General features: G+C 71.0%; 407 protein-coding genes, 4 tRNA genes, 1 rRNA gene, 1 other RNA gene, 6 pseudogenes and 1 riboswitch (2 of these 420 running past the window's edge). Of the genes and pseudogenes, 280 read left to right on the top strand and 139 right to left on the bottom strand.

Features of this window, described 5'->3' with window-relative positions:
• The 14 genes from F1734_RS16855 to holA form a co-directional block, all read left to right on the top strand.
• On the top strand, positions 1–574 hold the 3' portion of the coding sequence (locus F1734_RS16855; protein ID WP_010594222.1) for an NAD(P)H-dependent glycerol-3-phosphate dehydrogenase. Its footprint begins 425 nt before the window's first position; 574 of the gene's 999 nt are visible here — the last part of the coding sequence; the start codon falls outside the window, past its left edge; its stop codon occupies positions 572–574.
• Positions 575–578: 4 nt separating this feature from the next.
• On the top strand, positions 579–1,700 hold the full coding sequence (locus F1734_RS16850; RefSeq protein WP_026137647.1) for a cystathionine gamma-lyase: 1,122 nt from the start codon (positions 579–581) through the stop codon (positions 1,698–1,700).
• A gap of 49 nt (positions 1,701–1,749) precedes the next feature.
• The gene (locus tag F1734_RS16845) at positions 1,750–2,856 is read left to right on the top strand and encodes a D-alanine--D-alanine ligase family protein (RefSeq protein ID WP_026137648.1); all 1,107 of its coding nucleotides are present in this window, start codon (positions 1,750–1,752) and stop codon (positions 2,854–2,856) included.
• A gap of 30 nt (positions 2,857–2,886) precedes the next feature.
• A complete protein-coding gene (locus F1734_RS16840) occupies positions 2,887–4,191 on the top strand; it encodes a glutamate-5-semialdehyde dehydrogenase (RefSeq protein ID WP_010594225.1) in 1,305 nt (434 codons plus the stop codon).
• A gap of 66 nt (positions 4,192–4,257) precedes the next feature.
• Positions 4,258–5,139, top strand: coding sequence for an AAA family ATPase (locus tag F1734_RS16835; RefSeq protein WP_003937011.1), 882 nt, complete (start codon positions 4,258–4,260; stop codon positions 5,137–5,139).
• Position 5,140: 1 nt separating this feature from the next.
• On the top strand, positions 5,141–6,592 hold the full coding sequence (locus F1734_RS16830; protein ID WP_017680311.1) for a vWA domain-containing protein: 1,452 nt from the start codon (positions 5,141–5,143) through the stop codon (positions 6,590–6,592).
• Between the two features lie 19 nt (positions 6,593–6,611).
• Entirely contained in the window at positions 6,612–7,334 is a 723-nt protein-coding gene (gene nadD, locus F1734_RS16825) for a nicotinate-nucleotide adenylyltransferase (RefSeq protein WP_228287198.1), read from the top strand.
• Complete coding sequence (rsfS, locus tag F1734_RS16820; RefSeq protein ID WP_048770810.1) at positions 7,331–7,831, top strand: ribosome silencing factor; 501 nt, start codon at positions 7,331–7,333, stop codon at positions 7,829–7,831. Before nadD ends, rsfS begins: the two co-directional genes overlap by 4 nt.
• Positions 7,828–8,481, top strand: a complete 654-nt coding sequence (locus F1734_RS16815) for a histidine phosphatase family protein (protein WP_010594229.1) — start codon at positions 7,828–7,830, stop codon at positions 8,479–8,481. The genes rsfS and F1734_RS16815 overlap by 4 nt, the downstream gene beginning before the upstream one ends.
• Positions 8,468–9,241 (top strand): diglucosylglycerate octanoyltransferase, encoded by a 774-nt coding sequence (octT, locus tag F1734_RS16810; protein ID WP_026137649.1) that lies wholly within the window; start codon positions 8,468–8,470, stop codon positions 9,239–9,241. Before F1734_RS16815 ends, octT begins: the two co-directional genes overlap by 14 nt.
• Positions 9,242–9,246: 5 nt before the next feature.
• Positions 9,247–10,065: a DegV family protein gene (locus F1734_RS16805; protein WP_026137650.1), complete on the top strand. Its 819-nt coding sequence runs from the start codon at positions 9,247–9,249 to the stop codon at positions 10,063–10,065.
• 92 nt (positions 10,066–10,157) lie between these two features.
• The gene (locus tag F1734_RS16800) at positions 10,158–10,961 is read left to right on the top strand and encodes a ComEA family DNA-binding protein (RefSeq protein ID WP_048770812.1); all 804 of its coding nucleotides are present in this window, start codon (positions 10,158–10,160) and stop codon (positions 10,959–10,961) included.
• On the top strand, positions 10,958–12,496 hold the full coding sequence (locus tag F1734_RS16795; RefSeq protein WP_064066333.1) for a ComEC/Rec2 family competence protein: 1,539 nt from the start codon (positions 10,958–10,960) through the stop codon (positions 12,494–12,496). Before F1734_RS16800 ends, F1734_RS16795 begins: the two co-directional genes overlap by 4 nt.
• A complete protein-coding gene (gene holA, locus F1734_RS16790; protein ID WP_010594235.1) occupies positions 12,493–13,461 on the top strand; it encodes a DNA polymerase III subunit delta in 969 nt (322 codons plus the stop codon). The genes F1734_RS16795 and holA overlap by 4 nt, the downstream gene beginning before the upstream one ends.
• 61 nt (positions 13,462–13,522) lie before the next feature.
• Here the strand turns inward: holA and rpsT are convergent, their stop codons facing one another.
• Entirely contained in the window at positions 13,523–13,783 is a 261-nt protein-coding gene (gene rpsT / locus F1734_RS16785; protein WP_003937021.1) for a 30S ribosomal protein S20, read from the bottom strand.
• A gap of 342 nt (positions 13,784–14,125) precedes the next feature.
• Here rpsT and F1734_RS16780 point away from each other — a divergent pair, with 342 nt between their 5' ends.
• Positions 14,126–15,007: an aquaporin gene (locus tag F1734_RS16780; protein ID WP_010594236.1), complete on the top strand. Its 882-nt coding sequence runs from the start codon at positions 14,126–14,128 to the stop codon at positions 15,005–15,007.
• A gap of 38 nt (positions 15,008–15,045) precedes the next feature.
• Here F1734_RS16780 and F1734_RS16775 read toward each other — a convergent pair whose 3' ends face one another.
• The gene (locus tag F1734_RS16775) at positions 15,046–15,615 is read right to left on the bottom strand and encodes a type II toxin-antitoxin system PemK/MazF family toxin (RefSeq protein ID WP_026137651.1); all 570 of its coding nucleotides are present in this window, start codon (positions 15,613–15,615) and stop codon (positions 15,046–15,048) included.
• Between the two features lie 187 nt (positions 15,616–15,802).
• Between F1734_RS16775 and lepA the strand changes: the two genes are divergently transcribed.
• Both lepA and F1734_RS16765 read left to right on the top strand, forming a co-directional pair.
• Positions 15,803–17,590, top strand: coding sequence for a translation elongation factor 4 (gene lepA, locus F1734_RS16770; RefSeq protein ID WP_230831611.1), 1,788 nt, complete (start codon positions 15,803–15,805; stop codon positions 17,588–17,590).
• Positions 17,591–17,596: 6 nt separating this feature from the next.
• Positions 17,597–18,529, top strand: a complete 933-nt coding sequence (locus F1734_RS16765; RefSeq protein WP_010594239.1) for an NAD(P)H-dependent flavin oxidoreductase — start codon at positions 17,597–17,599, stop codon at positions 18,527–18,529.
• Positions 18,530–18,533: 4 nt separating this feature from the next.
• Here the strand turns inward: F1734_RS16765 and F1734_RS16760 are convergent, their stop codons facing one another.
• The gene (locus F1734_RS16760; protein WP_010594240.1) at positions 18,534–20,492 is read right to left on the bottom strand and encodes a glycoside hydrolase family 15 protein; all 1,959 of its coding nucleotides are present in this window, start codon (positions 20,490–20,492) and stop codon (positions 18,534–18,536) included.
• 64 nt (positions 20,493–20,556) lie between these two features.
• Between F1734_RS16760 and F1734_RS16755 the strand changes: the two genes are divergently transcribed.
• Positions 20,557–20,763, top strand: a complete 207-nt coding sequence (locus tag F1734_RS16755; protein WP_010594241.1) for a hypothetical protein — start codon at positions 20,557–20,559, stop codon at positions 20,761–20,763.
• A 98-nt stretch (positions 20,764–20,861) separates the two neighbouring features.
• Entirely contained in the window at positions 20,862–21,878 is a 1,017-nt protein-coding gene (locus tag F1734_RS16750) for an extracellular solute-binding protein (RefSeq protein ID WP_203010802.1), read from the top strand.
• Positions 21,879–21,946: 68 nt separating this feature from the next.
• On the opposite strand, the gene F1734_RS16745 is transcribed toward F1734_RS16750, so the two are convergent.
• The 6 genes from F1734_RS16745 to F1734_RS16720 form a co-directional block, all read right to left on the bottom strand.
• Positions 21,947–22,828, bottom strand: a complete 882-nt coding sequence (locus F1734_RS16745) for a universal stress protein (protein ID WP_203010801.1) — start codon at positions 22,826–22,828, stop codon at positions 21,947–21,949.
• A gap of 72 nt (positions 22,829–22,900) precedes the next feature.
• Entirely contained in the window at positions 22,901–23,656 is a 756-nt protein-coding gene (locus F1734_RS16740; RefSeq protein ID WP_203010800.1) for a sirohydrochlorin chelatase, read from the bottom strand.
• The gene (locus F1734_RS16735; RefSeq protein ID WP_054373740.1) at positions 23,653–24,975 is read right to left on the bottom strand and encodes a sulfate adenylyltransferase subunit 1; all 1,323 of its coding nucleotides are present in this window, start codon (positions 24,973–24,975) and stop codon (positions 23,653–23,655) included. The genes F1734_RS16740 and F1734_RS16735 overlap by 4 nt, the downstream gene beginning before the upstream one ends.
• A gap of 2 nt (positions 24,976–24,977) precedes the next feature.
• Positions 24,978–25,922: a sulfate adenylyltransferase subunit CysD gene (cysD, locus tag F1734_RS16730; protein ID WP_010594246.1), complete on the bottom strand. Its 945-nt coding sequence runs from the start codon at positions 25,920–25,922 to the stop codon at positions 24,978–24,980.
• The gene (locus F1734_RS16725; protein ID WP_010594247.1) at positions 25,919–26,656 is read right to left on the bottom strand and encodes a phosphoadenylyl-sulfate reductase; all 738 of its coding nucleotides are present in this window, start codon (positions 26,654–26,656) and stop codon (positions 25,919–25,921) included. The genes cysD and F1734_RS16725 overlap by 4 nt, the downstream gene beginning before the upstream one ends.
• On the bottom strand, positions 26,653–28,380 hold the full coding sequence (locus F1734_RS16720; protein ID WP_203010799.1) for a nitrite/sulfite reductase: 1,728 nt from the start codon (positions 28,378–28,380) through the stop codon (positions 26,653–26,655). The genes F1734_RS16725 and F1734_RS16720 overlap by 4 nt, the downstream gene beginning before the upstream one ends.
• A gap of 592 nt (positions 28,381–28,972) precedes the next feature.
• On the opposite strand from F1734_RS16720, the gene hemW reads away from it, so the two are divergent.
• Complete coding sequence (hemW, locus tag F1734_RS16715; protein ID WP_040275167.1) at positions 28,973–30,175, top strand: radical SAM family heme chaperone HemW; 1,203 nt, start codon at positions 28,973–28,975, stop codon at positions 30,173–30,175.
• Positions 30,176–30,365: 190 nt separating this feature from the next.
• Here hemW and F1734_RS16710 read toward each other — a convergent pair whose 3' ends face one another.
• Complete coding sequence (locus F1734_RS16710; RefSeq protein WP_040275169.1) at positions 30,366–30,701, bottom strand: type II toxin-antitoxin system VapB family antitoxin; 336 nt, start codon at positions 30,699–30,701, stop codon at positions 30,366–30,368.
• A gap of 149 nt (positions 30,702–30,850) precedes the next feature.
• On the opposite strand from F1734_RS16710, the gene hrcA reads away from it, so the two are divergent.
• From hrcA to F1734_RS16690, 4 genes are all read left to right on the top strand, one after another.
• On the top strand, positions 30,851–31,894 hold the full coding sequence (hrcA, locus tag F1734_RS16705; RefSeq protein ID WP_017680320.1) for a heat-inducible transcriptional repressor HrcA: 1,044 nt from the start codon (positions 30,851–30,853) through the stop codon (positions 31,892–31,894).
• 72 nt (positions 31,895–31,966) lie between these two features.
• The gene (dnaJ, locus tag F1734_RS16700; protein WP_010594253.1) at positions 31,967–33,118 is read left to right on the top strand and encodes a molecular chaperone DnaJ; all 1,152 of its coding nucleotides are present in this window, start codon (positions 31,967–31,969) and stop codon (positions 33,116–33,118) included.
• Positions 33,119–33,127: 9 nt separating this feature from the next.
• Positions 33,128–33,889 carry a 16S rRNA (uracil(1498)-N(3))-methyltransferase gene (locus tag F1734_RS16695; RefSeq protein WP_017680321.1) on the top strand — a complete coding sequence of 254 codons (762 nt, stop codon included), beginning with the start codon at positions 33,128–33,130 and terminating at the stop codon, positions 33,887–33,889.
• A 13-nt stretch (positions 33,890–33,902) separates the two neighbouring features.
• Entirely contained in the window at positions 33,903–34,694 is a 792-nt protein-coding gene (locus F1734_RS16690) for an alpha/beta hydrolase family protein (protein WP_026137654.1), read from the top strand.
• A gap of 4 nt (positions 34,695–34,698) precedes the next feature.
• Here F1734_RS16690 and F1734_RS16685 read toward each other — a convergent pair whose 3' ends face one another.
• Positions 34,699–36,273: an MFS transporter gene (locus F1734_RS16685; protein WP_203010798.1), complete on the bottom strand. Its 1,575-nt coding sequence runs from the start codon at positions 36,271–36,273 to the stop codon at positions 34,699–34,701.
• A 127-nt stretch (positions 36,274–36,400) separates the two neighbouring features.
• Here F1734_RS16685 and F1734_RS16680 point away from each other — a divergent pair, with 127 nt between their 5' ends.
• The 6 genes from F1734_RS16680 (at position 36,401) to F1734_RS16655 (ending at position 41,518) form a co-directional block, all read left to right on the top strand.
• On the top strand, positions 36,401–37,090 hold the full coding sequence (locus F1734_RS16680; protein WP_124258393.1) for a TetR/AcrR family transcriptional regulator: 690 nt from the start codon (positions 36,401–36,403) through the stop codon (positions 37,088–37,090).
• A gap of 62 nt (positions 37,091–37,152) precedes the next feature.
• The gene (locus F1734_RS16675) at positions 37,153–38,220 is read left to right on the top strand and encodes a PhoH family protein (protein ID WP_010594259.1); all 1,068 of its coding nucleotides are present in this window, start codon (positions 37,153–37,155) and stop codon (positions 38,218–38,220) included.
• 67 nt (positions 38,221–38,287) lie between these two features.
• On the top strand, positions 38,288–38,830 hold the full coding sequence (gene ybeY / locus F1734_RS16670; protein WP_003937044.1) for an rRNA maturation RNase YbeY: 543 nt from the start codon (positions 38,288–38,290) through the stop codon (positions 38,828–38,830).
• Between the two features lie 24 nt (positions 38,831–38,854).
• A complete protein-coding gene (locus F1734_RS16665; RefSeq protein WP_017680325.1) occupies positions 38,855–40,165 on the top strand; it encodes a hemolysin family protein in 1,311 nt (436 codons plus the stop codon).
• A 67-nt stretch (positions 40,166–40,232) separates the two neighbouring features.
• Positions 40,233–41,150 (top strand): GTPase Era, encoded by a 918-nt coding sequence (era, locus tag F1734_RS16660; RefSeq protein ID WP_010594261.1) that lies wholly within the window; start codon positions 40,233–40,235, stop codon positions 41,148–41,150.
• Between the two features lie 62 nt (positions 41,151–41,212).
• Positions 41,213–41,518 carry a hypothetical protein gene (locus tag F1734_RS16655; RefSeq protein WP_010594262.1) on the top strand — a complete coding sequence of 102 codons (306 nt, stop codon included), beginning with the start codon at positions 41,213–41,215 and terminating at the stop codon, positions 41,516–41,518.
• Here F1734_RS16655 and F1734_RS16650 read toward each other — a convergent pair.
• The gene (locus F1734_RS16650) at positions 41,485–42,117 is read right to left on the bottom strand and encodes a TetR/AcrR family transcriptional regulator (protein ID WP_017680326.1); all 633 of its coding nucleotides are present in this window, start codon (positions 42,115–42,117) and stop codon (positions 41,485–41,487) included. The genes F1734_RS16655 and F1734_RS16650 overlap by 34 nt on opposite strands.
• Entirely contained in the window at positions 42,108–43,526 is a 1,419-nt protein-coding gene (locus F1734_RS16645; RefSeq protein WP_017680327.1) for an amidase, read from the bottom strand. The genes F1734_RS16650 and F1734_RS16645 overlap by 10 nt, the downstream gene beginning before the upstream one ends.
• 192 nt (positions 43,527–43,718) lie before the next feature.
• Between F1734_RS16645 and F1734_RS16640 the strand changes: the two genes are divergently transcribed.
• From F1734_RS16640 to F1734_RS16620, 5 genes are all read left to right on the top strand, one after another.
• Positions 43,719–44,756 (top strand): alpha/beta fold hydrolase, encoded by a 1,038-nt coding sequence (locus F1734_RS16640; protein WP_026137655.1) that lies wholly within the window; start codon positions 43,719–43,721, stop codon positions 44,754–44,756.
• Between the two features lie 64 nt (positions 44,757–44,820).
• The gene (recO, locus tag F1734_RS16635; RefSeq protein WP_072786381.1) at positions 44,821–45,636 is read left to right on the top strand and encodes a DNA repair protein RecO; all 816 of its coding nucleotides are present in this window, start codon (positions 44,821–44,823) and stop codon (positions 45,634–45,636) included.
• Positions 45,593–46,399, top strand: coding sequence for an isoprenyl transferase (locus F1734_RS16630; RefSeq protein WP_043805362.1), 807 nt, complete (start codon positions 45,593–45,595; stop codon positions 46,397–46,399). The genes recO and F1734_RS16630 overlap by 44 nt, the downstream gene beginning before the upstream one ends.
• 47 nt (positions 46,400–46,446) lie before the next feature.
• Positions 46,447–46,869, top strand: coding sequence for a hypothetical protein (locus F1734_RS16625; RefSeq protein WP_026137656.1), 423 nt, complete (start codon positions 46,447–46,449; stop codon positions 46,867–46,869).
• Positions 46,866–47,369 (top strand): T3SS (YopN, CesT) and YbjN peptide-binding chaperone 1, encoded by a 504-nt coding sequence (locus F1734_RS16620; protein WP_059174735.1) that lies wholly within the window; start codon positions 46,866–46,868, stop codon positions 47,367–47,369. The genes F1734_RS16625 and F1734_RS16620 overlap by 4 nt, the downstream gene beginning before the upstream one ends.
• 44 nt (positions 47,370–47,413) lie before the next feature.
• Here F1734_RS16620 and F1734_RS16615 read toward each other — a convergent pair whose 3' ends face one another.
• Positions 47,414–47,842, bottom strand: a complete 429-nt coding sequence (locus F1734_RS16615; RefSeq protein ID WP_010594270.1) for a Fur family transcriptional regulator — start codon at positions 47,840–47,842, stop codon at positions 47,414–47,416.
• 8 nt (positions 47,843–47,850) lie between these two features.
• Entirely contained in the window at positions 47,851–48,237 is a 387-nt protein-coding gene (locus F1734_RS16610; protein ID WP_010594271.1) for an ArsR/SmtB family transcription factor, read from the bottom strand.
• 166 nt (positions 48,238–48,403) lie between these two features.
• Here F1734_RS16610 and F1734_RS16605 point away from each other — a divergent pair, with 166 nt between their 5' ends.
• Complete coding sequence (locus tag F1734_RS16605) at positions 48,404–49,795, top strand: glycine--tRNA ligase (protein ID WP_017680332.1); 1,392 nt, start codon at positions 48,404–48,406, stop codon at positions 49,793–49,795.
• A gap of 62 nt (positions 49,796–49,857) precedes the next feature.
• Here F1734_RS16605 and F1734_RS26450 read toward each other — a convergent pair whose 3' ends face one another.
• Positions 49,858–51,891, bottom strand: coding sequence for a TPM domain-containing protein (locus F1734_RS26450; protein ID WP_203010797.1), 2,034 nt, complete (start codon positions 51,889–51,891; stop codon positions 49,858–49,860).
• Positions 51,892–51,976: 85 nt separating this feature from the next.
• Between F1734_RS26450 and F1734_RS16595 the strand changes: the two genes are divergently transcribed.
• Genes F1734_RS16595 through dnaG form a run of 3 tightly spaced genes read left to right on the top strand, consistent with a single transcriptional unit; the run spans position 51,977 to position 55,889 of the window.
• Complete coding sequence (locus F1734_RS16595; protein ID WP_026137657.1) at positions 51,977–52,666, top strand: YdcF family protein; 690 nt, start codon at positions 51,977–51,979, stop codon at positions 52,664–52,666.
• Between the two features lie 11 nt (positions 52,667–52,677).
• Positions 52,678–53,949: a deoxyguanosinetriphosphate triphosphohydrolase gene (locus tag F1734_RS16590; RefSeq protein WP_010594275.1), complete on the top strand. Its 1,272-nt coding sequence runs from the start codon at positions 52,678–52,680 to the stop codon at positions 53,947–53,949.
• Positions 53,950–53,966: 17 nt separating this feature from the next.
• The gene (gene dnaG, locus F1734_RS16585; RefSeq protein WP_010594276.1) at positions 53,967–55,889 is read left to right on the top strand and encodes a DNA primase; all 1,923 of its coding nucleotides are present in this window, start codon (positions 53,967–53,969) and stop codon (positions 55,887–55,889) included.
• A 16-nt stretch (positions 55,890–55,905) separates the two neighbouring features.
• Here the strand turns inward: dnaG and F1734_RS16580 are convergent, their stop codons facing one another.
• Positions 55,906–56,151 carry a hypothetical protein gene (locus F1734_RS16580; RefSeq protein WP_010594277.1) on the bottom strand — a complete coding sequence of 82 codons (246 nt, stop codon included), beginning with the start codon at positions 56,149–56,151 and terminating at the stop codon, positions 55,906–55,908.
• Between the two features lie 146 nt (positions 56,152–56,297).
• Here F1734_RS16580 and F1734_RS16575 point away from each other — a divergent pair.
• Positions 56,298–56,370 (top strand) — tRNA-Asn (locus F1734_RS16575).
• Positions 56,371–56,582: 212 nt separating this feature from the next.
• A tRNA-Ile gene (locus F1734_RS16570) sits at positions 56,583–56,656 on the top strand.
• A gap of 18 nt (positions 56,657–56,674) precedes the next feature.
• On the opposite strand, the gene F1734_RS16565 is transcribed toward F1734_RS16570, so the two are convergent.
• The gene (locus F1734_RS16565) at positions 56,675–57,415 is read right to left on the bottom strand and encodes a PIG-L deacetylase family protein (RefSeq protein WP_010594278.1); all 741 of its coding nucleotides are present in this window, start codon (positions 57,413–57,415) and stop codon (positions 56,675–56,677) included.
• 190 nt (positions 57,416–57,605) lie between these two features.
• Here F1734_RS16565 and F1734_RS16560 point away from each other — a divergent pair, with 190 nt between their 5' ends.
• The gene (locus F1734_RS16560) at positions 57,606–58,070 is read left to right on the top strand and encodes an ArsI/CadI family heavy metal resistance metalloenzyme (RefSeq protein WP_017680336.1); all 465 of its coding nucleotides are present in this window, start codon (positions 57,606–57,608) and stop codon (positions 58,068–58,070) included.
• Between the two features lie 70 nt (positions 58,071–58,140).
• On the opposite strand, the gene F1734_RS16555 is transcribed toward F1734_RS16560, so the two are convergent.
• Positions 58,141–58,776: a sigma-70 family RNA polymerase sigma factor gene (locus F1734_RS16555; protein WP_010594281.1), complete on the bottom strand. Its 636-nt coding sequence runs from the start codon at positions 58,774–58,776 to the stop codon at positions 58,141–58,143.
• Positions 58,777–58,966: 190 nt separating this feature from the next.
• Between F1734_RS16555 and F1734_RS16550 the strand changes: the two genes are divergently transcribed.
• Positions 58,967–59,806 (top strand): class I SAM-dependent methyltransferase, encoded by an 840-nt coding sequence (locus F1734_RS16550; RefSeq protein WP_203010796.1) that lies wholly within the window; start codon positions 58,967–58,969, stop codon positions 59,804–59,806.
• A gap of 226 nt (positions 59,807–60,032) precedes the next feature.
• On the opposite strand, the gene F1734_RS16545 is transcribed toward F1734_RS16550, so the two are convergent.
• Together F1734_RS16545 and F1734_RS16540 are read right to left on the bottom strand one after the other, a co-directional pair.
• Positions 60,033–61,637: an MBL fold metallo-hydrolase gene (locus F1734_RS16545; RefSeq protein WP_010594283.1), complete on the bottom strand. Its 1,605-nt coding sequence runs from the start codon at positions 61,635–61,637 to the stop codon at positions 60,033–60,035.
• A gap of 275 nt (positions 61,638–61,912) precedes the next feature.
• Positions 61,913–62,116, bottom strand: coding sequence for a hypothetical protein (locus tag F1734_RS16540; RefSeq protein WP_010594284.1), 204 nt, complete (start codon positions 62,114–62,116; stop codon positions 61,913–61,915).
• 255 nt (positions 62,117–62,371) lie between these two features.
• Between F1734_RS16540 and F1734_RS16535 the strand changes: the two genes are divergently transcribed.
• The 3 genes from F1734_RS16535 (at position 62,372) to F1734_RS16525 (ending at position 64,980) form a co-directional block, all read left to right on the top strand.
• Positions 62,372–63,499 carry an NDMA-dependent alcohol dehydrogenase gene (locus F1734_RS16535; RefSeq protein WP_010594285.1) on the top strand — a complete coding sequence of 376 codons (1,128 nt, stop codon included), beginning with the start codon at positions 62,372–62,374 and terminating at the stop codon, positions 63,497–63,499.
• Positions 63,500–63,536: 37 nt separating this feature from the next.
• Positions 63,537–64,367 (top strand): serine hydrolase domain-containing protein, encoded by an 831-nt coding sequence (locus F1734_RS16530; protein ID WP_010594286.1) that lies wholly within the window; start codon positions 63,537–63,539, stop codon positions 64,365–64,367.
• A gap of 103 nt (positions 64,368–64,470) precedes the next feature.
• Positions 64,471–64,980 (top strand): DUF3145 domain-containing protein, encoded by a 510-nt coding sequence (locus tag F1734_RS16525; protein ID WP_003937070.1) that lies wholly within the window; start codon positions 64,471–64,473, stop codon positions 64,978–64,980.
• 70 nt (positions 64,981–65,050) lie between these two features.
• Here the strand turns inward: F1734_RS16525 and F1734_RS16520 are convergent, their stop codons facing one another.
• The 6 genes from F1734_RS16520 to aceE form a co-directional block, all read right to left on the bottom strand.
• Positions 65,051–66,484, bottom strand: a complete 1,434-nt coding sequence (locus F1734_RS16520) for an acyl-CoA carboxylase subunit beta (protein ID WP_010594287.1) — start codon at positions 66,482–66,484, stop codon at positions 65,051–65,053.
• Between the two features lie 99 nt (positions 66,485–66,583).
• Complete coding sequence (locus tag F1734_RS16515) at positions 66,584–67,831, bottom strand: KasA/KasB family beta-ketoacyl-ACP synthase (RefSeq protein WP_010594288.1); 1,248 nt, start codon at positions 67,829–67,831, stop codon at positions 66,584–66,586.
• Positions 67,832–67,839: 8 nt separating this feature from the next.
• Complete coding sequence (acpM, locus tag F1734_RS16510; protein ID WP_003937073.1) at positions 67,840–68,118, bottom strand: meromycolate extension acyl carrier protein AcpM; 279 nt, start codon at positions 68,116–68,118, stop codon at positions 67,840–67,842.
• A 117-nt stretch (positions 68,119–68,235) separates the two neighbouring features.
• Positions 68,236–69,153, bottom strand: coding sequence for an ACP S-malonyltransferase (locus F1734_RS16505; RefSeq protein ID WP_017680341.1), 918 nt, complete (start codon positions 69,151–69,153; stop codon positions 68,236–68,238).
• Between the two features lie 128 nt (positions 69,154–69,281).
• Entirely contained in the window at positions 69,282–70,595 is a 1,314-nt protein-coding gene (locus tag F1734_RS16500; RefSeq protein ID WP_225222858.1) for a PucR family transcriptional regulator, read from the bottom strand.
• A 49-nt stretch (positions 70,596–70,644) separates the two neighbouring features.
• Positions 70,645–73,497, bottom strand: a complete 2,853-nt coding sequence (gene aceE / locus F1734_RS16495; protein ID WP_029540025.1) for a pyruvate dehydrogenase (acetyl-transferring), homodimeric type — start codon at positions 73,495–73,497, stop codon at positions 70,645–70,647.
• Between the two features lie 356 nt (positions 73,498–73,853).
• Here aceE and F1734_RS16490 point away from each other — a divergent pair, with 356 nt between their 5' ends.
• The 4 genes and pseudogenes from F1734_RS16490 to F1734_RS16475 all read left to right on the top strand — a co-directional run bounded on the left by F1734_RS16490 (position 73,854) and on the right by F1734_RS16475 (position 76,770).
• Positions 73,854–74,276: a DUF3052 domain-containing protein gene (locus F1734_RS16490; protein ID WP_003937077.1), complete on the top strand. Its 423-nt coding sequence runs from the start codon at positions 73,854–73,856 to the stop codon at positions 74,274–74,276.
• Between the two features lie 47 nt (positions 74,277–74,323).
• Positions 74,324–74,788, top strand: coding sequence for a peroxiredoxin (locus tag F1734_RS16485; RefSeq protein ID WP_010594292.1), 465 nt, complete (start codon positions 74,324–74,326; stop codon positions 74,786–74,788).
• Between the two features lie 34 nt (positions 74,789–74,822).
• Positions 74,823–74,897: transfer RNA gene (locus tag F1734_RS16480), tRNA-Val, on the top strand.
• Between the two features lie 163 nt (positions 74,898–75,060).
• Positions 75,061–76,770 (top strand): annotated as a pseudogene (locus F1734_RS16475) (SulP family inorganic anion transporter).
• A gap of 54 nt (positions 76,771–76,824) precedes the next feature.
• On the opposite strand, the gene F1734_RS16470 reads toward F1734_RS16475, so the two are convergent.
• Together F1734_RS16470 and F1734_RS16465 are read right to left on the bottom strand one after the other, a co-directional pair.
• Positions 76,825–78,258: a DUF1254 domain-containing protein gene (locus F1734_RS16470; RefSeq protein ID WP_203010795.1), complete on the bottom strand. Its 1,434-nt coding sequence runs from the start codon at positions 78,256–78,258 to the stop codon at positions 76,825–76,827.
• Positions 78,259–78,443: 185 nt separating this feature from the next.
• Complete coding sequence (locus tag F1734_RS16465; RefSeq protein WP_230831604.1) at positions 78,444–78,656, bottom strand: hypothetical protein; 213 nt, start codon at positions 78,654–78,656, stop codon at positions 78,444–78,446.
• A gap of 176 nt (positions 78,657–78,832) precedes the next feature.
• Here F1734_RS16465 and F1734_RS16460 point away from each other — a divergent pair, with 176 nt between their 5' ends.
• Together F1734_RS16460 and F1734_RS16455 are read left to right on the top strand one after the other, a co-directional pair.
• Positions 78,833–80,053, top strand: coding sequence for a lipase family protein (locus F1734_RS16460; protein WP_371851030.1), 1,221 nt, complete (start codon positions 78,833–78,835; stop codon positions 80,051–80,053).
• 60 nt (positions 80,054–80,113) lie between these two features.
• Entirely contained in the window at positions 80,114–81,952 is a 1,839-nt protein-coding gene (locus F1734_RS16455) for an AMP-dependent synthetase/ligase (RefSeq protein WP_203010794.1), read from the top strand.
• Between the two features lie 182 nt (positions 81,953–82,134).
• Here F1734_RS16455 and F1734_RS16450 read toward each other — a convergent pair whose 3' ends face one another.
• From F1734_RS16450 to F1734_RS16430, 5 genes are all read right to left on the bottom strand, one after another.
• Positions 82,135–82,275 carry a hypothetical protein gene (locus tag F1734_RS16450; protein ID WP_017680347.1) on the bottom strand — a complete coding sequence of 47 codons (141 nt, stop codon included), beginning with the start codon at positions 82,273–82,275 and terminating at the stop codon, positions 82,135–82,137.
• A gap of 81 nt (positions 82,276–82,356) precedes the next feature.
• Entirely contained in the window at positions 82,357–82,716 is a 360-nt protein-coding gene (locus tag F1734_RS16445) for a DUF5655 domain-containing protein (RefSeq protein ID WP_010594297.1), read from the bottom strand.
• Positions 82,717–82,739: 23 nt separating this feature from the next.
• Complete coding sequence (locus F1734_RS16440; protein WP_064066119.1) at positions 82,740–83,579, bottom strand: SURF1 family cytochrome oxidase biogenesis protein; 840 nt, start codon at positions 83,577–83,579, stop codon at positions 82,740–82,742.
• Positions 83,580–83,607: 28 nt separating this feature from the next.
• Positions 83,608–84,075, bottom strand: a complete 468-nt coding sequence (locus F1734_RS16435) for a low molecular weight protein-tyrosine-phosphatase (RefSeq protein ID WP_124258848.1) — start codon at positions 84,073–84,075, stop codon at positions 83,608–83,610.
• Positions 84,065–84,766, bottom strand: a complete 702-nt coding sequence (locus F1734_RS16430) for an HAD hydrolase-like protein (protein ID WP_026137660.1) — start codon at positions 84,764–84,766, stop codon at positions 84,065–84,067. The genes F1734_RS16435 and F1734_RS16430 overlap by 11 nt, the downstream gene beginning before the upstream one ends.
• A 116-nt stretch (positions 84,767–84,882) precedes the next feature.
• On the opposite strand from F1734_RS16430, the gene F1734_RS16425 reads away from it, so the two are divergent.
• From F1734_RS16425 to F1734_RS16410, 4 genes are all read left to right on the top strand, one after another.
• Entirely contained in the window at positions 84,883–86,016 is a 1,134-nt protein-coding gene (locus F1734_RS16425; RefSeq protein ID WP_010594300.1) for a Nif3-like dinuclear metal center hexameric protein, read from the top strand.
• Positions 86,017–86,100: 84 nt separating this feature from the next.
• A complete protein-coding gene (locus F1734_RS16420) occupies positions 86,101–86,838 on the top strand; it encodes a zinc ribbon domain-containing protein (RefSeq protein ID WP_010594301.1) in 738 nt (245 codons plus the stop codon).
• Complete coding sequence (locus F1734_RS16415) at positions 86,796–87,929, top strand: bifunctional RNase H/acid phosphatase (protein WP_172603557.1); 1,134 nt, start codon at positions 86,796–86,798, stop codon at positions 87,927–87,929. The genes F1734_RS16420 and F1734_RS16415 overlap by 43 nt, the downstream gene beginning before the upstream one ends.
• A gap of 208 nt (positions 87,930–88,137) precedes the next feature.
• The gene (locus F1734_RS16410; RefSeq protein WP_010594303.1) at positions 88,138–88,335 is read left to right on the top strand and encodes a hypothetical protein; all 198 of its coding nucleotides are present in this window, start codon (positions 88,138–88,140) and stop codon (positions 88,333–88,335) included.
• 43 nt (positions 88,336–88,378) lie between these two features.
• Here the strand turns inward: F1734_RS16410 and F1734_RS16405 are convergent, their stop codons facing one another.
• Positions 88,379–88,903 carry a DUF1697 domain-containing protein gene (locus tag F1734_RS16405; protein WP_203010793.1) on the bottom strand — a complete coding sequence of 175 codons (525 nt, stop codon included), beginning with the start codon at positions 88,901–88,903 and terminating at the stop codon, positions 88,379–88,381.
• A 56-nt stretch (positions 88,904–88,959) separates the two neighbouring features.
• On the opposite strand from F1734_RS16405, the gene rnpB reads away from it, so the two are divergent.
• The 4 genes from rnpB (at position 88,960) to F1734_RS16385 (ending at position 91,785) form a co-directional block, all read left to right on the top strand.
• An RNA gene (gene rnpB / locus F1734_RS16400) (RNase P RNA component class A) lies at positions 88,960–89,372 on the top strand.
• A 212-nt stretch (positions 89,373–89,584) separates the two neighbouring features.
• A complete protein-coding gene (locus F1734_RS16395; RefSeq protein WP_006947711.1) occupies positions 89,585–89,764 on the top strand; it encodes a hypothetical protein in 180 nt (59 codons plus the stop codon).
• A gap of 16 nt (positions 89,765–89,780) precedes the next feature.
• Positions 89,781–91,190 (top strand): RNB domain-containing ribonuclease, encoded by a 1,410-nt coding sequence (locus F1734_RS16390; protein ID WP_010594305.1) that lies wholly within the window; start codon positions 89,781–89,783, stop codon positions 91,188–91,190.
• Positions 91,174–91,785, top strand: coding sequence for a CHAP domain-containing protein (locus F1734_RS16385; RefSeq protein WP_064066126.1), 612 nt, complete (start codon positions 91,174–91,176; stop codon positions 91,783–91,785). Before F1734_RS16390 ends, F1734_RS16385 begins: the two co-directional genes overlap by 17 nt.
• Before the next feature lie 3 nt (positions 91,786–91,788).
• On the opposite strand, the gene pip is transcribed toward F1734_RS16385, so the two are convergent.
• The 3 genes from pip to panB form a co-directional block, all read right to left on the bottom strand.
• Positions 91,789–92,748 (bottom strand): prolyl aminopeptidase, encoded by a 960-nt coding sequence (gene pip, locus F1734_RS16380; protein WP_064066127.1) that lies wholly within the window; start codon positions 92,746–92,748, stop codon positions 91,789–91,791.
• Positions 92,748–93,182 (bottom strand): hypothetical protein, encoded by a 435-nt coding sequence (locus F1734_RS16375; protein WP_017680353.1) that lies wholly within the window; start codon positions 93,180–93,182, stop codon positions 92,748–92,750. Before F1734_RS16375 ends, pip begins: the two co-directional genes overlap by 1 nt.
• Before the next feature lie 91 nt (positions 93,183–93,273).
• Entirely contained in the window at positions 93,274–94,122 is an 849-nt protein-coding gene (panB, locus tag F1734_RS16370) for a 3-methyl-2-oxobutanoate hydroxymethyltransferase (protein ID WP_010594310.1), read from the bottom strand.
• Between the two features lie 222 nt (positions 94,123–94,344).
• On the opposite strand from panB, the gene F1734_RS16365 reads away from it, so the two are divergent.
• From F1734_RS16365 to thiM, 4 genes are all read left to right on the top strand, one after another.
• On the top strand, positions 94,345–95,877 hold the full coding sequence (locus tag F1734_RS16365) for an alpha/beta hydrolase (RefSeq protein WP_140188670.1): 1,533 nt from the start codon (positions 94,345–94,347) through the stop codon (positions 95,875–95,877).
• 84 nt (positions 95,878–95,961) lie between these two features.
• Positions 95,962–97,299, top strand: a complete 1,338-nt coding sequence (locus F1734_RS16360; RefSeq protein ID WP_010594312.1) for a glutamine synthetase family protein — start codon at positions 95,962–95,964, stop codon at positions 97,297–97,299.
• A gap of 118 nt (positions 97,300–97,417) precedes the next feature.
• The gene (locus tag F1734_RS16355) at positions 97,418–100,429 is read left to right on the top strand and encodes a bifunctional [glutamine synthetase] adenylyltransferase/[glutamine synthetase]-adenylyl-L-tyrosine phosphorylase (RefSeq protein ID WP_010594313.1); all 3,012 of its coding nucleotides are present in this window, start codon (positions 97,418–97,420) and stop codon (positions 100,427–100,429) included.
• A 55-nt stretch (positions 100,430–100,484) separates the two neighbouring features.
• The gene (thiM, locus tag F1734_RS16350; protein WP_140188669.1) at positions 100,485–101,327 is read left to right on the top strand and encodes a hydroxyethylthiazole kinase; all 843 of its coding nucleotides are present in this window, start codon (positions 100,485–100,487) and stop codon (positions 101,325–101,327) included.
• Positions 101,328–101,346: 19 nt separating this feature from the next.
• Here thiM and F1734_RS16345 read toward each other — a convergent pair whose 3' ends face one another.
• Positions 101,347–101,667 (bottom strand): PASTA domain-containing protein, encoded by a 321-nt coding sequence (locus F1734_RS16345; RefSeq protein WP_140188668.1) that lies wholly within the window; start codon positions 101,665–101,667, stop codon positions 101,347–101,349.
• A 579-nt stretch (positions 101,668–102,246) separates the two neighbouring features.
• Between F1734_RS16345 and F1734_RS16340 the strand changes: the two genes are divergently transcribed.
• Positions 102,247–105,708 (top strand): indolepyruvate ferredoxin oxidoreductase family protein, encoded by a 3,462-nt coding sequence (locus F1734_RS16340; protein ID WP_140188667.1) that lies wholly within the window; start codon positions 102,247–102,249, stop codon positions 105,706–105,708.
• A gap of 117 nt (positions 105,709–105,825) precedes the next feature.
• Positions 105,826–106,899, top strand: coding sequence for a Leu/Phe/Val dehydrogenase (locus tag F1734_RS16335; protein WP_010594317.1), 1,074 nt, complete (start codon positions 105,826–105,828; stop codon positions 106,897–106,899).
• A gap of 146 nt (positions 106,900–107,045) precedes the next feature.
• On the opposite strand, the gene F1734_RS16330 is transcribed toward F1734_RS16335, so the two are convergent.
• Positions 107,046–107,555, bottom strand: coding sequence for an Lrp/AsnC family transcriptional regulator (locus F1734_RS16330; RefSeq protein ID WP_010594318.1), 510 nt, complete (start codon positions 107,553–107,555; stop codon positions 107,046–107,048).
• Positions 107,556–107,770: 215 nt separating this feature from the next.
• Between F1734_RS16330 and F1734_RS16325 the strand changes: the two genes are divergently transcribed.
• On the top strand, positions 107,771–109,312 hold the full coding sequence (locus tag F1734_RS16325; RefSeq protein ID WP_010594319.1) for an amino acid permease: 1,542 nt from the start codon (positions 107,771–107,773) through the stop codon (positions 109,310–109,312).
• Positions 109,313–109,435: 123 nt separating this feature from the next.
• Here the strand turns inward: F1734_RS16325 and F1734_RS16320 are convergent, their stop codons facing one another.
• Positions 109,436–110,050 carry a TetR/AcrR family transcriptional regulator gene (locus F1734_RS16320; protein ID WP_040275251.1) on the bottom strand — a complete coding sequence of 205 codons (615 nt, stop codon included), beginning with the start codon at positions 110,048–110,050 and terminating at the stop codon, positions 109,436–109,438.
• 242 nt (positions 110,051–110,292) lie between these two features.
• On the opposite strand from F1734_RS16320, the gene F1734_RS16315 reads away from it, so the two are divergent.
• Positions 110,293–111,219: a metal-dependent hydrolase gene (locus tag F1734_RS16315; protein WP_059174729.1), complete on the top strand. Its 927-nt coding sequence runs from the start codon at positions 110,293–110,295 to the stop codon at positions 111,217–111,219.
• A gap of 12 nt (positions 111,220–111,231) precedes the next feature.
• Complete coding sequence (locus tag F1734_RS16310) at positions 111,232–112,377, top strand: hypothetical protein (RefSeq protein WP_017680359.1); 1,146 nt, start codon at positions 111,232–111,234, stop codon at positions 112,375–112,377.
• Between the two features lie 104 nt (positions 112,378–112,481).
• Here the strand turns inward: F1734_RS16310 and glnA are convergent, their stop codons facing one another.
• Positions 112,482–113,918 carry a type I glutamate--ammonia ligase gene (glnA, locus tag F1734_RS16305; protein WP_010594323.1) on the bottom strand — a complete coding sequence of 479 codons (1,437 nt, stop codon included), beginning with the start codon at positions 113,916–113,918 and terminating at the stop codon, positions 112,482–112,484.
• Between the two features lie 212 nt (positions 113,919–114,130).
• On the opposite strand from glnA, the gene F1734_RS16300 reads away from it, so the two are divergent.
• On the top strand, positions 114,131–114,607 hold the full coding sequence (locus F1734_RS16300) for an RDD family protein (RefSeq protein WP_026137663.1): 477 nt from the start codon (positions 114,131–114,133) through the stop codon (positions 114,605–114,607).
• Positions 114,608–114,679: 72 nt separating this feature from the next.
• Here F1734_RS16300 and F1734_RS16295 read toward each other — a convergent pair whose 3' ends face one another.
• The 6 genes from F1734_RS16295 to F1734_RS16270 form a co-directional block, all read right to left on the bottom strand.
• Entirely contained in the window at positions 114,680–115,420 is a 741-nt protein-coding gene (locus F1734_RS16295) for a DUF4191 domain-containing protein (RefSeq protein ID WP_010594325.1), read from the bottom strand.
• A gap of 56 nt (positions 115,421–115,476) precedes the next feature.
• Entirely contained in the window at positions 115,477–116,487 is a 1,011-nt protein-coding gene (gene lipA / locus F1734_RS16290) for a lipoyl synthase (protein WP_010594326.1), read from the bottom strand.
• 66 nt (positions 116,488–116,553) lie between these two features.
• Positions 116,554–117,336 (bottom strand): lipoyl(octanoyl) transferase LipB, encoded by a 783-nt coding sequence (lipB, locus tag F1734_RS16285; protein WP_017680361.1) that lies wholly within the window; start codon positions 117,334–117,336, stop codon positions 116,554–116,556.
• Positions 117,337–117,382: 46 nt separating this feature from the next.
• Complete coding sequence (locus tag F1734_RS16280) at positions 117,383–118,273, bottom strand: TIGR01777 family oxidoreductase (protein ID WP_010594328.1); 891 nt, start codon at positions 118,271–118,273, stop codon at positions 117,383–117,385.
• A 111-nt stretch (positions 118,274–118,384) separates the two neighbouring features.
• Positions 118,385–120,142: a 2-oxoglutarate dehydrogenase, E2 component, dihydrolipoamide succinyltransferase gene (gene sucB, locus F1734_RS16275; RefSeq protein WP_040275253.1), complete on the bottom strand. Its 1,758-nt coding sequence runs from the start codon at positions 120,140–120,142 to the stop codon at positions 118,385–118,387.
• A 257-nt stretch (positions 120,143–120,399) separates the two neighbouring features.
• On the bottom strand, positions 120,400–121,908 hold the full coding sequence (locus tag F1734_RS16270) for a leucyl aminopeptidase (protein WP_064066134.1): 1,509 nt from the start codon (positions 121,906–121,908) through the stop codon (positions 120,400–120,402).
• A 74-nt stretch (positions 121,909–121,982) separates the two neighbouring features.
• Between F1734_RS16270 and gcvT the strand changes: the two genes are divergently transcribed.
• Together gcvT and F1734_RS16260 are read left to right on the top strand one after the other, a co-directional pair.
• Entirely contained in the window at positions 121,983–123,083 is a 1,101-nt protein-coding gene (gcvT, locus tag F1734_RS16265) for a glycine cleavage system aminomethyltransferase GcvT (RefSeq protein WP_026137665.1), read from the top strand.
• Between the two features lie 33 nt (positions 123,084–123,116).
• Positions 123,117–124,220 (top strand): branched-chain amino acid aminotransferase, encoded by a 1,104-nt coding sequence (locus tag F1734_RS16260; protein WP_203010792.1) that lies wholly within the window; start codon positions 123,117–123,119, stop codon positions 124,218–124,220.
• Between the two features lie 15 nt (positions 124,221–124,235).
• On the opposite strand, the gene F1734_RS16255 is transcribed toward F1734_RS16260, so the two are convergent.
• Positions 124,236–124,988: an adenosylcobinamide-GDP ribazoletransferase gene (locus F1734_RS16255; protein WP_048770961.1), complete on the bottom strand. Its 753-nt coding sequence runs from the start codon at positions 124,986–124,988 to the stop codon at positions 124,236–124,238.
• Complete coding sequence (gene cobT, locus F1734_RS16250) at positions 124,988–126,091, bottom strand: nicotinate-nucleotide--dimethylbenzimidazole phosphoribosyltransferase (protein ID WP_203010791.1); 1,104 nt, start codon at positions 126,089–126,091, stop codon at positions 124,988–124,990. The genes F1734_RS16255 and cobT overlap by 1 nt, the downstream gene beginning before the upstream one ends.
• Before the next feature lie 134 nt (positions 126,092–126,225).
• Between cobT and F1734_RS16245 the strand changes: the two genes are divergently transcribed.
• Positions 126,226–126,441: a hypothetical protein gene (locus F1734_RS16245; protein WP_203010790.1), complete on the top strand. Its 216-nt coding sequence runs from the start codon at positions 126,226–126,228 to the stop codon at positions 126,439–126,441.
• 130 nt (positions 126,442–126,571) lie between these two features.
• On the opposite strand, the gene F1734_RS16240 is transcribed toward F1734_RS16245, so the two are convergent.
• Positions 126,572–127,237: a DUF3043 domain-containing protein gene (locus F1734_RS16240; protein ID WP_010594336.1), complete on the bottom strand. Its 666-nt coding sequence runs from the start codon at positions 127,235–127,237 to the stop codon at positions 126,572–126,574.
• 145 nt (positions 127,238–127,382) lie between these two features.
• On the opposite strand from F1734_RS16240, the gene F1734_RS16235 reads away from it, so the two are divergent.
• Both F1734_RS16235 and F1734_RS16230 read left to right on the top strand, forming a co-directional pair.
• Positions 127,383–127,733 carry a HesB/IscA family protein gene (locus tag F1734_RS16235; protein WP_010594337.1) on the top strand — a complete coding sequence of 117 codons (351 nt, stop codon included), beginning with the start codon at positions 127,383–127,385 and terminating at the stop codon, positions 127,731–127,733.
• A 113-nt stretch (positions 127,734–127,846) separates the two neighbouring features.
• Positions 127,847–128,818 carry a carbohydrate kinase family protein gene (locus tag F1734_RS16230; RefSeq protein ID WP_010594338.1) on the top strand — a complete coding sequence of 324 codons (972 nt, stop codon included), beginning with the start codon at positions 127,847–127,849 and terminating at the stop codon, positions 128,816–128,818.
• 63 nt (positions 128,819–128,881) lie between these two features.
• Here F1734_RS16230 and asnB read toward each other — a convergent pair whose 3' ends face one another.
• On the bottom strand, positions 128,882–130,807 hold the full coding sequence (gene asnB, locus F1734_RS16225) for an asparagine synthase (glutamine-hydrolyzing) (protein ID WP_203010789.1): 1,926 nt from the start codon (positions 130,805–130,807) through the stop codon (positions 128,882–128,884).
• 272 nt (positions 130,808–131,079) lie between these two features.
• Here asnB and ctaC point away from each other — a divergent pair, with 272 nt between their 5' ends.
• Both ctaC and F1734_RS16215 read left to right on the top strand, forming a co-directional pair.
• Positions 131,080–132,144, top strand: a complete 1,065-nt coding sequence (gene ctaC / locus F1734_RS16220; RefSeq protein ID WP_108754921.1) for an aa3-type cytochrome oxidase subunit II — start codon at positions 131,080–131,082, stop codon at positions 132,142–132,144.
• Between the two features lie 31 nt (positions 132,145–132,175).
• A complete protein-coding gene (locus tag F1734_RS16215; protein WP_010594341.1) occupies positions 132,176–132,592 on the top strand; it encodes a cytochrome c oxidase subunit 4 in 417 nt (138 codons plus the stop codon).
• A 102-nt stretch (positions 132,593–132,694) separates the two neighbouring features.
• Here the strand turns inward: F1734_RS16215 and F1734_RS16210 are convergent, their stop codons facing one another.
• The gene (locus tag F1734_RS16210; RefSeq protein ID WP_010594342.1) at positions 132,695–133,006 is read right to left on the bottom strand and encodes a hypothetical protein; all 312 of its coding nucleotides are present in this window, start codon (positions 133,004–133,006) and stop codon (positions 132,695–132,697) included.
• Positions 133,007–133,173: 167 nt separating this feature from the next.
• Between F1734_RS16210 and F1734_RS16205 the strand changes: the two genes are divergently transcribed.
• Complete coding sequence (locus tag F1734_RS16205) at positions 133,174–134,049, top strand: cytochrome c oxidase assembly protein (protein ID WP_203010788.1); 876 nt, start codon at positions 133,174–133,176, stop codon at positions 134,047–134,049.
• A 138-nt stretch (positions 134,050–134,187) separates the two neighbouring features.
• On the opposite strand, the gene qcrB is transcribed toward F1734_RS16205, so the two are convergent.
• The 4 genes from qcrB to ctaE form a co-directional block, all read right to left on the bottom strand.
• Entirely contained in the window at positions 134,188–135,837 is a 1,650-nt protein-coding gene (gene qcrB / locus F1734_RS16200) for a cytochrome bc1 complex cytochrome b subunit (RefSeq protein ID WP_010594345.1), read from the bottom strand.
• The gene (qcrA, locus tag F1734_RS16195) at positions 135,834–136,961 is read right to left on the bottom strand and encodes a cytochrome bc1 complex Rieske iron-sulfur subunit (RefSeq protein ID WP_040275260.1); all 1,128 of its coding nucleotides are present in this window, start codon (positions 136,959–136,961) and stop codon (positions 135,834–135,836) included. Before qcrA ends, qcrB begins: the two co-directional genes overlap by 4 nt.
• Entirely contained in the window at positions 136,958–137,827 is an 870-nt protein-coding gene (qcrC, locus tag F1734_RS16190) for a cytochrome bc1 complex diheme cytochrome c subunit (RefSeq protein WP_026137666.1), read from the bottom strand. The genes qcrA and qcrC overlap by 4 nt, the downstream gene beginning before the upstream one ends.
• Before the next feature lie 63 nt (positions 137,828–137,890).
• Positions 137,891–138,502, bottom strand: coding sequence for an aa3-type cytochrome oxidase subunit III (ctaE, locus tag F1734_RS16185; RefSeq protein ID WP_010594348.1), 612 nt, complete (start codon positions 138,500–138,502; stop codon positions 137,891–137,893).
• A 137-nt stretch (positions 138,503–138,639) separates the two neighbouring features.
• On the opposite strand from ctaE, the gene F1734_RS16180 reads away from it, so the two are divergent.
• Together F1734_RS16180 and trpD are read left to right on the top strand one after the other, a co-directional pair.
• Positions 138,640–139,086, top strand: coding sequence for a hypothetical protein (locus F1734_RS16180; protein WP_048770970.1), 447 nt, complete (start codon positions 138,640–138,642; stop codon positions 139,084–139,086).
• 65 nt (positions 139,087–139,151) lie between these two features.
• Positions 139,152–140,225: an anthranilate phosphoribosyltransferase gene (gene trpD, locus F1734_RS16175; RefSeq protein WP_026137668.1), complete on the top strand. Its 1,074-nt coding sequence runs from the start codon at positions 139,152–139,154 to the stop codon at positions 140,223–140,225.
• A gap of 54 nt (positions 140,226–140,279) precedes the next feature.
• Here trpD and F1734_RS16170 read toward each other — a convergent pair whose 3' ends face one another.
• Positions 140,280–140,555 (bottom strand): Lrp/AsnC family transcriptional regulator, encoded by a 276-nt coding sequence (locus F1734_RS16170; protein ID WP_003934124.1) that lies wholly within the window; start codon positions 140,553–140,555, stop codon positions 140,280–140,282.
• A gap of 42 nt (positions 140,556–140,597) precedes the next feature.
• Entirely contained in the window at positions 140,598–142,379 is a 1,782-nt protein-coding gene (locus F1734_RS16165; protein ID WP_017680372.1) for a DEDD exonuclease domain-containing protein, read from the bottom strand.
• A 195-nt stretch (positions 142,380–142,574) separates the two neighbouring features.
• Here F1734_RS16165 and F1734_RS16160 point away from each other — a divergent pair, with 195 nt between their 5' ends.
• From F1734_RS16160 to F1734_RS16100, 13 genes are all read left to right on the top strand, one after another.
• Positions 142,575–142,736 carry a hypothetical protein gene (locus F1734_RS16160; RefSeq protein ID WP_155621879.1) on the top strand — a complete coding sequence of 54 codons (162 nt, stop codon included), beginning with the start codon at positions 142,575–142,577 and terminating at the stop codon, positions 142,734–142,736.
• Between the two features lie 148 nt (positions 142,737–142,884).
• A riboswitch (cyclic di-AMP (ydaO/yuaA leader) is annotated at positions 142,885–143,051 on the top strand.
• A 14-nt stretch (positions 143,052–143,065) separates the two neighbouring features.
• Positions 143,066–143,647 carry a C40 family peptidase gene (locus F1734_RS16155; protein WP_010594353.1) on the top strand — a complete coding sequence of 194 codons (582 nt, stop codon included), beginning with the start codon at positions 143,066–143,068 and terminating at the stop codon, positions 143,645–143,647.
• 198 nt (positions 143,648–143,845) lie between these two features.
• Positions 143,846–144,889, top strand: coding sequence for an NlpC/P60 family protein (locus F1734_RS16150; RefSeq protein ID WP_174557560.1), 1,044 nt, complete (start codon positions 143,846–143,848; stop codon positions 144,887–144,889).
• A 56-nt stretch (positions 144,890–144,945) separates the two neighbouring features.
• Positions 144,946–146,274 (top strand): gluzincin family metallopeptidase, encoded by a 1,329-nt coding sequence (locus tag F1734_RS16145; RefSeq protein WP_017680374.1) that lies wholly within the window; start codon positions 144,946–144,948, stop codon positions 146,272–146,274.
• Between the two features lie 42 nt (positions 146,275–146,316).
• Positions 146,317–147,444, top strand: coding sequence for a glycosyltransferase family 4 protein (locus tag F1734_RS16140; protein ID WP_017680375.1), 1,128 nt, complete (start codon positions 146,317–146,319; stop codon positions 147,442–147,444).
• 75 nt (positions 147,445–147,519) lie between these two features.
• Positions 147,520–147,918, top strand: coding sequence for a hypothetical protein (locus F1734_RS16135; RefSeq protein ID WP_010594358.1), 399 nt, complete (start codon positions 147,520–147,522; stop codon positions 147,916–147,918).
• 124 nt (positions 147,919–148,042) lie between these two features.
• The gene (locus tag F1734_RS16130) at positions 148,043–148,480 is read left to right on the top strand and encodes an SRPBCC family protein (protein WP_010594359.1); all 438 of its coding nucleotides are present in this window, start codon (positions 148,043–148,045) and stop codon (positions 148,478–148,480) included.
• 32 nt (positions 148,481–148,512) lie between these two features.
• Positions 148,513–149,733 carry an ArsA family ATPase gene (locus tag F1734_RS16125; protein WP_017680376.1) on the top strand — a complete coding sequence of 407 codons (1,221 nt, stop codon included), beginning with the start codon at positions 148,513–148,515 and terminating at the stop codon, positions 149,731–149,733.
• Positions 149,730–150,185, top strand: a complete 456-nt coding sequence (locus F1734_RS16120; protein WP_048771137.1) for a hypothetical protein — start codon at positions 149,730–149,732, stop codon at positions 150,183–150,185. The genes F1734_RS16125 and F1734_RS16120 overlap by 4 nt, the downstream gene beginning before the upstream one ends.
• Before the next feature lie 13 nt (positions 150,186–150,198).
• Complete coding sequence (locus tag F1734_RS16115; protein ID WP_010594362.1) at positions 150,199–151,173, top strand: ROK family protein; 975 nt, start codon at positions 150,199–150,201, stop codon at positions 151,171–151,173.
• Between the two features lie 131 nt (positions 151,174–151,304).
• The gene (locus tag F1734_RS16110) at positions 151,305–152,042 is read left to right on the top strand and encodes a lysophospholipid acyltransferase family protein (protein ID WP_010594363.1); all 738 of its coding nucleotides are present in this window, start codon (positions 151,305–151,307) and stop codon (positions 152,040–152,042) included.
• Positions 152,043–152,186: 144 nt separating this feature from the next.
• Complete coding sequence (locus F1734_RS16105; RefSeq protein WP_010594364.1) at positions 152,187–152,678, top strand: polyadenylate-specific 3'-exoribonuclease AS; 492 nt, start codon at positions 152,187–152,189, stop codon at positions 152,676–152,678.
• Positions 152,679–152,768: 90 nt separating this feature from the next.
• Positions 152,769–154,154 carry a class II 3-deoxy-7-phosphoheptulonate synthase gene (locus F1734_RS16100; RefSeq protein ID WP_010594365.1) on the top strand — a complete coding sequence of 462 codons (1,386 nt, stop codon included), beginning with the start codon at positions 152,769–152,771 and terminating at the stop codon, positions 154,152–154,154.
• A 13-nt stretch (positions 154,155–154,167) separates the two neighbouring features.
• On the opposite strand, the gene pknB is transcribed toward F1734_RS16100, so the two are convergent.
• The gene (gene pknB / locus F1734_RS16095; RefSeq protein ID WP_017681751.1) at positions 154,168–156,168 is read right to left on the bottom strand and encodes a Stk1 family PASTA domain-containing Ser/Thr kinase; all 2,001 of its coding nucleotides are present in this window, start codon (positions 156,166–156,168) and stop codon (positions 154,168–154,170) included.
• Between the two features lie 218 nt (positions 156,169–156,386).
• Between pknB and F1734_RS16090 the strand changes: the two genes are divergently transcribed.
• Positions 156,387–156,758 (top strand): Rv2175c family DNA-binding protein, encoded by a 372-nt coding sequence (locus tag F1734_RS16090; protein WP_026138005.1) that lies wholly within the window; start codon positions 156,387–156,389, stop codon positions 156,756–156,758.
• 10 nt (positions 156,759–156,768) lie between these two features.
• Here the strand turns inward: F1734_RS16090 and F1734_RS16085 are convergent, their stop codons facing one another.
• The 4 genes from F1734_RS16085 to F1734_RS16070 form a co-directional block, all read right to left on the bottom strand.
• The gene (locus F1734_RS16085) at positions 156,769–157,677 is read right to left on the bottom strand and encodes a phytoene/squalene synthase family protein (RefSeq protein ID WP_010594368.1); all 909 of its coding nucleotides are present in this window, start codon (positions 157,675–157,677) and stop codon (positions 156,769–156,771) included.
• Positions 157,674–159,344, bottom strand: coding sequence for an alpha-(1->6)-mannopyranosyltransferase A (locus F1734_RS16080; protein WP_203010787.1), 1,671 nt, complete (start codon positions 159,342–159,344; stop codon positions 157,674–157,676). The genes F1734_RS16085 and F1734_RS16080 overlap by 4 nt, the downstream gene beginning before the upstream one ends.
• Before the next feature lie 116 nt (positions 159,345–159,460).
• Positions 159,461–160,993, bottom strand: coding sequence for a phytoene desaturase family protein (gene crtI, locus F1734_RS16075; protein WP_017681753.1), 1,533 nt, complete (start codon positions 160,991–160,993; stop codon positions 159,461–159,463).
• Positions 160,993–162,039, bottom strand: a complete 1,047-nt coding sequence (locus F1734_RS16070) for a polyprenyl synthetase family protein (protein WP_040272706.1) — start codon at positions 162,037–162,039, stop codon at positions 160,993–160,995. Before F1734_RS16070 ends, crtI begins: the two co-directional genes overlap by 1 nt.
• 207 nt (positions 162,040–162,246) lie before the next feature.
• Between F1734_RS16070 and metF the strand changes: the two genes are divergently transcribed.
• Positions 162,247–163,215, top strand: a complete 969-nt coding sequence (metF, locus tag F1734_RS16065) for a methylenetetrahydrofolate reductase [NAD(P)H] (protein ID WP_172603580.1) — start codon at positions 162,247–162,249, stop codon at positions 163,213–163,215.
• A 52-nt stretch (positions 163,216–163,267) separates the two neighbouring features.
• Here metF and F1734_RS16060 read toward each other — a convergent pair whose 3' ends face one another.
• Genes F1734_RS16060 through F1734_RS16040 form a run of 5 tightly spaced genes read right to left on the bottom strand, consistent with a single transcriptional unit; the run spans position 163,268 to position 168,140 of the window.
• A complete protein-coding gene (locus F1734_RS16060) occupies positions 163,268–164,401 on the bottom strand; it encodes a glycosyltransferase family 2 protein (protein WP_140188663.1) in 1,134 nt (377 codons plus the stop codon).
• A 3-nt stretch (positions 164,402–164,404) separates the two neighbouring features.
• On the bottom strand, positions 164,405–165,106 hold the full coding sequence (locus F1734_RS16055; protein ID WP_010594375.1) for an LppM family (lipo)protein: 702 nt from the start codon (positions 165,104–165,106) through the stop codon (positions 164,405–164,407).
• A 31-nt stretch (positions 165,107–165,137) separates the two neighbouring features.
• Positions 165,138–165,944 (bottom strand): carotenoid biosynthesis protein, encoded by an 807-nt coding sequence (locus tag F1734_RS16050; RefSeq protein ID WP_010594376.1) that lies wholly within the window; start codon positions 165,942–165,944, stop codon positions 165,138–165,140.
• Positions 165,941–167,530, bottom strand: coding sequence for a phytoene desaturase family protein (locus F1734_RS16045; RefSeq protein WP_048771139.1), 1,590 nt, complete (start codon positions 167,528–167,530; stop codon positions 165,941–165,943). The genes F1734_RS16050 and F1734_RS16045 overlap by 4 nt, the downstream gene beginning before the upstream one ends.
• Positions 167,531–167,540: 10 nt before the next feature.
• A complete protein-coding gene (locus tag F1734_RS16040; RefSeq protein WP_010594378.1) occupies positions 167,541–168,140 on the bottom strand; it encodes a GNAT family N-acetyltransferase in 600 nt (199 codons plus the stop codon).
• Between the two features lie 316 nt (positions 168,141–168,456).
• On the opposite strand from F1734_RS16040, the gene F1734_RS16035 reads away from it, so the two are divergent.
• From F1734_RS16035 to F1734_RS15915, 25 genes are all read left to right on the top strand, one after another.
• A complete protein-coding gene (locus F1734_RS16035; protein ID WP_043805390.1) occupies positions 168,457–168,891 on the top strand; it encodes an SAV_6107 family HEPN domain-containing protein in 435 nt (144 codons plus the stop codon).
• A 218-nt stretch (positions 168,892–169,109) separates the two neighbouring features.
• A complete protein-coding gene (locus F1734_RS16030; protein ID WP_010594380.1) occupies positions 169,110–169,526 on the top strand; it encodes a DUF3040 domain-containing protein in 417 nt (138 codons plus the stop codon).
• A 469-nt stretch (positions 169,527–169,995) separates the two neighbouring features.
• Positions 169,996–170,427: a division/cell wall cluster transcriptional repressor MraZ gene (mraZ, locus tag F1734_RS16025; protein ID WP_010594381.1), complete on the top strand. Its 432-nt coding sequence runs from the start codon at positions 169,996–169,998 to the stop codon at positions 170,425–170,427.
• A 251-nt stretch (positions 170,428–170,678) separates the two neighbouring features.
• A complete protein-coding gene (gene rsmH, locus F1734_RS16020) occupies positions 170,679–171,695 on the top strand; it encodes a 16S rRNA (cytosine(1402)-N(4))-methyltransferase RsmH (RefSeq protein WP_203010785.1) in 1,017 nt (338 codons plus the stop codon).
• Between the two features lie 137 nt (positions 171,696–171,832).
• Positions 171,833–172,465, top strand: coding sequence for a cell division protein FtsL (ftsL, locus tag F1734_RS16015; RefSeq protein WP_048770980.1), 633 nt, complete (start codon positions 171,833–171,835; stop codon positions 172,463–172,465).
• Between the two features lie 62 nt (positions 172,466–172,527).
• On the top strand, positions 172,528–174,375 hold the full coding sequence (locus F1734_RS16010; protein WP_102031188.1) for a peptidoglycan D,D-transpeptidase FtsI family protein: 1,848 nt from the start codon (positions 172,528–172,530) through the stop codon (positions 174,373–174,375).
• 228 nt (positions 174,376–174,603) lie between these two features.
• Positions 174,604–176,190, top strand: a complete 1,587-nt coding sequence (locus F1734_RS16005) for a UDP-N-acetylmuramoyl-L-alanyl-D-glutamate--2,6-diaminopimelate ligase (RefSeq protein ID WP_238423961.1) — start codon at positions 174,604–174,606, stop codon at positions 176,188–176,190.
• The gene (locus F1734_RS16000) at positions 176,187–177,713 is read left to right on the top strand and encodes a UDP-N-acetylmuramoyl-tripeptide--D-alanyl-D-alanine ligase (RefSeq protein ID WP_010594386.1); all 1,527 of its coding nucleotides are present in this window, start codon (positions 176,187–176,189) and stop codon (positions 177,711–177,713) included. The genes F1734_RS16005 and F1734_RS16000 overlap by 4 nt, the downstream gene beginning before the upstream one ends.
• Positions 177,710–178,792 (top strand): phospho-N-acetylmuramoyl-pentapeptide-transferase, encoded by a 1,083-nt coding sequence (gene mraY / locus F1734_RS15995; protein WP_003934158.1) that lies wholly within the window; start codon positions 177,710–177,712, stop codon positions 178,790–178,792. The genes F1734_RS16000 and mraY overlap by 4 nt, the downstream gene beginning before the upstream one ends.
• A 4-nt stretch (positions 178,793–178,796) precedes the next feature.
• Entirely contained in the window at positions 178,797–180,302 is a 1,506-nt protein-coding gene (gene murD, locus F1734_RS15990; RefSeq protein WP_203010783.1) for a UDP-N-acetylmuramoyl-L-alanine--D-glutamate ligase, read from the top strand.
• Entirely contained in the window at positions 180,299–181,789 is a 1,491-nt protein-coding gene (gene ftsW, locus F1734_RS15985; RefSeq protein ID WP_010594388.1) for a putative lipid II flippase FtsW, read from the top strand. Before murD ends, ftsW begins: the two co-directional genes overlap by 4 nt.
• Positions 181,786–182,940: an undecaprenyldiphospho-muramoylpentapeptide beta-N-acetylglucosaminyltransferase gene (gene murG / locus F1734_RS15980; RefSeq protein ID WP_165276431.1), complete on the top strand. Its 1,155-nt coding sequence runs from the start codon at positions 181,786–181,788 to the stop codon at positions 182,938–182,940. Before ftsW ends, murG begins: the two co-directional genes overlap by 4 nt.
• A complete protein-coding gene (murC, locus tag F1734_RS15975; protein WP_048770986.1) occupies positions 182,937–184,469 on the top strand; it encodes a UDP-N-acetylmuramate--L-alanine ligase in 1,533 nt (510 codons plus the stop codon). Before murG ends, murC begins: the two co-directional genes overlap by 4 nt.
• The gene (locus F1734_RS15970) at positions 184,466–185,200 is read left to right on the top strand and encodes a cell division protein FtsQ/DivIB (protein WP_165276430.1); all 735 of its coding nucleotides are present in this window, start codon (positions 184,466–184,468) and stop codon (positions 185,198–185,200) included. Before murC ends, F1734_RS15970 begins: the two co-directional genes overlap by 4 nt.
• Before the next feature lie 201 nt (positions 185,201–185,401).
• Positions 185,402–186,598 (top strand): cell division protein FtsZ, encoded by a 1,197-nt coding sequence (gene ftsZ, locus F1734_RS15965; RefSeq protein WP_017681763.1) that lies wholly within the window; start codon positions 185,402–185,404, stop codon positions 186,596–186,598.
• Positions 186,595–187,350, top strand: a complete 756-nt coding sequence (gene pgeF, locus F1734_RS15960; RefSeq protein ID WP_167522736.1) for a peptidoglycan editing factor PgeF — start codon at positions 186,595–186,597, stop codon at positions 187,348–187,350. The genes ftsZ and pgeF overlap by 4 nt, the downstream gene beginning before the upstream one ends.
• A gap of 74 nt (positions 187,351–187,424) precedes the next feature.
• The gene (locus tag F1734_RS15955; protein WP_010594394.1) at positions 187,425–188,162 is read left to right on the top strand and encodes a YggS family pyridoxal phosphate-dependent enzyme; all 738 of its coding nucleotides are present in this window, start codon (positions 187,425–187,427) and stop codon (positions 188,160–188,162) included.
• Between the two features lie 31 nt (positions 188,163–188,193).
• Positions 188,194–188,862: a cell division protein SepF gene (locus F1734_RS15950; protein WP_003938220.1), complete on the top strand. Its 669-nt coding sequence runs from the start codon at positions 188,194–188,196 to the stop codon at positions 188,860–188,862.
• Positions 188,863–188,976: 114 nt separating this feature from the next.
• Positions 188,977–189,267, top strand: a complete 291-nt coding sequence (locus tag F1734_RS15945) for a YggT family protein (protein ID WP_003938221.1) — start codon at positions 188,977–188,979, stop codon at positions 189,265–189,267.
• Between the two features lie 148 nt (positions 189,268–189,415).
• On the top strand, positions 189,416–190,267 hold the full coding sequence (wag31, locus tag F1734_RS15940) for a DivIVA-like cell division protein Wag31 (RefSeq protein ID WP_010594395.1): 852 nt from the start codon (positions 189,416–189,418) through the stop codon (positions 190,265–190,267).
• A 42-nt stretch (positions 190,268–190,309) separates the two neighbouring features.
• Positions 190,310–190,531: a hypothetical protein gene (locus F1734_RS15935; protein WP_010594396.1), complete on the top strand. Its 222-nt coding sequence runs from the start codon at positions 190,310–190,312 to the stop codon at positions 190,529–190,531.
• Positions 190,532–190,820: 289 nt separating this feature from the next.
• On the top strand, positions 190,821–193,973 hold the full coding sequence (ileS, locus tag F1734_RS15930) for an isoleucine--tRNA ligase (protein ID WP_048770988.1): 3,153 nt from the start codon (positions 190,821–190,823) through the stop codon (positions 193,971–193,973).
• The gene (locus F1734_RS15925) at positions 193,970–194,152 is read left to right on the top strand and encodes a hypothetical protein (RefSeq protein ID WP_203010782.1); all 183 of its coding nucleotides are present in this window, start codon (positions 193,970–193,972) and stop codon (positions 194,150–194,152) included. The genes ileS and F1734_RS15925 overlap by 4 nt, the downstream gene beginning before the upstream one ends.
• A gap of 28 nt (positions 194,153–194,180) precedes the next feature.
• On the top strand, positions 194,181–195,524 hold the full coding sequence (locus tag F1734_RS15920) for a DNA polymerase IV (RefSeq protein WP_017682385.1): 1,344 nt from the start codon (positions 194,181–194,183) through the stop codon (positions 195,522–195,524).
• A gap of 142 nt (positions 195,525–195,666) precedes the next feature.
• Entirely contained in the window at positions 195,667–196,164 is a 498-nt protein-coding gene (locus tag F1734_RS15915) for a WKL family lipoprotein (protein ID WP_026138151.1), read from the top strand.
• A 64-nt stretch (positions 196,165–196,228) separates the two neighbouring features.
• On the opposite strand, the gene F1734_RS15910 is transcribed toward F1734_RS15915, so the two are convergent.
• A complete protein-coding gene (locus tag F1734_RS15910) occupies positions 196,229–197,173 on the bottom strand; it encodes a hypothetical protein (protein ID WP_372446869.1) in 945 nt (314 codons plus the stop codon).
• A gap of 66 nt (positions 197,174–197,239) precedes the next feature.
• On the opposite strand from F1734_RS15910, the gene lspA reads away from it, so the two are divergent.
• The 7 genes from lspA to dnaE all read left to right on the top strand — a co-directional run bounded on the left by lspA (position 197,240) and on the right by dnaE (position 206,486).
• Positions 197,240–197,857: a signal peptidase II gene (gene lspA / locus F1734_RS15905; protein ID WP_010594402.1), complete on the top strand. Its 618-nt coding sequence runs from the start codon at positions 197,240–197,242 to the stop codon at positions 197,855–197,857.
• 14 nt (positions 197,858–197,871) lie between these two features.
• The gene (locus F1734_RS15900; RefSeq protein ID WP_017682382.1) at positions 197,872–198,780 is read left to right on the top strand and encodes an RluA family pseudouridine synthase; all 909 of its coding nucleotides are present in this window, start codon (positions 197,872–197,874) and stop codon (positions 198,778–198,780) included.
• A gap of 11 nt (positions 198,781–198,791) precedes the next feature.
• On the top strand, positions 198,792–199,421 hold the full coding sequence (locus F1734_RS15895) for a hypothetical protein (protein ID WP_082061290.1): 630 nt from the start codon (positions 198,792–198,794) through the stop codon (positions 199,419–199,421).
• A 46-nt stretch (positions 199,422–199,467) separates the two neighbouring features.
• Complete coding sequence (locus F1734_RS15890) at positions 199,468–201,249, top strand: DUF2207 domain-containing protein (RefSeq protein ID WP_203010781.1); 1,782 nt, start codon at positions 199,468–199,470, stop codon at positions 201,247–201,249.
• Between the two features lie 65 nt (positions 201,250–201,314).
• The gene (locus tag F1734_RS15885) at positions 201,315–201,878 is read left to right on the top strand and encodes a LemA family protein (RefSeq protein ID WP_119699845.1); all 564 of its coding nucleotides are present in this window, start codon (positions 201,315–201,317) and stop codon (positions 201,876–201,878) included.
• A 46-nt stretch (positions 201,879–201,924) separates the two neighbouring features.
• Positions 201,925–202,848: an EamA family transporter RarD gene (gene rarD / locus F1734_RS15880; protein ID WP_017682028.1), complete on the top strand. Its 924-nt coding sequence runs from the start codon at positions 201,925–201,927 to the stop codon at positions 202,846–202,848.
• 101 nt (positions 202,849–202,949) lie between these two features.
• Positions 202,950–206,486 carry a DNA polymerase III subunit alpha gene (gene dnaE / locus F1734_RS15875; RefSeq protein WP_010594408.1) on the top strand — a complete coding sequence of 1,179 codons (3,537 nt, stop codon included), beginning with the start codon at positions 202,950–202,952 and terminating at the stop codon, positions 206,484–206,486.
• Positions 206,487–206,508: 22 nt separating this feature from the next.
• On the opposite strand, the gene F1734_RS15870 is transcribed toward dnaE, so the two are convergent.
• On the bottom strand, positions 206,509–206,733 hold the full coding sequence (locus F1734_RS15870) for a hypothetical protein (protein ID WP_010594409.1): 225 nt from the start codon (positions 206,731–206,733) through the stop codon (positions 206,509–206,511).
• A gap of 159 nt (positions 206,734–206,892) precedes the next feature.
• Between F1734_RS15870 and F1734_RS15865 the strand changes: the two genes are divergently transcribed.
• Both F1734_RS15865 and ilvA read left to right on the top strand, forming a co-directional pair.
• On the top strand, positions 206,893–207,327 hold the full coding sequence (locus tag F1734_RS15865; RefSeq protein ID WP_010594410.1) for a nitroreductase family deazaflavin-dependent oxidoreductase: 435 nt from the start codon (positions 206,893–206,895) through the stop codon (positions 207,325–207,327).
• Between the two features lie 115 nt (positions 207,328–207,442).
• Positions 207,443–208,765, top strand: coding sequence for a threonine ammonia-lyase IlvA (gene ilvA / locus F1734_RS15860; RefSeq protein ID WP_010594411.1), 1,323 nt, complete (start codon positions 207,443–207,445; stop codon positions 208,763–208,765).
• Between the two features lie 57 nt (positions 208,766–208,822).
• Here the strand turns inward: ilvA and F1734_RS15855 are convergent, their stop codons facing one another.
• Positions 208,823–209,086, bottom strand: a complete 264-nt coding sequence (locus F1734_RS15855; protein WP_010594412.1) for a hypothetical protein — start codon at positions 209,084–209,086, stop codon at positions 208,823–208,825.
• An 80-nt stretch (positions 209,087–209,166) separates the two neighbouring features.
• Complete coding sequence (locus F1734_RS15850) at positions 209,167–209,703, bottom strand: TetR/AcrR family transcriptional regulator (protein WP_003938240.1); 537 nt, start codon at positions 209,701–209,703, stop codon at positions 209,167–209,169.
• A gap of 95 nt (positions 209,704–209,798) precedes the next feature.
• Between F1734_RS15850 and F1734_RS15845 the strand changes: the two genes are divergently transcribed.
• The gene (locus F1734_RS15845; protein WP_048771001.1) at positions 209,799–211,322 is read left to right on the top strand and encodes an MFS transporter; all 1,524 of its coding nucleotides are present in this window, start codon (positions 209,799–209,801) and stop codon (positions 211,320–211,322) included.
• Between the two features lie 4 nt (positions 211,323–211,326).
• Here the strand turns inward: F1734_RS15845 and treZ are convergent, their stop codons facing one another.
• Positions 211,327–213,072, bottom strand: a complete 1,746-nt coding sequence (gene treZ, locus F1734_RS15840) for a malto-oligosyltrehalose trehalohydrolase (protein ID WP_124259118.1) — start codon at positions 213,070–213,072, stop codon at positions 211,327–211,329.
• Positions 213,073–213,161: 89 nt separating this feature from the next.
• On the opposite strand from treZ, the gene F1734_RS15835 reads away from it, so the two are divergent.
• Positions 213,162–213,830: a TetR/AcrR family transcriptional regulator gene (locus F1734_RS15835; RefSeq protein WP_010594416.1), complete on the top strand. Its 669-nt coding sequence runs from the start codon at positions 213,162–213,164 to the stop codon at positions 213,828–213,830.
• On the opposite strand, the gene F1734_RS15830 is transcribed toward F1734_RS15835, so the two are convergent.
• Positions 213,796–214,800: a helix-turn-helix domain-containing protein gene (locus F1734_RS15830; protein ID WP_010594417.1), complete on the bottom strand. Its 1,005-nt coding sequence runs from the start codon at positions 214,798–214,800 to the stop codon at positions 213,796–213,798. The genes F1734_RS15835 and F1734_RS15830 overlap by 35 nt on opposite strands.
• A gap of 146 nt (positions 214,801–214,946) precedes the next feature.
• On the opposite strand from F1734_RS15830, the gene F1734_RS15825 reads away from it, so the two are divergent.
• The 3 genes from F1734_RS15825 to F1734_RS15815 all read left to right on the top strand — a co-directional run bounded on the left by F1734_RS15825 (position 214,947) and on the right by F1734_RS15815 (position 216,759).
• On the top strand, positions 214,947–215,750 hold the full coding sequence (locus tag F1734_RS15825) for an alpha/beta fold hydrolase (RefSeq protein WP_010594418.1): 804 nt from the start codon (positions 214,947–214,949) through the stop codon (positions 215,748–215,750).
• Between the two features lie 425 nt (positions 215,751–216,175).
• Positions 216,176–216,427 carry a hypothetical protein gene (locus tag F1734_RS15820; RefSeq protein ID WP_010594419.1) on the top strand — a complete coding sequence of 84 codons (252 nt, stop codon included), beginning with the start codon at positions 216,176–216,178 and terminating at the stop codon, positions 216,425–216,427.
• Between the two features lie 101 nt (positions 216,428–216,528).
• Positions 216,529–216,759, top strand: a complete 231-nt coding sequence (locus tag F1734_RS15815) for a DUF6480 family protein (protein WP_010594420.1) — start codon at positions 216,529–216,531, stop codon at positions 216,757–216,759.
• A gap of 69 nt (positions 216,760–216,828) precedes the next feature.
• Here the strand turns inward: F1734_RS15815 and F1734_RS15810 are convergent, their stop codons facing one another.
• Positions 216,829–217,239, bottom strand: a complete 411-nt coding sequence (locus tag F1734_RS15810) for a YchJ family protein (protein ID WP_108754919.1) — start codon at positions 217,237–217,239, stop codon at positions 216,829–216,831.
• An 85-nt stretch (positions 217,240–217,324) separates the two neighbouring features.
• Between F1734_RS15810 and F1734_RS15805 the strand changes: the two genes are divergently transcribed.
• From F1734_RS15805 to F1734_RS15795, 3 genes are all read left to right on the top strand, one after another.
• Positions 217,325–218,314: a magnesium transporter gene (locus F1734_RS15805; RefSeq protein ID WP_010594422.1), complete on the top strand. Its 990-nt coding sequence runs from the start codon at positions 217,325–217,327 to the stop codon at positions 218,312–218,314.
• A gap of 91 nt (positions 218,315–218,405) precedes the next feature.
• Positions 218,406–218,708 (top strand): chorismate mutase, encoded by a 303-nt coding sequence (locus tag F1734_RS15800; RefSeq protein ID WP_010594423.1) that lies wholly within the window; start codon positions 218,406–218,408, stop codon positions 218,706–218,708.
• A gap of 20 nt (positions 218,709–218,728) precedes the next feature.
• On the top strand, positions 218,729–219,349 hold the full coding sequence (locus tag F1734_RS15795; RefSeq protein WP_010594424.1) for an FHA domain-containing protein: 621 nt from the start codon (positions 218,729–218,731) through the stop codon (positions 219,347–219,349).
• A gap of 8 nt (positions 219,350–219,357) precedes the next feature.
• Here the strand turns inward: F1734_RS15795 and F1734_RS15790 are convergent, their stop codons facing one another.
• Positions 219,358–220,260 (bottom strand): alpha/beta fold hydrolase, encoded by a 903-nt coding sequence (locus tag F1734_RS15790; RefSeq protein ID WP_010594425.1) that lies wholly within the window; start codon positions 220,258–220,260, stop codon positions 219,358–219,360.
• Between the two features lie 106 nt (positions 220,261–220,366).
• Between F1734_RS15790 and F1734_RS15785 the strand changes: the two genes are divergently transcribed.
• The 6 genes from F1734_RS15785 to F1734_RS15760 all read left to right on the top strand — a co-directional run bounded on the left by F1734_RS15785 (position 220,367) and on the right by F1734_RS15760 (position 238,671).
• On the top strand, positions 220,367–220,858 hold the full coding sequence (locus tag F1734_RS15785; protein WP_003938253.1) for a TIGR00725 family protein: 492 nt from the start codon (positions 220,367–220,369) through the stop codon (positions 220,856–220,858).
• 134 nt (positions 220,859–220,992) lie between these two features.
• Complete coding sequence (locus F1734_RS15780; protein WP_238423959.1) at positions 220,993–235,731, top strand: non-ribosomal peptide synthetase; 14,739 nt, start codon at positions 220,993–220,995, stop codon at positions 235,729–235,731.
• 39 nt (positions 235,732–235,770) lie between these two features.
• Positions 235,771–236,733 carry a daunorubicin resistance protein DrrA family ABC transporter ATP-binding protein gene (locus F1734_RS15775; RefSeq protein ID WP_010595226.1) on the top strand — a complete coding sequence of 321 codons (963 nt, stop codon included), beginning with the start codon at positions 235,771–235,773 and terminating at the stop codon, positions 236,731–236,733.
• Complete coding sequence (locus F1734_RS15770) at positions 236,730–237,503, top strand: ABC-2 transporter permease (RefSeq protein WP_010595227.1); 774 nt, start codon at positions 236,730–236,732, stop codon at positions 237,501–237,503. The genes F1734_RS15775 and F1734_RS15770 overlap by 4 nt, the downstream gene beginning before the upstream one ends.
• A complete protein-coding gene (locus F1734_RS15765) occupies positions 237,500–238,291 on the top strand; it encodes an ABC transporter permease (protein ID WP_010595228.1) in 792 nt (263 codons plus the stop codon). The genes F1734_RS15770 and F1734_RS15765 overlap by 4 nt, the downstream gene beginning before the upstream one ends.
• Positions 238,292–238,413: 122 nt before the next feature.
• Positions 238,414–238,671: a chorismate mutase gene (locus tag F1734_RS15760; protein WP_010595229.1), complete on the top strand. Its 258-nt coding sequence runs from the start codon at positions 238,414–238,416 to the stop codon at positions 238,669–238,671.
• Positions 238,672–239,076: 405 nt separating this feature from the next.
• Here the strand turns inward: F1734_RS15760 and treY are convergent, their stop codons facing one another.
• Positions 239,077–241,437, bottom strand: a complete 2,361-nt coding sequence (gene treY, locus F1734_RS15755; protein ID WP_203010780.1) for a malto-oligosyltrehalose synthase — start codon at positions 241,435–241,437, stop codon at positions 239,077–239,079.
• Complete coding sequence (glgX, locus tag F1734_RS15750) at positions 241,434–243,743, bottom strand: glycogen debranching protein GlgX (protein WP_010595232.1); 2,310 nt, start codon at positions 243,741–243,743, stop codon at positions 241,434–241,436. Before glgX ends, treY begins: the two co-directional genes overlap by 4 nt.
• Before the next feature lie 103 nt (positions 243,744–243,846).
• Between glgX and F1734_RS15745 the strand changes: the two genes are divergently transcribed.
• From F1734_RS15745 to F1734_RS15720, 6 genes are all read left to right on the top strand, one after another.
• Positions 243,847–245,127: an adenosylmethionine--8-amino-7-oxononanoate transaminase gene (locus tag F1734_RS15745; RefSeq protein WP_017681408.1), complete on the top strand. Its 1,281-nt coding sequence runs from the start codon at positions 243,847–243,849 to the stop codon at positions 245,125–245,127.
• 79 nt (positions 245,128–245,206) lie between these two features.
• The gene (locus tag F1734_RS15740) at positions 245,207–246,346 is read left to right on the top strand and encodes an 8-amino-7-oxononanoate synthase (protein WP_017681409.1); all 1,140 of its coding nucleotides are present in this window, start codon (positions 245,207–245,209) and stop codon (positions 246,344–246,346) included.
• Positions 246,343–247,038: a dethiobiotin synthase gene (bioD, locus tag F1734_RS15735; RefSeq protein ID WP_017681410.1), complete on the top strand. Its 696-nt coding sequence runs from the start codon at positions 246,343–246,345 to the stop codon at positions 247,036–247,038. Before F1734_RS15740 ends, bioD begins: the two co-directional genes overlap by 4 nt.
• 247 nt (positions 247,039–247,285) lie before the next feature.
• A complete protein-coding gene (locus tag F1734_RS15730) occupies positions 247,286–247,612 on the top strand; it encodes a hypothetical protein (protein WP_010595237.1) in 327 nt (108 codons plus the stop codon).
• A gap of 62 nt (positions 247,613–247,674) precedes the next feature.
• A complete protein-coding gene (locus F1734_RS15725; RefSeq protein ID WP_003935836.1) occupies positions 247,675–248,064 on the top strand; it encodes an STAS domain-containing protein in 390 nt (129 codons plus the stop codon).
• A 103-nt stretch (positions 248,065–248,167) separates the two neighbouring features.
• Positions 248,168–248,623 (top strand): ATP-binding protein, encoded by a 456-nt coding sequence (locus F1734_RS15720; protein WP_051059605.1) that lies wholly within the window; start codon positions 248,168–248,170, stop codon positions 248,621–248,623.
• 88 nt (positions 248,624–248,711) lie between these two features.
• Here the strand turns inward: F1734_RS15720 and F1734_RS15715 are convergent, their stop codons facing one another.
• Together F1734_RS15715 and F1734_RS15710 are read right to left on the bottom strand one after the other, a co-directional pair.
• Positions 248,712–249,140, bottom strand: a complete 429-nt coding sequence (locus F1734_RS15715; RefSeq protein WP_010595239.1) for a hypothetical protein — start codon at positions 249,138–249,140, stop codon at positions 248,712–248,714.
• A gap of 35 nt (positions 249,141–249,175) precedes the next feature.
• Complete coding sequence (locus F1734_RS15710; RefSeq protein WP_017681412.1) at positions 249,176–249,328, bottom strand: hypothetical protein; 153 nt, start codon at positions 249,326–249,328, stop codon at positions 249,176–249,178.
• Between the two features lie 269 nt (positions 249,329–249,597).
• Here F1734_RS15710 and F1734_RS15705 point away from each other — a divergent pair, with 269 nt between their 5' ends.
• Genes F1734_RS15705 through F1734_RS15690 form a run of 4 tightly spaced genes read left to right on the top strand, consistent with a single transcriptional unit; the run spans position 249,598 to position 253,417 of the window.
• Positions 249,598–249,882: a hypothetical protein gene (locus tag F1734_RS15705; RefSeq protein WP_003935832.1), complete on the top strand. Its 285-nt coding sequence runs from the start codon at positions 249,598–249,600 to the stop codon at positions 249,880–249,882.
• Entirely contained in the window at positions 249,879–250,694 is an 816-nt protein-coding gene (locus tag F1734_RS15700) for a hypothetical protein (RefSeq protein ID WP_010595241.1), read from the top strand. Before F1734_RS15705 ends, F1734_RS15700 begins: the two co-directional genes overlap by 4 nt.
• A 57-nt stretch (positions 250,695–250,751) precedes the next feature.
• On the top strand, positions 250,752–252,668 hold the full coding sequence (locus F1734_RS15695; protein WP_191902787.1) for a fumarate reductase/succinate dehydrogenase flavoprotein subunit: 1,917 nt from the start codon (positions 250,752–250,754) through the stop codon (positions 252,666–252,668).
• Positions 252,669–252,670: 2 nt separating this feature from the next.
• Complete coding sequence (locus F1734_RS15690; RefSeq protein ID WP_010595243.1) at positions 252,671–253,417, top strand: succinate dehydrogenase/fumarate reductase iron-sulfur subunit; 747 nt, start codon at positions 252,671–252,673, stop codon at positions 253,415–253,417.
• A gap of 26 nt (positions 253,418–253,443) precedes the next feature.
• On the opposite strand, the gene F1734_RS15685 is transcribed toward F1734_RS15690, so the two are convergent.
• Complete coding sequence (locus F1734_RS15685) at positions 253,444–254,106, bottom strand: TetR/AcrR family transcriptional regulator C-terminal domain-containing protein (protein WP_203010779.1); 663 nt, start codon at positions 254,104–254,106, stop codon at positions 253,444–253,446.
• Between the two features lie 127 nt (positions 254,107–254,233).
• Here F1734_RS15685 and bioB point away from each other — a divergent pair, with 127 nt between their 5' ends.
• Both bioB and bsaP read left to right on the top strand, forming a co-directional pair.
• Positions 254,234–255,247 carry a biotin synthase BioB gene (bioB, locus tag F1734_RS15680; RefSeq protein ID WP_026137926.1) on the top strand — a complete coding sequence of 338 codons (1,014 nt, stop codon included), beginning with the start codon at positions 254,234–254,236 and terminating at the stop codon, positions 255,245–255,247.
• A gap of 9 nt (positions 255,248–255,256) precedes the next feature.
• The gene (gene bsaP / locus F1734_RS15675) at positions 255,257–255,451 is read left to right on the top strand and encodes a biotin synthase auxiliary protein BsaP (protein ID WP_017681415.1); all 195 of its coding nucleotides are present in this window, start codon (positions 255,257–255,259) and stop codon (positions 255,449–255,451) included.
• Positions 255,452–255,511: 60 nt separating this feature from the next.
• Here the strand turns inward: bsaP and F1734_RS15670 are convergent, their stop codons facing one another.
• Positions 255,512–255,922 carry a RidA family protein gene (locus tag F1734_RS15670; RefSeq protein ID WP_017681416.1) on the bottom strand — a complete coding sequence of 137 codons (411 nt, stop codon included), beginning with the start codon at positions 255,920–255,922 and terminating at the stop codon, positions 255,512–255,514.
• 82 nt (positions 255,923–256,004) lie between these two features.
• Here F1734_RS15670 and F1734_RS15665 point away from each other — a divergent pair, with 82 nt between their 5' ends.
• Entirely contained in the window at positions 256,005–256,388 is a 384-nt protein-coding gene (locus F1734_RS15665) for a winged helix-turn-helix transcriptional regulator (RefSeq protein WP_010595247.1), read from the top strand.
• Between the two features lie 137 nt (positions 256,389–256,525).
• Here F1734_RS15665 and F1734_RS15660 read toward each other — a convergent pair whose 3' ends face one another.
• Positions 256,526–257,230 (bottom strand): NUDIX hydrolase, encoded by a 705-nt coding sequence (locus tag F1734_RS15660; protein WP_010595248.1) that lies wholly within the window; start codon positions 257,228–257,230, stop codon positions 256,526–256,528.
• Between the two features lie 79 nt (positions 257,231–257,309).
• On the opposite strand from F1734_RS15660, the gene nadA reads away from it, so the two are divergent.
• The 5 genes from nadA to F1734_RS15635 all read left to right on the top strand — a co-directional run bounded on the left by nadA (position 257,310) and on the right by F1734_RS15635 (position 262,691).
• The gene (gene nadA, locus F1734_RS15655) at positions 257,310–258,344 is read left to right on the top strand and encodes a quinolinate synthase NadA (RefSeq protein ID WP_010595249.1); all 1,035 of its coding nucleotides are present in this window, start codon (positions 257,310–257,312) and stop codon (positions 258,342–258,344) included.
• 2 nt (positions 258,345–258,346) lie between these two features.
• On the top strand, positions 258,347–259,945 hold the full coding sequence (locus F1734_RS15650; RefSeq protein WP_026137927.1) for an L-aspartate oxidase: 1,599 nt from the start codon (positions 258,347–258,349) through the stop codon (positions 259,943–259,945).
• Positions 259,946–260,815, top strand: a complete 870-nt coding sequence (gene nadC, locus F1734_RS15645; protein WP_010595251.1) for a carboxylating nicotinate-nucleotide diphosphorylase — start codon at positions 259,946–259,948, stop codon at positions 260,813–260,815.
• Between the two features lie 159 nt (positions 260,816–260,974).
• Positions 260,975–262,384 carry a WS/DGAT/MGAT family O-acyltransferase gene (locus F1734_RS15640; RefSeq protein ID WP_040272575.1) on the top strand — a complete coding sequence of 470 codons (1,410 nt, stop codon included), beginning with the start codon at positions 260,975–260,977 and terminating at the stop codon, positions 262,382–262,384.
• A gap of 10 nt (positions 262,385–262,394) precedes the next feature.
• Positions 262,395–262,691, top strand: coding sequence for a DUF2470 domain-containing protein (locus F1734_RS15635; RefSeq protein ID WP_010595253.1), 297 nt, complete (start codon positions 262,395–262,397; stop codon positions 262,689–262,691).
• A 7-nt stretch (positions 262,692–262,698) separates the two neighbouring features.
• Here F1734_RS15635 and F1734_RS15630 read toward each other — a convergent pair whose 3' ends face one another.
• The 6 genes from F1734_RS15630 to F1734_RS15605 form a co-directional block, all read right to left on the bottom strand.
• Positions 262,699–263,334 (bottom strand): LysE family transporter, encoded by a 636-nt coding sequence (locus F1734_RS15630; protein ID WP_203010778.1) that lies wholly within the window; start codon positions 263,332–263,334, stop codon positions 262,699–262,701.
• Positions 263,335–263,363: 29 nt separating this feature from the next.
• Positions 263,364–264,644: a family 1 glycosylhydrolase gene (locus F1734_RS15625; RefSeq protein ID WP_203010777.1), complete on the bottom strand. Its 1,281-nt coding sequence runs from the start codon at positions 264,642–264,644 to the stop codon at positions 263,364–263,366.
• A complete protein-coding gene (locus F1734_RS15620) occupies positions 264,641–265,765 on the bottom strand; it encodes a DUF3141 domain-containing protein (protein ID WP_048771028.1) in 1,125 nt (374 codons plus the stop codon). The genes F1734_RS15625 and F1734_RS15620 overlap by 4 nt, the downstream gene beginning before the upstream one ends.
• Positions 265,766–265,842: 77 nt before the next feature.
• Entirely contained in the window at positions 265,843–266,259 is a 417-nt protein-coding gene (locus F1734_RS15615) for a hypothetical protein (protein WP_040272567.1), read from the bottom strand.
• An 84-nt stretch (positions 266,260–266,343) separates the two neighbouring features.
• Positions 266,344–268,032, bottom strand: coding sequence for a PHA/PHB synthase family protein (locus tag F1734_RS15610; RefSeq protein ID WP_017681423.1), 1,689 nt, complete (start codon positions 268,030–268,032; stop codon positions 266,344–266,346).
• Between the two features lie 175 nt (positions 268,033–268,207).
• Complete coding sequence (locus F1734_RS15605) at positions 268,208–268,591, bottom strand: helix-turn-helix domain-containing protein (protein ID WP_010595260.1); 384 nt, start codon at positions 268,589–268,591, stop codon at positions 268,208–268,210.
• Between the two features lie 130 nt (positions 268,592–268,721).
• On the opposite strand from F1734_RS15605, the gene hisD reads away from it, so the two are divergent.
• From hisD to hisI, 11 genes are read left to right on the top strand one after another with little or no spacing between them, the layout of a single operon-like run.
• A complete protein-coding gene (gene hisD / locus F1734_RS15600; protein WP_102031178.1) occupies positions 268,722–270,044 on the top strand; it encodes a histidinol dehydrogenase in 1,323 nt (440 codons plus the stop codon).
• The gene (locus F1734_RS15595) at positions 270,041–271,165 is read left to right on the top strand and encodes a histidinol-phosphate transaminase (protein ID WP_017681425.1); all 1,125 of its coding nucleotides are present in this window, start codon (positions 270,041–270,043) and stop codon (positions 271,163–271,165) included. Before hisD ends, F1734_RS15595 begins: the two co-directional genes overlap by 4 nt.
• The gene (hisB, locus tag F1734_RS15590; protein ID WP_010595263.1) at positions 271,162–271,794 is read left to right on the top strand and encodes an imidazoleglycerol-phosphate dehydratase HisB; all 633 of its coding nucleotides are present in this window, start codon (positions 271,162–271,164) and stop codon (positions 271,792–271,794) included. The genes F1734_RS15595 and hisB overlap by 4 nt, the downstream gene beginning before the upstream one ends.
• Positions 271,794–271,949, top strand: a complete 156-nt coding sequence (locus tag F1734_RS15585) for a hypothetical protein (protein ID WP_017681426.1) — start codon at positions 271,794–271,796, stop codon at positions 271,947–271,949. Before hisB ends, F1734_RS15585 begins: the two co-directional genes overlap by 1 nt.
• Positions 271,950–271,978: 29 nt before the next feature.
• Positions 271,979–273,118: an MFS transporter gene (locus F1734_RS15580; RefSeq protein ID WP_010595264.1), complete on the top strand. Its 1,140-nt coding sequence runs from the start codon at positions 271,979–271,981 to the stop codon at positions 273,116–273,118.
• A 10-nt stretch (positions 273,119–273,128) separates the two neighbouring features.
• The gene (hisH, locus tag F1734_RS15575; RefSeq protein ID WP_010595265.1) at positions 273,129–273,764 is read left to right on the top strand and encodes an imidazole glycerol phosphate synthase subunit HisH; all 636 of its coding nucleotides are present in this window, start codon (positions 273,129–273,131) and stop codon (positions 273,762–273,764) included.
• Positions 273,761–274,126 carry a hypothetical protein gene (locus F1734_RS15570; RefSeq protein ID WP_203010776.1) on the top strand — a complete coding sequence of 122 codons (366 nt, stop codon included), beginning with the start codon at positions 273,761–273,763 and terminating at the stop codon, positions 274,124–274,126. Before hisH ends, F1734_RS15570 begins: the two co-directional genes overlap by 4 nt.
• Before the next feature lie 50 nt (positions 274,127–274,176).
• Positions 274,177–274,911 (top strand): bifunctional 1-(5-phosphoribosyl)-5-((5-phosphoribosylamino)methylideneamino)imidazole-4-carboxamide isomerase/phosphoribosylanthranilate isomerase PriA, encoded by a 735-nt coding sequence (gene priA, locus F1734_RS15565; protein ID WP_003935804.1) that lies wholly within the window; start codon positions 274,177–274,179, stop codon positions 274,909–274,911.
• A 4-nt stretch (positions 274,912–274,915) separates the two neighbouring features.
• Positions 274,916–275,743, top strand: a complete 828-nt coding sequence (locus tag F1734_RS15560) for an inositol monophosphatase family protein (RefSeq protein ID WP_010595266.1) — start codon at positions 274,916–274,918, stop codon at positions 275,741–275,743.
• Positions 275,740–276,513: an imidazole glycerol phosphate synthase subunit HisF gene (hisF, locus tag F1734_RS15555; RefSeq protein ID WP_010595267.1), complete on the top strand. Its 774-nt coding sequence runs from the start codon at positions 275,740–275,742 to the stop codon at positions 276,511–276,513. Before F1734_RS15560 ends, hisF begins: the two co-directional genes overlap by 4 nt.
• On the top strand, positions 276,510–276,857 hold the full coding sequence (hisI, locus tag F1734_RS15550) for a phosphoribosyl-AMP cyclohydrolase (RefSeq protein ID WP_010595268.1): 348 nt from the start codon (positions 276,510–276,512) through the stop codon (positions 276,855–276,857). The genes hisF and hisI overlap by 4 nt, the downstream gene beginning before the upstream one ends.
• A 72-nt stretch (positions 276,858–276,929) precedes the next feature.
• Here the strand turns inward: hisI and F1734_RS15545 are convergent, their stop codons facing one another.
• Complete coding sequence (locus tag F1734_RS15545; protein ID WP_017681430.1) at positions 276,930–277,079, bottom strand: hypothetical protein; 150 nt, start codon at positions 277,077–277,079, stop codon at positions 276,930–276,932.
• A 50-nt stretch (positions 277,080–277,129) separates the two neighbouring features.
• Between F1734_RS15545 and F1734_RS15540 the strand changes: the two genes are divergently transcribed.
• Positions 277,130–277,369: a tautomerase family protein gene (locus tag F1734_RS15540; RefSeq protein ID WP_474064873.1), complete on the top strand. Its 240-nt coding sequence runs from the start codon at positions 277,130–277,132 to the stop codon at positions 277,367–277,369.
• Between the two features lie 64 nt (positions 277,370–277,433).
• On the top strand, positions 277,434–279,923 hold the full coding sequence (gene pepN / locus F1734_RS15535; RefSeq protein ID WP_203010775.1) for an aminopeptidase N: 2,490 nt from the start codon (positions 277,434–277,436) through the stop codon (positions 279,921–279,923).
• Between the two features lie 33 nt (positions 279,924–279,956).
• On the opposite strand, the gene F1734_RS15530 is transcribed toward pepN, so the two are convergent.
• Together F1734_RS15530 and F1734_RS15525 are read right to left on the bottom strand one after the other, a co-directional pair.
• Positions 279,957–280,451, bottom strand: a complete 495-nt coding sequence (locus tag F1734_RS15530) for a MarR family winged helix-turn-helix transcriptional regulator (RefSeq protein WP_010595271.1) — start codon at positions 280,449–280,451, stop codon at positions 279,957–279,959.
• 79 nt (positions 280,452–280,530) lie between these two features.
• Positions 280,531–281,589, bottom strand: coding sequence for an NAD-dependent epimerase/dehydratase family protein (locus tag F1734_RS15525; RefSeq protein WP_029540099.1), 1,059 nt, complete (start codon positions 281,587–281,589; stop codon positions 280,531–280,533).
• A 116-nt stretch (positions 281,590–281,705) separates the two neighbouring features.
• Between F1734_RS15525 and F1734_RS15520 the strand changes: the two genes are divergently transcribed.
• Entirely contained in the window at positions 281,706–282,473 is a 768-nt protein-coding gene (locus F1734_RS15520) for a dioxygenase family protein (RefSeq protein WP_010595273.1), read from the top strand.
• A gap of 3 nt (positions 282,474–282,476) precedes the next feature.
• Here the strand turns inward: F1734_RS15520 and F1734_RS15515 are convergent, their stop codons facing one another.
• Positions 282,477–282,947 carry a peroxiredoxin gene (locus tag F1734_RS15515; protein ID WP_017681433.1) on the bottom strand — a complete coding sequence of 157 codons (471 nt, stop codon included), beginning with the start codon at positions 282,945–282,947 and terminating at the stop codon, positions 282,477–282,479.
• Positions 282,948–283,005: 58 nt separating this feature from the next.
• Between F1734_RS15515 and F1734_RS15510 the strand changes: the two genes are divergently transcribed.
• From F1734_RS15510 to F1734_RS15460, 11 genes are all read left to right on the top strand, one after another.
• Positions 283,006–284,589 carry an anthranilate synthase component I gene (locus F1734_RS15510; protein WP_010595275.1) on the top strand — a complete coding sequence of 528 codons (1,584 nt, stop codon included), beginning with the start codon at positions 283,006–283,008 and terminating at the stop codon, positions 284,587–284,589.
• Positions 284,586–285,272: a TIGR02234 family membrane protein gene (locus F1734_RS15505; protein ID WP_017681435.1), complete on the top strand. Its 687-nt coding sequence runs from the start codon at positions 284,586–284,588 to the stop codon at positions 285,270–285,272. Before F1734_RS15510 ends, F1734_RS15505 begins: the two co-directional genes overlap by 4 nt.
• A 79-nt stretch (positions 285,273–285,351) precedes the next feature.
• A complete protein-coding gene (gene trpC / locus F1734_RS15500; RefSeq protein WP_010595278.1) occupies positions 285,352–286,161 on the top strand; it encodes an indole-3-glycerol phosphate synthase TrpC in 810 nt (269 codons plus the stop codon).
• Positions 286,162–286,285: 124 nt separating this feature from the next.
• Positions 286,286–287,545, top strand: coding sequence for a tryptophan synthase subunit beta (gene trpB, locus F1734_RS15495; RefSeq protein ID WP_051059606.1), 1,260 nt, complete (start codon positions 286,286–286,288; stop codon positions 287,543–287,545).
• A complete protein-coding gene (trpA, locus tag F1734_RS15490) occupies positions 287,542–288,351 on the top strand; it encodes a tryptophan synthase subunit alpha (RefSeq protein WP_010595280.1) in 810 nt (269 codons plus the stop codon). Before trpB ends, trpA begins: the two co-directional genes overlap by 4 nt.
• On the top strand, positions 288,348–289,385 hold the full coding sequence (gene lgt, locus F1734_RS15485; protein ID WP_010595281.1) for a prolipoprotein diacylglyceryl transferase: 1,038 nt from the start codon (positions 288,348–288,350) through the stop codon (positions 289,383–289,385). Before trpA ends, lgt begins: the two co-directional genes overlap by 4 nt.
• Positions 289,382–290,251, top strand: a complete 870-nt coding sequence (locus F1734_RS15480) for a TM2 domain-containing protein (RefSeq protein ID WP_203010774.1) — start codon at positions 289,382–289,384, stop codon at positions 290,249–290,251. Before lgt ends, F1734_RS15480 begins: the two co-directional genes overlap by 4 nt.
• 214 nt (positions 290,252–290,465) lie before the next feature.
• The gene (gltB, locus tag F1734_RS15475) at positions 290,466–294,962 is read left to right on the top strand and encodes a glutamate synthase large subunit (RefSeq protein WP_476655335.1); all 4,497 of its coding nucleotides are present in this window, start codon (positions 290,466–290,468) and stop codon (positions 294,960–294,962) included.
• Entirely contained in the window at positions 294,955–296,448 is a 1,494-nt protein-coding gene (locus tag F1734_RS15470) for a glutamate synthase subunit beta (RefSeq protein WP_203010773.1), read from the top strand. Before gltB ends, F1734_RS15470 begins: the two co-directional genes overlap by 8 nt.
• A 46-nt stretch (positions 296,449–296,494) precedes the next feature.
• Complete coding sequence (locus F1734_RS15465; RefSeq protein WP_017682165.1) at positions 296,495–296,956, top strand: SRPBCC family protein; 462 nt, start codon at positions 296,495–296,497, stop codon at positions 296,954–296,956.
• The gene (locus F1734_RS15460; protein ID WP_017682166.1) at positions 296,953–297,117 is read left to right on the top strand and encodes a hypothetical protein; all 165 of its coding nucleotides are present in this window, start codon (positions 296,953–296,955) and stop codon (positions 297,115–297,117) included. The genes F1734_RS15465 and F1734_RS15460 overlap by 4 nt, the downstream gene beginning before the upstream one ends.
• Positions 297,118–297,266: 149 nt before the next feature.
• Here the strand turns inward: F1734_RS15460 and F1734_RS15455 are convergent, their stop codons facing one another.
• Together F1734_RS15455 and F1734_RS15450 are read right to left on the bottom strand one after the other, a co-directional pair.
• Positions 297,267–298,640, bottom strand: coding sequence for a cytochrome P450 (locus F1734_RS15455; RefSeq protein ID WP_017682167.1), 1,374 nt, complete (start codon positions 298,638–298,640; stop codon positions 297,267–297,269).
• A 92-nt stretch (positions 298,641–298,732) separates the two neighbouring features.
• Complete coding sequence (locus tag F1734_RS15450; protein WP_017682168.1) at positions 298,733–300,175, bottom strand: alpha,alpha-trehalose-phosphate synthase (UDP-forming); 1,443 nt, start codon at positions 300,173–300,175, stop codon at positions 298,733–298,735.
• 406 nt (positions 300,176–300,581) lie between these two features.
• On the opposite strand from F1734_RS15450, the gene dps reads away from it, so the two are divergent.
• Positions 300,582–301,121, top strand: a complete 540-nt coding sequence (dps, locus tag F1734_RS15445) for a DNA starvation/stationary phase protection protein Dps (protein ID WP_010595287.1) — start codon at positions 300,582–300,584, stop codon at positions 301,119–301,121.
• 68 nt (positions 301,122–301,189) lie between these two features.
• Here the strand turns inward: dps and F1734_RS15440 are convergent, their stop codons facing one another.
• Complete coding sequence (locus tag F1734_RS15440) at positions 301,190–301,603, bottom strand: MerR family transcriptional regulator (RefSeq protein ID WP_040275097.1); 414 nt, start codon at positions 301,601–301,603, stop codon at positions 301,190–301,192.
• A 289-nt stretch (positions 301,604–301,892) separates the two neighbouring features.
• On the opposite strand from F1734_RS15440, the gene pyk reads away from it, so the two are divergent.
• Together pyk and F1734_RS15430 are read left to right on the top strand one after the other, a co-directional pair.
• Positions 301,893–303,314 (top strand): pyruvate kinase, encoded by a 1,422-nt coding sequence (pyk, locus tag F1734_RS15435; RefSeq protein ID WP_203010772.1) that lies wholly within the window; start codon positions 301,893–301,895, stop codon positions 303,312–303,314.
• A complete protein-coding gene (locus F1734_RS15430; RefSeq protein WP_040275098.1) occupies positions 303,311–304,183 on the top strand; it encodes an acyl-CoA thioesterase in 873 nt (290 codons plus the stop codon). Before pyk ends, F1734_RS15430 begins: the two co-directional genes overlap by 4 nt.
• Before the next feature lie 60 nt (positions 304,184–304,243).
• Here F1734_RS15430 and F1734_RS15425 read toward each other — a convergent pair whose 3' ends face one another.
• Positions 304,244–304,894, bottom strand: a complete 651-nt coding sequence (locus F1734_RS15425; RefSeq protein WP_017682171.1) for a TetR/AcrR family transcriptional regulator — start codon at positions 304,892–304,894, stop codon at positions 304,244–304,246.
• Positions 304,895–304,974: 80 nt separating this feature from the next.
• Between F1734_RS15425 and F1734_RS15420 the strand changes: the two genes are divergently transcribed.
• Together F1734_RS15420 and F1734_RS15415 are read left to right on the top strand one after the other, a co-directional pair.
• Positions 304,975–305,928 (top strand): NAD(P)-dependent alcohol dehydrogenase, encoded by a 954-nt coding sequence (locus F1734_RS15420; RefSeq protein WP_048771047.1) that lies wholly within the window; start codon positions 304,975–304,977, stop codon positions 305,926–305,928.
• A 65-nt stretch (positions 305,929–305,993) separates the two neighbouring features.
• Positions 305,994–306,644, top strand: coding sequence for a nucleoside/nucleotide kinase family protein (locus F1734_RS15415; protein ID WP_203010771.1), 651 nt, complete (start codon positions 305,994–305,996; stop codon positions 306,642–306,644).
• 170 nt (positions 306,645–306,814) lie between these two features.
• Here F1734_RS15415 and F1734_RS15410 read toward each other — a convergent pair whose 3' ends face one another.
• Complete coding sequence (locus F1734_RS15410; protein WP_010595294.1) at positions 306,815–307,297, bottom strand: adenosine-specific kinase; 483 nt, start codon at positions 307,295–307,297, stop codon at positions 306,815–306,817.
• A 266-nt stretch (positions 307,298–307,563) separates the two neighbouring features.
• Here F1734_RS15410 and acsA point away from each other — a divergent pair, with 266 nt between their 5' ends.
• The 13 genes and pseudogenes from acsA (at position 307,564) to F1734_RS15345 (ending at position 326,273) form a co-directional block, all read left to right on the top strand.
• Positions 307,564–309,393, top strand: coding sequence for an acetate--CoA ligase (gene acsA / locus F1734_RS15405; RefSeq protein ID WP_017682174.1), 1,830 nt, complete (start codon positions 307,564–307,566; stop codon positions 309,391–309,393).
• Positions 309,390–310,403, top strand: coding sequence for a pyruvate dehydrogenase (acetyl-transferring) E1 component subunit alpha (gene pdhA, locus F1734_RS15400; RefSeq protein ID WP_017682175.1), 1,014 nt, complete (start codon positions 309,390–309,392; stop codon positions 310,401–310,403). Before acsA ends, pdhA begins: the two co-directional genes overlap by 4 nt.
• Complete coding sequence (locus F1734_RS15395) at positions 310,400–311,374, top strand: alpha-ketoacid dehydrogenase subunit beta (RefSeq protein ID WP_017682176.1); 975 nt, start codon at positions 310,400–310,402, stop codon at positions 311,372–311,374. The genes pdhA and F1734_RS15395 overlap by 4 nt, the downstream gene beginning before the upstream one ends.
• 9 nt (positions 311,375–311,383) lie before the next feature.
• A complete protein-coding gene (locus tag F1734_RS15390; protein ID WP_040275099.1) occupies positions 311,384–312,616 on the top strand; it encodes a dihydrolipoamide acetyltransferase family protein in 1,233 nt (410 codons plus the stop codon).
• 9 nt (positions 312,617–312,625) lie between these two features.
• Positions 312,626–312,898 (top strand): acyl carrier protein, encoded by a 273-nt coding sequence (locus tag F1734_RS15385; protein ID WP_010595299.1) that lies wholly within the window; start codon positions 312,626–312,628, stop codon positions 312,896–312,898.
• Positions 312,899–313,029: 131 nt separating this feature from the next.
• The gene (locus F1734_RS15380) at positions 313,030–313,731 is read left to right on the top strand and encodes a GAF and ANTAR domain-containing protein (RefSeq protein ID WP_230831664.1); all 702 of its coding nucleotides are present in this window, start codon (positions 313,030–313,032) and stop codon (positions 313,729–313,731) included.
• A 173-nt stretch (positions 313,732–313,904) separates the two neighbouring features.
• The gene (locus tag F1734_RS15375) at positions 313,905–314,345 is read left to right on the top strand and encodes a DUF4383 domain-containing protein (protein ID WP_017682388.1); all 441 of its coding nucleotides are present in this window, start codon (positions 313,905–313,907) and stop codon (positions 314,343–314,345) included.
• Between the two features lie 361 nt (positions 314,346–314,706).
• Complete coding sequence (locus tag F1734_RS15370; protein ID WP_010595302.1) at positions 314,707–316,494, top strand: ABC transporter ATP-binding protein/permease; 1,788 nt, start codon at positions 314,707–314,709, stop codon at positions 316,492–316,494.
• A gap of 225 nt (positions 316,495–316,719) precedes the next feature.
• A pseudogene (locus tag F1734_RS26545) lies at positions 316,720–321,239 on the top strand (HAD-IC family P-type ATPase).
• 606 nt (positions 321,240–321,845) lie between these two features.
• Entirely contained in the window at positions 321,846–323,195 is a 1,350-nt protein-coding gene (locus F1734_RS15360) for an MFS transporter (RefSeq protein ID WP_010595304.1), read from the top strand.
• A 28-nt stretch (positions 323,196–323,223) separates the two neighbouring features.
• Positions 323,224–323,985, top strand: coding sequence for an IclR family transcriptional regulator (locus tag F1734_RS15355; protein WP_029540102.1), 762 nt, complete (start codon positions 323,224–323,226; stop codon positions 323,983–323,985).
• Positions 323,986–324,084: 99 nt separating this feature from the next.
• Positions 324,085–325,044 carry a PDR/VanB family oxidoreductase gene (locus F1734_RS15350; protein WP_203010770.1) on the top strand — a complete coding sequence of 320 codons (960 nt, stop codon included), beginning with the start codon at positions 324,085–324,087 and terminating at the stop codon, positions 325,042–325,044.
• A 23-nt stretch (positions 325,045–325,067) separates the two neighbouring features.
• Entirely contained in the window at positions 325,068–326,273 is a 1,206-nt protein-coding gene (locus tag F1734_RS15345; protein WP_203010769.1) for a cytochrome P450, read from the top strand.
• A gap of 157 nt (positions 326,274–326,430) precedes the next feature.
• Here F1734_RS15345 and F1734_RS26445 read toward each other — a convergent pair whose 3' ends face one another.
• The 3 genes from F1734_RS26445 to F1734_RS15335 form a co-directional block, all read right to left on the bottom strand.
• Positions 326,431–326,562, bottom strand: a complete 132-nt coding sequence (locus F1734_RS26445; RefSeq protein WP_017681335.1) for a hypothetical protein — start codon at positions 326,560–326,562, stop codon at positions 326,431–326,433.
• 136 nt (positions 326,563–326,698) lie between these two features.
• Positions 326,699–327,481: a chymotrypsin family serine protease gene (locus F1734_RS15340; protein ID WP_010595308.1), complete on the bottom strand. Its 783-nt coding sequence runs from the start codon at positions 327,479–327,481 to the stop codon at positions 326,699–326,701.
• A gap of 206 nt (positions 327,482–327,687) precedes the next feature.
• A tRNA-Leu gene (locus F1734_RS15335) sits at positions 327,688–327,761 on the bottom strand.
• Positions 327,762–327,871: 110 nt separating this feature from the next.
• Between F1734_RS15335 and F1734_RS15330 the strand changes: the two genes are divergently transcribed.
• Both F1734_RS15330 and F1734_RS15325 read left to right on the top strand, forming a co-directional pair.
• Complete coding sequence (locus tag F1734_RS15330; protein ID WP_003937895.1) at positions 327,872–328,486, top strand: ANTAR domain-containing response regulator; 615 nt, start codon at positions 327,872–327,874, stop codon at positions 328,484–328,486.
• A gap of 155 nt (positions 328,487–328,641) precedes the next feature.
• On the top strand, positions 328,642–329,967 hold the full coding sequence (locus F1734_RS15325; protein ID WP_010595309.1) for an ABC transporter substrate-binding protein: 1,326 nt from the start codon (positions 328,642–328,644) through the stop codon (positions 329,965–329,967).
• A 53-nt stretch (positions 329,968–330,020) separates the two neighbouring features.
• Here the strand turns inward: F1734_RS15325 and F1734_RS15320 are convergent, their stop codons facing one another.
• From F1734_RS15320 to F1734_RS15305, 4 genes are read right to left on the bottom strand one after another with little or no spacing between them, the layout of a single operon-like run.
• Positions 330,021–330,836: an ABC transporter ATP-binding protein gene (locus F1734_RS15320; RefSeq protein ID WP_026137906.1), complete on the bottom strand. Its 816-nt coding sequence runs from the start codon at positions 330,834–330,836 to the stop codon at positions 330,021–330,023.
• 5 nt (positions 330,837–330,841) lie between these two features.
• The gene (locus F1734_RS15315; RefSeq protein ID WP_102031168.1) at positions 330,842–331,882 is read right to left on the bottom strand and encodes an ABC transporter ATP-binding protein; all 1,041 of its coding nucleotides are present in this window, start codon (positions 331,880–331,882) and stop codon (positions 330,842–330,844) included.
• Complete coding sequence (locus tag F1734_RS15310; RefSeq protein ID WP_010595312.1) at positions 331,875–332,864, bottom strand: branched-chain amino acid ABC transporter permease; 990 nt, start codon at positions 332,862–332,864, stop codon at positions 331,875–331,877. Before F1734_RS15310 ends, F1734_RS15315 begins: the two co-directional genes overlap by 8 nt.
• 5 nt (positions 332,865–332,869) lie before the next feature.
• Positions 332,870–334,216: a branched-chain amino acid ABC transporter permease gene (locus F1734_RS15305; RefSeq protein ID WP_040275111.1), complete on the bottom strand. Its 1,347-nt coding sequence runs from the start codon at positions 334,214–334,216 to the stop codon at positions 332,870–332,872.
• 201 nt (positions 334,217–334,417) lie between these two features.
• Between F1734_RS15305 and polA the strand changes: the two genes are divergently transcribed.
• Entirely contained in the window at positions 334,418–337,141 is a 2,724-nt protein-coding gene (gene polA / locus F1734_RS15300) for a DNA polymerase I (protein WP_017681330.1), read from the top strand.
• Between the two features lie 57 nt (positions 337,142–337,198).
• Here polA and trxA read toward each other — a convergent pair whose 3' ends face one another.
• The 3 genes from trxA to F1734_RS15285 all read right to left on the bottom strand — a co-directional run bounded on the left by trxA (position 337,199) and on the right by F1734_RS15285 (position 339,463).
• A complete protein-coding gene (gene trxA, locus F1734_RS15295; RefSeq protein WP_140188645.1) occupies positions 337,199–337,570 on the bottom strand; it encodes a thioredoxin in 372 nt (123 codons plus the stop codon).
• Positions 337,571–337,698: 128 nt separating this feature from the next.
• Complete coding sequence (locus F1734_RS15290; protein WP_017681329.1) at positions 337,699–338,706, bottom strand: GlxA family transcriptional regulator; 1,008 nt, start codon at positions 338,704–338,706, stop codon at positions 337,699–337,701.
• A gap of 238 nt (positions 338,707–338,944) precedes the next feature.
• On the bottom strand, positions 338,945–339,463 hold the full coding sequence (locus tag F1734_RS15285) for a 2'-5' RNA ligase family protein (RefSeq protein WP_010595316.1): 519 nt from the start codon (positions 339,461–339,463) through the stop codon (positions 338,945–338,947).
• Positions 339,464–339,482: 19 nt separating this feature from the next.
• Here F1734_RS15285 and F1734_RS15280 point away from each other — a divergent pair, with 19 nt between their 5' ends.
• The 5 genes from F1734_RS15280 (at position 339,483) to F1734_RS15260 (ending at position 343,782) form a co-directional block, all read left to right on the top strand.
• Entirely contained in the window at positions 339,483–340,577 is a 1,095-nt protein-coding gene (locus F1734_RS15280) for an isocitrate/isopropylmalate dehydrogenase family protein (RefSeq protein WP_010595317.1), read from the top strand.
• Between the two features lie 121 nt (positions 340,578–340,698).
• Entirely contained in the window at positions 340,699–341,028 is a 330-nt protein-coding gene (locus tag F1734_RS15275) for an antibiotic biosynthesis monooxygenase family protein (protein WP_040275116.1), read from the top strand.
• Between the two features lie 122 nt (positions 341,029–341,150).
• Complete coding sequence (locus F1734_RS15270) at positions 341,151–342,023, top strand: ABC transporter substrate-binding protein (RefSeq protein ID WP_010595319.1); 873 nt, start codon at positions 341,151–341,153, stop codon at positions 342,021–342,023.
• A 14-nt stretch (positions 342,024–342,037) separates the two neighbouring features.
• Positions 342,038–343,024, top strand: coding sequence for an amino acid ABC transporter permease (locus tag F1734_RS15265; protein WP_010595320.1), 987 nt, complete (start codon positions 342,038–342,040; stop codon positions 343,022–343,024).
• Positions 343,021–343,782: an amino acid ABC transporter ATP-binding protein gene (locus F1734_RS15260; protein ID WP_010595321.1), complete on the top strand. Its 762-nt coding sequence runs from the start codon at positions 343,021–343,023 to the stop codon at positions 343,780–343,782. The genes F1734_RS15265 and F1734_RS15260 overlap by 4 nt, the downstream gene beginning before the upstream one ends.
• 13 nt (positions 343,783–343,795) lie before the next feature.
• On the opposite strand, the gene F1734_RS15255 is transcribed toward F1734_RS15260, so the two are convergent.
• The 3 genes from F1734_RS15255 to F1734_RS15245 all read right to left on the bottom strand — a co-directional run bounded on the left by F1734_RS15255 (position 343,796) and on the right by F1734_RS15245 (position 348,297).
• Positions 343,796–346,591 carry an AMP-binding protein gene (locus F1734_RS15255; protein ID WP_203010768.1) on the bottom strand — a complete coding sequence of 932 codons (2,796 nt, stop codon included), beginning with the start codon at positions 346,589–346,591 and terminating at the stop codon, positions 343,796–343,798.
• Positions 346,592–346,690: 99 nt separating this feature from the next.
• Positions 346,691–347,380, bottom strand: a complete 690-nt coding sequence (locus F1734_RS15250; RefSeq protein WP_010595323.1) for a TMEM175 family protein — start codon at positions 347,378–347,380, stop codon at positions 346,691–346,693.
• 68 nt (positions 347,381–347,448) lie between these two features.
• Entirely contained in the window at positions 347,449–348,297 is an 849-nt protein-coding gene (locus tag F1734_RS15245) for a class I SAM-dependent methyltransferase (RefSeq protein ID WP_010595324.1), read from the bottom strand.
• A gap of 221 nt (positions 348,298–348,518) precedes the next feature.
• Between F1734_RS15245 and rpsA the strand changes: the two genes are divergently transcribed.
• Positions 348,519–349,982 (top strand): 30S ribosomal protein S1, encoded by a 1,464-nt coding sequence (gene rpsA / locus F1734_RS15240; protein WP_010595325.1) that lies wholly within the window; start codon positions 348,519–348,521, stop codon positions 349,980–349,982.
• Between the two features lie 172 nt (positions 349,983–350,154).
• On the opposite strand, the gene F1734_RS15235 is transcribed toward rpsA, so the two are convergent.
• Positions 350,155–350,370, bottom strand: coding sequence for a hypothetical protein (locus F1734_RS15235; protein WP_010595326.1), 216 nt, complete (start codon positions 350,368–350,370; stop codon positions 350,155–350,157).
• Between the two features lie 216 nt (positions 350,371–350,586).
• Here F1734_RS15235 and coaE point away from each other — a divergent pair, with 216 nt between their 5' ends.
• Complete coding sequence (coaE, locus tag F1734_RS15230) at positions 350,587–351,804, top strand: dephospho-CoA kinase (RefSeq protein ID WP_026137901.1); 1,218 nt, start codon at positions 350,587–350,589, stop codon at positions 351,802–351,804.
• A gap of 30 nt (positions 351,805–351,834) precedes the next feature.
• Here coaE and F1734_RS15225 read toward each other — a convergent pair whose 3' ends face one another.
• Together F1734_RS15225 and F1734_RS15220 are read right to left on the bottom strand one after the other, a co-directional pair.
• On the bottom strand, positions 351,835–352,347 hold the full coding sequence (locus tag F1734_RS15225) for a ribonuclease FAU-1 family protein (RefSeq protein ID WP_010595329.1): 513 nt from the start codon (positions 352,345–352,347) through the stop codon (positions 351,835–351,837).
• Positions 352,348–352,396: 49 nt separating this feature from the next.
• On the bottom strand, positions 352,397–353,005 hold the full coding sequence (locus tag F1734_RS15220) for a DUF3267 domain-containing protein (protein WP_026137900.1): 609 nt from the start codon (positions 353,003–353,005) through the stop codon (positions 352,397–352,399).
• Positions 353,006–353,199: 194 nt separating this feature from the next.
• Between F1734_RS15220 and uvrB the strand changes: the two genes are divergently transcribed.
• The 3 genes from uvrB (at position 353,200) to F1734_RS15205 (ending at position 356,857) form a co-directional block, all read left to right on the top strand.
• Positions 353,200–355,353: an excinuclease ABC subunit UvrB gene (gene uvrB, locus F1734_RS15215; RefSeq protein ID WP_010595331.1), complete on the top strand. Its 2,154-nt coding sequence runs from the start codon at positions 353,200–353,202 to the stop codon at positions 355,351–355,353.
• Positions 355,354–355,363: 10 nt separating this feature from the next.
• Positions 355,364–356,236 carry an SCO6745 family protein gene (locus F1734_RS15210; RefSeq protein ID WP_029540105.1) on the top strand — a complete coding sequence of 291 codons (873 nt, stop codon included), beginning with the start codon at positions 355,364–355,366 and terminating at the stop codon, positions 356,234–356,236.
• Positions 356,237–356,404: 168 nt separating this feature from the next.
• Positions 356,405–356,857, top strand: coding sequence for a universal stress protein (locus F1734_RS15205; RefSeq protein WP_010595333.1), 453 nt, complete (start codon positions 356,405–356,407; stop codon positions 356,855–356,857).
• Positions 356,858–356,865: 8 nt separating this feature from the next.
• On the opposite strand, the gene F1734_RS15200 is transcribed toward F1734_RS15205, so the two are convergent.
• The 3 genes from F1734_RS15200 to F1734_RS15190 all read right to left on the bottom strand — a co-directional run bounded on the left by F1734_RS15200 (position 356,866) and on the right by F1734_RS15190 (position 360,878).
• On the bottom strand, positions 356,866–357,147 hold the full coding sequence (locus F1734_RS15200) for a DUF732 domain-containing protein (RefSeq protein ID WP_010595334.1): 282 nt from the start codon (positions 357,145–357,147) through the stop codon (positions 356,866–356,868).
• Between the two features lie 271 nt (positions 357,148–357,418).
• Entirely contained in the window at positions 357,419–359,659 is a 2,241-nt protein-coding gene (locus F1734_RS15195) for a HelD family protein (RefSeq protein WP_099528191.1), read from the bottom strand.
• A 172-nt stretch (positions 359,660–359,831) separates the two neighbouring features.
• Complete coding sequence (locus F1734_RS15190; protein WP_048771065.1) at positions 359,832–360,878, bottom strand: DoxX family protein; 1,047 nt, start codon at positions 360,876–360,878, stop codon at positions 359,832–359,834.
• Between the two features lie 129 nt (positions 360,879–361,007).
• On the opposite strand from F1734_RS15190, the gene F1734_RS15185 reads away from it, so the two are divergent.
• The 19 genes from F1734_RS15185 to F1734_RS26490 all read left to right on the top strand — a co-directional run bounded on the left by F1734_RS15185 (position 361,008) and on the right by F1734_RS26490 (position 381,952).
• Positions 361,008–361,526 (top strand): SRPBCC family protein, encoded by a 519-nt coding sequence (locus tag F1734_RS15185; protein ID WP_029540106.1) that lies wholly within the window; start codon positions 361,008–361,010, stop codon positions 361,524–361,526.
• Positions 361,527–361,673: 147 nt separating this feature from the next.
• The gene (locus F1734_RS15180; RefSeq protein ID WP_010595340.1) at positions 361,674–362,036 is read left to right on the top strand and encodes an ArsR/SmtB family transcription factor; all 363 of its coding nucleotides are present in this window, start codon (positions 361,674–361,676) and stop codon (positions 362,034–362,036) included.
• 83 nt (positions 362,037–362,119) lie between these two features.
• The gene (locus tag F1734_RS15175) at positions 362,120–363,922 is read left to right on the top strand and encodes a SulP family inorganic anion transporter (RefSeq protein WP_017681314.1); all 1,803 of its coding nucleotides are present in this window, start codon (positions 362,120–362,122) and stop codon (positions 363,920–363,922) included.
• Positions 363,923–364,099: 177 nt separating this feature from the next.
• Complete coding sequence (locus F1734_RS15170) at positions 364,100–364,522, top strand: Rv3143 family two-component system response regulator (RefSeq protein WP_010595342.1); 423 nt, start codon at positions 364,100–364,102, stop codon at positions 364,520–364,522.
• A 266-nt stretch (positions 364,523–364,788) separates the two neighbouring features.
• Positions 364,789–365,148, top strand: coding sequence for an NADH-quinone oxidoreductase subunit A (locus tag F1734_RS15165; RefSeq protein WP_010595343.1), 360 nt, complete (start codon positions 364,789–364,791; stop codon positions 365,146–365,148).
• Between the two features lie 83 nt (positions 365,149–365,231).
• The gene (locus tag F1734_RS15160; RefSeq protein WP_010595344.1) at positions 365,232–365,792 is read left to right on the top strand and encodes a NuoB/complex I 20 kDa subunit family protein; all 561 of its coding nucleotides are present in this window, start codon (positions 365,232–365,234) and stop codon (positions 365,790–365,792) included.
• The gene (locus tag F1734_RS15155) at positions 365,789–366,547 is read left to right on the top strand and encodes an NADH-quinone oxidoreductase subunit C (protein WP_174557598.1); all 759 of its coding nucleotides are present in this window, start codon (positions 365,789–365,791) and stop codon (positions 366,545–366,547) included. Before F1734_RS15160 ends, F1734_RS15155 begins: the two co-directional genes overlap by 4 nt.
• Positions 366,544–367,857 carry an NADH dehydrogenase (quinone) subunit D gene (nuoD, locus tag F1734_RS15150; RefSeq protein WP_010595346.1) on the top strand — a complete coding sequence of 438 codons (1,314 nt, stop codon included), beginning with the start codon at positions 366,544–366,546 and terminating at the stop codon, positions 367,855–367,857. Before F1734_RS15155 ends, nuoD begins: the two co-directional genes overlap by 4 nt.
• On the top strand, positions 367,854–368,726 hold the full coding sequence (nuoE, locus tag F1734_RS15145; RefSeq protein WP_010595347.1) for an NADH-quinone oxidoreductase subunit NuoE: 873 nt from the start codon (positions 367,854–367,856) through the stop codon (positions 368,724–368,726). Before nuoD ends, nuoE begins: the two co-directional genes overlap by 4 nt.
• Position 368,727: 1 nt before the next feature.
• Positions 368,728–370,053 (top strand): NADH-quinone oxidoreductase subunit NuoF, encoded by a 1,326-nt coding sequence (gene nuoF, locus F1734_RS15140; protein ID WP_203010767.1) that lies wholly within the window; start codon positions 368,728–368,730, stop codon positions 370,051–370,053.
• Positions 370,050–372,521, top strand: a complete 2,472-nt coding sequence (locus F1734_RS15135; RefSeq protein WP_203010766.1) for an NADH-quinone oxidoreductase subunit G — start codon at positions 370,050–370,052, stop codon at positions 372,519–372,521. The genes nuoF and F1734_RS15135 overlap by 4 nt, the downstream gene beginning before the upstream one ends.
• 43 nt (positions 372,522–372,564) lie before the next feature.
• Positions 372,565–373,917, top strand: coding sequence for an NADH-quinone oxidoreductase subunit NuoH (gene nuoH, locus F1734_RS15130; protein WP_051059603.1), 1,353 nt, complete (start codon positions 372,565–372,567; stop codon positions 373,915–373,917).
• Complete coding sequence (gene nuoI, locus F1734_RS15125; protein WP_017681310.1) at positions 373,910–374,515, top strand: NADH-quinone oxidoreductase subunit NuoI; 606 nt, start codon at positions 373,910–373,912, stop codon at positions 374,513–374,515. The genes nuoH and nuoI overlap by 8 nt, the downstream gene beginning before the upstream one ends.
• Before the next feature lie 33 nt (positions 374,516–374,548).
• Positions 374,549–375,352 (top strand): NADH-quinone oxidoreductase subunit J, encoded by an 804-nt coding sequence (locus F1734_RS15120; RefSeq protein ID WP_040272775.1) that lies wholly within the window; start codon positions 374,549–374,551, stop codon positions 375,350–375,352.
• The gene (gene nuoK / locus F1734_RS15115) at positions 375,349–375,648 is read left to right on the top strand and encodes an NADH-quinone oxidoreductase subunit NuoK (protein ID WP_003937937.1); all 300 of its coding nucleotides are present in this window, start codon (positions 375,349–375,351) and stop codon (positions 375,646–375,648) included. The genes F1734_RS15120 and nuoK overlap by 4 nt, the downstream gene beginning before the upstream one ends.
• Before the next feature lie 100 nt (positions 375,649–375,748).
• Positions 375,749–377,836 (top strand): NADH-quinone oxidoreductase subunit L, encoded by a 2,088-nt coding sequence (nuoL, locus tag F1734_RS15110; protein WP_203010765.1) that lies wholly within the window; start codon positions 375,749–375,751, stop codon positions 377,834–377,836.
• Complete coding sequence (locus F1734_RS15105; RefSeq protein ID WP_017681307.1) at positions 377,836–379,467, top strand: NADH-quinone oxidoreductase subunit M; 1,632 nt, start codon at positions 377,836–377,838, stop codon at positions 379,465–379,467. Before nuoL ends, F1734_RS15105 begins: the two co-directional genes overlap by 1 nt.
• Before the next feature lie 74 nt (positions 379,468–379,541).
• Entirely contained in the window at positions 379,542–381,113 is a 1,572-nt protein-coding gene (gene nuoN, locus F1734_RS15100; protein ID WP_230831670.1) for an NADH-quinone oxidoreductase subunit NuoN, read from the top strand.
• A 278-nt stretch (positions 381,114–381,391) separates the two neighbouring features.
• A complete protein-coding gene (locus F1734_RS26490) occupies positions 381,392–381,952 on the top strand; it encodes an NAD(P)-binding protein (RefSeq protein ID WP_307718188.1) in 561 nt (186 codons plus the stop codon).
• A gap of 418 nt (positions 381,953–382,370) precedes the next feature.
• Here F1734_RS26490 and F1734_RS15090 read toward each other — a convergent pair whose 3' ends face one another.
• Both F1734_RS15090 and F1734_RS15085 read right to left on the bottom strand, forming a co-directional pair.
• Complete coding sequence (locus F1734_RS15090; RefSeq protein WP_203010764.1) at positions 382,371–383,801, bottom strand: DUF1254 domain-containing protein; 1,431 nt, start codon at positions 383,799–383,801, stop codon at positions 382,371–382,373.
• Between the two features lie 135 nt (positions 383,802–383,936).
• Positions 383,937–384,137: a helix-turn-helix domain-containing protein gene (locus F1734_RS15085; RefSeq protein ID WP_228287191.1), complete on the bottom strand. Its 201-nt coding sequence runs from the start codon at positions 384,135–384,137 to the stop codon at positions 383,937–383,939.
• Between the two features lie 201 nt (positions 384,138–384,338).
• On the opposite strand from F1734_RS15085, the gene F1734_RS15080 reads away from it, so the two are divergent.
• Entirely contained in the window at positions 384,339–385,178 is an 840-nt protein-coding gene (locus F1734_RS15080; protein ID WP_201027022.1) for an alpha/beta fold hydrolase, read from the top strand.
• Positions 385,179–385,262: 84 nt separating this feature from the next.
• Here F1734_RS15080 and F1734_RS15075 read toward each other — a convergent pair whose 3' ends face one another.
• The 4 genes from F1734_RS15075 to F1734_RS15065 all read right to left on the bottom strand — a co-directional run bounded on the left by F1734_RS15075 (position 385,263) and on the right by F1734_RS15065 (position 388,412).
• Positions 385,263–385,907, bottom strand: a complete 645-nt coding sequence (locus tag F1734_RS15075; protein ID WP_203010763.1) for a chymotrypsin family serine protease — start codon at positions 385,905–385,907, stop codon at positions 385,263–385,265.
• Positions 385,908–386,123: 216 nt separating this feature from the next.
• Positions 386,124–386,258, bottom strand: a complete 135-nt coding sequence (locus F1734_RS26440; protein WP_274382429.1) for a hypothetical protein — start codon at positions 386,256–386,258, stop codon at positions 386,124–386,126.
• On the bottom strand, positions 386,255–386,755 hold the full coding sequence (locus F1734_RS15070) for a DUF427 domain-containing protein (RefSeq protein WP_040272773.1): 501 nt from the start codon (positions 386,753–386,755) through the stop codon (positions 386,255–386,257). Before F1734_RS15070 ends, F1734_RS26440 begins: the two co-directional genes overlap by 4 nt.
• A 274-nt stretch (positions 386,756–387,029) precedes the next feature.
• On the bottom strand, positions 387,030–388,412 hold the full coding sequence (locus F1734_RS15065; protein ID WP_203010762.1) for an aldehyde dehydrogenase family protein: 1,383 nt from the start codon (positions 388,410–388,412) through the stop codon (positions 387,030–387,032).
• 548 nt (positions 388,413–388,960) lie between these two features.
• Between F1734_RS15065 and F1734_RS15060 the strand changes: the two genes are divergently transcribed.
• Entirely contained in the window at positions 388,961–399,508 is a 10,548-nt protein-coding gene (locus tag F1734_RS15060) for a type I polyketide synthase (protein ID WP_203010761.1), read from the top strand.
• Between the two features lie 138 nt (positions 399,509–399,646).
• Here F1734_RS15060 and F1734_RS15055 read toward each other — a convergent pair.
• Positions 399,647–399,841 (bottom strand): annotated as a pseudogene (locus F1734_RS15055) (MBL fold metallo-hydrolase); the annotation flags it as partial.
• 37 nt (positions 399,842–399,878) lie between these two features.
• On the opposite strand from F1734_RS15055, the gene F1734_RS15050 reads away from it, so the two are divergent.
• The 5 genes from F1734_RS15050 (at position 399,879) to F1734_RS15030 (ending at position 406,058) form a co-directional block, all read left to right on the top strand.
• Positions 399,879–401,309 (top strand): recombinase family protein, encoded by a 1,431-nt coding sequence (locus F1734_RS15050; protein WP_203010760.1) that lies wholly within the window; start codon positions 399,879–399,881, stop codon positions 401,307–401,309.
• A gap of 740 nt (positions 401,310–402,049) precedes the next feature.
• Positions 402,050–402,358, top strand: coding sequence for a helix-turn-helix domain-containing protein (locus tag F1734_RS15045; RefSeq protein ID WP_203010759.1), 309 nt, complete (start codon positions 402,050–402,052; stop codon positions 402,356–402,358).
• On the top strand, positions 402,358–402,504 hold the full coding sequence (locus tag F1734_RS15040; RefSeq protein ID WP_203010758.1) for a hypothetical protein: 147 nt from the start codon (positions 402,358–402,360) through the stop codon (positions 402,502–402,504). Before F1734_RS15045 ends, F1734_RS15040 begins: the two co-directional genes overlap by 1 nt.
• Positions 402,505–402,593: 89 nt before the next feature.
• Positions 402,594–404,972: a hypothetical protein gene (locus F1734_RS15035; RefSeq protein WP_203010757.1), complete on the top strand. Its 2,379-nt coding sequence runs from the start codon at positions 402,594–402,596 to the stop codon at positions 404,970–404,972.
• Positions 404,973–405,341: 369 nt separating this feature from the next.
• Complete coding sequence (locus F1734_RS15030; protein WP_203010756.1) at positions 405,342–406,058, top strand: hypothetical protein; 717 nt, start codon at positions 405,342–405,344, stop codon at positions 406,056–406,058.
• Between the two features lie 162 nt (positions 406,059–406,220).
• Here F1734_RS15030 and F1734_RS15020 read toward each other — a convergent pair whose 3' ends face one another.
• Complete coding sequence (locus F1734_RS15020; RefSeq protein WP_203010754.1) at positions 406,221–406,565, bottom strand: hypothetical protein; 345 nt, start codon at positions 406,563–406,565, stop codon at positions 406,221–406,223.
• Positions 406,566–407,406: 841 nt separating this feature from the next.
• Here F1734_RS15020 and F1734_RS15015 point away from each other — a divergent pair.
• Positions 407,407–409,086, top strand: a complete 1,680-nt coding sequence (locus F1734_RS15015; RefSeq protein ID WP_203010753.1) for an RDD family protein — start codon at positions 407,407–407,409, stop codon at positions 409,084–409,086.
• A 122-nt stretch (positions 409,087–409,208) separates the two neighbouring features.
• Here F1734_RS15015 and F1734_RS15010 read toward each other — a convergent pair whose 3' ends face one another.
• Positions 409,209–409,865, bottom strand: a complete 657-nt coding sequence (locus F1734_RS15010) for a hypothetical protein (RefSeq protein ID WP_203010752.1) — start codon at positions 409,863–409,865, stop codon at positions 409,209–409,211.
• A gap of 274 nt (positions 409,866–410,139) precedes the next feature.
• On the bottom strand, positions 410,140–410,814 hold the full coding sequence (locus F1734_RS15005; RefSeq protein WP_203010751.1) for a DUF4236 domain-containing protein: 675 nt from the start codon (positions 410,812–410,814) through the stop codon (positions 410,140–410,142).
• 189 nt (positions 410,815–411,003) lie between these two features.
• Here F1734_RS15005 and F1734_RS26430 point away from each other — a divergent pair, with 189 nt between their 5' ends.
• Positions 411,004–411,135: a hypothetical protein gene (locus F1734_RS26430; protein ID WP_274382427.1), complete on the top strand. Its 132-nt coding sequence runs from the start codon at positions 411,004–411,006 to the stop codon at positions 411,133–411,135.
• A gap of 103 nt (positions 411,136–411,238) precedes the next feature.
• Here the strand turns inward: F1734_RS26430 and F1734_RS15000 are convergent, their stop codons facing one another.
• Entirely contained in the window at positions 411,239–411,598 is a 360-nt protein-coding gene (locus F1734_RS15000) for a hypothetical protein (protein ID WP_203010750.1), read from the bottom strand.
• A 70-nt stretch (positions 411,599–411,668) separates the two neighbouring features.
• Here F1734_RS15000 and F1734_RS14995 point away from each other — a divergent pair, with 70 nt between their 5' ends.
• The 10 genes and pseudogenes from F1734_RS14995 to F1734_RS14950 all read left to right on the top strand — a co-directional run bounded on the left by F1734_RS14995 (position 411,669) and on the right by F1734_RS14950 (position 425,386).
• Positions 411,669–412,244 carry a hypothetical protein gene (locus F1734_RS14995; protein WP_203010749.1) on the top strand — a complete coding sequence of 192 codons (576 nt, stop codon included), beginning with the start codon at positions 411,669–411,671 and terminating at the stop codon, positions 412,242–412,244.
• A gap of 170 nt (positions 412,245–412,414) precedes the next feature.
• A complete protein-coding gene (locus F1734_RS14990) occupies positions 412,415–414,532 on the top strand; it encodes a tetratricopeptide repeat protein (RefSeq protein WP_203010748.1) in 2,118 nt (705 codons plus the stop codon).
• A gap of 348 nt (positions 414,533–414,880) precedes the next feature.
• Entirely contained in the window at positions 414,881–415,474 is a 594-nt protein-coding gene (locus F1734_RS14985) for a recombinase family protein (protein WP_203010747.1), read from the top strand.
• 136 nt (positions 415,475–415,610) lie between these two features.
• The gene (locus F1734_RS14980; RefSeq protein ID WP_203010746.1) at positions 415,611–416,420 is read left to right on the top strand and encodes a hypothetical protein; all 810 of its coding nucleotides are present in this window, start codon (positions 415,611–415,613) and stop codon (positions 416,418–416,420) included.
• Positions 416,421–416,689: 269 nt separating this feature from the next.
• Positions 416,690–418,666, top strand: a pseudogene (locus tag F1734_RS14975) (type I restriction-modification system subunit M).
• Entirely contained in the window at positions 418,663–419,415 is a 753-nt protein-coding gene (locus F1734_RS14970; RefSeq protein WP_203010745.1) for a restriction endonuclease subunit S domain-containing protein, read from the top strand. Before F1734_RS14975 ends, F1734_RS14970 begins: the two are co-directional and overlap by 4 nt.
• Positions 419,416–419,451: 36 nt before the next feature.
• On the top strand, positions 419,452–420,735 hold the full coding sequence (locus F1734_RS14965) for an IS256 family transposase (RefSeq protein WP_191903197.1): 1,284 nt from the start codon (positions 419,452–419,454) through the stop codon (positions 420,733–420,735).
• A 210-nt stretch (positions 420,736–420,945) separates the two neighbouring features.
• Positions 420,946–421,383 (top strand): restriction endonuclease subunit S, encoded by a 438-nt coding sequence (locus tag F1734_RS14960; RefSeq protein ID WP_420803910.1) that lies wholly within the window; start codon positions 420,946–420,948, stop codon positions 421,381–421,383.
• Between the two features lie 92 nt (positions 421,384–421,475).
• The gene (locus F1734_RS14955) at positions 421,476–422,285 is read left to right on the top strand and encodes a GIY-YIG nuclease family protein (RefSeq protein ID WP_238423955.1); all 810 of its coding nucleotides are present in this window, start codon (positions 421,476–421,478) and stop codon (positions 422,283–422,285) included.
• Positions 422,285–425,386 carry a type I restriction endonuclease subunit R gene (locus F1734_RS14950; RefSeq protein WP_203010742.1) on the top strand — a complete coding sequence of 1,034 codons (3,102 nt, stop codon included), beginning with the start codon at positions 422,285–422,287 and terminating at the stop codon, positions 425,384–425,386. The genes F1734_RS14955 and F1734_RS14950 overlap by 1 nt, the downstream gene beginning before the upstream one ends.
• Positions 425,387–425,416: 30 nt before the next feature.
• On the opposite strand, the gene F1734_RS14945 is transcribed toward F1734_RS14950, so the two are convergent.
• The 5 genes and pseudogenes from F1734_RS14945 to F1734_RS14930 all read right to left on the bottom strand — a co-directional run bounded on the left by F1734_RS14945 (position 425,417) and on the right by F1734_RS14930 (position 428,842).
• Positions 425,417–426,424, bottom strand: a complete 1,008-nt coding sequence (locus F1734_RS14945; protein WP_203010741.1) for a hypothetical protein — start codon at positions 426,422–426,424, stop codon at positions 425,417–425,419.
• Between the two features lie 156 nt (positions 426,425–426,580).
• Positions 426,581–426,793 (bottom strand): hypothetical protein, encoded by a 213-nt coding sequence (locus F1734_RS14940; RefSeq protein ID WP_238423954.1) that lies wholly within the window; start codon positions 426,791–426,793, stop codon positions 426,581–426,583.
• 206 nt (positions 426,794–426,999) lie between these two features.
• A complete protein-coding gene (locus F1734_RS26290; RefSeq protein ID WP_238423953.1) occupies positions 427,000–427,377 on the bottom strand; it encodes a hypothetical protein in 378 nt (125 codons plus the stop codon).
• Between the two features lie 99 nt (positions 427,378–427,476).
• A pseudogene (locus F1734_RS26540) lies at positions 427,477–427,599 on the bottom strand (DUF2510 domain-containing protein); the annotation flags it as partial.
• Positions 427,600–427,792: 193 nt separating this feature from the next.
• A complete protein-coding gene (locus tag F1734_RS14930; protein WP_203010739.1) occupies positions 427,793–428,842 on the bottom strand; it encodes a hypothetical protein in 1,050 nt (349 codons plus the stop codon).
• Between the two features lie 549 nt (positions 428,843–429,391).
• Here F1734_RS14930 and F1734_RS14925 point away from each other — a divergent pair.
• Positions 429,392–430,228: a GIY-YIG nuclease family protein gene (locus F1734_RS14925; RefSeq protein ID WP_203010738.1), complete on the top strand. Its 837-nt coding sequence runs from the start codon at positions 429,392–429,394 to the stop codon at positions 430,226–430,228.
• 7 nt (positions 430,229–430,235) lie between these two features.
• On the opposite strand, the pseudogene F1734_RS26285 reads toward F1734_RS14925, so the two are convergent.
• Positions 430,236–430,438: pseudogene (locus F1734_RS26285) on the bottom strand (MBL fold metallo-hydrolase); the annotation flags it as partial.
• Positions 430,439–430,803: 365 nt separating this feature from the next.
• Here F1734_RS26285 and F1734_RS14920 point away from each other — a divergent pair.
• Positions 430,804–431,109, top strand: coding sequence for a hypothetical protein (locus F1734_RS14920; protein WP_203010737.1), 306 nt, complete (start codon positions 430,804–430,806; stop codon positions 431,107–431,109).
• 245 nt (positions 431,110–431,354) lie between these two features.
• Here the strand turns inward: F1734_RS14920 and F1734_RS14915 are convergent, their stop codons facing one another.
• Both F1734_RS14915 and F1734_RS14910 read right to left on the bottom strand, forming a co-directional pair.
• Positions 431,355–431,678, bottom strand: a complete 324-nt coding sequence (locus tag F1734_RS14915) for a hypothetical protein (protein ID WP_203010736.1) — start codon at positions 431,676–431,678, stop codon at positions 431,355–431,357.
• Positions 431,679–431,714: 36 nt separating this feature from the next.
• Positions 431,715–432,404, bottom strand: a complete 690-nt coding sequence (locus tag F1734_RS14910; RefSeq protein WP_203010735.1) for an MBL fold metallo-hydrolase — start codon at positions 432,402–432,404, stop codon at positions 431,715–431,717.
• Positions 432,405–432,577: 173 nt separating this feature from the next.
• Here F1734_RS14910 and uvrA point away from each other — a divergent pair, with 173 nt between their 5' ends.
• Together uvrA and F1734_RS14900 are read left to right on the top strand one after the other, a co-directional pair.
• Complete coding sequence (gene uvrA / locus F1734_RS14905) at positions 432,578–435,511, top strand: excinuclease ABC subunit UvrA (RefSeq protein WP_010595365.1); 2,934 nt, start codon at positions 432,578–432,580, stop codon at positions 435,509–435,511.
• A 51-nt stretch (positions 435,512–435,562) separates the two neighbouring features.
• Positions 435,563–436,702, top strand: coding sequence for a lipase family protein (locus F1734_RS14900; RefSeq protein ID WP_203010734.1), 1,140 nt, complete (start codon positions 435,563–435,565; stop codon positions 436,700–436,702).
• A 9-nt stretch (positions 436,703–436,711) separates the two neighbouring features.
• Here the strand turns inward: F1734_RS14900 and F1734_RS14895 are convergent, their stop codons facing one another.
• Positions 436,712–437,413, bottom strand: coding sequence for an alpha/beta fold hydrolase (locus F1734_RS14895; RefSeq protein WP_203010733.1), 702 nt, complete (start codon positions 437,411–437,413; stop codon positions 436,712–436,714).
• Positions 437,414–437,531: 118 nt separating this feature from the next.
• Here F1734_RS14895 and F1734_RS14890 point away from each other — a divergent pair, with 118 nt between their 5' ends.
• A complete protein-coding gene (locus F1734_RS14890; RefSeq protein WP_203010732.1) occupies positions 437,532–439,343 on the top strand; it encodes a pyruvate kinase in 1,812 nt (603 codons plus the stop codon).
• 12 nt (positions 439,344–439,355) lie between these two features.
• Here the strand turns inward: F1734_RS14890 and F1734_RS14885 are convergent, their stop codons facing one another.
• Positions 439,356–439,709: a DUF1844 domain-containing protein gene (locus F1734_RS14885; protein ID WP_003937961.1), complete on the bottom strand. Its 354-nt coding sequence runs from the start codon at positions 439,707–439,709 to the stop codon at positions 439,356–439,358.
• Between the two features lie 357 nt (positions 439,710–440,066).
• On the opposite strand from F1734_RS14885, the gene infC reads away from it, so the two are divergent.
• From infC to F1734_RS14785, 20 genes are all read left to right on the top strand, one after another.
• On the top strand, positions 440,067–440,726 hold the full coding sequence (infC, locus tag F1734_RS14880) for a translation initiation factor IF-3 (protein ID WP_017681575.1): 660 nt from the start codon (positions 440,067–440,069) through the stop codon (positions 440,724–440,726).
• An 89-nt stretch (positions 440,727–440,815) separates the two neighbouring features.
• Entirely contained in the window at positions 440,816–441,010 is a 195-nt protein-coding gene (rpmI, locus tag F1734_RS14875; RefSeq protein ID WP_010595371.1) for a 50S ribosomal protein L35, read from the top strand.
• A gap of 64 nt (positions 441,011–441,074) precedes the next feature.
• On the top strand, positions 441,075–441,461 hold the full coding sequence (gene rplT / locus F1734_RS14870; protein WP_003937964.1) for a 50S ribosomal protein L20: 387 nt from the start codon (positions 441,075–441,077) through the stop codon (positions 441,459–441,461).
• A gap of 49 nt (positions 441,462–441,510) precedes the next feature.
• Positions 441,511–442,323 carry a TrmH family RNA methyltransferase gene (locus F1734_RS14865; protein WP_010595372.1) on the top strand — a complete coding sequence of 271 codons (813 nt, stop codon included), beginning with the start codon at positions 441,511–441,513 and terminating at the stop codon, positions 442,321–442,323.
• Positions 442,324–442,431: 108 nt separating this feature from the next.
• Entirely contained in the window at positions 442,432–443,502 is a 1,071-nt protein-coding gene (pheS, locus tag F1734_RS14860) for a phenylalanine--tRNA ligase subunit alpha (protein ID WP_010595373.1), read from the top strand.
• A 54-nt stretch (positions 443,503–443,556) separates the two neighbouring features.
• Positions 443,557–446,043: a phenylalanine--tRNA ligase subunit beta gene (gene pheT / locus F1734_RS14855; RefSeq protein ID WP_010595374.1), complete on the top strand. Its 2,487-nt coding sequence runs from the start codon at positions 443,557–443,559 to the stop codon at positions 446,041–446,043.
• A gap of 28 nt (positions 446,044–446,071) precedes the next feature.
• Entirely contained in the window at positions 446,072–446,458 is a 387-nt protein-coding gene (locus F1734_RS14850) for a PspA/IM30 family protein (protein WP_010595375.1), read from the top strand.
• A gap of 61 nt (positions 446,459–446,519) precedes the next feature.
• Positions 446,520–447,593, top strand: a complete 1,074-nt coding sequence (gene argC / locus F1734_RS14845) for an N-acetyl-gamma-glutamyl-phosphate reductase (protein ID WP_017681574.1) — start codon at positions 446,520–446,522, stop codon at positions 447,591–447,593.
• Positions 447,590–448,846, top strand: a complete 1,257-nt coding sequence (gene argJ, locus F1734_RS14840) for a bifunctional glutamate N-acetyltransferase/amino-acid acetyltransferase ArgJ (protein ID WP_203010731.1) — start codon at positions 447,590–447,592, stop codon at positions 448,844–448,846. The genes argC and argJ overlap by 4 nt, the downstream gene beginning before the upstream one ends.
• Complete coding sequence (gene argB / locus F1734_RS14835; protein WP_140188637.1) at positions 448,843–449,787, top strand: acetylglutamate kinase; 945 nt, start codon at positions 448,843–448,845, stop codon at positions 449,785–449,787. The genes argJ and argB overlap by 4 nt, the downstream gene beginning before the upstream one ends.
• Entirely contained in the window at positions 449,784–450,971 is a 1,188-nt protein-coding gene (locus F1734_RS14830; protein WP_203010730.1) for an acetylornithine transaminase, read from the top strand. The genes argB and F1734_RS14830 overlap by 4 nt, the downstream gene beginning before the upstream one ends.
• 4 nt (positions 450,972–450,975) lie before the next feature.
• On the top strand, positions 450,976–451,905 hold the full coding sequence (gene argF, locus F1734_RS14825; RefSeq protein WP_010595381.1) for an ornithine carbamoyltransferase: 930 nt from the start codon (positions 450,976–450,978) through the stop codon (positions 451,903–451,905).
• Positions 451,878–452,423 carry an arginine repressor gene (locus F1734_RS14820; protein ID WP_172603638.1) on the top strand — a complete coding sequence of 182 codons (546 nt, stop codon included), beginning with the start codon at positions 451,878–451,880 and terminating at the stop codon, positions 452,421–452,423. Before argF ends, F1734_RS14820 begins: the two co-directional genes overlap by 28 nt.
• A gap of 59 nt (positions 452,424–452,482) precedes the next feature.
• Positions 452,483–453,682, top strand: coding sequence for an argininosuccinate synthase (locus F1734_RS14815; RefSeq protein ID WP_010595383.1), 1,200 nt, complete (start codon positions 452,483–452,485; stop codon positions 453,680–453,682).
• Positions 453,683–453,684: 2 nt separating this feature from the next.
• Positions 453,685–455,106, top strand: a complete 1,422-nt coding sequence (gene argH / locus F1734_RS14810) for an argininosuccinate lyase (RefSeq protein WP_010595384.1) — start codon at positions 453,685–453,687, stop codon at positions 455,104–455,106.
• A 127-nt stretch (positions 455,107–455,233) separates the two neighbouring features.
• Entirely contained in the window at positions 455,234–458,197 is a 2,964-nt protein-coding gene (locus F1734_RS14805; protein ID WP_203011874.1) for an AMP-binding protein, read from the top strand.
• A 43-nt stretch (positions 458,198–458,240) separates the two neighbouring features.
• Positions 458,241–458,474 carry a Trm112 family protein gene (locus tag F1734_RS14800; RefSeq protein ID WP_010595386.1) on the top strand — a complete coding sequence of 78 codons (234 nt, stop codon included), beginning with the start codon at positions 458,241–458,243 and terminating at the stop codon, positions 458,472–458,474.
• 2 nt (positions 458,475–458,476) lie between these two features.
• On the top strand, positions 458,477–459,094 hold the full coding sequence (locus F1734_RS14795; protein WP_010595387.1) for a DNA-3-methyladenine glycosylase: 618 nt from the start codon (positions 458,477–458,479) through the stop codon (positions 459,092–459,094).
• A 7-nt stretch (positions 459,095–459,101) separates the two neighbouring features.
• The gene (tyrS, locus tag F1734_RS14790; protein WP_010595388.1) at positions 459,102–460,379 is read left to right on the top strand and encodes a tyrosine--tRNA ligase; all 1,278 of its coding nucleotides are present in this window, start codon (positions 459,102–459,104) and stop codon (positions 460,377–460,379) included.
• Positions 460,380–460,840: 461 nt separating this feature from the next.
• Positions 460,841–461,373 (top strand): 16S ribosomal RNA (locus tag F1734_RS14785); it runs 990 nt beyond the window's last position.

The raw sequence follows: 461,373 nt of genomic DNA, 5'->3' as shown, positions 1-461,373 counted from the left end.
GATCGCCGATCGGCAGCCCGCCGCCACGGTGATCGCATGCTCCGACTCCACTCGCGCTCTCGAGATTCAAAGAGCATGTGCCACTGGTTATTTCAGGCCGTATACGAATACGGACGTGATCGGCTGCGAGATCGGTGGCGCGTGCAAGAACGTCATCGCCCTCGCGTGCGGCATGGCGGCCGGGGTCGGACTCGGTGACAACACCGTCGCCTCCATCATCACTCGCGGCCTGGCCGAGATCACGCGGCTGGGAACTGCCCTCGGCGCCAAGCCGGCCACGCTGGCCGGACTCGCCGGCGTGGGCGACCTCGTGGCCACGTGCACCTCGCCCCTGTCGCGCAACCGGTCGTTCGGCGAGCGGCTGGGACGGGGAGGGACACTCGAGAGTGCGCAGGAGGCCACCCACGGCCAGGTGGCCGAGGGGGTCAAGTCGTGCACCTCCGTCCGGGCGCTGGCGGCCAGTTACGACGTGGAGATGCCGCTCACCGACGCCGTGCACCGCGTCTGCTACGAGGGCATGTCGGTGCCCGAGGCGATCGGACTGCTCCTCGGCCGTCGAGTCAAGCCGGAGTGAGGGCGTGCCGGGGGACTCGACGCGTTGCGTGAAAGCTGTTGCCGCCGAACATGTGCCGGGGGAGCCGCTGCAACCCGGCCCGGTTCTCGCGGCCCCCTACCAGCTCGGGGCGGAGGGCACCGAAACCGACACCTACGCCCGCGCCTCCCATCCGGGCTGGCGGGCCCTCGAATCCGCGCTGGCCGCGCTCGAGGGCGCGGCGGCAGCCCGGGTCGTCGGATCCGGAATGTCGGCGGTCACCGTCGCGCTGCGGTCGCTGAGCCGGGGCGGCGGCACCGTCGTCGTCCCCGCCGACGGGTACTACCAGGTGCGGGCCTACGCGCGCGAATGCCTCGAACCCCTCGGCATCACGGTTCACGAACTCACCTGCGCCCAGTTCGGCGACGGAGGTCTACGCGCGGTCCTCGCCGGTGCCGGTGCGGGCGCGCTCGTGCTCGCCGAGACCCCGTCCAACCCGGGACTGGACGTCGTCGACCTGCGCGCCACCGCGGCACTGTGCCGGACCGCAGGCGCCCTGCTCGTGGTGGACAACACCACCGCCACCCCGCTGGGGCAGCAGCCACTCGCGCTGGGCGCGGACGTCGTCGTCGCCAGCGGCACGAAATCGCTCAGCGGGCACAGCGATCTGCTGATGGGGTACCTCGCCGTGGCCGACGGCGCACTCGTGCCACCCCTCGACCGCGAGCGCCTGCTCTCCGGCACCGTCCTCGGTCCGTTCGAGACGTGGCTGGCACACCGCAGCCTGGGCACCGCCGGGTTGCGCTTCGACCGGCAGTGCGCCAACGCGCTCGCCGTGGCCACGATGCTGCGTGAGCATCCCGCGGTCGGTGGCGTCCGATACCCCGGTCTGGACGACGATCCCGCGCACCCCGTCGCCGCGGCGCAGATGCGCCGGTTCGGGCCGCTGGTGACGTTCCGGCTCGACGACGAGCAGCAGTTCCACCGGTTCGTCGCGGTGAGCGAGCTCGTCACCGCCGCGACCAGTTTCGGGGGCATCCACACCACCGCGGACCGGCGTGCCCGCTGGGGTGATCCCGTACCGCCCGGCTTCGTGCGGTTGTCCTGCGGGATCGAGGACACCGCCGACCTGCTCGACGATCTCGACCGTGCGCTCGCCCGGCGCTGAGCAGGACTCGGATACCGGCCGGGCGGGCGGCACCGGTACGGTTTGTGCCGTGAGCACACCCCGAATCCGGGTGGCCGTCGTCTTCGGTGGCCGCAGCAACGAGCACTCCGTCTCCTGCGTTTCGGCAGGCAGCATCCTGCGCCACCTCGACCCGCAACGCTACGAGGCCGTCCCGATCGGTATCACCACCGACGGCGCCTGGGTGCTCGCCGACTCGGACCCGGAACGGCTCGCCAAGGCGGGCCGCGAACTGCCGACCGTCGACGCGGACGGTTCGGCGCTGGTGCTCACCGCCGATCCCACCCGGGCCGGTGACATCGTCGCCCTCGCCGAGGGCGAGTTCGGCAAGGTCCTCGCCTCCGTCGACGTCGTGTTCCCCGTGCTGCACGGCGCCTACGGCGAGGACGGCACCATCCAGGGGCTGCTCGAACTCGCCGGCGTCCCGTACGTGGGACCGGGCGTCCTCGCCAGCGCCGCCGGGATGGACAAGGAGTTCACCAAGAAGTTGCTGGCCGCGGAGGGTCTGCCCGTCGGATTCCAGGTCGTGCTGCGGCCCGGCACCGCGACCGTCACCGAGCAGCAGAAGCAGCGTCTCGGCCTCCCCGTGTTCGTCAAGCCCGCCCGCGGCGGATCCTCCATCGGGATCAGCCGTGTCGCCGACTGGGCGGCGCTCGATGCGGCGATCGACAAGGCTCGCCGGCACGACCCGAAGGTGATCGTCGAATCCGCGATCGTCGGCCGCGAGGTCGAATGCGGTGTACTGGAGTTCCCCGACGGCGACGTGCGCGCCAGCGTCGTCGCCGAGATCCGGATGCCCGACCCGTCCGGCGATCACGAGGCGTTCTACGACTTCGACACCAAGTACCTCGACGACGTGTGCGAGTTCGACGTGCCCGCCAAGCTCGACGACGACGTCTCCGACCGGATCCGGGACCTCGCGGTCCGCGCCTTCCGCGCCCTCGACTGCCAGGGCCTGTCCCGGGTCGACTTCTTCGTCACGGAGGACGGGCCGGTGATCAACGAGATCAACACCATGCCCGGGTTCACGTCGATCTCGATGTACCCGCGCATGTGGGAGGCCAGCGGCCTCGAGTACCGCACGTTGCTCTCCACCCTGGTCGACACCGCCCTGGCCCGGGGGACCGGGCTGCGCTGAGCCGTCCGGACGCGGACTAGTCTGGAGGCCATGACTGCCGTGACCCCTGACTCATCTGCGACCGTTTCCGGGGACGTCCGGGCGACCGGCGCCGGGGACACCCGCGAGGCCGTGCACGCCGCGGCCCGTCGCGCCCGCGTCGCCTCCCGCCGGCTCGCCCTGCTCACCACCGCGCAGAAGGACGCCGCCCTGCACGCCGCGGCGGACGCCGTGCTCGCCGCGTCCGACGCGGTGCTCGCTGCCAACGCCGAGGACATCGAGACCGCCCGCGCGGCAGGCACCGAGGAATCCCTCCTCGACCGGCTCCGTCTCACCCAGGCCCGGGTCGAGGGCATTGCGGCGGGGTTGCGCCAGGTCGCGGGGCTGCCCGACCCGATCGGCGAGGTCGTCCGCGGCTCGACCCTGCCCAACGGCCTCGAGATCCGGCAGATGCGGGTGCCGCTCGGCGTCGTCGGGATGGTGTACGAGGCCCGGCCGAACGTGACCGTCGACGCCTTCGGGCTGGCCCTCAAGTCCGGCAACGCGGCCCTGCTGCGCGGGTCGTCGTCCGCCGCCCGTTCCAACGCGGCGCTCGTCGAGGCCCTGCGCGGCGCCCTCGCCACGCAGGAACTGCCGGAGGACGCCGTGCAACTGCTGCCGAGCGCGGACCGATCCTCGGTCACGCACCTCATCCAGGCCCGCGGACTCGTCGACGTCGTCATCCCTCGTGGCGGCGCCGGCCTGATCTCCGCCGTCGTCCGCGACGCCACCGTGCCCACCATCGAGACGGGCGTGGGCAACTGCCACGTGTACGTGCATGCGTCGGCCGATCCGGAGATGGCCGAGAAGATCGTGGTCAACGCCAAGACCCGCCGGCCCAGCGTGTGCAACACCGCCGAGACGATCCTGGTGGACAAGGCCGTCGCCGACGACGTCGTGCCCCGGCTGCTGCAGGTACTGCGCAGCCACGGCGTCACCGTGCACGGCGACCTGCCCGGCCTCGAACCGGCCACCGAATCGGACTGGGCCGACGAGTACCTGAGCCTCGACGTCGCGCTCGCCGTCGTCGACGACCTGGACGCGGCCGTCGCGCACATCGACCGGTACGGCACCGGGCACACCGAGGCCATCGTCACCTCCGACCTCGCCGCGGCCCGTGAGTTCTCCGCGCGGGTCGATGCCGCAGCCGTCATGGTCAACGCTTCGACGGCGTTCACCGACGGCGAGCAGTTCGGGTTCGGCGCCGAGATCGGCATCTCCACCCAGAAGCTGCACGCCCGCGGCCCGATGGGACTGCCGGAACTCACCTCCACCAAGTGGGTGGTCTGGGGCGACGGCCACACCCGGCCGGCCTGAGGTCGGCCCGACGGCGTCGACGAGACCCCGCACCCCGACCGGCCTGCCCCGACGAAAGGACACAGCGTGGACCGTGCGCTGCCGACCACCCCGCCGATCTTCGCCGACGTCGACGAGGTGATCGACCGCCTCGCCGAGACGGGATACCTCGCCGACAAGGCCACCGCCACCGCGGTGTTCCTCGCCGATCGCCTCGGCAAGCCGCTGCTCATCGAAGGCCCCGCCGGGGTGGGCAAGACCGAGCTGGCCCGGGCGGTGGCGCAGACCTCCGGCGCCGAGCTGGTGCGGCTGCAGTGCTACGAGGGGGTCGACGAGTCGCGGGCGCTCTACGAGTGGAACCACGCCAAGCAGATCCTGCGGATCCAGGCCGGTACCGACCACTCCTGGGACGCGACCAAGCAGGATGTGTTCTCCGAGGAATTCCTCCTGCCGCGCCCGCTGCTGACGGCCATCCGCCGGGAGGACCCGACGGTGCTGCTCGTCGACGAGGTCGACAAGGCCGACGTGGAGATCGAGGGTCTGCTGCTCGAGGTGCTCAGCGACTTCGCGGTCACCGTGCCCGAACTCGGCACCATCAGCGCCACCCGCAAGCCCTTCACCGTGCTCACCTCGAACGCGACCCGCGAGTTGTCCGAGGCCCTCAAGCGACGCTGCCTGTTCCTGCATCTCGACTTTCCCGATGCCGACCTCGAGCGCCGCATCCTGGCGAGCCGGGTTCCGGAGCTGCCGGAGGCGGTCGCCGAGCAGCTCGTCCGCACGGTCCGGGTGCTGCGCGGCATGCAGCTCAAGAAGCTGCCGTCGGTGGCGGAGACGATCGACTGGGGCCGCACACTGCTCGCCCTGGGCCTGGACACCCTCGACGACGCGGCGGTCCGGGCCACGCTCGGCGTGATCCTCAAACACCAGTCCGATCAGCTGCGGGCCGCGGCCGAGCTGCGGTTGAACTGACATGGCCGGGGCACGCCCGCCGCTGCGGGACCACGGGCCGTCGGCGCCGCACGGGCTGCCCGGCCACCTCGTCGGGTTCGTCGAGGCGCTGCGCCGCCGCGGCATCCCCGTAGGACCGTCGGAGACCGTCGACGCCGGCCGGGTCATCTCGGTGCTCGACCTGCTCGACCGCGACGCCCTGCGCGAGGGGCTGGCGTGCGCTCTGCTGCGCCGGCCCACCCATCGGCCGACCTTCGACGCCCTGTTCGACCTGTGGTTCCCGGCAGCGGTGGGACGCCGCGAGGCCGGCGGGATCGATCCGACGCTGCCACGCACCCCGGACGGCGAGATCGATTTCGAGGCGCTGCGGGACCTGATCGCCGAGATGCTCGCCGACGACTCCGCCGAGGCGTTCGAGCTCGTCGAGTTGCTGACCGCGCAGATCGTCGAGGAACTGGGCCAGTACACCTCGGGTGACAAGTCGTCGTTCTCGGCGTACCAGGCCCTGCGCCAGGTCTCGCCCGAGACACTGGTGTCGAAGATCCTCGAGGGACTGCTCGGCAATGCCGGTCCCGAGGAGCGGGCTCAGGACACCGAGTACGCCACCGAGGTGGCCCGCCGCACGGCAGCGCGCCGGGTGGCGGACTTCCGGGCGATGGTCGAACGCGAGACGCGGCGCCGCACCGCCGAACAGGTCGGACGCGACCGCGTCGCCACGTACGGGGTGCCCAGACTGGCCGAGGAGGTCGACTTCCTGCGAGCCACCGACGCCGAGCTCACCGCGCTGCGCCGCAGCGTCACCCCGCTGGCGCGGCTGCTCGCGAGCCGGCTCGCCGCGCGCCGGCGACGGGCCCGCGCGGGGGCGATCGACCTGCGCCGGACCCTGCGCAAGTCGATGTCCACCGGCGGAGTGCCCATCGACCTCGTCAATCGCAAGCCACGCCCCGCCCGTCCGGAGCTCGTGGTGCTGTGCGACGTCTCCGGATCGGTCGCCGGCTTCTCCCACTTCACGCTGCTGCTCGTGCACGCCTTGCGCGAGCAGTTCTCCCGCGTCCGGGTGTTCGCGTTCATCGACAGCACCGACGAGGTCACTCACCACTTCTCCGCCGGCGCGGATCTCGGGGTCGCCATGTCGCGGATGCTGCGTGAGGCCGAGCTGATCGCCTACGACGGCCACTCCGACTACGGTCACGCGCTCGGCGTGTTCACCGAGCGGTACGCGCACAGCCTCACCAGCCGCAGCTCACTGCTCGTGCTCGGCGACGCACGGACCAACTATCGCGATCCCAACCTCGCCGCGCTCGAACACCTGGTGGCCGTTGCCCGGCACGCCCACTGGCTCAATCCGGAACCACGCGGCCAATGGGGAGCCGGAGATTCGGCGGCCGAGGTGTACCGCGAGGTGATCACGATGCACGAGTGCCGGTCCGCACAGCAGCTCGCGCAGGTGGTGGCGGCCCTGCTGCCGGTGTGAACCCGTAAGCTGGACCATCGTGCACGAGCCATCCGTCCCGAATTCCCCGCCGCGCCGGCGCGTCGGTGTCATGGGCGGAACCTTCGACCCCATCCACCACGGGCATCTCGTCGCAGCCAGCGAAGTAGCCGACCGGTACGATCTCGACGAGGTCGTGTTCGTGCCCACCGGACATCCCTGGCAGAAGTCGGGACACGATGTCAGCACGGCAGAGGACCGCTATCTGATGACGGTCATCGCGACCGCCTCGAATCCGCAGTTCTCCGTCAGCCGGGTCGACATCGAACGCGAGAAGGCCACCTACACCGTGGACACACTGCGCGACCTGCGTGCCCTGATGCCCGACGCCCAGTTGTACTTCATCACCGGCGCCGACGCGATGGCATCGATCCTGTCGTGGCAGGACTGGGCCGAGCTGTTCGAGCTGGCCCGGTTCGTGGGGGTGTCGCGTCCGGGCTACGACCTGCACGTCGAGCACCTCGCCGAGCATCTCGCGAAGCTGCCGTCCGACACCGTCGGTCTCGTCGAGATACCTGCGCTGGCCATCTCGTCGACCGACTGCCGGACGCGGGTGCGTGAGCACAGACCCATCTGGTACCTGGTGCCCGACGGGGTGGTGCAGTACATCAGCAAGCGCAACCTGTATCGGCCCGCGAACTCGCGGCGCCCCGACGGCACGACGACCGTGTCTCATCCCCACCCCGAGTCCTGTCCCCACCCCGAGAGGAAGACCCCGCAGTGACGGCAACTGCAGAAGCCATCGAGATGGCACGCATCGCGGCCCGCGCGGCCGACGAGAAACTGGCCACCGACGTGGTGGTGCTCGACGTGTCCGAGCAACTGGTCATCACCGACTGCTTCGTGATCGCGTCCGCGGCCAACGAGCGCCAGGTCAACGCGATCGTCGACAACGTCGAGGAGAAACTGCGGCTCGCCGGGCACAAGCCCGTGCGGCGCGAAGGCACCCGCGAGGGTCGTTGGACGCTGCTGGACTACGTCGACGTGGTGGTGCACATCCAGCACGACGACGAACGCAACTTCTACGCACTCGACCGGTTGTGGAAGGACTGCCCGGTGATCACCGTCGACGGCATCGGCGCGCCCGCGCCGGCGGGTGACACCGGCGCGCCCGCGCCGGCGGGTGACACCGGCGCGCCCGCGCCGACCGGTGACACCGGCGCCGGTGCAGCGGCAGGCGGCACCACTCCCGTCCCGGACGACGCACCGGGGGACCGGTGACCCACGCGGTACCGGTCCGGCGGCTGATCCTGGTACGCCACGGCCAGACCGAATACAACGCCACCAGTCGCATGCAGGGGCAGCTCGACACCGAGCTGTCCGCGCTGGGGCGGCGGCAGGCCGTGGCCGCGGCCAGGGTCCTCGTCGAGCACAGTCCCGTGGCCATCGTCTCGTCCGATCTGCGGCGCGCCTACGACACCGCCGTCGAACTCGGTGACCAGGCCGGGCTGCCGGTGGAAATCGATCCGAGGCTGCGCGAGACCCATCTCGGCCGGTGGCAGGGCCTGACCCATCACGACGTGGACGCGGTGTCCCCGGGGGCCCGCGCGGCGTGGCGGGCCGACGCCACCTGGGCACCCCCCGAGGGTGAGAGCCGGGTCGACGTGGCGCGGCGCAGCGCCCCGGTGATCCAGGAACTGCTCGACAAGCACGAGCAGTGGGTGCATCGGCCGATCATCGTCGTCGCGCACGGCGGACTGATCGCGGCACTCACGGCCGCCCTGCTCGATCTTCCGGTCGACCGGTGGCCGGTCCTCGGCGGACTCGGCAACACCGGCTGGGTCCAGCTCAGCGGATACGGTGACCGGCCCGCGTGGCGCCTCGACGTGTGGAACGCGACGGCGACGGTGGCGGCCGATGACGTCCTCTGAGCCACGGCCGACGGCCGGTCCGCGCCGGCCGACGCTGCTGGTGATCGGGGACTCCCTCAGCTACTACGGCCCGAAGGGCGGGCTCCCGGCGGACCATCCGCGAATCTGGCCGAACATCGTGGCGCGCGAACTCGACTGGGACGTGGAGCTCGTCGCACGGATCGGGTGGACGACCCGCGACGCGTGGTGGGCCATGACCCAGGATCCGCGCGTGTGGGCGACGATCCCGCGGGCCGGTGCCGTCGTGCTGGCCGTCGGGGGCATGGACACCCTGCCGTCCCCGCTGCCGACGGCGCTGCGCGAAACACTGCGTTACGTACGCCCACCGCGGTTACGCCGCGTCGTACGGGAGACCTACGGGTGGCTGCAGCCCCGGCTGTCCCCGCTCGGCTGGCCGGTGGCCCTGCCGCCGCGGGTCAGTGTGGACTACCTCGAGACCATCCGCGAGTCGCTGGCGTACATGCGGCCGGACCTTCCGGTGATCGCCACGCTGCCGTCGGTACACCGCAGCGCGCAGTACCGCGCGGTGCACCGCGGTCGTCCCGCCGCAGCCCGGGCCATCAACCGGTGGGCGTCCGAGAAGTCGGTTCCGCTGGTCGATCTCGGCGAGGCCGTGCACGCGGACATCCACTCCGGGGACGCGAATCCGGACGGCATCCACTGGGGTTGGAACGGGCACAGCGAAGTTGCCGCCGCGGTGGCCGAGGCGGTACGGATGGTGCACCGGGATGCGCGCGTCGCCGCGGAGAACATACGGTAGGCGGCGTGTCTGTAGTAGTGGTGACCGATTCGTCGTGCTGTCTCGACCCGGAACTGGTGGAGCGCTACGACATCCGTGTCGTGCCGCTGCACGTGATCGCGGACGGTGTCGAGTTGCGCGAGGGCGTGGACGACCTGCCCGCCGACCTCTCCGGCGTCACGACCTCCGGTCCCTCCCCGGCGGAACTGACGGAAGCGTACGCCGAGGCGCTGTCCGACAGCGGCGGCGACGGGGTGGTGGCCGTGCACCTGTCCCGTGAACTGTCGGGTACCTGGTCGGCTGCCCGCTATGCCGCCGATGCCCTCGGCGACCGGGTGCAACTGGTCGACAGTCGAACCACCGCAATGGGTCTGGGATTCGCTGCTCTGGCGGCGGCGGAAGCCGCCCGGTCCGGTGCGGATGTGCGGGCGGTGTACGAACGGGCGGTGGAGGTCGCCGCCCACAGCCGGACACTGCTGGTGGTCGACCGGCTCGACCACCTGCGCCGCGGCGGCCGCATCGGTACCGCCACAGCGCTGCTCGGCACCGCTCTGGCGATGAAACCCGTGCTGCACCTCGTCGACGGCCGGCTGGTGCTGCGGGAGAAGACCCGCACCATGACCAAGGCGATGACGAAACTCGTCGACGGCGTCGTCGACACCGCGGAGCCGGTGACCGCGGTGGCCGTGCACCACCGCGAGGCCCCCGAACGCGCCGAGCGGCTCGCCGCGGAACTCGCCGGCCGGCTGCCCGCCGGGACGCCGCTGTCGGTGTCGGAACTCGACGCGGTCCTCGGCGCCCACGTCGGTCCCGGCGCCGTCGGGGTGGTCGTCTCCCGAGCGTAGGAGTTGTCCACAGGCGGACGGTTCATCCACAGATTCGACGACTCGTCCCAGCCTTCGCGGTGGCGGCGGTCGTGTCCGGTTAGCGTCGCGCCATGGGCAGCAGCGACGAGCACGACCTCGTGCGCAGACGGCTCGACGGGATCGCCCGGTCCGCCGGCGACCGTCCTCCGGCGGCGCCGGACGACGATCCGTACCCGTGGTACGACGCGGCCGGCACCGCCGATCCGCCGGGTCCGTTCGAGCGGTTGCGTGCGGCCCGCTGGCAGACCGGTCGCGGCGGGACCGGGGCCCTGGCGGTGGTCGGTGTCGTGGTCGTGCTCGTCACGCTCGTCGTGACCTGGCGCGATCGTCCCGTCGCGGAACCGGTTCCGCCGCTGCCGGCGGTGGAGGTCGTAGCACCGCCGGCGGATCCCGTTGCGCCCCGGCAGGACTCGGCGCCGGAGGAGGTGGTGGTCAGTGTGGTGGGCCTGGTGGGCAAGCCCGGCCTCGTACGAATCGCGCCCGGCTCGAGGGTGGCCGATGCGCTCACGGCCGCGGGCGGCGCCCTCGAGGGGGCGGACCTGACCGGATTGAACCTGGCGCAACGCCTCGCGGACGGCGACCAGATCGTGGTCGGCACCCTGCCACCGGTTCCGCCGGCGAGCGGAATCTCCGGCGCCGCAGGGGCAGGGGACGCCGGAACGTCCGGCGCGCCCGAGGCCGGGGGGCCGGTGAATCTCAACACCGCCGACGAGGCGGCCCTCGATGCGCTGCCCGGCGTAGGTCCTGTCACCGCCGCCGCGATAGTCGCGTGGCGCCGGGACAACGGTCCGTTCAACGACGTCGAACAACTCGCCGAGGTCGACGGGATCGGTCCCGCGCGGCTGGCGCGCCTGCGGACGCTGGTGGTGGTGTGACCGAATCCGGCCGTGACGACGCGCGCCTGGTACCGAGCGCGGCCGCGGCGTGGGCCGCAACCGCGCTCGGGTTGCACGCCGGCTGGCAGGTTGCGCTGGGGCTCGCGGCGATTGCCGCGCTGTGCGCGGCGGCCACGCTCGTGCCGATACGCCGGGGGCGGTTCCGTGCCGGGGCCGCCCCGTTGCTCGCGGCTCTCGTCGTCGCCGCCGGGTTCTCTGCGGCAGTCGCACTACGGGTATGGGCGGTCGAGACGCATCCGCTTGCCGGCGCGGCCGCGCGTGACGGCTGGGCCACCCTGGCGGTCGAACCGACCGAGGATCCGAAAAGACTGGGGGACAGCGGATTCGGGGGAGATCAGGTCCTGGTCCCGGCGAGAGTGCACCGCGCCGACCTGGGGGCCGGTCGGTACACCGGCGGCGGGGCCGTCGTGGTGTTCGCCCCCGCCGAGGAGTGGGCGGAGCTGCTGCCGGGGCAACGGGTCACCCTGCGCGGCCGGCTCGCCGAATCCGGCGGCGCGGACCTGACGGTGGCCGTGGTCCGGGCCGACGGCCCACCCCGGTCGGTGCAGGCCCCCTCGCGGGTGCAGCAGTGGGCGGGGCGGATCCGCGAGCGACTCGCCTCGGCGTCCGGAGCGGTGCTCCCGCCCGCTGCGGCCGGCCTCCTGCCGGGCCTCGTGGTCGGCGACACCTCACGCCTGCCCGACGACGTGCGGGAGAGCTTCCGGGTAGCGGGCCTGACCCACCTGACTGCGGTGTCCGGTGCCAACGTCAGCATCGTTCTCGGCGCGGTGCTGCTCGCCGTGCGGGGACTCGGCCTCGGCCCCCGCACGGGCGCCGCGCTCGCGGCCGTCGCGCTGGTGGCGTTCGTCGTCGTCGTGCGCCCGTCGCCGAGCGTGCTGCGTGCCGCCGCGATGGGCGCGATCGGATTGCTCGCGCTCGTGACGAGCCGACGACGGAACGGGCTGCCCGCCCTGGCGGCCACGGTCGGGGTGCTGCTCGTCGCCGCACCCGAACTCGCGACGGACGCCGGGTTCGCCCTGTCGGTCGCGGCCACCGCCGGCCTGGTGCTGGTGGCACCGCTCTGGGTGACCCGGCTGCGGGCCCGCGGGTGGCCCCGCGCGGCGGCCGAGGTGTTCGCCGTCTCGGCGGCCGCATTCGTCGTGACCGCACCGATCGTCGCCGCGCTGTCCGGCACCGTCAGCGTCGTGGCGATCGCGGCCAACGTCCTGGTCGCACCGGTGCTTCCGCCGTTGACCGTGCTCGGTACCACCGTCGCGGCGGTCTCCGCGGTGTCGCCGGCCGTGGCGGAGCTGCTCGCTCGCGGGACCGCGCCCATGCTGTGGTGGATCCTCGAGGTGGCAGCGCGTGCCACGGCCCTGCCCCTGGCGGAGGTGCCCGTCCCGGCGGGCGTGAGCGGAGCGGTCGCCGTCGTCGGCGGGCTCGTCGCTGCCCGGTACCTGCTGCGGCTACGGCGCGGACGCCCGGCCGGGGCACCGACGGTGATGTCCGGGGGACGTGGCACGATCGATCGGTGACCAACCCGCAGTTGCATCTCGTGCTCGGTGACGAAGACCTCCTCGTCGAACGGGCCGTCGCGCGGATCGTCGGTGCCGTCCGGGCCCGGACGGGGTCTGGTCCCGAGCTCACCGTCTCGCGGCTGCGCGCCGGCGACGCCGGCGCCGCCGAACTCGCCGAGCTGCTGAGCCCGTCGCTGTTCGCCGAGGACCGGGTGGTCGTCCTCGAATCCGCCGCGGAGGCCGGCAAGGACGCCGTCGCACTGATCGTCGACGCGGCGACCGACCCACCCGAGGGGGTGACCCTCGTCGTCCTGCACAGCGGCGGTGGCCGCGCGAAAGCCATGGTGGGCGAACTGCAGAAGTGCGGCGCCGAGACCCACGAGTGCGCCCGGATCACCAAGCCGGCCGAGCGCGTGGACTTCGTGCGGGCCGAGTTCCGCACCGCCGGTGTTCGAGTAGCACCGGAGGTCGTGCAGGCCGTGATCGACGCCGTGGGCTCCGACCTGCGGGAGCTGGCGGCGGCGTGCAGTCAGCTCGTCGCCGACACGGGCGGCAAGATCGATGCTGCCGCCGTGCAGCGTTACTACTCCGGCAAGGCCGAGGTCACGGGGTTCGAGGTGGCCGAGAAGGCCGTCGCGGGTGACGAGGCCGGGGCGCTGGAATCGCTGCGGTGGGCGACGCATCGTGGTGTCGCGCACGTCCTGCTCGCCGACGCCCTCGCCGATGCCGTCCACACGATCGCACGAGTCGGTTCGGCCGGGCGCGGCGACCCGTTCAAGATGGCCTCGGAACTCGGGATGCCGCCCTGGAAGGTGAAGAAGGCCCAGGGGCAGGCACGCACGTGGGATCCCCGATCGATCGGGGCGGCGCTGCGAGTGGTGGCCGATCTCAATGCCGACGTCAAGGGCGCGGCCGCGGACGCCGACTACGCGGTCGAGCGCGCCGTGCGCCGCGTCGCGGAGCTGGCCGGCCGGACCCGTTAGACGACGGAAGCCGCCCGGTCCGAGGACCGGGCAGCTTCCGGAGCAGAGCTTGCGTTCTACCTCAGAGTCCGTTGGCGACCTTGGCCAGAGCGGACTTCTTGTTGGCGGCCTGGTTGGCGTGGATGACGCCCTTGCTGGCTGCCTTGTCGAGCTTGCGGCTGGTGGAGACGAGGAGCTCGGTGGCCTTGTCCTTGTCACCGGCGGCCGCGGCCTCGCGGAAGGAACGGATCGCCGTGCGCAGCGAGGACTTGACCGACTGGTTGCGGAGTCGGTTGCGCTCGTTGGTGCGGATCCGCTTCACCTGGGACTTGATGTTGGCCACGCGTAAAATCCTGTCGTCTTGCTGGTAGTTGGTCGGAAAGCTCTGGGCGCACTACGGCACCGACGGACCACGATACCAGCGGCCCGGCGGAACCCCAAAACTGGTACCCGGGACCGCACACCGGGTGCCGATACGGTCGCGTCCGGCCGGCCTGCCGGGAACTGTCCTCGACGTCACCGGAAGTTGTTGTGGCGGTCATCCGGCTTGCGTAGTGTCCGCTGTGTTCTGTTGCGGTAGTGCTGTGCGGCCGGTGGGCCCGTCTTCGACCCGCGGTGTTCGCCAGTGCGGATGTTCGACACATCGGATCCGGTCCTTCGGGGCCGCACGACGCGAGGTGGGCGCATGACGAACGAACACGAGACTGGTCCCGAGGACCGGGCGGCGAACCGGAAGGCGGACCGGGTACGCGGCGGTGCCGAGCCCGAGACGGCGCTCGAAGCCGTCGAGAAGGAAGAATTCTCGGACGCGAAGAAGTACGCAGCGGAGGCGATCGGCACGTTCGTGCTCGTGTTCTCCGCGGTCGGCACGGCGGTCTTCGCCGGAGACAAGGTCGGCAATCTGGGCGTCGCGCTGGCGTTCGGGCTGACGCTGCTCTTCCTCGTCTACGCCATCGGGCCGATCTCCGGGTGTCACGTGAACCCGGCGGTGACGGTCGGTCAGCTCGCGATCGGGCGGGTCACCGCCAAGCGGGCGGTGTTCTACATCGTGGCCCAGATCCTCGGCGGGCTCGTCGCGGGCGTGACGATCTACTCGGTGGCGCAGTCGCTCCCGACCTACGACCGGGCCGCGCAGGGACTCGGTGCCAACGGTTGGGGACCGCACAGCCCGTCGGCAGTGGAAGGACCGCTGGGCGGGGTGCTCATCGACGGTTACGGAATCGGCGCGACCATGATCGTGGAGGTGCTGCTGACCGCACTCCTGGTGTTCGTGGTGCTCGCCGCGACGGACCAGGCCTCGGACGTGCTGCTGGCCGGCGTGTCGATCGGCTTCACCCTGACAGTGATCCACCTGATCTCGATCCCGATCGACAACACCTCCGTCAATCCGGCCCGGAGCATCGCGGTCGCTCCGTACCAGGACGGTGCGCTCGCGCAGCTCTGGCTGTTCATCCTGTTCCCGCTGATCGGCGGCGCCCTCGGGGCGCTCGTCTACCGGTCGCTGTTCGGCCGGTTCGCCGGGCTGCGGCCGTCCGTGGCGCCGCCGGCCGGCGTCCGCCGACGGTGACGGGACGCGGCTACCGCCGACGGTGACAGGACGGCCGGCTACCGCCAGCCGTAGTCGGCGCGCAGGCGCGCCGCGACCTGCTCGAACCGGGACCGGCCGAGCACCGCGCCTTCGCGCCGGATGCCGTCCTCGGGCACGTCGAGCACGCGGTCCAGCCGGACCCAGCTGGGCCGGTTGCCGGCGTCCCAGCTGCCGTTACCGAGCGCCAGCCAGTCCCGGTGACCGTCCCGGTCGTCGTTCGACGACAGCATGAGGCCGAGCAGGGTGCCGCCGTTGCGTCCGACGACGAGCACGGGCCGGTCCTTGCCCTTGGTCGCGTCCTCCTCGTAGGCCACCCACGTCCACACGATCTCGCCCGGGTCGGCGCGGCCGTCGAGATCGGGGGCGTACGCGATCTGCCGGGCGCGCTGCGCGGTGGGGGAAGTACGGGAGGTCACCGGACGGCCCGGCTTCGGGACCGGTCGGGTGGTGTCGGCTGTCCCGGAGCCGAGGGCGGTCCGGGCCCGGTCGAGAGCGCCGGAGCGCTGCATCTGCTCGAGCAACCGCGGCCCCTGCTCGACCGCGAGCCGTCCCAGTTGCCTGCCGAGTTTCTTCCATGTGCCAGCCACGTCGGCGAGCTTAGCGGCGCCCGCCGCCGCACAGGTGCGGCCGCGGGACCGGACCCGCCGCGACTTGGATATTCTGCAGGGGTGACCGCGGCCCGCCAGGGCTGCTGCCCGTCCGAGTCAGGAGCCCGACATCAGCACCTTCGCCGACACCACGTTCACGGACCCCGCGAAGATCCGGAACTTCTGCATCATCGCGCACATCGACCACGGCAAGTCGACGCTCGCGGACCGCATGCTGCAGCTCACCGGTGTGGTCGAGGAGCGCCAGATGCGTGCTCAGTACCTCGACCGGATGGACATCGAGCGCGAGCGCGGGATCACCATCAAGGCCCAGAACGTGCGGCTGCCGTGGCAGGTCGACGGCGAGGACTACGTCATGCACCTCATCGACACGCCCGGGCACGTCGACTTCACGTACGAGGTCTCCCGTGCGCTCGAGGCGTGTGAGGGTGCGGTGCTCCTCGTCGATGCCGCCCAGGGCATCGAGGCGCAGACCCTCGCCAACCTCTATCTCGCTCTCGACAAGGACCTGACGATCATCCCGGTCCTGAACAAGATCGATCTGCCCGCGGCCGACCCGGACCGCTACGCCGCCGAGATCGCACACATCGTCGGCTGCGAGCCCGAGGAGGTGCTGCGGGTGTCGGGCAAGACCGGGGTGGGCGTGCGGGAACTGCTCGACGAGGTGATCCGGCAGGTACCGCCGCCGGTCGGCGACCGCGACGCGCCCGCCCGCGCGATGATCTTCGACTCGGTGTACGACACCTACCGTGGCGTCGTCACGTACGTGCGTGTGGTCGACGGCAGGATCGTGCCGCGCGAGAAGATCAAGATGATGTCCACCGGCGCCACCCACGAGCTGCTCGAGGTGGGCATCGTCTCGCCCGAGCCGAAGGTCACCACCGGGCTCGGAGTCGGCGAGGTCGGCTATCTCATCACCGGCGTGAAGGACGTGCGTCAGTCGAAGGTCGGCGATACGGTCACCTCGGCGCGGGGCGGCGCCGCCGAACCCCTCACCGGTTACCGGGAACCCCGCCCGATGGTCTACTCCGGCCTGTATCCGGTCGACGGGTCGGACTATCCCGTCCTGCGCGATGCCCTCGACAAGCTGCAGCTCAACGACGCCGCGCTCACCTACGAACCCGAGACGTCGGTGGCACTCGGCTTCGGTTTCCGGTGCGGCTTCCTCGGCTTGCTGCACATGGAGATCACCCGGGAACGACTCGAGCGCGAGTTCGGCCTGGACCTGATCTCCACCGCTCCCAACGTGGTCTACCGCGTGGTCCTCGAAGGTGGGCAGGAGCACATCGTCACCAACCCGTCGGACTGGCCCGAAGGCAAGGCCCGCGCGATCTACGAGCCGATCGTCAAGTGCACGATCATCTCCCCGAGCGAGTTCATCGGTTCGATCATGGAGCTGTGCCAGTCGCGGCGTGGCGAACTCGGCGGCATGGACTACCTGTCCGAGACCCGGGTCGAGTTGCGCTACACCCTGCCGATGGCCGAGATCATCTTCGACTTCTTCGACTCGCTGAAGTCCCGCACCCGCGGCTACGCCAGCCTCGACTACGAGGAGGCCGGGGAGCAGGAGGCCGCACTGGTGAAGGTGGACATTCTGCTCCAGGGCGAGGCCGTCGACGCGTTCAGCGCGATCGTGCACAAGGACGCGGCCGCCGCGTACGGCAACAAGATGACCACCAAGCTCAAGGAGCTGATCCCGCGTCAGCAGTTCGAGGTGCCGGTGCAGGCGGCGATCGGGTCGAAGATCATCGCCCGGGAGAACATCCGTGCGATCCGCAAGGACGTGCTCGCCAAGTGCTACGGCGGCGACATCAGCCGCAAGCGCAAGCTGCTCGAGAAGCAGAAGGAAGGCAAGAAGCGGATGAAGACGATCGGCCGGGTGGACGTCCCGCAGGAAGCGTTCGTGGCCGCGCTCTCGTCCGAGGCGTCCTCGGACAAGCCGAAGGGGAAGTAGTCCACCGTGCTCGAGACCTGGCTCACCCGCACCCTGGGCATCACCGTCCCGCTGCTCGGCGCCCCCATGGGCGGCCGTGCCGGCGGCCGCCTGGCCGGGGAGGTGACCCGGGCCGGCGGGCTCGGCCTGATCGGGGCCGCGCGCTACAACACCTCGGAGTGGCTGGCCGCCGAGTCGGCGGTGGCTCGTGAACTCGGGGGTGGACCGCTCGGTTTCGGGCTGATGACCTGGTCGCTCGCCGACGACGACAGTCTGCTCGACGCGGTGCTGGCCGAACGGCCCCGCGTGGTGTCGCTGTCGTTCGGCGACCCGGCCCCCTACGTGCCGCGCGTGCGGGCGGCCGGTGCCGTCGTGATCTCGCAGATCAACACGATCGACGACCTGCGGGTCGTCGAGGCCGCCGGGGTCGACGCCGTCGTCGCCCAGGGGCACGAGGCCGGCGGTCACACCGGACACATCGGGACGTTGCCGCTGCTGCAGGAGGTGCTCGAGTCGACGTCGCTTCCGGTGCTCGCCGCGGGTGGCATCGCGTCCGGGCGGGGACTGGCTGCGGTGCTCGCGGCCGGTGCGGAGGGCGCGCTCGTCGGCACGGCGTTGCTGGCGAGTCCCGAGACGGTGGGACCGGAGTACGCCCGGGACCTGCTCGTCGCGGCGCGCAGCAGCGACACCGTCTACACCGACGTCTTCGACCGGGCCCGGCACCAGCCCTGGCCGGCGCGGTGGGGTGGCCGGGCCCTGGCGAACGACTACACCGCCGAATGGCACGCGCGCGGCGCCGACGAGGAGACGCTCGCCGCCGCGTACGACGCGGCCGACCCCCGGCGGGGCGTGGTCTACGCCGGGGAGGCCGCCGGGCTCGTGCGGGAACAACGGCCCGCCGGCGAGATCGTCCGGGACATCGCGGACCGTGCGGAGGAACTGTTGCGCCGATCCTGGTAGCGGGTCACGGCGCACGGCGCGCGGGCTGGAACTCGCCGGCCGCGATCTGCTCCTCCGCGCGGATCACGTGCACGACCGCATTGATCTGGGCCAGGTGGGTGAAGGCCTGGGGGAAGTTGCCCAGGTGCCGGCCCGAGCGCGGGTCGATCTCCTCGGCGTAGAGCTTGAGCGGGCTGGCGTAGCCGAGGAGCCGTTCGCACAGGATGCGGGCCCTTTCCACCTCCCCGATCTCCACGAGGGCGGAGACCAGCCAGAACGAGCAGATCGTGAAGGTGCCCTCCTCGCCGGTCAGCCCGTCGTCGGTCGAGTCCACCCGGTACCGCAGGACCAGTCCGTCCTCGGTGAGTTCGTCCTCGATCGCCAGGACCGTCGCCCGCACCCGCGGATCGTCGGCCGGCAGGAACCGCAGCAGCACCACCAGCAGCGCCGAGGCGTCGAGGGAGGGGTGCCCGTAGCGCTGGGTGAACACCCCGCGCTCGTCGACGCCGTGCGCGAGGATGTCCGCCTTGATCTCGTCCGCCACGGCCTCCCACCGCACCGCGTAGTCGGGGCGGCCGTGTGTGCGCGCCAGCCGTGCGCCCCGGTCGAGCGCGACCCAGCACATCACCTTGGACGAGGTGAAGTGCTGGGGCTCACCCCGCACCTCCCAGATGCCGCGATCGGGCAGGCGCCAGTGCTGCTCGGCCTGCCCGACGAGGCGTTTCACGGCCGGCCAGAAGGACTGGGGCATGTGCCGGCGGGTCCTCGCGTGCAGGTACACCGAGTCCAGCATCGCGCCCCAGATGTCGTGCTGCACTTGATGATACGCATCGTTTCCGATCCGTACCGGACGCGCTCCGTCGTAGCCGCACAGGTGCTCGAGCTGCGATTCGGTGAGCACCCGCTCGCCGCCCACGCCGTACATGACCTGCAACGGCTGCAATGTGCCGTCCTCGCTGCGGGACGCGTCGGAGATGAAGGCGAAGAACGCGTCGGCCTCCCGGTCGAGCCCGAGCGTGTACAGACCCCACAGCGCGAACGTCGAATCGCGTACCCACGCGTAGCGGTAATCCCAGTTCCTTTCTCCGCCAGGTGTTTCCGGAAGGGATGTGGTGGCTGCGGCGAGCAGTGCCCCGGTGGGCGCGTAGGTCAGTCCCTTGAGGGTCAGTGCGCTGCGCTGCAGGTAGCTGCGCCAGGGGTGATCGGGGAAACGACCGGTGGTGATCCACTCCCGCCAGAAGTCCGCGGTCTCGGCCATCTTCGCGGCGGCCTCCTCGTACGTCCCCGGGCACGGCACGTCCGACCACGACAGGGCGACGAACGCCTTGTCGCCCTTGCGCATCCGGGTTCGTGCCCGTGCCTCCCCGTCCTCGAGGCCGAGCCGGAGATCGGTGGTGAGCCGCAGTTCGGGGTGCTCCCCGGGTTCACCGGCGGTGCAGTACGCCGTGGCCTCCTCGTACACCTTGCCCGTGTACTCCCAGCGCGCCGGGGCGCGATGGTAGTCGAACGCGGGGGCGCAACTGACCTCGAGTTCCACGGTCCCGCTCACGCAGCGGACGGTGCGCAGCAGCATGTGCTCGGCGTCCCAGTCCGTCGGTGTCCGCGTGTGGGTCCGCGACCGCTCCTGGACGGCATGCCACGGCGCCATCACCAGGGCGTCGCGCACCACTATCCATCCCGTCTCGGTCTGCCACGTCGTCTCGAGGATCAGTCCACCGGGCAGGTACCGGCGTGCCGCCGGGACGGTGCGGTCGTGCGGGCCGATGCGGAAGTAGCCGGCACTGCGGTCGAGGATCGCGCCGAACACGCTGGGCGAGTCCGGCCGGGGCAGGCACATCCATTCGACCGCCCCGTTGCGGGCGATGAGGCAGGTCGTTTCGCAGTCCGACAGGAACGCGTAGTCGTCGATCGGCGGGTAGGGGCTCCGGTGCGGCGGGTGCGAATGCGCGGACGAGAGCCCCGATCCTTCAAACGTGTGTGCCATCACCACATGATCCCGGCACCCGGCCCCCGGCGTCCACCGAACGGGTGCCGACTAGGGTGGGGGCGTGGATCGGGCGGCATCGTGGTGGGACGGCTTCGAGTTGTGGCTGGCCGGCCTCCCGTTCGTCCCGCAGGTCGCGCTCGTGCTGGGTGTCGTGGTGCCGGTGTGCGCCGGCGTGGCCTGGTTGCTCGACCGTGCCCTCGCGGGCGTCCTCGCGGCCGTCGGGCGCAGGGAGCCGGCCGCGTCCGAACCGAAGACGGAGGATCGCTGACATGCCGCGCTCACGCGTGACCCTCACCCTGGCCGCCCTGCTCGTTCTCGTCGTCGTGGCCTGGCTGCTGACCCGTTGATCCGCGCCGGAGGTGTGTCGTGAGATTCCGTCCGAGCCGGCACGTCGTCGCGCTCGCAGCCGCCGCCGCGCTCACGGCGTGCTCGGCCGGTGACGGGCGGGGGAGCGACGACGGTGGGGCCGGCGCCGGCCCCACCGTCGACCTGTACGCCGCCGAGGGGGCCCGGGCAGCGCTGGACGCGGTGATCGCCGCGTTCGGCAGCACCGACGCCGGCGAGGACGTCCGCTTCGACGTCACGTCCGGTCCGTCCGCGCAGCAGGCTGCCGCCGTCGTCGACGGCGCCTCGGCGGATTTCGTGACCTTCGCCACGGTGCCGGACCTGTCCGGGCTCGTCGATGCCGGGTTGGTCGACGCGGACTGGAACGCGGGGGCGTACCGGGGGATTCCGTACGGATCCGTCGTGGCGATGCTCGTGCGGGAGGACAACCCGTGGGGCGTGACGGACTGGGACGACCTGCTCGCTCCGGGCCTCGAGGTGATCACGCCCGACCCGTCGGCTTCCGGCGCGGCCGAGCTCAACCTGCTCGCCGCCTACGCCGCGACGAGCAACGGCGGTGCCGACCCGCAGGCGGGCCGGGACTACCTCACGGCGCTGGTCGGTGACCACATCGAGTCCTGGCCCGCGAGCGCCGAAGAGGCCGTGGAGATGTTCGTGCGGGGTGCCGGCGACGTGCTGCTCCTGTCGGAACGCGACGCGGTCCGGCTCGAGCGCGACGGCGCCGCGGTCCGGCGCGTGCCCTTGACCACCACCCTCCGGATCGACAGTCCCGCGGTGATGATCGACAACGCGCCCGACGTGGTGGCCGCTCAGGAGTTCAACGACTTCCTCTACACCGCGCAGGCGCAGAGGATTTGGGCTTCCGCCGGATTCCGGCCGGCCGACCCGGGCGTCGCGCGGGAGTTCGCCGGAGACTTCCCGGCCCCCGAAACGCTGTGGACCGTCGACGATCTCGGTGGCTGGAGTGCGGTCGAGGCCGAGCTGTTCCGGCCCGGCACCGGCAGCATCGCCGTGATCTACGCCGAGGCGACGAAGTAGGAGGATGCCGCCCCCACGGTCGAGGCGCTCGAAATTCCTTGCGCGAAGCGGAGTTCTGGGACCGAGGGTCATTCCCGGCAGATGAGCACCGGGCAGCGGGAATGGTGGAGCAGGCCCTGACCGGTGGAGCCGAGGAGGGCCGACGCGATCGTGCTGCGACCGTGGCTGCCCACCGCGACGAGTTGCGCGTCGACGGAGCGCTCGATGAGGGCCACCATCGCGCCGCGGCGCTCGAGCTCGGGCCGCACCTCGACGTCGGGATATCGCTCGCGCCACCCGCCCAGGCTCTCCGCGAGGTCGGCGGCCTTCTGCTGCGCGTACGTCGACCAGTCGACGAAGCGCGCGGACTCGTCGTAGCCGCGCAGGGTGGACTGCTCGGTCCACGCGTGCACCGCGATCAACGGGACGCCGAGGAACGAGGCGAACTCGAACGCGTGCTCGATGGCGGCCGTGCTCAAGGCGCTGCCGTCGACACCGACGACGACCGGCCGGGTGTCCACCTCCTCGTGGTCGCCTTCGCCCCGCCACGCCACGACCGGGCAGCGGGCCTGGTTGGCGACGCGGACGACGTCGGAGCCGGCGAACATCGAGCGCAGTTCCCCGGTCGTGGTTCGGCCGACCACCAGCAGACGGGCCGTATTCGACAGTTCGACGAGGGTCTTCGCCGGGGGACCCGGTCGGCTGCTGCAGTCGACCTCGACGTCCGCACGACCGTCGAGTGCCGCGCGGCGGGCACGTTCGAGCAGCCGTTGGCTGTCGGCCTGCAGGAGCTTGGCGAATTCCTCCCTGGATCTGCCGGTTGCGCTCGGCGCATCGGGGAGCACGTTGACCAGGTGCAACGGCTCACCGAAGATCCGGGCGGCGGACGCGGCCCAGTGCGCTGCAGAGAACGAGCCGTCCGAACCGTCGACCCCGACGACGATCCCGTGCCGAATCGGTGCTGTGGCCATGACGATGCCTCCTTGCCTCGAGTCCAGTCTGGGCCGATACGACCGGAGTGCGCCAGAGGCAATCGGCGGATGTCAGGCGGTGTGACGCGATGCGGCCCCGGCGTGCACGAGCGACTGCCGGTAGCGTTCGTCGATCACGAACCCGACGGCAGGGGAGTCCGCGAGGGTGCCGGAACAGACGACCTCGGGGAACTCCGCCTGCGCGGCGGCGACGGCGCGGTCCCACAGCAGCCCGGGCGCGAGCATCCAGGGGGCGAGCACGAGCGTGGTGGCACCGGCGGCACGCAGGTCCGACAGGGCGTCGACGACGGTCGGTGCCGCGGCGGTGGTGAAGCACGTGCGGCCCCACCCCCACGCCGTGCCGCGCAGCAGGCGCGGCGTGATCGTCGAGGTGGCGGCATTGGCGTCCCGGCGCCGGGATCCGACCGCGCACAGGGCGACGCCCACGGTCGGGTCCGTCGGGGAGAGACCGGCTGCACCGATCGCCTCGCGGGCCGCCGCGACGAGGCGCTCGTCGGCGCCGAGGACGTCCGCCTGGACCACGTCGAGACGCGGATGCCGGACGCGGGCCTCGGCGAGGAGCGCGGGCAGATCCACCCGGGCGTGGAAGGCGCTGCCCAGCAGCAACGGAACCACCACGACGCGGCGGTGCCCCTCGGCGGCGACAGCATCGACGACCTGCCCCACCGAGGGAGTGTTCAGATCCAGGAACGCGAGCCGCACGTCCCGGTCCGGGTGGCGGTCCCGTAGCACCGCCAGCGCGGCAGCCATGGCACGCGCCGAGCGCGGGTCACGGCTGCCGTGCGCGACGGCGACGAGCGGGATCATGCGGGGACGCGGTCCCCGAGTTCGACCTCGGCGAGGCTGTTGCCCACCAGGCCCGCGGCGAGGGTGTTCCCGCCCGCGGGGTCGATCAGCAGGAAGCTGCCCGTGCGGCGGTTGACCTTGTAGTCGTCGGCCGCGATGGGTTCGGCGACCCGGACGGTGATGCGGGCGATCTCGTTGAGCTCGAGCGACTCCGGGGCGGGAACCGAGGTCAGGTTCTGCTCGTCGAAGCGCTCCTCGAGCGTCCCGACGATCGCCTGGGTCGTGCGGGTGCCGTGCTTGAGCAGCAACCGGGCGCCGGGCCGCAGCGGCTTCTCCGCCAGCCAGCACACCGTCGCCTCGAACTGATCGATCGGTTCCGGGGCGGCGGTCGGGGCGGCGATGACGTCCCCGCGGGAGACGTCGACGTCGTCCGCGAGGATCAGGGTGACGCTGCGGCCGGCATGGGCGAGAGCGAGTTCGCCGTCGGCGGTGTCGATCCGCTCGATCGTGGTCCGGGTGCCCGCGGGCAGGATCACGACCTCGTCGCCGGGCCGGACGGTGCCCGCCGCGATCTGACCGGCGTAGCCGCGGTAGTCCGGGAAGTCGGCGGTGCGGGGCCGGATCACGTACTGCACCGGGAACCGCAGCCCGATCTCGTGGCGGCCGTGGACGTCGGCGTCGACCGGGACGGACTCGAGGTGCTCGATCAGGGTCGGGCCGTCGTAGTACGGCGTGTTCTCCGAACGGACCGCGACATTGTCGCCGTGCAGGGCGGAGACCGGGATCTCCTGCACGTCCTCCGGCGACCAGCCGAGCGACCGGGTCAGCTCGTTGAACCGACCGCAGATGTCGGCGAACACGGCCGCCGGGTCGTCGACCAGATCGATCTTGTTGACCGCCAGCACGAGCTTGGGCACGCCGAGCAGCGCGAGCACGGCGGCGTGCTTGCGGGTCTGCGCGACCACGCCCTTGCGGGCGTCGACGAGCAGCACCACGAGCTGGGCGGTGGACGCCCCCGAGACGGTGTTGCGGGTGTACTGCACGTGTCCCGGGGTGTCCGCCAGCACGAAGCTGCGCCGGGGGGTGGCGAAGTAGCGGTACGCGACGTCGATGGTGATGCCCTGTTCGCGCTCGGCGCGCAGGCCGTCGACGAGCAGCGACAGGTCGGGGGTGTCGAGACCCTTGTCGACCGAGGCGCGGGTGACCGCGTCGATCTGGTCGGCGAGCACGGACTTGGTGTCGTACAGGAGCCGGCCCACGAGGGTGGACTTGCCGTCGTCGACACTGCCGGCGGTGGCGAGCCGGAGCAGCTGCGTGCTGTGCACGGGGAGGTCGCTCATGATCAGAAATATCCCTCTCGCTTGCGGTCCTCCATGGCCGCTTCGGACACGCGGTCGTCGCCGCGGGTGGCGCCGCGCTCGGTGAGCCGCGACGCGGCGACCTCGTCGAGGATCGCCTCGTTGTCGGCCGCCTCGGACAGGATCGCGCCGGTCGTGGACCCGTCACCGACCGTGCGGTAGCGCACCGACCGGACCTCGAGTTCCTCACCCTCGGCCGGGCCGCCCCACACGCCGGGTGTCATCCACATGCCGTCCCGCCGGTACACCGGGCGCTGGTGGGCGTAGTAGATGCTCGCGAGTTCGATGTCCTCGCGGGCGATGTACCGCCAGATGTCGAGCTCGGTGAAGTTGCTCAGCGGGAAGACCCGCACGTGCTCGCCCGGGGCGTGCCGGCCGTTGTAGAGGTTCCACAACTCGGGCCGCTGCCGCTTGGGGTCCCACTGGCCGAACGCATTGCGCAGGGAGAAGATCCGTTCCTTGGCGCGGGAGCGTTCCTCGTCGCGGCGGCCGCCGCCGAACACCGCGTCGAAACGGTTGTCGGCGATGGCGTCGAGCAGCGGCACCGTCTGCAGCGGGTTGCGGATCCCGTCGGGCCGCTCGGTGAGGCGGCCGTCGGCGAGGTAGTCCTCGACCTTCGCCACGTGCAACCGCAACCCGTACTTCTCGACGACGTGGTCGCGGAACTCGAGGACCTCGGGAAGATTGTGCCCGGTGTCGACGTGCAGCAGCGCGAACGGCAGGGGCGCCGGCCAGAAGGCCTTGAGCGCCAGGTGCAGCAGGACCGTCGAGTCCTTGCCGCCCGAGAACAGGATCACCGGGCGCTCGAACTCGCCGGCGACCTCGCGGAAGACGTGGATCGCTTCCGACTCGAGGGCGTCGAGGGTGTCGAACCTGGTGCCGTCCGACGTGTTCCGGGATTCGGTGAATTTCGTGTCGATGAGTGTCATGAGGCGTGCAACCCGCATTCGATCTTGGCTCGGCCGGCCCACCGTCCGCTGCGCGGATCGGCTCCGGGTAGTGGTTTGGCGGTGCAGGGGGCGCACCCGATGGAGGGGTAGCCCTCGTCGACCAGGGGATTGACGAGGATCCCGTGTTCGTCGATGTAGTTCTGCATGTCCTCGTCGGACCACGCGGCGATCGGGTTGATCTTCACCAGCCCGAAGGCGTCGTCGAAGGAGATCAGCGGGGCGTTGGCCCGGGTCGGGGCCTCCACCCGGCGGATGCCGGTGACCCACGCCTGGTAGCCCGCCAGGGTCTGCTTCAGCGGCACCACCTTCCGCAGGCGGCAGCACTCGTTGGGGTCCCGCGCGAACAGGTCCTTACCGAGCAGGGCGTCCTGCTCGGCCACCGTCTGCTGCGCCTTGGCCTCGACCAGGTTCACGCCGTACACCTGCGCGACGGCGTCCCGGGTGCCGAGGGTCTCGGCGAAGTGGTAACCGGTGTCGAGGAAGAGCACGTCCACGCCGGGGTGCACCTGCGCCGCGAGGTGCACGAGCACCCCGTCCTGCATGTTCGACGCCACGATGTACGAGTCGCCGAAGTTCTCCTCGGTCCACTGCAGCAGGTCTTGCGCCGAGGCGCCCTCGAGAGCGGCCGCCCCCTGCGCGGCCAGTTCCCGCAGTTCCTCCGTCGTCCGTGTCGTCGTCACGTTCCGTCCTTCGATCGTCTGCTCCCCGGTCATCGCAAATCGGCCTCGTCCGCGCGCAACACCCACTGCGAGAAGCGTTCTCCCGCGTTGCGGTGCTTGACGAAGTTGCGCACCACCCGCTCGATGTAGTCGCCCGTCTCGGCGCTGGTCACCTTGTGCTGGCGCAGCTTGCGGCCGAATGCCGCGTCCATGCCGAGCGTCCCGCCGAGGTGCACCTGGAATCCCTCGACCTGGTTGCCGTCCCCGTCGTCGACGAGCTGGCCCTTGAAGCCGATGTCGGCGACCTGCGACCGTGCGCACGAGTTGGGGCAGCCGTTGATGTTGATCGTCACCGGAACGTCCAACTGGGCGTTGACGTCGGCGAGGCGCTGCTCGAGTTCGGGCACCAGCGCCTGCGAGCGCTTGCGGGTCTCGACGAACGACAACTTGCAGAACTCGATGCCCGTGCAGGCCATCAGGTTCTTGCGCCACGGCGTCGGGTTCGCGGGCAGACCCAGCTCGTCGAGGTCGGCGATCAGCTGATCGACCTTCTCGTCGGCCACGTCGAGCACGATGAGCTTCTGGTAGGGCGTGAAGCGGATGCGATCGGATCCCGCCTTCTCGGCCGCGTCGGCGACGGCGGCGAGGATCGTGCCGGAGACCCGGCCCGCGATGGGGGCGACGCCGACCGCGTTGAGTCCGTTGCGCAGTTTCTGCACGCCCACGTGGTCGATCGGTCGAGTCGGCTGCTCCGGGGCGGGCCCGTCCAGCATCGGCCGCTTCAGGTACTCCGTTTCGAGAACCTCGCGGAACTTCTCCACGCCCCAGTCCTTGACCAGGAACTTCAGCCGAGCCTTCGACCGCAGCCGGCGGTAGCCGTAGTCGCGGAAGACCGACACGACGGCCTCCCACACGTCGGGTACCTCGGCGAGCGGGACCCACGCGCCGACCCGTTGCGCCAGCATCGGATTCGTCGACAGGCCACCGCCGACCCACAGGTCGAACCCGGGGCCGTGCTCCGGGTGGTTCACGCCGACGAACGCGACGTCGTTGATCTCGTGCACCACGTCCTGCTGGCCGGAGATCGCGGTCTTGAACTTGCGCGGCAGGTTCGAGTACTTCGGGTCGCCGATGTAGCGGCGGACGATCTCCTCGACCGCCGATGTGCCGTCGATGATCTCGTCGAGGGACTCGCCGGCGAGGGGGGAGCCGAGGACCACGCGCGGGCAGTCGCCGCACGCCTCGGTCGTCTTCAGGCCGACGGACTCGAGGCGTCGCCAGATCTCCGGGACGTTCTCGACTTCGATCCAGTGGTACTGGACGTTCTCGCGGTCCGACAGGTCGGCGGTGTTGCGCGCGAACTCGGTCGAGATCCCCGCGATGGTGCGCAGCTGCGCGAGATTCAGGGCGCCGCCGTCGCAGCGCACCCGCATCATGAAGTACTTCGCCTCGAGCAGATCGATGTTCTCGTCGCCGGTGTAGGTGCCGTCGTAGCCCTGTTCGCGCTGCGTGTACAGGCCCCACCAGCGGAACCGGTTGCGCAGGTCGGTCCGGTCGATGCCGTCGAATCCGGTGTGCGCGTAGATGTCTTCGATGCGACGGCGCACGTTGAGCGGGTTGTCGTCCTTCTTGACCTGCTCGTTGGGGTTGAGCGGCTCACGGTATCCGAGAGCCCACTGGCCCTCCGCGCGCCGTTTGGCGGGGCGAGCAGGCCGGGGGCGGGGCGCGGCGGTTTCGGTCGTATCGCCGGCGGGGGAGACGTCGGTGGTCGACGACATACGGGTACTCCTGGAATTCGCGGGGGACCGGATCGGGGGTCGGCAGGGCGGGCTGAGCGCGGCGCGGACATGCCTCGATCCGGCAGGAATCGGGGCTGCCGGAGGGGGTGGGCCGACTATCGACAGTCGGCGCAGAAACCGGCGGTGCAGGACAGACACCGCGATGCACAGACGCGCTTGAGGTCGACGTGGCGTCGCGCCACGAGTCGCACTCCGGGTCCGGTCATGGGGACCATTGTGCCATGTCACGGCCCTGTTCTCGAAACGTGGCGGTATTTACACCGGAAATCGGGGAAATGCCGAGGTGGCAGGGCCGGACCCGGAGTGGCGTGTCCGGGTCGTGTTCGAGCGACAGCCCCGTGCGGCTTCCGGAACACCGGCCATCCGGAACACAGGCCTTCCGGAACACAGGCCTTCCGGAACACCGGCCATCCGGAACACAGGCCTTCCGGAACACAGGCCTTCCGGAACACAGGCCTTCCGGAACACAGGCCTTCCGGAACACTGGCCTTCCGGAACACTGGCCTTCCGGAACACTGGCCTTCCGGAACACTGGCCTTCCGGAACACTGGCCTTCTGGAACACTGGGGGAGTGAGCGGAACGGGTGTCGGAGTCGGTGCAGGACTCGAGCTGCCGGCTTCGGCGCTGGCCGGGATCGGTTCCCGCCCGTTCGGTGTGTACGTGCACGTCCCGTTCTGCGCGACGCGCTGCGGCTACTGCGACTTCAACACCTACACCGCCGGGGAGCTCGGCACGTCGGCGTCCCCGCAGTCGTGGCTCGAGGGCCTGCGCCGAGAGCTCGATGCCGCGGCGCAGCTACTCGGGTCTCCGCCGGCGCAGACCGTCTTCGTCGGTGGTGGTACCCCGTCGTTGCTCGGTGCCGACGGCCTGGGGCAGGTGCTCGGCGCGGTGCGATCGAGTTTCGGCCTCGCCCCCGGCGCGGAGGTGACGACGGAGTCCAACCCGGAGTCGACGTCCCCGGACTTCTTCGACCGGATCCGTGCGGCCGGATACACGCGCGTGTCGCTGGGCATGCAGTCGGCTGCCCCGCACGTGCTGGCGGTACTCGACCGCACGCACACCCCGGGCCGGGCCGTCGCGGCGGCGGGCGAGGCACGCGCCGCCGGGTTCGGCCACGTCAATCTCGACCTGATCTACGGGACCCCGGGGGAGCGGGACGAGGACCTCGACGCGTCCCTCGATGCCGTGCTCGCGGCGGGGGTCGATCATGTCTCGGCGTATGCACTGATCGTCGAGGACGGCACCGCGCTCGCCCGCCGGGTGCGGCGGGGTGAGCTGCCGGCCCCCGACGACGACGTGCTCGCGGCCCGCTACGAGCGCATCGACGCGCGGCTCGAGGTCGCCGGTCTGACCTGGTACGAGGTGTCGAACTGGGCGCGCGCCGACGATCCGTCGGCCCGGTGCGCCCACAACCTCGGCTACTGGGACGGCGGCGACTGGTGGGGGGCCGGGCCGGGGGCCCACGGCCACGTCGGCGGCGTGCGTTGGTGGAACGTCAAGCACCCGGCGCGCTATGCGGACGCGCTCGCCGCCGGTGAACTCCCCGTCGGCGGCAGCGAACTGCTCACCGCCGCCGACGTCCACACCGAACGGGTGATGCTCGAGGTGCGGCTGCGCACCGGCCTGCCGCTGGACGTGCTCACCCCGGACGAACGAGGCGCCGCCGAGACGGTCGTCGCGGACGGCCTCGCCGAACTGCGCGCCGGCCGGCTGGTGCTCACCGACCGGGGCCGGCTCCTCGCCGACGCCGTGGTGCGCACGATCCTGACCTGAGCTGCACGGCGGCGGGCCGCCCCGAATGCACGGCGGCGGGCCGCCCCGAATGCACGGCGGCGGGCCGCCCTGAACTGCACGGCTGCGGGCCGCCCCGAATGCACGGCGGTGGGCCGCCCTGAGCTGCACGGCGGCGGGCCGGCTCGACCGCCCGGCGGCGTGACACCATGCCCGCGCGGCAGTGCGACGTCTACGACTCGGCGGTGTCTGCGTCCGCCGTGTGCGGGAACAGGACGTCGTAGTCGAACACCCGCGCGTGCAGGACGGTGCGGTTGCGCAGCGCCGAGCGGACGGCGCGGTGCAGGCCGTCCTCGAGGTACAGCACGCCCTTCCACTGGACGGCGTGGGGGAAGAGGTCGCCGTAGAAGGTGGAGTCCTCGGACAGCAGCCGGTCGAGTTCGAGCACCTTCGTGGTGGTGACGATCTGGTCCAGCCGCACCTGCCGGGGTGGGATCTGCGCCCAGTCGCGCAGCGAGAGCCCGTGGTCGGGATACGGCTTGCCGTCCCGGACGCCCTTGAAGATCATGGCACCAACTTACGACGCATCGTCGGCGGGCGCCGTGCCGCTCGCCACCCCGGCCCGGCGACTAAACTGGAGCGAAACGGCACGCAGTGCACCGTCCTGCGGTGATGCGTGCCGTTCCGGGTGCGACTGCAGAGACGGAGGTGGGCGGGGTGTCGAGCACCGAGGAACGACGCTTCGAGGTGTTGCGAGCGATCGTGGCCGATTACGTGTCCACCAAGGAACCGATCGGTTCGAAGACCCTCGTCGAACGCCACAACCTGGGTGTGTCCAGCGCGACGGTCCGCAACGACATGGCCGTGCTCGAGGCCGAGGGTTACATCACCCAGCCGCACACCAGCTCGGGCCGGGTTCCCACCGACAAGGGTTACCGCCAGTTCGTCGACCGGATCGCCGACGTCAAGCCCCTCTCGGGAGCCGAACGCCGCGCGATCCTGCAGTTCCTCGAGTCGGGCGTGGACCTCGACGACGTGCTGCGCCGCGGCGTCCGGTTGCTGGCGCAGCTGACCCGGCAGGTCGCGGTGGTGCAGTACCCCACGCTGTCGGCGTCCTCGGTCCGCCATCTCGAGGTCGTTGCGCTGACTCCTGCGCGATTGCTGCTGGTGCTCATCACCGACTCCGGCCGGGTGGACCAGCGCATCGTCGAGCTCGGTGACGTTCTCGGCGAGGAGGACCTGGCGCGGTTGCGGGATCTGCTCGGGGCGGCGCTGACCGGTAAGCGGCTCGCCGCGGCATCGATCGCGGTCAGCGAGCTCGCCGGGGACGCGCCCGACGGACTGCGCGATGCGGTCATCCGGTGCGCGACCGTGCTGGTGGAAACCCTCGTCGAACATCCCGAGGAACGGCTCGTGCTCGGCGGCACGGCGAACCTGACGCGCAACGCCGCCGACTTCGACGCGCATGCGGGCTTCCCCGGCTCGTTGCGTACCGTGCTCGAGGCGCTCGAGGAGCAGGTGGTGGTTCTCAAGCTCCTGGCGGCGACCCAGGACGCCGGGCGGGTGACGGTGCGGATCGGCGAGGAGACCCAGGTCGAGCAGATGCGCGGCACGTCCGTGGTGTCCACCGGGTACGGTGCCGCGGGCACCGTCTTCGGTGGCCTCGGTGTGCTCGGCCCCACCCGGATGGACTATCCGGGGACGATTGCGTCGGTGGCTGCGGTCGCCCGCTACATCGGTGAGGTGCTCGGCGAACGCTGAGCGCCGGTCGGCGCCGACGGACCATCCGACGACACAACTAGCTGTGCGAATAGAGAAGGACGAAGAACTCACGTGGCACGGGACTACTACGGGACGCTCGGCGTGTCGAAGAACGCGACCGATCAGGAGATCAAGCGGGCGTACCGCAAGCTTGCGCGCGAGCACCACCCGGATGTGAACCCGGACGAGGCGGCGCAGAAGAGGTTCCAGGAGATCTCCACGGCGTACGAGGTGCTCTCCGACCCGGAGAAGCGGCGCATCGTCGATCTCGGCGGGGATCCGCTCGAAACCGGCCCGGGGGCGGCGGGCGGGGGCTTCTCGGGAGCCGGCTTCGGTGGTCTCGGCGACGTGTTCGAGGCGTTCTTCGGCGGCGGGGCGACCACGTCCCGCGGACCCCGGGGCCGCGTCCAGCCCGGCGCGGACTCGCTGCTGCGCACCCGGCTGACACTCGAGGAGTGCGCCACCGGTGTCACCAAGCAGATCGCCGTGGAGACCGCGATCCTGTGCGACGGGTGTGCCGGGTCCGGTACCCACGGCGACTCCAAGGCCGTACGGTGCGAGACGTGTGGCGGCGCCGGTGAGGTGCAGTCGGTGCAGCGCTCGTTCCTGGGTCAGGTCATGACGTCGCGCCCGTGCCCGACGTGTCGCGGCGCCGGGGAGACGATCCCGGACCCGTGCCGCAAGTGCGGCGGCGACGGCCGGGTGCGGGCCCGCCGTGAGATCACGGTCAAGGTGCCGGCCGGTGTCAGCAACGGCATGCGTATCCGGCTGGCGGCGCAGGGCGAGGTCGGCCCCGGCGGCGGCCCCGCCGGCGACCTGTACGTCGAGATCATCGAGCAGGCGCACGACGTGTTCGTGCGCGACGGCGACGACCTGCACTGCACGATCCGGGTCCCGATGGTCGACGCGGCACTCGGTACCACCGTCGTGCTCGACACCCTCGTCGACGGGCCCGCCGAGATCACCGTCGATCCCGGTACTCAGCCCGGGTCGGTGGTGGTGCTCCGCGGCCACGGCATGCCCAAACTGCGTTCCGGGGTGCGCGGGGACGTGCACGCCCACCTCGAGGTCGTCGTCCCGGCGAAGCTCGACGGCAAGCAGGTCAAGCTGCTCGAGGAGTTCCGGCGCAAGCGCGAGCACGAGGTGCCCGAGGTCGTCACCACCGGCTCGCAGCACGCCGGGGGCTTCTTCTCCCGGCTGCGCGACGCGTTCAGCGCGCGCTGAGGCCGCGCGGTGGCCGCTACCCTGTTCTACCTCGATCCGCTGCCCGAGGCGGGAGCGGTCGCGGTCCTCGACGGCAAGGAGGGTCGCCACGCGGCGACCGTGCGGCGCATCGCGGTGGGCGAGCGTCTCGTCCTGTCGGACGGGCGCGGCCACCTCGCCGACGTGGAGGTGACGGCCACCGCGAAGGACCGGCTCGAGGCCCGCGTCCTGGCGCGTCGGGAGGTTCCCGCACCGCGCCCCCGGGTCACCGTGGTGCAGGCATTGCCGAAATCCGATCGTTCCGAACTGGCGGTGGAACTGGCGACGGAGGCGGGCGCGGACGCGTTCGTGCCGTGGCAGGCTGCGCGGTGCGTCGCCCGGTGGGACGGACCGAAGGCCGCCAAGGGCGTCGGGCGATGGCAGGCCGTCGCGGTGGCGGCCGCGAAACAGTCCCGGCGTCCGCACGTGCCCGAGGTCGCGCCGGTCCATCGGACCGCGGACGTCGCCGAGGCCGTGCGCGCGACGGTCGCTCGCGGGGGCGTCGCGGCGGTCCTGCACGAGTCCGCGACCGACCCCTTCGGTTCGCTGCCCCTGGCCGCTGCCGCCGAACTGCTGCTCGTGGTCGGGCCGGAGGGCGGCGTCGACGACGCCGAGCTCGCGGCGCTGACGACGGCGGGAGCGCGGCCGGTGCTGCTCGGGCCGACGGTACTGCGAACGTCCACGGCTGCGGCGGTCGCGCTGGGCGCGGTGGGTGTGCTGACCCCGCGTTGGGATGCGCGACCGCTCCACTGACACACTCGAGAACATGTCCCGAGTGCGCATCGCCTACGGTCCGCAGCCGCAGCAGTTCGGCCACCTGTACCTGCCGGACGCCACGGATCCGGGCGTGCCCGTACCGGTGGTGATGGTCGTCCACGGCGGATTCTGGAGCGGCGAGTACCACCTCACCCTCGGTACGCCACTCTCGCTCGAACTTGCCGCGCACGGCGTGGCCGCCTGGAACGTCGAGTACCGGCGGATCGGTGCGGGCGGGCGGTGGCCGGAGATGTCCGCCGACATCGTCGCCGCCCTCGACGCCGTCGCTACCGCGGTGGCCGAGCGGGCCCGGGCCGGGGGCGTCGCACTGGATCCGGACCGGGTGCGGGTGGTCGGGCACTCGGCCGGTGGTCAGCTCGCCGTGTGGCTCGCGGGCCAGCGAACGCAGGTGCGTCCCGAACTCGTCGTCGCCCAGGCGGGTGCGCTCGACCTCGCGTCCGCGGGCGAACGTGGCCGCCGGGTGGGCTACATCGAGGATCTGTTCGGTCAGCCCTACGAGGCGGACCCGCAGTTGTACCGGTCGGCGTCGCCCCGGCACCGGGTGCCGATCGGGGTGCCGGTCGCGCTCGTGCACGGCACCGAGGACGCACAGGTGCCGGTGAGGGTCGCCGAGCGCTATGCCGAGGCGGCGGCCGCCGCGGGTGATCCGGTGGCACTGCACGTCGTCGACGGTGAGGATCACTTTGCGTTCCTCGACAAGCGGACGCGCAGCTGGGCGCTGTCGCGCGAGCTGCTGCTCGCCCCGGAGCCGATCGGTTCGCGGGTGCGTCGGGAGGGCTGACGGTTCAGCGGCGCGGGGGCAGGACCGCGGTGACGACGACGGCGCCGACGGCCAGGGCGACGCCGCCGACGAGGCTTGCCGACGTGATCGCCTCCGAGAACGCGTCGGCCGACGCGTCGAGAAGCGGTCGGGCGTAAGAGGAGGCGAACGGGTTCTTCGCCAGCTCCTCGGCGACGAGGGCAGCGCCGCCCACGGAATCGCCCGCGGCGGCGACGGCCGTGTCGGCCTGCGCGGCCGTCGGCCCGTTGAGGTTCGCGAGCGGTAGTCCGGTGAGGAACGCGGAGATCTCACGCTGGTACGTGGTGGCCAGGACCGAGCCCAGCACGGCGATGCCGAGGGATCCGCCGAGTTCGACGGCGGTGTCGTTGAGGCCGCCCGCGGCGCCGAGTTCGGGCTCGGGGAATCCGCTCATCACGAGGTCGGTGGCCGGCGGAGCGGCCAGCCCGATGCCGAGGCCGAGGAGAACGAGCGCGACGAGGAAGATCGTGTATCCGGAACCGGCGTCGAGGAGGGTCAGAGTGAGGACTCCGGCGGCGGCGACCGCCGTGCCGGCACCGATCGCGACGCGCGCGCCGAGACGCGGCGCCAGCCGGCCGCTCACGGCCGATCCGACCGAGACCGCGGCGGCCAGTGGAAGCAGGCGCAGGCCGGTCTCGAGCGGACTGTAGCCGAACACGAACTGGAACTGCTGCGCCACGAAGTAGATCGCCCCGAACGACGTGAGGAAGAGCAGCAGCACGGACAGGCACGCACCTGCGACGGACCGGTCGGCGACGCGCCCGAGGGCCAGCAGCGGCTGCGGGTGCCGCAGCTCCCAGGCGACGAAGCCGCCGCCGGCGAGGAGGGCGACCGTCAGCGCGCCGAGCGCCGTTGCGTGCCAACCGAAGTGGAAACCCTCGATGATGCCGGCGACGAGCGCGCCGACGGCGGCTACGGACAGGGCGCCGCCGACCCAGTCGATGCGGGTGACGTGCTCGGCCCGCGAGGGCGGCACCAGTGCGAGCGCCCCGACCGCGGCGAATGCCGCGATCGGCACGTTGACGAGGAACGTCGAGCCCCACGCGTGCTGTTCGAGCAGCCACCCCGCGAGCAGGGGCCCGAGCGCGATCGCCAGTCCGGACGTCGCGGCCCACGCGGCGATTGCGCGGGGTCGTTCCGCGGCGGGGAACATGGCGACGAGCAGGGACAGGGTTGCGGGCATGATCACCGCGGCGCCGACGCCCATCGTGATGCGGGCGCCGATCACTTCGGCCGCGGTGCCGGCGAGGCTGCCGAACACGGCGCCCCCGGCGAAGACGGCGAGGCCGGTGAGGAGGGCGCGCCGGCGGCCGTAACGGTCGCCGAGGACGCCCGCGAGCAGCATCAGCGCGGCGTAGGGCACGGTGTAGCCGTCGATGACCCACTGCAGGTCGGTGCTGGTCAGCTGCAGTTCGCGCAGCATGCTCGGCGCCGCGACGATGAGTGCGGTGTTGGCCATCACGACGATCAGCAGGCTCAGGCAGAGCACCGCGAGGCCGGCCCACCGGCGCGGATACGGGCGGGTGGGATCCGTGGCCGGACGGACCAGGCTCGAGGTCATCGGCGCTCCTCACGACATGCCGGTGCGGCGGCAATTTGCACATCCATGTGCAAGTTAGAAAGTTGCACACCTGTGTGCAAGTAAAGTTGACGGACGTCACACTCTCCGGTGGAAGAAGGTGTTCAGCGTGGCCGAACCGGGCCGGGAGCCGCGGCGGCGGACGAGCCGGAACCGAGCCCGGATCCTCGAGGCGGCGATGGGGTGTTTCGCGGCCGACCCGGACGCCAGCATGGACGACGTCGCCCAGGCTGCCGGCGTGGTGCGCCGCACCGTCTACGCCCACTTCCCGAGCCGCGAGGCGCTCGTCGACGGCATCGCGGAAGAGGCGGCCGCCGCGCTCGCGGCGGCGGTCGACCGGCCGGATCCCGAGGAACCCGACCTGGCGCTCGCCGTCGCCGCCCTCATGACCTGGCCCGTCGGAGACCGCTTCCGCGTGCTGTTGTCCTTCGCGCGCAAGGAGGTCGGCGACGAGCGCATCGGTGAGCTCATCGCCCCGCTGCGCACCCGCACCCTCGCGATCGTGGAGCGGGGCCGCCGGTCGGGGGTGTTCTCCGCGTACCTGCCGCCCGTCGTCCTCGTCGGGATGCTCGAGGGGCTCACGATGGCCACCCTCGAGCAGGCCAACCGCGGCATGGTGCACGACGCGGGTGAGTCGGTCGCCCTGGCCGCCCTCGTCCTGATGGGGGTTCCACCGGAGCGTGCCGTCGCCGTCGTCCAGCGGGCCCGGCGAACGCCGTGGGATCAGCACCGGGGGGATCAGCACCGGGCACCCGCGCCGGGCGGCAATGCGGTGGGGCGCGGAGACACCCGGCGCTAGACTGACATCGTCACGACACCCGTCGTGCGCCAGCCGACCCGAAAGCAGGCCGTACCGTCCACGTGAGTGAACCAGACGACACCCGAGACACCGGGAACGCCGAACGGACCACCGTCCGTTCCAACTTGGACCTGCCTCCCGAAGCTGCGGCACCGCTGCTCGGCTCGGCCGACGAGAATCTCATCGCCCTCGAACGGGCACTCGGCGCGGACATCCACGTACGCGGCAACTCCGTCACCCTCACCGGCGCGCCCGCGGACGTCGCGCTCGCGGAACGGGTGCTCGGGCAACTCGTCACCCTCGTCGGACGCGGGCAGCCGGTGACCCCGGACGCGGTGCGCCGCACCGTGGGCATGCTCACGCAGGGCCTGTCCGACGCGCCGGCCGACGTCCTCAGCCTCGACATCCTGTCCCGGCGCGGCAAGACCATCCGGCCCAAGACCCTCAACCAGAAGCGTTACGTCGACGCCATCGACACCAACACGATCGTGTTCGGCATCGGGCCCGCCGGCACCGGCAAGACGTACCTCGCCATGGCCAAGGCCGTGCAGGCGCTGCAGTCGAAGCAGGTCACCCGCATCATCCTCACGCGTCCCGCCGTCGAGGCGGGGGAGCGCCTCGGCTTCCTGCCCGGCACGCTGCACGAGAAGATCGACCCGTACCTGCGCCCGCTGCACGACGCGCTGCACGACATGATGGATCCGGAAGCCATCCCGAAGCTGATGCAGGCCGGAGTCATCGAAGTCGCACCGCTGGCGTACATGCGCGGACGCACCCTCAACGACGCGTTCATCATCCTCGACGAGGCCCAGAACACGACCGCCGAACAGATGAAGATGTTCCTGACCCGGCTCGGCTTCGGGTCGAAGATCGTCGTCACCGGCGACACCACACAGGTGGACCTGCCCGGAGGCGCCCGCTCCGGGCTGGCCGCCGCCGCCGAGATCCTCGACGGCATCGACGGCATCCACTTCGCGGTCCTCGACAGCAGCGACGTGGTGCGTCACCGGCTCGTCTCCGACATCGTCGACGCCTACGAGCGATTCGAGGCCGATCGGCCGGCCGGCGTCGCGATGGGCAACCGCGCCCAGCGGCGGGCAGCGGCCCAGAACCGGGTGCCGCGCCGGTGACCGCGACCGAGGGCCCCTCCCGCCTCGCACCCGCCGTGTCCGCAGCTGCCCAGAAGGAACTCCACAGATGAGCATCGAGATCTCGAACGAATCGGGGATGGACGTCGCCGAGGAGGACCTGATCGACATCGCACGGTTCGTCATCGCCCGGATGGACGTGCACCCCGCCGCAGAACTGTCGATGGTGCTCGTCGACTCCGGCACCATGGCCGATCTGCACATGCGCTGGATGGACCTGCCCGGCCCCACCGATGTGATGTCCTTTCCCATGGACGAGCTCGAACCCGGCGGCCGCCCCGACGCTCCCGAGCCCGGCCCCTCGATGCTCGGCGACATCGTGCTGTGTCCGTCCTTCGCTGCGGAACAGGCCGACAAGGCCGGCCATTCACTCGCGCACGAACTCGCGGTGCTCACCGTCCACGGCGTTCTGCACCTGCTCGGCTACGACCACGCCGAACCCGACGAGGAGAAGGAGATGTTCGGTCTGCAGAATCAGCTCCTCGAGGAGTGGTACGAGGAACTGCGGCGCGCGGAGCACGAGGCCCGGCTCGCCGCCCGCGACCAGCAGCTCCTCGGCAAGGCCGGGTTCTTCGACCCGACCGAGCGGTAGCGGCGTCGTGATCGGAGCACCGGCATGAGTGCCCCAGCGCTCGTCGTCGCCGCCGTCGTGCTGGTGGCGCTCGGCGGATTGTTCGCGGCGGTCGACTCGGCGCTGAACACGGTCTCCCCGGCCCGGGTGGAGGAACTGGCGAAGGGGGAACGGCCCAGCGCGCAGAAGCTGCTGGTGATCCTCGGAGACCGCCCCCGGTACGTCAACCTGATGGTGCTGCTCCGCATTCTGTGCGAGATCACCGCGACGGTCGTGCTGGTGGCGGCGCTGCTCGACCGGATGGACCACACCTGGGCGCTGGTCACCGCTGCCGTGGTCATGGTGCTCGTGGACTACATGGTGATCGGCGTGGGTCCGCGCACCCTCGGCCGCCAGCACGCGTATTCCATTGCCCTGGGCGCAACGGTGCCGCTGCGCGTGATCGGTGTGCTGCTCGGCCCGCTGAGCAGGCTGCTGATCCTGATCGGCAATGCGATCACGCCCGGCCGCGGATTCCGGAACGGGCCGTTCGCCAACGAGATCGAGCTGCGCGAGCTGGTGGACATGGCTCAGGAGCGTGGCGTCGTCGCGGCCGAGGAACGGCGGATGATCCAGTCGGTGTTCGACTTCGGTGACACCACGGCGCGCGAGGTGATGGTGCCGCGTCCCGAGATGGTGTGGATCGAGGCGGACAAGACCGCCGGCCAGGCCACCTCGCTCGCGGTGCGCAGCGGGCACTCCCGCATCCCCGTGGTCGGCGAGAACGTCGACGACATCCGCGGCGTCGTGTACCTGAAGGATCTGGTGCAGCAGACCTACTATTCACGCGACGGCGGCCGGAGCGTGACCGTGGCCGAGGTGATGCGGCCGGCGGTGTTCGTCCCCGATTCCAAGCGTCTCGACGATCTGCTGGCCGACATGCAGCGCGACCGCAATCACATGGCGCTGCTCGTCGACGAGTACGGCGGCATCGCCGGTCTCGTCACCATCGAGGACATCATCGAGGAAATCGTCGGCGAGATCGCCGACGAGTACGACACCGCAGAGATCGCCCCCGTCGAGGATCTCGGCGACGGCACCTTCCGGGTCTCCGCTCGATTGCCCGTCGAGGACCTCGGTGACCTGTTCGACGTCGCGCTCGACGATCTCGAGGTCGACACCGCCGGTGGACTGCTCGGATTCGTGCTCGGCCGGGTACCGTTGCCGGGCTCCGAGGTGGAGATCCACGGTTTGCGGCTGCGCGGCGAGGGCGGCCGCGACGCCCGCGGCCGGGTCCGCATCAACACCGTGTACGTGCAACGGGTTCCCGCGACCGAGGAGGCCGCCGCGGTCGCCGAGGAGCCGGTCGACGGGTGACCTCGTCGCCGAGGCCCCACACCCCGTGCCGACCCGTTCGGCGGCACCACAGACGAGGAGTTCTGCATTGACCGATCCCGACTTCCGTTCCGGCTTCGTGTGTTTCGTCGGCCGCCCCAACACCGGCAAGTCGACGCTGACGAATGCGCTCGTGGGCAGCAAGATTGCGATCACCTCGTCGCGTCCGCAGACCACCCGGCACACCATCCGGGGCATCGTCCACCGGGAACACGCACAGATCATCCTCGTCGACACCCCCGGCCTGCATCGGCCGCGGACCCTGCTCGGGCAGCGGCTCAACGACCTGGTGCGCGACACCTATTCGGAGGTCGACGCGGTCTGCGTGTGCATTCCCGCGGACGAGAAGATCGGCCCCGGTGACCGCTGGATCGTCGAACAGGTGCGGCAGGTTGCCCCGCGCACGAAGCTGATCGGCATCGTCACGAAGATCGACAAGGTGAGCAAGGAACGACTCGCACCGCAGCTGCTCGCGGTGTCCGAGCTGCTGGGACCCGACGTGGACGTCGTTCCCGTGTCCGCCACCTCGGGGGAACAGCTCGAGGTCCTCGTCGACGTTCTCGCCTCGCACATGGAACCCGGCCCGGCGTTCTACCCCGACGGGGAGCTGACGGACGAGCCCGAGGAGACGCTCATGGCCGAGCTGATCCGCGAGGCTGCGCTCGAGGGGCTCGGCGACGAGCTGCCCCATTCGCTCGCGGTCGTGATCGAGGAGATCTCCGAGCGGGAGGGTCGAACCGAGAAGCAGGGCGAACTGCTCGACGTGCACGCGCTGCTGTACGTGGAGCGGCCGAGCCAGAAGGGCATCGTCATCGGCAAGGGCGGTGCGCGCCTGCGCGAGGTGGGTACCGCCGCCCGGTCGCAGATCGAGAAGCTGCTCGGTGTGAAGATCTACCTCGATCTGCACGTCAAGGTCGCCAAGGACTGGCAGCGAGATCCGAAGCAGCTCGGCCGCCTCGGCTTCTGATCTACGGTGGTCCCCGGGGTCTCGGGGACACGCCCCGGCCCGCGAACACGGAAGAGGCAGCCGTGAACGGTGATTCGGCGAGCGGTGTGCGGGCGGTGGTGACGCGGAATCGCGCCGCGGTCGGCGTCGTTCTCGCGGCACTGTGTCTCGGGCTCGCCGTGCTCTGGGTGTTCGTGGTGCCGGCGAAGGCCGGCGCCACGACCGGGGTGCAGGAAGCGGCGATCCGCTACGGCCACCCGGTGTGCTGGGCGCTGCTGGCGACGGCCTCCGTCCTGTTCGCGGTGCGCGCCCCGCGCCGGTCGGTCGACGTCGTCGTGCGGAGCGCCCTCGCGGCCTACGTGGTCTTCGTCGTCGCCACCGTGGTGTGATCGGTGGCCGCGTCGTCTCCGGCGGTGTCCGCGGACACCGCACTGCGGACCAGGTGCAGGACGGAGGTCGCGATGTCCACCGCGCCGCCGGTGGCGAGGCGCCGCAGCTGCAGGCCCGTGATCGTGGCAACCAGCGTCGGCGCGATCGATTCCGCTCGGGGAACGCCGAGTTCGGTGAGAATGGTGGCGGTCAGTGCATCGTAGGCGGACCAGCACTGTGCCGCGGCGTCCCGCAGCTGGGCATCCCTGCCCGCCTGGATGTAGAGCTCGAACGGGGCGATCCGCTCGGCCGAGAACGACAGGTCCTCGGCCACCTGCTCGGTGAGTGCTGCGGCGTCGACCAGGCTCGGATCCCGGCTCCGGTACTCCTGCGCGAGCTCGCGCAGTCGTGTGGTCTCGTCGGCGACGAACGTCGTGAGCGCCGAGCGCAGCAGATCGGACTGGGTGGGGAAGTGGTAGGTGATCGACCCGAGCGAGACCCCCGCCCGGGCGGCGATGCGGCGGTTGGTGACCGCGGCGATGCCGTCCGTGCCGATCAGGTGCAGGGTCGCCGCGACGATTCTGCCGCGGACATCCGTGCCCATCGCGCTCACCACCATCGCCGCGGCGTGTGACGATCCCAGCGCAGTTCCGACTCGAGCTGGGAGGCGAGGGAGATCAGCACAGGCTCCGCGTTCTCGTGCCCCATGAGCTGGGCGCCGATCGGCAGGCCCGATCCGGTGAATCCCGCCGGGATGTTCACGCTGGGCCAGCCCAGGACGTTCCATGGCCAGGTGTAGGGGCAGGCGGCGGTGATCACCTTGTCGGTGGCCCAGCCGCCGAGTCCGTCCATCGCATCCACCGCCGGGGGCGGGGTCGCCGTGGTGGGGGCGAGGATCACGTCGAACCGGTCGAAGATCGCGCCGATGCGCCGGCGGATGCGCGGTTCGGCGGCCCGGGCGGCACGGAGCGCGCGGCCGCGGAGCACCCGGCCGGTGCGCGCGTTCGCCCGGGTCCGGGGGTCGGCCAGGGCGGGGTCCGGCAGGCGTCGCACCCAGTCGTCGATCCCCGCCATCGACCGGGGCAGAAAGTTCAGGCCCAGCAGTGGGCCGTAGGCGGGGTCGGCGAGGGTGACCTCGTGACCCAGGGCGCGCAGGGCACCGGCCAGGGAGTCCACCCCCGCGCGGATCTCGCCGTGCAGCCGGGTGCGGGTAGCGGTGTACGGCAGGGCGAACGAGAGCGCGACGCGGAGCCGGCCCGGGTCGCGGCCCACGGCGTCGGACACCGTGACGGCCTCGGCTTCGTGCAGGTCGCCGACGTGGCCGCCTGCGACCGCGTCGAGCAGCAGTGCGGCGTCGGCGACCGTGCGCGCGAGGGGGCCGTGCGTGGTCAGGCCGTAGAACGCCTCGGGATCGGGCCACATCGAGATCCGCCCGCGCTGCGGCTTGATACCCACGAGGTTGGTCCAGGCGGCCGGTATGCGGACCGATCCGGCGCCGTCCGAGCCGAGGGCCGCGGACACCATCCCCGCTGCCACCGCCGCGGCACTGCCCCCCGACGACCCGCCGGGGGTGTGGTCGCGGTGCCACGGGTTGCGGGTGTGACCGAACGCGCTGCCGCCGGTGAACGGCCACTGGCCCAGTTCGGGGGTGTTCGTCTTGCCGACGATCACCGCACCGGCGGCCCGCAGTCGCCGCACCACCTCGGCGTCCTGCTCGCGGACGGTGAACTCGCCGGCGCATCCGAACGCGGTGACCTCCTGTGCGATGTCCGTGTCGTCCTTCACCGCGACCGGCACGCCGAGCAAGGGGAGGCGGACCCCGGCGGCGAGACGCCGGTCGGCCTGTTCGGCCTCCGCGAGGGCCCGCTCCCGCCGGACGCTCCGGAAGGCGTTGAGGGCGGGATCGGCGGCCGCGATGCGGTCCAGGGCGGCCCGCGTCGCGGCGACGGACGTGATGGCGCCCGCGGCGAGGGCGGCGGCCTCGGCGGCGAGGCCCGGCGCGCGGGTGTCGGCGCGGGGTGCGGTCATACGGCGGCGTCCTCCTGTGCTGTTCGTTCGAACGAACAGTAACGTGTTCCAGTGGCTCCGGTCGAGAGCCCGCACCGAAAGATGTGATGCGCGTCACATTTAGGCCATCAGCGGCGGGGCGCTGGGTATGCCCCCGGGGATATCGCGGGCGCCTCCCGTGATGTCGTGGAGACCGGCTGGCAGGAGTTACACATGGGTTCATCACGCACACGCACCCTCCGGCGCGTACCGGATACGGAGACGCGGGTGGTCTTCCGGACCATCCACGGCTACCGCCGCGCGTTCCGGATCGCCGGTGACGGGCCCGCCCTGCTGCTGATCCACGGGATCGGCGACAACTCCTCGACCTGGCGGGAGATCATCCCGCATCTGGCCCGCAAGTACACGGTCATCGCCCCGGACCTGCTCGGCCACGGCCGCTCCGACAAGCCCCGCAGCGACTACTCGGTCGCCGGATACGCCAACGGGGTCCGAGATCTGCTGTCGGTGCTGGGCATCGACCGCGTCACGGTGGTCGGGCATTCCCTCGGCGGCGGTGTCGCGATGCAGTTCGCGTACCAGTTCCCGCAGTTGATCGACCGGCTCGTGCTGGTCTCGGCCGGTGGCGTCACCAAGGACGTGCACCCCGCCCTGCGGGCACTGTCCCTGCCGGGGCTGAGCGAGGCGCTCAAGCTGCTGCGGATCCCGGGTGCCATGCCCGCTGTGCGTATCGCCGGGGGGCTACTGGGCCGATGGCACGACACGCCCCTGCGTCCCGGTGTCCTGCTGCACGACACCTCGGACCTGATCCGGGTTCTGGGGGGCCTGCCCGATCCCACGGCGTGCGAGGCGTTCCTGCGCACGCTGCGCGCCGTCGTGGACTGGCGTGGTCAGGTGGTGACGATGCTCGACCGCTGCTATCTGACCGAGGACCTGCCCGTGCAGCTGATCTGGGGTGAGCACGACAGTGTGATCCCGGTCGGGCACGCGCACCTGGCGCATTCGGCGATGCCGCATTCCCGGCTCGAGGTCTTCCGCAACTCCGGTCACTTCCCGTTCCGCGACGACCCCATCAGGTTCGTCCGGGTGGTCGAGGAGTTCCTCGACTCCACCGCCCCCGCCGAGTTCGACGAGCAGCGCTGGGGCCGGCTGCTCGTCAACGGTGTCAGCGAGCGCCGGATCACCGGTGGTCCGGCCGCCCGGCAGGCCGTGCTCGGTGCGATGGGCGCCGAGGAGCGCAGCGCCACCTGAGCCGATCGGGTGAATGCGGACGCGGGGTGCGCCCGGTGTCGGCCGGACGTGACAGACTCGGATCGTGAGGTTGTACCGGGATCACGCGGTGGTGCTGCGCCAGCACAAGCTGGGCGAGGCCGACCGCATCGTCACCCTGCTCACCCGTCGCCACGGGCTCGTGCGGGCCGTCGCGAAAGGTGTGCGCCGCACCCGCTCGAAGTTCGGGGCCCGGCTCGAGCCGTTCGCGCACATCGACGTGCAACTACATCCGGGTCGCAGCCTCGACATCGTCACGCAGGTCCAGACCGTCGACGCGTTCGGTGCCGACATCGTCGACGACTACGGCCGCTACACCACCGCGTGTGCCGTGCTCGAGACCGCCGAACGGCTCGCCGGTGAGGAACGCGCTCCCGTCCCGCAACTGCACCGCCTCACCGTCGGTGCCCTCCGTGCGCTGTCCGACCGGATCCGGCCGCCGGAGCTGATTCTCGACGCGTACCTGCTGCGCGCGATGGCCTACGCCGGCTGGGCACCGGCGATCGACCGCTGCGCCCGCTGCGACGAGCCCGGCCCGCATCGCGCATTCCATGTCGCGGCCGGGGGAGCGGTGTGCGTGCGGTGCCGTCCGCCGGGTGCCGCGACCCCCGGCGCGGGTGTGCTGGACCTGATGGACGCGCTGTTCCACGGTCGCTGGCAGGGCACCGAAACGGTGTCCGCGGCCACGCGTGGGCAGGTCAGCGGCTTGATCGCCGCCCATCTACAGTGGCATCTGGAGCGGCAGTTGCGGACCCTGCCCCTCATCGAACGCAGTCGTCCCCATGCCGTGACTGTGGAGGGGGAGACGGTCGGGCAGGATGGGGGGCGTGATTCGACGCCGCACCCCGCAAGCATCGCGTGACCGCGAGATCCGGCCGCCCGACCCGCATCCGTCCGGCGCCCGCCCACCGGGTCTGCAGCCCGAACTGATCCCGCGGCACGTCGCCCTGGTCATGGACGGCAACGGACGCTGGGCACAGGAACGCGGCCTGCCCCGCACCGCCGGCCACGAACGCGGCGAGGCGGTGCTGATGGACACCGTGTGCGGCTGCATCGAGATGGGCGTCAAGTGGCTCTCGGCGTATGCGTTCTCCACCGAGAACTGGAAGCGCAGCCCGGACGAGGTGCGCTTCCTCATGGGCTTCAACCGGGACGTCATCCGCCGCCGGCGCGACGAGATGCACGAGATGGGGGTGCGCGTGCGCTGGGCCGGACGACGGCCCAAGCTGTGGCGCAGCGTCGTCAAGGAACTCGAGATCGCCGAGGAACTGACCCGCGACAACGACGTGATGACCCTCACCATGTGCGTGAACTACGGGGGTCGCGCCGAGATCGCCGATGCTGCAAGGGAAATCGCGCGTCGCGTGGCTGCGGGTGAGCTCGACCCGGAACGCGTCACCGAGGCCACGGTGGGGCGGTACCTCGACGAGCCCGACATGCCGGACGTGGACCTGTTCCTGCGGCCGTCCGGTGAGCAGCGCACCTCGAACTTCCTGCTCTGGCAGTCGGCCTACGCCGAAATGGTGTTCCAGGACAAGATGTTTCCCGACTTCGACCGTCGGGACCTGTGGGCCGCGTGTGTGGAGTACGCCTCGCGCGACCGTCGATTCGGGGGTGTGAAGTGACGGACGCCGGGACCGGACCGGGCGATCGGGCACCCGACCCCGGCGGAATGGACCCGAGCGGACTGGGCCTGCGCGAGCGGATCGCGTCCGCGCTGGCGGAGTTCGTCGCCCTGCACGAACCCAGGACGAACGGCGACGACGCGCTGGGATTCGACTACGCGGGCGTGCCCTGCGCCGTGCGGGTGGTGACCCTCACCGAAGGCCTCGACGTGGTGTCGCTGACCGGAATCCTCGCGTGGGACCTGCCACTAGACGACGCGTTGCGCACACGCGTCGCCACGGCAGCCGACGCGCTGCAGTTCGGGTCGATCCACCTCGTCGAGCGGGACGCCGAGGCGGACGTGGTGCTCCGGTACTCCTTTCCCGCCACCGGGCTCGACGATTCGCCCCTGACGACGATGCTGCTGCTCGTGCTCGGTGGTGCCGGCGACGCGCGCTCGGCCGTCGCGGGTACGGGCGGATCCGAGTGAGCGAACTCGACTGGGACCTCCCGATCGTCACCGGGGACGACGACGCGCTGCGCGCGGCCGTGCTGCGTGTCCTGTCGACGGTCCTCACCGAGGAGATCGAACCCGACACGGACGGCGATGTACCGATCTGGGTCGACGATGTGCTCACCTACGTCGTCGTCGACTCCCGAGCGGGGGTGGTGGAGCTGACGACGTACCTGGTGGAGCGGATCGCCGGTCGCACCCGCGCGGCCGAGGTCCTCGTCGACCTGCAGGCGCAGTGGCCGGACGCGAGACTCGAACTCCACCAGGATCGGGTGACGGCGGTGCAGCGCGTCCCGGCGCACCCGCTGGTGCCGGCGCACCTGGCGCGCGCGGTCGCGGTCGTGGCGGCGCTGGTGCCGTCGGCTCCCGACCTCGCAACGCGGCTCGGCGGCCGGGCGTGCGTGTTCGACGAGCCGGGCGGCGAGACCGTCGATCTGCTGGGCGGGTGCGGTTGCGACGGCTGCGGGTGCCGCTGAGGGTCACCGCTCAGCGGAGGCTGCGCTCGGCGGGAGGGCTGCGCTCAGCGGGAGGTTGGGGGCTCGGCGTCCGCGCACTCGCGGCAGGTGCCGAAGATCTCGACGGTGTGGCTGACGTCGACGAAGCCGTTGTCCTCGGCCACCTCGTGGGACCAGCGCTCGACCGCGGGCCCGTCCACCTCGACGGTGAATCCGCACGCGCGGCACACGAGATGGTGGTGGTGACCGGACGAGCAGCGCCGGTAGACGGACTCCCCGCTGTCGGTGCGCAGCACGTCGACGGTGCCGGCTTCGGCAAGGGACTGCAGGGTGCGGTAGACGGTGGTCAGGCCGATGCCCTCGCCGCGCCGGCGCAGTTCGTCGTGCAGGTCCTGGGCCGAACGGAATTCTTCGATCTCGTCGAGCAGCGCGGAGATCGCACTGCGTTGTCTGGTGGAGCGGACTCCGACGACGGGTTTGGGGGCGGGCGGCACGGCTGGGGTCAACCTTCCTCGACGTGGGCGACGGCATCGACGACGATGTGGGCGAGATGGTCGTCGACGAGACGGTAGAGCACCTCGCGTCCGGCGCGCTCGCCGCGGACCACGCCTGCGGCCTTGAGGATGCGCAGGTGCTGGCTGATCAGCGGTTGGGTGACGCCGAGCGCCCCGACCAGCTCGTGGACACAGTGTTCGGACTCGCGCAGTTGCAGCACGATCGCGATGCGCACGGGTGCGGCCAGGGCGCGCAGGAGCTCGCCGGCGGCGGCGAGGGTCTCCCGCGACGGAGCCGGGGCCGGGGCGGGTGCCGCCGAGCCCGGACGGCAGTCCTCGTGCGGAGGGGGCGCGGCGCTGGCGTCGCCGCCGGGGCCGGTGTCGGCAACGCTCAACGGGTCTCCTTCGGGTCCTCGGCCGCGTTATTGCAAACCGATCCCATTTTGATATGCACGAATGTGCATGTCAACCGGCGCGACGTTCGGCCCCGCCGACCGGAGCGATAGGCTTACGGGTCGACGCACGCTGCGAAACCCCGCATCGAAGATGGAGTGAATCCGAGTGGCACCGAAATCCAAGATCGATACCGTCGCCAACCTGGCCAAGCGCCGGGGCCTGGTCTATCCCTGCGGTGAGATCTACGGCGGTACGAGGTCGGCCTGGGACTACGGGCCGCTCGGCGTGGAGCTCAAGGAGAACATCAAGAAGCAGTGGTGGCGCAACATGGTCACCAGCCGCGAGGACGTCGTCGGACTGGACTCGTCGGTGATCCTGCCGCGTCAGGTGTGGGTGGCCTCGGGTCATGTCGGGGTCTTCAACGATCCGCTCGTCGAGTGCCTGAGCTGTCACAAGCGCCACCGCCAGGATCACCTGCAGGAGGCGTACGCCGAGAAGAACAAGCTCGACGATCCCGACGCTGTTCCGATGTCGGAGATCGCCTGCCCCGACTGCGGCACCAAGGGCCAGTGGACCGAGCCCCGCGACTTCAACATGATGCTCAAGACCTATCTCGGCCCGATCGAGAGCGAGGAGGGGCTGCACTACCTGCGTCCCGAGACCGCGCAGGGCATCTTCGTGAACTTCGCCAACGTGCTCACCACGTCGCGCAAGAAGCCGCCGTTCGGCATCGGCCAGATCGGCAAGAGCTTCCGCAACGAGATCACCCCGGGCAACTTCATCTTCCGGACCCGCGAGTTCGAGCAGATGGAGATGGAGTTCTTCGTCAAGCCGGGCGAGGACGAGCAGTGGCACCAGTACTGGATCGACTACCGGATGGACTGGTACACCGGACTCGGCATCAACAAGGACAACCTGCGCCTGTACGAGCACCCGCAGGACAAGCTGTCCCACTACTCCAAGCGCACCGTCGACATCGAGTACCGCTTCCACTTCCAGGGCAGCGAATGGGGCGAGCTCGAGGGCGTCGCCAACCGCACCGACTTCGACCTGTCGACGCACGCGCAGCACTCGGGTGCCGACCTGAGCTTCTTCGACCAGACCACCAACGAGCGGTACACCCCGTACGTCATCGAGCCGGCAGCGGGTCTGACGCGTTCGCTCATGGCGTTCCTCGTCGACGCCTACAGCGAGGACGAGGCACCCAACGCGAAGGGTGGCGTCGACAAGCGCACCGTGCTGCGCCTCGATCGCCGGCTCGCCCCGGTCAAGGCGGCGGTGCTGCCGCTGTCGCGCAATGCGGATCTGAGCCCCAAGGCGAAGGACCTCGCCGCGCAGCTGCGCCAGTACTGGAACATCGAGTTCGACGACGCCGGCGCCATCGGCCGCCGCTACCGCCGCCAGGACGAGATCGGCACCCCGTTCTGCATCACGGTCGACTTCGACACCCTCGAGGACCAGGCCGTCACCATCCGCGAGCGCGACACCATGGCGCAGGAGCGCGTCGGGCTCGACCAGGTCGAGGGTTACCTGGCCCAGCGGCTGATCGGCGCCTGACCGCGCAGCCGCAGTGAGGGGGTCGCCTCGCACGAGGCGACCCCCTCACTGCACGGTCGCGGTCAGAACCGCCCGCCGCTGCTGCCGCCGAACCCGCCGCCCCCGAAGCCCCCACCGCCGAAGCCCCCGCCGCCGAAGCCCCCGCCGCCGAAGCCCCCGCGGCCACCGGTCAGGACGCTGTTTATCAGGATGCCGCCGAGCACCGCACCGGCGATGTTGCCGCCGGAGGCGCCGCCGCGGGGCGGACGCTGCTGACGGTCCCAACGCTGCACGTCGTTCTGCGCTGCGCGCAGCGCATTCGCCGCGAGGGTCCCCGCCGCCTGAGCGTGTTGCAGGGCCCGGCCCGGGTCGTGGGCGGCGAGCTGCTGCGCGGCCTGCAGATGGCGCTGCGCCTCCGACAGGCGGGTGCGGGCTTCGGCGCCGATCACGCCGCGCCGCGTCCCGATGAAGTCCGCGGCAGCGGTGACCTGGGACTGGGCGGCCGTCAGATCCTGCTCGAGACGTTGACGGCTGCGCTGCGCCTGCTCCTGTGCCTGACGGGTGCGGGCGCGCAGCGCGTCGAGGCGGGCGTCCGCCTCGACGACTCGGGTGAAGCTGCCCAGCGGGTCGGTGTTCATCGCCGCCCGCGCGTGGTCGAGTGCCTCCTGCGCGGCCCTGCGGGCTTCGGCGAGTTCCGCGCCCCCGGCATCGGCGAGCTGTCCCGCGTCGGCGATGCCCTGTTCGGCGTCGGCCATCGCCGCCGGCAACGTCGCGATCGCCCGCCGGATGTCGTCGGCGGCGTGGTCGATCGCGTCGAGCATGGTCGCCGCGTGCCCCAGAGCGCCTTCCGCTTCCCGGATGGCGCGCACCGCGTCGCCCTGCTCGCCGACGGGGCGCGCCACCGCGGTGCGGCCCTGGTCGACTGACTTCTCGGCGAACTCGATCTCGTCCTGGGCCAGCGCCACGTTGTCGGTGATCGGGGCGAGCGCGCCGGCCGGGAACTCCGTGCGCAGGTTCGCCAGCGTCGCCTCGGCCTCGGGGAGGCGGGCCCGCAACGCGATCGCGCGCTGGGTGAGTGCGTCGAGGCGGGCGGGTGCATCGAGCAGCAGATCGCGCATCCGGTCGAAGGCCTCGACCTGCGCGTCGAGTTCCCGGTCCGCGCGCCCGCACGACGAGATCAACTGCACGAGCATGTCGCGCTGCTGCTGAGGCGTCTCGGGGATGGCGTCGTCGAGCCGCTGCCGGATCTCGAACGCGGACGCCAGGGCCGACTGCGCCTGACGGTAGGCGTGGTCGAACGGTTGAACCGCGGCATCGCCGAATTCCCCGCGCGCCAGTTCGAGCGCCTCGTGGCTCGAACGGACCGCGTTGTCGGTCTCGACCAGGATCTTCTGGGCATGTAGTTCGAGCCCTTCGAGCGGCAGTGCACTCAGTGCGTCGGTGTCGGCCGGGTCGGTGTCCGCCGCGGCCCGGGCGCCCGCCTCGGCCCGCTTGCGCTTGGCGCGCTTGGAGTACAGGTACACCCCGCCGGCGCCGGCGGCGATGACCCCGCCCCCCACGAGCAGCGTGGTGCCCGAGCCCGAGCCCGAACCCGAGGCCGACAACGCCTCGTCGAGACCCTCGGCCGCCGCCACCGCGGCCCCGGCCCAGTTCTCGTCCCGCAGCTGCGGCACGATCCGATCCGTGCTGATGGCGTCCCGCTCGGACGCGGTGACCCCGGACAACGCGTTCGGCGTCCACAGCGCGTACTCGCGGTCCTGCGTGGCCACGGCGAGCAGGGCGGTGTCGGTGCCGAAGTTGCTGGCCTGCGCGGTCTGCTCGGTCCAGTCGTCGGACGACAGTCCGGAAAATGTCGGCACGTACGCCACCCACAACTGCACCCCGTGCTCGGCGTAGAGCGCGTCCGCCGCCTGCTCGATCTGCGCCGTCTCCGCCGGACCCAGTACGCCGGCCGTGTCGGTGATCGGCTGCGGGAGCCGGAAGGGCGGCTCGGCCGTCGCCGAACCGGGCAGCAACAACCAGGCCAGCGCCGCCAGCAGGACCGGCACCGACAGCGACAGCGAACGGTGGAGCGGACGGACCGGACGTGGCCGGACGACGACCGAATGCGGTGACATGCGTTCGAATCTATCGGCTCGCCTGCGTCGTCGCCCGTGGCGCGTCGCCGGGTGGGCACACACGCAACACTGGCAGAATCGGGGAGTGAGTACCGCAGCCCGTCTACGCCCAGCACCGCCCCTCCCCGAAACCCGGCGTGGGTTCGGGACGAGCGTCGCGCGCTGGACACGCCGGCTGGTGCTCGGAGTGGTGCTCGCGGCGATCGCGGTCCTCGCCGGGACCGCGGTGCGGGTGTGGCAGGTGGCGCGCATCGACGACTGGAGCCCGGCCGACGCCATCGTCGTGCTCGGCGCCGCCCAATACTCCGGCACCCCCTCGTCGGTGTTCCAGGCCCGCCTCGACCAGGCCTTCACCCTGTACGAGAACCGGGTAGCCGAACGGATCGTCACCGTCGGCGGGAAGCAGGAGGGTGACCTGTTCACCGAGGCGGCCTCCGGCAAGAACTATCTGGTCGCCAAGGGTGTGCCGGAGTCGGCGATCACCGCGGTCGAGGAGGGCTCGGACACGCTGCTCAGTGTCGAGGCGGTCGGACGCGAGATGAGCGCGCAGGGGCTGCACTCCGCGGTGCTGGTGAGCGATCCGTGGCATTCGCTGCGTACTCGCACCATGGCCCGCGACGCCGGTCTCGACGCGTGGACCGCGCCGACCCGCACCGGACCCGCCGTGTACACCCGGGAGTCGCAGCTGCACGGGATCGCCCGTGAGACGGGCGCGCTGATCTGGTACCAGCTCACCCACGACTCGGCGGACTTCCCCTACACGGCCGCACAGTGAAGGAGGACGTGATGCCGGGCTACGACGAACACGACCTCGAACGGCGTGTCACCGAGGTCCCGAAGGTATCGGCGCTCGCCGGTGCCGGGCCGGCGACCGCGAGCCGTACGCCGTTCGCGCGGGACCGCGCCCGGGTCCAGCACAGCGCCGCCCTGCGGCGGCTCGCCGACAAGACCCAGGTCGTCGGCCCCCGCGACGGTGACACTCCGCGCACCCGGCTCACCCACTCGATCGAGGTCGCCCAGATCGGCCGCAGCATCGCCGACGGGCTCGGTTGCGATCCCGACCTGGTGGACCTCGCCGGCCTCGCGCACGACATCGGGCACCCGCCCTACGGTCACAACGGCGAGCGCGCCCTCGACGAGGTAGCCGCCGGGTGCGGCGGATTCGAGGGCAACGCGCAGAATCTGCGGATCCTCACGTGCCTCGAGCCGAAGATCGTCCATCCCGACGGCGCGAGCGCCGGTCTCAATCTCACCCGCGCGGCCCTCGACGCGACACTGAAGTATCCGTGGACCCGCCCGGCGCCCGGCGCGAAGTTCGGCGCCTACGACGACGACGCCGACGTCCTCGAGTGGGTGCGCGACGGCGCGCCGGACCGGCGCAAGTGCCTCGAAGCCCAGATCATGGACTGGTCCGACGACGTCGCCTACTCCGTCCACGACGTCGAGGACGGCGTGATCGACGGACGGATCGACCTGCGCGTGCTCACCGACCCGGCGTCGGTGAACACGCTCGTCGATCTCGGCATGCGCGAGTTCTCCGGTCTCGATCCGAACGAGCTGGTGGAGGCCTCGAAGCGACTGTCGCAGATGCCGGTGGTCCAGGCCGTCGACACCTACGACGGCAGCCTCGCGTGCTCGGTGGCGCTCAAGCGGCTCACCAGTGAACTCGTCGGCCGCTTCGCGACGGCCGCGATCATCGGCACCCGCGCCGTCACCGGCGATCGCCCGGTCACCCGCTACGACGCCGACCTCGTCGTCCCGCCTGTCGTCGCGTCCGAGGTGGCCCTGCTCAAGACCATGGCCCTGCAGTTCGTGATGTCCGATGCCGCCCACCGGCAGCGTCAGGAACGGCAGCGGGAACGGATCCACCGCGTCGCCGAATGGCTCGAGCGCACGGCCCCTGTCGGCCTCGACCCGTTCTTCGTCCCCCTCTGGGACGCCGCGCCCGACGACGCCGCCCGCATGCGGGTGATCGTCGACCAGATCGCTTCGTGCACCGAGTCCCGGCTCGAGCGGATCGACCGCGACAGCCTCGCCGCGCAGGCGAGTTGGGGGTAGCGCCTAGACTCGTCGTCGTGGCCGGGCGAATTTCAGACAGGGACATCGCGGCCGTCCGTGACCGCGTCCGGATCGAGGACATCGTCGGCGAGTACGTCGCCCTCAGGCGCGGCGGCGCCGATTCGATGAAGGGGCTGTGCCCCTTCCACGACGAGAAGTCCCCGTCCTTCCACGTCCGTCCCAACCACGGCCACTTCCACTGCTTCGGCTGCGGCGAGGGCGGCGACGTGTACTCGTTCCTGCAGAAGATCGAGCACATCAGTTTCGTCGAAGCCGTCGAGCAGCTCGCCGACCGGGTCGGCTACACCCTCAACTACGAGGGCGGGGGACCGTCGGTGCAGCGCGACCGCGGCACCCGCGCACGGCTCGTCGCCGCCAACGCGGCGGCGCAGGAGTTCTACGCCGAGCAGCTGCGGACGCCCGACGCTCAGGCGGCGCGGGACTACCTGACCGAACGCAGCTTCGACGAAGCCGCGGCCGCGGCGTTCGGGTGCGGATACGCTCCCGCCGGCTGGGATGCGCTCACCAGGCACCTGCTCTCCCGCGGCTTCGAATTCGCCGAGCTCGAGGCGGCCGGTCTGTCCAAGCAGGGTCGCCGCGGACCCATCGACCGGTTCCACCGGCGGCTGCTGTGGCCGATCCGCAACCTCGCCGGCGACGTCATCGGATTCGGAGCCCGCCGCCTGTTCGACGACGACACGCTCGCGGCAAAGTACGTCAACACCCCGGAAACGTTGCTCTACAAGAAATCCCAGGTGCTGTTCGGACTCGACCTGGCCAAGCGGGAGATCGCCAAGGCGCACCAGGCGGTGATCGTCGAGGGCTACACCGACGTCATGGCAATGCACCTGTCGGGCGTGAAAACCGCAGTGGCCGCGTGCGGCACCGCGTTCGGCGACGAGCATCTGGCGATGCTGCGGCGACTGCTCATGGACGACAGCTACTTCCGCGGTGAGATCATCTACACCTTCGACGGCGACGCCGCCGGCCGGGCTGCGGCGATGAAGGCGTTCGAGGGCGACCAGAAGACCACGGCGAAGACATTCGTCGCGATCGCACCGCAGGGCATGGATCCGTGCGAGCTGCGGCAGGAGTCCGGCGACGGAGCGGTGCGCGACCTCGTCGCCCGGCGCACCCCGATGTTCGAGTTCGTCGTCAAGTCGATTCTCGCCGAGCACGACCTCGACACCGCCGAGGGTCGGGTGGAGGCGCTGCGCCGGACGGTTCCCGTGGTGGCCCGGATCAAGGAACGTACGCTGCGCGACAGTTACGCGGTGCAGTTGTCGCACTGGGTGGGCTGGGACGACATTCCGGCCGTCCGCCGCCGGGTGCAGGAGGAGTCCCGTCGCGTCGCGCGCGGCGGCGACGAGAAGGCACGCACCGTCGCGCCGCACCAGCGGGCGGAGGCGGGGCCCGCGGAGACGGTCCTGCGTCGGCCGCGTCCCGACGATCCGGCGCTGTGGCCGCAGCGCGACGCCCTCAAGGCGGCGCTGCAGTACCCCGGCATCGCCGGGACCGTGTTCGATTCGCTGCCCGCGGAGACGTTCACCGATCCGGCCTACGCGGCCGTCCGCGAAGCCGTGGCCGCGGTCGGCGGGACCGGCGCGGGACTCGGCGGCGCGGAATGGGTCGACGCCGTCGGCCGCGCCGCCACCGACCCCGTGGTGCACTCGCTGGTCATGGAACTCGCGGTGGACTCGCTGCCCGCGGAGGAGGACCGGATGCCCCGCTACATCGGCGGGGTCCTCGCGCGGCTGCAGGAGGTCTGGGTGGGGGAGCAGGTCGCCGAACTCAAATCCAAACTGCAGCGCATCTCCCCGGCCACCGAATCCGACGAGTTCCACTCGCTGCTCGGGGACCTCGTCGCACTCGAGCAGTATCGGCGCAGCCTGCTCGACCAGGCCATCGGCGACACCAGCGGCGACGGCCTGGCCGGCTGACCTCACGCCACCCGCGTCACCGCCGCAACTGGTCGCGGGGGACGAGGATCGTGGTCTGCTCGTCGAGCGGCTTCATCGGTTCGAGCTTCGGCTCCGGGCTGAGGGAGTCGGCCAGCTTCTGCCGGCTCACCTCGATCGCCTTCTTCGTCACCGGGCTACCTGCGACCGCCTTCGCCGTCCTGCTGAGCTGTTCGTATCGGGCGCGGCCTGCCCGTGTCCCCAGGACGTAGCCCGCGGCAACCCCCACCAAAAGTCCGATCAACGTCGTCTCCGTTCAGCCGTGTCAGCGTCTTACCCATCCTGCCCGATCCAGGTCCCCGGGCTCACAGGCAGGCGATTTGGTGCCGCGTCGGGTGGGGCGCTACAGTTCTTCACGCACCGCGGGAAACGGCGGGGCACGCAGGACAATCCCCTGTAGCTCAATTGGCAGAGCATTCGACTGTTAATCGAACGGTTGCTGGTTCGAGTCCAGCCGGGGGAGCTTCCGGAAAACCCCTTCCACCCGATCTCGGGTGGAAGGGGTTTTCGCGTCCCGGCCGGCACGAACCGTGGCCGGTGTGACGGAAGTTACACACGCCTCCTCGTGGCCGCGGTTCGGCCTGGCCCGGCGACACGGGGTGACCCGCGACCGGGACCGGCCGTCGCGGCCGGTAGCATTCGGCACACGTCGCGTACCTTCGGATACGCGCGGACGGGGCGGTAGCTCAGTCGGTTAGAGCCGTGGACTCATAATCCATTGGTCGCGGGTTCGAGCCCCGCCCGCCCCACCCTTCCCGCTCCGGCCGTCACACCCCCTGGAGCCGGATCTGCTGGAAGGCGACGGCGTGCCGCACGCCGATTCGGGTTCCGGCGGCCGCGGTGAACTCGCGCAGGAACGCCGCAGGATCGAAGTCCCGGCCCAGCCCGTCCAGGTAGGACCGGTGGGCGCGCAGTGATTCGATTCCGGCGTCGAGACTCTCGGTGACGTCGACGGCGTGCGACGGCTCGTTCGCGCCCATCAGGTACACGTGGCCGACCCCGTGCCACGGAGGCAGGTTCTCGTCGAGCAACTCGGGGAAGATCCAGCGATTGCCGGCGTCGCGGGCGCCGTCGAGTACCGCCAGGCCCACGGCGCGGTGGTCGGCCTGATTGACGATGCGCCCGCCGTCCAGTCCGTAGGTGGGCTCGTACGTGGCGGTGATCAGCACGTCCGGCCGGAACCTCCGGATCTCGCGGGCGATGGCGCGGCGCAGGTCGAGTCCGTATTCGACGACGCCGTCGCGGTATCCGAGGAATGTCACGTCCTCGACGCCGACGACGGCGGCGGCTTCGAGCTGCTCGCGGCGTCGCAGAGGTGCCGCCTCGGCGGGGGTGCGGCCGTCGATGCCGGCCTCGCCGTCGGTGGCGACGACGTAGGCCACCGACTTGCCCGAGCGGGTCCAGCGGGCGACGGCGCCGGCCGCGCCGTACTCGAGGTCGTCGGGATGCGCGACGACGGCCATCGCGCGGTTCCAGTTCTCGGGCAGCGTGGTCGATGTGGTGTTCACGACGGGTCCTTTCGAGTCGGTGACCGGGTCTCCTTTCGGACGTCGCACCGCGACGAAGGACGCATTCGCCGAGCGCGAACGACGCGGCTGCGTCCGTTCGGCGCGACGGTCGTCAGTAGGGAGGACACACGGTGACGAGGATCCATGGTGGATTCCCGGGCCGGTGTCCCGATTTCGAGGAGAGACCGCCATGTCTGCCACCCGAGTCCAGCTCGCTCTCAACGTCGAGGACATCACCGCGGCGACCGAGTTCTACACCGCGTTGTTCGGGGTGTCACCGCACAAACAGCGCCCCGGGTACGCCAACTTCGCGATCGAGGACCCGCCGCTGAAGCTGGTGCTGATCGAGAATCCCGGTGCGCGCGAACGTCTGAACCACCTGGGGATCGAGACGGACGGCCCCGACGAGGTGTCCGGAGCGCTGGCTCGGTTCCGTGCTGCCGGACTGACCGCCACGATCGCCGAGCAGGATCTGTGCTGCCATGCCGTGCAGGACAAGGTTTTCGTCGACGCGCCCGACGTGCCCAACGGATGGTGGGAGTACTACGCCGTGACCGACGACGATCCCGCCAACCCGGACGGGCTGACGGGTTCGGCGTGTGCGGTCGCCTGCGCGAGCGAGGACAGCCCGACAGCGGGGGCCTGCTGCGGCTGATCGGAACTCGCCCCGGTGTGCCGTCCGGCGACGGCACACCGGCGCGCACCGCAGGATCAGCACCCCTGGATCAGCGGGGGTCGCCGGCGCAGCGGCAGTCGGTCGGGGTGGTGTAGTCCACGGGCATCCCGTGCGCATCGAGGGTCAGGGCGCAGCACCGTCCGAGCAGTTCGGCCAGCTTCCGCCGGCCCCGCTGGACCCGGGACTTCATTCCCGACAGCGACACCCCTTCGACGGCGGCGGCGCGGGCCTGCGTCAGACCTTCCAGGTCGGTCAGCTCGACGGCTCGGCGCTGCTCGGGGGAGAGCCCGTCGAGCAGCGGGCGCAGGCAGGCGGCCAGCTCCCGCTGGGCGGTCGCCGCGTCGTCCCCGTCCGGTCCGGCCGGGTCGGGCGCGTCGCCGGTGAGCGGTGCGAGCCGGTCCCGATCCCGGGCGGCCCGTCGGTAGTCGTCGATGATCGCGCTGCGGGCGATCCGGTACACCCACCGGATCAGGTGCTCGCGGTCCTCGACCCGGCCGAGGTTCCTGTGGACGCGCAGCAGGATTTCGCCGAGCACGTCGTCGGCGCGGTCCGGATCGGCGATCCGCCGCTGCACGAAGACGCGGAGCTGCGCTCCGAACTCGCGCCAGACGGCTTCGGTGGTCAGGGCGTCCGCGTCCGTCGCGGACCTGGTGGATGCCGTGGTCAGGGTGGATGCCGTGGTCATGGTGTGGTCCTCCGGGAAGGGGCGCTGTACGGGCGGTGTCCCTCCACAGACGACGGTACCGGGGAAAGGACGCACTCCCACGTCGGTGCCTGCACGCTCCGCCGGGATTGCGTCCCTGCGGCGGCGGCGACGTCTGTCTCGGTGCCAGTGCGGGACACACGATCCCGCAGCATCGGACGAAGGAGTGATCATGACCGGCATCGTGGAACGTGACGGCGACCGGGCGCTGAAGGCCAGGCACCGGGCGTTGTGGGCGGCCGGGAACTATCCGGCGGTCGCGGCCGACCTGATCCCGACGTTCGGGCCGACGCTCGTCGCCGCGGCCGGGGTGGTGGCGGGCCTGCGGGTCCTCGACGTGGGCGCCGGATCCGGCAACGCTGCCATCCCGGCCGCCGAACGGGGCGCGATCGTCACCGCCGCCGATCTGACGCCGGAGTTGTTCGTCGCGGGCCGCAGCGCCGCGGCGGAGCGGGGCGTGGACCTCGAGTGGGTGGAGGCGGACGCGGAGGCCCTGCCGTTCCCCGACGCCGGCTTCGACGTCGTGCTCTCCAGCGTGGGCGCGATGTTCGCACCACACCACCGGGCCGTCGCCGACGAACTGCTGCGGGTGTGCCGGCCGGGTGGGACGATCGGGATGATCAACTGGACACCGGAGGGCTTCATCGGTCAGCTGTTCCGGCTCATGGCCCCGTATGCGCCGCCGCCCCCGCCCGGCGCGTCGCCGCCCCCGATGTGGGGCGACGAGCGGCACGTCCGGGAGTTGTTCGGCGATCGGATCAGCGACCTGAGCATGGATCGCCGAAGCGTGGTGATGGACCACAGCCCGGAGCCGGCCGAGTTCCGCGAGTACTGGAAGCGCAACTACGGTCCGGTGATCGCGGTGTACCGGTTCAACGCCGCCGACCCGGACCGGACCGCGGAGCTCGACCGGAGCTTTCTGCAGTTCCTCACGGACTGGAATCGAGCCGGAGAGCCCGGCCGGACCGCGTACGACGCCGAGTACCTGCTGCTCACCGCCCGCAAGAGGTAGCCGCCCCGGTAGGTGCGGGCGCTGCAGTGCTGCCGAAGGGGGAGGATGCGAGGCCCCGCCGGCTTCGCGCGTCGTCGCCGGCGGGGCAGGGCCACTGTGCAGGGGGGCGTGGCCGGATTCGAGCGTAGGCGGCCTGCGAGCGGATGTGAAGGAGAACGGCCCGGTCGGGCAGGGTAGAAGGTCCCGAACCAGGCGATTCGGGCGCCTCGAGGGGGTGCGGACCGGCTCAGCGGCGCTTCCGCGTGCCGTGCGAGGGGTGGACATCCGCGTAGCTGTCGAGGATCTCGCGGATCTCGGTGACGGCCTTCCGGCGCGACTCCGCATCCGCGATGCGTCCGAGCTGCTGCTTGAGGCTCACTGCCAGTTCGGCGTAGTCGTTCTGCCAATCGCGCCCGCTCAGGCGCGCGACGTCCGCGCGAGCGGGTCGAACCCGTGACGCGGGGGCGCCGGGCGCCACCTGGTAGCTCTCGCCGATCTCCGGGGTGACGATCGACAGCGAAGGATCGAGCTCGTGCACCAGTTCGGCCAGCGCCGCCACGGCCTCCGGCTCGCCGTGGGTGAGGAACAGGCTGCCTGCCACGGGACCGCGTGCCGTGATCCAGTCCAGGAGTTCGGCCTGATCCGCGTGTGCGGAATAGCTGTCGATCCGCCGGATCTGCGCCCGCACGTCGATGTCCTGACCGGAGATGCGGACACGCTTCGCACCGTCGAGAATCACGCGGCCGAGCGAACCCTGCGCCTGGAAGCCGACGAACAGAATCGTCGAATCCCGGCGGTGCAGATTGTGCTTCAGGTGGTGACGGATGCGCCCCGCCTCGCACATTCCCGAGGCCGCGATGATGATCGCTCCCGAGACGTCGTTGATCCGCTTGGACGTGGAGGCGTCGTCGATGTAGTGGATCGCCGGATGGTGGAAGATGTTCTTCCCCTCGAGATCCTCGAGTTCGCTCGCGTGCGCGGCGAACACCGCGGTCGCCCGGTTGGCGAGCGGTGAGTCGACGAACACCGGCACCGCGGGGATGCGGTTCTCGTCGACGAGGTGTGCGATGTCGAGCAGCAGTTCCTGCGTCCGTTCCAGCGCGAAGGCGGGGACGACGAGGTTGCCGCCGTGCCCGAGCGCACGGTCGATCTCCTCTTCGAGCAGGTCACGCCGTTGCTCGATCGTCATCCGCACGCGGGTCCGGTTTCCGTAGGTGGATTCGCAGACGAGATGGTCCGGCCCCGAGGGGCCGGTCGGGTCGGGGTGGAACGCCTTCTGGGCGGGACCGAGGTCGCCGGAGAAGAGCAGGCGCACACCCTCCGCGTCGATCTCCGCCGACGCGGCCCCCAGTATGTGCCCCGCGTTCCACAGCCGTGCGCGAAAGCCTGCAGCGGGCTCGAACCACTCTTCGAGCGCCACAGGACGGGCCTGCCCCCAGGCGGCAAGGGCGTCTGCCTCCGTGTACAGCGGGGCGAACCTCCTTCCGCGCGTGCGGTCGCGTCGCCGATTCCGCCGCTCGGCTTCGAACTCCTGGATGCGCCCGGCGTCGGCGAGCATGAATTCCAGCAGGTCGGTGGTCGGGCCGGTGCAGAAGATCGGCCCCTCGAAACCCTGGGCCACCAGCTTGGGCAGCAGACCGCAATGATCGATGTGGGCATGGGTGAGGACGACGGCGTCGATCTCGTCCGGTGCGAACGCGAAGTCACCGTAGTTCAGCTCTTCGAGAGTGCGTGAGCCCTGGAACAGGCCGCAGTCCACCAGAATCCGCGTCGAGTCCAGCGCGATCTCCGTGCACGAGCCGGTGACCGTCTGCGCGGCGCCGTGGAAGACGAGAGTCGGGTCGTGCGCCACACGCAGCTCCTACGACATGGAATCGCGGCCGAAATTGCGGGTACCACAGTCAAGCTATCCGAACCTCGGGTCGGTCGGACCCGGTTGGGCATGTCGCGTATCGGAGTGCGCCGACGGGACCGCACCCGCCGGCCGTGGATATCACCCCGGGTCTCACCCTCGCCTGCTGTCACACGCGCCGGCGCCTGCCCGATGGACATCGTGGTGGCGTCGAGCACCCCGACGTTCGGCGCCACCTCGGACCGGCGCCCGGCCCGGACGGGCCGGGCGCCGCGTCAGTCCCGCAGCTCCGCGCACACGGTGCGCGGCCGCTCGGCGCGGGCCGCACCGTGCGGGCGCCGTCGTGGTCCCTTCGGCTGCATCGGACCGGGCCGCGGGGACCGATGCTCGGCTCTGAGGGCGATCGCTGCCCCGACGATCGTGGCCACCACCGCAGCGACGGCGACCCACGCGACGAGCAGCGAGGCGATCACGTTCATGCCGTCTACACCGCCGCTGCCCGGGGAAGGGTTACGCGGTTTTCGATCTTCACCCTGGGATTCACCCTGGTCGACGTCCCGTTCGCGTGATCGGTCCGGTTTCACCGTGCCGGCGCCGCCGGCCCGGCGGGTGCGGCGGGGGTGCGGTCCGGCTTGCGGCCGGGCCGACCGCCGGCGATAGAACCTGTTCCAATTTCGCCGTCTTGTGGCTATGGTCACATGCGTACACACGCACTGTGACGGAGGGCGATGCAGATGAAGACCAAGGGCGCGATCCTGTGGGGTCTCAACGAGCCGTGGTCGGTGGAGGAAATCGAGATCGGTGACCCGGTCGCGGGCGAGGTGCAGATCCGCATGGAGGCGGCGGGGATGTGCCACTCGGACCACCACATCGTCACGGGAGCGACGCCCATGCCGTCCTTCCCGGTGATGGGCGGCCACGAGGGGTCCGGCGTCATCACGAAGGTCGGCGACGGCGTCGTCGGCCTGGAGGTCGGCGATCACGTCGTCCTGTCCTTCATTCCGGCATGCGGTCGCTGCCCGTCGTGCGCCACCGGTCACTCGAACCTGTGCGATCTCGGCGCGGGCCTGCTCAGCGGGATGGCGATCTCCGACGGCACCTACCGGATCCAGGCGCGCGGACAGCACGTGATCCCGATGTGCCTGCTCGGCACCTTCTCGCCGTACATGACGGTCAACCAGACACAGGTCGTCAAGATCGACAAGGACGTCCCGTTCGAGCTGGCCGCCCTCGTCGGCTGCGGCGTGCCCACCGGCTGGGGCTCGGCCACCCACGTCGCCGACGTCAAGCCCGGGGAGGCTGTCGCCGTGATCGGCGTGGGGGGCGTGGGGATGAGCGCCCTGCAGGGCGCCGTCGCGTCCGGAGCGCGACAGATCTTCGCGATCGACCCCGTGCCGTGGAAGCGGGAGCAGGCCCTGAAGTTCGGCGCGACGCACGCCTACCCGTCGATGGCCGAGGCGCTCATGCCGATCATGGAGACCACGTGGGGACGCATGGCGGACAAGACGATCATCACCGTGGGCGAGATGCGCGGCGAGTACGTCGAGGAGGCCTTGCAGCTGACCGCGAAGAACGGCCGCTGCGTGGTCACCGCGATGGGGCACATGACGGACATGGACGTGAAGCTGAACGCGTTCCTGTTCGCGATGCTGCAGAAGGATCTGCAGGGCAACATCTTCGGCGGCTGCAATGCGCGGGTCGACATTCCGAACCTGCTCGCGATGTACAAGGCCGGACAGCTCAACCTCGCGGACATGGTCACCCGCACGTATACCCTCGAGCAGGTCAACGACGGCTACCAGGACATGCTCGACGGGAAGAACATCCGCGGCGTCATCCGGTACACCGACGCCGATCGGTGATTCCGCGGCCACCGGTGCCGTCTTCTAGGCTGGGTACGTGAACAGCCTCGACGCGATCTCCGACTGGCCTGTCGACCACGCCGCCGCCGCGGTTCTCACCCGCGCCGGCGGCGTCGTCGCAGAGCGCGGCGACCAGTTGCGGCTCTACCGTCTCGCATCGGTCACCAAGCCGCTCGTCGCCTACGCGGTCCTCGTCGCTGTGGAGGAGGGCGCGCTCGAACTCGATCAGCCCGCCGGTCCGCCGGGGTCGACCGTCCGCCATCTGCTGGCGCACGCCTCGGGACTGGCCTTCGACGAACGCGTGTCGCAGGCGGAGCCCGGCCGCAAGCGGATCTACTCGAGCGCGGGCTTCGAAATTCTCGCGGAGCTCGTCGAGGGCGAGACCGGCATCCCGTTCCCCGAATACCTCACCCAGGCCGTCTTCGAGCCGCTCGGCATGCGGGAGTCGTCGCTGCCGGGACCTGCCGGGCACGGTGGGCAGTCGTCGCTCACCGACCTGACGCACTTCGCCGCGGAACTGCTCGCGCCCCGTCTGGTGTCGACCCAGACGCTTGCGGAGGCCACCCGGGTGCAGTTCCCCGGACTCGACGGGATCGTGCCCGGGTACGGGATGCACAAGCCCAACGACTGGGGGCTCGGTGTCGAGATCCGCGGCCGGAAGGACCCCCACTGGACCGGTGCGGCCAATTCACCCGAAACGTACGGGCACTTCGGTCAGTCCGGTACATTCCTGTGGGTCGATCCCCGCGCGGGGATCGCGTGTGTCGTGCTGACGGACAGGGCATTCGGCGAGTGGGCGAAACCACTGTGGCCCGCCCTCGCGGACGACGTCCTCACCGAATTCTCAAATTCCTCATCCGTTCCCTAGCGAAACAGGAGTAACACGGGCAGACTGTCCTCTGTCGCCATGCGCGACCGCTTCGATGTCAGGCCGTTGGGGAAGACGTCCCTCGTCGAAGTGGAGGTGTGTAGTGCGTGCGTCGAACCAGTTCGCGGATGCGACGACCGGGGTGGTCTACATCCACTCGTCGCCTGCTGCGGTCTGCCCGCATATCGAATGGGCACTGGCCGCCACCCTCGATTGCCGTCCGGATCTCACCTGGATCGGTCAACCGGTCGACGTCGGACAACTGCGCACCACTGTGAACTGGGCGGGTCCGGTGGGGACCGCCGCACGCCTCGTCGACGCCCTCCGGGTGTGGCCGATGATCCGCTTCGAGATCACCGAGGACCCCAGCGACGGCGTCGACGGCGAGCGCTACAGTCACGTGCCCGGACTGGGACTGTGGCGGGGCAACACGAGCGCGAACGGCGACGTCGTGGTCGGCGAGATGCGGCTGCGGTCACTGCTCGCCGGTGGCAGCAACATCGTCGAGGAGCTGAACCGGGTGTTGGGCACGGCCTGGGACGAGGCCCTCGAGCCCTACCGCAGCGGCGGCGAGGGCGCCGAGGTGACCTGGCTGCGCCGGAACGTGGGATAGGCCGCTACGCGGCCCGTGCGTCTTTTGGGCTGCTGGGGCAACCCAAAAGACGCACCGGCGGCGCAGCCGCCTACAGCGGGATGTTCTTGTGCCGGCCGCGACGCGCCGGAGCCGACGCCAGCGCCTGGGCGAGCGTGCTGCGGGTCGTCGCCGGATCGATGAGTTCGTCGACGACACCGATCGACATCGCCCGGCCGACGCCGCCGGCGATGGCTTCGTGCTCGGCGGCGAGACGGTCGTGCAGCGCCTCGCGTTCCTCTTCCGGTGCCGCGGCCAGGGCCCGCTTGTGCAGGATCCCCACCGCCGCCTTGGCGCCCATCACGGCGACCTCGGCGTCGGGCCAGGCGAACACGGCGGTCGCACCCAGGGCCCGGGAGTTCATCGCGATGTAGGCGCCGCCGTAGATCTTCCGGGTCACCAGCGTCACGCGGGGCACCTCGGACTCGGCGAAGGCATGCAGCAGCTTCGCTCCGCGACGGACGACACCCTCCCACTCCTGGCTCACGCCGGGCAGGTAGCCGGGCACGTCGACGACGACGACGAGAGGGACACCGAACGCATTGCACAGGCGCACGAAGCGCGCGGACTTCTCGGCGCTGACGGAATCCAGGCAGCCACCGAGACGCAAGGGGTTGTTCGCGATGACGCCGACGGTGCGGCCGCCGAGACGACCGAAACCGGTGACGACGCTGCGCGCCCAGCCGGCCTGCAGTTCCTCGAAGCTGGACTCGCCCTCGACGTTGTCGAGCAGCTCGTGCACGATCGGGCGGACATCGTAGGCGCGGCGCGGGGATTCGGGCAGCAGCGCCCGCAAGTCGGTGTCGCCGCGACGGGCGGCGTCGAGGTCGAACTCGCCTTGTTCGGCAAGCATCGACACGAGGCGACGGGCCCGGTGCAGGGCGTCGTCCTCGTCGTGGGCGGCGATGTGCGCAACGCCCGACTTCTTGGTGTGGGTGTCCGGACCGCCGAGCGATTCCATGTCGACCTGCTCACCGGTGACGCTGCGCACCACGTCGGGACCGGTGACGAAGATGCGGGCCTCGGGCGCCATGATGACGATGTCGGTGAGTGCCGGTCCGTAGGCGGCGCCACCCGCCGCGAACCCGAGGACGACGGAGATCTGGGGGATCCGCCCGGAAGCGCGGACCATTGCCTCGAAGATCAAGCCGACCGCGTGCAGGGAGTCGACGCCCTCTGCGAGCCGGGCACCGCCCGAATGCCACAGCCCCACGATCGGGATGTCCTGCTCGAGGGCGGTGTCGATGGCGTCGACGATGTGCTTGCAGCCGTCCACGCCCATGGCGCCACCCATCACGGTGGCGTCGGAGCAGTACGCGACGGTCCGGACGCCGTCGATGGAACCGATCGCGGCGAGCATGCCGGACTTGTCCCGGGGGTGCAGCAGGCTCAGGGTGCCCGCGTCGAACAGTCGCTCGAGCCGCCGGAGCGGATCGCGGGGATCGACGGCAGCGTCGCGCGTCTGAGCAGGTTCCAGGACGGTCATCGCGTTCTCCTCGGGCAAGGCAAGAGCGGGGGATGGGCGCCGGGGGTGGGGATCTCGTGACGAGATCCCCACCCCGACGGCGAGCGAAGTCCGGTCGGGTCAGGCCCGGCCGAACGCGAGCGCAACGTTGTGCCCACCGAAACCGAACGAGTTGTTCAGCGCGAAATCGATCTGGCCGTACCGGGCTTCGCCCTTCACGACGTCGAGATCGATCTCTGGATCCTGGTTGTCCACATTGAGCGTGGGCGGGATGACCCCGTCCCGCAGGCTCAGGACCGTCAGGACCGCTTCCAGCGCACCGACCGCACCGATCGAATGCCCGAGGGCACCCTTCGGTGCGTACACCGCGGCGTGGTTGCCCACCGCGGCATTGATCGCCTTCGCCTCGGCGATGTCGCCGATGGGCGTGGCGGTGGCATGCGCGTTGACGAAGCCGATGTCGGACGGCGTCAGGCCGGCGCCGTGGAGGGCCTTCGTCATGGCGCGTGCCGCGCCGGTCCCCTCGGGATCGGGGGCCACGATGTGGAATCCGTCCGAGGTGATGCCGGCGCCGAGCAGACGGGCGTGGATGGTGGCGCCGCGAGCCTTGGCGTGTTCCTCGGTCTCGAGCACCATCAGCGCGCCGGCCTCGCCGAAGACGAAACCGTCGCGGTCCTTGTCGAACGGGCGCGACGCCCCACGCGGATCCTCGTTGCGGGTGCTCAGTGCCCGCATCATGGCGAAGCTGGCGGTGGCAACCGCGTCGAGCTGGCCCTCGACACCACCGGCGACGACGATGTCGGCATCGCCCATCGCGATCATCCGGTAGGCGTGGGCGATGGCCTCGTTGCCGGACGAGCAGGCGGACACCGGCGTCATCACGCCGGCCTTCGCGCCGAGCTCGAGACCCACGGTCGCCGACGGGCCGTTCGGCATGACCATCTGCACGGCGAACGGGGACACCTTGCGGTAGCCGCCGCCGCGCAGCTTGTCGACCGCGTCGATGAGCGCTTCGCCACCACCGAGACCGGTGCCGACGACGACGCCGAGGCGTTCGCGGTCGACCTCCGGGCTGCCGGCGTTCGCCCACACGGTGCGGCCGAGGTGGAGCGCGAGCCGCTCGACGAAGCTCATCCGGCGGATCTCGACGCGTGAGAGGGTTTCGTCGGGGCTCGTCGTGAGCTTGCCGCCGATGCGAACCGGCAGGTCGAACTCGTCGACGAATCCGGTCAGCGTGTCGATCCCGCTCTCACCGGCGAGCAGGCCCTTCCACGTGGCATCCACGTCACCTGCGATCGATGTCGTGGCCGCGAGGCTGGTGACGACGACGTTGGGAAATGTCCCTGTGCGGGGAGAGGCGGAAGTCACGGTTGAGCTCACTCGTTGTCGTTCGTGGCCTGGACGCCCTCGGCCTCGAGCTTCTGGATGTACGCGACGGCGTCACCGACGGTGCGCAGGCTCGCGAGATCCTCGTCGGGGATCTTCACGCCGTACTTGTCCTCGGTCTGCACGGCGATCTCCACCATGGACAGGGAGTCGATGTCGAGATCGTCGACGAACGACTTCTCGACGGTCACCTCGGAGGGCTCGATGCCGGTGACCTCTTCGATGATCTCCGCGAGACCGGCGATGATTTCTTCCTGGGTGGCGGCCACGTCGTGGCTCCCTTCTTCGTTTCGTCTTGCTGTGATCGGACCGGGTGGAGGGTTCCGCCCGGATTCCGGGTGCCCGTCGAGGGCAGGTCCCGTGCTGCGCGACGCGCGCGCAGCAAACTAACCGACTCTGATCGATTCGGCCAGCGCTGAGATCTCCTCAGGGGTCTGGAGTGCCGTGGTCGGCGTGCCGCGCATCTCACGCTTGGCGATGCCGACCAGGGTGCCGGCCGGGGGAAGCTCCACGACCGCCGAGACCTCGGCCGCACGCAGGGTCGCGGTGCACAGGTCCCAGCGCACCGGTCGGGTGACCTGTGCGGCAAGCTTGGTCAGTGCGTCCGCTCCCGAGGCGACCGGCGCCCCGTCGGAGTTGGACAGCAACGTGCGGGTCGGATCGCTGGGCACGATCTTCGCCGCGGCCTCGGCGACGGCTTCCTGGGCCGGGGCCATGAATGCGGTGTGGAAGGCCCCGGCGACCGGAAGGGGCCGGATCCGGGCCTTCTCCGGAGCGTTCGCCGCGAGCTCCTCGAGCGCCGTGAGGCGGCCGGCGGCGACGATCTGGCCGGCGGCGTTCACGTTCGCCGGCGTCAGGCCCAGCTCGGCCAGCCGGGCGAGCACCTCGTCCTCCCGGCCGCCGAGCACGGCCGACATGCCGGTCGGCTCGAGCGCGCACGCCCGGGCCATCTCGGCGCCGCGGACGGCAGCGAGCATGACCGCCTCGTCCGCGCTGATGACGCCGGCGATGGCCGCGGCGGCGAGCTCACCGACCGAATGCCCGGCGACGATCGTGTCGTCCGGGACGAGGCCGCGGGACTCGAGCTCCTCGTAGGCGAGCAGTGCCGTCGCGACGACCAGCGGCTGGGTCACGGCGGTGTCGGTGATCTCCGCGGCCGTCGCGGTGGTGCCGAGGCGTTCGAGGTCGAGGCCCGAGGCCTTCGACCACAGCTGGACGCGATCGCGGGCGCCGGCCTGCTCCAACCAGGAGGCGAGCATGCCGGGTTTCTGGGACCCCTGACCGGGGGCGAGCAGCGAAATCACGATGATCAGGGAACACCCTGGAGACAGTCCTGCGAGATGTCGGTAGGGATGAACTCTCGGGTGCAGTTTTGTAGGGTTTCAACAAAACTGCACGTCGGCGTTCACCATCGACGAAGTGCCGTCCCCTGTTACGCGCCCGGTTCGCGCAATGTGAAACGGGAGACGGGTGGGACTGGAGTCCGCAATTCGTTATGACTTCGAGCCAACCTTCCCACGGTGGCCGCGATCCGCAACACGTACGCATCACGGGGATTCGTCGGGTCCCGGCCGGTGACTTCTGTGATCCGCTTGAGTCGGTACCGCACGGTATTTGGATGAACAAACAGCTGCCGGGCGCAGGTCTCGACAGCACCCCCGCAGTCGAGGTATGCGTCGAGGGTGTCGGCCAGCGCCACACCCGCCTCGGTGAGCGGAGCCACCACATCGTCCTCGAGGGCAGCGATCGCTCCCGCGTCGCCGAGCAGGGCCCGCTCCGGCAACAGCTCCGCCGCATGCACCGGCCGCGGCGCGCCCCGCCACCCGGCCACCGCTTCCATCCCGGCCATCGCCTCGACCGCGGAGGCATGCGCCGACGCGAGGGTGGGCGTGGTGGGACCGATCACCACCGGATCGTCCGAGAAGCTGCGCATCAGCTCGGACCGGAACGCCATTGCCTCGACGCTCCCGTGCAGCTCGCCGCTGACCACCATCACGAGCCGCTCGCCCTGCACCACCGCCAGCGCCGCCCGGCCGTGCTGCTGCGCGATCGAGTGCACGGTCGTCACGACCGAGACCCCCTCGTTCGGCGGGGGAGTGCCGATGATCACGGTGGCCGGCGCCGTCGCATCCCAGTTCAGCGTCGCGGCGCGCGAGAGCATGTCCGACCCGGTGTCGCCACGGACCACCGCGTCGACGACCAGCGCCTCGAGGCGGGTGTCCCACGCGCCGCGGGACTCCGCGGCGCTCGCGTACACCGAGGCCGCGGCGAACCCGAGTTCCCGGCCGTAGCGCAGCGTCGCCTCGGTGAGCGCGACGAGTTGCTGCTCGTTGCGTGCCAGGGCCGGCAGCCACTGCTCGAAGAACTCCATGGCAGCGCGGACCATGTCCACGGTCTGGCGCAACGTCAGCCGCCGCGCCAGGTCCTGCGGGATCACCTGGAACGCGTCCAGGCTGAACCGCAGGTCGCTGTCGGGATTGCGCACCCATTCGAGGAAGTCGACGACCGCCGTCTGGATGATCAGCTGCACGTTGGACCGCTGCGACGCGTCGAGATCGGCGAAGAACGGCAACTGTTCCTGCATGGAGTGCACGGCCTCGGTGGACAGCCGTCCGGAGAACTGCTTGACGCGACGCAGGAGCGCATCGGGCAGGGGATCTCGCTCCGGCCGCGCCGGCGGCACCGGACGCCCCGTAGGGACGCCCGGTGCGCGCTTCGGACGCGGCTCTGCGGGTTCTACGACCATGGGACGAAACTACGCCCGCGGCCCGCCGCCCGCGGCAGAGCGGTTCGGATCAGGCCACGCCGGGATCCGAGGTCTGCTCCGGTGCGGCCGCCACGTCGTCGATCCGGTACCGCTGGGCGGCCTCGACCGCCCGCGCGCGATCGACAGCGCCGTCCCGGCCGAGGGCGGCGAGCACCGCGACCACCGTGGACTCCGCGTCGATGTTGAAGAATCGGCGCGCGGCGGGGCGGGTGTCGGAGAACCCGAACCCGTCGGCGCCGAGGGTGGTGTAGTCGCCCGGTACCCACTGCCGGATCTGGTCCGGTACCGCACGCATCCAGTCGGAGACGGCCACGAACGGCCCGGCGGCGTCGGCCAGGATCTTCGCCACGTACGGCGTCGGAGCGTCGGCGCCCGGGTCGAGCAGCGCCTGCCGCTCGCATTCGACACCGTCGCGGCGCAGCTCGCCCCACGAGGTCACCGACCACACGTCTGCGGCCACGCCCCACTCCTCGGCCAGCATCTCCTGGGCCCGCAACGCCTCGGGCATGAGCACGCCGGAGGCGAGGATCTGCGCCTTCGGCCCGGCGCCCTCGCCGCGGCGGTACAGGTAGATGCCCTTGAGCAGGCCCTCGACGTCGAGGTTCTCCGGCTCGGCCGGCTGCACGTACGGCTCGTTGTAGAGGGTGATGTAGTAGAAGACGTTCTCGCCACCGAACCCGTCGACGCCCTCCGTGCCGCCGTACATGCGGCGCAGACCGTCCTTGACGATGTGCGCGAGCTCGTAGGAGAACGCGGGATCGTAGGACACCACCGCCGGGTTCGTCGACGCCAGCAGCAGCGAATGCCCGTCGGCGTGCTGCAGCCCCTCACCGGTGAGGGTGGTGCGGCCGGCTGTCGCGCCGAGCACGAATCCGCGGGCCATCTGGTCCGCCGCCGCCCACAGGCCGTCGCCGGTGCGCTGGAAGCCGAACATCGAGTAGAAGATGTACAGGGGGATCATCGGCAGCCCGTGCGTGGCGTACGAGGTGCCGACCGCGGTGAACGAGGCGGTGGACCCGGCCTCGTTGATGCCCTCGTGCAGGATCTGCCCGGCGACGCTCTCCTTGTAGGCGAGCATCAGCTCCGCGTCGACCGACGTGTACAGCTGGCCGTTGCGGTTGTAGATCTTCAGCGACGGGAACCACGAGTCCATGCCGAACGTGCGGGCCTCGTCCGGGATGATCGGCACGATGCGCGGACCGATCTCCTTGTCGCGCAGCAGCTCCTTCATGATGCGCACCAATGCCATGGTGGTGGCCACCTGCTGCTTGCCGGAGCCCTTGCGGACCACCTCGTAGGTCTTGTCCCCCGGCAGCGGCAGCGGAGCATCGGCGGTGCGGCGTTCGGGCAGGAACCCGCCGAGCGCGCGGCGCCGCTCGAGCATGTACTGGATCTCCGGCGAGTCGTTGCCCGGGTGGTAGTACGGCGGCATCTTCGGGTTCGCCTCGAGTTCGGCGTCCGAGATCGGGATGCGCTGCAGATCGCGGAAGTACTTGAGGTCCTCGAGCGTGAGCTTCTTCATCTGGTGCGTGGCGTTGCGACCCTCGAAGTGCTTGCCGAGGGTGTACCCCTTGATCGTGTGCGCGAGGATCACCGTCGGCTGACCCTTGTGCGCCATGGCCGCGGCGTACGCCGCGTAGATCTTGCGGTAGTCGTGGCCGCCGCGCTTGAGGTTCCAGATCTCCTGGTCGCTGAGGTTCTTGACCAGCTCCTTCGTGCGCGGATCGCGACCGAAGAAGTGCTCACGGACGAAGGCCCCGTCGTTGGCCTTGTAGGTCTGGTAGTCGCCGTCCGGCGTCACGTTCATCAGATTGACGAGCGCACCGTCCTTGTCGGCGTGCAGCAGGGCGTCCCACTCCCGGCCCCAGACCACCTTGATGACGTTCCAGCCGGCCCCGCGGAAGAACGACTCCAGCTCCTGGATGATCTTGCCGTTGCCGCGAACCGGACCGTCGAGGCGCTGCAGATTGCAGTTGACCACGAACGTGAGGTTGTCCAGACCCTCGGTGGCCGCGACGTGCGCGAGACCGCGCGACTCCGGTTCGTCCATCTCGCCGTCGCCGAGGAACGCCCACACGTGCTGGTCGGAGGTGTCCTTCAGACCGCGGTCGTGCAGGTAGTGGTTGAACCGCGCCTGGTAGATCGCGTTCATCGGGCCCAGGCCCATCGACACCGTCGGGAACTCCCAGAAGTCCGGCAGCAGCCGCGGATGCGGGTAGGACGGCAGGCCGCCGCCCTGGTCGGCGTGGCTGGCCTCCTGGCGGAACCCGTCGAGTTGCTCGGCCGGGATGCGGCCCTCGAGGTAGGCGCGGGCATAGATGCCGGGGGAGGCGTGCCCCTGGATGAAGATCTGGTCACCGCCGCCCGGGTGGTCCTTGCCGCGGAAGAAGTGGTTGAAGCCCACCTCGTACAGCGCCGCGGAGGACGCGTAGGTGGAGATGTGGCCGCCGACGCCGATGCCGGGACGCTGTGCGCGGTGCACCATGATCGCGGCGTTCCACCGGATGAAGGCGCGGTAGCGGCGCTCGACCTCCTCGTCGCCGGGGAACCACGGCTCGTTCTCGGTCGGGATGGTGTTCACGTAGTCGGTCGAGGTCAGTGCCGGAATGGACACATGGCGTTCGCCGGCGCGCTCGAGCAGGCGCAGCATCAGGTAACGGGCACGCGCAGGACCGGCGGACTCGAGCAGCCCGTCGAACGACTCGAGCCACTCCGTGGTCTCGGCCGGGTCTATGTCCGGCAGGTAGGAGGCCACGCCCTCGCGGATGACCCGCACGCGGCCGTCGGTGGCCCCGGTGGTGTTCGGCGAGGATCCCGCTTCCGAGGCGCCCGGTGTGGCGGCGCTCGTCGAGGAATCGGGCTCGTGGATCAGGTCTGTCAACGTCTGCTCCTCATCGTGGTGGGGCGCGCAGGTGTGGCGCCCGCTCCGTAGGGCCGGCTCTTGTGGGAGCCGACTCATCGACATCTGAACGAGATGCACTGCTCATCTTCCCCCATCGCGCGGTAGGAGGCATCCCCCCGGGTGAACAACGCCTGCAGGCCGGGTATCCGCACGGTTCGGGTCCGCGCGGCGGGTCGGCGTGTGGCGCTTCTCGCGGTAACGTCCCGGGAAGATTCTTGTGAGTTTCCGTGCGATTCGGCTTGCGTTGAGCTCCCCGAGGATGTTCGCTTTGAAAAATCGCTCATGACATCCGGTACGCGGCACGCCCGCGGCCACAACCGAAGGAGGACACCACCGTGGTCGCCGCGGCGGACGCCCAGAACTACGTTCAGAAGCTCGGTATCTCCCACGACCAGGTGGTTCAGGAACTCGGTTGGGACGAGGACACGGACGACGACCTGCGGGCCGCCGTCGAGGACACGATCGGATCGGACCTGCTCGACGAGGAATCCGACGAGGTCGTCGATGTGGTGCTGCTCTGGTGGCGCGACAGCGACGGAGACCTCGTCGATGCGCTGATGGATGCGATCGGCCCGCTCGCCGACGAGGGCGTCGTCTGGGTGCTGACGCCGAAGACCGGGCGTCCGGATCATGTCGAGCCCAGCGAGATCGCCGAATCGGCCACGACCGCCGGCCTGACCCAGACCTCGACCGCCAATCTCGGCGACTGGGTGGGCAGCCGGCTGGTGCAGCCGAAGGCCGCCCGCACCAAGCGCTGAGCACACCGCTCAGTTCCTCTCCATCGACGTAAGGACTACCGACGCACATGGCGATCGAGGTGGGTGCCCAGGCGCCCGATTTCACACTCAAGGACCAGAACAACCAGGAAGTGACGCTGTCGAGCTTCCGCGGGAAGAAGAACGTGCTGCTCGTGTTCTACCCGCTCGCGTTCACCGGCGTCTGCCAGGGCGAGCTGTGCGCCGTGCGGGACGACCTGCCGACCTACGAGAACGACGACACCGCGATCGTCGCCGTGTCGGTGGGGGCCTCGCCCACGCACAAGATCTGGGCCGCCGAGCAGGGCTACACGTTCCCGCTGCTCTCCGATTTCTGGCCGCACGGTGCCGTGGCCCAGGCCTACGGTGTGTTCAACGAGAAGTTCGGTTTCGCCAACCGCGGCACCTTCGTCGTCGACAAGGACGGCATCGTCCGGTTCGCCGAGGAGAATCAGCCCGGCGAGCCCCGTGACCAGGGCGCTTGGGTGCGAGCGCTGGCCGCGCTAAAGTCCTGAGGCACAGTCCGGCGGCGCGAGCCGCCGGATCTGCGGGCGTGTAGCTCAGTGGTAGAGCTCTGGTTTTACACACCAGCGGTCGGGGGTTCGAAACCCTCCGCGCCCACCAGGAATGTGGCCGTGAAAGACCTGGTCAGGGACCGGGCGCGTATGCCTCGACGGGACTTTTGCCCACACGTGTCGACGTCCGCGGACGCAGCCGGGCTCGTGGGGCCGCACCCGGGGGTCTTTGGGCTCTGTCGCGGCTGGGCAGGGTTTGCTGTGCTCGTGGGGTGAAGGTGCCGCTGCTCACCTCGTTCGAGGGCTATCGGGCCGACCGGATCGGCCGGGACCTGCTGGTCGGCCTGACGGTGTGGGCGGTTCTGGTGCCCGAGGCCCTCGCGTACGCCACGATCGCCGGGGTGTCCCCGGTGATCGGCCTGTATGCCGCGCCCGCGGCGCTGCTCCTCTAAGCGCTGTTCGGCAGCTCCCGGCACCTGGTGGTGGGGCCGATGGCGGCCACCGCTGCGCTGTCGGGTGCTGCTGTCGCCGGCATCGCCGGTGACGCCGATGCGGCAGCGCTGACGGCCGGTCTGGCGCTGCTGGTCGGGGTGCTCGGGATCCTCGCGGGGCTGGCGCGTCTGGGGTTTCTGGCTTCCTTCATCTCCGAGCCGGTGCTGAAGGGATTCATCGTCGGCCTGGCGCTGACGATCATCGTCGGTCAGCTCCCGAAGCTCTTCGGAGTCCCGAAGGGGGACGGGGACTTCTTCGAAAAAACCTGGCACCTGGTCACGTCGCTGGGTGGGACGAACGGCTGGACGTTGGCCGTCGGCGCCGGCTCCCTTGCGCTCGTCCTGGTCCTGCACCGGGTGTCGCCCCGGCTGCCCGCACCGCTGGTCGCGGTCGCCCTGGGCATCGTCGCCGTCTCGGTCCTCGACCTCGACGCCAAGGGAGTGGAGATCGTCGGGCAGATCGAGGGCGGGTTACCTCCGCTCGGCCTCCCCAGCATCCCTGGATCCGACTACGTCGCGCTGCTCGCGTCGGCGGCAGGGATCCTGCTGGTCGCGTTCGCCGAGGGCGTCGGAGCAGCCAAGAACTACGCCGCCGAGCAACACTACGAGATCGATCCGAACCGGGAACTGCTCGGGGTGGGCACAGCGAACATCGGCGCGGGGCTGTCCTCCGGGATGATCGTCAACGGGTCCCTGTCGAAGACCGCGGTCAACGTCTCGGCCGGGGCGGTGTCGCAGCTCTCCGGCATCGTCGTGGCGGCGCTGACGGTGCTGACCCTGCTGTTCCTGACCGGCCTGTTCGCGAACCTGCCGGAGGCCACCCTCGCTGCCGTGGTGATCGCGGCTGTCACGAAGCTCGTCGACTTCCGGACGCTGCGCAAGTACGCGCGTCTGGCCACTCCGAGCCTGCGGCGGATCTACGGCGTCACCGCGTACGCGGACTTCCTCGCCGCGGCGAGCGCCATGGCGGGTGTGCTGGTCTTCGACATCCTTCCCGGGCTCTTCCTCGGCGTGGCGGTGTCGGTCCTGCTCCTGCTGTTCCGGGCCTCGCGGCCGCATGTCGCCGAGCTGGGCCGCACACCGGACGGAAGCCGCTGGGTCGACCTGCAGCGCCGTCCCGACGCGCGCACCGAGCCGGGGATCGTGGTGCTGCGCCCGGAGGCCGGGCTGATCTACGCCAACGCCGACAACGTGGCGGCCGCCGTACGCGGTCATGTCCGGGACGACACGCGGGCCGTCGTCCTCGACACCGCAGCTGTGCCGGGAATCGACATCACCGCCGTCGGCATGCTGGACCGGCTGTATGCCGAACTCGAGCACCGTCGCATCCGTCTGCTCTTCGCCGGCGAGATCGGCCAGGTGCGCGACCTGCTCAGCGCGACCGGCATCGCCAGTGTCGTCACAGGCGCACACCCGACCGTGGACGCGGCCGTCGCCGCGGCCCGTCGCAACCTCGACCACCCCCCGGACGACGACCCGACGTCGGCGTGACCTCCGGACGGGCGGTGGAGAAGCACCGGCCGTCCGGGTGGACCATCCCGGCCGCTACGCGAGCGGTTCGATGTCGGGCAGTCTCCATGTCTTGTCGAACCACGGTTCCAGCGGACCGTAGAGCCGGAATGCCACGAACCAGCTCTTGCCGGGCAGCGTCTGGATCCAGTTTCGGCTGTCCTCGGGCCGGTCGGGACCGAAGCGGACGTCGACCGAGCCGTCGTCGTTCGGGGCGAGGTCCTTGTCTTGACTGGAAACCGACGGCCAGTCCTGTCCGGTCTGCAGCATCGAGCGGGTCTGGGTGTCGTAAGCGATGACGGACCAGAAGTTGGCGACCGGAACATTCGCGGGCACGTGCAGCCGGTAGGTCCTGCCGCCGTCGAAGTGCGCGCCCTCGGAGTCGACGAAGGCAAAGGCGTACTGCGATGCGGCGCCGACCATCTCGACCTCGAGGGCCGGACTGATCGGTGCTCCCACAAAGTAGTACTGGGCGACGGAGTCCAGCAGGGCGGCGCCGTCCTCCTGGAAGCGGTAACCGCCGAGAAGCACGGTCCGCCAGGTGCTGTCCGGGTAGTAGTACGCCTCCGGCCGGCGGAACCGGTAACAGAGGGCACGGGCAGTGGCGTCGGCTACGGTGGCAGCTTCGGTGAGGACGGCCCGCATCCGCTCGTCGGGGTCGAACGGCTTACCGTGCCGAATGCCGATCGAGGCGAACATCCCCAGGGTGAGAGGATCGGACGACTCGGCTGGCTCGGACTGCACGGTCTCGTCGAGCAGCTCCCACGCCCGATACTCGGCGGGCGCAACGAAGACGATCGGTTCGGGTGAGATGTTCACGAAACGGAGCGGCGGCGGGTCGTCGGCCTCCGCCAGCGGATAGACCCGAGCCATGGCCTTGATGGCCTCGACGCCCGGGTGAGGATCGCCGTGCTCGTCGAGGAAGCTGCGCCACAGCAGCCACAGGACGTAGGTGCGCGGCCGCACGACCAAGTAACCGCCGGGGACCTTGCGGTCGTAGCCGGGCGGCAGGAACAGGTACTTGCCGCCCTGGCCCCTGTCCGGCCCGGTCAGGCCGACGTCGACGACCCACCGCTGCCAGGCATCGTTGATCATGCCCAGCACGCTCGGAGGGCTTTCGAGAACAAGCGGGCCGTCGTGCAGGTCCATCAGCATGGTGCTGTACGAAGTGTTGTTGTTGCCGGTGAGGACCACGCTGCGCGGGTAGACCAGGTCTTCCCAGATCGCCATGGTCGAGTTGGCCGGACCCAGCGCCAGCATTGCCTTACGCACCGCTGCCACTTCGACCGGGGCCAGGGCCAGCAGGTACGCCTGTACCGCCCGCTGGAAATCCAGGTTGTCGAACACCGTCCGGGTCGTCTCGTCGTCCGGGACTCCGTCGAAGAACCGCAGCGTGCCCAACCGGGTGCGGACTTCGTCCGGCACCTCGATACCAGGCGGAATCGGGGTGCTGTTCGAATGCGAGGTCATGGAGTCCTCCTGTGTCGACAGCCCCTGCCGGGATCCTCGGCCCACGTGACCGCTTGCGCCACCCACTCAGTGTGGACCGTTACTGCCCCACGGTCTGCCGGATCGACGAGAACACGCGACGGGGCGCCGGCACGCCACCGGCAGTTCGGCCGGTTCGATTCGCTCGCCGCCGTGGTCGTCGCGGTCTACTTCTCGTCGGGACGACGCGAGCCGTGGGGCGAGACGAATTCGACAGGTACGTCGTCGACGACGTTCTCGGCGAACGAGAAGCTGCCGTCCTCGTAGTGGGTCGGTCTCGCCAAGCGCAGCAGCCTCCCGCCGTCGTAGACGCCCATCACCCGCCAGTACTCCTCGGCCCACCAGACACCTTGACCGAGCCGCACTTCGCCGGGTTTCACGAAAACCTCCTGGCCGGACTCGAATTGCGCCGTCGACGGGTCGGTGTCGATGGCCGGAGCGGCGCGCGCGTCGCCGGCGCGAGGCTCTCGGGCAATCGTATTGTTCACGCACCGGGAGTGCAGGTGTCTGGCATAGTCGATCCCGGTCCGACGTCCGGGTGGTGGTGGGGTATGCCGTGGGTTTCGTGATTGGCCGATCCGTCCGAAGCGCTGTGTTCGCGATCGCGCTCGCACTGGTTGCGACCGTGTCCGGCACCGGCAGTGCCGGTGCCGAACCGCTGCTACCCGCTCCCGATCCGGACCCGTTCTACGCCGCGCCGCCCGATCTCCCGGCGCGCGCACCGGGCGATGTGCTGCGGGTCCGGCAGTTGCCGCCCTCGTACTACTTTCCGGGCAGCACGGTGTGGGAAGTGCTGTTCCGCACCACGGATTCGCAGGATCGACCCGTCGCGGCGAATACGACCTTCGTGCGGCCGGCGCATCACGTGCCGAACGGGCCGCTGCTGTCGTATCAGCACATCATCAACGCGCTCGGGCACAAGTGCAAGATCGTCTCCCAGCTCTACACCAGCCATCCGTTGCACCAGATCCGGGAGGCCGCCGGACTCAATCTTGCGCTGGCGCGCGGGTGGGCGGTGGCGCTGCCCGACCATCTGGGCCCACGGATGGCCTACGGCGCCGCCAAGCTCGGCGGCCGGGTCACGCTGGACGGAATCCGCGCCGTGCAACGCGTGCCGGAACTGCAGGTGGCGGAGAGCAAGGTCGCGCTGGGCGGCTATTCGGGGGGCGGGATGGCCACCTCGTGGGCCGCGGCGCTGGCCCCGGAATACGCCCCGGAGCTGAACATCGTGGGAGCCGCCGAGGGCGGTGTCCCGATGAACCTGGTGAAGATGGCCGAGAGCCTGGGCACCGCGCCGCATCCGGCGTTCGGCCTCGCGATGGCTGCCGCCCTCGGGCTCGAACGCGAGTATCCCGACCGCATCCACGTCACCCCGCAGCTCAACGCCCAGGGACACTGGCTCAAGCAGCTGATCGCCAACGGCTGCACCAACGAGATCATGTTCTGGGGAGTCGGTCGCAGCGCGGCCGAGATGACCGACAACCGCCGGTTCCTCGACGATCCGGCAGCGCGGACGGTGATGGAGGAGAACAGCCTCGAGCTGTATGCCGGCGTGCCGAAGGCGCCGATCTTCGAATGGCACAGTCCGACAGATGCGCTCATCCCGGTCGACTCCGTGATCGCCACGATGCGCCGCTACTGCGCGGCCGGGGTGCCGGTGCAGACTCTCCTGACCCCGACGCCCGACCATCTCTCCGCTGCCGCCCTGGGCCTGTTCCCGGCCCTGGACTGGGTCGACGCACGGTTCCGCGGCGAACCGGCGCCCAGCACCTGCTGACGCCTCCGCCGTTTGCGCAACTGCCCACGTCGGCGATTGCTGCGGATCTACACTCGGCGCATGGCTGCGCTGCGGGCGGTGGACGAGACGGTCGACTTCGCGAAGATCGACGATCAGGCCCCGTCGGTGGCCCGGTTGTTCGTCGACCGGGTCGCCGCGACGCCGGAGGCCGAGGCCTTCCGGTACCCCCGGGGCGACGGCTGGGGAAGCACGACCTGGCGTCAGGTCGGCGACCGGGTCACCGCACTCGCCGCGGGCTTGATCGCGCTGGGAGTCGAACCCGAGGACCCGGTGGCGATCGCCTCGTCGACCCGGTACGAGTGGGTGCTCGCCGACTTCGCGATCATGTGCGCCGGCGCCGCGACCACCACCATCTATCCCACGACCAACGCGCCCGACGTCGCCTTCATCGTCGCCAACTCGGGCAGCGCCGTCGTGGTCGCGGAGGACTGGACCCAGGTCGACAAGCTCGTCGCCCACCGCGCCGATCTGCCCGAGGTGCGGACCGTGGTGGTCGTCGACGGCGAAGGCGACGGGGACTGGGTCGTCACCCTCGCCGACCTGGAGGACCGGGGCCGCGCACTGCTCGCCGAGTCGCCCTCCGTCGTCGCCGACCGGGTGGATGCGATCCGTCCCGAGCAGTTGGCGAGCATCATGTACACCTCCGGCACCACCGGCAAGCCGAAGGGCGTGCTGCTGCCGCACTCGGGGTGGACGTACACCGCCGCGGCCGTCGACGCGGTGAACATCCTCGGCCCCGACGACCTGAACTTCCTCTGGTTGCCGCTGTCGCACGCCTTCGGCAAGGTGATGCTGGCGTTGCCGCTGCAGATCGGCTTCACCACGGTGATCGACGGCCGCGTGGAGAAGATCGTCGAGAACCTCGCTGTCGTGCGCCCCACCTTCATGGGCGCCGCGCCGCGCATCTTCGAGAAGGCGCACGCGCGCATCGAGGCGATGGTCGCCGAGGAGGGCGGGGCGAAGAAGAAGATCTTCGACTGGGCCGTCGGCGTCGGCCTGCGTGTCTCGCAGGCCCGGCAGGAGGACCGCACCCCGTCCGCCCTCGACCGGCTCCGGTACCGGATCGCCGACCGTCTGGTGTTCTCCACCGTCAAGGAACGTTTCGGCGGTCGCCTGCGGTTCTTCGTCTCGGCGGCGGCGCCGCTCGACCGTGCCGTCGCGCAGTGGTTCGATGCCGCCGGCATCATCATCCTCGAGGGGTACGGCCTGACCGAGACATCCGCCGCGTCGTTCATCAACCGCCCGTACGCGTACCGGCTCGGCACCGTGGGCTGGCCCTTCCCCGGTACGGAGGTGCAGATCGCCGAGGACGGCGAGGTGCTCCTGCGCGGGCCGGGCGTCATGGACGGCTACCACGAGCGGCCCGAGGCCACCGCGGAGGCGCTCGAACCGGACGGCTGGTTCCACACCGGCGACATCGGGGAACTCGATTCCGAGGGTTTCCTGCGGATCACCGACCGCAAGAAGGACCTGTTCAAGACCAGTCAGGGCAAGTACGTCGCGCCGTCCGCGATCTCCGCCGCCTTCAAAGGCATCTGCCCGTACGCCGGCGAGATCGTCGTGTACGGCGAGAGCCGGCCCTACTGCGTCGCCCTCGTCGGCCTCGATGCCGAGGCGATCACCGAATGGGCGGGCAAGAACGGCATGGCCGGCAGGGAGTTCGGCGAGATCGCCCGGGACGAGCGGACCCACGCGCTGATCGGCGAGTGCATCGACCGGCTCAACGACCGGCTCAACCGCTGGGAGCAGATCAAGAGGTTCGCCGTCCTCGATCGGGAGCTGTCCATCGAGGCGGGAGATCTGACACCGAGCATGAAGCTGCGCCGCAAACTGGTGGTCGACAACTTCGCCGATCGGATCGAGCAGCTCTACGCCTGACGGGGCAGCATCCCCGCGCCGGTTCGGAATCCGCCCACGTCACGGCGTGCGCGGGTTCCGAAGTGGCGGGCGGATCTCCCGGGCGCATCCCCACCTGGGATCCGGCGGGCGACGTCCGGCTGCCTCGACGGTCCGCTGTTCGAGTAGCCGGGCCTGCCGATCCGCGGGAGCCGCGTCCGGGTTCAGGCCTCCGGTCCGGCGTCGTCGTCCTCGCCCTCGGCCTGATCCGGCTGCGTCGGGGCGCTCGACTGCAACTGCTCGGGGTCGGCGTCCGGGTCCTGGGATGCGTCGTACTGCTGCGGGTTTCCGGTGTTCTCGGTCATGGGCGACGGATGCACCGGCCGGACCGGTCCTAAACCCGTTGCCGACCCGTCGTCGCTCCGGGCGGTGCCCGACGGAGCCTGCTACCCGGAGCCTGTCCCGGCCGTCTCGTACGCCTCCGCCAGCAGCGCGACGACGCCGTCGTCGAGCTGGTCCGGGGTGGCGATGCTCAAGCGGTGGGTCGTCACCTTCGCGGTGGTCGGGAAGGCCTCCCGCAGCTGCGGGTGATGGACCCGCCGCGGCAGGTCCACGGCGATCTCGAGCCGCGACGAATAGACGAACGCCGCCGCGAAGATCCGACCGCGTCCCCATCGCACCTCGGCGGGACGGACCTGCTCCTCGACGTCGTCGCCGAGGCCCAGCACGAGCGTGCGGAGCCGGCAGAACATGTCGACGGCGGCGTCGTCCTTGTCGGCCAGGTAGTCGTCGATCGTCGCGTGCATCGCGGGCTCCTCGCCTGAGTGGCTCAACGGGACCGGCCGTAACGGTCGGCGAGCTTGTCGTCGGTGCTGCGCTCCACCGGGGCGGGCGTCGGCTCGGCCTCGGGTGCGGTCGCCGGCGCCGGTTCCTTCCGCTTGCGGCGCTCGCGCAGCTCCGCCCACACGAAGTACCCCAGCCCCAGCGGCGCCATGATTCCGAATGCCACCCACTGCAGCCCGTACGACAGGTAGGGGCCGGCGTCGAGCTGCGGCAGCGGGATCGTGCCCAGCCCCCCGGCCTGGTTCTCGGACAGCTGCAGGTATCCGCCCGTCAGCTCCAGGCCGGTGAACGCCGCGATCTGCGCGGGATCGATCGAGTAGACCTGGGCGTGGCCGGCGTCGCGGAACGGGGCCCTGCCCTCGGCGGTTCCCTCGGACATCCGCAGGCGCGCATCGACGGTCACCGTGCCGGTGGGCGGCGGGGCGAACCCGGGGATCTCCGTGCCCCGTTCCGGACGCACGTATCCGCGGTTCACCAGGACGGTGCGGCCGTCGGCGAGCCGAAACGGTGTGAGCACCTCGTAGGCGGGGGAGGACTCGACGCTGCGCAACCGCACCAGCAGATCCGAGTCCGGGAGGTACGAGCCGGTCGCGACGACGCGCCGCCACTCGTCCTCCGGAGCCGGCGCGGGCCCGGTGAGCAGCTCCTCGACCGGCACGGGGTCCGTGGCCAGCGAGGCGGTGATCCGGTCGTTGCGCTCCTCGGTGGTGGTGTTCTTGCCGAGCTGCCACGGCGCGAGCACGGTGAAGCACGCGTAGGCGAAGCCGCCCACCACCAGGGCCAGCACCAGCCAGCTCGGGCGGAGCAGGAACGTCAGTCGTCGCACGTAACCACGGTAGCCGGTGACGCGGGCCTCAGTGCCGTCGCACCCAGTCGAGCAGACCCGGGATCGCCGCCTCGATCTGCCGCCGGACCAGTTCGAACTCGTGCCGGTCGCCGTAGTACGGATCCGGAACCGACTCGCCCTCGGCGTCCGGGTCGAAGCTGCGCAGCAGCGCGCGGCGCTCGGCGGGCACCCCGAGCTGCGCGAGCATCCGGTCGTGGCCGGCGTCCAGCGCGACCACCAGATCGGCGGCGAGCTGTTCGTCGGTCACGCGCCGGGCGCAGTGCCCGATCGGGTAACCGTGCCGCCGCAACAGCTCCGTGGTGCGGGGATCCGCGTCCTCGCCGGCATGCCAGTCGCCGGTGCCCGCGCTGGTGACCCGCACCTGCCCGGCGAGACCGGCCCTGCGGAGATGCTCGGCGAAGATCTTCTCCGCCATCGGCGAGCGGCAGATGTTGCCGGTGCACACGAACGTCACGTGCAGGCGCTCAGCGGTCACCGGTCAGCATCCTCGTCAGTTCGCCGACGCTGGACGTGGACCGGTGCGCGGCGGCCGCCTCGTCGGCCGCGCCGTACCCCCACTCGACGAACACCGTCGGGATGCCCCACCGCGCGGCACCCGTCACGTCGTGCTCGCGGTCACCGACCATGACCACGCCGCCGGTGCCGCCGTCCTCGGCGGCGACCGGGTCCACCCCGAGCGCGACCAGACTGTGCGCGATCACGTCCCCCTTCGCCCGCCGCGTCCCGTCGTCGCTCGCGCCGCCGATGAAGTCGAAGTGGCCGGCCAACTCGAAATGCTCGAGGATGCGGACCGCGAAGTTCTGGTTCTTCGACGTCGCGACGGCGAGGCGGCTGCCGGCGTCGCGCACTCGCCCGAGCATCGTCGCCACCCCGTCGAAGACGGAGTTCTCCGCCCAGCCCCGCTCGTCGTACCGCTCGATGTACGCGGTGAGAGCCCGGTGCACCTGCTGCTCGTCGAGACCGAGTCCGCGCAGGGTGTCGATCATCGGCGGACCGAGGACGCGCTGCGGCTCGTCGTGCGCCGGTTCCGGAGCGCCCACCGTGGCGAGCGCATGCCGGAACCCGTCGATCACGCCCGCCGCCGAGTCCGTGAGGGTGCCGTCGAGGTCGAACAGCACCACGGGTGCCGGCAACAGCAGAGGATGCAGATCGGCGAGAGTCGTCACGCCCCCATTGTCCCGGCTGCCGGCGAGGCCCGCCGCGTAGGGTCGGGGACGGTTTGCGGGGACGGTTTGCGGGGACGGTTTGCGGGGACAACGGTGGAGACGACGGAGGAGGAGCGGTGACGGCGGTGACGCTGCGCGAGGTGATCGACGTGCTCGAGACGGCCTACCCGCCGTCGCTGGCCGAGTCGTGGGACTCGGTCGGACTGGTCGCCGGCGATCCCGACGAACCTGTGAACAGGGTGCTGCTCGCGGTCGACGCCACCGCGGCCGTGGTCGACGAAGCCCTCGACTGGGGCGCACAACTGCTCCTCGTGCACCACCCGCTGCTGCTGCGCGGTGTCGACACCGTCGGCGCGCACACCCCGAAGGGCGCCCTGATCCACCGGCTCATCCGGGGCGGCTGCGCGCTGTTCACCGCCCACACCAACGCCGACCGCGCCGATCCGGGCGTGTCCGACGCGCTGGCACAGGCGCTCGGCCTGACCGGACTGAGGCCGATCGAGCCCAAGCCCGAACCGGCCGTCGACAAGTGGGTGGTCCTCGTGCCCGCCGACTCGGCCGAACAGGTGCGCGCCGCCCTGTTCGACGCCGGCGCGGGCCGGCTCGGCAACTACCGCGAATGCTGCTGGACGACCTCCGGGACCGGACAGTTCCGTCCCGAGGCCGGCGCGGATCCGGCGATCGGCACCGTCGGCGAACTCGAGCGCGTCGCCGAGGACCGCGTCGAGGTCGTCGCCCCGCGATCCGTGCGCGGCCGGGTGCTTGCCGCTCTGCGCGCGGCGCACCCCTACGAGGAACCCGCGTTCGACGTGCTCGAACTGGCCGAGCTGCCCGGCTCGCGGGGACTGGGCCGCGTCGGCGACCTCCCGGTGCCGCAGACGCTGCGCGAGTTCACCGAACGCGTCGCCGCGGCACTGCCGGCCACGGAGTGGGGGGTCCGCGGTGCCGGCGACCCCGACCGGATCGTCCGCACCGTTGCGGTGTGCGGCGGCTCCGGCGACTCCTTTCTCGGCACCGTCGCACGGCTCGGCGTCGATGCGTACGTCACCGCGGATCTGCGGCACCATCCGGCCGACGAGCACCTGCGCGCCGGCGGACCCGCGCTCGTCGACGTCGCGCACTGGGCCAGCGAGTACCCGTGGTGTGCGCAGGCGAAAGGAGTGCTCGACGCCGCGTTCGCCGATCGCGACGGGTGGGCGGCCCGCGTCAGCGAGCTACGCACCGATCCCTGGACCACCGCCGCCCGGTAGGTCCGGGTTCCTCGTGACCGGCCGCGCGGTACGGTAGGCAGCTATCACCCCCAGATCTCGCCGCCGAAAGCAGGAACCCGCCGAGTGAACGTCGAACCCGCCGTGCAGTCCAAGCTCCTGGCCCTCGCCGCTGTGGACACCGAGGTGACCCGCCTGGCGCACCGGCGCCGCACCCTGCCCGAACAGCAGGAGGTCGAACGGCTCGAGGCGGAACGCACCGCGCGGCGGGACGCCGCCGTCGCCGTCGAGATCATCCTCGACGACCTCGACCGCGACATCCGCAAGCTCGAAGGGGAGGTCGAGGCGGTCCGCCAACGGGAGGAGCGCGACCGCAAGCTCCTCGCCGGCGGCAGCGTGGCCGCCAAGCAGCTGTCCGAACTCCAGCACGAGCTGACCAGTCTCGAACGGCGGCAGGCGCTGCTCGAGGACGAGCTGCTCGAGGTCATGGAACGCCGGGAGGCGTCCAAGGCCGACCACGACCACGCCGGCGCGCGGCTGTCGAGCGTCGACGCCGAACTCGCGGACGCCGTCCGCCTGCGCGACGAAGCGCTCGCCGACATCGAGGTCGCCGAGCAGCGGTGCCTGAGCGACCGCGCGGCACTCGTGGAGGCCTTTCCCGCCGAGCTCGTCGACCAGTACGAGGCGCAGCGGTCGAAGACCGGCACCGGCGCGGCCCTGCTGCAGGCGCGACGGTGCGGCGCGTGCCGCCTCGAACTCGACCGCGGCGAGATCTCTCGCATCGCCGCCGCCCCGCCCGAGGCGCTCGTGCGCTGCCCCGAATGCAACGCGATCCTGGTACGTACCAAGGAATCCGGGATTTGAGCCGGGTCGTTGTCGAGGCCGACGGCGGTTCGCGCGGCAACCCCGGACCGGCCGGCTACGGTGCGGTGGTCTTCGATGCCGACCGCGAGGCCGTGCTGGCCGAACGCAGCGCGAGCATCGGCCGCGCCACCAACAACGTGGCCGAATACCAAGGCCTGATCGCCGGATTGACCGCCGCCGCCGAACTCGGGGCCGACGAGGTCGACGTCCGGATGGATTCCAAGCTCGTCGTCGAGCAGATGTCGGGCCGATGGAAGATCAAGCACCCGGACATGATTCCGCTCGCCGCGCGTGCCCGCGAATTGGCCGGAGGATTCTCGCGGGTCGAGTTCACCTGGGTGCCGCGCGCGGAGAACGCCTACGCCGACCGGCTCGCCAACGAGGCGATGGACGGTGCTGCCTCGGCCACCACAGGTTCCGAACCGCCGTCGTCCGCATCGGCGCCGCCGGCGAAATCGCCCGGCTGGACCGGTGCCGTCGGGACACCCACGCGGATGCTGCTGCTGCGGCACGGGCAGACCCCGCTGTCGGTGGAGCGCCGCTACTCCGGGCGCGGTAATCCGCCGCTGACCGAGCTGGGCCGCGCGCAGGCGCGCGCGGCTGCCCGTCGGATCGGCGAGCGTGGCAATGTCGCCGCGGTGGTCTCGTCGCCGCTCGGACGGGCGCGAGAGACCGCCGAGGCCGCCGCGGCGGTGCTCGGTCTGCCCGTGACGGTGCACGACGGGCTCCTCGAGACCGACTTCGGCAAGTGGGAGGGACTGACCTTCCGCGAGGCGGCACAGCGTGACCCCGATCTGCACCGTCGCTGGCTGGGCGACACCTCGGTGCGCCCGCCGGGTGGGGAGAGCTTCGACGAGGTCCGCGGCCGTCTCGCTGCTGTCCGGGACGATCTGGTCGCGGAGTACGGCGGGGCGAACCTACTCGTCGTCTCCCACGTCACGCCGATCAAGACCCTGCTGCAGATGGCGCTCGATGCCGGGCCGTCGCTGCTGTATCGCCTGCACCTGGACCTCGCGTCGCTGAGCATCGCCGAGTTCTATCCCGACGGCGGCGCGGCCGTGCGCCTGGTCAACGACACCTCGCACCTGTAGGCGCCCGCGGCATCGGTGTGTCCTTTGGGCTGCGGTAGCCGCCCAAAGGACACACCGGCGGCGTCCCGGTTCGGTGACCGACACGTGGGGTATGCACCAGCGAGAGTGGTTACACCGACAGTGATCACACCGACGGTGATCACACCGACGGTGATCACACCGACGGTGGCCAGAGCAGCAGTCCGGGCAGCATTCGGAGGTGCCGACAATGACCGAACCGCACGACGAGCCGAATCTCGACGACGTCATCACTCCGACGGAACACGTCACCCGCGATCGCCGTGAGCACGGCAAAGCGCCGGAACGCCTCGACGACGACTATCTCGAATATCGCACCGAACAGGAACGCATCGCCGCCGGTCTCGACGACTACGACCCCGATCGCGTACCTCCGGCGACGGACTGACCCCGTCCGCGGGCGCCCGACCCCGCACGCGGCGTTCCGTCGTTCACACCTGCAGTTTCCGCAGCGTGCGCAGGTTGCGCGTCGTGGTCACCGCCTTGTAGCGGGGCTTGCCGAGGCTCCGGCCGAAGGCGCTCCGGACCGTCTGCCCGCGCTCGACGTCCCAGTACAGGACGCCGTCGCCCCGGGCGACGCGCTCGACCGCCGGGTCGAGACCCGCCGCCGTCGCCGCGAGTTCGTCCAGAAGCGCGGGATCGGCGACGAAGATCGCGTATGCGTGCCGGCCGTCGCGCTCCTGGAACGGGTAGGCGTCGACGATCGCCGCGACGGCGGCCTGATCGTGGACGAACACGAACGCCTCGTAGCCGAATCGAGCGCGCAGCGCCGCCTCGATCCGTGCCTTCGATTCGGCGGTGTCGGCCGGGCCGGCGTCGAACAGCACGTTGCCCGACGCGAGCACGGTGCGGACGTTCCCGAAACCGAGTCCGGAGAACACGTCCTTCAGATCCGCCATCGCGATGGTGATGCCGCCGACGTTGATGCCGCGCAGCAGAGCCACATATCTCGCCATGGCGGTACCGTAGTTCGCATTTGCGACACGTGAGGCAGTACGCTGATCGACGCGGACGAGTTGGCCGGGCGACCGCGGCACAGGGAACCGGCACCGTGGCGGTGCCAGGCCCTGGATCGAGGAAAGTCCGGACTCCACAGAGCAGGGCGGTTGCTAACGGCAACCCGAGGTGACTCGCGGGACAGTGCCACAGAAATCAGACCGCCCACCCTTCGGGGTGGGTAAGGGTGAAACGGTGCGGTAAGAGCGCACCAGCACCCCGGGTGACCGGGGTGGCTCGGTAAACCCCGCCCGGAGCAAGGTTGAAGGCCGCACCGACCCGTCGGTGCGGCTGCGCAGGTGTCCGAGGGCTGCTCGCCCGAGCCTGCGGGTGAACCGCTCGAGGTACCCGGCGACGGTGTGCCCAGATGGATGGTCGCCACCCCGCCTCGGCGGGGTACAGGATCCGGCTTACAGGCCGGCTCGTCCGCCCACCCGGCTCAGATCGGGGCGACGACCAGCAGGTGCGCCCAGTAGGAGGCGGCCTCGTGTCCCAGGTAGGGGAGCAGGAAGTCGTAGAGCAGGTACGACATGCGATTCCTTTCGCGTCGTCGAGCGGGGACCAGGGGCCGACCGTACCAGCCGCGCCGTCGCACGCGGGTTACCCCGACACTCGGCGCCGCGTGGGGCAGACTGGGAGTCATGAGCGACGAGGGCTGGTACTACGACGTACACACCGGAAAGGTCAGCCAGGGGAAGGACCCGAGCGCGCTGAACCGCATGGGGCCGTACCCGGACCGCGCCACCGCCGAACGGGCACTCGAGATCGCGGCCGAGCGCAACAAGGCAGCGGACGAGGCCGACGAGGAATGGAACCGCTGAGCGGTTCCCCGGCACGGTGACGCACACCCGCATCGTCGTCGCGCCCGCGATCGACTTCGGTGCCGTCCGCGCCGAATTCGCGCTCGACGACGACTACCCCCTGCCCGCCGTCGCCGAGGCCGACGCCGCAGCCGACCGCTGGTCCGCCGCGCGGGTGGACCGCACGGATCTGCCCCTGGTGACCATCGACCCACCGGGATCGATGGATCTCGACCAGGCCCTGCACCTCGAGCGGACCGTCGACGGATTCGTCCTGCACTACGCGATCGCCGACGTCGCGGCCTTCGTCGCCCCCGGCGGCGCGCTCGACCGCGAGAGCAGGCGCCGCGGTCAGACCTACTACCTGCCCGACGGGTCGGTCCCGCTGCATCCGCGGTCGTTGTCCGAGGACGCGGCCAGTCTGCTGCCCGGCCGCGTGCGCCCGGCGGCGCTGTGGCGCATCGTTCTCGACGAGGCCGCCGAGCCTGTGGACGTGACGGTGCGGCGCGCACTGGTCCGATCCGTCGCACGGTTCGACTACGCCGGGGTGCAGGCCGGTGTCGACGCCGGTGTCGTGCACCCGTCGATCGCGGCGCTGCCCGAGTTCGGCCGGCTCCGCGAAGCGGCGGCCCGGGCCCGGGGCGCGATCGAACTGCGGCTGCCCGAACAGGACGTGATCGCCGACGGGAACGGCTGGCGGTTGACCACCCAGCCGCGCACGGAGGTCGACGACTGGAACTCCCATGTCTCGCTGCTGACCGGAATGTGCGCGGCGCAGATGATGCTCGACGCGCGGATCGGGTTGCTGCGAACCCTGCCGGCGGCCGCTCCCGAAGCCGTGACGCAACTGCGGCGCACCGCCTCCGCCCTGGGCGTGCCCTGGCCGGCCGATGTGCCGGTGGGTAGTTTCCTGGCCGGCCTCGACATGACCGTGCCCGGCACGCTGGTGCTGATGAGCGAGGCCCCCGCGCTGCTGCGCGGCGCGTCGTACGTCGCGTTCGACGGCGAGGTGCCGGAGCAGCCGGGGCACGGGGCGATCGGAGCGCCGTACGCACACGTCACGGCGCCGCTGCGGCGGTTGGCCGACCGGTTCGCGACGGAGGTGTGCCTGGCGGTCTGTGCCGGCACCGACGTGCCGGCATCCGTGCGCGCGGCGCTCCCGGAGCTTCGCGAGACCATGACCGGTTCCGATGCGCTCGCCGGGAAGGTGACCCGCGCGTGCATCGAACTCACCGAGGCGACGGTCCTCGCCCCGCACGTGGGGGAGACGTTCGATGCGACGGTCCTGCGCGCGACGAACGGCCGCCGGGACGCCGAGGTGTTCGTGCCCGACGCCACCGTGATCGCCCCGTGCACCGGGGAACCGAAGGAAGGCAGCCGAATCCGGATCCGGCTCACACACGCCGACCCGCAGACGCGGAAGGTGCGGTTTGCGTACCCGGCGTGACGGCGCTGCCGGCCGCGAGCGGCGGCCGCGGGGCCTGTTCGCCGGCATCGTCGCCGCGGTGGCGCTCGTGGTCCTCGCCGCGGTGCTGGTGCTCGGCGCGGTACCGAGCCGATACCTGCCCTGGGACACCGCCGATTTCCCGGACGTGGACACCTCGTCGCTGACGCAGCCGCAGGCGCGGATCGTGGAGTTGCTCGGGGACGAACACCGCACGCAGCGACCCGGGACCTTCTATTCCGAGGGCGCCGAGGAGCCGTGGTGCGCGAACTTCGTCAGCTGGATCATGCGGGAAGCGGGCCGCCCGCTGGCCAATCCGCATTCCGGGCACTGGCGGATCCCCGGCGTGTACACCCTGCAGGAGTACTACGACTCGGCCGGCCGATTCGAACCGGCCGGCGGCGGCTACCGGCCGGTGGTGGGTGATGTGGTGCTGTACGAGAACGAGCTGTGGGTCGGCCAGCACACCAACATCGTCGTCGCGGTCGACGGCGACACCGCGACGACCGTCGGCGGCAACGAACTCGGCCGTATCCGCGTGCACACCGTCGACGTCACGTCCGACTCGGCGGTGGTCGGGTTCGGCCGCCTCGAATGAGGTTCAGCGGAAGCGGTCGGTCGCCTCGAGCAGGTGATGGGTGATGCCGGGTTCGTTCGCGGCGTGCCCGGCGTCGTCGACGACGACGAAGTCCGAGCCGGGCCATGCCTTGTGCAGTTCCCACGCGCTCGTCGCGGGGCACACCACGTCGTAGCGGCCCTGCACGATCACCCCGGGAACGGCGTGCAGCCGCCCGGCGTCGCGCAGCAGCTGCCCTTCCTCGAGGAAACCGCGGTGGCGGAAGTAGTGGTTCTCGATGCGGGCGAACGCCAGCGCGAAACGCGGGTCCGACGTCTCCGCCACCCGTTCCGGTGCGGGCAGCAGGGCGCTGGTCGCACCCTCCCACGTCGACCACGCCACGGCGGCCCGCAGCGCGACGTCGGGGTCGGGCGAATGCAGCAGCCGGTGGTACGTGTCGACCGGATGCTCGCCCTCCGGCGCGCCGGTCAGCGGTTCCAGGAAGCGCTCCCACAGTTCGGGGAAGAGCTGTCCGGCACCGCCCTTGTAGTACCAGTCGATCTCGCTGCTGCGCAGCAGGAAGATGCCGCGCAGCACCAGCTCGGTGACCCGGTGCGGATGCCGTTGCGCATACGCCAGCGCCAGTGTCGACCCCCACGAGCCACCGAACACCTGCCAACGGCCGATCCCCAGCCGCCGCCGCAAGGCTTCGATGTCGGCGAGCAGGTACTCGGTGGTGTTGGCGGACAGATCGGCGCCGTCGGCGACGTGCGGGACCGACCGGCCGCAGCCGCGCTGATCGAACAGCACGATCCGGTACGCCTCCGGATCGAAGAACCGGCGGTGTGCGGGGACGGTGCCGCCGCCGGGGCCGCCGTGCAGGAACACCACCGGCTTGCCGGCCGGATTGCCGCTGACCTCCCAATAGACGCGCTGGCCGTCACCGACATCGAGCATGCCCTGCTCGTGCGGCTCGATCGGCGGGTACGGCTGCCGCAACGGCATCAGAAGCCGACCAGGGCGGACGCGAGGGTCGGGATCTGCAGCGCCTCGAGTGCCTCGCCGCGCACCTCGGGGCACTGGGCGGAGGCGATCGCGTCGACCCGGTCACGGTCCCGGGCGAGCGCCAGCATGTCGATGCCGTTGCGGGCGGCCCACTCGCCGACCAGCAGGTTCAGACCGGGCTTGCTCATGGACGGGGTGTAGGTGCGCCAGCTCTGCAGCTGGGCCTCCATCTGCGAGCACAGCTCGGCGGCCTGGGGCTCCGTGACTCCACCCGGAAGCGTGCTCGGCTCCGATGTCGCGTCCGTCGTCGGCTGCGCCGACACGGAACTCGAGCCGCTGGGGGCGGGCTGGCCGCCGGACGCGCACCCGGCCAGGCCGGCGATCGTCGCACCGGCGACGGCAACGGCGAGCAGTGTGCGACGGGGACGAATCATCTGCGGTGCACCTCGTGGGTCGGTACGGCCCGGGCCTGCGGGCGAGGGAACCTGCGGCCGGACCGGCCGCAGGTTCCCTCGCCCTGCCGGATCAGAAGGAATGCTCGGGACCGGGGAACGTCCCGGCCGCCACCTCTGCAGCATATTCGGCGGCCGCGCGGCGCAGTTCGTCGCCCACGCTGCCGAACTTCTTGACGAACTTCGCGGTCCTGCCGCTGGTGTATCCGGCCATGTCCTGCCACACGAGGACCTGGGCGTCGCACTCGTTTCCGGCACCGATCCCGACCGTGGGGATGGTCAGCTTGCGGGTGACCTGACCGGCGATGTCGGCGGGCACCATCTCCATGACCACGGAGAAGGCCCCGGCCTCCTGCACGGCGATGGCGTCGGCGACGAGCTGTTCGGCGCCGTCGCCGCGGCCCTGCACCCGGAAACCGCCGAGGCTGTTGACCGACTGCGGGGTGAAACCGACGTGCGCCTGGACGGGGATGCCGGCGGCGGTGATCGCGGCGATCTGCGCGGCGACCCGCTCGCCGCCCTCGAGCTTGACGGCGTGGGCGCCGCCTTCCTTCATGAAGCGGATGGCGGTGGCGAGGGCCTGCTCCGGCGAGGCCTCGTAGGTGCCGAACGGCAGGTCGGCGATCACCAGTGCGTGCGGGGCGCCGCGCACCACGCCGCGTACGAGGGGGAGCATCTCGTCGACCGTGACCGGCACGGTCGTGTCGTAGCCGTAGACGACGTTCGCGGCGGAGTCGCCCACGAGCAGCACCGGGATGCCGGCCTCCTCGAAGATGCGGGCGCTCGAGTAGTCGTACGCCGTCAGCTCGGCCCAGCGCCGGCCCTCGGCCTTCATGGCCTGCAGGTGATGGACCCGCGTCTTGCGGCGAGGAGCGTCGGACGGAGTCGAGCCGCCGTAGAGGGCAGTCGTGGATTCGGACATCAGAGGTCCCTTTCTGCCTCGAGGCCCGTGCGGGTCCCCGGGTTGGGTGATGACGGTCTCAGTCTGCCACCGGCGTCATCCGGGCAGTAGCGGCACCGGCGGTGCGATTGGTCACATCCGCCGGTCGCGGCCGCAGGACCGGTCCCGAACCACCGAGCCGGCCGCGGTACCAGTCCCGAACCACCGAGCCGGCTGCGGTACCTCCCGTGGCACCATCGCTGGGTGTCGTCCCTTCCACTCCGCGCCGTCGCGGTGACCGCCGTGGCGCTGCTCGCCGCCGGATGCAGCACCACGACCGAGACCGCGCCGCCGCGGACGGCGCCGCTCGGCGCCCCGGCCGGCCTCGAGCAGTTCTACGGACAGCAGGTGCAGTGGGAGTCCTGCCGGGACTACGGCGCCGACGCCGGCTCGCTGCCGCGCGGCGTGCAGTGTGCGCGGATCACGGTGCCGCTGGACTACGACGACCCGGGCGGGGAGACGATCACCGTGGCGATCTCGCGTTCGCCCGCGTCGGGGCAGCGGATCGGCTCGCTGCTCGTCAACCCCGGCGGACCGGGTGCGTCCGGGCTCGGGCTGGCCACCGTCGCCGACGGCACCGAGCTGACCGACCGTTTCGACGTGATCGGCTTCGATCCCCGCGGCATCGGCGCCTCCGAGCCCGCGGTGCGCTGCCGCACCGACGCCGAGGCGGACGCCGACCGCGCGTTCGACGACGGCGACATGAGTCCCGAGGGCATCGCGCGCACGGAGCAGCGGCACCGCGACTACGCCGAGGCCTGCGCGCAACGCACCGGCACCGACCTGCTCGCCCACGTGGGCACCCGCGAAGTGGTGCGCGACATGGACGTGCTCCGTTCCGTCCTCGGCGACGAGAGACTCAATTACCTCGGCTTCTCGTACGGCACCCGGATCGGCACGCTCTATGCGGAGACCTTCCCCGACCGGGTGCGGACGATGGTGCTCGACGGTGCGCTCGATCCCGAGCAGGATCCCCTCGACGAGGTCCTGCTGCAGGCGGCCGGCTTCCAGACCGCGTTCGACGCGTTCGCGGCGGACTGCGCCCGCTACGACGACTGTGCGCTCGGCACCGACCCGGCTGCGGCGGTGGAGAAGTTCCGCGCTCTCGTGGATCCGTTGATCGCGGCGCCCGCGGACACCACGGATCCGCGGGGTCTGAGCCACCGGGACGCGGTCACCGGGGTGCAGCAGGGCCTGTACTCGCCGCGGCTGTGGGGTTCGCTGCGGGCGGGCCTCGCGGCGCTGACCGACGGCCGGGGCGACACGCTGTTGCTGCTCGCGGACCTGTACGAGGGACGCGGCGACGACGGCACCTACACCAACGCCACCGACGCGTTCAATGCGATCCGGTGCGTGGACGATCCGCCGGTGACGGACCCGGCCGTCGCGGCCGAGGCCGACCGGCTGTACCGGCAGGCGGCGCCGTTCCTCGACGACGGCCGCGCGAGCGGCGCCGCGCCGCGGGATCTGTGCGCCTTCTGGCCGGTGCCGCCCACCGGTGCGCCGCACACCCCGGACGTGCCGGGCCTGCCGACCGTGCTCGTCGTCTCCACCACCGGGGACCCCGCGACGCCGTACCAGGCGGGGGTGGACCTGGCCCGGCAACTCGGTGGCACGCTCGTCACCTTCAGGGGTACCCAGCACACCGTCGTCCTGGACGGCGAGGACTGCGTCGACGACCCGGTGACCGGCTATTTCGTGACCGGGCAGGCGCCCGCCGCGGACCTGCGGTGCTGACCACCCGACGATGTGAGCGACACGCCGGAACCACAACCCGCGGATGTAACACGGATTTAACGCACTGTGCCTAGTCTCGGCCGTATGGATCGCCAGAAGGAGTTCGTGCTCCGCACCCTCGAAGAGCGCGACATTCGGTTCGTGCGCTTGTGGTTCACCGACGTCGTCGGAACCCTCAAGTCGGTGGCGATCGCCCCGGCCGAACTCGAAGGAGCCTTCGAGGAGGGCATCGGGTTCGACGGCTCGGCCATCGAGGGTTTCTCCCGCATCTCCGAGGCCGACATGGTCGCCCGCCCGGACGCCTCGACCTTCCAGGTGCTGCCGTGGGCCGACGGCAAGGGTCAGCAGTACTCGGCCCGCATGTTCTGCGACATCACCATGCCCGACGGCACCCCCAGCTGGGCCGACCCGCGACACGTGCTGCGTCGCCAGCTCAACAAGGCGTCCGACCTGGGATTCAGCTGCTACGTGCATCCCGAGATCGAGTTCTTCCTCATCGAGAACGGTGAACCGGGGGCGCTGCCGGTGCCCGCCGACGACGGCGGCTACTTCGACCAGTCGGTGCACCGCTCGGCCCCGAACTTCCGCCGGCACGCCATCGACGCGCTCGAGTCGATGGGCATCTCCGTCGAGTTCAGCCACCACGAGACCGCACCCGGTCAGCAGGAGATCGACCTGCGGTACGCCGACGCGCTGTCCATGGCCGACAACGTGATGACCTTCCGCTACGTGGTCAAGGAGATCGCGATGTCGGAGGGCGTGCGCGCGACGTTCATGCCCAAGCCGTTCCGCGAGCACGCGGGCTCGGCCATGCACACCCACATGAGCCTGTTCGAGGGCGAGAACAACGCGTTCCACGATCCGGACGATCCGTTGCAGCTCTCGGCGACCGGCAAGGCGTTCATCGCCGGGGTGCTCGAGCACGCCAACGAGATCAGTGCCGTGACCAACCAGTGGGTCAACTCGTACAAGCGCATCGTGCACGGCGGCGAGGCGCCCACCGCAGCGTGCTGGGGCCCGTCCAACCGTTCCGCCCTGGTGCGGGTGCCGATGTACACGCCGAGCAAGGCGTCGTCGCGCCGGGTCGAGATCCGCACACCCGACTCGGCCTGCAACCCGTACCTGACGTTCGCGGTGCTGCTCGCCGCCGGCCTGCGCGGCATCGAGAAGGGCTACGAGCTCGGGCCCGAGGCCGAGGACGACGTGTGGGCGCTGACCTCCGCGGAACGGCGTGCGATGGGGTACCGCGAGCTGCCCACCGACCTCGACATCGCCCTGCGGGAGATGGAGAAGTCGGAACTGGTGGCCGAGGCACTCGGGGAGCATGTGTTCAACTTCTTCCTCCGCAACAAGTGGACGGAGTGGGAGAACTACCGCAGCCAGGTCACCCCGTACGAACTGGATCAGTATCTGGGCTTGTAACCCCTTGCCGGCCGCGGCCGCCCGGGGGAGTCGCCGCGGACCGGCCGGTTGACGACGACGAAGAGGTGAGGTCCGTGCCCACTCGGGCGGCAGTGTCCCGCGCCGGAACGACGCCACCATGGTGAGACCGCCGGCGGCGCGCTCGGCGATACCGAGCGCCGGGCGGCTCGGCCTGCTCGCTCCGACCGCGCCGGACGAGCTCCGGCAGCTCGGCTGGACCGGCACCGAGAGCACCGAACTGCTGTGGGCGCTCTCGCGCGCACCCGACGCGGACCTCGCGCTGCGGACCCTGGCCCGCCTGCACGACGCGCTCGGGGATGGCTGGGCGGAACTCGTCGCCGCGCTGCGCACCGACAAGGGACTGCGCGGGCGGCTGTTCGGCCTGTTCGGAGGCTCGTCCGCCCTCGGCGACCACATCGTCGCCCACCCGGAGCGGTGGCGTGATCTCGCCGGGGCGCTGCACCTGCCCGACCGGCGAACCCTCACCGAGCGGATGCTCGGCTGTGTCGACGCCGAGCCCGAGGCCGGGACGGGCGAGAACCGTCTGATCTACCGGGCGAAGATCACCGGTCCGGCCGCGGTGGCGGCTCTGCGCACCGGCTACCGCGATCAGTTGGCGCTGCTCGCGGCCGCCGATCTCGCCGCCGTCGTGGAGAACGAACCGGTCCTGCCGTACCTCGAGGTGGGCCAGCGGCTCGCGGATCTCGCCGATGCGGCCCTGACGGCGGCCCTGGCGGTGGCCGTCGCCAACGTCGTCACGGACGGTCCCTGCCCCGTCGACCTGGCCGTGATCGCGATGGGCAAGTGCGGGGCCCGCGAGCTCAACTATGTCAGCGACGTCGACGTCGTGTTCGTCGCCGAGCCGTCCGATGCCCGCGCCAGCCGCATCGCCGGGGAGATGATGCGGATCGGCACCTCGGCGTTCTTCGAGGTCGACGCCGCGCTGCGTCCCGAGGGCAAACGCGGCGAACTGGTCCGCACCCTGGACTCGCACGTCGCGTACTACCAGCGCTGGGCCAAGACCTGGGAGTTCCAGGCGCTGCTCAAGGCCCGGCCGATGACCGGCGACCTCGATCTCGGTCGCCGCTACGTCGAGGCACTCAGTCCGATGGTGTGGACGGCGTCCGAGCGGGATGCGTTCGTGCCCGAGGTGCAGGCGATGCGCCGGCGCGTCGAGGAGCTCGTGCCCGCCGAACTGCGCGAGCGCGAACTCAAGCTCGGCCGCGGCAGCCTGCGCGACGTCGAGTTCGCGGTCCAGCTGCTGCAGCTCGTGCACGGCCGCGCCGACGAGTCGCTCCGCGTGCCGAACACGGTGCAGGCGCTGTCCGCCCTCGCCGACGGGGGATACGTCGGGCGCGACGACGCCGCGAACCTGCGGGCCTCCTACGAGTTCCTGCGGTTGCTCGAGCACCGGCTGCAGCTGCAACGGCTCAAACGCACGCACACGCTGCCGCCCCCCGAGGACCGGGAGGCGATGCGCTGGCTCGCTCGCGCCGCGCACATGCGCCCCGACGGCCGGCACGACGCGCTCGGCGTGCTCGAGGCGGAGATCAAGCGCAACGCGGCCCGGGTACGCAAACTGCACGCGAAGCTGTTCTACCGCCCGCTGCTCGAGTCGGTCGCCCGGGTGGACAAGGAGGCGCTGCGGCTGTCGCCCGACGCCGCGGTCCGCCAGCTCGCCGCACTCGGCTACAGCGCACCGGAGAACGCCCTCGGCCACCTGACGGCGCTGTCCGGTGGCGCCTCGCGCAAGGCCCGCATCCAGGCGCTGCTGCTGCCCCAGCTGCTCGAGGCACTGGGGGAGACGAGCGACCCCGACGCCGGCCTGCTCGCCTACCGCCGCCTGTCGGAGGCGCTCGTCGACCGGGTGTGGTTCCTGCGGACGCTGCGCGACGAGCCGTCCGTCGCGGACCGGCTCATGACCGTGCTCGGTTCCTCCGCCTACGTGTCGAATCTGCTGGTTCGGGCCCCGGACGTCGTCCGGCTCTATGCGGACGGCGCCGGTGGTCCCCGGCTCCTCGAACCGCAGCCCGAGGAGGTCGCCAAGGCCATCGTCACCTCCTCGGCCCGCTACGGCACCCCCGACAGGGCCATCAACGCGGCCCGGTCGTTGCGCCGGGCCGAACTCGCCCGTATCGCCAGCGCCGACATTCTCGGAATGCTGGACGTACCGCAGGTGTGCCGCGCGCTGTCCGCCGTGTGGGCGGCCGTGCTCGAGGCTGCCCTGAGCGCCGTGATCAAGGCGTCCGAGCTGGAGGACGGGCCGGCTCCGGCACGGCTCGCGGTCATCGGCATGGGCCGCCTCGGCGGTGGCGAGCTGGGCTACGGATCCGACGCCGACGTGCTGTTCGTGTGCGAACCGACCGCCGGCGCCGACGAGACCGCCGCGGTGAAGTGGGCGAACCAGGTCGCCGAGCGGGTGCGCGCCCTGCTCGGTGCGCCGAGCACGGATCCGCCGCTCGAGGTCGACACCGGGCTGCGACCCGAGGGGCGCAGCGGCCCGATGGTGCGCACCCTCGCGTCCTACCAGGCGTACTACGCGCAGTGGGCGCAGACGTGGGAGGTGCAGGCACTGTTGCGGGCCGACGCGGTGGCCGGGGACGCCGACCTCGGGCTGCGCTTCCTGCACATGATCGACGCCACCCGGTACCCGGCCGGCGGGGTGTCGGACGACGCGGTGCGCGAGATCCGCCGGATGAAGGCTCGCGTCGACTCGGAACGGTTGCCGCGCGGCGCCGATCCCGCCACGCACACCAAGCTGGGCCGCGGCGGTCTGGCCGACATCGAATGGACCGTGCAGCTGCTGCAGCTGCAGCACGCTCACAACATCGAGTCGCTGCACAATACGTCGACGCTCGAGACGCTCGACGCGATCGGTGCCGCCGAACTGCTCAGCAGCGCGGACGTCGCACTGCTGCGCGACGCGTGGCTCACCGCCACCCGCGCCCGCAACGCGCTCGTGCTGGTGCGCGGCAAACGGACCGATCAGCTGCCCGGTCCGGGGAAGCTGCTCTCGGCGGTGGCGCAGGTCGCCGGCTGGCCGGGGGGTGACGCCTCCGAGTTCCTCGACCACTATCTGCGGGTCACCCGGCGTGCGCGGGCAGTCGTGGAACGCGTGTTCGGGACGTGAGATCCCGGATCCAGCTGCCGCACCCACGCGATTCGTATGTGAGAAAGGGAGATTCGTGACGACTTCGCGCCGTGTCCCGACGGTCGACGCCGTGGCCGGGGCGCTGGGGGAACTGCGGTCGCGGACGCCGGTGGTGCAGTCCCTGACGAACGTGGTCTCGGCGAACTTCGTGACCAACGTGCTTCTGGCGGCGGGCGCGAGCAATGCGCACATCGACAACGTGCACGAGGCCGGCGGATTCGCGCGGGCGGCCGACGGCGTCCTGATCAACGTCGGCACCCCCGACGATGCCACCGCGGAGGCGTTCCGTCTCGCGGCCCGCAGCGCTCACGAGGCCGGCACCCCGTGGGTCCTCGACCCGGTGGGCGTGGGCGGTCTGCCGTGGCGCAGCGACCTCGCCGCCGAACTGCTGGCGCACCGGCCGACGGCGATCCGCGGCAACGCCTCCGAGATCATCGCCCTGGCGGGCCTGCGGGGCGGGACCCGCGGCGTCGACAGTTCCGCCGACGCGGCGGCGGCGGTCCCGGCGGCGCTGGCCCTGCTCGATCGTGCCGAGGTCGTATCGGCTTCGGGCGCAATCGATCACCTCGTCGGCCAGGACGCCGGCGGGGCAGTGATCGGTGTGCGGGTCGGCGGTGGCAGTGCGATGCTGCAGCAGGTGACGGCCACGGGTTGTGCCCTCGGCGGTCTCGTCGCCGCATACCTCGCCGTCGCACCGACGCCGTTGATCGGGCTCGCCGCGGCCCACGTGCATGTCGCCGTCGCCGCGGAGATCGCCGAGGCGGCCGCCGCGGGCCCCGGCACGTTCGCCGTGGCCTATCTCGACGCCCTCTACACCGTGGACGCCGACACGCTCCGTGCCCGCGCGCAGCTCGAGATCTTCGAACCGCGCAGGTAGCTCGGCGACTCCGGATCTCTCAGCGGCAGACGACGACGAGACCCACGCCCAGCCACACCTGTCGTTCGACGCGATCGAACTCGTCGTCGTCGTGGTCGTACACGTAGTCGACCTCGGTGCGGTAGCCGCGATCTCGTTGTTCGGTGACGCGGCAGTCGCCGGACAGATTCCCGGCGCGGTTGGTGATCCTGTAGGGGATGCCTTCCGCGTCCAGGAGGGCGATCGCCTGCTGTTCGCTGAGGCCGACGACATCGGGCGCGGGTTGCGCTGCGGCGAGGCCGGAACCGAAAAGGAGGGTGGCGGCGGCCGCGCACAGCGCGGCCGGGAGGGTGGTGCGCATGACAACGTCCTTTCGGGAACGATGTCGCGATGGAGTGAATCCGGTGGGGGACATCCGTGCCGCCGGTGGTGGCGGGGGCGGCGTCCGTCAGATGTGGTCTATCGGCGCGATCCGGCGGTGGATCCGGGCGGCGAGCGCCCCCGCGGCGCGGACCGTGGTCCGGCCGTGGACGACGGTGCCCCGGCACGGCGGGGTGCGCAGACGTTCATCAGCAGTTCCCCAAGGCGCCCCGACCCGGAACCGGCCGGCGCCACTTCAGGGTACTCCCGGCTTCTGACAAATCCGGCAGAACTGGCGGACCTGCCGGAACGGGCCGCTGCGTGCGGCCCGCAGTCCGTCGGTCGGAACCGGACGGCGGAGCCCGTACCGGATCGGTCGGCGGGAGCGCGCGCCGGGCGAGGCGCCGACGGCTGATCACCGTGACCATCTGCCCGATGTGTCGCACGTCACAACTGAACAGAATGATCCGCTGAAAAGTTGTCTGTTGACTGATTCAATCAGCTGTGTCGATCATTGCTGAACCAGTTGATGTGACTCGAGCGACGTGCGCAGCACCTGTCGCAGCAAAGGAACAGTGCGATGACCGAAACCGTGGTCCGCGAAATCGAGCGTTCTCCCTACGATCTGGACGACCGGTACCGCTCCGGCTCGGGCACGGTGCTCCTCACCGGTGTCCAGGCGATCGCCCGCCAACTCGTCGAACAGCACGTGCGCGACATCCGCGACGGCCGCCGCGTGGCCACATTCGTCTCCGGGTATCCCGGCAGCCCGCTCGGCGGGCTCGACAAGCTGCTGCACGGCATGCCGAAGGTCCTCGCCGAGCACGACATCACCTTCGTGCCCGGATTCAACGAGGAACTCGCCGCAACCTCCGTATGGGGCAGTCAGGGCCAGCTGGGGGCGGGCACGCCCACCCACGACGGCGTGGTCGGCGTCTGGTACGGCAAGGGGCCCGGCCTGGACCGGGCCACCGACGCGCTGCGGCACGCGAACATGTACGGCGTGGACCCGAACGGCGGTGTCCTGCTGATGGTCGGCGACGACCCGGCGTCGAAGTCGTCGACCGTGCCCGCGGTGAGCGAACGGTCCCTCGCCGCCCTCGGGATCCCGGTCCTGTTTCCGCGCAACGCCGCCGAGATCGTCACGATGGGCCTGCACGGAGTCGCGCTGTCGCGCGCGTCCGGCTGCCTCGTCGCTCTCAAGGTCGTCGCAGACGTCGCCGACGGCGCGTGGTCCGTCGACGGTTCGGTTGCGGACCTGCGCATCACCGTTCCCGAGATCGAATGGGAGGGAAGGCTGTTCGTGTACCGGCAGCGCCCGATGGCGGCCCCGGGCGACAGCGTGATCGCCGAGGCGGACCTGTACGGGCCGCGCTGGGCGATGGTGCACGCGTACGGGAAGGCCAACGGCCTGGACGTCGTCGAGGTCGACCCCCCGCACGCCCGGATCGGACTCGCCGCCACCGGTACCACGTTCGACGCGCTGCGACAGGCCCTGCTCGATCTCGGGGTGACCGACGCCGACCTGCACCGCGCCGGCATCCGGCTGCTGCGCATCGGAATGCCGTACCCGATCGGTCCCGACCTGGTACGCGAATTCGCTTCCGGTCTCGACCAGCTCGTCGTCGTCGAGGACAAGACCGCGTTCGTCGAAACCCAGATCCGGGAGATCCTCTACGGCACCGACCATCCGCCGCGCATCGTCGGCAAGAAGGACGCCGACGGCCGGCCGCTGATGCCCGTCGACGGCGAGCTCACCGCCGGACGGATCCGCGGTCCGCTGCGCCGGGTGCTGCGCGGACACGTCGACCTCGGACCTGCGCCGTTGCCCCAGTTGCCGCTGGAGGTGCTGTCTGCCAAGCGCGCCCCGTACTTCTGCAGCGGCTGCCCGCACAACCGCTCCACGGCCCTGCCGGACGGCTCGATCGGCGGCGGCGGCATCGGCTGTCACGCACTCGTCACCATGTCCGGCCGCGCCGACAGCGCCGTCACCGGCCTGACCCAGATGGGTGGCGAGGGCGCGCAGTGGATCGGGCAGGCACCGTTCACCGACATCGGCCACATGTTCCAGAATCTCGGCGACGGAACGTACTTCCACTCCGGTCAGCTCGCCGTGCAGGCGTGCGTCGCGGCCGGGGTGAACATCACCTTCAAGCTGCTCTACAACGACGTCGTCGCCATGACCGGCGCGCAGGACGCCGAGGGCGCACTGACCGTTCCTGCGCTCACCCGCAAACTCGCCACCGAGGGCGTGCGCAGGATCATCGTCTGCTCCGACGACCCGAAGCGGCACCGCAAGCGCTCCCTCGCCCGCGGCGTGCAGGTCTGGCACCGCGACCGGCTCGACGAAGCACAGCGCGTGCTGCGCGAGGTCCCCGGCGTCACCGTGCTCATCTACGACCAGCACTGCGCGGCCGACGCGCGCCGGCAACGCAAGCGCGGGACCCTGCCCGCCCGCACCACCCGGGTGGTGATCAACGAGGCGGTGTGCGAGGGCTGCGGCGACTGCGGCGTCAAGAGCAACTGCCTGTCGGTGCAGCCGGTCGACACCGAGTTCGGGTCGAAGACCCGAATCGACCAGACCTCCTGCAACACCGACTACTCGTGCCTCGACGGGGACTGCCCGTCGTTCGTGACGGTCGAGGCGTCGCCCGGCCGGAAGGCTCGGCGCCGCAGCGTCCCGACGCCGCCGGCCGTGCCCGACGTCGACGTCGACACCCCGGAGGGCACCCGCAACGTCTTCCTCGCCGGCATCGGCGGCACCGGCATCGTCACCGTCAACCAGGTGCTCGCGACCGCCGCGCTGCGCGCGGGCTTCGACGTCGAGTCCCTGGACCAGATCGGCATGAGCCAGAAGGCGGGCCCGGTGGTCTCGCACCTGCGGTTCGCCGCCGACGGCCTCGCACCGGGGAACCGGGTGACCACCGGCGGCGCGTCGTGCCTGCTGGCGCTGGACCTGCTGACCGCGGCGGATGCGAAGAACCTTGCCTACGCCGACCCGCACTCGACCGTCGCGGTCGCCTCGACGAGCCGCACCCCCACCGGGGACATGGTGTACGACAGGTCGATCCGGCACCCGGACGAGCAGCAGCTGCTCGCGCGGCTGGACGCGGTGACCCGTCGGCTGGCCTCGTTCGACGCCCTCGCCGCCGCGCAGGCACTCTTCGGTGACACCTCCGCCGCGAACTTCCTCGTCGTCGGCGCCGCCCACCAGCTCGGCGGACTGCAGATCCCCGCCGCGGCCGTCGAGGAAGCGATCGAGATCAACGGCGTGGCGGTCGCGGCGAACATCGCGGCGTTCCGGTGGGGGCGGGTGGCGGTCGCCGACCCGGACGCGTTCGCGGCCGCGACCGAACCGGCGCGGCCCGAGCGGAGAGCCACCGTCGTACCGGAACACCTGCTGGCCGGCACCACCTTCGACGGCGAGGTGCTGCGACTCGTGCGGGTGCGCGCCGCGTCACTGATCGACTTCCAGGGTGACCGTCTCGCCGCCCGGTACATCGAGCGGGTGCAGGCGGTGTGGGAGGCCGAACGCCGCGTCACCGCGCGCACGGACTTCAGCGCGGCCGTCGCGCGCGGACTGTTCAAGTTCACCGCCTACAAGGACGAGTACGAGGTCGCGCGGATGCTCGTCGACCCCGCCTTCCTCGACGAGGTGCAGTCCCAGGTGCCCGGCGGAGCGCAACTGACCTATCGGCTGCACCCGCCCGTGCTGCGCGCACTCGGTCGCACGAAGAAGGTCGGGTTCGGTCCGAAGTCGCACGTGGCGCTGCGGGTGCTGGCCAAGGGCCGCCGGCTGCGCGGCACCCGGCTCGATCCGTTCGGGTACGCCCACGTCCGCAGGGTCGAACGCGCCCTGCTCGAGCACTACACCGCGACGATCGACCGTCTCGCTGCCGAATTGGACATCGAGAACTACGACCGTGCGGTGCAGGTCGCGGAGCTGGCGGACACGGTCCGCGGCTACGAGGACGTCAAGCTGCGCTCCGTTGAGCAGTACCGCACACGCCTCGCCGGCCTGGGCATCGACACCGACTTCTGATGCCACCGCCTTCCGATGTCACCGCCTTCCGATGTCACCGTCTTCCGATGTCACCGTCTTCCGATGTCACCGCCTTTTGACGTCACCGAATCGTCTCTGTCCGAAAGGAATCCACTCGTGACCGCCACCCTTCTCGACCACGCGCCGGCCGGAGTCTTCGACCGTTCCCGTCGCCTGTCCGACCGTCCGCACGAACAGGTCGTCTTCTGTCAGGACGCCGCCACCGGCCTGCGCGCGATCGTCGCGATCCACTCCACCGCGCTCGGCCCCGCCCTCGGCGGCACCCGTTTCTACCCCTACGCCGACGAGGCCACCGCGCTCGAGGACGTGCTGCGCCTGTCGTGGGGCATGACCTACAAGGCCGCGGTCGCCGGGGTGAACCTCGGCGGCGGCAAGGCCGTCATCCTCGGTGACCCGGTCACGGACAAGAGCGACGCGCTGCTCGCCGCGTACGGACGGTTCGTCGAGTCCCTCGGCGGTCGCTACGTCACGGCCGCCGACGTCGGCACCGCCGCCGGTGATCTGGACGTCGTCGGCCGGCACACCCGGCACGCGGTCGGACGCACCACCGCAGCCGGCGGATCCGGGGACAGCTCGCCGCTCACCGCGCTCGGAGTGTTCCGTGCGATGCGGGCCGGCGCCGAACATGTCTGGGGCACAGCATCTCTGGACGGACGCACCGTCGGTGTCGAGGGGCTCGGGAAGGTGGGCTACGAGCTGGTGCGGCTGCTCGTCGCCGACGGGGCCGACGTGATGGTCGCCGACGTGAACCCCGGGGCCGTGGCCCGGGTGGCCGCCGACTTCCCCGTCCGCATCGCGAGCAGCGTGGTCGACGCCCCGGTGGACGTGTACGCACCGTGTGCGCTCGGTGGGACGCTCACCACGTCGACCGGCAGCGCGCTCGGGGCGCGGCTGGTGTGCGGTGCCGCGAACAATCAGCTCGCCCGCCCCGAGGTCGAGGATCTGCTCCGCGACCGGGGCATCACCTGGGTGCCGGACTATGTCGCCAACGCCGGCGGCCTGATCCAGGTCGCCGGTGAGGTCGACGGCTCCGACCCGAGCGTCGTCCGGTCCAGGGTGGACGCAATCTTCGACCGCACCGCCGAGATCTTCGCGATGTCGCGAACCCTGGGCATCGGGCCCGGCGCGGCGGCGAACCGGCTCGCCGAGCAGCGCATCGACGCGGCCTGACGGACGCGGGCGGCGTACCGTCCCGGCCGGTCGCACGGCGAACAGGGGAGGCACCACGGTGCCTCCCCTCTCGCTCGTGCACCGGGTGCGGGCGCGACCCGGAAGCGGTTGTCCCCGAGCGCCGGTGGGCCGAACGGCGACGTCCCTCAGCGACGGTCGCTCGTCGGCACGGAGCGCCCGTGCCCGGAGTCGCGGGTGAGATGTTCGAGCAGGGGCTGCGTCCGGTACGCCACGGGCGTCGTCAGGGCCAGCGTGGTGGTGGTGTGGGCGACGCCCTCGATCGCGTGGATGCGTTCGAGTTGCAGGAGCAGGTCCTCCTGCGACTGTGCCGCCATCCGGATCAGCAAGTCCTCCCGGCCCGTCGTCGCGTGCACCTCGAGTACTTCGGGGAATCGTTCGAGCTCCGCGATGACGTGCCCCATCCGCGCCTGCACGAGTTCCGCGCCGATGAACGCCTGCAGCGGCAGGCCGAGCTTCGGCAGATCGACCACCGGGCGATATCCCGTCACGGCGCCCGACTCCTCGAGCTTCCGGATCCGCGACTGGACGGTGTTGCGGGCGACGCCGAGCTTCGCTGCCAGATCGACTATGCCGGCTCGCGGATTGTGGGTGAGCTCGGCGAGGAGAGCCGCGTCGAGCCGATCGAAACTGAGCACGGTGACATCCTTTCGGTTGTGATGGGCGTCACATTTGAGCATCGTGCGTAGCTGTTGCCGAAGATGTTGACACGAAGAGTGACAGTGCCATGATTGCTGCACTGAATTGCTCACGCAATCCCTCTCTGCGGCACCACAATGCGTCGCCCATGAGGGCCGTGCCCCCGGTCGCCCACGAGGTCCGGCGGGCCCCATTCCATCCCGAGGAGCACACCATGCCCGGAGTCGGCATCTGGCGCACCAAGTCCGTCGAACAGTCCATCGCGGACACCGACGAACCCGGTTCGCGGTTGCGGCGGCAGCTGACCGCCAAGGACCTGACCGTGTTCGGCGTCGCCGTGGTGATCGGCGCCGGCATCTTCACCCTCACCGCGCGCACCGCGGGCAACGTCGCGGGCCCGTCGATCTCGCTGGCCTTCGTGCTCGCCGCGATCACGTGCGGCCTCGCGGCCCTGTGCTACGCGGAGTTCGCGTCGACCGTCCCCGTCGCCGGAAGCGCCTACACCTTCTCGTACGCGACCTTCGGTGAGTTCGCCGCCTGGATCATCGGCTGGGACCTCATCCTCGAGTTCGCGCTCGCCTCCGCCGTCGTCGCCAAGGGCTGGTCGCTGTATCTCGGCGGCATGCTCGGCGGCACCGCACACACCACGATGCACCTCGGGCCGCTCGCGGTCGACTGGGGCGCGTTGCTCATCGTCGGCGCGATCACGGTCGTGCTCGCCGTCGGCACCAAGATGTCCTCGCGTGTGTCGGCCGTCGTCACCGCCGTCAAGGTCGCCGTCGTCGTGCTGGTCATCGCGGTCGGCGTCTTCTACATCGACAAGAGCAACTACTCGCCCTACATTCCGCCGGCGGAGGGCGCGCAGGGCACCGCGAGCGGCGTGCACCAGTCGCTGTTCTCGGCGCTCACCGGGGCCGACGGCAGCAGTTACGGGTGGTACGGCCTGCTCGCCGCCGCGAGCCTGGTGTTCTTCGCCTTCATCGGCTTCGACGTGGTCGCCACCACCGCGGAGGAGACGAAGAACCCGCAGAAGTCGCTGCCGCGCGGCATCTTCGCCTCGCTCGCCATCGTCACGGTCCTCTACGTCGGCGTGACGCTGGTGCTGACCGGCATGGTGAAGTACACCGACCTGCGGACGGGCAGCGCACTCGTCGGCGACGGCAGTGCCACCCTGGCCACCGCGTTCGAGGCTCACGGCATCACGTGGGCGCAGACGGCGATCAACATCGGCGGCCTCGCCGGCCTCACCACCGTCGTGATGGTGATGATGCTCGGCCAGACTCGCGTGCTGTTCGCGATGTCCCGGGACGGGCTGATGCCGCGGCGGCTGGCCACGACGGGCCGCAAGGGCACCCCGGTACGCATCACCCTGCTGGTCGGCAGCATCGTCGCCGTCCTCGCCGCGGTGTTCCCGATGGGTGTGCTCGAGGAGATGGTCAACATCGGCACCCTGTTCGCCTTCGTGCTGGTGTGCATCGGTGTGATGGTGCTCCGCCGCACCCGCCCCGACCTGCCGCGTGGGTTCCGGGTTCCGCTCGTGCCCCTGGTGCCGATTCTCGCGGTCCTCGCGTGCGGCTGGCTGATGCTCAACCTGTCCGTCGAGACGTGGCTGCGGTTCGGGGCCTGGATGGCCCTGGGCGTGGTGGTCTACGCCGTCTACGGCCGCCGCACGTCGGTGCTCGGGCAGCGACTCCGGGCCGAGGCGGCCCGGCGGGCCGAGGCCTCGCACGCCGCCCGCGAGCCCCAGCCGGTGTAGCGCGGCCCCGGACCCGGCCCCGCGGCGACCGCTGCGGGGCCGCGACCGTGCGACGGGTCGACGCCTCGGCGGCCACCCCGGGGCCCGCCCGGCCGGGCGGATCCCGTCACCTGGTCGCGGTCGTCAGCGGGGGAGGTCGCGCTGTGCGAGGATCGCGGGTCCCATCCAGCGTCGGAGGTATCGCCGCAGGTCGTCGTCGCTCCGCGGGGGATCGTCGGGGGAGACGAAGAAGGACTGCATCGTGCGCAGCACGTACTCGACGAGCTCGCGCAGGGCCGCCTCGTCGTATCCGTAGCGCGCCCAATCGACGTCGAAGCGCTCGATCATCGTCATCCCGAATTCCTGCGCCTCGTCGGACGTGAGGCCGTCGGGACGGACGTTCGAATACGTGCCGGTGAGCAGGAGGCCCAGATGTGGCGTGCGCCGAACCTCGGAGAGGGTGTAGACGACGCCTTCCGTCATCGCGTCCACGGGGTCCGCGAGGCCGTCGATGTGCCGGGCGAGGCGATCGAGGAATCCGTCGACCGACGCGATCGCCGCGGCCCGCATCAGCGCATCCGCGCTGGGGAAGTAGCGGTAGACCGTCTGGCGGATGACACCCAGCGATTCCGCGACCTCGGCCAGGCTGATGACGGAACCCGTCCGGCCGATCAGATCGACTGCGGCGGAAACGATTCGGCGAGACGCTTCGTCGTCGTTCTCCGGGGGGCTGCCGCCCCAACCGCGTCGTCGTGCCACTGCTCGCTTCCTCGGATCGGGCCGCATCGGGACCGGCGGATCCCCCTCGGCGGGGTCCTGTCGACCGTCCGCTCGAACGACCGACGGTAGCACGGGGGTGGTACCTCGCCCGCGCCACCGACCGTGTAACACGTTCTCATCATACGTAGGCTGCGTTATATGTATGATCGCTGCGCCGGGGCTTCGGAGCCGTCGCGGGGCCGCCGGACCAGCCCATTCCCGCAAGACGAGGTGCAACGCCCGTGACCGACCTGCAGATCCGAAGAATGAACTTCGCGTTCGAGGAAGACGACGTGCCGTTCCTGTGGAACGAGGAGAACCCGGCCTTCTCGAGCATGGCGAACGCGGTCTCGTTCCTGGCGATCGGCTTCGAGAAGATGATCGTGAAGATGATCCTCCAAGCCAAGCCGCTGATCACCGACCCCGACGTCGCCGCGGAGGCGGACGCGTTCATGCGTCAGGAAGGCCAGCACTCGACGGCACACCGGCAGCATGTCAAGGCCCTGATCGTGCGGTACCCCGGGCTCCGGGAAACCCTCGACGCCGTCATCGGGGAATTCGACCGGCTCACCGCACAGACGTCGCTGAACTACCGGCTCGCCTACACCGCAGATCTCGAGGCAACCTTCACGCCGGTGTTCAAGTTGATGCTCGACAACGAGGCCACCCTGTTCCGGCCCGGCGACGACCGGGTGGCGTCGCTGTTCATCTGGCACTTCGTCGAGGAGGTCGAACACCGGAGTTCGGCGCTCGTCGTCTTCGACTCCGTCGTCGGCTCCGACATCTACCGGATGCGCGTGGCCCCCTCGGTCTTCCGTCATGTGCTGCACGTCATCCGGCTGGCCTGCCAGGGCTTCAACGACCACGTTCCGTTGGAGGATCGCGGGATCGACGCGCTGTCGATGTTCGCGTCGTACCGGCGCGCCCAGCGTCTGCGCAGATGGTTGCCCCTCCTGCGCGCGCAGGACCACGGCCCGATGCCACGCGCCTTCGACGATCTGCCGCTCGCCGAGCAACTCGTCGCACTGGCGGGAGTGGTGCGCAGCCAGTTGCCGAAGCACGATCCGGCCCACGAGAAGTTGCCGGTACTCGCGGACGTGTGGTTCCGGCGCTACGAGGACGGCTACGACGTCACGCGCTGGTACACCGCCGACGCGGTCGCATCGTAGGGAGCCGCCTCGATGACCGACCTGTGCTCACCCACCTTCGCCGAACTCGCCGCGTCCCTGGGCTTCTCGTGCCAGGAGGCCGGTGGCCTCGTCGAGGTCCGCAACCCCTCGGCCCTGGAGAACTGGACCCTTCCCGTTCTCGAGGTCACAATCGTGCTCGGCGCGGTGCTCGCGCTCGTGCTCGCCGTCGTGCGCCTGCGCCGCCACGGCGACCCCACCACTCTGGTGCTCTGGTTCGGTGCCACCGCCTACCTGTTCGTCATCGAACCTCCGCTGTACTTCCCGGCTGCCTTCGGCATCGAGGAGCACGTGGACACGATGTTCGCCCACAACGTGTTCACCGTGGAATTCCTGTGGGGCCGGCTCCCGCTGTACATCGTCGCGATCTACCCGCTGATGGCCACGCTGGCGTTCGAGATCGTCAGAATGCTGGGGGTGTTCCGCCGCCACGGAGTTCTCGTCGGGGCCGTGTGCGTGGGATTCGTGCACCACGCGTTCTACGAGATCTTCGACCATCTCGGACCCCAGTTGCGCTGGTGGCACTGGGCGGTGACGAATCCGATCAACCAACCCCTGTTCGATGCGGTCCCGCTCCCGAGCGTGGTGGTGTTCGCCGCGCTCTGGCCGATGTCGCTGGCGCTGTGCGTGCAGTTCTTCGTCGGTCGCCACGTCGACCGCGGCCGACACTTCTCCGGTCTCGAGCTGGTGTGGCGCACCGTCGTGATCGGCCTGCTGGCGTCACTGGGCACGTTCGTTCTCCCGCTCCCGGCGACCGTCCTGGGCATGGGCAGTACCACGGTCCGGGCGGTGGTCTACGCGGTGGAACTGGCCGTCGTCACCGTCGTCGGGGTCGTGGTGCTCGTTCGCCGCTGGGTGTGCCTGCGACGGGGCGAGCCGGCGGTTCCCGCGTACACGAACCGATTCGTCCAGGTCTACAGCGTGGTGTATCTCGTCGTCATGGCGTTCCTGTGGGTCACCGCGCTGCCTGAGTTCTTCCGTGCCGTCGACGGCGTGACGAGCACCGGCGACCCGGTGGGCAACCTGTGGTACGCGCTGGCGTGCTTCGTCGTCGCGGCACTGTGCGTGGCCGCCACGCTGACCGTGCCGCAGGGCACGAGCGACACCACGCCCGCCCACGCGCGGGCGCCTGCCGCATAGCGGATCCGCGTACCCCGCAGGTACGAGGGGCCGCAGACACGAGTCCACCCGCCTCGCGGAACGCAAGGCGGGTGGACTCGTGACGAACGACGTGCGGAATCGACTCAGCAGTCGTAGTACAGCTGGAACTCGTACGGGTGCGGCCGCAGGTTGACCGGGGCGATCTCCTGCTCGCGCTTGAGCGAGATCCAGGTCTCGATCAGGTCGGAGGTGAACACGCCGCCTTCGGTGAGGTACTCGTGGTCGCGCTCGAGGTTGTCGATCACGGTCGCGAGGCTGGTCGGGGCCTGCGGGATGTTCCGGGCCTCCTCCGGCGGGAGCTCGTAGAGGTCCTTGTCGACCGGCGCCATCGGCTCGATCTTGTTCTTGATGCCGTCCAGACCGGCGAGCATCTGCGCCGCGAACGACAGGTACGGGTTGCCCGAGGCGTCCGGCGCGCGGAACTCGAGGCGCTTGGCCTTCGGGTTGTTGCCGGTGATCGGGATGCGGACCGCGGCGGAGCGGTTGCGCTGGCTGTAGACCAGGTTGATCGGGGCCTCGTAGCCGGGCACGAGGCGGTGGTACGAGTTGATCGTGGGGTTGGTGAACGCCAGCAGCGACGGCGCGTGGTGCAGGATGCCGCCGATGTACCAGCGCGCCAGGTCCGACAGGCCCGCGTAACCGGCCTCGTCGTGGAACAGCGGCTTGCCTTCCTTCCACAGCGACTGGTGCACGTGCATGCCCGAGCCGTTGTCGCCGAACAGCGGCTTCGGCATGAAGGTCACCGACTTGCCGTGCTTCCACGCGGTGTTCTTGACGATGTACTTGAACAGCTGCAGGTCGTCGGCCGCGCCGAGCAGGGTGTTGAACTTGTAGTTGATCTCGGCCTGACCGGCGGTACCGACCTCGTGGTGGCCGCGCTCGAGTTCGAAGCCGGCGTTCTGCAGGTTGGTGGAGATCTCGTCGCGCAGGTCCACATAGTGGTCGTACGGCGCGACGGGGAAGTAGCCGCCCTTGGGGCGGACCTTGTAGCCGAGGTTCGGCGAGCCGTCGGCGTTGGCCTCGACGCCGGTGTTCCACGCGCCGGAGACCGAGTCGATCTCGTAGAACGCGCCGTTCATCTGCGAGTCGTAGCGGATCGAGTCGAAGATGTAGAACTCGGCCTCGGCACCGAAGAACGCGGTGTCGGCGATGCCGGTGCTGGCCAGGTACTCCTCGGCCTTACGGGCGACGTTGCGCGGGTCGCGGCTGTAGGACTCGCGAGTGAACGGGTCGTGGACGAAGAAGTTGACGTTGAGCGTCTTGGCGGCGCGGAAGGGGTCGATGCGCGCGGTGGTCACGTCCGGCAGCAGCATCATGTCCGACTCGTGGATGGACTGGAAGCCGCGGACGGAGGAACCGTCGAACGCCAGGCCGTCCTCGAACACGTCCTTGGTGAACGCAGCCGCGGGGATCGAGAAGTGCTGCTGGATGCCGGGGAGGTCGCTGAACCGGACATCGACGTACTCGACGTTTTCGTCCTCGATGTACTTGATGACCTCTTCGGCCGAGGTGAACGCCACGCTTGTGCTCCTTCAGTCAATGCGCGCCATGGGGATGGGGCGTCTGCGTCGGATACAGACCGTATTGAGCTGGTGTTGCCCGACCATCAATCCCATGTTTCACCGATGTTACAGCTCGTCTTCCGGTGTCGTGAGGACTGCATTTGTGGTAGAAGTCACCGGCGGGCACGTGGGTCGGGCCGGTCCGTCCGTTGCACCCTATCCTGGACACCATGGCACGCATGACCGGCAGCTGGCTCTCCGGACCCGCTGCGGCGATCCCCAAGGGGCAGGACAAGGCCCAGGACTACCGCGGGCAGCTGCTCGGACTACCCGCGAGCGGGCGCGGTGCGCTCGCCGGTACCGGCCGGCGCGCGAGCGCGCTGGCGATCGACTGGCTCACCTCCGTCGGCATCGCAACCGCGATCGTGGGGGAGCGGCCCTTCGAGAATCCCCAGCTGTCCACCTACACCCTGCTCGTGTGGTTCGTGGTCGGGGTGCTCACGGTGACGCTGTTCTCGTTCACGCCGGGCCAGTATCTGGTCGGCCTGCAGGTCGCCCGGGTCGACGCGCCGGTGCGGGTGGGACTGATTCGCGCCCTGGCGCGGCAGCTGCTGCTCGTGTTCATCGCGCCGGCCGTCGTCACCGACGTCGACGGCCGCGGCCTGCAGGACCGGGCGACCGGCACGGCGCTCGTGCGGTCCCGCTGACGCGTCCGTCCCCGAAACGTCGAACGGGAGCCTGCACCGGGTAGGTGCAGGCTCCCGTCGTCGGGACGGACCTCAGCGCCGGCGCATGGTGCGCTGCACGCTGCGCATCTTCGCACCGGCGGGCATCGGACCCTTCGGGAGCGCGGCGCCGGACTTCTTCGTGCTCAGGGCGGCCAGCCGGCCCTCGATCGCGTCCATCCGCTTGGTGTCGATGTTGCGCGGCAGTTTCGACAGGTGCTTCTGCAGCTGTGACAGCGGGACCTGACCCTCGTCGTTGCCGACCACGATGTCGTAGATCGGCGTGTCGCCCACGAGGCGCGCGACTCGCTTCTTCTCCTGTGCGAGAAGGGCTTTCACGCGCTGCGGGGCTCCCTCGGCCACCAGGATCACGCCCGGGCGGCCGATGACGCGGTGCACGGCGTCGAGTTGCGTGGTGCCGGCCACCGCATGCGTGACGCGCCAGGAGCCCTGCAGGTTGTCCAGCGCCCACGCCGCCGCACCGGCCTGGCCCTCGGCCTTGCCGTACACCGTCTTCTGCACCCGGCGACCGAAGATGACGAACGCGAGCAGCACGCCCACGAGCAGGCCGACCGGCAGAAGGAACCACTCGATACCGAAGATCAGCCCGATCAGGAAGAACACCAGGGTGGAGACGACGATCGCACCGATCATCCACGGCAGCAGCAGCTTGTCTTCCTTGCGCTGCAGCTGGAACGCCTGCCAGAGCTGGGTTCGCCGCTCCTTCGACGCCTGCTTGCGCGCGGCCTTCGCTGCGGCCTTCGCTTCCTTGTCGGGTTTGCTGCCTCTCGCCATAGCACCCAGGATACTTTCCCCGCGGTGTCCTTCTCGCCACCGCGGGTCCGGTGCGGCTACGAGGTCAGACGCGCCAGCACGGAGCTGGCTTCCTGGGCCGCCGTGCCCCCCTCGGCCAGGTGCGCCTGTGCGGCGGGCAGCTCGCGGCCGTGGTGTGCCATCGCCTGCGCGTACAGGCGCCCCGCGCGGTACGACGACCGGACCAGCGGCCCGGCCATCACGCCGGCGAATCCGATCTCCTCGGCGGTCTTCGAGTGCGCCACGAACTCCTCGGGCTTGACCCAGCGCTCGACGGGATGGTGCCGCGGCGACGGGCGCAGGTACTGGGTGATGGTGACGATGTCGCAGCCGGCGGCGTGCAGGTCGTGCAGCGCCTCGGTGACCTCCTCCGGCGTCTCGCCCATGCCGAGGATCAGATTGGACTTGGTCACCAGCCCGAACTCGCGGGCCCCGGTGATCACGTCCAGCGACCGCTGGTAGCGGAACGCCGGGCGGATGCGCTTGAAGATCCGGGGCACGGTCTCGACATTGTGCGCGAGCACCTCGGGACGTGATTCGAAGACCTCGGTGAGCAGCTCCGGCTTGCCGTTGAAGTCGGGGATGAGATTCTCGACGCCGGTGCCCGGGTTGAGCTCGTGGATCTGCCGCACGGTCTCGGCGTAGAGCCACGCACCGCCGTCGGGCAGGTCGTCGCGGGCGACACCGGTGATCGTGGAGTACCGCAGGCCCATGGCCTGCACGGACTCGGCGACCCGGCGCGGCTCGTCGCGGTCGAGCTCGGCGGGCTTACCGGTGTCGATCTGACAGAAATCGCATCGACGGGTGCACTGCTCGCCACCGATGAGGAACGTCGCCTCCCGATCCTCCCAGCATTCGTAGATGTTGGGACAACCGGCCTCCTCGCAGACCGTGTGCAGGCCTTCGCGCCGCACCAGTCCCTTCAGCTCGGAGTACTCCGGGCCCATCTTCGCCCGGGTCCTGATCCAGTTCGGCTTACGTTCGATCGGCGTCTGTGCGTTTCGGGTCTCGATCCGCAGCAGCTTGCGTCCTTCTGGGGCCACAGTCACGGACCCGATCCTACGCCCGACGGTACGGACCGGGCTCACCCCGGGGCGGGCCCCCGGAGGCGCCGCTCAGCCGTACCGCACCGTGGTGAACTCCGGGCGCGGGGTCTGCGGCGGCTCGGCACCGACAGCCTGTTCGAACGTCACCCGTTCGATGTCGTGGTCCGTCACCGGCAGGCGGCCGTCGAGCGCGTCGATCACCGCCGCCGTCACCGCCGGCATCACCTCGGCGACGGTGACGTCCCGGCCGAGCTCACCGGTGAGCGAGGTGACGCCCGCGTCGCGGATGCCGCACGGCACGATCGAGTCGAACGCGTCCAGGGTGGCGTCGCAGTTGAGGGAGAACCCGTGCATCGTCACCCCGCGCTGCACCCGCACCCCGATCGCGGCGACCTTGCGCTCGGGCAGCCAGTGCCCGTCGCGCAGCTCGGCCGGCAGCCACACCCCCGAGCGGCCCTCCACGCGGCCGCACGTGAGCCCGAGGTCGGTACAGACCTCGATCAGTGCCTGCTCGAGACGTCGCACGTAGCCGACGACGTCGATGGGTTCGCCGAGCCGGATGATCGGGTAGCCCACCAGCTGTCCGGGTCCGTGCCAGGTGATCTTGCCGCCGCGGTCGACGTCGATCACCGGCGTGCCGTCCGTGGGGCGGTCCTCCGGGTCGGTGCGCTTGCCGGCGGTGTACACGGGCGGATGCTCGAGCAGCAGCAGGGTGTCGACACCGCGGCCCTCGGCCCGGTCGGCGGCGATCTCCCGTTGCCGCTCCCACGCTTCCAGATAACCGATCAGCCCCAGATGCGCCACCGCGACGGGTTCGGAATCGAAACGGGCGGAGGAAGATGCGCTGCTCATAGTCCTCGACCCTACGCCGTCGGAGAGCCGTCGCGAAGAGGTGGCTTCAGGTTCCGAGCGCGTGTGCCAGGGCGGCTCCGATCGTCGGATACCGGAACTCGAAGCCCGCCGACTCGAGCACCGCCGGCAACGCGCGCTGCCCGGTGAGCACCAGGGCGTGCGCCATCTCCCCGACGACCGCGCCGACCACGAATCCGGGCGTCGTCCACGGCGCCGGGCGGTGCACCGAATGCGCCAGCGCCTCCGTGAACCGGGCGTTGGTCACGGGAGCGGGGCCGGTGACGTCGACCGGACCGGCGATATCGCCGCGGCCGAGGACGAAGCCCAGCGCCGCCACCACGTCCTCGAGCGCCACCCACGACATGTACTGCCGGCCGTCACCGAGCCGGGAACCGAGGCCGAGCCGGAAGAGCGGATGGAGGCGGCGCAGGATGCCGCCGTGCGGGCTGAGAACGATCCCGACGCGGAGGACGATCGTGCGCACCCCGGCGACGCGTGCGGGCGCGGTGGCGGCCTCCCAGTCGCGGCACAGGTCCGCGACGAACCCCCGCCCGGCGGGGCTGCGTTCGTCCACCACGTCCTCGCCGGTGTTCCCGTAGACGCCGACGGCGCCCGCATTGACCAGCGTCGGAACCCCGGCGGAGGCGGCGGCGGTGGCGAGGACGTCGGTCGGGACGATCCGGCTGTCGCGCAGTTCCTGCTTGACCGCGCCGGACCAGCGACGCTCGTCCATTCTCGAGCCGCACAGATTCACCACGGCGTCGACGCGGTCGAGCGCCGCGGGATCGACCCGGCCCGTCGGCGGGTCCCAGAACCATTCGTCCGGCGCTGCCGGCGGACGGCGGACGAGGCGACGCACCTCGTGCTCGTGCGCCCGCAACCATGCCACCGAGGCCGTTCCGATCAGCCCCGACGAGCCCGCCACGAGGATGCGCATGCCGGTGATTGTCCCGCATTCGCAGAGGCCGGGACGCGGAAGCGGGGGCCTCGTCGGTGTGACGATGCCCCCGCTTCCCGGTCCGGTGAGTGCCGGGCTACACCCGGTGGATCACAGGCCCAGATCGGCGTCGAACGCCGCTTCCTCGAGACGGTGCTTGATCGTGGTGAGGAACCGGCCCGCGTCCGCACCGTCGATCAGGCGGTGATCGTAGGTCAGCGGCAGGTAGCACATCGACCGGACACCGATCGACTCGTTGCCCACCTCGTCGGTGACGACCACCGGTCGCTTGACGATCGCGCCGGTGCCCAGCATCGCCGCCTGCGGCGGCACCAGGATCGGCGTGTCGAACAGGGCGCCCTGGCTGCCGATGTTCGTGATCGTGAAGGTGCCGCCGGCCAGCTCGTCCGGCTTCAGGCCACCGCTGCGCGCCCGCTTGGCGATGTCCGCGATCGCGCGGGCCAGGCCGGCCAGCGACAGGTCGCCGGCGTTGTGGATCACCGGGGAGAGCAGACCCTGCTCGGTGTCCACGGCGATGCCGAGGTGCTCGGCGGCGTGGTAGGTGATCTCCTTCTTGTCCTCGTCGTAGGAGGCGTTGATGTTCGGATGCGCCTTGAGGGCCTCGACGACGGCCTTTGCGAAGAAGGGCAGGAAGGTGAGGTTGACGCCCTCACGTTCGGCGAAGGTCGCCTTCGCCTGCGACCGCAGATGCGCGATCTTGGTGACATCGACCTCGAAGGTCTGGGTGAGCTGTGCGGTGGTCTGCAGGGACTCGCGCGTCTTGATCGCGGTGATCTGGCGGATCCGGTTGACCTTCTGCGTGGTGCCGCGCAGGTGGGCGAGCTCGGGCCGGACGCCGGCGGTCGTGGCCGGAGCGGCGGCCGGAGCCTTGGCGGCGGGAGCCTTCGGGGCCTCGGCAGCGGGGGCCTTCGCGGCCTCGGCGGCGGCGAGCACGTCCTGCTTGCGGATGCGTCCGCCGACTCCGGTGCCGGACACCTTCGACAGGTCGACGTCGTGCTCGGCGGCGAGCTTGCGGACGAGGGGCGTGACATACGGCGTGGCGCCACCCGGGGTCTCCGCGGCAGCGGGCGCCGGGGCGGGCGCCGGAGCGGCCTGCTTCGCGGGCTCCGGGGCGGGCTGCTTCGCGGGCTCGGGGGCCGCCTGCTTCGCCGGCTCGGGCTCGGGCTCGGGCTTCGGTTCCGGCTTCGGTTCCGGCTTCGGTTCCGGCTTCGACGGCGCCGCGGCCGGGGTTCCCGACCCGATCACCGCGAGCTGTCCGCCGACCTCGACGGTCTCGTCCTCGTCGGCGTTGATCTCGAGGAGCACACCGGCCACGGGGGACGGGATCTCCGTGTCGACCTTGTCCGTGGACACCTCGAGCAGGGGCTCGTCTACCGCGACCTCGTCTCCGACAGACTTCAGCCACCGGGTGACGGTGCCTTCGGTCACGGACTCACCGAGCGCCGGCATGGTGACCGGGGTGCCTTCGGCGGAGCCGGTGTCGGAACCGGACGAAGCCGGCGCCGGCTCGGGCTCGGGCTCGGGTTCGGGCTCGGGGGTGGACTGCTCCTCGGGCGCCGCCTCCTCCGACGGGGCGGCAGTGGGAGCGGTCGACGATCCTCCGTCGTCGGCGGAGTCACCGATCACCGCCAGCTCACCGCCGATCTCGATCGTCTCGTCCTCCTGGGCGACGATCTTCACCAGCACACCGGCCGCGGGCGAGGGGATCTCGGTGTCGACCTTGTCCGTGGAAACTTCGAGCAGCGGCTCGTCGACTTCGACCGTGTCTCCTTCCTGCTTGAGCCATCGCGTGACAGTTCCCTCGGTGACGCTCTCACCAAGCGCTGGCATCTGGACGGAGAAGGCCATGTCTGTTGACTCCTCGACGGTTGTATTCGGGTGTGTTGAGTTGTGCCGACCGATGGTCGCGGACCATTGTGTGGTCGCTGACCATTGTGCTCGAGGCCACGGTCTCGTGCGGTGTCTTGCGGTGTTCGGTTGAGACCACACCCGATGCCGGGTATGACCTCGACCATCCTTGCACTGATCCCTCGGCGGCGTTCGACGAGGGTTGGGTCGCGTGCGCCCGCGCGTCCCCGCAACCCGGCAGGGACGCGCGGGACGGATCACCCGTTGTTCGCGATGTCCTCGATGACGGCGATGAGGGTGCGCACCGGGACGCCGGTGCCGCCCTTGCCGACATAGCCGAACGGGCTCCCGGTGTTGAAGGCCGGCCCGGCGATGTCGATGTGGGCCCACTGCACACCCTCGGCGACGAACTCCTTCAGGTACAGGCCGGCGGCGAGCATCCCGCCCCAGCGATGCGGCGTGACGTTGGCCAGGTCGGCGACCCGGGACTTCAGGTCCGCGCGCAGTTCGGCCGGCAGCGGCATCGCCCACCCGTTCTCCCCCACCTCCTGCGAGAGCCGGGCGACGCGGTCCCGGAACTCGTCGGTGCCCATGACGCCGGGCGTCCGCGTCCCCAGCGCGACCATCTGCGCGCCGGTGAGCGTCGCGGTGTCGATCAGGTAGTCGGGCTCGTCCTCGCAGGCGCGGACGATGGCGTCGGCCAGGATGAGACGGCCCTCGGCGTCCGTGTTGATCACCTCGACGGTGGTGCCGCCGTACTGGGTCAGCACGTCGCCGGGTCGCTGTGCCGTCGCGGACGGCATGTTCTCGGCCATCGGTACCGTCGCGGTCACGTCCGCCGCCACGCCGAGCTTCGCGGCGAGCACGACCGTCGCGACCACCGCCGCCGCACCCCCCATGTCGGACGTCATGTTCTCCATCCCGGCGGCCGGCTTGATGGAGATGCCGCCGGTGTCGAACGTGATGCCCTTGCCGACGAGCGCGACCTTCGGAGCCTTCCGCTTCTTCGCCGAGTAGCTCAGGCGCACGAGCCGCGGCGGACGCGACGATCCCTTGCCGACCCCGACGATGCCGCCGTAACCCTGCTGCTCGAGCGCCTTCTCGTCCAGCACCTCGACCTTCAACCCGGCGGCGGTGCCGAGCGCCTTCGCGCGCTCGGCGAACTCGGCCGGGAACAGGTGACTCGGCGGGGTGTCGACGAACCGGCGGGCGGTGGCGACCGCCTCGGCGACGGCGACCGACCGGGCCAGCTCCGCCTTGGCCTCTCGGGCGCGGGGCGACGAGACGAGCAGTTCGATCCGGGCCGGCGGCTGCGCGTCGCCGGCGTTCGACTTGGTGGTGCGGAACTCGGTGAACGTGTAGGCGCCGAGCGCGAAGCCCTCTGCGGTTGCGCCGAGATCCACGGCGGACAGGGTCGTCGCGACCACGGGGACGCCGGCGAGGGCGCGCGCCGCAGCGCCGGCGGAGCGGCGCACCTGCTCGGCGTCGAGCTTGTCGGCGGCGCCGAGCCCGACGGCGAGGACGCTGGTGACCGGCAGGGCGGCGGGCGCGGGGATCCGGGTGACCTCCTCGGCTCTGCCCTCGGCGCCGACGGACTGCAGGGCGTCGAGCAGTCCGCCGAGGACGTCCTCGTCCACCAGGCCGTCGCCGAGCAGGGCCTCGGGGCCGCCATCGCCGGCGGTCAGCCCGACGACGAGGACGTCCGCGCGCTTGGACACGCTTCCGGCGAGAACGAGTTCGGGAAGGGTGGGCGAAAGGGCACTCACAGGCGTCTCCTAGGGGGGAAGGGGGTCGTGGCACCGATGCTAGTGATCTCGGGGGGTGGGATAGCGTGGGGCACATGAGCGACCAGCCACTGCTGCAGGGCCCGATCCACGCCGTCCACACCGAACTCGGAGCGACCTTCGCGGCCTTCGGTGGCTGGCAGATGCCCGTTTCGTACGCCGGTACCGTGGCCGAGCACACCGCCGTGCGCGAGAACGTCGGCCTGTTCGACGTCAGTCATCTGGGCAAGGCTCTCGTCGCCGGACCGGGCGCGGCGGACTATGTCGACGCCACCCTCACCAACGACCTGCGCAAGATCGGGCCGGGCAAGGCGCAGTACACCCTCTGCTGCACCGAGTCCGGCGGTGTCACCGACGACCTGATCGTCTACTACGTCTCCGACGAGGAACTGTTCCTCGTGCCGAACGCCGCGAACACCGCAGCGGTCGTCGAGGTCCTCGCCGCGCATGCCCCCGAAGGCGTGACGGTGACGAACCAGCACCGGGACCACGGTGTGTTCGCCGTGCAGGGACCGAACTCCGAGGCCGTCCTGCAGGGGCTGGGGCTGCCCACCGACCTGGGCTACATGAGCTTCGTGGACGCCCGGTGGAACGATCTGCCGGTACGGGTGTGCCGCACCGGATACACCGGTGAGCGCGGCTTCGAACTGGTGCCGCGGTGGGCCGACGCCGAGTCGCTGTTCCGTGCCCTGGCCGACGCCGTGCGTGCGGCCGGCGGTCAGGCCGCCGGCCTCGGGGCTCGCGACACTCTGCGGACCGAGATGGGATACCCGTTGCACGGGCACGAACTGTCGGAGGCCATCTCGCCCCTGCAGGCTCGCTGCGGGTGGGCCGTGGGCTGGAGCAAGCCGGCCTTCCGCGGCCGCGCGGCGCTCGTCGCGGAGAAGGAGTCCGGTCCGGCGCGGCGACTGTGGGGCGTGCGGGCGCTCGACCGCGGGGTGCTGCGACCCGGCCTGAAGGTGTTGCGCGACGGAACTCCGGTGGGGGAGACGACGTCCGGCACGTTCTCCCCGACGTTGAAGGTCGGGATCGCGCTGGCGCTTCTCGAGACGGCGGGGGACCCGGCCGCCGGTGACGAGGTCACGGTCGACGTCCGTGGACGCGCCCTGCGCGCCCAGCTCGTCGCGCCTCCGTTCGTGCCCGACCACACCAAGTAGGACCGTGCGGGCGGTTCGATAGGATCAACGGTCATGACCGGTGTCCTCGAATTCGCCCATGTTCCGCACCCCTCGCCCGCTTCCGCGGAACGGCGCGGAGAAGTATTGGCGGATCCCGGTTTCGGCCGGTACTTCACCGATCACATGGTCACGATCGACTACACCGAGGGCCGCGGCTGGCACGACGCCACCGTCCAGCCGTACGGACCGATGCAGCTCGATCCGGCCGCGATGGTGCTGCACTACGGTCAGGCGATCTTCGAAGGTCTGAAGGTCTACCGTCAGCCCGACGGCAGCATCGCGGCCTTCCGCGTCTACTCCAACGCCGAGCGGATGCGCCGGTCCTCGCGGCGCCTGGCGATGGCCGAGCTGCCGGACGAATTGTTCGTCCGGTCCATCGCGGAGCTGGTCGACGCCGACCACGAATGGGTGCCGGCCGCCGGGGGTGAGGAGTCGCTGTATCTGCGGCCGTTCATGTTCTCCACCGAGGCGGGTCTCGGCGTGCGGCCCGCGAACCAGTACCGGTACGTGCTGATCGCCTCCCCGGCCGGCGCGTACTTCCCCCGCGGCGTCAAGCCGGTGAGCGTGTGGATCTCGCAGGAGTACGTGCGGGCCGCCCCGGGCGGCACCGGCGACGCCAAGTTCTCCGGCAACTACGCGGCGTCGCTGCTGGCGCAGGCGCAGGCCGTCGAGCAGGGGTGCGACCAGGTGGTGTGGCTCGACGCCGTCGAGCGCCGCTACATCGAGGAGATGGGCGGCATGAACCTGTGCTTCATCTTCGGTTCGGGCGCCGACGCGAAGCTGGTGACGCCGGAGCTGTCCGGCTCGTTGCTGCCCGGCATCACCCGGGACTCGCTGCTCACCCTGGCCAGGGAGGCCGGCCTCGAGGTGGAGGAGCGCAAGATCTCGGTTCAGGAGTGGGAGTCCGAGGTTGCCGACGGGCGGATCACCGAGGTCTTCGCGTGCGGGACCGCGGCGGTGATCACCCCGGTCGGCACCGTCAAGAGCCGTGACGGCGAGTTCACCGTCGGCGACGGCGAGCCCGGCAAGGTCACCATGGCGTTGCGTGACACCCTCACCGGGATCCAGCGCGGCACCTTCGCCGACGCCCACGGCTGGCTGACGACGCTGCGCTGAGGCCGGCGGCCGTCGCTACCCGACGGCCGCGCTCAGCGCCGCCGCCACCACCGTCACCGTCGTCTCGAGGCCGGCTCCGAGCGCGTCGCCGTTGAGGCCGCCGAACCTGCGCACGCAGTGTCGCACCAGCAGCAGTGCGGCCACGAGCCCCACGGCGACCGTCGCCGGACCGGCCCACCAGGCGCCGGGCACGCACCAGGCGGCCGCGACGACCGCGACGACGGCCCACAGGACGCCCACCCCCAGCGGCTGCGTCCCGGCGACCAGGGCACCGAACCCGCTGCCCGGTGCTGCGGCCACACCGCGGCGGCATGCGAGCACGACCGCGACCCGGCCGGCGGTGACCGCGAGGACCACGGCGAACCACGATCGAACGTCGGCGAGCGCCCCGAACGAGGCCGCCTGCGCTCCCAGCACGAGTACCAGGGTGGCCGCCCCGAACGGCCCGGCGCCGCCCGACTTCATCACCTCACGTGCCCGCTCCGGCGGCCCGTAGCAGCCGAGCCCGTCGGCGGTGTCGCACAGGCCGTCGAGGTGCATGCCCCGCGTCGCGAGGCCCAGAAATCCCACCCCGATCAGGCCGGCGAGCAGGGGAGTGCAGCCGGCGGCGACGGCCGCCCAGAGCGCGCCCGCGGTGCCCAGGCCCAGCACGAGGCCGGCCACCGGTGCCGCAGCGATGGCCGCGCCCGCCGCGCTGCGATCGATGTGCCCCGGCCCCCGGATCGGCAGCACCGTGAGCCAGGACAGAGCGAGAGCGACGCCGCGCATCAGTCGCCGCGCGGCTCGGCGACCGGCGCGCCGTCCTCGTCGCGGGTGCTCACGCCGGCCTCGGCGAACGTCGCCATGTTCGTGAGCACCGCGACCGCACCGTGCAGGATCGGCAGCGCGGCAACCGCTCCCGAACCCTCGCCGAGACGCATTCCCAAGTCGACGAGGGGGTCGAGGTTCAGGTGCCGCAGGGCCAGCGTATGGGCCGGTTCGGTGGAGCGGTGCCCGGCGACCCACCAGTCCCGGGCCCCGGGAGCCAGCTCCTCGGCGACGAGCGCGGCAGCGGTGACGACGACCCCGTCGAGCACGACCGGGGTCCGGCGCACCGACGCCTGCGCGAGGTAACCGGCCATCGCGGCGAGGTCGGCACCGCCGGCGGTGCGCAGCAGGGCCACCGGGTTGCGGGCGTGAGGCCGGGCGCGGCGCATTGCGTCGCGGATCGCGGCGACCTTGCGCATCCAGGCGGCGTCGTCGATCCCGGTGCCACGGCCCACCGCCGCGACGGGTTCGGTGCCGGTGAGGGTGGCGATCAGCGCCGTGGCAGGGGTGGTGTTCCCGATACCCATGTCGCCCGCGACGAGGAGGTCGGCTCCCGCGTCGACCTCCTCGTCGGCGACGGTTCGTCCGGCGGCGATCGCCTGCAGGGTCTCCTGCTCGGTGAGCGCGTCCTCCCGGTCGACGGCGCCGCTCGACCGGCGCACCTTGTGCGCGGAGACGGCCGGATCCGTGTCGCCGTCGACGGCCATGTCCACGACCCGGACCCCGGCGCCGGCGACCCCGGCGAGCACGTTGACCGCGGCGCCACCGGCGAGGAAGTTGGCGACCATCTGAGCGGTGACCTCGGGGGGGTACGCGGAGACGCCGCCGCGGGCTACCCCGTGATCACCGGCGAACACCACCACGCGGGGGCGGGCGAACGGCCGGGGCGGGACCTGCCCCTGGCAGGACGCGACCCAGCAGCCCAGTTCCTCCAGCCGGCCGAGGGAACCGGCGGGCTTGGTGAGGTCGCGCTGTCGGCCTTCGGCGCGCCGGCGGATCTCCGGATCGGGCGCGACGACGGGCGGGAAGACGATGTCGGCGGAGGAAACGGATTCGCTGCTCACGGGGCACCTTTCACGAAGTCGCGGAGGCCGAAGCCACCGCTGGACGCTATCAACCCGCTCTGCGGCAGAAAATCGACGGTAGATGGCCTTGCTGCCACTGTCTCGGCCGGGTCGCCGGCGACAGACTGTCCGTCATGAGCCAGGTCGTCGTGATCGTCCTCGTGCTGGCCACGCTCTTCGCCGGGCTCGAGCTCGCGCGGGCCCGTTCCCGTCCCGCGCCGCGCTGGGTGACCCGGGCATGGCGGCGCTGTGACCATTTCCGGCCGCACGATCCGTCGCCCCACGGTGGCGGCCCGTCGGCCGGCTGGGTGCGCACCACGATCGACGCGCGCCGGTCGCCGCAGCACTGACCGGTGTGCCGGTCGCCGCAGCACTGATCGGCGTGCCGGTCGCCGCAGCACTGATCGGCGTGCCGGTCGCCGCAGCACTGACCGGCGTGCCGGTTGCCGCAGCACTCACCGGCGTGCCGGTGGGCTGCGGTCAGACGGCGTCGCCGGGGGAGACCCGGGGCAGCGGCGCCCGGAGCTTGCGGATCTGGGAGGCCCGCACGAACGCGTACCACCCGAGACCGAAACCGCCCTCGGTGGTGTCGGGGAAACGGGCCCGGACCTTCTTGTTCACGAGACGGCCGAGGTAGATCCCCTCGATCACCATGAGCACGATCATCGCGAACATCGCGAGCGTCACGTACTGCTGGACCACCGGACCGAGGAACATTGTCATGATGAGGATGAGCGCCATCGGCATGAACAGACCCACGAGGTTGCGGCGGCTGTCCACCAGATCGCGGACGTAGGCCCGCACGGGACCCTTGTCGCGGGGCAGCAGGTACTTCTCCTCGCCGGCGAGCATCCGGGTGCGGCGCTCGCCCGCGGCGGCGCGGCGCTCGGCGGCTCGAGCCTTGCGTTCGTCCTTGGAGAGGGACTGCTTGGCTGCCTTGCGGCGTGCCCGCGCCTCCTTGGCGGTCAACGGAGCCGGAGCGACGGGACCGCGCCGACGCGCTTCGGCCTCCCGGCGCTTCGGAGTGGGACGGCCCTTGCCGGTCGTCCCCTTGCCCCCCTCGGACTGCGGGGCGGCGACGGACTCGGACACACCGAGGTCCTCGTTGTCGGATTCGTCGGAACCGCCGCGGCGTAGCAACTTCACCCCTCCAGGCTATGGGAAAACCGGCCCGGCCGGGAAATCGCCCCCGGTCAGGCCCCCGCGCGGTCCGGTACCGCGCATGAGGAATAGATCCGCGCGCGGTACCGTTGAGGGAACCGGGTTTCACACGAAAGACGAGGGAGCGCCCATGACTGTGCAGGACGAGACCGCCACTCACGGCGTCACCATGACCGAGGCCGCCTCCGCCAAGGCGAAGGCACTGCTCGACCAGGAGGGCCGCGACGACCTCTCGCTGCGCATCGCCGTGCAGCCGGGTGGGTGTGCCGGCCTTCGCTACCAGCTGTTCTTCGACGACCGGACGCTCGACGGTGATCTCACCCGTGACTTCGGTGGCGTCGTCCTCGCCGTCGACCGGATGAGCGCGCCCTACGTCGAAGGCGCGTCGATCGACTTCGTCGACACGATCGAGAAGCAGGGCTTCACGATCGACAACCCGAACGCCACCGGCTCCTGCGCCTGCGGCGATTCGTTCAACTGACGCAGGTCCCGTAGTGCGGCCCCGGCGCGATCTCGCGTCGGGGTCGCACTGCTGTCCGGTGGGTGCGGGTAGCGTGAGATCGATCCCAGTCCTCCGCTGAAAGGCCCAGCCACGTGACCATCGCCGTGACCGGTTCCATCGCCACCGACCACCTCATGCGTTTCCCCGGACGCTTCGCCGAGCAGCTCGTCGCCGACCAGCTCAGCCACATCTCGCTCAGCTTCCTGGTCGACGACCTGGTGGTCCGCCGTGGCGGTGTGGGCGGCAACATCGCCTACGCGATGGGCGTGCTCGGCGGGGCACCGGTGCTCGTCGGAGCGGTGGGCGCCGACTTCGCCGAGTACCGCGCGTGGCTCGAGGGCAACGGCGTCGACTGCAGCCCCGTGCACGTGTCGCAGACCGCGCACACCGCGCGTTTCGTGTGCACGACCGACGAGGCGATGGCCCAGATCGCGTCGTTCTATCCGGGCGCGATGTCCGAGGCGCGGGACATCTCCCTCGCCGGGGTGACCGGGGCGCACGGTGTCGACCTGGTCCTGATCGGCGCCAACGACCCGGAGGCGATGGCCCGGCACACCGACGAATGCCGGCAGCTCGGCGTGCCGTTCGCGGCCGACCCGTCTCAGCAACTCGCCCGCCTCAGCGGTGAGGAGGCTGCGCGGCTGATCGACGGCGCCGCCTACCTGTTCACCAACGAATACGAGTGGGGACTCCTGCAGCAGAAGACCGGCCTGACGGAGGAGCAGATCCGAGCCATGGTCGGGTTGCGGGTCACCACGCTCGGCGGTAACGGTGTCGAGATCGTCGAACGGGACGGCCGCCGGACGCACGTGGGCGTCGTGCCCGAGCGGGCCAAGGTGGACCCCACCGGCGTCGGCGACGCGTTCCGGGCGGGGTTCCTGCTGGGACACCGGGCGGGCCTCACCCTCGAACGCGCCGCCCAGCTCGGCTCGCTCGTCGCGGTTCTGGTGCTCGAGACGACCGGCACCCAGGAATGGACTTTCGACCGCCCCGACGCGGTCAAGCGGCTGACGGTCGCGTACGGGCAGGCGGCCGCGGACGAGATCGCCGCAATCCTGCCGTGACCGGCCGGTGTGCCTTTTGGGCGGTCCCCACCGCCCAAAAGGCACACCGGCCGCGGAGCGGCCCTACACCTCGACGGGGTACGCCGGCTCCTGGATCTCCGGCACGATGCGCTGCTCGACGAAGATGCCGTGCCAGATCATGAACACCAGCACCGTCCACAGCCGTCGGCTGTGATCGGTCCGGCCCTCGCGGTGCTCGTCGAGCATCCGGGCCACGGCCGCCTTGTCCAGCAGGTGCTCGGTGCCCGACTCGGCGATCACGTCGCGTGCCCAGTCGAACAGTTCGGGTCCGCGCAGCCAGTGCCGCAGCGGCACGGGGAAGCCGAGCTTCGCGCGGTGCAGCACGTGCGGCGGGACGATGCCCTCGAGGGCTCGTCGCAGCGCGTACTTGGTGGTGTTCTTCGTGATCTTCTGATCCAGCGGCACCTGTGAGGCGACGCGGAAGACCTCCGGGTCGAGGAACGGCACGCGCAGCTCCAGCGAATTCGCCATCGTCATCTTGTCGGCCTTGACGAGGATGTCGCCGCGCAGCCAGGTGAACAGGTCGAGATGCTGCATCCGCGCGACAGGATCCCACCCGGCCGAGCGGGCGTAGATCGGCGCGGTGACGTCCCGGTGCGTCCACTCCGGACGGAAGTCGCGCAGCACGGCCCGCAGCTGCGCATCGTTGAAGCTGCGGGCGTTGCCGTAGTACCGCTCCTCGAGTGTCATCGATCCGCGATGGAGCAGGCTCTTCCCGCGGGTGCCCTCGGGGATGCGCTCCGACAACTTGCCGGCCGCACGCCGCATCGGCTTCGGCAGGTACTCGAACGGCTTCAGCGACAGCGGCTCGCGGTAGATGGTGTAGCCGCCGAACAACTCGTCGGCGCCTTCCCCGGACAGCACCACCTTCACGTGCTTGCGCGCTTCCTTGGCGACGAACCACAGGGGCACCAGCGCGGGATCGGCGACGGGGTCGTCCAGGTACCACACGATCTCGGGGATCGCGGCGGCGAACTCGGCGGGGGAGACGACCTTGACGACGTGGCGCGCGCCGATCGCGGCGGCGGACTCGGCGGCCACGTCGACCTCCGAGTAGCCTTCGCGCTCGAACCCGGTGGTGAAGGTGATCAGATTCGGGTTGTGCCGCATCGCGAGAGCCGCGACGGCCGTGGAGTCGATACCGCCGGACAGGAACGATCCCACCGTCACGTCGGCGCGCATGTGCTTGGCGACGGAGTCCTCAAGCGCCTCCGCGATCTCCCGGTACCGGTCGTCCTCGCGACCCGCGGCGAAGGGACGGACGGGGAACGTCGGCTCGAAGTACCGGGTGATCTCGGGGCGGCCCCCCGGACGCACCCGGGCGAAGCACCCGGACTCGAGCCGCCGGATCTCCGCGTGCAGGGTTTCCGGTTCGGGCACGTACTGCAACACCGTGTAGTGCTCGACGGCGCGGGGATCGAGTCCGGTGCCGATCCCGATCACCTCGGCCAGCTCGAGCAGGCTCTTCTTCTCGCTGCCGAACGCGGTGCCACCCGTGCCCGTGGCCAGGAACAGCGGCTTGATCCCGAACGGATCGCGGGCGAGGAACAGCTCGCGCGTCTCGGTGTCCCAGACTGCGAACGCGAACATGCCGCGAAGTCGTCGCACCGCGTCGGCACCCCAGTGGTGGAACGCGGCGACGATCGTCTCGCTGTCGCCCTCGGTGGCGAACTGTGTCCCGTACTTCTCGGTCAGCTCGGCACGCAGCTCCAGATAGTTGTAGATCTCACCGTTGAAGGTCAGGGCATAGCGCTCCGGAGACTCCGGCGGGCCCCAACGCAGCGGCTGGTGCGAGTGCGCGATGTCGATGATCGACAGCCGATTGAAGCCGTAGACCAGGTCACCGTCGTGCCAGGTGCCGTGCTCGTCGGGTCCGCGGTGGCGCAGGCAGTGCATCGCGGAGTCGACCTTGGCGACGGCGTCGTCGCTGGTGCCGTCAGTGGTCAGTAACCCGAGCAGTCCGCACACGGCGTCCGATACCTCATTCCGGTTGGGATGGATTCGGCCCCCGGGAATGTTGCCGCGGCAGGGACCGACGGTCTGCATGGCAGTATGCCGCAGCCCGGGGGTTGCGGCAGCCGGCGGCCGGTGTCGACCCTGTCGTGAGCAGCGGGCACGCAACGACGCGACACGTTGTGTGCGCCCCGGGGATGGATCGCAGCCGGGTTTGGTCTACGCTGCGTAGTAATTGGGTCTGCCCTCCGGGTGTGCCCTAGTGGAATTGCGGCGATCAGGAAGGCGTGAACGTGGCGCAAGGTCGGATCCTTCGGCGGTTCGGGCTGGCAGCATCTCTCGGTATTGCAGCCCTGCTGCTGACGGGATGCAGCAGCGAGGAAGTCCTGCGTTTCGGCTGGCCGGAGGGGATTACCCCGCAGGCCGAGCGTATGCGTGAGCTGTGGACGTGGTCGGTCGTCGCCGCCCTCGTCATGGGTGTGCTGGTGTGGGGCCTGACCTTCTGGGTGGTCATCTTCCACCGCAAGAAGAAGGACTCGCCGGAGTTCCCGCGGCAGACGGCGTACAACGTGCCGCTCGAGCTGCTGTACACGGCTGTGCCGTTCGTCATCATCGCGGTGCTGTTCTACTTCACCGTGGTGGTGCAGAACTACGTCCTCGAGAAGGAGGACAACCCGAACGTCGTGGTCGACGTCACGGCGTTCCAGTGGAACTGGAAGTTCGGCTACCGCACGATCGATCTCGGTGAGGGCACGGCGCGCTACGAGGGCACCGACGAGATCGCCCAGGCTGCGGTCGCCGGTGACGACGAGGAGCATGCCGGCGGCGAGCACGAGGTGCCGGCACCGATCCACGGTCAGGAGGCCGAGGACCTGTCGTACCTGCACTACAACAAGATCGAGACCGTCGGCACCAGCAGCGAGATCCCGGTCCTCGTCCTGCCGACCGACCGCCGGATCGAGTTCGTGCTCGCCTCCTCCGACGTGATCCACTCCTTCTGGGTGCCGGAGTTCCTGTTCAAGCGGGACGTCAATCCGAACCCGCTGAACAACAGCTCCGATCCCGTCTTCCAGATCTCCGAGATCCAGGAGGAAGGCGCGTTCGTCGGCCGCTGCGCCGAGATGTGCGGGACCTACCACGCGATGATGAACTTCGAGGTCCGCGCGGTGAGCCCGGAGCGGTTCGCGGAGTACATCGAGCTCCGCAAGCCCGTCGAGGACGGCGGTCAGGGCCTGACCAACGCGCAGGCGCTCGAGCGTATCGGCGAGTCCCCGGTCGCGACGTCCACCACCCCGTTCAAGACCGACCGCACCGACCGGGCGGCCAGCGGCGTCGTCACCGCGGGCAACTGACCGGTAACCCTCCGACCAAGGACAAGCTGATATGAAGATCGAAGCCAAGCTCTTCGAAGTCGTGACGGTGTTCTTCGTGCTCGTCGCCATCGTCTACGGAGTGTTCACCGGACTGTCCCGCACGGGCATCGAGTGGGCCGGCCTCACGGCGATCGTGCTCTCGGCGGGCCTGACCCTGATCGTCGGCACCTACTTCCGCTTTGTGGCCCGTCGCCTCGACACCCGCCCGGAGGACTACGAGGAGGCCGAGATCAGCGACGGCGCAGGCGACCTGGGCTTCTTCAGCGCGGGGAGCTACTGGCCGATCCTGCTGGCGGGGGCGGCCGCCTTCGCCGCCATCGCGCTGGCCTTCTTCCAGCCGTGGCTGATCGTCCTCGCCGTGGTGCTGATCCTGGCTGCGGCGGCCGGCCTGGTGTTCGAGTACCACGTCGGACCCGAGAAGCACTGAGCGCACGCAGAAGCACGACGCCCGCGGGGCGGCCTCATCGTGAGGCCGCCCCGCGGTCTTCTGCGTCTCCGGGAGCACCGTGCTGCGGACGACGGTCGGGGGTCACCGTGGCGACCGGCCCGAGGCGAGGTCGCGGGGCACGGGACCGACACCGGCATGCCGGCCCGGCAGAGTCGCGGCGTGCAGCTGTCCCGGTCCGCGGCCCCGGCGAGCTGCCAGAGCGTCCGCGACCACCCCGGTGACGAAGGCGTACACCGCCTTGTGCAGGACGTCGACCACCAGTTCCGAGCGTGGCCACGTCTGTGGCGGGGCACCGACCCCGGTGGCATTCTCCAGGATCTGATCGTTGGTCAGCCGCAGAACCGTGAACTTCGCGGACGCCCACGGCCCTCGTAACCCCACCTCCGACATCACCGACCGCACTATTCTCAGCACGGCACCCTGCCCGTAGTGCACGGCCCGGTTGTCGAGCTGCTGCCGTACGACCTCGCCTGGAACGGTTTCGCCCTGGTGCTCCTCGTCGGGGGCGCGGTCCTGCGGGTGCGGGCAGTCCGTGCGGACCGCCGATAGGCGGCGACGGCATGCACGACCACTCGATGCTCGCCCCGGGCAGTCCGGGGCTGCTGCACCTGCTCGTGGTCGTCGTCGCCGCGGCAATCGCCGGTACCTACCTTGCCGCGTCGAGCCGTCTTCGGCGGCGCGGCGACGTCTGGTCGCGGGCACGGGATGCGTCCTTCGTCGCCGGGTGTGCGATCGTCGCTGCGGCGACCGTGCCCCTGCCGGTGCCGGCTTTCACCGGCCACATGGGTGTCCACTTGGGGGTGGGGATGGTGGGCCCGGTGCTGCTCGTGCTCGCACGCCCCGTCACGCTCGCCTTGCGAGCGGTGCAGTCGGGTCCCGCGCGACGGGCGCTGGTGTCGGTAGCGCACTCGGGGCCCGTCGCGGTGCTCACAGCTCCGCCGGTCGCGGCCGTTCTCGATCTGGGTGGGCTGTGGCTGCTGTATCGCACCGGCCTGTTCGCGGTCATGCACCATAGTCCGCTGCTCGGGGCGGTCGTCCATCTGCACGTGTTCGCGGCCGGGGTGCTGTTCGCCTACGCGATCTGCCAGGTGGACCCCGTCCGGCACCGCTACGGTCTCGGATCGCGGGCAGCGGTCCTGTTCCTCGCCGGGACGGCACACGCGATCCTGGCCAAGAGCCTCTACGCGTCCCCACCGCCCGGTCACGAGGTCGCCACGTCGGATCTGCAGGCCGGTGCGTTGGTGATGTACTACGGCGGTGACCTCGTCGAGGTGGCGCTCGCCGTCGTGCTGGCCGTGGAGTGGTACCGCCGTACCGGCCGGGACCGGGCCCGGAGCGTCCGCCGGGACGCAGCCGAGGGCCCCCACGCTCCTCCTCGGACCGGTGTCGGCGCGACGCCGCGTGGGCACCGGAGTGCCGACACACCCGGATGGTAGCGGGCGGTCGCCCCGGGCGTCTGCCGAGGTGGGGGAGCGGTCGGATGCGCGCACGCGGCTCGGAGGGGTGCGGGATGCCCGCGAACGGCAGAGGCCCCGAACCGCGTGCGGTTCGGGGCCTCCGGCTTCGGACGGGCGTCAGTGCGTCCGGCCGTCACCGTCCGTCGGCGTGCCGTGGACGCGTTCCTGGTACTCGCTCAGGATGGCACGCTGCTCGACCTCGGCCTCGTGGTGCGCGGCCTCGAGGGCGGTCGCCTCCTCGGCCGGGTCCGCGCTCCACCAGCTGCCCGCGCCGGGCTTGCCGGCGGTGCCGAGCTTGTTCATGCGCTTGGGCACCGGAGCGCCCTGGTACTCGAGCGGGATCGGATGGCCGTGCTCGTCCACCGGGCCGAGCGGCTGGTGGATCTCGATGTACTCGCCGTGCGGCAGGCGACGGACGATGCCCGTCTCGATGCCGTGCTCGAGCACCTGACGGTCGCTGCGCTGCAGGCCCAGGCAGAACCGGTAGGTCAGGTAGTAGGCGAGCGGCGGGCCGAGCAGGATGCCGATGCGGCCGATCCACGTCATCGCGTTCAACGAGATGTCGAACTTGTAGGCGATGATGTCGTTGATGCACATGATGGTCGCGATGGCGTAGAAGGTCAGGGCCATCGCGCCGATCGCGGTCCGGACCGGGACGTCCCGCGGACGCTGCAGCAGGTTGTGGTGCGCGTCGTCCTTGGTGAACTTCTTCTCGATCCACGGGTAGGCGATCAGCACCGCGAAGACCAGGCCCATGATCACCGCGATCCAGAACACCGCGGGGATCGTGTACCGGCCGAACAGGTAGATCTCCCAGGCCGGCCAGATCCGGGCCAGGCCGTCCGTCCACATCATGTAGATGTCGGGCTGCGAGCCGGCGGACACCTGCGACGGGTTGTACGGGCCGATGTTCCAGACCGGGTTGATCTGGAGCAGACCGCTCATCAGGGCCAGCACCGCGAAGGTGATGGCGAAGAACGCGCCGGACTTGACGGCGAACACCGGCAGGATCCGGACGCCCACGACGTTCTGCTCGGTACGGCCGGGGCCGGGGAACTGCGTGTGCTTCTGGTACCAGACGAGCGCGAGGTGGGCTGCGATCAGGGCGAGAATGATGCCCGGAAGCAGCAGGACGTGCGCGACGTACAGGCGCGGGATGATGAGCATGCCCGGGAAGTCGCCGCCGAAGATCAGCCAGTGCATCCACGTGCCGATCACCGGGATGCTGATGGTGATGCCGGACAGGGCGGCGCGAAGACCGGTGCCGGAGAGCAGGTCGTCGGGCAGCGAGTAGCCGAAGAAGCCCTCGAACATCGCGAGGATCAGCAGCAGCGAGCCGATCACCCAGTTCGCTTCGCGCGGACGGCGGAACGCACCGGTGAAGAACACGCGCAGCAGGTGCACGATGATCGACGCGGCGAACATCAGCGCAGCCCAGTGGTGGATCTGCCGGACGAACAGACCGCCGCGCACCTCGAACGAGATGTCCAGGGTCGTCTCGTACGCGCGCGACATCGTGACGCCGCGCAGCGGGGTGTAGGCGCCGTCGTAGACGACGTGCGCGAGGGACGGATCGAAGAACAGCGTCAGGTACACGCCCGAGATCAGCAGGATCACGAAGCTGTACAGCGCGATCTCACCCAGGAGGAAGGACCAGTGGGTGGGGAACACCTTGTTGATCTGACGCCGCAACCCGGCCGCCGGGTGATAGCGCGAGTCGATGTTCTCCGCCGCGTGGGCGGCGCGGGACGGTGTTGCAGTACTCACGGGCGACGCTCCCAAAATGCCGGACCGAGAGCCTCGATGAAGTCGCCGCCGGCGACGAGGAAGCCCTCTTCGTTCACTGTAATAGGCAACTGCGGCAGTGCGCGAGCAGCAGGACCGAACAGGGGCTTGCCGTACTCCAGAGCATTGAACTGCGACTGGTGGCAGGGGCACAGGATGCGGTTGGTCTGCTGTTCGTACAGCGAGGTCGGGCAGCCCAGGTGGGTGCAGATCTTCGAGTAGGCGAAGTAGTCGCCGTAGTTGAAGCTCTCCTGGCCCTTGCGCTTGATCACCTTCGCGGTGTCCTCGGTGCGCAGGCGGATCAGCATGACGGCGTTGCGGATGCCGCGCAGGCCCTCGAGGAGGGCCTGCTCGTCACCGCGGTCGGACTCGCGGAACGGGAACACGGTCTCCATGCCGCCGGCGTCGAGGTCCTCCGGGCGGACCAGGACGATGTCGTTCACGCGCCCGGTGTCGCGTCGCAGGTAGATCGTCTCGCCCGGGTACCGGGGGGTCCAGCCCGAGACCCACAGCGGGGAGTCGTCGCCTTCGGCCCAGGGGTTCTTGATCAGGCCGCCGAGCGGCATGATCAGGCCGAGGCCGAGGGCACCGCCACCGAACAGCGCCGTGCGCTTGATCAGCTTGCGGCGCGGCAGCGTGGAGGTGTCCAGCGAGTCGGAGAGCTCGGCGACGATCGTGCGCCGGTCGACCTCCGAGGAGACACCGTCGTGCCGATCCTGGATCGACACCTCCTCCGGAATGAACTTCTTGGTGAACTGCACCGCACCGACGCCGACGCCGAGGATGGCCAGACCCAGGGTCAGGCCCAGCAGCGGCGTGTACAGGTTGTACAGCGCGTAGTTGTCCTCCCCGGGGCCCTGGTACTCCCACGGCCAGAAGATGAACACCGCGATGAACGCGAGGGCCGACACGCCCGCCAGCCCGAACCAGAAGGCGACGTTGCGTTCCGCGCGCTTCTCGGCGCGGGTGCCGCCGACGGGCCAGCGATCCTTGCGGAACGCCACGTCCACACCGTCGAGGTTGGTGCCGAGCGCGACGAGATCGTCGCGGCTCATCTGATCGAGATTCTCGATCGTGTGCTTGTTCGGCGTTTCGCCGCCACTCATGACCTTGCTCCGATCCACAGTGCCGCACCCACGACGGCGACGATCCCGACCACCCACATCGTCGGGCCCTCGGAGGCGGGGCCGAAGCCGCCCAGGCCGTATCCGCCGGGGCTCTGCGTCTCGCTGGACGCCTTGACGTAGGCGATGATGTCCTGCTTCTCCTCCAGCGTGAGCTGACGATCGGAGAACTTGGGCATGTTCTGCGGACCGGTCAGCATCGCGGTGTAGATCTGCTGCTCGTTCGCCGGGTCGAGGACGGGCGCGAACTTGCCGGACGACAGTGCGCCACCCCGGCCGGTGAAGTTGTGGCACGAGGCGCAGTTCTGGCGGAACAGTTCGCTGCCGCGCGCGACGTCGTCGCCGCGCAGCGAGGACTGCGCGATCTCACCGTTCTCGTCGCGGATGAGCGTGGGGCCGCCACCGTTGGCCTGGATGTAGGCGCCGAGGGCGTCCGTCTGGGCCGCGTCGAACTTCGGCGTCTTGCGCAGGGCCTGGGCCTCGTTGCGCATCATCGGCATGCGGCCGGTGGAGACCTGGAAGTACACGGCTGCCTCGCCGACACCGATCAGGCTCGGGCCGCGGTCCTGCACACCCTGCAGGTTGGCGCCGTGGCACGTGACGCAGGAGGTCTCGTAGAGCTGCTTGCCTTCGCGGATCAGTGCCGACTGATCCTCGTTCGCCGTCGCCACCTGCGGCGCGGGGGTCAGCGCGGAGGCGAGGAAGCCCGCGCTGAGCAGGCCGAGGGCGAGCACCAGCGCACCGGTGACGCGGCGGCGCAGCTTGCGCTGACGGCGGGACTTGGCGGACGCGGCCGCGGACTGACCGGGCATGTCACCCTCGGAAGCGAGAGGTGGGGATGAACTCATCTGTATCCCTTTGGTATGTCGGGACGGACTGGACGTCAGGGGGCTGCCTGGGCGTTCAGCTGGCTAACGGATGAAATAAATCGTGGCAAACAGCGCAATCCACACGATGTCGACGAAGTGCCAGTAATAGGAGACGACGATCGCTGCGGTGGCCTGCGCCGGCGTGAACTTGCTGACCCTCGTGCGTACGAGGAGGAACACGAAGGCGACGAGGCCGCCGATGACGTGGAGGCCGTGGAATCCGGTCGTGATGTAGAAGACCGACCCCCAGACCATGCTCGAGATCGTCACGCCTTCCGCGACCAGCTGGGTGTACTCGAAGCCCTGGCCGAGCACGAAGAACGTGCCCATGGCGAGGGTGATGAGGTACCACCGCCGGAGGCCGAACACGTCGCCGCGTTCGGCGGCGAACACGCCCATCTGGCAGGTGAAGGAGGAGGCGATCAGCACGAGGGTGACCGGCACCGCCAGCGCCAGATTGAGATGGACAGGCTCCGGCGGCCAGTTGCCGTCGGCCTGTGCCCGGGCCACGAAGTACATGGCGAAGAGCCCTGCGAAAAACATGAGCTCACTGGACAACCACACGATGGTGCCGACGCTGACCAGATTGGGCCGGTTCAGCGAGTGCACGCGCTGGGTGATTGCAGTTCCTGAAGTCCCTACTGCGCTCGTCACGTTCGCAAGTATGACTGGTCGTAGTAACTCTTGGGCACTCGGGGCTGAAATCGGCGCGTCTTTGCTGGTGACCGGCCTGTGAGTCCCCGATCCGGGGGGTCGTCGCGCCCCGTCGCCGAGCATGGGATCGTGGTGCGATGAGCAGTGGTGCAGGGGTGTGGAGCCGGGTCCGCCGGGTGTTCTCACGCAGGCGTCCGGAGCCGCTCGATCCGTCGCGGCCGGACCTGGTGGTGGTGGTCTCGTCCTTCGACGACGTCGAGGCCTGTTCGACCGCCCTCGAGCGGGGCTCGGCGTCGGAACCGGCCTGGTCCCCGGAAGCGGAAGCCGTGCTGCGCCATCACCTCGAACTGCCGGCCGATTCGGTGGATCAGGCGATCGCCCTCTGTGGACGGGACGGGTACGCCCCCGCACAGCCCGCGCGTCCCGCCGGGACCGGCCTCGAGGCCGTCCTGCTGCAGCGGGTGCAGGTGCTCGATGCGCTGCACTGTTCGCAGGAACGGTCGCGGATGGCCTCCCTCGCCCAGCGCCTGGGCGGCACCGCGCTGGGGTGGGACGCCCTGCAGCCGGCGACGGGCGCTGACTAAGCTCCTCCGTGCGCCGCCGACGACGGCGTCGGACAAAGGAGCGAGATGCGGCGAGGGCAGGTGCGATGAACGCTGGACGACAGGCGGATGCGGTGGCCCGGAGCTGGCCGGCGGTCCTCGGTGCGCTCACCGCCGGACGCGACCTCGCCCGGGCGGAGGCCCAGTGGGCGATGGACGAGATCATGTCCGACAACGCCACGGCCGCGCAGATCGCCGCGTTCGGCGTCGCGCTGAAGATGAAGGGCGAGACCCCCGAGGAACTGCTCGGCCTCGCCGACTCGATGCTCGCTCATGCGCGCCTGGTGCCGGTGGACGACGACGTCGTCGACATCGTGGGCACCGGAGGGGACCGGGCGAACACGGTCAACATCTCCACCATGGCGTCGCTGGTGGTGGCGGCGTGCGGGATCCGGGTCGTCAAGCACGGCAACCGGGCGGCGTCGTCGAAGAGCGGCGGCGCGGACGTGCTCGAAGCGCTGGGCGTGCACATCGACCTCGGTCCCGAGGCCGTCGCGGAGTCGGTCGCCGAGGCCGGTATCGGCTTCTGTTTCGCACCCGTCTACCACCCGGCGCTCCGGTTCGCAGCCGCACCGCGCAAGCAGATCGGCATTCCCACGGTGTTCAACGTGCTCGGGCCGTTGACCAACCCGGCCCGGCCCCGCGCCGGCCTGATCGGATGCGCCTTCCCGGAGTTGATCGGCACGGTCGCCGGGGTCCTCGCCGAGCGGGGCAACTCGGCCCTCGTCGTGCGCGGCGACGACGGTCTCGACGAACTGACCACGTCCACGACGTCGACGGTGTACGTCGTCCGGGACGGCCACGTGAGCACCGTGAGCCTCGATCCCACCGACCTGGGCGTCGCCCGGGTGCCGCTCGAGGCGCTGCGCGGCGGCGACGCCACCGACAACGCCGTGATTGCGCGGGCGGTCCTCGCCGGGGAGCACGGCCCGGTGCGCGATGCGGTCCTGCTCAACGCCGCCGGGGCGATCGCCGCCTTCCGGGGGTTCGAGGGGTCGCTCGCCAGTGCCCTGGCGGCGGGGATGCAGACCGCAGCCGAGGCGCTGGACTCGGGCGCTGCGGCGGCTGTCCTCGCTCGCTGGGCCGAGGTGACCACCCGGCTCGCCGCCGGGTCGAGGTGACCACCCGGCTCGCCGCCGGGTCGAGGTGACCGCGGGGCGGACCGGGCATCCGTCCTATTCGCCGATCGAGAACCCGGCCTCGACATCGGCGCTCGAGTACGACTGGAAGGCGATGTGCGTCGCCGTCTTGGCCACGCCCTCGAGTTTGTTGATCCCGCGGGTGACGACCTCGGCGATCTCTTCGTGGTCCCGCACCCGCAGCAGCGCGATCAGGTCGATGTCGCCGGCGCAGGAGTACACCTTGTCGACACCGGCCAGATCCGCGACCGCCTGAGCGGTCTCCGGAATCCGGTGGGCGTCGGCGTGGATCAGGACGATGGCGTGGATCATGAGCTCTCCTCGGCTGCCGGGAACGGACGTGCGGGCGAGCACTCAGCGTAGGGGGTGCGCGACCGGGACCGGCTCGGCCCCGGCACGTGCCGTCCGGGCGAGTTCACCCCACTGCGCCCAGGCGCCGGCGCCGCGAAGCGGCTCGGACCAGCCCTGGGAGGTTCGGACGATGCGGACCCCGTCGTCGTGGAGCCAGCGGACCAGCAGGCCGAGTTCCTCGACGAGCGCGCCGCGCAACGGCGCCGTCGTCGGCCGCACCGTCTCGGCTGCCGCGACGATCGCGTCGACCACGGGCATCGGCGGGACGCCGCGCGGAGCGACTCCCGCCCCCGCGAGCCGGCCCGCCCGGATCACCGCGAACTCCCAGCCGCCCTCGACGCGCCGGCGGGCGGCGACCAGCTCGTCCACCGCCGCGAGCGCGGCCAGGCGCTGCGTCCGGCGCAGTGCGAGCACGGCGTCGGCCGTCCGGTCCCGCAACCGGGCCGCGCTCTCGAACAGTTCGGCAGCGCCGAGGTGTTCGACACGCCGGCGCATCCGATGCAGCGGCTCGTCGTCGTCGCCGCGAAGCAGGGCGCGGGCGAGATCCACCTGCTGCGCGTACTCGGCGGGTGTCTGCAGTCCGGCTACTGCGGCAGCGCAGGCTCCGACGGCGTCCGGCGGGCAGTGCTCGCCGTGGCGCTTCGTGCGGGGGATCCGGCGGGTGCAGGTCCGAAGGCGGCAGAACTCGGCGACGGTGGTGGCGACGGCGGCGGCGTCGGCCCGCGACGAGAACGGGCCGACGGCGTCGACGGTGGGGCCGCCGACCGGATGCGGGGGAGCCGCGGCGGGTGTCCGCACGACGGACAGCCGGGGGAACGCCTCGTCGGTGAGGGTGATCCACCAGCCCCGGGCGGGGAACTTGGAGCGGCGGTTGTAGGGCGGGGCGTGCGCGGCGAGCAGCCTCAACTCCCGCACCCCCGCCTCGAGGGCATGGGCGCATTCCACGTGGTCGATCCGGGTGGCGAGCGCCACCATCTCCCTCAGCCGGGGCCGGGTCTCGGAACCGGTGAAGTAGTTGCGCACGCGGCGGCGCAGGTCGACGGCCGTACCGATGTACAGCACCTCGTCGGAGGGCCCGCGGAACAGGTACACACCGGGCCGTCGCGGCAGGTGTGCCGCGAGGGACCGCTTGGCGCGTTGCTCCGCGGTGACCGCCGGCAGATAGTCCCGCAGTTCGGTGAGGCTGTGGACGCCCTGGTTCCCGACGCGCTCGATGAGCGCGTGCAGGACGTCGACGGTGGCGCGGGCATCGTCGAGAGCACGGTGCGTGGGCGTGGTGGACACACGGAACAATTCGGCCAGCGCCGACAGTCGCACGGACGGGGCCTCGTCCCGGCCGAGCACGCGGCGGGCGAGCTTGACCGTGCACAGCACCGTGAACCGGGGCCACGCGACCTCGGCGCGGGACGCTGCGGCCCGCAGGAACCCGACGTCGAAGCCCGCGTTGTGCGCGACGAGCACGGCCCCGGCGGCGAACTCGAGGAACGAGGGCAGAACCTGCTCGATCCGGGGCGCGGAACGCACCATGGCGGTCGTGATGCCGGTGAGCTGGACGATGTTCGGCGGGATCGAACGGCCCGGGTCGACGAGCGTGGCGAACTCGCCGAGAACCTCGCCGCCACGGATCTTGACCGCGCCGATTTCCGTGATGGCGTCGTCCGTGGAACTGCCGCCGGTGGTCTCGAGGTCGACGACGACGAACAACGTCTCCCGCAACGGCGTGTCCAGTTCGTCGAACCCGAGCTGCACCCCGACGGCGGGATCGGGTCGGCGGGGCACGGTCACGTCGTCAGGGTAGGAGTCGGGTCCGACACCGCGGGGAGGGGGATCCGGCACGCCGGCAGAGGGATCCGACACCGCCGGGTGGGGGAAGAGGGGGGTCGGACGCCCGGAGTCGGCTCGACGAGACGAGGATCACATCGTCGATCGCCCGGGCGGGTGTGGGCGGCGTGCCGACGGGGTAACAACGCGGGTGGTGCGGTGGGACGTGTCGCCGCGGTGGGCGGTGTCGCGGGCGTCCTCGCCGCCGCGATCGCCCGCGAGACCTGCGACGACGTGGCAGCGGGCCGGTGGTCGGCGCGGGACGTGCCGGAGGTGGCCGCCGTGCCGTCGTCCTTCGAACCGACCGTTACGTTTCCGTGATCGAACGGCCGGAGCCGTCCGGCCCGAATCGGGCATATCCGTCAATCCGCGGCGCGTACGGCGCGGGCGGTCGACATCCTCCGATGCGATTTCGTAATCTTTTCGAGACCAAGCGGTGAGGATGTCGAACCACCAGAGGGGAGACGCCGCTCGGTCACCGCCTAATCGGCGCATCCGCAACGGGTGCCCGAGCCGGGGACCCACGTTGTCCTCTGGGGTGAATCCCTCCGACCGCACCCGCGGAACGGGGGGTAGGGCTGATCTTCCCAGCCCGAACCCGTCAGCTAACTCGGTCGGCGGACGAACGGAAGAAATGGAGCAAACCCCTCGTGGCGTCTCAGATTTCCAAGCGCACCGTCCGGCGCGCTGTCGTTGCCGGTGCCCTCGCTCTCGGTGCGGTCACCGTCTCTGCCGGACCCGCACTCGCCGAGCCGGTCACCATCCCCGGCGTCGGCTCGTTCGACCTGCCGGCCGGCGTGACCCTCCCGCCGGAGGTCGCCAACCTCGTCCCGCCGGCCCCGCAGGGTGCCGCACCGGCTCCGGCCGCGCCCTTCAGTGCGCCGGTCACCTCGGTCGCCCAGCGCGCCGTGGACGCAGCCCACAGCAAGCTCGGCGCCCCCTACGTCTACGGCGCCGCCGGTCCGAATGCCTTCGACTGCTCCGGCCTGGTGCAGTGGGCCTACAAGCAGGCCGGTCTGAACCTGCCGCGCACGAGCTACGACCAGGCCGCCGCCGGCAGGGCCGTGGACGTCTCCGCGCTGCAGCCCGGCGACGTCGTGTCGTTCTACGGCGGTAGCCACTCCGGCATCTACATCGGCAACGGCAACGTCATCCACGCGTCGACCTCGGGTCAGCCCGTGAAGATCGCGCCGATGAACTCGATGCCGGTCGACGGGGCCCGCCGCTACTGAGCGACGACTCCACGACTGTCACGCACTGCAGCGGGGGCGGACCGGTCGACGCCGGTCCGCCCCCGCTGACGCTCCGGACGGGCACTACCGGCGCAGGGTGAGCTACCGGCGGGTAGACACGAACCGGAGCCCTTCCGTAACCTGATCGAGATTTTTCGGGTAACGGGTGCGCAACGTCGAACGAAAGGACCTGGTCCCGTGGTGGTGGACAGGACGAAACGGTCGCTTCGGGCGCTGATGATCGGGGTGCTCCTCGCGGTGTTCTCGGTGGCCGTCCCGGCCGGTGCCGATCCGGTGGGGGAGAGCCCCACCGCCGCACTGGAACGGCTGGCCGAGTTGTCGCGCAAGTCCGAGCAGACCACCGAGGCGCTGCACAACGCCGGAATCGACCTCGACGCGAAGGTCGAGGCCCAGCGGGCCGCCGAGGCAGCTCTGGCGCGCGATCGCGAGGCGCTGGCCGCCGCGGAAGCGGAACTGGCCGTCTTCCGGCCCACCGTGGACAAGCTCGCCGTCGCCAACTATCGCGGCGCCCGCACCAACCGGCTGTTCGCCCTGATGGTCAGCGATTCGCCCCAGCAGCTGCTCGACCAGATGTCGGCGCTCGACGTCATCGCCCACCAGACCGCCGACCAGGTCGCGGGATTCCGCACCGCGTCGGCCGCGGCCGCGGAGGCTGCGCTCGCATCCGAGCGTTCGGCCGACGAGGCCCGCGCCGCCGCCGAGCAGGCCCAGGTCGTGCGGGACGAGCTGCAACGGCAGCAGAGCGAACTCGAGGCCCGGATCGACGAGGTGCTCGCGGCCTTTGCCGACCTGAGCGCCGAGGAGAAGGCCACCCTGGCCGGCGCCCCCTTCCCCCCGGGATTCGATGCCGAGAAGATCCTGTCGAGTCTGGCCCCCGGCAGCGGCAGCGGCGCCCTGCAGGCCGGCATGACCCGGATCGGCAGCCCGTACAGCTGGGGTGCCACCGGCCCGTCCGAGTTCGACTGCTCCGGCCTGGTGGTGTGGGCCTACAAGCAGATCGGCAAGAACCTGCCGCGGTCGAGCCAGGCCCAGGCGCAGGGGGGCACCCCCGTCCCGCGGGATCAGCTCCAACCCGGCGACGTCGTGACGTTCTACGACGACGCCTCGCATGTGGGGCTGTACGCGGGCAACGGCAACGTCCTGCACGCCTCCACCTACGGCGTGCCGGTCAAGGTTGCCCCGATGGACAGGATGCCGTTCCACAACGCCCGCCGGTACTGACGTCCGTCGCGCCCACCCCCGCGGCGCGGTCGTGGGCGCGACCTACACTGGCCGCCGTGCCCGCGCCCTACTCGTCGCCCCGTCCCCCTGGCAGTCGCCGGTGGGAACGGCTCGGTGTCGCCGGACTGGTCGTCGCGGTCGTGGCCGTCGGTCTCTCGCTCGCGTTCACGCCCGACGACGGCCCGGCCGAACCGGCGTCGCACCGCGCCGTGCAGGGACTGCTCGATGCATGGTCCCGGGCCGTGCGCACCGCCGACCGGGCGGTGCTCGCCACCGTCGTGGATCCCCGCGCCCGCCCGGGTCTGCTCGAGGCGGAGGTGCGCCGCGCCGAAGCCCTGGCCGCGTTGCCGCTGGCGGACTTCGCCTACGAGCTCGGACCGGACCTCGGGACCGACGTCACCGGCGACCTGGTGGCCCGGCTCGGCGCCGACGAGGCCCGTGCCCTCACCGTCCTGCTGCGCTACGCCGTCGAAGGGATCGACGACGAACCCACGCGCAAGCCCGTGACGGTGGTCCTCGCCCGCCGGGGAGAGCGGTGGCACCTCGTCGACGACCGCCCGCTGCCGGGTACGGACACCACCACCTGGCGGGGGCCGTGGGACTTCGGCCCACTCGAGGTCCGGGCAGTGGAGACCGGGGCCGGGAACCGGTCCCTCGTCGTGGGCCACCCCGAGCACTCGTCCCTCGTCGCCGACATCGCCGCCGAACTCGCCTCCGCCGTCGAGGCCGTGGACGCCGTGTGGGGAACCGGATGGCCCCGCCGCGCCCTCGTGCTCGTCACCGCCTCGCACGACGAGTTCACCGCGCAGGTCGGCAGCCGCTACAACGGCGCGGACATCGCTGCCGTCGCGGTCTCCGACGTTGTCGACCACGAGCGGGGCCGGGCCACCGGTCAACGCATCGTCTTCAGTCCCGCCGCCGAGCAGCGGCTGGACGAGGCGGGGCTGCGGGCGATCCTGCGCCACGAACTCACCCACGTCGCGGCGCGCACCGACACCGTGGACGGGTCGCCGCTGTGGATCCTCGAGGGCTATGCCGACTACGTGGGCTACCGCGGTGCCGGCGGCGACCTCGCCGCGATCGCGCCCACCCTCGCCGCGGTCGTCGCCGAGCGCGGGGCGCCGAGCACGCTGCCCGCGGACGCCGAGTTCGCCGGCGACGGCGCGCGTCTGGCGTACGAGAGCGCGTGGTCGATCGCGGCGTTCGTCGCCGAGGAGTTCGGCAGCGAGCGGCTCACCGCCCTGTACCGGCGGCTGTCCGCCGGGCCTGCCGACACCCGGGAGCTCGACGCCGCCCTCGGCGACGTGCTCGGTGTGGACGCGGATCAGCTCGTCGACCGATGGGGGAGCCGGCTCGAGAGGCAGGTGCCGGCTCCCGTCGGCTGACCCGCCGTCCGGACCCACCGCGGCACCGCCTACGGTGAGCGCATGCCCCGAACGCTGCTGGTCACCAACGACTTTCCGCCCCGGCCCGGGGGGATCCAGTCCTACCTGCAGGCGTTCGCGGCCCAGGTGCCGCCCGACGACCTGGTCGTCTACGCCCCGCGATGGCGAGGGGACAGTCACGTGACGTTCGACGCCCGGCAACCCTTCGAGGTCGTCCGCCACCCCACGACCCTGATGTTGCCGACCCCCGCCGTGGCCCGGCGGGCGGCCCGGCTGATGACCGATCGCGGCTGCGAGACCGTGTGGTTCGGCGCTGCGGCGCCGCTGGCCCTGCTCGCTCCCGGGTTGCGTCGCGCCGGCGCCCGCCGGATCGTGGCCAGCACCCACGGGCACGAGGTCGGCTGGTCGATGGTGCCCGCCGGACGGCGGGCGCTGCGCCGCATCGGCAACACCACCGACGCCGTCACCTACGTCAGCCGGTACACCCGCGGTCGATTCGCCTCGGCGTTCGGGCCCGGCGCAGGTCTCGAGCACCTGCCGTCCGGCGTGGACACCGAGGTGTTCCGGCCGGATCCAGCGGCGCGCGCGGACCTGCGCGCCCGGTACAGGCTCGGGGACCGCCCCACCGTGCTGTGCCTGTCCCGGCTCGTGCCGCGCAAGGGCCAGGACATGCTCATCCGTGCACTGCCCGAGATCCGGCGCCGTGTCGACGGGGCGGTGCTCGTGATCGTCGGCGGTGGCCCGTACCACGACCGCCTCCGCAAGCTGGCCCGCACGGTCGGAGTCGAGGACCACGTCGTGATCACCGGAGGAGTGCCGGCCGCCGAGCTCGCCGCCCACCACACCCTCGCGGACGTGTTCGCGATGCCGTGCCGTACGCGCGGCGCCGGCCTCGACGTCGAGGGTCTCGGAATCGTCTATCTCGAGGCCTCCGCCACCGGGGTGCCCGTGGTGGCGGGCCGCTCCGGCGGCGCGCCGGAAACCGTGCGGGAAGGAGAGACCGGTGTCGTCGTCGACGGCACGTCGGTCGCGGCGGTGGCGGCCGCCGTCGCCGACCTGCTCGCCGACCGCGACCGCGCGGCGGCGATGGGCGCGGCGGGCCGCGCCTGGGTGGGCGCCGAATGGCGGTGGGACGTGCTCGGCGAGAAGCTGCGGCGTCTGCTGGCCTGACGTGCCGACCGTCCGGCCCCGACCCCATGCAACCCCCTGGACGAGCCGGGACCGGCCATGTGTGAAGCTGTCCCCGTGAGCAGCATTCAGGTGGCCGATCAGGCCTTCATCGCCGCGGCGCCGAGGCGGATCGCGGCCGAGATCGCCCAGCCCCACCGCTGGCGTTCGTGGTGGCCCGACCTGGACCTCACGGTCCGAGAGGACCGAGCCGAGAAGGGCATCCGATGGTCGGTCGGCGGGGCGCTGACCGGCACGATGGAGGTCTGGCTCGAGCCGATGCTCGACGGCGCGATCGTGCACTACTTCCTGCACTGCGAACCGGCCGGGATGCCGCCGGAGAAGGCGGGGGGGTGGGATCTCGCCGCCATGAATCACCGGCGCCGCGTCGCCGGCAAGGTCATGACGTTCGACGTCAAGCGGCGGCTCGACGCCGGGCGCGCCGCCGGCGAACCTCCACAGGACCCCCGCCCCTGACCGACGGGGCCGTACCTGCAGGCGACGAGCCCGCACCGGAACTACTACGGTGTGATAGACAGCGGTTCCCGCGTGTGCCGATCCGGTAGGACGAGGGGACAGACGGAAAGGAAGCGTTCGTCGCATGGCCGAGAAGACCAAGCGGTCGATCACCATCGATGCTCCGTCGGATCGGGTGATGGCCGTGATCGCCGATTTCGACGCGTACCCGGCCTGGGTCTCGGCAGCGAAATCCGTGGAAGTGCTCGCCGTCGAGTCCGGAGGCCGCGCCGAACGGGTCCGGTTCGTGCTCGACGCAGGCGTGGTGCGCGACACGTACGAGCTGGTCTACGAGTGGGCTTCCGACGGCCGGTCGGTCAGCTGGGAGCTCGTCGCCGGGGAGATCCAGAAGGCCCAGTTCGGTTCCTACATCCTCACCGAAGCGCCGGAGGGCGGCACCACCGTGTACTACGAGCTGACGGTGGACCTGACCATCCCGATGATCGGACTGTTCAAACGGAAAGCCGAGAAGGTGATCACCGACACCGCGCTGAAGGAACTCAAGAAGCGGGTGGAAGGCTGAGCGGGCTCGCCGGGCGGCCCGGCCCCGCCGCCGTGCGGCTGTTCGTCGGCAAGGGGGGCGCCGGAAAGACGACCCTCGCCGCGGCGACCGCCCTCGCGGCAGCCCGCTCCGGAGTTCCCACCCTCGTCGTCTCGCTCGATCAGGCGCACTCGCTGACCGACGTGCTGGCCGTCGATCCGGCGTCGACCGGGTCCGTGGACGCCCGCATCGTGCCGGTCGCCGAGGGTCTCGACGCGCTGGAAATCGATTCGCTCGCGCTGCTCGAGCAGCGGTTTGCGCTCCTGACCGCGCTCGCCGCCGCGGGCGGTGCCCACGGGCACGGTGACCGGTTCGGGATCCCCGCGGCCGAGGAACTCACCGGCCTGCCCGGCGCGCAGGAGATCCTCGCCCTCGGGGAGGTGGCCCGCCTGGCCGAGTCGGGACGCTGGGGCGAGGTGATCGTCGATCTGCCGGCATCCGCGGACGCCTTCCGCATGCTCGCCGCGCCGGCAACGGCCTCGGAGTACATCGAGCGGATCTGGCCCCGGCACAGCCGCATCGTCGCGGCGACCGGGGCCGACCCGCGCCTCGCCCTGGTCGTGGCACTGGTCGACCGCGTCGTCGAACACGTCTCGACCGTGCAGGACCTGCTCGGCGACCGCACGCGCACCCGAGTCGACCTCGTCGCCACCGCCGACCGGCTCGGCATCGCCGAAACGCGACGACTCCGGTCCTGGACGGCCCTGTCCGGGCTACGGCTGGAACGCGTGATCCTCAACCGGATCGTCCCGGACCTCCCGGCAGAGGAGACCGGACCCGCCGCGGCCTGGCTCGCCGAACAGCGCGGCGGACAGCGCCGGATCGTGGCCGAGATCGCGTCGACCCTCGGCGACGTCACCGTGGTCGAGTGCGAGCAGCGGTGTGCCGAACCGGTAGGGTTGGCCTCTCTGGCGGCGCTCGCGGAGTCGCTGCATCCGGACGGAGCAGCACCGCTCACGCAGGAGGATGCCGGCCTCGAGCCGGTGCGGGTCCAGCATGAATCGGGGACAGGGGTGGATGCGGTGTACACGATGCGGATGCATCTGCCGCTGGCGGATGCGGCATCGCTGACGCTCGGCCGGGTCGACGACGACCTGGTGATCGGCGCCGACGGCCTGCGCCGCCGGGTGCGGCTCGCGTCCGGTCTGCGGCGCTGCACCGTCGCCGGCGCCGAGTTCGAAGGATCCGACCTGCTGGTGCGGTTCCGTCCCGATCCCGCGGTGTGGCCCCGATGAGCGCCGACCACGACGTCCTCGTCGCCGAACTGCGGGCGCTGGCCGATGCCGTCCTCGACCGGCTCGAGCAGACGGTGCAGCGATTCGCCGAGCCGGAGTCGTCCCCCCGGTCGCCGGCGCCCGGCTCGGTGTCGCCCGATTCGGTGTCGCCCGACGCGGTGTCGCCCGATGCGGGGACCGAGCCCGCTACCGACACGTCCGCCTCGACGGCGGGCGGTTGCAGCTGGTGCCCGCTGTGCGCCGTGGCCGCCGCCGTCCGGGGCGAGCCGCACGAGCTCCTCACCCGGCTCGCAACTCAGATCGCGGCCCTGATCGCGCTGCTGCGGGACCTGCTCGCCCGGTACCTTCCGGCCCGAGGACCCGCCCCCGACGCGCCCGGTCCGCAGGACCCGCCTCCGGCTCCCGGCCGCAACGGCACGTTCGTGCCGATCTCGGTCACGATCCGACGCTGATCGGACCCACGCCGTGAGCACGGATCGACTCACGATCGGAATCGACGTGGGCGGCACCAGCATCCGCGCGGCCGTCGTCGACGGTACCGGCACCGTCGTCGACACCGTCCGGGCGCCGACCCCGCACTCGGCCCGTGCCCTCGACGGCGCCCTCGACCGCACCGTCGCCCTCCTGGCGGGCCGCAACGAGGTCACCGCCGTCGGTCTCGCCGTCGCCGGGTTCCTCACCGCCGACCGTCGCGTCGTCCGCTACGCCCCGCACCTCCCGTGGGCGGATGTGCCCGTGGCGGAGCGGATGAGCGCGCGGATCGGCCTGCCGGTGGTTCTCGAGCACGACGCCAACGCCGCCGCGTGGGCCGAGTACCGGTTCGGTGCCGCCGCGGGTGTCCGGACGACCGTGCTGGTCGCCGTCGGCACCGGGATCGGCGCCGCCCTGCTGCTCGACGGTGTGCTGTTCCGGGGTGCGCACGGCATCGCCCCGGAACTCGGGCACCTGCAGGTGGTTCCCGACGGGCGCGCCTGCGCGTGCGGGAAGCGCGGCTGCTGGGAGCGGTACTGCAGTGGCACCGCGCTGGTCGACACGGCGATCGAGCTGCTCGCAGCAGGTCCGGACCGCTCCTCCCAGCTCACCCGCGACGTCGCGGCGGATCCCGGCGCGCTGACCGGACGACGGATCGCCGGAGCCGCGCAGGACGGCGACCCGCTCGCCGTCGCGGCGATGGGGGAATTCGCCCGCTGGCTCGGACTCGGCCTGGCCATGGTCGCCGACCTCTTCGACCCGGAACTGGTGGTGGTCGCCGGCGGAGTGTCGGAGTCGGCGTCCCTGTTCCTCGACGACGCCCGCGGACACTACGCGGCGGCCCTGACCGGCCGGGGCCACCGGCCGCTCGCGCGGGTCCGTGCCGCACACCTCGGCGACGCCGCCGGCCTGGTGGGCGCGGCCGACCTCGCCCGGCACCGGTCCGGACGAAACGGACCGAGCGAGTGAGATGCTCGTCACGTCCGTCGGTGTGAGGCGGGACCCCGGCATGCCACGGTGTGCACGGCAACACCTCGCCGTCGTAGAGTCGATCGGCAGGCACGGTCTGCCTGCGCGTTTCGGAGACGGGGAAGGACGCCATGTGGTATTGGCTATTCAAGTACGTCCTGCTGGGGCCGCTGCTGTGGCTCATGGGGCGGCCGAAAATCGAAGGTGCGGAGAACATTCCGACCGACGGCCCCGCGATCCTCGCCAGTAACCACAAAGCCGTCCTCGACTCCTTCTTCCTTCCGCTCGTGGTGCGGCGGCGCATCACCTTCCTCGCCAAGAGCGAGTACTTCACCGGCACCGGATTCAAGGGCCGGTTCCAACGTTGGTTCTTCTCCGCGGTCGGTCAGGTCCCGATCGACCGCACCGGGGCGGATGCGGCGCAGGACGCCCTCAACGCCGGTGTCCGCGTCCTCTCCCAGGGCAAGCTGCTCGGCATCTACCCGGAAGGCACCCGGTCGCCGGACGGGCGCCTGTACAAGGGCAAGACCGGCATCGCCCGGCTCGCCCTGCAGACCGGCGTCAAAGTGATCCCCGTGGCGATGATCGGCACCGACGAGATGAACCCCATCGGGTCGAAGATGTGGAAGCCGGCCAAGGTGACGGTCCGGATCGGTGAACCGATCGACTTCTCCCGCTTCGAAGGCATGAGCGGCAACCGATTCGTCGAGCGCACCGTCACCGACGAGGTGATGTACGCGCTGATGCGCCTGTCGGACCAGCAGTACGTCGACATCTACGCCGCCACCCTCAAGAACCGGCCCGCCGAGGAGGATGCGGCGTCCGCAGCCGCCGACGCGGACCGCCTGCCCGACACGCAGGCCGGCTGACGCCGGCGCCGGCGGCACCGTCCCGGCCGTGACCGGGCGCCGGCGGCACCGCCCCGGCCGTGACCGGGCGCCGGCGGCACCGCCCCGACTGTGACCGGGCGCCGGCGGCACCGCCCCGGCCGTGGCCGGGCATAATGTGCGCACGTGCGTTACTTCTACGACTGCGAGTTCATCGAGGATGGTCGCACCATCGAGCTCGTGTCGATCGGTGTCGCCTGCGAGGACGGGCGCGAGTTCTATGCGGTGTCGACCGAATTCGATCCCGAGCGGGCCGGGCCGTGGGTACGCCGGAATGTGCTGCCGAAGCTTCCGCCCCCCGCGCACCCCGCCTGGAGGTCCCGGACCCGCATCCGCGACGACCTGCTGTCCTTCCTGATCCCCCGGCCGGGCATCCAGCCCGAACTGTGGGCCTGGCTCGGGGCCTACGATCACGTCGCGCTCGTCCAGCTCTGGGGCACGATGCCGGAACTGCCCGACGCGCTGCCCAAGTTCACCCGCGAGTTGCGCCAGCACTGGGAACAGCACGGCAGGCCGCCGCTTCCGGCCGTACCCGACGACAATCACGACGCCCTCGCCGACGCGCGTCACAACCTCGCCAAGTTCGAGGCCATCGAGGCCGCCCGGCGACGCCGCTGAGGCCCCGTGCCGAGGTCGGCGCGCGGGGTGTGGCGTCGACCTACCCGGGGGTGCGTATCCGTCGTCGCGCCGGGGCCATATCCTGATGGTGTGAACTGGACTGTCGATGTGCCGATCGACCGCTTGCCGACCCTTCCGCCGCTCCCCGACGAGCTGCGCGAACGGCTGGACGCGGCCCTGGCCAAGCCCGCCCTGCAGCAGCCGAGCTGGCCCGAGGACCAGGCGTCGGCGATGCGCACCGTGCTCGAGAGCGTGCCACCGATCACCGTGGCCCGCGAGGTCGAGGAGCTGCAGAACCACCTCGCCGCGGTCGCGCGCGGCGAAGCCTTCCTGCTCCAGGGCGGCGACTGCGCCGAGACCTTCGCCGACAACACCGAGCCGCACATCAAGGCCAACATCCGCACGCTGCTGCAGATGGCCGTCGTGCTGACCTACGGCGCGTCGCTGCCGGTCGTGAAGGTCGCACGGATCGCCGGGCAGTACGCCAAACCGCGATCGTCGGACATCGATGCGCTCGGGCTGCAGTCGTACCGGGGCGACATGATCAACTCCCTCGTCGCCGACGCGGCCGTGCGCGCACACGATCCGTCCCGGCTCATCCGTGCCTACGCCAACGCCAGCGCCGCGATGAACCTGGTCCGGGCCATCACCGCCGCCGGCGAGGCGGACCTGCACCGGGTGCACGACTGGAACCGGGAGTTCGTCGCCTCGTCGCCGGCCGGTGCGCGGTACGAGGCCCTCGCCTCCGAGATCGACCGCGGCCTGCGTTTCATGGACGCGTGCGGCGTCGTCGACCCCAATCTGAAGGCCGCCACCATCTACGCCAGCCACGAGGCGCTGGTCCTCGACTACGAGCGGGCAATGCTGCGGCTCGACAACACCGACGGGCACCCGCGGCTGTACGACCTGTCCGCGCACTTCCTGTGGATCGGTGACCGTACCCGGCAGCTCGACGGCGCCCACATCGCCTTCGCCGAGCTACTCGCGAACCCGATCGGCCTGAAGATCGGTCCGAGCACCACGCCCGAGATGGCGGCTGAGTACGTCGAGCGGCTCGATCCCACCAACAAGCCGGGCCGGTTGACCCTCATCTCCCGGATGGGGCACGCGAAGGTGCGCGATCTGCTACCTGCGATCATCGCGAAGGTGCAGGCGACCGGACGTCAGGTCATCTGGCAGTGCGACCCGATGCACGGCAACACGCACGAGGCGTCCACGGGGTACAAGACCCGGCACTTCGACCGGATCGTCGACGAGGTGCAAGGCTTCTTCGAGGTGCACAACGCACTCGGCACGCACCCGGGCGGCATCCACATCGAACTCACCGGCGAGGACGTCACCGAGTGCCTCGGCGGCGCGCAGGACATCTCCGACATCGACCTGCACGGCCGCTACGAGACGGCGTGCGATCCCCGCCTGAACACGCAGCAGTCGCTGGAGCTGGCGTTCCTGGTCGCGGAGATGCTCCGCGGCTGACTCCGGCAGGGTCTCAGGGCAGGGCGGTGAGGGTCACCGTGCCGCCCGGCTCGACCCGGTCGCCCGCCCCCGGGCTCTGACCGATCACCACCGAGCGGTCGGAGCCCGCGAACTGGCGCACCTCGACGTCCAGACCGAGCCGGCCGAGTTCGTCGCGCGCCGCGGCGACCGTGCGGCCCAGCAGTGAGGGCACCTTCACGGCATTCGACACCAGCAGCGTGACGCTGCCGCCGGCGTTGACCCGGTTCCCGATCGCCGGATCGGTGCCGACGACTCGTCCCGCATCGACGTCCGCGTCGAACACCTCCCGCGACTCGCGCACCGTGAGTCCCACCGTGTCCAGGGCCCGCCGGGCCTCGTCGACGGTGCGGCCCGCGACGTCGGGCACATCCACCGGCGGTGACCCCTTGCTGACGATCACCGCGACTTCCGCCCCCACCGGAAGGACTGTGCCGGGTGCCGGGTCGAGCGCGGCGACCCCGCCCTCCTCGACGGCGGTGCTGTAGGCCGAGCCACCGTCCACCGGGACGAAGGTCCGGTTACGCAGTTCCTGTTCGATGACGTCGCGGTCGCCGTCACCGACGATCGTGGGCACGGTCGGCCGGCCCAGCGAGACGAGCAGCACGACCTCGTCGCCCCGGGCGACCCGGCTGCCGGCCTCCGGGTCGGTGCCGAGCACGGTGTCGACGGAGGCGTCGTCGGAGTACTCCCCCCGTACCTCGGGGGTCACGTCTGCGGCCTGCAGGGCCGCGAGCGCGGTGTCCCGATCGGCCCCGAGCACGCTCGGGACGGTGGTCATCCGCCCGGACCCGAGCCACCATCCGCCGAAGCCGACGGCCAGCGCCAGGACCAGGATCGCCAGTAGCCACAGCAGCGTCGTCCGCCGGTTCCGTCGGCGCTCGGCGGCGAAATCGGCCGGCTCGGCCCGGAGCCCCGAGGTCTCGGCACGCGGGTGTTGCTGGGTGACGACCTTGGTGTGCTGCGGACCGGCGGGGGAGAGCTGGGCGGCGAGACCCGGAGCCGCCGGAGGGGGCAACGGTCGCGACGGCGGTGCCGCTGCGCGCACGGCCACGGTCGGTGGCGCGGGAACCACCGTAGCCGTCGCCGGTTCCGCGGCGGCCGAACGATGCTGCGCGGACCGCTGCGGAGCGGGCACCCGGTAGCGGGGCAACGCCAGGGCATCGCAGACCTCGCTCAGCGCGGCGGCCATCGCCCCGGCATCCGGGAACCGCTCACCGGGCTCTCGTTCGGTGGCGTGCCGGACCAGCTCGTCGAACTGCTCCGGGACCCCGTCGATGAGGGCGCCGGGGTCCGGGACGTCCCGATCGACCCGCTGGTAGGCCACCGACAGCGACGTGTCGCCGGTGAACGGGGTGCGTCCGGTCAGCATCTCGAACAGCAGAATCCCGGTCGCGTACACGTCGCTGCGTGCGTCCGCGGTACCCGTGGTCACCTGTTCCGGCGACAGATATGCGGCGGTCCCCAGGATGACACTGCGCGACGTCGTCGTTGCCGCGGCGACCGCACGCACCAGGCCGAAATCGGCGATCTTCACCTCCCCGGCATCGGAGATCAGCACATTCTCCGGCTTGACGTCACGGTGCACCAGGCCGGCGCGGTGCGCCACGGCGAGCGCCCCCAGCACCGGCGCCGCGACGGCCGCCGCCGCGTGCGGGGGCATCGGGCCCCGCTCGCGCAGCAGTTCACGCAGCGTGCCGCCCTCGACCAGTTCCATCACCAGGAAGACGTGGTCCCCGTCCTGTCCCTGGTCGTACACCGCAACCAGACCCGGATGGGTCAACCGCGCCACCGAGCGCGCCTCGAACTCGAACCGCGCCAGGAACTGGGGATCGGCCGCGAACTGCGGATCCATGACCTTCACCGCCACCGGACGGTCGAGTCGCAGGTCCGTGCCTCGGTACACGATGGACATGCCGCCGCGGGCGATCGGTGCCTCGATGCGGTAGCGCCGTTCGAGCACCGTGCCGATCAGGCGGTCGCCTCCAGAGCTCACCCGGTGTACCCCCGTGTCCGTGCCGTCGTCTTGCTGCGTCAGGTGCGGCGTACGACGGGGAAGACCGCCGGGTTCGCCTCTGTCGATCGTAGCCAGCGCACGAACCGTCCGGTCGCCCGAGCGCGGCTCGCCGCGGTGACACCTGCGCGGCTCGCCGCGGTGGCCACCCGTACCGGCCGTTGACGGCCCGCCGCCGTGGACCCGATAACGTTGGCAGCGTGAGTGCTATCCCTTACAGCGAAGACGTCCTCGACCGCTCCGTACCCGTGCTCCAACTGGTCGACGTGGCGAAGCAGCTCGGTCTGGTGATCACCCGGGTCCACCAGCTGCTGCGTGACCGCCAACTCCTGGCGATCAAGCGGGACGGCGTGCTGGCGGTGCCTGCGGCATTCTTCGACGACGACGGTCAGATCCTCACGGGCATCCCCGGTCTCATCGCGGTGCTGCACGACGGAGGATTCCGGGACGACGAGATCCTGAACTGGATGTTCCGGGACGACGACACGCTCACGGGCGGCTCTCCGGCCGCGGCGATGCACACCCACGCGAGGCGGGAGGTCATGCGCCGGGCGCAGGCACTCGGCTTCTGACTCCGGGCGTTCAGCGCAGGCGGGCCAGCTGGGTCAGCGCAACCCGCGCACGGCGCCGGCCGGGGACCACGGCGCGCTCGTCCAGGACGCGGTAACCGCTGCGCTCGACCTCGTCGAGGATTCCGCCGTACAACGCGAAGGCGGTGCGGATGCCGGGCCGGATCCGGTCCGGCAGCAGCGCCAGACCGGGCTCGGCGCGCCGGTACTCCGCGCGCGTGAGCGCCACGAAGTGGGCCAGTGCCCGGCGCACCCGCGGATCCGGGGTCCCGCCGGTCCGCCGACCGTGCTCGAGCAGCGCGACATCGACCCCGAAGGCGGCCCACGTGTCGGCCGGCAGGTAGGTACGTCCCCGGTCGAGGTCCTCGCCCACGTCCCGGATGAAGTTCGTGAGCTGGAAGGCTTCTCCGAGCGCCGCGGCGTAGGGTGCAGCCGCGTCGATGTCGGCCACCTCGAACACGGGCAGCAGCTGCAGCCCGATGACCGCCGCCGAACCGTACATGTACTCCCGCAGCTGCGGCATGTCGTCGTAGCGCGGGCGGAACTCGGGGGTGCCGGGAATGTCCATCCGCATCGACCGGACGAACGCCTCGAAGTACTCCAGAGGCAGGTCGTAACGCCGGATGGTCTCGGCCAGCGCCCCGACCACCAGACCGGTCGCGTCCGCCGGTCCGGGGTCGCCCGCGAGCGCGGCGTGCAGCCGGCGCTCCGTTTCGGTCACCTGCAGGGCAGCGGCGGCCGGGTCGTCGACGGCGGTCACGTCGACGATGTCGTCGACGAGACGAGCGAAGCCGTAGAGGGCGTGGACCGCCGACCGCCGCGGCCGGGGCAGGAGACGAGTGGCGAGATAGTACGTCCGGCCGTGTGTGGCCGCCAGTTCCTCGCAATAGCGGAATCCTGCGTCGGTCTCGGGCACGGTCACCTCGGATCCGGGCGGACGGTGGGGACGGGCGGTTCCCGTCGCGCGCGCAGCCGCAACGGGTCGACGGTACGCAGCGACGCGGTGGCGATCACCGAGGCGACCACAGCCAGGAGCACATGGGCGAGGTTGTACATGCCGATCGAGCCGTCGGGGTTGAAGATCAGCATCAGCCAGGTCGACAGGCCCACGAGCACCGCCAATGTGGTCGTCGACAGGGCGAAGCCCGCGGCCACCGCGAGCGGCCACGAGTAGTACCACGGCAGGGCGGCCGGCGAGAGCATCGTGATCGCGGTCAGCGTGATCACGATGCCGAGCACCGCATCGCGCTCGGTGCGCCGGAACCGCCACCACGTCACCACCATGATCACCAGCAACGCGACGGCGCAGAGCATGCGGGTGACATCCAGGATCGAGCCCAGCTGCCACGGCGTGAACCACGTGACCGCGTGCGCCATGATCGTCGGCAGCGACAGCCAGTTGATGATCTTCGACGAGCCGGACAAGGCCGTCAGCCAGCCGATGCCGACTCCTGCGAGCGCCGAGGCCGCCCCGAACACGGCCGCGAACACCAGCAACCCCGCGCCTGCGGTCTTCCCGAACAGCACGATCGGCGATGCCGGTTCGCGGCCCTGCGCCCGCGCCCGGTCCCGCTCGTGCAGAATCCAGATCCACACCAGGAAGGGCAGCGCGATTCCCGCCGATGCCTTGACCGCGGCGCCGACGGACACGAGGGCGATGCCGCCGACGTGTCGGCCCTCGAGTACGAGCACGATGCCGGCGATCATGAACCCGACCATCAGCATCTCGTTGTGCACACCGCCGATGAGGTGGATCAGGATCAGGGGGTTGAGCACCGCAAGCCACAGGGCGATGCGGGGGTTGCCGCCGAGCCGGCGTGCGAGCTTCGGCACGGCCCACGCGGTGAGCACCAGCCCCGGCAGCATCGTCAGCCGCAGCAACCAGGTACCGGTGACGACATCGTCGCCGGTCAGCGACGTGATGCCCGCGCCGAGCAGCAGATGCACCGGACCGTACGGGGTGGTGGTCGTCTTCCACACGTTGCTCACGTTGTCGAGCAGCACACCCGGGTTGACGACCGGACCGTCGAGGTACGGGTCGAAGCCGTCGCGCAGCATCGCCCCCTGGGCGAGGTAGGAGTAGGCGTCGCGGCTGAACATCGGCGGCGCCACCAACAGCGGCGCCACCCACATCGGCAGCACCGTCCACAGCTCGCGCAGGGTCACGTGCCCGGAGAGTGTGCTCCGGCCCAGCCGCACCCAGGCCGCGATCATCAGCAGGACGCCGGCCCAGATCAGGATCGTCGAGAGCAGCAGGCCGTGCCCGAACCGCAACCAGGACAGGTACAGCTCTTCGAGCAGCGGGTCCTGCCGCCGGACGCTGCCCGCCCCGAAGCCGCCGAACGTGACGAAGGCGGCGCCGAGGGCGCCCAGGAGGCCCGCATTGCCGGCCGGGCTCCGCAGGAAGTCGCCCGGTCCGCTCCGCGCGGGCCGCGAGGCGGCAGGCTGCTGTTCCGGCGGGCGCTGCTGTTCCGGGGAACGCTGCTGTTCCGGGGGACGCTGCTGTTCCGGGGGACGCTGCTGTTCCGGGGGACGCTGCGGTCCGGACGGATGCTGTGGAGCAGCGTCGGAAGGGGCAGGGGACGACATGGTTGCGAGTTCCTCCCCCGGGAAGTCGTGGACGGTGCGGGGCCCGGGCGCGGCGCGGGCGGACAGGTGAACGAGGTGACAGTTTAGTTCAGCCGCCACCGTCCGCGGTCCACCACTCACCGCGAGGTGCGGACCCCGAGCCGCTCGGCCGCGAGCCGGCCCGACAGAACGACCGTCGGCACGCCGACCCCCGGCACGGTCCCGGAGCCCGCGAGCACGACGTTGGGATGGCGCGGATCCAGGTTCCGCCGCCGGAACGGGCCGGTCTGCCGGAAGACGTGCGCCCCGGAGAACGGGCTGCCTTCCAGCATGCCCCGGGCCTGCCAGGTGGCCGGGGTGTCGATGTGGTCGATGCGGAACTCGTCGGCGACGCCGTCGTATCCGCGCCGGCCGAGGACGGTCAGCAGTTCGGCGGCGTACGGGTCGGCCAGAGCGGACCAGTCGTACGGGGCGCTGTCCAGGTTGGGGCACGGCGCGAGCACCGACAACGGCTCGTGCCGGACGCCGTCGCGGACGAAGCCCTGACCCGGGTCGCTCAACGCCGGCCGGGTGATCAGCAGCGACGGGTCGCTCATGAGCCGGCCGCGGCCGCGTCCCGCGCTGATCTCGGCGAACGTCTCCTCCCACGACGCCCCGAAGTCGATGGTGTGGTGGTGGGTCGCAGGCCAACGCGCGGCAACGGCGGACGGCACGCTCCCGTGCAGCACCACGGCCGACGGTGACGCGAGCACGCGGCGCCGCCGACGTGGCGGCAGCAGCCTGTCCACGACCGGCAGGTCCGGGCTCAGCACCACGGCATCGCACAGCACGCGTTCCCCCGAGGCGGTGCGCACGGCGGTAGCCGTGCGGCCGTCGAAGTCGAGACCCGTGACCTCGGTGCCGAGGCGCAGGTCCCCGCCGGCAGCGACGATCGCGTCGGCCATCGCGCGGGCCAGCACCCGCATGCCACCCTCCACCGCATACACGCCGAGGGAGGTGTCCATGTGGGCGATGGCGCCGTACACCGCCAGGGCCCGGGCGGGTGCGACGCCCGCGTACAGCGCCTGGAAAGTGAACACGCGGCGCAACCGCGGGTCGGTGATCCGGCGGTTCACCTGGGCCCCGAGCCGGCCGAACCCTCCCAGCCGGAGCAGCGTCGCCAGGTCCCGCACCGCCGCGGGGGAGGCGACCAGGTCGAGGGGGGAGTCGAAGTTCCCGGCCATGAACCGGTCGAACTCGGCGTCGAAGATCTCCGCGAGCCAGGAGCGCAGCCGAAGGTAGCGTTGCGCCTCCTCGGCCCCGCACACCCGGGTGATCTCGGCGACCATCGCGTCCGGATCGGTGTGCACGTCGAGGGTCGTGCCGTCGGCGAACCGGGCGTGGTACGCCGGGGCGAGCCGGCGCAGCCGTACCGCCGGGGTGACGGACTCGAAGTCGGCGCCGACCGCCGCCAAGGCGTCGGCGATGAGTTCCGGCATGGTGAGCACGGTGGCGCCGTTGTCGATCTCGTAACCGGGTCCGGTGTGCACCCCCACCCGGCCGCCGACGGTCGCCTCGCGTTCGAGGACGGTCACCTTGCGGCCGGCGCCGAGCAGGTACAGCGCCGTCGAGAGCCCGGCCAGGCCGGCGCCGACGACGACCACGCGCTCGGCGCCCGTCACGGTGCGCATCAGGCGGCCCGCCGCGTCGCGTCGAGCGCCGCCGCCCGCAGGCGGGCCTTGCCCTCGTCCGTCGCGCCCGAGCCGTCGAGCGTCGCCAGCGCGGCGTCGGTGAGCGCGGCGATGCGCCGCTCCACCCGGTCCACGGCTCCGAGCTCGGTGATGACCGTCCGCAACCTCTCGACGTCCGCGTCGGACAGGTCCGAACCGATACTCTCGCGCAGCAGCCGGGCGGCCTCGGGATCCCGGGCGTCGGCGGATTCCAGGGCCAGCGCGTACAACACCGTCCGCTTGCCCGACCGCAGGTCGTCACCGGACGGCTTGCCCGTGACCTCCGGATCCCCGAACACGCCGAGCAGGTCGTCGCGAAGCTGGAAGGCGAGCCCGATATCGGTGCCGAACTCCCGGTAGGCGGTGATCAGCGCGTCGTCGGCGCCGGCGAGCGCGGCGCCGAGATGCAAGGGCCGCTCGATCGTGTACGCGGCGGTCTTGAACCGGTTGACACGCATCGCAGCGGGCACGGACTCGTCGGCGGACACCTCGCCCGCGATGTCGAGGAACTGCCCGCCGAGGACCTCGGTGCGCATCGCCGACCACACCGGTGCGATCCGCGCGGTCGTGGCCGAATCCAATCCGGCCTCCCGGACCATGTCGTCGGCCCAGGCCAGAGCGAGGTCACCGAGGAGGATGGCCACGGCGGTACCGAACTGCTCGGGCCGGCCCCGCCAGCCCGATGCGCGGTGCTGCTCGGCGAATTCGACGTGCACGGTCGGGAAGCCACGACGGGTGGTGGACGCATCGATGATGTCGTCGTGGACCAGGGCGCAGGCCTGCACCAGTTCGAGTGCCGAACAGGCCCGCAGCACGGCGGGTGCGTCGAGACCGGACGGATCGCCGCCGGCGCCGATCCAGCCGTTCCACGCGAACGCCGGACGCACCCGCTTGCCGCCGCGCAGCACGAAGGACTCGAGTGCCGTCACGGCCTCGGGATAGCCACCGCCGATCGGCTCGACGAGATCGATCCGCGAGACGAAGAAGTCGCGCAGGGCGCCCTCCACGAGATCGGGGAACAAGGCGGTGGGCACGGGTTCGGATCCGGTGAACAGGGCGTCCTCCTGGTCGTGTGTGGAGCGGCCCGTCGGGCGACGGCGGGTGCGGCCCGATCGCGCGACGAAACGCGCCGAGTCCACCCGCGCCCAGCCTATCCGGCGGCCGGGGGGCTTGCCCCGGTTCGGCCCGCTCCGACGTGCCCCTATGCTGGTCGGGTGACATTCGATTCCGACAGCGGGCCGGTCGGCGGTGGAGAATCCCGTACGCCGTCGGTGGTGGACCGTCTCCGTGCGCCCCGCGGCGCACGCATCCCGTTCTCGGTGGAGTTCTCCCCGCCGCGCGACGCCGACGCGGAGGCGCGCCTGTGGCGCGCCGTGCGCGAGTTCGAACGCCTCGGCCCGGCCTTCGTGTCGATGACGTACGGAGCGGGTGGTTCCACCCGGGACCGCACCGTGCGGGTCACCGGTCAGCTGGCGCAGGAAACCACGCTCCTGCCGGTCGCGCACCTGACCGCCGTCGGGCACAGCATCGACGAACTGCGCGCCATGGTCGGTGCCTACGCCGATCGCGGTATCACCAACATCCTCGCGTTGCGAGGTGACCCGCCGGGCAATCCGCTGGGTGAATGGACCCGGCATCCGCAGGGGCTCGAGTACGCGGAGGAACTCGTCCGTTTGGTCCGCGACCTCGGTGACTTCCATGTGGGGGTGGCGTCGTTCCCCGAGGCGCACCACCGCTCCCCGGACCTCGAGCACGACACGCGGTATCTCGTCCACAAGCTGCGCGCGGGCGCCGAGTACTCGATCACCCAGATGTTCTTCGACGTCGAGGACTACCTGCGACTGCGGGACCGGGTCGTGGCCTACGATCCGGAGCAGGGAGCCAAACCGATCATCCCGGAGATCATGCCGATCACGTCATTGCGCACGGCGCGGCGCAGCCTCGAGCTGTCCGGGTCGAAGCTGCCGGCCACCCTCGAAGAGCGCCTCGTCCGGGCCGCCGGGAACGGCCCGGAGGAGGACCGTGCCGCCGTGCGGGAAGTGGGCATCGACGTCGCCACCGAGATGGCGGAGCGGCTCATCGCCGAGGGCGCGCCCTGCCTGCACTTCATCACCCTGAACTTCGCGCGGGCCACCCGCGAAGTGCTCGCCCGTCTCGGCATCGCGGTGCCCACGGCGGTCTGACCGGACGCTCGGAGCGGGGCACTCAGGGCAGTGGCACTCAGGGCAGGGGCACTCAGGGCAGGGGCCTGTCCTTCCAGCCGAGCCGGCCGGTGCGTCGCGCACGGAGCGAGTCGATCGCCAGCGCCGCGAACGCGCACACCCCGAACGGGTGGGTGCAGCCGGCCGCCACGTCGGACCGGTCGGGGCTGCCGCGTTCGGTCGCCCGGGCCACGGTCCGGGACACGATCGCCGCGGCGGTGCCCACGACCCCCCAGCGCCGGGCCGGTCCGGGACCGAGAACAACCGCCACGGGCGGCAGCACGTAGGTCACCGCGGCAGCGACGAGCACCGCCGCGGACCCGGCGGGGGAACCGAATGCCGACCACAGCCAACGCGTGTATCCGGCGCGCAGCGGCGCTGCGCCCTCGTACATACGGCAGGACGCGAGGTTGCCGGCCGCGGCCACCATGGTGCGCCGTCCGGACCGGCGCAGAGCCCGGGCGAGGTCGAGGTCCTCGGTGGGGCTGGCCGCGACGGCGACGTGTCCGCCCACGACGGCGTACGCCGACGCGTCGAACACCAGGAACTGACCACACGAGACCGCCATCGACGGTCGGTTCGAGCGGTGGGACACCGCGATCGGCAGCGTCGCGAACCAGGACCAGAACAGCAGCGGCTGTACGAGGCGTTCGGCGGCGGACCCGGCCTGCTGGAAGGGCCACGGGGTGAGCAGGTGGGCCCGGCGGTCGCGCAGCACGGTCACCGCGGCCGCCACTGCACCCGGGGCCAACCGCACGTCCGCGTCGACGAAGGCGACCACGCCGGACGGATCGGTGGCCGCGTAGGCACGTGCGCACGCCGCGGCCTTGCCCGTCCACCCGGGGGGTGGTGGCGCGGTCGAGCGGATCACCGTGACGCGGGGATCGTCCCCGGCCGCGAGCCGGGCCGCCTCGGTCGTGCCGTCGACCGAGTCGTCGTCGAAGATCACCACCCGCAGCCGGCGCAGACCGCGCTGGGCGCGCAGATCCGCGACGAGCGGGGGCAGGCGACGGGCTTCGTTGCGGGCGGGGACGATCACCGTCACCGGTTCGTCGACGACAGCGCCGGGGGCGAGCCTGGGCAGGGTGAGGCGATTGGCGACAGCCACGGCGGCTCCCAGTGTCGCGGCGACGGCCCCGGCACGGACGACGCCGACCAGCGCCCGCATCGCCTACGACGCCGTCGCGTCGTCGCGAGCTCGCCGCGGGGGAGCGGGGTTGCGGTTCATCCAGGCGAGCGCTCCGATGATCGCCGCGACACCCGTCGTGACACCGGCGACGATGCCTGCCCAGCCGGCGAATCCCCTGGTGTTCGGATCGGCGTAGCGGACCTCGGCGCGCAACGTGCTCACCTCCCCGGCCGGCAGCTTCCACGTGACGATCGAATCGGAGTCACGGTTGCCGTTGGTCGTCGCGACCCGGGCCGGGAACGCGATCGTGATCTGCACGTCGGTGCCCTGGACGGGTACCGACTCGAGGTCGACCTTGCCGTTGACGCTCACCAGGTCGCCGGCGCGCTGCAGCGCGAGCTGGAAGGTGCCCGAGGTCTGGTCCGACATCGACCCCAGCTGTTGCACGTCCCCGAAGCTCAGATCACTGAAGAACACCTGACTACCGACGTACCCGTCCTGGTCGTACTCCTGCACGCGGACCTTGCCGGCGAGCGAGTCGGGAGCCGTCAGTTGCGGTCCCTTGTCGTTCTCGTCGGCGGGGATCGTCGCGGCCACGATCTGCCCGGAGACACGGTCGTCGGCCGAGACCCCCATCGTCGCCTGCACCCGCAGGCACCCGGCGAGGACAGGGACGAGCAGGAGCAGGAGCGCCGCCGCCGCGAGGGACCGGCGGCGGGAGCGGGGCGAGGTGGGCGGCTGCACAGCGACATCGTGCCAGGAGCGGGGGGACGTGTCAGACGCGAGCCCCTACCCCGGCGCGTCGCCGCAGGGACCACAGCAGCGGGACGCCGAGCGTACTCATGACCGCCGCCCCGTAGAGAGCCGAGTACTTCAGCTCGGGTACGCCCAGGAAGACGCTGTGGGCGAGCGCGGACCCGAGCCACGTCCACAGGAACAGCACCAGTGGGACGGTGTCGGTGCCCGGCTGCACCGGTCCGGTCCGGTCGAGCAGATCCAATCCCACGGCCATCAGCGTGGCGACGACGATCCAGCCGAGGTAGTTGGTGAGCGGGATCTGCTCGAGACCGGGCAGGCCGCCGCCGTTGCACCAGCTCCACTGACCGTCGGAGACCATCTGCGGATCGAGGTACAGGTCCCAGCCGACCATCCCCACCGTGGTGAGCGCGATGCGGGTCACCCGCTCGCGGTTCCCGTCCGGCCGCGAGATCCCGCCGCGCCCGGCGAGCAGCGAGGCCACGTACCAGACCGGGTACATCCCCGCCGTCCAGGCGAGCGGCACCACGAGGGGCACGTCGAACAGCGCGGGACCGAGCCGGTCGACGGCGTATGCGTAGCAGCCGTACGGGTACCCGGTCGCCGTGCCCACCACCTCGGAGGCGAAGCCGACACCTGCCGTGATCGCGAAGAATCCGGCGGTCCAGACCGGGCCGCGTCGCGTCGCCGCGTGCGCGAGCCCGGCGGCCGCGAGGAGGGTGACCACGGCGACGGTGACGAGGTCGCGGGCCTGGCCGGAGGTCAGCGGGTAGGCGATCTGCGCGGCGATGGCACCGCCGGCGAGAACGACGGGAAGCCGGTTCATCGACGCCACCGCCCCAGCGCACGGCGCACCGGGCCACCCGCGGAATCGGCGAGCGCGCGCTGCGCGGCAGCGCGTCCGCTCGCGCCGGAGACCCCGCCCCCGGGGTGGGTGGACGCGCCGGTCAGATAGACCCCGTCGGCGCCCGGGACCCGGTGCCCGGACAGCTCCGGCAGCGGCCGCCACATGAACATCTGGTCCAGCGACATCTCCACGTGCATGACATTGCCGCCGAGCAGGCCCAGTTCGCGTTCGATCTCGTGCGGCGTCTGGATGTGCCGGTGCCGGACGGAGCCGGCGAAGCCGGGCGCGAACCGCTCCATCTCGGCGACGATCCGATCCGTCTCCGACTCGGCCAGCGCGGACCACTGCCGGCCGCCGGAGAGCCGGTACGGGTGCCACTGCGACCACAGGGTCACCTGGTGTTCGCCGGGCGGGGCGATCGACGGATCGAGCGCCGTGAAACTCATGGCCAGCACGGCCGGTCGCGGCGGCAGTTCCCCCGCCAGGGCGGCGCCGTGCGCGAGGCGGAGCCGGGCCCGGTCCTCGACGAGCAGCTGCAGACCGCGCACGGTCTCGGCGGCATCGGCGGGACCACTCGGATACCGGGGCAGCGCGTCGGTCGCCAGGCGTACCACCATGCCGATACCCGGACCGACGCGGATCCGTCGCCGCCACGCGTCGAGGCGGGCGCGGTCGAATCCGCCGCGTTCGAGCAGATCGAACGTGGTCAGCACGTGACAACCGGCGATCACGGCGCGCGCGGTGACGACCCGTCCGGAATCGGTGCGGACCGCCCAGCCGTCCCCGGCGCGGCGGATCTCGGTGACGGCGTCGCCGAGCGCGACGACGCCACCGTCGGACCCGAGACGGGCGGCCAGGGCCTGCGTCAGCGCGCCGCTCCCGCCGATCGCCCGGCCGGGCGGCAGGGTGTGCATCAACGCCGCGACGCCGACCATGGGTGCGGTGCCGGGCTCGGACATCGGGGGCCCGGACTGGGCGCCGAACCAGGCGAGGGCGGCTTTGAGCGGTTCGTCGTCGAAGTACTCGTCGAGGAGGGCGTCGCCGGTGCCGAGGAACTGGCGGGAGAGGTCGCTACCGCCGCTGCCGGTGTCGAGACCCCAGAAGGACGAGAGCAGGTGCCGGCCGGTCGGCGGCGCCGAGAACGAGCGCATCACGCGGGCGCTGCGCGGACCCCACACCGTCACGAAGCGGCGGTAGGCGTCGGCCTCGCGTGGACCGCACGCGGCCTCGACGGATCGGCACGTGCGGTCGAGATCGCGATGGAAGACGATCCCCGGGCGGTCGCTGCCCGCCGGGGCGGGAGCGAACGCCCACGGGTCGCAGTCGACATAGTGCAGGCCGTGCGCGGGCAGATCGAGTTCCTCGACGATGCCGGTGTGCCGGATCATGACGTGCGCCGACGAACCGCGGTCGACCGCGTGCCCCGGGAAGCGTTCCACAGTCGACACGGCGCCGCCGAGTACGGTGTCCCGCTCGAGCACCTCCACGGACCGGCCCGCGCGGGCGAGGTAGCACGCGCTCACCAGGGCGTTGTGCCCGGAACCCACTACGACCGCGTCGATCACCCTGTCCACGCTACGGACCTTCGAGCGGAAGGTCCCGGCCCAGGACGGCGAAGGGACGGGCGTCCCCGGTGAACCGGAAGTGGCGGACGACGTCGCGGAACCCGAATCGCCGGTACAACCGCCAGGCCCTGTTGTCCTCGCCGGGTGCCTCGGGAGTCGACAGCAGCACCGTGCGCTCGGGACGGTCGCTCAGCAGCCGGCGCAGGAGCGCCTCGCCGATACGGTGACCCTGGGCGTCCGGCCGCACGTGCAGCTCGGTCAGTTCGAAGTAGTCGCCGAGGACGGCGTCGATCGTCTCCGGGGGGTAGCCGGCGTGGCGCATCCCGGTCCGCACCTGCTGGTTCCACCACTGGTGTGGTGACCCGCAATAGCCGTAGGCGATCGCGACGAGCGTCGACGGCTCCTCCGGCAGAGCCGCCGCGACGGCCTTCCATCCCGGGCGGGCGGAGTGTTCGGACCACATGGGCGCGCGGTGGTACTCGGTGCCGCGCGGGTATCGCATGGCGGCCACGTAGATGGGCAGCACCTCGGGCAGTCGCGCGCGGAACTCGGCGGCGGAGAGATCGACGACGATCGGTGCCGCGCCCCGCGGGGTCGCATCCGTACTCATGACGGGGACTGGACCGCCTTCCCTTGACTGCGTGTCGGTAGGTGCAGCTATATTGAATACGTCGAACGGATGTTCGATACCGGGGATCCGGTGATGTTCGAGGGAAGCGAACATCACCGGATCGTCGGGGCCGTGACCCGGCCGGTGCCCGGCGGGGTGCAGGGAGGTGTTCGGAATGATGACCGCGGCACGAACCACACAGTCCGCTGCCACACCGTCGGCTGCCACACCGTCGGCTGCCACACCGTCGGCTGCCACACCGTCGGGTGCTACCGGTCCGCGGGCCGTCGGCCGTCCGGACTGCGCCGCCCGCCCGGTGTCCTCGCGCGCGGCAACCCTGCTCGACCGCGCGGACGAGTTGCTGTCGGCCGCCGCCGGCACCCCGGAGCCGTCCGAGCGGTTCCATCTGGCGTATCTCGCCGCGCTGCGCGGGGCCGGGGCCGTACTCGCGGGGGCCGAACTGCGGGCGGTCCACCGGCCGGCGCGTCGGCCCCGCACTCGCAACGCGTGGGTGCTCATGGCGCGCGCGGAGCCGGGATTCGCGGTCTGGGCCGACTTCTTCGCCGATCGTTCCGACACGCGCGCGGCGATCGAGGCGGGGGTCACCCGCTCCGTACCTGCCGACGAGGCGAGCCGCTTCTACGACGAGGTGGGCCGTTTCCTCCACGAGGTCGAGGACTACCTGACCGGCGCCGACGACCGCTCGGGGGGCGCAGAACCCGGCTCCGGAGCCGGCCGCCGCAGCGCATGATCGATGCGCGACGCAGCCCGGGTCGTTCGACGGCCCGGGCCGGGTCCGTCGGCCTCTCGTATGCAGGTCCTTCGGAACCGTGATCGAACTCGAATCCGCAGTTGGTGGTCCCCGCCGGGATGTACTCGTATTATTGAGCCAGGCGGCCGTCAAAGTCGGCCCCCCGTCGATCTGGACCGCAGATCCGGCGGCCACCGTTTAGTGCCGGGGGAGGTACCGTGCCACTCTCCGAGCACGAGCAGCGCATGCTCGAACAGATCGAGAGCGCGCTCTATGCTGAGGATCCCAAGTTCGCCTCTACCGTCCGGGGAAGCCGGATGGGGATGGCGTCCAGTCGGCGTCGGCTCCAGGCCGGCGCGTTGTTCGCACTGGGTTTGGCGTTGCTGATCGCGGGCGTCGCCCTCCCGGTGAAGCCGGGCGGGTTCCCGATCATCAGTCTCGTCGGATTCATCGTCATGTTCGGCGCGGGGGTCCTGCTCCTCCTCGGAGGCAAGCGCGGTCCAGGCGTCGGCGACGGTCCCCGCGGATCAGGTCGCGGTCCCGCGGAAGGTAGATCCCGCGGCGGCCGCAAGTCCGGCGGAGGGTTCAGCAAGAGGATGGAGGACCGCTTCCGTCGGCGTTTCGAGCAGGAGTAGCGCGCAGTACTTCACGCGAGTTCCCATGAACGGCGCGTCCCGGTAACCGGGGCGCGCCGTTCGGCTTCTCCCGGCGCGGCGGCGGGCGGCCCGCCGCCCCCACCGCACCCGACCGTCGTCCCCCACCTCTCCCCACCGCCCCCTCGCCGCCGTGCCCCACCGCGCCCCACTGCGGCGCCCGGCTCCGGTGAGCGGCCGTCGAGGCCGAGGCGACCAGGGTGTTCTCCCGGGCCCGAGTCCGTCGTCTCGCGGCGGGCCCGAGTCTCCCGCGGCGCGGCGGCACCGGCCTCGTCGTCGTCACCCACTCCGCCCCACCCGCCGTGAACTGCGGACGGTCGGAAAACGGCGCCGCGCGTGGGCGCGTAAGCGGTTGAACGTGGGGGAAAGTGGGGTAGTGTGGGTCGCGGCGGAGGGGTTCCTCCGTCGAGCGAAGGACAGGGTCCGGCCGGGGCGTGGCGGGGGGTGTCGAGTGTTCCTCGGTACCCACACGCCCAAGCTGGACGACAAGGGGCGGCTCACGCTGCCCGCGAAGTACCGAGACGAACTGGCGGGAGGGCTGATGATCACGAAGGGTCAGGACCACAGCCTTTCCGTCTTCCCGCGCGACGAGTTCGCCGCCCTGGCCGAGCGTGCCGCCGCGGCCTCGCGGAGTAATCCGCAGGCCCGCGCGTTCCTTCGGAGCCTGGCGGCGGGAACCGACGAGCAACGTCCCGATGCGCAGGGCCGGATCACCCTGTCCGCGGCCCACCGCAAGTACGCGGGACTCACGAAGGACTGCGTCGTGATCGGTGCCGTCAAACATCTGGAGATCTGGGACGCGGCGGCGTGGGAGCAGTACCTCGCCGAGCACGAGGAAGAATTTTCCGAAGCGAGAGACGAGGCCCTGCACGACATTCTGTGACCGGAACCGCAGCAACGACCGTAGTGCCACCGCGGCGAGTGCCGCGAGGCCTCTGCCCGACAGCGACCCTGACACACTTCCCCAGTGCCAGGTTCGTGAAACGGAACCCTGACGTACTTCCCCAACGCCAGGTTTCCAGTTCGGACAGAGACCTCGATGCATTCGCCGCGGTCGTCTCCGGACCCCGCCGCGACCCCCACCGAAGCCACGATCCGATCGCCCACGAACCGAGCAGGACAACCGGAGGAAGAATGGCGGAGGGGCAGGACGCGGCGGCGATTCCGGAGGCCGCGAGTCCGGAGAGCTTCGGTCATGTCCCCGTTCTGCTCGACCGCGCCGACGAGTTGCTCGGCCCCGCCCTCGAAGCCGCCGGTGCGGGCGCGATCTACGTGGACGCCACCCTCGGTCTCGGCGGACACTCCGAGCACTTCCTGCGCACCTACCCGGGGGCGCACCTGATCGGACTCGATCGCGACCCCGACGCCCTCGCCGTCGCCCGCCGGCGGCTCGCACCGTACGCCGACCGCACGCAGTTCGTGCACACCCGTTACGACGGCATCGCCGACGCCCTCGCCTCCTGCGGACTGGATCGGGTCGGATCCGTCCATGCGATCCTGTTCGACCTCGGCGTGTCCTCGATGCAGCTCGACGAGACCGAGCGGGGCTTCGCCTACTCCCGCGACGCCCCGCTGGACATGCGCATGGACCCCACCACGGGGATGACCGCGGCCGACGTCCTCAACACCTACAGCCACGGCGACCTCGCCCGCATCCTCAGCACCTACGGGGAGGAGCGGTTCGCCGGGAAGATCGCCTCGGAGATCGTGCGCCAGCGGGCGAAGGGGCCGCTGCGCACGAGCGGGGAGCTGGTGGAGTTGCTCTACCGGACCATCCCGGCCGCGTCCCGCCGAACCGGCGGGCATCCCGCCAAGCGCACGTTCCAGGCGCTGCGCGTCGAGGTCAACGGCGAACTCGACTCGCTGCGGGCCGCGATCCCGGACGCCCTGGATGCGCTCGCCGTCGGGGGACGGGTGGTGTTCATGTCGTACCAGTCCCTCGAGGATCGTGTGGTCAAGCAGATCCTCACGCCGCTGACGAAGTCGAAGAGCCCCGAGGGCCTCCCGGTGGAACTTCCGGGTACCGAGCCCGAGCTGCGGGTGCTTACCCGCGGCGCGGAACGGGCGACGGAGCAGGAGATCGAGGCAAACCCGCGTTCGGCGCCGGTGCGCCTGCGTGCCGCGGAACGAATCGCCAGGAGGTACCGATGACCGTACAGGTGGCAGCACCTGCCCGCCGTCCGGCGCGTTCGACGGCCGCCCAGCGCGCCTATCAGCGGCGCAGTCGGCGTACGGCGCATCTGGCCGCGGAGTCGACGACCCCCGCCCGGGCCCGCCGCAGCGGTCGTGTGGCGGCGCGAATTCCGTTCGTGGCCACCATCATCGCTCTCCTCGGGATCGGCATGGCCGTGACCCTCCTGTTGACCACGCGCGCCGCGGAGGACTCCTACCAGCTCAGCGCCGCGCGCGACTACAACCAGCGCCTCGTCCAGGAGCGCGCCGTCCTGCAGCGCGACGTCCAGGCCGGCAACTCGGCGCCGGTGCTGGCGATGCAGGCCGCGAAGCTCGGAATGATCCCCACCGGTGAGGTCGCCCGGCTCGTCGTCGGGGACGACGGCGGGGTACGGGTGGTGGGAACGCCCGCACCCGCCGAGGGGGCTCCGGCCGCGCCGCTGAACCCGCCGTCCCCCGATGACCGGAACCGGGCGCAGCTTCCACCCCTCGCGGGCAGCGCGGGCAGCGAGAACCCGCGACCGGTGACCCCGTCGGCCGGCGCCGATCGGTCCGCCGCGCCCTCCGGTGCTGCCGGCGGTGAGGCTCCCACCGCGACGACATCCCCGCTCACTCCGCCGTCCGCCGAGTCTGCCCCGGCACCCGAGTCCGCCACGCCGTCGCCCGGCAATGCCGGGGCCGCACCCGGTCAGCCGGAACAATTGGTGCCCGTGACCCCTGCGACGCAAGCCGAGGACGGGCGCCGGTGAGGCGAGGGACCCCACCGTCTTCCCGGCCGGTCCGCGGCCGCCCCGCCCCCTCCCGCCGGCCGATGCCCGTCCGGCGGGCCCGCTCCCGCCGGGTCTCCGGCGGGGCCGACACCACCGGGTTCCGGTTCCGCTACCGGTACGGCCGCGCGGTGATGTTCCTGGCGCTCGGGGTCGCGGCCGCACAACTGCTGTGGGTGCAGGTCGTCCAGGCTCCGCAGTTGACCGCCGAATCGGCCAGCCAGCGCACGACACGGCTCGTCGAGCCCGCCACCCGCGGCACCATCGCCGACCGGAACGGCAATCCGCTGGCCTACACGATGGAGGCGAAGGCGCTGACGTTCCAGCCCGTGCGGGTGCGGCGGGAACTCGACGAGGCGCGGGCCGAGGACCCGACCCAGCCCGAGACCGACGCGTATCTGGAAGGCGTCGCCGCCGCGATCCACGAGGCGCTGGGCGCGGCCGCTCCCGAGGACGAGATCCTCGACAAGCTGCGCAGCGACGAGACGTTCGTCTATCTGGCGCGAGGCGTCGATCCGGCGGTTGCCACCGCGATCGTCGACGAATACGACCGGGTGGGTCTCGAGCGTCAGGACATCCGGCTGTATCCCGGCGGTGCGCTCGCCGCCAATCTCGTCGGTGCGACCGGCTGGGACGGGCACGGCCTCCTCGGCCTCGAGGACGCCATGGACTCCGTGCTCGCCGGCACCGATGGTTCGTCGACGTACGATCGGGGCTCCGACGGCGCGGTGATCCCCGGCAGCTGGCGCGATCAGCAGCCCGCCGTCGACGGCTCCGCGGTGGAGCTGACCATCGATTCCGACATCCAGTACTACGTGCAGCAGCAGGTTCAGCGGGCCAAGGACCTGTCCGGGGCGAAGAACGCCTCCGCCGTCGTGCTCGACGCCCGGACCGGGGAGGTCGTCGCCATGGCCAACGACGGTACGTTCGACCCCTCGATCGGGGTCGGCAACAACCCGAAGGACGCCGAACTCGGCAACCCCGCCGTCAGCACCCCCTTCGAACCGGGATCGGTGAACAAGATCGTCACCGCCGCCGCCGCGATCGAGGACGGGCTCACCACCCCGGACGAGGTGCTGCAGGTGCCCGGCACGATCCGGATGGCCGGCGTCACCGTCAAGGACGCATGGGACCACGGCGTCGTGCCCTACACCACGACCGGTGTGTTCGGAAAATCCTCCAACGTCGGGACTCTGATGCTCGCCGAACGGGTCGGTGAGGACCGGTTCGCGCAGATGCTCGACCTGTTCGGCCTCGGGCAGCGCACCGACGTGGGCCTGCCCGGCGAGTCCGCCGGCAGCGTGCCCAGTCGCGAGCAGTGGTCCGGTGGCACGTTCGCCAACCTGCCGATCGGGCAGGGTCTGTCCATGACGCTGCTGCAGATGGCCGGGATCTACCAGGCCGTCGCCAACGACGGCGAGCGGATCCCGCCGCGCGTCGTCCGCGCCGTCGTGGCCCCGGACGGCACCCGCACCGAAACACCCCGGCCGGAGCCGGTGCGGGTGGTCAGCCCGCAGACCGCCGCCACGGTGCGCGACATGTTCCGAGCCGTGGTGCAGGACGACACCGGCAATCAGCGCGGCACCGGTACCCCGGCCGCGATCGAGGGCTACCAGGTCTCGGGCAAGACCGGCACCGCCCAGCAGGTCGACCCGGCCTGCAAGTGCTACTCGAACTCGAACTACTGGATCACCTTCGCCGGGATCGCGCCCGCCGACCGTCCCCGCTACGTGATCGGCATCATGCTCGATGCGCCCACCCGCAGCGCCGACGGCAGTGGCGGCCAGTCCGCCGCACCGCTGTTCCACACGATCGCCTCGTGGTTGCTGCAGCGCGAGGGCGTGCCGCTGTCGGCCGACCCGGGCAGCAAACTGATCCTGCAGGTGGACTGAGCCGCGCGGGTGCGGTCGATCGCCGAGCACCTGTCGGCGCCGCCGCCACCCGTCGGTAACCTGACACGTCGGTACCGTGACACCGCGGTCGAGCCCGGGCACATGGCGGCCGCGGGAGTACGAAGAACGGCAGAGACACTGCCGCGGAGCGAGAGGAGCCTGGTGCCTGTGCCGTCGAGTCCGGACCCGTCCCCGCCGGGAGGCGGCCTGAGACCCGAGCATCCACCGGTGACGCCACTCCGCGACCTTGCTGCCGCCGTGGACGCGACCGTCGGCACCGTCGAACCGGGCGTCGCGGCCGCCACGACTCCCGTCGCCGACGTGTCCGTGACCGGGATCGACCTCCGCGCCCAGGGGGTGCGGCCCGGTGACCTGTTCGCCGCCCTGCCGGGCGCCCGCGCGCACGGCGCCGAGTACGCGGCGGAGGCGCTGGAGCGCGGCGCCGTCGCCGTCCTCACCGACGCCGCCGGCTGCGAACGCCTCGCCGCCGTCGTCACCCGTCCCGTGCCGGTGCTGATCCATCCGGATCCGCGGTCGGTCCTCGGCATCGTCTCCGCCGCCGTCTACGGCGAACCGTCGCAGCACATCCAGGTCGTCGGGATCACCGGCACCTCCGGCAAGACCACCAGCTCCTATCTGGTCGAGGCGGGACTCGCCGCGGCCGGGCGGGTGACCGGCCTGGTGGGCACCATCGAGACCCGGCTCGCCGGCCGGCGCGTACCCAGCGCGCTCACCACCCCCGAGGCTCCGCAACTGCACGCCCTGTTCGCGGCCATGCGCGAGCAGGGCATCGACACCGTGGTGATGGAGGTCTCGAGCCACGCCCTGTCCCTCGGCCGGGTCGCCGGGGTCCGCTTCGCGGTCGGTGCCTTCACGAACCTGTCCCAGGACCACCTCGACTTCCATCGTGACCTCGACGACTACTTCGGCGCGAAGGCCCGGTTGTTCGCGGCGGACTCGCCCGTACGGGCGCACCGCGCCGTCGTGTGCGTCGACGACGAGTGGGGCGTGCGGATGGCGGAGATCGCCCGGGCCGCCCACCCCGCCGAGCCCGACGCCGTGCGCACCGTCGCCACCACCGGCGCGGCCGACTGGACCGCGACGGCGGTGCGCACCGATCCGTCCGGCTCCCAGACGTTCACCCTCACCGGCCCCGACGCCGCCGAGCGGCGCGTCGCGGTGCGCCTGCCCGGCCACTTCAACGTCGCCAACGCCGCCCTCGCCGTCGCGGTGTGCGCGGCCGCCGGGGTCGACGTCGACGCCGCGGCCGCGGGCATCGCCGACGTCGACGTGCCCGGGCGCGTCGAGCGGGTCGACCGCGGTCAGGGATTCCTCGCCGTCGTCGACTACGCGCACAAGCCTGCTGCGCTCGAGGCCGTCGTCGCGACGCTGCGCGGGCGGGCGGCCGGTGGCCGCCTCGCCGTCGTCGTCGGCGCCGGCGGCGACCGGGACCACGGCAAGCGGCCCCTGATGGGTGAGGTCGGAGCCCGGGGAGCGGACCTGCTCGTCGTCACCGACGACAACCCCCGCACCGAGGACCCGGAGGTCATCCGGGCCGCGGTGCTCGCCGGTGCCCGCGCCGTCCCCGACCACCAGCGGGGACAGGTCCGCGAGATCGGCGACCGGGCGGCTGCCATCGAAGCGGCCGTGCGCTGGGCACGTCCGGGCGACATCGTCCTCGTGGCCGGCAAGGGCCACGAGACCGGTCAGGAGATCCACGGGGTCAAGCACCCCTTCGACGACCGCGAGGTGCTCGCCGCGGCCATCGACCGGTTCACCGGCGCAGGTAGCGAGCAGTACGGAGGCACCCGATGATCCCGATGACACTCGCCCGCATCGCGGAGGTGGTCGGCGGGACACTGCACGACGTCGACGACCCGGCCGTCGAGGTGACGGGCACCGTCGAGTTCGACTCCCGCAAGGTCACCCCGCACGGGCTGTTCCTCGCCCTGCCGGGAGCCCGTTCCGACGGGCACGATCACGCCGCCGAGGCGATCGCCGCCGGTGCCGCCGCGGTGCTCGCCGCCCGGCCGGTGGGTGTGCCCGCCGTCGTGGTGCCGCCGGTGCCGCCGGTCGAGACCAACTCGCTGGCTTTCGAGCACGACGCCGACGGTTCCGGCGCCGCGGTGCTCGCCGCGCTGGGTGCCCTCGCCCGCGCCGCGGTCGACGAACTCACCGCGGCCGGACTGACCGTCGTCGGCGTCACCGGCTCCGCCGGCAAGACCTCCACGAAGGACCTGCTCGCGGCGGTGCTCGCGCCGCTCGGTCCCGTCGTCGCACCGCCCGGCTCCTTCAACAACGAACTCGGACATCCGTGGACGGCGCTGCGCGCGACCCCCGACACCCGGTTCCTGGTCCTGGAGATGTCGGCGCGCGGACCCGGGCACATCGCGGCCCTCGCCACCGTCGCCCCGCCACGGATCGGGGCGGTACTCAACGTCGGCACCGCCCACCTGGGGGAATTCGGTTCCCGGGAGGTCATCGCGCGGACGAAGGGCGAGCTCGTCGAAGCCCTGCCGCCCGCCGCGGAGGGCGGCGTGGCGATCCTCAACGCCGACGACCCGCTGGTCGCCGCGATGGCGCCCCGCACCCGTGCCCGCGTCGTGTTCGTCGGCAGCGACCCCGCCGCGCACGTCCGGGCGACCGACGTCCACCTCGACGAGCACGCCCGGCCCACGTTCACCCTGGTCGTGCGCGACGGCGACACCGAGCGCCGCGCCGCGGTCACCCTCGCGGTGCACGGCGAGCACCACATCGGCAACGCCCTCGCGGCCGCGGCCGTCGCCCTCGAGTGCGGCGCCACCCTCGAGCAGGTCGCGACCGCGCTCGGCGGCGCCGGCGCGGTGTCGGCGCACCGCATGGACGTGCGCACCCGCGCCGACGGCGTCACCGTCGTCGACGACGCCTACAACGCGAACCCCGATTCGATGCGCGCGGCGCTCAAGGCGCTGGTGACGATGGCGCGCGCGGGCGAGAGCCCGCGCCGGACCTGGGCGGTGCTGGGGGAGATGGGTGAACTCGGGGACGAGTCGGTCGTCGAGCACGACGCGATCGGCCGGCTCGCGGTGCGCCTGGACGTCACCCGCATCGTCGCGGTCGGCGCGACGCGTCCGGTCCGCGGTCTCTACCAGGGTGCGGTGATGGAAGGATCCTGGGGCGACGAGGCGACCCACGTCCCCGACGCCGACGCGGCGATCGCGCTCCTCGAGCGCGAACTGCAGCCCGGCGACCTGGTGCTGGTCAAGGCCTCGCAGTCCGTCCGGTTGTGGACGGTGGCGGAGGCGATCCTCGCAGGATCGGTGGGCACGGCAGGAACGGAAACGGAGGCCGCACGGTGAGACAGATCCTCTTCGCCGCGGGAATCGCACTGGCGGTGTCGATCCTGCTGACGCCGGTGCTGATCAAGGCGTTCTCGCGGCAGGGATTCGGCCAGGAGATCCGCGTCGAGGGACCGCAGAGCCATCAGTCAAAGCGCGGCACCCCGACGATGGGCGGCGTGGCGATCCTCGCCGGCCTGTGGGCCGGCTACTTCGGCGCGCACGCCATCGGCCTGGCCTACGAGGGCGCGGAGGGACCGTCGGCCTCGGGCCTGCTCGTGCTGGGTCTGACCACCGCGCTCGGCGGCGTCGGCTTCCTCGACGACTTCATCAAGATCCGCAAGCAGCGCAACCTGGGCCTGAACAAGACCGCCAAACTGGTCGGCCAGCTCGTCGCCGCCGTCGCCTTCGGCATCCTCGCCCTGCAGTTCCGCAACGGCGACGGGCTCACCCCCGGCAGCACCCACCTGTCCTACGTGCGCGACATCGCCACGGTCTCGATGGGTGCGGTGGTGTTCATCCTCTTCGTGTACCTGCTCGTGAGCGCGTGGTCCAATGCCGTCAACCTCACCGACGGCCTCGACGGCCTCGCCGCGGGATCGATGAGCCTGGTACTCGGCGCCTACGTGATCATCACGTTTTGGCAGTACCGCAACTCGTGCGTCGCCGACCCCGGCAAGGGCTGCTACGACGTACGGGACCCGCTCGACCTGGCGTTGCTGTGCGCCGCCGGCGCCGCCGCGTGCATCGGTTTCCTGTGGTGGAACGCCGCCCCCGCGAAGATCTTCATGGGGGACACCGGCTCGCTCGCCCTCGGCGGCATGCTCGCGGGTCTGTCCGTCACGACGCGCACCGAGCTGCTGATGGTCGTCATCGGTGCCCTGTTCGTCGCCGAGGCGGCGTCCGTGGTCATTCAGGTTGCGGTGTTCCGGTCCAGCCGGCGTCGCGTGTTCCGGATGGCGCCGTTCCATCACCACTTCGAACTCGGCGGCTGGGCCGAGACGACGGTGATCATCCGGTTCTGGTTGCTCGCGGCCATCGCCTCGGCCATCGGCATGGCCCTGTTCTACAGCGAATACCTAGCGGCGATCGGGGACTGACACCGTGACTGACGAACTGCGCCGCCAAGACCTCGACCGGCTCCGCGGCGCCCGCGTGCTCGTCGCCGGGGGCGGGATGTCCGGCCGCGCCACCCTCGGGCCCCTCGCGGACCTCGGCGCGGCGGTGACCGTGGCCGACCGCGACCCGCAGGCCCTCGCGCGCTGCCGCGAACTCGGTGCCGACACCGTCGATCTCGACGACCTCGTCGCGGACGCCTCGTCGCTGCATGCATACGCCCTGGTCGTGACCAGCCCCGGCTTCGCGCCGGACGCACCGCTGCTCTCGCACGCCGCGGGGGCGGCCGTGCCGATCTGGGGGGACATCGAACTGTCCTGGCGCATCGACCAGGCCGAGATCTACGGCCCGCCGCGGCGCTGGCTCGTCGTCACCGGCACCAACGGCAAGACCACGACGACGATGATGCTGCAGTCGATTCTCGAGGCTTCGGGGCTCGCGTCCGTGGCGTGCGGCAACATCGGCCTGCCCGTGCTCGACGCGCTGCGCCGCACAGAACCCCGCGCCGACGTCCTCGCCGTCGAACTGTCGTCGTTCCAGCTGCACTGGGCGCCGTCGGTGCGGCCCGAGGCCGGCGTGATCCTCAACATCGCCGAGGACCACCTGGACTGGCACGGCGGGATGGCGGGCTACATCGACGCCAAGGCGCGAGCGCTGGCCGGCACCGTCGGCGTGCTCGGCCTCGACGATCCGATCGCCGGGAGCCTGCGCGACCGGTCGCGGGCCGTCGTCACGGTCGGCTTCACCCTCGGCTACCCGCAGGCCGGTGAGCTCGGCATCAGTGGCGACGTTCTGGTCGACCGCGCGTTCGCCGACTCCGCAGTGCTCGCTGCGGTCGCCGACGTGACCCCGGCCGGGCCCGCCGGCCTGTCCGACGCGCTCGCCGCCGCGGCACTGGCCCGGGCGATCGACGTCCCCGCCTCCGCCGTGCACGACGGTCTGCGCCGGCACCGCGTCGGACCGCACCGCGCCGCCCCCGTCGGCACCGTCGACGGCGTCGCGTACATCGACGATTCGAAGGCCACCAATCCGCACGCGGCGCGCACGTCGCTGCTCGCCCACGACCGGGTGGTATGGGTCGCCGGCGGCCTGCTCAAGGGCGCCCACGTCGACGACCTGGTGGCGGAGGTCGCCCCCCGTCTCGCCGGGGTGGTGCTGCTCGGCCGGGACGCCGACCGCATCGCCAACGCGCTCGCGCGACACGCCCCCGACGTCCCCGTGGTCGTCCTCGACACGCGCGACGATGGACCGATGAGCACGAGCGAACCGGGGACGGTCCCGACTACGGCACGCCGGGTGGCGCTCGCGGGTGTGGACGGGCCCGAGGCCATGCGGACCGCGGTGCGCGAGGCGGCGTCGCTGGCGACGGCGGGGGACACCGTGCTGCTGGCGCCGGCCGCGGCGTCGCTGGACATGTTCGCCGACTACGCGCAGCGTGGTCGCGCGTTCGCCGCCGCGGTCGAGCAACTGCGCGGGGGCGGGACGCGGCGGTGAACGCGCCGCAGCCCGCCGACGGGGCGGCGCGGAACCGGGTCGGGCTGTGGCTGGCCCGGCCCCTGGCCTCGTTCCACCTGGTCGTCACGATCGCGGTGCTGCTCACCGTGCTGGGCCTGGTGATGGTCCTGTCGTCGTCGAGTGTCGAGGCCGTCGCCACGAACGGTTCGGCCTACGGCCTGTTCACCTCGCAGGCGATCTTCGCGGCTCTCGGCCTGGTCATCTTCTACCTCGCCCTGATCGTTCCGGTGCGGGTGCTGCGCCGGTTCTCGTTCCCGGCGTTCGCGGTCACCGTCGTGCTGCTGGTCCTGGTGCTCATCCCCGGCATCGGCACGGAGTCGCAGGGCACCCGCGGGTGGTTCGTCGTCGCCGGCGTGTCGCTGCAGCCCTCCGAGCTGGCCAAGATCGCCATCGCCGTGTGGGGTGCGCACCTGCTCGCGTCGCGCCGCGCGGAGCGCTCCAGCACCCGCGAGATGATGATTCCGTTGGTCCCGGCCACCCTCGTGGTCACCCTGCTGATCATCCTCCAGCCGGACCTGGGCACCACCGTCTCGCTCGCGATCATCGTCCTGGCGCTGCTCTGGTTCGCGGGTCTGCGGCTGCGGGTGTTCCTGACGATCGTCGGTACCGCCGCCGGGCTCGCGGTGCTCCTCGCCCTGACCGCCGGGTACCGGTCCGCACGTGTACGGGCCTTCTTCAACCCCGGCGCGGACCCCCAGGGCATCGGCTACCAGGCACGCCAGGCGAAGTTCTCCCTGGCCGACGGCGGATTCTGGGGCCGCGGGCTCGGACAGAGCCGCGCCAAGTGGAGCTACCTGCCCAACGCCCACAACGACTTCATCTTCGCCATCATCGGTGAAGAGCTCGGTTTCCTCGGCGGCCTGGCCGTGATCGGCCTGTTCGGTCTGTTCGCGTACGCCGGCCTGCGGATCTCGCTGCGCTCGGTCGATCCGTTCCTGCGGTTGCTCACCGCCACCGCCACCACCTGGATCATCGGACAGGCGTTCATCAACATCGGCTACGTCGTCGGACTGCTGCCCGTGACCGGACTGCAGCTTCCGCTGGTCTCGGCCGGCGGCACCTCCACTGCGACGACGCTGCTGATGTTCGGTCTGATCGCCAACGCGGCCCGGCACGAACCGGAGGCCGTCGCCGCCCTGCACGCCGGGCAGGACGGCCGCTTCGGACGGCTGCTGCGGCTGCCGAAACCGGAGCAGTACACCCCGGCGCGCGGCGAGGCCGTGCGACTCGACCGGCGTGCCGATCCCGCCCGGGCCGAGCCGCGCCGGGCCGGCGCCGAGCGGGGCAGCGGCACGGCGGTCCGCAAGCGGCCGGCCCCACCGGAACGCGCATCTCACGAACGCGCGCGCGGGCGCACGACACAGTCCGCGACGCCGCGGGACCAGGCCCCTCGCCGGGCGAGACGCCCGGCGCGCACGACCGACAGCAGAGACGGACGAACCGGAGAGCGAGGAAACCGTAGGTGAGCGGCGAGCAGTCTGCCCTGTCCGTGGTGGTGGCCGGGGGCGGCACCGCCGGGCACATCGAGCCGGCCCTCGCGGTCGCCGACGCGATCCGCGAGTTGGTGCCGACCGCGACGATCACCGCGCTGGGCACCGAACGGGGACTGGAGACCACCCTCGTGCCGCAGCGCGGCTATCCCCTCGAACTGGTCCCCCCGGTGCCGCTGCCCCGCAAGCTCACCGCCGACCTGGCCCGACTGCCGGCGCGGGTCCTCGCCTCGGTTCGCCGGACCCGCGAGGTGCTCGACCACGTGCACGCCGACGTCGTCGTCGGATTCGGCGGCTACGTGGCGCTGCCCGCGTACCTGGCCGCCGGTGCCGGGCCGCTGCGCCGTCGGCGCCGCATCCCCGTCGTCGTCCACGAAGCCAACGCCCGCGCCGGTATCGCCAACAAGATCGGGGCTGTGCGCGCGGCCCGCGTCCTGGCCGCGGTCCCGGGGTCGGGCATCGTGCGCCGCGGCGAGGCCGAGATCGTCGGCATCCCCGTCCGGTCGTCCATCACGGGGCTGGACCGCGCCGCGCTGCGCGCCCGGGCCCGGGCCCACTTCGGGCTGCCCCCGGACGGGCCGGTGCTCCTGGTGTTCGGCGGTTCGCAGGGCGCCCGCTCGCTCAACGAGGCCGTCTCGGGTGCCGCCGGGCAGCTCGCCGCCGCGGGCATCGCCGTGCTGCACGCCCACGGCCCCAAGAACACCGTCGACGTGCCGGCACGTCCCGAGCACGACCGTTGTCCCTACGTCGCGGTGCCCTACCTGACACGGATGGACCTGGCGTACTCCGCTGCCGACGCGGTGATCTGCCGCTCCGGTGCGATGACCGTCGCCGAGGTGTCCGCGGTGGGGTTGCCGGCGGTGTACGTGCCGTTGCCGCACGGCAACGGAGAGCAGGAACTCAACGCCCGGCCGGTGGTGGCGGTCGGAGGTGGGATGATCGTGGCGGACGAGGAACTGACCCCGGCGTTCGTGGCCGACACGGTGATCCCGCTGTTGCGTGACGCCACCCGCCTGGCCGAGATGGGACGGCGGGCGGCAGGAGCGGGCCACCGCAGCGCCGCCGCCGAGGTGGCGCGGATCGTGCTGGACGTCGCAGGCGTGGAAGCGAACAGGAGTGATCGATGAGCGAGCAGCTGCCCCCGGAGCTCGAGCGGGTGCACATGGTAGGCATCGGCGGGGCCGGGATGTCCGGCATCGCCCGGATCCTGCTCGCTCGCGGCGGGAAGGTCTCCGGATCGGACGCGAAGGAGAGCCGCGGCGTGCTGGCGTTGCGTGCGCGCGGCGCCTCGGTGCGCATCGGACACGACGCAAGCGCGCTGGACCTGCTCGAGGGCGGCCCCACCGCCGTGGTGACGACGCACGCCGCGATCCCCCAGGACAATCCCGAGCTGGTCGCCGCCCGCGAACGCGGTGTTCCCGTCCTGTTGCGCCCGGCGGTGCTGGCCGCACTGATGCGCGGGCACCGCACCTTCCTGGTCGCCGGCACGCACGGCAAGACGTCGACGACCTCGATGCTGGTGGTGACTCTGCAGCACTGCGGCTTCGACCCGTCCTTCGCCGTGGGCGGCGAACTCAACGAGTCGGGCACCAACGCGCACCACGGCAGCGGGGACGTGTTCGTCGCCGAGGCCGACGAGAGCGACGGTTCGCTCCTCCAGTACGACCCCGACGTGGTGATCGTGACCAACATCGAGGCCGACCACCTCGACTTCTTCGGCACCGAAGAGGCGTACGTGCAGGTGTTCGACGACTTCGTCGACCGTATCGCCCCCGGTGGGCTGCTCGTGACCTGCCTCGACGACCCCGGCTCGGCCGCCCTGGCGCGACGCGCGACGGCCCGTCGCCCGGACGACCTGCGCGTCACCGGATACGGCACGGCGGCGGCGACCGGTGACGGCGCCGAGGTCGACGGGGTGCGGGTGGGGGTGCGTCTGCTCAACTGGGAGGCCAAGGACGTCGGGGGAGTGGCCGAGTTCCACCTGGCCGACGAGGCGGCACCGCGCACGGTGCGGCTGTCCGTTCCCGGCCGGCACATGGCGCTCAACGCGCTCGCCGCACTGCTCGCCTCCCTCGAGGCGGGCGCCCCGGTCGAGGAGGCGGTCGAGGGTCTGGCCGGTTTCGGCGGGGTGCATCGGCGATTCCAGTACAGCGGCCGCGAACACGGCGTGCGGGTGTTCGACGACTACGCCCACCATCCCACCGAGGTCCGCGCGGTTCTCGCCGCGGCCGCGGAGCTGGTCGCCGGCGAGCCGGTCCGCTACACCGAGACGGGCACCGAGCGGCCGCGCGTGATCGTCGTCTTCCAGCCACACCTGTACTCGCGCACCGAGACCTTCGCGACCGAGTTCGGCGCGGCCCTCGACCTCGCCGACGAGGTCGTGGTCCTGGACGTCTACGGGGCGCGCGAGAAGCCGCGACCGGGCGTGAGCGGTGCCCTCGTCGCGCAGTCGGTGTCCAGGCCCGTGCACTACCAGCCGGATCTGTCCCTCGTGCCGCGCCAGGTCGCGCGACTGAGCCGTCCCGGCGACGTCGTGATCACCATGGGTGCCGGGGACGTGACCATGCTCGGGCGCCAGATTCTCGATGCCCTGCGCAGCAAGCCCGGCCGGCTGCGGCCGGGAGCTGCCGCCGGACCGGGACCGGTCGGTCCGTGACGCCCGCCGCCACCACCCGCATCCGCCCTCGCGGGGCGGCGCGGCCCGCGCGACGGCCGTCGGGCCGGTCCGTGCGGGTGCGGACGGTGCTGATCGGTGCGGCGGTGGTGGCGGCGGTACTCGGCCTGATCGGCATCGCGTGGATGTCGCCGCTGCTGTCCGTGCGGACCGTCGAGGTCGTGGGGGCGACGGCGATCCCGCAGGAGGACGTGCTGGCCCGTCTCGAACTCGCGGAGGGCACACCGCTGCTGCAGGTCGACACGGCGGCGGCGGCGCAACGGGTCGCGGCGCTGCCGCGGGCCGCGTCCGTACGGGTCCAGCGCGTCTACCCCTCCACCGTGCGGGTCACGGTGACCGAGCGGGAGGCAGTGGTGTTCGTCGACGCGCCCGACGGCACGCACTCGCTCGACGCCGACGGGGTGGACTTCGCGGTCGAGCCGCCGCCCATGCTGACCCCACGCCTGGTCACCCCCGCCCCCGGTCCCGGCGACCCGGCGACGGCCGCGGCGATCGAGGTGCTCGCGGCGCTGCCGCCCGAGCTGCGTGTGCAGGTGGGGGAGGTGAACGCTCCGTCGGCATCCGAGGTCTCGCTCACCCTGCACGACGGCCGGGTCGTGGTGTGGGGCACGGTGGACCGCTCGGATCGCAAGGCCCGGGTGGTGCTGCCGCTGCTCACCCAGCCGGGGCAGACCTACGACGTGGCGGCGCCCGACCTGCCGACGGTGCGATGACGACGCGGACGGCGATCGCGGCCCCAGGACGAAAATCATGCGCGCCGTCGGCGCGCCTGCTGGCGGATCGCCGCCACAGTGCCATAGCGTTTCGCACCAGTCGAGATACTTGACATAACCATCGACCTGTGGTTGAGGGTTTGTCCGTACCTCACCGATGATGATCGAAGCGTGACCGATTTCTCAGGAAGGCGAGAGCCCATGACGCCCCCGCACAACTACCTCGCCGTAATCAAGGTCGTCGGTATCGGCGGTGGCGGCGTGAACGCGGTCAACCGCATGATCGAACAGGGACTCAAGGGAGTCGAGTTCATCGCGGTGAACACCGACGCGCAGGCCCTGCTCATGTCCGACGCCGATGTCAAGCTCGACGTCGGCCGCGAACTCACCCGGGGGCTCGGCGCCGGTGCGGACCCCGAGGTCGGCCGCAAGGCCGCCGAGGACCACAAGGACGAGATCGAAGAGGTGCTCAAGGGCGCCGACATGGTCTTCGTCACCGCCGGTGAGGGCGGCGGGACCGGCACCGGCGGCGCGCCCGTGGTCGCGAGCATCGCCCGCAAGCTCGGAGCGCTGACCGTCGGCGTCGTCACGCGGCCGTTCTCGTTCGAGGGCAAGCGCCGCGGCAGCCAGGCCGACACGGGCATCCAGACCCTGCGCGAGTCGTGCGACACCCTCATCGTCATCCCCAACGACCGGCTCCTGCAGCTCGGCGACGCCGCCGTCAGCCTCATGGACGCGTTCCGCTCCGCCGACGAGGTGCTGCTCAACGGTGTCCAGGGCATCACCGACCTCATCACCACCCCGGGCCTGATCAACGTCGACTTCGCGGACGTCAAGGGCGTGATGTCCGGCGCCGGCAGCGCCCTGATGGGCATCGGTTCCTCCCGGGGCGAGGGCAGGGCCATCAAGGCCGCCGAGGCGGCGATCAACTCGCCCCTGCTCGAGGCGTCGATGGAGGGTGCACGCGGCGTGCTGCTGTCCATCGCCGGCGGCTCCGACCTCGGCCTGTTCGAGATCAACGAGGCCGCCTCGCTGGTGCAGGAGGCCGCCCACATCGACGCGAACATCATCTTCGGCACGGTCATCGACGACTCCCTGGGCGACGAGGTGCGCGTCACCGTCATCGCGGCCGGGTTCGACGGCGGCACCCCGGCGCGACGTCCCGTCGAGTCGGCCCCGCCGACCCCCGCAACGCGCGGCGGCACCATCGGCGCGGGGCGTGCCGGCGACGTCGGTCGCTCGGAGCGGGAACGGGCCGAGGAGATGCCGGCGCGCGAGCAGCAACCCGTCGCGGGCAGCTCCCTCCCGCCGATCGGGTCGGCCCAGCCGGCGCGGCCGGTCGAGACGGACGAGGACGGCGACGACGACGTCGACGTGCCGATCTTCATGCGCCGTTGACGGTGACACAGCCGGTGCTGCGGGCGCGGCGGGTCGTCACCACCCGTGCCGGCGGCGTCTCCGCCCCGCCCTACGACTCTTTCAATCTCGGTGACCACGTGGGTGACGACCCGGCCGCGGTCGAGGCGAACCGGCGCCGGCTCGCCTCGGTGATCGGGCTGCCCTACGAGCGGCTCGTGTGGATGGAGCAGATCCACAGTCGCAACGTCACCGTCGTGGACGGCCCGGTCCGCGGCCCGGTGCCCGCGACCGACGCGCTGGTCACGCGCGAGCCCGGTCTCGCGCTCGTCACGTTGAGTGCGGACTGCGTGCCGGTGCTGCTGTCCGACGAGGAGGCGGGCGTGATCGCCGCCGTGCACGCGGGCCGGATCGGTGCCCGCGTGGGGATCGTGCCCCGGGTCCTGGACGCGATGACCGAACTCGGTGCGCGACCGGAGCGCATCGGCGCGTTCCTCGGACCTGCTGCGAGCGGCCGCCGGTACGAGGTGCCCGCTTCGATGCAGGCCGACGTGGAGGCGCATCTGCCCGGTAGCGCCACCCGCACCGTCGCGGGCACGCCCGCGCTGGACCTGCGGGCCGGGTTGCGACGGCAACTGCTCGAACACGGCGTCACGGCCGTCGCGGAGGATCCCCGATGCACCATCGAGGATCCGACGTTGTTCAGCCATCGCCGGCAGGCGCCGACCGGACGGCTGGCGGCGGTGATCTGGCTCGAGGCCGGACCGGACCCCGCCGCCGGAGGTGGCCGATGAGCCCCGCCGCCGGAGGTGGCCGATGAGCCCCGCCGCCGGAGGTGGCCGATGAACCCCGCCGCCGGAGGTGGCAGGTGACCGCAGCGGACGCCGACGCGCGGCGTGCCGAGATCGCCGACGGACTGCGCCGGGCACACGAGCGGCTCGACGCCGCGGCCCGGGCGGCGGGCCGCGACCCGGCGGAGATCGCGCTGCTGCCGGTGACGAAGTTCTTCCCGGTCTCCGACGTGGAGATCCTCTACGGACTCGGGTGCCGCGCCTTCGGTGAATCCCGGGAACAGGAGGCAACCGCGAAGGTTGCCGAATTCCGTTCGCGGACAACCGATCCTGCCGTCGCTTGGCATATGATCGGCCGGGTGCAACGCAACAAGGCGCGTGCCGTGGCCCGCTGGGCCCACACCGTGCACTCGGTCGACAGCGCCCGGCTGGCGCACGCACTGGACTCCGGTGCGCGGGCCGCGCGGGATTCCGGTGACCGCGACACGCCGCTGTCCGTCCTGCTGCAGGTCAGTCTCGACGACGACCCGCAGCGAGGCGGGGTGAGCTCCGCCGACCTGCGCGCGCTCGCGGACGAGATCGCCGGGACCGCCGGGCTCGCGTTGCGCGGGCTCATGGCGGTGCCGCCGCTGGGCTGGGACCCGGACGCCGCCTTCGAACGGCTCGCCGGGCTCCATGCCGCGCTGCGTTCCGATCATCCCGAGGCCACCGAACTGTCGGCCGGGATGTCCGGCGACCTCGAGGCGGCGGTGCGATGGGGTTCGACGTGCGTGCGTGTCGGAACCGCGGTGTTGGGCGCGCGGCCGTTAGCCTGAGTGGCGACCGCCGCGCGAGGAAGGTTGATCCATGAGCTCACTCCACAAGTTCAAGGCGTACTTCGGGATGGTGCCGCTCGAGGAGTACGAGGACGACTACCTCGACGACCCCGCGAGCGCCCGCCGCGAGCGCGACCGGGACTACGACGAGCCGCCGTACGCGGGCGGTGGTTACGGACCGTCGCACCGGGACGAGTACAAGGCGTCGCGGCGGGAGGATGCCGGCCGCGACTTCGAACCGGACGGTTTCGATCGTTACGAGCCGCCCGTGCGGGCGGCGCGCGTGGAGCCGATCACGGCCCGCGCACCGCGCCCGACCCCGCCGCCGGCCCGCGCCGCCGCGCGGTCGTCGCTCGGTTCCGAGGGCCGCCTGGAACGGTCCGAGGCCCGTCGCGGCGCGCTGTTCGACGAGGGAGGCCCGTTGTCGAAGATCACCACGCTGCGTCCCCGGGACTACGGCGAGGCCCGCACGATCGGTGAGCGGTTCCGCGACGGCACCCCGGTGATCATGGACCTGGTCGAGATGAGCAACGCCGACGCCAAGCGGCTCGTCGACTTCGCGGCCGGGTTGGCCTTCGCGCTGCGCGGTTCGTTCGACAAGGTCGCCACGAAGGTGTTCCTGCTGTCCCCGGCGGACATCGACGTCTCCGCCGAGGAACGCCGCCGGATCGCGGAGACGGGGTTCTACAACCAGCAGTGACCTGATCCGCCGCGGCGGTTCCCGGCACGGTCGACGCCCGGTGCCCGGTGTGCAACACCGGATGCCGGGCGTTTCGGTTTGGCTCGATGCGCCGTCGTCGGGCAGAGTGGGCGGGTGGCCGTATTCGAGGTGCTCTGGTTCCTGCTGTTCATTTTCTGGCTGCTGCTGATCGGCCGGATCATCGTCGAGTTCATCCGGACGTTCGCGCGGGACTGGAAGCCGACGGGATTCGTCGTCGTCGTTCTCGAGGCAATCTTCACGGTCACCGATCCGCCGGTGAAACTGTTGCGCCGGCTCATTCCTCCGCTGAATCTCGGCGGGGTGCGACTGGATCTGTCCATCATGGTGCTGCTCTTCATCGTCTACTTCCTCATGGCATTCATTCCCCGAGGTGGGACGCTCTGACGGCCGACACCTGCTCGGACGATCCGCGTGAAAGCCGCCCTGTGCCAGAATGGGGTGCCAGTTACAGTGAGTTTGATACGCGTGACGCACTGTGGATATAACTGAATGCTTGCTTGACCGCTCACACGACGCGTGAAGGGATCCTTCCATGCCGCTGACCCCAGCTGATGTGCACAATGTCGCGTTCAGCAAGCCGCCGATCGGAAAGCGTGGTTACAACGAGGACGAGGTCGACGCATTCCTGGATCTCGTCGAGCAGGAACTGACCCACCTGATCGAGGAGAACGCCGACCTGCGGCAGCGGGTGGCCGAGCTCGACCAGGAGCTGGCCGAGGCCAAGAAGGGTGCCCGTTCCGGTGGGGCTCCGGCCCCGGCCGCCAAACCGGAACCCGCGCGCGTCGTCGAGGCGCCGAAGCCGCCGGAGCCCGCGCCCGCTCCGGCGCCGGCGCCGGCGCCCGCACCGGTCGCGGCCGCACCGGCCTCCGCGGACGCGAGCATGCAGGCGGCCAAGGTGCTCGGTCTGGCCCAGGAGATGGCGGACCGCCTCACCGGCGACGCCAAGACCGAGGCCGAGGAACTGCTGCGCAACGCCCGCACCAACTCCGAGCAGCTCATCTCCGATGCGCGCACTCGCAGCGAGGCGATGATCGCGGACGCGCGGCAGAAGTCCGAGGCGATGCTGGCCGACGCCCGGACCCGTTCGGAGACGCAGCTGCGCCAGGCCAAGGAGAAGGCCGACGCGCTGCAGGCGGACGCGGAGAAGAAGCACACCGAGATCATGGCGACCATCAACCAGCAGCGTTCGGTGCTCGAGGGTCGCATCGAGCAGCTCAAGACGTTCGAACGTGAGTACCGGGTGCGCCTGAAGTCCTACCTCGAATCCCAGCTCGAGGAACTCGAGCAGCGCGGCTCCGCCGTGCCGGTCGACGGCGGCCAGGAGGCGTTCAACCAGTCGAACTCCTCGTTCGGGTCCACGTCCTTCGCCAAGGGCAACAGCTGATCGAGGCGGGGGTCCGATGCCGGGTTCGGAGGAGGGTGCGCCGTGCTGGTAGTGACGCTCTCCCTCGCAGCCGTCGGCTTCGGCATGCTCGTCGTGGCGCTCATGACGGGCTCCGTGCTGTGGGCCTGGGGTTGCATCGTCGTGTGTGTGGTGGGCGCGGTCCTGCTGCTGATCAGCGCGCTGGGCGGCAAGCGGACCGCGCCCCCGACGGCGACGGCAGCCGAACCGGACCGGCGTCGCGGGGGACGCGATGCCGGCGAGTGAGCGCGGCGGCATAGAATAGTTCGAGGACAGACTCTGTAGTCCTGCCCCGGCGGCCGCCGGGGACGGCGACGATCCGGCCATCACCGGGGAGCCTTCGGAAGAAAGGCCGTGCCGACCGGCACTGCTCAGTAGAACCGAACGGGTGGGCCCGTCACAGCCCGAACGAGAGGCCCGTCTCGCCGGCAGAGCCCGGAGAGACGGTGCAAGCGGGGTGGTACCGCGGTTGCCGGCGCACAGTGCGCGGTGATCGTCCCCGTGCCGGACACGTCTAGGCACGAGGAGTCACGCTGTGACGAAGAGCACCCCCGACACCCCGCAGGCCCCGGTCGCGTCGACCGGCAAGTACCCGCTCGTCGACTACGGGGTGGCCAAGGATTCGGGCGTCGATTTCCCCGAGCTCGAGGTCGAGGTCCTCGACGGGTGGACCAAGGACGACACCTTCCGCGCCTCGGTGTCGAACCGCGACGGCGCCGAGGAATTCGTCTTCTACGACGGCCCGCCCTTCGCGAACGGTCTGCCGCACTACGGCCACCTGCTCACCGGTTACGTCAAGGACCTGATCCCGCGCTTCCAGACGATGCGCGGGAAGAAGGTCGAGCGGCGCTTCGGCTGGGACTGTCACGGCCTGCCCGCCGAGCTCGAGGCGGAGAAGCAGCTCGGCATCACGGACAAGTCCCAGATCGACACGATGGGACTCGCCGAGTTCAACGCCTACTGCAAGACGTCGGTGCTGCGGTACACCGGGGAGTGGCGCGACTACGTCACCCGGCAGGCCCGCTGGGTGGACTTCGACAACGACTACAAGACCCTGGACCTGGACTTCATGGAGTCGGTCATGTGGGCCTTCAAGCGGCTCTACGACAAGGGCCTGATCTACCAGGGCTTCCGGGTGCTGCCCTACTCGTGGTACGAGCAGACCCCGCTGTCGAACCAGGAGACCCGGCTCGACGACGCGTACAAGATGCGCCAGGACCCGGCGGTGACCGTGGACATGGTGCTGCGCGCCCCCGGCTCCGAGCTCGACGGCGCGTGCGCGCTGATCTGGACCACCACGCCGTGGACCCTGCCGTCCAACCTCGCGATCGCGGTGCATCCCGACATCGAGTACGTCGGCGTGCGCGGCGCCGACGGCAAGACCTACGTGCTCGCGCAGGAGCGGGTCGGTCACTACGCGCGCGAACTCGGTGACGAACCCGAGGTGCTCGGCCGCTATTCCGGCGCCGACCTCGTGGGTCTGGCCTACGAGCCGCCGTTCGACTTCTTCGTGGGCCGCGAGAACGCCCACCGGATCATCGCCGCCGACTATGTCACCACCGACTCCGGCACCGGAATCGTGCACTTGGCACCGGCTTTCGGTGAAGAAGACATGGAGTACTGCCAGCGCAACGGCATCGAACTGGTGCAGCCGCTCGATCCGGGCGGGAAGTTCACCGCGATGGTCCCGCCCTACGAGGGGCTGCAGGTCTTCGACGCCAACCCGGTGATCATCAAGGACCTCAAGGCCGCCGGGAAGCTGTTGCGGCACGAGACGATCGAGCACTCCTACCCGCACTCGTGGCGGTCCGGGCAACCGCTGATCTACATGGCGGTGCCGTCGTGGTTCGTCGCCGTCACCCAGTTCCGGGACCGCATGGTGGAGTTGAACAAGCAGATCACCTGGGTGCCCGAGCACATCCGCGACGGACAGTTCGGCAAGTGGCTCGAAGGTGCCCGCGACTGGAACATCAGCCGGAACCGCTACTGGGGCAGCCCGATTCCGGTGTGGGTCTCGGACGACCCGGCCTACCCGCGGATCGACGTCTACGGCTCCCTCGACGAACTCGAACGCGACTTCGGGGTGCGCCCGGCCGACCTGCACCGGCCGATGATCGACGAGCTGACCCGGCCCAACCCGGACGACCCGACCGGGACGTCGACGATGCGCCGCGTCCCCGAGGTGCTCGACTGCTGGTTCGAGTCGGGCTCGATGCCGTTCGCGCAGGTGCACTACCCGTTCGAGAATCAGGGGTGGTTCGACTCCCACTATCCGGGCGATTTCATCGTCGAGTACAACGGGCAGACCCGCGGCTGGTTCTACACCCTGCACGTGCTGGCCACCGCGCTGTTCGACCGGCCCGCCTTCAAGACCGTCGCGGCGCACGGCATCGTGCTCGGCGACGACGGGCTGAAGATGAGCAAGTCCAAGGGCAACTACCCCGATGTCAACGAGGTGTTCGCCCGCGACGGCTCCGATGCCATGCGCTGGTTCCTGATGTCCTCGCCCATCCTGCGCGGCGGCAACCTCGTCGTCACCGAGCAGGGCATCCGCGAGGGTGTCCGGCAGGCGCTGCTGCCGCTGTGGAACGCGTGGAGCTTCCTGCAGCTGTACGCGTCCGAGCCCGGCACCTGGCGCACCGACTCGCCGCACGTGCTCGACCGGTACATCCTGGCCAAGCTCGCTGCCACCCGCGACGCGATCACCGACGCCCTCGAGGTGGTCGACATCGCCGGGGCCTGCGACGAGCTGCGCACGTTCTGCGACGCCCTCACCAACTGGTACGTGCGTCGCTCCCGCAGCCGGTTCTGGGACGAGGACGCCGACGCGATCGACACCCTGCACACCGTGCTCGAGGTCGTCAGCCGCCTGGCGGCCCCGCTGCTGCCGCTGGTCACCGAGGTGATCTGGCGGGGCCTGACCGGCGGTCGCTCCGTGCATCTGGCGGACTGGCCGGCGGCCGGGGAGCTGCCGGCCGACCCGGCCCTGGTCGAGTCGATGGACGAGGTCCGCGCGGTGTGCTCGACGGTGCTCTCGCTGCGCAAGGCGCAGAAGCTGCGCGTGCGGCTGCCGCTCCCGCAGGTCACCGTGGCCGCCCCCGACGCCCACCGGCTGCAGCCGTTCGCCGATCTCGTCCAGGACGAGGTGAACGTGAAGTCGGTCGAGCTGACCGACGACGTCGATGCGCACGGGCGCTTCGAACTGGTCGTCAACGCCCGCGCCGCGGGGCCGCGCCTCGGCAAGGACGTGCAGACGGTCATCAAGGCAGTCAAGGCCGGGGACTGGTCGGAGGCGGACGACGGCACCGTCACCGCCGCCGGCATCGCCCTGCTGCCGGAGGAGTACACCACGCGCCTGGTGGCGGCGGAGCCGGAGTCCACGGCGGCGCTGCCCGGCGGCGCCGGCCTGGTGGTGCTGGACTCCACGGTCACCGAGGAGCTCGAGGCCGAGGGCTGGGCGAAGGACCGGATCCGCGAGCTGCAGGACGCGCGCCGCAACCTGGGCTTGGAGGTCTCGGACCGCATCGGCGTGGTGTTCGAGGTGCCGGCCGACCGCGCCGACTGGGCGATGCGGCACCGCGCGCTCATCGCCTCGGAGGTGCTGGCCACCAGCTTCGAACTGGCACCCGCCGGCGACGGGGCGCTCGAGCTCGGCGAAGGGGTGCGTGCGGCGATCGTCAAGGCATGAGCGTCCCGGTGACCCCGGCGCGTGGCGCGGCCACGGCGGTGACCTCGGCGCGTGGCGCGGCCACGGCGGTGACCCCGGCGCGTGGCGCGGCCACGGCGGTGACCCCGGCGCGTGGCGCGGCCACGGCGGTGACCCCGGCGCGTGGCGCGGCCACGGCGGTGACGCCGATGCGGGCGTGATGTCGGTGCGAGGGGCGAAGATTCGCGGGTGTCCGACGTGGTGACTCGCGGCGGTGGACGTTGGGTCCTGCACCTGGACCTCGACGCCTTCTTCGCCTCGGCCGAGCAACTGACCCGGCCGACCCTTCGGGGGCGACCGGTGCTCGTCGGCGGTCTCGGCGCGCGCGGCGTGGTCGCCGGGGCCAGCTACGAGGCTCGGGTCTTCGGGGCGCGGTCGGCGATGCCGATGAGCCGCGCGCGCCGGCTGGTGGGGCCCGCGGCGGTGGTGCTGCCGCCGCGGGGCGTGCTCTACCAGACCCTCAGTCACACCGTGTTCGAGGTGCTGCGCGAACAGATCCCCGTGCTCGAGACGCTGTCGCTCGACGAGGCGTTCGCCGAGCCCGCCGAACTCGCCGGTGCCGCGCACCGGGAGGTGGAAGGGTTCTGTGCGCGGCTGCGTGAACAGGTGCGGGACCGCACCGGTCTCGTCGCGTCCGTCGGCGCCGGCTCCGGCAAACAGATCGCCAAGATCGCCTCGGGCCTCGCCAAGCCCGACGGAGCGCTGGTCGTGCGGCCCGAGGAGGAGCTGGCACTGCTGCACGGTCTGCCCGTGCGCAAGCTGTGGGGGATCGGACCGGTGTCGGAGGAGCGGCTGCGCCGGCTGGGGATCGACACGATCGGGGACCTGGCGGCGCTGCCGGTCGCGGAGGCGGCGTCGATCCTGGGTGCGACGGTCGGTCCTGCGCTGCACCGGCTCGCCGGTGGGCACGACGATCGGCCGGTCCTCGAACGCGCCGACGCCAAGCAGGTCAGCGCCGAGACGACGTACCAGACCGACATCGTCACGCTCGCCGAGCTGCGACGCGCCGTCACCACCGCCGCCGACGCCGCGCACCGCCGGCTGCGGCGCGACGGTCGCGCCGCCCGGACCGTCGTGCTCAAGTTGCGCAAGGCCGACATGAGCATCCTCACCCGGTCGTCGACGTTGCCGTACGCCACCGAGGACGTGGCGACGCTCACGGCGGCGGCGCAGCGGCTCGTGCTCGATCCGCTCGAGATCGGCGCGATCCGCCTCGTCGGTGTCGGCCTCGCCGGGTTGTCCAGCATCCGGCAGGACTCGCTCTTTCCCGAGCTCGAGCAGGCCCCGGAGGGCACGGTGGAATCGTCGCCGCAGGTCCGGCCCGAGCGGGCCGCGCCGCCGGCGGGACCGCGGTGGCGTCCCGGCACGGACGTGCGGCATCCGGAATTCGGGCACGGCTGGGTGCAGGGCGCCGGACACGGCGTGGTGACGGTCCGCTTCGAGACCCGCTCGTCCGGACCGGGCCCAGCCCGCACCCTCGACGAGAACGATCCCGCCCTGTCCGAGGCCGATCCGCTCGCCGCACTCGGGTGAATGCGCGTGCCCCGCCGCTCTCAAAGTCTTCTTACTACCGCCGGGTACGCTTACGGGCGATCCGCTGTCCCGGTGGAGCATCCGCTGCTGGATGAACCGAGCACGGTATCCGTGCACGATCGAGAACGAGAAGGACGAGAACTTGAAGCTTCGCAAGATCACTGTCGCCACGGTGGCTGTGGCCGCCGCCCTCACGATGTCCGCCTGCAGCTCGGACGACGGAGGTAGCTCGACCTCGACCTCGGCGAAGACCACCACCAGCACCACGACGGCCGTCGCGCAGTACCCGCCGGTGCCGACCGTCGAGGATCTCAACGCCATGCTGGCCAAGGCGTTCGACGAGACCGTCCCGGCCGAGGAGAAGGTGAACCTCGTGCAGGGCGCCGAGCAGGATCCGGCACTGATCGACCAGGTCGCCGCCGCCGCTGAGCAGGCCGGCGCGCAGATCACCGTCCTGGACGTCAACGACAACCAGAACGGCACGGTCACCGCCGGAATCGAGACCCTGCTGGCCGGTGCGCAGCAGCCCGCCGTCGGCACCGTCGACTTCGTCGCCGAGGACGGCGTGTGGAAGCTGTCGAAGAACAACGCCTGCGCCATCGTCGCGACCGCTCAGCTGCAGTCGCCCGCCTGCGCCTGACGAAGACCGACGCGGCGGCCGGGGCGGAGATTCCGCCCCGGCCGCCGTCACGTCCGGCGGGCGCTCAGGACTGCCAGCGCACCCGGTCCACCAGGGTCTGTGCCAGGCGCGTGGTGCCCGCGGGATCGCTGTAGGCCTGTTCACCGCCGACAGTCAGATCCCCGGCGATCGGGAGCGGCCGGCCCAGGTCGATCGTCATCGTGCCCTCGCCTGTCATCTCGTACCGGTCGATGTTCAACTGGCCGGACCCGTTCGGCAGAGCCCAGGTGGACTCCCGTGGGGTCTGCGTGATGCGCAACTGCACGGTCAGCCGGTCGCCGTCCCGTTCGAGCAGGCTCGCGGTGGCGACCTGATCGAGCGCCATCCCGCTCATCACCTGCTGGTGGATCTCCCACACGGCACCCACGCCGATCTCGTCCTCGGGGAACGACACCATCCGGTACACGGCCTGGTAGAAGGCCTGTTCGATGGCCGAGCGGGCGATGTCCGCGGAGTCCGGGGTGGGGTCGAGCCGCAGCGCGCTCACCGCCCCGGACGGCGACATCGTCAGCCCCGCCTCGGATCCCTCGGCGGGACCGAGCGCCGCGGCGAGGGCCGCGTCCGGGGATGTCGCATCCGCGATCCGCAGGTCCACGAGGCTGCTCGGCGCGGTGTCCGACACGGCTTCGCCCACGGTTGCGGTGAGCGGCAACGTCAGTTCGGGGGTGGAGAAATCCTGCTCCGGCTGATCACCGATCGACTGGAAGACCTGCGAGGACGTCGTGAGCGCCACCTGCTGGGTTGTGCCGGCGGGCGGGGTGAGACGGATCCGGCTGCGCGGCTCGGCCCCCGGGTCCAGGACCACCGCGGTGACCGCGGCGACGGGCACCGTGACCTCCGTCGAGGTCGCCGTCGAGGCAGGGGCCGCGCCGTCGGCGGAGTTGCCACACCCGGCGAGAAGGGTGGTCAGGGACAGGGCCACACCGAGGGAGCGGGCCCTCGGGCGGGCGAATCTGGGCAGCACAGGCACGCACCCCAGGGTAGCCACGGCGGGCGGGGTGGCCGTCGTGCTCCTCCGATGGGGGATGATGACAAGGTGACCGACGACCCCACCGAGCACGATGCCCACCCCGACACCGTCGCGGAACCGAGTGCGTCGGCGCCGGCCGACTCCCCGGGGAAGGATGCGCCCGCGCCGGTCCGGCGACTGCGTGCGCTGCTCGCCCTCGCCGCGGTGGTCTTCGGCCTCGATCTGCTCACGAAGATCCTCGCGGTCCACTACATCGACCCGGCCGACCCGATCTCCGTCGTCGGGGACACGGTGACGTTGACGCTGGTGCGCAACCCGGGTGCCGCCTTCTCCATGGCGACCGGTATGACGTGGCTGCTGACCCTCGTCGCGGTCGCCGTCGTGGTGGGTGTGGTCCGGATCGGCCGCACGTTGCGGTCGGGGTGGTGGGCCCTGGGACTCGGACTCGTCCTCGGCGGAGCGCTGGGTAATCTGGTCGACCGGATCTTCCGGTCCCCGGGCCCGCTGCAGGGGCACGTCGTCGACTTCGTGTCCGTCGGCTGGTGGCCGGTGTTCAACGTCGCCGATTCCGCCATCGTCTGCGGCGCGATCCTGCTCGTCGCGCTGACCGTCTTCGGCATCGAACCGGACGGCTCACGCAAGACCGACTCCGCCCGCAGCAGCAGAAAGGAAGCACACCAGTGAGAGAAACCCGGGCGATGCCCGTCCCCGACGGGCTCGACGGGATGCGGGTCGACACGGGCCTGGCACGGCTGCTCGGCCTGTCGCGCACGGCGATCGCCGCCCTGACCGAGGAGGGTGCCGTCCTCGTCGACGGCGCCGCCGCGGGAAAGTCGGACCGGCTGTCCGCCGGTTCGTGGCTCGAGGTGGAACTGCCCGAGCCGCCGCGGCCGCTGACCATCGAGGCGACCCCGGTCGAGGGCATGGAGATCCTCTACGCGGACGACGACATCGTCGCGGTGGACAAGCCCGTGGGCGTCGCGGCGCACGCGAGCGTCGGCTGGACCGGACCGACCGTGATCGGCGGCCTGGCCGCAGCCGGGTTCCGGATCTCCACCTCCGGCGCCCACGAACGGCAGGGCATCGTCCACCGGCTCGACGTGGGAACCTCCGGAGTGATGGTCGTCGCGACGTCCGAGCGTGCCTACACGGTGCTCAAGCGGGCCTTCAAGCAGCGCACCATCGACAAGCGCTACCACGCCCTCGTGCAGGGACACCCCGATCCGAGCAGCGGCACGATCGACGCGCCGATCGGCCGGCACCGCAGCAGCGACTGGAAGTTCGCCGTCACCGCCGACGGCAAGCCCAGCATCACCCACTACGACACCGTGGAGGCGTTCCAGGCCGCGAGCCTGCTCGACATCCACCTCGAGACCGGCCGCACCCACCAGATCCGCGTGCACTTCTCGGCGCTGCGCCACCCCTGCTGCGGGGATCTGACCTACGGCGCCGACCCGCGCCTGGCGGAGCGGCTCGGTCTCGAACGCCAGTGGCTGCACGCCCGCTCTCTCGGGTTCGCGCACCCGGCCGACGGACGCTGGGTCGAGATCACCAGCAAGTACCCGGCCGACCTCGAGCACGCGCTCGCCGTGCTGCGCAGCGCCTGACCGTGCGGCGCGTGTCCCTGCCCTGGGCGGCGACGGCGGCACTGCTGCTGGCGGTGCTCGCGGCCGGACTGCTCACCCCGCCCCGGCCGGCGACGGTGCGCACCGACACGCTCGGTCCGGACCACGGCGAGGCGGTCGCCGGCTACCTCGCGCGCGCCCAGGCGAGCGTCGAGTCCGCCACCGGCGAACCGCGGTGGGCACTGGTCTCCTTCACTGCGCCGGTGCCGGTCGAGCAGGCGGCGGCGCTGCCGGGAGACCCCCGCATCGCGCAGGTGCTGTTCCGCGTCCCGATCGAGCGGGTGCAGACCCCGCTGGTCGCGGTCGACGTGCCCGAGCACCCGGAGGCGCTGCGGCGTGCGCCTGCCGTCGCGGCGGGCCGACTGCGCCAGGCGGCCGGCGCCGACCGGGCCGCGCGTGTCGCCGCGGTCTCGGCCGATCGCCTCGCGGACGGGTGCGCCTGCGTCGTCGGCGTCGTGGTGCGCGTCGCGCCGGCGGCGGCGACCGAGCTCGCCGCCGCCCCCGGCGTCCGCGCCGTCGAACTGCTGCCGCCGGACGCCGTCGCGGGGGCGTTCTCGGTGAACCCGCTGCTGCCCGAGCACGTCGACGTCGTCGCTCCGGGACCGGACGACGGCGAGCCCTGAGCCCGGTCGGCGGGACAGGCGCGTCGCCACTGGGTACGGTGACGCCGTGGCACGGGTTCTGGGGTACCTCGTGGTGGCGCTGCTCGCCGCGGCCGGTCTGCTGTGGCCGCTGCTCGCCGGGCTCGACACCGGCGAGGCCTCCGAGGCGGCGGATCCGGCGCGGATCACGAACTACAGCGTCGACTACGCCGTCGACGCCGACGGCGGCCTCACCGCCACCGAAACCGTCACGGTCGACTTTCCGGCCGACCGGCACGGCATCTTCCGGTACTGGGACGTCACCACGGGCGCCGACCCGCACGTGCGCCACATCCCCGAGATCGTCTCCGTCGAACGTGACGGCGAGCCCGAACCGTACGAGACGAGCTGGGAGCAGGGCCGCCGACTCGTCGTCGCGAAGATCGGCGACCCCGACGTGTACCTGGAGCCGGGCACCCACACCTATCGCCTCGCGTACACCACGGAGGGGGTCCTCGACCCGCCGGGCGCGGCCGCCGGCACGTTCGACACGGCCGCCGGGACGGCGGCCCCGGTCGGATCGGTCTTCCACTGGAGCGTGGTACCCGGCGGGTGGGAGATGGCCGTCGACCGTGCCGACATCACGGTGCGGCTGCCCGCGGCGTCGGGCGTGGTCGAATGTGCGGCGCCGGGGGCGACCTGCGTCCTCGGCGGGGCCGGCACCGACACCGTGTCCGTCGGCGTGACCGGGCTCGCACCCCGCACCGCGGTGAACGTGCGCATCGGGCTCGGGCTCGACGCCCCGGCCCGGAGCACGGTGCCCTGGTCGGTCGCCTGGGATCCGATCGTCGGCCGGTCGGCGCCGATCGTGGCCCTGGTCGCGGCGTCGAGTCTCCTCGCGTTCGCCGCCGCCGCACGATGGGCCTGGACGGCCCGCGAACCCGAGCCGGGGTTGCCGGTGCTGTACGCGCCGCCGGACGGTTTCGGACCGGTGCAGACCGTCTACGTCGCCTCCGAACGCCCCGGACCTGCACCGCTCGCGGCCACGCTGCTGTACGCCGCAGAGGAGGGGCTGGTCGAGTTGCGTCCCGCCGGGACCGGCAAGAAGTCGGACGTGTGGGAGGTCCGGGGCGTCGCCTCCGCGGACACGTGGGCGGCGACCGATCCGGTGACCCGGGCGGTCGGCGACGCGCTGCAGATCTCGTACCCGGGGGCGGTGCTGCGGGCCGACGGCTCGAAGTCGGCGGGGGAACGGCTGTCGAAGGCGACGACGGAGCTGGCGTCCCAGTGCCGGATCTGGGCCCGCAACGAGGGTCTGGTGGCCCCGTCCACGCGCGAGCGCCTCGGTAAGGCGGCGGTGGTGCTGGCGCTGGTGCTCGCGGTGGCCGGGTTCGCCGTGCCGGTGTGGCCGAGCATGTGGGGCCTGCCGGCGGCGGCGTTCGTGTTCGGGGGCTGGGAACTGCTGCGCCCGGAGGCGGGGACCCGGCGCACCGCGAAGGGCCGCGAGCTGTGGTCGCGTGCCGGCGGGTTCCGGCGCATGCTCGTGACCCCGTCGAGCGAGGACCGCTACCGGTTCTCGGCGGAACAGGACCTCTACACCCGCTACATTCCGCACGCGGTCGCCTTCGGCGTGGCCGAGAAGTGGGCGGAGAAGTACCGCACGGTCACCGGGGCGGAGCCACCGGTGCCGGCGTGGTACCCGTATCCGGTCGGAGTGCACGGATTCGCTTCCGGGGCAGGAGGATTCGACAGTTTCGAGTCGGCCCTGTCGTCGTCGATCGGCGCGTACACCGCGTCCCAGTCCTCGTCGTCGGGCGGTGGTGGCGGCGGCGGCGGTGGTGGTGGCGGCGGGGGCGGCGGCTCCTGGTGACCGAGTGGTGAACGAGGCACCGGCGCGCCCGCACCGGTGCCGGGCAGCGGAAGGAGGGCGGTCCCATGGTGACCGCAGTCGTGATCGTCGTCGTGCTGGTGGTGGTGCTCGTCGCCGTGTTCGTGGTCGGGTTCAACCGGCTGCGCCGCGCCGACGTGCTGGCCCAGGAGGCCCTGGGCGGCATCGACGTGCAACTGAGCCGGCGCGCCGACCTGGTGCCGAATCTCGTGTCGACGGTGCGAGGCTACGCGGCGCACGAGAAGAGCGTGTTCGAGGAGGTCACCGCCGCGCGCACCGCCGCGTCGCGGGCCGCCTCCGGCGGCACGGTGGCGGAGAAGGCCCAGGCCGACGCGCGCCTCGAGAAGGCGATGTTCGACGTGCTCGCCGTCGCCGAGAACTACCCGGACCTCAAGGCCTCGGCCAACTTCCTGGACCTGCAGCGTCAGCTGGGGGAGACCGAGGACCAGCTCGCCTTCGCCCGCCAGTACTACAACGACGCCGCAGGCCGGCTCAACACGTCGCTGAAGACCATCCCGTGGATGTTCTTCGCAGGGCCGGCAGGGGTGCGCGAGCGCGAGTTCTACACCGCCCCGGCGGGCACGGAACTGCCGCCGACCGTGTCGTTCTGATCGCCCCGGCGCGCTCCGGAGCATCCGCCCGCCCTACCGTTGACTGGTGAGCAGCACCGCATCCCGCCCCGACACCGGCATCCTGTTCGGACTCGGCGCCTACCTGACGTGGGGGATGTTCCCCGCGTTCTTCGGCCTGCTCGAACCCGCCGGAGCCGTGGAGATCCTCGCCCACCGGGTGCTGTGGACGCTGCTGGCGATGCTGCTGCTGCTCGCCGTCCTCGGCCGGCTCGGCTCGCTGCGGGGACTGGGGGTGCGGGTGTGGGCGCTGGTCGCGGCGGCCTCCGCGGCCATCGCCGTCAACTGGGGCACCTACATCTACGGCGTGGTCTCGGGTCGGGTGGTCGAAACCGCACTGGGCTACTTCGTCAACCCGCTGGTCAGCGTGCTGTTCGGGGTGCTGTTCTTCCGGGAGCGGCTGCGCCGCGCGCAGATCGCGGCGCTGCTCGTGGCGACCGCCGCGGTGGCGGTGATCACCGTGGACTACGGGCGGCCGCCGATCATCGCGCTCACCCTCGCGTTCTCGTTCGCCCTGTACGGGGTGATCAAGAAGATCGTGCCGCTCGACCCGCGCACCTCGCTGACGGGGGAGGGCGTCGTCGCCGTGCCCTTCGCGGCGGGCTACCTGATCTTCCTCGCCGTCACCGGCACCGGCACGTTCCTCGGTCACGGCGCCGGGCACTCGCTGCTGCTCGTGTCGGCCGGGCTCGTCACGGCGCTGCCCCTGCTGCTGTTCGGTGCGGCCGCCCAGCGGGTTCCCCTGGTCACCCTCGGCATGCTGCAGTACCTGACGCCGAGCCTGCAGATGGCGTGGGGTGTGCTGGTCCTGCACGAGGACATGCCCGCCTCCCGCTGGATCGGGTTCGGGCTGATCTGGATCGCGCTCGCGATCTTCACCGCCGACGCCGTGGCCCGGGGTCGCCGGGCTCGCGGGACGCTCGAGCCGGTCCCCTCGAGTGCACCGCAGTAACACCGGTCACGACACGCCGTCCGGGCCGGTGTGGCGGTCCGATCCCGTCGCCGCGGGGGCCTACACTCGGGATGCTCACAGACCTTCCGGGAGAGGCACGCGTGGCTGACTCGTTCGTTCATCTGCACAACCACACCGAGTATTCGATGCTCGACGGAGCCGCGAAGGTCGGTCCCCTGTTCAAGGAGGCCGAGCGGCTGGGGATGACGGCGGTCGGGATGACCGACCACGGGAACATGTACGGCGCCAGCGAGTTCTACAACGTCGCCGAGAAGCAGGGCATCAAGCCGATCATCGGCATCGAGGCCTACATCGCGCCCGAGTCGCGGTTCAGCACCAAGCGCGTGCAGTGGGGCGACCCGAGCCAGAAATCCGACGACGTCTCCGGCTCGGGCTCGTACACGCACATGACGATGGTCGCCGAGAACGCCACCGGGCTGCGCAACCTGTTCAAGCTGTCGTCGCTCGCGTCGATCGAGGGGCAGCTCGGCAAGTGGGCCCGCATGGACGAGGATCTCATCGCCCACCACGCCGAGGGCATCATCGCCACCACCGGTTGCCCGTCCGGGGAGATCCAGACCAGGCTGCGTCTGGGCCACGAGCGCGAAGCGCTCGAGGCGGCCGCGAAGTGGCAGGAGATCTGGGGCAAGGACAACTTCTTCCTCGAACTCATGGACCACGGCCTGTCCATCGAGCGTCGGGTCCGTGAGGGCCTGCTCGACATCGGCCGCAAGCTCGACATCCCGCCGCTGGCGACCAACGACTGCCACTACGTCACCAAGGACGCCGCCGAGAACCACGAGGCGCTGCTGTGCATCCAGACCGGCAAGACGCTCTCGGATCCGACCCGCTTCAAGTTCGACGGTGACGGCTACTACCTGAAGTCCGCCGCGGAGATGCGGGCGCTGTGGGACGACGAGGTGCCGGGCGCGTGCGACAACACGCTCCTGATCGCCGAGCGGGTCCAGCCCTACAAGGAGGTGTGGACCCACCGGGACCGGATGCCGATCTTCCCCGTCCCCGAGGGGCACACGCAGGCGACGTGGCTGCGCGAGGAGGTTCTGCGCGGGCTCGACCGGCGATTCCCGGACGGCGTGCCGCAGGAGTACCTCACCCGCGCCGAGTACGAGATCGGCGTCATCAACGAGATGGGCTTCCCCGCCTACTTCCTCGTCGTCGGTGACCTGATCAGCCACGCTCGCGAGGTCGGCATCCGCGTCGGCCCCGGCCGCGGTTCGGCCGCGGGCTCCCTCGTCGCCTACGCGATGGGCATCACGAACATCGACCCGATCCCGCACGGTCTGCTGTTCGAGCGGTTCCTCAACCCCGAGCGCGTGTCCATGCCCGACATCGACATCGACTTCGACGATCGCCGCCGCGGTGAGATGGTGCGCTACGCCACCGACCGGTGGGGGGCCGACCGCGTGGCCCAGGTGATCACCTTCGGCACCATCAAGACCAAGGCCGCGATCAAGGATTCGGCCCGCGTGCAGTTCGGCCAGCCCGGATTCGCCATCGCCGATCAGATCACCAAGGCGCTGCCGCCGCCGATCATGGCCAAGGACATCCCGGTCTCGGGCATCACCGATCCGAACCACGAGCGGTACAAGGAGGCCGCCGAGGTCCGGGCGCTGATCGAATCCAACCCGGACGTGAAGAAGATCTACGACACCGCGCTCGGCCTCGAGGGCCTGATCCGCAACGCGGGCGTCCACGCGTGCGCGGTGATCATGTCCTCCGAGCCGCTGATGGATGCGATCCCGCTGTGGAAGCGGGCGCAGGACGGCGCGATCATCACCGGTTGGGACTACCCGTCGTGCGAGGCCATCGGCCTGCTGAAGATGGACTTCCTCGGTCTGCGCAACCTCACCGTCATCGGCGACGCGATCGAGAACATCAAGAACAACCGCGGCATCGACCTCGACCTCGACACGCTGCCGCTCGAGGATCCGCCCACGTACGAACTACTGGCCCGCGGCGACACCCTCGGCGTGTTCCAGCTCGACGGCAGCGCGATGCGGGATCTGCTGCGCCGCATGCAGCCGACCGGGTTCGAGGACATCGTCGCCGTGCTCGCGCTGTACCGGCCCGGACCGATGGGCATGAACGCCCACAACGACTACGCCGACCGCAAGAACGGCCGGCAAGAGGTCAAGCCGATCCACCCCGAGCTCGAGGAACCGCTGAAGGACATCCTCGCCGACACCTACGGTCTGATCGTCTACCAGGAGCAGATCATGCAGATCGCTCAGAAGGTGGCCGGTTACTCGCTCGGACGAGCCGACATCCTGCGCCGCGCGATGGGCAAGAAGAAGGCCGAGGTCCTCGCCGCCGAGTTCGAGGGCTTCGAGGAGGGCATGCTCGCCAACGGTTTCTCCAAGCCGGCGATCAAGGCCCTGTGGGACACGATCCTGCCCTTCGCCGGGTACGCGTTCAACAAGTCGCATGCCGCCGGGTACGGCCTGGTCTCCTTCTGGACGGCCTACCTCAAGGCCAACTACCCGGCCGAGTACATGGCGGGCCTGCTCACGTCGGTCGGCGACGACAAGGACAAGGCCGCGGTCTACCTGTCCGACTGCCGCAAGATGGGGATCACGGTGCTGCCGCCGGACGTCAACGAGTCGCGGGTGGACTTCGCGTCGGTGGGGGAGGACATCCGATTCGGCCTCGGCGCGGTCCGCAATGTCGGCTCCAACGTCGTCGCGTCCATCATCCGCGCGCGGGAGGAGAAGGGCCGGTTCACCGACTTCTCCGACTACCTCAACAAGATCGACGCTCTCGCGTGCTCGAAGAAGGTCACCGAGTCGCTGATCAAGGCCGGCGGCTTCGACTCGCTCGGCCATCCCCGCAAGGGCCTGATGCTCGTGCACGCCGACGCGATCGACGCGGTGATGGGCACCAAGAAGGCCGAGGCGATCGGGCAGTTCGACCTGTTCGGCGGCGCGGATGCCGACGAGTCGGTGACCTCGGTGTTCAACGTGAAGATCCCCGAGGAGGAATGGGACACCAAGCACAAGCTCGCCCTCGAGCGGGAGATGCTGGGCCTGTACGTGTCCGGGCATCCGCTCAACGGCGTCGAGCACGTCCTCGCCCAGCAGGCCGACACCGCGATCCCGACCATCCTCGAAGGCGCGATCAAGGACGGCGCCCAGGTCACCGTGGGCGGCATCCTGGCCTCGGTGAACCGCCGCATCAACAAGAACGGCCTGACATGGGCGTCGGCTCAGCTCGAGGACCTCGCCGGCGGGATCGAGGTGCTGTTCTTCCCGCAGTCCTACTCCGTGTACGGCATGGACGTCGTCGAGGACTCCGTGGTGCTGGTCAAGGCCCGGGTGTCGGTCCGCGACGACCGGATCTCGTTGATCGCCAACGATCTTGCCGTGCCCGACCTGTCTCAGGTGGGGGTGGCCAAGCCGCTGTCGGTGTCGATGCCCACCCGGTTGTGCACCCCTGACAAGGTGGGTGCGCTCAAGAGCGTGCTCACCCGCCACCCGGGTACCTCGGATGTGCACGTGCGGTTGATCTCCGGCAGCAAGGTGACCGTGCTGAAGGTGGACGACAGCCTGCGGGTGGAGCCCTCGTCTGCGCTGATGGGGGATCTCAAAGCCCTGCTCGGGCCGGCCTGCCTGGCGACGTGACCGGCTCCCGGGACGGGGGCGGTCAGGGCTCGCGGCGGTAGTGCAGCAGGCGGGCCCACCACACGACGGTGGCGGTGCCGGCGGCGGCGAGCACGGCGGTCTGCGCGTCCGCGGTGATCGCGAACAGCGCCAGCAGCACCAGGACGGCCGCGACGAGCGCCTCGAGCTTGTACAGCGGCCATGCGGTTCCGGCCACGTCGACGGACGCGGGCCGGCGGCGGACGCGAGCGGGCGAATCCGTCGTCATCTCGACCTCCGTGCGCCTCGGGGAATCCGTTCACCAGGCTACTCGCAGACTTGTGTTCGGGCCACCGAACTTTGCCGATCGCGGGGGTGATGTCGGACCCGGGCGGACGGATCCGCCCGGTGCGCTGCGGCGGAGTGCGCGCCGGTGTTGACTGGAGCCATGCCTCTCACCGGAGAATACGAACCGAGTCCGTCCCAGTGGGCCGCCGATCAGGTGGCGCTGTACGAGGGTTCCGGCGGCACCGAGGGCACGACCCTCAACGGCCGGCCGGTGGTCGTGCTGACCAGCCGCGGAGCGAAGAGCGGCAAGCTCCGGAAGACCCCGCTGATGCGGGTCGAGCACGACGGGGTGTACGCGGTGGTCGCCTCGCTCGGTGGTGCCCCGACGCATCCGGTCTGGTACTTCAACGTCCGGGCGGATCCGCACGTCGAACTGCGTGACGGGCCGACGGTCCGGGACATGACCGCCCGCGAGGTCCACGGCAGGGAGAAGGACCTGTGGTGGCGGCGTGCGGTCGAGGCGTTCCCCGACTACGCCGAGTACCAGAAGAAGACGGATCGGGAGATCCCGGTCTTCGTCCTCGAGCCCCGGTAGCGCGCGGGGTCCGGCGGCCGCGGCAGCGGACGCAGTGGCGAAACCCGCATTGGGGGTTCCGGGTCGGTAGTGGCAGCATGGGTAGGTGACCACTACTTCGCGAACCGCTGATCCGATGCACCTGCCCGCCCTGAGCGTGGCCGACATCGAGGCCGCGGCGGAGCGAATTTCCGCGGTCGTCGCCCCCACACCGCTCGAATACAGCGAGCGGCTCTCCGTCCTCACCGGGGCGAACGTCTATCTCAAACGCGAGGATCTCACCCGCGTGCGCTCGTACAAGCTGCGCGGCGCCTACAACGTCATGGCGCAGCTCTCCCCGGCGGAACGCGAGGCGGGTGTGGTGACGGCCAGCGCCGGCAATCACGCACAGGGCGTGGCCTACTCGTGCCGGGCGATGGGGGTCCGGGGCCGGATCTACGTGCCCACCCGGACCCCTAAGCAGAAGCGGGACCGGATCCGCGCGCACGGCGGGGCGTTCGTCGAACTCATCCCGACGGGTGACACCTTCGACGCGGCCGCCGCGGCGGCCGCGGAGGACGTCGCGCGGACCGGCGCGACGATGGTCGCGCCGTTCGACGACGCCCGCACCGCGGCGGGTCAGGGCACCATCGCCCGGGAGATGCTCGATCAGCTGCCGGCGGCGCCGGACCTGGTGCTGGTTCCGGTCGGCGGCGGTGGCTGCCTGGCCGGCATCGCGGCGTACCTGCACGAGAAGTCGCCGCACACCTCGATCGTCGGGGTGGAACCGGCCGGGGCGGCGTCGATGACCGCTGCCCTCGTCGCGGGCGGGCCGGTGACCCTGCCGGAAGTGGATCCGTTCGTCGACGGAGCCGCCGTGAAACGGGTCGGCGACGTGCCGTACGCGGTCGTCTCCCGGCTCGGCCCCGAGATCGTCTCCCACGCGAACCTGCCGCTGGTCGCGGCGCTGCGCAACGACGGCCTGGGCACCGGGCCGTTCGGGATGACCCAGGTCGACGAGGGCGCCGTGTGCACGGCGATGCTCGACCTGTATCAGAACGAGGGCATCATCGCCGAGCCGGCGGGGGCGCTGTCCGTCGCCGCGCTCGAGGGGCTGACCGTCGCGCCGGGTGCGACGGTGGTGTGCCTGATCTCGGGGGGCAACAACGACGTCTCCCGCTACGGGGAGGTCATCGAGCGTTCTCTGGTGCACCGCGGTCTCAAGCACTACTTCCTGGTGGACTTCCCCCAGGAGCCCGGGGCGCTGCGACGGTTCCTCGACGAGGTGCTCGGTCCCGACGACGACATCACCCTGTTCGAGTACGTCAAGCGCAACAACCGGGAGTTCGGTGCGGCGCTGGTCGGCATCGAACTCGGCACGGCCGACGGTCTGGCGTCACTGCTGGCGCGGATGGACCTCTCGCCGATCGAGGCGCAGCGGCTCGAGCCGGGCTCGCCGGCCTACCGCTATCTCACCTGAGCCGGACGGGATCCCGGCGGGGGAGCGCCGTCCCCCGCCGCGGTCCGCGGCGGCCGCTCAGCGCCAGGGGGCGCAGACCAGCCAGGGGCCGAACCACCAGCACGGGGCCGGCGGACCCCACCGGTTCCGTTCCCAGCCGCGATCGTGGTCCCGGCGGTCGCGGTGGTCGCGGCGATCCCAGTCGTTGCGGTGATCGGTCTGCTCCCAAGTGATCCCGATCGGCGCCGGGGCGTCGGCGGGTGCCGCGGCCGCGACTCCGGCCGGGGCGAGAGTGAGGGTGGCGGCGAGGAGTGCGCCGACGGTGGCAGTCCGGAGTTTCATGGAAATACACCCCGAGAAGCGTGTGCGTGCAGGAAGATTCCCCGACTACTCTTGACCGTACTCGGGACGGTCGGCGACAATCAAGGGTTCTTCGTCCCCAGGAGCCGGGCGACGACGCGCCTGTGCAGTTCCGGGTCGGGCTTGGGCAGGCCGAGCATCGCGCCCAGGTAGATGCCGTCGCCGACGAGGCGCACGATCTCGGCGGTGACCGGGTCGTCGATCTCCGCGCGCAGCCCCTCGTCCCACGACCGCAGCACCTCGACGACCGCCCGGTGCACGTCGTCGTGCCGGCCGTCGGCGCTGCGCAGGGCGGCCACCGTGGACCGGAACAGGTCCATCTCCGCCGAGTCGCCGGTCTCGTCCGGGTCGGCGAGGTACCACTCCGCGACCGGGGTGCCGCCCGCGACGGCGTCGGCGAGTCGGGCGTCGCCGCGTTCGCCGAGGCGCCGCACCATGGCGGCGAGCATCGCCTCCTTGGTCGGGAAGTGGTACAGCAGACCGCCTTTCGATACCCCTGCGGCGGCCGCGACGCCCTCGAGCGTCACCTGGGCGACCCCCACGTCGACGAGGGTGCGTTCGAGGGCGTCGAGGATCCGGTCGCGTGTGTCGGAGGCCATGGCCCGATCCTACCGTCCGTTTCTGTACCGTCCGGACGGTAGGTGCTACCGTACTTTGTGTACCGGCTGGACGGTTCAGTGTGGAGGGACGAAGGATGACGAACACCGGGCAGATGCCGCCGGTCCACCCGGCGGACGCGGGAACCGGGCATGCGCAGGCCGGCGTGCGCACCTGGGCGGGCCTGGTGGTGCTCGCGGGTGCCGTGCTGCTGATCGCGGTCGATGCAACCGTTCTCGACCTCGCCCTGCCCTTCCTCAGCGCCGATCTGGCCCCGAGTGGGGTCCAGCTGCTGTGGATCATCGACGTGTATTCGTTCGCCGTGGCCGGTCTGCTGGTGACGATGGGCGTGCTCGGCGACCGCGTCGGCCGACGCCGGCTCCTGCTGATCGGTGCCGTCGGCTTCGCCGCGGCGTCGGTGCTCGCGGCGTGGGCGCCGAGTCCCGAGCTGCTGATCGTGGCGCGGGCACTACAGGGTGTCTCGGGCGCCACCCTCATGCCCGCCACCCTGGGACTCATCCGGCACATGTTCACCGATCCGCGGGAGCGGACCGTCGCCATCGGCGTGTGGGGCGCGATGGCCGGCGGCGGGGCCGCCGCCGGCCCGCTCGTCGGCGGCTGGCTGCTCGAGCACTTCTGGTGGGGGTCGGTGTTCCTGATCAACCTTCCGATCATGGCGGTCCTCGTGGTCGCCGCGCCGTTCCTCGTCCCGGAATCGCGGGATCCGCACCCGGGCCGCTTCGACCTGCCGGGAGCCGCCCTGTCCCTGCTGGCCGTGGTACCGATCGTCTACGCGGTCAAGGAGACCGCGCTGCACGGCCCCCGCGTCGCGGCGCTGGTCGCGCTGGGGGGTGGTCTGACGGCCGCCGTCGCGTTCGTTCGTCGCCAGCGGAGCGCGGCGGATCCGCTGCTCGACCTCACGCTGTTCCGGCACCGCGAGTTCTCGGCCGCCGTCGCGACCAATCTGCTGTCGATCTTCGCCCTCGCCGGGGTGTTGTTCTTCGGTTCCCAGTACCTGCAGCTGGTCCTCGGAGTCGGACCGCTGGAGGCGGGTCTGCTGATGCTCCCCGGCACCGCGACCAGCGCCCTGTCCGCACTCGGCGCGGCCTGGCTCGTGCGGCGCCTGCCGGTGGGAACCGTCCTGTCGGGTGCCCTGGCCGTCGCAGCCGTGGGCGCCGCCGTGCTCCTGGCGCTGGACACCGCGCACGGAGCCGGCGTGTTCGTCGCCGGTTTCGTCCTCATCGGCGTGGGCGTCGGCATCGCGCTGACCCTCACCACCGACCTGGTGGTCGGGGCCGCCCCGGCCGACCGGGCCGGCGCCGCGTCCGCGGTGTCGGAGACGGCCTACGAGCTCGGTGTCGCCCTCGGTGTCGCGGTCCTCGGCAGCGTCGTCACCGCCGTCTACCGGTCCCGGCTCGGCGTCCCGGGTGGGGACCACGAGTTCGATACCCTCGGCGGCGCCGTCGCCGCGGCCGGCCGCCTGCCGGCGGCCGAGGCGGAGATCCTCCTCGAGTCGGCGCGCTCCGCGTTCGTCGCCGGCACCCACGGTGCCGCGGCCGCCACGGCGGCGATTCTGGCGGCCACTGCCGTGCTCACCCTGCGGATGCTGAGCCCGCGATGACCCGTCAGGTCCGAGGTGCAGCGGCGGCGTCGAGAACGACGAACGAATGCCCCGGGACGAGGGTCGCGGAGGCGGTCCGGTTGACCACCACCGGCTCCCACCACACGAGGGGAGCCCCGCCGAAGGGCACGGTGACCGGGTCGGGTCCGAGGTTGCACGCCACGCGCAGGCTGCCGCGGTGCAGCACGATCCAGCGCTCGTCCTCGTCGTAGTCGACGTGCAGGTGCTCGAGCCACGGATCGGTCAGCTCGGCGCGTTCGCGGCGCAACGCCAGGAGCTGCCGGTAGCAGTCGAGCACCCGTGCGTGGGCGGGTTCGGTCCGTTCGGCCCAGTTCAGCGTCGACCGCCGGAACGTCTCCGGATCCTGCGGGTCGGGGACGTCCTGGGCGTCCCATCCGTGCTCGGAGAACTCGCGCCGACGTCCTTCGGCGGTGGCCCGGGCCAACTCGGGTTCCGGGTGGGAGGTGAAGTACTGGAACGGTGAGCTCGCGTCCCACTCCTCGCCCATGAACAGCATGGGGGTGAACGGGGAGGTCAGCACCAGCGCGGCCTTGACGGCGAGCTGACCGGAGTCGAGGTAGTGGCCGGGCCGGTCGCCGACCGCCCGGTTGCCGACCTGGTCGTGGGTGCACGTGTAGGCCAGCAGGGAGCTCGCCGGGACGCGCCCGGTGTCGAGCGGCCGCCCGTGGGTGCGCCCGCGGAAGCTCGAATAGGTGCCGGCGTGGAAGAACCCGTGCCGCAGGGTGCGGGCGAGGCAGTCGAGCGAACCGAAATCGCCGTAGTAGCCCTGCCGCTCCCCGGAGACGGCGGCGTGCACGGCGTGGTGGATGTCGTCGTCCCACTGCGCCTGCAGGCCGTAACCGCCGGCTGCGCGGGGCGAGATCATCTTCGGATCGTTCAGATCGCTCTCCGCGATCAGGCTGAGCGGACGGCCCAGATGCGCCGACATCCGGTACGTCGCGACGGCCAGCTCCTCGAGCAGATGCACGGCGGTGTGGTCGACGAGAGCGTGCACCGCGTCCAGGCGCAGCCCGTCGATGTGGAACTCCCGCATCCAGCGCAGGGCGTTGTCGAGGATGTAGCGGCGCACCTCGCCGGAGTCCGGACCGTCGAGGTTGACCGACGCACCCCAGGTGCCCTGCCCACCGGACAGGTACGGCCCGTAGCGGTCCAGGTAGTTGCCGGACGGTCCGAGATGGTTGTACACCACGTCCAGGATCACCCCGAGGCCGCGGGCGTGGGCGGCGTCGACGAAGCGCTGCAGGCCGTCCGGACCGCCGTAGGGCTCGTGCACCGCGTACCAGAGCACACCGTCGTAACCCCACCCGCGGGTGCCGTTGAAGGCGTTGACCGGCATGAGTTCGACCAGGTCGACACCGAGGTCGACGAGGTCGTCGAGCCGGGCGACGGCCGCGTCGAAGGTGCCCTCCTCGGTGAAGGTGCCCACGTGCAACTCGTACACCACCCCGCCGGCGAGTTGCCGGCCGGTCCACGACGTGTCGGTCCAGGCGCGCTCGTCGAGCGTGTGCAGCTGGGACAGCCCGTGCACCCCGTCCGGTTGCCGCGGGGAGCGCGGGTCGGGCAGCACGGTCTCGTCCTCGTCGAGGAGGAAGCCGTAACGGGCACCGGGGGAGGCGTCGACCTCGGTGCGCCACCACCCCTGGTCCTCCCGGCGCATGGGGTGAACGGTGCCGTCGACGTGGAGCCGGACGGATTGCGGGGTCGGAGCCCAGACCTCGAAGGTGTGCACCCGATCAGCATGCCCGCTCGCCGCTGCCGCTGCAGACCTCCGGAATCGGCTGCAGTTCCGATGCAACCGATGCTGATAAGCTGAGTTCGATGTCCCAGCATGCCAAGAGGGCCTACAGTTCACCGCTGCGTGAGGAGGCTGCGCGCCGGACGCGAGCGACGATCGTCGACGCCGCCGCCCGGCTCTTCGTCGACCGCGGGTACGTCAGCACCACGGTCAGGCAGATCGCCGAGGCTGCCGGGGTGGCGGTGCGCACGGTCTTCACGGCGTTCCCCGGCGGCAAGTCCGAACTGTTCCGGGAGGCGCTCGACGCCGCGGTCGCGGGCGGGTCCGCGGTTGCCGTCGGCGACGAGCCCGCGCCGGGCCGGGGGCCACGTCCGGGACGGGTCGCGACCGGAACCGCGGGCTCGGACGCCGAACGCATCGTCGAGCAGGTCGTCCGCTACGGCGCCGACCTGCTCGAGCGGGCCGGCGGTCTGCTGATGACCTCGGTCGAGTCCTCGGGTGCGGACCCGGACATGCGCCGGTTCGCCGACGAGGACGCGCGCGCGACCGCGGACAACGCGCGCACCATCGCGGACGGGCTGCACCGGCACGGATTGCTGCGCGACGACGTGAGCGTGGAGCACGCGGCGCACGTGTTCTACACGCTGGGTTCTCCGCAGGTGCATGCCCTGCTGCGCCGCGACTGCGGCTGGGACGTGGACGAATACCGGGCGTGGCTCACGGCGACCCTGCGGGCGACGCTCCTGCGCTGAGCGCGGCCGCGGGCCCGGCCGCCCGCACCGCCCTCGGGGTGGTCCCGAAACGGGCCCGGAACGCCGTGCCGAACGCACTGAGCGAACCGAAGCCGGACGCGAAGGCGATACCCCCCACGGACACCGCGTTCCAGCGCGGATCCTCGAGGCGGCTGCGGGCGCGGTCCAGCCGCCGGGCGCGGAGCAGTTCCGCGGGCGTGGTGCCGGCCGTCCGCAACGCGAGCTGCAGTTGGCGCAGCGACCAGCCCAGCTCGCGGGCCATCGACGCCGGGGTCAGATCCGGGTCGTCCGAACGTTCGTCGACGTAGGCCCGGGCCGCCTCGGCCACCGCCTGCAGGCCACCGGGACGGAGGGGGCCGTGGGTATCGGCCAGGACGAGGGACACGAGCTCGATCACCCGTGCGCTGATCGCGACGAAGGCGGGGCCGGACAGCGACGTGCGTTCGCGGGCCAGCGTCCGCGTCATGGTCCCCGCCACCGCCCCGACGCCGCGGCGCAGGTCGAGCACACTCGGGCCGTCGGCGACGGCCCGATCGGGCAGGCAGCCCTCGGGGACGGTGAGCACCCACGCCCGGGCGTGGGCGCCATGGACGAGCTCGAACGGGCGGGCCATCGACACCAGGGCCGCGCGCCCGACGGGCACCGGCAGTGCGTGCCCGCCGTGGGCGACGGTGAGCGCACCGGACTTCGGCACGAACAAGCGCATGCTCCGGTCGTCGTCCCCGCGGACGTGCCGGGCGGTCCGCGCGTAGGTGATGCGATCGGACCAGAACTCGACGAGCTGGTGACCGCCGCAGCGCTGCACGTGTGTGGCCCCGACGAAGCCGGCCGGGGCACGCTCGTCCCGATCGGGGAACGAATAGTCCAGGGTGCCGTGGTTGAACCGCACGTGGTCGGTCCAGAACTCGGCGCGGTCGCGCTCCGGCACCCGGCCCGTCGTCGTGAACCGCACCTCGTACTCCGCTGCCACCGTGACCTCCTCGTCGGCCGTGCGCGCGCCGGACAGTGCTCTGCGCGGATCGGCGAGTGCTGCGTCCCGCCCGCTCCCTACGCTCGTCGGCAGTGTAGTGACGAACGCCACAGCCGGAGCGCGGTGGCCCGATCCAGGAGGTTTCCATGCTGCGAGCAGCGGTCAACGGGACGGAACTCGCCTACGTCGACGCCGGTCCGCGCGACGGAGTGCCGATCGTGTTCAGCCATTCGCTCTTCTTCGATCACACGATGTTCGACGCGCTCGCGGAGAAGTTCACCGCCGACGGGTACCGGGTCGTCGCCTACGATCATCGCGGGCAGGGCGAGAGCGCCCCGGCGCCGCGGGCGGAACTCGCGGTCGACGTCCTCGCCGAGGACGCGGCGGCCCTGATCGAACACCTCGGTCTGGCCCCGTGCCACGTCGTCGGCAACTCGCTCGGCGGGTTCGTCGCGCTGCGGCTCGCCGCGCGACGCCCCGAACTGCTCCGCACGGCCGCCGCGCTGGGTTCGTCGGCGGAGGAGGAACACAAGCTCGCCGAGTTCGCTCCGCTGGTCGAGCATCTCACCGAGCACGGCACGGCGGACGTCGTCGACACGGTCATGTACATCATGTTCGGCGATTCGAGCCTCGCTCAGGAGAGTTCGATGACGAGCACGTGGCGCGCCGCGATCGCCCGGCTCGAACCCCGCATCGGCGACGCTGCCCACGGCGTCATCCACCGCGGGCGGATCGTCGAGGAGCTGGCCGGGTGCCGCGTGCCGGTCCTCGCCGTCGCCGGGAGCGAGGACCACGCGTACCCGCCGCCGATCTCGTCGGCGAACATCGCCGACGCCGCGAGCGGCCGGCACGTCACGGTGGACGCCGCAGGGCACTCCGTGGCACTCGAACAGCCGGAGGCGGTCGCCGAGCACCTCAGGAAGCACTTCGCCGCGGCGGAGAAGGGCTGATCCGCAGGTCGGAGGGGCGCGGCAGCCGCCCGGCGACCTGAACCGTGCGGAGCTCGCGCACAGCAGCGGGAGGGCACCGGGCAGGAGCGATCGGGATGTACGGGCACGAATCCATACGAGACGGAATATCAAAATTATCCGAATAAGTGTGTCCACGTTCCTCGATCCACCGAAGCCCCGCCGAATAACCCCGCCGAGCAGCCACGCCGACCTCGGGCGGTGCGACGTGCCCCGGTGCCGAACCGGGGACGCTGACACAACCCGCCGACGGCACGGCGGGCGTGTTTCGGACCACCGCGCGGCGGATACCCGGGGCCGACAGGTTCCACCGTCCGCGCCCCCACCGGGGGTGCGGACGGCGATCGTCGCCGGCTCGACGGGTCGGTGACGGTGCGCCGGAGATGACGCTGCCGAGAAGGGGTTCCATGAGCCACGCCAGCTTCGCGTCCCGGGTCGGCGCGGCACGCGAGAGGATGTTCGATCTCGTGCTGGAGATCGCGGCGATCGTCGAGGCCGCCGACGCGCTCGACCGGGACTCCCTGCCCCTCGCCGACGAGATCGCCGTGAGCGGACTGATCGATGCCCTCACCGACGTGAGCCGGCACTTCGATGCGGCGGCGGAACCGTTCGGGGAGGCGGTGTGGTTCTCGCGGCACCTGCCCGGTCCGTTCGGTTGACGGCCACGGGTGAGGATTGCGCCGCCGGAAACCGGGTATGCGGTCGGGGCCGAGACGCTGCGCTCGGCCCTGTTTCCGTACAGCAGACACCAGGAGCGCACTTGAGCAACCAGGACCCCGGACCCCGACCCGAAGATGCGCCCGGCCTCGACGCCGGTGGGGGCGTACAGCCCGGAGACACCCCACCCGACGCCGGACAGACCTCCGGCCTGTCGCATCCCCAACCGAACCCGAGCCGGGTGATGCCCGTCTTCGCGATCGTGCTCATCGCGCTGATCGTGCTCGGAGTGGCGGCGTTCTTCGTGGCGCGCGCGTTCGCCCTGTTCGACTGAGACACCGAACGACTGGGACACCGAACGACTGGGACACCGAACGACTGAGACACCGAACGGTCGGGCTCGTCAGGGTCGTCCGAGCGCCCCGACGTAGTACCAGCGGCCACCCTCACGGAGGAACCGGCTGTGCTCGTGCAGCACGTCCTCGTGACCGCCGAAGCGGTAGTGGGCCCGGAACTCGACCGTCCCCTCCGAGTGCAGGAACCCGCCGCTCGTGCGCACCACCTCGAGCCCGGTCCACCGCTGCGCCGGATCGAGATCCAGTCGCGCCGGGCGGGTGTCGGGGTGCCACGTACGACGCAGATAGTCGTCGTCGCCCACCGCGAAGGCGGTGTACCGCGACCGCATCAGCTGCTCGGGCGTCGGCGCGTCCCCACCCGCGAGGAACGGCCCGCAGCAGTCGCCGAACGGAAGACCCCGGCCGCACGGACACGGAGCGGACGATTCGGGCCGGGGGTAGCGCGGGCGTCGAGTCACCGGCACATTATCGCCGCCGCCCGGAACCGGACGGTCGTGGCACGATCGACGCCCGGGACGAGCGCGGTCGGAGGAACGGTGAACCATGGTCGATTCTGCCGCCACACCGGCGCGGGGACAGGGCAGTCCCGGCACCGCGCTACACCACAGCTTCGCGGCCGTCCCGGTGGCCGGGCCGTACGACACCGCCGCCGACGTGCTCGACCGGATGCGGGAACACAGCTTCGACAGTGCCGCCGTCGTCGCCGTGCTCGTCGGTGAGACGCTCGCCGGTCTCGTCACGATCGAACGGCTGCTGGCGGCCCCCGGTGCCGCCCGGATGGACGACCTCATGGACCCGGATCCGCCGGTGGTGCACCCGGATACCGCGCAGGAACGCGCCGCGTGGAAAGCGGTGCAGCACGGCGAGCCGGGCCTGGCCGTCGTGGACGGCCACGGCCGGTTCCGCGGCCTCATCGCGCCGCAACAACTGCTCGCCGTGCTGCTGCACGAGCACGATCAGGACATGGCCCGGATCGGCGGCTTCGCGCACTCGGTGGAGGCGGCGCGGGCCTCGAGCGTCGAGGGAATCCGTCGCCGGCTCTGGCACCGGCTGCCGTGGCTCGTCGTCGGTCTGATCGGGGCCATGGTCTCGGCCCGCCTGATGCAGGTGTTCGAGGCCGAACTCGACGCCGACCTCGCCGTCGCGTACTTCGTGCCGGGAATCGTGTACCTGGCGGACGCCGTCGGGACGCAGACCGAGGCACTGGTCATCCGCGGATTCTCGGTAGGGGTGGGGATCCGCCGGATCGTGCGCCGGGAGGTGCTGACCGGACTGTCGGTGGGGGCGCTCCTCGGGGCGACCATGCTGCCGGCCGTGCTGCTCATGACCGGGAACCGGGATCTCGCGGTCGCCGTGGCGTCGGCCGTGCTGGCCGCGAGCACCATCGCGACGACCGTGGCGATGGTGCTGCCGTGGGCGCTGCAACGGCTGGGCAAGGACCCGGCGTTCGGGTCCGGCCCGCTCGCGACGGTGATCCAGGACCTGCTCTCCATCGTCATCTACTTCGTGGCCGTGACGCTGCTCCTCGGCTGAGGGTGGGGCGATCTCCACCCCAGGGTTCCTTGGGGCGCAGGACGATACCGGGTCACGATGAGACCACCGACCGACAACCCGTGGAGGCCCCGTGACCGCAACCTCGGAGAGGTTCACCCCGAGCCACACCGACCCGGATCGCGTGTTCGACGAGATCGACCGGATCGATGCCGAGATCGTCGCCGCCATCCGGTACCGGACCGGCCTCGTCCACCGTGCCGGCCGGCTGCGCCGCGCCGGGCACGGAACGACGTCCGTGCATGCGTGCCGCGAGATGGCGGCGCTCACCCGGTTCACCACTGCGCTGGGCCGGGACGGCACGGCGCTGGCGGCGACGCTGCTGCGGTTGGGCCGCGAACCCCTTGCCGACACCGCGACCTGCGGGCAGGATTGAGTCCGCCCCCGGAGGTTGTGATGAGCGTCGTCACCGAATCGCGTCTGACATACGTCGACAAGCAGGGGCGGCAGCATCGATTCGAGCTGTCGCCGGGCTCGCCTCGCGTCACCATCGGCCGGGCCCCGACGTCGGATGTGGCCTTCACCGGCGACAACGAGGTCTCCCGCCTGCACGCCGTCGTGGAGTGGATCGGCACCCACTGGACCATCCTCGACGACGGGCTCTCCCGAAACGGCACGTTCCTCAACGGGGAACGCATCACGGGACGCCGGCGGCTTCGGGAGGGCGACAGCATCCGGATCGGCTCGATCCGCCTGACCTTCCAGGAGATCGGCGCCGGCCCGGACGAGGCGACCCGTGTCGCGTCGGAGCTGCCGACGGTGCGATCGCTGACGCAGACACAACGCGGCATCCTGCTCGCGTTGTGCCGGCCCTACAAGCACGGCGCCGCCTTCGCCACCCCGGCATCCAACCAGGACATCGCCTCCGAACTGTTCCTCAGCGTCGATGCGGTGAAGACCCACCTGCGGGCGCTGTTCGCGAAATTCGGGGTCGAGGACCTGCCGCAGAACCAGAAGCGGGTCCGGCTCGCCGAGCTCGCCCTCCACAGCGGCGTCATCACCGAACGCGACCTCTGACCGGCGGCTCACCCGACCCGCTGCAGCAACCCGCCGAGTGCCCGCGCGACCTCCGCGGGCCGGTCGGTGATCACCGAATGGCCCGCGCCGTCGACCCGCACCAGCTCGGCGCGTGGCAGCCGCTCCGCCAGACCGGCCGACAGCTCGAACGGGGTCCACTCGTCCGCCGAGCCGCACAGCACGACCGCGGGGACGGCGGCGAGCACCGCCAACGCGGCGGACTCGTCGAGCACCGCGAACGATCGCAGGAACGCCGCCATCGTCACCACCGGCGTGTCGTTCGCCAGCACCGCCATCAGAGCCGCCAACCGGGAGCCGGGGGTTCGTCGCTGCGACGTCCGCCGCAGCGGCCGCACCGCCCGCCCACCCAGGTGCAGCGCGCGTTGCACCGCGCCGGGCGCGTGTCGCACCGCCCGGTGGAACAACGCGACCGCGGGACTGTCGAGGTAACGCCCGAGACCCGACCGCCCGAGATCACCGGCGGCGGTGCCGATGAGACAGACCCCGGCGACGCGGGTGCCGATCTCGTGCGGATGCTGACGGGCGTAGGACAGGATCGTCATGCCGCCCATCGAGTGGCCGACCAGCACCACCGGCCCGGCGGAGACCGCGCGCAGTACCGCCGCGAGATCACGCCCGAGCTGTTCGACGGTGTACGTCTCCGGCCCGGCAGTGCCGGACGCGCCGTGACCCCGGTGGTCGAAGAACACCATCCGCAGCGTGGCCCCGTACCGCCGGATCAGCGAATCACGAAGCGGCGCCCAGGTTTCCGTGCGTCCGCAGTGCCCGTGGACGAACAGGGCGGTGAGCGGCGCGCCGGCCGCGCCGAGTTCGTGGACCGCGAGCGGCACGCCGTCGTCGGCGATCACCGTGTGGCGGCGCACGAAGCGCTCGGTGCGGAGGGTGGACATGCGGACAAGGATCCACGGACGCCGGCGCCGGGACGAGCAGCCCCGGTGGTGGTGGATTTCACCTCAGGGGGCCACTTCTGCACCCTGGGTGGTGGACAATCTCGTCATGGATGCGCAGCGGTACGTCGGCGTGGTCGGGCCCGCGGAAGCCACGGCCGAACAACGCCGGATCGCCCGTCAGGTCGGCGGGCTGCTCGCGGCGCGACGCGCCGTCGTCGTGACCGGGGGACTGGGCGGGGTGATGGCCGCGGCGTCGCGCGGCGCCGCCGAGGCCGGCGGCACCACCCTCGGCCTGCTCCCCGGCGACGACCGCGCGGAAGCCAACCCGTACCTGACCGTGTCGATTCCGACCGGGCTCGGCGAGATGCGCAACGCCCTGCTGGTACGCACGTGCGAGGCGCTGATCGCGGTCGGCGGCAGCTGGGGCACGCTCAGCGAGATCGCGCTCGCCGTCCGGACCGGGGTCCCGGTGATCTCGATCGGGGGGTGGCCGCTGCCCGCCGCCGGGGTGCTCGCCGTCACCTCCGCCGGGGACGCCGTCGAAGCCATCCACGACCTGCTGTGGCGGCGCGATCCCACCGCGGGCTGGACCGGTTGAGGACTTCCCGCACCCGAGGGTGATTCTCGACCACCCCTGCGGGTGCCACCTCCACCGCTGGGGTCGGTATCTGCATCGGGGTCTGCGGACGACCGTGGAAGCAGCACAGTCCACCGGTCGTCAGGAGTACCCCCGTGTTGCACGAAAGCCCGGTCGCCCACGCACATCTCGGTGCCCCGCAGCCCACCGGCGCGTTTCCGCTCTCGGCGGCCCAGCGCGGCATCTGGTTCGCCCAGCACCTGGCCGGCGACACGCCCGTCAACATCGCCCAGTACGTCGACATCACCGGGGATCTCGACCTCGACGCCCTCGAGACTGCCGCGCGTGCGGTCGGACGCGAGTTCGGCACCGGGTTCCTGCGCATCCTCGAGGAGGACGGTCACCCGTTCCAGACCGTCGTGCACACCGGAGAGCGCCTGACGGTGGTCGACCTGCGGGGCGAAGCCGACCCGGTCGCCGCGGCCCGCGACTGGATGGAGCGCGACTACACCGCCCCCGTCGACATGTGCACCGACCGGCTCACCGTCACCGCCGTGCTGCGCGTCGGCGACAACCGTTGGTTCTGGTACGCCCGAATCCACCACATCGCCCTCGACGGCGTCGGAGCGATGACCCTCGTCGCGCGCACCGCCGAGCGCTACACCGCCACCGTCACCGGAACCACGGTGCACGCGCCGCGCACCGCCGCGCTGCCCGACATCGTCGCCGCGGACGAGGCCTACCGGCGCTCCCCGCGGTTCGAGACCGACCGCGCGTACTGGACCGAACACCTGGCCGGCCTGAGCGATCCCGTGTCGCTGGCCGGCCGGGGTGCCCCCGCCGACGCGCATCCACTGCTGGTCGGCGCGGAACTTCCCCCCGACACCGAGCAGGCCCTGCGCGATGCCGCGGCCCGTCGCGGGTCGAGCCTCGCCCCGCTCGTGGTCGCCGCGTTCGGCACCTACCTCGCCCGGATGACCGGCCACGACGAGGTGATGCTCAGCCTGCCCGTCTCGGCCCGCACCACCGCCGTGCTGCGCCGCTCCGGCGGCATGCTCGCCAACGTCGTGCCGCTGCGGCTGCGGACCGACGCCGCCACCGTCGCCTCCGTGATCGCCGCAGCGGAACTCGAGCTGACCGGGGCGCTGCGCCGCCAGCGGTACCGGCAGGAGGACATCGCCCGCGACCTCGGTCTCACCGGCGACCACGCCGCCGGGTTCGGCCCGTCGGTCAACCTCATGCTGTTCGACCACCAGGTCCGGCTCGGCGCGCTCACCGGCCGGGTCCACGTGCTCACCTCCGGGCTCATCGAGGACCTCTTCGTCAACCTCTACCCGGGCGGGCACAGCACGCACCTCGACTTCCAGGCCAACCCGAACCTGTACACCCGGGACGAGCTCGCCGCGCACCACCGACGGTTCCTCGCGTTCCTACACCGTTTCGCCACCGCCGACCCCGGCCGGCGGCTCACCGACCTGGACCTGCTCGGCGACGACGAGCGCGCGGCCCTCGTCCCGGCCCGCGGCGCCGAGCCGGTGCCCGCCCGCACCCTCGCCGACCTGCTCACCGCCGGGGCGGCCCTCGACCCCGGTGCCGTCGCCGTGATCGACGGTCCGCGCACCGTGACCTACTCCGAACTGGACACCGCCACCGACCGGCTCGCCCGGCTGCTGCTGACCCGCGGCGCCGGACCGGAGACCACCGTGGCGCTGGCGCTGGCGCGCTCGCTCGACTCGGTGCAGGCCGTGTGGGCGGTCGCCAAGACCGGGGCCGCGTTCGTGCCCGTCGACCCCGGCCACCCCCGCGCCCGGCTCGACCACGTCCTGCGCGACAGCGGCGCCCGCATCGGCCTGACCGTCGCCGCGCACCGGGACGGCCTGCCCGAGCACACCGACTGGATCGTGCTGGACGACCCCGCGACCGTCGCGGCGGTCGCGGACATGGACGCCGCGCCGATCACCGACCGGATCGTCCGACCCGAGCACGCCGCCTACATCGTCTACACCTCCGGGTCCACCGGCACCCCCAAGGGCGTCGTCGTCACCCACGCCGGCCTGGCGAACCTCGCCGACGACGCCCGCACGCGGCTCGCCGTCACCCCCGATTCGCGTGCCACCCACCTGTACTCGCCGGCCTTCGACTCCTCGATCGAGGAGCTGCTGGTGACCTTCGCGGCCGGCGCCACCCTGGTGGTGGTACCGCCGCAGGCCTACGGCGGCGCCGAGCTCGCCGAGGTACTGCACGCCGGACGAGTCACCCACCTCGACGCGACCCCGGCCGTGCTCGCGACCCTCGACCCCGACGAGCACCCCGAGATCGGCACGGTCGTGGTCGGTGGGGACGCCTGCCCGCCCGACCTGGCCGACCGGTGGTCCCGGGGCCGGCAGTTCCTCAACGCCTACGGCCCCACCGAGGCCACGGTCACCGCCACGTTCGCCGCCCCGCACCGTCCCGGCGCCGGCGTCGACGTCGGAGCACCGATCCGCGGCATGCGCGCCCTGGTCCTCGACCGGTGGCTGCAGCCCGTGCCGGTGGGGGTGACCGGCGAGCTGTACCTGGCCGGGCCGGGTGTCGCGCGCGGCTACCTCGGCCGTCCCGACCTGACCGCGGCCCGCTTCGTGGCCGACCCGTCGGCACCCGGCGAACGCATGTACCGCACCGGCGACCTGGTCCGCTGGCGCGGTGTGTCCTTCGGGCTGCCAGGACAACCCAAAGGACACACCGGCGGCGCAGCCGCCGCGCTCGAGTTCGCCGGCCGCACCGACCACCAGGTCAAGATCCGTGGATTCCGCGTCGAACTCGGCGAGGTCGACGCCGCGCTGCTCCGGCACGACACCGTCGCCCGAGCCGTCACCATCGGCACCTCCACGCCCGCCGGCGCGACCGTCCTCGCCGCCTACGTCGTCGGCCGTCCCGGCGCCCCCGTCGACGGTGACGCCCTGCGCGCCGCACTCGCCGCCACCCTGCCCGCCTACCTCGTGCCCGCGGTGATCACCGTACTGCCCGAGCTGCCGCTCACCCCCGTCGGCAAGATCGACCGGGCCGCGCTGCCCGCCCCCGACTTCGCCGCCACCGCGACCCCCGGGGGCCGCGCCCCCGAAGGCGCACGCGAGGAACTGATCGGCGCGCTGTTCGCCCAGGTGCTCGGGGTGGAACGGGTCTTTGCCGACGACAGCTTCTTCGCCCTCGGCGGCGACAGCATCGTCGCGATCACCCTGGTCTCCCGCGCTCGTGCCGCCGGACTGCGCTTCACCGCCCGCGACGTCTTCGAACGTCGCACCGTCGCCGCCCTGGCCGCCGTCGCGGTGGCGGACACCGGCGACGAGCCGGCCCTCGCCGAACTCCCCGGCGGCGGCACCGGCCCGGTCGAGACCACACCGATCGTCGCCGAACTGCTGACCGGCGGCGGGCCCGTCGACCGGTACGGACAGGCCGTGCTGATCCGCCTGCCCGAGCACCCCGACCCCGCGCACCTGGCCGGGGCCGTGCAGGCACTGCTCGATCGGCACGACGCGCTGCGGATGCGGTTGACCGCGGCCCGCACACTCGAGGTGCTCCCGGCCGGTGCGGTCGCCGCCGAGGCGGTGCTGCATCGCACCCCCGTCGACGAGCCACACGGCGCCGCCGAGGCCGCGCTGGAGGCCGCCGCGGACCGGCTCGACCCCGCCGCCGGGATCGTCGCCCAGTTCGCGTGGCTGGCCTCGCCCGGCGGCCGCGACGACCTGCTCGTGGCCGTCGTCCACCACCTCGCCGTGGACGCGGTGTCCTGGCGCATCCTGCTGCCCGACCTCGCCGCCGCCTACACCCACGGCGGTGCCGCGTCCGCCCTCGCCCCGGTCGGCACGTCGCTGCGCCGGTGGGCGCACGGCCTGACCGAGACCGATCGCAGCGACGAATTGCCACTGTGGGAGCGGATTCTCGCCACGCCCGATCCGGCGCTGGGGGAGCGGCCGTTCGACCCGGCGCGCGACACCGCCGCCACCTCCGCGCAGCTGCGCGTCCGCGTGCCCGCCGAGGTCACCGACGCCGTCCTGACCGCCGTACCCCAGCGGTTCCACTGCGGCCCCGTCGAGGCGCTGCTCGCCGCGCTCGGCCTGGCCGCCGAGCGGTGGCGCCGCAACCGTGGCCGCCCCGCCCCCGCGACGCTCGTCGGCGTCGAGGGCCACGGCCGGGAGGAGGCAGCGGTCCCCGGTGCGGACCTGTCCCGCACCGTCGGATGGTTCACCACCGTGCACCCGCTGGACGTGGACCTGACCGGGATCGACGTCGACGACGCCTTCGGCGGCGGCGCCGCGGCGGCCGCGGCGATCCGATCGGTCAAGGAACGACTCGCCGCCGTCCCCGACCACGGCATCGGCTACGGCCTGCTCCGGTACGTCGCCGGGATCCTGCCCGCGCATCCGGCACCGCAGATCGCCTTCAACTTCCTCGGCCGCATCGACACCACGGTCGACGCACCGTGGCTGCCGCTCGGCACCGCCGCGACCCGCGAGCCCCGCATGCCGCTGCCCGCGGTGCTCGACATCGACGCCGCCGTCGACGCCGACGGACTCGTCGGCACCTTCACCTACGCGACCGGCCTGCTCGACGAGGACGCCGTCGACGAGTTCGCACAGCTGTGGGTGGCCGCGCTCGCCGCCCTCGCCTGGCACGTCGGCGACCCGGCCGCCGGCGGCCACAGTCCCTCCGACTTCCCGCTGGTCGCCGTCCACCAGGACCGGATCGACGAGTGGGAGCGCGACCGGGGAGGCCTGGCCGACCTGTGGCCCCTGTCCCCCCTGCAGGCCGGGCTGCTGTTCCACACCGGCTACGCCGCCGCGGACGCCCCCGACGACTACACCGTGCAGACCGCGCTCGAACTCGCCGGCACCGTCGACGCCGCCCGGCTGCGCGCCGCGGCACAGTCCGTGGTCGACCGGCACGACAGCCTGCGCGCCGCCTTCCGTGACACCGCCGCCGGTCCGGTCCAGCTCGTACGGCACACCGCCGTGCTGCCCTGGCGGGAAACCGACCTCCGCGGCCGCGCCGACACCGACGGCGAACTGGCGCGCATCCTCGACACGGACCGCGCCGACCGGTTCGACCTCACCGCCGCGCCGCTGCTGCGCATCCACCTCATCCGCACCGCCGACGACCGGTACCGGCTGCTGCTGACCAACCACCACCTCGTCCTCGACGGCTGGTCCACCCCGCTGCTCGTCGCCGAACTGCTCACCGCCTACGCCGCGGGCGCGGCCGTGCCCGGCCCGGCGCCGTCGTTCCGCAACCACCTGGCCTGGCTCGCCGGCCGGGACGCCGTCGCCGCGCGGACCGCGTGGGCCCGCGCGCTGGACGGCATCGACGCCCCCACCCTCGTCGCCCCGCACGCCGACGGGGCCGACACCGGCGGCGCCGCCCACACCGTCGAGCTGAGCGCCGAGACCGCCGCCGGACTCGCCGCCGCCACCCGCGCCCACGACGTCACCCTCGCCACCGTCGTGCAGGCGGCGTGGGCGCTGACCCTGGCCGAGGTCACCGGCCGCACCGACGTGGTGTTCGGCTCCACCGTCTCCGGCCGACCGCCCGAGCTGCCGGGCGTGGACGCTGTGCTGGGTCTGTTCGTCAACACCGTGCCGGTGCGGGTGCGCCTGCAGCCCACCGACACCGGCACCGAACTGCTGCGCCGCATCCAGGCCGAACAGGCGGCGCTGCTCGAGCACCAGCACCTCGGCCTCCCCGAGATCCACCGGGCGGCCGGCGTCACCGAACTGTTCGACACCCTCGCCGTCGTCGAGTCCTACCCCCTCGACCGCGACGCTCTCTCCGCACTGGCCGACAGCGCCGGAATGCGCGTTCTCGGCGTCACCGGCGCCGAAGCCACCCCGTACCCCGTGAGCCTGATCGTCGAGCCGGGCGACCGGCCGCAGCTGAGCCTGCGGTACCGCCCCGCCGCGGTCGGCGACGTCGCCGCCCGCCACCTCGTCGAGCGCTGCGCGCAGCTGCTCGGGGCGCTCGCCCGCACCCCGGACCGCCGCATCGCCGCGCTCGGCGCCCCCGGGGTCGCGGCCCCGTTCACCCCCGGCCGGGACCGCGCCGTCACGCTCGCCGAGATCCTCACCGGCACCGCAACCCGTCACCCGGACGCGGTCGCCGTCGTCACCGATGCCGGCGAGATCACCTACCGCGACCTGAACGACCGGGCCGACGCGCTGGCGGGGCTGCTCGCGGCGCACGGCGCCGGACCCGGCACGGCCGTCGCGCTGGCGCTCACCCGCTCGTTCGAGTCGGTTCTCGCCGTGTGGGCGGTCGCGAAGACCGGGGCCGCCTTCGTTCCCGTCGACCCGCGCCATCCACAGGACCGGATCGAGCACATGCTCACCGACTCCGGCGCCCGGCTGGGCGTCACGGTCTCCGCACACGGTGCCCGGCTGACCGGTGCCGCGGCAACCTGGCTGGTCCTCGACGACCCCGCCACGACCGCCCGCCTCGCCGCGACCCGCCCCGCGGCGACGTCGCCGGCCCGGCTCGACGACCCGGCCTACCTGATCTACACCTCCGGCTCCACCGGCACCCCGAAGGCCGTCACCGTCACCCATCGCGGCCTGGGCAACCTGGTCGACGCCCAGATCGCCGTGCTGGGACTGACCCTCTCGGCCCGCGTCGCGCACGTCGCGTCACCGAGCTTCGACGCCTCCGTGTTCGAACAGCTCGCCGCGTTCGCCGTCGGCGCCGGGCTCGTCGTCGTGCCGCCGACCGTCGTCGGCGGCGACGAACTGACCGCCCGGCTCACCGCCGCCGCCGTCACCCACCTCGTCGTCACCCCCGCGGTGCTGGCCACCCTCGACCCGGCTGCGACCGCCACCGTGCAGACGGTGGGCGTCGCCGGCGAGGCCGTCCCCACCGACCTGGTGCGCCGGTGGGCGCCCGGCCGCACGATGCTCAACTTCTACGGCCCGACCGAGGCCACCATCTGGGCCACCGTCGCCGACCTCACCGCCGACGCGCCGGTCACGCTCGGCACCGGCATCCCCGGCACCGAAACCCTCGTCCTCGACAGCTGGCTCCGGCCGGCGCCGCTCGGCACGGTCGGCGAACTGTACCTGTCCGGCCCCGGTCTGGCGCGCGGCTACCACGGTCGTGCACCCCTGACCGCGAGCCGGTTCGTCGCGCATCCCCACCGGTCCGGCGCCCGCATGTACCGCACCGGCGACCTCGTGCGCTGGACCCGCGGCGGCGACGGCCGGCCCGTCCTGGACTATCTGGGCCGCACCGACTTCCAGGTCAAGGTGCGCGGCATCCGCGTCGAGCTCGGCGAAATCGACACCGCCCTCACGGCCGACGCCGACGTCGACTTCGCGACCACGGTCGGACGCCCCGGACCCACCGGCTCCACCGTCCTCGTCTCCTACGTGCGGCCCGTGCCGGGACGCACCCTCGACCCGGACCGGCTGCGGGACCGGCTCGCCGAACAGCTCCCCGCCCATCTCGTGCCCGTCGCGATCGTCGTCCTCGACGAGGTTCCGCTCACCCCGGTCGGCAAGCTCGACCGGACGGCGCTGCCGGAGCCGGACTTCGGCCGCAGCCGCCGCCCGGCCCGCGCGCCGCGCGGACCCGTGGAGACCGCCGCCGCAGCCGCGTTCGCCGAGGTGCTCGGCCTGGACGACCGCGGTGCCGACGACTCGTTCTTCGACCTCGGCGGCAACTCCCTCGACGCGACCCGCGTGATCGCCCGCGTCAACGCCACCGCCGGCACCGCCCTGGCGGTACGCGACCTGTTCGAGGCGCCCACCCCGGCGGCGCTGGCCGCACGCGCCGCGGGCCGCACCGGTGCCGCCGTCGCGCTCGGGCGCCGCGAGCGGCCCGCCCGCCTGCCGCTCGGACCGGCACAGCACCGGATGTGGGTGCTCAACCAGTTCGACCCCGCCTCCGGCGTCTACAACATCCCGGTGGCGCTGCGCCTGCGCGGACCGCTCGACCGCACCGCCCTCGCGGCCGCCTTCGGCGACCTCACCGGCCGGCACGAGAGTCTGCGCACCGTCTTCCCGGCCGATGCGGACGGCCCGCACCAGGTGATCGTCGATGCGGTGCCCCCCGCCCTCGACATCGTCGACGTGCCCGCGGACGCGGTCCGTGCCGCGGTGGCGACTTTCGCCGGTGCCGGTTTCGACCTGACCGTCGAGCTGCCGGTGCGGGCCCGGGTGCTGCGTCTGGGTGCGCAGGAGCACGTGCTGGTGCTGGTGCTGCACCACATCGCCGCGGACGGGGTGTCGGTGGCGCCGCTGGCCCGGGACCTGATCGCCGCGTACGCCGCGCGTACCGCGGGGGCGGCGCCGGCGTGGGCGCCGCTGCCGGTGCAGTACGCCGACTACACGCTGTGGCAGCGCGAGACGCTCGGCGACCCCGACGACCCCGACTCGACCACCGCCCGGCAACGCGAGTTCTGGACCCGCACGCTGGCCGGCCTCCCGGACCGCATCGTGCTGCCCGCCGACCGGCCCGGACCCGCGGTGCAGTCCGGCGCGAGCGCCGACGTCGCCTTCACCGTCGCCGCCGACGTGCACGCCCGGCTGCGACGTCTCGCCCGCACCGAGAACGCCACCGTGTTCATGACCGTGCACGCCGCGCTCGTCGCGCTGCTCTCGCGTCTCGGCGCCGGCGACGACATCGCGGTGGGCACCGCGGTCGCCGGCCGCGGCGCCGCCGAACTCGACGACCTGGTCGGGATGTTCGTCAACACCGTGGTCCTGCGCACCCCGGTGCGTCCCGAGGTCACGTTCGCCGACCTGGTGGCGCAGGTGCGCGAGGCCGACCTGGCCGCGTTCGCCCACGCCGACCTGCCGTTCGACCAGGTGGTCGAGGCGGTGCGCCCGGCCCGCTCGACCGCGCACCACCCGCTGTTCCAGGTCTCCCTCGCGCTGGCCGACTTCGCGGCACCCACGCTCGAGCTCGACGGGCTCGGGATCGCCGTGGAGGACATCGCCCGGGACTCCTCGCAGTTCGATCTCGCACTCGAGCTGCGCGAACACACCGGCGACGACGGACGGCCCGCCGGGCTGGACGCCACCCTCACCTACGCGACCGACCTGTTCGACCACGACACCGCCCGCACCCTCGCCGCGCGGTTCGTGCGCCTCCTCGCCACCGTCACCACCGACCCGGCCGTCCCCGTCGGGGACGTGGAGCTGCTCGACGCCGCCGAGTCCGCCGAGCTGGCCGCCACCGCCGGCCCGGCCGGTATCGGGCCGTGGCTGCTGCCCACGCTGCTCGCGGCCGCCGCCGCCGCACACCCCGCGCGCCCGGCCGTGCGTGCCGACGGCACCACCTGGACCTACCGGGAACTCGACGACGCCGCCGGCCGGCTCGCGCACCGGCTCGTCGCCGCCGGGGTGGGGCCGGACGTGCGCGTGGCCCTCGCGCTGCCCCGCTCCGCGGAGTCGGTGCTCGCCGTGTGGGCCGTCGCCAAGGCCGGCGGTGCCTTCGTGCCCGTCGATCCGGCGTACCCGGCCGAGCGCATCGCGCACATGCTGCACGACAGCGGCACCACACTCGGACTGACCACGGCCGCGCACCGGGCCGCGCTGCCCGGCGCGCTCACCTGGCTCGAGCTCGACGACCCGGCGGTGCGGGCCGCATACGCCGACGACTCGGCCGCACCGTGGACCGATGCGGACCGGACCCGGCCGCTGCATCCCGAGCACGCCGCCTACCTGATCTACACCTCCGGCTCGACCGGCACCCCGAAGGCCGTCACCGTCACCCACCGCGGGCTGGCGAACATCGTGCGCGCCCAAGCCGACTCGCTCGACGTCGGGCCGGATGCGCGGGTCCTCGGCTTCGCCTCGCCCAGTTTCGACGCAGCGATCTTCGAACAACTGGCCGCCTTCGGCGCCGGGGGCTGCCTGGTGTCGGTCCCGCCCGGCATCGTCGGGGGCACCGAACTCGCCGCTCTCCTCGAGGCCGAGCAGGTGACGCACGCGGTCCTCACCCCGTCGGTGCTCTCGACGCTGGACTCGGCGGAGTCGACCTCGGTCCGGGTGCTCGCGGTGGCCGGCGAGGCGGTCGGTACGGACCTGGTGGAGCGGTTCGCCGGGGGCCGGACGATGCTGAACCTGTACGGGCCGACGGAGGCCACGATCTGGGCGACCGCGTCGTCGGCACTGACGGCGGGCCGGGCACTGACGATCGGATCCGCCGTGCGCGGCGTGACGCCGCTGGTGCTCGACGACCGGTTGCGGCCCGTCCCGGTCGGTGTGGCGGGGGAGTTGTACCTCGCCGGCGACGGGCTGGCGCGCGGCTACCACGGGCGGCCGGGACTGACCGCGGCCCGGTTCGTGGCGCATCCGCAGGGCGCGCGGATGTACCGCACCGGGGACGTGGTGCGGTGGGTGCACGCCGCCGGCCGGCTCGAGCTCGAGTACGTCGGCCGCAGTGACCACCAGGTCAAGATCCGCGGAATGCGGATCGAGGTGGGGGAGGTCGACGCGGCGCTGGCCGGGCTGCCGGAGGTCGACCGCGCGGTGACGGTGGGCCGGCCCGGACCGGCCGGGTCGCCGGTACTGGTGTCGTACGTGCTCGCGGCGACCGGGTGCGCCCCGACGGCCGAGGCGCTGCGGGCCCGGATGTCCGAGTTGCTGCCGGCCCATCTCGTGCCGGCGGCGCTCGTCGTGCTCGACGAGTTGCCGCTGACGCCGGTGGGCAAGCTGGACCGGGCGGCCCTGCCCGAGCCCGTGTTCGCCGCCGGCGCGGGGCGTGCCCCCCGCACACCGGCCGAGGAGGCCGTGGTCGCCGCGTTCGCCCAGGTGCTGGATCTGGACCGGGTGGGCATCGACGACTCGTTCTTCGACCTCGGCGGCAACTCGCTCGACGCCACCCGCGTCGTCGCCCGCCTGAACTCCGCCCTGGCGGTGCGCGACCTGTTCGAGGCGCCCACCCCCGCGGCGCTGGCCGTGCGCCTGCTCGAGCGTCCCGCGCCGAGGATCGCCCTCACGGCCCGGCCCCGCCCGGCCCGGGTGCCCCTCGGACCGGCGCAGCAGCGCATGTGGGTGCTCAACCAGCTCGACCCCACCTCCGCGGCGTACAACATCCCCGTCGCGTTGCGCCTGTCCGGTCCGATCGACGCCGCGGCGCTCGCCGCGGCGTGGCGGGACGTGACCGACCGGCACGAGAGCCTGCGCACCGTCTTCCCCGCCGATGCGGACGGCCCGCACCAGGTGGCCGTCGACGCCGGGAACGTGCTCGACTTCACCGAGGCACCCGCCGACGTGCATGCCGCGGTGGCGGGTTTCGTCGGTGCCGGTTTCGACCTGACCGTCGAGCTGCCGGTGCGGGCCCGGGTGCTGCGTCTGGGTGCGCAGGAGCACGTGCTGGTGCTGGTGCTGCACCACATCGCCGCGGACGGGGTGTCGGTGGCGCCGCTGGCCCGGGACCTGATCGCCGCGTACGCCGCGCGTACCGCGGGGGCGGCCCCGGGGTGGGCGCCGCTGCCGGTGCAGTACGCCGACTACACGCTGTGGCAGCGCGACATCCTCGGTGACGAGACCGATCCGCGGTCGACCGCCGCGCGTCAGCGCGACTTCTGGGTGAGCACCCTCGCCGGGCTCCCCGACCGGATCACCTTGCCCACCGACCGGCCGCGCCCGGTCGTGCAGTCCATGGCGAGCGCCGATGTGGCTCTCGCAGTCGACGCCGACGTGCACGCCCGGCTGCGGGCCGTCGCCGCCACCGAGAACGCCACCGTGTTCATGACCGTGCACGCCGCGCTCGTCGCGCTGCTCTCGCGTCTCGGCGCCGGCGACGACATCGCGGTGGGCACCGCGGTCGCCGGTCGCGGTGCCGCCGAACTCGACGACCTGGTCGGGATGTTCGTCAACACCGTGGTCCTGCGCACCCCGGTGCGTCCCGAGGTCACGTTCGCCGACCTGGTGGCGCAGGTGCGCGAGGCCGACCTGGCCGCGTTCGCCCACGCCGACCTGCCGTTCGACCAGGTGGTCGAGGCGGTGCGCCCGGCCCGCTCGACCGCGCACCACCCGCTGTTCCAGGTCTCCCTCGCGCTGGCGAACTTCGAGGAGCCGGAGCTCGAGGTCGCGGGCCTGCGCATCGCACTGCAGGACGTCGCCCACGAGTCCTCACCGTTCGACCTGAGTCTGACACTGCGCGAACGCACGACCGCGAACGGCGAACCCGCCGGAATCGAGGTGAGCCTCGGCTACGCCACCGACCTGTTCGACGACGCCACCGCCCGGACCCTCGCCGCCCGCTTCGGCCGGCTGCTGACGGCGGTCGCCGAGAACCCGCACGCCACGATCGGCGACGTCGACCTGCTCGATCCGCGGGAGGCCGACGAACTGCGGGCCGGCACGGGCCCGGAGCCCGTCGCCCCGGTGACCCTGCCGGAACTGCTGCACGCCGCGGCGACGGCGCGACCCGAGGCCGTCGCCGTGGTCACCGACGACCGGCAGGTCACCTATCGCGAACTCGACGCCCGCGCGGCGCTGCTCGCCGATGCCCTCGCCGCGCGGGGTGCCGGCCCCGGCACCCTCGTCGCGCTGGCACTGACCCGATCGTTCGATTCGGTGCTCGCGGTGTGGGCGGTCGCCCGAACGGGCGCGGCGTTCGTGCCCGTCGACCCCCGGCACCCGCAGGAACGGATCGAGTACATGCTCGCCGATTCCGGTGCCGTCCTGGGGGTGACCGTGACCGAGCACCACGACCGCCTGCCCGCCTCGCTCGGGTGGCTGGTGCTCGACGGCCCGGCTGCCGACACGCGTCTCGCGCTCGTCCCGCAGCGGCCGCGGGCCACGGCCGTGCACGTCGACGACCCCGCCTACCTGATCTACACCTCAGGTTCGACCGGCGCTCCCAAGGCGGTCACCGTCACCCACCGCGGACTGGGCAATCTCGTCGCCGCGCAGCGGGAGACCCTGGCGCTGACCCCGCAGGCCCGGGTCGCGCACATCGCGTCGCCGAGTTTCGACGCCGCGGTGTTCGAGCAACTCGCCGCGTTCGCCGTCGGCGCCCGGCTCGTGGTCGTCCCGCCCACCGTCGTCGGCGGCACCGAACTCGCCGACCGGCTCCGCGCGGCCCGGGTCAGCCATCTCGTCGTCACCCCCGCCGCGCTGTCGACGCTCGACCCGGCGGCCCTGACCTCGGTCGAGGTGCTGGCCGTGGCCGGGGAGGCGACCGGACCGGAACTCGTGGACCGGTTCGGCGAGGGCCGGACGATGCTGAACCTGTACGGACCGACGGAGGCCACGATCTGGGCGACGGCCGGCCCGCTGGTGCCGGGCCGGGCGGTGACGATCGGATCGGCCGTGCGCGGCGTGACGCCGCTGGTGCTCGACGCCCGCCTGCGGCCGGTACCCGCCGGCGTGACGGGCGAACTCTACCTGGCCGGGGCCGGGCTGGCGCGGGGCTACCACGGGCGGGTGGGGCTGACCGCGAGCCGCTTCGTCGCCCGTCCCGATCAGCCGGGGGAGCGGATGTACCGCACCGGGGACCTCGTGCGGTGGGTGCGGGCCGGGGGCCGGCTCGAGCTCGAATACCTCGGGCGCGGTGACCACCAGGTCAAGGTCCGCGGGATGCGCGTCGAGGTCGGGGAGATCGACGCGGCGCTCACGGCCCTGCCCGAGGTCGACTTCGCGGTCACCGTCGGGCGGCCCGGACCGTCCGGCGCCCAGGTGCTCGTCTCCTACGTGCTCCCGGCGCCGGGGCACCGCCTCGAACCGGCCCGGGTACAGCGCCGGACGGCGCAGCGGCTGCCCGGACACCTGGTGCCGGCGGCGATCGTCGTGCTCGACGAGTTGCCGCTGACCCCGGTCGGCAAGCTGGATCGCGCGGCGCTGCCGGAGCCGGTGTTCGCGGCCGGCTCGGGACGCGCCCCGCGCACCCCGGCGGAGGAGGCGGTGGTCGCGGTGTTCGCGCAGGTCCTCGGCCTCACGCACGTCGGGATCGACGACTCGTTCTTCGACCTGGGTGGGACCTCCCTCGATGCCACCCGTGCCTGCGATCGGCTCGGCGCCGAACTCGGGACCGCCGTGCCGGTGATCGCGCTGTTCTCGGCGCCCACCCCGGCGACCCTGGCCGCCCGCCTCGAGGCCGAGGACACCGGCGGGCAGCCGGACTCGCCGTTCGCGGTGCGGCTGCCGCTGCGCACCGACGGCGACGGAGCCCCGCTGTTCTGCGTGCATCCGGCATCCGGACTGGCGTGGGGCTACGCCGGGCTCGCCGCGCACCTCGCCCCCGGACGGCCGGTGTACGGACTGCAGTCCCCGCACCTCGACGGCCGCGAGGACGCCCCGGCGACGATCGCCGCGTACGCCGAGCGGTATGTCGACGAGATCCGTGCGGTCCAGCCCACCGGCCCGTACCACCTGCTCGGCTGGTCGCTCGGCGGATTCATCGCCCACGCCGTCGCGGCGCGGCTGCGCGACGCCGGCGAGGAGGTGGCGCTGCTCGCGCTGCTCGACGCGGACCTGATCGCCCGCGACGTCGCCGCGCCGGAACCGCTGACCGCCGGCGAACTCGTCGCCGCCCTCGGCTCGTCCCTGGGGCTGCCCGACGTCGATCCGGACCTGACGGCCGCCGAGGCCGCCGCGCTGATCCGGACCCACACCGGGGCTCCCGTCGACGCCGGCCACCTCGACCGGATGGTCGCCGACTACAACGGTTCGGCGGCGCTGCTCGCCGGCTACCGGCCACCGCTCTACGACGGCGACCTCGTCTTCGTCACCGCGACGGCCGACAAGCCGCATCACGCCGGGGGTTTCGCCGGCTGGCGACCCTACGTCACCGGCGCGATGCACAACCACCTGCTCGATGTCGCCCACGACCGGATGACCGCACCCGACGCGGTGCCCGCCCTGGCCGCGGTGCTCGATCGGCATCTCGGCGACGACCGGTACCTCGCCGCGTCCTGACCGCGCAATCCACCCCCCTTTTCTTCCGAACGGAGCACCATGTCCCCCTCGACCCCCGCCGTCCTCGTCGAAGCCGTCACCAAGAGCTTCGGGCCGGTCCCGGCCCTGTGCGGTGTGAGCTTCGCCGCCGAGCCCGGTGAGGTCCTCGGCGTCCTCGGCCCCAACGGCGCCGGCAAGACCACCACCGTGAACATCCTGTCCACCCTGCTGCGGCCGGATTCCGGCCGTGCCGTCGTGGCCGGGCACGACGTCGTCACCGACCCGGCCGGGGTGCGCCGGGCGGTGATGCTCACCGGTCAGTACGCCGCCCTCGACGACATGCTCACCGGCTTCGAGAACCTCGTCCTGTTCGCCCGTCTGCTCGGGTTGCGGCGCCGCGCGGCCCGAGCCCGCGCGCGGGAACTGCTCGCCGAGTTCGACCTCGAGGATGCCGCCGACCGGCGGGTCGGCAAGTACTCCGGCGGCATGCGCCGCCGCATCGACATCGCGTGCGGGCTCGTCGTCCCGCCCCGGGTGGTGTTCCTCGACGAGCCGACCACCGGCCTCGATCCGCGCAGCCGCCAACGGGTCTGGGATCTGATCGCCGGCTTCAAGGCGCAGGGCGTCACCACGCTGCTCACCACGCAGTACCTCGAGGAGGCCGACCTGCTCGCCGACCGGATCGTCGTCATCGACCGGGGCACGGTCGTCGCCGAGGGCACCCCCGCCCAGCTGAAGCAGCGCGTCGGCGCCACCTTCTGCGAAGTCGTCCCGGTGCGGGCGGCCGACGTGCCCGCCGTGGCGCACGTGCTCCGCCGGTTCGCCCCGGCGGCGGTGGTCGAGGTCGCCGCCGACCGCGTCACGATCCCGGCCCCGCACGGGGCGGGCACCCTGGCGCAGGTCGCGACGGCCGTCGCCGCCCACGGCGTCGCCGTCTCCGACATCGCGCTGCGGCGGCCGTCGCTGGACGAGGTCTTCCTCGCCCTCACCGCCGCCCGGCCGCGTTTCGAGGTGGTGGCATGACCACGACGACCGCCGCACCGTCGCCCCTCTACCAGTGGTGGGTGCTGTCCGCGCGCACCCTGATCCCCGCCGTCCGCGGCGGCGAACTCGTCACCGCGCTCGTCGCGCCGCTCGTGTTCACCGTCGGGTTCTACGTGCCGCTGCAACGGGTGATCGCCCTGTTCACCGGCGGGGCCGTCGACTACGGGCAGTTCCTGATGCCGCTGATCGCGCTGCAGGCCGTGGCCTTCACCGCGATCTCCGCCGCGTTCCTGGCCGCGACCGACGCGGTGCACGGCATCGACCGCCGGTTCGCGACGATGCCGATCGCGGCGGCCGTGCCGCTCGCCGCACGCCTGTCCGCGAGCACCGTCAAGTGCGCGCTGTCGCTGGCGGCGGCGATCGGTTGCGGGTACGTGATCGGATTCCGATTCGCCGGAGCCACCGCGGCCGTCGGGTTCTGCGTACTCGCGCTCACCATCGGCACGGTCCTCACGCTGGGGGCCGATGTGCTCGGCACCGTGTTCCGGAGCCCGGAGGCCACCACGCAGGCACTGATGCTGCCGCAGCTCGTGCTCGGAATGCTCTCCTGCGGCTTCGTTCCGATCGACCAGTTCCCGGCCTGGATCCAGCCGTTCGTCCGCAACCAGCCCGTCTCCCAGTTCGCGTCGAGCCTGCGCGGGCTCGCCGACGGCACCGGCGCCGCCCTGACGCCGACGCTGCTGTGGCTCGGCGGGATCCTCCTGGTCGTCGTCCCCCTGGCCACCCGCACGAACCGGAGGCAGCGATGAGCACCACCGTGACCACACCCGAGAATTCGGTCCCCGCTCTCGTGCGGCACACCGGCCTGCAGGCCGGGCGCCTGCTGACCCGCTGGCGCCGGGATCCGATGACGGTGCTGCAGAGCCTCGCCTACCCGGTGCTGCTGTTGCTCATGCTCGAGGCGGTGCTCGGCCGGCAGGTCTCGGCGTTCGCCGGGCAGGACGCGCTGTACGGGACGGTGCCGATGGTCGTCGTGATGAGCGCGCTGCTCGGCTCGCTGGCCGGCGCCGTCACACTCGGCCGCGAGTGCGAGGCCGGGCTGCCCGCGCGGCTGTGGGTGCTGCCCGTCCACCGGGCTTCGGCGCTGGCGTCGAGATTCGTCGCCGAGGCGGTGCGCATCACCGTGACCACCGTCGTCGTCGTCGCCGCCGGGGTCGTGCTCGGTTTCCGCTTCCACCGCGGCCCGCTCGCCGCGATCGGTTTCCTGGCCGTACCGGTGCTGTTCGGGCTGGCGTTTGCCGCGCTGGTCACCGCGGCCGCATTCATGGCCGCGAAAACGGTGGTCATCGAAGCGATCTCGTTGCTGTGCACGCTGATGCTGTTCTTCAATCCGGGGTTCGTGCCGATCGGTGCGTACCCGGACGTGCTCGCGCCGGTGATCCGCAACCAGCCCATGACCAGTGCCGTCGAGACGATGCAGGCGCTGGCCCTGGGCGGCGCCGTCCAGGGCCCGCTGGTGCGCACCGTGGCCTGGTCGGTGGCCCTGGTCGCGGTGTGTGCCGTGCCGGTGATCCGCGGATACCGTCGGGCCCTGTGACCGGATCCGCCGCCGGTGATCCCGGCAGGGTGGCGAATCCGCCACCCGGGGTGGCTGGTTCGCGGCCCCCGGGTACGGGAGGATCGATCCAGTGAACACGCCGAATCCCGAAGGGAGGCAAAATGACCGCCGTTGCCGAACCAGGCACCACCGACTCCGAACTGCCCCGTCTGCGCGCCGACATCGACAGTCTCGACACCGAGATCCTCGCCGTGGTGCGGCGCCGTGTCGCGCTCGAGCGACGGATCGGGCAGCTCCGGGTCGGGACGGGGGCGCCCCGCGTCACCCACGCCCACGACATGAGCATGATCCGTCGCTACGCCGCCGAGCTCGGGGAGGACGGCACGGCCCTGGCCCTGGTCCTGCTGCGCCTGCGTTAGCGGTGCGGAGCGCGCCCGACGGTGCCGGGCGACACCCCTCGTTCCGGGTGTCGACACGGACCTCATCCGGTCGGTCGTCGGCGGGGCGGTCCCGGGTCCACACCCACTGTCCGCGGGGCCGCACGCTCGCCGTCCGAGAGATCGCCCGCCGTCGCGCCGCGCGCGAGGTCTTTCGCCGCTCGGAAGGGCCACGTCCCGCACCGCGGCCATCTCCAGCTCGTCGAAGCGTCGGCGCTTGCCGGATTCGAGGGGCCGGTGCACCCGCTCGGACCGGAGCCACATCAGCGAGGGGTGGCCCCTCCCGCCACACGACCCGGACCACCGGACCTTCGCCGCATCATCGAGCATCCGGACAACCCCCTCCCGGCGTCGCCGGGAGGGGGTTGTCCACCCCCGGGCGCAGTCCTAGTCGCGGGCCAGCACGGCTACGGGAAGGTCCGCGAACACCTCCGCCGGCGACACCGTTGCCGACAGCCGCCGCCCGGTGAGCCGGTCCACCCAGCGGCCCGGCGGCAGGTCGAGCGTCGTGTCGCCCCATCCGGTCTCCTCCAGGGTGACCGTGTGCCGCGAGGCGAGCGCCACCACGTCGACGTCGTCGGCCGCCGGGCCGCGCCCGAACCCGATGAGGTGAGCGGCGGCCGGACCCGACGCGGACAGCGGGACGTAGGCGCCACCGACGAAGCTCGCCGGCCGTTCGCGGCGCAGCCGCAGCGCCGACCGCACGACCGCGAGCTTCGCGGTACCGGCGCCGTCCACGGCCGGCGGCGGGTCCTGCTCGAGCAGCCGGCGCCTCGCGGCGAAGTCCACCGGCCGCCGGTTGTCCGGGTCCACGAGCGAGTCCTCCCACAACTCGGTGCCCTGGTACACGTCGGGGATGCCGGGTCCGAGCAGCTGCAGCAGCTTCTGCCCGAGCGAGTCCGCGGAGAAATGCGGGGCCAGCGACGCGACGAACTCGGTCAGCGACGCGCCGACAGGCCCGTCGCACACCGCGTCGAGCCAGGCCGCCACCGCGCCCTCGAACTCCTCGTCCACCTCCGTCCAGGTGGTGCGCACGCCGTTCTCCCGCAGGGCTTTCCGGGCGTACTCGTGCAGCCGGGACCGCAGCTCCTCCGTCACTCGACCGTCACGCGGCCAGGCCCCGAAGATGTTCTGCCACAAGAACAGTCCCGAGGCGGCGTCCGGGGGCGGTGTGACGGATTCCCATTCGGACAGGCACGCCGCCCACAGTTGCGGCACCTGCGAGAGCACCCCGATACGGGCGCGGACGTCCTCGCCGCGCTTGGTGTCGTGGGTGGACAGCGACGTCATCGCACGCGGCCACCACCGCGCCCGTTCCGACCAGGCGAGGTGGAATTCGGCGACGGGCAGCCCGAACCGGCCCGGGTGGCCGCCGACCTCCTGGAGGGAGACCAGCCGCGCCGCGCGGTAGAACAGGCAGTCCTCGACCGCCTTGGCGGTCGCGGCGCCGCACACCTGCCCGAACCGGGCCGCCGCCTCTGCGCCCCGGGCCAGGGCCCGCGACAGCACCTCGAGCGCGGGTTCGAGCGCGGGTTCGGCGCGGGCGCACTCACCCAGGATGCGGGGCAGCATCCCGGCCAGGGGCGCGTAGTCGGACCGGTACACGGGCAGCTCAGCCACCACCGCGATCACCGCGTCGCGCAGGTGCTCGTCCGGACAGGTCGCATCGGCGGCGTCCCGGCGGACCGCCCGCACCAGCCGGCGCACCTCCGGTGCCAGACCCGCCTGCAGCACCGTGCTCTTGAGCTGTCTCTCCTGCGCGTGCAGCCACTGCGCGTCGCCGGGCGCGCCGGTGCGGTCACGCGAGAGCGCGTCGAGGTCCTTCTCACCGCGCGGATAGAGGAACACCGCACCGACCTCGCCGAGCGCGTCGTAGCCGGTGGTGCCGTCGACCGGCAGGGTCGGGTCGAGCGGTTCGCCGTCGCCGAGGATCTTCTCGACGACCAGCCAGCGGTCCGGGCCGACGAGCTCGCGCAACCGCTGCAGGTAGCCGGTCGGGTCCGCCAGTCCGTCCGGATGGTCCACGCGGACGCCGTCGGTGAGGTCGTCGTCCATCCACGACGCCACCTGGGCGTGCACCGCGTCGAACACCGCCGGATCCTCCACCCGCACCGCGGCGAGATCGTCGACGGTGAAGAACCGGCGGTATCCGATCAGGCCGCTGTCCCACGGCACCAGCCGGTACGCCTGCCGCGCATGCACCTCCGCTCCGGTTCCCGCGTCGGTGCCCGGGGCGATCGGGAAGCGCCGCTCGTAGTAGGCCAGCGTCGGCTCGTCACCGGTACGGTCCACGGTCAGATCCTCGACGTCGGTCGCCGACCCCAGTACGGGCAGGGCGATCCGGCCGTCGCAGCCGTTGTCCGCGTCCCAGTCGACGTCGAAGTACGTCGCGTACGGCGAGGTGCGGCCGTGCCGCAGCACGTCCCACCACCACGGGTTCTCCCGCGGATCGCCGACGCCGACGTGGTTGGGGACGATGTCGATCAGCAGACCCATCCCGCGGGAGCGGACCTCGCGGGCCAGGGCCGCGAGACCCTCGCGGCCGCCGAGCGCCGCCGACACCGTCGTCGGATCCACCACGTCGTACCCGTGGGTCGAGCCGGCCGCGGCGCTGAGCACGGGGGACAGGTACACGTGGGAGACGCCGAGCGCGTCGAGGTAGTCCACGAGCGCGATCGCGTCCGCGAAGGTCGTCCCGTCGCCGGTGAGCTGCAGCCGATACGTCGACGACACCGGGCGCGGGCTCATGCGGTCCTCCGCATCACCAGCAGCGAACGGGCCTGCACCCGCACCGACTCCCCGGCGGTCACCACCTGCTCGCGCAGCCCGTCCGGCACGTCCGTGTCCAGCGCCACCGACCATTCCTCGGCGTGCGGACCGTCGGGGGTGACGAAATCGATCGGCTCGTCGTGCGCGTTGAAGCACAGCAGGAACGAATCGTCGACGACCCGTTCGCCGCGCTGGTTCGGCTCGTGGATGCCCTCGCCGTTGAGGAACACCGACAGCGACTTGCCGAACCCGCTGTCCCAGTCCTCCGGCGTCATCTCCTCGCCCGCCGGGGTGCGCCAGGCGATGTCACGGGACTGCTCGCCGCTGCGGATCGGGCGGCCCTCGAAGAACCGCCGTCGCCGGAACACCGGGTGCGACCGGCGCAGCGCGATCACGTTGCGGGTGAACTCGAGCAGGTCCGCGTTCGTCTCCGCCAGCGACCAGTCCATCCAGGACAACTCGTTGTCCTGGCAGTAGACGTTGTTGTTGCCCTGCTGCGTGCGCCCGAACTCGTCGCCGTGCGCGAGCATGGGGGTGCCCTGGGACAGCATCAGCGTGGCCAGGATGTTGCGGCTCTGCCGCTGCCGCAGCGCGAGCACGTCCGCGTCGTCGGTCGGGCCCTCCACGCCGCAGTTCCACGAGCGGTTGTGTGACTCGCCGTCCATGTTGTTCTCGCCGTTGGCGTCGTTGTGCTTCTCGTTGTAGGAGACCAGGTCGGCGAGGGTGAAGCCGTCGTGGGCGGTGACGAAGTTGATCGACGCGCTCGGCCGGCGGCCGGTGGCCTCGTACAGGTCCGACGAGCCGGTGAGCCGGGAGGCGAACTCGCCGAGCGTGGCCGGTTCCCCGCGCCAGTAGTCCCGGACCGTGTCGCGGTACTTGCCGTTCCACTCGGTCCACAGGCCGGGGAAGTTGCCCACCTGGTAGCCGCCCTCACCGACGTCCCACGGCTCGGCGATCAGCTTGACCTGCGAGACGATCGGATCCTGCTGCACGAGGTCGAAGAACGCGGACAGCCGGTCCACGTCGTGCAGCTCGCGGGCCAGGGTGGAGGCCAGGTCGAAGCGGAATCCGTCGACGTGCATCTCGGTCACCCAGTAGCGCAGCGAATCCATGATCAGCTGCAGGGTGTGCGGATGGCGGGCGTTGAGGCTGTTGCCGGTGCCGGTGTAGTCCATGTAGTAGGACTTGTCGTCGTCGACCAGCCGGTAGTAGGCGGCGTTGTCGATGCCGCGGAAACAGATCGTCGGCCCCATGTGGTTGCCCTCCGCGGTGTGGTTGTACACCACGTCGAGGATCACCTCGATGCCCGCCTCGTGGTAGGCGCGCACCATCGCCTTGAACTCGGCGACGACGCCGCTCGGGTTGCTGGCCGACGAGTAGTCCAGGTGCGGAGCCAGGAAGCCGAAGGTGTTGTAGCCCCAGTAGTTCCGCAGGCCCCGGTCCAGCAGCACCTGATCCTGCATGAACTGGTGCACGGGCATCAGTTCGATCGCGGTGACCCCGAGACTCTGCAGGTGCTCGATGATCACCGGGTGGGCCAGCCCCGCGTAGGTGCCGCGCAACTGCTCCGGCACGCCCGGATGGGTCGCGGTCATGCCCTTCACGTGGGCCTCGTAGATGACGGTCTCGTAGTAGGGCCGGCGCGGATGCCGATCGGAGACCCAGTCGAAGAACGGGTTGATCACCACGGTCGTCATCGTGTGTCCGAGCGAATCCAATTGGGGGAAATCGGGATTCGACGGTTCTTTGGGCTCGGTGGCGGACTCGGCCGGCGTGTCGTTCTCGTCGCCCGACTCCGCGGTGGCCGCACCTGGAGCGTCCGCACCGGAGGCGTCCTCCGCGGCCGCGTCCGACTGCTCCGGTTCCGACGGGGCCTCCTCGGCCTCGGACCCCGTCATGGCGTACGAGAACAGCGACGCATCGCCGTCGAACGCGCCGTCGAAGGCCTTGCCGTACGGGTCGAGCAGCAACTTGCTCGGATCGCAGCGCAGACCCTGCCCCGGATCGTAGGGGCCGTGGACGCGGTAGCCGTAGCGTTGGCCGGGGGTCACCGTGGGGAGGTAGACGTGCCAGACGTTGCCGTCGACCTCCTCGATCGGCACGCGGGTCTCGGTGCCGTCCTTGGCGATCAGGCACAGTTCGACCTTCTCGGCGACCTCGGAGAAGAGGGCGAAGTTCGTCCCCGCCCCGTCGTAGGTCGCGCCGAGCGGATAGGCGTTCCCCGGCCACACCGGGATCTCGGCCGGGAGGGCCTCGGTGGACGTGCTCGGCTCGGTGGGTTCCATGACGGCAACCCTAGCGGGATCCTCGGTCGTGTACGGACCGAGTGAGCCGGTCCGGCGCAGGTGCCGACCGGCCGCGCGGCGCGGACGCCTACAGTCGGACCCCGTGACCGTTCGCCGCCTGAATCCCGACGAGGTCGCCACGCTCGACGCGGCGCACCTGTGGCATCCCTACGGGGCCGTTCCCGCATCGACCGTGCCGCTCGTGGTCGACGAGGCCCACGGCACCCGGCTGCGGCTGGCCGACGGCCGGGAACTCGTCGACGGCATGAGCTCGTGGTGGGCCGCCGTGCACGGATACCGCCACCCCGCCCTCGACGCGGCGGTCACGCGCCAACTGGGGCGGATGAGCCACGTGATGTTCGGCGGGCTCACCCACGAGCCGGCCGCGCGGCTCGCGGAGCTGCTCGTGCGGATCACCCCCGACGGCCTGGACAAGGTCTTCCTCGCCGATTCCGGGTCGGTGTCGGTGGAGGTCGCGGTCAAGCTCGCCCTGCAGTACCAGCGCGCGGTGGGCCGGCCGGGACGGCACCGGCTCATGACCTGGCGGGGCGGCTACCACGGTGACACGTTCGCGCCGATGAGCGTGTGCGACCCCGACGGCGGCATGCACTCGATGTGGACCGGCGTACTGCAGCGGCAGGTGTTCGCGCCGGCGCCGCCGCGCGAGTTCGACCCGGCGTACGTCGCCGAGTTCGAGGCCACGCTCGAGGCCCACACGGACGAGCTGGCCGCCGTGATCGTCGAGCCGGTGGTCCAGGGCGCGGGTGGCATGCGCTTCCACGACCCCCGCTACCTGACCGAGCTGCGCCGGATGTGCGACACCCATGGCCTGCTGTTGATCTTCGACGAGATCGCCACCGGGTTCGGTCGCACCGGGGAGCTGTTCGCCGCCGATCACGCGGCCGTCGCGCCGGACGTCATGTGCGTGGGCAAGGCGCTGACCGGCGGATATCTGACGCTGGCGGCGGTGCTGTGCACGTCGGCCGTCGCCGAGGCGGTCAGCGCGGGCGAGGGCGGCGGCATCATGCACGGCCCGACGTTCATGGGCAATCCGCTCGCGTGCGCGGTGGCCGTCGCTGCCGTGGAGCTGCTGCTCTCGCGCGACTGGCGCGGCGAGGTCGCCGCGCTCGGCGCCGGCCTCGAAGCGGGTCTGGCGCCGGCGCGGGAGCTGCCGGGCGTGGTGGACGCGCGGGTGCTCGGCGGCATCGGCGTGCTCGAACTGGACCGGCCCGTGGACATGCGCGCCGCGACGGCGGCCGCCGTTGCGTCCGGCGTGTGGCTGCGTCCGTTCCGCAACCTGATCTACGCGATGCCGCCGTACATCTGCACGGCCGACGACGTGCGGATGATCGCCGCGGGGATGTGCGCCGCCGCCCGGACCTGACCCCGCCGTGGGGTGCCGGACGAGCCGGGCACGCCGCCCGCATTCCGACTTGAACGGTGTTCAGGTATGGTCTGCGGGCATGACCGCCTTCGCCAGCCTGGATTGGCTCGACGACGTCGCCGACGCCCGGCGCGCGGCGGGCCTGCGCCGCACCCTGCATCCGCGCACCCCGGCGCCGGGCATCGTCGACCTCGCCTCCAACGACTACCTCGGTCTCGTCCGGCACCCCGAGGTCCTCGCCGCCGCGACCGCCGCGCTGCGCCGCTGGGGCGGTGGCGCCACCGGGTCCCGCCTCGTCACCGGCACCACGAGCGAGCACGAACTGCTCGAGCGTGAACTCGCGGAGTTCACCGGCGCCGAGTCCGGTCTCGTGTTCGCCAGCGGGTACGCCGCCAACCTCGGCGCCGTCACCGCCCTCGCCGACCGCGACACCCTGATCGTCTCCGACGCGGGCTGCCACGCGTCCCTGGTCGACGCGTGCCGGCTCTCCCGCGCACGGGTGCAGATCGCCCCGCACGCCGACGTCGACTTCGTGCGGACGGCGCTCGCGACCCGCACCGAGCGGCGTGCCCTCGTGCTCACCGACTCCGTCTTCAGCGCCGACGGGGACCTCGCGCCGCTGCAGCAACTGCATGCGGCGTGCCGGGCACACGACGCGCTGCTGCTCGTCGACGAGGCCCACGGGGTGGGGGTCCGGGGCGGGGGCGGTCGCGGACTCGTCCACGAGGCGGGTCTCGCCGGTGAGCCGGACGTCGTGGTCACTGCCACGCTCTCGAAGTCCCTCGCGTCGCAGGGCGGCGTGGTGCTCGCCGACGCCCGCGTCCGGGCCCACCTGATCGATGCCGCCCGCACCTTCATCTTCGACACCGGTCTCGCGCCCGCCGCCGTCGGCGCCGCCCGTGGTGCGCTGCGCGTGTTGCGTGACGAGCCGCACCGGGCCCGAGCCGTGCTCGAGCGGGCCGCCGACCTGGCCCGGATCGCCGGGGTCGCCGCCCCCACGTCGGCGGTGGTGTCGGTGGTGCTCGGGGACCCGCAGGTCGCGTTCGACGCCGCGCAGGCGTGCCGCAGCCGGGGGGTCCACGTCGGATGCTTCCGGCCGCCGTCCGTTCCCGAGGGCACGTCCCGGCTGCGGCTGACGGCCCGCGCGAACCTGGACGCCGACGAACTCGCCCACATCGACGACGTCCTCACCGATGTGCTGTCCGGGGCACGGTCATGACGGTCCTGTGTGTGACCGGCACGTCCACCGACGTGGGCAAGACCGTCGTCACGGCGGCCTACGCCGCCGTGGCGGTGGCGGCGGGGCTGCGGGTCGCCGTATGCAAACCGGCACAGACCGGGGTGGCCGACGAGGCTCCCGGCGACCTCGCCGAGATCGCCCGGCTCACCGGGGGACGCGTGCACACCGTGGAACTGGCCCGCTACCCGGAGCCCCTGGCGCCGGACACCGCGGCGCGCCGCAGCGGCCGGCCCCTGCTGCACCTGCCCGTCGTCGTCGCCGCCGTACGCGAGCTCGCCGGCGCGCACGACCTGGTGCTCGTCGAGGGCGCCGGTGGGCTGCTCGTCCGGCTGGGCGAGGACGGATTCACCCTCGTCGACGTCGCCGCCGCGGTGAGCGCCCCGGCCGTGGTGGTGGCAGCCCCCGCCCTGGGGACCCTGAACCACAGCGCACTGACCGTCGCCGCGTTGCGGGCCGGCGGGGTCGAGTGCGCGGGCGTGGTGATCGGTGCGTGGCCGGAGCACCCGGGTCTGGCCGAGCGGTGCAATCTGCAGGATCTGCCCGGGGTCACCGGTGTGCCCCTCCTCGGGCGCCTCCCGGCGGGCAGCGGCGCCCTCGACGCGGTGTCCTTCGCCGACCAGGCCGCCCGCTGGCTGCCTGCCGACCGGCTCGGCCTGCCGGTTCGGCCCTGACACCTGTCCCCGCGGCGCCCGGCCGGGCGCACCGCCACGCTTCCCGCAGGTGAACGAATGTGCGAGGACGACGAGTTCGGGTAGGGTATCCGGTGCGGTTGAGACACCAGCCGTAGTGCCAGTGAGGACGCGTCCCGACGACGCGTCCCTACGTCAGTGCTACGCAGTGTTCGCCGCGTCCGGCGTCGACCGCTGCGTATCCCCGACCGAGGCAGACCGGAAGTCGGTGTAGGAGACAGCGCAAGCGATGAGGGTGCTCGATCACCAGCAGTGCGAGACGGCCCGCAGGCGGGCGGTCTCGCACTCCCACATTCTCGACGGCCCGTTCGGCCGGATCGCCGCGTCCTGGTTCGGGGCGCCGGTGCCGATCGTCGACGCCGACCGCATCCGGCTCGAGGCCGCCCACGGGCTGGGCGGGGCGCGGCAGATCCGCCGCGCTCCCGGCTCGTGCGCCGCACCGATCCTCTCCGACCGCCCGGTGGCCGACGCCCGCCTCGTCGCCGAACTTTCGGAATCGATTCTTGCACGGGCGCAGGACGACATCGCCCTGCTCACCGCAGGTATACCCCGTTGACTCCGACCCCCGGGATCGGACCCGCTATCGCACAGGAGGACAGTGTCTTGCATGATGGACAGATGAACGAAGCGACTTCCGAACAGCCGATCATGGCCGTTTCCCAGGCGTGGAGCGGCGACATCGCGGTGCTGTCGGTGGCCGGTGACGTGGATCTGGTCAGCGCCCCGCAGCTCGAGGAGGAAGCTGTCGCCACCCTCGGCAACGACAAGTGCCGGGGCCTGATCGTGGACCTCGGTGCAGTCAACTTCCTCGCGTCGGTCGGCATCGCCGTGCTGGTCGACCTGTCGAAGAAGACCGCCGGCACGACCCCCTACGCCGTCGTCGCGCAGGGTTCGGCCACCGCCCGGCCGCTGTCGCTGCTCGGCCTGGACGAGGTGTTCCCGATCCACAGCCGCCTGGACGAGGCGCTGGCCGCTCTGCAGGCCGACAAGGCCGGCACGGAGGCATGAACCGCCGCGGAGGCACGAGTCGGTCGGGTCGCGCCGGCTCGACCGGACCGGTGTGTCCGGGGTGGAAATCCGGCGGGGACCCGTCGACGACGAGGGAACGAGGATGCAGGCGCGAGGCGTAGCACCGGCCTTTCTGACGACGGGACTGTACTTCCGCGGCGTACGGGCCGAGGCCTCGCAGGTGACGATGCTGCGGCAGGCGCTCGACCGCTGGCTCAGCGGCTTGCGGCTCGCCGAGGTCGGCGGCCAGGACGTGCTGCTGGCCAGCTACGAGGCGCTCGCGAACGCCGTCGAGCACGCGTACACCGCGGATGACGGTGACGGCACGGTCGACCTCGAAGCGAAGTACTCGCCGCAGGACCGGTGTGTGGAGGTCGTCGTCACCGACCACGGGCACTGGCGGGGTTCGGCCACGCCGGCGGCCGATAGCTCCCGGGGGCACGGCCTGGCGCTGATCCGGAATCTGGCCTCGGATACCGACCTGGCCGTCAACCCCGACGGCACACAGGTGGCGATGCGCTGGCAGTTGCCGGGGGAGACCTCGGCGGCCACCGGCTGACGCGAGTCGCCCGGGCGGCACGCTGCCCACGAACGGATTCCGGCCCCGGCGCTTCGCGCGCCGGGGCCGGAATGCACTCCGGGAGAAGTCAGGCAGGCTGCGGGTGTCGGCGAAGGGCGGCGTCGCCGCCCGAGGCGAACACCGAGGTGCATACGGTCCCGAGGGGGACCGGGACGTCCCGGGCCGGCGAGGTCCCCGCACCGACCGGCAGGTCGTGCTCGGCGAGTGCCTCGAGGATCCGTGCGGGGGCGTCGTGCACGCAGACGCACGGAACGCCTGCGGCGCGCACGGACTGCATCGTCATCGCCTCGGCCGCGGAGCACGCGCCGTCGAGCACCTCCTCGGCGACGATCGCGCACACCACCCGGCCTCCGGCGAAGGTATCGGTGAGTCCGAATCCGTGCTCACGTGCCCACGTCCGCAACTCGGCCCCACGGGCGCCGTCGAGCACCCGGGAGCAGTCGCCGACGATCAGCAGTTCGCCGGCCGATCCCCCCTCGATCGATCCTGAAGTCATCTGATCCCCTGCTTTCCGCATCGACGTCCTCGACCTCATGCGCGCCCGGTGCCCGCCGACTGCTCGTCGGTGCGTGGTTCGGCGAACATCGCCTCGATACGGCGCTTGATCTCCTCGGTGCTCATGGCCGAGCCGGCAGTGGCCGAGGCGCGGCGGGAGGCGGCGGAGGCGAACAAGGTGGTCTGCATGACGTTTCTCTGTCCTAACTCTCTTCAGCGCGTGCTGCTTTCACAGTGGCATCCAAGTCTTCCCGGAGCACAGGTTTTCGAAACCTGTAGCAGAGATTTCACATTTCCTGGTCCGTTCTGTCCGGATCCGGCTCGGCATCCCGTTCGGTCACGGCCCGTGCGCGTCGATACCCGGATTCGCCTGCGAGGCCGCGCGAATGTCGTACTGTGATAGCTGTCACACAGAGTCGGCAGGTGTCGACGTGCCGACCGACCTCTCGGAGGTACGAATGTCCACCACCGAAATGCAGGAACTGCACCGCACCATCGGTCACCTGCGGCACTGCCTGACCTCGCTCCGGTCGCGGTACGGCGACGCCGCCGCCGTACGTCGTCTGGTCAACGACGTGGACCGGCTCGACATCGACGCGCAGGACCTGGCGGCCTCCCCGCCGCGGGAGGCGTCCCGGCCGGTCGGCGAGCGGATCCCGATCCCCGACACCCCGTACGACGAGATCTTCCGCGGCGTCGACTGCGACGACGAGGGGCTCGGCGGCCTGCACGGCTCGCGGTGAGCGCGCCCGCGGCAGGCACCGGCGTGCGCTCCGCGACGCGGGCCCGGATCGCGGCGCGCACGCTACGCACCGACCGGTGGTGGCAGCCGCCCCTGCTCACCACACTCGGACTGGCCGTCTTCGTCGTCTACGCGACGATCCGGTCGTTCGTGCGCACCGCGTACTGGGTGGAGGAGTACCACTACCTCACGCCGTTCTACTCCCCGTGCGTCAGCGCGTCGTGCGTGCCCGGTGCCCGGCACTTCGGCACGTGGGTGGGTGAACTGCCCATGTGGATCCCCCTGGCGTTCCTGTCGCTGCCGTTCCTGCTCGGGTTCCGGCTGACGTGCTACTACTACCGCAAGGCCTACTACCGCTCGATCTGGCTGGCGCCGCCGGCCTGCGCCGTCGCCGAGCCGCACGCCCGGTACACGGGGGAGACGCGGTTGCCGCTGCTGATCCAGAACTCGCACCGCTACTTCTTCTACGTCGCGCTCGTCATCTCGGCGATCAACACCTACGACGCGATCCTCGCGTTCCACGGTGCCGGGGGCGGGTTCGGGTTCGGGCTCGGCAACATCGTCCTGGTGGTGAACGTCGTGCTGCTGTGGGCATACACCGTCTCGTGCCACTCGTGCCGGCACGTCACCGGCGGCCGGCTCAAACACTTCTCGAAACACCCGCTGCGCTACCGGGTCTGGACGTTCGTTTCCAGGCTCAACACCCGGCACATGCAGCTGGCGTGGACCACGCTGGGCACCCTGATGATCACGGATTTCTACATCATGCTCGTGGCGAGCGGCACGGTTTCGGACCTGCGGTTCGTCGGCTGAGCCACGACGCCGGCCCGGGCGCCTGCCGCGGGCGGTTCGGCAGCAGAGGAGGACTGGATGGCGGACGTCGAACGGCACAGCTACGACGTGGTGGTCATCGGCGCGGGCGGGGCGGGGCTGCGTGCCGTCATCGAGGCGCGTCAGCGCGGACTGCGGGTCGCAGTCGTGTGCAAGTCGCTGTTCGGCAAGGCACACACCGTCATGGCGGAAGGCGGGTGCGCCGCCGCGATGGGCAACGCCAACCCGCACGACTCGTGGCAGGTGCACTTCCAGGACACCATGCGCGGAGGGAAGTTCCTCAACAACTGGCGCATGGCCGAGTTGCATGCGCGCGAGGCCCCCGACCGGGTGTGGGAACTCGAGACCTACGGTGCGTTGTTCGACCGCACCCCCGACGGCCGGATCAGCCAGCGCAACTTCGGCGGTCACACCTACCCCCGGCTCGCGCACGTCGGCGACCGTACCGGGCTCGAGCTGATCCGCACGATGCAGCAGAAGATCGTGTCGCTCCAGCAGGAGGACTACGCCGCCACCGGCGACTACGACGCGCGGGTGCGGGTGTTCGCCGAGTGCACCGTCACCGAACTGCTGAAGGACGGCGAGGGCCGCATCGCCGGTGCGTTCGGGTACTGGCGCGAGTCCGGCCGGTTCGTGCTGTTCGAGGCCCCCGCCGTCGTCCTCGCCACCGGCGGGATCGGCAAGTCCTGGAAGGTCACGTCGAATTCGTGGGAGTACACCGGCGACGGTCATGCGCTCGCGCTGCGGGCCGGGGCCGCCCTGATCAACATGGAGTTCGTCCAGTTCCACCCCACCGGGATGGTGTGGCCGCCCAGCGTCAAGGGCATCCTCGTCACCGAGGGGGTACGCGGTGACGGTGGGGTGCTGAAGAACTCCGAGAACGAACGGTTCATGTTCTCCTACATTCCGCCGGTGTTCAAAGGTCAGTACGCCGAGACGGAGGAGGAGGCCGACCGCTGGTACACCGACCAGGAGAACAATCGCCGCACCCCGGACCTGCTGCCGCGCGACGAGGTGGCCCGCGCCATCAATTCCGAGGTCAAGGCCGGTCGTGGCACCCCGCACGGCGGGGTGTTCCTCGACATCGCCTCACGCATGCCCGCCGAGGAGATCGTCCGGCGGCTGCCGTCGATGCACCACCAGTTCAAGGAACTCGCCGACGTCGATATCACCGCCGAGGCGATGGAGGTCGGCCCCACCTGCCACTACGTGATGGGCGGGATCGAGGTCGATCCCGAGACCGGGGCCGCGTCCGTGCCCGGCCTGTTCGCCGCCGGCGAGTGCTCGGGCGGGATGCACGGGTCGAACCGGCTCGGCGGCAACTCCCTGTCGGACCTGCTGGTGTTCGGCCGGCGCGCCGGTCTCGGCGCCGCCGACTACGTGCAGGGCCTCGGGCACCGTCCACGCCTCGCGGACGCGGACCTCGTCGCGGCGGCGCGTACGGCGCTGGCGCCCTTCGATCCCGCCGAGCCCGCGACGGCGGAGAACCCGTACACCCTGCACACCGGGTTGCAGCAGTGCATGCAGGACCTGGTGGGCATCATCCGGCGCGCGGACGAGATCGCCCGCGCCCTCGACGATCTCGCTGCGTTGCGGGCACGGATCCGCAACGTCGCCGTGGAGGGGCACCGGCAGTTCAATCCCGGCTGGCACCTCGCCCTGGATCTGCGCAACATGCTGCTCGTGAGCGAGTGCGTGGCCCGGGCGGCGTTGCTGCGCACCGAGAGCCGGGGCGGGCATACCCGCGACGACCACCCGTCGATGGATCCGAACTGGCGCCGGACGCTGCTGGTGTGTCGCACGGACGACGGCGACGGCTCGATCCCGGATGTCACCGTCGCGCCCGAACGTCAGGTGCCCATGCGTCCGGACCTGTTGGCGCTGTTCGATGTCGAGGAACTCGCCAAGTACTACACCGACGACGAACTCGCGGAACATCCGGGACGGAGGCCGTAGCCATGGGCTACCGAGCGGCATTCAGGATCTGGCGCGGCGACGACGGGGGCGGCGAACTGCGCGACTACACCGTCGAGGTGAACGAGGGGGAGGTCGTTCTCGACATCGTCCACCGGCTGCAGGCCACCCAGGCTCCCGACCTGGCGGTGCGATGGAACTGCAAGGCGGGCAAGTGCGGGTCCTGCTCGGCGGAGGTCAACGGCCGTCCGCGGCTGCTGTGTATGACCCGGATGTCGGTCTTCGCGGAGGACGAGGTGGTCACCGTGACCCCGCTGCGCACCTTCCCGGTGATCCGGGACCTGGTCACCGATGTGTCCTTCAACTACGCCAAGGCCCGGGAGATCCCGGCGTTCGCGCCCCCACCCGACCTGGCGCCGGGGGAGTACCGGATGCGGCAGATCGACGTGCAGCGGTCGCAGGAGTTCCGCAAGTGCATCGAGTGCTTCCTGTGCCAGAACGTCTGCCACGTGGTGCGCGACCACGAGGAGAACAAGGAGGCGTTCGCCGGACCCCGGTACCTGATGCGGATCGCCGAACTCGAGATGCATCCGCTCGACGTGGCCGACCGGCGCACCGCCGCCCAGGAAGAGCACGGACTGGGGCTGTGCAACATCACCAAGTGCTGCACCGAGGTGTGCCCGGAGAACATCCACATCACGGACAACGCGCTGATCCCGATGAAGGAACGCGTCGTCGACCGTCGCTACGACCCGATCGTCTGGCTCGGAAACAAGCTGTTCCGGCGCTGACCGGTCCGGCCGAATGTCACATGCGTTCAGTTGAACCGCACCGGTGTGACATTCGGTCCGGGCGCCTCGGTGCCGCCCGCGTGCACCCGGGTGCGGATGCCGTCGACGAACAGGGTCAGGCCGAAATCGAAGCGCACGGCCGGATCCCCGTCGAGCAGGTCGTCGTCCGAACCGGCCGCGGTCTCGGTGGCGACGTCGGGGGAGACGGGCTTGCGGGTCAGCGCCCCGAGTTCGGCGAGTTGCAGGCGGGACTGTTCGTCGACGGTGTGGCCGAGGACGTAGTGCAGCAGCGCGTATCCGGCGAGCTCGGCGTGCGCCCGGGACAACCGGGCCCGGAGCCCCGCCGCGACGAATGCCTCGCGCACCCGCGCAGTGGTCAGGCGCGACGCGTAGGTCGCGGCGACGAGTTCCGCGCCGTCTCGGTGCGCGAGCAGTGCGGCGCGGAAGCGATGCGCGAGTTCGCTGAGGGCGCCGTCCCACGTGGACGCCGTGGGCGGGGCCGCGACGCCGTCGAGGATGCGGTCGGCCATCGCCCCGAGCAGGGTCTGCTTGTTCGGGAAGTGCCAGTACAGGGCCCCGGGCTGGACGCCGAGCGAGGTGGCGAGCTTCCGCATCGTCAGGTCGCCGAGCCCGTACTCGTCGAGGATCGCCATCGCGCCGTCGAGGACGTCGCCGCGTCGCAACTGCACCGTTCGCTCCCGTCTGGTTCCCGAGCATCCGTCGCGTTGACAGTAGACCACCGTCACCCTAGCCTGAACGTCGTTCAAGTGAACGGTGTTCAAGTGTGCCGCGACCCGCATCCTCCAGGAGACTCCCGTGACCCAGGCCCCCGCCCGTGCCGACATCCTCGCCCTCGCCCGCGAACAGGTCCTGGGGCGTGGCGAGGGACTCGACCGCGAGCAGGTGCTCGAGGTGCTGCGGCTGCCCGACGACCGGCTCGAGGACCTGCTCGGCCTGGCCCACGAGGTCCGCATGACCTGGTGCGGCCCCGAGGTCGAGGTGGAGGGCATCATCAGCCTCAAGACCGGCGGCTGCCCCGAGGACTGCCACTTCTGCTCCCAGTCGGGACTGTTCGCCTCCCCGGTCCGCTCGGCGTGGCTCGACATCCCCAGCCTCGTCGAGGCCGCCAAGCAGACGGCCAAGACCGGCGCGACCGAGTTCTGCATCGTCGCCGCCGTCCGAGGGCCCGACGCGCGTCTGATGGCTCAGGTCGCCGCCGGTGTCGAAGCGATCCGCAACGAGGTCGACATCCAGGTGGCGTGTTCGCTCGGCATGCTCACCCGGGAGCAGGTCGACCAGCTCGCCGCGATGGGAGTGCACCGCTACAACCACAACCTCGAGACCGCCCGCTCGTTCTTCCCCCAGGTCGTCACCACCCACACCTGGGAGGAGCGGTGGGAGACGCTGCGGATGGTCCGTGAGGCCGGGATGGAGGTGTGCTGCGGCGGCATCCTGGGCATGGGGGAGACGCTCGAGCAGCGCGCCGAATTCGCCGCCGACCTGGCCGCCCTCGAACCCGACGAGGTGCCCCTGAACTTCCTCAACCCGCGCCCGGGCACCCCGTTCGGGGACCTCGAGGTCCTGCCGGCGGCGGAGGCGCTCAAGGCCGTTGCCGCCTTCCGGCTCGCGCTGCCGCGCACCATCCTGCGCTTCGCCGGCGGCCGCGAGATCACCCTCGGCGACCTCGGCGCCAAGCAGGGCATCCTCGGCGGCATCAACGCCGTCATCGTCGGCAACTACCTCACCACCCTCGGCCGGCCCGCCGAGTCCGACCTCGACCTGCTCGGCGAGCTGAAGATGCCGATCAAGGCGCTCGGCGAGACCTTCTAGGAGGCCGGTGTGTTCAATCCGTTCACCGGCCGGCCCGTGGACGAGGACGCCCCGGTCCCGGCCGCGGCCCGGCTCGGTCTCGAACCGCCCCGGTTCTGCGAGCAGTGCGGACGGCGGATGATCGTGCAGATCGCCCCCGACGGCTGGTGGGCCCGGTGCTCACGGCACGGGATGCTCGATTCGAGCCTGACCGAACGTCGCTGAGACGGGGGCCGGCCGCCGGCGGGCACGGTCGCAGCGCGTCCGCCGACGGCCGGACCCGGCTCAGTCGAGGATGGCGGTCGCTTCGACTTCGACGAGCACATCCGGCTCGAACAGGTAGTCCACGCCGACGAGGGAGGCCGGCGGCACCGGCACGGGCAGCCCGATCTCCTCGGCGACCTGTTCGAGGCCCGCCATGAAGTCGGTGATCTTCTCCGGTGCCCAGTTCGTGACGTAGAAGGTCAGCCGCAGGACGTCGCCGAACCCCGCCCCCGCACCGGCCAGTCCGGTTGCGGTGTTCCGCAACGCCTGGGCGACCTGTCCCGCCAGATCGCCGGGTGAGACGGGGGTGCCGTCCGCGAGCCGGGCGATCTGGCCGGCGACGTGGACATGGCGGGTGCCCGTGCCGACGGCGACGTGGTGGTACGGGGTGGGCTGGGTCATGCCTTCGGGGGTCAGGTATCGAACGGTCATGGGGTGCTCCTCGCTCATCGATCCGAACAGGTATCACAGTGATACTTGGTCTCCGAAGGTCACTTCAACGAGACTAGGTGTCGTGCGCGATACCACCTCGGACGCCCTCGGTGCACTCACGGTCACCGCACCGCATCGTGAGCTGCTCGATCAGATCCTCGACAAGTGGTCGTTGGCGGTGTGCAACGAGCTGTGCGAGCGTCCGAGCCGGTTCAACGAGCTGCGGCGCGCGATCCCCGCCGTGACGCAGAAGTCGCTGACCGCGACCCTGCGTCGACTCGAACGCAACGGCATCGTCGAGCGCACGCTCCTCAGTTCCCGCCCGGTCGCGGTCGAATACCGGATGACCCCGCTCGGTAAGACGCTCCGCCCGCCGGTCGACGTCCTCCTCGCGTGGGCCGACGCGCACCTGCCCGAAATCGACGCCGCCCGCGCGCGCTTCGATGCGGAGTCGGACCTCGCCTGAGGCGCCGCGTCCGGGGCTCGCGGAATCGGGGTGCGCGCGAACTCCGGGTGCGATCCGGGCGCCGTGCGGCGGGCCAGGGCGGATCACCCCGGGTGCTGACCCCCGCCCCGCCGGGTCCACCCGGGCGCCGGCACCGGTCAACCCGGCGGGCGCAGGGCGGCGAACTCGTCGGTGACGCGCAGGCGCGACTCGGTGAAGCGGAACAGCGCGGGAGGCCGGCCGCCGGCCCGGCCGGACGGCGCGGTGGTGCCGGTGGGGGTCAGGACGTCGCGCCGCTTGAGCACGCGCTGCAGGTTCGTGGCGTCCACCTGGTATCCGAGTGCCGCGCAGTAGATCTCGCGCAACGTGGACATGGCGAACTCGGCCGGGGCCAGCCCGAAGGCGATGTTGGTGTACGACAGCTTGGCGGCCAGGCGGGTGCGCGCGTTCTCGACCATGATCCCGTGGTCGAAGGACATCGCCGGCAGGTCCGAGACGGGATGCCAGGCGGTGTCCCCGGGTAGCCGGGGATCGGAGGTGATCGGCACCAGCCCGAGGTACGTCGAGGCGATCGTGCGCGGTCCCGGCACGCGGTGCGGATCGGAGAACACCGAGAGCTGCTCGAGGTGCGCCACCTCGCGCACGTCGACCTTCTCGGCCAGCTGGCGGCGCGCGGAGGTGGTGAGGTCCTCGTCGTCGCGGAGGCGGCCTCCGGGCAGCGACCAGGTGCCCGCCTGCGGGTCGAGGGCACGCTGCCACAGCAGCACTCCGAGCTCGGTCTTCGTGCCCCCGTGGGTGTCCGGGAATCGGCGGACCTGGAACACGACGATGAGCACTTCGTGAAGGGTGCTACCATGTGTCATGTTTTCGACCCTAAGTCGAAAACCACCGAATACGGAAATCCGGGCACAGCCCGCCCGGTGCACGGCGAAGGAGCAGGCCATGACCACTACGACGTGGGCGGGCGCACAGACCCCGATCCAGGACGGACCCGCCGGTTACACGGGCGTCGAGGCGACCCCGGAATGGGCCGAGGAGGTCCGGCGACTGGCGCGTGAGCGCAACGCCACGTTGCTGGCGCACAACTACCAGCTGCCCGCCATCCAGGACGTTGCCGACCACGTCGGCGACTCCCTCGCCCTCTCGCGCATCGCCGCCGAGGCCGAGGAGGACACCATCGTCTTCTGCGGCGTGCACTTCATGGCCGAGACCGCGAAGATCCTCAGTCCCACCAAGACGGTCCTCATCCCCGACGAGCGGGCCGGCTGCTCGCTCGCGGACTCGATCACCGCCGAGCAGTTGCGCGAATGGAAGGCCGATCATCCCGACGCGGTCGTCGTGTCGTACGTCAACACCACCGCCGAGGTCAAGGGCCTGACCGACATCTGCTGCACCTCCTCGAACGCGGTCGACGTCGTCGCCTCCATCGACCCCGACCGCGAGGTGCTCTTCCTGCCCGACCAATTCCTCGGCGCCCACGTCAAGCGCGTGACCGGCCGGCAGAACATGCACATCTGGGCGGGCGAATGCCACGTGCACGCCGGGATCAACGGCGACGAACTCGCCGCCAAGTCCAAGGCGCACCCCGACGCCGAGCTGTTCGTCCACCCCGAGTGCGGCTGCGCGACGTCCGCGCTGTACCTCGCGGGCGAGGGCTTCGTCGCCGACGACAAGGTCAAGATCCTGTCGACCGGCGGCATGCTCGACGCGGCCCGCGCCACCGGCGCGAAGCAGGTTCTCGTCGCCACCGAGGTGGGCATGCTGCACCAGCTGCGCAAGGCCGCACCCGGAGTCGACTTCCAGGCCGTCAACGACCGCGCGTCCTGCCCCTACATGAAGATGATCACCCCGGCCGCGTTGCTGCGCTGCCTGCAGGAGGGCAAGGACGAGGTCCACGTCGACCCGGCCGTCGCCGAGCGGGCGCGGCAGTCGGTGCAGCGGATGATCGCCATCGGCAACCCCGGCGGCGGGGAGTGATCATGTCCTCCGGTGTCGGCGCGGCCCGAGCGGAGCGGCAGGACACGATCCGCTGGGAGGCCCGCGCCGACCTCGTGGTGGTCGGGGGCGGCGTGGCCGGCCTCACCGCCGCCCGCGCCGCGTCCCGGCGCGGACTGCGGGTACTGACCGTCAGCAAGGGCGGCCCCACCGACACCGCCACCCAGTACGCGCAGGGCGGCATCGCCGTCGTCGCCCCGGGCCCGGCGGATTCCGTGGACGCCCACGTCGCCGACACGTGCGCCGCCGGTGCCGGTCTGTGCGACGAGGCGGCCGTGCGGTCCATCGTCTCCGGCGGCCAGGATGCCGTCGCCGCGCTCACCGACCTCGGCGCCGTGTTCGACCGCGGCCGCGACGGCGGCATCGCCCGCACCCGCGAGGGCGGGCACAGCACCCGGCGCATCATCCACGCCGGCGGCGACGCCACCGGCGCCGAGATCCAGCGTGCCCTGGGCGCTGCCGGCCTGCCGGTGCTCTTCGGGGCCACCGCCGCCCGCGTCCTCACCGACGACGGTGGAGTCACCGGGCTGCTCGTCCTCGACGGCCGGGGCCTCGGTGTCGTCCACGCCCCGGCCGTGCTGCTGGCCACCGGCGGTCTCGGGCAGCTGTACGCGTGCAGCACAAACCCGGCCGGCGCCACCGCCGACGGGATCGCGCTGGCGCTGGACGCCGGCGCCGCCGTCGCCGACCTCGAGTTCGTGCAGTTCCACCCGACCGTGCTGTTCGCGGCCGGATCCGTCGGCCGCCGCCCACTCGTCAGCGAGGCCGTGCGCGGCGAGGGCGCACGCCTCGTGGACAGCGCCGGCCGCTCGGTCACCGCCGGAGCGCATCCCCTCGGCGACCTCGCACCGCGCGACGTCGTCTCCCGTGCCATCGCCACCCGGCTCGCCGAACTCGGCGACGACCACGTCCTGCTCGATGCGCGGCACCTGGAGGGATTCGCGCGGCGGTTCCCGACCGTCACGGCCTCCCTCGCGCAGGTGGGCCTGGACCCGGCTCGGGACCTGATCCCCGTCGCCCCGGCCGCGCACTACTCGTGCGGTGGGGTCGTCACCGACGTGTACGGCCGCACCGGCGTTCCGGGGCTGTACGCGGCGGGCGAGGTCGCCCGCACCGGCCTGCACGGGGGCAACCGGCTCGCCTCCAACAGCCTGCTCGAGGGCCTCGTCGTCGGCGAACGCGCCGGCGTGGCAGCGGCCGAGGAGCGCGGGGGACTGCGCGTCGAGACCGCCGACGCCGACCTGCCGGCGCGGCCCCGCGCGCCCCGGGCGGCGTTGCAGCAGCTGATGACCCGGCACGCCTCCGTCGTCCGCGATGCGGCCGGACTCGCCGTCGCCGGGGCGAACCTCGCTTCCGCCCCGACCGACCGGTGCGCCGACGCGCCGGCACTCGAGGACGCCGCGCTCACCGTCGCGGCCCGGGCCCTGACCCTCGCGGCCGGCGCCCGGACCGAGAGCCGCGGATGCCACACCCGTTCGGACCATCCCGGCACCGACCCCGCCCAGCGTCGCAGCCTCGAGACGCGGCTCGATGCGGACGGCGAGATCACGCTGCACACACCACAACTCACAGGAGCGCACTGAATGGCCAGTACCGAGCTGCCCGCCGGACTCGATCGGGACGAGACGCTCGCGCTGGTGCGCGTCGCCCTCGACGAGGACCTGCGCTACGGCCCGGATGTGACCACCGACGCCACGGTGCCCGCCGATGCCGTGGCCACGGCATCGGTGGTGCCGCGCAGCCCCGGCACCGTCGCCGGGATCGACATCGGTCTGCTGGTGCTCGACGAGGTCCTCGGCGCCGGCACCTACGAGGTGCTCGACCGTGCCGTCGACGGGCACCGCGCCGAGGCGGGGGAGACCGTCCTGACGGTGCAGGCACCCACCCGGGGCCTGCTCACCGCCGAGCGCACCATGCTGAACCTGATGTGTCACCTGTCCGGCATCGCCACGGCCACCGCTCGGTGGGTGGACGCCGTCGCCGGCACCGACGCGAAGATCCGCGACAGCCGCAAGACCCTGCCCGGCCTGCGCGCGCTGCAGAAGTACGCGGTGCGGGTCGGTGGTGGGGTCAACCACCGGATGGGTCTCGGCGACGCCGCGCTGATCAAGGACAACCACGTCGTCGCCGCCGGTTCGGTCGTCGCGGCGCTGCGGGCCGTGCGGGCCCAGGCCCCCGGCCTCGAGTGCGAGGTGGAGGTCGACAGCCTCGAGCAGTTCGACGAGGTGCTCGCCGAGAACGTCGAGCTGATCCTGCTCGACAACTTCCCGCTGTGGCAGACGCAGATCGCGGTGCAGCGGCGTAACACCCACGCGCCGCGGACTCGGCTCGAGTCCTCCGGGGGCCTGACCCTCGACGTGGCCGCGGACTACGCCCGCACCGGCGTCGACTACCTCGCCGTCGGCGCGTTGACCCATTCGGTGAGCGTCCTCGACCTCGGTCTCGACATGTGACGCCACGCCGCGCCGCGCGTGGCGCCGGCCGCGCCGATCGCGTACAACTGGCTACGTATCCGCCGCCGTGAGGCACCTCACGGCGGCGGCGCGCGTCCGGCGGGTCACAGGGGGCCCACCACGAACGAGTTCCCCGGCGGGGGAGCGGAGAGAGTTCGCATGCGTCTGCCGATGGCACCGACCGACTCGATGTTCCTGCTCGGCGAGTCGCGCGAACATCCCATGCATGTCGGGGGACTGATCCTGCTGCAGCCGCCGCCGGGCGGCGACGCCCGTACCCTGCGCACCTTGTTCGACGCGGCCCTCGCCCGTGACGACGTGGCGTCCCTGTGGCGCCGACGAGCCGTCCGCTCGCTCACCACCTTCGGGATGTGGGCGTGGGAGGACGATCCGCACTTCGATCTCGAGTACCACGTCCGGCGCGACGCGCTGCCGCAGCCCGGCGGGAACGCCGAACTGCGCGCGCTGGTGTCCCGGCTGCACAGCACCCTGCTCGACCGCAGCCGGCCGCTGTGGGAGATGCACCTGATCGAGGGTCTCGCCGACGGCCGGTACGCGATCTACACGAAGATCCACCACGCCCTCGCCGACGGGGTCGGTGCCATGCGGCTGCTGCACCGGGCCCTGAGCGCCGACCCGGACCGCACCGACATGCCGGCGCCCTGGTCGCCCTTCCCGTCCCCGGACCCGGTGCACTCCGCGGTGGGGACCGCGCTCGACCTGCCGGGCGTGACGGTGCGCGCCGTGCGCGGCGTGATCGGCGAGACCGTCGGGATGGTGCCCGCCGTGGTCGGGACCGTGGACCGGGCCCTGCGGGGCCGAGGTGGCGCGATGTCGCTCGCGGCGCCGCGCACGATGTTCAACGTCTCCATCGCCGGTGGCCGCCGCTTCGCCGCGCACGACTGGTCGCTGGTGCGGCTGCGGCGCGTCGCCGAGGCGGCCCGCGCCACCGTCAACGATGTCGTTCTCGCGATGTCCGCGGGAGCACTGCGCGCCTATCTGCTCGAACACGAGGCCCTGCCCGACGATTCGCTCGTCGCGATGGTGCCGGTCTCGCTGCGGCGGGAGAAGACCACCGAGGGCGGCAACGACGTCGGCGTCCTGATGTGCCCGCTGGCGACCCACCTCGACGACTCGGCGGCGCGCCTGCTCGCCGTCAGGGACGCGATGGTCGACGGCAAGCAGTCCCTGCGGGGCCGCTCCCAGACGGCGCTGCTCACCGTGAGTGCCCTGGGCATGGCACCGCTTGCGGTGGGGGTGCTCACCGGCAACCGGGCCGTGGTCCGCCCGCCGTTCAACGTGATCGTCTCCAACGTGCCCGGCCCGACCGAGCCGCTGTACTGGAACGGTGCCCGCGTCGACGCCCTGTACCCGCTGTCGGTGCCGGTCGACGGGCAGGCCCTCAACATCACCTGCACCAGCACCGACGACCGGATCGCCTTCGGTCTGACCTCGTGCAGCCGCAGCGTCCCGCGGCTCGATCGTCTCCTCGGGCACCTCGACGACGAACTCACCGCACTCGAACGCGCCTTCGGGGTGCCGGCCGCCGGCCACGATCGGTCGGGCTAGGCTCGCCGGCGTGACTTCCTTCGAGCCCGCCGTCGTCGCGGCCGTGACCCGGCACATGAACGACGACCACGCTGACGACAACCTGCTGGTGGTCCGTGCGTTCGCCGAACCCACGGCAGACGTCGCGCGCATGACCGGCGTGCACACCGAGTTCGGCGAGTGGGTCGCCGAGGTGGGCGGCACCGAGACGACGGTGCGGGTGCCGTGGCTCGAACCCGTCGCCGACCGGGCGGGGATCCGTACCGCGGTCGTCGCCCTGTATCACGCCGCGTGCGAGCGGCTCGGCGTGCCGCCGCGACAGCACTGACCGGACGCTAGGCCGCGGTGGCCGTGCGGCGCACGGTGGCGAGGAACGCGGCGGCAGCGAAGAACAGCCCGGAGAACACCCGGCCGGTGAGGCGCTGCTGGTGTGGCGAGCGCATCAGCGTCAGCACCCGTGCCGCCAGACCCGTGTATCCGGTCATGACGATCATGTCGACGGTCACCATGGTCGCCGCGATGATCAGGTACTGCTGCAGCAGCGGAGCCCCGGGATCGAGGAACTGCGGCAGTACGGCCAGCATGAACACCACAGCCTTCGGGTTGCTCGCGTTGATCAGGAAGCCGCGGGCCACCAGGACCGGTGCCGAGCCGAGACCCGGCGCCGCGTCGGGGGTGACCTCGGCGGGCCGCGTGCGCCACTGGCGCACTCCCAGATACACGAGGTAGGCGACGCCGAACCACTTGATCACCGTGAAGGCGGCGGCGGATCCGGCGAGGATCGCGCCGACGCCGGCGGCGACCACGACGATCTGCAGCAGCAGGCCGAGTTGCAGCCCGACGATGTTCCACCAGCCGCGCCGCAACCCGTGGGCGAGGCCCGAGGACATCGATGCGATGGCGCCGGCGCCGGGGGAGAGGCTGATCATCCAGGACGCGCCGAGCAGGGCCACCCAGGTCTGCCAGGTCATCCCGCCATGCTACGACCGGGCCGGGCGGGTCATCTCGGCACCGGTGCCGGCACCGGCACCGGCACCGGCCAGGGCTCGCCGGTGACGGCCCGGTAGGCGGCGACCCCGTCGGTCGGGCGGCGCGTCAGATCCGGATCGGTGCGCACGTCGACGGTGTAGAGGCCGAAACGTGGTGTGTAGCTTCCCCACTCGTAGTTGTCGGTGATCGACCAGTAGTTGTATCCGAAGACGGGGGCGCCGTCGGCCGCGGCTCGGCGCACCCGGTCGACGTGCTCACGCAGGTGTCGCGCCCGGGTCCAGCCGTCGGCGCGGGGCGCCCCGTCGGCGGTGGGCATTCCGTTCTCCACGACGTACAGCGGCAGCCCGGGGTAGCGGTGGGTGTAGTGCATCAGCGCCTCGTACATCCCGTCGGGATGCGGAACGATCGAGGCGAAGTCGTCGGTGAGCGCGTGGATCGCGCTCGGGTTGTCCACCGTGGCGCCGTAGTAGTAGTCCAGGCCGAGGAAGTCGAGGGTGTCGCGGACCCGGTCGACGAACAGCGTGTCGAGTCCGGTCTGGACGCCGGGTATGTATGCGGTGTTCGACGTCACGCGCGCCCCCGGATCCAGTTCGTGGATCCGGGCATAGACGGCGCGGTGCGCGACGACCAGGGCGTCGAACATGCGCGGGACGTCGCCGGCGGTGAGCCCGCCGAAGGCGAGTTCCTTCTGGACGTAGATGGTCGGTTCGTTGATCGTCACCCACATCACCCCCTGCCCGGCGTACCGGGCGACGACCCGCTCGGCGTTGGCGAGCCACGCCTCGATCGTGGCGGGATCGCGCCAGCCGCCGCGGTCGGCGATCCAGCCGGGGTACACCCAGTGGTCGAGGGTGATCATCGGGATCATGCCGTGCCCGCGCACCGCCGCGACCACGTCGTCGTAGTAGCGCAGTTCGGTCTCGTCCCAGTCGTGTGGGGTGGGTTGGATGCGGGACCACTCGACCGAGAACCGGAACACGTCCACCCCGAGGCCTGCGGCGGCGGCGATGTCCTCCCGGTAGCGGTGCCGGAAATCCACCGACGTGCCGACAGGTTCGCGGGTGCGGCCCGCCGCGGCGTATCGGGTCCAGTTGCTGTCCGGCGGTGAGCCTTCGGACTGGAAGCCCGAACTCGACACGCCCCACAGGAACCCGTCTGCCGGGGCGTGGGCGGGCGGCGCCGGCCCCGCCGCGGCGGGGGTTGCGACGACGACGGCCAGTACCACCGCCACCGCGGCCCTCGAGGCCACCGCGACCGCGGCCGCCCGGACTGCGGTGGCGGAGATCCTCATCGGGAGTGCGCGGCGATCCGGGCAGCGAGCCGTGGCCACAGGTCCGCGAGGGCGCGCCGGCCGACGAACAACCCGAGGTGGCCGGCATCGACCTCGTGCACCGTGATGTCACCCGCGGGGGTGCGCACCTGGTCGGCGAGGGCGAGGACCTGTCCCGGTGGCACCACGAGGTCCTGTCGACCGAGGACGATGTGCACGGGGCACTCGACGGCGGTCAGGTCCACCGTGCCGGCAGCGGTGGTGACGGCGCCGGCGACAAGGTCGTTGCCGATGAACAGGTGCTCGAGGATCCACGTCCGGAACGCCGCAGGGATCTCCTGCCGCCAGAGGAACCACCGGCGTTCCTCGATCGCCTGGGCGAGGGTCTCGGGGTCGTCGAGCAGACCCAGCAGTTCGAGGCTGCGCTCGATCTCGCTCACCGGGTCGGTGGGCAGCACCCCGAACAGCCGGCCGGTGTCGTACCACAGGTTCAGCACGGACGTGGACACCGCGCGGGGCAGGTGGTCGAAGGCGACGGCAGCGGGACGGTCGGCGTGGAAGTCGATCGGCGCCCCCGCGACGGTGAGGCTGTGCACGGTCTGCGGGTGCAGGGCGGTGTGCATCGCCGCGAGCCAGCCGCCCTGGCTGCCGCCGATCAGGTTGACCCGACCGCCGAGCAGGTCGACGGCCTCGGCGAGGACGGCGAGATGGTCGTCGAGGGAGGCGCTGTCGGTGGCCGGACCGGCGGGGGCCCAGTCCAGGCAGTACAGCCGTGTCAGCCCGCCGCCGCGCAGGGCCTGGACCTGACTGCGGTCGGAGGAGAGATCGACGATGCACGAGTGCGACCCGGACTGCGGCGGCAGCAGCAGGGTGGGTACGGCTTCCGGTTCCGGGGCGTCGGGGTCGCTGCAGTCACGCAGCCGGGCGAGCGGCCAGGAGTGTGCGACGGGCCACGGATGCGCCCAGTGCGGCGGTTCGCGGTCGGTGAGCGCCCGCCACCAGTCGGCGATGTCGGTCGCGACGTCGAGTGGATGCGCGCCGCGCCGGGCCAGGGTGGCCAGGTAGCTGCTCCAACCGGCGATCGCCGCCGCCCCGAGACGGAACGGGGCGGCGGCGATCGCGACGGTCTGCAGGGCATCCATGGGGTTCATTGAACCGGCGCCCGGTGTGGTGGTACGGCTTCTCCGTCGCGATCGCGACGGAAAAGACGCACAATCGATCACTTGAGGAGATCGCGGGCGGTGGTGGTGACCGTGGCGGTCAGCTCCCGGGCGAAGGAGACCTGCGCCTTGGTGAGGTCCTCGACCCAGCCGATGGGGCTGGCGGAGGCGAGCTTCTCCTGCAGGTCGAGCAGGCTCGACACGGCGCGCTCGTAGGTGTCGACGGTCAGGTTGCCGCTCTGCTTGGCGGCGTCGACGACCTTGTCGTTGAACTCGCTCAGGCGGGCGGCGCTGTCGTCGAGGGCCTTGGTGAACTCGGCGGTGGCCTGGTTGGCGGCGGCGGTGGCCGACTCGGCGATCTTCTGAGCGGCGGCGGTGGCGTCCGCGGTGGCCTTGGCAGCGGCCTCGTTGGCCTTGGCGGCGTCGGCGGTGGTCTTGGCGACGGCGGCGTCGACCGGGGTCTTGGCGGTGGTCATGGCGTTCCTTCCGTTCGAGTGTGCGACAGCGCCTCGGAGGACGCTGTTAGCAGGTTAGCAGGATGATTGCTAACGGGCAAGTCCTCAGCTGAAGACGTACGTACCCGGAGCATCCTCGAGCGGGGGATGGGCGGTACTCCCCATGGCCGGCGGCGCCACCAGTTCCCCGGCGCGCTTGTTCGACCACGCCGTCCAGTCCTCCCACCACGAGTGCTCGTAGCGGGTGGCGGCCTCGTCCCAGACCTGCGGATCCGCGGGCAGGGGGGTGCCGGACTCGGCGTCCGGCGCGCCGACGGCCTTGAACCACACCCGCTTGCCCGGGGGGTTCACCGCACCGGCGACGTGCCCGCCGTTGGTGAGCACGTAGCGCACGTCGCCCCCGAGCAGGTTCACCGCCTGGTACGACGACGTCCAGGGCACGATGTGGTCGTTGATCGCGCCGACGACATAGGTGTCACACGCGATGTCGTGCAGGTTCAGCGGCTGTCCGTCGAGCACGTAGAGGCCCTCGGCGAGCTCGTTGCGGCCGTAGAGCGACCGGAGGTAGTGCGAGTGCATCTCCGCGGGCATGCTCGTGCTGTCCTCGTTCCACGCGAGGATGTCGAAGGCCGCCGGCTTCTCGCCCTTCATCCACCGCGAGACCCAGTAGTTGAAGACGAGGTCCTTCGCGCGGATCATGTCGAAGCTGCCGGCCATCTCCTTGCCGGACAGGAAGCCCTGCTGCCGCATCCGGAACTCGACGAGGTCCAGCGTCGCCGGGTCGGTCAGCAGACCCAGTTCCCCGACCTGGCTGTAGTCGAGCAGCGTGTTGAGCATCGTGAAGGCGCTCACGCGCTTGTCGCCGACGGCGAACGCGCGCGCGGCGGCCATCGCGGCCATCGCGCCGCCGAGGCAGATGGAGAGCACCTCGATCTTCGGCGAGCCGGTGATCTCCTCGACCACGTCCAGCGCAGTGGCGATGCCGTCGACGTAGTAGTCGTCCATCGTGATGTGCCGCATCGACTCGTCCGGGTTCCGGTACGAGATCATGAACACGGTTCGGCCGTGCTGGACCGCCCATTCGGCGAGGCTCCGGCCGGGCGCGAGGTCGAGGATGTAGTACTTGTTGATCCAGGGCGGTGCGGCCAGGATCGGCACCGCGTGCACCTGCTCGGTCTGCGGCGCATACTGGATCAGCTCGATCAGGTCGTTGCGGAAGACCACCTTGCCGGGTGTGGCCGCGAGGTTCTCGCCGACGGTGAACGCGTCCGAATCCACCTTCAACGGCAGGCCGCCGCGGTTGAGGATGTCGTGCGCGGCGTAGCGGGCGCCGCGCAGCAGGCTCGCCCCGCCGGTCTCGAAGGCGCGGGTGAGCACACCGGGATTCCACAGGAAGTTCGACGGCGCCAACGCGTCGAACATCAGGTTCGCGAACTGGCGTGCCTTACCGTCCTGCAGCGGATCGCCGGAGCCGGCCTCGGTGAGTTCCTCGACGTAGGCCCGCGTGGCCAGGTAGCTCTGCAGGAGCGAGAAGTACGCGGGGTTCTCCTGCCACGCGGTGTCGGAGAAGCGGCGGTCCCGCGGGTCGACCGGCATCGGTGCGTCGGGATCGTTCGCGTTGAACACGCGGGTGGCCGCGGCCGGGATCTTCGCCAGCCGGCCCGCGTACTCCGCCGTCGCGGCGGTGACGGCCTGAGGGTTGCGGACCGCGCGTCCGGCCACCGACGTCACTGCGGGACCCCAGCCGATCGGGTCCAGGGTCGACTTCAACTTCTTGTGCACGTGGTCGAGCAAGGGACATCTCCAGACGAGGAAGAGGGGTGTGTCCCGAGGGTGACACCGCGTGCCGAGCCGCGCATCTTACCGCGAGGTACATGCGAGCTGCACGTGCCGGGCATGGTCCGGGGCGGGCCCCTCACCAGCCGAAACATGAGGAAGGCTCACATTGGCGGGTGCGATGTGAACTTCCTCACTCCGTGCCGTCGTCGGGGCGCGCGCCACGACGACGCTTACCCACCGTCACCTCCCGGAACGCCTCGTACATCTCCACCAGCGACCGCCGCTGCGCGTTGGTCAGGTCCGGATCCTCGTGGATCGCGCGGACCACCGCCGACTCACCCGGGTCCGGCCGGCCCACCTCCGCCGTCAGCGCGTCGGCCGACAGATGCAGCTGCTCGGCGATCGCCTGCAGCACGCGCTCGCTCGGTGCGCGCAGGTTCCGTTCGATCTGCGACAGGTACGGGTTCGAGATCCCCACCATCGCGGCCAGCTGCCGCATGGGCAACTCGGCGAGCTCACGTTGCCGGCGGATCAGCTCCCCCAACGTCGGGGGGCGCGACGCATCGTCCTCCATGGGGTCAGCATAGGTCCGGCTGCCCCTCGCACCGGAGCGCGCCGACGGCGCGTTCGGGGACTGCCGTCGAGGGTGATCGCCGCCATCACGGATAATGGAACGGACCCCCGTTCGCGAGAGAGGACACCTCATGCTTGCCCGCACCGACCTGCGCGGTCGAACCCCCACCACTGCGGAGCTGAGGGGCGCGCTGCCCCGCGGCGGAGTGGATGTGGACGCGGTGCTGCATCAGGTGCGGCCCGTCGTCGAGGACGTACGCGACCGAGGCGCCGTCGCGGCCCTCGACTACAGCGAGAAGTTCGACGGGGTCCGTCCCGACCGCGTGCGGGTTCCGAGGGCCGAACTCGACCGGGCGCTCGACGAACTCGATCCCGCCGTGCGTTCGGCGCTGGTCGTGGCGATCGAACGCACCCGCACGGTGCACCAGGACCAGCGCCGGACCGACACCGTCACCGAGGTCGTGCCCGGCGGCACCGTCACCGAACGCTGGGTGCCGGTCGAGCGGGTGGGGCTGTACGTGCCCGGCGGCAACGCCGTCTACCCCTCGTCGGTCGTGATGAATGTCGTGCCCGCCCAGGCCGCCGGTGTCGAGTCGCTCGTCGTCGCCTCCCCGCCGCAGGCGAACTTCGGGGGCCTGCCGCACCCGACGATCCTCGCCGCTGCCGCCCTGCTCGACGTCGACGAGGTGTGGGCCGTCGGCGGGGCCCAGGCCGTGGCGCTGCTCAGCTACGGCGGCACCGACACCGACAGTGCCGAACTGGCGCCCGTGGACATGATCACCGGCCCGGGCAACATCTACGTCACCGCCGCCAAGCGCCTGTGCCGCGCCGTGGTCGGCATCGACGCCGAGGCCGGCCCCACCGAGATCGCCATCCTGGCCGACCACACCGCCGACCCGGTGCACGTCGCCGCCGACATGATCAGCCAGGCCGAGCACGACGTCATGGCGGCGTCGGTGCTCGTCACCACCAGCGCCGACCTCGCCGACGCCGTCGACGCCGCCGTCGACGCCCAGCTCGAGCGCACCAAGCACCGCGAACGTGTACGGACCGCGTTGTCGGGCAGCCAGTCCGGGATCGTCCTCGTCGACGATGTCGACCAGGGTCTGCAGGTCGTGAACGCCTACGCCGCCGAACACCTCGAGATCCAGACCGAGAACGCGTCCGCGGTCGCGGCGCGGGTGCGGGCTGCGGGCGCGATCTTCGTCGGTCCTTGGGCGCCGGTCAGCCTCGGCGACTACTGCGCCGGCTCGAACCACGTGCTGCCCACCGCCGGCTGCGCCCGGCACCAGTCCGGCCTGAGCGTGCAGACGTTCCTGCGGGGCATCCACGTCGTCGAGTACACCCGGGAGGCGCTCGAGGACGTCGCGGGACACGTGATCACCCTCGCCACCGCCGAGGACCTGCCCGCCCACGGCGAGGCGGTACGGCTGCGCTTCGAGGACCAGCAGTGAGCACGCCGGGATCCGGTATCACCGTCGACGACCTGCCACTGCGGGAGAACCTGCGCGGCAAGTCCGCCTACGGTGCGCCGCAGCTGACGGTGCCGGTGCAGCTGAACACCAACGAGAACCCGCACCCGCCGACGCCGGCGCTGATCGACGACGTCGCCGAGTCGGTGCGCGAGGCTGCCGCGCAGCTGCACCGCTACCCCGACCGTGACGCCGTCGCGCTGCGCACCGACCTGGCCGCCTACCTCACGCGGCAGACCGGGGTCGCCGTGAGCGTCGAGAACGTCTGGGCCGCCAACGGATCCAACGAGATCCTGCAGCAGATCCTGCAGGCCTTCGGCGGCCCGGGCCGCTCCGCGATGGGGTTCGTGCCGTCCTACTCGATGCACCCGATCATCGCCGACGGCACCCAGACCGAGTGGTTGCCCACGTACCGGGGCGAGGACTTCACCCTCGACGTCGACTCGTCGGTCGCCGCCATCCGGGTGCAGCGCCCCGACGTGGTCTTCGTCACCAGCCCCAACAACCCGACCGGACACAGCATCCCGCTGGACGAGCTGCGCGCGATCTGCGCGGCCGCCCCCGGCATCGTGATCGTCGACGAGGCCTACGCCGAGTTCTCCGCCGCCCCCAGCGCGCTCGCCCTGATCGACGAGTACCCGGCCAAGGTGATCGTCTCGCGCACCATGAGCAAGGCGTTCGCGTTCGCCGGTGGCCGGCTCGGCTACCTCGCCGCCGCGCCCGCCGTCGTCGAAGCGCTGCTGCTCGTGCGGCTGCCCTACCACCTGTCGGTGCTCACCCAGGCCGCCGCCCGCGCCGCGCTGCGCCACGCCGACGAGACTCTCGGCTCGGTCGCGCGGCTGTGCGCCGAACGCGACCGCATCGTGACCGAGCTGACCCGATTCGGCTACCACGTGGTGCCTTCGGATGCGAATTTCGTCCTGTTCGGCCGCTTCGCCGACGCCGCCGCCACCTGGCGCCGCTACCTCGACGAGGGAGTGCTGATCCGGGACGTCGGCATCCCCGGGTTCCTGCGCACCACCGTCGGCCTGCCCCACGAGAACGACGAACTGCTACGGGTGAGCGAAAAGCTCGCCGCCACCGAGATCGAGGACGCGCGATGAGCGAGCAGACCACCCCCACCCCGCGCACCGCGCGGATCGAACGGACCACCAAGGAGTCGTCCATCGTCGTCGAGCTGAACCTCGACGGCACCGGCCGCACCGACATCGCCACCGGTGTCCCGTTCTACGACCACATGCTCACCGCACTCGGTCAGCACGCCAGCTTCGACCTGACCGTGCGCGCGCAGGGCGACATCGAGATCGAGGCGCACCACACCGTCGAGGACACCGCCATAGTCCTCGGCCAGGCGCTGAACCAGGCGCTCGGGGACAAGCGCGGCATCCGCCGCTTCGGGGACGCCTTCATCCCGATGGACGAGACCCTCGCGCACGCGGCGGTGGACGTCTCCGGCCGTCCCTACTGCGTGCACACCGGCGAACCGGACTACATGGTGCACTCGGTGATCGGCGGTTACCCCGGCGTGCCGTACTCGACCGTGATCAACAAGCACGTGTTCGAATCCCTGGCCTTCCACGCCCGCATCGCCCTGCACGTCCGCGTGCTCTACGGCCGCGACCAGCACCACATCACCGAGGCCGAATTCAAGGCCGTCGCGCGAGCGTTGCGCCAGGCCGTCGAGCCGGATCCCCGGGTCAGCGGCGTGCCGTCGACCAAGGGCACCCTGTAGTGGACGTCGTCCTGACCTACGGCCTGTTCATGGTGGCCGGCCTCGCCGCAGGCGGCACCTGGTCGATGTGGCGGGCCGGGAACAACCTCTTCGCCGGAGTGCTGCTGGCGCTGACCCTGCTTGCCGCGATCGCCGGCGTGCTGAGGCTGCTCTGACCCCCTCGGATCGGCCCGGCCTGATCGGGGTGCCGGGCCTGCCCGCCGCCTGGGCGATGGCGGCGGGCGCGTTCGCCGGCTTCTCCCTGCTGCTGCCCGTGGTGCCGCAGGCCGTCGCCGACGCCGGCGGCAGCGGCACCCTCGCCGGCGCGGTGACGGCAGTGTTCATGGCCGCGACCGTGCTCACCCAGCCGGCCGTCCCGCGCCTGGTCCGGGCCCGCGGCTACCGCACCGTGCTCGCCGCCGGATGCCTGCTCCTCGGCGTGCCGTCGCTGTTGCTCCTGCTGTCACTGCATCCGGCCGTGGTGCTGCCGACCTCCGCGGTGCGCGGCATCGGCTTCGGCATGATCACCGTGGCCAGCGCCGCGCTCGTGGCCGAACTCGCCCCCGCCCGGCTGCTCGGTCGCGCCACCGGGGCACAGGGCATCGCCATCGCCGCGGCGCAGATGGTCGGCCTGCCGCTCGGCCTGGCCGTCGCCGAGCGGGCCTCCACCGTGCCCGTGTTCGTGCTCGGCGCAGCGGTGCCCACGTTCGCGCTCGTCGCGATAGCGCGCCTGCCGCGAGTGGTCGCCCGCCGCCCCGGCGCGGCCGGAAGCCGCATGCCGCTCGGCGCACTGGCCCTGCCGGCGGTGGCGATCGCCGCCGGCGCTGTCGCCTACGGTGGCCTCACCTCGCTGCTGGCGATCGCCGTACCCGCGGCCTCCGGGTACGTGGCGGTCGCGTTGGCGCTGATCAGCGCGTCCACCCTCGTCGGCCGCTACGGTGCCGGCGCGGTCGCGGACCGGATCGGTGCGGGCCGGCTCCTGCCGGCCGGGCTCGGTCTGGTCGCCGTGGCGATGGTGCCGTTCGCGCTCGCCGCGGACGAGCGCGGTGGCGCGGCGGTACTGCTCGGTGCGGCCGTGGTATTCGGTCTCGGTTTCGGGATCGTCCAGAACGACGCGCTGATGCTGGCGTTCCGTCGCGCCGGACCCGCCCACATCGGCGCCGCGAGCGCCGCCTGGAACATCGGCTTCGACGCGGGCACCGGGGCCGGATCCCTGCTGCTCGGCGGGATCGCCACCGTCGCAGGCTATCCCGCCGCCTTCGCCACCGTCGCGCTGCTCGTGCCGCTCCTGCCGCTGCTCGCGCGGATCGCCGGGCCGTCGGAGCGGCGCGGCGCGGCCCCATAGAATCGAGGCCATGAGCGCAACCAAGGTCGCCGTCCTCGACTACGGCTCCGGCAATCTGCATTCGGCGACGCGCGCGGTGGCGCGCACCGGCGTGCAGGTGGAGGTGACCGCCGACCCGCAGGTCGCGCTCGCCGCCGACGGCCTGGTCGTGCCCGGTGTCGGCGCGTTCGCGGCGTGCATGGCGGGACTGAAGGCGGTGCGCGGGGACCGCATCATCGGCCAGCGGCTCGCCGGCGGCCGTCCCGTGCTCGGCATCTGCGTCGGCATGCAGATCCTCTTCGACAAGGGTGTGGAATTCGGGGTCGAGACCGACGGCTGCGGCGAATGGCCCGGCACCGTCGAACGCCTCGATGCGCCGGTATTGCCGCACATGGGGTGGAACACCGTCGACGCCCCCGACAACAGCGTGCTGTTCGCGGGCATGGACCCCGACACCCGGTTCTACTTCGTGCACTCCTACGCCGCGCAGACGTGGGAGCTGCCGCCGTCGGAGCTCATCGCTCCGCCCGCACTGACCTGGGCCGAGCACGGCGTGCGGTTCCTCGCCGCGGTCGAGAACGGCCCGCTGTCGGCGACGCAGTTCCATCCCGAGAAGTCCGGTGACGCCGGGGCCGAACTGCTGCGCAACTGGGTCGGCAGTTTGTGAACCGCGGCGCGGGCGACGACCCGGCCCGGCCGGGCTTCTCGCTCGGCCGGCTGGCCCTGACCGCGATGGGTGCCGCCACGGGCGTGCTCCTGCTCGCCACCGTCGTGATCGGGGTGCTGCAACCGGGGCCCGTCGTCGCGTTGATCGTCGCCCTCGCCGGCGTGGCCGGCGCGATCGGCGCGATGGGCGTCGTCTCGACACGGATGACGCGCCGCGCCTTCGGCCGCGACGGTAACGATGTGCCGCGCCGCGACGGGGACGATGTGCCGCGCCGCGACGGTAACGATGTGCCGCGCCGCGACGGTAACGATGTGCCGCGCCGCGACGGTAACGATGTGCCGCGCCGCGACGGGGACGTTTGACCGTCGGGGCCGGTGCTCGGCGGCCGCCGCGACCCGCTAGCATGGGCGCAGTGAGCCTGGTCCTTTTGCCTGCAGTCGATGTCGCCAACGGTGAAGCAGTTCGCCTCGTCCAGGGAGAGGCGGGCAGCGAGACCAGCTACGGCTCTCCGCGCGATGCCGCCCTCGAATGGCAGAACGCCGGCGCCGAATGGGTGCACCTCGTCGATCTCGACGCCGCCTTCGGGCGTGGCTCCAACCGCGAGCTCCTCGCCGACGTCGTCGGCGAGCTCGATGTGAAGGTCGAACTGTCGGGCGGTATCCGCGACGACGAGTCCCTCGAAGCGGCGCTGGCCACCGGGTGCGCCCGTGTCAACCTCGGCACCGCCGCTATCGAGGATCCCGACTGGTGCGCCCGCGCCATCGCCGAGTACGGCGACCGCATCGCCGTCGGACTCGACGTCAAGCTCATCGACGGACAGTGGCGTCTGCGCGGCCGCGGCTGGGTTTCCGACGGCGGCGACCTGTGGGAGGTCCTCGCGCGGCTCGACCGCGACGGTTGTAGCCGGTACGTCGTCACCGACGTCACCAAGGACGGCACCCTCACCGGCCCCAACCTCGATCTGCTCGCCCAGGTCTGCGCCGCCACCGACGCTCCCGTCGTCGCCTCCGGCGGCGTGTCCGCCCTCGACGACCTGCGGGCGATCGCCGGTCTCGTCGACCGGGGCGTCGAGGGTGCCATCGTCGGCAAGGCGCTGTACGCCGGTCGGTTCACGCTCACCGAGGCACTCGACGCGGTCTCGCGCTGATCCGATGACCACGCCCGCCGACCTGTCCAGCCTGCTCGCCGTCGCCGGCGAGGTGCTCGACGTCGCGTCGGAACGTTTCGTCGCCGGTCGCGGGGCGCCGCGCTCGGTGGACAAGGGCCCCAACGACTTCGCCACCGACCTCGACCTCGAGCTCGAACGGAGCATCTCCTCCGAACTCGAGCGGCGCACCGGCATCTCCGTGCACGGTGAGGAGTTCGGCGGTCCCGAAGCCGATTCGGGCACGGTATGGCTGCTCGACCCCATCGACGGCACCGTCAACTACTCGGCCGGGCTCCCCACGGCGGGGATCCTGCTCGCGCTCGTCCGGGACGGCGACCCGGTCCTCGGACTGACCTGGTTGCCGTTCGTCGGAGACCGGTTCGCGGCCACCGCCGGCGGGCCGCTGCTGCGCAACGGCCGTCCCCAGCCGCCGCTGCAGCCGGCGGCTCTCGGGGAGGTGATGGTCGGTGTGGGCAGCTTCGACATCGACAGCCGCGGGCGCATCCCGGGCCGACGCCGTCTCGATGTCATCACCGAGCTCAGCCGCCGGGTCTCCCGCCTGCGCATGCACGGTTCGACCGGAGTGGACCTGGCGTACACGGCGGCCGGCGTGCTCGGCGCGGCCGTCGTCTTCGGACACCACCCGTGGGACAACGCCGCCGGTGTCGCTCTGGTCCGGGCAGCCGGTGGCCGCGCCACCGACTTCGCCGGCGAGCCCTGGCGCATCGGATCCGGTTCGGTGGTCGCCGGAGCGCCGGGTGTGCACGAGGAGATACTCGACATCGTGGGATCGCTCGCCGGTCCCGTCCCCGAGGAGGACCGAATTACATGACCCTGGCAGTGCGGGTGATCCCGTGTCTGGACGTCGACGCCGGCCGCGTCGTCAAGGGGGTGAACTTCGAGAACCTGCGCGACGCCGGTGATCCCGTCGAGCTCGCCGCTGCGTACGACCTGCAGGGCGCGGACGAGTTGACCTTCCTCGACGTCACCGCGTCCAGCGGCGATCGCGGCACCATGCTCGACGTGGTCAGCCGCACGGCCGAACAGGTGTTCATCCCGTTGACGGTGGGCGGCGGTGTGCGCACCGTCGAGGACGTGGATCGGCTGCTGCGGGCCGGCGCGGACAAGGTCAGCATCAACACCGCTGCCATCGCCCGCCCCGAGGTGCTGCGCGAGATGTCCGAGCGGTTCGGCTCGCAGTGCATCGTGCTGTCCGTCGACGCCCGCACCGTGCCCGACGGCGAGGACGACACCCCGTCGGGCTGGGAGGTCACCACGCACGGCGGTCGTCGGGGCACCGGCATCGACGCCGTCGAATGGGCCCGCCGCGGCGCGGAACTCGGGGTGGGGGAGATCCTGCTGAACTCGATGGACGCCGACGGCACCAAGTCCGGATTCGACCTGCCGATGATCCAGGCGGTGCGCGCCGCGGTCCACGTGCCGGTGATCGCCAGCGGCGGCGCCGGAGCGGTGGAGCACTTCGCGCCGGCCGTGCACGCCGGCGCCGACGCGGTGCTCGCGGCCAGCGTGTTCCATTTCGGGGAGCTCACCATCCCGCAGGTGAAGGCGGCGATGCGCGCAGAGGGGATCGAGGTGCGATGAACAGGCTGGATCCGGCGATCGCGGCGCGGCTCAAGCGCAACGAGGCGGGGCTGTTCGCCGCCGTCGCGCAGGAACGCGCCACCGGCGAGGTGCTGATGATGGCATGGATGGACGACGAGGCGCTCGCGCGGACCCTCGAGACCCGCACGGCGACGTACTTCTCGCGTTCACGCGGACAGTACTGGGTCAAGGGCGAGACCTCCGGCCACACCCAGCACGTGCACGAGGTGCGGCTCGACTGCGACGGCGACACGGTGTTGCTCGTCGTCGACCAGGTCGGGGCCGCGTGCCACACCGGCACCCACACGTGCTTCGACGCGGACGTCCTGCTCGCCGCCGAATAGGCGCCTCCGGCGCCGGTGTGTCCTTTGGGCTGCTCCAGCAGCCCAAAGGACACACCGGCCGCGGAGCGGCCGTCAGATGACGATCGGCGCGCCGGTGAGCAGGCTCCACAGGCCGAGTCCGAGGAACACGACGGTGCCGATGGCCGACCGGATCGGATCCCCCGTGAGGAAGCCTTCCGCGGCCCAGCCGACGAACTCGGTGAACAGTTCCGACGATCCCATGCTGATCCTTCCGAGAGGTGATGCATGACGAGGACGGTGTCCGAGGGGAAATCGACCGACCGGATTGTTTCGTTACGCCTCGTCGACCGGCGGTGCGGCACAATGCACCCATGCCTCTCATCCAGATCAGCCAGACCCCCGGTCTCACCGTCGAGCAGAAGCGCGCCACCATCGAGGCGGTGACCAAGGCCTACGCGGAGGCGACGGGCAAGGATGCGAAGTCGGTGTGGGTGACCATCACCGAGGTGCCGCGGGAGCAGTGGGGAGTCGGAGGTGTCCCGCTCGGGTAGAGCGCACCGCCCGCGACGCGCGCCGGCCGACGGTCCCGGACGGCGATCCTGGCAGGATCGCCGTATGGAGTCCGCGAACCTGACCCGAGCCGAAACCGCCGAGCGTTCCCGGGCCGTGTCGGTCCGCAGCTACCACGTCGAGCTCGACCTGCGCGGCGCCCCGGACGCCGGGAACCCCGGCTTCACGACCACGACGACGGTCGAGTTCTCCGCGACTGCGGACGCGACGTGGCTCGACTTCCTCGGCCCCGCGGTGCAGTCGGTCGTGCTCAACGGCGCGGCGGTGCCCGTCCGGTACGACGGCGCGCGCATCGGGCTGAGCGGCCTGCGCGCGCACAACGTCGTCACCGTCGTCGCCACCGCAAGCTACAGCAGGTCCGGCGAGGGTCTGCACCGGTACCTCGATCCCGCCGACGGCCGGACCTACCTGTACACGCAGTACGAACCCGCGGACGCGCGACGCGTGTTCGCGTGCTTCGAACAGCCGGACATGAAGGCGCCGTTCACCTTCGTCGTGTCCGCCCCGGCGGGCTGGCAGGTGCTGTCCAATCAGCATGTCGCCGAACGAGAGTCGCTCGGCGACGCCCAGACGGTGAAGTTCGCGCCGACACTGCCGATCTCCACCTACATCACCGCCGTCGTGGCGGGACCGTACCACCGCGCCGAATCCTCTTGGGGCCGGGACGAACTCGCCGTTCCCCTGGCCGTGTTGTGCCGCGCCTCGCTGGCGCAGTACCTCGACGCCGACGCGGTCTTCGCGGTGACCCGGCAGGGGATGGACTTCTACGCCGACCATTTCGGCTATCCCTACCCGTTCGGCAAGTACGACCAGGTGTTCGTGCCCGAGTACAACCTGGGTGCGATGGAGAATCCGGGGTGCGTCACCTTCACCGAGGCGTATGTGTTCCGCGGCGCCGCCACCACCGCGCAGTACCAGGCCCGCGCGAACACGATCCTGCACGAGATGGCCCACATGTGGTTCGGCGACCTCGTCACCATGACGTGGTGGGACGACCTGTGGCTCAAGGAGTCCTTCGCCGACTACATGGGCGCGCTGGTCAGCGCCGAGGCCACCGAGTTCACCGACGCGTGGGTCGCCTTCGCGAACCGGCGCAAGGCATGGGCCTACCTGCAGGACCAGTTGCCGACGACCCACCCGATCGTCGCCGACATCGGCGACCTCGAGGCCGCCAAACTCAACTTCGACGGCATCACGTATGCGAAGGGCGCGAGCGTCCTCAAGCAGCTCGTCGCCTTCGTCGGGCGGGACGCCTTCTTCGAGGGCGCGCGGCGCTACTTCCGCAGGCACGCCTTCGGGAACACCACTCTCGCGGATCTGCTCGCCGAGCTGTCGGCGACGTCGGGGCGGGATCTGTCGGGCTGGGCGCGCGCCTGGTTGCAGACCAGCGGTGTGTCGACCCTGACGCTCGAGGACGCGGGGGAGGGGCGGTCCGCGATCGTCCAGCGGCCGGCGCGACCCCACCGGCTGGCCGTCGGGCACTACGACTTCGACGAGCACGGCGACCTGGTCTGCCGGCGCCGCGTCGAGGTCGACCTCGAGGCCGAACGCACCCCGATCGAGTGCGCGCCCGCGCCGCTGATCCTGCTCAACGACGCCGACCTGACCTACGCCAAGGTCCGGCTCGATCCACGCTCGCTCGAGACGGTGGAGCATTCGCTCGACCGCGTCGCCGACCCGCTGGCGCGGGGATTGATCTGGTCGGTGCTGTGGAACGCCACCCGTGACGGGGAGCTGAGCGCGGCGCGGTACCTGGCCGCGGTCCGCAGGTTCGCGGTGTCCGAATCGAATCCGGCCCTGCTGACCGCGCTGACGGCGAACGCGTCCTATGCGATCGAGCACTACCTGCCGATGACGAGCCGGCCCGAGCAGCGCCGCCTCTGGCTGGAAGCGGCCTGGACGGCGACGTTCACCGCCGAGCCGGGGTCGGACGGGCAACTCGCCTGGGCCCGCGCGGTCGCGACGGCCGCCACCGTCGACGACACCCGCGCCGCGGAGCTACGGGCGATGCTCGACGGGACCGGGAAGGCACCGCAGGGGCTGCGGTCGGATCCGGATCTGCGCTGGCAGCTGTGGACCGCCCTGGCGGCCACCGGGCACGCGGAACCCGCCGATCTCGACGGGGAACTCGCCCGCGACGACACCGGTTCCGGACGGACCGCTCGGCTGCGCGCCCTGGCCGCGCGACCACTCGCCGCGGTCAAGGAACAGGCGTGGACCGCGATCCTCACCGACACGGCGCTGTCGAACGAGCACCTCGACGCCACCATCGCCGGGTTCCGGGCCGGGGCGCACCGGGAACTGATCGCCCCGTTCGACGACGACTACTTCGCCGCGATCCGCACGGTGTGGTCCGAGCGCAGTATCGAGATGGCGCGCCGGATCGTCGTCGGGTTGTTCCCGGCCGGGGACACCCTCGAGCCGAGCGACCGGTGGCTCGACGCGCACGCCGACGCCCCGGCGGCATTGCGGCGCCTGGTGGTCGAGCAGCGCGACCACCTGGCCCGCGACCTGCGGGCCCAGGCGCTCGGCTGAGCGGAGGTCCCGCCGGACGGGCGGTCGTCGGAGTCAGGCCTTGCCGGTCCCGGCGGCGATGCCCCGGTCGAGCTGCCCGAGCAGTGCGGTGCCGAGCTCGGTGAGCGCGGCGACCTGTTCGTCGTCGAGGCCCCGGAACACCAGGGCCTGGACGGTCGCGACGTGACCGGGCGCCGCTTCGACGAGCTTGGTCATGCCGGCGTCGGTGAGCACCGCGTACGAGCCGCGCGTGCCGGGCACGCTCTGCCGGCGCACCCACCCGGCGTTCTCCAGCTTGGTCACCACGTGGGACAGCCGCGAGAGCGACGCGTTGGACAGCTGCGCCAGCTCGGACAGGCGCAGCCGCCGGCCGGGCGCCTCGGACAGCTCGGCGAGGACCGAGTAGTCGAAGTGGGTGAGCGCCGAGTCCCGCTGCAGCTGCGTGTCGAGCGCGGCCGGCAACCGGGTGATCAGTGCCACCAGTTTCCGCCAGGCCCGCTGCTGGGATGCGGTCAGCCACTCGGTGTCGTCGATCTGCGCGGAGCCCACTGGTGCACCGTCCTTTCTCGATCGTCCACCCTATCGGGACCGCCGGTGCGGGAGGCCGGCGTCCCGTCGGAGCCGATGGTCAGGGGCGCTGTCCCATGCCGGTGGCGACCTCGTGCAGTCGGCCGCCCATGCTGTCCGCCGTCAGGGGCGGCGTCGGCAGTCCCGCGCCGTCGCGGAGTCCGGTCAGGAACTCCTCGAGAGTGGCCCGGGGCGAGAACCGGGGGATCCACTCGAGATCCGTGCGGGCGCGAGTGCAGTCCATGAGCGGCAGCCGCAGCACCGTGTCGAGCAGCCCGGGGGAGGCGGGGGCGAGCCGGGCGTGCCAGGCGACGGCGACGGCCGCGTGCAGCGCCGCGGCCGGGACGGGCACCGTGCGGGCCCCGAGGATCTCGGCGAGGACTTCGGTGTCGACCGGGGGCTCGGCGGCGAGATTGAAGGCGCCCCGCACCGGTCGCAGCACGGCCCGCACGTACGCGTCGGCGGCGTCCTCGGTGTGCAGTACCTGCATCCGCAGCCCGGCGGTGCGAGGGACGACGGGCAGGGCGCGGACGAGGCGTCCGGGGACGAACGGTCCGGCGAACAGTCGGCGCTGGGCGGTGGCGGACTCGCGCTTGAAGATGAACCCGGGCCGCATCCGGACCACCCGGAGGTCGGGGTGCCGCAGTTCGAACGCGTCGAGCCAGCGTTCGAGGTACGCCTTCTCCCGCGGGTATGCGGCGCCGGGCCAGCCGTGGGTGGGCCAGCGCTCGTCGATCCGTTCGTGCTGGGGTCCCGGCGAGTAGGCGCCGACCGACGAGGCGTGCACCACGGCGGGGACGCCCGCCGCGGCGGCGGTCTCGAACACCCGGATCGATCCGAGAACATTGTTGCGCCAGGTGACCTCGGGTTTGTGGGTGGGCTGGAAGAGCCAGGCCAGGTGAACGACCGCGTCGGCACCCCGCAGCAGCTCGTGCAGGTCGTCGCGGGCGACGTCGGCGACGACGAAGTCGGTCTTGGGGCAGCGCCAGTCGGTGGGGCGGCGGGCGATGCCGATCACCGATCCGATGGTCTCCCGGGCGGCGAGTGCCGCCGTGACGCTGGTGCCCACGTTTCCGGTCGCGCCCGTGACGACCACTTTCGGGCCCTGTGTTCCGGTCATGGGCGGGGGATACCCGCCCCGTCGCCGATCCATCCCCGCCGGGACGTTCCGGAGGCCCCGGCGCGGCCTCGGGTAGTATTGTTGAAGCTTCAACATTAGGAGTTCGTGTGAGTCTCATGCCCGCCCTGTTCCTCAGTCACGGTGCGCCGCCCCTGGTCGACAGCGCGACGTGGGTGGCGCAGCTGCAGCGCTGGGCCGCCGACCTGCCGACCCCCACCGCGATCCTCGTGGTCTCCGCGCACTGGGAGTCCGCGCCGCTGACGATCGGTGCCACCACCACCGGTACCCCGCTCGTGTACGACTTCGGCGGGTTCCCCCGCCGCTTCTACGAGGTCACCTACCCGGCGCCCGGTGCCCCCGACCTCGCCCGCACGGTGGCCGCGCTCATGCCCGACGGCGAACCCGTCGTGCAGCAGCCGCACCGCGGTCTCGACCACGGCGCGTACGTGCCGCTCACCGTCATGTACCCGGACGCGGACATCCCGGTCCTGCAGATCTCCCTGCCCACCCTCGAGCCGGCGCGGCTGCTCGCGCTCGGCGCGCGGCTGCGGCCCCTCCGGGAGCAGGGTGTGCTCGTCGTCGGCTCCGGCTTCACCACCCACGGTCTGCCGTTCCTGCGCGACCCGCGTCCCGAGGCCGCCGCGCCGGGCTGGTCCGCCGAGTTCGACGCATGGGCCGCCGAGCGGCTCGCCGCCGGCGACGTCGACGGTCTGCTCGACTTCCGCACCCGGGCGCCCGGCATGCCGTACGCCCACCCGACGATCGAGCACTTCGCCCCGCTGTTCGTCACCCTCGGCGCGTCGAGCGACCCGGAGCGGGCGCCCCGGCAGGTGATCGACGGGTTCTGGATGGGATTGGCGAAGCGCTCCGTCCAGGTGGACTGACCGTCAGTCCCGGGCCGCGCGCCGCGCCCGCAGCGCCGCGAGGGCGCGGTCCGCGTGCACGTCGGGGCGCACCTCGCTGGCGATCACCTCGAGCACGGTGCGGTCGGTGTCCAGCACGAACGTGGTCCGCTTGACCGGCGACAGCCGGGCGAGCAGCCCCCGGCGCACCCCGAACCGGGCCGCCACCTCGCCGTCCGGGTCGGACAGCAGCGGAAAGTCGAACGACTGGCGTGTCGACCATGCGCCCAGCCGGTCCACCGGGTCGGTGCTGATACCGATCCGGGTCGCGCCGACGGCCGCGAACTCGGCCGCCAGATCCCGGAAGTGGCACGCCTCCGCCGTGCACACGGGGGTGAACGCGGCCGGATAGAAGAACAGCACCACCGGCCCGTCCGCCAGCAGCGCGGACAGGGTCCGCGGACGCCCGTCCTGGTCGTTCGCCGTGAAGTCGGGGGCGGTATCACCGGCTCTCATGTCCGGTGACGCTACCGCGACCGCGCTCGTCGCGGCAGGCCCTGGGATGATGGGCGCCATGTCCGGCGAGCCCACCACCATCCCCGCAGCGGCGCCCGACCCCACCGAGGGCGGTCGACCCGACTCCACCACCACCCGCGAGCAGTTCCGGCTCCTCGCCGCCGAGCACCGGGTCGTCCCCGTGACCCGCAAGGTCCTCGCCGACGCGGAGACTCCGTTGTCGGCGTACCGCAAGCTCGCCGCCGACCGGCCCGGCACCTTCCTGCTCGAATCCGCCGAGAACGGCCGGTCCTGGTCCCGGTGGTCGTTCATCGGCGCAGGCAGCCCCGCCGCGCTCACCGTGGTCGACGGCGAGGCCACCTGGTACGGGCACGTGCCCGCCGGGGCCCCCACCGGCGGCAACCCCCTCGACGTGCTGCGGCAGACGTTGCAGCTGCTGCACACCGAGCGGCTGCACGGCCTGCCCCCGCTCACCGGCGGCATGGTCGGCTACCTCGGCTACGACGTCGTGCGCCGGATCGAACGGCTGCCCGAACACGCTGTCGACGACCTGCACATCCCGGAGACGGTGATGATGCTCGCCACCGACCTCGCCGCCGTCGACCACCACGAGGGCGCGATCACCCTCATCGCCAACGCCGTCAACTGGGACGGTTCCGACGAGCGCGTCGACGAGGCGTACGACGACGCCGTCGCCCGGCTGGACCGGATGACCGCGGCGCTGGCCGCGCCGGCCCCGTCGACCGTCTCGACCTTCGACCGCCCCGCCCCCGACTACCGGCGCCAGCGCACCACCGACGGCTTCGGCGCCGACGTGCGCCGGCTCATCGGCGAGATCGAGGCCGGCGAGGCGTTCCAGGTGGTGCTGTCCCAGCGCTTCGAGATCGACTGCCCCGCGGCGCCGATCGACGTGTACCGGATGCTGCGGGCCTCGAACCCGAGCCCGTACATGTTCCTCATGCACGTTCCCGACGGCGACGGCGGCACCGCGTTCTCCATCGTCGGCTCGAGCCCGGAGGCGCTGGTGACCGTCGCCGACGGCGTCGCCACCACGCATCCCATCGCCGGCACCCGCTGGCGCGGCACCAGCGAGGAGGAGGACATCCTGCTCGAGAAGGACCTGCTCGCCGACGAGAAGGAGAACGCCGAGCACCTCATGCTCGTCGACCTCGGCCGCAACGACCTGGGCCGGGTGTGCGAACCCGGCACGGTCAAGGTGCACGACTACCGGCACATCGAGCGTTACAGCCACGTCATGCACCTCGTCTCGACCGTGACCGGTCGCCTCGCCGAAGGCCGGCACGCCCTCGACGCGGTCACCGCGTGCTTTCCCGCCGGGACCCTGTCCGGTGCCCCCAAGGTGCGGGCGATGGAACTGATCGACGAGCTCGAACCGACCCGGCGCGGCATCTACGGCGGCATCGTCGGCTACCTCGATTTCGCCGGTGACGCCGACACCGCCATCGCGATCCGTTCCGCCCTGGTCAAGGACGGCGTCGCCTACGTGCAGGCCGGTGCCGGCGTCGTGGCCGACTCCGACCCGGTCTACGAGGACACCGAAGCGCGCAACAAGGCCATGGCGGTGCTCTCCGCCGTCGCCGCCGCCGGCACCCTCACCCCGTACGACGGGGACCGGTCGTGAGTGCTCGCGACGCCACCGGGCGGCGCCGCGGCGCGACCGCCGCGCTGCTCGCGACCGCCGCCGCCGCGCTGTGGGGTGCGAGCCGCCTGACCTGGGTGACCGTCACCTCCTCCGACGGCCTCGGTGAGGACCGGGTCACCGGGCTCGTCGGGGGGACGTGGGCGGCTGCGCTGACCCCGCTCGCCCTGGCGCTGCTGGCCGCGGTCGCGGCGTCCTTCGCGGTGCGCGGGTGGGCACTGCGGGTGCTGGCGGTGCTCGTCGCGGTCGTCGCGGTCGCTGCCGCCGTTCCGGCGGTGGGCCTGCTCACCGGGAGCGCCGACGACGCGACCGCGGCGCGCATCGCCGAGTTGCCCGCACGCGCCGAGGTCACCTCCCTCACCGTCGCCACCGCCCCGGCGCTGCTCGCCCTGGCCGGTGCCGTCGCCGCGCTGGCCGCCGCGGTGCAGCTGTGGCGCACCCCGCGGGCCCGGGCGGGGCTGTCGTCCCGCTACGACAGCCCCGCCGCCCGCCGGGAGGCCACGGTCCGCCGGGACACCGCCGACGAGCCGGTCACCGAACGCACGCTGTGGGACGCGCTCGACGCGGGGGAGGACCCCACGGTCGACGCCGCCGACGACCGGTCCGCCGATCGAGGCGGGGAGGGCGGCACCGACGATTCGGGGACCCGCCGCACGGGTCGGTGAGGGCGCGCACTACCCTTCAAGAAACTCCGATGAGCTTTCTCACATCGGATTGACAGGGGCGAAAGGACTTCGAGCCACGATGACAGTTCTCGACTCGATACTCGAAGGGGTGCGCGCCGACGTCGCCGCCCGGGAAGCGGTCCTCGACTTCGCTGCGGTCAAGGCCGCGGCCGCCGCCGCGCCCCCGTCCCTCGACGCCAAGGCCGCGTTGCTCGAGCCGGGAATCGCCGTGATCGCCGAGGTCAAGCGGGCGAGCCCGTCGAAGGGTGCGCTCGCCGACATCTCCGATCCCGCCGAACTCGCCAAGGCCTACGAGGCCGGCGGTGCCCGCGCGATCAGCGTGCTCACCGAGCAGCGCCGGTTCCAGGGCAGCCTCGAGGACCTCGACGCCGTGCGGCGCGCGGTGCGGATCCCGGTGCTGCGCAAGGACTTCATCGTGGGGCCGTACCAGATCCACGAGGCGCGTGCCCACGGCGCAGACATCGTGCTGCTCATCGTCGCCGCCCTCGAACAACCCGTGCTGACCTCGCTCGTCGACCGTGTCGAATCCCTCGGGATGACGGCGCTCGTGGAGGTGCACACCGAGGAGGAGGCCGACCGGGCCCTCGAGGCCGGCGCCACGGTCATCGGAGTCAACGCCCGCGATCTCAAGACTCTCGAGGTCGACAAGAGCACATTCGCCCGGATCGCGCCGGGGTTGCCGACCGAGGTCGTCAAGATCGCCGAGTCCGGGGTGCGCGGTCCCTCCGATCTGCTCACCTATGCCGGCGCGGGCGCCGACGCGGTGCTCGTCGGTGAGGGTCTGGTGACCAGCGGCGACCCGCGCCACGCGGTTGCCGAACTGGTCACCGCCGGCACCCATCCGTCCTGCCCGAAGCCCGCGCGCTGAGCGCAGTCCGGTGCACCGCCGACGGCCCGGACCCGGCGACGAGGCGGGGGCGACGTTGGGGCAGACTGGACGGGTGAGCACAGACGATCCCGTACTTTCCGCCAAGGGCCGCGGTCTGCCCCGCATGAGCGCCGCAGTGGCCGAGCACAGCGCGCACGAACCCGACCCCGGCGGCCACTTCGGGGTCTTCGGCGGGCGGTTCGTCCCCGAGGCGCTGATGGCGGTCATCGAGGAGGTCACCGCCGAATACGACAAGGCGCGGGTCGACAACGGGTTCCTCGACGAACTCGATCGGTTGCAGCGCGACTACACGGGCCGGCCGTCCCCGGTGTACGAGGCCAAGCGGCTGAGCGACCACGCCGGCGGCGCCCGGATCCTGCTCAAGCGCGAGGATCTCAACCACACCGGCTCACACAAGATCAACAACGTGCTCGGCCAGGCCCTGCTCGCCAAACGGATGGGCAAGAGCCGGGTCATCGCGGAGACCGGCGCCGGGCAGCACGGTGTCGCCACCGCCACCGCCTGCGCGCTGCTCGGCCTCGACTGTGTCGTCTACATGGGCGAGGTCGACACCGAACGGCAGGCCCTCAACGTCGCCCGGATGCGCCTGCTCGGCGCCGAGGTCGTCGCCGCCACCAGCGGCTCGCGCACCCTCAAGGACGCGATCAACGAGGCGATGCGCGACTGGGTCACCAACGCCCACAACACGTACTACTGCTTCGGCACCGCCGCCGGCCCGCACCCGTTCCCGATGATGGTGCGCGACTTCCAGCGGATCATCGGCCTGGAGGCGCGCGCGCAGGTGCAGGCGCTCACCGGACGGTTGCCCGATGCCGTCACCGCCTGCGTCGGCGGCGGGTCCAACGCCATCGGCATCTTCCATGCCTTCCTCGACGATCCCGGCGTCCGCCTGGTCGGCTTCGAGGCCGGCGGCGACGGCGTGGAAACCGGGCGGCACGCCGCCACCATCACCGGCGGCACGCCCGGCGCGCTGCACGGCGCCTACTCCTACCTGCTGCAGGACGAGGACGGGCAGACCGTCGAGTCCCATTCGATCTCCGCCGGCCTGGACTACCCCGGCGTCGGACCCGAGCACTCCTACCTCAAGGACATCGGCCGCGCCGACTACCGGCCCGTCACCGACACCGAGGCCATGGACGCGTTCTCGCTGCTCTCGCGCACCGAGGGCATCATCCCCGCCATCGAGTCGGCGCACGCCGTCGCCGGGGCCCTGGACCTGGGTCGCGAACTCGGCCCCGGCGCGGTCGTGCTGGTCAATCTGTCCGGCCGCGGCGACAAGGACGTCGACACCGCCGCGCGGTGGTTCGGGCTCCTTCCCGCCGACCCGGCCACCCCCGACACGACGGAAGGATCCGCGCAGTGAGCGCCCAGCAGCCGCAGTCCCGCCTCGGCGAGGTCTTCGCCCGATGCAAGGCCGAGAACCGGGCCGCGCTCGTCGGCTATCTCCCCGCCGGGTACCCCGACCTGCCGCGCTCGATCGAGGCGTTCGAAACGCTCGTGCAGGCCGGGTGCGACATCGTCGAGGTCGGCATCCCCTACAGCGACCCGGTGATGGACGGCCCCACCATCCAGGCCGCCGCCGACGGGGCACTCACGGCGGGTTTCCGGGTGCGGGACGTGTTCCGCGTCGTCGAGGCCGTCGCCGCCGCCGGGGGCCACGCTGTCGTGATGACCTACTGGAACATCGTCCTCAAGTACGGGATCGACGAGTTCGCCCGCGACCTCGCCGCCGCCGGAGGACTGGGCATCATCACCCCGGACCTCATTCCCGACGAGGCCGAGCGGTGGATGGCGGCGGCGGACCGGCACGGGCTCGACCGCATCTTCCTCGTCGCCCCGTCCTCGACCGCCGAGCGTCTCGCCACGACCGTCGACTCCTGCCGCGGATTCGTCTACGCCACCTCCACGATGGGCGTGACCGGCGCCCGCGACGCCGTCTCGGACATGGCGCCCGAACTCGTCGCCCGCGTGCGCGAGCACTCGCAGATTCCCGTGGGTGTCGGCCTGGGCGTGCGGTCGCGGGACCAGGCCGCCCAGATCGCCGCCTACGCCGACGCGGTGATCGTCGGCTCTGCGCTGGTGGCCGCCGTGGCGCAGGGCGCCGACGCGTTGCGCGCGCTCACCACGGAACTCGCGGAGGGCGTGCGCTCGGCTAGCGTGGCCACGTGACCTCCACCGCCGTCCCCGCCGCCACCGTCCTGGCGTATCTGCCCAGTCCGCCGCAGGGGGTGTGGTACCTCGGGCCGATCGCGCTGCGGGCCTACGCCCTGTGCATCATCGTCGGGATCGTCGTCGCGATCTTCTGGGGCGACCGCCGCTGGGTCGCCCGCGGCGGCGAACCGGGCACCGTGCTCGACGTCGCGGTGTGGGCGGTGCCGTTCGGTCTGATCGGTGGCCGCCTTTACCACGTCGCCACCGACTGGCAGAAGTACTTCGGTGCGGGCGCCGACCCGGTCGACGCGCTGAAGATCTGGCAGGGCGGGCTGGGCATCTGGGGGGCGGTCGCCCTCGGCGGGGTGGGCGCCTGGATCGGGTGCCGTCGCCGCGGCGTCCCCCTGCCCGCCTTCGGTGACGCGCTGGCCCCGGCGATCCTGCTGGCCCAGGCCATCGGCCGGCTCGGCAACTGGTTCAACCAGGAACTCTACGGTCGGGAGACGACCGTGCCGTGGGGCCTCGAGATCTACGAACGCCGCAACGACGCAGGACAGACTAGCCCGGACCTCATCGACGGAATCTCCACCGGGCAGGTCGCGGCGGTGGTGCACCCGACGTTCCTGTACGAGCTGGTGTGGAATCTGCTCGTCGTGCTGCTGCTCGTGTTCGTCGACCGGCGATTCCGCATCGGACACGGCCGACTGTTCGCTCTCTACGTGGCCGGATACAGCGCGGGCCGCTTCTTCGTCGAACTCATGCGGTCCGATCCGGCCACCGAGATCGCCGGGATCCGGATCAATTCCTTCACGTCCGCCATCGTGTTCGTCCTCGCCGTCGCCTACGTCGTCGTCGCGCGCAAGGGCCGGGAAGCGCCGGAGGAACTGAAATCCCGCCGTCCGGGTGGCGCAGACGAGGCCGCCGCGGCCGGTGGCGCAACCGAGACCGACGACGGGCACCGCGACGGCGCGTCCGGGTCGGTGGTGCCGGCCGAGCCCGGCGGTAAGGTCGAGTCAGGTACGCGCAGCGAGAACGAAGGGGACAAGTCGTGACCACATCCGACCCGGGATCCCCGGGTCCCACATCCGACGCGGGGTCCCCGGAGCCCACGGGCCCGGATCTGCGGAAGAAGGACGAGACCTCCACGGGGCCGGACCTGCGCAAACAGGCCGCCGCCGAGGAGACGTCCGAAGCCGGCGCGAGCGCCGCACCACGCGACGGCGAGCCGGCCTCCACCGAGGAACTGCCCGCGTTCGGTGGCACCGCCGACTACGATCCGACCGCCCAGGCGTCGCTGTCCGTTCCGCCGCCCACCACCGAGTCGACCGCGCCCACCTGGGGTACGGCGGGACCGGGCTGGAACACCTATGCGGGCATGGGCAACGGTCCGGGCTGGGGCACCACGCCGAGCTATCCGCCGCCGTCGAGCGAAGGGCAGTACGGCACCGCGCACGAGTCCGAGGCACAGACCGGCGGCCGGTACGGCGGCACCGGACCCGTCTACGGCACACCCGACCCGCAGTTCCAGGGCGCGCCGCAGTACCCGCCGGCCTCCGCACCGGGCTACGGATCCTCCGGTTACGGGCCCACCGGTTACGGTGCCTACGGCGATCCCTCCGCCCCGTACGGGCGGGATCCGGCGACCGGCGAACCGTTCTCCGACAAGTCGAAGACCACTGCGGGTCTGCTGCAACTGCTGCTGCCCTTCGTCGGGATCTGCGGCGTCGGACGGCTCTACCTCGGGAGCACCGCCGTCGGCCTCATCCAGCTGCTGGGGCTGTGGATCGGCGGCCTGCTGGCGATCGTCCTGATCGGTTTCGTGATCATGCCGGTGATCTGGGTGTGGTCCGTCATCGACGGGATCATGATGCTCACCGGCAGCGTCCGCGACTCCGACGGCCGCCCGCTGCGGCCCTGACCCACCCGCCCGGCGGCCGGTCGCGCACCTCGCGCGGCCGGCCGTCGCGCGCGTAGACTGACCGCCACCGGGACCGATCCCCGGTTCGACCGTCGGGCGGACCTGGTCCGGCCACCCACACCGCACAGCGCACGCCCGTCGTGGCGACCCCGTCGGGGCCGCTCATCCGACGACGCGTGACGTCGCCCCACACCGGCGACGTGGAGGTGGACCGGTGCGGCATTCCGGGATGCCCGAGGCCCGCGGACTCTACGACCCCGCCCGCGAATCGGATTCCTGTGGCGTGGGCGCGGTCGTCGACCTGCGCGGCCGCAGCACACACCGGACCGTCACCGACGCGCTCACCGCGCTGCGCAACCTCGGCCACCGCGGCGCCAGCGGCCGGGAACCCGCCAGCGGGGACGGCGCCGGTATCACCCTGGCCCTCCCCACCGGGCTCTTCGACGCCGTCGCCGGCGTCGAGCTGCCGCCGCCCGGGTGCTACGCCACCGGCCTGTGCTTTCTGCCCCGCGACCCACGCGCCCGGGCAGCGGCCCGCGAACGGATCCACACGCTCGCCGCCGAGGAGGACCTCGAGGTCCTCGGCTGGCGCGAGGTTCCCGTCGACCCGGCCGGCCTCGGGCGCACCGCCGAGGCCTGCCGCCCCCACATCAGCCAGCTCTTCGTCGCCGCCGCAGGCGCGGACGATGCCCGCCCCGCAGGCGTGGACCTCGACCGGCGGGTGTATCCGCTGCGGCGCCGCGCCGAGCACACCGGCGACGTCTACTTTCCGTCGCTGTCCGCCCGCACCGTCGTCTACAAGGGCATGCTCACCGCACAGCAACTGCCGGGGTTCTACCCCGACCTGCGTGACCGGCGTTGCGCCAGCGCGATCGCACTCGTGCACAGCCGCTTCTCCACCAACACCTTTCCGTCCTGGCGGCTCGCGCAGCCGTTCCGGTACAGCGCCCACAACGGCGAGATCAACACCATCCGCGGCAACCGGAACCGGATGCACGCGCGGGAAGGGCTCCTGCGCACCGGGCTGCTGCCCGGCGACCTGACCCGCCTGTTTCCGCTCTGCACCCCCGACATGTCCGACTCCGCGACCCTCGACGAGGTCCTCGAACTGCTCCATCTCGCCGGGCGTTCGCTGCCGCACGCGGTGACCATGCTCGTCCCGCCCGCCTGGGAGAACGCGCCCGGACTCGATCCCCGGCGCCGCGCCTTCCACCGCTTCCATGCCGCGCTGCTCGAACCGTGGGACGGACCGGTGTGCCTGCCCTTCACCGACGGACGGTGGTTCGGGGCCGTACTCGACCGCAACGGGTTGCGGCCGGGCCGCTGGTGCCGCACCGCCGACGACCGGGTCCTGTTCGGCAGCGAGACCGGAATGCTCGACGTGCCACCGGAACACATCGTGCACAAGGGCCGGCTCGAGCCGGGCCGGATGCTCCTCGTCGACACCGCCACCGGGCGCATCGTCCCGCCCGACGAACTGCTCGACACCCTCGCCGCCGCCCACCCCTACGACCGGTGGCTGCGCGAGGGTCAGGTCGACCTGGCGGATCTGCCCCGTCCGGCCGGGCACCCCGCCGCGGACCACGAGCCGGATCGGGACCACCGGCTGTTCGGCTACACCCGAGAGGACCTCGAGGTGCTGCTCGAACCGATGGCCGCGACCGGTGCGGAACCGCTCGGTTCGATGGGCGCCGACATCGCCCCCGCGGTGCTGTCGCCGCGCCCCCGGCTGCTCTACGACTACGTCGTCGAGCTGTTCGCCCAGGTCACCAACCCGCCGTTGGATGCCATCCGCGAACGGGTCGTCACCTCGATGCGGCGCGTCGCCGGCCCGGAGGACAACCTGTTCGACGCGTCCGCGAAGTCGTGCCGGCAGCTGGTGCTTCCCGGTCCGGTGCTCGACTCCGACGACCTCGCCGCCGTCGCGGCACTCGGCCCGGGCGGCCCGCGTCCGGCCCTTGCCGCACGGGCGCTGCCCGCGCACTTCGCGGTCGGCGGCGACCCCGGCGAGGCCCTCGCGGCGGGACTCACGGCCCTGCGCCGCGCCGCCGACGCCGCCCTCGACGACGGTCGCGGCATCCTGATCGTCACCGACCGCGGGTGCGGTCCGGACCGCGTCCCGATCCCGTCGCTGCTCGCCGTCGCCGCCGTGCACCACCACCTCGTCCGCACCCGGCGGCGCACCCGCGTCGCGCTCCTCGCCGAATCCGGCGACGCCCGCGAGGTCCACCATGTGGCCGCGCTGGTCGGGTTCGGCGCCGCGGCGGTCTGCCCGTACGTCGCCCTCGGCACCGTGCGCTCCCTCGCGGCCGCCGGGCGCATTCCCGGCACGGACCCGGCGGCGGCCGCGGCGAACTACCGTCGCGCCCTCGTCACCGGTGTCCGCGAAGTGATGGCCAAACTCGGCATCTCGACCCTCGCCTCGTACACGGCGGCGCAGACGTTCGAGGCCGTCGGCCTCGCCCGGGAGGTCGTCGACGAGTACCTGCCCGGTACCGTCTCCCGACTGGGCGGCGCCGGGCTCGCCGACCTGGCCCGCGACGCCCGTCGCCGGCATCGGCATGCCTTCGGGAACCGTTGTGCCGACACCCTTCTCGACAGCGGCGGCGTGTACCGGTACCGGCGCGACGGCGAACCCCATCTGTTCACCCCCGAGACGGTGTTCCTGCTGCAGCACGCGACCCGCACGGGACGCGCGGACGTCTACGCACGCTACTGCGCCGAGGTCGACCGTCTCGCCGCCGCAGGCGCCACGCTGCGCGGGCTGCTGCGCACCGTCGCCGCGGAACCGATCCCGCTCGACGAGGTCGAGCCGGAGACGGAGATCGTGCGCCGCTTCGCCACCGGGGCCATGAGCTACGGGTCGATCTCCGGGGAGGCACACGAGGCCCTCGCCGTCGCGATGAACCGGCTCGGCGGCCGCTCGAACTCGGGGGAGGGCGGGGAGGAGCGCGACCGGCTCGGCGACCTGCTGCGGCGCAGTGCCGTCAAACAGGTCGCCAGCGGCCGCTTCGGCGTCACCGCCGACTACCTCGCCGACGCGACCGACCTGCAGATCAAGATGGCTCAGGGAGCGAAACCCGGTGAAGGTGGCCAGCTTCCCGGTCACAAGGTGTATCCGTGGATCGCCCGCACCCGGCACGCCACGGCGGGCGTCGGCCTGATCTCCCCACCGCCGCACCACGACATCTATTCCATCGAGGACCTCGCCGAACTCGTCCACGACCTGCGGTGCGCCAACCCGCAGGCCCGCATCCACGTCAAACTGGTCAGCGGTGTCGGCGTCGGAATCGTCGCCGCCGGTGTCGCCAAGGCCCATGCCGACGTGGTCCTGATCTCCGGCCACGACGGTGGCACCGGCGCCGCACTGCTCACCGCCGTGCAGCACGCCGGCACCCCGTGGGAGATCGGGCTCGCCGAAACCCAGCAGACCCTCGTGCTGAGCGGCCTTCGCGACCGCATCACCGTGCAGTGCGACGGCGGTCTGCGCACCGGTCGGGACGTGCTGATCGCGGCGCTGCTCGGTGCCGAGGAGTTCGGGTTCGCCACGGCGCCCCTGGTGGTCCTCGGCTGCATCCTCATGCGGGTGTGTCATCTCGACACATGCCCCGTCGGGATCGCCACCCAGAATCCCCGACTCCGGGAGAAGTTCACGGGCAGAGCAGAATTCGTGGAACAGTTCTTCCGGTTCGTCGCCGCGGACGTGCGCCGGCGGCTCGCGGCGCTGGGCCTGGCCCGCCTCGACGACGCCGTCGGCCGGGTCGACCTGCTCGAACCCGACGCGGCGCTCGCGCACTGGCGTCGCCGCGGGCTCGATCTCGCGCCGCTGTTCACCCCGCCCGCCGACGCCCTCGGCGCGCCCCCACAGCGCCGCCGCACCCGCCCGGCCGCCGGACCCCCCGACGCGCCGTTGGACCGGGACCTGATCGCCCGCGCCGGCCCCGCCCTCGACCACGGCCGGCCCGTGCAGCTGACCGGGACCGTCACCAACCGGGACCGCGCCGTCGGCACCCTGCTCGGCTGGACCGCCGGCCGACGGTGCCCCGCGGGTCTGCCCGAGGACACCGTGCGGATCGACCTGCACGGCAGCGCCGGACAGTCCCTCGGCGCCTTCCTGCCCACCGGGATCACCGTCACCGTCACCGGCGACGCCAACGACTATGTAGCCAAGGGTCTGTCCGGCGGGCGCGTGGTGGTGCGCCCCGACGCGGCCGCGCCGTTCGACCCGCACGAGCAGATCGTCGCCGGCAACACCGTCCTGTACGGGGCGACCTCCGGCGAGTTGTTCCTGCACGGTCGGGTGGGGGAGCGCTTCGCCGTGCGCAATTCCGGCGCCGACGCCGTGTGCGAGGGCACCGGCGACCATGCCTGCGAGTACATGACGGGCGGCCGCGTGGTGATCCTCGGACCCACCGGCCGCAATCTGGCCGCCGGTATGACCGGGGGTCTGGCCTACGTCCTCGACCTCGAGCCCGGCCTCGTCAACACCGACTCGGTGCAACTGCAACCGGTCGACCCCGCCGAGCTCGCGCAGGTGCGGGATCTGATCGCCCGCTACCGCGCACGCACCGGATCGGCAGTCGCCGGGGAACTGCTCGCCGACTGGGCCGGCAACGCGGGGCGCTTCACCGCGGTGGTGCCCGAGGATCTGATCCGGATCCGCGCGACCGCCCGCGAACGGCCCACCCCGGTCGGAGCCGACGGTGCCTGACCCCCGCGGATTCCTGCGTTACGACCGCTGCGAGCCGCCGCGCCGGCCCGCCGCCGAACGCGTCCGCGACTGGGCAGAGGTGCACCGCGCGCAGTCCCCCGACGAGGAGCTCCGCACGATCCGGGAACAGGCCGCCCGCTGCATGGACTGCGGACTCCCGTTCTGCCACAGCACCGGAACGGGCTGCCCGCTCGGCAACCTGATCCCCGAATGGAACGACCTGGTGCGCCGCGACCGGTGGGCCGAGGCCGCCGACCGACTGCACGCCACCGACAACTTCCCCGAGTTCACCGGCCGGTTGTGCCCGGCCCCGTGTGAATCCGCCTGCGTGCTGGCCCGGGACGACCACGCCGCCGGTGTGACGGTCGAACGGATCGAACGGGCGATCGCCGACCGGGCGTGGGCCGACGGCCGCGTGCCGCCCCGCCCCCCGGTCCGCCGCACCGGCAGATCCGTCGCCGTCGTCGGCTCCGGCCCGGCGGGTCTCGCCGCGGCCCAGCAACTCACCCGCGCCGGACACGCCGTGACCGTCCTCGAACGTGCCGACCGGCTCGGCGGCCTGCTGCGGTACGGCATCCCGGCGTTCAAGATGGACAAGGCGCTCGTCGACCGGCGTCTCGCGCAGATGCGCGCCGAGGGCACGGTGTTCCGCACCGGCACCGAGGCGGGGGTCGATCCGGATGTCGCCGCTCTGCGGGCCGAATTCGACGCCGTCGTTCTCGCGGTCGGGGCCGGACGCGCCCGCGACCTGCCCGTCCCGGGGCGCGGACTCGCCGGGGTGCATCCCGCGATGGAGTTCCTCGTCGCCGCCAACCGCGAGTGCGCGGGCGACGGACCCACCCCGATCAGCGCCGCCGGGCGGCACGTGGTGATCGTCGGTGGCGGGGACACCGGTACCGACTGCTTCGGCACCGCGCTGCGGCAGGGCGCGCGGTCCGTCACCCAGCTCGACTACCGGCCCCGCCCGCCCGTCCGGCGCGACGAGGACGTCACCCCGTGGCCACTCGTGCCGTGGGTGCTGCGGACGGCACCCGCGCACGAGGAGGGCGGGACCCGGCGGTTCGAGGTGACGGTGCAGCACTTCGCCGGGTCCCGTGGGCGGGTGCGGACGCTCGAACTGGCGGAAGTGGACGCGCGCCGCGCCCCCCGCGGGAACACCTTCGCCATCCCCTGCGACCTCGCGCTCCTCGCGGTCGGCTTCGAAGGAGTGCAGCGCGGACCGCTCCTCGAGGCCTTCGGCCTGGTCCCCGGCGGGCGGGGCACGCTCGGCTGCGACGACCACTGGCAGACCGCCACCCCGGGGGTGTTCGTGTGCGGCGACGCGCACCGGGGGGCGTCACTCGTGGTGTGGGCGATCGCCGAGGGGCGTGCGGCGGCGCACGGGGTGGACACCTTCCTGACGGGGGAGTCGGAGCTGCCGGCGCCGGTCCGTCCCGGCTCGCTGCACCTGGGCTTCCCGCGTTTTCCGCCCCGCCGGCCGGGGTAAGCCGCACGGGTGAGCGACCGTGCCGGTCGCGGCAGGAAGGAACGTCATGAGCACGATCATCGAATCGGTCGACGTCCACGTCCCGATCCGTACGGCCTATGACCAGTGGACGCAGTTCGAGGAGTTTCCCCGCTTCATGGAGGGCGTCGAGCAGGTCCGCCAGATCGACGACACCCACACCCACTGGGTCGTCACGGTGGCCGGTGGCACCAGGGAGTTCGACGCGACGATCACCGAGCAGCATCCCGACGAGCGGGTCGCATGGAAATCCGACGCCGGTCCGGATCATGCCGGCGTGATCACCTTCCACCGGCTCGACGAGTCCACCACGCGGGTCACCGCTCAGATGGATGTCGACCCCGACGGCGTGATGGAGAACGTCGCCGACAAACTCGGGCTGCTCGACCTGCGCATCAAGGGCGACATGCAGCGCTTCAAGGAGTTCATCGAGAAGCGGGGCGTCGCCGACGGCGGCTGGCGCGGCGACGTCGATCGTCCCGGTTCGTGAGCGCAACCCGGAAGGAGAAGGTCGTGACGGCGAAGAAGTCGAGGGACGAGGACGACGGGCCCAAGGGCGGCCGGCCCGGCCCGGTGGACGAGGGCAAGGACGGCGGCATGGCGACCCGGGAGAAGGCCCCGGAGATCGCCGAGAACGCCACCGACGACTGATCGGGGAACCGGAACGGGGCGGTGCGGCCGAGCTGCACCGCCCCGTTGCCGGTGCGCACACCCGTCGCGGGTTCCGGCTTCCCGGGTCGAGGCAACCCCGAAGCCGGAGGGCCTGGACGTCGATGGGTCCTGGACGTCGATCCGCGGCGTCACCCCGCCGGTGAGCGGACGGCGAACTGCAGTCCGAAGTTGTTCAGGGTGGCCGGCAGCGGTCGTGCCGGATCCGGCGTCAGCCGGGAGGTCAGCGTGAATTCGGCGCCGGCGAGCAGGTGCGCGAGCAGGGTACTCGTGACGAACAGGACGAGATTGCGACCCGGGCACCCGGCCGGGCCGACACTGAACGGCACGAGCGCGGGATACCGGTCCGCCCGGCCGTCGAGCCAGATCTCCGGCGCGAACCGGTCCGCGAACGGCAGCGTCTCGCGATCGCGGTGGAAGGCCGGCGCCAGCACGACGAACCCGGTCCCGGACGGGATCGGGTAGCTGCCGCGCTCGTCGCTCCACGTCGTGTCGGCCGTCGAATCCCGCAGGATCGCAGGGGTGGTCGGCCACAGCCGCGTCGTGTCGAGGACGCACCCACGCAGGTATTCGAGCGGTGCGGGGCTCCCGAGGCCGGCGGCGGCGATGTCGCTGCGGGCCCGCGCCCGTTGTTCGGGATGGGTGGCGAGTACTGCGAGGGTGCGAGCGGTGACCATGCCTGCGGCGTCGAAGGCGAACAGCCAGTGCGGAATCTGCCCCTGCGGATCGACCGCGGCCGGTTCGGCGATCTCTCCGAGCGCGCCGGCGAGGGTTCCGGCGGGAGCCCGCTCGACGTAACCGTGCAGCCGCTCGGTGAACCGGTCGCGCAGCCGATGGCGCACCGGATGGGCGTAGGCCCAGTTGCCGTCGGACCGCAACCGCCACAGCTGATCGGTGAGGGTGTCGTCGTCGCGCGCCGCATCGCCGAGGACGAGCCTGCGCACCAGTCGCCACCAGCACCGGGTGAACTCGGCGGCGCTGAGGCCGCCCTCCGCGCGGGCGCGGCGCAGCAGCCCGTTCGCCTCCTCCTCGATGGTGTGCAGCATCGGTGTGGCGAGCCGGTGCAGGTCCCGATCGGTGTCGAGCGCCGCCTCGTTGACGGCACGGCGCCTCTCCCGCAGCGGGGTGCGCGAGACGAGCACGCCGTGCGGCTGGAACGGACCGAGGGCAGCGCGCTTCTCGACCGTCGCGGCGGTGTAGGACCCGGCGTCGGTGCGCAGCACGGCATCGACGTCCTGGGGGGAGAGCACCACCGCGAGGGTCCGCCCGGGCAGGGCGAGGGTGAGGGGAGCGTCCCCGTAGCGGTCGCGCAGGCGCGCGACGGTGCCGACGATGCGCGCGTCGGCCTGTGTCCGCTCGAGCAGACCCATCACCCTGCGACGGCGTGCGATGGCGCCCGCGGCGACGAACGGCAGGCCGACCTCGGCGGCGAACCGGGCGGTGTCGGCCGCGGAGGCCCGCCGGGCACGAGGCGGGGAGGGGCTCTGAACTACGGGGCCGGTCATCGGCGGTCTCCTCCCGACGCAGGGTCACGGTCACGGGAGGAATCGCCGCCCGGACGGATCGCTAAACGTGATCCGGCCGCACCGAGCCCGATTCAGGCGCTCGCCGCCGCGGTGGGACCGGTCCCGCTGGCGCGCAGGTCCGTGAGAAAGGCGTTGGCCCACCGGTCGACGTCGTGATGGAGCACCTGGGTGCGCAGCGACTGCATCCGGCGGGCCGCGGTGGCCGGATCCTCGGTGGCGGCGACGACGATGGCGCGTTTGACGGCGTCGAGGTCGTGTGGATTGACCAGGTGGGCGCGGCGCAACTCGCTTGCCGCCCCGGTGAATTCACTCAGGACGAGGGCTCCCGTGCCGTCGGCCCGGCACGCGATGTACTCCTTGGCGACCAGGTTCATGCCGTCGCGCAGAGGCGTGACGAGCATGACGTCCGCGGCGCTGTACAGGGCCATGAGCTCGTCCCGGTCCACGGGCCGGTGCAGATAGTGCACCACCGGCCGGCCCAGCTGTCCGTACTCGCCGTTGAGGTGACCCACCTTGCGTTCGATGTCCTCGCGCAGCTGCGCGTAGGCGGACACGCGCTCGCGGCTCGGGGTGGCCAGCTGCACCATGGCGACCTTCTCGGGGTCGAGGGTGCCCTCGTCGAGCAGCTCGTGCAGCGCCTCGAGCCGGATGTCGATGCCCTTGGTGTAGTCGAGGCGGTCCACGCCGAGCAGAAGGGTCTCGGGGTTGCCGAGTTCCTCGCGGACCTGCGCGGCCCGCTCACGGATGTGCGGGGACTGCACGCGTTCGGCGAAATGGGCCGAGTCGATCGAGATGGGGAAGGCGCCGACCTGCACGCGCCGGTCACCGACGTCGACGCTGCCCACACACGAGTCCAGGTCGGAGTGCGCGTTGGTGTGCAGCCCGAGCAGGCGCTGCGCCAGGAACAGGAAGTTGCGGGCGCCGCCGGGCAGGTGGAAGCCCACCAGGTCGGCGCCGAGCAGGCCCTCCACGACGGCGGTGCGCCACGGCAGCTGGAGGAACAGCTCCGTAGGCGGGAAGGGAATGTGCAGGAAGAATCCGATCCTCAGGTCGGGCCGCAACTCGCGCAGCATCTTCGGCACCAGCTGCAGCTGGTAGTCGTGCACCCACACGGTGGCGCCCGGGGCGGCCGCCTCGGCCGCCGCCGCCGCGAAGCGGCGGTTGACCGCGACGTAGGTCCGCCACCACGTCCGGTCGTAGACGGGTGCGACGATCGCGTCGTGGTACAGCGGCCACAGTGTCGCGTTGGAGAAGCCCTCGTAGTAGTCGGCCACCTCGCCTTCGGTGAGCGAGACGGGGTGCATCGTGATGCCGTCCTCGGTGAAAGGCTCGAACGCGACGTCGGCGGCGCCGGGCCAGCCCACCCATGCGCCGTCGGCGGCGCGCAGCACCGGTTCCAGGGCGGTGACGAGTCCCCCCGGGCTGCGGCGCCACCCGCCTCGTCCGTCGTCGGCCGAAGGGTCGTAGTCGACCGGGAGCCGATTGGCCACCACCACCAGGTCCGCTGCGGTCATCGCGTCGCGCCTCCTTGCTCGACACCGGGGCCGGTCGCTCCGGCGAGTGCCGTCGAACTCGTACTTATGACAAGTAGTTTTTGTCTATCACTCGCGGCGGAGCGGGGAGGCGCTTCGAGGCGCCCGAGATCCCGCGTCGTCCCGCCTCCGCTCGCACTCGATAGATAATCTGTCTCGCAGAACAGAAGTTTTGTCAAACGCTGCGTGCACTCCGATCGGGTCGGCGTGCCCGCCAGCAGACGCGGTCCCGCGCGCGGCGACGTGCATGCGCCGGTCGCCCGGCGGTTTCGGCACCCGGGGAACGGGGTAGCCCGACTGTGGGTTACCCGGCACCCACGTGCCGACCGGCGGGCCGGCGAGCCGGCCTGCGGAGGTACTACACACGAGCCTGTAGGAGGAATCGAAGATGGCGAAGTTCACCGTCCCCGGCCTGAGCGACAGCGAGGGGGTCCGGGTGGCCGAAGTGCTGCAGAATCGCCTCAGCGCCTACAACGACCTGCACCTCACCCTCAAGCACGTGCACTGGAACGTCGTGGGACCGAACTTCATCGGCGTGCACGAGATGATCGACCCGCAGGTCGAAGCGGTCCGGGGATTCGCCGACGACGTCGCCGAGCGCATCGCGGCCCTCGGTTCGTCGCCGAAGGGAACCGCGGGCGCGATCGAGAAGGACCGTTCGTGGGACGACTACTCGGTCGGGCGGGACACCGCCCAGGCGCATCTCGCCGCGCTCGATCTGGTGTACGACGGCGTGATCGGGGACTGCCGCAAGGCGATCTCGGAGGTCGGGGAGATCGATCCGATCACCGAGGATCTGCTCATCGGGCAGACGCGGGATCTCGAGAAGTTCCAGTGGTTCGTCCGGGCCCATCTCGAGAACGCCTCCGGGACCCTGACGCACGAGGGCGCACGCACCGAGCAGCAGGCCGCGAACGAAGCCCGCTGAGCGGGCGGCGGCCGGGTTGCCGGTTGCTCGACTACGCACCGGTCGCCGGCGGGCGACCGGTGCGTCTGTTACGAGGTCGCTGCGCTGTCGTCGGTGGCCGCCCGCAGGCGCGCGTTGTCCGACTCGAGGCGCGCGTTGGCGTCCTCGAGGCGGGCGTTGTCCGATTCGAGGCGCGCGTTGTGCGATTCGAGGCGCGCGTTGTGGGATGCCAGTTCGGCGTGGTGCGACTCGAGCCGGAAGATCTGGGCGATGCCGGCCAGATTGATGCCCTCGGACAGGAGCTCGCTGATGCGTCGCAGGCGCGCCACGTCGTCGTCGCTGTAGCGGCGGGTGCCGCCCCGGGTGCGCGCCGGGCTGAGCAGTCCGCGACGCTCGTACAGCCGCATGGACTGCGGGTCGACCCCGGACAGCTCGGATGCCACCGAGATGCCGTAGACACCGCGGCGGGGGTGCGGCACCGGCTCCTTCCTCGTCTTCTCCATTCCAGGTTCCCTCGTTCGGTGTCCTCGCTGCCACGGTCTCCGGTGGACCGGAATCTACCCGATCACCACAGGAAACCTGCAGTACCGGAGACAGTTGCAGGTGGGGCGGCGGGGACGTCGATCGTCCGTCGCGAGCCGTCTCGGTGCGATTATCTCTTTCACGTGACACAGATTTTATCGCCCGGCCCGCTCGTCGCCCACCGCCGTCTCCGTGGCGTTGCTCCGGCCCGCCGGCTGCGGATCGCCCGCCGTGCTCCGCCGTCGCCGCGGGGGTACTAGGCTCGACCGCGTGACCCGACGCACCAAGATCGTTTGCACAATGGGCCCGGCCACGGCAGACCCCGAGGTCCTGAGGGAACTCGTCGACGCCGGGATGGACGTGGCCCGCCTCAACTTCAGCCACGGCACCCACGCCGACCACGAGGCTCACTACCGCCGCGTGCGGGAGGCCTCCGATACCAGCGGGCATGCCGTCGGCATCCTCGCCGACCTACAGGGCCCGAAGATCCGCCTCGGCCGGTTCGCCGAGGGCCCGACGGTGTGGAAGACCGGTGAGATCGTCCGGATCACCGTCGACGACGTCGAGGGCACGCACGACCGGGTCGCGACCACCTACGAGCAACTCGCCGACGACGCGCGCCCGGGGGATCGCCTGCTCGTCGACGACGGCAAGGTCGGCCTGGTCGTCGAGCACGTCGAGGGTCCGGACGTGGTCTGCCGCGTGACCGAGGGGGGACCGGTCAGCAACAACAAGGGCGTGTCCCTGCCGGGGATGAACATCTCGGTGCCGGCGCTGTCGGAGAAGGACATCGAGGACCTCGAGTTCGCCATGCGGCTCGGCGTGGACTTCGTCGCGCTGTCGTTCGTGCGTTCCCCGGCCGACATCGAGCTCGTGCACGAGGTGATGGACCGGGTCGGGCACCGGGTGCCGGTGATCGCCAAGCTCGAGAAGCCCGAGGCCATCGAGAATCTCGAGGCGGTCGTGCTGGCGTTCGATGCGGTGATGGTCGCCCGTGGTGACCTCGGCGTCGAGATGCCGCTCGAGGAGGTGCCCCTGGTGCAGAAGCGGGCGATCCAGATCGCCCGCGAGAACGCCAAGCCCGTCATCGTGGCCACCCAGATGCTCGAGTCGATGATCGAGAACTCCCGGCCGACCCGCGCCGAGGCCTCCGACGTCGCCAACGCGGTGCTCGACGGCGCGGACGCGGTGATGCTCTCCGGCGAGACGTCCGTCGGCAAGTACCCGGTCGAGACGGTGCGGACGATGGCCCGCATCATCGCGGCCGTGGAATCCGATCCCACCCGGGTGCCGGCGCTGACCCACGTGCCACGCACCAAGCGCGGGGTGATCTCCTACGCGGCACGGGACATCGGCGAACGGCTCGAAGCCAAGGCGCTGGTGGCGTTCACCCAGTCCGGCGACACGGTACGGCGCCTGGCGCGACTGCACACCCGGCTGCCGCTGCTGGCGTTCACCCCGGTGCCGCACATCCGCAGCCAGCTGGCGCTGACCTGGGGCACCGAGACGTTCTCCGTCGAACCGGTCGACACCACCGACGTGATGGTGCAGCAGGTCGATGCGGCGCTGCTCTCCCTCGGCCGATACCAGCGCGGCGACCTCGTCGTCATCGTGGCCGGGTCCCCGCCCGGCCGCTCCGGCTCGACCAACCTGATCCACGTGCACCGGCTCGGCGAGAAGGACACCCATTGAGCCGTCGCACCGCGACCGATCTCGAGGTCCTCGTCGATCTGCTCGATCTCGCGCAGATCGACGAGGACCGCTACCGCGGAGAGCACCCGGCCCAGGTGGGCAGCCGTACCTTCGGGGGCCAGCTCGTCGCCCAGGCACTGATCGCGGCCGGCCGCACCGTCGGCGACCGGCCGGTGCACGCGCTCAACGCTCACTTCATCCGCGGTGGCGACGTCAAGGTGCCGATCGAGTATCGGGTGGCCCGGCACCGCGACGGCCGGGACTTCGCGAACCGCATGGTCACCGCGTCCCAGAACGGCCAGGAGCTGTTCGTCATGCTCGTCGCCTTCCAGCGGTGGGGTAAGGGACTCGAGCATGCGGTGAGCGTTCCGGAGGTGCCCTACCCGGACGTGCTGCCGCCGCTCGGGGACCACCTGTCCGGTTTCGAGGATCATCTGCCGCACTTCGTCAATGCCCTCAAACCGATCGACATGCGCTATGCCAACGACCCCGCGTGGATCCTCAAGGGCACCGGGGAACGGCTCTCGCACAACCGGGTGTGGATGCGCGCCGACGGCGCGTTGCCCGAGGACGCGCTCCTGCACGCCGCCACCCTGGCCTACAGCTCCGACACCACCGTGCTCGATTCGATCCTCACCACCCACGGGTTGTCCTGGGGGCTGGACCGCATCGTCGCCGCGACCGTCAACCACTCCATGTGGTTCCACCGGCCGGTCCGGTTCGACGAATGGACGTTGTACGCCACCGAGTCCCCGGTCGCGGCGGGCTCGCGCGGGCTCGCGACGGGCCGCTACTTCACCCTCGAGGGGGAACTCGTGGCCACGGTCGTGCAGGAGGGGCTGATCCGCCACTTCCCGCGCCGCGGCTGACGCGGGCGACCGCGTTCCGCGCCGCCGCCTGCGCAGTTCCTCGTCCCCGCCGGGCGCCCCTCAGTGCTCCACCCGGCTGCGGCGGTTCTCGAGCTCGTCGAGGATCAGCCCCAGTCCGTAGCCGAACTCGTCCGCGAACGAGTAGTCCTTCCCGATCACCAGTTCGCCGATCAGCTCGGCCAGGTAAGGGTAGGTGTCGGCCGGCACGTCGAGCTCCGAGGCGAACTCCTCGGCGCCGTCCGCCGCCGCAAAGGGCAGTTTCAGTTCGGTGAGCACGAAGCCGTACACATATGCGTCGACGACCGAGAAGGCGTGGGACGCCAGGGCCACCGGGAAGCCGTTCGTGCGCAGGCAACCGAGCACGGCATCGTGGTGCCTCAGGAGCGACGGACCCGGCGAACGGCGGGACTCGATCAAGGTGAGCGCCCAGGGATGCCGGGCGAGCACGTTCCGGGCCGAGGTCGCCCGGTGGAACATCGCCTGCCGCCACGGTTCGCCCGGTCCGGGCAGCACGATTCCCGCGAAGATCCAATCCGCGAGCCCATCGAGCAGCTCGGCCTTGTTGGCGATGTGATGGTAGAGCGACATCGCCTCCACACCCAGCTCCTTCCCGACGTTACGCATGCTCACCGCGGTGAGGCCGCCGCGGTCGGCTACGCGAACCGCGGCTTCGATGATCCCGATGCGGCTCAGAGCCGGCCGTTCGTTCATGTCTCCCTCGCGACCCTTGCGGACTTACGGCCGTAAGCCTAATGTCGCCAGACAAGACTTACATGTGTAAGGGAGGGCTTGTGAAGGCTGCAGTTGTCGACAGGTACGGGCCACCGCACGTCGTCCGCGTCGCAGAGGTGCCCACCCCGACCCCCGGGGACGCGGAAATCCTTGTCCGCGTCGCCGCCGCGGCCGTGACGGCCGCGGACTCGCGGATCCGCGCGGCTCGCTTCCCGAGCGGGTACGGACCGTTCGCCCGACTGATGTTCGGTGTGTTCCGGCCCCGGCGAAAAATCCTGGGCAGCACCTTCTCCGGTGTCGTCGAGTCGGTCGGGGCGAAGGTCGGCGGGTACTCCCGCGGCGACGAGGTGTGCGGCATGACCGGACTCGCGATGGGGACGCACGCGGAGTACGTCACGGTCGCGGCGGAGCGGGTGGTCCGCAAACCGGCAGCGGTCAGTCACACCGATGCAGCGGCGCTGCTGTTCGGCGGGAGCACCGCGCTGCACTTCCTGCGGGACAAGGCCGCGGCGGGACGCAGCGGTTCGGTGCTCGTGAACGGGGCGTCGGGTGCGGTCGGAACCAGCGCCGTCCAGCTGGCCAAGCATTTCGGCGCCACCGTCACGGCCGTCACCAGCACGCCCAACGTCGGCCTCGTCGCCGGACTCGGCGCCGACACGGTCGTCGACTACACGGTCACCCCGGTGTCCGACCTGACAGACCGGTTCGACGTCGTACTCGACACCGTCGGCAACCTCACCCCCTCGTCCGGCCGGACGCTCCTGACCGACGGGGGCGTTCTGCTGCTTGCGGTGGCGAACCTGTGGGAGACGCTGCGCCCCGGTGCCGATGTCAAGGCGGGCGCTGCGCCCGAGCGAACCGAGGACTTCGAGTTCCTCCTGGAGTTGTCGGCCGCCGGCCGGCTCGTCACCGTCACCGACGACATCGGGGGACTCGAGCAGATCGTCTCGGCCCACGCGCGAGTGGACTCCGGCCACAAGGTCGGCAACCTCGTCGTCCGACCGGCGGGGTGACCGCACCGCTTCGAAGCCGAGGATTCTGCCGAGCCGGCGGCGCTGCGATGCCGGAAACTGGGCTGATGACGATGTTCACCCCCATCAGCCCGGCCGTCCTTGCCGACGCCATCGCCGAGCGCGCCGCCGGGCACCACGGACGGGTGTGTGTCGCGATCTCCGCCGCCGACGCGGCCGCACCGCTGGATCTGGCCGAGCAGGTGGCCGCCCGCCTGCGCGTCGAGGGGCGGCCGGCGGCCGTGCTGTCGCTGCACGACTTCGTGCGCCCGGCCTCGCTCCGGTTCGAGCACGGGCGCACCGACCAGGAGAGCTACCGCGCGAACTGGTTCGACTTCGGGGCGCTCGACCGCGAAGTGGTCCGGGGCCTGCGGGAGAACGGACGGTGGCTGCCGAAACTGTGGGACGAGGTGGAGGACCGGTCGGCACGCGCGCGGCGGATCGACGCTCCCGACGGTCAGGTGCTGACGATCGCAGGGCCCATGCTGCTCGGTCGGGGACTGGGCTTCGACGTCACGGTGCACCTCGCGATGTCGCAGGCCGCGTTGGATCGGCTGACGCCCGCCGAGGACCGCTGGACGATCCCGCCACTGCTCGGGCACGACGCCGCGACGGCCGCCGACGCCGACATCGTCGTGCGGTACGACCACCCGGACCGGCCGGCGATGCACGCTGCCGGTACGGTCGGCGGGGACCGGCGAGCCGGGCGGGGGCGATGAACCCGTGACCGGGCGGGGGCGATGAACCCGTGACCGGGCGGGGGCGATGAACCCGTGACCGGGCGGGCCCGGAGGCCGGACAGCCGGAAGACCGCACACACGTGCCGCCTGGTCGAGCCCGGGCCGGCGACGAACGGACCCTCCGCGCGCCGCGGCCCTTGTCCCCGCCGTCAGAGCTTGTAGCCGATCGTCCGCAGCAGGGCCTTGCGGTCGGCGACATCGGCGCTCGTCTCCACGCCCACGGGCGGGTTTCCGTCGATCACCCCGGCGATGCCCCGACCGAGATCGGTCTCGGCGACGATGATCTCGACCGGGTTGGCCGTGGCGCAGAAGATGCCGCAGACCTCCGGTACCTGCTTCAACGTGTTCAGGAAGTTCACCGGGTACCCGTCCTCGACGAACACGAAGAACGAGTGACCCGCGCCCACCGCCAGGGCGTTGCGCCGGGCCAACTCGACGAGCCGGTCGTCGTTGCCGGAGAAGCGCACGAGGCGAGGCCCGGACGCCTCGCAGAACGCCACGCCGAACCGCAGGTGAGGACTCACCCCGGCCAGTGCTTCGTGCAGATCCTCGACGGTCTTGACGAAGTGGGCCTGCCCGACGACGACGTTCATGTCGTCGGGCTTGTCGATCGCCACGATGTGCAACTCCACGATCGCCTCCTCGGATGCCCTGCGGACCGACAGACGTCGCCAGTCAGTCTGCCCGGCCGCGCCCCTCGGGGCAACGATCCCGCAGTCGGCGCCGAACGGAAGCTCTACCGCCGAACCTTCGGCGGGCGTCCCGGCACGGAGCATCCCGATCCGACCGTCCGGAGGACTTTTTCCCTCGGACCCGGGCGGGTCGACCGCCGGCACCGCACGCCCACGATGCGGGGCGTGAGGACCAATGCCCCTATGCCGGTCGTCCGGGGCGGCGCATGATCGGCTCGACGCGAACGGAGGGAGCGGCCGTGACGACGAGCAGCGACGCGGTGATCCGCAAGACGGCCGGCGAACTGCGGGTTCCGCCGAACCTGTCGGACTACGAGACCACCTGCGCTCGATTCACGTGGGAGCAGGTGGCGGCGCAGATGCCGGGCCCGCCGGGCGGCGGATGCAACATCGCCTGGTCGGCGGTCGACCGGCACGCCGACGGCCCGCTGCGGGACCGGCCGGCGCTCCGGTTCCTCGCACCGGGGGACGCAACCGGCCGCATCGAGGTCACGGAGTTGTCGTACCACGACCTCGCCGACCGGGTCCGCCGCTTCACCCGCGTCCTGCGCGACCTCGGGATCGGCAAGGGCGACCGGCTGTTCGTGTTCGCCGACCGGATCCCCGAGCTGTACATCGCTGTCCTCGGCGCCCTGCGCAACGGCACGGTCGTCACCCCGCTGTTCTCGGCCTTCGGTCCCGAACCGCTGGTCACCCGCCTCGAACTCGGCTCCGCGCAGGTCTTGGTGACCACGGAGGCGCTGTACCACCGGCGCGTCGCCGCGGTGCGCGACCGGGTGCCGACCCTCGAACACGTGCTGCTCGTCGGCGACGGCGGCGCCCCCACCGACGTGCCGGGCACGCTCGACCTGAGGGCACTGCTCGAGGCCGCCGAACCGGCCGCCGACCTCACCCCCACGACCGCCGACGACCCGTCGTTGCTGCACTTCACGAGCGGCACCACCGGCACCCCGAAGGGGGCGCTGCACGTGCACGGGGCCGTCGTGACGCACTACGCCACCGGCCGGTACGCCCTCGACCTGCACCCCGACGACATCTACTGGTGTACCGCCGATCCGGGGTGGGTGACGGGCACGTCGTACGGCATCGTCGCGCCGCTGCTGCACGGCGTCACCTCGATCGTCGACGAGGCGGAGTTCGACGCCGAACGGTGGTACCGGATCCTGCAGGACCAGCAGATCAGCGTCTGGTACACCGCCCCCACCGCCGTCCGGATGCTCATGCGCGCCGGACCCGAGGTCGCGAGGCGCTACCGGTTCCCGAACCTGCGGTTCGTCGCCAGTGTCGGCGAGCCGCTGGCCCCGGACGCCGTGTGGTGGGGTACCGAGGTGCTGGGACTCCCCATCCACGACAACTGGTGGCAGACCGAGACCGGCGGCATCATGATCGCCAATACACCGGCGTTCGACATCAAGCCCGGCTCTATGGGCCGTCCGCTGCCCGGGGTCGACGCCCGGATCGTCCGCCGCGACGAGGACGGCACCGTGCACGAGGTCACCGAGCCCGACACCGAAGGGGAACTGGCGCTGCGGGCCGGCTGGCCCTCGATGTTCCGCGGCTATCTGAACCAGGACCAGCGGTACCGCAAGTGCTTCGCCGACGATCTGTACCTCACCGGGGACCTCGCGCGCCGCGACGCCGACGGATACTTCTGGTTCGTCGGCCGCGCCGACGACGTCATCAAATCCGCCGGGCATCTCATCGGACCGTTCGAGGTCGAGAGCGCGCTCGCCGCGCACCCGGCCGTCCTCGAAGCCGCCGTGATCGGTGTGCCCGACGACATCCTCGGCGAGAAGGTCAAGGCGTTCGTCGTCCTCGAACGCGGCGTGGCACCGGACGACGCGTTGCGCCGCAAGCTGATCGGGCATGCCCGCGTCAAGCTCGGTGCGGCCGTCGCCCCGAAGGAACTCACCTTCGTCGACTCGCTGCCGCACACCCGCAGCGGCAAGACGCTGCGCCGGTTGCTCAAAGCCCGCGAACTCGGCCTCGCCGAAGGCGACACCTCGACGCTCGAGACCCCGGAGGTGGCCGGATGACCAGCGACCGGATCGGCGCTCACGCCGCCGGATTCCCCTACGACCGCGAGTTCGCGCTCGGGCTGCTGGCCGACATGCTGCGCATCCGGCGGATGGAGGAGAAGGCCGCCGAACTCTACGGCGCCGGCAAGATCCGCGGATTCCTGCACCTGTACGTGGGGGAGGAGGCCGTGGCAGTCGGGGCCCTGCACGCACTCGATCGCGGCGACACCGTCGTCGGTACCTACCGTGAACACGGGCACGCCCTCATCCACGGGTTGTCCATGAACGCGATCATGGCCGAGATGTTCGGCAAGCAGGAAGGCTGCTCCCGCGGTCGCGGCGGTTCGATGCACCTGTTCGACGCCGCCACCCGCTTCTACGGCGGCAACGCGATCGTCGGTGGCGGCCTGCCGCTGGCGGTGGGCCTGGCGCTGGCCGACAAGATGCAGTCGGCCCCGAGGGTCACCGCCTGCTTCTTCGGCGAGGGAGCGATGGCCGAGGGCGCGTTCCACGAAGCGCTCAACCTCGCGGCCCTGTGGCAGCTGCCGGTCCTGTTCTGCTGCGAGAACAACCTGTACGCCATGGGCACCGCCCTGGCCCGGTCCGAATCGCAGACCGACCTGTGCGCCAAGGCCGCCGCGTTCGGTGTCCCCACCCTCCGGACGGACGGGATGGACGTGCTCGCCGTCCACGAGACGACCCGGGCCGGGGTCTCCCACGTCCGCAGTACCGGCGGACCGATGTTCGTCGAGTTCCAGACCTACCGATTCCGCGCCCATTCGATGTTCGATCCCGAACTCTACCGGGACAAGGCCGAGGTCGAACGCTGGAAGGAACGCGGCCCCATCCACACGTTCTCGGCGCGGCTGAAGGCGCTGAATCTGCTGACCGAGGAACAGTTCCTGCACCTCGACGCGCAGGCCACGGCCGAGGTCGACGCCGCCGTCGCCTTCGCCGAGGCCGGCACCTGGGAGCCGGAGTCCGACCTCCTGCGCGATGTGACCACACCGGCCGGGGAGGCGCCGTGAAACTCAGCTATCGCGAAGCCCTGCGCGCCGCCCTGCACGACGCGCTCAGCACCGATCCGCGAGTGTTCCTGATGGGGGAGGACATCGGGCGGTACGGCGGCACGTACGCCGTGACCAAGGGCCTGCTCGACGAGTTCGGACCCGAACGCATCCGGGACACCCCACTGTCGGAACTGGGGTTCGTCGGCGCGGGCATCGGGGCGGCCCTCGGCGGGATGCGCCCCGTCGTCGAGATCATGACCGTCAACTTCAGCCTGCTCGCCCTCGATCAGATCGTGAACACCGCCGCCGCGCTGCGCCACATGTCGGGCGGCCAGTTCTCCGTGCCGATCGTGATCCGCATGGCCACCGGGGCCGGACGGCAACTGGCCGCGCAGCACTCGCACAGCCTCGAGGCGTGGTACGCACACATCCCCGGCATCCGGGTCCTGGCCCCGGCAACCGTGCAGGACGCCCGCGGAATGCTCGCCCCCGCCCTGGCGGATCCGGACCCGGTCGTCGTGTTCGAGCACGCCCTGCTCTACAACACCACCGCCGACGTCGACCCAGACGAACCGGTCGACATCGACCGCGCGCGGGTGCTCCGGCCCGGCGGCGACGTGACCCTCGTCGCCTACGGCGGCACCGTCGGCAAGGCCCTCGCCGCCGCGGAAACGCTCGCGGGCAGCGGCATCGAGGCCGAGGTCGTCGACCTGCGGGTGCTGCGTCCGCTCGACACCGCCACCGTCGTGGACTCCGTCCGCCGCACCCATCGGGTGGTGGTCGTCGACGAAGGCTGGCGCAGCGTCGGCCTCGCCGCCGAAGTGACCACCCGGATCGTCGAGGAGGCGTTCTACGACCTGGACGCGCCCGTGGCCCGGGTGTGCAGCGAAGAGGTGCCGGTGCCCTACGCCCGGCACCTGGAACAGGCGGCGATCCCGCAACCGGAGAAGATCGTCGCCGCCGTGCTGGCGTTGACGGGCGAGAACTGAGGAGGCGACGTGTTCGAGTTCACCCTGCCGTCCCTCGGCGCCGACATGGACGAGGGCACCCTGACCGAATGGCGCGTCGCACCCGGTGACACGGTCGAGCGGGGCCAGGTGATCGCCTCGGTGGACACCGCGAAGGCGGAGGTCGAGGTCGAGATCTGGCGGGACGGGGTCGTCCACCGGCTGCTCGCGCAGCCGGGCGTGACCCTGCCGGTCGGCGCGGCGATGGCCACGATGCTCGAACCCGGGGAGGACGCTCCGCCCGTCGACGGGATCCCGGCGTCCGAGGCCCCGGCTGCGACACCCGTCCCCGCACCGGCTGTGGCGGCCCCCGTTCCCGCGCCCGCCGGTGCGGCCCCCGCCACCCGGCCCGCGCCGGCCGCGCGGCGGCGGATCTCGCCGGCCGCCCGCCGGCAGGCCCGGGCGCTGGGCGTCGACCTCGACACCGTGACCGGCACCGGGCCCTGGCAGTCGGTGACGATCGAGGACGTCGATCGGGCGGCGGCCGCCCGTACCGCGGTCGCATCCGCCGCCCCGGCGCCCCCGCCCGCCGCGGCTCCGGCGAAGACCCCCGTCGACAAGGCCGCCGAGATGCGCCGCGCCATCGCATCCGCGATGGGACGGTCCAAGCGGGAGATCCCGCACTACTACCTCTCGGAGCAGATTCCGCTCACACGCGCCCTCGACTGGCTCACCGACTACAACGCGCAACGGCCGGTCACCGAGCGCGTCCTGCTTGCGGCGCTGCTGATCAAGGCGGTCGCGCTGGCCACCCGGCGCTGTCCGGAGATGAGCGGATTCTGGACCGACGACGAGTTCCACCCGGCCCCGGCCACACACGTGGGGGTGGCGGTCTCCCTGCGCCAGGGTGGGCTGATCGCCCCGGCGATCCACGACGTCGCCGACCTCGCCCTGCCCGAACTCATGGCGGCTCTCGCCGACCTCGTCAAGCGCGCCCGGGCCGGATCGTTGCGCAGCTCGGAGATGTCCGACCCCACCGTCACCGTGACCAACCTCGGGGAGGAGAGCGTGGAGTCGGTGTACGGGGTGATCTACCCGCCGCAGGTCGCGCTGGTCGGTTTCGGCAAGCCGACACGGCGCCCGTGGGTCGACGGCGACACCGTGCGGCCCGTATCGGCGGTCACCGCGACCCTGGCCGCCGACCATCGGGTCAGCGACGGCCGGCGCGGCGCCCTGTTCCTGACCGAGATCGCCGAACTGCTCCAGCACCCCGAACGACTGTGAGGTGAGATCGTGACCACCGACGAGACCGCTACCGGCGAACCCGCCGACCTCCGCGCCGCCGTCGTCGCCGCGATCGCCGACGTCGCCCCCGAGATCGAGGATCTCGAACTGGCGGGGGACCGGCCGCTGCGCCAACAGGTCGACCTCGACTCGATGGACTGGCTGAACGTGCTGATCGGCCTGCGATCGTCGCTCGGAGTGGACATCCCCGAGGCGGACTACGCGCACCTGAGCACGCTCGACGGTCTCGTCGACTATCTGGCGCAGCGCCTCGGCCAGTGAACCCCCCGGATCGGGTCCCCGACCGCCCGGCCGGGTGCATGCTGGGGAGTGCAACGACCGACGAGGATGCAGTCGTGGACGGGGACATGGCCGGGAACAACCCTCTGTGTGGGCGAGTCGGAGAGATCGCCGTGGCGCTGCGGAGGCTGTCCGACTCGCTCGACGAGGGCGACGAGCTGCCCGAACTCCTGCGGCGGCTCGTCGACAACGTCGTGAAGATCGTGCCCGACGCCGGGAGCGCAGGGGTGACGGTGGTACGGGACGGTCGGCTCGAGACCGAGGTCTGCAGCAATCCGCTGGTCTACGAACTCGACCACGCGCAGTTCCTCGCCGGTGCAGGGCTGTGCCTCGACGCGGCGCGGAGCGGCCGGGTGGTCCGCGCGGACCGCGCGGAGACGCGGCGACGCTGGCCGGAATTCGCGGAGCGCGCGGAACAGTTCGGGACGGCGAGCTCACTGGCCGCCCCCCTGCGGATCGACGAGGAGACAGCCGGCTCGTTCAACCTCTACAGCGAGCACGACCACGGATTCGACTCGCTGGACGAGACGCTGGTGGAGGTGTTCACGACGGCTGTGGAAACCGCGCTGCGGCAGGCCCGACGCGGTGCCCGCGCCCGGGCGGAGATCGCGCAACTCGGTCGCGCCCTGCGGTCGCGTCCGACGATCGACCGCGCGGTCGGGATCGTCATGGCCGCTCGCGGACTGACCGCCGAGGAGGCCTTCGCCGTGCTGGTGCGGCAGTCGCAGCACGAGAACGTCAAGCTGCGCGACATCGCGGCCCGCCTCGTCGCCCGGCCCGTCCCCACCGGTCGGCCCCCACGCCCGGGGCCGTGACCGGGCGGGGCCCACCCGGTGAGGTGCGGCCCGCCGCCGATTCGGGAAAAACCCCGAAAGCGAGGTTTCGCCGGTGTGCCCGGAGGTATCACTCCGACAGCCGCAGCCGATCCGGCTCCGGTCACGTGTTCGAACGAAAGGAGCCGGCCATGGCCGAGCACGCAGGACGAACTATGACCCGGACACCGGTGCAGACAGCCGCCCTCGCTGTCGGCGTGGTGTTCCTCCTCGTCGGCATTCTCGGGTTCATTCCCGGAATCACGACCAACTACGACACCATGACGTTCGCCGGACACGAGTCCGAGGCCCTCCTGCTCGGGATCTTCGAAGTCTCGATCCTCCACAACATCGTGCATCTGCTCTTCGGCGTGGCGGGCGTCGCGATGGCCCGCACGGTGGGTGCCGCCCGGTCCTACCTCATCGGCGGCGGCATCATCTACCTGGTGCTGTGGCTCTACGGCCTGATCATCGACAAGGACAGCTCGGCCAACTTCGTGCCGGTCAACTCCGCCGACGACTGGCTGCACTTCGTTCTCGGGGTGGGCATGATCGCCCTCGGCTACCTCCTTACCCGCCGGACCACGACGCACCGCGCCGTGCCCGGTACCCGCTGACCGTCACCCCTCGGCCGCGTTTCGCACCACCCCGCCGACGGACACGCGGCGATCGGCCTCGACCGCGGCGCGCCTGCCGAGCGGCGTTCACCTCCGCGGCCCGCTCCGGCGACGCTGGACCACCACGTAGACGACCACTCCGACCAGAATGAGAATTCCCAGAATTTCCATGACCGTCGGATACCCGCCGTGCCCGAGGTGAAGCAGCACGGTCCGGAGCCGCAGCGAAACTCGTGGCGAGGACCGCGCGGTCGGTCGCGTCGCAGTGGTCGACCGCCGAATCGGCGTCGCGCACCCGGAACGGGGGCCACAATCGTCCGCATGGATCGCGCGATGGCGCGGCAGACGGGAGTGGCGACCGATGGAGTGGGGAAATGTACTCGTCGACAGCGCCTGGTGGACGCTGAAGGCGTATGTGATCACAGCGGTGGTGTTCGTCGTCGTGGTGGCGCTGCTCGCACGGGCAACCCACTGGGGGCGGCAGTGGTGGCGCATCGCGCAGCCCTACTTCGATCCCCGCCGTGGCCTCGGCCCGCTCGGACTCGTGGCCCTGGTTCTGCTGTTCACCGTCTTCGCGGTGCGGGTCAACGTGCTGTTCTCGTACTGGTACAACGACTTCTACACCGCGATCCAGAATCTCGACGAGGCGGCGTTCTGGCGGTTCATGCGGGTGTTCGCCGTGCTCGCCACCATCCACGTGGCGCGCAGCCTCGTCGCGTACCTGCTCGGCCAGACCCTCGACATCCACTGGCGCACCCACCTGAACAACCGGCTCGTCGACACCTGGCTCGACACCGGCGCGTTCTACCGGGACCGGTTCGTCGATCCGCCCGTGGACAACCCCGATCAGCGCATCCAGGTCGACGTCACCGATTTCGTCACCACCACCCGCATCCTGTCGATGGGAGCGGTCACCGCGGTGCTGTCCATCGTCAGCTTCACCGGCATCCTGTGGGACCTGTCGGGCCCGATCACCGTCTTCGGCACCGAGATCCCCCGTGCCATGGTGTTCCTGGTCTATCTCTACGTGCTGGTCACCACCGCGGTGGCGTTCTGGATCGGCCGGCCGCTGATCCGCCTGAACTTCCTCAACGAGAAGCTCGGCGCCACCTACCGCTACGCCCTGGTCCGCGTCCGCGAGTACGGCGAGAACATCGCCTTCTACCGTGGGGAGGGTGTCGAGCGGGGTGGCCTGCTGAGCCGATTCGCCGCGGTGATCCGCAACTGGTGGCGGATCGTGTTCCGGATCCTGAAGTTCGACGGCTTCAACCTGACCGTCAACCAGATCGCGGTGATCTTCCCGTTCCTCATCCAGGGGCCGCGACTGTTCGCCGGACAGATCACCCTCGGCGACGTGATGCAGACCGGCAACGCCTTCGGCCAGGTCCACGAATCGCTGTCCTTCTTCCGCGAGTCCTACGACGACTTCGCCGCGTTCCGGGCCACCACCATCCGGCTCAACGGATTGCTCGACGCCACCGAGCAGGCGGCGAAGCTGCCCGTCCTCGTCGCGACCGAGCAGGGCGACACACTCGACATGCACGGTCTCGACGTCCGGACCCCGTCCGGCCGTCCCCTCGTGACCGGCCTCGACATCGACATCCCGCCCGGCGAGGCCCTGCTCGTGCGCGGCGCTTCCGGCAGCGGCAAGACGACGTTGCTGCGCTCCCTCGCCGGGCTCTGGCCGTACGCACACGGCCGGATCGCGCGTCCGATCGGCGACGCGCTGTTCCTGTCCCAGGATCCCTACGTGCCGCTCGGGACGCTGCGCGAAGCCCTGTCCTACCCTCGTCCGCCGATGCCCGACGACGCGCAACTCGGCGAGGTGCTCGACCGCGTGCACCTCGGGCACCTGACCGAACGTCTCGACGACGACACCGACTGGGCGCGCGTGCTCTCGCCCGGGGAGCAGCAGCGCCTCGGCTTCGCACGAGTCCTGCTGGCCCGGCCGCGCACGGTGTTCCTCGACGAGGCCACCGGCGCCGTGGACGAAGGGCTCGAACACGCGCTCTATCGCACCCTCCGCGAGGCCCTGCCGGACAGCGTCATCGTCAGCGTCGGGCACCGCAGCACCCTCGACACGTTCCACGACCGGGTCCTCGAACTGCAGGGGGAGGGACGCTGGACGGTCACCGAGAGCGTCCGCTGAGACCCGGCCGCCCGGCGAATCTGCCCGACTCGGGTCCACACCGCGCGGCGACCGAACTACGCTGAAGGATCGGTGACCTCGATGCCGGCGACGGCCGACGGGAACGGCCGGCAGTGGCACCGGTGCCCGGTCCCGGGCCGGAATGCGCGTGCGCCAGCCGAGGAGGACACCATGCACCACGGAACTTCCCGCCGGCGGCGCCCGCATCGGTCGGTCACCACCCTGATGTCCCTTCCCGGATCCGCGCTGCGGGGCGGCGTCCGGGTCGCGGCCGCCGGTGCCGGCGTCGCCCTCGACGCCGCCGTCGTCGGCGCCGCCACGGCGGCAGGCGTCGGGACGGCGTTGCTCCGTGCCCCCGTCGCCGCGGTCGCCGCGCCGGCCCCCGCGGCGATCCTCCATCTCGTCGCCGACGTCGCCCGGGAAGCGGGCAGCGGACGCCCCGCCCGGCGCTGCGCGGCGAACGGTGCCCGAACCTGGATCGAAGTCCGGGGCCTCGACGGCCCGGACGGCGCGGCGCTCGGCGACCGGGTCCTCGCCGCGATCCGGGCCACCCCGGGCGTGGCCACGGCCGAACTGCACCGCCCCTGGTGCCGCCTCGTGGTGTCCACGGACCCGGACGGACCTACGGACCGCGCCCTGCGGCGCATCGTCGAGCGCGTCGAAACCGACTGTGTTGCAACCGAACACTGTGTCCCAACCGAGGACTCCGCCGCCACCGAACACCCCGCCGCCCCGCCCGGGCTGCCCGGCGACGACGTCCTGCTCGTCCGGCGGGGCGTGTCCGCGGCCGCCGCCGTCACCGGGCTGGTACTGACCGCGACGGGACGCCGTCTGCGCCTGCCGCGCCTGCCCGGCGCCGCAGCCGCCCCGGTGCTCGTGTCGGACTATCACCCCCGCATCCGCGCCCTCGTCGAATCCGCACTGGGGACCGGCAGGGCGGACCTGCTGCTGGCCGCCGGGACCACCGTGCTGCACACCCTGACCCTCGCACCGGCGTCGGCCGCCGTCGAAGCCGTCACCCGGACCGTCCTCGTGGGCGAGACACTGGCGATGCGGCGCGCCTGGCGCGACTTCGAACCGGAACTCGCCGCCCACGCGGCCGTGGCCCACTGCCCACATCGTCCGGCCCGTCCCACCGAACCGGCGGCCGGAGTGGTCGAGCGCTACACCGACCGCGCCGGCTGGGCCGGACTCGCCGGCGCGGCAGCGGCCGGGATGCTGACCGGCAAACCCGCCACCGCCGGCACCGCGGCGCTCGTCGCCGTCCCCAAGGCCACCCGCACCGCGCGGGAATCCTTCGCCGCCACCCTCGCCCGCGGGCTCGCCGCCCGCGGAGTGCTGACTCTGCGCCCGGACGTGCTGCGCCGTCTCGACCAGGTCGACGCGCTCGTCGTCGACCCCCGCGCCCTGTACACCTCCGCCCTCACGGTGACGCGACTGAACGGCGTCCCCGACCGCGACCGCAGCGCGGTGTGGGACCGGGCTCGGGCGGCGGTCGACCGTGGCATCCTGACCGCCGGCCGGCACCCCGTCTCCGCCGTGCCGGACGCGCCCGGGCACCTTCCCGCCGACGCACAGGTACTGATCGGACCGGTCCACGACCGCTACGCCTCCGCCGTGCTCGCCGCCGCCCGACGCGCGGGGATCGCCGTGGTCTCCGCGGAGGACGAGGCGATGGGATCACTGCGGAACGGCTTCGACCGTCTCGAACCCGTCGCCGAGTCGATGGACACGACCCTGTTCGACGTCGTCGACAAGCTGCAACGCGGCGGCTGCACCGTCGCGGTCCTCACCGTCGAGGCAGCGCAGGCTCTCGGCCTGGCCGACGTGGGCCTCGGTGTCCTCCGCGACGGGCACCGCCCACCCTGGTCGGCGGACGTGATGATTCGCGATCTGACCGGCGCGTGGCGGATCCTGCACGCGCTCCCGGCCGCGCGGACCGCACAAGCCGGCGCGGCGTGGAGATCGCCCGCGACGCGTCCGCCCTCGGGACGTTGCTCATGGTGCCCGGCGTGCCCGGCAGCGGTCCGGAGTCGGTCACCGCCGGCGCCGCGGCCGGGTTGTGGGCCGGAACGTCGGCGGCCCGCGCCGCGCTGGCCGCGCCGCTGCCGCAACCACGTTCGGCCCACGACTGGCATGCCCTTCCGGTGGACGAGGTCTGCGCGCTCCTCCCCGCACCGGGCGACCTGCTCACGCCCGCAGCGGACTCCGGGTGGCGAGCGCGGACCCGGATGCGCGTGGTGCGGGGCGTCCGGCGGGTCGGTGTCCGTCCGCTCGGATCCGCGGCCGACTTCACCCGGGCCGTGCGCACCGAACTGGCGGACCCGCTGACGCCGGTCCTCGCCACGGGCTCCGCGGCGAGCGCGGTGCTCGGATCGCCGCTCGATGCCGTACTCGTCGGATCCGTACTGCTGCTCAACGCCGCGCTTTCGGCCGCCCAGCGTCTGCGCGCCGAACGTCTTGTGAAAAGGCTTCTGGCGGTGCAAGACCCACCTGCCCGCCGCGTCGCCGGCCCGCGCGGGGACCGGCGGTACGTCGGGGTCCCCGCGGCCGGGCTGCGCCCCGGACACGTCGTCGAGGTCCGTCCGGGCGAGGTCGTGCCCGCGGACGGGCGCATCGTCCACGCCGACGGGGTCGAGGTCGACGAGTCGGCCCTGACCGGGGAGTCGCTTCCGGTCGCCAAGCAGAGTGAATCGACGCCGGGGGCGCCGCTGGCCGAACGCGCCTGCATGCTCTACGCGGGCACCACCGTGCTCACCGGCACCGCGGTGACGATCGTGACGGCGGTGGGAGGGGCTACCGAGGCCCGTCGCGCCACCGCGATGGCGCCCGCACAGGTCCGGGAAGTGGGGCTGCAGGCACGCCTGAGCACCCTCACCCGCCGCGCGCTGCCCGTCAGCCTCGGCGGCGGCGTACTCGTTGCCGCACTGGGGTTGCTGCGCGGCACCGGAATCCGCGCGGCAGTGACCAGCGGTGTGGCGGTCACCGTTGCGGCCGTGCCGGAAGGGCTGACCCTCGTAGCCACCCTCGCTCAGGTCGCATCCGCCCGCCGGCTCACCAAGCGCTCGACCCTCGTGCGCGCACCCCGCTCGATCGAGGCCCTCAGCCGTGTCGACGTCGTCTGCTTCGACAAGACGGGCACACTCAGCGAGAACCGTCTGCGAGTCGTCACGGTCGAAGCCGCCCCCGGCTTCACCCGGCAGGACGTGCTGGCCTACGCCGCCCGCACCGGCATCCCGGCGAACGGGGGAGCGCCCGAGCACGCCACCGACGTCGCGATCGTCGAGTCCGCGCATGCCGCCGCCGTCGCGGACCGGGCCGCCGAACGGACCGCCCACCTGCCGTTCCGGTCCGGCCGGGCCTACGCTGCCGCGATCGCCGGAAACCACCTGGCGGTCAAGGGCGCCCCGGAGACGATGCTCGGTGCCTACGGTGACGACAGCCCCGAACTCCGGGAGCGGGTGCACGCCCTGGCCGCCGAGGGCCTACGGGTGATCGCGGTGGGGCAGCGTGACCTGAACCACTCCGAAACCGATTGGGCGACGGACGATCCCGATGCCCTCGCGGAACTGTGCGGGAACGGGCTGCGGCACGTCGGGCTGATCGGATTGTCCGACACACCGCGGGCCGACGCGGCCGGATTGCTGCCCGCGCTGCTCGAGCAGGGCGTCGCCGTCCGGCTCGTCACCGGCGACCACCCGGTGACCGCCGTCGCGATCGCCGCCGAACTGGGCCTGCCCGTCGGCACGGATCAGGTACTCAGTGGTGCGGAATGGGACGGGCTCTCGCACACCGAACGAAAGCACGCCGTGGAGCAGTGCCTCGTCTTCGCGCGGATGTCCCCCGAGCACAAGGTGCAGATCGTGCAAACCCTCGAACACGCCGGACACGTGTGCGCCATGGTCGGCGACGGCGCCAACGACGCCGCCGCGATCCGCGCCGCGAGCGTCGGAATCGGCGTGGCTTCCCACGGCAGCGACCCCGCGCGCGGCGCGGCCGACGTCGTGCTGCTCGAGGGGCGCGTCGCGGGTCTGCTCGACGCGCTCGACGAGGGCCGCGTGCTGTGGCAGCGGGTCCAGGCCGCCGTGGCGGTCCTGCTCGGCGGCAACGCGGGTGAGGTCGCGTTCGCGCTACTCGGCAGCCTGGTCACCGGCCGCTCCCCGCTCAATGCCCGGCAGCTGCTGCTGGTGAACATGCTCACCGACGCGCTCCCGGCAGCGGCCCTGGCCGTCAGTACCCCCCGCATCGACGGCTCCGGTCCCGCGCCGCGGCCCGACGAGTCCGCGCTCCTGCACACCGTGGCCGTCCGCGGCGCCACTACCGCGGCCGCGGCCACCGCGGCCTGGGCCATGGCACGGATGACGGGCTCGAACGCGCGTGCATCGACGGTGGCGCTCGTCGCGCTCGTGGGCGCTCAGCTCGGGCAGACCCTGCTCGACTCGCGCAGCCCCCTCGTCGTCGGCACCGTCCTCGGCTCGCTCGCCGTGATGGCCGCACTGATCAGCACGCCGGGGGTGAGCGGACTGCTGGGCTGCGTGCCGATCGGCCCGGTAGGGTGGACCCAGGCACTCGGGTGCGCGGGAGCAGCCACCGTGCTCGCCGCCGTCGCCTCGATCGCCGCGCAACGGCTACCGGCGATCGGCGCGGTGGTGACGTCGGTGCTTGCGCCGCGAGAACCCGGAGACGCTTCCGAGACCCCGGCAGCCACGGACCCTCGGGTCGCGCCGGCAGGGGGAGAGAAGTAGTCGCGAGGCCGGCCGACGCGCTCGCCGTGCGTACCACGCGGGGCGCCGAGTTCACCGCCGGACCCCCGGGCCGTCCATCCGTCGACCTACATGTTCGCCCGCCGGCCTGGTACACCGTCGACACCCGACCCGGCCGGACCCCACGCCGAGGGGAGTCCGTGCATGGATCTCGAGGCGCGCTGATCGATGCTCGGTGGCCACACCGTGCCCTGGGCACCCCGTCCACACCGTGCCCTGGGCACCCCGTCCACACCGTGCCCTGGGCACCCCGTCCACACCGTGCCCTGGGCACCCGGCCCACACCGTGCCCTGGGCACCCGGCCCACACCGTGCCCTGGGCACCCGGCCCACACCGTGCCCTGGGCACCCCGTCCACACAGCGCCCTGGGCACCCGGCGACATGCCGATGAGGTCGACGCCGCTCGATCCGGCCCGTGGGCAATGGCCTCGAACACAAAGGGCCGGCACTGAGACGTGCCGCACATGATTTCCTATCAACCATTGAGAGTTCCGTAGCGACGCCGCATCCGAGCCGGTGATGCTTCTTGTCGCTCCGCGGGCACTGTTCCCCGGTGCCCGGCATCCCTCCAACGCAAGGAGATTCGCGTGGAACTCGATCTGCGCCACCGTATCGCCACCGGCCCCATGAGTCGGTTCCAGTGGACAGCGGTCGCACTGTGTGTAGCGCTGAACGTGCTCGACGGTTTCGACGTCCTCGTCATGGCCTTCACCTCCCAATCCGTCTCGCAGGAGTGGGGCATCTCAGGATCGGTCCTGGGTCTGCTGCTCAGTGCGGGCTTGTTCGGAATGGCGATCGGTTCGATCGCCCTCGCGCCGTGGGCGGATCGTGTGGGTCGCCGGACCATGATCCTCGTCTGCCTGACTCTGTCGTCCACCGGCATGCTGATCTCGGCGGTGAGCCAGAACGCCGGCCAACTCGGCGCGCTGCGCGTGCTCACCGGTATCGGCATCGGTGGAATCCTGGCCAGCAGCAATGTCATCTCCAGTGAGTTCGCGTCGAATCGCTTTCGCGGCCTGGCCGTGACCCTCAACTCCACCGGCTACGCGGTCGGGGCGACACTCGGGGGCGTGGTGGCCGTGGTCCTGCAGAGTTCGTCCGGTTGGCGTTCGGTATTCCTCTTCGGCGGTGTGTGCACCGCGGCCCTGATCCCGCTCGTCTGGTTCCGGCTGCCGGAGTCCCTCGACTTCCTGTTCGCCCGCCGCCCGGCGAACGCACTCGAGCGCATCAATTCGTTCGCAGTCCGCGCGGGCCACTCGCCGGTGAGCGCGCTGCCCCCGGCCCCTGCCACTGCCGATGCCCGGAAGCGCGGTGTCGGACCGACCGCCCTGCTCGTCCCGGGACAGCGTCGGAACACCCTGTTGATCTGGGGTGCCTTCTTCCTGACGATGTTCGGTTTCTACTTCGTGACGAGTTGGACGCCGAAGCTGCTGGTGGAGGCCGGGATGTCCGCGACGCAGGGGATCACCGGCGGTGTGCTGCTCAATCTGGGCGGCATCTTCGGCACCGCCCTCCTCGGCGTGCTGACAGTCCGGTTCCGCCTCGGACGCGTCCTGGTCGGATACCTGGTCGCGTCGGCGATCCTGCTCGCCGTATTCGTGCCTGCCATGGGGACCGTCGCGGTGGGCTTCGTCCTCGGTGCAGCGATCGGCGTCGTCGTGAACGGCTGCATCGGCGGGCTCTACGCGCTGACCCCGGCCGTGTACTCGCCTTCCCTGCGCGCTACCGGCATGGGCTGGGGCATCGGCGTCGGACGCATCGGCGCGATCATGTCACCGATCGTCGCGGGTGGGTTCCTCGACGCCGGATGGACCGCGACCCAGCTGTACCTGCTTGTCGCCGTCGCTTTCCTGGGTGCAGGGGTGGTGGTCTCCGTTGTTCGTGTCACGGCGCGAAGCGGCGTGACTACCGTCGAGGGTGAACTCACCATCGTGTGAGTCCGGGCGGCCGTGGAGAGGAGTGGGCGTGGCGCGAGTTCCCACGGGAGAGTCTGTGCTTGCCCGCGCGGCACGCGTCATCGAGGCGTTCGGCATCGACGATTCCACGCTGACGGTCTCCGAGATCGCCCGGCGCGCAGGCCTGCACGTCGCCACCGCCTCCCGGCTGATCGAGGAACTCGTCCGGTGCGGATGGCTCGAACGTGACGGCCGTCGAGTGCGGGTCGGGGTGCGCCTGTGGGAGGTGGCTTCACGGTCGTCACCCACGGTGAGCCTGCGGGAGGCGGCGCGTCCGTTCATGGAGGACCTGCACGCGGTGGTCGACCAGCACACCCAGCTGGCGGTCCGGGAGGGCACCGAGGTGCTGTTCCTGGAACGACTCACCGCGCGCGGGGCGGCCGTCAACTTCACGCGCGTCGCCGGTCGGCTACCACTGCACGCCTCCTCGTCCGGGCTCGTGCTGCTCGCGCACAGTCCGGTCGAGGTGCAGGACGAGGTGATGAACGCGCCGATGCGCGCCTTCACCGAGCACACCATCCACACCCCCCGGGATCTGCGTGCTGCGCTGGCGCAGATCCGCAGACAGGGATACGCGCTCTGCGCGGGCCACCTCCACCCCGACACCACCGGCGTGGCGGTCCCCGTCCGCGGGGCGTCCGAGGAGGTCGTCGCCGCACTGGGGTTGATCGTGCCGAACGACCCCTCCGCTTACGCGCAGATCCCGGCACTGCAGGCCGCCGCTCGAGGCATATCCCGAGTGATCTCCCACCCGACGCCGCCGAGCCGGTAACCCGCCGCACACATTTTCTCTCAATGATCGAGGAACGTCTGGTGTGAACTTCACGGTCCGGACCATCCTCGATCCGACGACGAGACAGAGGAGTTTGTCGTGTCCGATCACATTGCCGCCACGGAGTCGGCTGTGCGAGTCATTACGAAAGAGTCTGCGGCACAGGGTGTTACTGCCCTGACGCTCGCCCATCCCGACGGTAGGCGCCTGCCGGACTGGGCGCCGGGTGCGCACATCGACCTGATGCTGCCCAACGGACTCACCCGCCAGTACTCGCTGTGCGGCGACCGCTGGGACGCCCACACCTACCGCGTCGCCGTGCTACGCGAGCCGCACGGCCGCGGGGGGTCGGTGTACATCCACGATCACCTGGCCGTCGGCGATCTCGTCGGTATCGGCGGTCCCCGCAACAATTTCCGGATGGTGCCCTCGTCGCGGTACCTGTTCCTCGCCGGCGGCATCGGCATCACCCCACTGCTGCCGATGATCCGGCAAGCAGACTCGATCGCCGCCGACTGGCACCTCCTCTACGGCGGCCGTACCCGTGACACGATGGCATTCGGCGACGAACTCGCGCGGTACGGCGAGCGGGTCTCCCTCGTCCCCCAGGACCAGAAGGGTCGACTCGACCTCGACGTCGCCACCGAAGCCGCGGCGGCCGGCGCGAAGGTGTACGCGTGCGGTCCGGTACCGCTGCTCGATGCGCTCACGAGCCGCGCCACGTCCTGGCCGAAGGGCGCGTTGCGGCTCGAACGCTTCGTCCCTCGGGAGCAGCCGGCCCCGGTCCGCAACAGCCCCTTCGACATCGAACTGGCCAGGTCGGGCCGCACGATCTCCGTCACGCCGCAGCAGAGCGTGCTCGACGCGCTGCGGGCAGCCGGTGTGGGCGTGCTCTCGTCGTGTCGCGAAGGCACCTGCGGAACCTGTGAGACCACGGTCCTGGCCGGAGAGCCCGACCACCGCGACTCCGTACTCGACGACGGCGAACGAGCGGCCGTGGACTGCATGCTCGTCTGCGTTTCGCGATCGTGCTCCGACCGCCTGGTACTCGACCTCTGACCACCTCACCAAGGGATCTCGCCATGACAACTCTCGCACCGACCGGAACACCGATCAGCGACGCCGACCCGTTCGACCTCGCCGTTCTCGACAACCCCCTACCGTTCCAGGAGGAACTCCGCGAGGCCGGGCCCGTCGTCCGCCTCGACCGTCTCGGCGTGTTCGGCATGGGTCGTTACGAGCAGGTGCACGCCGCCCTCGCCGACTGGCAGTCGTTCCAGTCCGCCGCGGGTGTCGGACTGAGCAACTTCCGTTACGAGAAGCCCTGGCGGCCACCGAGCCTGCTGCTCGAGGCGGACCCGCCGCACCACGACGCCCCCCGTGCGCTCCTCACCCGCATCCTCGGTCCCCGCGCGCTGCGCACGCTCCGGAACGCCTGGATCGACGACGCCGAGGATCTGGTCGACGAGGTCCTGACCCGAGGAACCGAACTCGATGCCGTCACCGACCTGGCCGCGGCGTTCCCGCTGCGGGTGTTCCCGGACGCCGTCGGTATACCCGACGCCGGGCGGGAGAATCTGCTGCCGTACGGGGACCACACCTTCAATGCCTTCGGCCCCGCCAACAGCCTGGTCGACCGGGGTATCTCGCGGATCCGAGATCTGTCGGCCTGGGTCAACGCCCAGTGCGCGCGCGACGTCCTGACCGAGGGCGGCTTCGGAGCGCAGATCTGGGCCGCGGCGGATCGCGGTGACATCACCCACGACCAGGCACCCCTGATTGTTCGGTCGCTCCTCACCGCAGGGGTCGACACGACCGTCAACGGGCTGGCTGCCGTACTGTACGCGTTCGCTACCCACCCCGAGCAATGGCGAGCGGTGCGGGCGAACCCGTCGCTGGCGCGGACCGCGTTCGACGAGGCGGTGCGCTGGGAGTCGCCCGTGCAGACCTTCTTCCGCACCGCCACCCGCGACATCGAGATCGGCGGCACCGTCATCCCCGACGGCCACAAGGTTCTGCTGTTCCTCGGCGCGGCCAACCGTGACCCCCGACGCTGGGAGCGGCCCGACGCGTTCGACCTCGCGCGCGACCCGTCCGGTCACGTCGGGTTCGGGATGGGCATCCACCAGTGTGTCGGCCAGCACGTCGCGCGTCTCGAATCGGAGGCGCTACTCACGGCGCTGGCCACACGGGTCGAGTCGATCGAGGTCGACGGTCCGGTGCACCGGCACCTGAACAACACCCTCCGCTCGTGGCGGTCGGTGCCGATCCGCGTCCGACTCGCGTGAGCGACGAGGCACAGAGACACCGTGACCCGCGAGTTCGATCGGCCCACCACCGACACCCGGCGGCTCACCGAGTGACCCTTCGGGTTCGGCCTGACACGCCGAGCCGGGCGGTTGTCACCGACGCCGGCGGCGTCAGTTGTCACCGACGCCGCCGGCGTCAGTCGTCGACGACGACCACCACACCGGCGCGCATCAGCACGGCGTACAGCTCGCACAGCGGGGGAGTGAGCAGCCGGACCACGGCGCCGACCACCGCATCCGGGCCCACTGCGACCATCGGGTTCGACATGCCTCGACCGTAGGGACGCCGGATGAACCGAAGTTGACGAACGAGGAAAGAACGGTCGACGAATCGTCCGCGCGGGGGACCTCGCCGGACGACGGCGCGGACACGGAGACGACGTCCGCGGCGACGACTCGCCTCGTCACGGGGTGCACACGAGGGTGAATCCGGCGCCGATGCCGCCCCGGGCGTCGAGGTCCTCGACGATCCGGTCGGCCCGCTGGTAGACCGCGAAGCGCACATCGTCGGGGCGGTAGCCGACGGCGAGGCCGAGCCACTCGCCGGTGTCGGTGCGGACCAGTGGACCACCGGAGTCGCCCTGTTGCATCACGAGCCACGAATTGAGCGAGTTCGGGTTCACCAGCACGTCCCGGGTGCCGGCGACGTCCAGGGCGTCGACGAGGGGCAACGGCCCGCATGCGATCCCGGTCGTGTGCCCGGCCGCGCAGTGCCGGCCGATGTCCTGGTCACCGTCCGGCAGCGAGCCGATCGACTCGAGCGCCACGACCTCGCCGTCGGCGTCCGGGGCCGACGTGTTCGACCCGCGCACCCTGGTCTCGTCGAGCAGGATCACCGCGTAGTCCGGCACCGCGTCGGTCGGCACCCCGAGGGGGTCCACCGAGCCGGGGCTGTAGACGGACGTCTCGGTGCCGATCGGTCCGTGGCCCTGCTCGCCGACCTTCCACACCTCGCCGGCGCCGTTCTGCCAGCAGTGTCCGGCGGTGACGGCGACGAGGCGGCCCTCCCGGTCGTGACCGACCGCGCCGACCGAGCACCAACCCGGCGCGGGATCGGCGCTGGTGAAGGTGATTCCGTCGCCGGGGCGCAGCACGATCCGCTCGTCCGGTACGTGCGCGGCCGCACCCGGCGCCGGGGCGAGCAGCACGGCCGCACACGCCGTCACGAGGAGCAGGGCGCGTCTCATGCCTTCTCCCATCTCCATTCGTGGACCGCGAGATCGGGGGGCGGTGGGGATTGCGGCCACGGACGCTTCACCGAAGTCGGCACGTTACCAGCGTTTCCGCGGGGAGGCGCCCCGGGTTTCGTGTTCGCGTCGCCGGCGCTGCGGGCGCACCGCGAGTCGGAGGCCGGCGGTGTCCCCATTCCGGCCGGAGGCCGGCAGTGTGGCGGTGCCCCCGGTGAGACTCGAACTCACACTGGACGGGTTTTGAATCCGTTTCCTCTGCCAATTGGGATACGGGGGCGTCGTGCGCAGACCACTGTAGAAGATCGGTGACGGCCGTCGGCCACCGGTACCCTTCTAACGTTCCACCCCCTCCACGGGGGCCGCCCGAGCGACAGGAGATGGCCGACGATGACAGCCGCCCCGCACGAGAATCCCGCTCAGCCGCGGCGCGTCGTAGTAGCCGAGGACGAGGCGCTGATCAGGCTCGATCTGGTGGAGATGCTCCGCGAGGAAGGCTACGAGGTGGTCGGCGAGGCCGGCGACGGGCAGCGGGCGGTCGAACTGGCGGAGCAGCTGAAGCCGGACCTGGTCATCATGGACGTGAAGATGCCCCGGCGCGACGGCATCGACGCCGCCTCGGAGATCGCCGCCCGGCGCATCGCACCTGTGGTCATTCTCACGGCGTTCAGTCAGCGTGAGCTCGTCGAACGCGCCCGCGACGCCGGCGCCATGGCGTATCTCGTCAAGCCGTTCTCGAAGACCGATCTCGTTCCGGCGATCGAGGTGGCAGCGAGCCGGTTCGCGGAGATCCGTGAACTCGAGCGCGAGGTGGCGGGGCTGACCGAGCGGTTCGAGACCCGCAAACTCGTCGACCGTGCCAAGGGTCTGCTCATGGACAAGCACGCGATGACCGAGCCCGAGGCGTTCCGCTGGATCCAGCGGGCGGCGATGGACCGGCGCACCACGATGAAGCACGTCGCGGAGGTGGTCATCGAGACGCTGGGCGGCGCCGCGGCGGGATGACGGAGCTTCCCGTTACGCCGGTGTCAATTCTTCGATAACGGTCGCGTCACAAGGATTTCGCCCGGGTTCGCGGAACGCGTGGGGCGGATAGGTTTCTGGCCACGTCCCGGTGACGTATCCGGAGACGGTGTGCATGCCGACCGAAGGAGAGTTGGATGGCCAGACGGACCTTCGTCCGCGCCGCTGCGGTGTTCGGAGCAGCGTCTCTCGCCCTTGCGGGGTGTAGCTCGGACAGCGACGATTCCGCCACGGGCGGTTCCGGTGACAGCGCAGCGTCGGCGACGACCGTGACCACCGACTGCGAACCCGCGCAGGCGACCGCCGGGGCCACCCCGGTGACGACACCGCTCAAGATCGGCACCCTGCTACCCGAGACCGGCAGCCTCGCCTTCCTCGGGCCGCCCGAGGTGGCGGCGGTGCGACTCGCGGTGGACGACGTGAACGCCGCCGGCGGTGTGCTGAACCAGCCGGTGGAACTGATCACCGGCGACTCGGGCGACACCACGACCGACACGGCGAATTCCACGGTGGACCGGGAGCTCGCGGCGGGAACCCAGGTGATCGTGGGCGCGGCCTCGTCGTCGGTGTCGTTGAAGGTGATCGACAAGATCACCGGCGCCGGGGTGGTGATGTTCTCGCCGGCGAACACCTCCGACCAGTTCGTGTGTTACCCCGACAAGGGGCTGTACTTCCGCACCGCCCCCACCGATGTGCTGCAGGCCCAGGCGCTGGCGCAGCTGATCTCGGACGACGGTGCCCAGCGGGTGTCGATCATCGCGCTCAACGACCCGTACGGCACCGGCCTGGCCACCAACACCCAGAACAACCTCGTCGAGGCCGGCGTGCCGGAGGATCAGATCCAGAAGATCATCTACGACCCCAACGCGCAGTCCTTCAACGCCGAGGTCGACCAGATCAAGAACTTCGGGCCCGACGCCGTGGCGCTCATCGGGTTCGAGGAGTCCGCGAAGATTCTCACCCGCATGCACGAGGTGGGCATCGGGCCGGCCGACGGGATGCTCGTCTACGGCGTGGACGGAAACATGGGCAATGCCCTCGGTGAGGCCGTCGCGCCGGGACTGCTGGACACGATGCGTGGCACCACGCCGCTCACGGACGTCGGACCGGACTTCCAGAATCGGCTCCGGGCCGTCGATCCCGCGCTGATCGACTTCAACTATTCCGGCGAGTCCTACGACGCCGTGGTGATCTCGGCGCTCGCGGCGGAACAGGCCGGTTCCACCGCCGGTGTGGACATCGCCGCGAACATCAACGACGTCACCCAGGGCGGCACGACGTGTACCAGCTACCAGCAGTGCGTCGATCTGCTGCGCGGGGGCCAGGACATCGACTACGACGGTGTCACCGGCCGACTCGAGTTCACCGACGCCGGCGAGCCGGGGATCGGATCGTACGGGCACCTGGTGTTCGGGCCGGACAACACGCTCACCACGGAGGACTACATCGTGGTCGGTGAGTGACGACGACTCGGTGGGCGGGCCGGGAACCGGATCGGTTCCCGGCCCGCCCAGCGTCAGTTGTGCTTCTGCTCCCTGCTGCCGGCGAGCGTCCCGAGGTACAACTCGACGACCTTCGGGTCGTGCATGAGGTTCGGTCCGGTGTCGGTGTAGGCGTTGCGGCCCTGGTCGAGCACGTAGCCGCGGTCGCAGATCTGCAGGCACCGGCGGGCGTTCTGTTCCACCATGATGATCGACACCCCCGCGGCGTTGATCTTCTTGCAGCGGATGAACACCTCGTCCTGGAACATCGGCGACAAGCCCGCCGACGGTTCGTCGAGCAGCAGCACGGACGGATCCATCATCAGCGCCCGGCCCATCGCCACCATCTGCCGCTCACCGCCGGACAGGGTCGCGGCCTTGACCTTGCGGCGCTCACCGAGGAGCGGGAACAACTCCGCGACGAACGCGAACCTTTGGTCGAATTGCTTGGGCCGCAGGTAGATTCCCATCTCGAGGTTCTCCTCGATGGTCAGTGACGGGAACACGTTGCGGGTCTGCGGCACATAGCCGAGCCCCTTGCGCACCAGGACGTGCGCGGGAGCGGCGGTGATGTCGTCGCCACGCAGCGTCACCGTGCCGCGTCGCACGGGGATCAGCCCGAACAGCGCCTTGAGCAGGGTCGACTTGCCGGCACCGTTGGGTCCGATGATGCCGACGATCTCGCCGTCGCGGAGGAAGAAGTTGCAGCCGCGCAGGATGTCGACGCCGGGGAAGTACCCGGCGACGATGTCGTCGGCGCGCACCAGTGCCCCCTCGGCGAGGCGGGCGTGTTCCTCGGCGGTGGCCGCGCGCTCGGCCGCGGTCGTCTGCGCCGGTTCGGGGGGCGGCATCTCGCTCACGGCTTCTCCTGCGTCGGAGGCTCGGTACCGGGCTCGGGCCGTCCGGTCCCGTCGGGCAGGTCGGCGAGGACGGTGGCGTCCGGCTCGGACAGGTCGCCACCGGTCTCGAGGGTCTGGGCCTCGGCCTCCTCCATCGCCACGGCGAGCGCGGCCGTGGCGCCGACGGGGTTGCCCTCGTCGTCGAACTCGAGCACCTGGTCGTGGTGGCTGCCCAGGTAGGCGTCGACGACGGCCGGATTCGAGGACAGCTGGTCCGGCGGAGCCTCGGCGATCACCGATCCCTGCGCCATCACCACCACCCAGTCGGAGATGTCACGGATGACGTCCATGTCGTGCTCGACGAACACGACGGTCGTGCCGTCGTCGCGCAGGGTTTTGATGTGCCCGAGGAGTGTCTGCGTCAGCGCGGGATTGACCCCGGCCATCGGCTCGTCGAGCATGACCACCGCCGGTTCGGTCATCAGGGCCCGGGCCATCTCGAGGAGCTTGCGCTGCCCACCGGACAGGGAACCGGCCAGGTCGTCAGCCTTCGCGTCGAGGGCGAACCGCGCCAGCATCTCGCGGGCACGTTCGGTGACGGCACGTTCCTGCCGGTGCCACGTCCACGGCAGCAACGCTGCGAGCATCCGTTCCCCCCGCTGGCCCGTCGCACCGAGCCGCACGTTGTCGAGCACGGTCATCTTCGACAGCGCCTTGGTGAGCTGGAACGTCCGCACGATCCCGCGGCGCGCGAGCTGGTGCGGGTGCAGACGTCCGAGCGACGTCCCGTCCATGCTCCAGGTCCCCGTGTCGGGTCGGTCGAAGCCGGTGAGCAGGTTGAACAGCGTGGTCTTGCCGGCGCCGTTCGGCCCGATCAGGCCGGTGATGCAGCCGCGCTGGATCTCGAGGTGCGCCACGTCGACCGCCCGGAGACCGCCGAAGGTTCGGGAGAGCGCGTCCACCACGAGGACCGGATCCGGTTTGGCCGCGCCGGGCTCGCAGGCCACGGTGTCGAACAGGGCGGAACGCTGTGCCGCGGGCAGGGGCGCGTCAGGCATCGAGCTGCACCTCCCGCTTGTTGCCGAGGATGCCTTGGGGCCGGAACACCATCATGACGGCGATGAGCACGCCGAGGAGGATGTAGCGCATCGCGCCGACCTGCTGCTCGGACAGGGCCAGCAGCGGGTCCGGACCCGAGATGGCCTGGCGCAGCAGGGCATCGGGAATGGTGAGCAGGAACCAGAACAGCATCGCGCCGAGGACGGGACCGAACACGGTGGCGGCGCCCCCGAGGATCAGGGCGCCGAAGGCGAAGAACGTCTGCGCGGTGGAGTAGAAGTCGGGGTTGATCGACTTGGTCTGCAGCGCGTTGAAGATGCCGCCGAGCCCGCCGATCATGCCGCCGAGCACCAGCGCCTGCATCTTGTACACGAAGACGTTCTTGCCGAGCGATCGGGCGGCGTCCTCGTCCTCGCGGACGGCCTTGAGCACTCGCCCCCACGGGCTGTGGCTGAGCAGGTACACCAGCCCGCACAGCGCCAGCACCAGGGTCCAGCCCACGACCATCGCCCACAGGTCGTCGCCGTAGAACCGCATCCCGAGCAGCGAGTACTGCCGCCCGGGGTCGAACGGGCTGAGCCGGGTGAACGGTCCGGCGAACCCGAACAGCCCGTTGGTCGAGCCGGTCACCGGATCCGATGCGGTGGAGCGGAACACCAGCCGCAGGATCTCGGAGGCGGCGATGGTGACGATGGCGAGGTAGTCGGCGCGCAACCGCAGGGTGGGGATGCCCAGCACCAGAGCCAGCAGGGCCGACGCCGCCAGGCCGACGAGGATGCCGAGCCACAGGGGCTGGTCGTAGGTCACGGTCATGATCCCGACGCCGTACCCGCCGAGCAGGGCGAATCCGATCTGGCCGAAGTTGAGCAGTCCGGCGTACCCGAAGTGCAGATTCAGTCCGATGGCGAGCAGCGCGTAGAAGATCGCCGACGGCCCGATCAACTGGGCGAAGGAAACCTGGAGAACGGCAACGAGATCCACGGCGCTCACCCCACCCTGGCCCGGCTGCCGAGAATGCCCTGCGGACGGACGACGAGGACGACGATCAACACGAGCAGGCCACCGATGTACTTCAGGTCGGGGTTGATGATCAGCGTCGACAACTGCACGAGCAGGCCGACGATCACGCAGCCCAGCAGCGCCCCGTACGCGGTGCCCAGCCCGCCGAGGGTGATCCCGGCGAACATCAGCAGCAGCAGCTTGAAGCCCATCTCCCACTGGACGCGGCCGCCGAGCTCGGACAAACCGAACAACACCCCGCCGAGGGCCGCGAGTCCGCCGCCGAGTCCCCACACGAACCGGACGACGCGTTCGACGTCGATGCCCGAGGCCGCCGCCAGATCCCGGTTGTCGGCCACCGCGCGCATGGCCTTGCCGATGCGGGTGCGCTGGACGAGCAGGGCGACCCCGACGAGCACGGCGAGGCTGACGACGATGCACGCCAGGTTCACCGGGGTGATCGCGATCGGGCCCCATTCCAGCTGGCGCTGGCCCTGGTAGTCGGCGAACGGCTCGGCCCGGTCGGAGAACAGCGCGAGGATCAGGTAGCGCAGCGAGATCGCGAGGCCGATCGACACGACGAGCTGGGCGATCAGGCCGGTGCGCCGCCGCCGCAGGGGCGCCCAGATCAGCCCGTTGTTGAGCAGGCCGATGGCGATGCCCACCGCGATGGCGAGCAGCGTCGCGGGGATCAACTGGATGCCCAGGCTCACGTTGAAGATCCACGCGGCCACCGCGCCGAGGGTCACGAGTTCCCCGTGCGCGAAGTTCGTCAGGCCGGTGGTTCCGAAGATCAGACTCAACCCGACCCCGGCGATCGCGATCACCAGGCCGAACCGGAGTCCGTCGACGACGGTGCGGATCACCGTCTCCCACCCGGAGGTGCCGAACCCGGAACGCGACTCGCCGAACGAGAAGATGACCGTGTTCGCCCGCCCGGCGACGACGTCGCGCTGGACGGTGGCCTGCACGCTGACCTCGTCGGGGAGGGACTGCTCGTCCACCTCGAACGTGTAGGTGCCGGGGGGCACGGTCAGCTCCCACCGGCCGTCGGCGGCCGAGGTCGCTTCGGCGACCTCGGCGCCCGTGGTGTCGCGGGCCCGGACCGTGACCCCGCCGAGGCGCTGCCCGGCGTTGTTGAGGCTGCCGCTGACCCGCACCCCCTCGCTCGGCTGCGGAGCGGTGGTGACCGGTGCCGGCGGGGGCGTGGGCTCCTGCGCGACCGCGGTCCCGATCCCGGCTCCGAGACCGGCGAGCGCGAGCAGCAGCAGCAGGAGTGTCGGGGCGAGCCGAGGGACCGGCCATCGCTCCCGGAGCGGCACGAATGGGGCCACGCAGGTCCTCCGGATCACGTCGGGGTCGTCGTGCGCGCCGCCGGGGCACCGGCGTCGTGGAACCGGACTTTAGCGGCTGCAACAGCGTTCCACGGCGCTCTGCGATTTCCGCCGCGTATCTGTTCTGTTTCGCCGCGCCGCGCCGCGCACACGGTCGCGGTGGGTCCGGGTTGTCCGAGCCGGTCCCTAGACTGAGGAACCGTGACTCGCGCATCGACCTCCTCCGCACCCGCCGCCTCCGGCGGCGACCGACCGACCCTGTTGCTGCTCGACGGGCATTCCCTGGCGTTCCGCGCGTACTACGCCCTGCCGGCGGAGAACTTCAAGACCCACAGCGGCCAGACCACCAACGCGGTGTACGGGTTCACCTCCATGCTCATCAACCTGCTGCGCGACGAGCAACCCACCCACGTCGCCGCCGCGTTCGACGTCAACCGCGACACGTTCCGGGCGACGGCGTACCCCGAGTACAAGGCCAACCGCAGCTCCGCGCCGGACGAGTTCCGCGGTCAGATCGACATCACCAAGGACGTGCTCGGGGCCCTGGGTATCCCGGTGATGGCCGAGGCCGGTTTCGAGGCCGACGACATCATCGCCACCCTGGCCACGCAGGCCGCGGCCCAGGGATATCGGGTGCTCGTCGTCACCGGCGACCGGGACTCCCTGCAGCTGGTCACCGACGACGTCACCGTCCTGTACCCCCGGCGCGGAGTGTCGGACCTGACGCGGTTCACGCCGGCGGCGGTGGAGGAGAAGTACGGGCTGACCCCGCAGCAGTACCCGGACTTCGCGGCGCTGCGCGGGGATCCGAGCGACAACCTGCCGTCGATCCCGGGCGTGGGGGAGAAGACCGCCGCCAAGTGGATCCGCGAGTTCGGGAGCCTCACCGACCTCGTCGACCGCGTCGACGAGGTCCGCGGGAAGACCGGCGACGCTCTGCGGGCGCACCTGTCGAGCGTGCTGCTCAACCGTCAGCTCACCGAGATGGTGCGGGACATGACCCTGCCCTACACCCCCGACCAGCTGGCGCTGGCTCCCTGGGACCGCGACCGCATCCACCGGTTGTTCGACGACCTCGAGTTCAAGGTGCTGCGCGACCGGCTGTTCGCGACGCTCAGCTCGGTCGAACCCGAGGCCGAGGAGGGCTTCGAGGTGCGCGGCGGCGTGCTCGAGCCGGGCGCGCTCACCGGGTGGCTGGCCGAGCATGCCGGGCCGGGTGCGCGGCACGGGATCACCGTGCTCGGGTCCTGTGTTCCGTACGGCGGTGACGCCACGGCCGTGGCGATCGCCGCGGCCGACGGGGAGGGGGCGTACGTGGACACCACGACCCTCACGCCCGAGGACGAGACGGCGCTGACCGGCTGGCTGGCCGACGCGACGGTGCCCAAGGCGCTGCACGAGGCGAAGGGCGCCCTGCACGCACTGCGCGGCCGCGGCTGGACGTTGGCCGGGGTCACCAGCGACACCGCCCTCGCGGCCTACCTGGTGCGTCCCGGTCAGCGCAGCTTCAATCTCGACGACCTGTCCCTGCGCTACCTCAAGCGGGAACTGCGGGTCGAGGAGTCGGGGGAGCAGCAGCTCTCGCTGCTCGACGACGCCGATGCCGCGGACGCGAAGGCCGCCGAGTCGGCGATTCTGCAGGCCCGGGCGGTGGTGGACCTCGCCGCGGCCCTGGCCACCGAACTCGAAGAGATCGAGTCCACCGCCCTGCTGACCGACATGGAACTGCCCCTGCTGGGGGTCCTCGCCGACCTCGAGACAACCGGCATCGCAGTCGAGGCCGAACGGCTGGAGGACCTGCAGTCCGGCTTCGTCGCGGACGTCGCCGCCGCCGCGTCGGCCGCCTACGACGTGATCGGCAAACAGATCAACCTCGGCTCACCGAAGCAGCTGCAGGTGGTGCTGTTCGACGAGCTGGACATGCCGAAGACGAAGAAGACCAAGACCGGCTACACCACCGACGCCGAGGCACTGCAGAACCTGTTCGAGCAGACCGGGCACCCGTTCCTCGAGCATCTGCTCGCCCACCGGGAAGCGATGAAGATGAAGACCACGGTCGACGGTCTGATCAAATCCATCGCCGACGACGGCCGCATCCACACCACCTTCAACCAGACCGTGGCGGCCACCGGCCGGCTCTCCTCGACCGAGCCGAATCTGCAGAACATCCCGGTGCGCACGGAGGCGGGCCGGCACATCCGCGACGCGTTCGTCGTCGGCCCCGGCTACGACCTGCTGCTCACCGCGGACTACAGCCAGATCGAGATGCGGATCATGGCCCACCTCTCCGGGGACGAGGGGCTGATCGAGGCCTTCAACACCGGCGAGGACCTGCACAGTTTCGTCGGCTCCCGGGCCTTCGGGGTGCCGATCGAGGAGGTCACCCCCGAACTGCGGCGGCGGGTCAAGGCGATGTCGTACGGCTTGGCGTACGGGCTCAGCGCGTACGGGTTGGCGCAGCAGCTGAAGATCTCCACCGACGAGGCCCGCGAACAGATGGAGGCGTACTTCAACCGCTTCGGCGGCGTGCGCGACTACCTGCACGCCGTCGTCGAACAGGCCCGCAAGGACGGCTACACCTCCACCCTCTACGGCCGCCGCCGCTACCTGCCGGACCTGAACAGCGACAACCGGCAGCGCCGCGAGGTCGCCGAACGCGCCGCGCTCAACGCCCCGATCCAGGGCACCGCCGCCGACATCATCAAGGTCGCGATGATCGACGTGCAGACGGCGCTGCGCGAGGCCGGACTGCGTTCGCGCATGCTTCTGCAGGTGCACGACGAGCTGGTGCTCGAGGTGACCGCCGACGAGCGCGAACGGGTGCAGCAGCTGGTGCGGGACAAGATGGCCTCGGTCATCGAACTGTCCGTCCCGCTGGACGTCTCGGTCGGGTCCGGACGCAGCTGGGACGCCGCCGCGCACTGACCGCCCGGCGCGGGCAGGCGCACTCCCGGTCGCGCCGGGAGTGCGCCGGAGCCGGTGCTAGCCCTGCTTCTGGTTCTGTTCGGCGATCTGCCGGCGTACCTCGTCCATGTCGAGGGCCTTGACCTGGGTCACGAGATCCTCGAGCGCGGCCGGCGGCAGGGCCCCGGCCTGGTTGAACACGAGGATGCCTTCCCGGAACGCCATGATCGTGGGGATGGACCGGATGTTCGCCGCCGCCGCGATGCCCTGTTCGGCTTCGGTGTCGACCTTGGCGTGCACGACGTCCGGGTGCTTCTCCGAGGACGACTCGAACGTGGGGGCGAAGGAGCGGCACGGCCCGCACCACGACGCCCAGAAGTCGACGAGGACCACTTCGTTACCGGTGATGATGTCGTCGAAGTTCTGCTGGGTGAGAGTCTGGGTGGCCACAGGGATCCTTTCGGTCGGGTACTGATCGCGTCAACGTCCCGTCGCGACCGTTTCTTCCCGCGGGTACCCGCTCCGGCCGGGGATACCCACCTCGCCGACACCGCGGCGGGCCCCGACCTCGGGGCGGATCATCGCCCGAGGCCGGACCCGGCGCGGAACGTGCGACGGTAGGTGTGCGGCGTGGTGCGGCGCAGACGCAGGAAGTGCTGCCGCAGGACCGCGGCGGTCCCGAACCCGACGCGGTCGGCGACCGCGTCGACGGGCAGGTCCGTGCTCTCGAGCAACCGCTGGGCGGCGAAGACCCGCTGATCGCGCAACCAGCGGGCGGGCGTCGTCCCGGTCTCGGCCAGGAACCGCCGCGCGAAGGTCCGCGGGGACATGTGTGCCTTCGCGGCGAGCGCCGCCACGGGCAGATCCTCGTCGAGGTGCTCGGTCATCCAGTCGAGCAGCGGCGCGAGGGTTTCGGCGGGTGCCGTCGGCAGCGGCATGGCGACGTACTGGGCCTGCCCGCCGTCGCGGTGCGGCGGGACCACCATCCGGCGAGCGATGCCGTTGGCCACGTCGGAACCCTGCTCCCTGCGCACGATGTGCAGGCACAGGTCGATGCCGGCGGCGGTGCCGGCGCTGGTGAACACCGGGTCGTCGTCGACGTAGAGCACGTCCGGATCGACCTTCGCGGACGGGAAGCGTGCGGCCAGCTGCGCCGCGTGGCGCCAGTGGGTGGTGCAGCGGCGATCGTCGAGCAGCCCGGCCGCACCCAGGACGAAGGCACCCGTGCACAGGCTCGCGACCCGCGCGCCGCGATCGACCGCGGCGCGCAGCTTCGCGAACAGTGGCTCCAGATCGGCGATCTCGCCGCCGGCGCCGCACACGAACGACTCGTCGCGGTCGGCGATCCCGGTGCCGCCGGCGGGAATGACGATCAGATCCGCGTCGTCGAGGCGATCGAGGTCGTAGGGGACGTCGATCGTGTACCCGAATCGGGTGGTGACCGGGTGGGGACTGCCCGCGACGAGGCTGAAGTCGTACACGGGCAACCCGTCGTCGGAGCGGTCGAACCCGAACACCTCACAGGCGACACCGAGTTCGAAGACCTCGGTGCGGGGAAGTAGCGGCACGACCACCGTCGTCAGCATGTCACCCAGTCTGCCATCGGATTGGCCGGAAAACGACGCTACATGTCGTTCCTGCCGCTGTCGGCAGGTGCGCCCGCGGACGAGGCTGAGACCATGACCGTCCTCCTGCTCGTCCTCGTCGTGTTCGTGGTGCTCGACGCCCTGGCGCTGACCGGCCGGACGCCCGACACCCACCGTGAGGAGACCCAGTTCGGCGACTACCGCGTCTGATCCGGGACCGGCCCGCGTCGGCGCGGCGTCACACCACCCGCCACTCGCGCCGCGCCTCGCCGTCCCACCGCCGGATGCCCGCCGACACGCCCGTCAGCTCCCGGGTGCCCGCACGGGTCGCCGTGAGCGCCGAGCCGAGCCGGCCCGGCGGCACCCGACGGGCCAGGGTCACGTGCGGGGTCCACTCGCCGGGCCGGATGTGCGGGGGAACACCCGGACAGCCGTCGATCAGCTCGAACACCACCCGCTGCAGCTCGAGCAGTTCGGCCGTGGGCACCACCAGCCGCGCCACCGTCGCGGTACGCGAGCCGAACAGCACCATCCCCCCGAGCCGCACCGGCAACGGCTCGCCCGTGATCCGCTCCCGCATCGCCCCTTCCACCCCCGGTGGGATTGATGCGGCGACCGCGAGCGTGATGTGCGGGCGGTTCGACTCGGACCGGTTGCGGGCCTGACTGACCAGCCCCACGTCCAGCAAGCGCGCCCATTCCTCGCGGACGGCCTGATCCAGGCGGTCGTCGAGGAGCAGTTCCACCGACTGCACCATGGTGGGTAATGATTGCCCCATGACCGACGCCGTCGCAATCCCCGCCCCGCACCGCATCGGACTGCTCGAGGGAGACGGGATCGGTCACGAGATCGTCCCGGCCGCCCGGCGGGTGGTCGATGCCGCCGTCGCCGCCTCGCACGGCCCGCAGATCGACTGGGTGCCGCTGCCGCTCGGCGCCGATGCGATCGCCACCCACGGCACCCCCACTCCCGAGTCCACCCTCGACGCCCTCGCCGGCCTGGGGTCGTGGATCCTCGGACCGCACGACAGCGCGGCCTACCCCGACCCGTTCCGGGCCCAGCTCACGCCGGGCGGACAGATTCGCAAGCGGTTCGGCCTCTACGCCAACATCCGTCCCGCCCGCGCCCTGCCCGGCGTCCGCGCCGTGTCACCGCACATGGACCTCGTCATCGTGCGGGAGAACACCGAAGGGCTCTACGCCGACCGCAACATGGCCGTCGGCAGCGGCGAATTCATGCCCACCCCCGACGTCGCGCTCGCCGTCGGCGTCGTCACCCGGGCCGCCTCCGAACGCATCGCCCACACCGCCTTCCGGCTCGCCGCCCGTCGTCGCCACCGCCTCACCATCGTGCACAAGGCCAACGTGCTGTCCCTGACCACCGGCCTGTTCCGGGACGTGTGCCGAGAGGTCGGCGCCCGGTATCCGTCGGTCACGGTGGACGACGAGCACGTCGACGCCATGGCCGCCCACCTCGTCCGCCACGGCGGCGACTACGACGTCGTCGTGACCGAGAACATGTTCGGCGACATCCTCTCCGACCTCGCGGGCGAGCTGTCCGGCTCGCTCGGCACCGCGGCGTCGATCAACGCTTCCGACACCCAGGCCATGGCGCAGGCCGCCCACGGGGCGGCCCCCGACATCGCCGGCCGCAACCGCGCCAATCCCACGGCCCTCATCCTGTCCGCCGCGATGCTCCTCGACCGGCTCGGCACCGTCCACGACCTGCCCGAGTTCGTCGCCGCCGCCCGCCGGATCGAGCACGCCGTCGAGGCGACCGTCGAGGCCGGCGTGGCCACCGCCGATCTCGGGGGACTCGCCTCCACCGCGGAATTCACCGAGACCGTCGTCGCCCGCACGCTGCGTCGCTGAGCTCGCAGCTCGAGTCGTCGCTGAGCTCGCAGCTCGAGTCGTCGCTGAGCTCGCAGCTCGAGTCGTGGCCGAGCTCGCAGCTGTTGACCTCGAGTCGGCTCGAGGTTCTAGCGTGGCCGCCATGACCACCGAGATCCTGCGCATCGACAAGTTCGCCGTTCCCGCGGCCGCACGGGAGACCTTCCTCGCCGCGGTCCACGAGACCCACCGCGACCTGCGCACCCAGCCCGGCTTCCGCGGCGACGACGTCGTCGAACTGTGCTCCGGGCCGAGCGAATACAACATCGTCACCGTGGTGCGCTGGGCGGATCCCACGGCGCTGCACGAGGCCCGGACGGTCCTGCAGGAACGCCACGCCCGCCGGGGGTTCGACCCGGCCGCGTTCCGCCTCGAGCTCGGTGTCGTCGCGGACGTCGGCAACTACGTACCGGTCGACCCCGGTACCCGGTAGGCAGGTACGACCGGCGCCGCCGGGTCTGTTCGGAGCGGATTCCGCAATACGGGCCCGCCGATGGATACTGTGCGGTTGTGGACGAACCAGCATCTCCCGGACCGACCGGCCGTCGACGCCTCATGGCGGGCCTGCTCGGTGCGCTGCTGACGGCCGCGGTCCTGTCCGGCTGCGTCGTCAACACCGAGTCGACCGTGCCGCCCGGTGACCGGGTCGGCGCCGATCGGGTCGATGCGGTCGCCGACCAGCTCCCGGCGACCGTCGCGGCGACCGGCGAGCTGAAGGTGGGCGTCAACGTGCCCTACGCCCCGAACGAGTTCAAGGACGACGACGGCCGCATCGTCGGTTTCGCCGTCGAACTCGTCGAGGCCCTCGGCGACGTTCTCGGCGTGCGCCCGGTGTTCAACGAATCCGACTTCGACCGCATCATCCCCGCCGTCCAGGCGGGCACGTTCGACATGGGCTCGTCGTCGTTCACCGACACGAAGGAACGCGAGCAGTCCGTCGACTTCGTCACCTACTACAGCGCCGGGGTGCAGTGGGCGCAGCGCGTCGGTGACGACGTCGACCCCGACAACGCGTGCGGGCTGCGCGTCGCGGTGCAGACCACCACCTACGAGGACATCGACGAGGTGCCCGCCAAGAGCGAAGCCTGCGTCGCCGCGGGCAAACCCCCGATCGACAAGGTCAAGTACGACAGCCAGGACGAGGCGACCAACGCCCTCATCCTCGGCCGCGTCGACGCGCTCTCGGCCGACTCGCCGATCACTGCGTACGCGATCGCCCGCAGCGACGGCCGGCTCGAAACCGCCGGACCCGTGTTCGACGCCGCTCCCTACGGTTTCGTCGTCGCGAAGGGCTCGCCTCTCGGACCGGTTCTGCAACAGGCGATGCAGCACCTCATCGACTCCGGCGTCTACGCGCAGATCGCGCAGCGGTGGGGCATGGAAGAAGGAACCATCGACACCGCGCAGATCAACGCGGCGACGAGCTGACCGAAAGGGGTGCGATGAGCGACCGTCCGACCTCCCTCACCGGACCGGAACCGCAGACCGAACCGGAAACCATCGAGGCCGTGCCGCTGCGACGGCCGGGCCGTTGGATCGCCGGCATCGTCGTCGCCGTGCTGCTGGCGCTGTTCCTCTACGGCGCCGCCACCAACGAGGCCTACCGCTGGGACGTGTACGCGCAGTATCTGTTCGACCGGCGCATCACCGAGGCGGCCTGGAAGACCGTGCAGCTGACCGTGCTGGCGATGCTGCTCGCCGTCCTGCTCGGCGTGCTCCTCGCGGTCATGCGCCTGTCCCCGAACCCGGTGCTCAAGACCGTCTCGTGGGTGTACCTGTGGATCTTTCGCGGCACCCCCGTCTACGTGCAGTTGGTGTTCTGGGGCCTGTTCCCCTCGATCTACAAACAACTCGACCTCGGCATCCCGTTCGTGCACCAGTTCGTGCACATCGACCTGCAGGGCATCAACGCCGCCTTCCTGTTCGCCGTGATCGGACTCGGCCTCAACGAGGCCGCCTACATGGCCGAGATCGTGCGCGCCGGGATCGGCTCGGTCCCCGAGGGCCAGACGGAAGCCTCGGTGGCGCTCGGCATGTCGTGGTCGCAGACCATCCGCCGGACGATCCTGCCGCAGGCGATGCGGGTGATCATCCCGCCGACGGGCAACGAACTCATCAGCATGCTCAAGACCACCTCCCTGGTCGCGGCGGTGCCGTACAGCCTCGAGCTCTACGGCCGTGCCCGCGACATCTCCGGCGCCAACTTCCAGCCCATTCCGCTGCTGCTCGTCGCCGCCACCTGGTACCTGGCCATCACCAGCCTGCTCATGGTGGGCCAGTACTTCCTCGAACGGCACTACTCGAAGGGCCTGAGCCGCCAGCTCACGACGCGGCAGTTGCAGGCCCTCGCCGACGCGCAGGGCAAGCCCGTGCCCGTCGAGCCCGGCGCCGCGCAGGCACCCGACATCCCCGGAGGAGAACGTCGATGACGCCCATGGTCCAGGCCGACCGGGTCTACAAGAGCTACGGCGCCCTGCGGGTGCTCAACGGCATGTCCCTCGAGGTGCCCGACGGCACCGTCGCCTGCCTGATCGGACCCTCCGGATCCGGCAAGTCCACCTTCCTGCGCTGCATCAACCACCTCGAGAACATCGACGCCGGCCGCCTGCACGTCGACGGCCACTTCGTCGGCTACGCCGAACGCGGGGGCAAGCTCTACGAGCTGAGCCCGCGCGCGGCGGCCAAGCAGCGCCGCGAGATCGGCATGGTCTTCCAGCACTTCAACCTGTTCCCGCACCGCACGGCCCTCGAGAACGTCGTCGAGGCGCCCGTGCTGGTGAAGAAGATGCGTCGCCCCGACGCCGTCGCACTGGCCCGGGATCTGCTCGACAAGGTCGGGCTCGCGGCCAAAGCCGACGCCTACCCGGCTCAGCTCTCCGGCGGCCAGCAGCAACGCGTGGCCATCGCCCGCGCCCTGGCCATGGAACCGAAGCTCATGCTCTTCGACGAGCCCACCTCCGCCCTGGACCCCGAGCTCGTCGGCGAGGTGCTGGCGGTCATGCGGGACCTCGCCGCCGGCGGGATGACGATGATGGTGGTCACCCACGAGATGGGCTTCGCCCGCGAGGTCGCCGACCAACTGGTGTTCATGGACGGCGGCGTGGTTGTCGAAGCCGGCCCGCCGCAGGAGTTGCTGCGCAATCCGCAGCACGAACGGACGAAGTCGTTCCTGTCGAAGCTGCTCTAGCGTCCGGGCCCGCTCAGCGGCCGCCGTCGGGTTCCCCGCAGTGCGCGGCGATCACGGCGCGCGCCGCACGCCCGAGCGCCACAGCGGCGTCCCAGCTGTCCCCGGACGGCAGGATCGGCTCGCCGACGACCAGGTGGACCGCCCCGCGGTGGATGATCCTGCCGTGCTCGGGCCACATCATCGCGCGGGTGCCGGTGATCGCGACCGGGACCACCGGAAGACCCGCCCGCGCCGCGATCACGAACGCGCCCAGGCGGAAGGACCGCAGCCCGGGGACCTCCGAGAGTGCGCCCTCGGGGAAGACCACCAGGCGCCCCCCGGTGCGGGCCACCTCGACCAGCCGGTCCGCGTCGGCCACGCTCTGTTCGCGTTCGGTGCGCTCGACGAACCGCGTCCCGAGCCGCCGCAGGAGGAACCCGATGAACGGTTTGCGCTCGAAGACCTCACCGGCGACGAACGTGTAGCTGCCCGGCAGGACCGCCGACATCGCGATGGCGTCCAGGAAGCTGGCGTGGTTGGCGACCACCACACAGTCCGGCAACCGCTCGAGATGCTCGGTGCCGTCCGCGGTCACCGGGGTGCGAGTCAGGCGCGCGAGGGCCCGTGCGGCCCGGCCCGCGGCCGCGCGGCGCGCCGAAAGGCGAAGCAGCACCGCCACGGCGACCAGGGTCGGCAGGCCGACCACGACGACCGTCGACCAGCACCACAGGGCGAACGCCCCGGTCCGGACCAGGTGTGCCGCGCGCCGCAGGCTCGGGACCGCGCCGCGGACGGCGAACCGGGTCAGTTGCCACCACACCGGCCGGGGACGGGCCCGCATGTCGCCCTGTTCGTAGCGTTCCCGGGTGGCCGACCGGCGGATCTTTCCGCTCGAGGTCTTGCGCACCGTTCCGGGCGGGGCGAGCACGATGTCGTCCGGCGGGGTCCCGAGCAGGTCCACCGCGGCCCCGACGATGCGTTCCTGGAGCCGGTCGAGGACGGCCGCTTCGGTCTCGCGTGTCTCGGCCAGAACGACCAGGCGCTCGGTGCCGCCCGTCTGCGCGGTGGTCGCGAACACCGCCACGCAGCCCTTCCGGATGCCGGGGATCTCGCCCACCGCCCGCTCGAGTTCCTCCGGGTGCAGGTTGCGGCCCGCCCGGATGACGAGGTCCTTGACGCGACCGGTGACGTAGAGTTCGCCGCCGTCGAGATAGCCGAGATCGCCGGTGTCGAGCCACCCGTGCCGCGACAGTGCCCGGGTCGCCTGCGGATTGCGGTAGTACCCGGCGGTGGCCGAGGGGCCGCGGAACTCGATCCGGCCCTCGCGCCGGTCGCCCAGCACGTTCGAAGCCGAGTCGACCACCCGGATCCGGTGCCCCGGGAGCGGGTGGCCGCAGGCGACGAACCGCAACGGGTTCGGATCCTCGTCGCCGGCGGGCACCGCGCGGCCCGTCCGCAGGAAACGCTCGCGGTCGACTCGGTCGATCACCGGGCCCCGCCCGACGGGCGGGAAGGTCAGTCCGACGCATGCCTCCGCCAGCCCGTAGACCGGGGCCACGGCCTCACGGCGGAGCCCGTAGGCGGCGAAGCGCTCGCAGAACCGGAGCACCGTCTCCGCATTCACGGCTTCGGCACCGTCGAACAGCATGCGCAGCGAGCCGAGATCGAGCCCGGCGACATCGGCGTCGGCGATTCTGCGCAGGCACAACTCGTAGGCGAAGTTCGGCGCCGCCGACAGGGTCCCGTGCTGGGTGTGGATCGCCCACAACCACCGCTCCGGCCGGCCGAGGAATTCCAGCGGCGACATCACCGCCACCGGCACCGCGAAGTACAGGCCCGACAACCACGCGCCGATCAACCCCATGTCGTGGTAGAGGGGCAGCCAGCTGACGAACACGTCGGAGGGGGAGACCTCGGCGGCCGTGCCCATCGCCCGGATGTCGGCGAGCAGATTCGCATGGGTGAGGGTCACGCCCTTGGGATCACCCGTGCTGCCGGAGGTGTACTGCAGCAGGGCGATGTCGCCGGCGGCGCGGGCGGCGCCGGCGGCCTCCCCGTACCCGGCCAGTTCACCCGGGGTCACGACGTGGCGCACCGTCTGCACCTGGCCGGCCGTCAACCGGGCCAGGCCCGCGGCCTCCGGGTCGGTGACCAGCACACGGACCCGGGCATTGTCGAGGATGCGCACCTGGCGACGGAGGTGGTCGGCGAGCTGGGACGGACGTGCCGGCGGGTAGACCGGGACGGGGACACCGCCGGCCAGGAGCACGCCGGTGAACGTCGTGAAGTAGTCCCGGCCCGTGGGCAGCATCAGACCGACCGCGTCCCCGGGGCGCAGATCGCGGGCGAGCAGTGCGGCGGACACGGTGCCGGCCGCCGAGTACAGCTCGCCGTAGCCGATCTCGCTCCGGTGTCCCTCGGTGAGGATGCGCAGGTGGACACGATCCGGATGGGTGCGGGCGTGCCAGGAGAGCGCCTCGGTGAGGGTGGCGGTCGCCTCCGGGGTCCGTTCGGCGGGTGCCGGCGCGGCCCGCCGCGCGGGCACCGGACCGCGGCGCTCCCGCGCGGGTGCGCGGTGCACCGCCTGCAGGAGCTGACGCGGGGTGCTCACGGTGCCGAGCGCCTCGCGGGGCAGGCGCACCGCGAAGGCCTCTTCGACACGGGAGAACAGTTCGGTGACTGCGAGACTGTCGAGGCCGAGATCACGATCGAAGACGCTGTCGAGGCGCGTGCCGGCGGCGCGGTCGATCGTGTACCGCTCGGCCACCAGATCGCGGACCACCGACAGCAGCAGGGCATCGTCCTGCCCCGAGATCGTAGGCTCGCTCACTGTCGTCTCGCCGCCTGTGGGAGGGACCGGTCGTCCTGCTGCCCAACATAGGCGCGAGTGCGGGCGACGAGAAGGGCCGAAGGCCCCCGGCCGGCCGGTTCACCCCGGCCCGGTGCCCGTTCGGTGCCGGCGGACCCGGAGAAGCCGGAACGGCTCGGCGAGCAGGAGCACGGCGGCCGCGAGATAGAACGCCACCGCGAGCTGCGGCAGGAACGCCGCCAGCACGGTCGAGGCGGCCATGAGTACCGCCGCCGACCACCGCTCGCGGGCCAGCGTCGGCAGTTCGGCGCGGCCCGCCTCGTCGGTCAGGTCGGCGGCGCGCACGGCGTAGACGACCAGCACGTTGCTCATCAGGATCGCCAGGGTCAGGTTCAGGCCGAACGCCACCGTCGCCGGTCGTCGCGCCGCGTCGGCCAGGTGGGTCGCCATCAGGCTGGTGGTGAACGGCAGGAAGGAGACGAACAGCAGCAGCAACAGGTTCAGGCGCAGGAAGACCGCGTCGGCCGCCCGCAGCACGCGGGTGAGGTTGATGTGCTCGACCCACACCCCACCGATGAAGGCGAAGCTGACCAGGTATCCCAGAAACGAAGGCCATTCGGCACGCAGGTCCTCGAGCAGCCGGGTTGCCGATTCGGGTACGTCGAGTTCGAGGACGAGCAAGGTGATGACGATCGCGAACACTCCGTCGGAGAACGCGTCGAGCCGCGTGGTGGGCAGCAACCGGCCGCCGCGTCGCGGGGTGTCGTGGCGCGGGCGCGGCGCGCCGGAATCGTCCTCGGCGGGCGTCACCCCACGACCATGACACAGGCGGGTTCGGCGCAGTGGACGATCGGGGGGCGCCGGTGTTCGCGGTCGGATCAGCCCGGCTTGCGGCTGCAGAAGATGGCGGTGCCGGGAAACAGTTCCCCCCGCAGCGGGCTCCACTGGCCCCACTCGCGGTCGAGCCCCTCCGGCCATTCGGGTTCGACGATGTCGCGGATCTCGAGGCCGGCCGCGACGAGTTCGCGCACCCGGTCCCCGATGGTGCGGTGATGCTCGACGTAGGTGGGAACCCCGGTCGCGTCGACCTCCACGTACGGGGTGCGATCGAAGTACGGCAGCATCGCGGTCAGCCCCCGCTCACCCGGATCGTCCGGGAAGATCCAGCGGATCGGATGGTTGACCGCGAACACCCAGACCCCGCCCGGGCGCAGCACCCGCGCGACCTCCCGCATGACCCGTGCCGAGTCGGCGACGAACGGCACCGCCCCGAACGCCGAGCACACGATGTCGAAGCTCTCGTCCGCGAAGGGCAGATCCTCCGCACCGGCCTGCACGAGCGGCACCCGCGGTCCGCCGCGGTCCATCGCGGCCTGCCCGCGCGCGAGCATCCCCATCGAGATGTCCAGCCCCACCGCCCGGGCGCCCCGGCCGGCGAGCCAGCGGGCGCACGGCGCCGAACCGCAACCCACCTCGAGGACGTCCCTGCCGGACACGTCGCCGAGCAGGTGCACATCGTCCTCGTGCAGTCCCTCCGGGCACCACACGAACTCGCCGTCCGCCGAGTCCACACCGAGGAACTCGCCGTGGGTGCGGTGGTAGTCCGCGGCGTCGGCGTCCCACCAGGTGCGGCTCGCACGTTCGCTGTCCCTCGTGCCGAGGCGGGCCCGACCTGCGCGGGTCGTTCCCAGGACGGACTGGGCGTGGGCGTGACGGTCGTCGGACATGTCGTTCAGGGTAGAGCCGCCGGACGGGCGACACCGGCCCGGGTTTGCCCAGCTAGCACCGGGAAGCGTAGCCTGAGGGTCGCGAGTGTCCGCCCGTGGCCCGACAGGATCCGGCGCGGTCGCCCGCGGCGGGGTGTGCGCGGCGTTCGCGCGGCGCGCGGTCCGCTCGTCCGACCGAACTTCATCAACCGACTACCAACCCGTCCGGAGCAACTCAACACATGCCCTCCACCACCGTCACCTCGCCGCAGGTAGCCGTCAACGACATCGGCTCCGCCGAGGATTTCCTCGCCGCCATCGACGCCACGATCAAGTACTTCAACGATGGCGACATCGTGGAAGGCACCATCGTCAAGGTTGATCGCGACGAGGTGCTGCTCGACATCGGTTACAAGACCGAAGGCGTCATTCCGTCCCGTGAGCTCTCCATCAAGCACGACGTCGACCCCAACGAGGTCGTCTCCGTCGGCGACGAGGTCGAGGCCCTGGTTCTCACCAAGGAGGACAAGGAAGGCCGCCTGATCCTGTCGAAGAAGCGCGCGCAGTACGAGCGCGCGTGGGGCACGATCGAGGAGCTCAAGGAGAAGGACGAGGCCGTCAAGGGCACCGTCATCGAGGTCGTCAAGGGCGGCCTGATCCTCGACATCGGCCTGCGTGGCTTCCTGCCCGCCTCGCTCGTCGAGATGCGTCGCGTCCGCGATCTGCAGCCGTACGTCGGCAAGGAGATCGAGGCCAAGATCATCGAGCTCGACAAGAACCGCAACAATGTGGTCCTGTCGCGTCGCGCCTGGCTCGAGCAGACCCAGTCCGAGGTCCGCAGCGAGTTCCTGCACCAGCTCCAGAAGGGCCAGGTCCGCAAGGGCGTCGTGTCCTCCATCGTCAACTTCGGCGCATTCGTCGATCTGGGCGGGGTGGACGGCCTGGTGCACGTCTCCGAGCTGTCCTGGAAGCACATCGACCACCCGTCCGAGGTTGTCGAGGTCGGCAACGAGGTCACCGTCGAGGTTCTCGACGTCGATCTGGACCGGGAGCGGGTGTCGCTCTCGCTCAAGGCCACCCAGGAAGACCCGTGGCGTCAGTTCGCCCGGACCCACGCGATCGGCCAGATCGTCCCCGGCAAGGTCACCAAGCTGGTTCCGTTCGGCGCGTTCGTGCGTGTCGAGGAGGGCATCGAGGGCCTGGTGCACATCTCCGAGCTGGCCGAGCGCCACGTGGAGGTTCCGGACCAGGTCGTGGCCGTCGGCGACGACGCGATGGTCAAGGTCATCGACATCGACCTCGAGCGTCGCCGCATCTCGCTGTCGCTGAAGCAGGCGAACGAGGACTACAACGCCGAGTTCGACCCGTCGAAGTACGGCATGGCCGACAGCTACGACGAGCAGGGCAACTACATCTTCCCCGAGGGCTTCGACCCCGAGACCAACGAGTGGCTCGAGGGCTTCGAGAAGCAGCGCGAGGAGTGGGAGTCCCGCTACGCGGAGGCCGAGCGTCGCCACAAGATGCACACCGCTCAGATCGAGAAGATGGCTGCGGACGAGGCCGCCGAGGCCGCCGCGGGTGTCTCCGGCAGCAACTACTCGTCCGAGACGGGTGCGGAGACCGGCGTCGCCGAGTCGACCGGCGGTTCGCTGGCCAGCGACGCGCAGCTCGCCGCGCTGCGCGAGAAGCTGTCCGGCAACGCCTGACACGTTCGATCGAGGGGCCCCGCACCGATCCGGTGCGGGGCCCCTCGCGTGTGCCGCCCGGAATGGGCGGACGGAAGGGCGGCGGGCACCGGCGCCGGACACCACTGTGGCCCCGCTCCACGAGGAGCGGGGCCACAGTGGTGTCCGGCGCGCCGACCGGGGCCGGAACTGGTCAGCTCACCGCCGGGGTGGTGGCCCACTGGGCCGGCAGCTCGGCGGCGCGTTTGCGTATCGCCGCCTGGCTGTGGCGGGCGTTGCTGAGCAGCATGGTGAACCAGTTTCGCCGGTGTTCGGCGAGCGCGGCGGCCACCTCGGGGATGAGGATGCAGTGAACACCGTTCTCCATGCCGAGACGATGCCGACCGGGCAGCTGAGGGGAGGATCGCATGCGGTGCCTTCTCGAGTGGGGCGGGTAACGACGGTGGTCGGACGCTCGGTCCGACGATATCCGACGCGCCGATGATACTGGGGCAGGTGAGACCGGTGCGATCGGCGTGTTGCCGCCGAAACCGCAGGTCGCGACCTCTCTGTGACCCTGCTGTGACTGCAGTGTGACGACCGGCCGGTGTCCCGCCGCCGGGCCGGTGATGCGACACTGGTCGGCGTGCTGAGACTCGGACTGACCGGAGGTATCGGGGCGGGCAAATCCACCGTCTCCCACGAACTCGTCGCGTTGGGGGCGGTGCTCGTCGACGCGGACACCATCGCCCGCGAAGTCGTCGCGCCGGGCACCGAGGGCCTGGCCGAACTCGCTGCGGCGTTCGGCGAGGACATCCTGCTGCCGGACGGATCCCTGAACCGGCCCGCCTTGGCCGCCAAGGCCTTTGCCAGCGACGAGGCACGGGCGGTGCTCAACGCGATCACCCACCCCCGGGTAGGGGCACGCACCGCCGAGCTGGTCGCCGCCGCCCCGGCCGACGCCGTCGTCGTGCAGGACATCCCGTTGCTCGTCGAGGGAGGCATGGCGCCCGCGTTCCACCTCGTCGCCGTGGTGCACACCGACGCCGACGAGCGGCTGCGCCGTCTGGTCGAACTACGCGCGATGCCCGAGGACGATGCGCGTGCCCGCATCGCCGCCCAGGCCACCGACGAACAGCGCCGTGCCGCAGCGGATGTCTGGTTGGACAACAACGGCGAGCGCGACGTCCTCGCCGCGGCCGTGCGCAGGCTGTGGACCGAGCGGCTCGTGCCGTTCGAGGCGAACCTGCGCGGCCGCGTCCCCGTGCGGCCGGCGCCGGTGCTCGTCGATCCGAACCCGGACTGGCACCGGCAGGCGCAACGGCTGATCGCCCGGCTCGCGCTCGCCGCCGGGGGCCGCGCGCTGCGGATCGACCACATCGGTTCGACTGCCGTGCCCGGTCTGGCCGCCGTCGACGTCCTCGACCTGCAGATCACCGTGCCGGACCTCGCCGCGGCGGAGGCGCTCGACGACGCCCTGGCCGGGGCCGGCTTTCCCCGCATCGCCCACGTCGACCACGACGAGCCACAGCCGTCGTACGGTGCCGGCGGCGAAACCGATCCGGCGGTGTGGGGCATGCGACTGCACGGCAGTGCCGACCCGGGCCGGCCCGCGTACGTGCACCTGCGGGTGCAGGGCTGGCCGGGCCAGCAGTTCGCGCTGCTGCTGCGGGACTGGCTGCGCGCGGACTCCGACGCGGCCACCGAGTACGCCGAGATCAAGCGGGCCGCGGCCCGCGACGCGGCGGCCCGCCACGACCCCGCCGAGGCTGCTGCGGTCTACGCCGAGGAGAAGGCGCCCTGGTTCGACGGCGCCTCCACGCGTGCCCGGGAATGGGCCGAGCAGACCGGATGGTCGGCCTGACGCGCGGGCCGGGGACGGCTGAGCGGCGGCTCAGCGCCAGCTGATCGGCATGGCCAGCGCGGCCAGCCACGCGTCGAGGTCGTGGCCGTGCGTGGCGATGCCGTCGACCGCCCGCAACGCTCGTTGCACCGCGCGCTCGGCGGTCCCGGGATCGAGCAGACCCGCCGCCGCGGCGGCGAGCAACTCGTCGACGTCCTCGACGGCGGTGTCGCGTCCGGTGCGCACCACGAGGTCGAGGTAGTGATCACGCGAATGCCACACGTCCCCGTCGCGCCAGAACTCGCCGATGTCGACGTACCGGTCCTGGTCGCGCTCGAAGCCGGGCCGGAAGTGAAAGATCGAGGCACGTAGGCCCAGCTCCGGCAGCAGCCACGACTCGAGATACCCGAACTGCGGGTGGTCGGCGGGCCGTGCCATGTACAGACCCCACTGCTCGACGCGATACACCTCCACCTTCCGCACGAAGCCCTTCGGGTCGACGTTGGTATGCGCGGCCACGTCGAAGGTCTCGACCTTGACGTGGTGGAGCTTCGCCTCGGACATGACCTGAACGTTACTGTGGTCCGACCCGGCGAACCCGACGGTGCCGGACCTACCGGCCCGTCGGCCCGGCCGGCGTCGGCCCGGCCGGCACCGCCGTCGTCGTCTCGTGCCCGTTGTCCTGCACGAGCGCGGAGGCGGGCAGCCGCCACAGCGCGCCGGCCTGGACGTAGTCGCCGGCGGACCCCGCGAAGTTCACCACCGTGACGACGAAGACGGTGAGAACGACGTCGACGGGCACGGTGAACAGCAGGGCCACCAGGACCGCGCCCCACAGCGCCACGGGAGCGAGCGTGACGGTCACGGCCGCGTTCCGCGTGAGCCAGGCGTCGCTGCCCGTCGTCAGGAAGGGGAACCGCACCGCGTACGTCGGACGCACACCGGAGAGGATCCGGGAGACCAGGCCGTGGGTCAGTTCGTGCACCGCCAGGTAGCCGAGACACGCCACGACGGTGACGACGACCGTCGGCGCCGTGCCCCAGCCGCTCCGCAGCGGCAGGTCCAGGAGTACCGCCGCGCCGAAGAGGACGGCGACGGTGAGAACGAGGACGGTCCGCACGGCCGCGACCGCCCGCGTGTCGTTCTTCAGGTCCAGCCGGGTGTGGACCCGGTAGTCCGGTGGCGGCGCCACCGCGGGCTTCGGATCGTTGCGAGCGTTCACGGGTACCCCCTGGAGGTCGCGGTCTCCCGGACGGACTGTCCGACGAGAGCCGGCGGTGGACGGCGGGCCGGTCCGACCGATCATGCCCGGCGGACGACTCCGTGTCCCGGCGGACGACTCCGTGTCCCGGCGGCCACGCACCGGGTCCCCGCCGCCGATCGGCATTGTCGGTGCCGCCGCCTACCCTGGTTCCCATGGCGTTCGCAAGCGAGCATCCCGTTGTCGCCCACTCCGAGTTCCGCCCGGTGGGGGAGATCGAACGAACCGAGGGCCGGTTCGAGGTGGTCAGCGACCACCAACCCGCCGGGGACCAGCCGGCCGCGATCGACGAACTCACGCGCCGCCTGCAGGCGGGGGAGAAGGACGTGGTGCTGCTCGGCGCCACCGGCACCGGCAAGTCGGCCACCACCGCGTGGCTGATCGAGCGGGTGCAGCGCCCCACCCTGGTGATGGCCCCGAACAAGACCCTCGCCGCCCAGCTCGCCAATGAGCTACGGGAGATGTTGCCGCACAACGCCGTCGAGTACTTCGTCTCGTACTACGACTACTACCAGCCCGAGGCGTACATCGCGCAGACCGACACCTACATCGAGAAGGACTCCTCGATCAACGACGACGTGGAACGGCTGCGGCACTCGGCGACCTCGGCGCTGCTCTCCCGCCGTGACGTCGTGGTGGTCGCGTCGGTGTCGTGCATCTACGGCCTGGGCACGCCGCAGTCGTACCTGGACCGCTCGATCGCACTCGAGGTCGGGGTGGAGGTGCCCCGGGACGCCCTGCTGCGCCTGCTGGTGGACGTGCAGTACACCCGCAACGACATGGCGTTCACCCGCGGCTCGTTCCGAGTCAAGGGCGACACCGTCGACATCATCCCCGCCTACGAGGAGCTCGCCGTGCGCATCGAGTTCTTCGGCGACGAGATCGATGCCCTCTACTACCTGCATCCCCTGACGGGGGACGTGGTGCGCAAGGTGGACTCGCTGCGGATCTTCCCGGCCACCCACTACGTCGCGGGACCGGAACGGATGGAACGGGCCGTGACGGGCATCGAGGCCGAACTCGAGGACCGGCTCGCCGACCTCGAGAACCGCGGCAAACTGCTCGAGGCGCAGCGCTTGCGCATGCGCACCCAGTACGACCTGGAGATGATCCGGCAGGTCGGGTTCTGCTCCGGCATCGAGAACTACTCGAGGCATATCGACGGCCGGCCGGCCGGTTCCGCGCCGGCGACCTTGATCGACTACTTCCCGGAGGACTTCCTGCTGGTCATCGACGAGTCCCACGTCACCGTCCCGCAGATCGGCGCCATGTACGAAGGGGACATGTCGCGCAAGCGCAACCTGGTCGAGTTCGGGTTCCGGCTACCCTCGGCCGTCGACAACCGCCCGTTGACCTGGGAGGAGTTCGCCGCACGCATCGGCCAGACCGTGTACCTCTCGGCCACCCCCGGTCCCTACGAACTCGGGCAGGCCGGCGGTGAATTCGTCGAACAGGTCATCCGCCCGACCGGGCTGGTGGACCCGAAGGTCGTGGTCAAGCCCACCAAGGGCCAGATCGACGACCTCGTGCACGAGATCCGCGAACGCGCCGAGCGGGACGAGCGGGTGCTCGTGACCACCCTGACCAAGAAGATGTCCGAGGATCTCACCGACTACCTGCTCGAGCTCGGCATCAGGGTGCGCTACCTGCACTCGGACATCGACACCCTCCGGCGGGTCGAGCTGCTCCGGCAGCTGCGGCTCGGCGAGTACGACGTCCTCGTCGGTATCAACCTCCTCCGCGAGGGCCTCGACCTGCCGGAGGTCTCGCTCGTGGCGATACTCGACGCCGACAAGGAAGGGTTCCTGCGGTCGACGACCAGCCTCATCCAGACCATCGGCCGCGCGGCGCGCAACGTCTCCGGCGAGGTCCACATGTACGCCGACAAGGTCACCGACTCGATGGCGCGCGCCATCGAGGAGACCGAGCGTCGCCGCGAGAAGCAGATCGCCTACAACCTCGAGCACGGCATCGACCCGCAGCCGCTGCGCAAGAAGATCGCCGACATCCTCGACCAGGTCTACGAGGAGGCCGACGACACCGTGGAGGTCGGCGGCTCGGGCCGCAACGCCTCCCGCGGCCGCCGCGCACCGGGGGAATCCGGTCGGGCCGTGAGCGCCGGCGTCTACGAGGGCCGCGACGTGAAGTCCATGCCCCGCGCCGAACTGGCCGACCTGGTGCAGGAACTGACCGACCAGATGATGAACGCCGCCCGCGAGCTGCAGTTCGAGCTGGCCGGAAGGTTGCGCGACGAGATCGCCGACCTGAAGAAGGAACTGCGCGGGATGGATGCCGCGGGTCTCGCGTAGCGTCTGCGGCATGGACCCACAGTCTGCCGGCCGCACCGCCCGTGCCCTCGAACTGATCCACTCCGTCGGGTACTTCGCCCCCGAGGTCGACGCCGCCCTCGGCGACACCGGCCTCGAAGGCGGCCGGATGCGGTACTTCGCGGCGCGTTCCGCCGCGCTCGGCGCCGTCGGCGCCGGCGTCGTGACCGCCACCTTCTACAACTTCAGTCCCCGCCTGGTCGCGTCCGCGATCCCGCGCGCCTGGCAGCTGGCCACTCCCGACGCCGTCGTCGCCGCCCGGTTGCGCGGCATCGACGAGGCACTGGCCCGGATCCTCGGTGCCGAGGTGCTCGACTCCCCGGAGATGCACGAGGCGGCGGAACTCGCGGCGAGCGCCGCCCGGGCGGTCCCCGGGCCGGAGGGCCGGCCGCTGTACGCCGGGCATGCCGACCTGCCGTGGCCGGACGCCCCGCACCTGGTTCTGTGGCACGCGCTGACCCTGCTGCGCGAGTACCGCGGTGACGGGCACGTCGCCGCCTTGCAGACCGCCGGACTCACCGGCATCGAAGCCCTCGTCACCCACACCGCCGCAGGCATCGGGTTCAGCGAGGACTTCGCCCGCGCGCGCCGCGGTTGGAGCGCGGAGGAGTGGACTGCCGCGGCGACGGCGCTGCGTGCCCGCGGACTGCTCGACCGCGCCGGTGAGCTCACCGACGAGGGTTTCGAGGTCCGCGAACTCGTCGAGGACCTGACCGACGACCTCGCGGCGGCGCCGTGGGCGGCGCTGGGCGAGAGCAAGGCCGATCGGCTGATCGAGCTCGCGCTGCCCTGGCGGGACGCCCTCGTGGAGTCCGGCGTGTTCCCCGCGCAGATGTTCGGCCCGCGTTACGGTGACGCACGGTAACGTCAACGGCGGTCAGTGGCGTCGAGCGCACGCCGGCAGGTCTGTGGGATCCACCCCAAAGGCTGCCGGACCCGTCCGATCGGCCGTTACTGTCTACGCAGCAGTCGGAGGGGGGACGCATCGACGGTCGCCCGCCGGCCAGACCCGACCAACTTCATGGAGGATTGCATGAGCGCCTACCGGACCGTAGTCGTCGGCACCGACGGTTCCGAGTCGTCGTACCGGGCCGTCGAGAAGGCGGCAGCTCTCGCCGGTGACGCCGAGGCCCGCCTCGTCATCGCGTGCGCCTACTACCCGGTGGATCCGAAGGACAGCGCCCGCGCCGCCGACGTGCTCGGGGACGACGCCTACCAGGTGACCGGATCGGCGCCCACGTACGACATCCTGCGCACCGCCCGGGAGAAGGCACACGCGGCCGGCGCCCAGAACGTTCTGGAACGGGCCGTCGTCGGGGCGCCCGTCGACTCGCTCCTCGAACTGGTCGCGGAAGTGGAAGCGGACCTGCTCGTGGTGGGCAACCGGGGCCTGAACACCCTCACCGGCCGGTTGCTCGGGTCCGTCCCGTCCGACCTCGCCCGCAAGTCCACCTCGGACGTGCTCATCGTGCACACCGTGCGCTGACCCCCGGGTCAGCAGTACGTCTCGCGGGCGGCACCCACGTAGAACCGGGCGGCATCGTCGCCCTGCAACGACGCCCGCGAGACGGACGCCGCGAAGGCCGCGACCGGCCGGACCGAACCGAGGACCTGGTCTTCCGGCAGTCCGGCAGCCAGCTGTGCACACGTCCCGCGGACGAGCGCCACGAGCGTCTCGTCGGGCACGCCGGCGGCCAGCCCCACCTCGGCCAGGGCCTGTTTGAACCGCAGGGCCGGCCCGTCCAGCGCCGCTGCCTCGACCGGAGCGGCCGCCATCGGGACCGTCACCGGGACGGAGGGCCCGGAGTCGTCGGACGCCGAGGTCCCCGCGCATCCCACCGCCGCGGCGAGGAGCCCGGACCCTGCCAGGAGCCGTGTCCAGTGCCTCCGTGTCCAGTGCCTCCGTGTCCGATCCCTCCGTGTCCGATCCCTTCGAGGCCACGCCTTCCTCACCGCCCCGCCTCCCGTTCCGACCGGCCGCACGTTCGCCCGCAACATACCGCCTGCCGGGACGGGGCGGACGTCGACACGGCACATCGACGACCCCTCACGACCGGGCCGGCGTCGCCAGTGCCGTCAGCGACTCGGGCAGCTCCCCGGTGTGCAGCACTCCGAGCCGCTGGGTGGCGCGGGTGAGCGCCACGTACAGGTCGTTGAGCCCGCGAGGCGACTCCGCCACGATGGCGGCCGGCTCCACCAGCAGCACCGAGTCGAACTCCAGGCCCTTGACCTCCCTCACCGTGGACACCCGCACCGAATCCGACCGCAGGTGATCCCATTGCGCCGCCAGCTCGTGCGGCGCGATCACCGCGGTCAGACCCGGCCCGTCGTCGTCCGCGAGGGCGCTGCACACGGCCTCGAGCAGGTCGTCCTCGACGACGTGCCGGGCCCACGGCGCGAATCCCGACTCGCGCACCGAGCGGGGCGGCACCTGATGCGGGTCGATCTCGGCGAGCACCGCGTGGGCGATCTCCATGATCTCCGCGGGCGTGCGGTAGTTGACGGTCAGCTCGGCCTTCTTCCACCGATTGGCCACGTACGGCTCGAGGATCCGCTGCCAGGACGAGCACCCGGCCGGATCCCCCGTCTGGGCGGTGTCCCCGACCAGGGTCATCCAGCGGTTCGGAATGCGCCGCATCAGCATCCGCCAGGCCATCGCGGACAACTCCTGCGCCTCGTCGACGATCACGTGCCCGTACGTCCAGGTGCGGTCCCCGGCGGCGCGCTCGGCCGTGGTCTCGTGGCTCGACCGGCCCTGCCGCTGCGCGAGCTGGTCGGCGTCGATCAGGTCGTACGCCATCAGGATCTCCGGGTCCAGGTCGTCCTCGAGATCCTGCGGCGCCGACCCGGTCAGGATGTCCAGGGCGCCCTGCGCGTCGGCGATCTGCCTGCGCCACTGCCGCGCGGCCCGCTCGCGTTCGGCGGCATCGTCGACTCCGAGCAGTTCGGCGAGTTCGTCGAGCAGGGGTGCGTCCGCGGCGCTGAACACGCGCGTCGCGGTCGGGCGCAGCAGCAGCTCGCGCTGGTTCTCGTCGAGTTCCGGTGCCGCCGACGCGAGCCGTTCCCGCGAGGCGAACAGCTCGGCGAGCACCTGTTGCGGGCTCAGCTGCGGCCACAGCGAGTCGATCGCCGCCACGATGTCCCGGTCCGACCGCATCTCGGTACGGATGTCGTCGATGTCCTCGCGGCTCAACAGATTCGCCCCGCCGACCGGATCGGCACCGATGATCGACGCGAGCTGGTCGGCGAGGGCGTCCACCACCGCGGCGACGAAGATCGGACGGGCCAGGTTGTGCGGCCGCCGCGACGACCGGGCCCGTCCGCGGGCCCGGGTGACCGTCTTCCGGTCGAGCGTCAGCCGGTAGGTGTCGAAGACGAGGGGGATCGGCGTCGCCGGAACCTCCTGACGATCCCGCACCGCCTTCTTCAGCACCTCGACCATGTCGAGGGAGCCCTTGACGGTGCCCGCCTCGAGCGAGTCCTCCACGGTCGCACGCACCCCGGGGTACAGGTCACCGATCGTCGACAGCAGCACGCCGGTCTCACCGAGGGAGGGCAGCACCTGCCCGATGTAGTCCAGGAATGTCGAGTTCGGTCCGACGATGAGCACACCGCTCTTCGCGAGCTGCCGACGGTAGGTGTACAGCAGAAACGCCGCCCGGTGCAGGGCGACGGCGGTCTTCCCGGTGCCGGGACCCCCCTGCACGACGAGCACGCTCTTGTGCTCGGACCGGATGATCGCATCCTGCTCGGCCTGGATCGTCGCGACGATGTCCTGCATCTGCCCCGTGCGCGCGGCGTTCAGCGCGGCCAGCAGTGCCGACTCGCCGGCGACACCGCCCGCCGAGACGGTCGCGTCGTGCGCCTGGGCCGCGTCGAGATCGAGGTACTCGTCGTTGAGGGCGGTGATCGCCCGGCGGCGTGACCGGATGTGCCGGCGCCGTGTCACTCCCTCCGGCGCCGCCGGCGTCGCCAGGTAGAACGGCCGCGCCAACGGCGCCCGCCAGTCCAGCAGCAGCGGCTCGTAGTCGTTCGTCTCGTCGAGGATGCCGAGGCGGCCGACGTACCGCACCTCCGTCGCGTCGCCGTCCTCGTCGTCGCGGACGTCGATGCGGCCGAAGCACAGTCCGTGCTCGGCCGCGTCGTACTTCGCGATGTCCTCGGTGTACAGCTGCGTGAAGGACTCCCGCTCACTGCGGGCCTGGGGGGTGCCGCCGGTGTCGAGCAGGACACGGCTCAGGCGGGTCTGCGCGTAGGCCCGCATGGAGTCGAGGTGGCCGTACAGCATCGACAGGTAGACCTGCTCACGCTCATGGTCGGGGTGGGACAGGCCATCGGCCGGCAAGGGGTCTCCTCGGGGTCGGACGGGGCGACGGGTGCGCCGCGACGAAGTGCCCAAGAAGTCTAGTGCCGGTCCCGCACCCGCGCAGAATCACCGGGTGCGGGACCGAACCGTGCGGTCAGCGCTGCAGCTGCAGGCGGGCGCGGGTGAGGGCCTCTTCGGCGCGGTGCCGGGCCTGCTGGGCCCGCAGCAGGGACCGTTCCTCCGCCGTCAGCGCCCGCTCCCGGGCGACCTTGGCCAGCTCGGGGCCGCGTTCACGGGCCGTGCCCCACAGCAGCGCGCTGCGTTCGCGAGCGACCTCGGCGAGTTCGGGGCCGCGTTCCTTGGCGACGTCGAGCAGGCCGGTGCCGCGTTCGCGGGCGACCTCGGCGAGTTCGGGGCCGCGTTCCTTGGCGACGTCGAGCAGGCCGGTGCCGCGTTCGCGGGCGACCTCGGCGAGTTCCGGGCCGCGCTCGCGGGCGACGTCGAGCAGGTGCGTGCCGCGTTCGCGGGCCACCTCGGCGAGTTCCGGGCCGCGCTCGCGGGCGACGTCGAGCAGGTGGCTTCCGCGTTCGCGGGCGGTGCCGGCCCTGTCCGAGGCCTCCTCCGACAGGGTCCGCACCCGTTCGGCCACCTTGTGCAGGCTCTCGGTCACCGCCTCGCCCGCGGCGTCGTCCTGATGGGGCAGGACGCCGGCGACGGCCTCCTGGGCGCGTCGTGCGGCCCGCCGTCCGCGCCACCCCAGCGACGGCTTGCCCTCGGTGTCCACCGCGGTGATGATCAGTCCGCCGAGCAGGCTCACGTTCTTGAGGAACTGGGTGCGCTGGATGGCGCGGGCCTCCGCGTCCTCGACGTTCCAGAAGTCGTGGCCCGCCACCGTCGTCGGGACGAGCGTGGTGGCCAGTGCGAGCGCCGCCAGCCGCGGGGCCTTGCCCACCGCGAGCAGCGCACCCGCCCCGATCTGCACGGCGGCGTTGATCCGCACGAGCGTCTCGGGATCGTTCGTGATCTTCTCGCTCACCGTGTCCGGGAGCTTCCCCGTCACCGTGTCGGGCAGCATGCCCACCGCCCGGTCGAGTCCCGGCTGCGCGGCCGCCGCCTTGGTGGACGAGTCTCTCAGCGCGTCGATGCCTCCGGCTACGAAGACCGACGCAAGCATGGGGCGGGCGATTCTGCGGACAATCATGTGCTTCCTCCCGTGATCGGTGGCGGTTCCACCTTCGCACGCATACCCCGCCGCCCGGCGGGATATGCGCGTCCGGCCGGGATCACGCCCGCCTGCTCGGGTGTGCGCCGCAGGTGGCACGATGTCGGTGTGCACGGTGGGGGCGAGGAGACGAGGAGCGGCGACGTCGGTGTGGCCGGGGTGCGGGTAAAGCGGACCCCGACCTCACTCGGGGTCGCGGCCACGCTACCGGTTCCGGTCGCGGCGCTGTTCGAGGTGCTCCGGAATCCTTTGCGGCACAGTGAAATCGACGGTTCGGGGACGTTGATCGTCCCCGCGGGGCAGCCCCGGATCACCGCCGTCGGGCAGCACTTCGTCGCGCAGGTGCACTTTCCCGGGGGCACGGCGTATCCGGTGGTCAATCACGTGGTGGCGTTCGAACCCGGCAGGTTGCTCGCCTGGCTGCCCGCCAACCCGGACACCCCGCCGCTCGGCATCCGATGGGAATGGACCTTCGCCGAGGCGGCCGGGGGGACCGCCGTGCGACAGACCTGCGACTGGTCCGCGGTGACCGACACCGCGTACCTGCGCCGGGTGCGGCTCCCGCGGGTCTCGGCCGAGCAGATGTCCGCGAGCCTCGCCCGACTCGAGCGCGCCGCGCGTTCCTGACCTGCTCCGCATGCCCGGTGCTCGCGCCCCCGGTGCGGCGGTGCCCCGACGTGTCTCATGTCACGCGCGCCCCGGTATTGCTGATTGCTAAACTGCGCAAGTACACGCACCGCTCGTCTTGCGGTGGCTCGGACGACGGGAACGGTGATGGTCGCGCAGGCACGTCAGCCCCTCTACCGGATGAAGGCGGACTTCTTCAAGACGCTCGGGCATCCGGCCCGCATCCGGGTCCTCGAGTTGCTCAGCGAGCGCGACCACGCGGTCTCCGAGATGCTGCCCGAGGTGGGGATCGAACCCGCGAACCTGTCCCAGCAGCTGGCGATCCTCCGGCGTGCGGGGCTGGTCACTGCGCGCCGGGAAGGGCTGTCGGTGACCTACGCCCTGACGTCGCCGCGGGTCGCGGAACTGCTGGGCGTCGCCCGCGCCATCCTCACCGGTGTGGTCGCCGGACAGGCAGAACTGCTCGAGGACGATGTTGCCGAACCGGCGGGGGTCCGGGCCCGCGGCTGAGCCGGCCGCTCACCCGGGGCGCCACGCGCGCATTGATTGCAGACTTTATTAAGTTCTTAGTTGTTGTTTGTGGTGGAGGCACGATGTCGATGTCGACGGAACAGCACGATGCGGAGACCGGGCGCACCGGAGAAGAGGCGACGGGAGCCGGCCCCGTCGTGGCTCGCGCCGCACGGTCGGTCGCCGCGCTGATGCCACGCTGGGGTGAGTGGAAACCGGCCCTGCGTTCGCCCCGCGCCGATCTGACCGCGGGGCTCGTCGTCGCCCTCGTCGCCCTGCCCCTCGCGCTCGGCTTCGGCATCAGCTCCGGACTGGGGGCCGCGGCGGGGCTCGCGACCGCCGTCGTCGCGGGTGCGGTCGCCGCCGTGTTCGGCGGCTCCCGCTTCCAGGTGTCGGGCCCGACCGGCGCGATGACCGTCGTCCTGGTGCCGATCTTCCACGAGCACGGCGCCTCCGGCGTCCTCGCGGTGGGACTCGTCGCCGGCGTCGTTCTCGTGGTTCTCGCCTTCGCCGGCATCGGCCGGGCGGTGCGCTTCATGCCCGCCCCGGTGATCGAGGGCTTCACCGCCGGGATCGCCGTCGTCATCGCCCTGCAGCAGGTCCCGGCCGCGCTCGGCATCGCCCACGCCGAGGGGGAGAAGGTGTGGCAGAGCGCGTTCGACGCCGTCCGACAGTTCGCCGACCGGCCGTCCCTCCTGCCCGCAGCCGTGGCGGTGCTCGTCGCGACGGCCATCCTGATCGGGGGCCGGTACCTGCCGAAGCTGCCGTTCTCGCTCGTCGCAGTGGTGCTGGCCACCGTCGTCGCACAGCTGTTCCATCTGGACGTCACGCGGATCGGGGCCATCCCGTCCGGCTTCGGTGCCCCCAGCCTCGGATTCCTCGACCTCGGCGAGCTGACGTCGCTCCTCGCGCCGGCGCTCGCGGTGGCCGCGCTCGCGGCCCTCGAATCCCTGCTGTCCGCGACCGCCGCGGATTCGATGAGCGTCGGCACCCGGCACGACCCGGACCGAGAGCTGTTCGGGCAGGGCCTGGCCAACATCGCCGCCCCCCTGTTCGGCGGCGTTCCGGCCACGGGCGCGATCGCACGCACGGCCGTCAACGTCCGGTCGGGGGCGCGGTCCCGGCTGTCCGCCCTCACCCACGCCGTCATCCTCGCCGGCATCGTCTACCTCGCCTCGCCGCTCGTCGCGCAGATCCCGCTCGCCGCCCTCGCCGGGGTTCTGCTCGCCACCACCGTGCGCATGGTCGAAACCGCCTCGATCGTCGCGATCACGCGGGCCAGCCGCGCGGATGCGATCGTCATGACGGTGACGTTCCTGGTCACCGTCGCCCTCGACCTCGTGACGGCCGTGGCGATCGGTGTCGGGTTCGCTGCGGTTCTCGCGCTGCGGGCGGTCGCGAGGTCCGCCCGGATCGAGCAGGTTCCCCTCGACGAGGACGGGGATCACGCCGACGAGGAACACGAGTTGCTGCGCGAGCACATCGTCGCGTACCGGATCGACGGCGCCCTGTTCTTCGCCGCGGCCCACCGGTTCCTGCTCGAGCTCGCCGATGTCACGGACGTCAAGGTCGTGATCCTGCGCATGTCCCGCGTGACGGCCATCGACGCCACCGGTGCGATCGTCCTCAAGGACGCCATCACCAAGCTCGAGCACCGGCACATCACGGTGCTGATCTCCGGGGCCAGGCCCGAACATCTGCGGCCGTTGTCCGCCCTGGGGGTGTTCACCACCAAGGACAGCGAGGAGCGGCACGTCTTCGCGACCACACCCCGGGCCATCGCGTACGCCCGCATGCTGGTGCTGCCGGAACACCGGTACGCCCCGGCCGTCGCCGGTGCCGAAGGGCCGAGGCCGGGACCGTTCGAGGCCACTCCGCGCGGGTAGAATCGGCCTCGTGACCGGCCCTCGCCGCAACCTGGTTCTCCTCACCCGGTAACACCAGGTGAGCGCGGGGACCGGTCGCCTGCCGACGGTGGTGCCCGGCGTACGCCCGGCCCGGGTCGGGTGCGCCCCGGCTCGCCTCCCGGGACCGACCGGCTCCGGCCAGTAGCATCTTCCCCCGTGACCGACGCGACCGCGAGTGCCAGCCGCCCTGCCGCCCTGCGCGTCCTCGTCTACAGCGACGACGCCGACACGCGCGAGCAGGTCACCCGCGCGCTGGGCCGGCGACCCGATCCCGAGCTCCCCGAACTCGACTTCGTCGAGGTGGCGACCGCGCCGATGGTGATCCGGCGCATGGACGCCGGCGGTATCGACCTCGCGATCCTGGACGGTGAGGCAGCCCCCGCCGGCGGGATGGGGATCGCCAAGCAGCTCAAGGACGAACTCGAACAGTGCCCGCCCGTCGTCGTGCTGACCGGCCGCCCGGACGACGCGTGGCTCGCCGACTGGTCCCGGGCCGAGGCCGCGGTGCCGCGGCCACTCGACCCGTTCCGCCTCGCCGAGACGGTCGTCGCGCTGCTGCGCGGCCGCAGCACCACCTGACGGCGCCGCGGGACGCCCGCCCCGGCGGGCCGCGCGAGTGGGCCGGTCCGCGAACGGTCGGGCGAAACGGAGAAATCGCGCCGCGTGGTATCCGCCTCGGGGAGACACCCCGCCGGTAGGCTGAGCCGTACATCACAATGATGCGGTTGAAGTGACCCACGGCACCGACACCGCCTCGTGATCGTTCGGCCCCAGCGGCCGAGAGGTCGGCAAGGGCAACGGAGTCGGCGCGGGTGGCCGGCTCGCACGGAGAGGAGCCAGGCGCCGTGAACGTCTACATCCCCATCCTCGTGCTCGGCGGGATCGCGGTCGCGTTCGCCGTGTTCTCCGTCGTCGTGTCCTCGGTGATCGGCCCGAGCCGCTACAACCGGGCCAAGCTCGAAGCCTACGAATGCGGGATCGACCCGACCCCGCAGCCGCCGGGCGGCGGCAGGTTCCCGGTGAAGTACTACCTGACGGCCATGCTGTTCATCATCTTCGACATCGAGATCGTGTTCCTCTACCCGTGGGCCGTCCACCTCGACGCCCTGGGGGTCTTCGGGCTGGCCGCGATGGCGCTGTTCGTGTTCAACGTCGCAGTGGCCTACGTCTACGAGTGGCGGCGGGGTGGTCTCGGCTGGGACTGACCGCGGCAGGTATTGGGTGCGACAGGGAATGGGATTGTGCCGTAATGGATTCGAACACCGACCGAAAGTGATAAGAGTCGGACATGGGTCTCGAGGAGAAGTTGCCGAGCGGCTTTCTGCTGAGCACGGTGGAGAGCTTCGCCGGTTTCGCACGCAAGGGTTCGCTGTGGCCCGCGACCTTCGGGCTCGCGTGCTGCGCGATCGAGATGATGACCACCGTGTCGCCGCGGTTCGACATCGCACGGTTCGGAATGGAGGCGTTCCGGGCCTCGCCGCGACAAGCCGACCTCATGATCGTCGCCGGCCGGGTCAGCCAGAAGATGGCCCCGGTGCTGCGGCAGGTCTACGACCAGATGGTCGAACCGAAATGGGTGCTGGCCATGGGGGTGTGCGCCTCCTCGGGCGGCATGTTCAACAACTACGCCATCGTGCAGGGCGTCGACCACATCGTCCCGGTCGACATCTACCTCCCCGGCTGCCCGCCCCGACCGGAGATGCTGCTGCACGCCGTCCTGATGCTGCACGAGAAGATCCAGCAGATGCCGCTCGGCGTGGACCGGGAGAAGGCCGTGCAGGCCGCCGAGGAGGCGGCCCTGGCTGCCGGCCGGCCCGTGCTGCCCACTCCCCGGGGGGCGGCCCGATGACCCCTCCCTCGGACGACGAACGGTCCTCGCTGCCGGTGGACCGGGCCGCCACCACCGGACCCGAGGGAACGCTGCCGGCGCAGCCCGCCGGTGACGCCGAGGTGATCGGCGTCCGTCAGGGCATGTTCGGCGTGCGCGGCAGCGGTGACACCTCCGGCTACGGGCGGCTCGTACGCCCGGTGACCCTGCCCGCCGGCACCCCGCGCCCGTACGGCGGCTACTTCGACGACGTCGCCGACGCCCTGCGCGACGCCGTCGCCGCATCGGGGACGGCGTTCGAGGACGCGATCGAGAAGGTCGTCGTCCACCGCGGTGAGCTGACCTTCCACGTCCGGCGGGAGCACCTCCCCGAGGTGGCCCGGCGCCTGCGCGACGACCCGGACCTGCGCTTCGAACTGTGCCTCGGCGTCGACGGGGTGCACTACCCGCAGGACACCGGCCGCGAACTGCACGCCGTGTACCCGCTGATGTCGATCACCCACAACCGCCGCATCCGGCTCGAGGTGTCGGCCCCGGATGCCGATCCCCACATCCCGTCGCTGTACGAGGTGTATCCGACCAACGACTGGCACGAGCGCGAGACCTACGACTTCTTCGGGATCGTGTTCGACGGGCACCCGTCGCTGACCCGCATCGAGATGCCCGACGACTGGTCGGGGCATCCTCAGCGCAAGGACTATCCGCTCGGCGGCATCCCCGTCGAGTACCACGGAGCGGAGATCCCGCCGCCCGACGAGCGGAGGGCGTACACATGACCGACCTGACCGAAGGACCGGTCCACACCGTCGTCGGCGAGGACTGGGACAGCATCGTCGAGGCCGCCCGCGCCGCGGCCGCCGACCGCGGCGACGAACGCATCGTGGTCAACATGGGACCGCAGCATCCGTCGACCCACGGAGTGTTGCGGCTCGTGCTCGAGATCGAAGGCGAGACCGTCACCGAGGCGCGCTGCGGAATCGGCTACCTGCACACCGGCATCGAGAAGAACCTCGAATACCGCACCTGGACCCAGGGCGTCACGTTCGTCACCCGGATGGACTACCTGTCCCCGTTCTTCAACGAGACCGCCTACTGTCTCGGCGTCGAGCAGCTGCTCGACATCACCGAGGCGATCCCCGAACGAGCCACCGTCGTGCGGGTGCTGCTCATGGAACTCAACCGGATCTCCTCGCACCTGGTCGCCCTCGCCACCGGCGGCATGGAACTCGGTGCGATGACCGCCATGTTCCTCGGTTTCCGCGAGCGCGAACTGATCCTCGACGTGTTCGAGACCATCACCGGTCTGCGCATGAACCACGCCTACATCCGGCCCGGCGGACTCGCGCAGGACCTGCCGGACGGCGCGGTCGAGAAGATCCGCGACCTGCTCGCGCTGCTGCCGCGGCGACTGCGGGACATGGAGAACCTGCTCAACGAGAACCACATCTGGAAGGCCCGCACCCAGGGGATCGGCTACCTCGACCTGACCGGGTGCATGGCCCTCGGCATCACCGGACCCGTGCTGCGCTCGACCGGCCTGCCGCACGACCTGCGCAAGGCACAACCGTACTGCGGCTACGACACCTACGAGTTCGAGGTGTGCACCGACACCGGCTGCGACGCCTACGGCCGCTACCTGATCCGGATCGACGAGATGAAGGAGTCGATCAAGATCGTCGAACAGTGCCTCGACCGGCTGCGTCCCGGTCCGGTGATGGTGGAGGACAAGAAGATCGCGTGGCCGGCCGACCTGTCGCTCGCCGCGGACGGTCTCGGCAACTCCCCGGAGCACATCCGCAAGATCATGGGCAACTCGATGGAGGGCCTGATCCACCATTTCAAGCTCGTCACCGAGGGCTTCCGCGTCCCACCCGGCCAGGTGTACACCGCCGTCGAATCCCCCCGCGGGGAACTGGGGGTGCACATGGTCAGCGACGGCGGCACCCGGCCCTACCGGGTGCACTTCCGGGATCCGTCCTTCACGAACCTGCAAGCGGTGTCCGCGATGTGCGAGGGCGGCATGGTCGCCGACGTCATCGCCGCGGTCGCCAGCATCGATCCCGTGATGGGGGGAGTGGACCGGTGACGCAGCAACCGCGAGTAGCGATCGACCCGGACCCGGCCACGGGGCCGGTGCTCATCCCGTTCGGCGTCCGCCCCGACGAACCGTCCCGGCTGGCGCGGCCCGGCGCCCGCGAACACTACCCCCCGGACGTCCGTGCCCGCCTCGAGGCCGACGCCGACGAGATCGTCGGTCGCTATCCCCAGCCGCGCTCGGCCCTGCTGCCGCTGCTGCACCTGGTGCAGTCCGAGGACGGCTACCTCACCCCCGCGGGTGTCGAGTTCTGCGCCGGCCGGCTCGGACTGACCGGAGCCGAGGTCGGGGCGGTCGCCACGTTCTACTCCATGTACCGGCGCGAACCCACCGGCGACTACCTCGTCGGTGTCTGCACCAACACCCTGTGCGCGATCATGGGCGGCGACGAGATCCTCGAAGCGCTGGAACACCACCTCGGGCAGCGTCCCGCGGCCGGCACCGCCTCGGACCCGGGCTCGGACACCACGCCGGACTCGCGCGGCGAGAGCGCCGGCTCCGTCACCCTCGAACGCCTCGAGTGCAACGCGGCCTGCGACTTCGCGCCCGTCGTGATGGTCAACTGGGAGTTCTTCGACCACCAGACCCCGGACTCGGCGCGTGCGCTCGTCGACGACCTGCGCGCCGGCCGGCCCGTCACCCCCACCCGGGGCGCGCCGCTGTGCACCTTCCGGCAGACCGCCCGCATCCTCGCCGGGTTTCCGGACGAGCGGCCCGGCGCCGTGGCGGCGGGCGGCAGCGCAGGAGCGGCATCGCTCGCCGGTCTGCGCATCGCCCGGGAACGGGGCATGCGGGCGCCGGAACCGGACCACCCCTCCGGCCCGGACCCGGCCGCCGGTCCCCGATCCGAGGGAGGCTGACGTGACGCTGACCCCTGTCCTGAGCCGCTACTGGGACGAACCCGAATCCTGGACCCTCGACACCTACCTCCGCCACGACGGCTACGAGGGCCTGCGCACGGCGCTGCGCATGCACCCCGACGAGGTGATCGGCACCGTCAAGGAGGCGGGGCTGCGCGGCCGCGGCGGCGCCGGGTTCGCCACCGGGGTCAAGTGGAGTTTCATCCCCCAGGGCGACGGCAAACCCCACTACCTGGTGGTCAACGCCGACGAATCCGAACCGGGCACCTGCAAGGACATGCCCCTGCTGCTGGCCACCCCGCACGCCCTCGTGGAGGGTGCGGTCATCGCCGCATACGCCATCCGCGCCGCGCACGCCTTCGTCTACGTCCGCGGCGAGGTGGTGCCGGTGCTGCGCCGGCTGCAGGCCGCCGTCGCCGAGGCCTACGCCGCCGGCTTCCTCGGCCGCGACATCCTCGGCAGCGGCTACGACCTCGACCTCGTCGTCCACGCCGGCGCCGGGGCCTACATCTGCGGGGAGGAGACCGCGCTCCTGGACTCCCTCGAGGGCCGGCGCGGCCAACCCCGCCTCCGACCCCCGTTCCCCGCCGTCGCGGGGCTGTACGCACGCCCGACCGTCGTCAACAACGTCGAGTCGATCGCGAGCGTGCCGTCGATCCTGCACCACGGGATCGAATGGTTCCGCTCCATGGGAACCGAGAAGTCCCCGGGCTTCACGCTCTACTCCCTGTCCGGTCACGTGGCGACCCCCGGCCAGTACGAGGCGCCCCTGGGCATCACCCTGCGGGAGCTGCTCGACTACGCGGGCGGTGTCCGGGCCGGGCACCGGCTGAAGTTCTGGACCCCCGGCGGCTCGTCGACGCCGCTGTTCACCGACGAGCACCTCGACGTCCCCCTCGACTACGAGGGTGTCGCCGCCGCCGGATCCATGCTGGGCACCAAGGCACTGCAGATCTTCGACGACACCACCTGCGTAGTGCGCGCGGTGCTGCGCTGGAGCGAGTTCTACGCGCACGAGTCCTGCGGCAAGTGCACCCCCTGCCGCGAAGGCACCTACTGGCTCGTGCAGATCCTGCGACGGCTCGAGCGCGGCGACGGAACCGCAACGGACCTGGACACCCTGCTCGACCTCTCCGACAACATCCTCGGCAGGTCGTTCTGCGCACTCGGCGACGGGGCGACCAGCCCCGTCACCTCCTCGATCCGGCACTTCCGCGACGAGTACCTGGCGCACTTCGAGCAGGGCGGCTGCCCGTTCGACCCGCACCTGTCCACCGTCATGGCCGGGGCCGGCGCGAACCGACCGCACGACGGAGGTGCCCGATGAGCGTCCACACCAACCGCGACACCACCGGCCTGCCGCCCGCACCGGACCTGGTCACCGTCGTCGTCGACGGCGTCGAGATCGGCGTCCCGAAAGGCACCCTCGTCATCCGCGCCGCGGAACTGCTCGGCGTCCAGATTCCCCGCTTCTGCGACCACCCGCTGCTCGAACCCGTCGGTGCCTGCCGCCAGTGCCTCGTCGACGTGGAAGGCCAACGCAAACCCGTCGCCTCCTGCACGACCCCGGTCACGGACGGCATGGTCGTGCACACGCAGCTGACCTCCCCGGTGGCGGACAAGGCGCAGAAGGGCGTGATGGAGCTGCTGCTGATCAACCATCCGCTGGACTGCCCGGTCTGCGACAAGGGCGGCGAATGCCCCCTGCAGAACCAGGCCATGTCGAACGGGCGTGCCGAGTCCCGGTTCACCGAGACCAAACGCACGTTCCCCAAACCGATCTCGCTCTCCGCGCAGATCCTCCTGGACCGCGAGCGATGCGTCCTCTGCGCCCGGTGCACGCGGTTCTCCCAGCAGATCGCCGGCGACCCCTTCATCGAACTGATGGAACGGGGTGCCCTGCAGCAGGTCGGCATCTACGAGAAGGAACCGTTCGAGTCGTACTTCTCCGGCAACACCGTGCAGATCTGCCCGGTCGGCGCACTCACCGGAGCGGCCTACCGGTTCCGCGCCCGGCCCTTCGACCTCGTGTCGAGCCCGAGCGTGTGCGAACACTGCGCCAGCGGCTGCGCCCAACGCACCGACCACCGGCGCGGCACGGTGCTGCGCCGGCTGGCCGGCGACGACCCGCAGGTCAACGAGGAGTGGAACTGCGACAAGGGCCGATGGGCCTTCACCTACGCCACCCAGCCCGACCGTCTCACCACCCCGCTGGTGCGGGGCGACGACGGCACGCTCACGCCCGCCTCGTGGCGTGACGCCCTGCGCGTCGCCGCCCGTGGCCTGACCGCCGCGCGCGGCCGTACCGGGGTGCTCGTCGGCGGCCGCGTCACCGTCGAGGACGCGTACGCCTACAGCAAGTTCGCCCGGCTCGGCCTCGACACCAACGACATCGATTTCCGGTCGCGGCCGCATTCCGCGGAGGAGGCACAGTTCCTCGCCGCCCGCGTCGCCGGGCGCTGGCCCGGCGCCGGAGCCGTGACGTACGACGACCTCGACAACGCCCCCGCCGTCCTGCTCGTCGGATTCGAACCCGAAGACGAGTCGCCGATCGTGTTCCTGAGACTGCGCAGAGCGGTCCGCAAGGGAGGACTGGCGGTGTCCGCGATCGCACCGTTCGCGAGCCGCGGCCTGACGAAACTGCGCGGACGGCTCCTGCGGGCCGTCCCCGGCACCGAGCCGGACCTGCTCGACACGCTCCGCCTCGGCGCCCGACCCGGCGACCGCGATGTCACCGAGACGGCCGAACTCCTGACCCGACCCGGGGCGGTCGTCCTGATGGGGGAGCGGACGGCGGCAATCCCGGGCGCCTTGACGGCCGCCGGCCGGCTCGCCGACCACACCGGCGCGCGGCTCGCGTGGATCCCGCGACGGGCCGGGGAACGCGGTGCGCTCGAGGCCGGGGCCCTGCCGGGACTTCTGCCCGGTGCCCGCCCGGTCACCGACGCCGAGGCCCGGCGCCAGGTTGCCGCCGCATGGGGCGTGCCGGACCTGCCGTCCTCCGTCGGCCGGGACACCGGACAGATCCTCGCCGGCGCTGCAACCGGCACCCTCGGGGCCCTGGTGATCGGCGGGGTCGACGTCGACGATCTGCCGGATCCGCACGCCGCCGTCGCCGCGGTCGACGCCGCCGGCTTCGTCGTCAGCCTCGAACTGCGGCGCAGCGCGCTCACCGACCGAGCCGACGTCGTCTTCCCCGTCGCCCCCGCCGTGGAGAAACCCGGAACGTTCCTCGATTGGGAGGGCCGGGAGCGCCCCTTCGCCGCCGCACTGCGCAATACCGGCGCCCTGCCCGATCAGCGGGTGCTCGGCGCGATCGCCGACGAGATGGGGATACGGCTCGGGCTCGCCGACGCCGCGGCCGCCGTCGACGAGCTCGTCGCGCTGGGGTCCTGGGACGGCGAAGCCGCCGGGTCACCGGACGTCGCGCCGCGCGGCACGCCGGCGCCCGGCACCGGTGAGGCGGTGCTCGCCGGATGGCGGATGCTTCTCGACCGCGGACGGATGCAGGACGGTGAACCGCATCTCGCCGGGACCGCCCGGCGGCCGGTCGCGCGCCTGTCCGTCGCCACCGCCGCCGAGATCTCGGCGGACGACGGGGACCCGGTGACCGTCGCGACGGACCGCGGCTCGGTCACGCTGCCGCTGGTGGTCACCGACATGCCGGACCGGGTCGTGTGGCTGCCCCTCAACTCGCCGGGGTCCGCGGTGCATCGGCAGCTGGCCGCGTCCGTGGGCGACATCGTCCGGATCGGCCGGGCGGAGCGCTCGTCGCAGGGGGTGGCCGATGAGTGACGTCACGCTGTTCGGCGCTGCGACGGTACCGGGGCCGGGGGTCCTGTCGGCGCAGTCCGGGTACCCCGATCCGGCCGCGTTCGGTCAGGATCCGTGGTGGCTGGTCGTCGGCAAGGCGGTGGCCGTCTTCGTCTTCCTGGTGTTGACGGTGCTCGTCGCCATCCTCGTGGAACGAAAGATATTGGCGCGCATGCAGATGCGCGTCGGACCGAATCGGGTGGGCCCGCGGGGGTTGCTGCAGAGCCTCGCCGACGGCGTCAAACTCGCCCTGAAGGAGGGCATCGTTCCCGCGGGCGTGGACAAACCCATCTACGTCCTCGCGCCGATCATCGCGACGGTGCCGGCGTTCATGGCGTTCGCCGTCATCCCGCTCGGACCGGTGGTCTCCGTCTTCGGCCAGCGCACCCCGCTGCAACTGACCGACCTTCCGGTGGCCGTGCTGTACATCCTCGCTGCGACGTCCATCGGCGTCTACGGCATCGTGCTCGCCGGCTGGGCATCCGGGTCCACCTATCCGCTGCTGGGCGGTCTGCGCTCGACGGCGCAGGTGATCTCGTACGAGATCGCCATGGCGCTCTCGTTCGCGGCCGTCTTCCTGCTGTCGGGCACGCTGTCCACCTCCGGCATCGTCGCCGCCCAGGACGGCACCTGGTACGTCTTCCTGCTCCTGCCCTCGTTCCTCATCTACGTCACGTCCATGGTCGGCGAGACGAACCGGGCACCGTTCGACCTGCCCGAGGCCGAGGGCGAACTCGTCGGCGGCTTCCACACGGAGTACTCGTCGCTGAAGTTCGCGATGTTCATGCTCGCCGAGTACGTCAACATGGTGACGGTCTCGGCGCTGGCCACCACCCTGTTCCTCGGCGGCTGGCGCGCACCGTGGCCGCTGAACATGTGGGAGGGCGCGAACTCCGGCTGGGTGCCGCTGCTGTGGTTCGTCCTCAAGGTGTGGGGATTTTTGTTCCTGTTCGTATGGCTGCGCGGCACGCTGCCGCGGCTGCGCTACGACCAGTTCATGAATCTCGGCTGGAAGGTGCTCATCCCGGTGGCGCTCGGCTGGATCATGGTCGTCGCCGTGATCCGCGTCCTGCGCACGGAGGGCCTGGACCGGTGGCAGATCGTCCTCGCCGCGACCGGCGTGGTCGTCGCCCTGGCAGTGCCGTCGCTGCTGTGGAACCGCATGAGCTCCGGTCGCGTCCGGCCCACCGGCACCCCCGGCGGCCCGGCGGTCACTGCCGAAACCGAGCAACCGTTCGACCCGATGGCCGGCGGCTTCCCCGTCCCGCCGTTACCCGGCCAGACGCTGCCACCGCGGCGTCGGCGCACCCCCGTCACCGCAGCCGCCGAGAGCGGGCGCCGTGGCGATCCGACCACCGAGGAGAATCGCGATGCCTGACTTCCTCGATCCCATCGCCGGATTCGGCGTCACCTTCCGGGCGATGTTCGACAAGGCCCAGACCGAGCGATACCCCGAGCAGAAGGAACCGACCGCACCGCGCTACCACGGCCGCCACCAGCTCAACCGCCACCCCGACGGGCTCGAGAAGTGCATCGGGTGCGAGCTGTGTGCCTGGGCGTGCCCCGCCGACGCCATCTACGTCGAGGGCGCGGACAACACCGACGACGGGCGATACTCGCCGGGGGAGCGCTACGGACGCGTCTACCAGATCAACTACCTGCGCTGCATCGGATGCGGTCTGTGCATCGAGGCCTGCCCGACGCGGGCGTTGACCATGACCAACGAGTACGAGATGGCCGACGACAACCGGACCGACCTGATCTACGACAAGACCAGGCTGCTCGCCCCGCTCGGGCCCGGCATGGTGGCACCACCCCACGACATGTACCCGGGCACGACCGACGAGGACTACTACCTCGGCGCGGTGACCGAGGCCGCGCCCGGCACCACCACGGCCGCTGCCGGGCAGGGGGAGGACGCCGTCGCACCCGACCGGGAACCGACGCAGCCGCGAGGCGGTCGCGATGTGGCGTGACCGGCGGAGAGGGGAGTGGTCTCGATGGACCCGATGACGCCGGCCCTGCTGACGGCCGAAGCCGTCACCCGCACCTCCACCGGCGAGGCCGTGCTGTTCTGGATCCTCGGAACGCTCGCGGTGCTCGGCGCACTCGGCGTCGTCGCCGCGTCCAAGGCCGTCTATTCGGCGATGTTCCTCGCGGTCACCATGATCATCCTCGCGGTGTTCTACATCGCCCAGGATGCGCTGTTCCTCGGAGTCGTGCAGATCGTGGTCTACACGGGGGCGGTGATGATGCTGTTCCTGTTCGTGGTCATGCTCGTCGGCGTCGACTCCTCCGACTCGCTCGTCGAGACGCTGCGCGGCCAGCGGGTCGCCGCGATCGCGGCCGGCCTCGGATTCGGCCTGCTGCTCGTCGGCGGTCTCGGCAACGCCGCCGTCTCCGAGTTCGCCGGCCTCGACGCAGCGAACGCCGCCGGCAACATCACCGGCCTGGCCGAGCTGATCTTCGTGCGGTACGTCTGGGCGTTCGAACTCACCGGCGCCCTGCTGATCACGGCCACGATCGGCGCCATGGTCCTCGCTCACCGGGAACGATTCGGGCTGCGCAAGACCCAGCGGGAATTGTCGCAGGAACGCTTCCGCGCCGGTGGTCGCGCCACCCCGTTGCCGAGTCCCGGCGTCTATGCCCGGCACAACGCCGTCGACGTGCCGGCCCGGCTGCCCGACGGGTCGTACTCGGACCTGTCGGTCAGCGAAGTGCTCCGGCAGCGCGCCGTGACCGTCGACGACGCCGGACCGCGCGAGAGCGACGCACCGCGCGGCGGGTCGTCGGGTGAGGAGGAATCGCGGTGAACCCCGAGAACTACCTGTACCTGTCCGCCCTGTTGTTCACCATCGGCGCGGCCGGCGTCCTGCTGCGCCGCAACGCGATCGTCGTGTTCATGTGTATCGAGTTGATGCTCAACGCCGCGAACCTGGCGTTCGTCACGTTCGCGCGTATGCACGGCAATCTCGACGGCCAGGTCATCGCGTTCTTCACGATGGTCGTCGCCGCCGCCGAGGTCGTCGTCGGCCTCGCGATCATCATGACCATCTTCCGTTCCCGGCGTTCGGTTTCCGTCGACGACGCCAACCTCCTGAAGTACTGACGCCCCCGGACGACACCCGTCCGCCCACGCACGAGGAGGAGACTGTGCCCGAGACGACCGTGCCCGAGACGACAGCCGGCGCCCCGACGGGTGGACCGGCATGAACGGGATCTCGTCGACGGTCTGGCTGCTGCCCGCGCTGCCGCTGTTCGGCGCGGTCGTACTGCTGCTGACCGGCCGGCGCAGCGACACGTGGGGACACCTGCTCGGCTGCGCGACGGCACTGGCCTCGTTCGCGCTCGGCATCGCCCTCTTCGTCGACATGCTCGGCCGCGACACCGCCGACCGCGCCGTGAACCAGGACCTTTTCGAGTGGGTGCCGGTCGCGGGACTGCAGATCGACTTCGGTCTCCAGCTCGACCAGCTGTCGATGTGCTTCGTGCTGCTGATCACCGGCGTCGGCTCGCTCATCCACGTCTACTCCGTCGGGTACATGGCGCACGGCCCCGACCCCTCCGGTCGCTCCGCTGGTTCCGCTGCGGGGGCGTCGGGTCGCTCCGCTGGCTCCGCTGCGGGGGCGTCGGGTCGCTCCGCTGGTTCCGCTGCGGGGGCGTCGGGTCGCTCCGCAGGCTCCGCTGCGGGGGCGTCGGGTCGCTCCGCAGGCTCCGCTGCGGGGGCGTCGGGTCGCTCCGCAGGCTCCGCTCCCGGACGCCGGTTGTTCTTCGCCTACCTCAACCTCTTCCTCGCGGCGATGTTGCTGCTCGTCCTCGCCGACAACTACTTCGGCCTGTACGTGGGCTGGGAAGGCGTCGGTCTCGCCTCGTACCTGCTGATCGGGTTCTGGCAGTACAAACCGTCCGCCGCGACGGCCGCGAAGAAGGCGTTCGTCGTCAACCGTGTCGGCGACATGGGTCTGGCCGTCGCCATGATGATCATGTTCGCGACGTTCGGGTCCGTGACGTTCGACGACGTCTTCGCCGGCGCCGACGGAGCGAGCGACGGCGTGCTCACCGCACTCGGCCTCGTGCTGCTGCTCGCCGCATGCGGCAAGTCCGCCCAGGTGCCCCTGCAGTCCTGGCTCGGTGACGCGATGGAGGGCCCGACACCGGTGTCGGCACTGATCCACGCCGCCACCATGGTCACCGCGGGCGTCTACCTCATCGTCCGGTCCGACGTGCTCTTCGACCTCGCCCCCACCGCGCAACTCGCCGTGGTGATCGTGGGCACGGTGACCCTGCTGTTCGGAGCTGTCATCGGGTGCGCCAAGGACGACATCAAGAAGGCACTCGCCGCCTCGACCATGAGCCAGATCGGCTACATGGTCCTCGCCGCGGGCCTCGGTCCCGCCGGATATGCCTTCGCGATCATGCACCTGCTCACCCACGGCTTCTTCAAGGCCGGCCTGTTCCTCGGGGCCGGATCGGTGATGCACGGGATGAACGACGAGGTGAACATGCGGCACTACGGCGGCCTGCGCACCGTCATGCCGATCACGTTCGTCACCTTCGGTCTCGGCTACCTCGCGATCATCGGCATTCCGCCGTTCGCCGGGTTCTTCTCCAAGGACAAGATCATCGAGGTGGCGTTCGGCGCCGGCGGTGCGGAAGGGATCGTCCTCGGCACGGCAGCCCTGCTCGGGGCCGGCCTCACCGCGTTCTACATGACGCGGGTGATGCTGATGACCTTCTTCGGCAGACGTCGCTGGGCCGCCGACGTCCACCCCCACGAGGCGCCCGCCGTGATGACGGCGCCCATGGTCCTGCTCGCCCTCGGCTCGGTCGGCGCCGGTGCCGCCCTCACTCTTGGCGGGGCGCTGCAGAACTGGCTCGAACCGGTGGTGGGGGCCACGGAGATCGAACACCTGCTCCCGGTGTGGGTGATCACCGCCCTCACCCTCGCCGTCGTGCTCGCCGGTGTCGCGGTGGCCTACCGGCAGTACGCCCGGCGCGAGATCCCCGACGCCGCCCCCGCCGACGTGTCGGCGTTCACCGTCGCCGCCCGCAGGGATCTCTACGGCGACGCCGTCAACGAGGCGGTGTTCATGCGGCCCGGACGGTCCCTGACCACGACCCTGGTGACCGTCGACGACAAGGCCGTCGACGGGGCGGTCGACGGGATCTCCGCCACGGTCGGCGCCCTCTCCGCCCGGATGCGGCACCTGCAGACCGGGTTCGTGCGGTCCTACGGCTTGTCCATGTTGGTAGGCGCGGCCGTCGTGGTCGCGGCGATGATGCTGGGGAGGCTGTAGTGGGCAACTTTCCCTGGTTGACGACCCTGTGGGTGGTGCCGCTCGTCGGCGCCGTCGTCGTCCTGGCGATTCCCGCCCGGATGCGGAGCCTCGCCAAGGGCGCCGCGCTGGCGGTCGCGGCCGTGGTGCTCGTGGTGGCGTGCGTGCTGGCGATCGGATTCGACCCGGCGGGCGAGCAGTACCAGTTCGTCGAATCGCACTCGTGGATCCCGGCCCTGGGCACCCGCTACACGCTGGGCGTGGACGGCATCGCGCTCGTGCTGGTGCTGCTCACCGCGGTGCTGCTTCCGCTGCTGATGCTGGCCGGTTGGAACGACACGACACCGGCCGAGCCCACCGGCACCGCCCGCCCCTCCACGCCGCGGCGAACCACACACCTGTACATGGCGCTGATGCTCTCGGTCGAGGCGATGGTGATGGTCTCGTTCACCGCGCTCGACGTGTTGCTGTTCTACATCTTCTTCGAGGCGATGCTCATCCCGATGTACTTCCTCATCGGGGGCTTCGGGGATCGGCTCGGAGATCGGGGCCGGCGCTCCCGCGCGGCGGTGAAGTTCCTGCTCTACAACCTGTTCGGTGGGCTGATCATGCTGGCCGCGGTGATCGGACTGTACGTGGTGACCGCCCGGCAGGGCGCCGGCACGTTCGACTTCCGGGAGATCGTCGCCGCCGTCACCGACGGCGGTCTCGGTGCCGACACCGTGGTGCTCCACGCCCTGTTCCTCGGTTTCATGTTCGCGTTCGCCGTGAAGGCGCCGCTGTGGCCGTTCCACACCTGGCTGCCCGGCGCCGCGGTGCAGGCCACCCCCGCCGGGGCGGTGCTGATGATGGCCGTGGTCGACAAGGTCGGCACGTTCGGCATGCTGCGCTACTGCCTGCAGTTGTTCCCCGAGTCGTCGGTGTACTTCGCGCCCGTGATCGTCACGCTCGCGGTGATCGGCATCGTCTACGGCGCGGCGGTCGCCATCGGTCAGACGGATGTGATGCGTCTGATCGCCTACACCTCGATCTCGCACTTCGGGTTCATCATCCTCGGCATCTTCGCGATGACCAGCCAGGGCCAGGCCGGCTCGACGCTGTACATGGTCAACCACGGCATCTCCACCGCCGCGCTGTTCCTGATCGCCGGGTTCCTCGTCTCCCGGCGCGGATCCCGCGCGATCGCCGCGTACGGCGGCGTCCGCAAGGTCGCCCCCGTCCTGGCCGGGACGTTCCTCGTCGCGGGACTGGCGACCCTGTCCCTGCCGGGCCTGGCACCGTTCGTCAGCGAATTCCTGGTGCTGGTCGGCACCTATCCGCGCTACCAGGTCGCCGCCGTGGTCGCGGTGCTCGCGCTCGTCCTGTCGGCGATCTACGTGTTGTGGCTCTACCAGCGCATGATGACCGGACCGGTCACCGGCGGCAACGAGCACGTGCGCGACCTGGTGCCCCGCGAACTCGCCGTCGTGGTGCCGCTCATCGCGTTGCTCCTCGTCCTGGGCGTCTACCCCAAGCCGGCCCTCGACGTGATCACCCCCGCGGTCGACCAGGTCCTGGTCACCGTCGACCGGCCCGATCCGGAGCCCGCCGCCCCGCCCGAGCCCGTCGCGGGCGGGACCGGCACCGACACCCACGGAGGGACGCACAGGTGACTCCCTTGAACGGAACCCTCGTTCTCGCTCAGGCGATTCCGGCTCCCGACCTCCGCTACGGCCCGCTCTCTCCCATGCTGATCGTGTTCGGGGTGGCCGTTGCCGCGGTGCTCGTCGAGGCGTTCGTTCCCCGCCGCGGCCGGTACGCGAGCCACCTGCTGCTCGCGCTCGGTGGTCTCGGCGCCGCGTTCGTGGCCGTCGTCGTCCTCGCCGCGGGCCTGGACTTCGCCGCCGGCGCCGCACCCGGGTACAGCGCCGCGGTCGACGCCGTCGCGGTCGACGGACCCACCCTGTTCCTGCAGGGCACCATCCTGCTCGTCTCGATCCTCGCAGTGCTGCTCGTCGCCGAACGCGGCATCGAGCCGAATGCCCGCGGTGCCACGCCGGAGGGGCCGGGCGCGGCGGTGGCGACCGGGCGCGGCGGGGCCGACGCGTTCGCCCCGCAGGCGTCCGTGGTGCCGGGCAGCGTCGCCGAGCGCGAGGCCGCCGCGCAGGGGATGTCCCAGACCGAGGTGTTCCCGCTGGTGCTGTTCGCCGTCGGGGGGATGCTGCTGTTCCCGGCGTCGAACGACCTGCTCACCATGTTCATCGCGCTCGAGGTCCTGTCGCTGCCGCTGTACCTGCTGTGCGGCCTGGCCCGTCGGCAGCGCCTGCTCTCCCAGGAAGCGGCCCTGAAGTACTTCCTGCTCGGCGCCTTCTCCTCGGCCTTCTTCCTGTTCGGGGTGGCGCTGCTGTACGGCTACGCGGGCACCGTGCGCCTGGCAGGTATCGCCGACGCCGTCGCCGTCCGCGCGGACGGCGACGCGCTGGTGGTGATCGGTGCGGCGATGCTCGCGGTGGGTCTGCTGTTCAAGATCGGCGCGGTGCCGTTCCATTCCTGGGTCCCCGACGTCTATCAGGGGGCCCCCACGCCGATCACCGCCTTCATGGCGGCGGCCACCAAGATCGCGGCGTTCGGCGCGATGCTACGCGTGTTCTACGTGGCGCTGCCCGGACTGCGAGACGACTGGCGTCCCCTGCTGTGGGGCGTGGCGATCCTGACGATGGTGGCGGGCTCGGTGCTGGCCGTGACGCAGAACGACGTCAAACGGATGCTGGCCTACTCGTCGGTCGCCCACGCCGGTTTCATCCTCACCGGTCTGATCGCCGCCGACCGGGCCGGGCTGGCGTCGACGATGTTCTACCTGTTCGCGTACGGCTTCAGCACTCTCGGTGCGTTCGCCGTCGTGACCCTGGTCCGCGACGACCTCGGGGAGGCGACCCACCTGTCCCGCTGGGCGGGCCTCGGGCGGCGCTCGCCGCTCGTCGGCGCGGTGTTCGCCCTGTTCCTGCTCGCGTTCGCCGGCATCCCGCTCACCAGCGGGTTCGTCAGCAAGTTCGCCGTCTTCGGGGCGGCGGCGGGCGGCGGCGCCGTTCCGCTCGTGATCGTCGGCGTGGTCAGCAGCGCCGTCGCGGCGTACTTCTACGTGCGCGTCATCGTGCTGATGTTCTTCGACGAGCCGGACCGCGACGCTCCCGCGGTCGTGGCGCCCAGCGCCCTGACGACCGTCACGATCGCCGCCGGCGCGGTGGTGACCGTGGCGCTCGGTGTCTTCCCGCAGCCGTTGCTCGAGCTGGTGGACCGGGTCGCGGTGTTCCTCGGCTGACGGTTCCGTGACGAGCGCGGGGATCCGGGCGGACGAGGACGCAGCCGCCGAACACGAACGCGGCCGCCCGCGCCGAAACCGCCGCCGCCCGCGCCCAAGTCGACGCTGCCCGCGAACACGCCGACGAACTGCGCACCGAACTACGCGGACTCCGTTCCACAACCTCGGGTCCGAGCGAGTCGCGATGACCCCGGAGGGGTGCACTCCTGTCCCCGTGCCGGCACCCGGCGAGCGGTCGACTCGGGTGGGGGCCGTCTTCGCGCGGGGCCGGGCAGGGGATGTGGCCGGGTGGGTGCTCGGTGAGACCGCCCCAGCCGGTGCCACGCCCGCGGTGTATGTCGGGCAGTTGCCGGCGCCGGGGTCGTAGCTTCGGTTACCCCGGGCTCCCGGTGCGGGAGTCGGTCCCGTCGCTGTTTGCCCTGACATGGTTGTCTAGAGCGTCGCTCCCTGGAACCGGGTCGCGAATGCACTGTCAGCAGTCCATCACGGCTGTTCCGTGCCGGGATCGGACAAACCGGTCCGCACGCGAGGGGGATACCGCGATGACCGACGGATACGACGCGATCACGATCGGATCGGGTTTGGGCGGGTTGACGGCCGCAGCGTTGTACGCCAGGGCAGGACATCGGGTCCTGGTTCTCGAACGCAACGACGACTTCGGCGGGGCGGCCACGACCTACCGGCACGGGGCCCTCACCATCGAAGGATCGCTGCACCAGACGTCCGGATTCTCGTTTCCGGAGTGTTCTGCGGGCGGGTCGGCGCCGGAACCGGCCCCGGCGGGGCCGAGCCGGGCGATCGTTGCATCGACTCGCCGGGAGGGATTAGGTTCGAGGTGAGCGGCGGCCGCGGGAACGGCCCGAAGGAGGCACGCGATGACGGCTTCCCGGGAACCTGAGTCGGACGCCTGGGCCGCAGTCCATGCGGGGAGGTCGGGGCTGGTGTGGTCGCAGCAGACAGTCGCGAGCGTGGGGGAGTCGATCACCTCGCTGGCCAAGGACACCCTGCCCGGCTCGGTCGGGGCCGGCATCACGCTGCTCGCCGCGGACGGCGCCGAGGCTCTTCGTGTGGGTCAAGACCGCGGACGAGATCCTCGCGAACCTCGCCCGCTACCGCACCCGAATCAATGAAACAATCAACGACTCAGGACACCAGTCGGGAGTTCGAAACCCTCCGCGTCCACCAGGGAGTGGCGGTGAAAGACGTAGCGGATCCCGGTTCTTCGCGGCCGGAGACGAGCTGCTCTCCCCCGTAGTGTTACCCGACCGGTTCGATGTCGGGCAGTCTCCATGTCTTGTCGAACCACGGTTCCAGCGGACCGTAGAGCCGGACTATCGCGAACCAGCTCTTGCCGGGCAGGGTCTGGATCCAGTTGCGGCTGCCCTCGGGCCGTTCGGGACCGAAGTGGACGTCGACTGAGCCGTCCTCGTTCGAGATCATGTCGCGGTCGCTGGCAACGGTGGGCCATTCCTGGTCGGTCTGCAGCATCGACCGGGTCTGGGTGTCGTAGACGACGATCGACCAGAAGGTGTTGACCGGCACGTTCGGCGGGACGTGCAGCCGGTAGGACCTGCCGCCGTCGAAGGGCGCGTCGGTGGCGTCGACGAACGCCGTGACATACTGCGATCCGGCGCCGACCATCTCCGTCAGGTACGCCGGACTCGATCCGCTCCCTATGAAGCCGAGCGCGGCGGCGGTGTCGAGCATCGCGGCGCCATTGTCCTGGAACTGGTAACCGGCGAAGAGGAAGACCCGCCAGGCGCCGTCCGGGTAGTAGCGTGCCTCGGGCTGGCGGACTCGGTAGAGGAGCGCGCGGGCGGTCGCGTCGCCGACCGCGGCTGCCTCGGTCAGGATTGCCCGCACCCGCTCGTCGGGGTCGAGCGGTTTGCCGTGCTGGATGCCGACGGCGGCGAACATCCCCAGCGTGACCGGGTCGGATGACTCCGGCAGCTCGGACTGCACCACCTCGTTGAGCAGCTCCCAGTACTGGTAGTCGGCGGCCGGGATGGTGACCCACGGCTCGAAGGAGACGTTCACGAATCGCATCGGCGGCGGGTCGTCGGCCTGAGCCAGCGGGTAAGCCCGGGTCTTCGCCTTGATCATGTCGGCGGCCGGATGCGGGTCGCCATGCTCGTCGCGGAAACCGCGCGAGACGAGGCCCATCCCGTAGCTACGGGACCGCACCACGAAGTAGCCGTCCGGGACCTCGCCATCGTACCCGGGCGGCAGGAACAGGTACTTGCCACCCTGGCCCTTGTCGGGTCCGGTCGCGCCGATGTCGACGACCCAGCGCCCCCACGAGTCGTCGATCAGGCCGTACACGTCGGGCGGGGCGTCCAGGATGACGGGTCCGTCGTGGAGGTCGATCCACATGTAGAAGTACACAACGGTCGTGTGCATCGCCGGTCCGACGGTGCACGGGTGGCACAGGTCCTCCCAGAGCGCCACCGTGGTGTTCGCCGGGCCCCAGCGCAGCAGCCCCCGGCGCCACGCCGCCCAAGACACCGGATGCTGCGCCAGCAGGTACGCCTGCACCGCCCGCTGGAAGTCCAGGTTGTCGAACAGTGTCCGGGTCGTCTCGTCGTCCGGGACTCCGTCGAAGAACCGCAGCGTGCCCAACCGGGTGCGGACCTCGTCCGGCATCTCGATGCCGGGCGGAATCGGGGTGCTGTTCGCAGGTGAGGTCATCGCGTCCTCCTCTGTCGATAGCCCTTGCCGAGATTCTCCGCCGCCGACCCGACGGCTCGCGCCACCTACTCAGGATGCGCCGTCTCAGCCTTCACTGTCTGCCGGATCGGCGAGGAGGAACGGGCGGCCAGATGTTCATGTCGTCTCCGGCGGCGGGCGGACCTGCCAGTCGACCGTCTGTCCCACCGCCTGCGCGTACCGTTCGAGGGTGGACAGGCGCGGATCGAGATCGCCGCGCTCGAGTCGGGCCACCGCCGACTGGGAGGTGCCCATCCGGGCCGCGACCAGGGTCTGGCTCAGTCCCTGCCGTCGCCGGGCCGCCGCCAGCTCGTCCACCAGCGCTCGCCGCCTATCGGAGAGACGGTCCACACCCGGGAACGACGTTCGACGAGGCGACGTCGAGATATCGGCAATGCTATCTCGGCAATGCGCTACCGGACAGCGCCGTCGCCACGCCCCTTGACACGGGCGGCGCCCGGAACGATCCTCGACCCATTCCGAGACGGTCCCGCGTCCCGGGTCGATACGGAGCGCGCCATGACAATGCCTCGAATTCCGGATACGCGACGGTCGTACCTGCGGGTGCGGGACGTCGATCTGTACTGCGAGGACACCGGCGGTGAGGGCGAGCCCATCCTGTTCCTGCACGGGTTCTTCTTCGACGGGCGAATGTACGAGGCGCAGATCGCGGCGCTGCGGGATCGGTACCGCTGCCTCACCCTCGACTTCCGGGGACAGGGCCGATCCGGGCACGCCCGGACCGGATTCCAGCTCGAGCAGCTCACCGCCGACGTGCTCACCGTGATCCGGCGGCTCGACCTCGCACCCGCGCATCTGGTGGGGCTGTCGATGGGGGGCTTCGTCGGCATGCGCATCGGCGCGCGGGAACCGGACCTGTTGCGCTCGCTGACCCTGCTCAACACCGGCGCGACGCCGCATCCGCCCGTGAGGTACCCGCTGCACCTTGCCCTCACGGCCGTGGCCCGGCTTCTCGGGCCGTCGCCGGCCCTCGTGCTGCGCGGCATCGAGAAGGAACTCTACGGCGAACCGTTCCGCACCGACCCCGGCCGGGAGGCCGAGCGTGAGGTGTGGCGCAGGCGGTGGGCGACGGCCGACCGGTCGTCACTGGCGAACACGATGCTCGGCATGATGGTCCGCCCCGACATCCGGGACGAGCTGCCCGCGGTGAGCGTGCCGACGCTGATCGTCGCGGGACAACTGGATGTCGAGATGCCGCCGCGTCTCGCCCGCGAGATGCACGCGCTGATCCCGGGCTCGCGACTGGTGGAACTCGACGGGGTGGGCCACAGTTCGACGCTGGAGGACCCGGCCCGGGTCACCGGGATCCTGGAGAGCTTCCTCGCCGAGATCGGCTGACCGAGGGACCTCTCCCCCCGGATGCGGTCGTGGCCGCCGGTCCGTCCCGCACCCGGGCGACGGCGCCGTCACGACCTGCGCCCCCTAGATCGGACGGAACCCCGCCCCGGCCCCGCCCCGCGCATCGGCGTCGCCGACGACGGCCGTCATGCTCGTGCCGACCTCCGGACCGAGGCAGGCAACGGTGAGATAGCCGTTCACCATGCCGACGAGCGTGGTTCCGACCACCACCGGGCCTCCCGAGTCGCCGAGGTCGACGCACGTCTGCGTCCAGGTCTGCCCCGAATTGAACACATCGCCGTAGGCCACCCCGCAGGTCTGCCCCGTGGTGCGGCCCTGCTTGCAGACGATGTCCGGGAACTGCGCCGGACCCCCGATCCCCGTGATCGTCGTGTTTCCCACCCGATTCACGGGAACCACCTTCGCCGGCTCGAACACGATCACCGCGTAGTCCAAGTCCGCATCGGTGTAGGCGATCGTGCCGACCACACCGGCGTCCGGATCCGCCTCCGAGGCAACCGTGGAACCGGCGTTTCCGCAGTGTCCCGCCGTGAATCCGACCAGCCGGCCCCCGGAATCGGGACCGATCGTGGTGAGGGTGCAGTAGTTCCGGCCGTCCATGACGATGCCGGAGCCGCCGCCGAGGACGGCCGGATCGGCGGCCGCTGCAACACCGGTGCCGGCGAGCAGCGACGCGCCGACGGCGAGAACGAGGATGCCGAGTCTCATGGCGGGTGTCTCCCGAAGGTCGAGCGAACGAGCCGGACACGCGCAGGAACGGGAGGGTCGCGCGTACGATCCACCGCCCTCGGGCGCTGTTTCTCGATCATCCGCCGCACCGGGTGCTGTTCGCAGCGTTTTCCGGGACGGGAGAGTGCGGCGTGAGTCGACCCGGGAAGGGGAACGACCGCTCCCGGTCCCGGTCGGCCGGCCTTCCGCGGCGGCTCAGGGAATCGTCCATGCCGCCGGGGCGTCGACCTCGAACCTTGCCGGCCGGACGAGGAACCGCTCACCGACCCAGTCCGGTTTCCGCGCCTCCCGCAGGCGCGCATCGGCTTCGGCGTACTTCGGAGCGGTCACCAGCCCGCCGACCCGGGGATTCCTTTGAACGGGCCGACGACCGAGCTGGTGATCCAGCCGCCGTAGAAACCGCCCGGTTGCGGGACCACCTCCTCGCCGTCGACGGTGCACCGGTCGACCTGGGCGGCCATCACCGCGACCGCCCCGGCGAGCGCCCGGAAGGCGGGGGAGGGATCGCGGTAGGTCCACGCCGCTTTCGGCGCGACCCGCGAGGCGGTCACCAGGTCGTAGTAGCTCGCCCTGCCCTTCCACTCGCACCACGACGAGCCCGGCGTCTCCCGCAGCACCCCGTCGGCGAAGGCTTCGGCGGGAAGGTAGTAGGTCGGCGGATGGCTGGTCTCCAGTACCCGCCAGGCGCGCGTGGTCGACGCGATGGTCCGGCCGCCCAGTTCCACGGTGATCGAGCCGGTGAAGGTCTCGAGGCGGGGCGGTCGGGGGTAGTCCCAGACCGACTCCTGCCCCGCAGCAGGTTCGACGGGTTCCGGCCGGGTTGTCACGGCGACCTCCTCGTGGTCACCTCCCCAGGGTACGAGGACGACCGAGGCGCCGGGGCTGCCGGGCGGGTGCCGGGCAACCGAGATGCCCCTGCGTTCGTGGGCGGCGAGCCAGGACCGCAGCACTGCGCGGCTCGCCGGTTCCGAGCCGTCAGGGCCGACGCGACCGGTCGATCCGTCCTCGGCCGTGTCGGTGTCCTCCGTTCCGGAGGGTGTCGGTGTCCTCCGTTCCGGAGGGTGTCGGTGTCCTCCGTTCCGGAGGGTGTCGGGGGACCGCTCAGAACAGTCGCCGCATGATCTTCAGCGCAGCCTGGGTGTAGGGCGGGTAGTTCATCGCCGGATCCGGACGGAACGGTTTGGCGAGCACCGCCTTGCGGTGGCTGAGCGCCTCGAAACCGTAGCGTCCGTGGTATGCCCCCATTCCGCTGGCACCCACGCCACCGAACGGCAGTTGTGGCGCGAGGACGTGCATGCCGACGTGGTTGATCACCACGGCACCCGCGCTGATTTGCTGCGTGATCTTCCTCTGGGTGCTCAGCGACTTGGAGAACACGTACGCTGCAAGGGGTTTGGGGCGGGCACCGACGAAGTCGAGGGCTGCGTCGACCGAGTCGACGGTGAGAATCGGCAGGATGGGCCCGAAGACCTCGTCCGTCATGACGGCGTCGTCGGGTGCCGGATCGACGATCACGGTCGGTTCGACGGTGAGAGAGTCACGATCGCACCTGCCGCCGGTGACGATGCGCCCGGTCGTGGACTCCAGATACGCCTCGAGCCGATCGAAGTGACGCTGGTTGACTACCCGCATCCCCGGCTGCGGTTCCTCGCTGCGGAACAGGGCGATCGTGTCGACGATCGTGTCGACGAGCGCGTCGCGGACGGACCGCTCGACCAGTACGTAGTCGGGCGCGATGCAGCTCTGTCCGGAATTGAGGAGTTTGACCCAGGCGATACGCCGCGCGGTGACCTCGAGATCGGCGTCCTCGGCGACGACGACGGGAGACTTGCCACCGAGCTCGAGGATCACCGGCGTGAGCTGCGGGGCGGCGGCGGACATGATCTTGCGGCCCACCTCGGTGCCGCCGGTGTACAGGGCGAGATCGAAACCCTGCGCGAGCAGACTCTGGGTGAGCTCGGCATCGCCTTCGGCGACCACGACGGCCTCCGGGTCGAGGTAGTGCGGAATCAGCCGGGCGAGCAGCGCGGACGTGGCGGGGGCCAGTTCCGACGGTTTGATCACGGCACAATTCCCGGCGGCCACTGCCGCGACGAGCGGACCGAGCGTCAGATACACCGGGTAGTTCCACGGTGCGATGATCAGGACCACTCCCATCGGCTCGTACTGCACCCAGCCGAGCGCGGGAAACTGGTTGAGCGACAAGGGCTTCGGTCGAGGAAGCATCCAGCGCCGGACCCGCTTGCGGGCGTAGGCGGCTTCGGCCCGGGTGGAAGCGAGGTCGGCGAGCCAGGCTTCGACCGCGTTTCGGCCCAGGTCCTCCTGTAGGGCGGCCGCAATCTCGGCCTCGCGCTCGTCGGCGAGTTTCTCGATGCCGCGGAGCTGGCGGATGCGCCATTCGGCATCGCGCGTGCGTCCGGTCGCGTAGGCCTTCCGCAGCCGGGCCAGCAGTTCTGCCGATGTGTCGGTATCTGTGACGGTCACGGGGTCCTCCAGGCGAAAGTCGAGGGTTGATGTGCGGTGGGCTTGTCGCGGCGGAACGGCGGACGGCGACACGGGCGGCCGGGGCGAGGTCGACGACGACAGAACCTCGGGTGCGGGCCGTCGCGATGCGCCGGCGCAAGCAGCACCCGGGCGGCGGCCCGAGCCCGCGGCGGCGGGTGGCACCGAGTCGGGCGGTGCCGCGCCGACGCTCGGTGCCCTGACATCCGGCTCTGTGCCCTGACATCCGGCTCTGCGCCCTGACATCCGGAGCGATGCCCATCGCCACAGTCTAGGACCGCTGGTGCCCTGCGGATACGTGTCGGTCAGCCCACGTCGGTGCGCGGCAAGAGCCCGACGAGCAACTCGATCGGAAGGCCGCGGAGGTCCCCGAGCGCTCCGGACGGTATTCGTCCGAGGCGCGCCCACAGTCGTCTCGCACGCCGCACCGGTCACACTCGCACGAGCAGATCGCTGTGTCCGGGTGGGGGGCGGCGGATACCATCGAGTTCTCGGCGCAGGCACGACGGCTCTCGGATTGGAGCTCGATTATGGCCGATGATGCGAAGCTCCTCGACTATCTGAAACGGGTGACCGCAGAGCTCTATCAGGCCCGGGAGAAGCTTCGCGAGGTCGAGGGGGTGAGCCGCGAACCGATCGCCGTCGTCGGGATGGGGTGCCGGTTCCCCGGCGGGGTCCGCTCCCCACAGGACCTGTGGCACCTGGTGGAATCCGGTACGGAGACCGTCGCCGCATTCCCCGCGGACCGCGGTTGGGAAGCGGCGGATCTCTACGATCCGACGGGCCGGCAGGCCGGCCGGACGTACACGGTGCACGGCAGCTTTCTCGACGATGCGGCGGGTTTCGACCCGGAGGTCTTCGGCATCTCGCCTCGCGAAGCACTGGCGATGGACCCGCAGCAGCGACTCCTGCTCGAGACGAGCTGGGAGACCTTCGAGCACGCCGGCATCGATCCGCGATCCGTGCACGGCAGGCAGATCGGCGTCTTCACCGGTCTGTCCGGGATCGACTACTCGGCACGGGCGGGCGGCGCCCCGCCCGAGGAACTCGCGGGCTACTTCATCACCGGCACCGCGATGAGCGTCGCCTCCGGCCGTGTCGCCTACAGCTTCGGACTGAACGGACCCGCGATCACCGTCGACACGGCGTGCTCGTCGTCCCTGGTGTCCGTCCACCTCGCCATGCAGGCGCTGCGCCACGGCGAGTGCGAACTCGCCCTCGCCGGCGGGGCGACCGTCATGTCGACGCCCGCGGTGTTCGTCGAGTTCAGCCGGCAGCGTGGACTGGCCCGAGACGGGCGCTGCAAGGCATTCGCCGCCGCGGCCGACGGCACGGCGTGGGGCGAAGGCGTCGCGATCCTCGCGCTGGAACGCCTGTCCGACGCCCAGCGCAACGACCGCCGGATCCTCGCCGTCGTCCGCGGCAGCGCGGTGAACCAGGACGGCGCCAGCAACGGCCTGACCGCCCCGAACAAGCAGGCCCAGGAACGGGTGATCCGGCAGGCCCTGACCGACGCCGGACTCGGCCCGGCCGACGTCGACGCGGTCGAAGCCCACGGCACCGGCACCACGCTGGGCGATCCCATCGAGGCATCCGCCCTGCTGGCCGGCTACGGCCGCGATCGGCCCCCCGACCGGCCGTTGTGGCTCGGTTCGGTGAAGTCGAACCTCGGGCACACCCAGGCCGCCGCCGGAGTGGCCGGCGTGATCAAGATGATCATGGCGATGCGTCACGGTGTGCTGCCGAAGACGCTGCACGTCGACCGTCCCACCCCCCACGTCGACTGGACCGCCGGATCGGTGTCCCTGCTCACCGAGAACCGGGAATGGCCGGCGACCGACCGGCCCCGCCGCGCGGCGGTCTCCTCGTTCGGCATCAGCGGCACGAACGCCCACGTCGTGCTGGAACAACCGGCCCCACCGCCGGACGCCGCGCTCCCCGAGGGGACCGACGGCTCGGACGACGTCGTGGCCTGGTTCGTGTCGGGCCACACCGAACCGGCGCTGCGCGCGCAGGCGCACCGGCTGCGGGACCACGTCGCCGGCCACCCCGAGCTGACCCCCGCGCAGGTGGCCGGCCCGCTGCTGACCTGCCGCGCGACCTTCCACCACCGCGCCGCCGTGCTCGGCGCCGACCCGCGCGCCCTGCTGTCCGGTCTCGACGCGCTCGGCCGAGGCGCCCCCGACCCCGGGGTGATCACCGGCGTCGCGGTCGAGGCGGGCGACCGGCCGGTGTTCGTCTTTCCCGGGCAGGGCGCACAGTGGGTCGGCATGGCCACCGCACTGCTGGAATCCTCCCCGCTGTTCGCCGACAGCCTGCGCGAGTGCGCCGACGCCCTCGCCCCGCACACCGAGTTCGCGCTGCTCGACGTGCTCCGCGACCGCGATCCGTCCGCCCTGGACCGGGCCGACGTCGTGCAACCGGCGCTGTTCGCGGTGATGGTCGGGCTTGCGCGGCTGTGGCAGGCACACGGCGTCGAACCGGCGGCCGTGGTCGGACACTCGCAGGGCGAGATCGCCGCCGCCCACGTCGCCGGCGCGCTGACCCTGCCCGACGCGGCGCTCGCCGTCGCGGCCCGCAGCCGCGTGATCACGGAATCGGCCCGCCGCGGCGGTGGCATGGCGTCGGTGGGTCTGCCGGCGGACGCCGTGCGGCAGCAGATCGAACCCTGGGCCGGGACCGTCGAGGTGGCGGCGATCAACGGTCCGGCCGCGACGGTCGTGTCCGGCCCTGGCGACGCCCTCGAGGTGCTGGTCGCGCGGTGGCAGGCCGACGGTGTCCAGGCCCGGCGCATCACCGTGGACTACGCCTCCCACTGCGCGGACGTCTCGGTGCTGCGCCGGCCCATTCTCGACGCTCTCGCCCCGATCACCCCGCAGCGTTCGCGGATCCCGTTCTACTCGACGGTGACCGGGGACGTGATGGACGGCACCGCACTCGACGCCGACTACTGGTACCGGAACCTGCGCCGACCGGTGCGCTTCGAAGACGCGACGAGGTCCCTGGCCCGCGACGGGTACCGGCTGTTCGTCGAGTCGGGCAGCCATCCGGTCCTGACCGTGCCGCTGCAGGAGACCCTGGACGCGGCCGGCGTCGCGGGTCGCGCCCTCGGCACCCTCCGCCGCGACCGGGCGGGCCTGCGTCAGTTCACCGCCGCCCTCGCCGAGGCACACGTGTCCGGGGCGCACATCGAGTGGGGCCGGGTCGGGTGGGCTCGCCGCGCCGGTCACCGGCAATGGGTGGACCTGCCCACGTATGCCTTCCAGCATCGCCGCTACTGGCTGGACGGAGGCGCGCCCCGACGTGATGCCGCAGCCGGCATGGACGCCGGGGACCACCCGATGCTCGCCGCCTCGGTCGAGCTCGGCGACGGTCGCGGCGCCGTGTTCACCGGCGTGCTGTCGCCGCACCGACTGCCGTGGCTGAACGAGCACGCCGTGGACGGCACCGTCGTGCTGCCCGGCACGGCGTTCGTCGAACTCGCCCTGCACGCCGGGCACCGCGCCGGCTGCAGCCGTCTCGCGGAACTCACCCTCGAGACACCCGCGACGATTCCCACCGGTGGGGAGCTCGCGGTGCAGGTCGCCGTCCTCACCGCCGACGACGCCGGGCACCGCACGGTGTCGGTGCACTCCCGTCCGGCGGACGCCGCGGCGCAGACCCCGTGGACCCGGCACGCCGTCGGCACCCTCACGGCGGCGGTACACACCGCGCCCGTTCCGATCCGGCCGTGGCCCCCGGCCGATGCGACGCCGATCGACGTGAGCGGCCTGTACGACGCGCTCGACGAGACCGGATACGGGTACGGGCCGACGTTCCGGGGCCTGCGCGCGGCGTGGCGCCGCGGTGACGACCTGTACGGAGAGGTGCGCCTCGGGGGAGAGGACCCCGCCGCGACGGTCGCCGGGTACGGGATCCATCCGGCGGTGTTCGACGCGGCACTGCACCTGATCGCGTTCGCCGCCGCCGCGGCCGGCGCCCGCGACCTGCGGCTGCCGTTCGCCTGGGACGACGTGCAGCTGCACGCCGTCGGCGCCGTCGCCCTGCGCGTGCACATCGCCCCGGCCGGACCCGAACGGTACCGGGTGGCCGCGTACGACACCGCCGGCCATCGCGTGCTGACCGCGCAGTCGCTGGCGCTGCGGCCGTTCGCCGGTCCGCGCACCCCGGCCGCCGCGACCGGCACCGGCCTCTACCGCGTGGAGTGGATCCCGGTCGACGCCGGCGCCGCGCCGACGGCGGATCTCACCCCGCTCGGGGAGGCGCTCACCGGCGGCGATCCCGCCGGCCGCGCCCTGCTGCTGGCCGGGGAACCGGGCGACGAACCCGACGTGCCGACGCGCGCGCACGCCGCCGCGGAGGCGGCGTTGCGGGCGGTACAGGCGTGGCTCGCCGACGACCGTCTCGCCGAGACCCGACTGCTGGTGACGACGCGGCGCGCCGTGACGGTCGCCGACGACGAACCGATCGACGTCTGCGCCGCGCCCGTGTGGGGGCTGATCGGTGCGGTGCAGAACGAACACCCGGACCGGATCACCCTGGTGGACCTGGACCGGCCGCCCGGTGACCTTCCCGATCCCGGTGTGCTGTCCGCGGCCCTGGCCTGCAACGAACCACAACTGGCGGTCCGCGCCGGGACACTCCTCGCGCCCATGCTCGCGCCGGCGGCGCCCACCACCGATGCGCCGCACGGGGATCCGGTGCCGTTCGGCCCCGACGGCACCGTCGTCGTCACCGGCGGCACCGGCACCATCGGCCGGCTCGTCGCCCGTCACCTCGTGCGGCGGTACGGGGTGCGCCGGCTCGTGCTGACCGGCCGACACACGGTCCGCGCCGAGCGGGCAGCGGAACTCCGCGCCGAGTTCGCCGACGCGGGCGCCGAGATCCGCGCCGTGGCCTGCGACGTGGCCGATCGAGCCGCGGTGGCGGCCTTGCTCGATGCGGTCCCCGACCTGTCGGGTGTCGTCCACGCCGCCGGGGTGCTCGACGACGCCACCGCCGCCACCTTGACTCCGGACCAGCTGCACGCCGTCCTGCGCCCCAAGGTGGACGGTGCCTGGCATCTGCACGAGCTCACGCGCGATCGCGGTCTCGCGGCGTTCGTGCTGTTCTCCTCCGCGGCGGGTGTGCTCGGCGGCGCCGGCCAGGCGAACTACGCGGCGGCCAACGTCTTCCTCGACGCGCTCGCGCAGCACCGCCGCGCCGAGGGGCTACCGGGACTGTCCCTGGCCTGGGGGCTGTGGGACCGACCCAGCGGGATGACCGCCCATCTGAATGCGGCCGATCTGGATCGGTTGCAGCGCACCGGCATAGACACCCTCACCCCGGAGGCCGGGCTGGCCCTGTTCGATGCGGCACTCGCCGCGAACCGTGCGTTGACGGTGCCGATACGGCTCTCCACGCCCTCCCGCAGGCCCGACGGCGAGGCCCTTCCCCCGATCCTGCGCCGAGTGCTCGGCCCGTCCCGCCGGCGCGCCGCGGCCGCCCCGTCGGCCCCCGGCCTCGCCGACGAGCTGCGCGCGCTCGACCCCGCCGAGCGGCACGCCCGGGTCCTCGACATCGTCACCACGCACGTTGCGGCGGTGCTCGGCCACGACGGGAAGGAGGCCATCGATCCGGAGCGTGCCTTCAAGCACCTCGGCTTCGACTCGCTCACCGCGGTGCAGCTACGCAACCAGCTGACGACGGCCACCGGGGTGCGGCTGGCCGCGACGGTGGTGTTCGACCACCCCACCGCGGACGCGCTCGCCCGCGAGATCGCGGCCCGGCTGCTCGGCCCCGAGGACGACCCGCACCCGGCCCCCGCGGCGCGCCGGCACCGCGACGACGACCCGATCGCGATCGTGGGAATGGCCTGCCGATACCCCGGTGGGGTCTCCTGCCCGGACGAGCTGTGGCGCCTCGTCCGCGACGGCCGCGACGCCGTGGGCGCGTACCCCGACAACCGCGGCTGGAACCTCGACGAGGTGTACGACCCGGATCCCGAGCGCAGCGGCACGACCTACATGCGGGCCGGCGGCTTCCTCCACGACGCCGACCGGTTCGACGCCGCGTTCTTCGGGATCAGCCCCCGCGAGGCCGTCGCGATGGACCCGCAACACCGACTGCTACTCGAAAGCGCCTGGGAAGCACTGGAACACGCGCGAATCCCGCCGAACTCACCCGGTCTCACCGACACCGGCGTGTACGTCGGAATGATGGGCGGCGACTACGGATTCCACCTCATGACCCGGCGACACACCGACGCCGAGGGCTACCTCATGACGGGCACCAGCAACAGCGTCGCCTCCGGCCGGATCGCCTACTCGCTCGGCTTCACCGGTCCCGCGGTCACCGTCGACACCGCGTGTTCGTCGTCGTTGGTGGCGCTGCACCTCGCGGCACGGGCACTGCGCGACGGCGAATGCACCCTCGCGCTGGCCGGCGGGGCGACGGTGATGGCGACCCCCGGCGTGCTGATCGAGTTCAGCCGCCAACGCGGACTCGCCCCGGACGGGCGGTGCAAACCGTTCTCCGATCGAGCGGACGGCACCGGGCTCAGCGAGGGCGCGGGCATGGTCGTGCTCGAGCGGCTGAGCGACGCCCAGCGCCACGGCCACCGGGTGCTGGCCCTGATCCGCGGCTCCGCGGTCAACCAGGACGGCGCCTCCAACGGCCTCACCGCCCCGAACGGTCCGTCGCAGGAACGGGTGATCCGGCAGGCGCTGGCCGACGCCGCCCTCGACCCCGCCGACATCGACGCGGTGGAGGCCCACGGCACCGGCACGACACTCGGCGACCCGATCGAAGCCCAAGCGGTGCTCGCCACCTACGGGCAGCAACGCGACGGCCGGCCGCTGTGGCTGGGGTCGGTGAAGTCGAACATCGGCCACTCCCAGGCGGCGGCCGGGGTGGCCGGCGTGATCAAGATGGTGATGGCGATGCGGCACGGCGTGCTGCCGCCGAGCCTGCACAGCGACGCCCCGACCCGGCACGTCGACTGGACCGCCGGCGAGGTCGCCCTGCTCGCCGACCCGATCGCGTGGCCGCAGACCGGACGACCCCGCCGCGCCGGCGTCTCCTCGTTCGGCATCAGCGGCACCAACGCCCACCTGATCCTCGAGCAGCCCCCCGACGTCGCCGCCCCACCGGCCCCGCCCCGGCCGGCGTCGCCCCTGGTGTGGGTGCTCTCCGCCAAGACCGACGAGGCGCTGCGCGCGCAGGCCGCCCGGCTGACCGACCTCCTCGACACGCAGTCCCCGCCCGACCCCGCCGACCTCGCCTACTCGCTGGCCACCACCCGGTCCGGCTTCACGCACCGCGCCGCCGTCACCGGCGAGACGCTCGCCGACCTGCGCGACGGCCTGACCCGCCTCGCCGAGGGACGCGCAGGCGGCAACGCCGTCACCGGGACGAGCACCCGTGGGAAGACGGCGTTCATGTTCACCGGCCAGGGCGCGCAGCGGATCGGAATGGGCCGCGGCCTCTACGACACCTACCCGGTGTTCGCCCGCGCCCTGGACGAGACCTGCGCCGCGCTCGACGAACACGTCGACACCCCGATCCGGCAGGTGCTCCGGGGCGACGCGGACGACGCCGCCGCGAAACTCGACCGCACCGAGTACACCCAGCCGGCCCTGTTCGCCGTCGAGGTCGCCCTCTACCGACTACTGCGGGAATGGGGCCTCACACCCGACTACCTGATCGGGCATTCGATCGGAGAACTCGCCGCGGCCCACGTCGCGGGCGTGTTCAGCCTGCCCGACGCCGCCGCCCTGGTGGCCGCGCGCGGACGACTGATGCAGGCCACCGCCCCCGGGGCGATGATCGCCGTCCGGGCACGCCCGGAGGACATCCGGTCGCGGATCGACGGCCGAGTCGACCTCGCCGCGGTCAACGGCGCCGAATCCGTGGTGCTCGCGGGGGCCGCGGCCGACGTGCACACCGTCGCCGCCGAACTGTCCACCGCAGGGATCCCGGTCACCCCGCTGCGGGTCGAACGCGCATTCCACTCGGCGCTGATGGACCCCGTCCTCGACGAGTTCACCACCGTCGTGTCGAGCACGGCGGCGCAGCCGCCGACGATCCCCGTCGTCTCCACCCTCACCGGGCGCGTCGCCACGGCCGAGGAACTGACGTCACCGCAGTACTGGCGCCGGCACCTCCGCGACGCCGTGCGCTTCCACGACGGCATGCGCACCCTCGCCGAACTCGGCGTCACCCGCTGCGTCGAGATCGGACCCGGCGCGGGCCTGGCCGCCCACGCCGCCGAGGTCGTCGCGCACCCGATCGCCGCGCTGCCCGGGCGCGGGGACGACGCCCGGGGGTTCGTCGAGGCGGTCGCCGCCGCGTCCGTGCAGGGCCTGACGATCGACTGGGATCGGGTGCTGCCCGGCCGCCCGGTGGACCTGCCCACGTACGCCTTCCGGCGCCGCTCCTTCTGGCCGTCGGCGCCCGCACGCACCAGCGGTGATCCGACGGAGCTGGGGTTGAGCCCCGCGGAGCATCCGCTGCTCGGCGCGGCCGTGACCCTCGACGACGACACCACCGTGTTCACCGGAGCGCTGTCCCGGCACCGGGATTCGTCGCTCGCGGCGCCGCAGCCCGACGACGGCGCTCCACCGACCGACGCTCCGCAGACGCTGATACCAGCCGTCCTGGTCGAGCTGACCCTGCACGCCGCCCACCACGTCGGGTGCGAGCGCATCGCCACTCTCACGCTGCACCACCCCCTGGTCCTCCCGGCCGCGGGGCTGCTGCCGATCCGGGTGCTCGTGTCGCCCGCCGGCGACGACGGCGCGCGCACCGTCACCGTCTCGTCGAACATCGGACCGGCCGACGGCCCCTGGGTGCGGAACGCGTCGGCGACCGTCGACGACGTGCCCGCAGCGCCACCGGACCGGCTCCCGGGCGACACCGCGACCGAGGTGCGCCTCGACGACGACCTCGACCCGAGCGGCTTCGGCATCCATCCGCACCTGCTGCAGGCGGCGCTCGACCCCGTCCTCGGCCCGGACGACTGGCCGCTGACCTGGTCGGGAACCCGGCTCCACCGCACCGGTGCGCGGGCGGTGTCGGTGCGGTTCGGGACGGGCGAGGACGGGCGGCATCGCGTCGTCGCCGCCGATGCCGACGGCGCGCCGGTGCTGATCGTCGAGGCGCTGCACGTGACACCCCGGGCGGACGACGGGCACGGCGCGGGCCCGTCCGGCGCGCGGCGACTGCACCGGCTGGCCTGGACCCGAATCGACGACGTCCCGTCCGCGCCGCCGCCCGGGCCGCTGGTCGTGCTCGGCGACGCGGATCTGGGCTCGAGCTTCCCGCGCTGTCCCGACGCGGCGGCGCTGCGCACCGCGAGGGCAGCCGCTCCCGACGACGGGCGGCCCTGGGCGGTGCTGGTGGGATGCGGCACCGACGGCGACCCGGGGCCGGAGGCGACCCACCGCCTGTGCGCCCGGACGCTGCGACTGCTGCAGGACTGGCTCGACGACGCCGAGTTCGCCGACAGCGTGCTGGTGGTCGTCACCCGCAACGCGGCGGCCACCGGGGAGGAGGCCGACGGGCACGACGTCGACCTCGCGGCTGCGGCCGTGTGGGGTCTGGTGGGCTCCGCGCAGAACGAGAACCCGGGGCGGTTCGTGCTGCTCGACCTCGACCGGGAGACGGACGTGGACGTGGCGATCACGTCGGCCGTGGCCAGCGGGGAACCGCAGGTCGCGGTCCGGGACCGAACGGTGCTCGTGCCCCGACTGCGGCGCATGCCGGCCGTCGAGCGGTCCGGACCGCTGTTCGATCCCCGCGGCACCGTGCTCGTCACCGGCGGCACCGGCACGCTGGGAACGTCGGTGGCGCGCCACCTCGTCAGCGCACACGGGGCGCGGCACCTGGTGCTGACGAGCCGGCGCGGACCCGACGCCGAGGGAAGTGACCGGCTGTGCCGCGAACTGCGCGGTGCGGGCGCCGAGGTGACCGTCGTCGCCTGCGACACCGCCGACGAGGCGGCACTGGCGGGGCTGTTGGCCCGGATCCCCGCCGAGCACCCCCTGACCGCGGTGATCCACGCGGCCGGTGTCCTCGACGACGCCACGCTCACCTCGCTCACTCCCGACCGGCTCGACGCGGTGCTGCGGCCGAAAGTGGACGCGGCCTGGCACCTGCACCGGCTGACCGCCCGGGTCCACGCCTTCGTGCTGTTCTCGTCGCTCTCCGGGGTCCTCGGCGCGCCCGGGCAGGCGAACTACGCGGCGGCGAACCGGTTCCTCGACGCCCTCGCCCAGCACCGGCGAGCCCAGGGCCTGCCCGCGGTGTCGATCGCGTGGGGAATGTGGGCACCGCCGAGCGCCATGACCGGCAGGCTCGGCGCGGGGGATCTCGCCCGGGCCCGCCGCAGCGGTCTGGTTGCGATGAGCGAGGCCGACGCCCTGGACCTGTTCGACAGTGCCGTCGCCGGCGACGCCCCCGCGGTGGTGGGGGCCCGGCTCGAGCACCCCGATCCGGCCGGGCCGTCCGTTCCCGCCCCGCTGCGCGGACTCGTGCGGCAGTCGCGGCCCCGCGCGGCGGGATCGGGGTCGGCCGTGTCCGGACCGAACGGATCCGGGCCGTCCGAGTGGGCGCAGCGGCTCACCGAGCGGCCGGTGCCGGAACAGCGGCACCTCGTGCTGGAGCTGGTGCGAGCCGGCGCTGCCGCAGTCCTGGGCCACGATGCGTCGGACTCGGTCGATCCCGACCAGGCGTTCAAGGAACTCGGCTTCGACTCGCTCGCCGCGGTCGCCCTGCGCAACCATCTCGGTGCCGCGACCGGTCTGCGGTTGCCGCCGACGGTGGTGTTCGATCATCCCAGTCCCCGGGCCGTCGCCGAGTTCCTGCGCGCCGAGCTGGTCCCGGATCCGGTGTCGGTGGCCGTCGCCGGGATCGACCGCCTGCGGGCGGCCGTCGCCGAACTCGGCGCCGACGACGAGGCACGCGCGGCGGTCGCGCGGCGGCTCGAAGCCCTGCTGGCCGACCTCGAGGGAGCCGAGGGGAGCCGCGCCGACACGGTCGGCAGGATTCACGCCGCGACCGGTGACGAGATCCTCGACATCATCGACCGGGGTCTGTGAGCCGGCGAGCGGTCTCCGAGTGACCGCGGAGGAGGTGGTCTGCGCAACGAACGCCGGCCCCTCCGGTCACGGAGGGGCCACCGTCGCAGCTGCGCGAGTGCGCTGCCGCAGGACGGCGACCTGCCGCAGCTCACCGGGTCACCAGCCCCGTTCGCGCCACTCCCCGAGATGGGGACGTTCCGCGCCGAGCGTGGTGTCCTTGCCGTGGCCGGGGTAGATCACCGTGTCGTCACCGAAGCGGCCGAACAACTTGGTGTCGACGTCGTCGTACAGCGAGGCGAACTTCTCGGCGTCCGCGGTCTTGCCCAGCCCACCCGGGAAGAGGGAGTGTCCTCAGGGGGTAATATAGAGTTGCCGAAAGGAGCAGGTCATGGCACTTCCGCGGTCGGGGCCGGAGCCAGTGCGCGCGGCGATTTACGCACGGATTTCCGAAGACCCGAATGGTCTGGAACACGGTGTGGCCCGGCAGCGGGAGGACTGTAAAGCGTTGGCGGCTTCCCGGGGTTGGAAAGTCGTGGCCTGTTATTCGGACAACGACATCTCCGCGCTCAAGGGCAGGTCTCGTCCAGGTTATGAGGAGCTGATGGCTGCCGCCGAACGTGGAGAGTTCGACCAGATCGTCGCCTATGGGCTGTCCCGCCTGTGGCGTTCGCGGCGCGAGCGTGCCGATGCGATCGGTGCTCTGTCCGCCGCCCGGATCGGGGTTGCCCTTGTGAAGGGCTCTGACCTCGATCTCACGAGTGCCGCAGGCCGTATGTACGCCGGAATTCTGGGCGAGTTCGACACGGCCGAGTCCGAGATCAAGGCCGAAAGGGTCGCCCGTGCAGCCCAACAGCGCGCTGAGGAGGGCAGGGCAAACGGGGCTTGCGCTTATGGGTGGGCGCGGGTGTACGAGCGTGACGACAAGGGGCGGGTGATCGGCTGGAAGGATGTGGTCGACGAGCCTGCTGCCGACGTCGTGCGCGGAATCGTCCGTGATCTTCTCGCTGGTTCGACGCTGCGGGCCGTTACCGGGCGTCTCAACGGCGAGGGGATCGTTGCGCCTCTGGGCGGGCAGTGGATTCCTTCCTCCGTTCGCAAGCTCGCAGTACGGGACCTCAATGTCGGAATCCGTCGCCACGGCCGGAACACTTATCAGGGGGCGTGGGAGCCGATCGTTGACGAGGCATCCCACACGCGAGTAAAGGCCCTCCTGGCGGACCCCAAGCGCCGGACCCAGAAGGCCGCGGCGCGCACTCACCTGCTCACGTTCGGAATCGGCCGATGTGGCGTTTGCGGGGGCGTGTTGGCTGTCTCGCGTAAGGGAGCGAAGGGCCGGAAGACGTCGTTGTACGTCTGCCGGGACCTAGGCTGTGTGGGGCGGCGTGAGGAGTGGGTAGACGAACTGGTCGTCTCCACGGTCTGCTACCGGCTGTCGAAGCCGGACGCACTGGCGGTCTTCGACGCCGAAGACGCCGTATCTGAGCGCGTGCGTATGAGGGCCGCTGAGCTGAGAGCCCGACTGGACGGCGCAGCTGATGCCTACGCGGCAGGGAGTATCGACCTGGACCAGTTGACCCGGATCACTATGCGGACGCGCTCGGAAATGGAAGCCGCGGAGCGCGTGTTGCGCCCGGCTGCTGCCGTGCCGACACCAGTCCGGCAGATGGCAGAAGCGGCAGACGCTCGTGCGGTCTGGGACCGTCTCGACCTTGCGCAGCAACGTGCCACGCTGGAGGCGCTGGGCATCGAGGTCGTCGTCCGCAGGGCCCGCGGTGGCCCGGGCTTTAAGCCCGAGTCCGTGGATGTGCTTTGGCCGTAGCGTACCGAGGAACCTGCGGTAGACGGGGCCGGTTGAAGTAGCGGAGTACCGGCGGTCGGTGAGGGCCGCGACCCGCGGCACCTCAACCTATGCGCACGTCGGTTTGCTGGGGCTCAAGCGGTTCAAGAGCCCGAACACGCTGGACGTCTTCGCGCCATCGGTAGAACGCGAGAGGGTCGCTCGATCGGTACCAAAGCTGGATGGTGTGCACTAGCGCTTAGCGGCTGTACCGATCGAGTTCATCGATAGCCTTCCAAGTCCGCCGCAGTCACGTGCCCCTGATGGCTCGGTTGCGCGAACAGGGGGCGACCTTTGAACCGCGAAGAGCAGCGGGCCGTGCCAACGTAGTCGGCCCCTGATTGTGGACGGGGACATCGGGACGGCGTCGCAAGGTCTGGCTACCGCTCGCAAGCGCACCGCTATCTGGCTGCTCTTCGCGCGGATCGCCATCCTCCCGGTCGGGACAGGTAAGCGGCGGTTTGACCCGCAGTCGCTGGCGGTGGTTCGGCGAGACCGCGGTGCCGAGTATGAGTGATGCTCGCTCTCGCCGAAAGTTCTCGAACAACGGGGGGTAGACGAGAAGAGGATCGGATTCCGTTGTGTAACACTACGACTGGCAGCAGTTTTGTTGACCCTGGAATGAGTCTGGGGTAGCGTCAGAGGCGTTCTCGGCACGCCGAGGGCAGAACCCCCGACCAAAGGCAGTCCGCAAGGACTGTGAATTGGTCAGGAGTTAGAACGTGAATGCTGGGACCCCTAACGGTCACCGTGAGTTCCTTACCGTTGCTGAAGTCGCAGAACTTGCGCGGGTGATTCCTCGGACGGTCCGGATGTGGATCAGGTCCGGCAAGCTCACCGGTTATCGGGCAGGAGCGGAGTACCGCGTCCACGCGGCCGAACTGCACGAGTTCCTTCGTGTGGGTCGCGTGAGTGTCGATCCGGCTATCGAGCGTCTCGCCGACGTCGCACCGACTCTGAACCCGGATCAACGTCGTCGTCTGGCGGCCATCCTTGCGGCATCGGACAGTTCTGCCCGCGGTGAGTGCTGATGTCCGAGCTCGACGAAACAACCAAGGCTGCGCTCCGCGAACGGGCCCGTCAGTTGGCCGAGCTGGCACCGCCCCTCACGTCGGAGCAACTCGTGCTCCTTCGGTCGATCTTCCTGAACAGCACGAGGCCGGGGGCGCACCGGTGAGAGGGCGACATACTCTCGGTCCGGACCACCGAGTTGGACGCTCGGAACAGCAGGCGTGCCCTGCCCCCGCAGCGGACGGAGCGGATCGGATGGTCAGCCGGACCATCGCCGATCCTACCGTCACCGCTCCCGTTGATCGGGGTCAGCGTGTCCAGGCCGAAGCATGCGACGTGCGCATCCCGGTCCAGGAAGGGAAAGCCTCGGAGTGCGAGCGTCTTCAGATCGGCTTCGACGAGGTTCTCGAGACCCTCGGGGGGAGCGACGACGAGTTCACCGGTGTGTGTCACCAGCGTGTCGGTGGCCGGTTCATGTCGGCGGTGGTCCCTTCGGCCCATGCGAGCGCTGTGGTGTACTCCCTGCCCGACGAAGCCAACGTCTGGTTCTCGATCAACCCGACGACCGGGCCGGCCCGCGACGGTGGCAGTAGGGGCAGTGAACGAGACGTGACTCGCTGGGCCGCGCTGTATCTCGATGTGGATGTCAAGGAGGGGGCGTTCCAGGATCTTGGCAAGGCTGAGGAGTTCATCGATCGAGTGTCGGAGCTGATCGGTACCCGGCCGTCGGTGGTGATTCACTCCGGGCACGGTCTGCAGCCGCTGTGGGCGATCGAGGATGGCCGACTGGACACTCCGGATGCTCGGGATCGGGCGTGCCAGCTCAGTCGCCGGTTCGGCCGGCTCGCCGCGACTGTTGCCGAGAAGTACTCGGCCTCCCTGGATACGGTTTCGGACCTAGCCCGAATACTGCGGGTGCCGGGCACGACGAACTGGAAGGATACGGACTACCCCGTCGGGGCATGCGCCCAGCGGGACACTGGTGGTCCGCTGAGCGTCGAACGGATCGAGGAGTTCCTCGACGAGTGGTGCCCGCGTATCGACTCGGACACGCCGGCCCTCGGTGAGATGGTCAGTTCGCCGTCGGACTGGCAGTTCGGATCGGGCACGTGTGCCTACGTGGCGAAGATGGTGACAGCCTGGAGAGCCGATCGACCGAGGGATGGTCGGCATCAGTGGCTGATGGACCGCTGTGTCCGGCTCGAAGCGGCCCACCGACTCGGGTGCATCACCGAGGTCGACCGTGACGCGGCGCTGCGGTCCGTCGAGGAGGCGCTACGCCACTGGTGCCAGGTGCTCGACCCGTCTCGGGAGGTGCAGCCCGGTGAGGTGGGCGGCGGGTTCCGGTGGGCGGTGCAGCGGGTGTCGACTATGACCGACACCGAGGCGCGCGCGCAGCTCGGTTGTCATCGGCATGACGATGAGGAGAACCTCGAGGATCTGTTCGAGGAATTCTGGAACAGCCGCCCCTATCTCTCTACGATCCGGCAGTTCGCCTACGCTCGCATGACCTCGCCGTGGGGGGTGCTCGGTGTGGTGTTCTGCCGGGCGCTGACCACGATCCCGCCGAATGTGGTGCTGCCGCCGTTGATCGGCAGCCCGGGGTCGGTGAACCTCTTGCTCGCCCTCGTCGCTCCAGCCGGGTACGGAAAGGGCTCGTGCGAAGGGGTGGCCGATGAGGTGCTCCCCGTCCAAATCCATGTTGCGCCTGCTGGCTCCGGTGAAGGTCTGGCGCACCAGTACGCCCACATCTACAGGCGGAAGCTGGAGCGGGACCGCACGGCGGTGATGTTCAGCATCCCCGAAGTGGACACGCTCACCGCCCTGGCCGGTCGCCAGGGGTCGACCATCATGTCGCGGCTCCGCAGTGCGTTCTCGGGGGAGGAGATCGGCTTCAGCTACGCCGATCCGTCCAAGCGCCTGCTGATCGGCAAACACAATTACCGGCTGACCATGGTTGTTGGTGTGCAGCCCGAGAAGGCCGGTCCGCTCCTCGACGACGCCCCCGGAGGCACGCCCCAGCGGTTCCTGTGGATGCCGGCCACCGACCCCACCATCTCGGAGGACACTCCGGAGCAACCGGCACCCCTGACGATCCTGCCCGAACTGCTCCGGGACGATCGGCAACGGTGCGTCGTCGAAGTCCCCGCGGGCGCGGCCCAAACGATCAAAGCTGCCCACGTGGCCAGACAGCGCGGCGAAACGGACGCCCTCGACGGACACGCCCTGTTCGTCCGGGAGAAGGTCGCGTTCGCCCTCGCGGTGCTCGACGGCCGCCTGAACATCGACGAGCAGGACTGGCACCTGTCCGGGCTCGTTATGCGCAAGTCCGACCGGGTACGACAGAGCGTCCTTGACACGCTCGCCACCGCCGCTTCCGAGAAGAATAAGGCCCGCGGACGCTTGGAGGGCGAGCGGCAGGTGATGGTCGACGAGACCGTCGCGGATGCTGCGGTCAAACGAGTCGGGAAGCGCGTATTCGCCTATCTGACAACCAACGGCCCGATGACCCGTGGTGCGATCAAGAAGAAGCTCCCGTCCCGGGACCGGAGCTATCTCGACGATGCCGTCGCGGTGCAAGTCGAGGCAGGGCGCGTGATCGTAGGGGATGACCGAAAGCTCCGCGTTGTGTAGGACCCCGGGGTGGACAGAGGGTGGACACGTGGACAGGGTCCACCCCACCCCGAAGACATTCCTCCTACGTGAAAGACCATTTCGGTGGTAACCAGGGGTTTTGCTGCGCGGAGTTCGCGACGATTCACAGTCGAGGTGGACAATGTCCACCTTTGTCCACCTCTCCTGCGGGCCCGCCGCTGCCCCGAGCACCCCTCAAGGGTTGTCTTAATGAGATGGGTAACCACCACCCCCGCCGGACCACTCCGATGCCGCAAAGACGCCCGGGTTCGACGGCACCGTGCTGTCCACGCACCGCGTGGGCCGTCGAGAAGCCCCCTCCGCGGAAGATGGGCGATCGGAGAGCAAGTGCGGCGTAGTGCCGCTCAGGTGCCTGTTGAAGCAATAAGAAGTGAGGCGGGATACGCCCTGGTCGTAAGGAGCAGAGTCATGCATGAGTCACAGGTCGTCGGCGACCTCGTCGACGAAGCGCTTGGATCGGTAGCACTGGCCGAGACCGCGCACAATCCGCGGATCGAACCGCGCTGTCGGGTGTGCCGGGACGACTATGTCCGCGAGACGGTGAACCAGATGTTGGCGCGGGGAGCCTCGTACGCGGGCATCGTCCGGGCTCTCGCCGCGGAGGACGCCACGTCGGACGATCAGAGAGTCACGGTCGACTCGGTCCGTCGGCACTGCGAGAGGCACTTCCCGGTGCAGCAGGTGGCCGCAGCCACCTATCGGGAGATCGTGGAACGCCGCGCTCGGGAGAACCGGATCGACTTCGCCGGAGGTCTGGCGGTCGCGCTGACGCCGATCGCGATGTTCGAGGTCGTCATGCAGAAGGCGTTCGCTCACCTTGTCGACGATGACACCATCGTGAACGTCGAGACCGGGCTGCGGGCTGCGGAGAAACTCCACGCCCTCGCTCAGGAGACCTCGACCGGTCCCGACATCGTCGACATGATGGTCCAGCTTCAGCGGATCACTGCGGCGGTGAAGGCAGTCGTGCCGCGGGAGATGTGGGGGCAGATTCTGCGGAAGCTGGACGAGTTGGTCGACGGCGACGCGCAGGTCGGAGAACCCCGTCCCGTCGACGAGCTCTGAGCGGCTGGTTTCGGTGGTGCGGCTCGAACGCTGACCAGAAGGACTATTCGTTCGGCTGGATCAGGTTCAGCAGTTCCTCGGGTGTCTTCCAGCTCTGACCGCGATGCAGCATGACATGGCAGTTGGCGCACACCACCACCAGATCGTCGAGCGAGTTCCTCACTACGCCGGAGGCGTGCAGGGGCACGACTTGATGGATGTGGGCGTAGAGCCCGCACCCAGAACGCCGTAGGTCCGCTCGAAGTCGAAGCTGCGCACCTCACACGCCAGGTGCCCGCGGTGGGTCAGTGCCTGGTTGATCTTGCGTTCGCGGAGCTTGGGGTCGCGCTCCCGAGTGCGAACGAGGCGGTGGATCACTCGGCCCTCGATCGCGACGGGCTCGTCGTCGATGGGCGCGCCGAGAGCGTCCGGCACGTCCCGTCCCAAGGTCCCGGCTTCACGTAATTCGGCGGCGGCCTGCTGGTAGCGGCCGGGTCGGCTAGTAGGACGGGGGTGGTGCGAAGTCATGCGGCGCGCACATGCCGGCCTGCAGGGAGCGCGGTGCGACCTCGAGCACCTCCCGGCAAGCACGCACACGCCAGCGGGCCGCGATGCCGTCCACTCGCGCCGGTTTGTGTGTTTTGCAGTGACGTGAAGGTGGTATGCGCCCGTGGCGGGGATGAGGACAGCGTCATCGCTGTCGCACGCATCGACACACGGGGAGTGCAAGCACTATGCCCACGCCGACGACCTGTTTGCGCCCGGGGACGGTGACTCAAGAGGTTCGCGCCGTCGTGCGGCTTGTCCGTATCCGGGAGCGCCTTCTCGCTACACGTCGTACCTGCACGGCGGACCGTCACGGCCAGCGCCGACTGGGCGGGCGGTTGAAGTACGTGCGCGACTACCGGGAGTTCCTCGAACGTGTCCTGCACGATCACGGCACCGTCCCGCACCGCACCTGTCGCTCGGCCCGGGTGGCCGGGCACATCGAGGCCATCGTCGACACCGCCGCTCCGTCCCGGGCCGCGGTGCTCGAGCGAGTTCTCGATGAGCGGCTGCGCCAGCGCACCCGTGCCCTCGAGCAGGTCGTGGCAGACACCTGGCCACGAGTCGGTGCGGCAGTGGACCACGGTGTTCCGCGTCGACGGTGGCCTGACGTGACCGGCCGCCGGGACAGGCGCGTGTGGTTCGGTGCGCCGCGGAGGTCGGCAGCGGGTGCCTCCGCGGTTCGGGTGAAGACTCCAGTGGCAGGTAGGGGGTAACCATGAGCAACGGCTTCGCGCCCGACCCGTCGTTTCGGGGCGGCCCCGGGCCGCGCGAACCTGATCCGGCCCCTGTGATCGGTGGCAGCCCGCGCTGGATGGTGGGTTTGGCTATCGTCGCTGGCGGTCTAGTGCTCGCCTTGTCGGTGTTCCTCGAGTGGGGCCACATCAACGACATGTACTACGACGACGGGACGCGCACCTCGGCGACCGCGTCGATGAACGGGATCGGCGATGCCACGGTCACCCTGGGTGGTCTGGATCCGGACTACGTCGGGTTCGTCGAGGGAAGCGCGGCCGCTGCGCTCGAGGACGAGACCGGCAGCGCCGGTGTCTGGGCGATCTGGCTGGGATTGCTCGTCTCCGGTGCCGGCCTGGCGTACATGGGGATGCGGGTGCGGGCGGCGGCGGCGGTCACGGTGGCGGTGCTCGCGCTGATCGGCTTCGTGACCGCGCTGTCGCAGATGTTCAACGTCCGGGGTGCGGTCTTCGACAACAACGTGGGATGGTCGCAGGGAGAGTTCTCCGCTGGCTTCGGGCTCGTCCTGGCCTGTGCGCTGACCCTGGTGCTGCTGGGGCTGGCGGTCACCGCGTTCGTGCTCGAGCGCCTGGCCCGCGCAGCGGTGTCCACTCCGGCCTCTGCCCGGCCGACGGAGCCGATACCGTCGCCGGGTCCCGACCCGGTACCGCCGAGGCGGCCCTTCCCGCCGGTGGGTCCGTCGCGGGCTCCCGGCATGCCAGCGACGTTCGGTGTGCGTGCGGCGGCGTTCGTGCTCGACTGGGTGCTGATCGGTGTGGTCGTGTTCGTCGTGCTCGCGATGTGGACGGTGCTTAACTCCGCGTTGCTGCAGAGCGAGACCGCGCGCGTGGTGTGGTTCGCCGGTATCGGGGTGCTCGCGTGGGCCACGCCGGTGCTCTACTTCGCCCTGACCGAGGCGCGCACCGGCCGGACCGTCGGCAAGTGGCTCATGGGCCTGCGCGTCGTCGGGCGCGAGGGGCGGTTGCCGTCGGTCGCCCAGGCGTTTCGGCGCAACTGGATTCATGTGCTGTATCCGCTGTACCCGATCTATCTCGTTGCACTCGCCGCGCTCGCGGTCGAGATGTACGCGCATCCGGAGCAGAACCCGTCCCATCAGGGCATGCACGACCGGCTCGGCGAGACCCGGGTGATCTTCGCGCCGGCCTCGTCGCGTGCCCCTGCCTCCGGACCACGACCGAGTCTGGTGCCATGGTTCAGCGCTGTCGCTGCGGTACTGGCACTGATGATCACCACCGCCGTCGTGGACCTCGGGGTGCGGGCGGCGAGCTCGTCGGCCTCCTCCGGAAGTCGGCAGTCGTCGACGACGGCGACGGCACCGAGGACCACGGCGGTGAACCCGACGACGCCGTGGCGGGCACCGAGCAGCCCGGCACCCACCACGCCGACGCGGCCGACCACCTCCACCACAGCGGCAACCCGTCTTCCGACGATTCCGGGTACCGACGCGCAGGGGTTCGTGGCGGTTGCGGGCGGGCGCTGCAACGCCACCGATCCGGCGGTGCTGATCGGTCGTACCCCGCAGTCGCTGGTGATCATCTGCCAGACCGCAAGCGGCCGGTTGTACTACAAGGGGGTACGGCTCAGCGACAGCGCCACCATCGAGATCGACGACCCGGTGCGCACCGAACTCGGCTACGTCGTGACGAACGAAGGCGTGCAGTACTGGATCGACCGGGATGCGCTCGTCATCACCCGGGCGGGTACCCAACTGGCCGACGAACCCATGCTCCAGTACTGGGCACGCTGAAGACGACGACGCGGGGAGCCGCGGAGTACCGAGCGACGGCGAGTTGATTCGACGGCACCGGCCGACACAGCGGCGACTCGCAGCGACGACACCGGCGCGGACCCACGCCGCCCGCTCACCAACTACTGCGGCCTTGTACCGCCGCAGAGAGCGTCACCTTCCGCGCCCATGCGCTGACGCCATTCCCAGTCGCTGCAGTTGCCCTCGAGATACAGATCTCCGGCCCCTCGGTCGTAGCACTCCTGGGAGAACCTCACCGAACCGTCGCTCCACCGGGCGGGACCGGGCGTCCCGAAGAGACATTCGACCACATACGGCTCGGCAGGGTACGTCTCCGTCGGGTAGGTCTCGTACGTCTCCGTCGGATAGGTCTCGTAGGTCGGGGGCGGAGCGGGCGGCACGTAGCTGTCCTCCGTAGGCTCTGGGCTGGCCGCAGGTTCGGAAGCTGCCGGAGCCAGCGTGGTGCTGGGAGTTGTCGTCTCCGTCGTCGGAGGCGTGTCGGCCGGAACTGTGGGTGCTTCTTGTGAACCGGTCTTGTATTCGCACGCCGCCAGCCCCTTGGTATTTGAGCCGTCGGTGGTGGCGTGTACGGCGTTCTCGTCGACCTTGCTTCCGTCGACCCAGATGCTGCAACTACCGAATCCGTTCGACGACGCCACAATCATCGAGAAGTCGCTGTAGTCGGCTCCGTCGGGGACCTCGAAGCTGCCGTCCGCCTTCTCCGCGAATACCTCGGACTGCAGCGATTCCGCGTCTCCCTCCGACCACATCAATGTCACGCTCGGTGATGTGCCCGAGCCAGTTTCCCAACGCATCTCTACCCGGGGTCCGTTACTGCCACCTGACGACGTGCAGGCAACGAGAGCGAGCGACCCGACCGCGGCCAGGAAAAGGCGTGCAATGTGCTTCACGAGGCCTCCGTCGATGAGCGGCTGATGATCACAGTTGGACCCAGATGCGCACGTACTACCCGGCGGGGTGTACATGAATCATTGGAGCCATTCGGTCGAGCTCGTGGATAAAGCAACGAGGTCGCAACGCCTACACACCGTCTCAAGGGTGTGTGAATGTCGAGTCGTGCCGGTGCTTGAACCACCGGATGCCGTAGTACACCGCGAACGAGACGGCGGTCACGAAGATGACCGGACCGATCACGGGAATCGCCAGCGACAGCACCGTAACCAGGACCGCCACCACCCACAGCGCGGCCAAACCGGCGCGATTCCACGCGACGCTGTTCCGGCCGCTGCGAAACAACGGGGTGACATCGCGCCCCAACACCTGGAGCAGGCGCTGGGCTTGCCCGAGCGTCAGACCGTGCAGCGGGAGCCGGCTTCCCGTGGCGCGTCCGAGAGCACCCCGTACATGGGCGCGCTGGAACGGCAAGGCTGCCGGCGTCTCGTCCGGTTGTAGGACGAAGGCCCATTGGTCAGGCGACAGGGTTGTCGCCGTGTGTGCCGCCGCGGTGCCCTCTTCTGCCGGCCCGTACCCGCGGTGACGGGCCGGAGCTGCGGCGTGCTGCCGCGACTGCGACGACCGGTTCCGGCTCTTGCCGATCGTCTTGGTGTCATAGATTCCCGTGCCCGGCACACGATAGGTGCGGCTGACCCTTCCCGTCGCGCTCCTGCTGATACGGACCGGCCCCGCTCCGGCGCTGACTCCCATCCCGCGTTTCGAGACGGTCAGTCGAAACGGACCCACCTTCTTCGACCTTCGGAACTGCACCACGGCCAGCCTCCCTCCTCGTAGTTTTGGGCCAGTAGGTGTCGGTGCTCCGTCCGCCCTAGGCGTATTCGACTGCCCCGTATTTATGGCCAGACCGTTCGACCGCATACCCGCCGCGAAGGCTCTCATTATCCCTTTCGTCGAAGACCGGAGAGCGTTACACGGCGATGAACGCCAGCCAGGCGGCAAACGATGCTGGACGCCCGGCAGGACACCCAGGACGTCGCGGACATGATGCTCCAGGTTCAGAAGATCACCGATCCGGTGCGCTCGACCGTCCCTCGATCGATGTGGACGGAGATCCTCCACAAGCTCGAGGGCTGACGCGGTGCTGCATCGGCACGGCGCGAGTCGGTGTGGGACGCGAGTCAGTGGTGCGGGCGCAGTACCGACCGCTTGCGGTCAGCGAGAGCGAAGAACGACTTGCTCACGTACTGATGACGTCGCGCCAGTACTTGTACACGTCCGTACGTTCGGAACTCGGATTGCCCCAGAAGGCTGACCCCACCTCGCCGGTCGACTGGGAAACGACGAGCGCAGCCAGCGAGGGCTCGCGGCGGCGTCTGCAGTCTTCGGACAACAGGTCGAGTACGCGCCCCAGCCCGTTCGTTGCATGAGGCAGTTCCAAGGCCTTGATGAGGGCCGAATGGTGGATGGTGCCGCCGGACAGGGCGATGCCGATCAGCAAGGGGCGTAGTTCCGTCAAAGTGACCACGTCGAGGTCGGTGACCGTCAGCGTCCGTCCCTTCGGCGTGATCTTCTCACCGAGCTGTAGGTGGAGGCCCATATCGCGATCATTCCCGACCCGAAGCGCTGACGCCAGCTAACGAAAGCCCATGGCCGCGTAGTCTTTCGACATGACAGTAACCGGAAGTCAACAGGACATCGTCACCACCCTCGTCGCGGCCCACGCGCGGTACCCCAGCGTCGAGGGCGGCAGCTTCTACGACGAGGTGCTGCTTGAGGTCCAGGCCCGGGCCGAACGGGACGGGTCGATCGGCAAGGCTGACATCGGCGCGCTGCTGCTGTGGAAGCGGCTGAACCTGAGCACCGTTTGGACCCGCGATCTGAACGAGTGGCCCGACCGGAAGGTGCGAGCGGTCACCGCCGAGGCGTTCGAGTTGGCCAGGGACACCGACCGGAGCATTCCCGAGGCCGCGGGGGCGGCGCGATCGGCGTTGCTCGAGCTGCCGGGGTGTCAGCGCGGTGCGGCAGTCGCCTCCACCTTGCTGACCGCCGGCGCTCCGGACCGGATGGCGGTCTACGACCGACGGGCAGTGACCGCATTGGAGGGCCTGGGGTTTCCTGGTCCGGACGGCTACTACAGCCGCTACATGACGGCAGTGTGCGCGCTCGTCGAGACGGCGAATGCCGTGACAGGTGGTCGGTGGCGTCCCCGCGACGTGGACAAGGCGCTCTTCATGGTTGGTTGATGCAGCTCATCAGAAGACACGGCGACGAGCATTTGTTCAACGTCGTGGTCGTCTGCGCCGGGTCGCTGTCTGCGAGTGGTGGACGGGCGCGTAGGGCACGGGGACGGACATCAGTCATGATTGAGCGAACCCGGGCGAGCTTGACTGGACAAAGGGCGAAGGAGCCTCGAATGGGTCGCAAGTTCACTCGGAGATTCGACCCGGATGGATCCCGTGACCCCGAAGCCGAGCTGAGCGACTACGACCATTGGACTGTGTCGCCGGTCATCGATCCGCACATTGCCGACTGGTCCCCTCCATGGACTGTCGATCCGCATATCGCCGGCGTGAACGCTACGGAGGCGGAGCAGGGCCGTGAGGCAGTCGCGGCACGCGGTCACAAGCGGCCGGCGCACTCGCGGCGCGCCAGGCCTGGATCGGTTCTGATCGTGCCCGGCGGTGTGAGGCACGAGGTACATCACGTCAATAAGGCGTGCGCCGTTCTGGAAGTCGATCTTCGCCTGGCCCAGACATGCGGGCAGAGTGCCCGAGTCGAAGCGGTAACGCTCGCTGCCGCTCGTCGTAGGGGGATCGCTTGCGTGATGTGTCTGCCCGAGGTGGCGAAGTCCCGCGGTGATTACGCGAAGATGAAGCGATGCGTTGTCTCGCCCGAGTCCCATGCACGGGAAGGGATGCTCCTGCATTGGCGACGTGACCAACATCGAGATTGGCATGGACTCGTCGTCTATGAGGAGAACGGCGAGTGGGCGTGCGAAGCCGTGCCTGCGGATCGACTGCAGGAGATATTGTCGCGGGCGGAAGATCTCAAGAAGGCTGATGGGCGTTCGGCTCGGACACCCGACATCGATTCCGAGAACGACCGCCAGGACGCCTTCGACCTTCAGTTGGCCGCTGGCCTGACTCAACCGGATCTCGAGCACGCGCGGCGTTGGCGCGAGTGGGCGAGCGTCGGTGACGTAGAGGCCATGCGTCGTCTCGGTCTGCTGCTCGTCGACCGGCTCGATCCCCCCGATCTGGAACGAGCACGCGAATGGTGCGAGCGTGCTGCCGGCGCGGGAGATCTCGACGCCATGCACAACCTCGCCTTCCTGTTGGCGGACCGGATGGATCCCCCGGATCTGGCCGGTGCGTGCCACTGGTGGGAGCGCGCCGCCGAAGCCGGGGACACCGATGCCATGGTCAACCTCGCCGCTCTGCTGGCCGAGCGCGGCGATCCACCGGATCTCCAGGGCGCTCGTCACTGGTGGGAGCGGGCCGCCGAGGCCGGCGACACCACCGCCATGGTCGAGGCTGGCCATCTGCTCGAGAATCGATTGGATCCGGCTGATATCGACGGAGCCCGCCGCTGGTATGAACGGGCGGCCATTGAAGGCAACGTCGACGCGATGTTTCATCTCGGCTACCTGCTTGCCCGTCGGGTGGACCCGCCGGACCTGACCGGTGCGCGTCGCTGGTTCGAACGCGCCGCCGATACAGGTGACATTTGGGCAATGAGCTTCCTCGGAGGCCTACTCGCCGAACGGCTCGATCCGCCGGATCTCGAGAACGCTCGCCGGTGGTTGGGGAAGGCCGCTGGCGCAGGTGAAAAAAGCGCGATGGTCCGGTTGGCGTATCTGCTCGCAAGCCGGATAGACCCGCCCGACATCGACGCTGCTCATTACTGGTACAAGAAGGCGGCTGTTGCCGGCGACGCGATGGCCATGCGCCATCTCGGACTGTTGCTCGCCTATCAGTTGACTCCACCGGACCGAGCGGGTGCCCGCCATTGGCTCGAACGAGCCGCTGCGGCTGGCGACACCGATGCGATGGTCGATCTCGGGAACCTGCTCGCCGATGATTCAGATCTGCCGGATCTTGAAGGTGCTCGCCATTGGTACGAGCGAGCGGCCGAGGCAGGCGACCCCGAAGCCATGTTCAACCTTGGGTGTCTGCTCGCGATCCGGTCGGATCCACCAGATCTGGAGCGGGCTCGGTGCTGGTGGGAGCAGTCAGTCAAGTCCGGCAATGTGGACGCCATGGTCAACCTCGGCGTCATCCTCGCCTACCAGCAGCAACCGCCGGACCTCGAACGTGCATGCCTCTGGTGGCGCGAAGCGGCCGAAGCCGGCCACACCACTGCGATGGTCAACCTCGCCGACGCGCTCGCCGACTCATTGGATCCGCCGGACCTCGAAGGCGCGGCTCACTGGTATGGGCAGGCTGCTGCCGCCAGCGATCCAGCAGGCGAAGCCGGACTTAGGGTTGTGCGTTCCCGGACAAGATCTGCCGACCCGGACCTTGCGAAGTAGCTCTGCGGAGCTGCGGCCAGTCCGGTGCTGTCGTGGGGGTCGGTGAGAGGACGAAAAGTCTGTCGGCTCGCTCCAGGTGCATCGGGATGGACGGTGGTTTCCAGAGCGGGGTCGGTCGTCAACACAACCGGATGGTCACCCCGCCACCCCCGACGTCGACTCGGTGCCTCCAAGTGCTCGTGAGGTTGTTTCAGAGCGATCGGCTGTCTCGAATCAGTTCTCATTGAGACAATCGCGGCCGAGGCCCGGGCGACGTCCATTCCCGCAGGTCGATGTGTCTCGAATGTTTGTCTCACAACGCAGTGTCTCATTATTGGCGCCCGACGATATTTGAGACATGCTGGATGTATGAGCGAGACAGTCGCCCCAACCGGCACCCGCATCGGGTACGTCCGCGTCTCCACCGTGGCGCAGACACTCGAACAGCAGAAGGTCGCCCTCGCTGCGGCCGGCGTCACCAAGGTCTTCCAGGACAAGATCTCCGGTGCCCGCGACGATCGGCCGGGGCTCGCCGCGCTGCTCGAGTACGTCCGCGAGGGGGACACCGTCGTCGTGTGGAAGCTCGACCGGCTCGGCCGCAACACGCTGCACATCCTCGAGGTGGTCCGTGCACTCACGAAGCGGGGTGTCACCCTGGTCTCGACCTCGGACGGCATCGACTCGTCGACGGCCACCGGGCGCATGGTGATCGGAGTGCTCGCCTCGATGGCCGAGTTCGAGCGCGAGCTGGTCAAGGAGCGGACCGCCCTCAAACGCGAGTCGGCGCGGAGAAACGGCACCAAGTTCGGTCGCCCCCGCAAGGTAGACGACGCCCAGACGATCGCCACCGCCCGCCGGATGAAATCCGACGGGCACACCGGCAAGGACATCGCCAAGTACCTCGGCGTCAGCCGCGCGACGCTGTATCGATTGCTCGCCGAAGACACTGACTCGGCCGCATAGGTACCGTTTGGCCCCCGTTCGACCGGTTCGCGCGTAACCGCGTGTCGGGCACGACTTTCGCATTGAGGTGGCTCGATGATGTGGTGACCATCAGTCTGTTCGTTCCGCAACCGTGCCGCCACGAAGGGAACACACATTGACGTACTGGCTCTACAAGTGCAACGCCGAGGAAGGCGGGCCGTCCGGATATGCCGGAGACTGGCTGCGGGGCGTGTTCAGTCGGGGTGAGCCGGTCGACTGGGGCGGGGACTACTCCACGCAGTCGCAGGAGGTGTCCAAGCACCTTGCCGACGATGTCGAGGCCGGTGACGTGGTGGCGGCCTACCAGACCGACTCGAAGTCCGTGGTGGGGTTCTGCACGGTCACCAGGCTGACCGGGGAGCCCGGCGATCGCACGATCTTCCTGCAACCCATCCACTGGCTCACGCCCGCGTTTCCGATCCATGAGCGGAAGATAGGTACACCGCTGGAGCATTCGATTGCGGTGAACGGACCGACGGCGTTTCGGGAGTTGTCGACCAAGGAGATGAAGGCCCTTGTGACGTTGAGCGGGGCACCCGAGCGGGTGCTCAAGGGTAAACCTCCGCGCGACGGTTGGGAGCCGGTGGCAGTCCGCGATCCCGCCGACCTGGTCGTGCCCCTCGAGGACGTCTGGGCTGGCAGCGGCCGAGGTTACTACGGCCTGGAGGAATCGTTGCGGATGCATGGCGTGCTCGTCCAACCCAAGGTCGTGACGTTCTTCGCGAACCTGGACGATCTGAACGACTACGTGCGTACCCAAGTCGGAAGGTGGGAAGCCAAGGGCTACCACAACACCGTCGGGGAATGGTTCGACGGGACTTCCGCCCAACTGGTGGATGGTGGCGGTTCCGGCATGACGGTGACCTACGAACCGTTCACCTACCTCGACGCCTCTACTTCCGAAATCGAACGCCGCGACGACTGACACTCCCTGCTCGGCCGCGTCCACCGTGCGCGCACGAGCGCTCCCGCATCGTTGTTCGCTGCAGTCGATCGACAGGCATATTGGGAGCAGTCAGAGGGGAGGACACGACCGGGGATGGTCGAGTGCCGCGAAAGCCGTTCAGTGGGTAACGGGCACGGAAGGTTCGTCGACACCTCAGGTACACGCCCGACCCGCAGTGTCTGCTCCGGCTGTCTGTTTCGTTCGGGTAACTTCATCCGGACCGACCGACCGAGGAGACCAGCCCCACCATGGCGAAGACCAATGCCGACCTGATCTGGAGCATCGCGAACCTGCTTCGCGGGCCGTATCAGCCGAACCAGTACGGCGACGTGATCCTGCCGTTCACGATCCTGCGGCGGCTGGACTGCATCCTCGAGCCGACCAAGGACCAGGTCCTCGCCGAGTACCAGAAGGTCCAGGGACTCAAGATCGACCCAGGCGTAGTCCTCAAGAGCAAGTTCAAGCTGCCGTTCTACAACACCTCCCGGTGGACGTTCGCCTCCTTGGTCTCCGATCCGGAAGGTGTCGCCGACAACCTCATCGACTACATCGAGCGGTTCTCCCCGAACGTGCGGGACGTGTTCGAGGGCTTCCGGATGCCGGACCTGATCGCCGATCTACAGAAGTCCGATCGGCTGTATCTGATCGTCAAGTAGTTCGCCGCAGTCGACCTGCACCCGAAGGTCGTCTCCGGCCACGACATGGGCTACATCTTCGAAGAGCTCATCCGCAAGTTCGCGGAGTCGAACAACGCCCAGGCCGGTGACCACTTCACCCCGCGTGAGGTGATCGCGTTGATGGTCGACATCCTGTTCCACACCGCCGACGACGCACTGACCAAGCCCGGCACCGTGCGCACCATCTACGACCCCGCCGCGGGCACCGGCGGGATGCTGTCGACGGCCTACGACCACCTGATCGAGATGAACCACAGCGCCCGCCCGGTGCTGTACGGCCAGGAAATCAACCCGCGCTCGTACGCGATGTGCAAGTCCGACATGATCATCAAGGGCCAGGACGTCGACAACATCTACCTCGGCGACACCCTCACCGACGACGGCCACTCCGGGCGGCACTTCGACTTCCTGCTGTCCAATCCGCCGTTCGGGGTGGAGTGGAAGACCCAGCAGAAGGCGGTGACCGACGAGTACGAGCAGCGGGGCTTCGCCGGACGCTTCGGCCCCGGCCTGCCCCGCGTCTCGGACGGGTCGCTGCTGTTCCTGTTGCACCTGATCTCGAAGATGCAGCCCGTCCGGGGCGGCGAGGGCGGCAGTCGCCTGGCGATGGTGCTCAACGGCTCGCCGCTGTTCACCGGTGGGGCCGGGTCGGGGGAGTCGAACATCCGGCAGTGGATCATCGAGAACGACTTGCTCGATGCGATCATCGCGCTGCCGGTCGACATGTTCTACAACACCGGCATCTCCACCTACATCTGGATTCTCGACAACAACAAGCCTGAGCAGCGCCGCGGCAAGGTCCAGCTGATCAACGGCGTCGACATGTACGGCAAGATGCGCAAGTCCCTCGGCTCCAAGCGCAAGTACCTGCGACCCGCGGACATCGAACACATCTGCAAGCTCTATGACCGGTACCGCAACGAGAAGGGCACCGACACCCACCCTGCCCACTCCAAGGTCTTCCGCGGCGAGGAGTTCGGCTACGCCACCATCACCGTCGAACGCCCCCTCCAGCTTCGTTTCGAGCCGACCGAGGACACGATCAAGGAAGTCCTCGCCCAGAAGAGCATCGCCAAGCTCAAGGACGGCGAACAGGCCGCGATCCGCAAGGCACTCGAGACCCTCGTCGGCTGGAAGTGGACGAACCGGGACACCTTCGTCGACGAGCTCAAAGCTGCGCTTCACGACGCCGGGATCAGCCGACCCGGCGCTCCGCTGGTGAAGACGATCTGGTCGACTCTGGGTGAGCACGATCCTGAGGCGGACATCGTCACCACCGCCAAGGGCGAACCTGAGCCGGACCCTACGTTGCGCGATACGGAGAACGTGCCACTGACCGAGAACGTCGAGGAGTACTTCGCCCGCGAGGTGCTCCCGCACGTGCCGGACGCGTGGATCGACCACGACAAGACCAGGATCGGTTACGAGATTCCCTTCACCCGACACTTTTACCGCTACATCCCGCCCCGGCCGCTGGAAGACATCCAGACGGACCTGCGGGTCCTCGTCAGCGAGATTCAGGCGATGCTCGCCGAGGTCGGCGCATGAACTGGCCCGCCTACCCGGAGTACGCGGACACTGAGGTGGAATGGCTCGGTGAAACTCCCGTCACATGGACGGTGGGTGCCCTCAAGAGGTGGATCGCTCGGGTGGAATCTGGGACAAGTGTCAATGCTGCCGACGTACCTGCGAGTCCATCTGAATTGGGCGTACTGAAGACTAGCTGCGTCTACACCGGCGAGTTCAACATCGCGGAAAACAAAACAGTGCTGAGTGACGAAATGGACCGTGTTACTTGTCCCGTCAGGACTGGGACACTCATCGTCAGCCGCATGAATACTCCCGATCTCGTCGGGTCCGCAGGCTATGTTGCACATTCGAGGCCGGGAATCTTCCTTCCTGATCGGCTTTGGCAGGTTTCGTTCCGCGGCTTGTCTGCAAAGTGGGTCGGCTACTGGAGCAAGACCAGGACATACCGTGACCAACTGAAGGTGATGTCGGTCGGCACCAGCTCAAGCATGCATAACATCTCCCAGCCGGACTACGGATCGCTCGCAATAGCCGTACCGCCTGCGGAGGACCAGCGGGCCATCGTCGACTTCCTTGACCGCGAGACCGCGAAAATCGATGCGCTGATCGACAAGCAGGAACAGCTCATCGCCACCCTGCGCGAGGACCGCACCGCCACCATCACCCACGCCGTCACCAAAGGGCTCAACCCTGACGTCAAAATGAAGGACACGGGTGTGGAAGGGCTTGATTGCCTTCCGGCGAGTTGGGCAGTCAAGGGACTGTAAGAACAACGGTGTAACTCTGAAAGGAGATGCACCACCATGACTGATGTGATTGATCGTGAGGACGAATCGAACTCGGCACCTGTGGGTGTCAGCGATGCCCGGCTGCAGGAACTGGTGGATCAGGCGCGGGCCGAAGGCCTCCAGCTCACCGGCGAGGGCGGGTTGCTGGCGAAGTTGACCAAGCTGGTGGTGGAGTCCGCCCTCGAGGGCGAGATGGACGACCACCTCGGCTACGGCAAGAATGACCCGGCCGGCAGGGGCAGCGGCAACTCCCGCAACGGCAGACGCGCCAAGACCGTGCTGACCGAGGCCGGCCCGGTCGAGCTCGACGTACCCCGGGACCGGGACTCCTCGTTCGAGCCGAAGATCGTGGCCAAGCGGCAGCGGCGGCTGACCGGGGTGGAGGACATGGTGATCTCGCTGTCGGCCAAGGGACTGACCACCGGTGAGATCTCTGCGCACCTGGCCGAGGTCTACGGCGCCGAGGTGTCCAAGCAGACGATCTCGACGATCACCGAACGGGTGATGGACGGCATGGCCGAGTGGCAGAACCGGCCGCTGGACCCGGTGTATCCGGTGCTGTTCATCGACTGCATCCACGTCAAGATCCGCGACGGCAACGTGGCCAACCGGCCGATCTACGTCGTGATGGGGGTGACTGTGGACGGCACCCGCGACATCCTCGGATTATGGGCCGGCGAGCACGGCGACGGGGAGGGGGCGAAGTATTGGCTTCGGGTGTTGTCGGAGCTGAAGAATCGTGGTGTGCAGGATGTGCTGATCGTCGTGTGCGACGGTCTGAAGCATCTGCCCGACTCGATCGGGCAGGTGTGGCCGCAGACCATCGTGCAAACCTGCGTGGTCCACCTCCTCCGCAATACCTACGCCTACGCCTCCCGCAAGGACTGGGCCGAGATCGCCAAGGACCTCAAACCGGTGTACACCGCGCCGTCGGAGCAGGCCGCGCTGGACCGGTTCGCCGAGTTCAGCGACAAATGGGAGAAACGCTATCCCGCGATCATCCGGCTCTGGACCAACACCTGGGCCGAGTTCGTGCCGTTCCTGCAGTTCGACAACGCCATCAGACAGGTCATCTACACGACCAACGCCATCGAGAGTGTCAACGCCCGAATCCGCAGGGCCGTCAAGGCCCGCGGTCATTTCCCGACCGAGGCCGCGGCCCTGAAATGCGTGTACCTGGCCATCATGAGCCTCGATCCCAAAGGCACCGCCCGCCAACGCTGGTCCAACCGCTGGAAGGCAGCACTGAACGCCTTCGAGATCACCTTCGACGGACGCCTGTCCGCTGGACGAAAGTAGCTACAGTTCAACCAGTTACACCGTTAACTTGACAGACCCGCAGTCAAGCCCTTTATTCGTTGTATCGAGAGCCAGGTGGACTATAGAGGGGCGACTCCACGCAAGGTGTCGGACGGTGTCGCTCTTGTGACCGCGCGGAACGTCCGCCCCGGGTGGATCGACTATGAGACGTCAAAGGAATTCGTAGCTGTCGAGGACTATGACACGATCATGCGCCGAGGTCTTCCTCGAATAGACGACCTCCTACTTACGATGGAAGCTCCCCTTGGGAACGTCGCTCTTGTGGATCGAACGGACATTGCACTAGCCCAACGGATCGTCAAGTTCCGCGCAGACCCTCGGGTGGTTGTCGCGAAGTTTCTCCTGTACTCGACGATGGGATCTTGGTTCCAGTCCCAGTTGCTGGCGCGAGCGACCGGTTCAACAGCTTTGGGACTGAAGGCGAGCAAGCTGCCGGAACTGCGGATCGCGGTGCCGAAGCTCGAGGAGCAGAAGAAGATCGTGAAGTTCTTGGACGATAGATGTTCAAGAATTGATACCTTGACAGCGAAGGCCGACGAGGTGATCGATACCTTGCGCGAGTATCGCTCGGCGCTGATCACGGATGCCGTAACCGGAAAGATTGACGTGCGGCAGGCGGTCGGATAGCGGTGGGAAGAGCGCAAACGATCCAGATATACCTACCCTCCGGCGATCCAGCCGGGCTCCGAGTTGCGAATCTGACCACACGTACGGTTCGTGTGTTCGAGGTTCCCCGCTCAATTCTCAGTGAGTTCCTCAAACGCCCCGAGGCCGGGCAAGTCGGGGTCTACTACCTGATCGGGGCGGGGGAGGACGAGACGGCACGGTGCTACATCGGGCAGTCCGGGAATGTCGGCGTGCGGCTGCAGCAGCACACCGGGACGAAGGACTTCTGGACGAAGGCGCTTGTCGCGGTCTCACTGACCAACGAGTGGACCTCCACCCACGTCGCCTACCTGGAGTGGCTATCGCTCAACCGGGCCACATCCGCGGATCGGTACATCCTGCTCAACGGCAATCAGGCCTCCAATCCGCACACTCCGGAACCCCTGGAGGCCGATTGTCAGGAGTTTCTGGAGACCATAGCCGTGCTACTGGCCACCCTCGGCGCTCCGGTACTCGAACCGGTCCAAGGACGTCCGCCCGAGTCTGCCGTCGACCTCACCTCGGAGAGGGAGCCGGTGCGATTGTTTTTCCGAGAGCGCGAATGTGATGCCACCGGCTACCAGACTTCGGAAGGGCTGCTCGTGCTCGCCGGATCGAAGGGTCGCCCGGGTCTGCGACCGTCCGCTCCGGCAAGCGTCGGTCGGCAGCGCGATGCGCTACACGCTGACGGAATTATCCGGCTGAGTGACACCGAAGTGGTGTTTCTCAAGGACCACTTGTTCTCCAGCCCGTCCGCGGCAGGAAGTGTGGTTGTTGGAGGCAGCAACAACGGTCGGATCAGTTGGCGCAATGTCGACGGGCGGTCGATCAACGATCTGGAAGCGCAGACGTTGGCCGCTACTACAGGGGGAGTGGAGAGCTGATGGCTCAGCATCACGAGTCGGTCTTCGAGGCTGAGCTCTGCGACCATCTGGCCGCGCACGGGTGGCTGTACTCGGCGACCGACACAGGCTACGACCGGGAACTGGCGTTGTTCCCGGAGGATGTGTTCGGATGGCTGTCCGACACGCAACCGGAGCAGCTCGCGAAGCGGGTCAAGCCGGACCTGACCGGAGAAGCGCTGACGAAGGCTCGCCAGGGCGTGCTCACCACCCTTGCTAAGGCCCTGGACGCCGATCCGAAGGCCAACGGCGGCACCCTCTCGGTGTTGCGGCGCGGGTTCAAGGACCTCAACGCCCAGTTCTCGATGTGCCAGTTCCGGCCGAACACCTCGCTCAGCGCCACCACGGCGAAGCGGTACGAGGCTGTGCGGCTGCGGGTGATGCGGCAGGTGCACTACTCGACCCACCACAACAACAGCATCGACCTGGTGTTTTTCGTCAACGGCGTCCCCGTCGCCACCGCGGAACTCAAGACCGACTTCACCCAGAACATCACCGACGCGGTGCTGCAGTACAAACACGACCGGCTGCCGAAGGGCGAGCCGCTGCTGGCGTTCGGGTCGAGGGCGGTGGTGCACTTCGCGGTGTCGAACAGCGAGGTGCAGATGACCACCAAGCTCGCGGGCAAGGACACCGTCTTCCTGCCGTTCAACCGGGGCAACCACGGGCACGCCGGGAACCCCCCGAACCCGGACGGGTCACCGACGGCGTACCTGTGGGAGACGATCCTGCAGCGCGACACCTGGCTCGACATCCTCGGCCGGTTTCTGCACCTGCAGATCACCGAGAAGGTCGACCCGGTCTCGGGCAAGAAGACCCGTAGGCAGACCATGCTGTTCCCGCGGTTCCATCAGTGGGAGGCGGTCACCGCGCTGATCGCCGCGGCCCGTGCCGAGGGGCCGGGGCATCGCTACCTGATCCAGCATTCCGCCGGCTCGGGCAAGACCAACTCGATCTCGTGGCTGGCGCACCGGCTGTCGGTGCTCCACGACGACGCGAACACCCCGGTGTTCGATTCGGTCCTCGTCATCACCGACCGCAACGTGCTCGACGCGCAGTTGCAGGAGGCGATCCGGCAGATCGACCGCACCCCCGGCGTGGTCGCGCACATCGACGGGCTCGGCGGGGCGAAGTCGCAGCTGCTGGCCGACGCCCTCGCAGGTGGGACGAAGATCATCATCGTCACCATCCAGACCTTCCCCTACGCGCTCGAGCTGATCCGTAACCAGGCCAAGCTCAAGGGGAAGAACTTCGCGGTCATCGCCGACGAGGCGCACTCGTCTCAGGCCGGGGAAGCCTCCAAGCGTCTGAAATCGGCCCTGACGGCCACGGAGATCGACGAACTCGCCGACGGTGGCGCCGTGGACGCCGAGGACATCCTGGCGGCGGAGATGACCGCACGGGCGCAGGCGAAGAACCTGTCGTTCTTCGCGTTCACCGCGACCCCGAAGAACAAGACCCTCGAGCTGTTCGGCCGCACGGGGCCGAACGGAACGCCGCAGCCGTTCCACCTGTACTCGATGCAGCAGGCGATCGAGGAGGGCTTCATCCTCGACGTCCTCAAGAACTACACGCCGTACAAGACCGCGTTCCGGCTCACCCACAACGGCCGCTCCTACGAATCCGAGACCACCGCGACCGCGGGCACCGTCGCCGTCACCGGCAGCGCCGACGGCGAACTGGTCGACAAGCAGACGGCGATCAAGTCGGTGATGAACTGGGTCAAGCTGCACCCGACCAACATCTCCCAGAAGGTCGGCATCATCATCGAGCACTTCCGCAGCAACGTCGCCCCGCGGCTCGACGGCCGGGCTAAGGCGATGGTGGTGACCTCGTCCCGCAAGGCTGCGGTGCGCTACAAGCTCGCCTTCGACAAGTACGTTGCCGACCACGGTTACACCGACGTGGCCGCGTTGGTGGCGTTCTCCGGCGAGGTCACCGACCTCGACTCTGGGGTCGAGAAGGCCACCGAGACGACGATGAACCCCGGTCTGAAGGGGCGCGATCTGCGGGAGGCGTTCGCCACCGACGAGTACCAGGTGATGCTGGTGGCGAACAAGTTCCAGACCGGGTTCGATCAGCCGCTGTTGGTGGCGATGTACGTCGACAAGAAGCTCTCCGGCGTCGCGGCGGTGCAGACCCTCTCGCGGCTCAATCGCACCGCGCCCGGCAAGGACCAGACGTTCGTGCTGGACTTCGCCAACGCCGCCGAGGAGATCGTCGAGGCGTTCGAGCCGCACTACGAGGCGACCACCCTCGCCGATGTCACGGACCCGAACATCGTGCACACCACGATGGCCAAGCTCGACGCGGCCGGGGTCTACCTCGACTCCGAGGTCGACGGCCTGGTCGCCGACTACCTCGCCGACAAGGGCAACAACGCGCTGACCAAGTGGATCACCCCGGCGAGGGATCGGTTCCGCGACCGGGAACGCACCGCCACCGACGCCGGCGACACCGTCGCGCTCGACGAGCTCGAGATGTTCCGCAAGGACGTCGGCACGTTCCTGCGCCAGTACGACTTCCTGTCCCAGATCGTCGACTACGAGGACCCCTCGCTCGAAAAGCTGTCGATCTACCTGCGCCACCTCGCGCCGCAGATCACCCGCGACCAGCTTCGTCACGAGATCGACCTGTCGACCGTCGACTTCGACTACATCACCCAGCACGAGCAGACCACCACCGACGGCAAGCTCACCGGCGACGTCGCCCTCGCACCGGCCACGGACGCCGGCACCGGCACCGTGCGTGATCCGGAGATGGTCGCCCTTGAGGAGATCATCGCGAAGATCAACGACCTGTTCTCGGGCGAGCACCCGGACTCGAGCGTGCGCAACGTCGTCACCCACATCCGGGACCGGCTCGAAGAGTCCGAGACGCTGCAGCAGCAGGCGCAGAACAACACCATGCAGCAGTTCTCGGCAAGCCCCGATCTGCACAGCGAGTTCCTCACGGCGGTGATCGGAGCGATGGACTCCTCGGCGGACCTGTCCGCCCAGATACTCAACAACCAGGGCCTGTCGCAGAAGCTGCTGGAGGCGCTGTTACCGGCCGTCTACCGGCGGCTGAAGGATGTCGCTTAGCTCTGTCCGCTTGCAGTGTCCCGGTGAGAGTCAGTCGATGGCGTAGTACCGGTTGTAGGTCCCGTAGCCGCTGGGTTTGCGGCCGATGACTCCGCGTTCGACCAGTCTCTGCAACCGGTCCTCGGCGTCCCGGCGGGTGATGGAGAGCGAACCCGCAACCGTGCCCTCCGATTGGAAGGCATCGTTCTCGACGAACAACTCGTAGGTCTGCCGGTCGCGGTCGTCGTCGAGCTGAGCCTGTATCTCTCGGCGATGGTCGACGGACAGGCGGTGCGGGGCTTCCGCCGCGGGCGGGGCGTCCTCCGGCTCTTGGGCTTCGGCCTCGGCTTCCGGAGGAAGTGCGCTGTGCAGGAACTCCTCGGCGTCCCGCGTGTCGGGGGTCACGGCCCGGTAGGAGCCTCTACCGGCCCGCTCGATCACCCCGAGGGTGAGCAGTCGGCGCAGCCGCACCCCCGTCGCGGCCGGAGACAACTCGAGCAATGCAGCGGCCCGTGCACTCGACAGCCGCTTGCGCCGGGAGACGAACAAGTCGTAGGTCTCGCGGTCGCGGCGGGTGGGGAGCAAAGATTGCACGTCACGCCGGAAGGCCACGATCGCATCGAAGGGGTCCAGCTCCTCGCAGGGCGGGGTCTCCGACTCTTCGTCGGCGGGGGTGCCGGTATCGACGATCTCGGTGTCCTCGGGCTCGTTCTCGTCGATGTCCTCCTCGATGGGGCGGTAGGTGCTCTCGGAGAGTCGCTCGAGCTGGCCCATCGTGACGAGCGTCTCCAGACGCGCCAGGGCTTCCTCCAGCGTGACGCCCAGCCTTCTGGCGAGGTACTTGGTGGTCACCGGTTTCGGACGAGCGCGGGCGATGTGCAGGACCTCGAGTGCCTCGTCCTCCGTGCAACCGGAGGGTTCGTCCTCCGGCAGGTCTTCTGCGGGGATGCCGGTCTCGTCGCCAGGGAGTGTGAGGCCGAGCAGGGCGGCGGCTGCGGACAGCGCGACAGAAGGATCGTCGTCCTCGATGACGATGCCATTGGGCAGGGTGATTCTCACGATCCCTCCGACAGTGCACGGAACGGGTCTGCCGAGCCGGTGTTCACGTCCGGTCACGCAGATTATGCCAACTGCTATTCGAGCTGTTGGGCGATCGCTCTTCGCGATGGAGGTCGCCATTGCATGCTCTCGTCCCCGCGGCACTGTCCTCGAGTGCTAGGTTCCGCCAGGGCGATGGGAATCGGGAGACGAGACGAATTCGACGGGGACATCGTTGACGACGTTCTCGTTGAACGAGAAGCTGCCGTCCTCGTAATGGGTCGGTCTCGCCAGGCGCAGCAGCCTGCCCTCGTCGTAGACACCCATCACCCGCCAGTACTCTTCGGCCCACCACACTCCCTGTCCGAGTCGCACCTCACCGGGTTTCATGATCACTCCCTGCAAGAAGCTGCCTGCGTTGCGATCGACGTTTCGGGAGCTGGACGGATCACGTTCCGGCGTTCGTCGCCGCAACGAGGACCTGCAGATCGGCGGCGACAACGGGATGCGCAGCGGGCTCTCGTGCGGCTTACCTTGTGAGGATTCCGGCATCAGCGAGTTCCTCGACCGCCGAAGAAGCCGCAGGTCAGCGAGGATCAGAACGTGTCGTTGATCGTAATCCTGTCGTAGTCCGCCGGAAGATCGTCAGCACTGATACAGTTCAATGTCGTCGTTTGGCCGACCGGAATCTGCTCGGTGGTGCAGTCGACTAGCGCGACCACTTCGTTCCCGCGCATGAACTTGATTTCGACGAGTGCACCGTCCTTCTCGTCCCGAGAGTTGGTCACCTTCAAGCCCTCGATGTTGACGTCACCGAGGGCATCCTCGGTCACCCGCCAGCCGGACGAGTACTGGAACCCGGACACTTCGAATGCTTGGCCTTCGACGATCGTGAGGGGGTTGTCGGGTCCGCCGGGTGCTGCGTCCTCCGCCTGGCCGGTTTCGATGGCGTCATTGACCACAGTTGCGGTCAATCCGAGGAACGCTACGCATCCTGCGATCGCTAGCACGAATACTGCGAGTATCGCCAGGAGGATGTTGCGTGTCGTATTCGACTTCTTGGGCGGTGGTGTCTGAGCGGGATACCCACCCTGGACCTGATCGGTCCACGAATTGCCATTCCACCAACGCATGACTCCCGAAGGGTCGGGATAGAAGCCTGGACTTGGTCGAGCCGGTCCGGAACCCTCTGACATCGTTCTCCCCCTTGTGTACGGAAGCGATCATCATGCGACATGGCCATTTCTTGGGAAGGGTAGCGCCTATAACCGGGGCGTGAGCCCGTTCAGCCGAGCACCGCCTTCAGTTGCTTGAGTCCGCCCGCCGAGCCTCTTATCGACTGATTCGTGGTCATCAGCCAGACAGCGGCGCGTGCTCACGTCGGATTGATCAGTCAGTGTGCGACGGGGTGACGTCGTTGATTTGCTGGGCGCAGCGCAGCACGATCGGCCAGAACCGATCCACGTCGATGTCGGCGAGAGGAAATCCTCGTCCGCTGGCCTGGTGATCTTGGCCGACGAATCGGGCGAGTTCGGCAAAGCCGAGATGGTGGCGCAGACGTGGGTACTGCCACCAGTTCCCGTAGGCCATTAGCTGACCACCTCGGTTCACCCACAGCTGGATCGGCGCGTAACGCAGTCCGTAGGGATGAAGGAAGATGCCGCCATACGGGCGGTTGCCGAACCAGAGGTCCTCATGGGTGCCCAGGCGGTCGTCGATCGCCTCAAGGAGAGCGAACAGGTGCTCTGCGCGGTCTCGATCGGCTTGTGTGGCGAGGGCATCGAGGAAGGTGTCCTTGGTCCATGTCGCGGACAATCCAGAGGCCCGGGCCTTGACCGCGGCGATCTCCCCGCCGTAGGCCGAGGGAACGAGGATTTCGAGATCGCCGTGACGAGCGTAGGCCAGCTGAAGGGCAGTGACACGGACATCGTCGCGGGTGATCCGGTTGAGGTACTCGACCAGACGGCGTAGATCCTCGTCGATCCGGTCGACCGCAAGACACAAGTGGATGCGCCCGTCGCTCAGGTTCTGCGACAGTTGCTCGCCCGCGCCGGCACCGAGGGCGCTGAGATCGTCGCCGCGTTGGCGTGCCCACTGCTGCCGGAATGCTTCTTCTCCGTCCCGCCAGATCGCGGCGGCATAGTCGAGGACCTGTCCGACGACCATCCGGCGTCGCTCGGAGTTGGAGGCCAGCTTGCACTCGACGATGGTGATGTCCCCGTCCGGGCTGATGATGCACACGTCGGCCGGTCCAGCGGAGGTCGACAGTTCTCGCACGGTGAGCGCGCCGTCGGGCACACCGGGCACATACTGGGGGGCGGCGGCGAGGATCGACTGCAGATGATCTTCGTTGTCGTAGGCGGTCATCTCCGGCGACTCCCACTGTCCGCCGGAGTCGCGGTGACGGACCAGCAGTGTCGGCTTTACCTCGTGTGCCACCCGGGGGCTCCTTTCGGCAAAGCGCTGGACCATGTGGGTACGTCGGCCGGCCGCCCGGAACAATGTCTCCACCGGGCGAGGTCGTGGTCGATTACTAATGTTGCCGTGCACAGCACTTGTAGATGCAGGTACTTCTCGGAGCTAGACGGCTCTCAGACAACCGGCCTGAGGGGCCCACACCGAAGTGGGCAACGGGCCGCCTTCGGAGTGACTCCGCCTCGATTTGCTTCTCGTGCCGGTATGCCTTTGTTCCTTTCCTCGTGCATGTGCTCTCCGTAGATCGTTCGCCACGCTCCTGCTTCACGACTCGGGGACGGTGCCTTCGTACAGTGCTCACATGACCATCAAGCCCATTGACCGTGACGGTGCTCCAGGGGATGTCGCGGCCTTCCCGCCGATTAAGGGCGGTGGTCCCCGGCAGGTTTTCTGGAGCGCTCCGAAGTGCTGGGCAGCTGGGCGCGTCTCGACTTCTAGGTCTGGCGGCGCGGGCGTGCGGCGATTTAGATTCGATGCGACGATCACCAGATGTCGACGGACGGACCGAGCGCAGTGAACTCTGACTGGGGAGTCGGTGATGAGGTGTTAACCGCCGCCTCGCCCAGAGCCGAGCTCGGTCCCATACGGCCGCCTGCCGAGGTCCGGACCGAACTGGTCGCGTTCCTGGAGCAGGATGCGTCGCGGCTCGGCCAGGTGTATCGATGCCTGCAGCGTGGTTTGACCGCCGATCAGATCGCCTCCGAGTTGGAGGTGTCCACCTCGGGCTTCGTCTGGATGTACGAACGGCGCATCCGCAGCTTGCTCGACGGCGATCTGCCTACGGCCCCGACGGTGGCCCAGGCGGTGGCCCGTAAGTTCCGCAGCATGCTGAAAATCGGGGGATGGTCGGAGGCCTGCCGCACCTACCTCGAACACAACCTCGTCGAGCTCGAGCGGCGCGTGTCGGACGAGTCGGCCCGCAGCGTGGAGGTCCAGCAGGCCAAGGCACAGACGGAAGAAGCCGAGGCGCGGAACGACGTCGGCATCTACGTCTATGCCCTGCCGCACTATCTGCTACATCCCTACGAGCCCGACAGCGGACGCACCTTGATGAAAGTCGGCCGAAGCGACAGCGACGTGATCGTCCGCTTCCGGAATCAGACCCGCACCACAGCGCTACCCGAGGAACCGATCCTGCTTCGCATCTACCGGACCGAGCCCGGCGCGGCTGCGGCGGCAGAGACGACCTTCCACCGTTTGCTCGAGGCCGCCGACCACCACCGCAGCGTCGCGCGGACCGCTGGCCGAGAGTGGTTCGTCACGAGCACCAGGTTCCTCGACGAGGTCGCGCGAGCCCTCTCGTTGACGCCGGTCGTGGTGAACGAGGCAGACGTCTCGGACGACGACTGACGGCCGGCTACCATCCGCGTTCGCGCCACTCGGCGAGATGTGGTCGCTCCGCGCCAAGGGTCGAGTCCTTCCATGGCCTGGGTAGAACGCCGTCTCGTCGACGAAGCGATTGAAGACCTTCGTGGTGACGTCTCGATAGAGCGACTCGAACTCCTCCGGCTTTGTTGTCCGCCCAAGACCCCCGGGAACCAGGCCGCGCAGCACAAAGAGGGAACTCGACCTCGCCGAAGCCCAGGGGGCCGGACCGAGCCTTCCGATGGTACGGAGACCCCGACTCCGGACAATCGGACCGGTACAGCTGGCTCTTCCGGGTCGACCTTTGCGGTACCCACACAGCCGGAACGCAGCCAGTGAAAGGTCTTTGCCTTCTTCGTTGTTCAGCGGGCCACGGTAGATTGCCTTCATGGAGGTCGGGCCTGTTTCCGGTGGCTTATCAAGCAACTTTGGCAGGGCAGTTCGAGAAGTCGGTCCACGTCTGAGGCGCGACGGCGCAGTTCAAGAGGTCACTCTCCACCTCGATCAGGGACTGCCTCCTGAGCGATCGACGCCGCGAGTATCTCTGGCATGATGCGGCGATGACGATGGACCAACTCTTCGAGGAGGAGCCGGAGCAGTGGGGACTGCGCGGAGACCCGTACGTGTGGGCGGCAATCAAAGAGCACCTGGCCGGTCTTCCCCTTCCTTACGACGAGGCGACGTTGGAAGAGTCGCTCCTCACAGCTTTCACTTCGGTCGTGGGTGTGGACTTGCGATCCGAGCCGGCGGATCGGGTGTATCGGGAAGAGTTCGCTCACGGCGGCATGTCGAGCGGTCACGTTCATCTACCGACCTGGCGGGACTCACTGATTCCGTTGTTGGTGAGTAGGGGGCGACTGGCCTGAGCGGCGGCACGGCAGGGCTCGCCGCCCTCAGCGGATCCCCCGACATCGCCAGTATCCGCGTACGGCCGAGTCCTTGCCGTGCCCGGGACAGAAGATCGTCTCGTCGTCGACCCGGTCGAAGATCTTGGACTCGACGTCGCCGAGCAGGGATCGGAAGGCGTCGTCGTTCGGGGTTTTACTGACCCCTCCGGGCATCACCATGGCTTCTGGGCGCGACCTGTGTGAGTGTGCTGGGGTGTCGCAGGCTATGGCTCGTGCCGAGCGCCGTCCGGCCCGATCCAAGCGCTGATCCTGTCCCCGTGATCTGCAATCGCACACCACGCTGTCTTTGGTGTGCCGTAACCGAGGCCGTTCCAGTGCCCCTCACCGGTCGAGAACCAGGTGTCCTGCTCGAACGACGAGAGGGACGTCAGGGCCGTCGGATCCCTCCACCGGACGTTCACGTCCATCAGCTCGACGGCCCATCCGGACATGTCCGCATCCGCAGCGTCGACGATGACGTACCTCGTCCCGTCGACGTCCGAGCACAGGGTGAAGGGCGGCAGATCGCCGTCGGGTTGTGAGGTCACGTAGCCCCTAACTTTGCCGGTCCGATATGGGACCGATCACCAGCCGCGCTCGCGCCATTCGCCGAGATGCGGCCGCTCCGCTCCGAGGGTCGTGTCCTTGCCGTGGCCGGGGTAGATGACGGTGTCGTCGCCGAAGCGCCCGAAGATCTTGGTGTCCACGTCGTCGTAGAGAGAGTTGAACTCCTCGGGCTTTGTTGTCCGCCCAAGACCCCCCGGGAAGAGGGAGTCACCGGTGAAGATGTGGTGCCGGCCGGTGCCGGTCTCGGTGAGGACCAGCGCGATCGAGCCCGGGGTGTGTCCGGACAGGTGGATCACCTCGAGGCCGAGCTCGCCGACGGCGACGGTGTCGCCCTCCATGAGCAACCGATCGGGTGTGACCGGGAGCGGCTCGGCGTCGAGCGGGTGCGCGGCCGTGGGAACCCCGGTCGAGGCCGCGACCGCCTCGAGGCCCTGCCAGTGGTCCCAGTGCTGGTGGGTCGTGACGATCAGCTCGAGTTTCGGGGCGTGCTCGGCGAGGAACCGGGTGAGCAACTCCGGCTCGTTCGCCGCGTCGAGGAACACCGAGTTGCCGGTGGCGGAATCCGTGATCAGGTAGGTGTTGTTGTCCATGGGTCCGACGGACAGCTTGACGATGGTCGCGCCGGGCACGGTGCGGCGCTGCGCGGGTCCGCCGGGGGTGACCTCGCCGGTGTAGTCGTCGTCGATGACCAAGGGCTGCTGCGACATGTGAGGCACGTTACCGCCGTGGTCCGTCGCCCGCGTGCACGGCGGTCGGGAACCGGAACGTGTCGGTGGGCGCGCCTACCATGGTCCAGGGCCGAGTTGCGCGACGTGACGTCGGTGAATCGAGATGCGACCGGATCCGACCATCCAGGGGATCCGACGAGGAGGGACGTGGCGTGGCGGATCGCCTGATCGTGCGTGGCGCGCGGGAGCACAACCTGCGGGGGATCGACCTGGACCTGCCGCGTGACAGCCTGATCGTCTTCACCGGCCTGTCCGGGTCGGGCAAGTCGAGCCTGGCGTTCGACACGATCTTCGCCGAGGGGCAGCGCCGCTACGTCGAGTCGCTGTCCGCCTACGCGCGCCAGTTCCTCGGCCAGATGGACAAACCCGACGTCGACTTCATCGAGGGCCTGTCACCGGCGGTGTCCATCGACCAGAAGTCCACCAACCGGAACCCGCGCTCGACCGTCGGCACCATCACCGAGGTCTACGACTACCTGCGCCTGCTGTACGCCCGCGCCGGCACAGCGCACTGTCCGCAGTGCGGGGAGCGGATCGCCCGGCAGACGCCGCAGCAGATCGTCGACCAGGTCCTCGACATGGAGCAGGGCACGCGGTTCCAGGTGCTCGCACCCGTCGTGCGCACCCGCAAGGGCGAGTTCGTCGACCTGTTCGAACAGCTGACCGTGCAGGGGTACGCCCGCGTGCGGGTCGACGGGGTGGTCCATCCCCTCACCGATCCGCCGAAGCTGAAGAAGCAGGAGAAGCACGACATCGAGGTGGTCGTCGACCGGCTCGCGGTCAAGTCCGGTGCCAAGCAGCGGCTCACCGATTCGATCGAGACCGCGCTGCGCCTGGCGGAGGGCATCGTCGTCCTCGACTTCGTCGACCGGGACGAGAACGCGGCCGACCGCGAGCGCCGCTTCTCCGAGAAACTCGCCTGCCCCAACGGGCACCCGCTGTCCATCGACGAGCTCGAACCCCGGTCGTTCTCGTTCAACTCCCCGTACGGTGCCTGCCCCGAGTGCACCGGCCTCGGCATCCGCAAGGAGGTCGACCCGGAACTCGTCGTGCCGGACCCGGAACTCAGCCTCGAGGACGGCGCGATCGCGCCCTGGTCGATGGGGCAGACCTCCGAATACTTCACCCGGCTGCTGTCCGGGCTGGCCGACATCATGGGCTTCGAGATGTCCACCCCGTGGAACAAGCTGCCGGCCAAGGCCCGCAAGGCCATCCTCGAGGGCAGCCCGGAACAGGTGCACGTCCGCTACAAGAACCGGTACGGCCGGACCCGGTCGTACTACGCCGAGTTCGAGGGCGTGATGCCGTTCCTGCACCGCCGGCTCGAACAGACCGAATCCGAACAGATGAAGGAACGGTACGACGGGTACATGCGGGAGATCCCGTGCCCGGCGTGCGCGGGGGCGCGGCTGCGTCCGGAGATTCTGGCGGTGACGGTCGCCGCGGGCGAGCACGGGCACAAGTCCATCGCCGAGGTCTCCGACCTGTCCATCGCCGAATGCGCGGAGTTCCTCGGCGCGCTGACCCTCGGGGCGCGGGAGGAGGCCATCGCCGGGCAGGTGCTCAAGGAGATCCAGGCACGTCTCGGGTTCCTGCTCGATGTGGGACTCGAGTACCTCACCCTCTCCCGCGCGGCCGGCACCCTGTCGGGCGGGGAAGCGCAACGTATCCGGCTCGCCACCCAGATCGGCTCGGGCCTGGTCGGTGTCCTGTACGTCCTGGACGAGCCGTCCATCGGCCTGCACCAGCGCGACAACCGCCGGCTCATCGAAACCCTCACCCGGCTGCGTGATCTCGGCAACACCCTGATCGTCGTCGAGCACGACGAGGACACCATCCGGGCGTCGGACTGGGTCGTCGACATCGGGCCGTACGCCGGTGAGCACGGCGGTCGGGTGGTGCACACCGGCCCGTACAAGGAACTGCTCGACTGCACCGACTCGCTCACCGGCGCGTACCTGTCCGGCCGCCAGCGGATCGAGGTGCCGCAGCAGCGCCGGCCGGTCGACCGCAAACGTCAGGTCACCGTCGTCGGCGCGCGCGAGAACAACCTGCGCGGCATCGACGTGGCCTTCCCGCTCGGCGTGCTCACCGCGATCACGGGCGTCTCCGGCTCCGGCAAGTCGACCCTGGTCAACGACATCCTCGCGACGGTCATGGCCAACAAGCTCAACGGCGCGCGGCAGGTGCCCGGCCGGCACACCCGCGTCAACGGGCTCGACCAGCTCGACAAGCTCGTCCAGGTCGACCAGTCGCCGATCGGGCGTACGCCGCGGTCGAATCCGGCCACCTACACCGGTGTGTTCGACAAGATCCGCACCCTGTTCGCCGCGACCACCGAGGCCAAGGTGCGCGGCTACCAGCCGGGCCGGTTCTCGTTCAACGTCAAGGGCGGCCGGTGCGAGGCGTGCTCGGGCGACGGCACGCTCAAGATCGAGATGAACTTCCTGCCCGACGTGTACGTGCCGTGCGAGGTGTGCCACGGGGCCCGCTACAACCGCGAGACCCTGGAGGTGCACTACAAGGGCAAGACCATCGCCGAGGTGCTGGACATGCCGATCGAGGAGGCCGCCGAGTTCTTCGAGCCGGTCACCTCGATCCACCGCTACCTGCGCACCCTCGTCGACGTCGGCCTCGGGTACGTGCGCCTGGGCCAGCCCGCCCCGACCCTGTCCGGCGGCGAGGCCCAGCGCGTCAAGCTCGCCGCGGAACTGCAGAAGCGGTCGACGGGCCGCACCGTGTACGTGCTCGACGAGCCCACGACCGGACTGCACTTCGAGGACATCCGCAAGCTGCTCGGCGTGATCAACGGTCTCGTCGACAAGGGCAACACGGTGATCGTGATCGAACACAACCTCGACGTGATCAAGACGGCGGACTGGATCATCGACATGGGCCCCGAGGGCGGCTCGGGCGGCGGCACCGTCGTTGCGCAGGGCACACCCGAGGACGTCGCCGCCGTCGAGGGCAGCTACACCGGCAGGTTCCTGAGCGAGGCGCTCGCCGAGCCCGTCGCGCCGGAGCCGGCGCCCGCCCGCAAGCCGGCACGCAAGCGCGCACCACGGAAGGTGGCAGCGGCGAGCTGACCCTGACGGCGCCGACGCGCCGCGGACCGCAAAGGGGGGACCGTGAGGCGGATGTTCGTCGAGGCTCGTGTCCGTGGGGTCGTCGCCGTGCTGGTGACGAGCATGCTGCTCACGGCCGGGGTCGCGGCGGCGCAGCCGCCGAGCCGTGAGACGGACCCGCCGGGCAGCGTCGTCCGGGTCGAGCCCCTACCGCGGCAGTGGTGGCTGCCCGGCGCGGTCGCCGCCTCGGTGGTCACCTACCGCACCACCGGCCCCCGCGGGGTGCCGGCCCTGAGCACCGGCGCGGTGTTCGTGCCGCCGGGTGCCGCGCCCGCCGGTGGCTGGCCGGTGATCTCGTGGGGGCACGGCGCCGTCGGGATCGCGGACCGGTGCGCCCCCACGGTCGACGGCCGCATCGACAACGGATACCTCGCGCACTGGCTCGCCCAGGGATACGCCATCGTCGCCACCGACTACGTCGGCCTCGGCACCCCCGGCGTGCACGCCTACCTCGACGGGCCGTCGGAGGCGCACGCCGTGATCGACATGGTGCGGGCCGCCCGGACGGTGGAACCGTCCCTCGGGCCGAGCTGGGTCGCACTCGGCCAGTCGCAGGGCGGCCAGGCCGTCATGGTCGCGGCCTCCCTCGCGACCCGGTACGCACCCGAACTCGACTACCGCGGCGCCGTCGCGCTGGGCGTGCCGTCCAACATCGAGCACCTCGTGCCGCTCGGCGACCCCGCCTTTCCGCCGCTGCCGCTCACCGGCACCGCCGTGTTCATCGCCTACCTGCTGGCCGGGATGCGCGCGACCTACCCCGAGGTCGAAGTCGACCGCTTCCTCAGCCCGCGGGGCCGCGGCGTTCTCACCCGGCTCGAGGACCTGTGCTACCGGGAAGCTGCGGCCGAGTTCGCGGACCTGTCGATCGGCGATCTGCTGGCGCGGCGCACCGGCGACCCGGCCCTGGTCCGCGCCGCCCGCGACATGCTCGAGATTCCCACCCGCGGCTACGATCGCCCCCTGTTCCTCGGTCAGGGCCTGACCGACACCGTCACCCCGGCGCCGTTCACGGTCAAGCTCGTCGCCGACCTGACTGCGGCCGGTACGCGATTCGTGTTCCACCCGTATCCGGCCGGTCACCTCGAGACGATGCGCGCCTCGCTGTCCGACGCGACGGCGTTCGTCCGCGACCTGTTCGCCCCGGGTGGGTGACCTCACCCCTCAACGGCGAGCTGCCGCGTCGAGCACCGCCGCGAGTTCGGCGGGACGCGACCACATCGGCCAGTACCCGGTCGGCAGATCCACATACTGCACGTCGGCGAGCCGGCCGAGCTCACTCGCCACGGGGTGCCCCGCCTGCGCCATCTGCCGGATCGACGCGGACGGAAAGCTCGTGCACACGACGGTCGTCGGGACCGCCAGGCGCGCGTCCCCGCGCAGGGCGAGCGGGGTCCGCGCCGGACCGGCCGGATGCGGCACCGCCCGCTCCCGGAACCGGTCCAGCGCGGCGCCGTCGAGTCCCATCAGGCTGTTGCCGGCCGCTTCGAGTTCCGCCCACGGCGGCAGCGGAATCTCCGCCACGGCGGCATCGAGATCCGGCCGCAGCGCGGCGGCCTCCGGCAACGGGCCGGTGTCGACGTACACCAGACGGGCCACGTCCGCCGGGACCCGGTCCGACGCCGCGTACGCGACCGGGCCGGCGCCGCTGTGCGCGACGACGACCGCACCGCCCGCCACCGCCTCCACGACGGCACCGACGTGGTCGTCGAGCGTGATGCCGGAGCGGTCGGCCCGGACGGACTCGAGCCCGGGCAGTGTCAGGGCGTCGACCCGATGCCCCCGCGCCCGCAGATCCTCGGCGACGGCCTCCCACGCCCACGCGCCGAGCCAGAATCCGGGAACGAGGACCAGGTGCGTGCCCATGACCACCATCCTCGGGCATCCCGGTGACGGTGCGGGCCACCGACACGGTCGCCCGCAGGAACGACACTGTTCAACCGGGCGCAAACCCCGCGAAACTCCGCGCCCCTACGGTGGGCGCATGACCGGTGCGCACGGCGACCTCGCGGCCCTCGCCGCCGCGCTCGACGAGCTGCGGGACGGCCTCGTCACCGCGGCCGGCGCCGACGAGCGCTGGGCGCAGGCGCACCCCGCTCACCGGGCCGGCGCGGAGAACCTGGCGCACTACGTCGCGCTGCGGCGCCGCGACATCCGCGTGCTGCAATCCCAACTCGCCGCGTGGGGACTGTCGTCGCTGGGACGCGCCGAAGCCCACGTCCTGGCCTCCGTCGACGCGGTGCGCCGCGCCGTGGCCGGCCTCGCGGACCTGCCCGAGGTCGACACCCGCCCCGGCCCGGTCGACTTCGTCACCGGCGAACGCCTGCTCGAACGCAACGCCGCCGCCCTGCTCGGCCCCGTCCGCGGTGGCCGCCGGACCCGCATCATGGTGACGCTGCCGAGCGAAGCGGCCACCGACGCCGACCTCGTCGACCGGATCGTCGGGGCCGGTGCCGAACTCGTCCGGATCAACTGCGCCCACGACGAACCCGACGCGTGGGCCGCCATGATCGAGCACGTGCGCCGCGCCGAACGCGCCCACGGCCGGCACGTCACCGTCACCATGGACCTCGCCGGCCCGAAGCTGCGCACCGGCCCCGTCGCCCCCGGTCCCGCGGTGGTGCACGCCAAACCCGAACGCGACGCGCTCGGCCGCACCGTCGCGCCCGTCCAGGTGCGGCTCACCCGCCCCGGCTCCGCGGCCGCCCCCGGCGAGGTGGTCGTCCCCGTCGCCGACGAGCTGTGGCTGGCCCGGCGCCGACCCGGCGACCGCATCACCTTCCGCGACACCCGCGGTTCCAAACGCACCCTGGTCGTCACCGGCACCGCCGCCGGGGACGTACGCACCGAACTGACCGACACCGCCTACCTCGTACCCGGCACCCGGCTGACCGCGCGCGGCGACGCCACCGCCGTCGCGGCGCTCCCGCCACGCGAACGCAGACTCACCCTGCACGTCGGCGACGAGCTGATCCTGGACCCGGACCTCACCCCGGCCGACCCGGACGCCCACCCGCCCCGGATCGGCTGCACCCTGCCCCGGGTGTTCGACGACACCCGGATCGGGCACCGGATCTTCTTCGACGACGGCCGGATCGGGGGGATCGTCGAGGAGGTTGGCCCGGAACGGCTGCGGATCCGCATCACCGACGCGGACCTGCGCGGCTCCCGGCTGGGCACGGCCAAGGGCATCAACCTGCCCGACACCGAGTTGCGGCTGCCGGCGCTCACCGACGAGGACCTGGACCGGTTGCCGTTCGTGGTCACGCACGCGGACGCGGTCAGCCTGTCCTTCGTCCGCAGCGCCGCCGACGTCGCGCGCCTGCAGGACCGGCTCGCCGAACTCGGCGGCGCCCGCCTCGGGGTGATCCTCAAGGTGGAGACGGTGGCGGGCTTCGAGAACCTCCCGGCCATCTTGTTCGCGGCCCTGCACTCACCCCGGGTCGGGGTGATGATCGCGCGCGGCGACCTCGCCGTCGAGGCCGGGTACGGCCGGCTGGCCGAGGTGCAGGAGGAGATCCTGTGGGTGTGCGAGGCGGCGCACGTCCCGGTGATCTGGGCGACGCAGGTCCTCGACACCCTCGCGCGCACCGGCCGTCCCTCGCGCGCGGAGATCACCGACGCCGCGGCGTCGGGCCGCGCCGAATGCGTGATGCTCAACAAGGGCCCGTACGTCGACCACGCGGTGCGGTTCCTCGACGACGTGCTGTGCCGGATGGCCGACCATCAGCGCAAGAAGGACTCGCTGCTGCGGCGCCTGCGGGCCTGGGAGGAGCCGGGCGTGGCGCTGCGGTGAGACCGGCCCGGGTCAGAAGACCGGGCCGGTGTACTTCTCGCCGGGACCCTTGCCCGGCTCGTCCGGGTAGGCCGACGCCTCCCGGAAGGCCCGCTGCAGCGCCTGCAATCCCTCGCGCAGCGGCCCGGCGTGCGGGCCCAGGTACTCCACCGACGCGGTGACCAGCCCGGCCAGGGCGGTGATCACGCGGCGCGCCTCGTCCAGGTCGCGGTGGGTGCCGGCCTCGGGATCCTCGTCGGCCAGGCCGAGCTTCTCGGCGGCGGAACTCATGAGCATCACGGCGGCGCGGCTGATCACCTCGACGGCCGGGATCTCGCCCAGGTGCCGGACGTCGTCGGCCACGGTCGGATCGGGGGTGTCGGTCATGACTTCACGATCCCACCCGCCGCACGCTGCCGCGAGAGCGGGTCGGGCCGCAGCCGGCGATTCGATCGCGGGGCCGAAGTTTGCTAGGCTGTGGGACACGACCGTCCGCGCGCACTGCGCGTGGGCAGCAAAGTGGAGTCCGACTCCCACCTCTGCGCGACCCATGACCTGGTCATGATCTCCGCTCAGTGGTCCGGTCCGCCGCCCTCCGGGATGTCCGGGGAGTGTGCGCCCCGAGTGATCGGGGGACGAGAACGCACGACCGTCGGGTCGTGCGGTCCGTCGGGCCGGTCGGTATTCGGACCCCGCCCGGTGCGCGAGCACCGTCGGCGGGGTTTTTCGTCGGAAGTCGGCCCCATGTGCTGCGGCGCGGTCACCCGGACCGCACCGCTCTACCTAGGAGGCCCCATCAGCGCTGAGACCCGCATCAACGAACGCATCCGAGTTCCCGAGGTCCGGCTCGTCGGACCCGGCGGGGAACAGGTCGGAATCGTGCGTGTTGAAGATGCACTCCGCCTGGCATACGAAGCCGATCTCGATCTGGTCGAGGTGGCCCCTGACGCCCGTCCACCGGTCTGCAAGATCATGGACTACGGCAAGTTCAAGTACGAGGCTGCCCAGAAGGCGCGCGAGTCGCGCAAGAACCAGCAGCTGACCGTCATCAAGGAGCAGAAGCTCCGACCGAAGATCGACGACCACGACTACGAGACCAAGAAGCGCAACGTGGTGCGTTTCCTCGAGGCCGGGTCGAAGGTCAAGGTGACGATCATGTTCCGTGGCCGCGAGCAGTCCCGCCCCGAACTCGGGTTCCGGCTGCTGCAGCGCCTCGGCGCCGACGTCGCCGATCTCGGCTTCATCGAGACCGCCCCCAAGCAGGACGGTCGGAACATGACCATGGTCCTGGCGCCGCACAAGGGCGCCAAGACCCGCGCCAAGGCGCAGGAGACCGCTCAGGCCTCCGTCGCCAGGCCGGCTCCTGCCGCGGACAAGCCTGCGGCAGGCGACGGCACCGCGTAGCTCCGCCGGTCGACCGGGCCCACCGCCCGGCCGGCCGCTGCGCGCGTGCCGGACGAACACGAGTAAATCCCCGACGAACTGAGGACTCCATGCCCAAGTCGAAGACCCACAGCGGCACCGCGAAGCGATTCAAGGTGTCCGGCAGCGGAAAGATCCTGCGCCAGAAGGCCGGCCGCCGCCACCTGCTCGAGCACAAGTCCTCCCGGGTGACGCGTCGCCTCGATGGCAAGGCCACCGTCGCCGACGTCGACGTCCCGCGCGTCAAGCGCATGCTCGGCATCTGAGCTTCCTTCCCCGACCGACCCCCGGGGGCGATCGACTGCCCCCCGAGATTGACAGGACATATCAGTGGCACGCGTGAAGAGGGCCGTCAACGCCCAGAAGAAGCGCCGTTCGATCCTCGAGGCTTCCAAGGGCTACCGCGGGCAGCGCTCGCGTCTGTACCGCAAGGCCAAGGAGCAGCAGCTCCACTCGCTGACCTACGCCTACCGCGACCGTCGCGCGCGCAAGGGTGACTTCCGCAAGCTGTGGATCAGCCGCATCAACGCCGCTGCCCGCGCCAACGACATCACCTACAACCGCTTCATCCAGGGCCTGAAGGCCGCGGGCGTCGAGGTGGACCGCAAGATCCTCGCCGAGCTCGCCGTCTCCGACGCCGAGGCGTTCGCCGGCCTGGTCGCCGTGGCCAAGGCCGCGCTGCCCGCCGACGTCAACGCGCCGGCCGACGCCGCCTGAGCGCAGCGCCGAGACGACGCTGAACGACACACCGGCACAGGAACGACCCGTGGACCCGCTCACCGAGCGCACCCCGCGGGTCGTTTCTGCTGTCAAACTGCTGCGCACCGCCGACCGCCGCAAGGCCGGCCGCTTCCTCGCCGAGGGCGAGAACTCCGTCGGCGAGGCCCTCGCCACGGCCGTCGTGCACGAGGTGTTCGTCACCGAGGCCGCCGCCGCCCGCTACCACGGTCTGCTCGACGCCGCCCACCGCCGGGGCGTGCGGGTCTGCACCGTCACCGAGCGGGCCGCCACCCGGCTCTCGGACACCGTCACCCCGCCGGGCATCGTCGCCGTGTGCGATCTGCTCGACGTGCCGCTCGCGCGGGCCCTGACACCGTCGCCCCGGCTGCTCGCCGTGCCCGTCGGGATCGCCGAGCCCGGCAACGCCGGCACCGTCATCCGCGTGGCCGACGCGGTCGGCGCCGACGCGGTGGTCCTCGCCGGCGACAGCGTCGATCCCCACAACGGCAAATGCGTCCGGGCCTCCGCGGGCAGCGTGTTCCATCTCCCGCTCGCCCGGGAACGCGACACCGGTACGGTTCTCGACGCACTCGCCGCCGCCGGACTGCAGGTGCTCGCCACCGCCGCCGACGGCGAGGTCGATCTCGACGACGCCGACGAGCTGCTCGCCGCCCCCACCGCCTGGCTGTTCGGCAACGAAGCGCACGGTCTCGACCCGGCGGTCGCGGCACGGGCGGACCATCGGGTGCGCATTCCCATCCGCGGCCGCGCCGAATCGTTGAACCTTGCCACCGCGGCCTCGATCTGCCTGTACGCGAGCGCGCGCGTGCAGCATCGCGCCGACAGGGCCGTGCCCTGACGGGACCCGGCCATCACCTAGGATTCGGGTGCTGCGCTGGCGCGATCCGCTCGACGCCGAACGTGGCACCACACCCACTGTTCGCCCGAAGAAGGAGATGCACCGGTCGTGGCCAAGAATGAGGGCGGCACCCCGCCGGCAGTCGATCCGAGCGCCCTGAGCGAGGAGTCGCTCGCCGCGTCCACCCAGGCCGCACTGAAGGCGTTCGCCGCCGCCACCGACCTCGACGCACTCGCGCAGGCCAGGATCGACCACCTCGGCGACAAGGCTCCCGTCTCCCTCGCCAAACGCGCCCTGGGTAGCCTGCCCGGCAACCAGCGCGCCGACGCCGGCAAGCGGGTCAACGCCGCTCGCGGCGCTGTCACCGCGGCGTACGACGAGCGCCGCGCCGTGCTCCTCGCCGAGCGCGACGCCGCGGTCCTCGTCGCCGAGGCCATCGACGTCACCCTCCCCGCCGGCCGCCGCCCCGCCGGTGCGCGGCATCCCATCACGATCATCTCCGACCAGATCGCGGACGTGTTCGTCGGCATGGGCTGGGAGATCGCCGAGGGCCCCGAGGTCGAAACCGAGCACTTCAACTTCGACGCGCTGAACTTCCTGCCCGACCATCCCGCCCGCACGATGCAGGACACCTTCCACATCGCGCCGGAGGGCTCACGGCAGGTGCTGCGCACCCACACCTCGCCGGTGCAGGTGCGCACCATGCTGCACCGGGACATCCCCATCTACGTGGTGTGCCCCGGCCGCACCTTCCGCACCGACGAGCTCGACGCCACGCACACCCCGGTGTTCTCCCAGATCGAAGGCCTCGCCGTGGACAAGGGCCTGACCATGGCCCACCTGCGCGGCACCCTCGACGCGTTCGCCCGCGCCCTGTTCGGACCCGAGACCCGCACCCGGATGCGCCCGAACTACTTCCCGTTCACCGAGCCGTCCGCCGAGGTGGACGTGTGGTTCCCCAAGAAGAAGGGCGGCGCCGGCTGGGTCGAATGGGGCGGCTGCGGCATGGTCAACCCCAACGTGCTGCGCGCGAGCGGCATCGACCCGGACGAGTACACCGGCTTCGCGTTCGGCATGGGCCTCGAGCGCACCCTGCAGTTCCGCAACGGCATCTCCGACATGCGCGACATCGTCGAGGGCGACATCCGCTTCACCCTCCCCTTCGGGGTGCAGGGCTGACACCGCCCGACCCGAGATCCGACTACCGAACCGACCGAAAGAGCTGAGCGAAAAGTGCGAGTAGCGCAGTCCTGGCTGACCGAGATCCTGCAGCGCGCCACCCCCGAGTGGGACGTCACTGCCGAGGAACTCGACGCGGGATTCGTCCGGGTCGGACTCGAGGTGGAGGAGGTCGACACCCTCGCGCGCATCGACGGCCCCCTCGTCGTCGGCCGCGTCCTCGAGATCACCGAGCTCACCGAATTCAAGAAGCCCATCCGATTCTGCCAGGTCGACGTCGGCGAGGACGCCCCGCGCGGCATCGTGTGCGGCGCCCGCAACTTCGCCGAGGGTGACCTGGTGGTCGTCGCACTGCCCGGCGCGGTGCTGCCCGGCGGCTTCGCCATCGCCTCCCGTAAGACCTACGGCCAGGTCTCCGACGGGATGATCTGCTCCGTCGCCGAGCTCGGGGTCGGCAAGGACCACTCGGGCATCCTCGTGCTCGAGGAGGGCACCGCCGAGCCGGGCACCGACGCCAACGACCTCCTCGGCCTCGGCGACACCGTCATCGAGCTGAACATCACGCCCGACCGCGGCTACTGCTTCTCGTTGCGCGGCCTGACCCGCGAACTCGCGTGCGGCTTCGACCTCGAGTTCGCCGATCCCGCGCACGTCGCACCCCACCCCGCCGACGGCCCGGCGTACCCCATCCGGCTCGAACGCGAAACCGGCGCCACCCGCTTCGCTGCCCGCAAGGTCACCGGCATCGACCCCCATGCCGTGTCCCCGTGGTGGCTGCAACGGCGGCTGCTGCTGTCCGGCATCCGCCCGATCTCCCCGGCGGTCGACGTCACCAACTACGTGCTGCTCGAGCTCGGCCAGCCGCTGCACGCCTTCGACGCCGCCACCCTCCGCGGTGAGCTCGTCGTCCGGCGTGCGAAGGCGGGGGAGAAGCTGACGACACTCGACGGCGTCGAACGCACCCTTGATCCCGAGGACGTCGTCATCACCGACGACTCCGGGGTGATCTCCCTCGCCGGCATCATGGGCGGCGCCGCGACCGAGGTGAGCGGCACGACCACCGAGGTCCTGCTCGAGGCCGCCACCTGGGATCCGCTGGCCGTGTTCCGCAGCGCCCGGCGCCACAAGCTGGTGAGCGAGGCGGGCAAGCGTTTCGAGCGCAACGTCGACCCCGAAGTGGCGCTGCCGGCCCTGGACCGGGCCGCGGCGCTGCTCGTGGAGATCGCCGGTGGCCGCGTCGAGCCGGTCCTGACCGACCTGTCCGTCCCCGTCGAGCCGGTCTCGATCCGCATGGACATCGACCTGCCCGACCGCACCGCCGGGGTCGCCTACCCGACCGGCACCGCCGCGCGCCGGCTCACCCAGATCGGGTGCGGCGTCGAGGTCGGTGTCGGCCCGGACGGACACGGCCAGCTCGTGGTCACGCCGCCGACCTGGCGTCCCGACCTGCGTCAGCCCGCCGACCTCGTGGAGGAGGTGCTCCGGCTCGAGGGGCTCGAACAGATCCCGTCCGTGCTCCCGGCCGCCCCGGCGGGCCGCGGACTGACCCCGAGCCAGAAACGACGCCGCGCCGTGGGCCGCGCCCTGGCCGCCGACGGTCACGTCGAGGTGCTCGCCCCCGTCTTCCTGCCGGCGCACGTATTCGACACGTGGGGTCTCGCCGCCGATGACCCCCGCCGCACCACCACGACGGTCCTCAACCCGCTCGAGGCCGATCGTCCCGAGCTGGCGACGACGCTGCTGCCCGGCCTGCTCGAGGTGCTCGCCCGCAACGTGTCCCGAGGTCAGCGCGACCTGGCGCTCTATGCGATCGCGCAGGTCGTCCTGCCCGGCCCCGGCACCCGGCCGGTGCCGCCCCTGCCGGTGGACCGGCGCCCCACGGACGAGGAGATCGCGCTGCTCGAGGGCTCGCTGCCTGCGCAGCCCGTCCACGTCGGGGCGGTGCTGTGCGGCCTGCGGGAACCCGCCGGGCCGTGGGGGCCGGGCCGGCCCGCGGACGCGACCGACGCGTTCGCCGCGGCCGAGACCGTCGCGGCCGCCGCGGGTGTCCGGCTGCAGCGCCGCGCCGCGCAGTACCTGCCGTGGCATCCGGGCCGCTGCGCCGAACTACTGGTCGACGGTGTCGTCGTCGGTCACGCCGGTGAGTTGCATCCGGCAGTGCTCGAGCGGGCCGGGCTGCCCGCCCGCACGTGCGCCTTCGAACTCGACCTCGACGCGCTGCCGATGGTGGAGTCGCTGCCGGCGCCGAAGATCTCCCCGTTCCCCGCTGTGCTGCAGGACGTCGCCGTCGTCGTGGCCGAGGAGATCCCGGCCGCCGACGTCGAGGAGGCGCTGCGCGCGGGCGGCGGCGAACTGCTCGAAGACATCCGCCTGTTCGACGTGTTCGAGGGGGCGCAGGTGGGGGAGGGGCGTAAGTCGCTCGCCTTCGCTCTGCGCTTCCGCGCGGCAGACCGCACCCTCACGGAGGACGAGGCCAGCGCGGCCCGGGACGCCGCTGTGGCCGCGGCCGGCACGGCGGTCGGCGCCGAACTGCGGCACTGAGCCACCGCCGCGGACGTAGCCTGGGAGCATGACCACCGATCCGTCCTCACCCGCCCCCGATGCCCCGGACGCGCCCGTGCCGGATGTGACCCCGGCGGAACCGGGTTCGCCGTCGGTGCCGGATGTGACCCCGGCGGAACCGGGTTCCCCGTCGGTGCCGGATGTTCCGCCGTCCCCGGTCGGGCCGGACGTGACACCCGCCGAGGGGAAGGACCCCGGCTACACCTCGGCCGGGGTACCCACGTTCGACGCGGTGCGGGAGAAGATCGAGCGCCGCGCGGGCACCGCGACCGGTGCGGAGGAACTCGCCCGCGAGAGCGCAGCGGGACGCACGCTCGAGGAGCAGTTCGACGAGCGCCGACAGGCCGCCGCCGACAGGCTGCGCGAGATCCGTCGCTCGCTGGCCGAGGGGTGAACCGGGCTCGGTCCGACCCACCCGCATGAATGAAGTTGCATGATGGTGCATAATCAATCGCATGGGTAACTCACCGGAATTCACGGCGACCGCACAGTCACCGATTCGGGTCGCCGTCGCAGGGGCGAGCGGGTACGCGGGGGGCGAGATCCTGCGTCTGCTCCTCGGGCATCCCGCCTACCAGGACGGCCGGCTCGTCGTCGGTGCACTCACCGCCGGTGGCAACGCCGGCGCGAGGCTCCGCGAATTCCATCCCCACCTGCTCCCGCTTGCCGACCGCGTCCTCGACGCCACCGACTCCGAGACCCTGAGCGGCCACGACGTCGTGTTCCTCGGCCTGCCGCACGGCCACTCCGCCGTCATCGCCGAACAGCTGCCCGACACCACCGTCGTCATCGACTGCGGCGCCGACTTCCGCCTGTCCGAGTCCGCCGACTGGGAGCGCTGGTACGGCGGGGAACATGCGGGGACCTGGCCGTACGGGATGCCAGAACTACCCGGCAAGCGCGAGCACCTGATCGGCGCCACCCGGATCGCGGTCCCCGGCTGCTATCCCACCTCGGCCACCCTGGCCCTGGCCCCCGCCGTCGCGGCCGGCATCGTCGAGCCGACAGTCCACGTCGTCGCCGTATCCGGTACCTCCGGCGCCGGCAGGTCCCTCCGAGCCGACCTCCTCGGCTCCGAGGTCATGGGCTCGGTCCGGGCCTACGCCGTCGGCGGAGCACACCGGCACACCCCCGAGATCAAGCAGAACCTCGCCACCCTGACCGACGCCGCAGTGTCCGTCTCCTTCACCCCCGTGCTGGCGCCGATGCCGCGGGGCATCCTCGCCACCTGCACCGCCCCCACCACCGCCACCGCCGACGAGGCCCGGGCCGTGTACGAGAAGGCCTACGCCGACGAGCCGTTCGTGCAGGTACTGCCCGAAGGGACGCTGCCCAGCACCGGCGCGGTACTCGGCTCCAACGCCGTGCAGCTCGCCGTCACCGTCGACCCCGACGCCGGCGTCCTCGTCGTCGTCGCCGCGCTCGACAACCTGACCAAGGGCACCGCCGGCGCGGCGGTGCAGTCCATGAACCTGGCGCTCGGCCTGCCCGAGACCGCCGGCCTGTCCACCGTGGGAGTCGCCCCGTGAGCATCGACAGACAGTCCACCGACGAGCACGTCTACGCCGACGCGGTCGAGATCGCCGGCGGCCGCCTGATCCGCACCCAGGGCGTCACGTCGCCGGCCGGGTTCCGCGCCGCCGGTATCCCCGCCGGCATCAAGGCCTCCGGCAACCCGGACCTCGCGCTGGTCTTCAACGAGGGCCCGGAGCTGACCGCAGCCGGCGTCTTCACCACCAACAAGATCAAGGCCGCGCCCGTGCTGTGGTCGCAGCAGGTCCTGACGTCCGGCGCGCTGCGCGCCGTGATCCTCAATTCCGGCGGCGCCAACGCCTGCACCGGACCGGGCGGCTTCCAGGACACCCACGCCACCGCGGAGAAGGTGGCCGAAACGCTCAGCAACTGGGGCACCGAGACCGGTGCCGGCGAAGTCGCGGTGTGTTCGACCGGCCTCATCGGCGACCGACTGCCGATGGACAAGGTGCTCGCCGGTGTCGCGGAGATCGTCCACGAACTCGCCGGCGGGATCTCCGGCGGCACCGATGCCGCCTACGCCATCATGACCACCGACACCGTGCCCAAACAGGCCGCCCTGCACCACGCCGACAAGTGGAACGTCGGCGGCATGGCCAAGGGCGCAGGCATGCTCGCCCCCGCCCTGGCCACGATGCTGTGCGTGCTCACCACCGACGCGGTGGCCACCGCCGAGCAGCTCGACCGTGCCCTGCGCGCCGCCACCCGGCTCACGTTCGACCGTCTCGACGTCGACGGGTCGACCTCCACCAACGACACCGTGCTGCTGCTCGCGTCCGGAGCCAGCGGCATCGCCCCCAGCCAGGAGCAGCTCGACGCCGCCGTCCTCGCCGTGTGCGACGACCTCGCCGGGCAGATGATGGCCGACGCCGAGGGCGTCACCAAACGGGTCACCATCACCGTCCGCGGCGCCGCCACCGAGCAGGACGCCCTCGTGGGCGCCCGGACCGTCGCACGCGACAACCTCGTCAAGACCGCCCTGTTCGGTTCCGACCCCAACTGGGGGCGTGTGCTCGCCGCCATCGGCATCGCGCCCATCGCGCTCGACCCCGATCGCATCTCCGTCACGTTCAACGGATCCCCGGTGTGCCTCGACGGCGTGGGCGCTCCCGGCGCCCGAGAGGTCGACCTGTCCGGCCCCGACATCGCCCTCGACATCGACCTCGGCGTCGGTGACGCCGAGGTGACCATCCGCACCACCGACCTCTCCCACGGATACGTCGAAGAGAACTCGGCCTACTCGTCATGACCGGAACCGAGACGACCACCGATCCCATCGCGCAGCTCACCGCCCACCAGAAGGCGTACGTCCTCGCCGAGGCGCTGCCGTGGCTGCAGAAATTCCGGGACAAGACCGTCGTGGTCAAGTACGGCGGCAACGCCATGATCGACGACCGGCTCAAGCGCGCCTTCGCCGCCGACATGGCATTCCTGCGCACCGTCGGCGTCCATCCCGTCGTCGTCCACGGCGGCGGACCGCAGATCAACGCCATGCTGAAGCGACTGGGCATGGCAGGGGAGTTCCGCGGTGGTTTCCGCGTCACCACCCCCGAGGTGATGGACGTCGTCCGCATGGTGCTGTTCGGCCAGGTCGGCCGCGAACTCGTCGGCCTGATCAACGCCCACGGCCCGTACGCCGTCGGGATCTCCGGCGAGGACGCCCACCTGTTCACCGCCACCCGCCGCACGGTCGTCGTCGACGGCGAGGACACCGACATCGGTCTCGTCGGCGACGTCACCTCCGTGGACCCCGCCGCCGTCCACGACCTCGTCGCGGCCGGTCGCATCCCCGTCGTCTCCACCATCGCCCCCGACGCCGACGGCGTGGTCCACAACATCAATGCCGACACCGCCGCCGCCGCGCTCGCCGAGGCGCTCGGCGCGGAGAAACTCGTCGTCCTCACCGACGTCGAGGGCCTCTACACCGACTGGCCCGACCGCAGTTCCCTCGCCACCAGCATCGACGCCGACGCCCTGGCCGAGCTGCTGCCGTCCCTCGACGCCGGCATGGTCCCCAAGATGGAAGCCTGCCTGCGAGCCGTCCGCGGTGGCGTGCCCACCGCCCACGTCATCGACGGCCGCCAGCCGCACTCGGTGCTGCTCGAACTCCTCACCGAGGAAGGCATCGGCACGATGGTCACTCCCACCCACCCCCGGGCGACCGCGCCCACCCAGGAAGGCACCCCATGACCGGCACCTCCGAACTCCAGCAGCGCTGGGCCGGGTCGCTGATGAACAACTACGGCGTCCCCAAGGTCGCCCTCGTCGCCGGCGACGGTGCCGTCGTCACCGACGCCGACGGCAAGCAGTACCTCGACCTGCTCGGCGGCATCGCCGTCAACGCCCTCGGCCACCGCCATCCCGCCATCCGCGACGCCGTCACCGCGCAACTCGACACGCTCGGTCACGTGTCCAACCTCTACGCCAGCGGACCCGTCGTCGAACTCGCCGAACACCTCCTCGCGCACTTCGGGCACCCCGGCCGGGCGTTCTTCTGCAACTCCGGCACCGAAGCCAACGAAGCCGCGTTCAAGCTCGCCCGGCTCACCGGACGCCCCAAGATCATCGCCGCGGAGAAGGCCTTCCACGGCCGCACCATGGGGGCCCTGGCCCTCACGGGCCAGCCGGACAAGCGCGCCCCGTTCGAACCCATGCCCCCCGGCGTCGAATTCGTCCCCTACGGCGACGCCGAGGCCCTCGACGCCGCCGTCGACGAGAACACCGCCGCCGTGTTCCTCGAACCGATCATGGGCGAATCCGGCGTGGTCGTGCCCCCCGAGGGCTACCTCGTCCAGGCCCGCCGGATCACCGCAGAACGTGGGGCACTGCTCGTTCTCGACGAGGTGCAGACCGGCATCGCCCGCACCGGGACGTTCTTCGCCCACCAGACCGCCGGAATCGTGCCCGATGTCATGACCCTCGCCAAGGGTCTCGGCGGTGGCCTGCCCATCGGTGCCGTCCTCGCCACCGGTCCGGCCGCCGAGTTCTTCCAGCCCGGCAAGCACGGCACCACCTTCGGCGGCAACCCGGTGTGCGCCGCCGCCGCGCTCGCCGTCCTGCGCACCATCGACGAACAGGACCTGCTCGCCCACGTCGACGCCGTCGGCAAGTCCATCGCCACCGGCATCGAGGCACTCGGCCACCCCCTCGTCGACCACGTCCGCGGCGCCGGCCTGCTGCTCGGCATCGTCCTCACCGACACCCGGGCCCCCGCCGTCGAAGCGGCAGCCCGGGACGCCGGCTATCTCGTCAACGCTGCCGCCCCCGACGTCATCCGCCTCGCCCCACCGCTGATCCTCACCCAGGAACAGGCCGACGGATTCGTCGCGACACTGCCCTGCGTGCTCGACGCCGCCCGGCAGGAAGGAAACTAGACCCATGGTGAAGCACTTCCTGAAGGACGACGACCTCACGCCCGCACAACAGCGCGAGGTTCTCGACCTCGCCGCGGCCCTGAAGAAGGCGCCGTTCTCGGCCCGCCCGCTCGAGGGCCCGCGCGGCGTCGGCGTCATCTTCGAGAAGAACTCGACCCGCACCCGCTTCTCCTTCGAGATGGGAATCGCCCAGCTCGGCGGCCACGCCGTCGTCGTCGACGGCCGCACCACCCAGCTCGGACGGGAAGAAACCCTGCAGGACACCGGCCGCGTCCTGTCCCGCTACGTCGACGCCGTCGTCTGGCGCACCTTCGGCCAGGACCGGCTCCAGGCGATGGCCGAAGGCGCCACCGTGCCCCTCGTCAATGCCCTGTCCGACGAGTACCACCCCTGCCAGGTCCTCGCGGACCTGCTCACCCTGCGCGAGCACAAGGGGGAGCTGCAGGGACTGAAACTGACCTACCTCGGTGACGGCGCCAACAACATGGCGCACTCGCTCATGCTCGGCGGCGTCACCGCCGGCATCGACGTCACGATCGCCGCCCCCGCCGGTTTCGCTCCGGATCCCGCCGTCGTGGCAGCGGCCCGCGCCCGCGCCGCCGACACCGGCGCGCAGATCACCCTCACCGAGGACGCGCGCGCCGCCGCCACCGGTGCCGACGCCCTCGTCACCGACACCTGGACCTCCATGGGCCAGGAGAACGACGGACTCGACCGCGTCGGTCCCTTCCGTCCGTACCAGGTCAACGCCGAGCTGCTCGCGCTCGCCGACCCGAAGGCCGTCGTGCTGCACTGCCTGCCGGCCCACCGCGGTGACGAGGTCACCGACGAGGTCCTCGACGGACCGCAGTCGGTGGTGTGGGACGAGGCCGAAAATCGCCTCCACGCCCAGAAGGCGTTGCTCGTATGGCTGCTCGAGCAGCGCGAACGGTAGCCGTGAGCAGCGTGGCCGAACCGTCGAGCGGCGCCGGCGCCGCCGCGGCCCCGACCCGCGCGGCCCGGCAGGCCCGGATCACCGCGCTCGTCGCCACCCGTGCGATCCGCAGCCAACCGGAACTCGCCGCGCTGCTCGCCGCCGAAGGCATCGAGGTCTCCAACGCCACCCTCTCCCGCGACCTCGAGGAGCTCGGTGCGGTCAAACTCCGCGGCGCCGACGGCGGCCCCGGGGTGTACGTCGTCCCCGAGGACGGGAGCCCCGTCCGAGGCGTCTCCGGAGGCACCGACCGACTCTCCCGCCTCCTCGGCGAACTGCTGGTCTCCACCGACTCGAGCGGCAACATCGCGGTGCTCCGCACCCCACCAGGAGCAGCGCACTATCTGGCCAGCGCACTCGATCGGGCATCATTACCCGAAGTGGTCGGCACCATCGCCGGCGACGACACCATCGCGGTGATCGCGCGTGAGCCCCTCACCGGAGCCGACCTCGCCGCGAAGATCGAATCCCTGGCCTGATCCGATCGCGCACCGAGCACCGATAGACGCACGTTCAATCAAGAAGGAGCACAAACACAATGGCCGATCGCGTCGTACTCGCCTACTCGGGCGGGCTGGACACCTCCGTCGCCATCAGCTGGATCGGCAAGGAGACCGGCAAGGAGGTCGTCGCCGTCGCCATCGATCTCGGCCAGGGCGGCGAGGACATGGAGGTCGTGCGCCAGCGCGCCCTCGACTGCGGCGCGGTCGAATCCGTCGTCGTCGACGCCAAGGACGAGTTCGCGGAGGAGTACTGCCTGCCGACCGTGCAGGCCAATGCCCTCTACATGGACCGTTACCCGCTGGTCTCCGCGATCAGCCGCCCGCTGATCGTCAAGCACATCGTCGAGGCGGCCCGCGAGCACGGCGGCACCGTCGTCTCGCACGGGTGCACCGGCAAGGGCAACGACCAGGTCCGGTTCGAGGTCGGATTCGGCGCCCTCGCCCCCGATCTCGAGGTCATCGCACCCGTCCGCGACTACGCGTGGACCCGTGAGAAGGCCATCGCCTTCGCCGGCGAGCACAACCTGCCGATCAACGTCACCAAGAAGTCCCCGTTCTCGATCGACCAGAACGTGTGGGGCCGGGCCGTCGAGACCGGCTTCCTCGAGGACCTGTGGAACGCCCCCACCAAGGACGTCTACGACTACACCGAGGACCCCAGCCTCAACTGGCAGGCCCCCGACGAGCTGATCATCACCTTCGACAAGGGTGTGCCCACCGCGATCGACGGCCGGTCGGTCACCGTGCTCGAGGCCATCCAGGAACTGAACCGCCGCGCCGGCGCCCAGGGCGTCGGCCGTCTCGACATGGTCGAGGACCGGCTCGTCGGCATCAAGAGCCGCGAAATCTACGAAGCCCCCGGCGCGCTCACCCTCATCCACGCCCACCAGGAACTCGAACACGTCACGCTCGAACGCGAACTGGGACGGTACAAGCGTCGCGTGGAGGAGCGCTGGAGTGAGCTGGTCTACGACGGCCTCTGGTTCTCGCCGCTGAAGTACGCGCTCGACTCGTTCGTCCAGAACACCCAGGAGCACGTCTCCGGCGACATCCGGCTCGTCCTGCACGGCGGCCATATCGCCGTCAACGGTCGCCGCAGCGCCGAATCGCTGTACGACTTCAACCTCGCCACCTACGACGAGGGCGATACCTTCGACCAGTCCAACGCCAAGGGCTTCGTCCAGATCCACGGCCTGTCCTCCAAGGTCGCCGCGAAGCGGGATCTGGGCCTGTAGCGATGACCGCTCACGGCACCAACGAAGGCGCCCTGTGGGGCGGCCGGTTCGCATCCGGACCGGCCGCCGCCATGGCGGCGCTGAGCAAATCCACCCACTTCGACTGGGCACTCGCCCCCTACGACGTCCGAGCTTCCAAGGCACACGCACGGGTGCTGCACAAGGCCGGACTGCTCAGCGATGCCGACCTGACCGCCATGCTCGACGGTCTCGACAGGCTCGCCACCGACGTCGCCTCCGGTGCGTTCACCCCCGCCGAGTCCGACGAGGACGTCCACGGCGCTCTCGAACGTGGGCTCATCGAGCGGGTCGGACCCGAGGTCGGAGGCCGGCTGCGCGCCGGCCGCTCCCGCAACGACCAGGTCGCCACGCTGTTCCGGATGTGGCTGCGCGACGCGGCGCGACGCATCGCCGACGGGGTCCTCGCCGTCGTCGACGCCCTCGCCGACCAGGCCGCCGCCCATCCCACGGCCGTGATGCCGGGCAAGACCCACCTGCAGGCGGCACAGCCGGTACTGCTCGCGCACCACCTGCTCGCTCACGCCCATCCGCTGCTGCGCGACGTACAGCGGCTACGGGACTTCGATGCGCGTGCCGCGGTCTCCCCGTACGGCTCCGGGGCGCTGGCGGGCTCCTCCCTCGGCTTGGACCCCGACGCGATCGCGGCCGAGCTGAACTTCGACTCCGCTGCCGAGAACTCGATCGACGCCACCTCCTCGCGGGATTTCGCCGCCGAGGCCGCGTTCGTGTTCGCAATGATCGCGGTCGACCTCTCCCGCATGGCGGAAGAGGTCATCCTGTGGAGCACGCCGGAGTTCGGCTACATCACCCTCGCCGACGAGTGGTCAACCGGCTCGTCGATCATGCCGCAGAAGAAGAACCCGGACGTCTCCGAACTGACCCGGGGCAAGGCCGGCCGCCTCATCGGCAATCTCACCGGCCTGCTCGCCACGCTCAAGGCCCAGCCGCTGGCGTACAACCGGGACCTGCAGGAGGACAAGGAGCCGGTGTTCGACTCGGTCGCGCAGCTCGAGCTCCTCCTGCCGGCGATCACCGGTCTCGTGTCCACCCTGACCTTCCACACCGATCGCATGGCCGAGCTGGCACCCGCCGGGTTCACCCTCGCCACCGACATCGCCGAGTGGATGGTGCGCCAGGGAGTGCCGTTCCGGATCGCGCACGAAGCGGCCGGCGCCTGCGTGCGGGCGGCGGAGGCGCGGGGAGTCGGACTCGAGGAACTGACCGACGACGAACTGGCCGCCGTCGATGCCGCACTGACCCCGCAGGTACGTGAGGTCCTCACCGTGGAGGGCTCGATCGCCTCGCGCAACGCCCGCGGCGGCACCGCGGGCGTGCGGGTCGGTGAACAGCTCGACGGTGTCCGTGCCGCCGCCCGCGCGCTGCGGGACTGGGTGCGCGGCTGACCGGCCTGCTCGGTGAACGGGGCCATCGGGTCGACGTAATGTGGCAGGCTGTCATTCCTGACAGGGTCGACACACGCAGAACTCGGCGGATGGGAAGAGGTTCGTGGCACTGGGCGGTGGATCGGTGATGGGGCCCCTGCGACGTGTGGTGGCGACCGCGCAGAACGGCCTCGAGGTGATCCGTCACGGCGGCTTGGAAACGGGGGCGACCCCGTCCCCGTTCCAGGTCGTCGAGCGGACCGGCATGTACAGGCTGCGGCATTACTATCCGGAATCCGACGCCGCCGAGACCGGTGCTCCGGTGGTGATGGTTCCCCCGATGATGATGTCGGCGGACGTGTACGACGTCACCCGTGAGACGGGAGCGGTCGGCATCCTGCACTCGATGGGCCTCGACCCCTGGGTGGTCGACTTCGGTTCCCCGGACCGGGAGGAAGGCGGGTGGGACCGCACCCTCACCGATCACATCATCGCCCTCGACGAGATCGTCGATCACGTGCACGACTACACCGGTCGTGACATCCACCTCGCCGGCTACTCGCAGGGCGGGATGTTCTGCTATCAGGCCGCTGCCTACCGCCGCAGTCGGCACGTCGCGAGCCTGATCACCTTCGGCAGCCCGGTGGACACCCTGGCCGCGTTGCCGTTCGGAATCCCGGAGGGCGTCGCGGTCCGGGCTGCCGACTTCCTCGCCGACCACGTCTTCAACCGTCTCGCCATCACCGGTTGGATGGCCAAGACCGGTTTCCAGTTCCTCGATCCTGTCAAGACGGTGCGGTCGCGCATCGAGTTCCTCATGCAACTGCACGACCGGGAAGCCCTCCTGCCGCGCGAACCCCAGCGTCGCTTCCTCGACACCGAGGGGTGGGTGGCCTGGTCCGGTCCCGCGGTGGCCGAACTGCTCCGCCAGTTCATCGTGCACAACCGCATGGTCAGTGGCGGATTCGTCATCAACGACCGTGCTGTGAGCCTGGCCGAGATAACCTGTCCGATCCTCGCGTTCGTCGGCGAGGTGGACGACATCGGCCAGCCCCTTGCGGTGCGCGGCATCCGCAAGGCCGCCCCCCGGGCCCAGGTTTTCGAATATTCGCTACGCGCAGGGCATTTCGGACTCGTCGTGGGTGGCACTGCGGCCCGGCAGACCTGGCCCGCCGTCGGCGAATGGGTGCAGTGGCGCGAAGGGCACGGCGACCGACCGGTCGGCGTCGGCCGGATGGCGATCCCCGAACTCCACGCGGAAGGGGAAACCGGGGTGTCCGTCGCGACCCGGCTCACCCACACCGTCGCCACCATCGCGGAGGTCGGCGTAGAGGTCGGCAAGGGCATCGCCGACCTGGCCTCCGAGACGGTGCGCGGCGCGCGGGAACTGTCGGGGGAAGCGGCCCGCGCCCTGCCACGACTGGCCCGGCTCGGACAGATCCAGCCCCGTACCCGCATCTCCCTTGCCGGTGTCCTCACCGAGCAGTGCCGCAAGGGACCGCACCGCGAGTGCTTCATCTACGAAGACCGCGTCTACACCTTCGCCGAAGTCAATCGCCGGATCGACAACGTGGTGCGCGGACTGGTGCACTCCGGTGTGCGTCCCGCCGCCCACGTCGGCATCCTGATGGACACCCGCCCCAGCGCGATGGCCGCGGTCACGGCCGTCTCCCGGATCGGAGCGGTGTCGGTCCTGCTCCCACCCGGCCCCGACCTCGACGAGGCGATCCGATCGGGTGGTGTCCAGAAGATCATCACCGACCCCGAGAACCTCGATCGGGCGCTCGCCACGGGGATCCCGGCCCTGGTCCTCGGCGGGGGCAGCATTCGCGAACTCGACATCCCGCCCGGTGCAGACGTCGCCGATCTCGAGCACCTCGACATCACCACGATCGAACTCCCCGGCTGGTATGCCCCCGATCCCGGTGTCGCGCGGGAACTTGCCTTTCTCCTGTTCACCGGGAGTGGTGACACCCTGGAGATGCGTCAGATCTCCAACCACCGATGGGCGCTCTCCGCCTTCGGGACCGCCACCGCCGCCGCGCTCGGCCGCGGTGACACGGTCTATTGCCTTGCCCCGCTTTATCATTCGTCCGGTCTGCTGGTCAGCTTCGGCGGCGCACTCGCGGGAGGCTGCCGGATAGCCCTGTCCCACGGTCTCGATCCCGCACGCTTCAGCGAGGAAGTTCACCGTTACGGCGTCACCGTCGTCACCTACACCTGGGCGATGATGAGGGACATCCTCGACAGCCCCGCGCTGCACATCGACGAGATCCATCCCGTCCGCCTCTTCATCGGCTCGGGCATGACCACCGGACTGTGGCGGCGGACCCTCGAACGTTTTGCTCCCGCACAGGTGCTCGAGTTCTATGCCTCCACCGACGGCGAGGTCGTCCTGGCCAACGTCTCGGGTGCCAAGATCGGGTGCAAGGGACGGCCCCTGCCCGGCAGCGCCGAGGCTCGCCTTGCCGCATGGGATCCCACGACCGGGCGCCTGGTGGAGGATCCGCGGGGCTTCGTCCGCGAAAGCGCGGACGGCGAGGTCGGACTCCTGCTCGGGCGGCCCAGTGCCTCCACCGAAGCACTGCCCGGTGTCATGCGAGGTGTGTTCGAAGTCGGTGACGTATGGGTGCCCACCGAGAACCTCTTCCGTCGAGACCAGGACGGTGACTACTGGCTGCTCGACAGCAAGCACAGTGTCATCCGTACCCCGCACGGGCCGGTATACGGGCAGCCGGTGGCGGACGCGCTCGGCAGTATCCCGAAGGTCGATCTCTGCGTCGTCTACGGTGTGCGCACCGCCGGCACCGAAATCGCCGTGGCCGCCTGCACCCTCCGCGAGAACCGCGCGCCGAGCGCCGCGGAGATCACCGCGGCACTCGACGCAGTCCCCGCCTCGGAACGACCCGATCTCGTCCATGTCGTCCCGCACATCGACCTCGGGCCCACATTCCGGCCCGTGTCCGGCGATCTGCCGGCACGAGGCCTGCCGAAGCCGACGGTGCGGTCGTGGTTCGCCGATCCCGATACCGGCACCTACAAGCGGTTCACCAAAGCGGTTGCAGTGAGATTTGCCGGCGTCGGCGCTGGTCCGGCGCCGGGCGCACGGTAGCGTGGGCCCGTCCGGCCCCCACACCACCGTCGAGAGGACAACCGTGGCTGTCGATCCCACGCTGCTGAGCATCCTGGCCTGCCCGCAGGACAAGGGGCCGCTGCTCCTCGTCGACGATTCGGTCCTCTACAACCCGCGGTTGCGCCGGGCGTATCCGATCGAGAACGGCATCCCCGTCCTCCTCGTCGACGAGGCCCGAGACGTGACCGACGCCGAACACGAGGACTATGTCGCGCGCGGGGTGGCCGGTTGGACCGAGGACCCGGTGACGGACTGACCGTGGCGTTCGAGCGGCTCACCGCGGTCGATCCGCTGAAGGCGGCCCACACGATCCTCGGTGCCACGCTGTGTGCGGGCGAGGTGGTGCTGCGGATCACGGAGGTGGAGGCCTACGGGGGCCCCGAGGACGGTCCCTGGCCCGATCCGGCGGCGCATTCCTACCGGGGACGTACGCCTCGGAACGCGGTGATGTTCGGCCCCGCGGGCCATCTCTACGTCTACCGCAGCTACGGGCTGCACCACTGCGCCAACATCTCGGTCGGAGCCGACGGAGTGGCTGCCGCCGTGCTGCTGCGAGGCGCGGAAGTCGTTGCGGGGGAGGAGACCGTCCGTGCCCGGCGAACGGCCGGGACTCCGGCGTCGAACCTCGCCCGCGGACCCGGCAACCTGGCCGAGGCTCTGGGGCTGACGCTCGCGGACAACGGGATCGACGTGCTCGACGAAGGCGCCTCGGTGAGGCTCACCCTGGGGGACGCCGAGCGGGTCGCGGCGGGACCCCGCGTGGGTATCAGCGTCGCGGCCGAGCGGCCGTGGCGGCTGTGGATTCCGGGGGCGGTGGGCGTGTCGGCCTACCGGCGCAGCCCGCGCGCGCCGGCCGCTCCGCGCCGGATGGGATGATCGAGCAGTGACTGAGCACATCCTCGACGAACTGACCTGGCGCGGGCTGATCGCCCAATCGACCGACCTCGACACACTCCGCCGCGACCTCGACGCGGGCCCGGTCACGCTCTATGCCGGATTCGACCCGACCGGCCCCAGTCTGCACGCGGGTCACCTCGTGCCGTTGCTCGCACTCAAGCGCTTTCAGCGGGCGGGCCACCGGCCGATCGTGCTGGCCGGCGGCGCCACCGGCATGATCGGCGACCCGCGCGAGGTGGGGGAGCGGACCATGAACTCGGCGGACACGGTCGCCGAGTGGGCCGAACGCATCCGTGGGCAGCTCGAGCGGTTCGTCGACTTCGACGATTCCCCGACCAGCGCGATCGTCGTGAACAACGCCGACTGGACCTCCTCCCTCAGCGTCGTCGACTTCCTCCGCGATGTCGGCAAGCACTTCTCCGTCAACGTCATGCTCGCGCGCGACACCGTCAGACGCCGGCTCGAGGGCGACGGCATCTCGTACACCGAATTCAGCTACATGCTGCTCCAGGCCAACGACTACGTGCAGTTGCGTCGTCAGCACGGGTGCACCCTGCAGGTGGGTGGATCGGACCAGTGGGGCAACATCATCGCGGGCGTCGAGCTCAACCGGCGGACGGACGCCGCGGCAGTGCATGCGCTCACGGTCCCGCTCGTCACCTCCGCCGACGGAAAGAAATTCGGAAAGTCCACCGGCGGCGGAAGCCTGTGGCTCGATCCGCAGATGACCACCCCCTATGCCTGGTACCAGTACTTCGTCAACGCCGCGGATGCCGACGTCGTGAAGTACCTGCGGTGGTTCACCTTCCTGGATCAGGAGGAGCTCGCCGAACTCGAGACGGCGACGGCCGAGCGGCCGCACGCCCGTGAAGCGCAGCGCCGGCTCGCGGCCGAGATGACGACTCTCGTTCACGGAGAGGCGAACACTCGCGCGGTCGAACTGGCGAGTCGGGCGTTGTTCGGGCGAGGCGAGCTTTCGGAGCTGGACGAGGCGACCCTTTCCGCCGCCCTGGCAGAGGCTTCCGTCGCCGAGGTGCACGACGGGCAACCCGACACGATCGTCGACCTGCTCGTCGCAACAGGTCTGTGCGAGAGCAAGGGCGCGGCCCGGCGCACGATCAAGGAAGGGGGCGCCTCCGTGAACAACCAGCGCGTCGCGTCCGAGGACTGGGTCCCGTCGAGTGCGGATCTTCTGCACGGTCGCTGGCTCGTGCTGCGGAGAGGCAAGCGCAACTTCGCCGGCGTCCGCATCGAGCGCGGCTGACGAGAACGCCCTCACCCGCTGACGGGCCGCTGACCTGCTGGTTTGACGGCCCGTTAGCGGTGGCGTAACTTTGTCGTCGTTCGAGCGACACGGACACCGACCCGGACCGAGAGGTACGGAAGTTGGTTGTGTCCTGACCGACCGAACGGCCGACACGATGATCGCAGACGCTGATTGCGTAGGTGAACTCGGAGTGTTAGGATAGAACGGTTGCCCCGGAGCCGAACGCGAGAGCGCGAAGCGACGGTGTGTGCGTGTTCTTTGAGAACTCAACAGTGTGCCGATGAATGTCAGTGCCAAATTATTTTGGTGCGGTCACTTCACTTTTGTGGGGTGGTTGTTGCTGGCTGCCGCATTCTTCCGTCTGTGGTGGTCAGTGTTTTTGCTAGTTTGAGTTTTTTGCTAGTGATTCGGCTCTACGCTTATGGCTGATCGGCCCTTCGGGGTTTGATTGAGAGTCTTCAACGGAGAGTTTGATCCTGGCTCAGGACGAACGCTGGCGGCGTGCTTAACACATGCAAGTCGAACGATGAAGCCCAGCTTGCTGGGTGGATTAGTGGCGAACGGGTGAGTAACACGTGGGTGATCTGCCCTGCACTTCGGGATAAGCCTGGGAAACTGGGTCTAATACCGGATAGGACCTCGGGATGCATGTTCCGGGGTGGAAAGGTTTTCCGGTGCAGGATGGGCCCGCGGCCTATCAGCTTGTTGGTGGGGTAACGGCCCACCAAGGCGACGACGGGTAGCCGGCCTGAGAGGGCGACCGGCCACACTGGGACTGAGACACGGCCCAGACTCCTACGGGAGGCAGCAGTGGGGAATATTGCACAATGGGCGCAAGCCTGATGCAGCGACGCCGCGTGAGGGATGACGGCCTTCGGGTTGTAAACCTCTTTCAGTACCGACGAAGCGCAAGTGACGGTAGGTACAGAAGAAGCACCGGCCAACTACGTGCCAGCAGCCGCGGTAATACGTAGGGTGCGAGCGTTGTCCG

Source organism: Rhodococcus ruber (assembly GCF_016804345.1).
Classification (GTDB): domain Bacteria; phylum Actinomycetota; class Actinomycetes; order Mycobacteriales; family Mycobacteriaceae; genus Rhodococcus; species Rhodococcus ruber.
This window is presented reverse-complemented; position numbering and strand designations above follow the sequence as displayed.

What these genes read in the sequence shown, in the direction of transcription:
- hisI (WP_010595268.1), top strand. Translation starts at nt 276,510, where the DNA reads ATGAACAGGCTGGATCCGGCGATCGCGGCGCGGCTCAAGCGCAACGAG.
- nadA (WP_010595249.1), top strand. Translation starts at nt 257,310, where the DNA reads ATGACCACTACGACGTGGGCGGGCGCACAGACCCCGATCCAGGACGGA.
- F1734_RS15090 (WP_203010764.1), bottom strand. Translation starts at nt 383,801, where the DNA reads ATGACCTCACCTGCGAACAGCACCCCGATTCCGCCCGGCATCGAGATG.
- nuoD (WP_010595346.1), top strand. Translation starts at nt 366,544, where the DNA reads ATGACCGACCTGACCGAAGGACCGGTCCACACCGTCGTCGGCGAGGAC.
- F1734_RS26445 (WP_017681335.1), bottom strand. Translation starts at nt 326,562, where the DNA reads ATGTCGAACCCGATGGTCGCAGTGGGCCCGGATGCGGTGGTCGGCGCC.
- F1734_RS15650 (WP_026137927.1), top strand. Translation starts at nt 258,347, where the DNA reads ATGTCCTCCGGTGTCGGCGCGGCCCGAGCGGAGCGGCAGGACACGATC.
- pepN (WP_203010775.1), top strand. Translation starts at nt 277,434, where the DNA reads ATGGAGTCCGCGAACCTGACCCGAGCCGAAACCGCCGAGCGTTCCCGG.
- F1734_RS15845 (WP_048771001.1), top strand. Translation starts at nt 209,799, where the DNA reads ATGACGAACACCGGGCAGATGCCGCCGGTCCACCCGGCGGACGCGGGA.
- F1734_RS14990 (WP_203010748.1), top strand. Translation starts at nt 412,415, where the DNA reads ATGGGTCGCAAGTTCACTCGGAGATTCGACCCGGATGGATCCCGTGAC.
- F1734_RS16800 (WP_048770812.1), top strand. Translation starts at nt 10,158, where the DNA reads ATGGGCAGCAGCGACGAGCACGACCTCGTGCGCAGACGGCTCGACGGG.
- F1734_RS15135 (WP_203010766.1), top strand. Translation starts at nt 370,050, where the DNA reads ATGAGCGTCCACACCAACCGCGACACCACCGGCCTGCCGCCCGCACCG.
- F1734_RS16830 (WP_017680311.1), top strand. Translation starts at nt 5,141, where the DNA reads ATGGCCGGGGCACGCCCGCCGCTGCGGGACCACGGGCCGTCGGCGCCG.
- infC (WP_017681575.1), top strand. Translation starts at nt 440,067, where the DNA reads ATGTGCTGCGGCGCGGTCACCCGGACCGCACCGCTCTACCTAGGAGGC.
- F1734_RS14965 (WP_191903197.1), top strand. Translation starts at nt 419,452, where the DNA reads ATGACTGATGTGATTGATCGTGAGGACGAATCGAACTCGGCACCTGTG.
- F1734_RS15345 (WP_203010769.1), top strand. Translation starts at nt 325,068, where the DNA reads ATGACAACTCTCGCACCGACCGGAACACCGATCAGCGACGCCGACCCG.
- F1734_RS15725 (WP_003935836.1), top strand. Translation starts at nt 247,675, where the DNA reads ATGAACGAAGCGACTTCCGAACAGCCGATCATGGCCGTTTCCCAGGCG.
- F1734_RS16745 (WP_203010801.1), bottom strand. Translation starts at nt 22,828, where the DNA reads ATGGCCACAGCACCGATTCGGCACGGGATCGTCGTCGGGGTCGACGGT.
- F1734_RS16310 (WP_017680359.1), top strand. Translation starts at nt 111,232, where the DNA reads ATGACCGACCTGTGCTCACCCACCTTCGCCGAACTCGCCGCGTCCCTG.
- pdhA (WP_017682175.1), top strand. Translation starts at nt 309,390, where the DNA reads ATGACCAGCGACCGGATCGGCGCTCACGCCGCCGGATTCCCCTACGAC.
- glgX (WP_010595232.1), bottom strand. Translation starts at nt 243,743, where the DNA reads ATGGAACCCACCGAGCCGAGCACGTCCACCGAGGCCCTCCCGGCCGAG.
- F1734_RS16500 (WP_225222858.1), bottom strand. Translation starts at nt 70,595, where the DNA reads ATGGTCGTAGAACCCGCAGAGCCGCGTCCGAAGCGCGCACCGGGCGTC.
- F1734_RS15020 (WP_203010754.1), bottom strand. Translation starts at nt 406,565, where the DNA reads ATGACTTCGCACCACCCCCGTCCTACTAGCCGACCCGGCCGCTACCAG.
- F1734_RS14815 (WP_010595383.1), top strand. Translation starts at nt 452,483, where the DNA reads ATGGCCGATCGCGTCGTACTCGCCTACTCGGGCGGGCTGGACACCTCC.
- F1734_RS15720 (WP_051059605.1), top strand. Translation starts at nt 248,168, where the DNA reads ATGCAGGCGCGAGGCGTAGCACCGGCCTTTCTGACGACGGGACTGTAC.
- F1734_RS15950 (WP_003938220.1), top strand. Translation starts at nt 188,194, where the DNA reads ATGAGCTCACTCCACAAGTTCAAGGCGTACTTCGGGATGGTGCCGCTC.
- F1734_RS15265 (WP_010595320.1), top strand. Translation starts at nt 342,038, where the DNA reads ATGAGCGACCGTCCGACCTCCCTCACCGGACCGGAACCGCAGACCGAA.
- F1734_RS16360 (WP_010594312.1), top strand. Translation starts at nt 95,962, where the DNA reads ATGGATCGCCAGAAGGAGTTCGTGCTCCGCACCCTCGAAGAGCGCGAC.
- F1734_RS16325 (WP_010594319.1), top strand. Translation starts at nt 107,771, where the DNA reads ATGCCCGGAGTCGGCATCTGGCGCACCAAGTCCGTCGAACAGTCCATC.
- F1734_RS15640 (WP_040272575.1), top strand. Translation starts at nt 260,975, where the DNA reads ATGCGTCTGCCGATGGCACCGACCGACTCGATGTTCCTGCTCGGCGAG.
- F1734_RS16690 (WP_026137654.1), top strand. Translation starts at nt 33,903, where the DNA reads ATGTCCCGAGTGCGCATCGCCTACGGTCCGCAGCCGCAGCAGTTCGGC.
- cysD (WP_010594246.1), bottom strand. Translation starts at nt 25,922, where the DNA reads ATGACACTCATCGACACGAAATTCACCGAATCCCGGAACACGTCGGAC.
- F1734_RS16710 (WP_040275169.1), bottom strand. Translation starts at nt 30,701, where the DNA reads ATGATCTTCAAGGGCGTCCGGGACGGCAAGCCGTATCCCGACCACGGG.
- F1734_RS16520 (WP_010594287.1), bottom strand. Translation starts at nt 66,484, where the DNA reads ATGACCGTCCTGGAACCTGCTCAGACGCGCGACGCTGCCGTCGATCCC.
- F1734_RS16255 (WP_048770961.1), bottom strand. Translation starts at nt 124,988, where the DNA reads ATGCGCGGCGTCGCTCTCGCTCTGTCCTGGCTCACGGTGCTGCCGATC.
- F1734_RS15375 (WP_017682388.1), top strand. Translation starts at nt 313,905, where the DNA reads ATGACCCGGACACCGGTGCAGACAGCCGCCCTCGCTGTCGGCGTGGTG.
- F1734_RS16040 (WP_010594378.1), bottom strand. Translation starts at nt 168,140, where the DNA reads ATGAGTACGGATGCGACCCCGCGGGGCGCGGCACCGATCGTCGTCGAT.
- F1734_RS16630 (WP_043805362.1), top strand. Translation starts at nt 45,593, where the DNA reads ATGGGGGGCGTGATTCGACGCCGCACCCCGCAAGCATCGCGTGACCGC.
- trpD (WP_026137668.1), top strand. Translation starts at nt 139,152, where the DNA reads ATGAACGCTGGACGACAGGCGGATGCGGTGGCCCGGAGCTGGCCGGCG.
- F1734_RS15225 (WP_010595329.1), bottom strand. Translation starts at nt 352,347, where the DNA reads ATGTCCGAGGCGAAGCTCCACCACGTCAAGGTCGAGACCTTCGACGTG.
- F1734_RS16395 (WP_006947711.1), top strand. Translation starts at nt 89,585, where the DNA reads ATGAGCGACGAGGGCTGGTACTACGACGTACACACCGGAAAGGTCAGC.
- F1734_RS15605 (WP_010595260.1), bottom strand. Translation starts at nt 268,591, where the DNA reads ATGGAGGACGATGCGTCGCGCCCCCCGACGTTGGGGGAGCTGATCCGC.
- F1734_RS15865 (WP_010594410.1), top strand. Translation starts at nt 206,893, where the DNA reads ATGCCTCTCACCGGAGAATACGAACCGAGTCCGTCCCAGTGGGCCGCC.
- F1734_RS15790 (WP_010594425.1), bottom strand. Translation starts at nt 220,260, where the DNA reads ATGTCCACCCTCCGCACCGAGCGCTTCGTGCGCCGCCACACGGTGATC.
- sucB (WP_040275253.1), bottom strand. Translation starts at nt 120,142, where the DNA reads ATGGCCTTCTCCGTCCAGATGCCAGCGCTTGGTGAGAGCGTCACCGAG.
- F1734_RS15175 (WP_017681314.1), top strand. Translation starts at nt 362,120, where the DNA reads ATGTCGATGTCGACGGAACAGCACGATGCGGAGACCGGGCGCACCGGA.
- F1734_RS16410 (WP_010594303.1), top strand. Translation starts at nt 88,138, where the DNA reads ATGACCGAACCGCACGACGAGCCGAATCTCGACGACGTCATCACTCCG.
- ilvA (WP_010594411.1), top strand. Translation starts at nt 207,443, where the DNA reads ATGCACCTGCCCGCCCTGAGCGTGGCCGACATCGAGGCCGCGGCGGAG.
- F1734_RS16260 (WP_203010792.1), top strand. Translation starts at nt 123,117, where the DNA reads ATGACCGGTGTCCTCGAATTCGCCCATGTTCCGCACCCCTCGCCCGCT.
- F1734_RS15245 (WP_010595324.1), bottom strand. Translation starts at nt 348,297, where the DNA reads ATGTCCGACGACCGTCACGCCCACGCCCAGTCCGTCCTGGGAACGACC.
- F1734_RS15040 (WP_203010758.1), top strand. Translation starts at nt 402,358, where the DNA reads ATGTCCGAGCTCGACGAAACAACCAAGGCTGCGCTCCGCGAACGGGCC.
- F1734_RS15850 (WP_003938240.1), bottom strand. Translation starts at nt 209,703, where the DNA reads ATGGCCTCCGACACACGCGACCGGATCCTCGACGCCCTCGAACGCACC.
- F1734_RS15695 (WP_191902787.1), top strand. Translation starts at nt 250,752, where the DNA reads ATGGCGGACGTCGAACGGCACAGCTACGACGTGGTGGTCATCGGCGCG.
- F1734_RS16760 (WP_010594240.1), bottom strand. Translation starts at nt 20,492, where the DNA reads ATGGCACACACGTTTGAAGGATCGGGGCTCTCGTCCGCGCATTCGCAC.
- F1734_RS16130 (WP_010594359.1), top strand. Translation starts at nt 148,043, where the DNA reads ATGGCCGAGAAGACCAAGCGGTCGATCACCATCGATGCTCCGTCGGAT.
- F1734_RS15155 (WP_174557598.1), top strand. Translation starts at nt 365,789, where the DNA reads ATGACCCCTCCCTCGGACGACGAACGGTCCTCGCTGCCGGTGGACCGG.
- F1734_RS16590 (WP_010594275.1), top strand. Translation starts at nt 52,678, where the DNA reads ATGCCGGGCTACGACGAACACGACCTCGAACGGCGTGTCACCGAGGTC.
- F1734_RS15450 (WP_017682168.1), bottom strand. Translation starts at nt 300,175, where the DNA reads ATGACCGCAGCGGACCTGGTGGTGGTGGCCAATCGGCTCCCGGTCGAC.
- argB (WP_140188637.1), top strand. Translation starts at nt 448,843, where the DNA reads ATGACCGGAACCGAGACGACCACCGATCCCATCGCGCAGCTCACCGCC.
- F1734_RS16170 (WP_003934124.1), bottom strand. Translation starts at nt 140,555, where the DNA reads ATGATCCACGCCATCGTCCTGATCCACGCCGACGCCCACCGGATTCCG.
- F1734_RS14820 (WP_172603638.1), top strand. Translation starts at nt 451,878, where the DNA reads ATGGCTGCTCGAGCAGCGCGAACGGTAGCCGTGAGCAGCGTGGCCGAA.
- F1734_RS16625 (WP_026137656.1), top strand. Translation starts at nt 46,447, where the DNA reads ATGGACCCGAGCGGACTGGGCCTGCGCGAGCGGATCGCGTCCGCGCTG.
- F1734_RS15315 (WP_102031168.1), bottom strand. Translation starts at nt 331,882, where the DNA reads ATGCCTGACGCGCCCCTGCCCGCGGCACAGCGTTCCGCCCTGTTCGAC.
- crtI (WP_017681753.1), bottom strand. Translation starts at nt 160,993, where the DNA reads ATGCGCACCGTGACGGGCGCCGAGCGCGTGGTCGTCGTCGGCGCCGGC.
- F1734_RS16720 (WP_203010799.1), bottom strand. Translation starts at nt 28,380, where the DNA reads ATGTCGTCGACCACCGACGTCTCCCCCGCCGGCGATACGACCGAAACC.
- lipB (WP_017680361.1), bottom strand. Translation starts at nt 117,336, where the DNA reads ATGAGCAGCGCATCTTCCTCCGCCCGTTTCGATTCCGAACCCGTCGCG.
- F1734_RS15415 (WP_203010771.1), top strand. Translation starts at nt 305,994, where the DNA reads ATGACGATGTTCACCCCCATCAGCCCGGCCGTCCTTGCCGACGCCATC.
- F1734_RS15805 (WP_010594422.1), top strand. Translation starts at nt 217,325, where the DNA reads ATGGTCGATTCTGCCGCCACACCGGCGCGGGGACAGGGCAGTCCCGGC.
- F1734_RS15290 (WP_017681329.1), bottom strand. Translation starts at nt 338,706, where the DNA reads ATGCTGACGACGGTGGTCGTGCCGCTACTTCCCCGCACCGAGGTCTTC.
- F1734_RS15440 (WP_040275097.1), bottom strand. Translation starts at nt 301,603, where the DNA reads ATGGAGAAGACGAGGAAGGAGCCGGTGCCGCACCCCCGCCGCGGTGTC.
- F1734_RS15870 (WP_010594409.1), bottom strand. Translation starts at nt 206,733, where the DNA reads ATGACGACGGATTCGCCCGCTCGCGTCCGCCGCCGGCCCGCGTCCGTC.
- F1734_RS16725 (WP_010594247.1), bottom strand. Translation starts at nt 26,656, where the DNA reads ATGACCGGGGAGCAGACGATCGAAGGACGGAACGTGACGACGACACGG.
- rpsA (WP_010595325.1), top strand. Translation starts at nt 348,519, where the DNA reads ATGCCCTCCACCACCGTCACCTCGCCGCAGGTAGCCGTCAACGACATC.
- dps (WP_010595287.1), top strand. Translation starts at nt 300,582, where the DNA reads ATGGCGAAGTTCACCGTCCCCGGCCTGAGCGACAGCGAGGGGGTCCGG.
- F1734_RS14970 (WP_203010745.1), top strand. Translation starts at nt 418,663, where the DNA reads ATGAACTGGCCCGCCTACCCGGAGTACGCGGACACTGAGGTGGAATGG.
- F1734_RS16375 (WP_017680353.1), bottom strand. Translation starts at nt 93,182, where the DNA reads ATGATTCGTCCCCGTCGCACACTGCTCGCCGTTGCCGTCGCCGGTGCG.
- F1734_RS15820 (WP_010594419.1), top strand. Translation starts at nt 216,176, where the DNA reads ATGAGCCACGCCAGCTTCGCGTCCCGGGTCGGCGCGGCACGCGAGAGG.
- nuoN (WP_230831670.1), top strand. Translation starts at nt 379,542, where the DNA reads ATGCTGATCGTGTTCGGGGTGGCCGTTGCCGCGGTGCTCGTCGAGGCG.
- F1734_RS15320 (WP_026137906.1), bottom strand. Translation starts at nt 330,836, where the DNA reads ATGCCGCCCCCCGAACCGGCGCAGACGACCGCGGCCGAGCGCGCGGCC.
- F1734_RS16295 (WP_010594325.1), bottom strand. Translation starts at nt 115,420, where the DNA reads ATGGCGAGAGGCAGCAAACCCGACAAGGAAGCGAAGGCCGCAGCGAAG.
- F1734_RS14910 (WP_203010735.1), bottom strand. Translation starts at nt 432,404, where the DNA reads ATGTCGCAGCAGCCCTTGGTCATCGACGACGACTACACCGGCGAGGTC.
- F1734_RS16120 (WP_048771137.1), top strand. Translation starts at nt 149,730, where the DNA reads ATGAGCGCCGACCACGACGTCCTCGTCGCCGAACTGCGGGCGCTGGCC.
- F1734_RS14950 (WP_203010742.1), top strand. Translation starts at nt 422,285, where the DNA reads ATGGCTCAGCATCACGAGTCGGTCTTCGAGGCTGAGCTCTGCGACCAT.
- F1734_RS16560 (WP_017680336.1), top strand. Translation starts at nt 57,606, where the DNA reads ATGTCTGCCACCCGAGTCCAGCTCGCTCTCAACGTCGAGGACATCACC.
- F1734_RS16280 (WP_010594328.1), bottom strand. Translation starts at nt 118,273, where the DNA reads ATGCGCATCCTCGTGGCGGGCTCGTCGGGGCTGATCGGAACGGCCTCG.
- qcrC (WP_026137666.1), bottom strand. Translation starts at nt 137,827, where the DNA reads ATGAGTTCATCCCCACCTCTCGCTTCCGAGGGTGACATGCCCGGTCAG.
- F1734_RS14985 (WP_203010747.1), top strand. Translation starts at nt 414,881, where the DNA reads ATGAGCGAGACAGTCGCCCCAACCGGCACCCGCATCGGGTACGTCCGC.
- argF (WP_010595381.1), top strand. Translation starts at nt 450,976, where the DNA reads ATGGTGAAGCACTTCCTGAAGGACGACGACCTCACGCCCGCACAACAG.
- F1734_RS16535 (WP_010594285.1), top strand. Translation starts at nt 62,372, where the DNA reads ATGAAGACCAAGGGCGCGATCCTGTGGGGTCTCAACGAGCCGTGGTCG.
- F1734_RS16455 (WP_203010794.1), top strand. Translation starts at nt 80,114, where the DNA reads ATGGCTGCGCTGCGGGCGGTGGACGAGACGGTCGACTTCGCGAAGATC.
- F1734_RS15740 (WP_017681409.1), top strand. Translation starts at nt 245,207, where the DNA reads ATGACCGCCTTCGCCAGCCTGGATTGGCTCGACGACGTCGCCGACGCC.
- F1734_RS15510 (WP_010595275.1), top strand. Translation starts at nt 283,006, where the DNA reads ATGTCCGGCGAGCCCACCACCATCCCCGCAGCGGCGCCCGACCCCACC.
- F1734_RS14900 (WP_203010734.1), top strand. Translation starts at nt 435,563, where the DNA reads ATGTTCGTCGAGGCTCGTGTCCGTGGGGTCGTCGCCGTGCTGGTGACG.
- F1734_RS15325 (WP_010595309.1), top strand. Translation starts at nt 328,642, where the DNA reads ATGGCCAGACGGACCTTCGTCCGCGCCGCTGCGGTGTTCGGAGCAGCG.
- F1734_RS15705 (WP_003935832.1), top strand. Translation starts at nt 249,598, where the DNA reads ATGTCCACCACCGAAATGCAGGAACTGCACCGCACCATCGGTCACCTG.
- F1734_RS15340 (WP_010595308.1), bottom strand. Translation starts at nt 327,481, where the DNA reads ATGAGACGCGCCCTGCTCCTCGTGACGGCGTGTGCGGCCGTGCTGCTC.
- F1734_RS16000 (WP_010594386.1), top strand. Translation starts at nt 176,187, where the DNA reads ATGATCCCGATGACACTCGCCCGCATCGCGGAGGTGGTCGGCGGGACA.
- nuoI (WP_017681310.1), top strand. Translation starts at nt 373,910, where the DNA reads ATGCCTGACTTCCTCGATCCCATCGCCGGATTCGGCGTCACCTTCCGG.
- hisH (WP_010595265.1), top strand. Translation starts at nt 273,129, where the DNA reads ATGAGCGCAACCAAGGTCGCCGTCCTCGACTACGGCTCCGGCAATCTG.
- acsA (WP_017682174.1), top strand. Translation starts at nt 307,564, where the DNA reads ATGATCGGCTCGACGCGAACGGAGGGAGCGGCCGTGACGACGAGCAGC.
- F1734_RS15120 (WP_040272775.1), top strand. Translation starts at nt 374,549, where the DNA reads ATGACGCCGGCCCTGCTGACGGCCGAAGCCGTCACCCGCACCTCCACC.
- hisB (WP_010595263.1), top strand. Translation starts at nt 271,162, where the DNA reads ATGAGCGAGCAGACCACCCCCACCCCGCGCACCGCGCGGATCGAACGG.
- F1734_RS15545 (WP_017681430.1), bottom strand. Translation starts at nt 277,079, where the DNA reads ATGGGATCGTCGGAACTGTTCACCGAGTTCGTCGGCTGGGCCGCGGAA.
- F1734_RS16080 (WP_203010787.1), bottom strand. Translation starts at nt 159,344, where the DNA reads ATGTCGTCCCCTGCCCCTTCCGACGCTGCTCCACAGCATCCGTCCGGA.
- F1734_RS16645 (WP_017680327.1), bottom strand. Translation starts at nt 43,526, where the DNA reads ATGACCGCACCCCGCGCCGACACCCGCGCGCCGGGCCTCGCCGCCGAG.
- F1734_RS15200 (WP_010595334.1), bottom strand. Translation starts at nt 357,147, where the DNA reads ATGGCGGCCGCTCCGGTCGAGGCAGCGGCGCTGGACGGGCCGGCCCTG.
- F1734_RS16010 (WP_102031188.1), top strand. Translation starts at nt 172,528, where the DNA reads ATGCCCGTCCGGCGGGCCCGCTCCCGCCGGGTCTCCGGCGGGGCCGAC.
- F1734_RS15330 (WP_003937895.1), top strand. Translation starts at nt 327,872, where the DNA reads ATGACAGCCGCCCCGCACGAGAATCCCGCTCAGCCGCGGCGCGTCGTA.
- F1734_RS16550 (WP_203010796.1), top strand. Translation starts at nt 58,967, where the DNA reads ATGACCGGCATCGTGGAACGTGACGGCGACCGGGCGCTGAAGGCCAGG.
- F1734_RS16685 (WP_203010798.1), bottom strand. Translation starts at nt 36,273, where the DNA reads ATGACCTCGAGCCTGGTCCGTCCGGCCACGGATCCCACCCGCCCGTAT.
- F1734_RS15885 (WP_119699845.1), top strand. Translation starts at nt 201,315, where the DNA reads ATGGTGACCGCAGTCGTGATCGTCGTCGTGCTGGTGGTGGTGCTCGTC.
- F1734_RS15690 (WP_010595243.1), top strand. Translation starts at nt 252,671, where the DNA reads ATGGGCTACCGAGCGGCATTCAGGATCTGGCGCGGCGACGACGGGGGC.
- F1734_RS15520 (WP_010595273.1), top strand. Translation starts at nt 281,706, where the DNA reads ATGCCCGCCCTGTTCCTCAGTCACGGTGCGCCGCCCCTGGTCGACAGC.
- rsmH (WP_203010785.1), top strand. Translation starts at nt 170,679, where the DNA reads ATGGCGGAGGGGCAGGACGCGGCGGCGATTCCGGAGGCCGCGAGTCCG.
- F1734_RS16355 (WP_010594313.1), top strand. Translation starts at nt 97,418, where the DNA reads ATGGTGAGACCGCCGGCGGCGCGCTCGGCGATACCGAGCGCCGGGCGG.
- F1734_RS26490 (WP_307718188.1), top strand. Translation starts at nt 381,392, where the DNA reads ATGTGGCCGGGTGGGTGCTCGGTGAGACCGCCCCAGCCGGTGCCACGC.
- F1734_RS15630 (WP_203010778.1), bottom strand. Translation starts at nt 263,334, where the DNA reads ATGACCTGGCAGACCTGGGTGGCCCTGCTCGGCGCGTCCTGGATGATC.
- trpC (WP_010595278.1), top strand. Translation starts at nt 285,352, where the DNA reads ATGACAGTTCTCGACTCGATACTCGAAGGGGTGCGCGCCGACGTCGCC.
- F1734_RS16180 (WP_048770970.1), top strand. Translation starts at nt 138,640, where the DNA reads ATGAGCAGTGGTGCAGGGGTGTGGAGCCGGGTCCGCCGGGTGTTCTCA.
- bioD (WP_017681410.1), top strand. Translation starts at nt 246,343, where the DNA reads ATGACGGTCCTGTGTGTGACCGGCACGTCCACCGACGTGGGCAAGACC.
- F1734_RS15770 (WP_010595227.1), top strand. Translation starts at nt 236,730, where the DNA reads ATGACCACGACGACCGCCGCACCGTCGCCCCTCTACCAGTGGTGGGTG.
- F1734_RS16245 (WP_203010790.1), top strand. Translation starts at nt 126,226, where the DNA reads ATGAGCCAGGTCGTCGTGATCGTCCTCGTGCTGGCCACGCTCTTCGCC.
- pip (WP_064066127.1), bottom strand. Translation starts at nt 92,748, where the DNA reads ATGCCGTTGCGGCAGCCGTACCCGCCGATCGAGCCGCACGAGCAGGGC.
- wag31 (WP_010594395.1), top strand. Translation starts at nt 189,416, where the DNA reads ATGCCGCTGACCCCAGCTGATGTGCACAATGTCGCGTTCAGCAAGCCG.
- F1734_RS14940 (WP_238423954.1), bottom strand. Translation starts at nt 426,793, where the DNA reads ATGAAACCCGGTGAGGTGCGACTCGGACAGGGAGTGTGGTGGGCCGAA.
- ybeY (WP_003937044.1), top strand. Translation starts at nt 38,288, where the DNA reads ATGAGCATCGAGATCTCGAACGAATCGGGGATGGACGTCGCCGAGGAG.
- qcrA (WP_040275260.1), bottom strand. Translation starts at nt 136,961, where the DNA reads ATGAGTGGCGGCGAAACGCCGAACAAGCACACGATCGAGAATCTCGAT.
- F1734_RS15730 (WP_010595237.1), top strand. Translation starts at nt 247,286, where the DNA reads ATGAGGGTGCTCGATCACCAGCAGTGCGAGACGGCCCGCAGGCGGGCG.
- F1734_RS15835 (WP_010594416.1), top strand. Translation starts at nt 213,162, where the DNA reads ATGTCCCAGCATGCCAAGAGGGCCTACAGTTCACCGCTGCGTGAGGAG.
- hisF (WP_010595267.1), top strand. Translation starts at nt 275,740, where the DNA reads ATGACCCTGGCAGTGCGGGTGATCCCGTGTCTGGACGTCGACGCCGGC.
- F1734_RS15075 (WP_203010763.1), bottom strand. Translation starts at nt 385,907, where the DNA reads ATGAGACTCGGCATCCTCGTTCTCGCCGTCGGCGCGTCGCTGCTCGCC.
- F1734_RS15855 (WP_010594412.1), bottom strand. Translation starts at nt 209,086, where the DNA reads ATGAAACTCCGGACTGCCACCGTCGGCGCACTCCTCGCCGCCACCCTC.
- F1734_RS15795 (WP_010594424.1), top strand. Translation starts at nt 218,729, where the DNA reads ATGAGCGTCGTCACCGAATCGCGTCTGACATACGTCGACAAGCAGGGG.
- F1734_RS15625 (WP_203010777.1), bottom strand. Translation starts at nt 264,644, where the DNA reads ATGAGGATCTCCGCCACCGCAGTCCGGGCGGCCGCGGTCGCGGTGGCC.
- F1734_RS15670 (WP_017681416.1), bottom strand. Translation starts at nt 255,922, where the DNA reads ATGACCGTTCGATACCTGACCCCCGAAGGCATGACCCAGCCCACCCCG.
- F1734_RS15205 (WP_010595333.1), top strand. Translation starts at nt 356,405, where the DNA reads ATGAGCGCCTACCGGACCGTAGTCGTCGGCACCGACGGTTCCGAGTCG.
- F1734_RS15925 (WP_203010782.1), top strand. Translation starts at nt 193,970, where the DNA reads ATGAGCGTCCCGGTGACCCCGGCGCGTGGCGCGGCCACGGCGGTGACC.
- F1734_RS14830 (WP_203010730.1), top strand. Translation starts at nt 449,784, where the DNA reads ATGACCGGCACCTCCGAACTCCAGCAGCGCTGGGCCGGGTCGCTGATG.
- F1734_RS15275 (WP_040275116.1), top strand. Translation starts at nt 340,699, where the DNA reads ATGACCACCGAGATCCTGCGCATCGACAAGTTCGCCGTTCCCGCGGCC.
- F1734_RS14895 (WP_203010733.1), bottom strand. Translation starts at nt 437,413, where the DNA reads ATGGGCACGCACCTGGTCCTCGTTCCCGGATTCTGGCTCGGCGCGTGG.
- F1734_RS16640 (WP_026137655.1), top strand. Translation starts at nt 43,719, where the DNA reads ATGGGTTCATCACGCACACGCACCCTCCGGCGCGTACCGGATACGGAG.
- F1734_RS15285 (WP_010595316.1), bottom strand. Translation starts at nt 339,463, where the DNA reads ATGGTGCAGTCGGTGGAACTGCTCCTCGACGACCGCCTGGATCAGGCC.
- F1734_RS15235 (WP_010595326.1), bottom strand. Translation starts at nt 350,370, where the DNA reads ATGCGATCCTCCCCTCAGCTGCCCGGTCGGCATCGTCTCGGCATGGAG.
- F1734_RS15455 (WP_017682167.1), bottom strand. Translation starts at nt 298,640, where the DNA reads ATGACCGGCCCCGTAGTTCAGAGCCCCTCCCCGCCTCGTGCCCGGCGG.
- F1734_RS16300 (WP_026137663.1), top strand. Translation starts at nt 114,131, where the DNA reads ATGGCACGCATGACCGGCAGCTGGCTCTCCGGACCCGCTGCGGCGATC.
- F1734_RS16555 (WP_010594281.1), bottom strand. Translation starts at nt 58,776, where the DNA reads ATGACCACGGCATCCACCCTGACCACGGCATCCACCAGGTCCGCGACG.
- F1734_RS16050 (WP_010594376.1), bottom strand. Translation starts at nt 165,944, where the DNA reads ATGAACCGGCTTCCCGTCGTTCTCGCCGGCGGTGCCATCGCCGCGCAG.
- F1734_RS15715 (WP_010595239.1), bottom strand. Translation starts at nt 249,140, where the DNA reads ATGACTTCAGGATCGATCGAGGGGGGATCGGCCGGCGAACTGCTGATC.
- treY (WP_203010780.1), bottom strand. Translation starts at nt 241,437, where the DNA reads ATGAGCCCGCGCCCGGTGTCGTCGACGTATCGGCTGCAGCTCACCGGC.
- F1734_RS16110 (WP_010594363.1), top strand. Translation starts at nt 151,305, where the DNA reads ATGTGGTATTGGCTATTCAAGTACGTCCTGCTGGGGCCGCTGCTGTGG.
- F1734_RS15765 (WP_010595228.1), top strand. Translation starts at nt 237,500, where the DNA reads ATGAGCACCACCGTGACCACACCCGAGAATTCGGTCCCCGCTCTCGTG.
- F1734_RS16735 (WP_054373740.1), bottom strand. Translation starts at nt 24,975, where the DNA reads ATGAGCGACCTCCCCGTGCACAGCACGCAGCTGCTCCGGCTCGCCACC.
- F1734_RS15280 (WP_010595317.1), top strand. Translation starts at nt 339,483, where the DNA reads ATGACCGACGCCGTCGCAATCCCCGCCCCGCACCGCATCGGACTGCTC.
- F1734_RS15035 (WP_203010757.1), top strand. Translation starts at nt 402,594, where the DNA reads ATGGTCAGCCGGACCATCGCCGATCCTACCGTCACCGCTCCCGTTGAT.
- F1734_RS14885 (WP_003937961.1), bottom strand. Translation starts at nt 439,709, where the DNA reads ATGACCGACACCCCCGATCCGACCGTGGCCGACGACGTCCGGCACCTG.
- nuoL (WP_203010765.1), top strand. Translation starts at nt 375,749, where the DNA reads ATGAACGGGATCTCGTCGACGGTCTGGCTGCTGCCCGCGCTGCCGCTG.
- hisD (WP_102031178.1), top strand. Translation starts at nt 268,722, where the DNA reads ATGCTTGCCCGCACCGACCTGCGCGGTCGAACCCCCACCACTGCGGAG.
- F1734_RS15180 (WP_010595340.1), top strand. Translation starts at nt 361,674, where the DNA reads ATGGTCGCGCAGGCACGTCAGCCCCTCTACCGGATGAAGGCGGACTTC.
- F1734_RS15195 (WP_099528191.1), bottom strand. Translation starts at nt 359,659, where the DNA reads ATGCTGTACGGCCACCTCGACTCCATGCGGGCCTACGCGCAGACCCGC.
- F1734_RS15160 (WP_010595344.1), top strand. Translation starts at nt 365,232, where the DNA reads ATGGGTCTCGAGGAGAAGTTGCCGAGCGGCTTTCTGCTGAGCACGGTG.
- F1734_RS15190 (WP_048771065.1), bottom strand. Translation starts at nt 360,878, where the DNA reads ATGATTGTCCGCAGAATCGCCCGCCCCATGCTTGCGTCGGTCTTCGTA.
- F1734_RS16445 (WP_010594297.1), bottom strand. Translation starts at nt 82,716, where the DNA reads ATGCACGCGACGATCGACGACTACCTGGCCGACAAGGACGACGCCGCC.
- F1734_RS16650 (WP_017680326.1), bottom strand. Translation starts at nt 42,117, where the DNA reads ATGGTGGTGAGCGCGATGGGCACGGATGTCCGCGGCAGAATCGTCGCG.
- F1734_RS15525 (WP_029540099.1), bottom strand. Translation starts at nt 281,589, where the DNA reads ATGACCGGAACACAGGGCCCGAAAGTGGTCGTCACGGGCGCGACCGGA.
- F1734_RS15660 (WP_010595248.1), bottom strand. Translation starts at nt 257,230, where the DNA reads ATGACACATGGTAGCACCCTTCACGAAGTGCTCATCGTCGTGTTCCAG.
- octT (WP_026137649.1), top strand. Translation starts at nt 8,468, where the DNA reads ATGACGTCCTCTGAGCCACGGCCGACGGCCGGTCCGCGCCGGCCGACG.
- gcvT (WP_026137665.1), top strand. Translation starts at nt 121,983, where the DNA reads ATGAGCGACCAGCCACTGCTGCAGGGCCCGATCCACGCCGTCCACACC.
- F1734_RS15785 (WP_003938253.1), top strand. Translation starts at nt 220,367, where the DNA reads ATGGATGCGCAGCGGTACGTCGGCGTGGTCGGGCCCGCGGAAGCCACG.
- F1734_RS16450 (WP_017680347.1), bottom strand. Translation starts at nt 82,275, where the DNA reads ATGACCGAGAACACCGGAAACCCGCAGCAGTACGACGCATCCCAGGAC.
- F1734_RS15425 (WP_017682171.1), bottom strand. Translation starts at nt 304,894, where the DNA reads ATGAACGAACGGCCGGCTCTGAGCCGCATCGGGATCATCGAAGCCGCG.
- F1734_RS16470 (WP_203010795.1), bottom strand. Translation starts at nt 78,258, where the DNA reads ATGACCTCGCATTCGAACAGCACCCCGATTCCGCCTGGTATCGAGGTG.
- F1734_RS15080 (WP_201027022.1), top strand. Translation starts at nt 384,339, where the DNA reads ATGACAATGCCTCGAATTCCGGATACGCGACGGTCGTACCTGCGGGTG.
- argH (WP_010595384.1), top strand. Translation starts at nt 453,685, where the DNA reads ATGACCGCTCACGGCACCAACGAAGGCGCCCTGTGGGGCGGCCGGTTC.
- F1734_RS15560 (WP_010595266.1), top strand. Translation starts at nt 274,916, where the DNA reads ATGACCACGCCCGCCGACCTGTCCAGCCTGCTCGCCGTCGCCGGCGAG.
- F1734_RS14960 (WP_420803910.1), top strand. Translation starts at nt 420,946, where the DNA reads ATGCGCCGAGGTCTTCCTCGAATAGACGACCTCCTACTTACGATGGAA.
- F1734_RS15620 (WP_048771028.1), bottom strand. Translation starts at nt 265,765, where the DNA reads ATGGATGCCCTGCAGACCGTCGCGATCGCCGCCGCCCCGTTCCGTCTC.
- F1734_RS16405 (WP_203010793.1), bottom strand. Translation starts at nt 88,903, where the DNA reads ATGGCGAGATATGTGGCTCTGCTGCGCGGCATCAACGTCGGCGGCATC.
- F1734_RS26450 (WP_203010797.1), bottom strand. Translation starts at nt 51,891, where the DNA reads ATGTCACCGCATTCGGTCGTCGTCCGGCCACGTCCGGTCCGTCCGCTC.
- F1734_RS14890 (WP_203010732.1), top strand. Translation starts at nt 437,532, where the DNA reads ATGACCGGTGCGCACGGCGACCTCGCGGCCCTCGCCGCCGCGCTCGAC.
- trpB (WP_051059606.1), top strand. Translation starts at nt 286,286, where the DNA reads ATGAGCGCCGCAGTGGCCGAGCACAGCGCGCACGAACCCGACCCCGGC.
- F1734_RS15000 (WP_203010750.1), bottom strand. Translation starts at nt 411,598, where the DNA reads ATGGGCCTCCACCTACAGCTCGGTGAGAAGATCACGCCGAAGGGACGG.
- F1734_RS16060 (WP_140188663.1), bottom strand. Translation starts at nt 164,401, where the DNA reads ATGCGGGCGCTGGTCGGCGTCGTCCGTGCCGGGGCCGTCGCCGCGACA.
- ftsZ (WP_017681763.1), top strand. Translation starts at nt 185,402, where the DNA reads ATGACGCCCCCGCACAACTACCTCGCCGTAATCAAGGTCGTCGGTATC.
- F1734_RS15775 (WP_010595226.1), top strand. Translation starts at nt 235,771, where the DNA reads ATGTCCCCCTCGACCCCCGCCGTCCTCGTCGAAGCCGTCACCAAGAGC.
- F1734_RS16205 (WP_203010788.1), top strand. Translation starts at nt 133,174, where the DNA reads ATGCACGACCACTCGATGCTCGCCCCGGGCAGTCCGGGGCTGCTGCAC.
- F1734_RS15050 (WP_203010760.1), top strand. Translation starts at nt 399,879, where the DNA reads ATGGCACTTCCGCGGTCGGGGCCGGAGCCAGTGCGCGCGGCGATTTAC.
- F1734_RS15260 (WP_010595321.1), top strand. Translation starts at nt 343,021, where the DNA reads ATGACGCCCATGGTCCAGGCCGACCGGGTCTACAAGAGCTACGGCGCC.
- F1734_RS14920 (WP_203010737.1), top strand. Translation starts at nt 430,804, where the DNA reads ATGACGATGGACCAACTCTTCGAGGAGGAGCCGGAGCAGTGGGGACTG.
- F1734_RS16780 (WP_010594236.1), top strand. Translation starts at nt 14,126, where the DNA reads ATGACGAACGAACACGAGACTGGTCCCGAGGACCGGGCGGCGAACCGG.
- F1734_RS16215 (WP_010594341.1), top strand. Translation starts at nt 132,176, where the DNA reads ATGAAGATCGAAGCCAAGCTCTTCGAAGTCGTGACGGTGTTCTTCGTG.
- rpmI (WP_010595371.1), top strand. Translation starts at nt 440,816, where the DNA reads ATGCCCAAGTCGAAGACCCACAGCGGCACCGCGAAGCGATTCAAGGTG.
- F1734_RS14850 (WP_010595375.1), top strand. Translation starts at nt 446,072, where the DNA reads ATGACCACCGATCCGTCCTCACCCGCCCCCGATGCCCCGGACGCGCCC.
- F1734_RS26430 (WP_274382427.1), top strand. Translation starts at nt 411,004, where the DNA reads ATGCTGGACGCCCGGCAGGACACCCAGGACGTCGCGGACATGATGCTC.
- F1734_RS16740 (WP_203010800.1), bottom strand. Translation starts at nt 23,656, where the DNA reads ATGATCCCGCTCGTCGCCGTCGCGCACGGCAGCCGTGACCCGCGCTCG.
- uvrB (WP_010595331.1), top strand. Translation starts at nt 353,200, where the DNA reads ATGGCGTTCGCAAGCGAGCATCCCGTTGTCGCCCACTCCGAGTTCCGC.
- nadC (WP_010595251.1), top strand. Translation starts at nt 259,946, where the DNA reads ATGGCCAGTACCGAGCTGCCCGCCGGACTCGATCGGGACGAGACGCTC.
- argC (WP_017681574.1), top strand. Translation starts at nt 446,520, where the DNA reads ATGGGTAACTCACCGGAATTCACGGCGACCGCACAGTCACCGATTCGG.
- F1734_RS15515 (WP_017681433.1), bottom strand. Translation starts at nt 282,947, where the DNA reads ATGAGAGCCGGTGATACCGCCCCCGACTTCACGGCGAACGACCAGGAC.
- F1734_RS16140 (WP_017680375.1), top strand. Translation starts at nt 146,317, where the DNA reads ATGCCCCGAACGCTGCTGGTCACCAACGACTTTCCGCCCCGGCCCGGG.
- F1734_RS14995 (WP_203010749.1), top strand. Translation starts at nt 411,669, where the DNA reads ATGACAGTAACCGGAAGTCAACAGGACATCGTCACCACCCTCGTCGCG.
- F1734_RS15370 (WP_010595302.1), top strand. Translation starts at nt 314,707, where the DNA reads ATGGAGTGGGGAAATGTACTCGTCGACAGCGCCTGGTGGACGCTGAAG.
- panB (WP_010594310.1), bottom strand. Translation starts at nt 94,122, where the DNA reads ATGTCCGAATCCACGACTGCCCTCTACGGCGGCTCGACTCCGTCCGAC.
- F1734_RS16415 (WP_172603557.1), top strand. Translation starts at nt 86,796, where the DNA reads ATGCAACGCGATCCTGGTACGTACCAAGGAATCCGGGATTTGAGCCGG.
- F1734_RS15270 (WP_010595319.1), top strand. Translation starts at nt 341,151, where the DNA reads ATGGCGGGCCTGCTCGGTGCGCTGCTGACGGCCGCGGTCCTGTCCGGC.
- F1734_RS16485 (WP_010594292.1), top strand. Translation starts at nt 74,324, where the DNA reads ATGGCGATCGAGGTGGGTGCCCAGGCGCCCGATTTCACACTCAAGGAC.
- F1734_RS14805 (WP_203011874.1), top strand. Translation starts at nt 455,234, where the DNA reads ATGGGGCCCCTGCGACGTGTGGTGGCGACCGCGCAGAACGGCCTCGAG.
- F1734_RS15825 (WP_010594418.1), top strand. Translation starts at nt 214,947, where the DNA reads ATGCTGCGAGCAGCGGTCAACGGGACGGAACTCGCCTACGTCGACGCC.
- F1734_RS15710 (WP_017681412.1), bottom strand. Translation starts at nt 249,328, where the DNA reads ATGCAGACCACCTTGTTCGCCTCCGCCGCCTCCCGCCGCGCCTCGGCC.
- F1734_RS15615 (WP_040272567.1), bottom strand. Translation starts at nt 266,259, where the DNA reads ATGACCACCGCCAAGACCCCGGTCGACGCCGCCGTCGCCAAGACCACC.
- F1734_RS16665 (WP_017680325.1), top strand. Translation starts at nt 38,855, where the DNA reads ATGAGTGCCCCAGCGCTCGTCGTCGCCGCCGTCGTGCTGGTGGCGCTC.
- F1734_RS16235 (WP_010594337.1), top strand. Translation starts at nt 127,383, where the DNA reads ATGACTGTGCAGGACGAGACCGCCACTCACGGCGTCACCATGACCGAG.
- F1734_RS15210 (WP_029540105.1), top strand. Translation starts at nt 355,364, where the DNA reads ATGGACCCACAGTCTGCCGGCCGCACCGCCCGTGCCCTCGAACTGATC.
- F1734_RS16345 (WP_140188668.1), bottom strand. Translation starts at nt 101,667, where the DNA reads ATGCGCACCACCCTCCCGGCCGCGCTGTGCGCGGCCGCCGCCACCCTC.
- F1734_RS15465 (WP_017682165.1), top strand. Translation starts at nt 296,495, where the DNA reads ATGAGCACGATCATCGAATCGGTCGACGTCCACGTCCCGATCCGTACG.
- murC (WP_048770986.1), top strand. Translation starts at nt 182,937, where the DNA reads ATGAGCGAGCAGCTGCCCCCGGAGCTCGAGCGGGTGCACATGGTAGGC.
- F1734_RS15060 (WP_203010761.1), top strand. Translation starts at nt 388,961, where the DNA reads ATGGCCGATGATGCGAAGCTCCTCGACTATCTGAAACGGGTGACCGCA.
- F1734_RS15900 (WP_017682382.1), top strand. Translation starts at nt 197,872, where the DNA reads ATGCCCGTCCCCGACGGGCTCGACGGGATGCGGGTCGACACGGGCCTG.
- F1734_RS16540 (WP_010594284.1), bottom strand. Translation starts at nt 62,116, where the DNA reads ATGAACGTGATCGCCTCGCTGCTCGTCGCGTGGGTCGCCGTCGCTGCG.
- F1734_RS16340 (WP_140188667.1), top strand. Translation starts at nt 102,247, where the DNA reads ATGACCGAAACCGTGGTCCGCGAAATCGAGCGTTCTCCCTACGATCTG.
- F1734_RS15760 (WP_010595229.1), top strand. Translation starts at nt 238,414, where the DNA reads ATGACCGCCGTTGCCGAACCAGGCACCACCGACTCCGAACTGCCCCGT.
- F1734_RS16840 (WP_010594225.1), top strand. Translation starts at nt 2,887, where the DNA reads ATGACTGCCGTGACCCCTGACTCATCTGCGACCGTTTCCGGGGACGTC.